We start from the raw sequence: 461,373 nt of genomic DNA on the forward strand, positions 1-461,373 counted from the left end.
CTGTCACGCCGCCTCCCAGTTCTGGTGGTGAAGGTACGAATGAACCGCCGCACCGGCCATCGTACTTTTCAGTAACGACCCTGTGCGCCGCGCGGACGGACATTCTCACTTCCTGGGACCTGCGGGCGAAACCTGCGGCCGGCCCGCGGGCGTCCGGAGCCGGGGGAGCCGGGGGAGCTGGTCCGCCGCCCGCGGCGCGGCTCAGCGGTAGTCGTCCTCGTCCCGCGCGACCGCGCGCCGCTGCTCGGCGGCGTCCACCGGGTCGGCCTCGGCCGTCTGGCCGGCGGGGCGCGCGGTGACCGGGTCGTCGCGCTGGTCGACCAGCTCGGCGCGCTGCTCCGCGGTGTCCGCCTCCGGCGCCTCCAGGTCGAGGTCGGGTTCGGGACCCGGCGCCTCCCGGGTGGCCTCCGCGGCCTCCGCCTCGTCCATCTCGCCGATCGGGTCCCGCTCCTCGACCTCCTCCGCGCCGTCCAGCGCGCCGCCGGTGCCGCGGACCGGTCCGGTGGCCCTCCTCCCGCGGCCGCCGCCGGTGCTCCCGGGCGCGGTGCCGGTGGTGCCGGTCTGCTCGGACATGGCCCCTCCTCGTGCAGGGAAACGCGCGCTACCGCCACCTTCGAGCGTAGGCCCTGTCGGGCCCGGGAGCAGCAGCGCGCAGGTGCGGTACGGGGTCGGGACGGCCGCCCGGAGCGGCGGTCCCGGGGTGGCGGCCCGGTGCTCCTCCCCTTCGCTTCTGACCGGCTTCTGCTCGCGAACACCCCGGCATTGGCGTGATCCTCTCGTAATATTGGCGTATGCCCTCGACCGATCTTCCCCGCGCGGCCGTAGCACCGGCGGCCGTACCCCCGGAGGGGCCGCACCTGGCGGCCGGCGAGACGGTGCGGACCGTGGGGCTGCCCGGGCTGAGCCTGGTGGTCCGGTCACGCGCCGACGGCGGACCGGAGCCCGCGCTGTGCGTGCACGGCCTCGGCGGTTCCTCGCAGAACTGGTCCGCCCTGATGGCCCGGCTCTCCGACGTCGTCACCGCGGAAGCCCCGGACCTGCCCGGATTCGGCCATTCTCCGCCGCCGGACGACGGCAACTACACGATCCCCGGGCACGCCAGAGCCGTGATCCGGCTGCTGGACGCGGAGCGCCGCGGCCCGGTGCACCTGATGGGCAACTCCATGGGCGGCGCGGTCGCCGTCAAGGTCGCCGCGGCCCGCCCGGACCTGGTGCGCACCCTGACCCTGATCTCGCCCGCGCTGCCGGAGGTGCCGCCGCAGCTCACCGCGTGGCCCACCGTGTTCGCCGGCGCCCCCGGCATGATCCAGCTCTACACCCGGCTGACCCGCGACTGGTCGCCGGAACGCCGCACCGCCGCCCTGCTGTCGCTGTGCTACGGCGACCCGGGCGTGGTCGACGGCCGGGCCCGCGAGGACGCCGCCGCCGAGTACGAGCGGCGGATGGCACTGCCGTACTTCCGGGACGCGATGGTCCGCTCCATCCGCGGAATCGTCGACGCCTACACCCTCGGCGGGCAGCACGCGCTGTGGCGCCAGGCCGAACGGGTCCTCGCTCCGACCTTGCTGGTCCACGGCGGGCGCGACAAGCTGGTGTCGATGAAGTCCGCCCGCCGCGCCGCCGCGGCCTTCCGCGACCGGCGGACGCTGGTGATCCCGGGCAGCGGGCACGTGGCGATGATGGAGTACCCGGCGCTGGTCGACCGGGCCTTCCGCGACCTGCTGTCCGACGTCGCCGCGCGCGAGCGCGAGTCCGGCGGTCCGGCGGGCACCGGCACGAGCACGGGTCCGAGTACCGACGCGGCGACCAGGAGCTGATCGAGGGCGTGGGGAAGCACAGCGCGACAGACGGGCAGGACGACCGGGACAGCCAGAACCAGTGGGGCGGCCAGGACCCCTGGAACGACCAGGGGCTCCGCGGCCGCCAGGACCTCCCCCGCCAGGACCGCCCGGACCCGGGCGTACCCGGGGCCGGCGGATACGTCAGCGGCGGACCGATACCGTCCGCCACCCCCGGCACGGGCCGGCGCCGCCGCGGCCCCGCCGACGACGGCGACCACTTCGTCCCGGTGGCGCCGGTGCCCCCGTCCTCCCCGCTCGGCCCGGTGAGCCCCTACGGCGTCGACGGACCCGGCGAGCCCCGCGATCCCGCCGGCCCGCCGCCGTACACGACCGGCGGGCCGGACGCCGGTCCGGGCGGGCCGGCGCGCCCGCGCCCCGAACGGCCCGCCCACCCCGAGCACGGCGCGTGGGGCGCCTCCGACACCTGGTCGGCGGACCGGCCCGGCCGCCGCGACCTGCCCTTCGACCCGGTCGAGGAGTGGGCCGCGGACTGGGCGCCCTACGACACCGCGTCCGCGCTCAGCTCGCCCGCCGCCCACGGCGCCCTGCCCCGGCACGGCCAGGCGGGGCGCGTGATGTCCCGGCCCCGGCAGGAGTTCCTGGACGCCTTCGACGCGCCCGCGCCCCGCCCCGCGCCGCCTGTGCCGCCCCCCGCCGGCACCGGCACCGGCGACGGCGAAGCGTCCGCACCGGATTCCGGCGCGCCCGGCCGCCGCAGGACCCGGGCCCTCACCACCGGCGTCGCCGCCGTCACCGCACTGGCCGCCCTCGCGGTGCTGGCCGGCACCCAGCTGCACCGCGGCCACCACCGCCCCGACGACGGAGTCGCCCCGGGCGGCGAGCCCGGCCCGTCCGCGGACGAGACGCCCACCGCGCCCCCCACCGCCGCGTCCGCGCCCTCCACCGCGACCGCGGCCACCCCGGCGTCGTACGACACGCAGATGGCCCGGCAGTACCCCCTCGACCCGCACCTGAGCCTGTCCGGCGCCTTCACCACGGTGCCCGGGCACCAGGACGCCCCCGGCAAGGGCAGGGTGACGCGCTTCCGGGTCGACGTGGAGAAGGGGCTGGACCTGGACCCCGCGCTCTTCTCCGACGCCGTCTTCACCACCCTGAACGACCCGCGCGGTTGGGGTCACGGCGGCACCATGACCTTCGAGCGGGTCTCCTCCGGCCCGGCCGACATCGTCGTCACCCTGGCCAGTCCCGGCACCACCGCGAAGTGGTGCGCCAGATCCGGTCTGGACACCACCGTCGACAACGTCTCCTGCGACTCCGCGTCCACCCCCCGCACGATGATCAACGCCTACCGCTGGGCGCAGGGCGCCGCCACCTACGGCCCGGACCGCATCCACGCCTACCGGCAGATGCTGGTCAACCACGAGGTCGGCCACCGACTCGGGCACGACCACGTCGGCTGCCCCCGCCAGGGCGCGCCGGCCCCCGTGATGATGCAGCAGACCAAGTTCCTGTCCCTCGACGGCGGTCCGACCTGCGTCCCCAACCCCTGGCCCTTCCCCTGACCTTCGGTGCGGTTGCCGGGTAAACGGCGGCCGCGCGCGGAGGTTACGCCCCTTCACCCCTTCCGGTGGCAACGCGGACAACCGTCCGCCGAAGCGACGCCGTCCCGGCATAGCGTGCTTCGCGCCGGGCGGGCTCGGCCGCCGCACCATCGCACCGCGCAGCACTCCGCCCCGGCAGCGACCGTACATCCGGCACGCCGAGAGGGGGCGCACTCGTGCGCATCGCACTACTCACCGAGGGTGGCTACCCGTATGCGCGAGGTGAAGGGGGTGCGTGGTGCGACCGCCTGGTGCGCGGCCTCGCGCACCACGAGTTCGACGTGTACGCGCTCAGCAGGTCGCCGCGGACCGAGGCCGGCGGCCGGGTGGACCCGGCGCCGCCGGTCCGGCGGGTCCGGGCCGAGCGGCTGTGGGGCGAGCCGCCGGCGCCGGTGCGCGGCGGCGGCCGGACCGCGCGCAGGGCCAGGCGGGCCGCGTTCCGCTGGCACTTCGGCGACCTCGCCGCCGCGCTCGCGGGGGTGGCCGACACCCCGGACCGCCGGGGCCCGGCGCGTGGCGAGCCCCGCGCGGAGCGCGCCGAGCGGTTCGCCGCGGGGCTGTACGGCCTCGCCGAACTCGCCGCGGAGCACGGCGGGCTGCCCGGGCTGCTGCGGAGCGAGGACGCCCTGACCGCGCTGGAGGCGGCCTGCCGCGCGCCCGGCGCCCGCCCCCTGCTCGGGGACATCGGGGTCACCGGACTCCTGGCGGTGGCCGCGCTGCTGGAGCACCAGCTCCGCCCGCTGTCACTGCCCTGGTACGGACCCGACGAGCTGGGCGCGGCCGACCTGTGCCACGCCGTCTCGGGCGGCCCCGCCACCCTGCCCGGACTGCTGGCCAAACGCTTCTGCGGCACCCCGCTGATCGTCACCGAGTACACGGTCCGGGTGCGGGAGGCGCTGCTCGCCCACCGCGCGGCCGGGCTGCCCCCGGCGGTACGCGTCCTGCTCGGCGACTACCACCGGCTGCTGGCCGCCGAGTCCTACCGGCAGGCCGCGCTGGTCACGCCCGGTTCGACCCATGTGCGGCGCTGGCAGGAGCGGTGCGGCGCCCCCGCCGACCGGGTCCGCACCGTCCACCCGGGGATCGACCCCGGCCGGTTCGCCCGGGTCGGGGCCCAGTCGGAGGAGGAGGCGCGGCAGCCGGCCGCCCGCGCCGAACCCACGCTCGCGTGGGTGGGGCGGGCGGACCCCGCGAAGGACCTGGTCGCACTCCTGCACGCGTTCCACGCGATACGCGCGCGGCAGCCGCGGGCCCGGCTGAGGGTCTTCCACGCCCCCGTCACCGACGAGCGGAGCGCCGGCTACCTCGGGCACTGCCGGGGCCTGGCCGCGCAGCTCTTCCCGGACGAGGCCGCGCACCCGCACGCCGCCGGGGAGAACCCGGTCACCTTCGAGGAGATCGGGTCGCCCGGCGCGCCCCAACCCGCGGACGCCTACGCGGCGGGCGACGTGGTACTGCTCAGCAGCAGCGCGGAGGGCTTCCCGCTGAACCTGGTCGAGGCGATGTTCTGCGGCCGGCCCACGGTGTCCACGGACGTCGGGGCCGTGCGTGAGGTGATCGGCGGCACCGGGCTGATCGTTCCCCCGCGCAACCCGCGCGCGCTCGCCGACGCGGCGCTCGAACTCCTCGGCGGACCCGAGCGGGCCACGCGGCTCGGCGCCGCCGCCCGCGAGCGCGCGCTCGCGCTCTTCACGGTCACGACCTGCGTGCACGCCTTCCGCGACGCCTACCTCTCCGTCGTCGCCCGCCACCCCGTCCCCCGCGAGCCCCTCCACGACGCCACGGGCGCGCCCCGCCCCTTCGTCGCCCCCGCGGAAGCCCTCATCCCGTGCCGCTAGGAGCCCCCATGCCACCCCGAGACGAATCGCTTCTGCACCCGTCAGGCGAATCGATTTACCACCCACCGACCCCCGGCGACCCCTCCGGGAGCAGCGACGCCGTGGCCGCCCCCGCCCCGCCGGACGGTGGCGTGTCGTCCGTGAGCGGTGATGGCGAGGGTGTTCTCGGGGGCGCGGGGAACTGCGCGATCAGCCCTCCACCGGCGGGTGGTCGCGGGTCTGCCGGTTGTCACGCTGGCGGGGGTGTCCCGGCCGCGGCGGACGGTGGCGGCTCGTTCGTGAGCCACGCTGGCGGGGGTGTCCCCGCCCCGGCGGGTGGTCGCGGGGCGGCCGGGAGCTACGACGGTGGGGGTGTCCCGGCCGCGGCGGGTGGTCGCGAGTCGTTGGTGGGCGGTGATGGTGGGGGTGTTCTTGGGGGCGCGGGGAACTGCGCGGTCAGCCCTCCACCGGCGGGTGGTCGCGGGTCGTCCGTGAGCTACGACCGTGGGGGTGTCCCCGCCCCGGCGGGTGGTCGCGGGGCGGCCGGGAGCTACGACGGTGGGGGTGTCCCGGCCGCGGCGGGTGGTCGCGGGTCGTTGGTGGGCGGTGATGGTGGGGGTGTTCTTGGGGGCGCGGGGAACTGCGCGGTCAGCCCTCCACCGGCGGGTGGTCGCGGGTCGTCCGGGAGTTATGACGGTGGGGGTGTCCCGGCCCCGGCGGTCGGCCGCGGGTCCGCCGGGAGCCGTGACGGCGGGGGCGCCGCGGGGGCACCCCGCCGCAGGGGGCCTGCGGACCCGGTCCTCGGGATCATGCACCACCACCACACCATGATCGCCGGCGCCGCCGACCCGTGGGAGGTCGCCGCGGGCCTGGAGGCGCGCGGCGTCACCGACCTCGACGCCCACCGCCTGCGCCACCGCGACGTCTTCGGCCTCGCCGAGGAACTGTTCGCGCGGGCCCCCCACACGACGGCGCGGAGCGCCGAACCCCCCGCCGCGAGCCCGACCGGCAGGCCCCGCCGGACCGGCCCCGGCGCCCGCGACCTCGCCGTGCACCTGCTCCCCGGCCTGGCCTGCGCGCTCGCCGCGGCCCTGCGCGCCCCGGGGCCCGTCGCGGTCGCGGTGCTCGCCGCCACCGCGTGGCCCGCCCTGCACGGCGGCCCGTTACGCGCCCCCGGCCGCGCCGCCGACCGGCTGCCGGCCGCCGCGTGCGCCCTCGGGTTGCTCGCCCTGGCCCGCTGCGGCCCGGACCCGGTCGGCACCGGAACCCTCGCCGTGCTCGCGCTGACCCTGCTCCCGGCGGCCGCCCTCGCCCGCTGGTTCGCGGCCGGCGCCCGCGCCCAACTCGCCCCCAGCCACAGCCTCGCCGACTTCGCCGACGCGGTCCGCCCCCGGCTGCTCGCCGCCCTCGCCGGATACGCCGCGACCCTGCTCGTCCTGCTCGCCGTCCTCGGCTCGCTCCGCGGCTCGGCCGCCGGCGTGCTGCTGTTCGCCGCCCGGCTCCTCGCCGTCCACGGCGCGCCGCGCACCGCCGCCGGCGGACTCGCCCTCGCCGTCGCCGCCCAGGGACTGCTGGCGGTGCTGCTCCCCGCGACCGCCGGACCTGCCGAAGCCGTCGCCTGCGGCGCCGCCGCCCTGGCCCTGGCCGCGCACGCCCTCCACCTCGTCCCGCGCGCCTCGGCCCACCGCACCTGACCTCCCGTACCACCGACCAGGAGAACCCTCGTGAGCACGCACCGCCCGCTCGTCCCGCCCCCGCCGGCAGCGCCCGCCCCCGCGGCGCCGGTCCCGGAAGCCCCCGGCCGCCCGTCCCCGTACGGCCGGCCGCCGGCCGCGCCGCCCCGGGCGACCGTGCCGGTCGGCCCGTTCGCGATCCCCGTACCGCCGTCCCCGGTGCCGCCCGCGCCGGCGGGCGGCCGTACGGTCGCGCGGCGCCGGACCGGGCGGGGTGTGCGATGAGGGTGCTGCTGCTCGGGTCCGACGGCTTCATCGGCCGCCATGTCGCCGAACGCCTGCTGGCCGACCCCGCGTGCCAGTTGACCGCGCTGGGCCGCAGCGACGACGCGGACGTGCGGTTCGACCTCTCCTCGGGCGCACCCGGGGTGCTCGCCCGGTTCGTGGACGCGGTCCACCCGGGGGTGGTGGTCAACTGCGCCGGCTCCACCCGGGGCAACGCCCGCGACCTCACCCGGCAGAACATCGTGGCCGTGGCGACCGTGTGCGAGGCACTGCGGCGCAGCTCGGTCGCGGCCCGGCTGGTGCAGGTCGGCTGCGGGTCGGAGTACGGCCCCTCGCCGGTCGGCTCGTCCACCGGTGAGGACGCCGCGCCGCGACCCGGCGGCCCGTACGGCGTGAGCAAGCTCGCCGCCACCGAGCTGGTGCTCGGGTCGGGCCTGGACGCCGTGGTGCTGCGGGTGTTCACGCCGGTCGGGCCGGGCACCCCGACCGGGGCGCCGCTGGGCCGGGTGGCGGAGGCCCTGCGCCGGGCCATGCAGAACGGCGACGGCGAGCTGAAGCTCGGCGGGCTGAGCGCGCAGCGCGACTTCGTGGACGTGCGCGACGTGGCCCGCGCGGTGCACGCCGCCTCGCTGTCGGCCGCACAGGGCGTGGTGAACATCGGCAGCGGGCGCGCGGTGCGGATGCGGGACATGGCCGCGGCGCTCGCGCACGTCGCCGGGTACGACGGCGCGCTGCGCGAGCTGGAGGATCCACCGCACGCGGCACCGTACCCGGACGGCTGCGGGGCCTGGCAGCAGGCCGACGTGCGCACCGCCCGGGACCGGCTGGGCTGGCGGCCCCGGATCGGGCTGGAGGAGTCGCTCGCCGACGTGTGGATGGAGGCGGCGTGCCGCGTCTGAACCCCTTCCTCCGCAGCGGTCCGCCGGCCGGCGCCGGCGGCTCGCCGCGGGCCGACCCGTCGCCCCGCGCCGACCCGCGGCCGGGGGCCGACGCGCGGCGCCGTACCGACGGCCATACCCCCGCCGACCTGCGGCCGGGGGCGGGCGGGCCGACCCGCGCCGACCCGCCCGCCGGCGCCGAGGCGGTCAGGACCGGCCTCGGGGTGCCGCTCTTCGCGCACCCGCTGGTCGCGCCCGCGGAGTGGGCGGAGCTGGCCCGACCGGGGGTGCCCGTCGACTGGGTCGCCTTCGACGTGGCGTCCGGGCCCGGCAGCCGCGTGGACGCCCTGTGCGCCGAGACCCTCACCCGCGTCCGTGAGAACCGCGTCCCACTCCTCGGACGGCTGGACGCGGCCCACGGCGCCCGGCCGTACGCGGACCTGGTCGCCGACGCCTCGCGCTACGTGGACTGGTACGCGGTGGACGGCTTCTACGTCGACCGGGCGCCCACGCTCCGCGCCGAGGCGGCCCAGTGCCGCCGGACCACCGGGACGCTGCGGGCGCTGCTGCCGTCCGGCGGCCGGATCGTGCTCGCGCCGGGCACGCACCCCTACCCCGGCTACGCCGAGTTCGCCGACCAACTGGTGGTCTTCGCCGGCCCGTGGACCCGCTACCGCTGGTCGGAGGTACCGGAGTGGACCGCGGAGCACTCGCCGCGGCTGTTCGCGCACCTGGTGCACGGGCTGCCGGCCACGCACCTGGACGCCGCCCTGCGGGTCGCCCGCTGGCAGGGCGCGGGCACGGTCTACGTCACCGACCGCACCGGCCGGGACGGCGTCGAACCGTGGGCTGGCCTGACCGGTTACTGGGCCGAGGCGGTCCGCAGAGTCCGCGAGGAGCCGCCGCCCAGCATGTGACCGGGTTCCGTCTCGGCCCTCGGACCGGGTGTCTTGGAATGAAGTGGGGCGTGGCAGTGTTACAGGGCCAGGACGTGCGGGCTGCCGCCCGTACTTACTGTCCGATGACCTACCAACCGTATTGCTGAGGTCCCTGTGTCGCTGCCACCCCTGGTCGAGCCGGCCACCGAACTCACCGTTGACGAGGTCCGCAGGTATTCGCGTCACCTGATCATCCCGGACGTCGGGATGGACGGGCAGAAGCGGCTGAAGAACGCGAAGGTGCTGTGCGTCGGGGCCGGCGGCCTCGGCTCGCCCGCGCTGATGTACCTGGCGGCGGCGGGCGTCGGCACGCTGGGCATCGTCGAGTTCGACGAGGTCGACGAGTCGAACCTGCAACGTCAGATCATCCACAGCCAGGCCGACATCGGCCGCTCCAAGGCCGAGTCCGCCCGGGACACCGTCAAGGGCATCAACCCGTACGTGAACGTGATCCTGCACGAAGAGCGGCTCGAGGCCGAGAACGTGATGGAGATCTTCGCGCAGTACGACCTGATCGTCGACGGCACGGACAACTTCGCCACCCGCTACCTGGTGAACGACGCCTGCGTGCTGCTGAACAAGCCGTACATCTGGGGCTCGATCTACCGCTTCGACGGCCAGGCGTCGGTCTTCTGGTCCGAGCACGGCCCCTGCTACCGCTGCCTGTACCCGGAGCCCCCGCCCCCCGGCATGGTCCCGTCCTGCGCCGAGGGCGGCGTCCTCGGCGTGCTGTGCGCCTCGATCGGCTCCATCCAGGTCAACGAGGCGATCAAGCTGCTGGCCGGCATCGGCGAGCCGCTGGTCGGCCGGCTGATGATCTACGACGCCCTGGAGATGACGTACCGCACGGTCAAGGTCCGCAAGGACCCGGACTGCGCGGTGTGCAGCGACCACCCGACGGTCACCGAGCTCATCGACTACGAGGCGTTCTGCGGCGTCGTCTCCGAGGAGGCGCAGGAGGCCGCGGCCGGCTCCACGATCACTCCCAAGCAGCTCAAGGAGTGGATCGACGACGGCGAGAGCATCGAGATCATCGACGTCCGCGAGCCGAACGAGTACGAGATCGTGTCGATCCCCGGCGCGAAGCTCATCCCGAAGAACGAGTTCCTGATGGGCTCGGCGCTGGAGCACCTCCCGCAGGACAAGAGGATCGTGCTGCACTGCAAGACCGGCGTGCGCAGCGCCGAGGTGCTGGCGGTGCTGAAGTCCGCGGGCTTCTCCGACGCGGTGCACGTCGGAGGCGGCGTCATCGGCTGGGTGAACACCATCGAACCGGAGAAGCCGGTCTACTAGACCGGGCCCGGTCCGCGGTGCGGACCGAAAGGCAAGGGGCGGCACCCCGGGGTGCCGCCCCTCACCTGTGCCCTGGCAGGCCCTCCCGCCGGCTCTCCCGCAGGGCCTCCCGCGGTCCGTCCGGCGATCAGGGCGCCGGTCAGGTCAGCGGTTGACGGACTGGATCTCCTGCACGGTGACCTGCCGGGGCTGCTCGATGCGGCCGTCGGGCAGGGTGCCTCCGGTGCCGTCGGAGCCGGTCCAGCCGACGCTCCAGGTGGCGGTGACGTCGAGGTCGAACGACCCGGTCGCCCCGGTGGACTTCAGGTAGGTCACGCCGCACGGCGGGTCGGCCGCGGCGTCGCCGTCGTAGTCGGCGCCGACGGTGCCGTCCGCGGCGATCGGGCAGTCGCCGGACGCCGGGTACACCGTCGCGTCCGACGTGCCCGGGTCGATGTGCACGCTCGTCGGGCGCGCGGTGGTCTCCGCCCAGATCTGCTGCCCGCCGCCGAGGTCCACCGACGCGCGCACCTTCACCGGCGTGTACTTCTCCTCCAGCCGCACCCAGGTGGGCAGGTTCACCGTCTGGGTGTCCACCGGGTTTGTCTCGATCGTGACGCCCGGCACCTTGGTGTGGGCGTACGCCAGCTTCGAAAGCATCTCGGGCGTGATCACGTTCGGCGTGCCGGCCGGCGGGCGCTGCCCGTTGGGCACGAAGAAGGGGATCGTGGAGTTGCAGCTGAACTTGTCGAGGCTGTCGGGGGCGTCCGGGTTCTCCACGGCGCCCCAGAACATGCCCTTGCCCTCTTGGTCGACGTTGAAGTCCTTGTAGCCCTTGCCGCTGCCGTCCCAGGTGTAGCCGCTGTCGTAGTGCTGCTTGTACTGGTCCATCGCTTCGAGGGCGTAGTTCGCCTGGCCGGGCACATTGGTGGCCTTCACCCCGGCCAGGACGTCCTTCTTGAACGTCACCGGGTCGGCGATCGGACCGATCCAGCAGGCCGGCGGTGTCCAGTTCACGTCGACCGAGGCGATCGTGTGCGTGCTGCCGGTGGACCCGGACGGATAGCTGATCGTCACGGCGCCCGCGCCCGCGGTGAGGACGCCGTTCCCGCTGCCGCCGGAGGTCTGCTGCGAGGTCTTGGAGGTGTCGGTGTAGGCGTGGCCGGGGGTGGCGGCCGCGAGGACCACCACCGCGGCGAGCACCAGCCCGCGCCGCGCTGTTCTGCCGGGGTTCACTGCTTGCACTGGAGTGCCTTCTCCTTGACGGTGACCGCGTGTGCCTGCCAGACCGCCTGCGCGGTGGGGAGCTTGACCATGACGATGTCCCAGGAGACGTAGTTCCGGTCGCTCGCCCCGGTGACGTGCACCTTCCCGCCGACGACCTCCTTGCTGTACAGCTTCGACTGGTCGTTGCAGAGCTTGACCTCGACGGAACCGCCGCCGCTGCCGAGAGTGAACGTGGGGCCGTAGTAGCGGTCCGTGCCGGTCATCGTCAGTTTCTGGTCGACGTTCTGCTGGACGTAGTTCTGGGCGTACGCCAGCGCGTCGTCGGCCGCGTACCCGATCAGGCCCGGGTCGCTCTTGTTCTGCTGCACCACGGCGTGGTCGATCGCCTGGATGAAGTTGGCCGCGCCCGAGAGCGCGGCGGCCTCGTCGGCGTTCTTCGGCGCCGTCCAGCTGAACTGCGCCTTGAGGTCGGCCGGGAGTGCCAGCGCCGGGTCGATCTTCAGGGCCGTGCCGTTTCCGCTCGGCGCGGTGGACGGCGCGGGCGTGGCCGCGGACGTGCTCGGCGCCGCCGAGATCTTGTCGTCGCCGCTTCCCGATCCGCCGCCGCAGGCCGTCAGGGTGAGGGCGGCGGCCGCCGCCAGCGCGGTGGCGGTCGCTGCGGTGCGTACGCGCATCGTCAGGGGCTCCCGATCGGTCGTCGCTGGGGAGCCACCGGTCCGCGGCGCTGCGTCCACCCGATCCTGGCCCCCGTTTCCAGGGCTCCACCGTATCGAAGCGCGGGCCCGCGCCACGAGAGAGGGTTCGTGCACATCCGGTCACGGACACGTCACGCCGTCACGGCCGGACGTCAGCGTGGCGCGCGCGGATTCGCCCGTACGAAAGACAACCCTCCCGGGACACGGGCGGTCTTACGGGGTGTCAGATGGCTTATTGGGCAAAAGTGTCCTCACTCGTCCCATCTCACGAAAGGTCAGCATCCATGCGCCTCGCGCGTACCCGCGACCGGAGCACCGCCCGCCGGCTCGCCCTCACCGCCGCCGTCCTCGGCCTCGCCGTCGCCGTGCCCGCGGCCACCGCCCGGGCGGACACCGCCCACGGCGCGCACCGGGTCCTGCCCGTCCCGCCCGCGGGCGCCGCGCACACCGCGCACGCCGACCACACCACCGGCGCCGGCACGCCGCAGGCCGCCACACCGCGGCCGGCGACGCCCCAGCCCGTCCGCTCGGGTGATCCGCAGTCGACGGTGGACCGTGTCGCGGACTTCTACAGCGCCTACGTCGACGTGGTGTGGGACGCGCGCAACGACGACCTGCGCAACGGCCTGCGCCAGCACTACCTCACCGCCGGCTTCCAGAAGGACCTGTCCACCTGGGAGGCAGCGCAGCACGCCGACGGTGTGCTGCGCGCCCAGGACAACCCGGTCGGCTGGCAGGTCACGCCGGACGGCAGCGGCGCCGGCCACGCCTTCAGCGTCGTGCGCCTGTCGTGGGGCGACCCGGCCGACCCGGACTACACCTACCTGAAGGTCCAGTCGGACCTGGACACCAAGCTGATCTCGGACATCGAGGAGGCGTAGCCGGCCGATCCCGCCCACCGGGTCGTCCCTCCGCCCACCGGGTCGTCCCTGCGGCCGGCGGGACGACCCCGTCGGCCCGCGCCTACAGCTCTCCCTTGCGGGTGAGGTGCGTGAAGGCCAGCCATCCCGGCAGCACCGGCAGCCAGAACGTCAGCAGCCGGAAGAACAGCACCGCCGGGGTGGCCACCTCCTTCGGCAGCCCGGCCGCGATCAGGCCACCGGTCAGCGCCAGTTCGACCGCGCCCACACCGCCCGGGGTCGGGGCCGCGGACCCCAGCGCGTTGCCCGCGAGGTAGACCACCGCGACCGTCGCGTAGCTGAGGTGGCCGTCGAAGGCCCGTACGCAGCCGTCCAGGCACAGGACGAAGGTCACCGTGACCATCAGGGTGCCGCCGATGCCGGTGAGCAGCTTCGCCGGGCGCTGGAGCACGTCCAGCATGCGCGGCACCACCCCCGCGAACAGCGCGCGCACCCGCGTCGAGACGAACTTCCGCAGCGCGGGCACCGCGGTGACCACCAGCACCAGCACGCCCGCGGTCAGCAGCCCCGCCATGACCGTCCGCGACGGCGAGAGCGACGGCGTCTTCTCGGTGCCCGTCACGAAGCCGAACGCCATCAGCAGCACGATGTGCGAGCCGAGGCCGACCAGTTGCGAGGCGCCGACGCTCGCCACCGCGAGCCCCGGCCGTACCCCGGCCTTCTGCAGGTAGCGGGTGTTCAGCGCCACCCCGCCGACCGCGGCCGGTGCGACCAGCTTCACGAACGACCCGGCGACCTGCGCCATCACCGTCCGCGGCCACGACAGCCGCTCCGGCACGAAACCGGACAGCGCGCCGGCCGCGGCCACGTAACTGGCCACGGAGCCGAAGAGCGCGACCAGCGCCCACTTCCAGTCCGCGTGCACGATGGCGTGGCCGATCGGCACCGACGAGAGCTGCGAGAGCAGGAAGTACGCGGCGAAGGCCCCCGCGATGACCGTGATCAGGGTGCGCGGCTTGATCCGCTCCAGCCGGACCGGTTCCACCGGCGCCTGCGGGCGGATCAGCAGCACCTGCCGCCTGATCCGCGACAGCAGGTCCTCCTCGCGGACCTCCTCCAGCGCGTCCTCCATGGCGCGCTTCTCGGCCTTGCTCTCGGCCTTCCGCTCCGCCTTCGACTGCGCCCGGGTCGGCGGGCCCGGCTGCTCGGCGGCCACCGCGGTCGCGCCCTCGGCGCCCCGCGCGGCATGGGTGCGGCCGCGCTCCCTCGCCTCCTCCCTGGCCTCTTCCCTGGCCTCCTTGTCCGCGGACAGGGCGGCGAGCACCGCCTCGCGCTCCCGCACCGCCCGGGCCCGGTTGAGCATCTTCAGCTCGCCGCGGGTGGAGCGGCTCAGCGCGATCGGCTGGAGCAGCGGCAGCGAGGCGGCGACGGCGTCCGGGCCGAGCACCGACAGGGCCGCGGCGACCGCTCGTTCCGGGCCGACCCGCAGCGCCATCGTGGTCAGCAACTGCGCGATGTCCATCCGCAGCGGGATGTCACCGGTGGCGATCTCGCCGCCGCGCAGGTCGGTGAGGAAGACCCGGCCGCCGCGGTTCACCAGCAGCGACTCGCCGACCAGCCGCCGGTGCGCGATCCGCCGCGACTGGAGGGCGCGCACCTGCGTCCACGCCTCGCGCATCAGGGCGTCGGTGATCTCGTCGTCGGCCAGCGCGTCCAGGCGCCGGCCGCCGATGTGCTCGTAGACCAGCATCACCGCGTCGGGGCCCAGCTCCGAGGTGGCGATCAGCTTGGGGGCGTTGGCCCCGGCCGCGATCGCGGCGTAGGCCAGCAGTGCCTCCTGCTCCAGCGCCTGGCGCAGCGACAGCAGACTGCGCCGCTGGGTGATGCCGCCGACCAGCGACATGCGCCGCCAGGCCCGGTAGAAGAAGCCGTGCGCCTGCTGCTCGCGGTCGACCACCGTCACGTCCAGCGGCGGGCCGTCCTCCAGGGTGACCAGGTAGCCGCGGCCGCGGTCGGAGTCGGCGCTCTCCGGGCCGGTCTCCACCACCCGCCGCGCGGTCAGCGGCGCGAACCCGACCCGGCGCAGGCCCGCGAGGAGGTTCTGTCCGGTGGGGCGGACGTTCGGCGAGCCGACCGCGTAGACGGTGCCGTTCGCGACGGTCCAGCCGATCAGCAGGGTCAGCGCGATCGAGAAGGGGGTGGTGTAGCCGCCGGCCAGCACCGCGAACGCGTCCAGCAGCAGCACGCACCACAGCGCCACCCGCCAGCGCGGGCGCCGGGCCATGCCGGAGGCCGTGACGTAGGCGATCACCGGGGCGAGGTAGCCCTGCACCGGGTCGGTCATGCCGAGCCCGGTCGGCGCGCCGTGCGAGAGTGCGTCGCGGATCGGGCCGGGGGCGGCGTTGGTCACCCACAGGTCGGTGGCGAGCGCGGCGCCGTGCGCGAGCACGGCCGCGAGCACGCCGTCGGCGATCCGCAGCCCGTCCCGCTTGACCAGCCGCTCCACGGCGAACGCCACCGGCACGATGAGCACCGCGACGCTCGCGGTGGTGCCGGTGAACGACGAGAAGAAGTCGGGCGCCCGCTCGGCACCCTTGGTGATGTCGGTCTCCAGGCCGTTGGTGGTGGCGTGCGCGAAGCCGGCGACGGCCAGCACCACCCCGAGGCTCAGCAGCCCGAGGAAGAAGCGGACCAGGTCGGCGGGGCGGTGCACCCGGGCGGCGAGCAGCGGCTCGTCCACGGAGACGGCCTGGCGGGTGGCGCCGGCCGGCTCGGGCGAGGCACCGTCGCAGGAGGGGGGCCGGTCCTCGGGGGACCGGGACCCGCCGGGGGGAGCGCCGCCGGAAGGGGCGCCGTCCGGGGCGGGGGGCTCGGGGTCCGGGTCGGACCAGAACGGCTCCTCCGGTGCCCGGTGCGCGCCGTGCGGCTGCGGTGCGGGCGTCGCAGGAGCGGGCGGGCCGGACGGCGACCGGGCGGAGGACCGCGCCGTGGAGGACGGGGCCGTGGAGGGCCGCTGGGCGGCGGGGTGCGGCGCGGCGGGGTGCGGCGCCGGTGGGCGCGGTCGGACGCCGTCGGGTCTGCCGCCGGGTCTTCCGTCGGCGGACCCGGACCCGGAGCCGTTCGCGTCGTCGGAGTCGCCGGTGCCGGCACCGTCGGAGGCGCCCGGACCGCCCGGGCCGCTGGAGCCGCCGGAGCCGCCGGAGCCGCCGGAGCCCCCCGCGCCGCCGTTCCCGCCGGCGGCCCGCGGTGCCGAGGCGGCCGGGGACAGCCCTCCGGGAGCGCCGGCGGCCTCCATGGCCCCGCCGGCGCCCTGCTTGTCCCCGGTTGTCTCTTCTTGGTCTCGTATCACCAGTCACCGCCCGGACGATGGTGGCATGCGCGCCGCGGGTACACAGCCGTAACCCCCCGGTGTCGGCGGCGTGCGGCAGGATTGGCCGGGTGAGCGAGGAGAGCGGCGCGGCCGGCGCGGACGAACTGGGGCCGTACGCGGAGAAGGTGCTGGACGCGGTGGACCTGATCCCGTCCGGCCGCGTCATGACGTACGGCGACGTGGCCGAGTGGCTTGGGGAGGGCGGCCCGCGACAGGTCGGCCGGGTGATGGCGCAGTACGGCGCGGTGGTGGCGTGGTGGCGGGTGGTGCGCTCCGACGGGGTGCTGCTCGCCGGGCACGAGCGGCGCGCCCTCGCCGAGTACCGCGCGGAGGGCACCCCGCTGCGGACCGTCGGGCCGGCCGCCGAGGGCCACGTGCCGCGCCTGGACATGCGGCGCGCCCGCTGGGACGGGCGCGCGCCGGACGGCGGCCGCCCGGCCGCGGACGGTTCCGCGGGGGAGCCCGGCGCCGGGGGCGCGCCCGGGCCGGCGTGCGGCGCGGGGGGCGCGGGCGGCGGATGACGGCCGGTGGGTCATGTCACCCAGCTTCCGCCATGCGGAGGCGGCGCGTGCCCCGGCCGCCCCGTACGGAGTACATTGCCCGACCACCACGAAACCGGCGAACCACGTGAACCCCTCTTCCCCACTTCCTGGCGTCTTCCCTGGCAGCGTGCCCGCGGCGGCCGACCGGGACGGCCGGACCGGCGCCGCCCGCGCGAGCCGCCCGGGCGTCGGAGGCTACCGGCTGGTGCGCGCCGGGCTGGTGTCCGCCGCGCCTCCAGTGCTGGACGCATCCCAGCGCGCCGTGGTTGAGCACGGGAGCGGACCACTGCTGGTGCTCGCCGGACCCGGCACCGGGAAGACCACCACGCTGGTCGAGGCAGTGATGGCCCGGGTGCGGGCCGGCACCCCCGCCGACCGGGTGCTGGTGCTGACCTACGGCCGGGCCGCCGCCGTCGAGCTGCGCGACCGGATGGCCGCCCGCGCCCACCTCCTGACCGGCGGCGCGGCCGCCGCTCCGCAGGCCACCACCTTCCACTCGTTCTGCTACGGGCTGCTGCGCGCGCACCAGGACCCGGAGCTGTTCGCCGAACCGGTACGGCTGATGTCCGGGCCCGAGCAGGACCTGATGGTCCGCGAACTGCTCGCCGGGCAGGCCAGGCTCGCCCGCGAGGGCCGCGCCAAGGTCGGCTGGCCGGACGACCTGCGGGCCGCCCTCACCACCCGCGGCTTCGCCGACGAGGTGCGCGCCGTGCTCGCCCGCACCCGCGAACTCGGCCTCGCCCCGCGCGCGCTCGCCGACTTCGCGCGCAGGATCGGCCGCCCCGACTGGCTCGCCGCGGCCGCCTTCCTCCAGGAGTACCTGGACGTCGCCGACCTCCAGGGCGTCATCGACTACACCGAACTCGTGCACCGCGCGGTCCGGCTGGTCCGGCGGCCCGAGGTGCACGCCGCACTGGCCGGGCGCTACGACGCGGTCTTCGTCGACGAGTACCAGGACACCGACGCCGCCCAGGTCCGGCTGCTGCGCGCACTCGCCGGGCAGGGCCGCACCCTCGTGGCCTTCGGGGACCCCGACCAGTCGATCTACGCGTTCCGGGGCGCCGACGTGAACGGCATCCTCGACTTCCCCACCGCCTTCCCCGGTCGGGACGGCCGCCCCGCGCCGGTCCGGGTGCTCACCGGCAACCGCAGGGCCGCGGCCGCGCTGCTCACCGCCGCCGGGCAGCTCGCCGGCCGGATGGCGCTGCCGCGGCTGCCCGCGGCCGCCGCCCGCGCCCACCGCGCGCCCACCGCGCACCGGCCAGGCGGCGTGCTGGCGGTGCGCACCCATCCCACGCCCGGCGCGGAACTCGACGCCGTGGCCGACGCGTTGCGCCGCGCGCACCTCGAAGACGGCATCCCCTGGACCGACATGGCGGTCCTGACCCGCACCACCGCGGCGCTGCCCACGCTGCGCCGCGCCCTCGCCTCGGCGGGGGTCCCGATCGACCTCGCCCCTTCGGACACCCCGCTGCACGCGGACCCGGCCGTGGCGCCCCTGCTGCTGGCCCTGCGGGTGGCGGCGGAGGCGGCGGCGCGGGAAGCGGTGCCGGCGCCGAGGGAGGCACCGCGGGAGATGCCGGTTCCGCCTCCCCTCACGGAGGTGGGCGCCGCTCAGGGTGCGGAGGAGCCGGGCGGGGCGGGCGGTCCGGGGGAGGCACCGGAGGAAGCAGCCCGGGTGGCGGACGAGTTCGCGGACGAGTTCGCGGGCCGGGGCGCGGGCGCGGGCGCGGGTGCGGACGGGGATGCGGACGGCGGAGACGGGGACACGGACGGAGATGGAGACGGGGGCGCGGGTGAGTCGGAGGTCGTGGAGGGGGACGCGGGCCGGGGCGCGGGGAACGACGCGGGGACCGGCGGGGGACCCGGCCTCGCGCTGACCGTCGAGGACGCCCTGACGCTGCTCACCTCGCCGCTGGGTGGCATGGACTCGGCCGACCTGCGGAAGCTCGGGCGGGCGCTGCGCGAGGAGGAGCGGGCCGCGGGTGCGACGGTGCCGCGCCCCTCGGACCAGCTCATCGCCGAGGCGGTGGCCCGTCCCGAGCGGCTGGCGGCCCACGACGCGTCGTACGCGCGCGGCGCGCGGCGGGTCGGCGCGCAACTGGCCGCGGCGCGGGCCGGGCTCGCGGCGGGCGGCACCGTGGAGGACGCGCTGTGGGCGCTGTGGAACGGATCGCCCTGGCCGGCCCGGCTGGAGCGGGCGGCGCTGCGCGGCGGACCGGCCGGGCGGAACGCCGACCGCGACCTGGACGCGGTGTGCGCGCTGTTCGAGACGGTGGCCCGGGCGGAGGAGCGCACCGGGGGCCGCGGCGCGCTCAACCTGATCGACGAGCTGTCGTCGTTCGACATCGTGGCCGACACCCTGGGCGGCCGGGTCGTGCGGCCCGACGCCGTACGCCTGATGACCGCGCACCGGGCGAAGGGGCTGGAGTGGCCGCTCGTCGTGGTGGCGGGCGTGCAGGAGGGGGTGTGGCCCGACCTGCGGCGGCGCGGCTCGCTGCTGGAGGCGGACCGGATCGGCCGCGACGGCCTGGCGCCCCCGCTGACCCCGGGCGCGCTGCTGGCCGAGGAGCGCCGGCTGTTCTACGTCGCGGTGACCCGCGCGCGGGACCGGCTGCTGGTGACCGCGGTGAAGTCGGGGGCCGACGAGGGCGACCAGCCCTCGCGGTTCCTCGCCGAACTCGGCGTCGAACCGGTGCACGTCGGCCACCGGCCGCGCCGGCCGCTCGCGGTGGCGCCGCTCGTCGCGGAACTGCGCGCGACGACCGTGGACCCATCCGCGTCCCCCGAACTGCGGGACGCCGCCGCCCGCCGGCTGGCCCGGATGGCCTCGCTCACCGACGACGGCCATCCGCTGGTGCCCACCGCCCACCCCGACCGCTGGTGGGGCCTGTACGAACCGACCCGGTCGGAGGTGCCGGTCCGCGACCGCGACCAGCCGGTGGTGCTGTCCGGCAGCGCGCTCGACCAGCTCGCCAACACCTGCGCGTTGCAGTGGTTCCTGGGGCGCGAGGTGAAGGCGGAGCCGCCGTCGACGGCGGCGCAGGGCTTCGGGAACGTCGTGCACGTCCTGGCCGACGAGGTCGCCTCCGGACGCGCCCCCGCGGACCTCGACGTGCTGATGGCCCGGTTGGACTCGGTGTGGGACGCGCTCGCCTTCGACGCGCCGTGGAAGTCCCGGCAGGAGCGGGAGAACGCCCGCGCGGCGCTGGAGCGCTTCCTGCGCTGGCACGTCATGGAGCGCGGCCGGGAAGCGGTCGCAGGGGAGCACGCGTTCGACGTGACGCTGGAGGCGGGCGACGCGCAGGTGCGCATCCGCGGCAGCATGGACCGGGTCGAGACGGACGCCGAAGGGCGGGCCTACGTCGTGGACTTCAAGACCGGGCGGGCCAAGCCCACCGCGAAGGAGGTCGAGCGGCACCCCCAGCTCGCCGTCTACCAGCTCGCCGTGCGCGAGGGCGCGGTCGACCCGCTCTTCGGCGGGGCCCGCCCGCATCCGGGCGGCGCCGAACTCGTCCAGCTCCGGGTCGGCGCCAACCGCAAGGAGGGCGGCGACGTGCTCCCGGCGGTGCAGCGGCAGGAGCCCCTGGAGGGGGAGTGGGCGCGGGACCTGCTTGCCGAGGCCGCCGGGCGGGTGCTGGACGAGCGCTTCACGCCGGCCGCGGGGCACCACTGTGCGCACTGCGCCTTCCGTTCGGCCTGCACCGCCCGGCCGGAGGGCCGGCACGTCGTGGAGTGACGGCGGGGGTCGGCGAGGTGGGCACCGGGCTGTGGACGACTGCCTGTGGATAACCGGGAGCAGGGTGTCGTGGCCGGCGGCTATCGTGGGCGGACACAGGGGATTCCGGGGGATCGGCGGCTGTGAGCCGGCTCCAGGGGGGATGCGAGGGGGCGGCCATGGCGGCCACACGTACGTTCTGCGCGGCGGTGCTCGGCACCGCCGTGGCCGTGGCGGCGCTGACCGGCTGCGGCGGGGGCGGGCCCGACAGCGACGGGCCGCTCGTCGTGCCGGCGGCCACCACCGCCGAGACCGGGGCGTTCGCGGGGGAGAGCGCCGACCAGGTCCTGTCGAGGGCCGGGGCGGCCATGGACGCCGCCACGTCCGTGACGGTCGCCATCCGCGTCGCGGACGACGAGGACGGGGACGTGCGCGTGGCGGCCGCGCTCACCGCCACCGGCAAGTGCGCCGCCTCCATCGAGAACGGCGGCGAGGATCCGGTCCAGGTGGTCGGCATGCATGGCACGTACTACCTGAAGGGCGACGCCTCCTACTGGCAGGACCAGGGCGGCGACGAGGGCGACGTGCTGGCCGACGCCTTCGCCGGCAAGTGGGTCAAACTGCCGTCCGGGGAGGAGGACGCGGTCGGCGACCTCGACGGGTTCTGCACGATGGACACCCTGGTCGCGGCGGTCGTGGACGGCGACACCGTGACGGACAAGGAGGCCGTCACCACGCGGTACGGCACGTCCGTGGTCCCGCTCCGCGAGCGCGACGAGGACGGCACCGCCAACGTGATGTACGTCGCGGCCGACGGCGCGCCGTACATCGTGGCCCTGGTCAGCGACGACGGCGAGGCCAGCATCCACTTCAGCGACTTCGACAAGCCGCTGGAGATATCGGCGCCCCCGGCCGGGGACACCGTCGACCTGGGCTCGGTGGGCGGGGACGCGCCGCACCTGTCGGTCTGAGCGCCGCCACCCTCCGCGCGGCGGCCCGGCAGGCCCGCACGCCTTCGCCGGGGCCGGCGGGCCGCCGTCCGCGGCACGCGGCCCGGTGAAGCGTGTCGGCCGGGCCGGATAGCCTCACCGGGTGGCAAACCGTGTCAACCGCCCTGAGCAGCTCAAGGAGCTGCTGGGCATCCCGTTCACCCCGGAGCAGATGGCGTGCATCACCGCGCCCCCCGCTCCCGGGGTGATCGTCGCCGGGGCGGGCTCGGGAAAGACCACGGTGATGGCCGCCCGGGTGGTGTGGCTGGTCGGCACCGGCCAGGTCGCGCCGGACCAGGTGCTGGGGCTGACCTTCACCAACAAGGCGGCCGCAGAGCTGTCCGAGCGGGTGCGGCGGGCCCTGGCGCGCGCGGGCATCACCCCCGGAGGGGACGACGGCCCGCCGGACCCGGGCCTCGACCCGGACCAGGTGCCCGGCGACCCGCAGATCTCGACGTACCACGCCTTCGCCGGGCATTTGCTGAAGGACCACGGCATGCGGATCGGCCTGGAGCCGACCGCGCGCCTGCTCGCCGACGCCACCCGCTTCCAGTTGGCGGCGAAGGTGCTGCGGTCGGCGCCGGGCCCGTACCCGGCGCTGACCAAGGGGCTGCCCACGCTCGTCGGGGACCTGCTCGCGCTGTCCGGCGAGCTGTCGGAGCACCTGGTGCCCGCCGAGCAACTGCGTGCCCACGACACCCGGCTCGCCGCCGAACTCGCGGAGCTGGACCCCGGCGCGCGCGGCTACGCCTGGGTCAGGGAGGTGGCGCCGGCCACCGCCGCCCGCCGCGACCTCGCCGAACTGGCCGCCGCCTACCGGCAGGAGAAGAAGGGCCGCGACCTGCTGGACTTCGGCGACCAGATCGCACTGTCCGCCGAGCTGGCGACGAGCCGCCCGGAGGTCGGCGCGCTGCTGCGCGACCAGTACCGGGTGGTGCTGCTGGACGAGTACCAGGACACCTCGGTGGCGCAGCGGCTGCTGCTCGCCGGGCTGTTCGGCGGCGGCACCGGACACGCCGTGACCGCGGTGGGGGACCCCTGCCAGGCGATCTACGGCTGGCGCGGCGCGTCCGTGGCGAACCTCGACGACTTCCCCCGGCACTTCCCCCACGCGGACGGGCGGCCCGCCGACCGCTACGCGCTCAGCGAGAACCGGCGCTCCGGCGGCCGGCTGCTGGATCTCGCCAACACCCTCGCCGTCGAACTGCGGGCGCGGCACGAAGGCGTGGAGGCGCTGCGCCCGGCGCCCGGAGCCGAGCGGGACGGCGTCGTGCGCTGCGCGCTGCTGCCCACGCAGGCCGAGGAGACGCGCTGGCTGGCCGACTCGGTGGCCCACCTGGTGCGCACCGGCACCCCGCCCGGCGAGATCGCCGTGCTGTGCCGCACCGCCGCGCACTTCGCCGACCTGCACGCGGCACTGGTGGCGCGGGACGTGCCGGTGGAGGTGGTCGGTCTGTCCGGGCTGTTGCACCTGCCCGAGGTGGCCGATCTCGTCGCGACCTGCGAGGTGCTGCACGACCCGACGGCGAACGCGGCCCTGGTACGGCTGCTGACCGGCCCGCGCTGGCGGATCGGCCCGCGCGACCTGGCGCTGCTCGGCCGCCGCGCCCGGCTGCTGGTGCGGTACGGTCCCGGGCCCGACGGCGGACCGGACCGGCTCGCGGCGGCCGTGGAGGGCGTGGACCCGGCCGAGGTGGTGTCGCTGGCCGACGCGCTGGAGACGTTCCTCGACGCCGAACCCGGTGACCAACTGCCGTTCTCCGCCGAGGCGCGGGTGCGGTTCGCACGACTGGCCGCCGAGATAAGGGAGCTGCGCCGCGCGCTCGCCGACCCGCTGATGGACGTGCTGCACCGGGTGCTGGCCGTCACGGGCCTGGAGGTGGAACTCGCCGCCTCCCCGCACGCGCTCGCCGCCCGCCGCCAGGAGACCCTGAACGCGTTCCTGGACGTGGCCGCCTCCTTCGCCGCGCTGGACGGCGAGGCGACGCTGCTGGCCTTCCTCGGGTTCCTGCACACCGCCGCGCAGTACGAGAAGGGCCTGGACTCCTCGCTGCCCGGCGGCGAGGACACCGTGAAGGTGCTCACCGCCCACAAGTCCAAGGGCCTGGAGTGGGACGTGGTCGTGGTGCCCGGGCTGGTCGCCAAGGGCTTTCCCAGCGAGCGCGGCCGGGAGCTGTGGCCGCTCAACGCGAAGGTGCTGCCGCACGGCCTGCGCGGGGACGCCGCCACCCTGCCCGACGTCGAGTCCTGGACGAAGGCGGGGCTCGACGGCTTCCGCGCGGCGATGAAGGAGCACCAGCGCGTCGAGGAACTGCGGCTCGGCTACGTCACCTTCACCCGGCCGCGCTCCCTGCTGCTCGGCTCCGGGCACTGGTGGGGCCCGACCCAGTCCAGGCCGCTCGGGCCGTCCGCCTTCCTCGACGCCCTGCGTGAGCACTGCGAGGCCGGCCACGGCGAGATCGAGGTCTGGGCCGACCCCCCGGCCGAGGACGCCGACAACCCGGCCCTCGCCTCCGCCGCCGAACCCCCCTGGCCGCTGCCCCTCGACGCCGCCGCACTGCGACGGCGCCGCCACGCGGCACGATCCGTCCTCGCCGGGATCGACGCCCTCGGCCCCGACACCGCCGACCCCGCCGCCCCCCCGCCCCCCACCCGGGGGAGGGGCACGCCCGTACCCGGCCCCGCACCGGCACCGTCGTCCGGCCCCGCACCGTCGTCCCCACCGGTGCCCGGACCCGAGCCGTCGGCCGGCTCCCCGGCCTCCGCCGACCCTCCCCTCCCGCCCGACGACTCCCGCCTCGTCGCCGCCTGGGACCGCGACCTCACCGCGCTGACCGGCGAACTGCGCCGCGCCCGCGCCACCGTGCACGACGTCCCCCTGCCGCGCACCCTGACCGCCACCCAGCTCATGCGGCTGGCCGCCGACCCCGACGGCCTCGCCCGCGACCTCGCCCGCCCCCTGCCGCGCCCGCCCGCTCCGGCGGCCCGCCGCGGCACGCGCTTCCACGCGTGGGTGGAGTCCCGCTTCGACGCCCGCCCGCTCTTCGGACCCGAGGACCTCCCGGGGGTCGAGCCCGGCGACGACATCGCCGACGAGCAGGACCTCGCCGCCCTCAAGGACGCCTTCCTGCGCACCCCGTACGCCGACCGCACCCCCTACCGCGTCGAGGCCGCCTTCACCCTCACCCTCGCCGGCCGCCTCATCCGGGGCCGTATCGACGCCGTGTACCGGGAACGCGCGGACCCCCGCACCGGCGCCGACCCGCGTGCCGGCACGGACCCCCGTGCCGGCACGGACCCGGCGCCGGACGCGGGCGCGGACCCGTACACGTACGAGATCGTGGACTGGAAGACCGGGCACCGGACCGACGCCGCGGACCCGCTGCAACTGGCGATCTACCGGCTGGCCTGGGCCGAGCAGCAGGGGGTGCCGCTCGACCGGGTACGCGTGGCGTTCCTGCACATCCGCACCGGCACGCTGCTGCGCCCCACCGGCCTGCCGGACCGGGCCGCGCTGGAGCGGCTGCTCCGCCCGGACCCCCCGGACGGCGCGGAGGAGCCGCCGGGCTGAGGCCGCCCCGGGGTGGGGCGGGGACACCGGGCTGAGGCTGCCCCGGAGTGAGGCGGGGACACCGGGCGGCCGGAAGGGGTCCGCGGCGCGGCCGGTACGCTGAAAACCATGCGCACGACCCCGGACAACGCCGTCCACCCGCACCCCGCCGACCCGGCCCCGTACATCGCCGAGCACAGCGCCGCCTTCCTCGCCGAGCTGAAGGACTGGCTCCGCATCCCGTCCGTCTCCGCGAACCCGGACAACGCCCCTGACGTGCGCCGCAGCGCCGAGTGGCTCGCGGCGGCGCTCACCGCCACCGGCTTCCCGGTGGCCGAGGTGTGGGAGACCGAGGGCGGCGGTCCCGCGGTGTTCGCCGAGTGGCCGAGCGGCGAGGCCGACGCCCCCACGGTGCTCGTCTACGGGCACCACGACGTGCAGCCCGCGGCGCGGGAGGACGGCTGGTCGACCGACCCGTTCGAGCCGGTCGAGGAGGACGGGCGGCTGCGGGCCCGCGGCGCCGCCGACGACAAGGGCCAGGTCTTCCTGCACACGCTCGGCCTGCGCGCACACCTGGCGGCGACCGGCCGCACCGCGCCCGCCGTGAACGTGAAGCTGCTGGTCGAGGGCGAGGAAGAGTCCGGGTCGCCGCACTTCGGTCCCCTGATCAGGAAGCACGCCGAGCGGCTGCGCTGCGACACCGTGATCGTCTCGGACACCGGCATGTGGGCCGAGGACACCCCGACGGTGTGCACCGGCATGCGCGGGCTGGTGGACGGCCAGATCGACCTGCGCGGGCCGGACCAGGACATCCACTCGGGGTCGTTCGGCGGCGCGGTGCCGAACCCGGCCACCGAGGCGGCCCGGCTGGTGGCGGCCCTCCACGACGAGGACCGGCGGGTGGCGATCCCCGGTTTCTACGACGGTGTGGTGGAACTCACCGACCGGGAGCGGGCGCTGCTGGCGGAGCTGCCGTTCGACGAGGCGGCCTGGCTGCGCACGGCCCGGTCGCACGCGGCGCTCGGCGAACGCGGCCACACCACGCTGGAGCGGATCTGGGCCCGGCCGACCGCCGAGGTCAACGGCATCCACGCCGGGTACGGCGGGCCCGGCGGCAAGACCGTCGTGCCGTCGGGCGCGGAGATCAAGTTCTCGTTCCGGCTGGTCGCCGGGCAGGACACCGCCCGGGTGCGGCAACTGTTCACCGACTGGGTGGCGGCCCGGCTGCCCGACGGCGTCCGCCACGAGATCCGGTTCTGGGGCGAGGGCACCCGCCCGTGCCTGACCCCGCTCGACCACCCGGCGCTGCGCTCGCTGGTGCGCGCGATGAGCCGCGCCTTCGGCCAGGAGATCAGGTACACGCGGGAGGGCGGTTCGGGCCCGGCCGCGGACCTCCAGGACGTGCTGGGCGTTCCCGTGCTGTTCCTGGGAATTTCCGTGCCGTCGGACGGTTGGCACTCGGTGGACGAGAAGGTGGATCTCGACCTGCTGTTCAAGGGCGTCGAGACCGCCGCGCACCTGTGGACGGAACTGGCCGCGGACTGGGCGGACGCACCGTGGCCGAGCAGCCGGTGACCGCCGTCCGTGCCACCGGCACCGCCGGGGACCTCCGCACCGCCGGGGACCTCCGCACCGCAGGCACCATCCGTGGCGCAGCCGGCACAGGCGGCGCAGGCACCGCAAAGGGGAGTTGGGAAGACGCCTTGACCGAACTCGACGCGACATCGAAGCCGCTGAGTCTCACGTACGCCGGTGTGGACCGCGCGGCACATCACCGGCTCGACGAGGCGTGGCTCGCGGCCGCCTGGAGCCACCCCACCACCCGCGTCTTCGTCGTGTCCGGCGGCCAGGTGCTGGTCGAGGACACCGCCGACGGCGGCGCCGAACTCGTGATGACCCCGGCGTTCGACGCCCCGGAGACCGAGCAGCACCGCTACTTCCTCGGCATCGACGCCGAGGGCGTTCGCTACTTCGCCCTCCAGAAGGACACGCTGCCCGGGCGGATGGACGAGCCGGCCCGCCCGGCCGGGCTCCGCGAGGTGGGCGGGCTGCTGTCCCCGCTGGAGGCCGGCCTGATGGTGCACGCCGTCGCGCTGGAGAACTGGCAGCGCATGCACCGCTTCTGCTCGCGCTGCGGCGAGCGCACCGTCATCGCCGCCGCCGGCCACATCCGCCGCTGCCCGGCCTGCGGGGCCGAGCACTACCCGCGCACCGACCCCGCCGTCATCATGCTCGTCACCGACGACGAGGACCGCGCGCTGCTGGGCCGCCAGGTGCACTGGCCGGAGGGCCGCTTCTCCACCCTGGCCGGCTTCGTCGAACCCGGCGAGTCCATCGAGCAGTCGGTGCGCCGCGAGGTCTTCGAGGAGGCCGGCGTCATCGTCGGCGACGTGTCCTACGTGGCCAGCCAGCCGTGGCCGTTCCCCTCCAGCCTGATGCTCGGGTTCATGGCGCAGGCCACCTCGTCCGAGATCCAGGTCGATGGCGAGGAGATCCACGAGGCCCGCTGGTTCTCCCGGGAGGACCTGCGCGCCGCCTTCGAGTCCGGCGAGGTGCTGCCCCCGTACGGAATCTCGATCGCGGCCCGGCTGATCGAGCTGTGGTACGGCAAGCCGCTGCCGAAGCAGGGCACCGCCGCGGTGGTGCGGTAGCCGGACGCACGCCCCCGTCCGGCCCGCGGGACAGGCCCTAACCGGCGAGGGCGTCCAGCACGTCCTGGGTGCTGCCGGTCTCGGCAATGCGCGGGAAAGACCGCGCCACGCTGTGCTCGTGGGCGGCCGGGTCCGCGTCGGTCATGGCGTCGACCGGCAGCGTGACGTGGAAGCCCTGCTCGTGCGCGTCCCGGGCGGTCGACTCCACGCCGCTGCCGGTGGCGATGCCGGTGACGACCACCTGCGTCACGCCGAGCGCCCGCAGCCGGTCGGCCAGGCCGGTACCGGTGAAGGCGCTGCGCGCGTGCTTGGTCACGAGGATGTCCCCGGGCCGCCGGTCCAGTTCCGGGACGAGGTCGGTCCAGCCCTCGGGGAAGGACCGGGGAGCGCGGGAGCCGCGGTCGGTACGGCCGGAGGGCGCCCCGGCGACGTTGACCAGGACGACCGGCAGGTCCCGTTCGCGGAAGGCCCGCAGCAACTCCACCGAGCGCCCGACGACGCCCTCGACGGGGTGCGCGAGCGGCAGCGTGACGATGCCGACCTGGAGGTCCACGACCACGAGGGCGGTCGTCGGGTCGATGGTGGTGATGGGCATGCGGGATCCTTCGGGGTGAGGGGGCGGCGCGGCCGGGAGCGCGGGCAGGGTGCAGGCTGCCCGGCCGTACGGGGGCGGCCCGGCGGGTGGCCGTACGGGTGGCCGTGGTGGTGGTCGTGCGGGGCGAGCGCTGTGGACGGCGTCCGGTCAGGGTGCCTGGGCGATCCGACGGAGCAGGTCGGTGCAGGACGCGAGGCGGGCGACCTCCTCGGCGGAGAGCTGCGCCCCGATCGCCTGCGTCAGCCAGTCGTGCTTGGCCAGCCGCCCGGTGCGGAACTGCTCCCGGGCCGCGGTGGTCAGGCCCAGCAGGGTCTTGCGGCCGTCCTGCGGGTCGGGGGAGCCGACGACGAGCCCGGCGTCCTGGAGGGCGCCGACGATCTTCGCCATCGACTGCGGGCGGATGCCCTCCGCCCGCGCCAGCACGGTCGCCGTCGCCGGGCCGTCGCGCTCGATCCTGAGCAGGACCGACGTCTGGGACCGGGTGAGGTCGCCGCCCTCCGTCTGCTCGCGCAGCTTCCGGACGAGCCGCCCGACGGCCACGCGCAGCTCACCGGCGAGGGCCGCCGGGTCGGTACTGCCGCCCTCGGCCGGTCCGGGCGCCGGGGCGGCGTCGTCGGCAGGCGTGTCGTCCATGCCCGTACGTTAGCACTTTGGACAGCCAACTGTGCAGTTGGCTGTCTATTAGGTTCCGTGGGTGCGGGTGCGGGTGCGGGTGCGGGTGCGGGTGCGGGTGCGGGTGCGGTGGGCGCGGGCGCCGTGCGGACGGATGCGCACGACGGGGGTGGGGGCCGGGCGCGGGTGCGGCCGGGGGCGGGGGTGCCGGGCGGCTCGGCGCCGGGACTCAGTCCTGGTGGCCCTGGGCGTCGAGGATCCGGTCGATCCGCTCGCGGTGCGCCGCCTCCCACGCGTCGAGGCTCTGTGCCGCCTCCTGCGCCAGTCGGGCGCGGGCGTCGGCGAGCAGTCGAGCGCCGCGCTCGCGGGGAGCGACCACCACGCCCTCCTCGTCGGCGACCACGACGTCGCCGGCGTTCACCCGTACTCCGCCGCAGGTGACGGGGATGTTGAGCGGGGCGGCGACGGCCTTGGCGCCCGGGACGGGGATCACGCCGCGCGCGAAGACCGGGAAGCGCATCGCACGGATCTCGCCGAGGTCGCGGATCACGCCGTCGACGACGAAGGCGGCGATGCCGCGTCGCAGGGCCACCGCGCAGACGTTGCCGCCGGCCACGGCGTAGTCGACGTCACCCGCCTCCACCACGATGACGGAGCCGGCGGGGGCGCGGTGGATCGCGGCGTGCAGCATCAGGTTGTCGCCGGGTGGGCACCGCACGGTGAAGGCCGGACCGGCCACGCGCGGCACGGTCGCCCACAGCGGCCGGATGCCCGTGTCCATGACCTGCGAGCGGCCGAGGAGGTCGGCCAGCGTGGTCGGCGGTACGTCCTGGAACCCGGCGGCTTCGTCCACGCGGACGACCGTAGCACCGGCGCCCGCCGGCGCGTGGCCCTGCCCGCCGACGCGGTGGGCCCCGGGCGCGGGCGCGCGCCCGGGGGCCGGTGCCGCTCGGCGGCGCCGGGCGGATCAGGCGTTGAGCGCCTGGGAGACCTGGGCGAGGCTGGGGTTGGTCATCGTGGACGTCTTGCCGCTGGGCGCCACCACGAGGACGGTCGGCACCGTCTGGTTGCCGCCGTTGGCCTCCTCCACGAACTTCGCCGACGCCGGGTCCTGCTCGATGTTGATCTCGGTGTAGGCGATGCCCTCCCGGTCGAGCTGGCTCTTGAGCCTGCGGCAGTAGCCGCACCAGGTGGTGCTGTACATGGTCACGGTGCCGGACATGTCGTGATCCGCTCCTCGTCCAGGGTCCTCGGGGTCCTCCGTCCGGGAACGCCGGACGAGGTCTCGACATTCCTCCCAACGCCCGGCCCCCGGCGCGCATTCCGCGAGGGACTTCCCGGCGGCCTTCCCCGGCGTCCCCCGGTCGTCCGGCGGTCGTGCCCGCGGCCTTCCGCCCCCGCCCTCCGTCCCCGGTCCGGGCGGGCCTGTGGACAACTCCGTCGGCATGTCGGCGGAACCTGGCACAGTGGCGGTGTGACTGCGACAACCCACGACTCGCTCTTCCCCGCGATGCCCGACTCCGCGGACGCGGTGCTCGACGGACTCGACCCCGAGCAGCGCGCCGTCGCCACGGCCCTGCACGGCCCGGTGTGCGTGCTGGCCGGCGCCGGCACCGGCAAGACCCGTGCGATCACCCACCGGATCGCGTACGGCGTGCGCGCGGGCGTCCTCCAGCCGTCGACGGTGCTCGCGGTGACCTTCACCGCGCGCGCGGCCGGGGAGATGCGCGGGCGGCTGCGGCAGCTCGGCGCGGGCGGGGTGCAGGCGCGGACGTTCCACGCCGCCGCGCTGCGGCAGTTGCAGTACTTCTGGCCGCGCGCGATCGGCGGCGAGATGCCGCGCATCATGGACCGCAAGGTGCAGCTCGTCGCGGAGGCCGGCGCCCGCTCCCGGATCCGGCTGGACCGCAGCGAGCTGCGCGACGTGACCGGTGAGATCGAGTGGTGCAAGGTCACGCAGACGGTGCCGGAGGAGTACCCGGCCGTCGCCGCGAAGACCGCGCGCGACGTGCCGCGCGACCCGGCCGAGGTCGCGCGGATCTACGCGACGTACGAACAGTTGAAGCGCGACCGCGGGCTGATCGACTTCGAGGACGTGCTGCTGCTGACCGTCGGGGTGCTCCAGGACCGGCCGGACGTCGCGGACACCGTCCGCTCGCAGTACCAGCACTTCGTGGTGGACGAGTACCAGGACGTCAGCCCGCTCCAGCAGCGCCTGCTGGAGCTGTGGCTCGGCGGCCGGGGGAACCTGTGCGTGGTCGGCGACGCGTCGCAGACGATCTACTCGTTCACCGGCGCCACCCCGGACTACCTGCTCGGCTTCCGCACCCGCCACCCGGACGCCACCGTGGTCAAGCTGGTCCGGGACTACCGCTCCACCCCCCAGGTCGTCGGCCTGGCCAACGGCCTGCTCGGCCAGGCCCGCGGCCACGCCGCCGCCCACCGGCTCGAACTGGTCTCGCAGCGCGAGCCGGGCCCCGACCCGGTGTACACGGAGTACCCGGACGAACCGGCCGAGGCCGAAGGCGCGGCCCGCCGGATCAAGGACCTGATCGACGCCGGGGTGCGCCCCAGCGAGATCGCCGTGCTCTACCGGATCAACGCCCAGTCGGAGGTGTACGAACAGGCGCTCGCCGACGCCGGGGTGCCGTACCAGTTGCGTGGCGCCGAGCGGTTCTTCGAGCGGCCCGAGGTGCGCGAGGCCGGCATGCTGCTGCGCGGGGCGGCCCGCGCGGCCGCCGACCCGGGCGAGCAGCCGGAGACGGTCCCGCAACAGGTGCGGGCGGTGCTCAGCTCGCGCGGCTGGGCCTCGGAGCCGCCCGCGGGGTCGGGAGCGGTGCGCGACCGGTGGGAGTCGCTGGCCGCGCTGGTGCGGCTGTCGGAGGACTTCGCCGTGGCGCGGCCGGCCGCCGAGCTTTCGGACTTCGTCGCGGAGCTGGACGAGCGGGCGAACGCCCAGCACGCCCCGACGGTGGAGGGCGTCACCCTCGCCTCGCTGCACGCGGCGAAGGGTCTGGAGTGGGACGCGGTGTTCCTGGTCGGCCTGACCGAGGGCACCATGCCGATCACCCACGCCAAGACCGACGAGCAGGTCGAGGAGGAGCGCCGCCTGCTGTACGTGGGGGTGACCCGCGCCCGGCTGCACCTGTCGATGTCCTGGGCGCTGTCGCGCTCGCCGGGCGGGCGCGGCGGGCGGCGGCCCTCCCGCTTCATGGACGGGCTGCGGCCCGGGTCCGCGCCGCGCGGTGCCCGGGGCGGCGCCGGCGGCCAGGGCGGCGTCGAGCGCGGCTCGGGCGGGCGCAGCCGCCGGCGCGGGCCGGTGCTGTGCCGGGTGTGCGGGCGGACACTGTCGGACGCGGGCGAGATCAAGCTGATGCGCTGCGAGGACTGCCCCTCCGACCTCGACGAGGCGCTGTACGACCGGCTGCGCGGCTGGCGATCGGAGCAGGCGAAGGCGCTCGGCCAGCCCGCCTACTGCGTCTTCACCGACAAGACGCTGCTGGCGATCGCCGAGGTCCGGCCGTCCGACGAGCAGGGGCTTGCCGCGATCCCGGGCGTGGGCGCCAGGAAGCTCGACAAGTTCGGGGCGGACGTGCTGGCGCTGTGCACCGGCGCCGAGCCGGATGGGGAACCGGACGAGGAGCTGGACGGGGCGGGGGACGAATCGTCGGACGACGGGACGGGCCCGGAGGGGGGAGAGGAGGCGGTCGGAGCGGAATACGGCGCTCCGGACGAACCGTTCGAAGAGGCCCTTCCCACCGGCCCGGAAGAGGCCGCCGAATCTTCTTCGGAAGAAGCCGAAAAATAGTTTGCGCATCCCGCGGGAGTCCTCATAGCCTGCGGGAGCACGGTCGAGAGCGGGTCTTCCAAGAGCCGCCAAGACTGTGATGTACTAGGCAAGTCCGGTTTACTGCCCTTACGAGACGCCGAGAGGAGGCGAGCCCAGTGATCAGCAACTCCACCATCACCAAAGTGACCGATCGCCCGGTCGCGGCTGCCGCCTGCTCGCTCGACGTCTCCATGATCTCGCTGCGCGGCACCGGTCTGTCCCTCTCCTCCGCCCTGCTCCCGGTCCTGCCGGTGCGGGAGCGGAATGAGCGACCGACCGAGGCGCCCGCGGTAGCGGCGGCGAAGGCACAGGCGACCGCCTATGCCTTTACCTCTGCGGCCGTCGGCGCCGGCGCGACGGACGCGCACTCCGCTATGCGCGGTGCCAATGGCGGTCAGGCCGCCATTGTCACCGGACTGGTGATCGGACAGCAGGAAAAGCAGACGCAGCACGGTAGCTGGGCCTTCCGCGGGCCTGAACCCTGGAGCGATCCAACCTGACATCGAGTCAGGTCGGCACCCTCAGGGCCGCGGAATCCCACACCGGGAACCGCGGCCCTTCTGTTTTCTCCACCCGAGACGGCTGTCCTCCGCAGACAGCCACAACCGAAGACCGGCCCACCGGCCGGACCGACAGACGAGGAACGAACACCGTGCATTCCGCCCCGCACGACACGTCCGGACTTCAGCCCGACCTGACCGGGACGCCCACCGGCGACCCCACCGACCACCCGCCCCTCGGCACCATCGCCGGGGACCCCAGCACAGACCCTCCGGAGAACACCTTGCTGCCCCTCACCGAGCTCGACGACGAGATCGAGCGACTCGGCGTGCCCGTCCCCTGTCGCACCTACGACCCCGAGGTCTTCTTCGCGGAGTCCCCGGCGGACGTGGAGTACGCCAAGTCCCTCTGCCAGACCTGCCCGGTCCGCGAGGCATGCCTCGCCGGTGCCAAGGACCGCCGCGAGCCCTGGGGTGTCTGGGGCGGCGAGCTGTTCATCCAGGGCGTCGTGGTGCCCCGCAAGCGGCCGCGTGGCCGCCCGCGCAAGAACGCCGTGGCGGCATGAGCACTCGCGCCGTGTTCCGCACCCGGCCCGGCACGATCGACCGGCCCCTGACGCATGACCCGAAGCACCGCAACTCCAAGAATCAGGCCCCGATGACCACTTCCCGCACCGATCAGCCCGCACGTACCTCCGACGCCTTCGCGTCGGCCCAGAACAGGAACCTCGAAATGCAACTCATGCCAGAAGCCCTGGCCCGTGCCCATATGCAGGACCGGCTGCGCGAGGCGGAACGCGAACGAAGGTCGCAGCACCTCCTCGCCGCCCGCCGGTTCCAGCGCCGTGCCGAGCGCGCCTCGATGCGCGCCCGCCGCGCGCTGGCCATGGCGGTCATGCAGTAACGGTCCGCGGTCGGCGGCACCGCGCGGTAGCCGTGATGCAGTAACGGCCCGCCGGCACCCGCGAAAACGACGGTGACCACGGACGATCCCGCGGGACCGGTCCGACCAGGACCGGTCCCGTGGTGCGTTCGCCCGGCGCGACCGGGCCGCGCGGAGGTATCGTCGCGAGGTGGATCACAAACCCGATCAGGCCACGGCGACGGGCACCGCGACGGCGTCCGGCACCCTCTCCGGCCGCACGTCCCGTACGACGTGCGGCCGCTGCGGCAGCACCGCCGACGGCCTTCCGCTGACCTGGGCCTGCTCCGTCGAGAACGGGCGCCGCCTCTACTTCTGCGACACCTGCGCGCGCAAGCACCTGCGGAGCATCGAGGGGCGCCTCGACTCCGCCTGGTGGTAGCTCACCCCGAGGACGCGGCGCCGTCCGGGTCGAACCCCGGCAGCCACTCCTCCAGCTCAGCGCGCAGCCGCACCTCCGCGCCGAGCTGGCACAGCACGCCCACCGTGCTGAGCGTCACCCGGTGGATCAGCAGGTAGGACGGCGGCAGGTTCAACTGCTTGCCCAACTGGTGCGCCGGCGAGCGCGGATCGGCGATCCGGGCCGCCTGCGTGCGCATCCACGCCCGGTCGAACCCGAACTCCTCGCGCCCGGCCGGCTCGATGATCGGCCGCAGGTAGTCCAGCACCGCTTCCGCGTCGAGCTCGATCGTCGGTTTGACGAAGCCCTCCGCGCGCAGCATGCGGTACACCTCTTCCGCGTCGCCCGCCAGCGCCAGCCGCAGCGCGGTGCCGATCGGCAGCGGCAGCCCCTCGGGCAGCCGGTCCACCGTGCCGAAGTCCAGCACGCCCAGCCGCCAGCCCGACGCCGGGCCGTCGTCGGTGAGCAGGCGGAAGTTGCCCGGGTGCGGATCGGCGTGCAGCAGCCCGGTCCTGGCCGGGCCGGCGAAGAGGAAGTGCGCCAGCAACTGCCCGGCCCGGTCCCGCATCTCCCGGCTTCCGCCCGAGATCACCTCCGACAGCGGCACCCCGTCCATCCACTCGGTGACCAGCACCTGCTCCGCCTGGTGCACCACGTCCGGCACCTCGACGTCCGGATCCCCGGCGAACTCCCGCGCGTGTGCGTGCTGGGCCGTCGCCTCCAGCGCGTAGTCCAGCTCCTCCGCGACCCGGGCCCGCAACTCCGCCAGCAGCGGCTTCACGTCCATCCCCGGCACCAGCGGCCCGAACAGGCGTGCCACCCGACCCAGTTGCGACAGGTCGGACAGCAGCGCGTCGCCGGCCCCCGGGTACTGGACCTTCACCGCGACCTGCCGGCCGTCGCTCCACACCGCCCGGTGCACCTGCCCGATCGACGCGGCCGCCGCCGGCGTGTCCTCGAACGAGGCGAACATCGAGCGCCAGTCCTTGCCGAGCTGCTCGGCCAGCACCCGGTGCACGGTCCGGGCCGGCATCGGCGGCGCCGCCTCCTGGAGCTTGGTGAGCGCCGCCCGGTACGGCCCGGCGATGTCCTCCGGCAGCGCCGACTCGAAGACCGACAGGGCCTGCCCGAACTTCATCGCGCCGCCCTTCAGCTCGCCGAGCACCTTGAAGAGCTGCTCCGCGGTGCGCTCCTGCAGCTCGGTCGCGACCTCGTCGGCCGGCCGACCGCCCAGCCGCTTGCCCAGCCCGAGCGTGGCCCGCCCGGCGAAGCCCAGAGGAAGCGCGGCCAGCTTCGCGGTGCGCGTCACCGCCTTGCGTGGAAGATCAGACATGCGCCCCCTCATTTCCCGTCGGTCACATGGCCATTGTGCCTCCCTCCGCCGCCTCTCGACCGTGACGATCAGCGCCTTTCGTCCCCGCGGCGCCCCCGGGCGGGCGCGCCGCCGCGCCGATCACGCCTTCCCCGCCCGCGCCGGCGGGCCTGCCGTGCCTTCCGGAGCGGGGTCCGCGCCCCCGCTTCCCTCCCGCGGCGCGTCGGCGCGTTGCCCGCCTGGCGCCGCCCCGCCCGGCGCCGCCCCGCACGGGCAGCGGGTGTCCGCCGGCAGGGCCCGCACCCGCGTGGACAGCCGGAACGAGGACAGCTCCAGCCGGGCGCCGGTGCTCGGCGGCAGCCGCCCGTCCAGGTACGCCAGCACGTGTGCCGCCGCCAGGCCCGCCACCGCTGTGGCCAGCGCGACGTCGCACGCCGGCACCGCGTGCGGGCGCCCCGACCGTAGCTGCGCCAGCACCCGGGGCAGCGCCGGGTCCCGGTCGGCCAGCGCCAGCCCCTGGCACTCGCCGCACCCGCTCAGCCCCGGCAGCACCAGCGGTCCGACCAAGCCGGTGCCCTCCAGCACACCCGCGTAGAGGTGCGGCACGCCTGAGGCCACCAGGTCGCGCGCGTGGTCCACGTCCGGGGCGTACGCGTGCAGCCCGTCCCGCGGGGCGACCACGACGACCGCGTCACCGCCCGCCACGCCGCTCCCGGCCTCCGCGGCAGCGCCTTCCCACAGGTCAGGTCCCGGCTCCGGCCTCGGCGCCGCCGTCCACGCTGCTCCGGGCCCGGACGGCCGCGGTGCGCCGCGGCGAGGGGCCGCCCGGCCGTGTCCGCGGGCCGGGCCGGGTGCGGCGCGGCGGACCAGGCCGCGTCCGGCGGCGTCCCGCCGCTCTCCCAACTGGTCGGCGGGGAAGCCCGCCGGGCCGATGTCCCACGGCTCGACCCGCCCGGTGTCCACCACGTCCACCGCCCCCACCCCGGCGGCGGACAGCACCGCCGCCACGGCCGCGCCGACCCGGCCCGCCCCCAGCACCCGCACGCGCGACTCGTGCCGGTGCCGTATCCGCAGTGCGCCCCCGCCCGGGTCGGGGTGCACCACGGACAGGGCCGCGAGGTCCGGACGCAGCCGGTCCAGCATGTCCGTGCGGTGCCGGAGCACCGTGGACAGGTCGGAGTGCGCCGAGGCGTCGTCCAGCACGCCGCCCTCCGCCAGGACGCCCAGCATCCGCCGGACCCGGTCCGGCCCCAGGCCCAGCGACTCCGCCTCGCGGGCCAGCACCTCGGGACCGCGGGTGCCGTCCAGCAGCGCCAGGAAGCCGGCCGCCGGGCCGTCCACCGGCTCCAGCACCACCGCCCGCTCCGGATCCACCCCGAACTGCACGCACTCCCGGTCCCGCCAGCTCCTGCGCAGCGCGCTCTTCAACATCAACCGCACGGCCCCGCCACCTCCTCGCGCCGGCACCGCGGGGTGCGCCCGGGCACGAGGTAGCGCCCGTACGAAGCCCACCCGGAGGATCACGGGAGACCCCTCTCCCGTCGCTCTCGGTGACCGACGCCTCCACTTTGCCCGGAAAAGCGAATGGCCGAGCGAAGTTATCCACAGGCTGTGAGGGATAGTCGTTCAAGATGAGTGCAAACCGAGGTGATTCCCGCGGCATCCGGCCCGGAGTCGGGACTTCCGCCCGGTACAGCGGGTAACGTCGAGATGTGTCCGCTGACCCTGCCCATGACATCGCAGACCAGCCCGCCCCCGGCACCCGGGCGGGCGGGTCCGGCAGGCCGGGCGGGCCGGCCGTGACGGGCCCGGTCGAGGTGCGCCGCAGCGCCCGCCGCCGCCGTACGGTCTCCGCGTACCGGGACGGCGACCGGACGATCGTCATGCTTCCGGCCCGGATGTCCACGGCCGAGGAGCAGCGCTGGGTGACGGTGATGCTGGAGAAGCTCGCCGCGCAGGAGAGCCGCCGGATGCCCGGCGACGACGAACTCGCCGCCCGCGCCGAGCGCCTCTCCGAGCAGTACTTGGACGCCCGCGCCGTGCCCGACACCGTGCGCTGGGTCACCAACCAGAACTCCCGGTGGGGGTCGTGCACCCCGGCCGAGGGGAGCATTCGCCTGTCCCACCGCCTCCAGGGCATGCCCGAGTACGTCATCGACTACGTGCTCCTGCACGAACTCGCGCACCTGCTGGTGCCCGGGCACGGCCCGCGGTTCTGGAAGCTGCTGGAGAGCTATCCGCGCACCGAGCGTGCCCGCGGCTTCCTCGAAGGGGTCGTCGCCGCCGACCGGCTGCCCCACGCGCCCGCCCCGCGCGAGGACTAGGGCCGGTCCGGCGGGTCCTGCCGGGCTCACGGCGCCCGGCACCGCACCTCCCTGCGTTGTCGAATCACCCACGTACGACACCCACGTACGACCCGGTACGAGAACCGTTCTCCGCCTTGCGGTGCGCGGCACCGGACGCCGCGAGCCTGACCCGGCACGATCCGCCGGACAGGCTCCGGGGGACCGCGGCCCGGCTCCGCTCGCGCCGGGGACAGCACCGGTACCTGTCCGGTACAGGCCGGTGATGGCCGGTTCCGGTGCGAGCCGTTAGCCTGACGCAACGCACCGGGACGACGGGTGCACGCGAAGCGGCGCGGCGAGCCGACGACAAGCGGAATGGGGGAAGGGCACGCATGGCCAGGGAGTTCCAACGTGGCCACAAGGCCAAGATCAGTGATCTGACCGCCGGCAGGGATCTCTACGTGGGCGTGCAGATCACCGCTCCCGGCCTCACGTTCGACATCAGCTGCTTCGGGCTCGACGCCGGCGAGCAGCTCTCGGACGACCGGTACTTCGTCTTCTTCAACCAGCCGAAGTCGCCGGAGGAGTCGATCCAGTTGCTCGGCGCGCAGGCCGGGGACACCGAGTCCTTCCGGGTCACCCTCGACCGGATCCCCGACGCGGTGCGGAAGCTGGCCTTCACCGCCACCATCGACGGCGACGGGCAGATGTCGCAGATCTCGCCCGGCTACATCCGGCTCGTGGCGGGCGGCGAGGAGGTCGCGCGCTACGCCTTCACCGGCGCGGAGTTCAGCACGGAGCGCGCGGTGATGCTCGCCGACGTCTACCTCAAGGACGTGTGGCGCTTCGCCGCGGTCGGGCAGGGTTTCGACGGCGGGCTGGAAGCACTTCTGCGGAACTTCGGCGGCGAGGTCGCCGAGGAGGAGCCGGCGGCCCAGGAACCGCAGGGCGCACCGGGGTTCGCGCCCCCTGGCGGCGCCGCCGCTCCCGTGCCCGGTTTCGCGCCGCCGCCCGGGCCCGCCGCGGGCACCCCACCGCCGCTGCCCATGCCCGCCCCCGCTTCCGCCCCCGCGCCTGCTGCGGCGCCGCCGCCCGCCCCGGCTCCCGCGTTCGGCGCGCCGCCGCCCGGCTCCACGCCCCCGCCACCGCCCGGCGTGGACCCTTCCATCCACCAGGCACCCACCATGGTCGGGCCGTTGGCCACGCCGCCGGCCCAGGCGCCGCCCTTCGGCCAGGTCCCGCCCCCCGCGCCGCCGCCGTTCCCCGGTCAGGCCACCCCGCCGCCCTTCCCCGGGCAGCCCGGGCAGCCGGCCCCCTTCGGCCAACCGGGTCCGCCCGGACCGCCGATGGGCGCCCAGAGCGCGTACACGGTGCCGCCGACCCCCACCCAGGGCGCGGGCATCTCCGTCTCCATGCAGAAGTTCCGCGAGCAGCCGACCGGCCAGCGCTGGACGCAGCAGAACCCGAAGATGATGCGCGCCGACCTCGGCCAGGGCACCGGCCAGCCGGTGCTGGCCCGCCAGGGCGCCATGGTGCTCTATCAGGGCAAGGTCGACTTCGGCTACCGGGGCGAGGGTTTCCGCGGCCGGGTCGTCGGCAACATGACCGGCCAGGAGATGCAGCTCATGCGCTGCACCGGTGACGGCCAGGTCTTCTTCGCCGAGAACGCCGCCTACCTGCACCCGGTCGAGTTGCAGGGCGACGCGATCTGCGTCTCCGCGGAGAACGTGCTCGCCTTCGACGAGGGGTTGCAGTACGAGGTGCGCAGGATCGAGGGCCACGGCATCCCCGGCGGCGCCCTGTTCACCATGCAGTTCCAGGGCACCGGCACCGTGGTCGTCAAGACCCACGGCACCCCGGTCGTCCTTCCGGTCACCCCGACCACCTACGCCGACAGCAACGCGATCGTCGCCTGGTCGGCGGGCTCCCAGGTGATCGTCTCCAGCCAGGTGCGGCTGCGTCGGAGCGTCTACCCCGGCCACAGCGGCGAGACCGTGAACCTCCAGTTCCGCGGCGCTCCCGGCAACTTCATCGTCGTCCAGCCCTACGAGGTGTGACCTGCCATGGACCAGCAGATGATCGCGGGTTACGCCCCCAAGCCGGTCGCCGCGCGGATGGAGAACCACGGCTCGTCCATGCTCAAGGTCGCCATGGCCACCGGCCAGGACCTCTACGCGCGGACCGGCTCGATGATCGCCTACGAGGGCTTCATCCAGTACGAGCCGAACCCGCCGGCGGTACGGCAGATGGCCGCGTCGTGGCTCACCGGCGAGAGCGCACCGGTGATGAAGTGCAGCGGCGACGGACTGCTCTACCTGGCCGACTACGGCGCCGACGTGGTCTGCCTCAACCTGGCCGACGAGTCGGTGTCGGTCAACGGCACCAACCTGCTGGCGTTCGACGCGCACCTGCGGTGGGGCGTCGAGCGCGTCAAGGGGCTGGCGAAGTTCGCCGGCCAGGGCCTGTTCAACGTGGCCGTGTCCGGCACCGGATGGGTCGCGGTCACCTCGCGCGGCACCCCGGTCGTGGTCGACTGCGGTTCGGGGGCCGACGAGACGTACGTCGACCCGGACGCCCTGGTCGCCTGGTCGTCCGGGCTGAAGATGAAGGCCAAGCGCAGCTTCAAGGCGTCGTCGCTGATCGGGCGCGGCAGCGGCGAGGCGTTCCAGATCGCGTTCTCCGGCCAGGGTTTCGTGGTCGTGCAGCCGAGCGAGGACAGTACCGACCGGCTCCGGGCCCGGGGCTGAGGGGGAGCGAACACATCATGCAGAGCCCGCTTTTCGCCTTCACCGAGGTCCAGAACCAGGACCACTACAGCCTCCAGAACTCCTACCTGCTGCGGGTCCGGTTGGACGGCGACGCCGGCCCGGACTGCCTGGCCCGCAAGGGCGCGATGGTCGCCTACCAGGGCATGATCGAGTTCGACGGGGAGTACCAGTCGCACCACCGGCGCCGCGCGGCACGGGCGACGGGCGAGGCACTGGACCTGATGCGCTGCTCCGGGCAGGGCACCGTCTACCTGGCGAACCTCGCCCAGCAGATCCACATCCTCGACGTCGACCACGACGGCCTCACCGTCGACAGCTCCTACGTGCTCGCCCTGGACTCCGGCCTGCACTGGGACGTGGTCGCGGTCGACAGCCAGTACGGCCTGTCCGGCACCGGGCAGTACAACGTCGTCATCGCCGGGCGGGGCAAGGTCGCCCTGATGACGTCGGGCAAGCCACTCGTGCTCCCGGTCACCCCGAACACGTACGTGTCCTGTGACGCGGACGCGGTCGTCGCCTGGTCGACGTCGCTGCGGGTCCAGATGCAGGCGCAGACCAGCAGTTCGACGGTCTTCCGCCGGCGCGGCAACACCGGCGAGGGATGGGAGCTGAACTTCGTCGGCCAGGGCCACGTCCTGGTGCAGCCGAGCGAGATGATGCCGCCGCAGAACGTCGACCTGCACGGCCTGCGCGCGCAGTACGGCGTCGGGGCGCAGGGCGCCCCCCAGGGCAACGCCTGGGGCGGCCGCTGACGGCGGGACCGCCGGACGCGTGAGCGTGGCGGTGCAGGACGGTGTAAGGGGCGCCCACCCGCAGGTGGCGCCCCTTACCGGTCCGGATCGCGGCCGCAGGCCCCGCCGCTCCTACAGCAGCGCCCTGGTGCGCTCCAGGAGGGTGCGCACCGACCGGTCGGGCAGTTCCGCGACCTCGTCGAAGGCGAACCAGCGCAGCGCCAGTGACTCCTCGCTGACGGACTCCACCGCGCCGGGCGGCGCCACCGCGGCGTACTGGACGTCGAGGTGCCAGGCGCAGGGCACCAGGTGGCGGTCCAGGTTCACCGGGCCGGGGACCAGGAGCTGAAGCCCTGCGATCCCGGATTCCTCGGTGCCCTCGCGCAGGGCGGCGCCCGCCAGCGAGGTGTCGTCGGGCTCGCAGTGGCCGCCGGTCTGGAGCCAGGTCCTGAGCTTGGCGTGCAGGGTCAGCAGGACGCGCCGCCGCTCGGCGTCCAGGATCAGCACGCTGCCGGTCAGGTGCCCGGCCTTGCAGGGCTTCCCCATCCCGTCCGGGTGCGCCGCCAGGTGGGCGAGGTACGCGCGGCGCAGCTCCTCCTGACCGGTGTCGGGGGCGTGCCAGCTCTCCAGGACGCCCACCGCGTCCTCGTACAGGGTGCTCACTTGCCGGTGTCGCCGTCCTCGTCGCCGGAACCCGATTGCCCGTCGTCGCCCGCGTCCTTCGCCGAGGGACCGCCGTCCTCGGCCTGTGCGGGCTTCTCCGGCCCAGCCGCGCCCTCGCGGCCGGTGCCCGGGGCGCCCTTGTCCGTGCTCGTCCCGGGCCCGCGGTCGCCGGCCGTCCCGCCGGCCGCCTCCCCGAGCAGCTTGTCCAGCTCGGAGAAGTCGATGGCGTCGCGGTGCACGAACCCGTCGGGGTCGTCCAGGTCGGCCGCCGTCGGCAGCATGTCGGGGTGCGCCCACAGGCCGTCCCGGCCCTCGACGCCGCGGGCGTCGGTGAGCGATGCCCACAGCCGGGAGGCGTCGCGCAGCCGGCGCGGCCGCAGTTCGAGGCCGATCAGGGTGGCGAAGGTCTGCTCGGCCGGGCCGCCGGTCGCCCGGCGGCGGCGCAGCGTCTCCCGCAGCGCGCCCGCGGACGGCAGGTGCGGCGCGGCGGCCGCGTGCACGACCGCGTCCACCCAGCCCTCGACCAGCGCGAGGGCCGTCTCCAGCCGGGCCAGCGCGGACTTCTGCGCCGGGGTGTCCTCGGGCTGGAACATGCCCTGTTGCAACGCCTCCTGAAGCTGCTCGGGCTGCGTCGGGTCGAGCTGCCCGACGGCCTCCTCCAGGCGCGCGGTGTCGACCTTGATGCCGCGGGCGTAGCCCTCGACGGCGCCGAACAGGTGCGCCCGCAGCCACGGCACGTGGGCGAACAGCCGCTGGTGGGCGGCCTCGCGCAGCGCGAGGTAGAGCCGCACCTCCTCCTGGGGGATGCCCAGCCCGTCGCCGAACGCGGCCACGTTCGCCGGCAGCAGGGCGGCCTTGCCGGACGGGCCGAGCGGCAGTCCGACGTCCGTGGAGCCGACCACCTCGCCGGCCAGGGTGCCGAGCGCCTGCCCGATCTGCGAACCGAACATGGCGCCGCCCATGGACCGCATCATGCCGAGCAGCGGGCCGGTCATGGCCTGCATCTCCTCCGGCAGCACGTCGCCCATGGCGCCGGCGACGCGCTCGGCCACCGGGTCGACCAGGTCCTTCCACACCGGCAGCGTCGCCTCGACCCACTCGGCGCGGCTCCAGGCCACGGCGGTGTTGGCGCCGGACGGCAGGGACGTCACGCCGTCGAGCCACAGGTCGGCGAGGCGGACGGCCTCCTGGACCCAGTCGCGGTCGGCGCGGCCGACGGTCGCGTCCTTCACGCCGTCCGGCGTGCCCTGGGCGACGGTCTGGCGGGCGATGTCCTTGGCCATGTCCCAGTTCACGGGGCCGCCGTCGTAGGAGAGCATCTGGCCGAGCTGCTGGAAGGCCGCGCCCAGGTCACCGGGGTTCAGGGAGCCGAACATCGCCGCGAGCGGGTTGTCGCCGCCGCCCGCGCCGAAGGGGCTGGCGCCGCCGAAGCCGAACGGGTTCGGCTGGCCGCCCTTGGGCTGCTTGCCCTCGTCCCCGTCCTCGGGCTCCTCGGGAGGGACGCCGAATCCGAATGGGATGTCACTCACGGGATTCCTCGGATCTGTGTCGTGATGGGCTGTGTCGGGGGCCTGTACATGGCCGACCGGGCCTCTGACCGCCACCGGTGCGGCGTGTCAGGAGGTCTTGCCGACCGGGCCCGGTGTGATGGGCTCTACCTCCAGCGTAGACACCCGTCCGGCAGGATGGCGCTGTACGTATCTGAGACAACCGTGGGAGACACCCGGTGAGTTCCCCAGAAGCACACGTTCGCCCAGAGCGGAGTCCCGGCCGGTCCGGGTCCGGGCCGGTGGTCGCGATCACGGGCGCGGCTTCCGGGGTGGGGCGCGCGCTGGCCCTGCGGCTCGCCGAGTCCGACCAGGTCAGAAGGGTCGTCGCGATCGACGAGCGGCGTGGCGACGTGCCCGGGGCGACCTGGCGGGTGCTCGACGTGCGCGACCCGGCGATCGCCGAGAAGCTGCGCGGCGCGTCGGTCGTGGTGCACCTCGCGCTCGACCTGGACCTGGAGTCCGACGCGAAGGCCCGCTCGGCGTTCAACGTGCGCGGCACCCAGACCGTGCTCACGGCGGCCGCCGCGGCCGGGGTGCACCGCGTGGTGCTGTGCACCTCGGCGATGGTCTACGGCGCCCAGGCCGACAACGACGTGCCGCTCGCCGAGGACGCGCCGCTGCGCGCCACCTCCGAGGCGAGCTTCGTGGACGACCTGCTGGAGATCGAGCGGCTGGGCCGGCGCGCCCCGCGCGCCCATCCGGGACTGAACGTGACGATCCTGCGGCCGGCGGTCCTGGTGGGCGACACCGACACCGCGCTGACCCGCTACTTCGAGTCGCCCCGGCTGCTCGTGGTGGCCGGCAGCCGCCCCTGCTGGCAGTTCTGCCACGTCGACGACCTCGTCTCGGCCCTGGAGTTCGCGGCGCTGGAGAAGGTCGACGGCGACATGGCCGTCGGCTGCGACGGCTGGCTGGAGCAGGAGGAGGTCGAGCAGCTTTCCGGCATCCGCCGCATGGAACTGCCGGCCGCGGTCGCCTTCGGCGCGGCCTCGCGGCTGCACCGGCTGGGCCTGACCCCGTCCCCGGCCGGCGACCTCGCGTACACCATGCACCCCTGGGTGGTCAGCGGGCGCAAGCTGTACGAGGCGGGATGGCGGCCCCGGTGGTCCAACGAGCAGGTGCTCGCGGAACTGCTCGCGGAGGTCGAGGGGCGCAACTCCGTCGCCGGGCGCCGCCTGGGCCGCAAGGACGCCACCACCCTGGGCGCCGCGGGCGCGACCGTCGCCCTGATCGGCGCGGCCGCCGTGGTGCGCAGCGCGCGCCGCCGCCGCGGACTGTGACCTCCACCCGGCGCCCCCGGGCGGCCGGCCCGCCGAGGGCGGGTCCATCATGGGACCACGGGAGGGGACACGGTTTCCGCCTCGCGGGACGGCGGGGGGAGTGAGGCAGGATGGAAGGCATGGCACCCGTATCCGGCGCGCCCGGAGAGTCCGCGCCCGCGCGCCGCGCAGGCGGGTCCGCGCCCGCCGTGCGCCTGCTCGCGATCCGCGACACGCCCCTGTCGGTCGACGAGGTCCTCGCCGCGGTCGGGGACGACGCGGCTGGCGGCACCGCGCTGTTCGTGGGCACCGTCCGCGACCACGACGAACGCCCCGACGCCCTGGTGACCGGGCTGTCGTACACCGCGCACCCCACGGCCGGGACCGAACTGCGCCGGGTCGCGGAGAAAGTCGCCGCTGACTTCCCCGTCCGGGCGCTCGCCGCCGTCCACCGGGTCGGCGACCTGCGGGTCGGCGACATCGCGGTGGTCGTCGCGGTCGCGTGCCCGCACCGCGGCGAGGCGTTCGCCGCCAGCCGCCGCCTGATCGACGACCTCAAGCGCGAGGTGCCGATCTGGAAGCACCAGACGTTCGCCGACGGCGGGCAGACGTGGGTCGGCGCCTGACGGAGGCAGGCCGGTACCGGACGGGGGCGGGCCGGCGCCTGCTGCGGCGGCGGCCGCGCGACGCCGGATGCCCCGCGACGCCGGCCCCTGGGCCCGCCCCGACGCCGGCCGCGGAACGAACCCTCCGTTAGTGGTACTTCCGGTTGCGTAACCCCGCGCCCCGGCCGAACGTTGTCTTACCGCGTGGTTAATCTGCTCATAGGTCTGATTAATCTCGTTTGGCCCATACGGGATCGGGGAGTTCGCAGTGGCAGCACTCACTTGGTTGCTCATTCCGGTGGCCGCCGCGGCCGCCGCCGCCATCTGGGCCCGCTGGGCCGCCCGCCGGCGCAGCACCGGAGACGGTGCCTCGCTCGCCGGCTACGAGCGGTTCCGGCAGGCCATGCAGGCGTCCTCGGCGGTCGCGGCCGGGGCCGGAGGCGCCCCGGTCGCGGCGCTCGACAAGGACACCTCGTCGGACGGCGAGGAGGACTCACCCCGCGGGCCGGTCGTCGGACCGGTCCCGTAGGGTCAGGGCATGTCACGCCGCACCGCGACGCTCCTCGCCTCGACCCTGACGCTCATAGCGCTGCTGTGCGTGGCGCTGGTGACCCCGACTCCGTACGCGGAGATGTCACCCGGGCCGACCGTGAACACCCTGGGCAGCTACGGCGGCGAGAAGGTCATCGACATCTCCGGCCGCACGACATACCCCACCACCGGCAACCTGAACATGACGACGGTGCGCGTCACCGGCGCGGACTACCGGATGAACCTGGTCGAGGCGGTGCTCGGCTGGGCCCGGCACGACGACAAGGTCGTCGAGCACGACACGATCTACCCCGGGGGCCAGACCGCCGAGCAGGCGGACCAGGAGAACGCGGAGGAGTTCAGCCAGTCCCAGGACAGCGCCAAGGTCGCCGCCCTGGAGGAGCTGAAGATCCCCGTGCAGTCCCGGGTGATCGTCGCGAGCGTGGTCAAGGGCGGCGCGGCCGAGGGCCTGCTGCACGCCGGCGACGTGATCAAGGCGGTGGACGGCCACCAGGTCGCCGCGGCCGACCAGGTGGCGACCTTCGTGACCAAGCACTCCCCGGGCGAGAAGACCGTCTTCACCGTGGTCAGGGCCGCCGACGTGAAGAAGAAGTCCCCGCCGACCCAGCAGGTGACGATCACCACCCGCGCCTCCGACGACAGCGGCGCCAAGCGCGCGATCGTCGGCATCGCGGCGGGCGTGGAGCACCTGTTCCCGTTCACCATCAACATCCGGCTGGCGGACGTCGGCGGCCCCAGTGCGGGCATGATGTTCGCGCTCGGCATCATCGACAAGCTCACCCCGGGCTCGCTCACCGGCGGTGCCTTCGTGGCCGGCACCGGGACCATAGACGACAAGGGCGACGTCGGGCCGATCGGCGGCATCAGCCTCAAGACGATCGGCGCCCGCGACAAGGGCGCGAAGTACTTCCTCACCCCGGCCGACAACTGCGAGGAGGCCGCCAAGGACGTCCCCGGCGGCCTCACCCTGGTCAAGGTCAAGACCCTGGACGACGCCATGGCGGCGCTGAAGGACATCCGCAGCGGCGCCACCTCGAAGCTGCCGAGCTGCAAGAGCTGACCGCCGGGGTGCGGCCCCGCCGCCCACTTCCTTCTCCCGCCGCCCGGGCGCTTCCTCCGCCGCCTGCGTGCCTCCTCCGCCGCCCGGGTGCCGGGCCTCCGCCCGGCACCCTGCCGCGGTCAGCCGCCCGCCCTCACTCCTCGAACGTGGCGCTCAGCGCCTCCGCCAGCCCGGGCACCAGGTCCCTGCCGGTCAGCACCTCCGTCGCGGAGTCCTTCTCGCGCAGCCGCACCGCCGACTCCCGCGTCCCGTCGCGCAGCACCCCCACCGTCATCCGCACCTCCTGGCGCTCGGGGTGCGCCGCGACCCAGGCGGTCAGCGCCTTGCCGTCGAGGCCGTCGGGGATGGCCGCCTCGGCGGACGGCGGCAGCATCAGCCGCTCCACGGTGAGCGCGCAGCCCGCGATCACATCCGGCCAGGCGATGGTGGCCAGGAAGTCGTCGAGCGCCTGGCCGGCCGGCAGCTCGTCCTGCTCGATGGGGGTCAGGCCGCCGTCGGCCGGGCCGGCGGCGTCCAGCCCGAGCTGGTCGGCGAGGGCGGGCTCGCGGCTGCGCAGATGGGCGGTGTCGACCAGGGCGAACAGCCGTGCGGGCCGGTCCCAGCCGAGGCCCGCCGCATAGCCGTCGATCTCGAGGACGGCGCGGGTCAGGGGGTTCGCCGCGAGCGGCGAACCTTCGGTCGCAGTGTTGGACATGTCAGTATCCTCCCCCTTCTCCGGCCGGAAACGGGAACCGGCCAAAGCGTCGAGAAGTTGCACCTGTGGGGGTCCGACTCGGGGCGCCCGAGATCACCGACCACTTCGAGGTGCGCACCGTGGTATTCGAGATGCCGGAACGCGACGCGGACGGAGGGGCGTCCGCACCTCGCTTCACCGTGGGCCGCCCGTCGCGGACGGTCCGCGCGCTGCTCGTCGCCGTGGCCGTACTGGCCGTGCTGATGGTCGCGTTCGTGCTGTTCGCCGGCTTCTGGACGAACCTGCTGTGGTACCGGTCGGTGCACTACTCCTCGGTGTTCGGCACCGTGCTGGGCACCAAGGTCGCCCTGTTCCTCGCCTTCGGGCTGCTGATGGCGCTGGCCGTCGGGGCGAACATCCTCCTGGCCTACCGGCTGCGCCCGCTGCCGGGCGCCATGTCGGCCGAGCAGCAGAACCTCGACCGGTACCGCACGGGCATCGCCCCGTACCGGAAGTGGGTGCTGCTCGCGGTCAGCACGGTGGTCGGGCTGGTCGCCGGCGGATCGGCCTCCGGGCACTGGCGGTCGTGGCTGCTGTTCATGAACGCGACGCCGTTCCACGCCAGGGACCCGCAGTTCCACAAGGACGTCTCCTTCTACACCTTCGACCTGCCCTGGTACCGCTTCCTGCTGGCCTTCTGCTTCGCGGTCGTGCTGGTGTCCCTGGTTGCCGCGGTGCTGGTGCACTACCTGTACGGCGGGCTGCGGATCACCTCCCCGGGCGCGCGGGCCGGAGCGGCGGCCACCGGCCACCTCTCGGTGCTGCTGGGCCTGTTCGTCTCCCTGAAGGCGGTCGCCTACTGGCTGGACCGCTACTCCCTCGCCGTGAAGTCCGGCGGCATCAAGGCCACCGACGACTGGACCGGACTGCGCTACGTCGACGCCAACGCCTACCTGCCGGCCAAGACCATCCTGACGTTCATCGCGGTGATCTGCGCGCTGCTCTTCTTCGCCACGCTGTGGCGGCGCACCTGGACGCTGCCGACCATCGGATTCGGCCTGATGGTGCTGTCCGCGGTCCTGATCGGCGGCCTGTACCCGGCGATCGTGCAGAAGTTCCAGGTCCAGCCGAACGAGGCGGTCAAGGAGGCGCCGTACCTCCAGCGCAACATCGACGCCACCCGCGCCGCGTACGGCATCGACGACACGGTCGAGTCCGACTACAAGGGCACCAGCAAGGCGTCGGGCGCCACGCTGCGCGCCGACGCGGGCAGCGCCGCCTCCATCCGCGTGCTGGACCCCAACGTGGTCTCACCGACCTTCCAGCAGACCCAGCAGTCGGGGAGTTACTACTCCTTCCCCTCCACCCTGGACGTCGACCGGTACACGGTGGACGGCAAGGAGCAGGACACCGTGGTCGGTGTCCGGGAGCTGAACGAGAAGGGCATCCCGGAGAAGAACTGGATCAACGACCACTTCAAGTACACCCACGGCTACGGCGTGGTAGCGGCCAAGGGCACCACCGTGACCGGCAACGGGAGCGCGACCGGGGGCGTCGGCGCCGCGAGCGACTCCGACCACGCCGGGCAGCCGGTCTACACCGAGCAGGGACTGCCCACCGCCGGCGCCTTCGGCCCGTACACGCAGCAGATCTACTTCGGTGAGCAGACCACGCAGTACTCCATCGTCGGCGGCCCCACCAAGGAACTGGACTACGCCGCGAAGAAGCACGAGGTGACCACCACCTACCGGGGCAAGGGCGGGGTCGGTCTGGACAACCCGGTCACCAGGGCGGCGTACGCGGTGGCCTTCGGCGAGCCGAAGATCCTCTACTCGGGCGCGATCGGGCACGGTTCGCAGATCCTGTACAAGCGCACCCCCAAGCAGCGCGTCGAGGCGGTCGCGCCCTGGCTGACCATCGACGGCGACCCGTACCCGGCCGTGGTCGGCACGCACGTGGTCTGGATCGTCGACGCCTACACGACGACCGACGACTACCCGTACTCCTCGCGCACGACGCTGGGCCACACCACCGCCGACTCCACCACCGACGACCAGCGGTCCGTGGTGGCGCGCCAGAACCAGGTCAACTACATCCGCAACTCGGTGAAGGCCACGGTGGACGCCTACACCGGCGCCGTGACGCTCTACCAGTGGGACACCAAGGACCCGGTGCTCAAGACCTGGATGAAGGCGTTCCCGCACACGGTGCAGCCCAAGAGCGCGATTCCGGCGGCGCTCATGGCGCATCTGCGCTATCCCGAGGACCTGTTCAAGGTGCAGCGGCAGATGCTGACGCAGTACCACGTCACCAACGCCGCGCAGTTCTACACCGGCAGCCAGGTCTGGCAGGTGTCCGCCGACCCCGACTCCAAGTCGGGCAAGGCGGTGCCGCCGTACTACCTGAGCCTGAAGATGCCCGGCCAGAGCACGCAGAGGTTCTCGCTCACCTCCACCTTCACGCCCAGCAGACGCGGCACCCTCGCGGCGTTCGTCGCGGTGGACTCCGACGCCACCAGCCCCGACTACGGGAAGATACGGCTGCTGGAGACACCGACCGACGACCCCGTGGACGGACCGAAGCTGGTGCAGAGCAAGTTCAACTCCGACGCCGCCTACGCCCAGCAGATCTCCCGGCTGCGCGGCAAGGACTCCACCATCGAGTACGGCAACCTGCTCACCCTGCCGCTGGACGGCGGGCTGCTGTACGTGGAGCCGGTCTACCTGCGCGGCGCGAACGTCGACTACCCGCTGCTGAAGAAGGTGTTCGTCAGCTTCAACGGGCGCAATGCCTTCGACGACACCCTGGACGAGGCGCTGGACGCGGTGTTCGGCAGCGGCGGCGGCACCTCGACGAACCCCACGGTCCCGACGGCCCCCACGAACCCGGGGGGGCCGACCACGACGCCGCCCGGCGGCTCCGCCGACCCCCGGGTCGAGGCCGCGCTGACGAAGGCCCAGAAAGCCTACGACGACGCCCGGTCCGCCATGAGGAAGGGCGACTGGACGGCGTACGGCGAGGCCCAGAAGCGCCTGGGCAAGGCGCTCAAGGAGGCCGAGCGGGCCGAGAAGGCGGCGAAGGCGGCGAAGACCGTCAACCGCCCCGAGGCCGCCGCCACGCCTTCGAAGGCGGGCTGATCAGGTGACGTCCCGCGGCGTGGTACGGTTGGCACACAACGACGCGGGGTGGAGCAGCTCGGTAGCTCGCTGGGCTCATAACCCAGAGGTCGCAGGTTCAAATCCTGTCCCCGCTACCACGACGGCTCGGGGTCTCAAGGGACCCCGGGCCGTTTTTTCGCGCCCACGGCCCGATCGTCGGACGCCATCCCTAGCACTCGCAACCAGCCTCGCAGTCAAGGAAGTTCGAGTCGCTTCACTCCTTCGTGCGACATCGAGTTTAGGGTGTTTGGCCTGACGCCTTGTCGGGAAGTCGATAAAACGCCGAAGTGACCAAGCGGGGTGCGGTATACCAGGTGTACGCCGCTGACAGGTGGTGCGACCATGGGGCTTATGGGGGACGGTGCAGGACTGCTGAACACTCGTCAGAACCGCGAGGAGCGGGAGCCGACAGGCGGCAAGGCCATGACCGTGGCCGGGTTGCTGCCCGCCCCCCGCAGCGGCGAGCCCGTGGGACCGGGCGCGCCCGACGCCGGCCGGCCCGCCGTGCCGCCCCTGCTCACCGAACTGCCCGACGAGGACACCCTCGCCATGCGCGAGGAGGCCGAGATCGAGGCCCGGCACCGGGCGGCCGCCGACGCCGGCGACCCCCGGGCGATGAGCGCGCTCGGCACCCTGCTGCTGCGCCGCGGCGACCTCGACGCGGCGGAGCCCTACCTGCGGGGCGCCGTGCAGGACGGCGAACGCGCCGCCGCCAACAACCTCGCGTTGCTGCTGCACCAGCGCGGGCACGCGGAGGAGGCCGCCGGCTGGTGGCGGATCGCCGCCGTCGCCGGCTCCGCGCCCGCAGCCCACGCGCTCGGCCGCCACCTGCGCGAGCGCGGCGACGAGCCCGGCGCCGACTACTGGCTGCGCCAGGCCGCCGAGGCCGGCCACGCGCTGGGCGCCTACGCTCTCGCCGACCTGCTCGACCACCAGCGCGATGTCGCCGCCGAGCGCTGGTTCCGGGTCGCCGCCGAGCAGGGGCACCGCGAGGCCGCCTACCGGTTGGCGCGGATCTGCGCGGTCCGCGGCCAGGAACGCGAGGCCGAGCAGTGGTACCGCCAGGCCGCCGCCAAGCGGCACCGCCGTGCCGCACTGCGACTCGGCACGCTCCTGGAGGAGCGGGGCGAGCTCAAGGAGGCCGAGCACTGGTACCTGACGGCCGCGCGTGACGGAGAGCCGCGCGCCGCCTGCGCGCTGGGCTTCCTGCTGCGCGACGCGGGCGACGTCGACCAGGCCGCGACCTGGTGGCGGCGCGCCGCCCAGGCCGGGGAGGGCAACGCGGCGAACGCGCTGGGCGCCCTGCACGCCCAGGAGGGCGAGACGCAGACCGCCGAGCGCTGGTACCGCACCGCCATGGAGGCCGGCGACGTCAACGGCGCGTACAACCTCGGGCTGCTGTGCGCGGGCAACGGCCGCGCCGCGCAGGCCGAGCAGTGGTACCGCAAGGCCGCGTACGCCGGGCACCGCGAGGCCGCCAACGCGGTCGCGGTACTGCTGCTCCAGCGCGGGGACGCGGCCGGCGCCGAGCCGTGGTTCTCCAAGGCGGCGGAGGCCGGCAGCATCGACGCCGCCTTCAACCTCGGCATCCTGCACGCCTCCCGGGGCGAGGACGCCACCGCCCGCCGCTGGTACGAGCGGGCGGCCGCGGCCGGCCACGCCGAGGCCGCGCTCCAGGTCGCGATCGCCCTCCAGCGCGAGGGCGACCAGCACGCCGCCGAGCGCCACCTGCGCTGCGCGGCGGGCGGCGGCAGCGCCGAGGCGGCCTTCCGCCTCGGCGCGCTGCTCGACGCCCGCGAGGAGGGCCGCGCGGAGTGCGCCGAGGAGGCGGCCGAGTGGCACGAACGCGCGGCGCGCCAAGGGCACCGCCGCGCCCAGGTGCGGCTCGGCATGGGCGCGGCCAAGCGCGGCGACGTGGTCGGGGCCGCGCACTGGTACCGGCTCGCCGCCGAGGCGGGGTCGCGCAACGGCGCGTTCAACCTGGGGTTGTTGCTCGCGCGGGAGGGCAGCGAGCCCGAGGCCGCGCTGTGGTGGAGCCGCGCGGCCGAGGCCGGGCACGGGCGGGCGGCGCTGCGGATGGCGCTGCTCTCCGCCCGGCGGGGCGACCTCCCGGCCGCGCAGTCCTGGTGTGCCCGAGCGATCGACTGCGGGCCGCCGGAGGTGGCGGAGCGGGCGGCGCGGCTCACGGCGGCGGTTTCCCACGAACTCACTGCGTGATCGCCGAGGCGGTCCGCCCGGGCGGGATCGGTGCTGTCGGCTCCCGGACCACCTGCCGGTGGGGGCGTGCCACGCCGTTCCCCGCGCCCCTGCGGGGGCGCCGCTCGGGGTGGGGGTTGGTGTGGCGGTGGGTGGGGGGGGGTGTCGCGCGGGTGTCCCGCGTCTCTGCGGGGTGCCGCTGGAGGGTGGGGGTTTGTCTGGTGGTGGGTGGGGGCGTGCCGTGCCGTTCCCCGCGTCCCTGCGGGGGCGCTGCTCGGGGTGGGGTGCCACGGGGGAATGGATTTGGTGGGGTCGGGGTGGCGGGGTATGGTGAAGGCACAACGACGCGGGGTGGAGCAGCTCGGTAGCTCGCTGGGCTCATAACCCAGAGGTCGCAGGTTCAAATCCTGTCCCCGCTACCACGTAAGGACGTAAGCCCGAAAGCATGTGCTTTCGGGCTTACGTGTTGTTCGGGCAAAGTCCGGGCGAAGCTGCTTGGTGCAGGCCGGGTGGGGCGCGACGATGGGGGCGGAGAGTCGCGCAAGGCCGGGAGGCGGGTTGCTGCGCAGGCGGCGTCGGGCAGAAGCGGTGGACGTGTCCGCCGAGCGGGTCGCACAGGCGGCGCGGTGGGCCGCGTGGTGCGGCCTTGCGGTTCAGGGACGGCGCCCGGAGGACGTGAGGGCGCTGCTGGCGCGCCTGCGCGAGGCCGCGGCACAGGGTTCGCCGCAGACCCGGGCGGCCGCCGTGGAGGCGCTGGGCCGGGCTCCCGCCGCGCTGCTCACCCTCCTGGACCGGTACGCCCGGGTCCCCGACGCCGGCTCGCCCCACCCGGACCGGTGCCGTGCGCGACCCGCACCGCCGGGAGGTGACGCGCCGTCATCCGACCTGCTCGGCGCGCTCGTCGCGTCGCTGGACCCCGACGGGCGGGTGCGGCAGGCGGCCGTCGAGGCGCTGGCCACCGCCGGGGGCCCGCTGCCCGCGGCGGCGTCGGCGCTGCGCGCGGTGGACCGCGTGCCCCAGGTCGCCGAGCGCGCGCGGGCCGCGCTGCTGGCGCGTACCGCTCCCGACGAGGTGCCCGCGGCGGTGGGCGTGCTGTTGGCGGTCGGCGGACGGCGGCGGGCGCACGGCCTGCTCGGCGCGTACCGCTCGGTGCTGGCCGAGCCGGCGCGGCGCCGGGCGGTCCGGGCGCTCGCCGGCCACGCCGATCCGCCGGTGCGCCGCTTCGGCGTCGAACTCGCCCTGGACCTGGGGGAGTACGTCCGCGGCGACCTGCTGCGCACCGCGCTGCACGACACGGACCAGGTGTGCCGCCGGCTGTGCGCGCAGCGGCTGCTGGAGCTGGACCCGGAGCAGGCGGGACGGTTGCTGTGGGCGAGCGGCGCGGGGGTGCGCGAGCTGGCGGTGTCGGCGCTGCCCGCGGACGTTCCGGCCACCCGCCTGGTGGCGCCGCTGGCGGACCGGGCCCTGATGGTGCGGGCACAGGCGCGGTGGAAGCTCTACCAGCGCGGTGAACCGCCCGCGGACGTCTACCGCAAGCAGGTACGGAAGGCGGCGAGGCGGGCGGACGGCGTGCCGGGCCTGCTGGCCGGGCTCGCCACCGGACTGGGGGAGTGCGGGGACGCCGCGGACGTGGAGCTGCTCGCCCCGTTGCTGCCGGACCCGCGCGCGATGGTGCGCAGGGCCGCGGCGCGTGCGGTGGGGCGGTTGGCGCGGCCGTGCGAACTGGTGCCGCTGCTCGCCCCGTTGGCCAACGACCCGGACCCCGGGGTGGCCCGCGAGGTGTTCCGGGCGCTGGCCCGGGTGCCGGACGACGTGCCGCCGGAGACGCTGTGGATCGGCCGTACCCGGACGGAGCCGGCGGTGCGCCGGCTGGCGGAGCGGATCGGCGCGGCGCGGGCGGCGGGCTACGCGCAGTCCGGGCAGAGCCCGCGGTAGGTGACCTCGGCGGAGGAGACGGTGAAGCCGAAGCGCTCGTCGGCCGGCAGGGCGGCGAGCGGGTCGCCGGTGGGGTGGACGTCGCGGACGGTGCCGCAGCGGGCGCACACCAGGTGCTGGTGCGGGTGGTGCGCGTTCGGGTCATACCGCTTGGCGCGGCCGTCGGTGGCGACCTCGATGATCTCGCCGATGCTCACCATCTCGCCGAGGGTGTTGTAGACCGTCGCCCGGGAGATCTCGGGCAGGCGGGCGGTGGCGCGGGCGTGCACCTCGTCGGCGGTGAGGTGGACGTGGTCCCCGTCGAGCACCTCGGCCACGACGCGCCGCTGCGCGGTCATGCGCCAACCGCGCTCGCGCAGTCGTTCCAGGAGGTCGCTCATGCGGACCAGCCTAACAGTCGGGGTCCTGACAACTACTGGATCCATGGCTGGCTGAAGTCTTGACGTGGACAATGTCCATTGTAGGATCGGATCCGGATCCGGTCACGAAGATCGGCGGCCGACTACGGCAGGCGGCCGGACGCCGCGGTCCAGGCCCTCCGCGGCTGAACCGGCGCTTGACCGTACCGTCGAGGGGGACCGGGAGCCATGGGCACCGGCCCTCCTCGACTTGGCTCCACGCGGTCCCGCGGGGGCGGCCGCGCCGGAGCCGGGGGCCTACGCCGGCACCGCGGTCCGGGCCGGCGCCCACAGGCGGATGATGTCGCGGACGGAGACCACGCCCACCGGGTCGCGCCCGTCCAGCACGATCAGGTGCCGGAAGCCGCCGCGCACCATGGCGGTGGCGGCCTCCTCCAGGGTCCACGCCGGCGCGGCGAAGACGACGTCGGTGGTGGTGTGGTCGTGGGCGTGCTCGCAGTCGGGGTCGAGGCCGGCGCCGACCGCGTCGAGGACGTCGCGCTCGGTGAGGATGCCGAGCCCGCAGGTGTCGGGGTCGAGGACGATGGCCGCGCCGACCCGGCGGGCGGACATCAGCCGGGCGGCCTGGCGGAGGGTGTGGGCGGGGCCGATGGTCAGCACCACCGTGCTCATCGCGTCGCGGACCAGCATGGGAGGCACCTCCAGGGGGAGTGGAGCCGCACGCGTGAACCCCGCGGGGCCGCGCGTGAAAGGCTTCACATATTCACAAGCGAGGGTGTTCTCATGTTCACATGCCCCGCCCCCGCCGGGCAAGGGTCAGGCGCGCCCCAGATATCCCAGAAGCTCCTCGTGCAACAGGCCGTTGGACGCCGCCGCGTCGGCGCCGAACGGCCCCGACACGCCCTCCAGCGAGGTGAACCGGCCACCCGCCTCCCGCACGATCACGTCGTTCGCCGCCATGTCCCAGACGCTCAGCTCCGGCTCCGCGCAGATGTCCACCGATCCCTCGGCGACCATCATGTACGGCCAGAAGTCGCCGTATCCGCGGGTGCGCCAGCAGGTCCGGGTCAGGCGCAGGAAGCCCTCCAACCGGCCCGCCTCCTCCCAGCCGTGCAGCGAGGAGTACGCGAACGAGGCGTCCTCCAGCCGGCCGACCCGCGAGACCTGGAGCCTGGTCGCCGACGCCAGGCTGCGCCCGGTGTAGGCCCCGCCCCCCTTCGCGGCCCACCAGCGGCGGCCGAGCGCGGGTGCGGACACCACGCCGACCACCACCTCGTCGCCGCCCTCGCCCCGCACCGCGAGCGAGATCAGGGTGGCCCACACCGGCACGCCGCGCACGTAGTTCTTGGTGCCGTCGATCGGGTCGACGATCCACCGCCGGGCGCCGCCGCCCTCGCTGCCGTACTCCTCGCCGAGCACCGCGTCGCGCGGCCTGGCACGGGCCAGTTGGCCGCGGATCAGCTCCTCCGCGGCCTTGTCCGCCTCGGTCACCGGGGTCAGGTCGGGCTTGGTCTCCACCTTGAGGTCGATCGCCTTGAACCGCTCCATCGTGGCGGCGTCGGCGGCGTCGGCGAGCACGTGGGCCAGCCGCAGGTCGTCGTTGTAATCGGGCATGTGCCGAACCTATCGATTCGGCCAGGTCCGCGGCCATCGCGTCCGTTCCGGCGCCCCGCGCCGCCGGGGCCCACCGTCCGTCGCGGAGCCTTGACAGAGCGTCCGCGCGCGTCGATTCTTTCGGCACGCCCGACGCCCGACGCCCGATGTCCACGACGCCTGCGGTACTGGGGAGGCCACGATGCCCACCGTGCGCGAAGCGCTCCTCGAAGCGGCGTCCACCGCGCTGGCCGGGCGGGCGTGGAGCGAGGTCCGGATGGTCGAGGTGGCCGCCGCCGCGGGGGTCTCCCGGCAGACCCTCTACAACGAGTTCCGCAGCAAGGAGGGGCTGGCCCGCGCGCTGGTCCGGCGGGAGGCCGACGGCTACCTCGCCGGCGTCGACGAGGCGCTCGCCCGGGCCGGACGGGACGGCGGCGACGCGGGCGACCGGTTCGCCGCCGCGGCCGGCTGGACGCTGGACCGCGCCCGCCGCAGCCCGCTGGTCCGCGCCGCGCTCGCCGGCGACGGCGCCCCACGCCCCTGGCTGACCCCGCTGCCCGACCTCGCCGGCGCGCTGCGCGCCCGCACCGCCGCCAGCCTGGCCGGTGCCTTCCCCCGGCTGCCCGCCGAGGATGTCGCCTGGGCCTGTGACACCGCGATCCGGCTGACCGTCTCCTACGTCCTCGTGCCCGCCCCGAGCGACGACGAGGCGTGCGCGCGGATCGCGCGGGCAGGGCGCAGCCTGCTGGCCCGGCGCCACCGCTGACGGGACGTCAGGAGGGCCGTCGGGGTGGGCGCCGGAGACGCCCCGGCCGTGTCCGGCCGGCCGCGGTCAGTGCGACGAACCGGAGATCTGGAGCCCGATCACACCGAGGATCACCAGCGAGATCGACACCAGCTTGAGGGCGGAGACCAGGTCGCCGAGGAAGGCCATGCCGTAGATCGCGGTGCCGGCCGCCCCGATGCCGGTCCAGACGGCGTACGCCGGGCCGACGTCGAGGCGCTTCAGCGAGAGGGTCAGCAGGCCGAACGAGCCGAGCGCGAACAGGCAGAAGGCCACCGTCGGCCACAGCCTGGTGAAGCCGTGCGACAGCTTCAGGCACACCGCGAACCCCGTCTCGAAGAGCCCCGCGACCACCACGAGAAGCCAGGGCATCGCGTGCCTCCGTATCCGTATCCGTATCCGTATCCGTCGTTCCGCGTTCCGCTGTGCGTCGCACGCGTGTGTTCGCAGCCGATCATCACACAGACGGGCCGGGGAACCGACGGGGGTACCGTCGCCGCCTGCGCGCCGCGGGCAGGCTTCACACCGTCAGTCGCCCTCGTGCCGCTCGCGCGTCGCCAGCAGCCGGCGCAGCGAGTCCAGCCGGGCGGGCTCGGCGTGGCCCGCCGCCACCCACGCGTCCAGCGCGCAGTCCGGCTCGTCGTGCGAGCAGGCGCGCGGGCAGTCCTCGGTGCCCGGCACCAGGTCGGGGAACGCCTGGACCACCCGCGACGGATCGATGTGCGCCAGGCCGAAGGACCGCACCCCGGGGGTGTCGATCACCCATCCGGAGTCGTCCGGCAGCGGCAGTGCGAGCGCCGAGGTGGTGGTGTGCCGGCCGCGGCCGGTGACGGCGTTGACCACGCCGGTGGTCCGCTGCCGTTCGACCAGCGCGTTGACCAGCGTGGTCTTGCCGACCCCGCTGTGGCCGACCAGCGCGGTGACGTGGCCGGCCAGCCGCTCCCGGACCTGGTCCACCCCGCCGGCCAGGAAGTCGTCCCGGCTGGTGACGACGTAGGGCGCGTCGAGCGCGCCGTACGTCTCCAGCAGCGGACCGGCCGGCGCAAGGTCGGACTTGGTGAGCACCAGCAGCGGGGTGAGCCCCGCGTCGTAGGCGGCGACCAGGCAGCGGTCGATCATCCGCGGGCGCGGCTCGGGGTCGGCGAGCGCGGTGACGATGGCGAGCTGGTCGGCGTTGGCGACCACGACCCGCTCGTACGGGTCGGTGTCGTCGGCGGTGCGGCGCAGCACCGAGGTGCGCTTCTCCACCCGGACGATCCGGGCCAGGGTGTCCTTGGCGCCCGACAGGTCGCCGACCACGGCCACCCGGTCGCCGACCACCGCGGACTTGCGGCCCAGTTCGCGCGCCTTCATCGCCGTGACCTCGCGGTCCTCGACCAGCACGGTGAGCCGGCCGCGGTCCACGGTCAGCACCATGCCCTCGGCGGCGTCCTCGTGCTTGGGGCGGATCGAGGTGCGCGGGCGGGTGCCCCGGCTGTTCGGGCGGACCCGGATGTCGTCCTCGTCGGGGTTCTTGCCGTAGCGGCGCATGGCGGCCGTCAGCCCCGTCCGTGCCCGGCGCCGGCGGACCCGGGCAGCGCGCCCGGGCGGGCCAGCATGCCCGTCCACAGGTCGGCGAAGTCCGGCAGCGTCTTGGCGGTCGTCGCGATGTTCTCCACCCGGACGCCGGGCACGGCCAGCCCGATCACCGCGGCGGCCGTGGCGAGCCGGTGGTCGTCGTAGGTGTGGAACACCCCGCCGTGCAGCGGGCGCGGGCGGATCACCAGGCCGTCCCCGGTCTCGCGGACGTCGCCGCCCAGGCCGTTCAGCTCGGCGGCCAGTGCGGCCAGCCGGTCCGTCTCGTGCAGCCGCAGGTGGGCGATGCCGGTCAGCTTCGACTCGCCGTCGGCGAGGGCGGCGACCGCGGCGATCACCGGGGTCAGCTCGCCCACGTCGCCCAGGTCCATGACGAGCGGGCGCAGCCGGCCGCTGCCGGCGAAGGTCAGACCGTGGTCGGTCAGCTCGCAGGAGCCGCCCATCCGGGTGAAGATCTCGCGCAGCGCGTCGCCGGGCTGCGCGGTCACGCGCGGCCAGGCCGGCACGGTGACCCGGCCGCCGGTGACCAGGGCCGCGGCCAGGAACGGCGCCGCGTTCGACAGGTCGGGCTCCACGGTCAGGTCCCGGCCGAGCAGCGCGCCCGCCGCGACCCGCCAGACCCCCGCGCTGCCGCCGTCCTCCGGGGCGTCCACCTTGGCCCCGGCCTTGCGCAGCATGTCGACGGTCATCCGGATGTGCGGTACCGACGGCAGGCTGTCGCCGGTGTGCCGCAGTTCCAGGCCCTTGTTGAAGCGCGGCCCCGACAGCAGCAGGGCGCTGACGAACTGCGACGAGGACGACGCGTCGACGTCCACCGCGCCGCCGGACAGCGACCCCGCGCCGTGCACGGTCATCGGCAGCGAGCCGCGGCCCTCGTCCTCCACCCGGGCGCCGAGCGCGCGCAGGGCGTCGATCACGCCGTGCAGCGGGCGCTCGTACGACCGCGCGTCGCCCTGGAAGCGGACCGGGCCGTCGGCGAGCGAGGCCACCGGCGGCAGGAAGCGCATCACGGTGCCGGCGTTGCCGACGTCCACCGTGGCCGGGCCGTGCAGCCCCGCCGGGATGATCCGCCATGCCTCGCCGCCGCCGGGGTTGACCGTTTCGTCAATCTGGACGCCCATCGCCCGCAGCGCGTCCGCCATGAGCACGGTGTCGCGGCTGCGCAGCGGTCGGCGCAGCCATCCGGGTTCCGCGGACAGCGCGGCGAGCACCAGGGCGCGGTTGGTCACGGACTTCGAACCCGGCACGAGGACGGTCGCGTCCACGGCGCCGGGCGCGGTCGGTGCCGGCCACGGTCGGGTCTGCGCGGTGCTGTCGGTCATGGGCAGCAAGCCTAGTGGCTCGGGTGGGAGGAGACGGGTCGGCGAATACGGCGAAACCCGCCGGAAACAGGGGGCGGCTACCCTCCCGGGCCCGCATCGGCGACGGCGTCCGGTCCTCCGGTCCTCCGGCCGTTCCGCCGTTCCGATGTCCCCTCCCGGCCGCGCGGCTCAGCGGACCAGCAGCCACCTGCCGCCCGCGAACAGGGAGCACAGCGCGACGACGTAGAACAGCAGCAGCCACAGCGCCGCCGGGGTGCCGGTCAGCCGCGCAAGCTGGTCCGCGTCGGACGCCCCGCTGCGGTCCCTGCGCCGGGAGCCCTGGAGCTCCGCTACCGGTCGGACCCCGCCCAGCAGCAGGAACCACACCACCAGATACGCGAAGGCGGCCTGCACCTGTGCGCGGGTGATCCACGACACGAGCAGGAACAGGGCGCCGGTGACCACGACGGTCAGCACCCCGTACGCGTTGCGGATCATGACCAGCATCACCAGGAGCAGCGCGGTCGCCCCCCACAGCAGCGCGGTGATGTGCCCGGCGGTCAGCAGTCCCGCCCCGGCCAGGCCCAGCAGCGGGGGCGCGGTGTACCCGGCCGCGGCGGTGAACACCATGCCCGGGCCGTGCGGCCGGCCCCTGGAGACGGTCAGGCCCGAGGTGTCGGAGTGCAGCCGTATGCCCTGGAGCCGGCGGCCGGTCAGCAGGGCGACCAGGCCGTGGCCGCCCTCGTGCGCGATCGTCACGGCGTTGCGGGTGACGTGCCACACACCGCGCAGCACCACGGCGGCGAGCGCGACCAGCGCCGTGGCCCCCACCAGCCAGTGCGAGGGCGCGGGCTGCGTCCCGGTCAGCCGGTCCCACATCTCGGTGATGCTCGCGACGTTCATGCGGTGCTCATTCCTCTCGGGTCGGCCGCGGCCCCGGCGGGTCGTCCGGCAACGGCCGTGCGGCCGGGCCGGGTTGGCGGCCCGAACACGTCCGGTCCTGTGGTGCGGCCGGGCTGTCGGCCGGGCCCGTGGTCGTGGCAGTGTGGCAGTCATGTGCGGTCGATATGCGGCGAGCCGGAAACCCGAGGACCTCGTCGACCTCTTCGAGGTCCGGCGATGGGACCCCGCCGAGAGCCTCGCGCCCGACTGGAACGTCGCTCCGACCAAGGACGTCTCCGTCATACTCGACCGTCCTGTGCGGGACTCCGGTTCCCCGGAACCGGTGCGGCAGCTCCGGCCGCTGCGCTGGGGCCTGGTGCCGTCCTGGGCGAAGAGCCCCGACGTCGGGGTGCGGATGATCAACGCCCGCGCCGAGACCGCCGCCGAGAAGCCGTCCTTCCGCCGCGCGCTGGCCGCGCGCCGCTGCCTGATCCCGGCCGACGGGTACTACGAGTGGGTGACCGGCGTCGAGGAGCGGCGGCTGGAGGAGGAGGGCCGCAAGAAGCGCTCCCGCAAGCAGCCGTACTTCGTCACCCTGGCCGACGGCTCGGTCTTCGCGATGGCCGGACTCTACGAGTTCTGGCGCGACGCCACGCTGCCCGAGGGCCACCCGCGCGCCTGGTGGGCCACCTGCACGGTGCTCACCACGGAGGCGGAGGACACCGACCTGGCCGGGTACGACGGCACCGGCCCGCGGTCGCTGGCCGCCATCCACCCGCGGATGCCGCTGATGATGACGCGCGACCGCTGGGACGTCTGGCTGGACCCGCGCACTTCGGACCCGGAGGTGCTGCGGGGCCTGCTCGCCGCCCCGCCGCCGGGGCTGCTGCGGGCCCACCCGGTCGGCACCGCGGTCAGCAGCGTGCGGAACAACGGGCCGGAACTGGTGGTGGAGCTGGCGGCGCCGGAGGAGGAGACGCTCTTCTGACCGCCGGGGCGGGCCGGCCTTGATGCGCCGGCCGCCCTTGATGCGCTGTCCGTCCCGGACGCGGCGGCCGTCCCGGATCGTCAGCCGTCCCGGGTCCTCGGCCGAGACGGTCCGCCGCAGGGGCGGTCCCCGCCGGGTCGTCCCGGCTCCGGCCGGGGCCGCTCTGGCAGGCTTGGCCGGGTGCACACCCCTGACGTCGAACTCGTCGAGACCCCCGCGGGCCCGGCCCGGATCACCTGGCACCGGCCGGAGGGCCGGGCGCGCTGCGTGCTCGCCCTCGGCCACGGCGCCGGCGGCGGCGTCACCGCCCGCGACCTGGTGGCGCTTGCGGCGGCGCTGCCCGGGCGCGAGGTGACCGTCGCACTGGTCGAGCAGCCCTGGCGGGTCGCCGGGAAGAAGATCGCGCCGGCGCCCAGGACCCTGGACAGCGGCTGGAGCGCCCTGTGGCCGCGGCTGGCCGCCCCCGGGCTGCCGGTGGTGGCCGGCGGGCGCAGCGCGGGCGCCCGGGTGGCCTGCCGCACCGCGCGGGAACTGGGCGCCGCCGCCGTCCTCGCGCTGGCGTTCCCGCTGCACCCGCCGGGCAAGCCGGAGAAGTCCCGCTACGACGAGCTGGCCGGCGCCGCCGACGTGCTGCCGCTGCTCGGGGTGCAGGGCGGCGCCGACGCGTTCGGGCGGCCCGGGGAGTTCCCGGCGGAGCGCCGGCCGGTGGAGGTGCCGCACGGCGACCACGCCTTCGCGGTGCCCAAGCGGGCACCGCTCACCCAGGAGGAGGCACTCGCCCGGCTGACCGGGGCGGTCGCCGAATGGCTCACCGGGCTGGGATTCGCCGCCCCGGCGTGAGACGTCTGCAACCGGCGCGGTAGGCCGCCCGGGGGTGGTTCTCCTTCCCGGGAATGACGACAGCGCGCGCGCTGTTGTGCGTGTCGACAGGGCCGCGCCCGCGGCACCGCAGAGGGTGAGAGAGGCAGCCGCATGGTTTCAGCCGCATGCCGGTCACGCGACGGGGCCGCCGCACAGGTGAGCGCGCGCATCGCGCCCCTCGGTGCTGGTCAGACGCCTGCCGCGCCGTACCTGGACTGGACCCGGTGGCCCGAGCAGGCCCGGGGCAAGGGCGCGACCAGCACGTCCACCAGCCGTGCAATATCCTCCCAAGCGGGCGGGTCCACATCTGGGCGCGCCGGCGTTATCGAGGAGGTGGGTCCGGTCACCGGCACCGACGACAGCACGGCGGGCACCGCGGGTGCGTCCGGTTCGGGCGAACCCCCCGTGTCTACGGCCACGGGGGCGGCACAGGAGACCGAGGCGCAGCGCAGCCGGCGTTTCGAGCGGGACGCGCTGGAGTTCCTCGACCAGATGTACTCGGCGGCGCTGCGGATGACCCGCAACCCGGCCGACGCGGAGGACCTGGTGCAGGAGACGTACGCGAAGGCGTACGCGTCGTTCCACCAGTTCCGCGAGGGCACCAACCTCAAGGCGTGGCTGTACCGCATCCTCACCAACAGCTTCATCAACTCCTACCGCAAGAAGCAGCGCGAGCCGCTGCGCAGCGGCTCCGAGGAGATCGAGGACTGGCAGCTCGCGCGCGCCGAGTCGCACATGTCGACCGGCCTGCGCTCCGCCGAGTCCCAGGCACTGGACCACCTGCCGGACTCCGACGTGAAGACCGCGCTCCAGACCATCCCCGAGGAGTTCCGCATCGCGGTGTACCTCGCTGATGTCGAGGGCTTTGCCTACAAGGAGATCGCGGACATCATGGGAACTCCCATCGGTACCGTGATGTCGCGGCTGCACCGCGGGCGCCGGCAGCTTCGCGAACTGCTGGAGGACTACGCCCGGGACCGCGGACTCGTCCCCGCGGGCGTGGCACGTGAGAAGGGCGCGGATTCATGAGCTGCGGAAACGCACATGAGACGGACTGCTCCGAGGTGCTCGACCACCTCTACGAGTACCTCGACGAGGAGATGTCCGACGACGCCTGCGCCAAGTTCAGGGAGCACTTCGACGAGTGCCATCCCTGCCTGGAGAAGTACGGCCTGGAAGTCGCGGTCAAGAAGCTGGTGAAGCGCTGCTGCGGTTCCGACGACGTCCCCAGCGACCTGCGCTCCAAGGTGATGATGCGGATCGAGCTGGTCCGGCGCGGCGAGGACGTGTCGGAACACGGGACGCTCAGCGCCGAGATCACCACGACCGAGGCGCCGTCGGCCTGACACCGCGGAGGCGGCTGGCCGGGCGGTACACGCCGCCCGCCAGGAAGCCGTCAAGCGAATTCGCCGCATCCCACTCCCACGAGTGAGTGATGGTGCCTCCTTCCGGCGTAATCGCCGCAAACTCCGCAGAGCCGCCCGCCGCGGCCCTATCCTCCTGAGTCTCGTACATCTCGTACGGACAGGAGGCCGTCGCCGTGTCACCCGCGCACCGCCGCTCGCAGCCGCACACGGTCTGCTGGGGTTCCGCCTGTGCCCGCCGGGTCCGGCAGGAGGCGCAGCAGGCGACCGTGCAGGCACTGATGCTGGCCCTGGAACTCAAGGACCCCTACACCCGGGCGCACAGCGAGCGGGTGGGCGCGCTGGCCGCGCGCATCGCCCGTGAACTGGGCGCGCCCGCGGCCCGGGTGGAGGCGGTCCGGCTCGGCGGCACCCTGCACGACATCGGCAAGCTCGCGGTGCCCACCGGCCTGCTGCGCAAGAACGGCCCGCTCACCGACGAGGAGCGTGGTGTGGTCCAACTCCACCCGGTCGACGGGGACGCCGTGCTGCGCGGCGTCCCCGTGCTCGCGGAGGCCCGCGCGGCGGTCCTGCACCACCACGAGCGGATCGACGGCACGGGGTACCCGTACGGCCTGACGGGCGGCCGGATTCCGGAGGCGGCCCGGATCGTGGCGGTGGCCGACGCGTTCGACGCCATGACCTCGACCCGCGCCTACCGCCCGGCCCGGCCGGACGCGCACGCGATGGCCGAGCTGCGGCGCTGCGCGGGCACCCAGTTCGATCCGGTGATGGTGGAGGCACTGGCGGGGGCACTGGCGGCGCAGGCGCCGACCGGAGCCGGCGCGCGGCCCGGAGCCGGCGCGCGGCCCGGAGCCGGCGCACCGGCCCGGCCGGTTCCGGCGCTGTGCGGGGCGACCGCGGCGGTCGAGGGACCCCTCCTGGCCAGGGTGCCCGCACGCCCTCCGACCTGGGCATGGTTGGATGCCGGTGCGAAGGGCAAGGGAGTCGGGTGAGGCCCGCGTTCCGCGAGCAGCGGGCTCGGGCTGAGACAACGGCCAGAATGTGCAAGGTTGGTGTCGTACAGGGTGGTACCGGCCGCATCCGGCCGACCGGCTGAGCGGGCAGGCGGGAAACGACGTTGAAGATCTTCGGAAGAGTGCGGCACCGGCCGTCGCCCACGTGGCGCCAGGCCACCGACCGGGCGTTCACGCTGATCGACGACGGTCGCTACGAGGACGCCGGCGCGCTGCTGACCCGCGCCGCCGATCTGGAGCCCTGGCTCTCCGAGTCCTGGTACAACCTGGCGCTGCTGCACAAGTTCCGGCACGACTGGGCCCAGGCCCGGATCGCCGGGCTGCGCGCCGTCGCGCTGCTGGACCGCCCGGTCGGCGCCCCGGACTGGTGGAACCTCGGCATCGCCGCCACCGCGCTCCAGGACTGGCCGCTGGCCCGCCGCGCCTGGCAGGCGTACGGGCTGCGGATGCCGGCCGGCACCGCGGAGCGCACCGGCGAGGAGTCGGTGCGGCTGCCGCTGGGCAGCGCGGCGGTGCGGCTGTCGCCGGAGGGCGAGGCCGAGGTGGTCTGGGGCCGGCGCCTGGACCCGGCCCGCATCGAGGTGCTGTCGATCCCGCTGCCGTCCTCCGGGCGCCGCTGGGGCGAGGTGGTGCTCCACGACGGGGTGCCGCACGGCGAGCGGGCCACCGAGCGCGGCTCCGGGTCGTCGGTCTACCCGGTCTTCGACGAGATCGAGCTGTGGGCGCCGTCGCCCGTGCCGACCTGGCTGGTGCTGCTCGAAGCAGGCACCCAGGCGGACCGCGACGCCCTGGAGCGGCTGGCCGCCGAGGCCGGTTACGCCGCCGAGGACTGGTCGTCCTCGGTCCGGCTGCTGTGCCGCACCTGCTCGGAGAGCCGGATGCCCACCGACGACGGCTCCTCCGCCACCCGCGACCCCCACGACCACGGCGAGCCCGGCCATCCGGGCCACCTCAGCCACATCAGCCACGCCGGGGAGGAGCCGGGCTGGACCGCCGAGCGCGAGTGCGGCATCGCCGCGCCGGCCGGGCTGGTGCAGGGACTGCTCGACAGTTGGGTGGCCGACAGTCCGGACACCCGGGACTGGCGGGACCTCGAAGAGGTCTGCTGAGCCGTCGCGCCGGCCGTCCGTGAGGCGGCCGTGGCGGCCCCGGCGACGGCCGTCGCACGGCCTCCGTGCCCGGTACGCCGCACTCCCCGCGGCCGCCCGCACCGGGGCGCCGCGGGCTTTCCGGTGCCGGCCGTGCGGCCTTGCGCCGTCCCGTACCCTGGGAAGGATCAGATTCGGGTTCCGGGAAGGCGTACGGCGGAGATGTCCCAGCAGCACACCGAGCAGCAACTCGACTTCGTCGACGACGTGACCGGCGCGGCGGAGCGCGAGTCGGAGCACCGCGAGCGCGGCACCGCGCGTCCGATCACGGTGGTGGGCAACCCGGTGCTGCACCGCGAGTGCAAGGACGTCACCGCCTTCGACGAGAGCCTGCTCGCCCTCGTGGACGACATGTTCGCCTCGCAGCGCGCCGCCGAGGGGGTCGGCCTCGCCGCCAACCAGATCGGCGTCGACCTGAAGGTCTTCGTCTACGACTGCGCCGATGACGACGACGTCCGCCACGTCGGAGCCGTCTGCAACCCCGTGGCGGTCGAACTCCCCGCGGACCGGCGGCGGCTGGACGACTCGAACGAGGGCTGCCTGTCGGTGCCCGGCGCCTACATGGAACTCGCCCGCCCCGACTACGCGGTGGTCCGCGGCCAGGACCTCCAGGGCAACCCGGTCGTCGTCCAGGGCACCGGGTACTTCGCGCGGTGCCTCCAGCACGAGACGGACCACCTCTACGGCCGCCTCTACATCGACCGCCTCTCCAAGCGCGACCGCAAGGACGTCATGCGCCAGATGGCCGAGGCCACCCCGCGCTTCGAGACCGTCCCCAACGACTGACGGCGGGGCCCGGCCGGCGGGGAGACCGCCGGCCGGGGCCGCGTCGGGCCGGGCGGGTACCGGGTCAGAAGTCCTCGTCCAGGGTGACGGTGCCCTCCACGGCCACCTGGTAGGCGGAGGGGCGGCGCTCGAAGAAGTTGGTCAGTTCCTGGACGCCCTGGAGCTCCATGAAGGAGAACGGGTTCTCCGAGCCGTAGACCGGGGGGAAGCCGAGGCGGGCCAGGCGCTGGTCGGCGACGCACTGGAGGTACGCGCGCATGGACGAGGTGTTCATGCCGGGCAGGCCGTCACCGCACAGGTCGTGCGCGAACAGCAGCTCCGCCTCGACCGCCTCGCGCATCATGTCGGTGACCTGGTCGCGCAGTTCGGCGTCGAACAGCTCGGGCTCCTCCTTGCGCACGGTGTCCACGACGTCGAACGCGAACGACATGTGCATGGTCTCGTCGCGGAACACCCAGTTGGTGCCGGTGGCCAGGCCGTGCAGCAGGCCGCGCGAGCGGAACCAGTAGACGTAGGCGAAGGCGCCGTAGAAGAACAGCCCCTCGATGCAGGCGGCGAAGCAGATCAGGTTGAGCAGGAAACGGCGCCGGTCGTCGCGGTCCGCGAGCCGGTCGACGGTCTCCACGGAGTCCATCCAGCGGAAGCAGAACTGCGCCTTCTCGCGGATGGAGGGGATGTTCTCGACGGCGGCGAACGCGGCGGCCCGGTCGTCCGGGTCGGGCAGGTAGGTGTCCAGCAGGGTCAGGTAGAACTGGACGTGGACGGCCTCCTCGAAGAGCTGGCGGGACAGGTACAGCCGCGCCTCGGGGGAGTTGATGTGCTTGTAGAGGGTGAGCACCAGGTTGTTGGCCACGATGGAGTCGCCGGTGGCGAAGAAGGCCACCAGCCGCCCGATCAGGTGCTGTTCGGCCGGGGACAGCTTGGCGAGGTCGGCGACGTCGGAGTGGAGGTCCACCTCCTCGACGGTCCAGGTGTTCTTGATGGCGTCGCGGTAGCGCTCGTAGAAGTCGGGGTAGCGCATCGGGCGCAGGGTCAGTTCGAAGCCCGGGTCGAGCAGGTTCTTCACGGTGCTCTCGGCGGTCGCGGTGCGCTCGGTGGTCGCGGTGCTCTCGGTGCTCGCGGCGGTGTGGGTGGTCATTACTGGCATGCCTCGCAGGACTCGGGGTTCTCCAGGGAGCAGGCGATCGCGTCGGCGTCGGCGGTCGCCGGGACTGCGGCCGGGGCGGGCGCCCCGGGGGTGCGCGCGGCGGTCCCGGCCGCCGCCGCGGGGGACGCGGCCGAGGACGCGGCCGTGGACGCCGCGCGCGCGATCCGGGTCGCCGGCCGCGACCGCAGGTAGTACGTGGTCTTCAGGCCGCGCTTCCACGCGTACGCGTACATCGAGCTGAGCTTGCCGATCGTCGGCGTCTCCAGGAACAGGTTCAGCGACTGGCTCTGGTCGAGGTAGGGAGTGCGGTCGGCGGCCAGGTCGATCAGGGCGCGCTGGGGCAGCTCCCACGCGGTGCGGTACAGCTCGCGCACCTGCTCCGGAATCCACTCCAGGCCCTGCACCGAGCCGTTGGACTCCCGCAGCGCCTCGCGGGTCCGCGCGTCCCACAGGCCCAGCCGCTTGAGGTCGGCCACCAGGTAGGAGTTGACCTGGAGGAACTCCCCGGAGAGCGTCTCGCGCTTGAAGAGGTTCGACACCTGCGGCTCGATGCACTCGTAGACGCCGGCGATGGAGGCGATCGTCGCGGTCGGCGCGATCGCGAGCAGCAGCGAGTTGCGCAGGCCGGTGGCGGCGATCCGGGCGCGCAGCGCGGCCCAGCGGTCCGGCCAGTGCGGGGTGGCGCCGAAGTGGTCGGGGTGCAGCACGCCGTCGGAGGTACGGGTCTGGTCCCACGCCGGCAGCGGGCCGCCGCGCTCGGCGAGGTCGCAGGACGCCTCGTACGCGGCCAGCATGATCCGCTCGGCGATCCTCGTGGACAGGGTGCGGGCGGCCTCGGAGCCGAACGGGAGCCCCAGCCGGAAGAAGACGTCCTGCAGGCCCATGACCCCCAGGCCCACCGGCCGCCAGCGGGAGTTGGACCGGCCGGCCTGCTCGGTCGGGTAGTAGTTGACGTCGACCACCCGGTCGAGGAAGGTGACCGCGGTGCGCACGGTGCGGTCCAGCCGCTCCCAGTCGATCGCGCGGTCGAGGCCGCCGTGTGCGGCGTCGCCGTCCTCCCGCTCCCGCGGGGCGGTCACGAACGCGCCCAGGTTCACCGACCCCAGGTTGCACACCGCCGTCTCGGAGTCGTCGGAGACCTCCAGGATCTCGGTGCACAGGTTGGAGGAGTGCACGGTCCTGCCCGGGCGGGCGGTCTGGTTCGCGGTGCGGTTGGCGGCGTCCTTGAAGGTCATCCAGCCGTTGCCGGTCTGCGCGAGGGTGCGCATCATCCGGCCGTACAGCTCGCGCGCCGCGATGGTGCGGCGGGCCAGGCCGGCCGCTTCCGCGCGGCGGTAGGCGGCGTCGAAGTCGTCGCCCCACAGGTCGACCAGCTCGGGGACGTCGGCGGGGGAGAAGAGCGACCACTGCGCGTCGGCGTCGACCCGGCGCATGAACTCGTCCGGCACCCAGTGCGCGAGGTTCAGGTTGTGGGTGCGGCGGGCGTCCTCGCCGGTGTTGTCCCGCAGTTCGAGGAACTCCTCGATGTCGGCGTGCCAGGTCTCCAGGTAGACCGCGGCGGCGCCCTTGCGGCGGCCGCCCTGGTTCACCGCGGCCACCGAGGCGTCGAGGGTCTTCAGGAACGGCACGATGCCGTTGGAGTGCCCGTTGGTGCCGCGGATCAGCGAACCGCGGGCCCGCACCCGGGAGTAGGGGATGCCGATGCCGCCGGCGTGCTTCGACAGGCGGGCCACCTGGTGGTAGCGGTCGTAGATGGAGTCCAACTGGTCCCGCGGGGAGTCCAGCAGGTAGCAGGAGGACATCTGCGGGTGGCGGGTGCCGGAGTTGAAGAGGGTGGGCGAACTGGGCAGGTACTCCAGCGCGCTCATCAGCCGGTACAGCTCGGCGACCTCCTCCACCACGCGGTCGCCGGCCGCGGCCGGGCCGCCGGCGGCGGTGCCGTCGTCGTCGGCGAGGCCGCAGGCGACCCGGAGCATGAAGTGCTGCGGGGTCTCGATCACCTGGCGGGTGATCGGGTGGCGCAGCAGGTAGCGGCTGTGCAGCGTGCGCAGGCCGAAGTAGCCGAAGCGGTCGTCGGCGCCGTCGGCGAGCGCCTGTTCCACCAGCGCGTCCAGCCGGTCGGCGTGGGCGGCCGCGAAGGCGGCGGTGCGGTCGCCGATCAGGCCCTCGCGGTGGCCGACCGCGACGGACTCGGTGAAGCGGACCGCGCCCTGGCCGGCGGCCTCCTCGGTGACGGCCGCGCTCAGCAGGCGGGCGGCGAGCCGGGAGTACGCCGGGTCCTCGGAGATCAGCCCGGCGGCCGCGTCGGTGGCGAGGGTGCGCAGTTCGGCCCGCCCGGCGCCGGCGCTGCGGCCGCGCAGCGCGGCGGCGGTGACCCGGCCGGGGTCGGCGTCGGGCAGGTCGGCGGTCAACGCGACCAGGGTGCGCAGCAGTTCGGCGCCTGCGCTGTCCGCGGGCTCCGGCACCGGGGCCCGGCCGGGAGGCGCGGGTTCCGGCGCCGGGGGCCGGCCGGCGGCAGCGGCGGGGGCCGCCGGGGAGGTGTCGGCGGTCGGCGCGGGTGCGGTGGGCGCGGTGGTCACGGTGGAGCTCTCCCTCGTACGCGGCGGCGGCCGCGCGGAGGGCGACGGGAGGCAGGGCGGGGCGTTCTACGGCACGCCGCCGTGCGTCCGTCGGCCCAGTCCACGAGGCCCGGACGGTCCCTCCCGTCGAGCCGGGCAGGCTCGGGAGGCACCCCCGCGCGCGAGTGCGCGCGGACGTGGCGGCCGGCAGGCGATCGGGCTGTACGGCGCGCTGGACGCGCGTCCGTTCACCGTTGCGGGGCAGCGCCGGATTCGCACCGGCTTCCCCTGCGGCAACGAGGTTGAGCATACATGTGGTGCCGTCTGTCGAAGACGACACCACATGTTGTGTCGTGCTGTCAGTTTTGGTGAGGGTTGCAGGCGGTGTGGGGTAGAGCGTTCCGGGCCGCCGGGCCGGGCCGCCGGGCCGGGCCGGGCGGGTGGCCGGGCCGGGCCGGGCCGGGCGGGTGGCCGGCCGGCGGCGTGCGGGCGGCCGGCTCCGGCGCGGGCTCAGAGTCGGGCGCGCTCGCGGTCCGCCTCCTTCAGCTCCCGGGTGATCTTCGCCTCGTGGCGGAGCCCGAGGACGGGGACGAAGGTGAGGGCGAGGACGAGGGCGAGGAGGGCGGCGATGTCGAGGAGAACGGTCATGGGTCCATGGTCGCCACGCCGCTTACCGCCGAACAGTGGCAGTGCTGCCGTACTACCGAAACATCCTGCCAAGTGGCAGGGTGGTCACCATGCTGGAGAACGTGGCGACGGTGATCCTGGACGGCGTGCACCCCTTCGAACTCGGGGTCGTCTGCGAGGTCTTCGGGCTGGACCGCAGCGACGAGGGACTGCCGCGGTACGACTTCGCGGTGGTCTCGGCGGAGGGCCCGCGGGTGCGGACGCACGCCGGGTTCGAGATGGTGGTCTCGCAGGACCTGGACCGGCTGGAGGAGGCGGACCTGGTCGCGGTGCCGGCCGGCGACGCGTACGTCGACCGCGACTTCCCGCGGCCGATGACGGACGCGCTGAACCGCGCGGTCGAGCGCGGCGCGACGGTGGTGAGCGTGTGCTCGGGGGTGTTCGCGCTGGGCGCGGCCGGGCTGCTGGACGGTCGGCGGTGCGCGGCGCACTGGCGGCACGCCGACCTGCTGGCGCGGCGCCACCCGCAGGCCAGGGTCGAGGCCGACGTGCTCTACGTCGACGACCGGGGCGTGGTCACCTCGGCCGGCACCGCGGCGGGGATCGACGCCTGCCTGCACCTCGTCCGCAAGGAGCAGGGCAGCGCGGTCGCCAACGGCATCGCCCGGCGCATGGTGGTCCCCCCGCACCGCGAGGGCGGCCAGGCGCAGTACGTGGACCGGCCGCTGCCCCGGGCGCAGAGCGACACCGTCGCCGGGGTGCTCTCCTGGATGGAGCGGCACCTGGACCGCGAGGTGACCGTCGAGGAACTGGCCGCGCGCGCCCACATGTCGCCCCGCACCTTCGCCCGGCGCTTCCAGCAGGAGACCGGGACCACGCCCTACCGCTGGCTGCTCGGGCAGCGGGTGCTGCTCGCCCGGGAACTGCTGGAGGGGACGGACGTCACGGTCGACTCCGTCGCGGTGCGCGCCGGGTTCGGCAACGCGGCCACCCTGCGGCACCACTTCGTCCGCTGGACCGGCACCACCCCGCAGGCGTACCGGCGGACGTTCCGCGCGCCCAGCCCCGTGGCGTAGCCTCCCGCCGGCGGTGGACCCGCCACGCGCCGGCCGGAGGCGGGGCGCCTACGTGGACGGAGCGGGCGTCGGGGCCAGGGGCAGCTCGGGTTCGCCCGGCTCGCCGGGCTCCGCGGTGTAGTCCGCGAGGACCGTCTCGTCGGTGCCCGCGGGCGCCTTCACCGCGCGCAGCACCAGCGTGAGCACGACGGCCACGGCCAGGTTGAGCACGAAGGCGGTGAGCCCGATGTACCCGATCCTCCCGATGCCCGGGATCGTGTCGGAGTTGCCGCCGAAGTGCGACTGCGCGGGGCTGGACTGCTCGTACGCCTTCCAGGTGCCGTAGGCCATGCCCACCGCCCAGCCGGCCAGCAGCGCCCAGCGGTGGAACCAGCGGGTGAACAGGCCGCCGACGATCGCGGGCACCGTCTGGAGGATCCAGATCCCGCCCAGCAACTGGAAGTTGATCGCCACGGTCTTGTCCATCGACAGCACGAAGACCAGGGCGCCGACCTTCACCACCAGCGAGGCCAGCTTGGAGACGCGGGTCTCCTCCTCGGCGGTGGCGTTCGGGCGGATCAGGTCCTTGTAGATGTTGCGGGTGAACAGGTTGGCCGCGGCGATGGACATGATCGCGGCGGGCACCAGCGCGCCGATCGCGATCGCGGCGAAGGCGACGCCGGTGAACCAGCTCGGGAAGATGTTCTCGAAGAGCTGCGGGATGGCGAGTTGGGGGTTGTAGCCCTTGACGTTCTTGCCGACGCCGTCGGCGACCGCCATGAAGCCGAGCATCGCCAGCAGCCCCAGCATCAGGGAGTACAGCGGCAGGATCGCGGTGTTGCGCTGGATCACCGTCCGGCTCTTGCCGGAGAGCACCGCGGTCACCGAGTGCGGGTAGAGGAACAGGGCCATCGCGGAGCCCAACGCGAGGGTGGCGTAGGCCCACTGGGCCTGCGGGGCGACGGTGAGCGACCCGCGCGGCTTGCCGGTGGCGGGGTTCTTCACCGCGTAGGCGGCGCTCGCCTTGTGGAAGATGTCGTCGAACCCGCCGAGCTTGTACGGGATGTAGATGATCGCCACCGCGATCACGATGTAGATCAGCGCGTCCTTGACGAAGGCGATCAGCGCGGGCGCGCGCAGCCCGGAGGAGTAGGTGTAGGCGGCGAGCACGCCGAAGGCGATCAGCAGCGGCAGGTCCTTGACGAACCAGTTCGTCGAGTCGCTGCCGCCGATCCCCACCACGTCCAGCACGGCCTGGATGCCGACGAGTTGGAGCGCGATGTACGGCATCGTGGCCAGGATGCCGGTGAGCGCGACGGCCACCGACAGGCTCTTGGAGCCGAACCGCCCGCGGATGAAGTCCGAGGAGGTCACGTAGCCGTGGCGGCGCGAGACCGACCACAGCCGCGGCAGGAAGAGGAAGACCAGCGGGTAGGCGATGATCGTGTACGGCACCGCGAAGAAGCCGGACGCGCCGGCGGTGTAGATGGCGGCCGGCACGGCCACGAAGGTGTACGCGGTGTACAGGTCGCCGCCCAGCAGGAACCAGGTCACCCAGGTGCCGAAGCTGCGGCCGCCCAACCCCCACTCGTCCAGGTGCAGCGCGTTGTCCGCGCGGCGCCAGCGGGCGGCCAGGAAGCCCATCACCGTGACGGCGAGGAAGAAGAAGACGAGGACGCCGAGCGCCACCCCGTCGACGTGGTCGTTCACTTGCCGGCACCCCCCTTGCGGCTGCGCGCGTCCCGCCGGACCAGCACGTACGCGGTGTAGGTGAGCGCCGCCGACACCGGCACCCAGGCGAGCTGGTACCAGTAGAAGAACGGCATCCCGATGAAGGTCGGGGTCAGCCGCGAGTAGGTGCTGACCCACAGGGTGCTGACGAGCGGAATGAGCAGGCAGATTCCGGCCACCACCCGCGCGGGCGTGACCACCGGCAGTGGTCCGTCCGCCGGCCGGCGCGGTGGTGGTACGTGTGTCGGCGCAGTCGGCACAGTTGGTGCTCCCGTCCCCTAGAGCGATCATTGCGGTGCGCAGGAATCTATGGGAGGGAGGTGACAGGCGTCACTACCTGTGCCGATATCCACCGTACGGGCGAGGGGCGGAGCGGCCCGCGCGCGGGCGGAGGCCGCCGCGGACCGGCGGTGGCGGTACGGCAGGGGGCTCGGTGCGGGCTCGTCCGCCGGCTCAGTCCGTCGGGCGGTTGAGCCGTGCCACGAATTTGTACCTGTCGCCGCGGTACACCGACCGCACCCACTCCACCGGTTCGCCCGTGGTGTCCACGGAGTGCCGGGAGAGCATCAGCATCGGCAGCCCGACGTCGGTGCTCAGCAGCCCCGCCTCGCGCGGGGTGGCGAGCGAGGTCTCGATGGTCTCCTCGGCCCGGGCCAGCCGCACGTCGTAGACCTCGGCGAGCGCGGTGTAGAGCGAGGTGTACTTCGCCAGGCTGCGGCGCAGCGCCGGGAAGCGCTTGGCGGACAGGTGGGTGGTCTCGATCGCCATCGGCTCGCTGTTGGCCAGCCGCAGCCGCTCGATCCGCAGCACCCGGCCGCCGGCCTTCATGTCGAGCAGGCCGGCCAGCCGGTCGTCGGCGGTGATGTACCCGATGTCCAGGAGCTGCGAGGTCGGTTCCAGCCCCTGGGCGCGCATGTCCTCGGTGTACGAGGTCAGTTGCAGTGCCTGGGAGACCTTCGGCTTGGCCACGAAGGTGCCCTTGCCCTGGATGCGCTCCAGCCGGCCCTCGACCACCAGCTCCTGGAGCGCCTGGCGCACGGTGGTACGGGAGGTGTCGAACTCGGTGGCGAGGGTGCGCTCCGGCGGTACCGGGGAACCGGGCGGCATGGTCTGGGTGATGTCCAGGAGATGGCGCTTGAGCCGGTAGTACTTCGGCACGCGGGCGGTGCGGCCCGCGGTTCCGCTCCCCGTGGGTTCCGCGTTGCTGCCCGTCGCGCTGTCCATCCCGCGTACTCCCGACTGCCGTCGTGCTGCCGTCACCGGCTCCTCCGTTGATCGCGGTCACATGGTGGCACGGGCTCCCCGCCGGAGGGAGGCGGTGGGTGGCTGATGCCCTCCAGGTGTCGGTCCGATAACAGGTCCGACGGGTGTTCTTATACACCCTTGACACCCCTAAAGGTCTAGGCCAAGCTCCGGGTACTGGTCTAAACCATTAATGACCAATCCCAGACCCACAAGCAGGACGCGGCTGTAAAAGTGCGTGCGGCAGCCGACATTTCGGGCGGTGGGGGGAGTTTCGGGCATCCTTGAGGAGGGTGGCATGAGGCGCAAGCTCATCGCTGCGATCGGCGTCGCGGCAGTCCTGACCGGTGTCGCGGCCTGTGGCGGCAGCAGCGACAAGTCCGACTCGGGCAAGGGGAGTTCTGCCGGACCGGCCGACTTCAAGGGCAAGACCCTCAACGTGTGGCTGATGAGCGGCTCCAACCCGCCCGGGTGGACCAAGGACATCACCGCCGCGTTCGAGAAGCAGTACCCCGGCGCGAAGCTGAAGATCACCGTCCAGCAGTGGGACGGCATCCAGCAGAAGCTCACCACCGCCCTGTCGGAGAGCACCCCGCCGGACGTCATCGAGGTCGGCAACACCCAGACGCCGTACTACGCGGCGACCGGCGGTCTGAAGGACCTCAGCAGCGTGAAGTCCGACATCGGCGGCGACGACTGGGTGCCGGCGCTCAACGGCTCCGCGGTCTACGACGGCAAGCAGTTCGCCGCGCCGTGGTACTTCGCCAGCCGGGTGGTCGTCTACAACAAGAAGATCTGGACCGCGGCCGGCATCACCACGACGCCGAAGACGCAGGACGAGCTCTTCTCCGACCTGGACAAGATCAAGGCCAAGGGCACCAAGGACGCCTTCTACCTGCCCGGCCAGGACTGGTACGGCTTCGACGGCTTCCTGCTCGACGCCGGCGCCGACCTGGTCAAGAAGGACGGCGACAAGTACACGGGCAACCTGGACACCCCGCAGGCCGCCTCGGCGATCAACCTCTACAAGAAGCTGAACTCCTACGGCACCGCGCCGAAGGACAAGGACGAGGCCACCCCGCAGCAGTCCGACGTCTTCGCCAAGGGCGACGTCGGCGCGTTCCTCGGCCTGGGCTGGGAGGCGGCCGGCGCCATCTCCAAGAACGCGGCGCTGAAGGACCAGGTCGGCTACTTCGCCTTCCCGGGCAAGACCGCCGCCAAGACCGCCAGCGTCTTCGTGGGCGGCTCCAACCTGGCGATCTCCCAGGGCAGCAAGAACCCCGAGCTGGCCCAGGACTTCCTGAAGCTGGCGATGTCCGACCAGTTCGAGGGCGAGCTCGCCAAGGAGGGCGGCGTCGTCCCGAACAAGTCGAGCCTGGACTCCAACCTGACCGGGAACGCGTTCGGCTCCGTCTCGGCCGCGGCCGCGGCCAACGGCGGCACCACCCCGCTCATCCCGGCCTGGGGCAACGTCGAGAACGCGCCCAACCCGATCACCACCCTCTTCATGACCGGCGTGCTCCAGGGCCAGTCCCCGAGCGCGGCCGCCAAGAAGGCGGACACCGAGATCGACAAGCGGCTCAGCCAGCAGTAGTCACCCGGTCCGGGTCCGGGCGCCGGCCGCCGTGAGCGGCGGGCGCCCGGACCCGGCACAGCGCCTGGCGGCGGACGGCACGAGGAAGAGGGAAGCATGGCCGCGCAGTACAAAGGGACGCAGGTACGGGCCCCCGACGAGGGAACGGCCATGACCCCGTCCGGCAGAGCGCACGACGGCGGGCGGCCGCCGGCGGGCACGGGCAGGACGCGGTCCGCCGGCAGTGCGATAGCCGGCCGCTCGCTGCCCTACCTGCTGATCCTGCCCGCGCTGGTGGCCACCGCCCTGCTGCTGGGCTACCCGCTGGTGCGGAACGTGCTCATCTCGTTCCAGACCCTCAACGCCTTCCAACTGATCCAGCACACCACCCAGTGGACCGGGTTCGGCAACTACAAGGCGCAGCTCACCAGCGCCGAGTTCTGGCACACCACCGAGCGGTCGGTCTTCTTCACCCTCGCCAACGTCGCGCTGATCATGGTCTTCGGCACCCTGGTCGGGCTGCTGCTCTACCGGCTCGGCAAGCGGATGCGGATGCTGCTGTCGATCGGCCTGGTGCTGGCCTGGGCGATGCCGGTGGTCGCCGGCACCACGGTCTACCAGTGGCTCTTCGACACCCGCTACGGCGTGGTCAACTGGGTCCTCTGGAAGCTCGGCTGGCACTCGATGCACGGCTACAACTGGTTCGGCGGCCAGTTCTCCACCTTCTCCGTCATCACCCTGATGATCGTCTGGCAGTCGGTGCCGTTCGTCGCCCTGAACCTCTACGCGGGCCTGACCACCATCTCCGGTGAGATCTTCGAGGCGGCCCGGATGGACGGCGCCAGCGCCTGGCGCTCCTTCACCTCGGTGCTCTTCCCGATGCTCAGGCCGTTCTTCCTGAGCACCGCGTTCCTGGAGATCATCTGGGTGTTCAAGGCGTTCACCCAGGTCTACGCCCTGAACGCCGGCGGACCCGAGGGCCTGACCGAGACGCTGCCGGTCTACGCCTACGTCGAGGGCGTCGGCAACCAGCACTACGGCACCGGCGCGGCGATCTCCGTGCTGACCATCGTCATCCTCCTGGTGCTCATGTCCTACTACTTCCGAATCATCCTGAAGCAGGAGGACGACCTGTGAGGCGCTCCCTGTTCGGACGGCTGTGGCCCAACGTCGTCGCGGTCATCCTCTTCGTCTTCTTCGTCTTCCCCGTCTACTGGATGCTGACGACGGCCTTCAAGCCGGACCTCGACATCATCTCCACCACGCCGGTCTTCGTGCCCTTCCACGGCACCACGTCGCACTTCGACAAGGCCGTGCACGCGGCGGGCTTCTGGACGCTGGTGCGCAACAGCCTGACCGTCACCATCGGCGCGGTGCTGCTGTCGCTGCTGGTGGCGACCGCGGCGGCGTTCGCGGTGGCGCGGATGCGCTTCCTGGGCCGCAAGGCGTTCATCCTCATCGTGATGATGGCCCAGATGGCGCCGTGGGAGGTCATGACGATCTCCGTCTACATGGTGGTCCGCGACCAGGACATGCTCAACAGCCTGCTGCCGCTGACCCTCTTCTACATGATGATGATCCTGCCCTTCACCATCTGGACGCTGCGCGGGTTCATCGCCGCGGTGCCCAAGGAACTGGAGGAGTCCGCCCTGATGGACGGCTGCACCCGGTTGCAGGCGTTCGTGCGGGTGGTGCTGCCGCTGCTGGCCCCGGGGCTGATGTCCACCTCGCTGTTCGGCTTCATCACGGCCTGGAACGAGTTCCCCCTCGTCCTCATCCTCAACAAGGAGAGCGGCCAGACCCTGCCCCTGTGGCTGACCCAGTTCCAGACCAACTTCGGTGACGACTGGGGCGCTACCATGGCCGCTTCCAGCCTGTTCACCATCCCCGTGGTGATCGTCTTCCTGGTCCTCCAGCGCAGGGCCGTCGCCGGTCTGACCGCCGGGGCGGTGAAGGGATGAGCGCCATCGCCCGCACCGAAGACCTCGACGGCGCCGCCGGGCCGGACACCGCGACGCTCACCGCGGACGCGCTGGCCGTCCTCCAGCCCGGCTTCGACGGCCTGACGGCGCCCGCGTGGCTGCTGCGGATGGTCGGCGAGGGGCTCGGCTCGGTCGCCCTGTTCTCCCGGAACGTGGAGTCGCCCGAGCAGGTGGCCGCGCTCACCGCGCAGTTGCGGCGGGTACGGCCGGACCTGCTGGTCGTCGCCGACGAGGAGGGCGGCGACGTCACCCGGCTGGAGGCGCGCGGCGGTTCGTCGTTCCCCGGCAACCTGGCGCTCGGCGCGGTCGACGACGTGGAGCTGACCTGCGAGGTCGCCGCCGAACTCGGCCGCCGACTGGCCGCGTGCGGGGTGGACTTCGACTGGGCGCCGTCCGCCGACGTCAACTCCGACCCGGACAACCCGGTGATCGGGGTGCGCTCCTTCGGGGCCGACCCCGACCTGGTGGCCCGCCACACGGCCGCCTACGTGCGGGGCCTGCAGTCCGCGGGCGTGGCCGCCAGCGTCAAGCACTTCCCCGGCCACGGCGACACCGCCGTCGACTCGCACCACGCGATGCCGCGGATCGACGTGGACATCGAGACCCTGCGCACCCGCGAGCTGGTGCCCTTCCGCGCCGCGCTCGCGGCCGGCGCGAAGGCCGTGATGAGCGCGCACATCCTGGTGCCGGCGCTCGACCCGGTGCTGCCCGGCACGCTCAGCCCGGCCGTCCTCGGCGGCCTGCTGCGCGCGCCGGTGGAGGAGGGCGGCCTCGGCTACGACGGCCTGGTGGTCACCGACGGCATCGAGATGCGGGCCATCTCCGGCACGTACGGGATCGAGCGCGGCACCGTGATGGCGCTGGCCGCCGGCTGCGACGCGATCTGCGTCGGAGGCGGCCTGTGCGACGAGCAGACCGTGCTGGACCTGCGCGACGCGATCGTGGCGGCGGTCCGGGACGGATCGCTGCCCGCCGAGCGGCTGGCCGACGCCGCCCGCCGGGTACGGGAACTGGCCGCCTGGGCGGTCGCACAGCGGTCGGGTGGGCCGGAGGGGAGCGCACCCGGCTCCGACATCGGCCTGCGGGCGGCCCGCCGCGCGCTGCGGATCACCCGGAGCGAGGACCACACCCCGCTGGCAGCCCCGCCCTACGTGGCGGCGTTCACGCCGATGGCGAACATCGCGGTCGGCGACGTGACCCCGTGGGGGGTGGCCGCGGAACTGGAGCGGCTGCTGCCCGGCACCCGCACCGGCGACTACCGCACCGGCGACGTCTCCGAGGTGCTCGCCGCCGCCGGCGACCGCCGGGTGGTGGCCGTGGTCCGCGACGCGCACCGGCACCCGTGGATGCGGCAGGCGCTGGACGGCCTGGTGGCGGCCCGCCCGGACACCGTCGTGGTCGAGATGGGCGTGCCCCAGTCCGCGCCGGTCGGCTCCCTGTACATCGCCACCCACGGCGCCGCCCGGGTCTGCGGCGAGGCCGCGGCGGAGGCGATCGTCGGCCGGGCCTGACCCGGCACGGCCCGGACACGGCGGACGCCGCGCACTCCCTCACGGAAGTGCGCGGCGTCCGCCGTGTCGCGGGGCCGGGGAGGCGCCCCGCGGGCCTCGGGCCTACAGCCCCTGCCAGTCCGGCTTGGCGGCGTAGGTGGCGCGGAAGTACGGCGCCAGCTTCAGTTCGGCGGCGGCGGCCTCGTCGACCACCACCGTGGCGTGCGGGTGGAGCTGGAGCGCGGAGGCGGGCACCACGGCGGCGACCGGGCCCTCCACGGTCCGCGCGACGGCCTCGGCCTTGCCCTCCCCGGTGGCCAGGAGCACCAGGTGCCGTGCCTCCAGGATGGTGCCGATGCCCTGGGTGATCACGTGCCGCGGCACCTGCTCGATGTCGCCGTCGAAGAAGCGGGCGTTGTCCACCCGGGTCTGCTCGGTGAGCGTCTTGATCCGGGTGCGGGAGGCGAGCGAGGAGCAGGGCTCGTTGAACCCTATGTGCCCGTCGGTGCCGATGCCGAGCAGTTGGAGGTCCACCCCGCCCGCGGCCGCGAGCGCCTCGTCGTACGCCGCGCAGGCCGCCCGTACGTCGCTGGCGGCGCCGTCGGGTCCCATGAACGACTTCGGCGACAGGCCGAGCGGGTCGACGACCTCGCGCAGCACCACCGAGCGGTACGACTCGGGGTGCCCGGCGGGCAGTCCCACGTACTCGTCGAGCTGGCAGACCCGCGCCCGGGAGGCGTCCACCGCGCCGGACCGCACCTTCGCGGCCAGCGCGCTGTAGACCGGCAGCGGCGTGGAACCGGTCGCCACGCCGAGCAGGGCGTCGGGCTTGCGGCGCAGCAGGGCGGCCATGGCCTCCGCGATGAGTTCGCCGCCTGCGGCGGCGTCCGGCACGATGACGACTTCCACGCTGGTCCTGCCGTTCTCAAGAGGGGTTCATGTGGTATAGACCAATCTAGCAGACGGGCCCCTTCGGTGGTGCGGTCCGCGAGGCCCGGCGTCCGACAGGTGGGAGCCGCCCGACGGCGAAGGAGGCCGCGCGGCCCAGAGGCGCCGACCGCGGGACTCGGTTCTCCGCGGCGGGAGCGGCGGGAGCGACAGGGCGGCGGGGTGGCGGGCCCGCGGGGCGGCGGTGGAAGGGCCCGGAAAACACTTCGGGCCGCGGTGCCGGGAGGGGACCCTCAACCCCTCCAGCACCGCAGCCCGGAGCTGCCGTCGGCACCGTGGTCGGCGGGTGTGCGGTGCCCTCCGACCCGATAGGGCCGACCAGTGAGGCGTCCGGCGTAGTCAGGGCAGAGAACGCCTTGGCCTCGATCCGTCCTCCTGTGCGGGGAGGCCGGAGGTCTACTCATCGGTATTGTGGACTAGACCAGTGGGCCTTGTCCATGGGTGTGCCACCGATTCGGTCCGTGAATTCCCGGCCGGACGCGCCGCGAAACGCGCCGGACCGCACAGGTTCGGCCGGGAGGTACGCTCACTGGCGTGCCCTCCATGAACGACCTCGTCCGCGAGCACACCGGCCTCGATTCCTCCGACCTCGAATGGCTGCACCTGCTCGTCTCGGAGTGGCAACTGCTCTCCGACCTGTCCTTCGCCGACCTCGTGCTGTGGGTCCCCACCCGGGACGGCACGCGCTACGTGTCGGTGGCCCAGATGCGCCCCAACACCGGCCCCACCTCCTACCAGGACGACATGGTCGGCCACCTGGTGCCGCGCGGCCGCCGTCCGCTGCTGGACGTGGCCCTGGACGAGGGCCGGATCGTCCGCGAGGGCGACCCGGAGTGGCGCGAGGAGGTGCCGGTGCGGGTGGAGTCCATCCCGGTGCGGCACGACGGCCGGGTGCTGGGGGTGATCGCCCGCAACACCAACCTGCTGACCGTGCGCACCCCGAGCCGACTGGAACTCACCTACCTGCAGAGCGCGTCCGACCTGGCCCAGATGATCGCCGCGGGCGCCTTCCCGTTCCCGGCCGAGCAGGTGGACATGGACGCCTCGCCACGGGTCGGCGACGGGCTGATCCGGCTGGACGCCGACGGCATGGTCCAGTACGCGAGCCCGAACGCGCTGTCCGCCTACCACCGGCTGGGCCTGGCCGCCGACCTGGTCGGCCAGCACCTGGGCCGGGCCAGCGTCGAACTCGCCCCGGAGCGCGGGCCGGTGGAGGAGGCGCTGGTGAAGCTCGCCAGCGGCTGGGCGCCCCGGGAGTTCGAGGTCGAGGCGGGCGACGGGGTGATCCAGTTGCGCGCGATCCCGCTCAAGCCCAAGGGCGTGCACACCGGTTCGCTGGTGCTGCTCCGCGACGTCACCGAACTGCGGCGCCGCGAGCGGGAGCTGATCACCAAGGACGCCACCATCCGGGAGATCCACCACCGGGTGAAGAACAACCTCCAGACGGTCGCCGCGCTGCTGCGGCTCCAGGCCCGCCGGATGGACTCCGAGCGGGCCCGCGAGGCGCTGGACGAGGCGGTGCGGCGGGTCGGGTCGATCGCGATCGTGCACGAGACGCTGTCGCAGAACCTGGACGAGAAGGTCGAGTTCGACGAGATCGCCGACCGGGTGCTGGCGATGGTCGCGGAGATCTCACCCGGACGGGTCACCACCCGGCGCGGCGGCAAGTTCGGCATCCTCAGCGCGGAGACCGCCACCCCGCTGTCCATGGTGCTGACCGAACTCCTGCAGAACGCCCTCGAACACGGCTTCGGGCCGGGGGAGTCGGGCACCGTGGAGGTCGCCGCGACCCGCTCCCGCGAGCGCATCGCGGTCACCGTCCAGGACGACGGGCGCGGCCTGCCGGCCGACTTCGACGCGCAGCGGGCCGGCAACCTGGGTCTCCAGATCGTCCGCACCCTGGTGGTGGGCGAGTTGGGCGGCACCTTCGACATGCTGCCGTCCCCGGACGGCCCCGGCACCCGGGTCGTCCTCGAACTGCCCCTGGAGGGTTGAGAGTTCACCCGTACGGCTGAGGGGCGCTCCCGCCGGCCGCGGCGGGCGGGAGCGCCCACACACGAGGGAAGCCCCGTACCCATCCGGTACGGGGCTTCCCTCGGTGGTGCATGCTGCGCGTATTGGCAGGTGCTGCGCGCTGCGGCTCGGGGGTTAAGGCTTCTCGGTCGTCCTGGTTCTCAGGCGCTGGCGTTACGGGCCCGGTTGCGGGCGGCGCGGCGCTTCATCGCACGACGCTCATCCTCGCTGAGGCCACCCCAGACACCGGCGTCCTGACCGCTCTCCAGCGCCCACTGAAGGCACTGGTCCATGACAGGGCACCGCCGGCAGACGGCCTTGGCTTCCTCGATCTGCAGCAGCGCAGGACCGGTGTTGCCGATGGGGAAGAAGAGCTCGGGGTCTTCCTCGCGGCAAACGGCGCGGTGACGCCAGTCCATGGCTGCTCCAACTCCTTGTGTGACAAGCAGGTTGCTTGTGAATGTGAACGCTTTCACGAATCCCCCCGCAGGGAACGGGACGCCACCCAACCGTCGCTGGCTGGTGCGGTCCCGCTGGTGTGAGGTAGGAGATTCGGGCTCTCATGGGGGCCGTTTACCCGGCCGTCCCGATCGCCAGTAAGAGACTCGCAAACCTCGGCTGGAGATACAACCCCTTCAGGAAAGTTTTTTTGGATTCCTCGGTGTCGCCTCGGTCACAGCCGTACTTCCATGGGGTGCGGGGCAGGCTAAACGTTCGAGTAAAAGGACTTTAGGCTCTTCGACTTACACAATCACACGCAGTGCACGGCGTACGCCTGTGAAGGTTGCGCTCGTACGCAGCCCGAGGTGGTCACCATCCACCTGGAAGGGCAGCGGAGCCTGCGAATGCAAGGTGAAGTCCGTCAGGTCGTGCAGCGCCACCGCGTACTTGCCGCGGGGTCCGCGCTCCGGGGTGGAGCGGAGCAACTGTGCTGCGTAACGGGCGCCCGCCACCGTGGACATCCTGGTCACGCCCAGCACGTCGAGCGCGGTGTCGAAGGACGCCTCGGGGGAGGCGTACACCGGTTTGTTGCCGAGATAGGTCCAGGGCGCGGTATTGCAGATTATGGCGGTGGTCAGGTTCTCCACCGGTTCCCCGTCCGGCTGTTCCAGCGTGATGGTGCCGTGCCGGCGGTGCGGATCGGCCATGAACTGGCGGGCCACCTGCCGCAGGTACAGCGCGTGCGTGGACCGTTTGCCCAACTCCCGCTGCTGCTCGACCCGTCCGACCACGCCGGCGTCGAAGCCGAGCCCCGCGCAGAAGGTGAACCAGCGCGGCGGCACGCCCTCGTCCTCGCTGCCCCTGGTGCCGCTCACCAGTCCCAGGCCCACCGTCCGGGAGGAGCCCGCGCGCAGCGCGTCCAGCAGGGCGCCGGTGGCCTCCACGGCGTCGTTGGGCAGCCCCAGGGCGCGGGCGAACACGTTCGTGGAGCCGCCCGGCACCACCGCCAGGTGCGGCAGGCCCTCCGGGTCGGGGCCGTGGTGCAGCAGCCCGTTCACCACCTCGTTCACGGTGCCGTCGCCGCCGAGGGCCACCACGAGCTCGACCTCGCCCCCTTCCGCGGCCTTCCGGCCGAGGTCCCGCGCGTGCCCGCGGTACTCGGTGGTGGCCACCTCCAGCTTCAGATCGCTGGACAGCGCGGTACTGATCACGTCGCGGACCCGTGCGCTTGTGGTGGTGGCGGCGGGGTTGACCACGAGAAGAGCACGCATGCTCGACAGCGTACCTACGGATTTTCGCGCCCGGCTACGCTGGCACGTGTGAGCCAGAAGACGACGAAGCGCAAGGAGTCCGGTGCGGGCGGGGCGGCCGGGGCCGCCGACGGCCCCGCGCCCCAGGCGGCGCCGGCCGGGCCGCCCCCCGCGCGGCTGACGGCCGCGGCGGTCGTTGCCGGGCTGGAGGGGCTCGCCATCGCCGCGTGGGGCGTCACGATGTTCTTCGGCGGGAGCAGCGACGTGCTGCCCGGGGTGCTCGTGCTCGCCCTCGCCGCGCTGCCGCTGCTCGCCGCGTACGGGCTGCGCCGGGCCCGGCGGTGGAGTCGCGGGCCGGCGCTCATCGTGCAGCTCGTCGCGCTGCCGATCGCGTGGAACCTGGTGCGCGGGGACGGCGCCGGCGTCGTGGCGGCCGGGGCGGTGCTCGGCGTGCTCGCCCTCGCCGGCCTGGTCCTGCTCGTCCACCCGGCCACCACGGACGCGCTCGGCATCAGCAGGACCGCCGCGTAGCCCCTCCGGGGGTTCCAGGAGGTACCCCCGGCGCCCCCTCGCGGCAACGGCTCCACCTGGCCCGCCCCGGAGGAACCCGGTCATGCCCAGGGGCGCGGGGAACTGCGCGACCAGCCCACGACGGCCGCAAGGTCCCGCCACCCCCGGGACGGGGCAGCCGTGGGGCCGCCCCCCACCGGGCAGGTGGTCGCTGGACCCCTCAGGACGGGGCAGCCGTGTGGGCGCCCCCGCTGGCAGGTGGTCCCGGAGCCGGCCGGGGCGAGGCAGCCGTGGGGCCGCCCCTCACCGGGCAGGTGGTCGCTGGACCCTCAGGGCTGGGCGGCCGTGGGGCGCCTCCCACCGGCAGGTGGTCCCGGAGCCGGCGGGGACGGGGCAGCCGGGAGGGTCCGCTCGGCCCGCCCGGCAAGGGCTACTCGTCGATGAGCAGCTTGTCCCGTAGCTGCGCCAGCGTGCGGGCGAGCAGGCGGCTGACGTGCATCTGCGAGATCCCTACCTCCTGCGCGATCTGCGACTGCGTCATGTTGCCGAAGAACCGCAGCAGCAGGATCGTCTTTTCACGCGGGGGGAGCTGCTCCAGCAGCGGCTTGAGCGACTCGCGGTACTCGACCCCCTCCAGCGCCTCGTCCTCGGAGCCGAGCGTGTCGGCGACCGCCGGCGACTCGTCGTCGGTGTCGGGCACGTCGAGCGAGAGCGTGCTGTACGCGTTCGCCGACTCCAGCCCCTCCAGGACCTCCTCCTCGGAGATCTTGAGGTGCTCGGCCAGTTCGTGCACGGTCGGCGCCCTGCCGTGCCGCTGGGACAGCTCGCCGGTGGCGCTGGTGAGCGACAGCCGCAGTTCCTGGAGCCGGCGCGGCACCCGCACCGCCCAGCCCTTGTCCCGGAAGTGCCGCTTGATCTCGCCGACGACCGTCGGCGTGGCGTACGTGGAGAACTCCACGCCGCGCTCGACGTCGAACCGGTCGACCGACTTGATCAGCCCGATCGTGGCGACCTGGGTGAGGTCGTCCAGCGGCTCACCGCGGTTGCGGAAGCGGCGGGCGAGGTGCTCGACCAGCGGCAGGTGCATCCGCACCAACTGGTTGCGCAGCTCTGCCCGCTCCGGCGAGCCCTCGGGCAGTTTGCCCAGCTCGACGAAGAGCGCGCGGGCGCCCGAGCGGTCGTGCGGGTCGTGCCGCTCGGCGGGCTCGGCCGCGGCGGGCTCCCCGGCGGCCTGCTCGGGGCCGTCCGGGGCGGGGCGCTCCGCCGGCGCGGGCTGCTCCGGCTGCCCGGGCCGGGTCGGCCGGGTGGGGTGCTCCGCCGACGCCGCGTGCTCGTGCTGATCCATCCGGCCCGCCTGCTCCGCCTGCTCCGACGCGTCCATCACTTCCCTACGGTCCATCCGGCCGGGGACCGGCCCGGGATCGGGGTCCGCCGCCCCGGGATCGGGGTGCGGTCTTGCCGACGGCCGCGGCGCCCCGGCAGGACCGGCGCCCACGGGGTCCGGCTGCTGGGCCGGTACGAAGGCGCGGCCGCGCGCCGCGGGCACGTCGTGCTCCGCGGGCGGGCCTGGGGTCTCTGCTGGGCTCACGACGGCCGCCTCACATGCCTCACGACAGTCCGGGTACGGCGCCGCGCTTCTTGTGCAGACTGATGCTGACCGTCCGGTCCTCCGCGACGGTGGAGTCCACCTCGCCGGCCAGCGCGGACAGCACCGTCCACGCGAAGGTGTCGCGCTCCGGGGCGCGGCCGTCGGTGGTCGGCGCGGAGACGGTCACCCACAGCGAGTCCCCGACCAGGCGGAACACGCAGCTCAGCACCGAACCGGGGACAGCCTGTTGCAAGAGGATCGCGCACGCCTCGTCGACGGCGATCCGCAGATCCTCGATCTCGTCGAGGGTGAAGTCCAGCCGGGCCGCGAGTCCGGCCGTGGCCGTCCGCAGTACCGACAGATACGCTCCCGCCGCGGGCAGCCGGACCTCGACGAAGTCCTTCGACCCGGGCTCGCCTGCGATCTGGGACACCCACACCTCCAAGGTGGCACACAGTGATTGCTCTGGTTCGCAGCGACGCTACCGCGATCCGTGCCCGGCTGTCGCCCGGACGGCGCACGGCCCCTCTCATTCTGTCACCGATGGTAAGCGTACGGGCACGGAAGGTGTGCCACTGGCCGCCGGCTCAATGCGCATGGGTCGGCGTCTGGTTGGACGGCGGGACGGCCCCGCCGGTTGCAGCCGCGGCCGATCCGGCGCGGGCGGCCAGCGCGTGCAGGGCCGGACCGGACAGCCGCTGGACCGTCCACTCGTCCTGGGGCAGCGCCCCGATGGACCGGTAGACGCCCAGCGCCCGCTCGTTCCAGTCGAGCACGGTCCACTCGAAGCGCTCGTAGCCGCGCTCGACGCAGATCGCCGCCAGCGCGGCCAGCAGCGCCTTGCCGTGGCCGGCGCCGCGCAGCTCCGGGCGGACGTACAGGTCCTCCAGGTACATGCCCGGCTTGCCGGTCCAGGTGGAGAAGTTCCGGAACCACAGCGCGAACCCGACCGGGCCCCCGCCTCCGGAGTCCTCGCCCCCGGTCCCGCCGTCGGGCTCCGCGATGAGCGCGGAGGCCACCGCGTCGGGGCCGAACAGCGCGTCCCGCAACTGCGCGACGGTGGCCCGCGCCTCCTGCGGTGCCCGTTCGTACGCGGCCAGTTCACGGATCATCGCCTGGACGGCGGGGACGTCTTCGGGGGTCGCGGCGCGGATCATGCCACCAGATTACGGCCGTACGGTGTGACGGCCGTAAAGGCGTCCGGTCGGCTCATCCGGTGATCACCGCGGCGACCCGGGTGCCGGGCGTGAAGGCGCCCTCGCCGGCCAGTCGGAAGACGGCGTGCAGGGCCTTGGCGACGTAGACGCGCTCCAGGTCACGGCCCTCCAGCGCCTCGCGGTGCCGGGCCGCGAAGTCGTCGGCGAAGGCGTCGAGCGCGGGGGTGGTGCGGGCGAAGCCGCCGCCGTGGAAGCGGTCCTCCACCCGCCAGTCACCCCGCCGCCCGCCGAAGGCGTCCCCTTGCAGCCGCAACACCTCCCCGGCGAGGAAGCCGCCGCGCAGCACCGCGATGCCGACCGCGCGGGCGGGCGGGGGCAGTCCGGCCGCCAGCCCCGCGAGGGTGCCGCCGGTGCCGCAGGCGACCGCCACCACGTCGGCGGCCGCGCCGATCTCCCGGCCCAGCTCCGCGCAGCCGCGGACCGCCGCCGGGTCGGAGCCGCCCTCCGGGACGACGTGGGCGGGGCCGTAGCGCTCCAGCAGCGGGGCCAGGACGCCGGGTTCGGTCTTGCGGCGGTAGGCGGCGCGGTCCAGGAAGTGCAGCCGCATGCCGTCTGCGGCGGCGCCGGCGAGGGAGTCGTTGAGCGGCCGGCCGGCCAGCTCGTCGCCGCGCACCACGCCGACCGTGCGCAGGCCGAGCAGGCGGCCGGCGGCGGCCGTGGCCCGCAGGTGGTTGGAGTAGGCGCCGCCGAAGGTCAGGAGGGTGTCGTGGCCGGCGGCCACGGCGGCGGCCAGGTTCGGGTTGAGCTTGCGGAACTTGTTGCCCGGCAGCAGCGGGTGGGCGAGGTCGTCCCGCTTGAGCAGCAGCCGCACCCCGTGCCGGGCCAGCCGCTCGTCGGCCACTTCCACCAGCGGCGTGGGCAGGCTCCCGGCGAGTAGGGTCACCCGGCCATTGTCCCCGGCGCCCCGGCCGTCCGGGGTGCCCGGTCCCGTCGCCTCCGAGCCCGCCCGCTGTGGCGGGGCCGGGTAAGTGTCACCCGGACGGGTGACACTTGACGGCTCGGGGCGGATGCCGCCCCCGAGGGACTTTTCTTGGCGCACCTGCTCCCACGGGCGCGATTGACGGTGCATCCTTACTCCCGTGCCCGACAAGGACCCGGGACCCGTGCGGTCCGCAGCCGAGGGAGCCACTGCGGCCAGTGACGCGGGAGACGCGCTCACCGCGACCGTGCGCGGCCTGCTGCCCTCGCTCACCCCGGCGGCGGCCCGGATCGCCGCCCTCATCGTGCGCGACCCCGCCCAGGTCGCCCGCAGCACCATCTCGGAGCTGAGCGCGCTGGCCGGCACCAGCGAGTCCTCGATCGTGCGCACCGCCCGCGCGCTCGGCTTCGCCGGCTACCCCGAACTGCGGCTCGCGCTGGCCGCGTCGGCGGCCCGGCAGGGGCCGCGCTCGACGCTCTCGGCGGGCATCACCCCCGACGACTCGGCCGGCGAGGTCATCGCCAAGCTGGTGCACACCGAGTCCCAGGCGGTGCTGGAGACCGCCACCCAGCTCGACCCCGGGCAGCTTTCCGGCGCGGTCAAGGCGGTGTGCGGGGGCGGGCAACTGCACATCGCCGGGGTCGGCGCATCCGGCCTGGTCGCCCAGGACCTCCAGCAGAAGCTGGCCCGGGTCGGCCGGCCCTGCCACGCGCACGGCGACTCGCAGTCCGCGCTCACCAGCGCGGTGCTGCTCGGCGAGGGCGACGTGTTCCTGGCCGTCTCGCATTCCGGCGAGAGCCGCGACGTGCTCGAACCGCTGCGCCGGGCCGCGGCCTTGGGCGCCACCACGGTGGTGATCACCAACCACCCGATGTCCTCGGCGGCCCGGCTCGCCGACTTCGTGCTGGTGTCGGCGGGCCGGGAGACCACCTTCCGGCCGGGCGCCATGGCCAGCCGGATCAGCCAGCTCGTGGTGGTGGACTGCCTGTTCGTGTGCGTGGCGCAGCGCACCTTCGACCTGTCCAGCCGCGCGCTGCGGATCACCCACCAGGCGCTGGAGAGCGACCGGGCGCACTGAGCCCTGACCGGTGCGCCCGGCCGCTCCCGAGCCCGGCTATGCCGGGGCCGCGGTCACTTCGCGGGCACCACGTCCACGTCGTCCGCGCTCACGAACGCCATGCGGTGGTTGTAGACGATCTCGTACACCTTCGTCGTCCCGATGAAGTCGGTCCGGTCGTGCGGCGCGGAGCCGTCGTAGTAGATCGCGAAGTACGAGTCGGTGTTGACCGCCGGGCCCGACGCGACGTACGACTGGCCGGCCGCGATCGCGTACTTCTTCGCGGGGGTCTGCGGGCGCGGCGCGGTGCCGCCCTCGAAGGCCACGAAGTCCGCCGGGTAGACCGAGGACTCCGGGTAGGCGGTGGTGTAGACGGGGATCGTGGACCGGCCGGCCTTGGGCACGATCCGTTCGGCCGTCACCGGCACGGTCGTCGGGTGCTGCGCGGAGTCCTGGAGCCACGCCTCCTGCCCGCCGTACCAGATGGCGGTCCAGCCGGGCCTGCGGTCGGCCACGACGTACTGCTCGCCGGCGGGCGCCTTGTCGCCCCAGTCGTTCATCGCGTTCGTGCCCGCCCCGGTCGGGTGCAGGTACGGGTCGGCGAGCAGCGGCGCGCCCGTGCTCGGCGCGGTGTACAGCGGCACGAAGCTGGACGGCGCGTCGCTGGAGGTCACCGGGCAGTCGAAGCTGCGGTACGGGCCGGGGAACTGCTTGTAGCCCTGCACGTCGTCGCAGTACGTGGTGGTCTGCTCGTTGTCCTGGTAGCCGGGCTTGATCGCGACGACGTCGCTGCCCTTCTTCGCGGTGGCGTGGATCGGCGCGCCGAGCAGGTCGAAGAAGTGCTCCCAGTCCCAGCCCGGTCCCGGGTCCCAGTGCTGGGTGGCGATGCCGGCCTCGGTGCCGCCGGGGATGTTGTCGTGGCCGAGGATGTGCGCGCGGTCCAGCGGGATGTCGTACTTGGCCGCCAGGTACTTCACCAGGTTCGCGGTCGAGCGGTACAGGTTCTCGCTGAACCAGGCGGCGCCGTGGGTGGCCCACGCCTCCTGCTCGATGCCGATCGAGTGCTGGTAGAAGGAGCGGTTCGCGCTGTCCCAGGCGATGTCCTTGTCCGGCGTCATCTGGGTGACCAGGCCGTCGGAGGAGCGCACCACGTAGTTCGCGCCGGCGAAGTAGGTCGGGTCGCGGAACAGGTCGAGGGTGCCGTCGTAGGTCTCGTCGGTGGTGTGCAGCGTGATGTAGCGGATGTCCAGGCCGCCGTTCGGGCGGTCGGCGATGTCGTGGCTGCCGTAGTCGGCGAGGTCGTCCGGGTCCAGCAGGCTGTAGGCGCCCGGGATGTAGTCGCACGTCACGGACTTGGGGCACTCGGGCTTCTGGTCGCTCTGCGGCGGCGTGACGTCCTTCAGGCCCAGCTTGCGCACGTCGGCGCGGTTCGGGTGCAGCCCGCGCACCGGGGCCAGCGTGATCTGCTGGCCGTCGTCGGTGGTCCGGCTCTCGCCGGTGCGCAGCGCGCTCCAGACGCCGTCGGCGAACGCCTGGGCGACCTTGTCCTCGGTGGACTGGCCGTAGCGCGCCGCGGCGGCGTACCAGCCGTCCACGGTGCGCGGCAGCCTGCCGTGCCCGTAGCTCCTGGCGTACGAGGCGAGCAGCGCGGCGCCGCCGCGGATGTTCTGCGCCTCGTCGCCCTGCACGGTCGCGGTGTCGGTGCCCAGCAGCGCGGCCGCGGCGGCCGCGGTGTGCTCGGCGGGCGCCTTGAGCAGGTCGGCGTAGCGGGGCGACGCGGTGGTCAGGCCGTCGGCGTCGAGTTCCTTCGCGGTGAGGTCGGTGAGGTTCATCGGGCCGTAGCCGGCCTCGGCGTTCTCCTGCCCGGCGTGGTCCTCCCACCGGGTCTCGTAGAACGACACCGCTTCGAGGACCGGCGCGGGCACGCCGAACTCGGTGGCGGCCGCGGTGAACTCGGCCTGCCGGGTGGACTGCGGGTCGGCGGCCTGCGCGGCCGACCCGGTGACCGCGGTCACCGACAGGCCGGCCAGCAGCGACATCGCCGCGACCAGCGTGGCGGTTCTGCCCCTGCGCGGGCGGGTGAGGGGGTGGTGCATCCAGGCTCCTCGCGTTCCGTTCGGACGGGCACGGAGATCCGTGCTGCGCCGCAGCCTGGCGAGGTCGACTGGCAGTAAGCAACCTCCTCGACGTAAATCCTGAAAGTTTTCTTCACCGGCGGGGGTGCGGGTCGGTGCGAGTCGGGTGATACCGCCCCCGCCGGCGGCCGCGGCCGGGACGGAACCGGGCGGGCGCCCGGGGCTGGCCCTGACGCGCACGTCAAGGTCTACCGTCGCCCGTATGCGCATCGGTGAACTCGCGGACCGGGCGGGCACCACGACCCGTGCCCTCCGCTACTACGAATCCCTCGGGCTGCTGCCGCCCGCCGGGCGGGCCGCCAACGGCTACCGCTCCTACGGCGACGAGCACGTGCGGCTGCTGGAGCAGATCCGCACCCTCCAGGACTTCGGCTTCGGCCTGGAGGAGACCCGGCCCTTCGTGGAGTGCCTGCGGGCCGGCCACGAGAGCGGGGACACCTGCGCGGACTCGCTCGCGGTCTACCGGCGCAAGCTCGCCGAACTGGACGCGTGCGTCGAGCGGTTGAGGTCCGTACGGGACCAGGTCGCCGCGCAGCTCGCCCGGGCGGAGCTGGCCGCGTCGGCCGGCGGGGAACCGATGTGCGAGCTGGCACCACCGACCGAGAGGACCCCTTCGCCATGACCGCCACCACTGGTAGCACCACCACCGGCGCCGCCGCCGGCCACCTGCACCCGGGCGTGCCCGTCACCACCGACGCGACCTTCGCCGCCGACGTGCTCGGCTCCGACCTGCCGGTGCTGGTGGACTTCACCGCGTCCTGGTGCCCGCCGTGCCGCATGATCGCGCCGGTGCTCGCGGAGGTCGCCGCCGAGCAGGCCGGCCGGCTGCGGGTCGTCCAGCTCGACGTGGACCGCAATCCCGCCACCCAGGCCGCCTACGGGGTGCTGTCGATGCCGACGCTGATGCTCTTCCGGGCCGGCGAGCCGGTCAAGGTACTGGTGGGCGCGCGGCCGAAGCGCCGGCTGATGCAGGAGCTCGCCGACGAGATCTGAGCCGTGCGCCGCGGCGTATGGGGCCGCGGCGCACGGGCACCGCACCGGTGCCGCACACGACGACGGTCCCGCCGCGTGACCGCCCCCACCCAAACGTGGGGAACGTCACACGGGCGGGACCGTCGGTCGTCTGCCCTGGTGCGGCGGGCGTCAGGCCTTCTTGGTCTCCCAGAAGATCGTGTCGATCTGGGCGATCAGGTCGAGGGCCTTCTGGCCGGTCGCGGGGTCGTTCGACGCCTTGGCGGCGCTGAGCGCCTTCAGGGTGTCGTTGACGAGCTGGTGAAGCTGCGGGTACTTCTCGAAGTGCGGGGCCTTGAAGTAGTCGCTCCACAGCACCGAGACGTGGTGCTTGGCGAGTTCCGCGCGCTGCTCCTTGATCAGGACAGCGCGGGTGCGGAAGTCAGCGTCCTCGTTGGCCTGGTACTTCTCCTGCACCGCCTTCACCGACTCGGCCTCGATGCGGGCCTGGGCCGGGTCGTACACGCCGCACGGCAGGTCGCAGTGGGCGCTTACCTTCACCTTGGGCGCGAACAGGCGAGTGAACATGGCCGTCCTTCCTCGTGATCGTCTTTCGGGTGCGACATTACTCCCTGGGGTAGTCGTTTTCCCGGCTGCCCCAGGTGGCTTAGGACGAAAGTCTGGTGCCACCCTGGGGGAAGCGACGAACCTGGAGGCGGAGGATGCGGGAGCAGGGGGCGAGGCTGTCATGGCAGCTCGTCGAGGTCACCGGCCCGTCGATGGCACCGACACTGCTGCACGGCGACTGGCTGCTGATCCAGAAGATCAGCAGCGGGGCCGAGCAGGTACGCGAGGGGGACGTGGTGGTGATGCGGCATCCCCTGCAACAGGACCTGCTGATCGTGAAGCGGGCGGTCGAGCGCCGCGGCACCGGCTGGTGGGTGATGGGGGACAACGCCTTCGTCGCCAACGACAGCCGGGAGTTCGGCACGGTGCCGGACGAGCTGGTGCTCGCCCGGGCCCGGGGCCGGTTCCGACCGCCCGGCGAGCTTCAGCGGTCGGTGGCGGGGGTGGCGTCCTGGGCCGCGTCCTGCGTGCGTCCGCTGCGCGCCGACCGGTCGTTCTCCAGGCGCTTGCGGGCACGGTAGGCCGCGACGTTCGCACGGGTGGCGCAGCGGTCGGAGCAGTACCGGCGCGAGCGGTTCGTGGACGTGTCGACGTACGCGTTGCGGCAGGGGGCTGCTTCGCAGATTCCCAGCCGGTCCACGCCCAAGGAGGTGACCTGGACCGCCAGCCCCATGCACGCGCTCGCCGAGTACGCGGCGGCGGCGTTCGCCGCGTGGTCGGCCAGGTGCAGGTGCCAGTCGGGCCGGCCGGTCTCCTCGGCGAGCAGCGTGTGGCCGGAGATCTGCGGGCTGACCGGGAACTCCAGCATCAGCGCGTTGAGCAGGTCGACCGCGCGGACCTCGTCGTGCTCGCCGGCCGCCTCGAAGACCCCGCGCAGCCGGGTGCGCACGGCCCGCAGCCGGGCCACGTCGCTCTCGGTCACCCGCGCCGTGAGCTGGGACCCGCTCCCGCACAGCTCCCGCACGGCGTCGGTCGAGGTCAGGACGTCGGTGCCGCGCCGCGGCTCCTCGGTGTTCACCAGGCGCACGGCGTAGTCCGCGTAGTAGGCCAGTTCCACGTGGGGTCCTCACTGATCACGGCCAGGGCTGCGTAACGGCCGCTCGACTCACCAGGGTATTACGTCCGTCGGCGGACGCCCCCGTACGGGCCCCCGCGCCGGCGCACCGGACGCGGGGGCCCGCACCCGTCACAGCACCTTCGACAGGAACGCCTTGGTGCGCTCGTGCTGCGGGCGGGAGAGCACGTCCCGGGGGTGGCCGGACTCCACGACCCGGCCGTCGTCCATGAAGACCAGCGCGTCGCCGACCTCCCGGGCGAAGCCCATCTCGTGGGTGACGACGATCATCGTCATGCCGTCCTCCGCCAGCCCGCGCATCACGTCGAGCACGTCGCCGACGAGTTCCGGGTCGAGCGCCGAGGTCGGCTCGTCGAAGAGCATCAGCTTGGGCTCCATGGCGAGCGCCCGCGCGATCGCCACCCGCTGCTGCTGGCCGCCGGAGAGCTGGGAGGGGTAGTTGGCCGCCTTGTCGGCCAGCCCCACCCGGTCCAGCAGGCGCGCGGCCCGTTCCCGGGCCACCGCCTTGCTCTCCCGGCGGACCTGCACCGGGCCCTCCATGACGTTCTCGATCGCGGTGAGGTGCGGGAAGAGGTTGAAGCGCTGGAAGACCATCCCGATGTCCCGCCGCTTGGCGGCCACCTCGCGGTCGCGCAGCTCGTGGAGCCTGCCGCCGTGCTCGCGGTAGCCGATCAGCGCGCCGTCCACCCACAGCCGTCCGGCGCTGATCTGCTCCAGGTGGTTGACGCACCGCAGGAAGGTGGACTTGCCCGAACCGGACGGCCCGATCAGGCAGAACACCTCGCGCGGCGCCACCTCCAGGTCGATGCCCTTGAGGATGTGCGCGGCCCCGAAGGACTTGTGCACCGCCTCGGCCCGCACCATCGGCGCGGCGCCGGATGCCGCCGGCCCGGCGCCCTTGCTGGTCGTGCTCATCTCAGGCCACCTTCGGTCGGCGCACGGTGGACAGGTTGCTCCTGATCCGCTGCCACGGGGTCGGCGGCAGCGAGCGCTGCGAACCGCGCGCGTACCGCCGCTCCATGTAGAACTGGCCGACACTGAAGACACTGGTCAGCACCAGGTACCAGACCGAGGCGACGAAGAACATCTCCATGATCGCGGTGGTGTCGCTGCCGATGTTGGTGGCGGCGCGCAGCAGTTCGGTGTACTGCACCACCGAGACCAGCGACGAGGTCTTCAGCATGTTGATGAACTCGTTGCCGGTCGGCGGGATGATCACCCGCATGGCCTGCGGCAGGATGATCCGGCGCATCGTCTTCGCGCCGGTCATGCCGAGCGCCTGCGCCGCCTCGGACTGCCCCTCGTCCACCGACTGGATGCCGGCCCGGACGATCTCGGCCATGTACGCGCCCTCGTTGAGGCCGAGGCCCAGCAGCGCGGCCACGAACGGCGTCATCACGGCCGTGGTGTCGTTCTTGTACAGCGGCATCAGGTTGATGGTGTGGAAGATCAACGCGAGGTTGAACCACATCAGCAGTTGCACGTACACCGGGGTGCCGCGGAAGAACCAGATGTACAGCCACGCCACCGCGCCGGTCACCGGGTTCCGCGACAGCCGCATCACCGCGAAGAGCACGCCCAGCACCAAGCCCATGGCCATGGAGCACACCGAGATCAGGATGGTGTGCCACACGCCCTGCAGGATGGTGTGGTCGAAGAGCCGGTCGCGGACGGTGCCCCACAGGATGTCGCCCTGGGAGAAGGCGTAGGCGAGCCAGCCCAGCAGCGCGAGCACCACCAGCCCGGCCAGCCAGCGGCCGTAGTGGCGCACCGGGACGGCGCGGATCGGTTCGTACGGCACGACCGCGGGCGGCGCGTCCGACGGGCCGTCCGGCGGGTTGTCCGAGGGGGTGCCGGCGGGTTCCGGGCCGGCCACTGCACCGGTCATGTCAGGAGCCGCCGTTGATCGAGGCGGTCTTGATCGCGCCGCTGTCGGCGTTCCACTTGTGCAGCACCTGGGCGTAGCTGCCGTCCTGGATGATCGCGTTCACCGCCTGCTGGAGCACGTCCCGCAACTGGCTGTTGCTCTTGTCCAGCGCGATCCCGAACGGTCCGGCGTCCGCCGGCGAGCCGGCGACCTCGAAGTCCTTGCCGCCGCCGGACTTCTGCGCGATGTAGGCGGCCACCGGGGTGTCGTTGAGGTCGGCCACCGCGCCGCCGGCCTTGACCCGGGTCTGCGCCTCGGCGTCGGTGTCGAACGCCTGGATGGTCAGGCCCTTCGACCCGCACGCCGTCTTCTGCTTCTTGAAGGCGTCCTCGTAGATCGTGCCCCGCTGCACCGCCACCGTCTGGCCGCAGACGTCGGCGAGCGAGGTGACGTTCTTCGGGTTGCCCTTCTGGACGAGCAGGGAGGAGCCGGACATGTAGTAGTCGACGAAGTCGACGCCCTTGCCGGTCTTCTTGCCCTTGTCGTCCAGTCCCTGCTGGCGGTCCTTGGTGTCGCTCATAGCGGACATCACGACGTCCTCGCGACCGGTGTACAGCGAGGTGATCAGACCGTCGAACTGGCCGTTGGTGAACTCCAGTTTCACCCCGAGCTGCTTCGACAGGGCCGCGCCGAGGTCCGGGTCTATCCCGATGATCTTGCCGTCGGACGTCTGCTCCATCGGGGCGTACGAGGCGTCGGTGCCGACCTTGATCACGCCCGCGTCCTGGAACTTCTGCGGCAGCTTCGAGAACAGCGGAGCCGCGGACTTGCTGGTCGAGGACGTGGCCCCGGACGAACTACCGGAGTCGTCCTTCTTGGTCTGGTCGCCGCACCCGGTGAGCACCAGGGCGCCGGCGACCGCGAGAGCGGCAACCGCGGTGAGGCGCGTGAGGGGGGTCGTACACCGAGGGGAGCCTGCGGTCATCGCTGTGTCCTCCAACGAAACGAGCGTGTAACGGCGTTCGGTCCTTGGGCGTGGGGGGCACACATCTTCGAGTACCGCCACCCAGTGTGATCTGTGCATCTTGCCATCCGGACAGCCCCTGACAGGGTTCTCGTTGTGTCAAAATCGGATAACGGGCCATCCCCGGGCTGCCATCAGGCCGGCACACACCAGGCCGGACCAGGATGGGAGCCACGTCGTCCTCATTGCCCGCGCAGGGGGCGGCAGCGATAGAACTGGACCTTCACCCCTCATCAGGGGCCCCGGCGCGCGTGCGGCGCGCCTGGCGCCGTCCTGCCCCCGAACCCGGCGGCAGCGGCGCCGAGCCCGCCTCTCCCCGTCACCGGGGCGAGCACCCACCCTCACTTCTCGACCAAGGGGTCACACAGTGGCAGCGGAGATCGTCAATCCCCGAAACGGCACGGACACCGCGGCGGCGGACGAAGAGTTCCCGATCGACCCGGTGTTCGCGCTGCACCGCGGCGGCAAGATGGCGGTCGCCGCCACCGTCCCGGTCCGCGACGCCGACGACCTGTCCCTCGCCTACACGCCCGGCGTCGCCGAGGTCTGCACGGCGATCGCCCAGCAGCCCGAGCTGGTGCACGACTACACCTGGAAGTCCCAGGTCGTCGCGGTGGTCACGGACGGCACCGCGGTGCTCGGGCTGGGCGACATCGGGCCGGAGGCGTCGCTGCCGGTGATGGAGGGCAAGGCGATCCTCTTCAAGCAGTTCGGCGGGGTGGACGCGGTGCCGATCGCGCTGGACTGCACCGGCGTCGACGAGATCGTGGAGACCGTGGTGCGGCTCGCCCCGTCCTTCGGCGGGGTCAACCTGGAGGACATCTCCGCGCCGCGCTGCTTCGAGATCGAGCGGCGGCTGAAGGACGCGCTGGACATCCCGGTCTTCCACGACGACCAGCACGGCACCGCGGTGGTGACGCTCGCGGCGCTGCGCAACGCCGCCACGCTCACCGGGCGCACGCTCGGCCAGTTGCGGGCGGTCATCTCCGGGGCGGGGGCGGCCGGCGTCGCCATCGCGAAGATCCTCGTGGAGGCGGGCATCGGGGACGTGGCGGTCACCGACCGCAAGGGCGTGGTGCACGCGGGACGCGACGACCTCAACGAGGTGAAGCGCGAGCTGGCCTCGTATACGAACAAGGCGGGGCTGACCGGTGGGCTCGCCGAGGCGCTGGAGGGCGCGGACGTCTTCATCGGCGTCTCGGGGGGCACGGTGCCGGAGGAGGCGGTGGCGCGGATGGCGGAGGGCTGCTTCGTCTTCGCGATGGCCAACCCGACGCCGGAGGTCCACCCGGAGGTGGCGCACCGGTACGCGGCGGTGGTGGCCACCGGGCGCAGCGACTTCCCGAACCAGATCAACAACGTGCTCGCCTTCCCCGGGATCTTCGCGGGCGCCATGCAGGTGCGGGCGTCGGCGATCACCGAGGGGATGAAGCTCGCGGCCGCGGAGGCGCTGGCGGCGGTGGTCGCGGGCGAGCTGTCCGCGGACCGGGTGATCCCGTCGCCCTTCGACCCGAGGGTGGCCCCGGCGGTCACCGCGGCGGTGGCGGCCGCGGCCCGCGCCGAGGGCGTCGCCCGCAGGTGAGCCCCGCCGGGCGCCGCAGCCCGCGCGGCCGGCGCCCGACGGGCCGCCCCGCCCGCCCCGAGGCGGGGTGCGCTGGGGGCGCGGTGCCGGGGGAGGGGACGGGGTGCCGGGGGAGGGGACGGGGTGCCGGGGGAGGGGCGCGCGGGGGAGGGGCCCTTCCGTACCGGTGGGTAGGTCGCCTAGGGTCGGGGGATGTTTGCCGTGTATGCCGGGCGTATCGATGCGGAGCAGCCGCTGCGGGGGCTGGAGTCGGGCGAGCGGCCGGAGCCGCCGGACCGGGCCGGGTGGACGCGCGTGCGGGTGCGCGCCGCCACCCTCAACCACCACGACCTCTGGTCGCTGAGGGGCGTCGGCCTCCCCGAGGAGAACCTGCCGATGATCCTCGGCTGCGACGCCGCCGGCGTGGACGAGGACGGCAACGAGGTGGTGCTGCACTCGGTGATCGGCCAGACCGGCCACGGCGTCGGCCCGCGCGAGCGCCGTTCGCTGCTCACCGAGAAGTACCAGGGCACCTTCGCCGAGCTGACCTCCGTGCCGACCTGGAACCTGATCCCCAAGCCGCCCGAGCTCTCCTTCGAGGAGGCGGCCTGCCTGCCCACCGCGTGGCTGACCGCCTACCGGATGCTCTTCACCAACGCCGGGGTCCGTCCGGGCGACTCGGTGCTCGTGCAGGGCGCGGGCGGCGGCGTGTCCACCGCCGCGATCGTGCTGGCCAAGGCGGCCGGCCTGCGCGTCTACACCACCAGCCGCAGCCCCGCCAAGCGCGCCAGGGCCCAGGGGTTGGGCGCCCACGGCGCGTTCGAGCCGGGCGCGCGGCTGCCGGAGCGGGTGGACGCGGTGATCGAGACGGTCGGCGCGGCCACCTGGTCGCACTCGGTGAAGTCGCTGCGCCCCGGCGGCACCCTGGTGATCTCGGGGGCCACCAGCGGCGCCAACCCGCCCGCGACCGAACTCAACCGGATCTTCTTCCTGGAGCTGAAGGTCGTCGGGTCCACGATGGGCACCAAGGACGAGTTGGAGGACCTGCTCGCCTTCTGCGTGGCGACGGGGGTCCGCCCGGTGATCGACTCGGTGCTGCCGATGGACCGGGCCCGCGAGGGCTTCGAACGCCTCGCGGAGGGCGAGGCGTTCGGCAAGGTGGTGCTCACGACGTAGGCCCACGGCCGTGCAGCGCGGCGGTGATGTGCGCCGCCGCGGTGGACAGGTGGCGGCGCACCTCGCGGAGCTGCTCGTCGGTGACGCCGTGGTCGCGCGCGGTGTCGCGGACGGTGTCGCGGAAGCGGTCCAGCAGCCGTTCGAGGTCGCGGCGCGGGTCGTCCGAGGGCGGCAGGTCGTCGTCGGCGTCGTGGGTGTCGTCGGTCCGGGCGGTCGCGTCGGCCCGGGCGCCCGTGTCGGCCCGGGCGGCCGCGTCGTCCCCGGTGTCTCCGCCGCCGGGCGCCGCCGTCGCGGAGCCCGGGCCGGCCCCGGGCGCCCCGGACCGGCCGGAGCCGGCCGTCGGCTGCCCGAACCGGCCCAGCTCGCGCGTGAGTGCGGCCAGGCCCTCGCGCAGCCCGCTCTGCCAGTCGCCGCCCTTGGCGTGCGACTGCACCTGATCCTGCACCTGCCGGGCGATCCGCTGCATCTCGTCCCGCGCGGAGTCCAGCGCGTCGCGCGTGGCCTCGCGGGCGGCGTCGTGGGCCGCCTTGGCCTGGCGGCGGGCGTCGCGTGCCTCCTCCTTGGCGCGGCGGCTCTCCTCCTTCGCCCGCCTGGTCTGCTCCTTCCACTGCCGCTGCGCGTCGTCCGCGCCGGGCCGGCCCGCGCCCTTGTGGTCGCCGGCGTGCGAGCGGGTCTGCTGCGCCGCGGCGCGCACCTCGCGCCGCAGGTCGCCTGCGGCGCCCCGGACGTCCTCGCGGATCTCCGCGGCCAGCGAGGAGACCGACTCGCGGATCTCGGCCTCCAGCCCGGCGATCTCCTCGGCGCGGGAGGCGAGTTCGGCCCGGCCGTCGGCGGTCAGCGCGTAGACCTTGCGGCCGCCCTCGGTGGAGTGGGTGACCAGGCCCTCCTGCTCCAGCTTGGCCAGCCGCGGGTAGACGGTGCCGGCGGACGGTGCGTACAGGCCGTGGAAGCGCTCCTCCAGCAGGCGGATCACCTCGTAGCCGTGCCGCGGGGACTCGTCGAGCAGCTTCAGCAGGTACAGGCGCAGCCGGCCGTGGGCGAAGACGGGTGCCATGTCAGAGGTCCTTCCGCAGCGAGGGGGCGTCGCCTTCCGGGCCGCCGGTGCCGTCCGGCCCGGACGGTCCCGCCGGGTCGTCCACCGGCGGGCGGCGCAGCAGCGCCAGCGACCCGGACACCGTGGTCGCCTTCAGTTGCGCGGTGCCGCGGCCGATCGTCCCGGTGATGCGCTTGGCGCCCCAACCGCCGGACACGCGCAGCTCGTCGAAGGCGCAGAAGACGTTGCCGCTGGTGGTGTTGGCGTCGACCTCGGCGTCCCCCGGTTCGGGGATGCGCAGCGCGATCTCGCCGGAGACCGTGGTCAGCCGTACCCGGCCGCCGGTCGACGGGTCCAGGTCGAGCACGATGTTGCCGCTCACCGTGTCGGCCCGCACCTCGCGGCCGGCGCCGTCGACCACGGTCAGGTTGCCGGAGACGGTGCTGAACCGCAGGTCGCCCGAGAGGCACTGCGCCTCGACGTTGCCGCCGACGGTGTGCGCCTTCACCGGGCCGCTCAGGCCGACCAGCGTCGCGTCGCCGTTGACCCCCTGCACCGAGGTGGCGCCGCTGATCCCGGAGACCACCGCGTTCGCGCCGACCACGCCGACCTCGACCCGGGTCTCCTGCGGCACCGCGAGCGAGATCTCGGCGTGCCGCGACCAGCTCCGGCGGTCCCACCACTTGGTGAAGCCCTTCCACTCCAGGTCGTCGTAGCCGACGCTGAGCGTGCCGTCCTCCAGCCGGACCTTCAGGGGCGGGCCGTCCAGTTCGGTGATCTCCACGCGGGCCGGGCCGTCGTCGGCGCCGACCACGTTGACCGCCCCGTTGACGATCCGGACCCTCAGTGTGTCGATCCGCTCGTCGAAGACGAACTTCTCCGGTCCGGCGACGTGCCGCCCCGACGTGCCGCTCATCGTTGCCCCTCCTCGGGTGCCCGGCCAACGCAACATATCGCGTCTTCCGAAAGACACGATATATCGCGTGAGGCGCAAGTCAAGCGGTCGCGCGCGGGAACCCCCGGCCGGCTACGCGTCGTCCTCCTCGTCGTCGAGGCGGGCCAGCCAGGTGGCCAGCCGTTCGACCGGGACCTCGAACTCGGGGTTGAGGTCGACGAACTCGCGCAGCCGGTCGGCCAGCCACTCCAGGGTCACCTCCTCCTCGCCGCGCCGGTCTGCCAGCTCCTCGATACCGCGGTCGGTGAAGTACAAGATCTGCTCCGGAACAGGGGTGGGACGGGTGACGGAAGGGCGGGGAAGGCGCGCGGGGCGCCGGGACGGCGTGTCGCCGGGCGGGCCGGGGACCGGCGCCGCGGGGCCCGCGCACCATCAAGGATAGGCAGTGTCCGGGAAGGACCCCACGCAGGTCGGGTGGGCGATAACCTTCCTTGCACGACCCGGCAGTGGGGGGAATGAGCGCGTGCGGACGTCGGCGACCGGCCAGAAGGCGGCGGCATGCGGCGCGGCGAGCGCCACGGCCCGGCCCCGCGGGTGCGCGGCCGGCGTACGGGCCGGCACGGCCGCGGGGCGCGCGGCCGCCGTGCGGGCCGGAGCGGACGGGTGGTCCGGGGCTGCGGTACGCACCCGCGCGGCTGTGCGATTCCGCGCCGCCGCGTGCGCCGACGGCCCGGCAAGGGGCGCACGGTGACGTCCGGGGGCGCATCGGAGCAGCTCGCCCAGGCCGCCGAGATCCTCGTCCCGCTCGCCGAGGAGGCCACCGTACGCATTCACGGCGCGGAGGCCGGGAATCCTCTCCTGGGCAGCGGCTTCTTCGTCGCACCCAACTGGGTGCTCACCTGTGCCCACGTCGCGAGGGCCGAAGGGGAGGTGACACTCGTGGGCGCGCCCCGCAAGGAAGTGCGCGTCGGCTACCGCGACCAGCTCCTCGCGGGCGTCGTCGAGTGGGCCCAGCCCTCCGGTCCCGGCGGCATCCCCGGCCAGAGCCAGGGCAACGACCCCGGCTACGGCGCCGGCTCCGCCGGCCAGGGCGGCGCGGCCCGCGGCCCCGGCGGCTGGGCGGCCCCCGACCTGGCCCTCATCCGCCTGGTCGACCCGCTCGAACACCCCTGCGTGTGGCTCACCGAGCGCACCGCCAAGGGATACACCACCAACCCGGTCGCCTACTTCGGCTGGCTGCCGCTCGGCGGCGTCCTCATGCCGTACAGCGGGCGGTGCGTGATCAGCGGCCAGCTCGGGGTCGGCGGGGGCGGGCTGCTGCGGCTGAGCAACGACGACGAGATGCCCCAGGGACTGTCCGGCGGGCCCGTGGTGGACCTGGTGCGCGGCGAGGTGATCGGCGTGCTCCAGGCCCGCCGGGCCGAGCGGGACGGCGGACTGGCCGTCAGCATCCAGCAGTTACGCCTGCTGCCGACGGCCGAGAACCCGGCCGACGACCTCTACCACCGGGTGATGACCGCCCACGACCTCTACCACGCCGACCACCACCGGTTCCTGCTCAACCGGGACTTCTACGGCTGGACCGAGGCCCACAGCGAGATCGGCGCCGCCGCCGGGCGCGCCCTGACCCCCGGCCGCCGCACCGCCCTGCTCGGCCTGCTCGCCCAGCTCCCCCCGCCCTCCGGCGCCCGCGCGCTCGGCGACGTCGTCACCGAGGTGCGCGGCGGCGCCGGCCAGGGCTTCGCGGTCGCCCCGCGCGCCTGGCGCGACGGCCTCGGCCTGCTCTACGACCTGCGGCGCGGCTCCGAGCTGGAGGCGGTGCTGCGCTACGCCGTGCTCGCCGCCACCGCCGAACACCCGCGGCCGGCACAGGAGTCCCACGAGCGGGAGCTGTGGGAGTGGGCCCAGTCCACCGCGGCCGACCAGGGCCTGAGCATGCTCTTCCGCAACTCCCTGATAGGGGAGCGGATGTCGCGGCTGCGGGCCCGGCACGCCGTGGTGCCGCCGCAGGCCGGCCTGGAGCCGGGCCTGCGGGCCCGCGGCGAGGCCCAGTTGGAGATCATCCCGCGCGGCTGGGAGCCGGACCGCTTCGACTGGCGGGTCACGGTCTCCCCGGAGAGCGGCGAAGTCGACTGCGTGCACGAGGACTTCCGCGGCACCGCGGTCGCCGACCTGCCCGCGCGGCTGGCCGCGCCGCTCGCCGAGGCGTTCCGCCGCTGCGACGAGCCGGGCTACGTCGCCGCGCTCCAACTGGCCGTGCCCGGCTCGCTGATGGCCTTCGCCGCCGACACCTGGCGGCTCGACCCGGACGGCGGCACGCTCGGCGCGCTGCGCCCGGTGGTGGTCCGCCGTACCGACCCGCCGCCGGACACCGACCCGGCCGTCGCCGAGGAACGGCTCAGCCGGTGGCGGACCCTGCACCGCCTGCAACCCGCCGCCGAGGTGCTCGACTGCGAGGACTCCCAGGCCCAGCCGCTCCCGGAGGACGCCGAACTACGCGCCCGGCCACGGGAGATGCTGCCCGTGCTGTGCCGCAGCAGCGGCGCCGCCCCCGAGGCGCTGCACCGGCTGCTGCGCTGCGGCTACTCCGTGGCGCTGTGGCGGCGCGACCCGATCGAGCCCCGGCAGGTCTGCTCCGACCTCCACCGCGGCGTGCCGCAGGCCGTCCTGGCCGCCCGCACGGCCGCCGGACTGCCCGCCCAACTGGCCTCCCTGCGCGCCGCCGTCGCCGAAGGGGTGCCGGAGACCTTCTGGTCGGGCGCCCTCGCGCTGCTCTACGACGATCCCACCCGACCCCTTCCAGGAACCGACGAGCTGCTGGAGACTCCATGACGAACACCGACGCCCGGGATCGACGGGGGTACCGCGATGAGTGACGTGACCGGTTCCGGCGCCCCCGGCGAGTGGCTCATCTACCGCGGCACCGGCGAACCGCACACCGGCATGGACAGCCTGCCGGAGCCGCCGCCCTGGCGGGACTTCGACGGCGGCCCGCTGGTCGGACCCGGCCCGGGCCCGGACAGCTCCTCGGCGCGGCGGCTGGGCGCGTACCGGCACATGGCCGAGCTGCACCGCCCCAGCCCGGAGGAGCTGGAGATGGTCAACGCGGCGCTCTACCTGCGCCGCCCGCTGCTGGTCACCGGCAGTCCCGGCGCCGGCAAGAGCACCCTCGCGCACGCGGTCGCCTACGAACTCGGGCTGGGCAGAGTGCTGCACTGGCCGATCGTCAGCCGCAGCACCCTCCAGGACGGGCTCTACCGCTACGACGCGATCGCCCGGCTCCAGGACACCCAGATCGCCGCGAACTCCGGCACCGTGCCGCCCGGCGGCATCGGCAGCTACATCCGGCTCGGCCCGCTGGGCACCGCGCTGCTGCCCACCGCGCAGCCGCGCGTGCTGCTCGTCGACGAGCTGGACAAGAGCGACATCGACCTGCCCAACGACCTGCTGAACGTGATGGAGGAGGGCGAGTTCGGCATCCCGGAGCTGGAGCGGCTGGCCGAACGCGAGCCGCAGGTCGACGTGTTGACCGACGACGGCAGCCGGGTGACGCTGCGTGAGGGCAGGGTGCGCTGCCGGGCCTTCCCGTTCGTCATCCTGACCAGCAACGGGGAGCGGGACTTCCCGCCGCCGCTGCTGCGCCGCTGCATCCACCTGGAGCTGGGCCGCCCCGACCACGAACGGCTCTCGACCGTGGTGCGCGCCCACCTCGGCGACGAGGCGGCGACCGTCGGAGACGACCTGGTGCAGCGCTTCCTGGAGCGCTCGCGCAACGAACTGCTCGCCACCGACCAGCTCCTGAACGCCATATACCTCACCCACCACGCCGCGCCGCCGTCCCGCGCGCGGCTCGCGGACATGCTCATCCAGCGGCTCGACAGGCCAAGGTGAGGCGGCTATGGCCGACAGGGGCCAAGGACGGCACCCCGACGACCCACGCGCCGACGACGGCCTGACGGCCCGCCACGCGCCCACCGGCGGCCGGGACGACGGCGCCGGGGGCCACGGCGGCGAAGGCGCCGGGCGTGCCCCGGACCCGCTGGCCCGGGTGGTCGGCGCGATCAGCCGGGCCGGGCTCGACCCCGACCCCGTGGAGATCGCCGACGCCCTGTGGCTGGCCCGGTGGTCGCGCCCGACCGCCCGGCCGGACCCGGAGACCCTGGCCGGCGCGCACGGCGAGGGCGCCGGCGTGGACTACCCGCGCGCGCACCGCCCCGACGGCACCGACGGCGCCGGCACCCGCCTGGTGCCCCCGGCCCGCACCCCGCCGGCCCAGAACTCCGCCGACGAGCGACTGATCAGCCTCTACCCCGGCGAGGGCGTGCCCGGCCAGGTCGGCGGCACCCCGGTGGGGGCGGCGCTCGGGGTGTCCGTGCCGGAAGCCGGCGCCCTGCCGCAACTGCTCGAACTCCAGGCGGCCCTGCGCCCGTTGCAGCGCTACCGCAGCCCGGCCCGGCCGCAGCGGGAGGAACTGGACGAGGCCGCGACCGCCGACCGCGCCGCCCGCGCGGGCGGGCTGCTGCTGCCGGTCTTCCGCCCGTCCGCGCGCGGTGACGCCGCGATGCAGTTGCTCATGGACACCTCCTCCTCGATGTTCGTCTGGGAGCGGATGCTGCGCGAGCTGGCCGCCGTCTTCGAACGCCTCGGCGCCTTCCGCGAGGTCCGCGTCCGCTACCTGCACGACACGCCCGACGGCACGCTCGGCGTCAGCAGCCACTTCGACCCCGACGCGGCCGGCCTGCTCTCCGCGGAGCAGCTCAGCGACCCCACCGGCCGCCGGATCACCCTGGTGGTCAGCGACTGCGCCGGCCCGCTGTGGCGCTCGGGACAGGCGCACCGGCTGCTGCACCGGCTCAGCCGGCACGGCCCGGTCGGCGTCCTCCAGCCGCTGCCCGCCCGGCTGTGGAGCCGCACCCTGCTGCCGGTCTCGTACGGGGTGCTGCACCGCTCGGAGGGGATGCTGCTCTCCTCGCCGCTGCGGTTCTCGCCCGGCTCGACCGGCGTGCCGGCCGCGCCCGACGCCCTGCCGGTGCCCGTCCTGCCCCCCACCGTGGCCGCGCTGGGCGCGTGGGCGCGGCTGCTGGCCGGGATGGGCGCGGGCGAGGTGCCCGCCGCCGTCGGCTGGGTGAGCGCCGACCAGCCCGCGGTCCGGGCGCGGCCGCGCCGGGCGACGGTGCCGGTGCCCGCGCTGGTCCGCCGGTTCCGCGCCGCCGCGTCGCCGGCCGCCGCCCAGCTCGCGGTCTACCTCGCCGCCGCGCCGCTGTTCCTGCCGGTCATCCAGTTGGTGCAGCGCACGATGCTGCCCGACTCCGGACCGGCCGAGCTGGCCGAGATCCTGCTCAGCGGCCTGGTGGTGCGCAAGAGCGGCGACGACCAGCGGTGGTACCACTTCGCGCCCGGCGTGCGCGACGCGCTGCTCGGTCCGCTCGGTGTGGACGAGGCGCGACTGGTGCTCAAGCACTGCTCGGAGTACGTCGAGCAGCGGTTCGGCAAGTCCGGCCCCAACTTCCCGGCCCTGGCCATCACCCAGCTCGCCGAGGGGCCCGGCGACCCGACCGCCGACGCCGCGGTGCGCTCGGCCGTACGCCAGGCCGCCCGCGGCTTCCTGCCCGACGGCGGCGGGTCCGGCCCCGGTCGCGGCTCCACGACCGGCGCGGTCCGGGGCGGCGGCGAGGAGGGCACCGTCGCGGAGTCGCGGCAGCCGTTCGCGGAGGTCGCCGCCCGGGTGCTGGAACGCTTCATGCCGCTGCCCGACGACCGCAGCGGGCCCGGCCCGTACGCGGGGTTCGAGGCGGTGCAGTCCTCCACGGTGGTGCAGCGCGCCCGGGACCTCGCCGACCGGTTCACCGCCGAGGGCCTGGTGCAGTACCTGCTCGACGCGGTCGCGCTGCTGCGCCGGGCCGCCGCGGAGGAGCGGGTCCGCGGCCTCGACCCCGACCTGTGGACCGAACTGGCCCAGCAGCTCCTGCGGTTGTGGCGGCTGCGCGGCGGCACCGACCTGCTGGACGAGGCCCGCGAGGCGTCCGAGACGGCCGCCGCCCACCACTCCTCCCTGCCGGCCCGCGCGGTGCGCGCCCGGGTGCTCCAGGCCACCGCCCAGGAGCGGGCCGCCGTCGGCGACAACCGCGGCGCCCTCGAACTGCTCCAGCGCGCCGACCGGGAGTTCACGGCCGTGTGCGCGGCGCCCGGCCTGGACCCCGCCAAGCTGCTCGACGCCACGCTGGAGCGGGTCGAGGTGCTGGAGGAGCAGTGGGTGATCAACGGGGACGCGGTGCTGCTCCAGGAGACCGTCGGGACGCTGGAGGCGGTCGCCGACTCCTGGCCGCCGCAGCGCCCGCGCCCCAGCGAGCTGTCGCTCGCGCACGGCCGGGCGCTGCTGCGGCTGGCCGACGCGGCCGGCGGGCGGGAGCGCCGGCAGACCTACGCCCAGCAGGCCGCCCGGTCGTACGCCGGAGCGCTCACCGCGCTGCGCCGGGAGGAGGCCGAGCCGGAGGCCGTCACCACCGCCACCCTCGCCCTGGTCGACGCCGAACTGATGTCCGGCGGGCGGCTGATGGAGGCGCAGCGGCTCGTGGACCAGGCCCTGGGGACCACCCGCGACCAGCTCCAGCGGGCCGCGATCCTGGCCCGGGCCGGTCGGATCAGGGTGGCCCGGCACGCGGAGGGCGGCCCGGCCGGTGAACTGGAGGAGGCCGCGGGCCGGTTCGAGGAGGCGGCCCGGCTCACCCCGCGCGACCGCCCGGAGTACAGCGACCTGGTGGCGGAGTGGGGCGCGGCGCTGCTGGCGCGCTCGGAGCTGCCCGGGGGCTGGACGTTCGTCAACCGGGCGGTGCTGGTGCTGCGCGACTGCCGGATGGAGACGCCCGAGTCGGACCCGAGGCAGCCCGAGCGGCTGCTGATGCTGGGGCGCGCGCTGATACTGCGCTACCGGGCCGAGCAGGAACTGGTGGACCTGCGCGAGGCCGAGCAGGTGCTCGGGGTGGCCGCGCAGGGCGCCGACGGGGCGGACCTGACCGCACGGATATGGTTCGAGCTGGGCGAGTCGCACCGGCTGGTGCCCAACCACTCGCGCCGCCCGGAACGCCTGGACCAGGCCGCCGACGCCTACCGCAAGGCGGCCGCCGCGGCCGCGGACGCCGCCCGCGCCGCCACGGAGCCCGAGCCGATGGTGCGGCTGGCGGCCCGGGCCCACCACTGGCGCGGCGACGCGTACGAGACGGCCCGGCGGCCCCGGGCGGCGGCCGACGCCTACCGCGCCGCGCTGCGCCAGTGGCGCCAACTCCCGGACGACGGGGGTGAGGAGGGCCGGGACACCGGGGCGCGGCTCGACGCGTTGACGCGTTGAGCCGATTTCCCGCCGGCCCGTCGACCCGGCCGGAGCCGCCGGCCCGTTGACCGCGGCCGGTCCGTGGCGCGGGCCGCCGCGCGGCTCCGGTGCGGCCGGGCCCGCGAGGACGGACGGCGCAGGCGACCCGACAAGAACGGCGCGACGGACGCGACCGGCGCGTGCGGTGCGCGCCCGCGCGACGGCCGTGGTCCGTAGGGTGGTTCGGGGCGGCGGGCACGGCACCGGAGGCGACAGCCGGCCGCCCGGCGGGGCACCATGGAGCCGACGGGCGGTTGGGGCGCCAGAGGCGCGGGTGCAGTCGAGCGGCGGGGGAGTCGGCCGCGCGACCGCTCGGCACGCGGGGCCCGCGCGACAGCGTGGACCACGGGACGACCGGACGGTTTGGGAGGCACGCGATGGAGGAACGACCCTACGGCGGCGCGGAGCCGTACACCGACCCGGGCTTGCGCGAGGCCGGGATCGACCTGCTCGGCATGGACCTGGAGTCGCTGCGGACGGTGCAGCACCCGGTGTTGTCCGCGCTGGTCGGCGATCTGCGGGCGCGGGTCGCGGCACCCGGCAGCGAGGCGTTGTGGGGGTTCGACAACGACACCCCGTGAGCGCCCGCGCGCGCCGGAAGTCTTTTGGCCGCGCGCCGGAGGCGATACGGCCAATTCACCGCCCGGGTGTTTGCTCCCCGGCGCCGGGCGGGAACAACCGCGAGGGCCGGCGAAGTTCCCTCGATGGCCCACGCCCGGGGGAGGTGATGACGTGCGGCACACTGCCGGGCCAGCCCGGCGGCCGATACCGGCGGTCACCGCACCCGCCGCCGGCCGATCCGGAACCCCACCGGGACCCGCGCCCGCACCCGTGACGGCGCCCGCGGCCGCCCCCGTCGCCGGGCCGGCCGTCCGACCACCCTCGCCCCTCCGGCAGTTCATCCTCAAGACGCACAGCCGCTGCAACCTCGCCTGCACCTACTGCTACCTGTACGCGGGCCCCGACCACACCTGGCGGGACCGGCCCCGGGCCCCAGCGGCCGAGGTGACCGCGCGCACCGCCGCCCGTATCGCCGAACACGCCGCCGCGCACCGCCTGACCGACGTCTCCGTGGTCTTCCACGGCGGCGAACCGCTGCTCGCCGGTGCCGGACGCCTCGCCGCGGACCTCGACGTGGTCCGCTCCGCGCTCCCGGCCGGCTGCGCCGTCCACGCCAGTGTGCAGACCAACGCGACGCTGCTCACCCGCGACCGCGTCCGCACCCTCGCCGGCGCCGGCCTGCGGATCGGCGTCAGCCTCGACGGCGGCCTGCCGGGCCACAACCGCGAGCGGGTGGACCACGCCGGCCGCCCCTCCTGGCCGGCCGCCGCCGCGGGACTGCGGCTGCTGGCCGCCCACGCGCCCGAGGCGTACGGCGGGGTGCTGTGCGTCGTCGACCTGCGGCACGACCCGGTCGAGGTCTACGACTCGCTGCTGTCCCTCGACCCGCCCGCCATCGACCTGCTGCTCCCGCACGGCAACTGGACCAGCCCGCCGCCCGGCCTGCCCGCGCCGGCCGACGACCCGGCGCCGTACGGCCGTTGGCTCACCGCCGTGTTCGACCGGTGGTGGGACGCGCCCCGACGCCGCACCCGGATACGGCTGTTCGAGGAGTGCGTCGCCCTGCTGCTGGGCGTGCCCGCCGCGATCGAACGGCTCGGGTTGCAGCCGTTCACCGCGGTGGTGGTGGAGACCGACGGCTCCATCGAGCAGGTCGACTCCCTGAAGTCCGCCTACGAGGGCGCCGCCGCGACCGGCCTTGACGTCTTCCGCAACAGCTTCGACGAAGTGCTCGCCCACCCCGGCGTCGCCGCCCGCCAGGCCGGCCTCGCCGCGCTCGGCGCCACCTGCCGGGCCTGCGCGCTGGTCGGGGTCTGCGGCGGCGGCCACTACGCCCACCGCTACCGGGCCGGCGCCGGTTTCCGCAACCCGTCCGTCTACTGCGCCGACCTCGCCCACCTCGTCCGCCACACCGCCCATCGCCTCGCCCGGGCCGCCGGCACCGGATCCGGCCGCCCCACGACCCGGGAGACCCTCCGGTGAACCCGCTCGGCGCCACCCCCGCACGCCCGCCCGCCCCGGCACCCCGGCCGCCCGCCGTCCGCACACCCGCCCCCGCCGCCGGCACCCTGACCGACGAGATGCTGCCCCTGCTCGGCAGCACCGGCAGCGACCCGGCGCTGCTGGACCTGCTCGTCGCCCACCAGCACGCGCGCCGCCTGCTGACCCTGCGCGCCCTGCTGGAGGCGGTCGCCGACGCGCCGGCCGGCGCCCTGCCGGAGGGAACCGCCGAGCGGGTGCTGCGCGACTGGCGGCTGCTGGAGGCCGCCGACCGCGCCGACGGCGCCGCCGCCCGCCAGGTCGTGCGCTACCCGCACACCGGGGCCTGGGCCGAACGCTGCCTACGCGCGTTGACCCGGCCCGGGCAGGCCCACCTCGCCGCGGCCGAACTGCCGCACCTGGCCGCGCTCGCGGCCGCGGCCGCCGCCCGCGCCGGCCTGCGCTTCACCGCCGACATCCCGCTGCGCGACGGCGAGCTGCGGCTGCCGACGATCGGCGGCCACCGGCCGGGCCGCCCGGGCCGGCAGCTCCCGCGCCCCACCCCCGGCGGGCCGGTTCCGGGCCGGCCCGACCCGGCGGCCGGGGCCGCCCGCGACCCGGACCCTCCCGTCGCCGTCCGCGTCGTGGGCGAACCCCGCCGGCTCTGGCTGATCCCGCTGCCCGCCGGGCAACCCGGTCCGCCGGGCGCGCCAGGCCACGGCGCCGCCCCCGCCCCCGGCGCGGTCGAGGTCCGCGAGGGCCCCGACGGCGTCTGGCGCTCCGCCGCGCCCGGCTGGCGCCCGCTCCAGGCCCTGCGGCACCCCGACGGCCGGGCCGTGCTCATCGACGACGTGGACCCGTACCGCGACGAGGAGCGGCGCACCAACCCCTACGGGCTGGACCCGGCCGACCGGTTGGACCTCGCCGGGCACGCCGCCTGGCGGACCGCCTGGCGCGACGCGCGGCCCTGGCTGCGGCTGGGCGGGCCCACCCGGGCGGCGGAGGCCGCCGCCCTGCTGGACTGCGTGGTGCCGCTGGCCGGCGCGCCCGGCGCGCAGTGCAGCGCCACCCGCGGCGAGGCGTTCGGCGCGCTGCTCAGCAGCACCCCCCGGGACGGCCTGGAACTGGCCGCCACCCTGGTGCACGAACTCCAGCACGCCAAGCTGCTGGCCGTCTCCCGACTGGTGGTGCTGCACACCGCCGACGACAGCCCCGGCTACTTCGCGCCCTGGCGGCCCGACCCCCGCCCCTTCGACGGGCTCTTCCACGGCGCCTACGCGCACCTCGCGCTCGCCGACTTCCACCTGCGCGCCGCCACCGCGCTGACCGACCCCGCCCGCAGGGACGCCGCCTGGGCCGACCACTGCCGCTGCCGGGAGCAGGTCGGCGCCGCGCTGCCGCAACTCCTGGGCGCGCGGGCGCTGACCCGCCAGGGCCGGGTCCTGGCCGAGGCGATGGCGGCGCACCACGCCCGGCTCGGGCAGCACGCCCCGCCCGACGGCCATCTGGCCCGCGCGAGCGCCTACGTGGAGACGGCACGGGCCATATGGCGCCGCAGGCGTGCACAGACGGCCGCGAACGGGCGCGAACCGGCATGACGACACGTCACCGGGCGGGCATTCGGTGTAGTTTCTGGCCAAGCCACCTGTCGCACCGTCAGAGCACTACGCGCGTACTACGAGGGAGTCGGTCGCATGGCCGGAGGGCGCAACACCGCTTCAGCAGCAGCCGGGCGGGGACCGGTGACGATCAGCTTCGCCGGGTACAACCGCGCGTGGGCGGGGTGGATCGCCAGCCGGCTGGAGCGGCACGGCCTCCAGGTGTCGATGCAGCGCTGGGACGTCATGCCGGGCACCAGCATCGAGCAGGGCCTGCGCGACCTGCTGCTGTCCGACGGCCGGGTCCTGGTGGTGCTCAGCGAGTGGTACTTCCGGCTCGGCCCGCGTGACCCGGAGGAGTGGAACGCCGCGCTGCGCGAGGTGGTCCCGGCCCACAGCGACCGGTTCGCCGCGGTGTGCGTCACCGCCGCCTCCCTGCCCAGCGCCGCGGCCTCGCTGGCCGCGGCCGACCTGTGGGGCCTGGGCGCGGTGGAGGCCGAGCGGCGGCTGCTGTCCCGGCTGGGCGTGCCCGCGTCGCGCTCGTCGGCGGGCGACACCCTCAGCGCAGCCTCCGGTCCGCGCTTCCCGCTGGAGCAGCCCGCCGTCTGGGGCGGGGTGCCGCGCCGCAACACCCGTTTCACCGGCCGCGAGGCGCTGCTGTACGGCCTGCACCAGGAGCTGACCGCCGCCGAGCCCGGCGCGGCCGTCGCCACCCTGCACGGCCTGTCCGGCGTCGGGAAGACCCACATCGCCACCGAGTACGTCTACCGCTTCGGCCCCGAGTACGACGTGGTGTGGTGGGTACGCGCCAGCGAGCGCGGCACCCTGCGCGAGAAGCTCGCCGGCCTCGCCCCGGCCCTCGGCCTGGTCACCGGGCGGGAGTACGGCGAGCGGCTGCGGGCGGTGCGCGACGCGCTGCGCCGCGGGGACCCGTACTTCCGCTGGCTGGTGGTGCTGGACGGCGCGGACCAGCCCGAGGAGATCCACGACCTGGTGCCGACCGGACCGGGCCACGTGCTGATCACCTCGCAGAACCGGGAGTGGAGCGAGCACAACAGCGCCCTGATCGAGGTGCCCGTCTACGACCGGGACGAGTCGGTCGCCTTCGTGCGCCGCCGGGCGCCGCGGATGGACGACGCCGACGCGGACAAGCTCGCCGAGGCGCTGGGCGACCTGGCGCTGGCGCTGGACCAGAACGCGGGCGCGCTCAACGACTCCAACATGCCCGTCGACGACTACATCGAACTCCTGCGCCACGGCGCCGACGTGGAACCCAACCTGAAGGTCGCCGCCGACTTCCAGATGACGTACTTCACCGCCTTCTCGATACTCCTCAACCGGCTGCGCGAGGACAAACCCGAAGCGGTGGACCTGCTGCGGCTGTGCGTGTTCTTCGCGCCCGGGCCGATCCCGGTCCGGCTGCTGCGCGACCTGCCGATCCGCGACGTGCCCGAGGAGCTCGCCGGGCTCATCGAGGACCCGCTGCTGTGGAACTCGGCGATCGGCAAGCTCGCCCAGTGGTCGGTGATCCAGTCCGACCCGCAGGAGACCGACACCGAGGAGTCGGCTGGCTCCGCCGACGTCATCCAGATGCACCGGCTGGTCTACCAGGCGGTGCGCGCCGACATGCCCCGGGAGGAGCGGCTCTCCTACTCCCGGGTGGTGCGCAAGCTGCTCGCCGCCGCCGACCCCGGACGGCCCAACGACACCCGGCTGTGGCCGCGCTACGCCGAGATCGTGCCGCACCTGGAGGCGTCCGGCGCGCTCGGCTCGACCAACCCCGACATCCAGCTCACCGTCCTGAACTGCCTGCGCTACCTGACCGCCTCGGGCGAGTACCGCACGGCCCGGCGGATCGCGGCGACCGCCGTCGAGATCTGGCCCCGGCTGCTGGAACCCGGCCACCCGCGGCTGTGGGACCTGCTCCACAACCAGGCCAACGCCATCCGGGCCACCGGCGACTACACCACCAGCGAGGCCATCGACCGCCGCGCCCACGCCCGGCTGAGTGCCGACAAGGGGCCCAACGACCTGCTGACCCTGCGCGCGGCCGGCAGCCTCGCCGCCGACCTGAGGGCCCTGGGACGGTACGGCGAGGCGCTCGACCTGTCCCAGCGCGTCCGCGACGGCTACGGCGAACTGCTCGGCGCGCAGGACCCCCGGACCCTGGTGGCCCAGAACAACATCAGCGTCACCTACCGCCTGCTCGGCCGCTACCGCGACGCCATGCAGCTCGACCAGCAGACCATGGAGGCCCTGCGCGAGCAGTTGCGCGACCGGCACAACCTGACGCTGTCCTCGGAGAACTCCTTCGCCCACGACCTGCGCCTGCTCGGCCGCTACGAGCAGGCCACCTCGGTCCAGGAGCGCAACGCCGAGGTCCACCGCACGGTGCTGGGCGCCGACAACCCGCAGACGCTGCGCGCCGAGCACAACCTCGGGCTGTGCTACCAGCGCGGCGGCGACCGGCCGCGTGCCGCGAACCTGCTCGCCCGGCTGCTGGAGCGCTGCGACCGCGTGCTCGGCGACAGCGAGCCGCTGACGGTGCGGGTGGCGGCCACCCTGTCCACGTTCGAGCGCGAGCACGGGGACCTGGACCGGGCCCGTGAGCTGGGCGAGTCCGTACTGGAGCGCTACCGGGCGCAGTTCGGCGAGGGCCACCCCTACACCGCGGGCGCGCTCGCCAACCACGGACTGCTGCTGCGGGCGGCCGGCGAGCGCCAGCGGTCCCACATCGAGGTCGAGGACGCGCTCGCGGCGATGGCCCGCACGCTCGGCGAGGACCACCCCTGGACGCTGGGCTGCGCGCTCAACGCCGCCGCCGCCCGCAACTTCAGCGGCGACCCGGAGAGCGCGGGCGAGCTGAGCCGGGTCACCGCGGACCGGGCCGTCGCCGGCCTCGGCAAGGACCACCCGCTCACCCTGTCGTGCCGGATCGCGCTCGCCACCGACCTGCGGAACCTGCGCAGACGGCAGGAGGCCGACAAGATCGAGGAGGAGGCGCTGGAAGCCCTCTCCCAGACCCTCGGCCCGCAGCACCCGCACACCATCTCCGCGCGCTCCCGGAGCCGTCCGTACTGGGACTTCGAGCCGTTCAGCTCCTGACCCGGAGCGGGAACCGCCGGCGGCCCCCCGCCCGTGCTGGGCAGGGGGCCGCCGGCGGCGTGAACGGGCCGGTCAGATCTCGAAGACCTCGTTCACCAGGTTCTGCTGCTGCTCCTGGTGCCGCTTGGCCGAACCCACGGCCGGCGACGACGAGGACGGACGCGAGACCCGGCGCAGCCGGTCCGCGTTGTCCGGGGCGGCGCCCAGCACCAGGTCGAGGTGGTCGATCAGGTTCAGCGCGATGAACGGCCACGCGCCCTGGTTGGCCGGCTCCTCCTGGGCCCAGACGAACTTCTGCGCCTTGGTGAACGGCGCCAGCGCCTGCTGGATCTCCGCGCCCGGCAGCGGGTAGAGCCGCTCGATCCGGATGATGGCGACGTCGCCCGCGCCGCGCTTCTCCCGCTCGGCGATCAGGTCGTAGTAGACCTTGCCGGTGCAGAAGACGACCTTGCGGACCGCCTCGGGCTGCACCGTGGTGTCGCCGATCACCGGCTGGAACTGGCCGGTGGTGAAGTCCTCGGCCTTCGACGCCGCCGCCTTCAGCCGCAGCATCGACTTCGGGGTGAAGACGATCAGCGGCTTGTGGTGCGGGTTGTGCACCTGCCAGCGCAGCAGGTGGAAGTAGTTCGCCGGGGTGGTCGGGAACGCGACCGTCATGTTGTTCTGCGCGCACAGTTGGAGGTAGCGCTCGATCCGGGCCGAGGAGTGGTCCGGGCCCTGGCCCTCGTAGCCGTGCGGCAGCAGCAGGGTGACGCCGGAGGTCTGGCCCCACTTCTGCTCGGCGGCCGAGATGTACTCGTCGATGATCGAGGAGGCGCCGTTGGCGAAGTCGCCGAACTGGGCCTCCCACATCACCAGCGCGTCCGGCCGGGCCAGCGAGTAGCCGTACTCGAAGCCCATCGCCGCGTACTCGCTGAGCAGCGAGTCGTAGACGTTGTAGCGGGCCTGGTCCTCGGACAGGTACAGCAGCGGGGTGTAGTCCTCGCCGGTCACCCGGTCGATGAGCACCGCGTGCCGCTGGCCGAAGGTGCCGCGCCGGGAGTCCTGGCCGGCCAGCCGGACCGGGGTGCCCTCCAGCAGCAGCGAGCCGATCGCCAGCGTCTCGCCCATGCCCCAGTCGATGGTGCCGTCCTCGACCATGGCCGCCCGGCGCTGGAGCTGCGGCAGCAGCCGCGGGTGCACCGTGACGTGGTCGGGGATGTTCACCTGGGACTCGGCGATCCGCTTGACCACCTCGGTGGAGACCGCGGTCGGCACCGCGACCGGGAACTCGGGCTGGTTGTCCTGGCTCGGGCTCTCCGCCGGGGCGGCGACGGCCTCGCGCACCTCGGTGAAGACCTTCTCGAGCTGGCCCTGGTAGTCCTGGAGCGCCTGCTCGGCCTCTTCCAGGGTGATGTCGCCGCGGCCGATCAGCGACTCGGTGTAGAGCTTGCGCACCGAGCGCTTCTTGTCGATCAGGTCGTACATCAGCGGCTGGGTGAAGGCCGGGTTGTCGGACTCGTTGTGGCCGCGGCGCCGGTAGCAGATCAGGTCGATCACGACGTCCTTGTTGAACGCCTGCCGGAACTCGAAGGCCAGCCGCGCCACGCGGACCACGGCCTCCGGGTCGTCGCCGTTCACGTGGAAGATCGGCGCCTCGATCATCCGGGCCACGTCGGTGCTGTACATCGACGAGCGCGCGGACTCCGGGGCGGCGGTGAAGCCGACCTGGTTGTTGATCACCACGTGCACGGTGCCGCCGGTGCGGTAGCCGCGCAGTTGCGACATGTTCAGCGTCTCGGCCACCACGCCCTGGCCGGCGAAGGCCGCGTCGCCGTGCAGCGCGACGGGCAGCACCGTGAAGTCGGTGCCGGCCTTGTTGATGACGTCCTGCTTGGCGCGGGCGATGCCCTCGATGACCGGGTCCACGGTCTCCAGGTGCGAGGGGTTCGCGGCCAGCGACACGTTGATCTGCTCGCCGTCCAGGCCGGTGAAGGTGCCCTCGGCGCCCAGGTGGTACTTCACGTCGCCGGAGCCGTGCATCGACTTCGGGTCGAGGTTGCCCTCGAACTCGCGGAAGATCTGCGCGTACGACTTGCCGACGATGTTCGCCAGCACGTTCAGCCGGCCGCGGTGGGCCATGCCGATGATGACCTCGTCCAGCCGGGACTCGGCCGCCGCGTCCAGCACCGCGTCCAGCAGCGGGATGACCGACTCGCCGCCCTCCAGCGAGAACCGCTTCTGGCCGACGTATTTGGTCTGGAGGAACGTCTCGAACGCCTCGGCGGCGTTCAGCCGGCGCAGGACGCGCAACTGCTCCTCGCGCTCCGGCTTGGCGTGCGGGCGCTCGATGCGGTCCTGGATCCACTTGCGCTGCTTGGGGTCCTGGATGTGCATGTACTCGACGCCGACGGTGCGGCAGTACGAGTCGCGCAGCACCCCGAGGATGTCGCGCAGCTTCATCAGGGACTTGCCGGCGAAGCCGCCGACCGCGAACTCCCGCTCCAGGTCCCACAGGGTGAGCCCGTGCTCCAGGACGTCGAGGTCCGGGTGCTTGCGCTGGCGGTACTCCAGCGGGTCGGTGTCGGCCATCACGTGGCCGCGCACCCGGTAGGAGTGGATCAGCTCGAAGACCCGCGCGGCCTTGGTGACGTCGTCGTCGTGCGCGGTGTCGATGTCGGTGCGCCACCGCACCGGCTCGTACGGGATGCGCAGCGCGGCGAAGATGTCGTCGAAGAAGTCGTTCTCGCCCAGCAGGAGCTGGCTCATGATCCGCAGGAACTCGCCTGAGGCGGCACCCTGGATGACCCGGTGGTCGTAGGTGCTGGTCAGGGTCATGACCTTGGAGATGCCCAGCTTGTTCAGGGTGTCCTGGGAGGTGCCCTGGAACTCGGCGGGGTAGTCCATGGAGCCGACGCCGAGGATCACCGACTGCCCGGGCATCAGGCGCGGCACCGAGTGCACGGTGCCCAGCCCGCCGGGGTTGGTCAGCGAGGCGGTGACACCGGAGAAGTCGTCCATGGTGAGCTTGCCCGAGCGGGCCCGGCGGACGATGTCCTCGTACGCCTGCCAGAACTCGAAGAAGTTCAGCGTCTCGGCCTTCTTGATGGCCGCGACCACGAGCTGGCGGTCGCCGTTCGGCTTCACCAGGTCGATGGCCAGGCCCAGGTTCACGTGCTCGGGCTTGACCAGCGTCGGCTTGCCGTCCTTCAGCGCGAAGGAGTGGTTCATCGACGGCATCGTCTTCAGCGCCTGCACCATGGCGTAGCCGATGAGGTGGGTGAAGGAGACCTTCCCGCCCCGGGCCCGCTTGAGGTGGTTGTTGATCACGATGCGGTTGTCGAAGAGCAGCTTCACCGGGATCGCCCGCACCGAGGTGGCGGTGGGCAGCTCCAGGGAGGCGTTCATGTTCTTCGCCACGGCGGCGGCCGGGCCGCGCAGCGGCACGTACTCCGTCTCGGCCGGCGCGGCCGCGGCAGCGGCGGGCTTGGCGGCCGGGGCGGCGGCGGGCTTGGCCGCGGGCGCGGGAGCCTGCGCGGCCGGCTTCGCGGCCGGGGCGGGAGCCTGGGCGGCCGGTGCCGGAGCGGCCGCCGGAGCCGGCTGGGCCGGGGCGGCGGGCGCGGCCGGAGCCGGCGCGGGAGCCGCGGCGGCCTGCGGGCCGGCGGGGGCGGAGGGCGGGGTGGAGCCGGGCACGCCCGCGCTGGCGCGGGCGGCGGCGCCCGAGGCACCGCCCTGCCCCGCGGGGGCGGCCGGAGCGGCGGAGCCGTCCGGCTTGTAGTCGGCGAAGAAGTCCCACCAGGCTCGGTCTACCGAGTTCGGGTCCTGGAGGTACTGCTGGTAGATCTCGTCCACGAGCCACTCGTTCGGGCCGAAGCCCGCTGCGGGGCCCTCGCCCTGCGCTTGGTGGTCGGTGGAGACACTGGAGCTATTGGGGGACTGTGGCGACACGGCGGCAACCGCCCTCTTCCGCTTCACAAGGTGGTGGACAGCGGGAATAAAGGCTACGCCTACATGAGGGCTTCACGCAGTTTAGGGGGGCAGTCGTCGCGCAAGTCACACCCGAGGAGTGGTTTCGCGACGGATCGTGGCGGGAAAGTGGTCCCTCTTGTGGGTCGGCCGGACCGGTGGCCCACGCCGTACGCCCGGACGGCGCTCGCGCCGGACGCCCCGGCGTCAACGCGGCTGCCCGGGCCTCCCCGGGAGGGTGACGTGGATGCGGCAGCCGCGTGGGGATTCGGCCACCTCGATCCGCCCGCCGTGCAGATCCACCGCCCAGCGCGCGATCGCCAGGCCCAGACCGGTGCCGCCGTCCGTGCCCGGATGCGAGCCGCGGTGGAAGCGGTCGAAGACCCGGACCCGGTCCGCCTCGGGGATGCCCGGGCCCTCGTCGCGCACCTCCAGGTCCAGGCTGCCGGGCGCCGGGCCGCCGCGGGCGCGCACCGTCACCCGGCCGCCTGGCGGGCTGTGCTTCATCGCGTTGTCCACCAGGTTCGCCACCACCTGGTGCAGCCGCTCCCCGTCGGCGTAGGCCACCAGCTCCGGCGGCGACACGTCCAGGTGCAGCGGCACGTCCGCTCGGGCCCGGGTGTGGGTGCCGCCGGAGCCGCCGCGGTCCGCGCCCAGGCTGGCGGTCTTCAGCACCGCCGACAGGTACGGCCAGACCTCGAACCGCTTGGCGTCCAGCCGGACCGCCCCGCTGTCCAGCCGGGACAGGTCGAGTAGCTGGGTGACCAGCTTGCCCAGCCGCTCGGTCTGCTGGAGGGCCAGCCGCATCGTCTCCGGGTCGGCGGCCGAGACGCCGTCCACCACGTTCTCCAGCACCGCGCGCAGCGCCGCGATCGGCGTGCGCAGCTCGTGTGAGACATTCGCCACGAGTTCCTTGCGGTGCCGGTCCACGGCGGCCAGGTCGGCCGCCATCCGGTTGAACGTCTCGGCCAGCTCGCCCACCTCGTCGCGGCGCATCCTCGCCACCCGGCGGGTGTAGTCGCCGCCGGCCATCGCCCGCGCCACCGCGGTCATCTCGCGCAGCGGCGCGGTCAGGTTGGTGGCGACGATCTGCGTGATCAGGAGCGAGGCGATGATCGAGAAGATCGTGATCACCCGCAGCTCGGTCCTGGAGTGGATGGCCAGCGTCACCAGCAGCGTGGTGATCATCACGGAGGCGATCACCAGCGCCTGCAGCGCCGCCTTGATCGAGCGGGTCGGGTCCCAGGGGCGCAGCGCCTCCCACAGCCTGCGCAGCCAGCCGCGCACCACGACCCGGAAGGGCCGCCGGCCGTCGCGCGGCGCCCGGCGGCGGGTCCACCACGACGCGCCCAGGGCCCGCGCCGGGTCCCGGGTGCGCGCGGGGTCCCGGATGGGCCCCGAGGTCATGACGTCGGGTTCTCCAGGGCGTACCCGACACCGTGCACGGTGCGGATCCGCTCCGCGCCGATCTTCCGGCGCAGCGCCTTGACGTGGCTGTCCACGGTGCGGGTGCCGGACGCGTCGGTCCAGTCCCACACCTCGGCGAGCAGTTGCTCGCGGGAGAGCACCGCCCGCGGCTGGTGGGCCAGGCACACCAGCAGCTCGAACTCGGTCGGCGTCAGGTGCACGTCGGCGCCGCCGACCCGCACCCGGCGCTGGGTGTGGTCGATCTCCAGGTCGCCCAGGTGGATGCTGGCGCCGCGGACGGTGGAGGCGGCGTCGGCGGCCCGCTCCACCCGGCGCAGCAGGACGTGCACCCGCGCGGCCAGCTCGCGCATCGAGAACGGCTTGGTCATGTAGTCGTCGGCGCCGACGCCGAGCCCGACCAGCATGTCCGTCTCGTCGTCGCGCGCGGTGAGCATCAGCACCGGCACCGGCCGGTCGGCCTGCACCCGGCGGCAGACCTCCAGCCCGTCGTACCCCGGCAGCATCACGTCCAGTACCAGCAGGTCCGGCTGCCAGCTGTGGGCCGCGTCCACCGCGGAGGGCCCGTCGCCCGCCGTGCGCACCTGGAACCCCTCCGCCTGGAGGCGGGCCGCGATCGCCTGAACTATCGTCTGGTCGTCCTCGACCACCAGGACCCGGCGCTGCGCGCCCGTTGTCTGTGCGCTGTCCACTTCCGCTTCCGCCCCACAAGCTCGTCTGTTACCGGCAGCGTACGGGGCGGGCCACTGCCCTGACTATGACGCCTTCACGCCTTGACGGCTATGTGCACCACATCGGGCACGCCACGCGAGACCGGAACCTCCAGGGTGCGCACCCCGGAGTACCCCGCTCCCCGGAGAGCGGCCTCGAAGGCGGCCGAGGGCTGAGCCGACCACACGGCCAGGACACCGCCGGGACGGAGCAGCTCCCGGCAGTCGTCGAGCCCGCTGGGACTGTAGAGACTGCCGTTGTTGTCGGTGACTGTCCAGTCCGGGCCGTTGTCGATGTCCAGGCAGAGCGCGTCGTAGCCGCCGGCCGGCGGCCCCGCGGCGGGCCGCGGCGCGGGGGGCGTGCGCAGGTAGGCCAGCAGGTCGGCGTGGATCAGCCGCACCCGCGGGTCGTCCAGGGCGCCGGCGGTGTGGGCCGCGAAGTGGCCCGCCCGGTGCCAGTCGATCACGGCCCGCTCGCGCTCCACCACGTCGATGCGCGCCCAGCGCGGCCGGGACGCTGCCCGGGCCAGCGAGAACCCCACGCCGAGCCCGCCGATCAGCACGCTCGCGCCGTCCCGGCCGGCCGGCAGCGCGTCCAGCGCCGCGTCGACGAGCAGCCGTTCCGAGCGGCCGTCGGAGGTGTCCATCAGGAAGGTGCCGTTGGCGATGATCTCCAGGTGCGGGCCGCGCCGCCGCAGCACCGCCTCGCCGTACGGGCCCTCGCGCCGGTCCAGCACGACCGCTTCATCCGTGTTCGCTGCCGCCATGACCCCATTTTGACGGACCGCGGGGAAAGCCATGGCCACCCGTCGGCCGCCGGGTCACCGGGCGTTCAACCGCCGTACCGGAGGACTTCCGTTGAACTGTGCTCGCAGATGGTCCGGGCGCCGGGGCCGCGGCGTAGGTTCCGCCCATGTCGCCCATACTGAACAACCCCGTGGCCAAGCGGCTCCTGCGTCCCGCCGCCTCCCTCGTCGACCAGCGCGTCCAGCGCCCGGTCTCGCGGCTGCGCAAGGAACTGGACAGCCTGCGGCGGGAGGTGAAGGACCTGGACCGGCTGCGCCGGCAGGTCGAGGAGCTGCGCGGCCAGGAGTACGCCGTCGGGCTGCTCTTCGACCGGACCGGCCGCAGCGGGCCCCGGCTGCCCACCGCGGCGCAGATCGACCGGCTGGTGGCGGAGGTGGCGCAGGTCAGCGGGGTGGACCCGAAGCTCGCCCGGCGCAACGTCACGATCGCCTTCCGCAACGTGATCGCGCTGGAGGCGCTGGCGGTGGGCCGGCTGGCCGGCTCGACCCAGAACGTCTGCGGCAAGCTCGCCACGGTCCCGCTGCTCGACCCGCCTGGCGCCCAGGTGCTGGAGATCGGCACGCTGTACGGGCTCTTCTCGGCCACGCTGCTGCGGATGCTGCACCGGGCGGGGATCGAGCCGGAGCTGACGATCGTGGACCCACTGGTCGGCACCCAGTTGCAGCCGGGCGGCCTGGAGGGGCTCGACCCCACCGGCACCCCGGTCCGGCTGGACGTGGTGCGGGCGAACCTCGCGCTGGGCGGGAAGGCGGGGGAGCGGGCCCGGGTGCAGGTCGGCTTCTCCGGCGACCCCGAGGTGCGGGCGGCGGTCTCCGACCGGGAGTACGGCGTGATCGTGATCGACGGGGACCACTCCGCGCAGGGGGTCACCGAGGACCTGGAGTGGGCCGAGGAGATCGCGGCGCCCGGGGCGATCGTGGTGCTGGACGACTACGGCGACAACAAGTGGGCGGGCGTCCAGCAGGGCGCGGACGCCTACCTCGCCGGGTCCACCCGCTTCGAGCTGGTCGGACGGGTGTCGACCTCGGCCTTCCTGCGGGCCCGCGCCTGACCCCCCGGGGCCCCGGTCCCTGATCGCTCAGGGCGAACGCGGACCGGGGAACACCGGCACGGCCCTTTGCATTGAGTGAGGTGTACTCAACTTGCTTGCAAAGGGAGCGATCATGGCGTTCGAGCCGAAGAGTTCCAACCTCACCCTCCCCGTACTGCCCCTCGACGGCGAGGTCGTGCTGCCCGGCATGGTGGTGCCGCTCGACCTGACGGACGGCGAGGTCCGGGCCGCGGTGGAGGCCGCCCAGGCCGCCCACTCCGGCCGCGGGTCGGGCAAGCCCCGCGTCCTGCTGGTCCCGCGGGTCGACGGTGCCTACGCCGCCGTGGGCACCCTCGGCACCGTCGAGCAGGTCGGGCGGCTGTCCGACGGCGACCCCGGCGCGGTGATCAAGGGCCGCTCCCGGGTGCGCATCGGCGCCGGCACGACCGGTCCGGGCGCGGCCCTGTGGGTGGAGGGCGCCGTGGTGGAGGAACCCGCGCCGCAGGAGGCGCCCGGCACCGTGGCCGAGCTGATGAAGGAGTACAAGGCGCTCGCCACGAGCTGGCTGCGCAAGCGCGGCGCCTGGCAGGTGGTCGACCGGGTGCAGCAGATCGACGACGCCGGGCAGTTGGCCGACAACTCCGGCTACTCCCCGTTCCTCGGCGTGGAGCAGCGCGTGGAGCTGCTGGAGACCGCCGACCCGGTGGCGCGGCTGCGGCTGGCCACGCAGTGGCTGCGCGACCACCTCGCCGAGCAGGACGTCGCCGAGACGATCCGCAAGGACGTCCAGGAGGGCATGGAGAAGCAGCAGCGCGAGTTCCTGCTCCGCCAGCAACTGGAGGCCGTCCGCAAGGAGCTGGCCGAGCTGAAGGGCGACCCCGACAACGAGACGGACGACTACCGCGCCCGGGTGGAGTCCGCCGACCTGCCGGAGAAGGTCCGCGAGGCGGCCCTGAAGGAGGTCGAGAAGCTGGAGCGCTCCTCCGACGCCTCCCCGGAGGGCTCCTGGATCCGGACCTGGCTGGACACCGTCCTCGAACTGCCGTGGAACACCACCACCGAGGACACCTACGACGTGGCCGGCGCCCGTGCCGTGCTGGACGCGGACCACGCGGGGCTGGAGGACGTCAAGGAGCGGATCACCGAGTACCTGGCGGTCCGCAAGCGCCGGGCCGACCGCGGCCTCGGCGTGGTCGGCGGCCGCCGCGGAGGCGCGGTGCTGGCGCTGGTCGGCCCGCCCGGGGTCGGCAAGACCTCGCTCGGCGAGTCCGTGGCCCGCGCGATGGGCCGCACCTTCGTGCGGGTGGCGCTCGGCGGCGTCCGCGACGAGGCCGAGATCCGCGGCCACCGCAGGACGTACGTCGGCGCGCTGCCCGGCCGGGTGGTGCGCGCGATCAAGGAGGCCGGGTCGATGAACCCGGTCGTGCTCCTCGACGAGATCGACAAGGTCGGCTCGGACTACCGGGGCGACCCGGCCGCCGCGCTGCTGGAGGTCCTCGACCCGGCGCAGAACCACACCTTCCGCGACCACTACCTGGAGGTCGAACTCGACCTGTCCGACGTGGTGTTCCTGGCCACCGCCAACGTGCTGGAGGCCATCCCCGAGCCGCTGCTGGACCGGATGGAGCTGGTCCGGCTGGACGGCTACACCGAGGACGAGAAGGTCGTCATCGCCCGCGACCACCTGCTGCCGCGGCAACTGGAGCGCGCGGGCCTGGACGCCGACGAGGTGCGCCTGGAGGAGGACGCGCTGCGCCGGCTGGCCGGCGAGTACACCCGTGAGGCGGGCGTGCGGAACCTGGAGCGGACCGTCGCGCGGCTGCTGCGGAAGATCGCCGCTCAGCACGAACTCGGCGACCGGGAACTGCCGTTCGCGGTCGGCGCGGACGACCTGCGGTCCCTGATCGGCCGGCCGCACCACGTGCCGGAGGCCGCACAGGACCCGGAGGAGCGGCGTACCGCGGTGCCCGGCGTGGCCACCGGCCTCGCGGTGACCGGCGCCGGCGGCGACGTGCTCTACATCGAGGCGTCGCTGGCCGACCCGGAGACCGGCGGGTCCGGGCTCCAGCTCACCGGCCAGCTCGGCGACGTGATGAAGGAGTCCGCGCAGATCGCGCTGTCGTTCCTGCGCTCGCACGGCGCGGAGCTGGAACTGCCGGTCGGCGACCTGAAGGACCGCGGCGTGCACCTGCACGTCCCGGCCGGAGCGGTGCCCAAGGACGGCCCGAGCGCGGGGGTCACCATGACGACCGCGCTGGCGTCCCTGCTGTCCGGCCGCCGGGTCCGCACCGACGTCGCCATGACCGGCGAGGTCTCGCTGACCGGGCGGGTGCTGCCGATCGGCGGGGTCAAGCAGAAGCTGCTGGCCGCGCACCGCGCCGGGATCACCACCGTGGTGATCCCCAAGCGCAACGAGGCCGACCTCGACGACGTGCCCGCCGAGATCCTCGGCGTCCTGGACGTCCACCCGGTCAGCGACGTCCGCCAGGTGCTGGCGCTCGCGCTGGAGTCGGCGGACGCCCCCGCCGAGGATGTCCCGCTCGCGGCGTGACAGCGCCGGAAGGAGGCGGCCCCGCGGGGAACTCCCCGCGGGGCCGCCTTCCCGTCGTGCTCGGCCGGCCGCCGGCCGGGGACGGGCCGTGACCGGTGGCGGCGCTCAGCCCAGGGCGAGGGCCTGAAGGCGGCTCAGGTCGCCGTTGAAGTAGTCCTGGTCGCCGGGGAAGGTGCCGGAGTCGGCGTGCTGCCAGAACGTGTAGTAGCCGTAGCCGGCCGGCAGGGTGCCGGCGCTGGTGGAGTACTTCGCGATCCAGAACGGGCTGGTGGTGGCGAAGCCGCTGTTGTTGCCGGTGCAGGTCGACCACCAGTCGTAGGTGGAGTAGATCACCGGGTAGACGCCCTCACGCGCGTGGTACTCGTTCGCGAAGGCGTGGATCCAGCTCACCATGCTCGCCTGGCTGAGGCCGTAGCAGGTCGCGCCGTAGGGGTTGTACTCGATGTCCAGCGCGCCCGGCAGGGTCTTTCCGTCGGCCGACCAGCCGCCGCCGTGGGCGATGAAGTAGTCGGCCTGCGTCGCGCCGGCGGAGGTGTCCGGCGTGGCGAAGTGGTAGGACCCGCGGATCATCCCGACGTTGTACGAGCCGTTGTACTGCTGGGCGAAGTCGGGGTTGGTGTAGGTGGTGCTCTCGGTGGCCTTGACGTAGGCGAACCTGCCGCCGTTCGCCCACGTGGTGGCCCAGTTGACGCTGCCCTGGTAGCCGGACACGTCCATGCCGAGGGTCTGGGTGGCCATCGGGGTGACGGCGCCGGAGCCGGCGGAGCCGCTCGTGTCCGAGCCCTCGTGGGCCGGGACGGTGGAGCCCATCCAGTCCAGTTCCGGGTGGGTCAGGTGGCCGGCGCCCGCCGCCGAACCCGTCGCGGCCGCCGCATGGGCCGCTCCGGGCGCGGTGAACGCCAGGGTGAGCAGGGAGACGATCAGGCCGACGAGAACCGCCAGCCGGGTTCTTGCCGAGCCGGTGCCGTGCACGACGGAGAGGACTCCGTGGGACATGCGTGCCTCCAGGAGGGGCAGGTCGGGGGACTCGCGACGTCATGGTGTGGTCATGACAGAAGTGACGGTACGGTCGGCGCTACGCGCGTGGAAAGAGGGGCCGGGAACCGCCGTTGGTCTACGCCTGCGAAATACTTGACGTGCTGCGGAAACCACCGTGCGTGAAGAGAACTTTCAGCCGTTGAAAGCGGGGCTCCAGTGACCCAAGCGAACCGCACCGCGCACGAAACGGGCGACACGGACGGAACGCAGCCGGCGCCCGGCGACGGCGTGGCGGGCACCCTGGAGCGCGAGTTGACCGTGCTCTTCCGCCGGGCCCGGGCCGCGTCCGGCGAACTGGCCCGCGAGGTGCACCCGGGTCTGGAGGCCGCCGCCTACGGCCTGCTGGTCCGGCTGCACGAGGCCGAACCCGAGCGGGCCACCGACCTGGCGGCGTACTTCGGCGTGGGCAAGGCCACCATGAGCCGCCAGCTACGGGCGATGGAGCAACTGGGGCTGGTCGCCCGCGACCCCGACCCCGCCGACGGCCGCGCCTACCTGATGCGGCTGACCGACGAGGGCCGGGAGCGCTTCGCCCGGGTGCGCCGCGCGCGCCGCGAGCGCTACCTGGGCCAGCTCGCCGCCTGGGACCCCCGGGACGTCGCCGAACTCGCCCGGCTGCTGCACCGCCTCAACGCCACCCAGTCCGGCTGAGGGCCGTCCCGCGATCCCGACGGATCGTGCCGGCCCTCAGAGCTCCACCAGGACGGCCGTCGCGTCGTCGTGCTGCTTGCCGGGCGGCGGCTGCTCCGCCTCCAGCGCGCGGACCCGGGCGAACAGCCGCTCCGGGCCCGCCTTGCGCAGCAGCGCGAAGGTGCCGGCCCAGTCGTCCACCCGGTAGTGCTCCACCGCGCGTGCCGCGCCGTCGGTGAGCACGGCCAGCGCGGTGACGTCCGCGCGCGGCAGCCGGCCGGTCACCGCGCGGCCCGCCACCGACGGGTCGGCCGCCGCCGTGAAGAAACCGCCCTCCTGGTTCCGCAGCGGCGCCAGCCGCAGCCCCTGCGCGCGCAGCCGGTCGATCCGGTCGTCCAGGACCGCCGTCACCACCCCTGCGGTGTCCTCCACCAGCAGCGCCGAGTCGGACAGCACCAGGTACTCCACATCCGCCGCGTTCCAGCGGGCGAGGACCACCGTGGCCTGCGGAGTCAGTTGGTGAGAAAGATCACAGGTGTCCCGGTGCGCGTGCGCGGTCCGCGCGATCGCCTCCGCCAGGCAGTCCGCCGGCGCCACGTCACGCCGGGCGGTGAGCAGTTCGAGCAGCGCCCCGCCCAGCCGCGCGGTGAACCAGGGCACCGAGTGCACGCAGCCGCCGTTGTCCGGCGGGGGCGTCACCCCGTCCAGGACCACCACCGCCCCGCCGGCGCCGGACGCCGGGAGCGCCACCGCCGCGAAGTCCTCGTTGGGCACGCCCGCCGTTCCGGGCTCGGTCGCCGTCTCGATCCGCATGGGTCCAGTCTCGCAGCCGGTTGGTCCGTACCGCGGCAGCGCCCTGCTGTGCGCGGGCATCCTGCCAAAGCGGAACGACCTGTGCCAGCGGCTGACGGAAGGCCGCCGCACGCTCCCACCCGTGCCGGACTTGTCGGTCAACTCACCTGTGCGATTCACTCGTTCGGGTGTCCGAGGGGGGGACGCCTGGCTCCCCTCCCCGCTGGCCTGCGAGGGTCTGAGGAATTCTGCACGTATCCCGGGGCGGACCCCTGGGCCCCGCAACTCGTGATTGCGAGCACCGACAGTGCGTGAACGACGTCCCCGACGGCGCGAACGGCGGGTCAGGCAGCGCATGCTCGCCGCCCTGCTGGTCTGCGCGGCCATCGTCCTGGCCGCGGCCGCGCCCGGTGTCGCCCTCGCCGCCGGAGACCTGTCGTCCGCACAGGACCGCGTGGACGCCGCCCGACTCGCCTCCCTCGCCACCGCGTTGGCCGCGGACCTCGCCGACGAGCGGGACGACCTGGCCGTGTCCGTCGCGGCCGGGCGGCCCGCGGCCCCGACCGCCGACCAGCAGCGCACCGACCGCCGGCTCGCCGAGGCCACCGGCGGCCACCTCTCCGCCGACCTGCGCACCGCCCTGGGCACCCTGACGGCCGTGCGCAGGTCCGCCCGCGCCTCCTCCTCCGCGCCTGCCGCCGTCGCCGCCTACCAGCCGCTCGTCGACGCCGTCGGGCGCGCCGTCGGCCCGGTCACCGCGCCGCTCGAACGCGCCACCGCGGCCGCGGCGGTGCAGCGCGGTCTGCTCGTCGCCGGGCTCACCGCGACCGGCACCCAGCGCGGTCTGGTCGCCGACGCGCAGGCCGCCCGGCTCCAGGAGCGGGCGGCACTGGCCGAGTTCCACGCCGCCGCGCCCGTCGGCGTCCGCACCGACTACGACCAGACCGTCACCGGGGCCGACACCGCCGAGGCCGACCGCGACCTCGACCAGTTGCTCGGCGGGACCGAACTCACCCCCGCCGACCGGGAGCTGGGCGCCGGGAAGGTCGCCACGGCGCTCGCCGCCCGGCTCTCGCTGATGCGCGGTGTCGCGTCTTCGGCCGCCGCGGACGAGGCCGCCGGCGCCGACGCGCACCGCGGCCACGAGGTCACCGTGCTCGAACTGCGGGCCGCGCTCGCCGCGTTGTGCCTGATCCTGCTGGTCGCGGTGCTGGTCACGCTCTTCCGCACCCTCACCCGCCCGCTCGCCGCCCTGCACCGCTGGTCGAGGACGTCCCCGGACAGCGGCCAGGGCTCCGAGGTCATCGGCACCGACGAGTTCGCCGCCGTCGCCCGCCGGGTCAACGCCCTCACCCACCAGGCGCAGGGACTGCGCACCCGGGCGGCCGAACTCGACGCCGAGCACGCCGAGGCCGCGGCCGCCCACACCGCGCTCGCCGCCGCCCACACCGCGCTCACCAGCGAGCACAGCGCACTCACCAGCGAGCACAGCGCGCTCGCCACCGACCACCGGGCCGTGCTGGCGGCCGGCGCCGAGCTCGCCCGGACCCGCGACGACCTGATGCGCTCCCGCGAGGAGATCGCCGAGCAACTGAACCGGGCGACCGCGCGCCAGGCGACCCAGGTCGTCCACGTCAACCTCGCGCTGCGCACCCTCGGTCTGATCGAGCGCCAACTCGCCCTGATCGAGGGCATGGAGGAACACGAACAGGAGCCCGACCGGCTCGCCACGCTGTTCCGCCTGGACCACCTGGCGACCCGCATGCGCCGCAACAGCGAGAACATGCTGGTGCTGACCGGCACCGAGCACAGCCACGGCGCCACCGCCCGCCCGGTCCCGCTGATCGACGTGGCCCGCGCGGCCCTCTCCGAGGTCGAGCGGTACGAACGCGTGCGCATCCTGGCCATGCCCGAGGGCGAGGTGGCCGGCCGCGCCGCCGACGACGTCAGCCACCTCGTCGCCGAACTGCTCGACAACGCGACCGCGTTCTCCGCGCCCGAGGCCGAGGTGCACCTCAGCGGCTGGGTGACGGAGGGCGGCGAGGTGATGGTCGCGGTCGAGGACGCCGGGATCGGGGTGCCCGCCGAACGGATCGACCGGCTCAACGCGTTGCTGCTCGACCCCGACCCGCCGGCGCCCGGGGCGGCGGCCGGCCTCGGCCTCTACGTGGTGGCCCGGCTGGCCCACCGGCACGGCGTCCGCGTCCAGTTGCGGCCGCACGCGAACGGTGGCACCTCGGCGGTCGTGGTGCTCCCGCGGCTGCTGGTGCCCGGTGTGGACCCGCTCGCGCGGGTGCTGCCCGGTCGGCGTGAAGGGGCGCACGCGCCGGCGTACGGCACGTCGGCCCAGGCCCCGGCCCCGGGGATGCCCTACGGCGCGGACGCGGAACTGCCGCCGGCGGACCGGGTCCTCGGTGGGGAGCCGGTGCTCGGAGCCGCCGCCGGGGTGCCGGGGACGGCCGAGCAGCCGGGGCCGGCCGCGGTCGTGCCGCTCGTACCGGCGCAGCAGGCGGCCGTCGCACCGGAGCCCCTCGTGCTCGGTAAGCCCCTGGGAGGCCAGCCCTCCGCCGGGCACGGCGCGCACGCGACCCCGGACACCGCCGGACCGGAGGCGGGCGCCCTGCCCGCGGCCGAGCCGGCTCCCGGCGCACGCCCCCCGCTCGCGCGGCGCCTGCGCCCGCAGCCGGAGTCCGAGTCCGGCACGCAGCCGCCCCACCAGCCGCAGCCGGCGCCCGAGCCCCCGCTCGCGCCCGAACCCGCGTCCGCGCTGGGGCAGTTCCCGCAGTCTGCGTCGGAACCCGCGTCCGTGCTGCGGCAGTTCCCGCAGCCGGCGTCCGCGCACGCGCCCGCGTCCGCGTCCGCGCCCGTGCCCGCGTCCGCACCGCGGCCCCGCCAGGCGCAGCCCGCGGCCGAGTCCGTGCGCGCTCCCCGCTCCGAACCCGCGTCCGCGCTGCGGCAGTTCCCGCAGCCGGCGGCCGAGTCCGTCGTCCCCGGGCCCCTCGCCGCCCCGCCGGCTGCCCAAGGACCCTCCGCCAGGGCGCAACCCGCCGCTGCCGCTGCCCCCGCCGCACCGCCGCCGCCCGCCCGGCGTCCGCTCGCGCGCCCCGGCGGCGCCGCCCCGCGGCCCGGGCAGCAGGGCACCGGCGCGCCTCGGTCCGTCCACCCCGCCGACGCGCCGGCAGAACCGCGGGTCCGGGTCGAACGCCTGGACGTGCCACCTGCGCCGATGTCACCGTCGGCCGGGTCCGGCATGCAAATGCAGCCCCTCAAGGCCGAAACCGCGAACGCGCCGGCGTACGCCCCCGAGCCCCCTTCCGCCGCCGGGGCTCCCATGGCCGGTCAGGCGTCCGCGCCCGTGCCGTCGGCCGAGCACGCGCGCGCCGCGTACGCGCCCCGGCACGCCGCCGACGCGCCCCCCGCGCCCCCCGCCGCGGACGGAGCGCTGCCGCGCCGGGTCCGGAAGGCCAGCGGGATACGGCACGCCGCGCAGGACGGCCGGCGCCGTACCGAGCCGTTGGACGCGCAGGGGCTGCGCCGCAAGCTCGCCGGGTTGCAGCGCGGCCTGCGGGACGGCCGCAGGGACGCCGCGCTGGAGGCCGGCGGCGCGGCCGCCAAGACATCGGCGGCACCGTCCGCCACGGCAGCAAGTCCGGGAGACACCGTCGAGGAGGCGACCCGTTGAACGCGGTCCGCACGCACGTCAGCACCACTGGAACCACCGGTACCACCAGCACGGACGGCCCCGGGGGCACCGGCGCCCACTCGGGCACCGGCGTCCACTCCGACGCCCTCAGCCACGACGCCCGCAACCTGCACTGGTTGCTCGCGAACTTCGTCGACGAGGTGCCCGGCGTCCGCTCGGTCGCCGTCGTCTCCTCCGACGGCCTGCTGCTGCTCAGTTCGGAACCCGACCCCGTCGCGCCGCGGCCGGGCGCCGGGCCGACCCGGATCTCCGACGTCCGGATGGACCTCGCCGCGGTGGTGTCGGGGCTGGCCTCCCTCACCATCGGCGCGGCCCGCCTGATGGACGGCGGCCGGGTGCGGCAGACCACCGTCGCGATGCAGGACGGCATGCTGTTCGTCATGTCCATCAGCGACGGCTCGCTGCTGGGGGTGCACGCCGCCGCCGAGTGCGATCTGAGCGTCATCGCCTACCACATGGCCCTGTTCGTCGGGCGGGCCGGCCACGTGCTGACCCCGGCGCTGCGCGGTGAGTTGCGGCAGGCGCTGGAGGGCGAACGGTGACCCGGCCGACCGGACCGCCCGGCCCCTCCGGCCCGCCGTCCGCGCCGCGAACGCCCTCGCCGACGGCGGCGTCGCGGCAGCGGGACGGCGACCGCCGGACCTCCCGGGTACGGCCCTACGCCCTCACCGGCGGCCGCACGCGCACCGGGCACGTGCTGCTCGTCGAGACTTTCGTGGCTACGATCGAGCGACCGGACGAACAGCCCGCCCTCACGAGGGGCGACTGGGCGGAGCGGGTCATGCCCGAGTTGCGCGCGATCGTCGAACTGTGCCGCATGCTGCGGTCGGTGGCCGAGATCTCCGCGCTGCTGCGGATACCGCTCGGCGTCGTCCGGGTCCTGATCAGCGACCTGGCCGACCAGGGAAGAATTCGCGTGTACGGCACCGGGTACGGTCCCGGCGGGCCCGACCGCGCGCTGCTCGAAAGGGTGCTCAGTGGACTTCGCAGGCTTTGACCAGCAGGAGGGCTTGCGGGACTGGCAGACCACGCGCGAACGCGCACCGGTCTCCACGAAGATCGTCGTCGCCGGCGGGTTCGGCGTGGGGAAGACCACGTTCGTCGGCGCCGTGTCGGAGATCACCCCGCTGACGACCGAGTCCGTCATGACCCAGGCCAGCGAGGCGCTGGACGACCTGGCGGCCACACCGGAGAAGACCACCACCACGGTCGCCATGGACTTCGGGCGGATCACGCTCGACAAGGACCTGGTGCTCTACGTGTTCGGCACGCCGGGCCAGCAGCGGTTCTGGTTCATGTGGGACGACCTGGTGCGCGGCGCGATAGGGGCCGTGGTGCTCGCCGACACCCGGCGGCTGGCGGACTGCTTCCCCGCGCTCGACTACTTCGAGAGCACCGGCCTGCCCTACACCGTGGCGGTCAACCAGTTCGAGGGCACCGCGGCCTACAGCGCGGACGACGTGCGCGACGCCCTCGCGGTGCCGCACCACATCCCGGTCCTGGTCATCGACGCCCGCGAGCGGCACTCCGTGGTCGACGCGCTCCTCTCCCTGGTCACACACGCGATGGCCGAGGCGCCGCTGTGACCTGAGGCTCCGTCGACCTGACACCCCGTGACCTGTGACGGCCCCGGACGGTGCCGCGCGGATGCCGCGCGCCCGTCGGACAGCGAAGAAGCGAGCGAGCCGCCATGCGCAGCATTCTCATCGTCGGAGCCGGCCAGGCCGGGCTCCAACTCGCCCTGGGACTCCAGGCGCGGGGATACGGCGTGACCGTGATGACCCACCGCACCGCGGACGAGATACGCACCGGGCGCGTGATGTCCACGCAGTGCATGTTCGCCGGTGCACTGGCCCACGAGCGCGACCTCGGCATCGACTTCTGGCGGCGGCAGGCCCCGGACGTCGACGGGTTGGGCGTCTCGGTGGCCGCGCCCGACGGCGGCCGCGTGATCGACTGGCTCGGCCGGCTCGACGGCACCGCCCAGTCGGTGGACCAGCGGGTGAAGATGGCCGGCTGGCTGGAGACGTTCGCCGAGCGCGGCGGCCGGGTGGTGGTGCACGCCGCCGCCGTCTCCGACCTGGACTACTTCGCCCGCGCCTACGACCTGGTGCTGGTCGCCGCGGGCCGGGGCGACCTGGTGTCGATGTTCGCCCGGGACGCGGGCCGTTCACCCTTCGCCGAGCCGCAGCGCGCGCTCGCGGCCTGCTACGTACACGGTCTCGGACCGCGCCCGGAGCACCCGGACCTGCGGGCGGTGCGCTGCAACCTCGTGCCGGGCGTCGGCGAGTTCTTCGTGATCCCCGCCCTGACCACCTCGGGCCCCTGCGACATCCTGTTCTGGGAGGCGGTCCCGGGCGGCCCCGCGGACGTCTTCGCCGGCGTGCGGGACCCCGGGCGGCAGCTTCGGCTCACCCTGGACCTGATGCGCCGCCACGTCCCGTGGGAGCACGCCCGGGCCACCGGTGTCGAACTCACCGACGCCGGCGGCACCCTGTCCGGCCGGCTCACCCCGACGGTTCGCCGCCCGGTCGGCGAACTGCCCTCCGGCGGACTCGTCCTGGGCGTCGCGGACGTCGTGGTCGCCAACGACCCGGTGACCGGGCAGGGGGCGAACAACGCGTCCCGGTGCGCGGCGGTCTACCTGGAGCGGATCACCGCGCACGGTGACCGCCCGTTCGACCGCGCCTGGATGCAGGCGGCCTTCGACCGGTACTGGGAGGTCGCCGCGCCGGTCACGAAGTGGACCAACGCGATGCTCGCGCCGCCGCCGGAGCACGTCCTGAGCCTGATCGGCGCGGCCGGTGAACTCCAGCCGGTCGCCGACCGGTTCGCCAACGGGTTCGACGACCCGGCGGACTTCGAGGAGTGGTTCTACGACCCGGAGCCGGCGCGCGGGTACCTCGCGCGGGTCGGCGCCGGGGCCGGGGGCGCCGCGGGCGGGGGCGCCGGACAGGGCTGAGCCGGCGGCTACCCGGCCGCGGGGGTGCCGGTGGGGGAGGGCGACGGCGTGCCGGTGGGGGACGGTGACGGCGCGGGCGTCGCGGTCGTCTTCGTCGCGGTCTTCTTCGCGGTCTTCGCCGGGGACTTCGTCTGCGCGGCGATCGGCAGCGGCTGTTCCGCGTTCTTCGGGACGGGCCTGGGCTTGTAGCCGCTGATCGGCTGCTCCCCGAGGTCCGGGCGGACCGCGCCGAGGATCGGGTTGGCCGCGATCGGCGAGACCTTGACGTAGGACCCGGGGCGCGGTGCCTGGATGACCAGCCCGTCGCCGATGTAGAGGGCCACGTGGGTGGCGCCCTTGAAGTAGATCACCAGGTCGCCCGGGCGCAGCAGCTCCAGCGGCACGTGCGGCAGCTTCGCCCACTGCTCCTGGCTGGTGCGCGGGATGACGGTGCCCGCGTGCGCCCACGCCTGCGAGGTGAGCCCGGAGCAGTCGAAGGCGTCCGGCCCCTGGGCGCCCCACAGGTAGGGCTTGCCGAGCTGGTCGAAGGCGTACCCGATCGCGCGGTCGCCGGCCAGCGACGGGGCCCGCAGCGCGGGGTCGCCGCCCAGCGCCTTGGAGTCCATGAACTTCTGCTGGGCCTGGTCGGTGTCGGCCTGCTCCAGCTTCTGCAACTCGGTGATCTGCACCCCGGTCAGCCCGGCGAGCATCCCCTCGACCTGCTTGAGGTGCGCCTGCACGTCCTTCTGCTTGGCCCCGGCGACGGTCTGCGCCTGCTCGGCGGTGTCGAGCGCCTTCTGCGCCTGCGTGTTGAGCTTCTTCAGCTTCGCCTCGCCGGCCGTGAGCTGCCCGAGCACGCTGCGCTGCCGCTGCGCCATCTGCCCCAGGACGTGCCGCTGCCCGAAGAAGTCCTGCGGGGTCTGCCCGCCGAGCAGCGACAGGTACGGCGACACGCCGCCGTTGCGGTACATCTGGGTGGCCATCAGGCCGAGCTGGGCCTTGCTGGCGGCGACCGCGGTCTTCTGGTCGGCGAGCTGCCGGTCGGCCTTCCGCGCCGCGGTGCGCTTCTGGTCGGCGGTCTCCTTGGCCTTGTTGTACGCCTCGGTGGCCGTCTCGGTCTGCTGGTAGTACGTCTGGAGCCGGGTCAGGAGGGTGGACAGCGGCACCTGTCCGGCCGGCGGGTCGTACGGCCGGGCCGCGGCCTGCTGGGCGGTGGGCAGGGACAGCGCCGCCGCGGCGAGCAGGCTGCCGCACACCACGGCCGAGCGGAACCACGAGCTGGGCTGACGGGCCACTGACATTCCCTCATCTCCCCATGACCGGCGGGTAACAAGCAGCGACGGTAGCCAATCATGGATTGTCATATCTTCGACAGAGGTAGGGGGCGAATCTCCGCGGAACGGCCGGCCGCCCAGCCGCATGGCCGACGGCGCGGTCCGGCACGGCGCGGCATGGCACGCTCCGGCTCGGCAGGGCCCGGGCTCCTCCTGCCCCTCCGGTCCCGCCATCATGCGTCACCGCCGCCCCGGAAAGGCGACTGCCCGCGACCGTGTGAGCAGGGGTCGCGGGCAGCCGTGCCGTCCCGGGGGCAGCTCCGGGGCGGCGCTCCGCCCCCCTGAGGATCAGCCGAAGTAGCTGTCGAAGTTGTGCGAGAACGCCCATCCGCCGAAGTCGTCCCAGTTGATCGACCAGGTCATCAGGCCCCGCAGGCTCGGCCAGGTCCCGTGGGTGGTGTAGCCGCCGCAGTTCGTCTTCTTCGTCAGGCAGTCGAGGGCTTGGTCCACCTGATCGGGTGAGGTGTAGCCGTTCCCCGCGTTGACGGACGCGGGCAGCCCGATGGCGACCTGCGACGGGTCGAGCGCCGGGAACATGTTCGCCGTGTTGCCGGCCACCGGGAAGCCGGTGAGCAGCATGTCGGTCATCGCGATGTTGAAGTCCGCGCCGCCCATCGTGTGGTACTGGTTGTCCAGGCCCATGATCGGCCCGGAGTTGTAGTCCTGCACGGTGAGCAGCGTCAGGTCGTCGCGCAGCGCGTAGATCACCGGCAGGTAGGCGCCGCACCGCGGGTCCTGGCCGTTGAACGGGCCCGAGCCGTAGAACTGGTACCCCGTCTGCACGAAGAACGTCTCCGGCGCCATGGTCAGCACGAAGCCGTCGCCGTACTTCGCCTTGAGCGACTTGATCGCCGCGATCAGGTTGACGATGGCCGGGGTGGTCGGGTTCTTGAAGTCGGTGTCGCCGGCGTTGAGGGAGAGCGACTGGTTCTCGAAGTCGATGTCGACGCCGTCCAGGCCCCACTGGTCGATGATGCCGCCGACCGAGGAGACGAACGCGTCGCGCGCGGCGGTGGTGGTGAGCTGCACCTCGCCGCCCGCGCCGCCGATGGACAGCAGCACCTTCTTGCCCTCGGCCTGCTTGGCCTTGATGGCGGCCTTGAAGTCCGCGTCGGACTCCACCGACGGGCACTCGCCGACCGAGCACCGGGTGAAGTGGATCTGCCCGGAGGTGGGGGAGTCGGTCTCGCCGAAGGCGAGGTCGATGATGTCCCAGTCGTCGGGCACGTCGGCGAGCTTGGTGTAGCCGGAGCCGTTGGCGAACGTCTCGTGCAGGTAGCCGACGAGCGCGTGCGCGGGCAGGTCCGAGGACGGCGGCGACGCGGGCGTCGTCGGGGGAGTGGTCGGCGGCGTCGTGGGGGGAGTGGTGGGCGGCGTCGTGGTGCCGCCGCCCGGACCCTGGAGGGAGATGTCGTCCGCGAGGTACGCGGGCTGGCCGTACCAGCCGTGCACGTAGATCTTCGCGGTGGTCTGGCTCGCGCCGGTGGTGAAGGACACGCTCAGCGGGGCGTAGCCGGAGCCGGTGCCCGCGGTCCAGGTGGAGGCGCCGCCGTCCACGCCGATGTAGACGTAGGACCCCTCGACCTGGGCGGACAGCGTGTAGGCGGTGTTGGGGGCGACGGTGACGGTCTGCGCGCACTGGCCGGTGGCGCTCGCCGACGGGGTGGCCTTCAGGGCGTAACTGCCGCTGTGCGCCTGGCCGGTGACGACCTGGGCGCCCGCGTCGCAGGTCCAGCCGGACAGCGAGCCGGCCTCGAAGCCGCCGTCGGCCAGGAACTCCCCGGCGCTCGCGGACGGGGCGAGGGCGACCATGCCGCCGACCGCGAGCGCGCCGGCGAGGGCGGTCGCGGCCGCGGCGAGGGCACGTCTGCGGGTGGGGGAGCCGGTGCGCGCGGCGGTCCCGTGCGGACCGGGCGGGGTGACGGTGGGCATGGGGGGATGCTCCTTCGGCCAGGAGTGCTCATGTCAACCGGTAGCAAACAGGTCCAGACCAATTTCGTCAATGGTCCGGACCAAGATTCGCCGTCGGCGCCCCCTCACCGCCGCTTGGACCACGGCCACCTGGGACGGTCCGGATGGGGGCTGCCCTCCGGGTCGTACACGAACACCCACCGGGTGCCGCGGCCCTCGCCGCGCGCCCGGTGGTAGACGTGCACCTTCTCCGGGCCGCCCTCGGGGGCGGGCACGGGCACCCGGTAGTCCAGCGGGGGCTGCCCGGTCATCCCGACCATGACCTCCAGCACCCGGCCGTCCAGCGGTCCGCCGACGAACTCGGTCTTCTCGTGTCGCACACCGCCCAGACTGCCACGCCGGCGGTTCCGGACGCGCCGGACCGCACCGCCCCGCCGGTCGTTAGGCTTCCTGGTATGACCAGCAGCGCGGTGCCCGCCTACCGCAGGATGAGCGTCGAGCAGCGCCGCGAGCAGCTCCTGGCCGCGGCGCTCGACCTCTTCGGGCACCGCCGCCCCGAGGACGTGTCCGTCGAGGACGTCGCCGCGGCCGCGGGCGTCTCCCGCCCGCTCGTCTACCGCTACTTCCCCGGCGGCAAGCAGCAGCTCTACGAGGCCGCGGTGCTCGGTGCCGCCGAGGAGCTCGTCGGCCGCTTCGGCGTCCCCGCCGAGGGCCCGCCCACCCAGCGCCTGGCCGACGCCCTCGACAGCTACCTCGCCTACGTCGACGAGCACGACGCCGCGTACGGCGCGCTGCTGCGCGGCGGCGGCGTGGTGGGCACCAGCCGCACCGACGCGATCGTGGACGGGGTGCGCAGCGGCGCCGCGCAGCAGGTCCTGCACCACCTCGGCGTGAGCGAGCCCGGCCCCCGCCTGTCCATGATGGTCCGCTCCTGGATCGCCTCCGTGGAGGCCGTCTCGCTCCTCTGGCTCGACAACGGCAAGCAGCCCGCGCTCCCCGAACTGAGGGGCTGGCTCGTGGACCACTTCACCGCGCTCCTGCTCGCCACCGCCCTGACCGACCCCGAGGCGGCCGAGGCCGCGGCGCTGGCGCTGTCCCAGGAGACCGCCATCAGCCCCGGCCGCGTGCTGCTGGAGAACATCACCACCCTGTTCCCCTGACCGCGCCCTACCGCTTGTCGGGGGCGGTCGACCCGTCCGCGCCGAGGATGTCCACCAGGGCCACCACGAGGCCCAGCGCGGCCAGCCCGGTCGAGGTGAGCAGCCCCAGTTGGAAGCCGCCGGACCAGTCCGCGCTGCGGCTGTCGACCCGGGAGAAGAACACCGACCCGACCGCCGCGATGCCCGCCGCGGAGCCGATCCGCTGCGCGGTCTGCAACACCCCGCCGGCGCTGCCGGCCCGCGCCACCGGCACCTCGCTGAGCGTCAGGGTCTGGTTCGGCGCGATCACCAGCCCGCTGCCGAGCCCCGCGAACAGCAGCGGAGCCGCCGTCACCCAGCCCACGGAACGGCCCGAGTCGAGGTGCACCGCCAGCGCCGTGCCCAGCAGCCCGACCACCACCGCCGCCAGCCCCAGGGCCACCAGCGGACGCCCCACCCGCGTCACGATCCGCCCGCCGACGGCCGCCGCCGCCCCCGACCCCAGCGCGAACGGCATGATCGACAGGCCCGCCTCCAGCGCGCTGTAGTGCAGGCCGTTCTGCAGGTACAGGGTGAGGATGAAGAAGATCGCGGTGAAACCGGCGAAGTACAGCAGCGACAGCAGCACCCCGAGCCCGTAGGACCGTTGCAGGAACAGCCGCAGGTCGATCAGCGGCTCGTGCGCCCGCCCGTAGCGCCGCTCCCAGCCGACGAAGCCGGCCAGCACGAGCAGCGCGACCGGCACCAGCAGCCACTTCAGCGGGGTCGTCCACTGCTCCTCCTGCACGAACGGCAGCAGCAGCACCACGGTGCCGGCGCCCAGCAGCAGTACGCCCACCGGGTCCAGGTCGCTGCGCTCGCGCGGTCCCGCGAGCTCCGGCGGCGCCGGCAGCAGCCGGTGGGCCAGCGGCAGCGCGACCAGGCCGATCGGCAGGTTCACGTAGAACACCCAGCGCCAGCCCTCCTCGGTGCCGAACGCCTGGATCAGCAGGCCGCCCAGCAGCGGGCCCACCGCCGTGGACACCCCGATCGTCGCGCCCAGCAGGCCGAACGCGCGGCCGCGCTCGGCGCCCTGGAACATCTGCTGGATGAAGCCCGACACCTGCGGCACCAGGATGCCGCCCGCCGCGCCCTGGAGCAGCCGCGCGCCGATCAGCCAGCCCTCGTTCTGCGCCGCGCCGGCCAGCGCGCTGGTGGCGGTGAACATCGCCAGCCCGCCCAGGAACACCGCCCGCCGGCTGTGCACGTCGCCGATCCGCCCGGCCGGCACCAGCACCAGGCCGAAGGTGAGCGCGTAGCCCGACAGCACCCACTGCAGGCCGCCCTGCGAGGCGCCGATCCCGCTGCGGATCGACGGCAGCGCCACGTTGACGATGCTCACGTCCAGCAGCGTCATGAAGCTCGCGGTCAGGCAGACCGCCAGTGCCGGCCAGCGGGTGTCCCGGGGATGCCTGCGCGCTGTCGTCTCGGACTCTCCTGCCACCTCGTCCCACTCCTTCCGTGCCGCCGGGCGCGGCGGGTGCGTGGGACGGTCCGGGGGATCTCCCGCCCCCACCCTGCGTCCGGGACCCGCGCACCGGCCACGCCTGCCCCGGGACGGCGCCCACATGCACCCGTACGGACCAGGGCGGACGGCCCGCCGGTCAGCGCGGGGGCACGGGGGAGAGGGTGTAGTGGCCCGCGTCGATCTGGCCGAAGCGGGTGTCGGCCAGCACGAAGGCGGTGGAGCGGACGCCGAAGGGCTGCCGGAAGGCGGTGTTGAGCTGCGCCGACAGGCAGATCGCGAACGCCACCACGGCACCGACGAAGCACAGCGCGGTGAGGTGGCGCGGAGTGACGGTGAGGCCGAGCAGAGCCGGGAAGGCGACGAGGAACGCGCCCACCACGAGCATCGCGATCCAGGTCACCCGCGGCATCCGCCCCTTGACCTGCGCGGCCCGGTCGGTGCGGGTCTGGTAGACGGTGTTGAGCGCGCTCTGCGCCGCCGACTTCGCCGCCTGCGGTCCCGCGGTGCCCGCGGGCGCCGCCCACACCGCCGCCCGCACCGCGTCGAGATCCCGCCAGGCCGCCGGACTGGTCCGCCCGCGCGCCAACGCGTGGAACTCGGTGGTGCGCACGTCGTCGGTGTACGTCCGCAGCAGCGCCCGCGCCCTGTCCCGGTCGGCCGGCGCCAGCCCGCCCACCGCCCAGTACGTGTCCGCCAGCGCCCGCGCCTCGTCATAGGTCCCGGACCGCGCGTCGCTGAGCGCCGACCAGCTCCCGGCCACCTGGAACCCGGTCAGCAGGATGAACGAGCTGAGCAGCACCCCGCCGATCAACGACTGCGCCTGCCCGCCGAACTCCCCGGCGACCGCCCGCCGGCCGGTCCCGAGGAACCGCCCGAGCAGCAGGGCGAAACACCCGCCGCCGACCGTGGCCAGCAGCGAGACGACATAGACGGACATGGCACTCCCGGTGGCCTTCGGTGGACTGGCGGTCGACGGGGACGGACTTCAGTGCCGGCGCGGAGCCCCGCGCGGTACGGCCGCCGCCAGCGCGGCCGGCAGCAGGACGGCCACCAGCGCCATCCCCCACCACCGGTCCCAGCCGCCCTCCCGGGCCGGTCCGACCGCCTCCTGACCGGGCGTCATGAACTCGACCCCGCCCGTGTGCGGCGACGACCGCACGACGGTGGGAGCCGCCGGGGCGGCCGCCCGGCTCGGCGAACTCCTCCCGGCCGCACCGGCCGTACCCGACGGCGACGCCTCCCCCCGCGAGGCCGCCGCCACGGACACGGACACACCCGGCGCCGACGCACCGCCGGACGGCGCCGCGGTCACCGGAGCACTGCTCGCCGGAGCGCTCGACGCCGGCGGGCCGGTCGGCGGCGCGCTCGACGTCGGAGGGCCGGACGTCGGCGGGTTGGACGTCGGAGGGCTGGAGGTCGGCGGGTTGGAGGTCGGCGAGGTCCGCCCCCCGCACGGTGCCCCGACCTGTACGACGACACCCCCGTCCGCCCCGCCGGACGGCCCCCTCAACCCCACCATGCTCACGACCCGCCCGTCCGCCCCGCACACCACCACGAACACCCCGCAGGGCCCGCCCCCCGGCCGGCACCCGACCACCACCCCGATCCCGCCCTCGTCCCCCACGGCCCGCCCGGCTCCCGCCACCCCCAGCGCCCCCACCCCGCCGACCACCACCACCGCGGCCCCCACCGCACCCCTCCGCCACCGCCCGACCCGGCGCCGCCCCCCGCTCCCCATATCCATACCTATGACGCTAAATGGCCCACCCGAGTGATGTCCCACAAACCCCCCGCAACGACGAGAACCACCTCACCGCCCCCGCCCCCCACCTCGAACTGTTCGACCCACTTCCCCCTCAACCCCTCCACCCCCCGAACGCCCGTCGCACCCACCCCCACCACCCCACCCCCAAACCCACCCTTTTCCAGCCACCCTCCCCAACTCCCCCTACCAACCCAAACCGAATCGAACCCCCCACCCCCATCCGGGGAGGCCCACCACACCGGGGCCACGGGAGCGAGACCCACTCCACCCCCCCCGCATCAACTCACCGCCTACCTCAGCCCACCCACCTCCACCCACCACCTCACCCCCTACCTCACCGCAGCCCACCCACTGCCTCAGCCCACCCACCCACCACCCCACCCACTACCTCAGCCCACCCACCCCACCCCCCAGCCTTCTCCGTCCGGGGAGGCCCACCGGGGCCACGGGAGCGGGGGCGGAGGGGGCGGGGTTCGAGACGTTCGTATATTTGTGGCGCGGAAACCCAGGGCACCCTGCACGGAGGACCCGCGGGCGCCGTAAATATGCAGTCTCGAACCCCGCCGCCGCAGCCCACGCGGCACCACCCACCCACCGCACCCACCCCACTCACCGCACCCCCGCCAACGCCCGCAACGCGTCAGATCAACCCCGACGCCCGCCACAACGGCATCGACGCCCCCCGCAACAACCCGATCTCCTCGAAGAAGTCCATCAACTTCTTCGCCGAGTGCCGCATCATCTCCCGCCGGTGCCCACTCTCCCGCACCGCCGCCACCGCCTCCGCCGGATCCAACCCCACGCTCGCATACACCTGCGGACTGATCAGCGACCGCGCGATCACCCGCGCCGCCTCCGCCGACATCATCCGCGTCAGCATGATCTCCCACCGCGGCGCCGTCTCCATCTGCCGCCGCAACTCCTCCCGCGCGTACCTGATGTGCCGCGCCTCCTCCACCACGTGGATCCGCGTCACCCCGCGCACGAACGGCTGCACCCGCTCGTCCGGGAACGTCAACCGCTGCATCCAGTCGAGGATCTCCTCCGCCAGCAGCGTCCCGGTGAACGAACCCGGCGTCGTCGAGAACGTCTTGAGGATCCGGCCGAGCGAGTGGTCCAGCCGCTTCGGCCCGTACGTCGGCGTGCCGAACTTCGTCACCGCGCGGGCGAACATCTTCGAGTGTCGGCACTCGTCGGCGATCTCGGTGAGCGCGTACCGCACGTGCGCGCTGGTCGGGTCGAGCGAGTACGTGTGCCGCAGCAGTAGCTGCATGAGGATCGTCTCGAACCAGACGCCCGACGCGCACAGCGACGACGCCTCGTGGCGGGACAGTTCGAGCCGCTGCTCCTCCGGCATCCGGCGCCACAGGGGCGTGTCGTAGAGCGACACCAGCTCGGGCGGCCAGAACCACACGCCGTCCTCGAACGGGGTCTCCCAGTCCAACTCGGTGTCGGGGTCGAAGGAGTGCTTGGCCGAGGCGGTCAACAGTCGCTCGGCCGTCTTCTCCCGGCTGATCAGGGTTGCGTCCATGAGTGAACCGGCCTCCGCCGCATGAGGGTTACCAGGGGTACGGTTCTTATGAGACTCTGTGTCAACAAGCCCGTCAAGCCCCTGGGCGCCACCCGAGCCGATCCGGCGACGCATGTCACACGAACCTCACGAACCGTGCACACCACGGGAACCGCGTGCGCACGTGCGGCACCTGCGGCACGAGGGCCGGACCGGACCGGAGCGCCGGACCGCAAGTCCGCCGGACCGCAAGACGCCGGACCGGCCGCCCCGGCGCGCGCCCGGGGGCGCGGACACCAGCAGCCGCCCGATCGGAGTGTGTCGATGTCGACGGAAGGTCTCTACACGCAGCAGCCCGCCGAGTGGACCTGGCAGGTCCCGGCCCATGGCGCCGCCCGCTTCTCCTGGGAGTACGACGACGGCCGCGACCGCCTGCTCGCCCTGTACCAGAAGGGCAAGGACAAGCAGTGGGACGCGGTGCGCCGGATCGACTGGGACCTGGAGGTCGATCCGTCCGACCCGCTGGGCACGCCCGACGAGGCGATGACCCTGTACGGCACCCGCCACTGGGACGCGATGAACGCGCGCGAACGCGGGCTGCTGAGGCAGCACTACACCTCCTGGCAGTTCAGCCAGTTCCTGCACGGCGAGCAGGGCGCGATGGTCTGCGCGGCACGCATCGTGGAGTCGGTGCCCGACCTGGACGCGAAGTTCTACTCCGCCACCCAGACCATGGACGAGGCCCGGCACGCCGAGATCTACGGCAGGTTCCTCCACGAGAAGGTCGGGATGCTCTACCCGGTCGACGACAACCTCCAGGCGCTGCTGGGCGACACCCTGCGCGACTCCCGCTGGGACATGCCCTACCTCGGCATGCAGGTGCTCATCGAGGGCCTGGCGCTGGCCGCGTTCGGCATGATCCGCGACACCACCGACAAGCCGCTGCCCAAGCAGATCCTCGCCTACGTGATGCAGGACGAGGCGCGGCACGTCGCGTTCGGCCGGATGGCGCTGCGGGACTACTACAAGCAGTTGTCGGACGCCGAACTGCGCGAGCGCGAGGAGTTCGTCGTCGAGGGGTGCTATCTGATGCGGGACCGGCTGCGCGGCACCGAGGTGCTGGCGAACTTCGGCATCCCGCAGGCCGAGGCCGTCGAGCTGACCGAGCAGTCGGAGTTCCTGCACCTGTTCAGGAAGCTGCTGTTCAGCCGGATCGTGCCGTGCGTGAAGGACATCGGGCTGTGGGGGCCGCGGCTGCGCCAGGCCTACGTGGACCTGGGCGTCTTCGACCTGGGCGACTCCGACCTGGACCTGTTGATGACCCAGGACGAGGAGGTCGCCGAACGCCTGGACGCCGAGCGGTTCGCGGCCGAGGAGGCCGCCCGGGTCGCCGAGGTGACGGACGCCGTCGCCCTGGGCGGCGACGGCGCCTGAGGGCGCGCCCCCGGGCGCCGGGCCCGCCCGTGGTGCCGCCGGCGGGCCCGCGTCCGGATTTCGTAACGGTGCCGGCACCGCTGACCGGCCGCGGAACCGCAGCCCGGACGGCCGCATCTATCCGATCGCGGCGGGGGGACGAACCCGCGGCGCCGAGGAGCCGGGCGAGACGGAAGGCGGGCGGGGCAGACATGGCGGAACGGGGACGGATACCGCAGCAGCCGTACGGGCCGGGCGGGCAGGGCCCGTACGGCTGGGACGGCGGGCCGGGCCGTCGGCGGTCGGCGCCGCAGGGCGTCGCGATCGCCCTGGCCGTCGCCGTGGTGGTGCTCGCCGCCGTGGTCAGCGCCGTCGTCGCGCCCGGCCCCGGCAAGCGGTCGGCGGCCGGCGCCCCGAAGGCGCCGCACGGCTCCGCGCGACCCGGTGCGGGGAGCACCGGGGGCGGCGGCGACGGGAAGTCCGGCGGCACCGCGACCCCCGGCGGCGGGTACCCGGTCGTGCCCGACTCGATCGTGCACGCCGCTGAGACCCCCGGAAAGGCCGTCAACATCACCATCGACGACGGCCCGGACCCGGTCTGGACCCCGCAGGTCCTCCAGGTGCTGAGGAAGCACCACGTGCACGCCACCTTCTGCATGATCGGCCCGCAGGCTCGCGACAACCCCGCCCTGGTCCGCGCCGTCGTCGCCGGCGGCCACCGGCTGTGCGACCACACCGTCCACCACGACGAGGGCATGGACAAGAAGCCGGTCGCCTACCAGGAGTCGGAGATCCTGGACGCGCTGAACATGATCGAGAAGGCGTCCGGCGGGGCCCGGGTGTACTACTACCGCGCCCCCGGCGGCGCCTTCACCCCGCCCAGCCGCGCCTTCGCCGCCCAGCACGGCCTGCGCCCGCTCGGCTGGAACGTGGACACCGAGGACTACCAGCGCAAGGGCGTGGCGACCATCGTCGGCACCGTGAAGTACGAGATCGGCAACGGTCCGACCATCCTCTTCCACGACGGCGGCGGCGACCGCTCGCAGACCGTGGCCGCGCTCGACCAGACCCTGACCTGGCTCCAGCAGCAGGGCTACGCGTTCAGCTTCCCGCAGGTCGACTGAGCCCCGCCGCGGGCTCCTTGAGCACCGCCTCCATCACCGCGCGGGCGATCGGCGCCGCGTTGCCGCCGCCGGAGATGTCCGCGCGCACGGCGTCCGCGTCCTCCACCACCACCGCGACCGCCACCGACGCCGGGGCCCGGGCGGACGGCCTGGCGTAGGACAGGAACCAGGCGTACGGCGTACCGGCGTTGGCCATGCCGTGCTGCGCGGTGCCGGTCTTCCCGCCGACCACCGCGCCGGGGATCGCCGCGTTGGTCCCGGTGCCGTCGGCGACCACCGCCTCCATCAGTTGCTGGAGCGCCGCCGCCGTCCGCCCGTCGACCGCCCGGTGCAGCAGCCGCGGCCGGGTCCGGGCCACCGTGGTGCCGACGCGGTCGGTGACCCGGTCCACCAGGTACGGCGCCATCAGCCGCCCGCCGTCGCCGACCGCTGCCGCGACCATGGCCATCTGCAACGGCGTGGCGGTGGTGTCGTACTGCCCGATCGAGGACAGGGCCACCTGGTCCGGGCTCATCGCGGTGTCCACGTTGCTCTTCGCGACGCTCGGCGGGACGCGCAGCCGGGCGTCGTTGAAGCCGAACAGCTCCGCCTGCGCGACCACGTTCCGGGCGCCGAGGTCCGCGCCGAGCTTCGCGAAGACCGTGTTGCAGGAGAAGCGGAAGGCGTCGTACATGCTGGCGTCGCGGCAGCCCGCGCCCTCGTTGGTCAGCTCCACGTCGGTGCCCGGCAGCCGGTACGGGTCCGGCGAGCCGGTCCGCGCGCGCAGGTCGGTGACCACGCCGGCGGCCAGCGCGGCCGCCGCCGTCACCACCTTGAACGTCGAACCGGGCGGGTACGTCTGGCGGATCGCCCGGTCGAGCATCGGCTGCTCCGGGTCGTCGTTCAGCCGCCGCCAGGCCGCCGTCACCGAGGGACCCGCGCCCGACAGCAGCCCGGGGTCGTAGGACGGGGAGGAGACCAGCGCGAGGATGCGGCCGGTGGCCGGGTCCAGCGCGGCCACCGCGCCCCTGCGCCCGGCCAGCCCGTCGTAGGCGGCACGCTGCGCGGCCGGGTCGATCGTGGTGTGCACGTCGCCGCCGCGCTGCCGGGCCCGGGTGATCTCCCGCCACAGCGGCTGGTCGTGCAACGCGGGGGAGGTGCCGTCCAGCAGGTCGTTCTCGGTGCCCTCCAGCAGCGTGGCGCCGTAGGTCTGCGAGGCGAAGCCGGTCACGGGCGCGTACAGCGGGCCGTCGGCGTAGGTGCGTACGTACGCCAACCGGCCGCCGGTCGCGCGCGATCCGGTGACGGCCCGGCCGCCGGCGAGGATGTCGCCGCGCGGCCTCGCGTACAGCGCGATGTCCGCGCGCCGGTTGGCGGGGTTCGCCGCGTAGCCGCCGGCCGCCACGAGCTGCACCCGGGCGGCGTTGGCGAGCAGGGCGAGGAGCAGCAGGAGGCAGAAGGCGGCGGCGTGCCGCACGCAGCGGTTCACGCGCGGCTCCCCGGCGCCGCGGGTCCGGGCGGTGCCGCGGGCCCGTGCGGGCGGCCGTGACGACCGGCCGGGCCGTGACGACCGGTCGGGCCGGGCCGATCCGCCGGGCCGGGCCGATCCGCCGGGCCGGGAGGGGTGGCCTGCTCCGCCGGACGGGGTGCCCCGCGCGCGGGCGGCTGTGGCTCCGGGCGGCGGGCCCGGTCGCTGATCCGCACCAGCAGCGCCACGACCAGCCAGTTCGCCACCACCGACGAGCCGCCCTGCGCGAGGAACGGCATCGCCATGCCGGTCAACGGGATCAGGTCGGTCACCCCGCCGGTGACCACGAACACCTGGAGCGCGAGGATCGACGCCAGGCCCGCCGCCAGCAGCCGCCCGAACGGGTCGCGGGTGGCCAGGGCCGCCGCGAACCCCCGCGCCACCAGCAGCGCGTACAGCCCCAGCAGCGCGCACAGCCCGGCGAGCCCCAGCTCCTCGCCCGCCGTGGCCAGCACGAAGTCCGACTTGGCGGCGAAGCCCACCAGGTAGGACGAGCCCTGGCCGAGCCCGGTGCCCAGCGCCCCGCCGTCGCCGAACGCGAAGAGCGACTGGGCAAGCTGGCCCGCGCCCTGCCCGGCGCCGATCGACGCGAAGGGGTGCAGCCAGTCCCGTACCCGCGCGTGCACGTGCGGTTCCGTGCCGCCCACCGCGGCCGCGCCGGCCGCCGCCAGCAGCAGTCCCGCGGCGGTCCAGCCGACGCGGCCGGTGGCCACGTAGAGCATCACCACGAACAGGCCGAAGAAGAGCAGCGAGGTGCCCAGGTCCCGCTCCAGCACGAGCACGCCCACGCTCGCCAGCCACACCGCGATCACCGGTCCCAGCACCCGCCCGGTCGGCAACTGGAGCCGCCGCAGCGCCTTCCACCGCCCCGCGACCGGCAGCGGGCGCCCCGCGTACGCCAGCGCCGCGCGGTTGGCCGCCAGGTAGCCGGCGAAGAAGACCGCCAGCAGCACCTTCGCGAACTCGCCCGGCTGGAGGGAGAAGCCGGCCACCCTGACCCAGATCCTGGCCCCGTTCACCGCCGGGAAGGCGATCGGCGCGACCAGCAGCACCAGGGCCGCGGTCACGCTCACGTACGTGTACCGGGCCAGCACCCGGTGGTCGCGCAGCGCCAGCACCGCCACCGCGAACAGGCCCACCCCGAGCGCGGACCACACCAGTTGGGCCGGGGCGGCGCGCGGCCCGAGCACCGGCTCCAGGTCCAACCGGTGGACCAGCACCAGGCCCAGGCCGTTGAGCAGCACCGCGACCGGCAGCAGCAGCGGGTCGGCGTACCTCGCCCGCGCCCGCACCGCCAGATGGGCCAGCAGCGCCAGACCGCCGAGCCCCCCGCCGTACGCCAGCGCGTCCGGGGGCACCGACCCGCTGCGGGCCAGGCCCACCTCCGCGTAGCCGCAGACCGACAGGGCGACCGCGGCGACCAGCAGGCTCAGCTCCACCCCGCGGCGGGCGGCCGGGCGCGGCCGCGCGGCGCCGTCCGGGGACGCCGGGCGGGGCGGCCCGGGCGGGGGAGGAGCGGTCGCCGACGTTGCGCTCATGGGCCGCACGCTAGCAACCGGCGGCCGTTATGTCCGTTAAGTCGCCTTCCGGGCACGTGTTCCCCGCGCCGCTTCCCGTCCGCCCTGCCCGGGCCCCGCACCCTGCCTGGTCCCGCGCCGCCCGGGCCCCGCACCCTGCCTGGTCCCGCGCCGCCCGGGCCCCGCGCCCTGTCCTGCCGCCCCGCGCTCCTGCCGCCCCGCCTGTCGGTGCCCCGCCCTAGGGTGGCGGCCATGACCGCCGACGTGCCCGACGCCCCGGACGACCTCGCCGACCTGCCCTACGCGGAGCTGCTGCGCCCGCACACCGGCCCGCTGGAGGTCGAGGGCGACTACGACACGGTGCACCTCGACCGGATCGACTTCGCCCCGGGCGTCCGCGCGGCCGGGTCCCGCTTCCTCGAATCGGCCGTCACCGACTGCACGTTCGCCGACACCGACCTGCGCGGCGCCCGGATGAACGACCTGTGGGTGTCGGGCGCCCGGTTCACCGGCGTCTCGCTCGCCGAGAGCACCTGGCTGGACTCGGCGCTCGTCGGCTGCTCGCTGGCCGGCGTCGAGGCGTTCGGCGCGGTGCTGCGCCGGGTGCGCTTCCGCCGCTGCAAGCTGGACTCGGTCAACCTGCGCGGGGTGCGGCTGCACGAGGTGGTCTTCGAGGACTGCGTGCTGCGCGACGTCGATCTCGGGGCGGCCCGGCTGGAGGGCGTGGCGTTTCCCGGCAGCCGGCTGGAGCGGGTCCGCCTGGGGCGGGCCGAGCTGAAGCGGACCGACCTGCGCGGGGCGGTCGTGATCGACCTCGCCGAAGGGTACGACAGCCTGCGCGGCGCGGTGATCGGTTCGGGGCAACTGCTGGACCTCGCGCCCGCGCTGGCGCAGACTCTCGGCATCACGGTCGAGGACCGCTGAGCGGTGCTTTCCCCGGCCGGCGGCCGGTCCCGGACCTCGCGGGGGCGGGCGGCGCGCCCAGCCCGGGCGGACGGCGTTCCGCCGGCCGCGGGCGGTCGCACCGCGCGTCCCATGACGCGCGTTCCGCCACCCCTGATCACTGCCCTGACAGCCCCTCTGCTGCGCGAACGCGCCATTGCGGATTCCGGCCGGTCAGAGGGCATTGTCCGGATCACCCGGTTCCTGGTTCGCTCTTCTTACCGCCCCCGGCGAGGAAGGAACGACTCAGTGCAGGAGATCGAGTTCCGGAGCGCACACCACTTGTGTGTCGAGACGGACCCGGCCCTGTGCGAGCCTTGCCAGGAGCGGCTGGATCGGCAACTCGCCTTGCTTCCCCGGGTATACGGCGAGTTGGAGGCAACCCTCGTACCGGCGCCGGACTCCGGCGATCGTGAGACCGGCACTGCCCGGCCCGGCATCCCCCTGAACGGGCCGGCTGTCGAGGCGCGCGCCGCTGTACGAGGCACACTCGCCTCCTGGGCCGATCTGATAGTCGAGGGCCGCACCGTCCGTCTCCCCCTGCGGACGGTGCCGGCCCTCGCCGCATTCCTCCGACGACACCTCGGCTGGCTGGCCGCACACCCGGCGGCTGACGACGCCGCGGCGGACATCGACACCGTGCTTCGGCAAGCCCTACGGATACTGCGCCCCCACAGCTTCTCCGCCGTGCCCACCGGCTCCGGCGCCCGCTGAACCCCCAGAGACTTCCTGCGACGCCGTTCCCCCCACGAAGCGGCACCCCCACACGCAGGAAGCGCTGTACGGCCCGTGAATCATCTCGGGCCGTACAGCGCAAAACCTCCGCCGTGCTCCGTCGGTGCTCGAGGCCGACGGGTACCAGGGCCGGCGCTCTAGGCCGGCGGGTACCAGGTGGCAGGCGACAGCGTGGTGTGGGTGCTGTCGGCATCGGTGGTCGTGCCGCTCGCCGTGTCGGACGACGTGTGGATGACGCCGGCCTGGGTGGTCGACGCACTCGTGTCGATGCTGGTGGCGGCGGCGGCACCCACGCCTCCGAGGGTGAGGGCGAGCGTCAACGCAGCCACCGAGGGTGCGTGGGTGGTGAGCCAATTACGCGACATGGTTTTCCTTAGCGGACAACGGCTAGCAGTGAGCCGAATGCGTTCGGGGGGTACGCAGAATGCACAGCAAGACCAATGCTGCCAACTGATTACGCGGGAACGCCACATTCCGGTCGTGCGGAGTCGCGCCATGGCGTAATCGCGCACATTAGATCAGATCGTTCGTCGCGGCCAGTACGCCTGCCTGAAACCTGCTTTCCGCTTCAAGGTAGCGCATCACTTCCGATACCAGGCGACTCACAGTGCGCAGGGACACCCCCAGTTTACGGGCGATACGCTCGTCGGTGAGCCCATTGGCGAGGAGACGCAACGTGGTCCGGTGCTGCTCGGTCAGTTCCCGCCCGGCGTCCTCGCCGGGCGTCACCTTCATCGAGTGCGGTACCGCCCGCAGCCAGCAGTCCTCGTACATCGCCAGGTAGGAGCGGACCAGCACCGGGCCGCGGATGACCACCGCCGGGCCGTCCGGGTCGGACGGGTCGGCCCGCGTGAGCGCGGTGTGACCGTCGGCGACGAGAAGGTCGAAGGGGACCTGCGGAATGAGCCGGACTTCCGCGCCGGCGGCCGCCAGATCGGTCAGGTATTTGCGCTGCCGTGGGCCGGAATTCACGCTCTGTCCGTAAAGGGCGCGGACCCGGATGTTCTTCTCGATAAACGCCCGGTCGGAATCGAGCGAGTGCTCCAGGAGTTCCGGGGGCGGAAGCGGGCCCGGATGCATCGACGAGACGACTTCCGTCACCGTGGCGTCGAAGTCCCGGACGAACTCGCGCCTGCGGGCGGTTCCGGACAGCACCTCGACCTCGACCTCGGCCGGTTCGTGGGACACCACCGGGCGGTACTGCTCGATCAGGGTGTCGGCGGCCTGCACGATCGCCGCCAGCTCCGCGCTCTGCGCGTGCAGGGTGTCCCGCTGCCGGTTGAGCAGCCTGATCAGCGCGGTGTCCGGCTCCACGCTGTCGATCTTGCCGGGGTGCCAGCTCGGCCGGACCAGGCCCAGCGACCGCAGCTCCTGCCAGCCGGCCTCGGCGTCCTGCGCGGACAGGTCCAACTGCGCGGCGACCGCTTCCGGCTCGGCGGAGCCGTTGCCGAGCAGCCATTGGTAGAGGGCGAATGCGGTGGCGGCCGCATCCGCGCCGCCGCCCCTTGTCGTACTGGCCATGTCTCCCCCTCACCCTGACTGCAACCCTGCGTAGCCGTCATGGCGCGCCGTACCCCCGTCGCGTCGCCACAGGGCGACTTTATCAACGGTGGCGTCGCATGCCCGCCGTGAAGGTTTCGGAGCCCCTTTTTCCGGCCCGCCCCCGACCGTCCCATAATCGATCACGCCCGCGTCCAGCGCCAGCTTCCGGAGGACGGCAGAATGAATCCGCGACCCGCACATCAGGCACCTGCCGGTGCGCTCCGGGCGGCGGGGCGGGCGGTGCCCGTGGTGCTCGTCGGCGCGGGGAAGGTGGCGCACGCCGCGCACCTGCGGGAACTGCGCGACCTCCCGGACGACCTGCGGCTCGCCGCCGTGGTGGAGCCCGATCCCGCCCGCGCGGAGGTCCTGCGCCGCACCGGACCCGGCGGCGCCCGCCGGTGCGGGTCGGTCGCCGAGGCGGCGCGCGCGGGCGCGCGGGCGGCGCTGGTCTGCACCCCGTGGTGGACGCACCGCGAGGTCGTCGAGGAGTGCCTGGCCGCCGGCCTGCCGGTGCTCTGCGAGAAGCCGGTCAGCCTCGACCCCGCGGAGATCGAGCGGCTGGCCGCGGCCGAGCGCCGCACCGGCCTGCCGGTCGCCGCCGGCTACATGAAGCGGCACGACCCGGTGGTGCGGCTCTTCCTCGACCACTGCCGGGAGCGGCTGGGCCGGGCCCGGCGGCTCGCCGTCGACATCCACGACCCGAACGCGCCGCACCAGGTCGCGCACCTGGTGCCCTATGACCCGCCGCCCTTCGGCCCGCAGCCGCCCCCGGCCCGCGAGGCGCTGGCCCGCGCGCTCGGTCCGGCGGCCACCGCGGCGCAGCGGGAGGCGTACGCCCGCGGGCTCGGCGGATCGCTGATCCACCAGGTGAACCTGGCGCACGCGGTGCTCGCCGGCAGCGGCCGGGAGCTGTCCGGGCGGCTGCTGCACGCCGACGTGTGGGCCGGGGGCGCCGGGGTCGGCTGCCGCTGGCGGCCGGACGACGGCCTGGTCGTGGACATGACCCACCAGCGGGTGCCCGCGCACCGCCGCTACCGGGAGGTGCTGGAGTTCACCGCCGAGGACGGTGTGGCGACTCTCACGCTGCCCTCGCCGTACGTGCGGGACGAGGCGGCCACGCTGGCCGTCGAGAGCTGGGACGCGGGCCGGGGGCTGGCCGAGCGCCGCGTGCACACCGCGGAGGCCGGGCACACCGGGTTCCGGCGGCAGCTACTGGCCTGGGCCGGGCGGCTGCGCGGGGCGCCGGGCGAGGCCCTGCCGGGGCTGGCGGATGTACGCCAGGACACGGGCGTGGTGCGGGAGGCGGCCCTCCGGCTGGCGTGACCGCCGGGGGCGGGGGTAGCCGGAGGGTGAGGTTCCCCGTACACGGAGGTGACCGCACATGCTCATCCTGGGACTTCTGCTTCTCGCCTGCACCGCCGCGTTCGTCGGCCTCGCCATCGCCGACAACCTGTCGGGCGGGCCGCAGTACGACGTGACCGTGCTCGGCCAGCACATCGCGACGATGAACGGGCTCGCGCTGTTCTGCGCCGGCCTCGCCCTGGCCCTGATCTTCGGGCTCGGCTGCATGATGGCGATGACCGGCGGCATCCTGCACCGCCGCAAGGCCCGTCGCTACCGCGCGATCCGCAAGGACGCCGCGGCCACCGCCCGGGAGCGGGACGCCCTCGCCGCGCGGATCGAGGACCAGGGGGCCGCGTCGTCGGCGGACGGCGCCCCGGCGCCGGCGGACACCGCGCCCGCACCGGCGGCGGTCGACACCGAGGAGGCCGGGTCGGGCTCGCACCGTGCCGGGACGCGGGCCACCGGGCCGCGCCACCGCGCTCGGCACCTGTTCGGCCACTGACCGCACATGCAAACGGCGGCTCCGGGAGGTCCCGGAGCCGCCGAACGAGTGCGGTGACGGCCCCGGGGGGGGATGGGGGCCGCCACGCACGTCCTAGGTTACGCGCCTTCGGTGGATGGTGTGGCGAAGCCCGCGCTTTTCGGCGTGGCGATTTCACGTCGGGCCCGGAACGGACGGCAGCCGGGCCGGCGACCACGGGGGGAGTCGCCGGCCCGGCTGGTCTTGTCGCGCCGTCGCCGGTCCTTCGGGCGCCGTCCGCGCGCGCCGATCAACGTTCGGGGACAATCCTGGACGTCGATGCGCGCTGCCGTCAACAGGTGTGAATCGGACAGTCGTTGCTTTTCATCCTGGCTCAAAGGTGGCTCGACACCGGGCGCCCGACGGCCGCTCGTGGCTGCTTGTGGCCGCCGGCGGCCGCTCGACGGCGGTTCCGACGGGGCCCGGCACCCGGCGGGCGCCGGTGTCACGCCGCCGCGGCCGCCGCCCGCCCGGCGAAGCGCAGGGCCACCTCGCGCCAGACGGCCGCGGCGGCCGCGTCCGTGGCGAGGGCGGCGCGGTGGAGGCCGTCGCGGTCGACGCCGTGCCGGGCCAGCCGGCCGGTGTCCCACCGGCTGATCCGCTCCGCCTCCGCCTCCGGATGGAACTGCACGCCCCACGCGCTCTCGCCCAGCCGGAACGCCTGGTACGGGCACCCCTCGGTGGAGGCGAGCCAGGTGGCGCCCGGCGGCAGCGCGGTGATCGCGTCCACGTGGTTCTCGATCGCGTGCGGGCGGGCCGGCAGTCCCGCGAACAGCGGGTCGTCGGCGGCTTCCTGGCGGAGCGTCAGCTCCACGCTGCCGAACTCCGGCCGGCCGTGCTCGCCGCGCACCGAGCCGCCCGCGACCTGCGCGAGCAACTGGCCGCCCAGGCAGATCCCGAACACCGGCAGCCCGCGATCCACGGCCTCGGCCGCCAGTTCGCGGGTGCGCGCCAGCCAGGGCGCCCGCGCGTCGTCGTCGGGGAGGAAGCCGCCGCCGAGCACCACCAGGGCCTGGTAGCGCGGGCGCAGCCGCTCGGGCAGCGGTTCGCCCGCGTAGCCGTGCACGACGTCGAGCGTGAGCCCGCCCTCCTCCAGCCAGCGCTCCCACCGCCCCGGCCCTCCGGCCGGAGTGTTCTGCACCACCAGTGCCGTTGCCGCCATCGCGCGACCCGCCCTTCCCGTTCCCGCCGTCCGCCGCTCCCGGGCGGCCCTTCCTCCGGACCATCCAAGCCCATCGCCGCGCGCCCGGCTCCGGCGGCCGGAAGCGTCATGCCCGCCGTGACCGTCGTCACGGCCGGGCCACCGGAGCAGGTGGCATGGCGCCCACGCGGCGGGGCATGAGACCAGCCGCCTTGGCCGGTTTCGAACTGCCGTCACACTCGCGGGCTAGACTCTGCCCGCGACGGCTGTGCGCGCGTGCCCGGGAGCAGGCCGCAGCGATGCCCAATCCCGGAGGGGACACGGACTTTTGATACAGATCGAGTCGATAACCAAGCGGTATCCGGACGGCACCACCGCGGTCGACAACCTGTCGCTGGAGATACCGGACAGTTCCATCACGGTGCTGGTGGGCCCCTCCGGCTGCGGCAAGACCACCACGCTGCGGATGATCAACCGCATGGTGGAGCCGAGCTCGGGCCGCATCCTGCTCGACGGCGCCGACATCCACCAGCAGCCGGTGAACGGCCTGCGCCGCTCGATGGGCTACGTCATCCAGAACGCGGGCCTCTTCCAGCACCGCACCATCCTGGACAACATCGCCACCGTCCCGCGCATGCTCGGGTGGGACAAGCAGCGCGCCCGCAAACGCGCCTCCGAGCTGATGGAGCGGGTCGGGCTGGACTCCTCGCTCGCCAAGCGGTACCCGTACCAGCTCTCCGGTGGCCAGCAGCAGCGCGTCGGGGTGGCCCGGGCGCTCGCCGCGGACCCGCCGGTGCTGCTGATGGACGAGCCGTTCTCCGCGGTCGACCCGATCGTCCGCAAGGTGCTTCAGGCGGAACTCCTCCGTATCCAGGAGGAGTTGGGCAAGACGATCGTCTTCGTCACACACGACATCGACGAGGCGATCCGGCTCGGCGACATGATCGCGGTGCTGCGCACCGGCGGCCGGCTGGCGCAGTTCGCGCCGCCGGACGAGCTGCTCTCGCGCCCGGCCGACGACTTCGTCGAGGACTTCCTCGGCACCGACCGCGGTGTGCGGCGGCTGTCGTTCTTCACCTCCGCGGGCCTGGAGCTCACCACCGCGCCGGTCGTCGCGGTCGACACCACCGCCGCGCAGATCGCCGAGCGCGCCGGCGCCGAGGTGCCCTACCTGCTGGTCACCGACTCCGACGGCAAGCCGCTGGGCTGGGCCGAGCCGGGGCGCCTGACGGGCGGCGCCGACAGCCTCCCCGCCGACCAGCTCATCAGCTACGGGCGGCCGTTCGAGTTCGGCCGCGAGTCGCTGCGGGACGCGCTGGACTGCGCGGTGCTCTCGCCGACCGGGTGGGCGGTCGCCGTGGACGGCGCCGGCCGGGTGGTCGGCGTCACCTCGCAGGCCACGATCGGCGCCGCCATCCGCAGCGCGCACGCCGAGCGCGAGGGGAGTGCCTCCGGACCCGGCGGGCAGGGCGGCCAGGGCACCGGCGCGGTGCGGGTCGCCCGATGAGCAGCGGCGGCAACGGCTTCTTCGACCTCCCCAGCGACCTCCAGCACTCCTACGCCGGACTGATCGGCGTCCACCTGGAGGAGTCGCTGATCCCGGTCGCGATCGGCCTGGCGGTGTCGCTGCCGCTGGCCCAGGCGTGCGTGCGGTTCCGCTGGCTCTACCCGCCGGTGCTGTGGATCACCACGATCCTGTACGCCATCCCGTCGATCGCGTTCTTCGTCTTCCTGATCGACTACACCGGCGACAGCGCGACCACCGTGATCATCCCGCTGACCGTCTACAGCCTGGTGATCCTGCTGCCGTCGATCGTCGACGGCGTCAGATCGGTGCCCCCCGAGACGCTGGCGGCCGCCGAGGCGATGGGCTTCAACTCCTTCCAGCGCTACTTCCAGGTGGAGCTGCCCATGGCGGTGCCGGCGATCTTCGCCGGGCTGCGGGTGGCGACCGTCTCCAGCATCAGCCTGGTCAGCGTCGGCACGATCATCGGCAACCAGGGCGGGCTCGGCAACCTGCTCGGGGACGCGCTGGCCTACCACCGCTCCAACCTCGCGGTCACCTCCGTGGTGTCGATCGCGGTGCTCGGCGTCGTCATGGACCTGCTGCTGATCGGCCTGCGGACGCTGCTGACGCCGTGGATGCCGCGCGGACGGAAGGCGGCGAGACGAGCCGGCCTGGCGGCGGCCGTCGAGCCCGACGGTCCGGCCCGTGCCGAGAGCGCGGCCCGGCTGGAAGGCGCGGCCAAGTGAACATCTTCCACTTCATCAACGTGTTCTTCAGCGACAACGCGCACTGGCACGGCTACGCGGGCATCCCGCACCGGTTGGAGGAGCACCTCGGCTACACCTTCGAGGCGCTGGCCATCGCGGCCGTCATCGCGCTGCCGATCGGCCTGATCACCGGCCACACCGGGCGCGGCGGCAACGCCCTCGCGCTGGTGGCCACCGCGGGGCGCGCGCTGCCCAGCTACGGCCTGCTGGTGCTGATGTTCTTCTGGCTCGGCATCGGCCTGGTCCCGGTGATGATCCCGCTGGTGGCCCTCGCGGTCCCGCCGATGCTGGTCACCTCCTACGAGGCGATCCGGACGGTCGACCCCGCCCCGGTGGACGCGGCGCGCGGCATGGGGATGGGCCCGGTGGCGGTGCTCTTCCAGGTCGAGGTGCCCGCGTCGCTGCCGCTCATCCTCAGTGGGTTCCGCTCCGCGGCGATCCAGGTCGTCTCGACCGCGGCGATCGCCGCGACCGTCAGCCTCGGCCGCTACATCGTGGACGGGCTCTACCAGCGCAACTACGCGACGGTGGTGGGCGGCGCGACGCTGATCGCGCTGCTCGCGCTGGCCATGGTCGGGCTGATCTGGCTGGTCGAGCGCGTGGTCGTCTCGCCGGGGGTGCGGCGCAGCAACTGAGTTTCCCGTACAGGGTTCGTCCGGCCGGGCCGGTGCCCGCCATCGCGCGTCCCGCGGTGGTGCGGACCGGCCCGGCCGTCGTGTGCGCGCCTACGCGGGCGCCGGGCTCAGCCGGAGGATTCGCGGGCGCCGGGCTCAGCTCGGGGAGGAGCCCGCGGCGCGGCACGCGCGGCGCAGCGCCCTGCCGTACCCGCCGGCCGCGACGCGCTGCGCCAGGCGGCCGAGGGGGCCGGCCGCGCGGAGGTACCAGGCGGCGGGGCGGCTGGAGGCGTGCACGGTGAGGTCGACGGTGCCGTCGGGCAGCCGGTGCACCACGAAGGACTCCTCGCCGCACTCGGGGTGCCCGGGCAGCGTGCCGTAGGCGAAGCCGGTACGGTGCTCCTCGCCGAGCGTCCACACCACCTCGCACGGCGCGCGCAGCGGCCCCAGCCGCACCTCGACCCGTACACCGGGCGCCGCGTCCGGCGTCCCGGCGGGCACCGTGACCAAGGGGGTCGCGCGGTGCATCTCCCACCCGAACAGCGCCCGCGCGGCGGCCTCGTACACCCCGTCCCCCACCCCCAGCCGGGTCCGCACCGTCAGGCTCCGGAACCCGTCCGGGGGCGTGCTCCCGCCGTCCCGGGTCATCCCCACGCGCGCGTACGTCAGTCGCCCCATGCCCCCGAACGTACCGCCCGAAGGCCCGGCCGGCGGGCTGTGGGGAGGGGTGTCGGGGGGTCGGGGTAGCCTGCCGGGCGATGCGGGGCGGGCCGAAGGCGGGAGGGGCGAGGATGGCCGGGAGCGGGGAGATGGGTGCGCTCGTGGGAGCGCTGGAGGCGCAGCGGGCGCATGTGCTCGGGGCGCTGGACGGACTCGGCGAGGAGGATCTGCGGCGGCCGGTGCTGCCCAGCGGCTGGAGCTGCCTGGAGCTGGTGCGCCACCTGACGGTGGACGTCGAGCGCTTCTGGTTCGCCGGGGTGGTCGCCGGGGCGCCCGACGTGGCCGGGCAGCTCGCGGCGGGGGCGCGGACGCACTGGTACGTGCCCGAGGGGATGGGCGCGGAGGAGGTCCTCGCCGAGTACCACGCGGCCGCCGCGCGGTCGGACGCGCTGCTCGCCGCGGCCGTGCCCGAGCAGGAGCCCGCCGCCTGGCCCGTGGAGATCTGGCCCACGTGGCGGCTGCCCGACGTGCGGCACGTCCTGGTCCACGTGCTCACGGAAGTCGCCTGTCACGGCGGGCACCTGGACGCGGTGCGTGAGCTGCTGGACGGCACCACCTGGCTCGGCGGCAGCCCCTACGCGCCGTAGCCCCCACCGCTCGCACCCGCGCCGGTCCGGACCCGCACCGGTCCGGACCCGCACCGGTCCGGGCACGGAGGTACGGCGTGCGGACGCTCACGCCGGCCAGTTCGGCCACGCGCCCACGGTCAGGTGCTCTCCCTCGCCCCCGACGATGCGGCATGACCCCACCTGAGGCTGGAGACCGAGCCCCCGGCGGTCAGGCCTCGCCCGTCAGGGCGGCGCGCAACGCCCATGCCGTTGGGGTCGTAGATGCCGCTGAGCGGGGTCGGTGAGGCGTTCGAGCTGGACGTCGACGGCCCGGAGCTCGCCGGAGAGCGTCATCAGCTCGGCGGCGTTGCGGGCGAGGCGCTTGAGCGCGTGGACGGTGAGGATGGCCTTTTGGTCGGGGCGGCCTCCTTGATGTCGTAGGCGAGCTTGAGCGCCTTCTCCAGTTCGGGCCGCGTCTTGACCAGAGGTGGAGGTCTTCTCGAAGAAGATCCGCTTGCAGGCCGGTTCGAGCGCGTCGAGCTGGCTCCGCAACTCCTGCTGGGCGGTCGAGCAGCGGGCGTACCCGATCCGGATCGGCTTGGCCACCGCGGCGGCAGGCATAGTCTCGACGGGCGGGTCCGGTTTCCACGGCCGACCGGGGCCGCGGTCCTCGGGCACCGGCGCCTCCAGCTCTTCGCGGAGCGCGGGGACGAGGACGAAGCGGGCGGTGTGGTATTTCGCTGCGGTCTTCCCGGCCCGGGTGCGGCACGGACTGTCCGCCGGGACTTCGGGCGCCAGTCGGGTCGTCATGCCGCCGACTCGTCGGCGGACGTCTGTTCGTTCACCCACCGCTGGGCCGCCGCGAGGTTCGCGGCGGTGCCCGCGGGTTCGTACGAAAACCCGTTCCACTCCTCCAGCGCCCGTGGGGTATCGGGCTGGAGGTGGCCGCCGCCGCCGTACAGCGGGCGGTGCCGACGCCAGACGTCCAGCGGTGGGCGACGCCGCTTCTCGTACGCCGCGAGCGGGTCGCCGGCATCGACGCGCGGGACGGCGCGGGACGGCTGGTTCGGCGGTCCGGGTCGGGAGTGCTTGCCCATGCGTCCGATGGTCTCAGGCCGCGACCGTGGTCGGCCAGGCCGCAGCGAGATCCGCCGCGCGGGTGCGGACCTCGTCCACCGCACCGGTCCGGTACGGGCCGGCAGCGTCCAGCAGCGTGTTGAGGCGGGAGGCGACCAAGGTGGAGTCGATCCGGACAGCCTCGTCCAGCGCCTGGTGAGCCGCGGCAGCGCCCTGCTCGGGCTCGCCCTCGGTGAACAGCGCGGCGGCCAACCCGATGCGGTCCATAACGCGGACACGGTCGAAGCCGGGCCTGCGCAGGGCGAGCGCGTCGGTGAAGTGATCACTGGCGCGATGGTTCCGGCCGGTGCCGGTGAGGTCGCGGGCGGAGACTGCGCGGGCGCCAGCGTGCTCGGCGGCGTCGAAGTACGCCACCCACTCCGGCACGTCGCCCAGGCCGTCCGCGACCAACTCGTCAGCAGCTTCGAGGTGCCGCACGGCACTCTGCTCGTCGCCCAGGGCGGCATGCACCCGGCCGGTCTGGGAGGCGACCAGCGCCCGGGTCGCGGGGATGGTCGCCTTCTTTCCGGCAACGCCGAGGAGACCGAGGGCTTCGCCGAAGTGCCCCAGGTAGATCATCTGGTGGGACATGCGGGTGACGATCTCCACCCCGCGGTTCGGCTGCCCGGCCTCGCCGGCGGCGTAGATGCCGTACGACCAGTACCGCTGGGCGGTGGCATACCGACCGCAGTCGTGGCTGACCCACCCGGCCAGTGCCGCCAGGTCGGCGGTCGCCGCGAACACCCGGATCTTCAGGGAGGCGGGGACGCCGTCCTGGATACGGCGGGCGACTTCGGAGAGCTGGGCGACGATCGCCGAGCGGTACAGGCCACCGCCCTTGGAGGCATCGGCCCTGGTGAAGAACGCGGTGACCTCTTCCAGCGCGGCGGTGGTGTCTGCGTCGAAACCCTTGGTGGCGCGGTTCAGCCGGCGGGCGGTGCCACCGAGCATCCGCTCGGCGGCGAGGATGAGCGGGGCGCCGAGGGCGAGCTTGAGGGTGTCGCGGCGGTCGAGGAAGAGATCCATCTGGGTCCATCGGGCCAGGGTCTGGGCAGCTGCCTCGGTCAGCAGCGGGAGCTGGATGCTATCCAGTGCGGGCCCGGCGGTCGTCAGTCCGAGATCACCGAGTGTGAGCGGCTGGCCGACCGCGTCGGAGATCACCGCGGCCAACAGGGCCGGGACCGGTGGGCGGGGGCGTTCGCCGTCGATCCAGCGCCGAATGCGGGTGGCATCCGGGGCGATCTGCCGGTGACCTTGGCAGATCGCTTCGGCGGCGATGCGGCGGGCGATCTCGCCGTGGGACAGGCCGGTGGCCGCGGTCCACAGCGCGAGGTGCGGGTTGCTCGATCTGCCGGTCATCGCCGTCTCGCCCTCTCCGACTCCTATGTTACGGAGCGTGTCGATTTCGCCACGGTTCGCGGCACCTACGGTACTGGTCGGGGCCATGGCCAGAGGCGGATTCTGTTCAGGTGGTAGCCGCCCGGCTCCGCACGAGGCAAAGGGAAGGGAACTCGCATGGCGACGCTTGCACCCCAGGCTCCGTGGGCGATGCGGCTGGTCACCGACCGGCTTCCGATCGGCCCGCCGTCGTACGCCGCGGTGACGCTCGACACGGCCACCCAGACCGCCGTCTACACCGACGCGGTCGGCCAGGTGGTCGAGATGGGCAAGCACGGCACGAGCAAGACCACCGGCACGGCCTCGGTTTCCGGCGGCGGTGACGGGCAGAACCCGCAGCCGCAGACGCAGGACGACCACACCACCGACTACGAGTCGGACTGATCCGATGGCCTCCACCGTCCTGGTCGTCACCGCGCTGGAAGACGTCACCGCGGACTGGGTCATCGCCGCGCTGAACGAGCGCGAGGTGCCCGTCGCACGAGTCGACCCGGCCGACATCGGCCCCGGCCTCACCTTTGGCGCCCGCATCTGCGCCGGGACGCCGGCCTGGACCGGGCGGCTGGTCACCGGCAGCCGGGAGGTGGAGCTGGGGGAGGTGGCGGCGGTGTACTACCGCCGCCCCACCCCGTACGCCATCCGATACGAGCAACTGCCGGCCCAGCAGCGCGACTTCGCCGCCGCGGAGGCCCGGCACGGGCTCGGCGGCATCCTGAACCACCTGCGCGGCGCCCGCTACGTGAACCACCCCGGCGCGGTGACGGCCGCGGACTTCAAGCCCGCCCAGCTCCAGCTCGCCGCCCAGCTCGGCCTCACGATCCCGCCGACGATGGTCACCAACGACGCCGAGCAGGCCGGTAAGTTCGCCGCCGACCACTGCCCGGTGATCTACAAGTCGTTCCGCGGGCTGCCGCGTGACGAGGACGGGCACACCGGCGCGATCTGGGCTCAGCGCGTCGATCCCGGCACCTTCGACGTCTCCCTAGCGGTGACCGCCCACCTGTTCCAGGCGGAGATCCCCAAGACCGGCGACGTGCGCGTCACCGTGGTCGGGGAGCGCGTGTTCGCCCAGCAGATCGCCGCGCCGGACGGCGCCCTGGACTGGCGCCGCGGCGACTGGGACGCTCTGCTCCATGCGCCCATCGCCGTCCCGGCCGCGGTCGAGGCGTCCCTGCACAGCTACCTGACGGCGTTCGGACTGGTCTTCGGCTGCTTCGACTTCGCCCTGACCGGCGACGGCGCCGCGGCGGAGAACTGGGTGTTCATCGAGTGCAACCCGAACGGCCAGTGGGGCTGGCTACCCGACGCCGGCGACATCACGACGGCGTTCGCCGACATCCTGAGCACGAGCACGGAAGGAGGCGGGGCCCGATGATGCCCGCCGACCTGGACACCGACGCCGCCCGGCTGCGCGAGGAAATGGTAGGCGCACTCGCCGCCGACGGCGTCTTCGCCGATCCCGGCTGGCGGGCGGCAGTGAAGAAGGTGCCCCGGCACGCGTTCGTGCCGGGCTTCTACCTGCCCGCCGACCAACGCGACGGGCAGGGGTTGACGGTTTGGGAGCCGGTCACCGCCGAACTCGGCTATGGCCGGTGGCTGGCCGCCGCGTACTCCGACACGACGCTGATCACGCAGTTCGACGGCGACGAACCGGACTGGAAGACCCCGCAGGTGCGCCACGGCGGGGCGCCGACCTCGTCGTCCACGTTGCCGTCGCTGGTCGTGCGCATGTGGGCCGACGCGGACGTGCAGGAAGGGCACACGGTGCTGGAGATCGGCACCGGCACCGGCTACTCCACCGCGCTGGCTTGCGAACGCCTCGGATCAGCGGACGTGACGTCGATCGAGGTGGACCCGCACCGGCTCGACCAGGCGGCCAGCGCCCTGTACTCCCTGGGGTACACGCCCACCCTGGCGGTGGCGGACGGGCTGTACGGCTACTGGCCGGAGGCCAGGTTCGACCGGATCGTGGCCGCATGCTCCTTCCGTGCCGTCCCCCCGGCCCTGCTCGCCCAGGTGAGGCCGGGCGGGAAGATCCTTCTCACCCTGTCAGGCTGGCTCTACGGCCACGCCCGTGTCCTGCTGACCGTCGCCGAGGACGGCACCGCCGAGGGCCGGTTGCTGGGCGGCACCGTGTCGTTCATGTCCGCCCGCACGCACGCGGCGCCGGCGTTCGGCAACCCCGCCCACTGGGCCGCCGGGCTCCCGGAGATCGGCCGGGCTGCCCGGCACTCCCCGGAGCGGATCACGGCAGCGACCGAGGAAGCGTTCCACCTGCGGTTCTTCGCCCAGTGTGCCGTGGCGGCCACGCAGATGACGACCGTGGGCGACGTCGTGCACCTGGTCGATGTTGTCACCGGATCCGCCGCCACCCTCACCCCGGTTGAGGACCGGTGGGAGGTGCGTGAGGGCGGCCCTGTGCGACTGTGGGAGCGGATCGAGCAGGTGCTGTCCGCGTACGACGAAGCAGGCCGGCCGGGACCGGAGACGTTCACCCTGCACGCCTACGACGGCAGGCAGCACCTGCGGCACCCGCAGATGCCCGGCCTGCCGCTTCCGAGACCCTGACGGGCCCAGAAACACCAGTCGCCCGGGCGGGTGTGACGGTCCCCGCCCGGGCGACTGAGCGGGTTCGTCGGGTCAGGATGCCGAGCCGGCCGCGCCCTCCGCCGCCGGTTTGCCTGTCTGCGTATCGGGCGCGGTGCGGGGCACGGCACCATGGACGCCGCGGCGGAGAGGTCGAGGTGCGAGTTCATGTCCAGCTCGAACCGGCCGGCCGGTACGGGCGTGCGGAGCCGACGTTCTTCAGCGGGGGCAGCAGTTTGAAGCCGAACAGGTGGGCGAAGGCGAACCCTACGACGGAGGCGCCGGTACCGCTCACCTCGCCGCGCACGCCCGTCACGGCCGACCACTGGGGCCGTCCCCTGCGGAGGTGCGGCGGCTGGCGCGGGAGTACGGCGCCGCCGTGGGACCGCCTTCCGCGCGCCCGGGACGCTAGAGGGGTGCGGGGGTGCAGGCGCGGAGTTCCATGGCCAGTTGGGCGGCGAGCAGCCAGGGAGCGAGGGGGTCGCCGTAGGGGACGAGGGCGGGGCCGACGGGGACGGGGCGGCGGTCCGCGGGACCGGCGGGCCCGGCGTCCGGCGGTGCGAAGAGCATGCCGTGGACGCCGGCGATCCGGGGCCGCGCCACCCGGTACGCGACGTGGCCGCGCCGCAGGTACGGGCACAGGCGCAGCGACGCGACCGCGCACGGCCGGCAGATCGGCGGGTGCGTGGCCCCCATCTCCTCCGGCCAGCCAGGCCAGTCGTCGCGGTCGTCCCCGAGCAGCCACAGCACGCCGTCGTCGTCGCGGTCGGCCGGGCCCGCGCACACCTGGCACAGCAGCAACCGCATCGCGCGCCGCTGCCGGGCCGGGTGCACCGCGCCGAAGGAGGGCTTGCCGCGTCCCCGGGCCAGTCCGGCGCGCATCCACAACACCCCTTCCGCGTCGCGGTCGTGGGGCACCTCGTCGGGGTACCCGATGCCGCGCCCGTCGGGCCGCAGCACCAGCGGTCCCGCCGCGCGCTCCTCCGCGCTCCACGTGGCGATGTACGGCACCGCGGGTGCCGGGGTACGGGGCCGGGGGGCGTTCACGCGCGGCCTCCGGCATCCCCGGCGGGGCGTACGGCCAGCGCGCCCGCGGCGTCCCCGTCGTGCGCCGCCGCCCAGTCCGCCCGAGCCGCCAGCAGCGCCGGGTGCACCTCGTACGTCAACCGGTCTGCCTGCGCGTGGAGTTGGTCCGCCAACCGGAGGACGTCCGCCGGGCCCAACTCGCTCAGCCAGCACTCGGGCGTGACGTTCACGGTCACCGTCGGCACCCGCGGCTCCGGGTCCGGCGCGTAGGGCACGCAGTCGATGCTTCCCGACAGCAGGTGCAGCGTCCCCGGCTCCCCGCCGTCCTGTGCGGTCCGCACCCGCCGCATCGTCTGCCCGTCGAAGTCCGCGTAGTGGTGGACGTCCACCAGCCGCGCCGCCAAGTGCTCGATCGGCACGTCCGCTTCGCTCGGGTCCTCCGTCGCCCACGGCGGCAGGTAGCCGCTCACGGTGTGCCGACTCGTCGTCGTGATCCGCCACTTGCGTGCCTGCGGCGCCTCCGGAAGCGGTAACGCCTCGCCCCCGTCCTTGCCGGGCTGCCCCAGCAACGGGAACGGCCCGCCCTCAACGGTGGTGGGTTCCATGTGCACTTTCCCTTTCCGGGTGAACTTTTCCTGAGCGAGCTTTCCGAGTGTCCACGCGTGCCCACGGTCCGGGTCGGAAGGCTCTCCCTCCGTGCCTTCCCCCGGGTGCCCTACGCGTAGTTCCTGGGCCCGGCAGACGGCTTCCGCCGAGGCGACCTCCGACGGGCGCGCCCGCCGCACGCTGCACGGTTCCGCCGCCCACAGCCCCCGGTTCCCCGGCCGCTGAAGGGAGAGCGACCACGCGCTTCTACGCATCACCTCGCCCAGGTCGCCGGTCCGGGTGTCCACCACCCAGGTCCCCTCGGCGTACGGCATGACGGTCGCCTCTCCGTGGTCGCGTCCTCGCTCTGTGTTCCCAGGGTCGCGTACGGCAGGTACCGTCGCCAGCCAAAACCGGGTTCCAAAGGGGCCCGAACTCCGAGCTACGGGGGAGCGCATGAGCACTCATATCTCGCAACGTCAGGACGGTGCCGCCTACTTCGGGCAAGAGGTGCGGTTCGCCCGCGAGCAACGCGGCATGACCCAGGCCCAGTTGGCCGAGGAAACGGGGTACGAACGCCCCTACGTCACCCGCGTCGAGAGCGGCAAGCTCCTTGCCTCGGAGCAGTTCGCGGAGGCGTGCGACCGCATCTTCGGCACCCCCGGGTTCTTCGCGCGCCTGCGCGTCCGGGTGAGCGAGCGCGGCCACCCGGGCTGGTTCATCCCCTACGTCAACCTTGAGCGCGACGCGACGGTGATCCTGGACTACTCGCCCGTCGTCATCCCGGGCATCCTCCAGACCCGGGAGTACGCGACGGCGATCTTCAGCCAGGTCCACCCGCGCGACGAGAAGCAGCAGGTCGACGAGCGAGTCGAGGCGCGGCTAGCGCGTCGAGCCGCGCTGCGGCAGCGAGTTGAGCACCCTCTGCTGTGGATGGTCCTGCACGAGGCGGCGCTGCGTACGGTGGTCGGCAGCCGCAACGTGATGGCGGGTCAACTCGCGCGCCTGCTGGAGGAAGCGGACTCTCCGCACGTCGCCATCCAGGTGTCACCGTTCGACCAGGGTGTGCCCGGCGGCGCGTCGATGTTCATCCTGCTGACGCCGGCCGAAGGGAACGCGCTGCTCTACACGGAGACGATGCAGCACGGTCACGTGGAAGACTCCGAGTCCGGAGTTGCGGCAGCCCAGCAGCAGTACGATCGCTTGCGAGCAGCCGCGATGCCGCCAAGGGAGTCGCTGGCGCTCATCCGCGACGTGATGAAGGAGTACAGCCAATGAGCACCCTCCCCGCCCTCCATGCCGCGAACTGGGTGAAGAGCAGCTACAGCGACGGCAATGGTGGTGCGTGCGTCGAGTTCGCTCGGAACGTTCCCGGGGTGATCCCTGTCCGTGACTCGAAGGACCCCCAGGGTCCGGCGCTGGCCTTTTCCGCTGACGCGTGGGCGGCGTTCGTGGGTGCGGTGCGGGCGGGGGAGTTCCCGGGCGTGTGACCGTGGCCGGTTCGCCCTCTTGCCGTCGGGTGGCCCGGGCGGGACGCTCCCCGCGTACCGTCCCGGCCATCCGCGGAGGAGCGTACGCGTGCCGAAGGACCCGGCGTTGTACCCCGTCGCGGGTGTGCCCGTGCGCACCCCGCAGGACCTGTGGGCGGCCCTCCTCGCCCTCAACGACCCGGCCCGCCATCCCTACACCGTGCGCGCCGGCTTCGCGGACGGCGCGGACCTGGTCGCGGAGTACCGGAGGGTGCTGCGCGCGTACGGCACCCTCACCGGCCGCCGCCGCCAGGAGTGCGAGGAGTTCCAGGTCAGGATGTGGTTCGACCCCGCGATCCACCAGGTCCGCTCCGTCGACCACATGACGGGCTACACCCTCACGCTCACCGACCCGCCCCGCCGCCGTACCACCTCGTGGAGCCGTGGCCAGCTCTACCAGAAGCACACCACCTACGAGTGGGGCCGCACCCCCGAGGGCCGCCGCAGGTTCGTGGAGACCTCCCGCTTCGACTCGGGCGTCCTGAAGCAGGCCCTCCAGTCCACCGCCCTGGCCCACGGCTGGTCCTGGCTCCCCCTCACCCGCCCCCCGTCCTGACCGTCCCGGGGCCCCGGGAACGCGACCTCGGCCGGGGCGGCCCGCGCAGGGCCCGCCGGTCGGCGGGTCAGACCGTGCGGACGGTCGTGCCGCACTCCTGGAGCGCGGCGACCTCCTCGGCGGGGGCGTCCACGTCCGTGACCAGGGTGTGGAGCCGGGCCGCGGGGCCGACGTGCGCGAACGCGGTGTGCCCGAGCTTGCCGCCGTCGGTCACCAGGACGGCGCGGCGGGCGGCGGCGATGGCGGCCCGCTTCACCGCCGCGTCGTCGAGGTCGTAGGCGGTCAGGCCGTCCGCCGCGCTGAGGCCGCAGCAGCCGATGACGGCCGTGTCGAAGCGCAGGGCGGCGAGCGAGGCGAGGGTGAGCGGGCCGGTCAGGGCCCCCTCGGCGGCGCGGGGCTGCCCGCCGGGCACGACCAGGGTGGCCGGTCCGGGCTGCTCGCCGAACAGGTGGATCGCCTGGAGCGACAACGGCATGACGGTGACCGGGCGTTCGCGCAACAGGCGGGCGACCTCCAGGCAGGTGGTGCCGCTGTCGAGGACGACGGTCTCGCCGTCGGCGATGAGGGCGGACGCCTCGGCGGCGATCCGGCGCTTGGCGTCGACCGCGTCGCGCACCCGCAGCGCGAACGGCGGCTCCTCGCCGCGCAGCAGCAGGGTGCGGGCCCCGCCGCGGACGCGTTCGAGCACCCCCTGTCCGGCGAGGGCGTCGAGGTCCCGCCGGATGGTCATCTCGGAGGCCCCGGTCAACCGGGCCAACTCCTGGACCGTGGCCGAGCCGGCCTCCCCGACGGCGCGTGCGATCACCCGGTGACGGTCCGCGTTGCTCATACCGCGATTGAACACCACGGCGGAACGCACACGCAAACTGTTCGCAGAACCCCTATTCGCACACAGGAAATGGTCGTTATGGTGTGCGCATGGAACGCTCCCTCCGGTCCGCCCGCACGGCGACCTTCGTGTACTTCGTGCTGTGCGGCACCCTCATGGGCACCTGGGTGGTGCACATCCCCGCCATCGAGCACCGGGCGGGCATCAGCCACGCGACGCTCGGCGGCCTGCTGGTCCTGCTCGGCCTCGGCGCCTTCGCCGGGATGCAGGTGGCCGGCCGCCTGTCGGACCGGGTCGGCGCGCGCGTCGTCGTCCCCGTCTCCGCCGCCCTGTGCGCCGCGACCCTGGTGCTGCCGGGGCTGCCGCGCGATCCGTGGACGCTGGCCGGGGCGCTGCTGGTCTTCGGTTTCTTCGACGGCTGCCTCGACGTGAGCATGAACGCGCACGCCGTGCACGTGGAGAGGGCGTACGGCCGACCGGTGATGTCGGCCTTCCACGCCACCTTCTCCGTCGGCGGCGTGATCGCCTCGCTGATCGCCGCGGCCGCCGCCGGCGCCGGCGTGAGCCCGCCGGCCACGATGGGAGTGTCCGGAGCGGTCGGGGTGGTCGTCGCCGTCGCGGCGGCGCGCGGGCTGCTCCCGGCCGAGCCCGTCCCCGCCGCCGGAGCCGTCGCCGTACCCGCAGCCGTACCCGCTCCCGGAGCCGTGGCCGTTCCCGCCCCAGCAGCCGGAGCCGTGGCCGTACCCGCTCCTGGTGCGGTGACCGGGGCGGAGACCGGGGCGGCGCGCGGGGCGGTGGCCCTGCGGCGGCGTCGGGCACCCGGCCGGATCTGGGTCCTCGCGGTGCTGGCCGCGATGGTCATGCTCGCCGAGGGCGCCGCCAACGACTGGAGCGCCCTGCACCTGAAGGACGTGCTCGGCGCCTCCTCCGACGTCGCCGCCTTCGGCTACGGCACCTACGCCGCCGCCATGACCGCGGGGCGGCTCCTCGCCGACCGCACGGCCGGCCGGTTCGGGGCCGTGGCCGTCCTGCGCCACGGCGCGGCCGCCGCCGCTGCCGGGATCACCGTCGTGGCCCTCGCCCCCTGGCTGTGGGCGGCGTTCGTGGGCTGGGCGCTGTTCGGACTGGGGCTGTCCGGCTGCGTCCCCCAGCTCTTCAGCGCGGCCGGGCGCGCGGACCCCTCCGCCGCGGGCACCAACGTCTCCCGCGTCTCCGGGATCGGCTACCTCGGGATGCTCTCCGGCCCGGCTGTCATCGGCTGGCTGACCCACGTCATGGCGCTCAACCACGCGTTCCTGCTGCTGACCGTGTTGTGTGCGACGGCGGCGCTGGCCTCGGGCGTGCTGCGCGCCGGTGCCGAATCCGACGGCAGCCGCGAGGTCGCGCGCGGCGACGCCCCACGACCGCCTGTGCGGCACGACTCCTGACGGCCGTGCCGCACAGGTTCCCGTCGTCGGGTTCCGGGGGCTCGGGACCGGCGCGCTCCGGGAAGCGCCGACCGGTACCGACCGGTGCCGCCCCCGGCGACGCCCGGCCGACCTCCCCGGCAACGCCCGCCCGGCGCCCGGCGCCACCCGGCCGGCGGGCAGGGCGCGCCTGTCGGCCAGGGACACGAGCACGCGCACGCGCCGCGGATCGGGGAAGGCCGAGGCGAGCCGGGCGGTGTCCGGCTCGCCTCGCCGCGCTGTGCCTCATCGCCTCACGACGGCTCGGCGCCGGGCACGCCTGACCCGCCGCGGCAGCCCGCCGCCCCCGGATGGCACGCGCAGCCCGCCGACCGTGGCCAGACGCCGCGGTCCAGCAGGTCGATGACGAGCGCGGCGATGTTCCACGCGTCGTCCTCGCCGCGGTGGTGGCGTCCTTCGAGCGGCAGCCCGGCGATCCGGAGGGCCTGGGCCATGCCGGGTTTCCGGCGCAGCCCGTGGGCCGCGGTGAACACGGCCTTGGCGTTGGTGTGGGTGCGTCCGGTCGGGTAGCCGAACGGGTACGCCACCGCGTCGGCCCGGCTCTGCCGGGCGAACTGGCGGAGGTCGTACGCGCCCCAACTCGCCCACGGGCGAGCCCCGGCGTCGTACGTGTCGACGAGCAGCCCGCACGCCTCGGCGAAGCCGACGCCGCGCGCCACCTCGGCCTGCGTCAGCCCGGTCAGTGCGGTGCAGAAGGCGCTCACCGCCGACCTGGCCGGGCGGACCAGGACGCGGTGGCGGGACACGCGGCGGCGCGCCTCCATGTCGACGACGGTGAGCCCGATCTCGATGATCTCGGGCACCGACCCGGGCGGCGGCTGCCCCTCCCAGCAGGTGGCCTCCACGTCGATGACGTTCAGCAGGGCGGGTTCGGCGGTCATGGCGCCGAGGCTACGGACGCGGGTCCGTGGCCGGCATCCCGTTTTCCACGGCTCCCGCGGAGAAGCGGCGGCCCGGGAGAAGCGGCTCTCCGGGAGAAGCGGCGGCCCGCGTCCCGGCCGGGCCCCGTTCTCCGCGGACGGCCCGGCCGCTTCCGACCCGCACCCGGCGGCCTGGCCGGGCGGGTTCGGCCGTTCTCACCCGCGGATCAACGACATCAGCGCGTCGTGCGTCCCGCGGTCGGCGGCGGCCACGATGCCGCGGCCCGCCGCCCCGAGCGGGGCGCCGTCGACGCCCGTGACCACGCAGCCGGCCGCCCGGCACAGCGCGAGGCCCGCGGCGAAATGGACGCTCCCCGAGAAGTCGCCGCCGTCGGTGACGTACGCGGCGCGCCTGCCCGCGGCGACCCACGCCAGCGCCAGGGTCGTGGACCCCACCCGCGGGCGGAACCGCTCCGCGAACCCCGGGTGGGCCAGCAGGTCCACCGCCCGGAAGCCGGGGGCGCCCGGGAACGGCGGGTCCAGGTTGACGTCCACCAGGCGGCTGTCCGACGCGGGCGCCAGCGGGACGTCGTCCGCCCCGGCGCGCCGCGCCCAGGCCCGCTCCCCGTCGGTGAGGAAGACCTCGTCGCCGAACGGGTCGGCCACCGCCGCCGGTCCACCGCTCAGCGCCACGTTGACGGCCACCAGCATGGTGCCGACCGCGTAGTTCACGGTGCCGCACAGGGGGTCCACCAGCCACCGGCGCTCCGCGTCGGCCGCTCCCCGCTGACCGCCCTCCTCGCCGAGCACCGCGTCACCGGGCCGCGCGGCGCGGATGACGTCGAGGATCCGCTCCTCGGCCGCCACGTCGGCGGCGGTCGCGAAGTCCCCGGCCCCCTTGTCGATCCGGGCGAGGCGCCGACCGTACAGGGCGCGGACGACCTCCGCGCCGGCCCGTGCCGCTGCCACGGCCACCTCGGTGTCGGAACGGCCGGTGTCGGAGCTGCCGGTGTCGGCGGGCCGGGCGGAACCGCCCTCATCGGCGGGGGAGTTCACCACGCCGGCCAGCGTACCGAGGCGGCGGTCCCGCGGTGGGTCGCCGCAGGAGCCGCCGCACCCGGCCGTGGTGGTCCGCCGCCCCGGTCCGCCGCCCTGGTCCGTCGCAACGGTCAGTCGCAGCGGCTGCACAGCGGGCCGTGCCGCGCGGCCGGGAGGGACCTGCCCACACCCGGCTCGGGCGCCCAACGGCCGCGGGCGGAGCGGTGGCGCGGGGGACCGTACGGCGACTGCCAGGCGGGGCGGTCGGCCCGGAACGCGCCGCGCGGCAGGCGGAACGCACCGGTCGCCCGGAGGCGGACGGCGGCGAACCGGTGGCGGTGGAGGAGGACGATCGAGGGGCAGGCGGGCACGAAGGCCCAGGTTCCGGACATGGGGATACACCGTTTCCGTGGGGAGACCGCAGCGGGAAGGAGCGCGGCGCACGGGGTGCGGCGCGCGACGGACCGGCGCTCGGGGGCGCCTACTCGGAGTCCAACGGATCGTCCTCGGGACCGGGTGAAGTGCGGGCGGCAGCACCGTAACGGCGCCCGGCACCGGGGCTCCACCGGTTTTCGGCGCGTACCGCCGGCGCGCGAGCGGCCCCGGGCCTCCGCCGGGAACAGGACACCGCCGCGGAACGGGCTTCCGTCGCGCGCGGGCTCCGCCGCGGAACGGTGCGCGGGGTGTGCGGTACGGGTCAGAGGGTGATGACGCGGCGGCCGCGGGTGTGGCCGGCCCGGCTGTCGGCGTGGGCGGCGGCCGCCTCGGTGAGCGGGTAGGACCTCGTGACGGGGATGTGCAGCCTGCCCCGCGCGATGAGGTCGGCGGCCTCGGCGAGGGCGTCCGGCACGCTGCCGGCCACGCCGGAGAAGCGGACGCCGTGCCGCGGCGCTTCGAGGTCCGCGATCGTGACCACCCGCCGCGGGTCGCCGACCAGGTCCACGAGGTCCGCGACCACGCCCGCGCCGGCCAGGTCGAGGGCCGCGTCCACCGGGCGGCCCAGCCGCCGGACCCGCTCGGCCCAGCCCTCGCCGTAGGTGGTGGCGTCGGCGCCCAGGCCGCGCAGGTAGTCCTGGTTCGCCGCCCCGGCGGTGCCGATCACCGCGACGCCGCGGTCGCGGGCGATCTGGAGGACGGCCGAGCCGACCCCGCCCGCCGCACCGCTGACCAGCAGCGTCTGTCCGGGCCGCACGCCCACCTCGCGCAGCACGCGCAGCGCGGTCTCCACGACCGACGGATAGCCGGCCGCCTCCTCGAACGTCAGCCCCTCGGGCATCCGGGCCCACGCGGACAGCACGGCGAACTCGGCGTAGGTGTCGGTCCCTTCGCCGAACACCCGGTCGCCCGGCCCGACGCCCACGACGCCCGGGCCGACCTCGTCCACCACGCCGGCGGCGTCCAGCCCGACCCCGGCGGGCAGCTCGACCGGATGGGCGCCCAACTTCTGGCCCTCGCGTATCCGCCAGTCGACGGGGTTCACGCCCGCCGCGCGCACGGCGACGCGCACCTGACCGGGGCCCGCGTGCGGTTCTTCGGCGTCCACGATCCGCAGGACGTCGGGGCCGCCGAACTCGGAGTAGCTCACTTTCCTCATGCCGGCGACCGTAACACTAACGGTTAGCTTTAAAAAGCCGTTAGCTTTACGAAACGGATGTTCTTTCGGATCTGGTAGTGTCGGCTGGTGACCACACCGCCCGGGCGCCGCGAGCGCAAGAAGGCCGCGACCCGCCAGAAGATCGCGGACGCCGCCCTGCGGCTCTTCCTGGAGCGCGGATACGACGCGGTCGGCATCCGTGACGTGGCCGCCGAGGCCGATGTCGCCGTCACCACGCTCTTCTCCCACTTCGCCTCCAAGGAGGCCCTGGTCTTCGAGCAGGACAAGGAGTTCGAGCAGCGCCTCGCGCGGGCTGCCCTCGACCGGGCGCCCGGCGCACCGCTCATCCCCGCGCTGCGCCGCGAGGTCCACGCGATGGTGCGGCACTGCACGGCGGAGGGCGCCGCCCCGATCTGGCGGATGATCGAGGCGTCACCCGACTTGCGGGAGTACGAGGAGTCGATGCGGCTGCGCCACGCGGAGTCGCTGGCCGCGGCCGTCGCCGGGGACGCCGCGTCGGGGCGTACCGCGACGGCCTGCCGGGCGACCGCCAGGTTCGTGGTCGACGCCTACGCGGTGGCCCGCGGGGCCGACGACCCGCAGGCGGCGGTGGACGAGGTCTTCGTGATGATCGAGGCGGCCTGGGAGGCGGCCCGCCCGTAGCCTCGCGCGGGCGGGCCGGTCGGCCTGGGGGCGGGCCGGGGCACTCCGGCCGGTGTGCTCCGGCCGGTCCGGGAGGTCGGGCCGATCGGGGAGTTCGGGCCGATCGGGGAGTTCGGGCTGGTCGGCCGGGTGCCGGTCGGCGGGTGCCGGTCGGTCGGGTGGTGCGGGAGCCGCCTTCCGGGGGGCGTGGCGGGGGCGACCGCGTGTCGAGGGCGCGGGGGCGGTTTCCGGGGCGGGAGGCTGGGCGCCCCACGGCCGCAGCAGAGAGGGCGAGCATGTCCGAGGTCACCACTCCGTACCCGACCGGTACCCCGTGCTGGATCGAACTGATGGCGCAGGACCAGCAGGCCGCGCTGGACTTCTACCGCGACCTGCTCGGCTGGCAGGGCGAGGTCGGCGGGGAGGAGTTCGGCGGCTATGCGGTCTGCGAGTTGCAGGGGAAGCCGGTCGCCGGGATCGGCCGCGCGATGGCGCCCGAGGGCCAGCCGCTGCCGCCCACCGTCTGGACCGCCTACCTCGCCACGACCGACGCCCAGGCCACGCAGGACGCGATCGTCGGCGCCGGCGGCACCCTGATCGTCCCGGTGACGGACGTCGGGGACCTGGGGCGGATGCTGGTCGCCGCGGACCCGCAGGGCGTCGTCTTCGGCGTCTGGCAGCCCGGTGAGTTCTCCGGCGCCCGGATCGTCAACGAGGCCGGCGCGCTGATCTGGAACGACCTGCACACCACCGACGTGCTCGGCGCCACCGCCTTCTACGGCGAGGTGTTCGGCATCGAGATCAGGCCGATGGAGGGCGCGGAGGGCTACTGGGAACTGCGCGCCGGCGACCGTACGATCGGCGGCGCCACGCTGCTGGACAACGAGCCGCCCGGCACCCCCGCGCACTGGCTGTCCTACTTCGCGGTGGACGACGTCGACTCCACCGTGGACGCCCTCGTCCGCAGCGGCGGCAGCGTGCTGCTCCCGCCCTTCGACATGGTCGCGGGCCGCATGGCCGTCGTGGCCGACCCGCAGGGCGCGTCCTTCGCCCTGATCAAGCCGAAGCCGATGTAGCCGGGGCCGGCCGCCCCCGGACTCCGCCCGCTGCCAACTCCCTTTCCGGGGGAACCTGTTGCGCCTGACGGCCGCTGTCCTCCCGGCGGCGTCCCGGGGCCCGTGGGCGGGTGCCCCGGACCCCCTGAGCGAGCCAAAAGTAAAGTAAGGCTATCCTAATCGGCGTGAGGGCTGGGGAAACGGGAACCGGGAAGACGGCTGCTCGGCGCGGGCACGAGCTGGCGGCCGAGGGCGTGACCGTGGCGTACGACGGCGTCGACGTCGTGCACGCCGTCGCGCTCACGCTGCGGCCCGCCGAGGTCGCCGCGCTGGTCGGGCCGAACGGCAGCGGGAAGTCGACGCTGCTGCGCACGCTCGCGCGCCTCCAGCACCCGCGCTGCGGCTCGTTGACGCTCGACGGCGGCACCGAGCACGCCACGGACGGCATCGCGCTGTCCGCGCGGGAGTTCGCCCGCCGGATCGCGCTGCTGACCCAGGGCCGGCCCACGCCCAGCGGCCTGACGGTGCGCGACGTGGTCGAGTTCGGCCGGTACCCCTACCGGGGCCGGTGGGGCCGGCCGGACCCCGGCGGCGCCGCGGCGGTCGACCGGGCGCTCGGCCTGACCGGTCTGGAGGACCTGGCCGGCCGCGGCGTGGACCACCTCTCCGGCGGCCAGCTCCAGCGGGTCTGGCTGGCCGGCTGCCTCGCCCAGGAGACCGGCGTGCTCCTGCTCGACGAGCCGACCACCTACCTCGACCTGCGCTACCAGGTCGAACTCCTCGACCTGGTCCGCGACCTGGCCGACGACCACGGCATCGCCGTCGGCGTCGTCCTGCACGACCTGGACCAGGCGGCGGCCGTCGCCGACCGGGTGGCCCTGCTCCACGACGGGCGCGTCGTCGCCGACGGCACCCCCGAGGAGGTGCTGACGCCCGAACGCCTCACCGAGGTCTACGGCATCCGCATCAACGTGGACACCGACCCCGCGACCGGCCGGCTGCGCACCCGCGCCGTCGGCCGCCACCACGCACGAAGCGAAAGGCACCACACCCCGTCATGAGACGTCTCCCCGCCGCCGCGGCCATATCCGCCGCCGTCGCCGCCGCCCTCGTGCTGGCCGGCTGCGGCACCACCGAGAAGTCCGACGACTCGGCGTCCACCGGCTCGTCCGCGTCGGCCGGCGGCTCGGCGACGCCCGCCGGCCCGATCACGCTCACCGACGCCTCCGGCACCACGGTGCACCTCGACCACCCGGCCACCCGCGTCGTCGGCACCGAGTGGAACGTCGTGGAGGACCTGGTCGCGCTCGGCGTCGCCCCGGTCGGCGTCGCCGACGTCAAGGGCTACACGGAGTGGGACAAGGCCGCCCCGCTGACCAACTCGCCCAAGGACATCGGCACCCGCGGCGAGCCCAGCACCGACACCATCGCCGCCCTCACCCCCGACCTCGTGGTCGCCACCACCGACCTGTCGGCCTCCGTGGTGAAGCAGTTGCGCAAGGTCGCCACCGTGCTTGTGGTCAAGCCCGCAGACGCCGCCGACCAGATCGGCACCATGACCGACGGACTCGACCTCATCGCCAAGGCCACCGGCACCACGGCCAAGGCGAAGCAGGTCACCTCGGCCTTCCAGGCCAAGGTCGCCGACGGCCGCGCGAAGCTCCAGGCCGCGGGCCTGGCCGGCAAGAAGGTCGCCTTCGCCGACAGCTACGTGGTGTCCAACCAGGTCACCGTCCGCGGCTACACCAGCGGCTCGCTGATCGGCGCCGTCAACGAGGACCTGGGCCTGAAGAACGCCTGGACCCTCAAGGGCGACAAGGCATACGGCCTGGCCAGCACCGACGTCGAGGGGCTCACCGGCCTCGGCGACGTCCAGTTCGCCTACATCCAGAACGACACCGACGGCGACCCGTTCGCCACCAACCTCGCCAAGAACGCGGTCTGGAAGTCGCTGCCGTTCGTGAAGGCCGGCAACGTGCACCGGCTCCCGGACGGCGTGTGGATGTTCGGCGGTCCCGAGTCGATGGAGGCGTACATCGACGGCCTCGTCGGCGCCCTCACGAAGTAGCGCGCGTGGCCGTCACGAAGACACCCGCGTCCGCGTCGGCGACCGACTCCGCCTCCGCGCCCGCGCCCGCCCCCGCGCCCGCTGCCAGGTCCGGCCTGGCGGCGGCCGCGGCCGTGGCCGGGCTGCTGCTGGTGGTCGCGGTCCTCGCCGTCGTGGACATCACCCAGGGCACCGCCGCGGTCGGCGCGCACGAGGTGTGGAAGGCGCTCACCGGGCAGGCCGACCAGGCCGACTCCTCCGTGGTGATCGCCTCGCGGCTGCCGAGGATGGTCGCGGGCGTCCTCGTCGGTGTCGCCCTCGGCAGCGCGGGCGCCGCGTTGCAGTCGGTCAGCCGCAACGTGCTGGCCGCCCCGGACACCCTCGCGGTCAACGCCGGTTCGTACCTCGCGCTCGGCGTGCTGACCGTGACGGGCGCGTCGCTGCCGCTGCTCGCCTCCTCGGGCGTCGCCTTCGTCGGCGGACTGGCCGCGGCGGCGGTGGTGCTCGGGCTGTCCGGGCTCGGCGCCGGCACGGTCCGCCTCGTGCTGGCCGGCAGCGCCCTCGCGCTCGGGCTCGGCGCGGTCACCGACGCGCTGCTGCTGCTCTTCCCGCAGCGGACGAATGGCCTCTACCAGTGGAGCCAGGGCAGCATCAGCCAGAACGGGTTCGGCGGCGTCGACCAGATGGCGCCGGTGGTCGCGGCCGGCCTGCTCGGCCTGCTGCTGGTCGCCCGCCGCATCGACGCGCTCGCCCTCGGCGACGACGCGGCGCGGGGCGTCGGCGTCCCGGTGCGCGGCACCCGGATCGCCGTGGTGGTGCTGGCCGCGCTGCTGTCCGCGGCGTCGGTCACCCTCGCGGGCCCGATCGGCTTCGTCGGCCTGTGCGCGCCGGCGCTGGCCCGGCCGCTCGGCCGCCGGCTGCGCGCGCTCGTCCGGGCCCGGGCGGCCGTGCCGTTCGCCGGCCTGGTCGGCGCGGCGCTGGTCCTCGGCTCCGACGTGCTGCTGCGGGCGATGGTGGACAAGCAGGTGGCGCCGTCCGTGCCGACCGGCGTCGTCACCAGCATCGTGGGCGCGGTGTTCCTGGTCGTGATGGCGATGCGGGCCAAGGAGCCCGGGACCGCCGCCGAGTCCGACCGGATGCGTGTCCCGAGCCGCGCGGGGTTCGCGGTCTGCCTGGTGGTGCTCGCGGTGGTGCTGGTCGGCGTGGTGGTCGCGGGCGTGCTGCTCGGCGACACCAAGCTGCTGCTCGGCGACGTCGCCAACTGGGCGCTCGGGCGCGCCGGCCGGGGCGTCACCTTCGTGCTCGACACCCGGGTGCCGCGGGTGCTGGCCGCGCTGCTGGCCGGGGCGGCGCTCGCGCTGTCCGGCACGCTCGTGCAGGCCGTCACCCGCAACCCGCTCGCCGAGCCCGGCATCCTCGGGGTCTCCGGCGGCGGCGGGCTCGGCGCGGTGCTGCTGGTCACCTCGGTGCCGGCGGCCGGCGCGTGGAGCGTCGCGGGCGCGGCCTTCGGCGGAGCCGCGCTCGCGGCCCTGGTCGTCTTCGGGCTCGCCGCGCGCGGCGGCTTCCGGCAGAACCGGCTGGTCCTGGTCGGCGTCGGGGTGTCCGCCGCCACGACCGCGCTCATCAGCCTGGTGATCGTGCTCACCGACCCGTTCAACGCGACCAAGGCGCTGACCTGGCTGTCCGGTTCGACCTACGGGCGCACCGCCCCGGACCTGGTGCCGGTCGCGGTGGTGCTCGCCGCCGGCACCGTCTACGCGGTCGTCCGGCGCCGGGAGCTCGACCTCGTGGCCCTCGACGAGGACACGCCCCGGCTGCTCGGGCTGCGGCTCGCGCCCGCGCGGTTCGGGTTCCTCGCGGTGGGTGTCCTGCTCAGCGCGACCGCGACGGCCGCCGCGGGCACCATCGGCTTCGTCGGTCTCGTCGCGCCGCACGCGGCCCGCGCCCTGGTGGGCCGCCGCCACGTGCGGGTGATCCCGGTGGCGATGCTGCTCGGCGGCATCCTCGTCTGTGCGGCGGACCTGCTGGGCCGCACGGTGATCGCCCCCGCGCAGCTCGGCGCGGGCCTGATGACAGCGGTCGTCGGCACCCCCTACTTCGTCCGCCTCCTGATGCGCACCCGCAAGTAGCGGGCCTCGACGGGCGAAGGCGGGAGGGTCGGGCGGATCGTGGGGATGGGCGGGTGGCCGGCTGTTTATAACATCCGCGCCATATATCATCGACGTTATGGAGAGTGGGCGGTACACGGTCGAGATCGAGCCCGAGGTGCGCCGCTGGCTGGAGAACATACCCGCTCACCGGTACGTCACCGTCGAGCAGAAGGTCGACCGGCTGGCCGTGCACGCCACCACGCTCGGCGAGCCGTACAGCCGCCATCTCGGTGGCGGGCTCCGCGAACTGCGCTTCGACCTCGACGGCAGCGCCCTGCGTGTGACCTACTGGATCGCGCCGGGCCGTCGTGTCGTGCTGCTGACGGTGTTCCGGAAGACCAGGATGCGCGAGACGGCGGAGGCGGAGCGCGCCCGGTCCGCGCAGGCGGTCTGTGAGGCCGGCCATGAGCCGGCCGCCGAACACGCCGTCTACAGCCGTGACATCAAGGAGGAACCACGATGAACCACGCCGAGTGGAAGACACGCCGCCACCGCGAGCTGCTGGGTGAGGCGGCCGAGGAGAACCCCGAATACGACCGCCTCTACGAAGAGGCCGAACTCGCCCATGACCTGGGCCAGATGGTCTTTGACCGGCGTACCGCCCTCGGCCTGTCCCAGACCGAGCTCGCCGAGCGCTGCGGCATGAAGCAACCCCAGATCTCGCGTATCGAGGGCGGCGGCACCGTCCCCACCATCCTCCTGCTGCGACGCCTCGCCCGAGCCCTCGACGCCGATCTGACGATCAACCTCACCCCCCACGACAACGCCGCCTGACCGCGCCTCGGAGATCCGCGGGGGTGGGGGCGGGGTCAGTCGCCGGTGGTGCCGTCGGCGAGTTCGCGCAGGATGTCGATGTGGCCGTTGTGCCGCGAGGTCTCCTCGATGAGGTGCATGAGAATCCAGCCGAGGGTGACGTGCGTGCTGCCGTCCCGCACCGGGCGCTTGGCGACCGCCGACAGCTCGGTCGCGGCGATCAGTTCGCGGTAGCGCGCGCTCTGCTCCTCGTAGGCGGCGACGAGCTCCGCGATCGGGGTGCGGGCGCCGATCCGCATCTCCCGGTCCGGGTCCTCGTCGGTCCACGGCGCCTGCGTGTCCTCCTCGCCGAGGAAGACCACCTGCACCCACCAGTACTCGACCCACCGCAGGTGGCTCAGCAGCCCGCCCAGCGTCATCAGCGGCGACCCCGGCAGCGGCGCCGCCGCCCCGCCCTCCGCCGACACCCCGGTGCACTTGGCCACCGCCGTCGCCCGCGCGTAGTCCAGGAACGTCGTCAGCATCGTCCGCTCGTCGAAGGCGGGGGGCAGGTCCGTTCTCGTCATCCCGCCATCCAACCACCCCGCCCCGCCCCCGGTCGCGGCATATACCGCCGGGCCGCGCCCACCGCCACGCCGGGCTCAGCCCTCCGCCGGGGTCAGCCCTCCGCCCTCGCCAGCGCCACGTCCAGCACGACCAGCAGCGCGTCCCGCACCGACCCCCGCTCGCGCGCGTCGAACGCGATCACCGGCACGTGCGCCGCGACGTCCAGCGCCCAGCGCACCTCGTCCAGCGAGTGCTCCACCCGCCCGTCGAAGGCGTTCACCGCGACCGCGAACGGGATCTGGCGGTGCTCGAAGTAGTCCACCGCCGCGTAGCAGTCGTCGAGCCGGCGGGTGTCCACGATCACCAGACCGCCGAGCGCGCCCTGGACCAGGTCGTCCCACATGAAGCCGAACCGCTCCTGGCCCGGGGTGCCGAAGAGGTAGAGCTTCAGACCGGCGTCGATGGTGATGCAGCCGAAGTCCATCGCCACGGTGGTGGTGGTCTTGTACGGGGTGTGGCTGAGGTCGTCCACCCCCGCCGCGACCTCGGTGATGGCGGCCTCGGTGGTGAGCGGGCGGATCTCCGAGATCGAGCCCACCGCGGTCGTCTTGCCGACCCCGAACCCGCCCGCCACCACCATCTTCACCGGCAGCGGGGGCGCGCCGTGGCCGGGCGCCTCAGTCGGTGTCATGGAGCGTCCCCCGGGAATCGGGGATGGTGCGGAGACCATCGATAACCCTTCGCAATACGGAAACGTCGCGGCCGATGTCGGCCTTCGGAACGTACACCGACAGGTGGCCTCCGGCCGAAAGGTCCTCGGCCAGCACCCGGACCACGTTGAGGTGCAGGTGCAGCCGGGCTGCGATCTCGGCCACCGACTGGGGTCGGCGGCAGGACGCCACGATGTCGTGGCGCTCGAACGACAACAGGTTGAGCCGTTCCAACCCGGCGGCGGTGGCCACGAGTTGGGTCTCCACCGGCATCGGCGGCACGGCACCGGCACCGGTGCCGGCGTCCGCGCCGGCCACCCGGCCGGCCGTCACCAGGAACGGCCGTACGGCGGGGGCCCGGCCGACCGGTTCGTCACCGGCGCCCATGGGCCTGCACCTCCTCGTCGTGAGCCGCCGGCACGCCGACGGCGGTGGCCGGATCGCGCGGCCGCGTGTAGGTCGACCGCCCGCACGGCGGCGCCCCGCGCGTCGACCGCCCGCGCGGCGCCGTTCCGCACGGGGACAGCCCATACGGGAACGGCCGGTACGTCAACGGCGCGTCGGCAGACCGACCGAGTTCTTCAGCTCCAGGACCAGTTCGGGGTTGAGCGCGGCCCCGGCGCGGTTGGCGAAGACCGTCATCTCGTAGGCGATGTTCCCGAGCTTGGCCTCCTTGGAGGTGACCACTCCCAGGACGGCACCGCTGCCGATCGCCGAGACCAGGATGTGGCCGTGCGCGAGGTCGATGATCACCTTGTTCAGCGGACCGAGACCGTAGCTGCCCGCGGCGCCCGCGGCCAGGCTGGTCATGCCCGAGACGATCGCCGCCAGCCGCTCGGAGTCCGCCGCGTCGCGGAGTTGCGACACCGCGATCAGCAGGCCGTCGGAGGAGACCGCGATGGCGTCCACCACCCCGGCGGTCTCCGTGGCGAAACGGTTCAGCAGCCAGGTGAAATCGGCTGCGGCGGCCCGCAGATCGTCGGGACGTCCACCTGTCGGCGTTGTCACTCTTCGGCTCCTTCCGGGAACCCCGTGGTCGGTGTGGTGCCGCGGCTGTGGCCGGTGTCGGCCGCCGCGGTGTCGCGATGCGCCCGCTCGACCGCCGCCTCGAACTCGTCCAGCTCGAAGCGGACTTGCTCGGCGTCGGCGACGGGGCGTTGGGGGGCTGCGGGAGAGGCTGCTGCGGAGCCGGGTCCGTTCGGGGCGGCCGCCGCGGCCGCCCCGAGCGTGGCGGCGAGGGTGGCGCCCTTCACGCGGCGCCGCAGGGGGCGCGGTGCCGCGCCCCGGTCGAGGGGCCCGGAGGGGGCGGCCGGCGGGCGGGGCGTGCTGGGCGCGGCGGCGGCGCGGGGCGTGCCGGGCGCACCGCCCGTGCCCTGCGCGCCGTGCGGCGGCAGCGCGCCGGTGACCGCGGGCGGGAGGGGCGCCGCGGCCGGCAGGGGCTGCGCCTGGCCGCCGGGGCCGGTGGGGGCGCCGTTCGTCCCGGGACGCGGTGCGCCGGGGGCGGTGGGGCGTCCCTGGGGGCGGTTCGCGCCCGCGGGACCGCCCGGGCGGCCGGGGTTGTCGGCGCCCGGCCGGAAGGGGCCGTTCGCCCCCGCGGGGGAGCCGCCGGGGGCGGTGGGGGCGCCGTTCGTCCCGGGGGTGCGCGATGTGCCCGGGGCGGTAGGGGCGGTGGGAGCCGTGGGGGCGCCCGCCACCCCGTCGACGCCGTGGCCGTACCCGTGGCCGGGTGCCGCCCCGCCCGGCTGCTGGACGCGGGCGGGCGGCACGGCGGCCGAGCTGATCGCCGCGTTGCGCTGCGGCACCCTGCGGGGGAGCGGCGGTGCGGGGGTCTCCTCGCGGGGCGGTGCCGCGTGCCGGGGCCGGCTCCTGCGCGCCTCGGGGCGCGTCTGCGGGCGCGGGTCGGCAGAGCCGCGGCCTGCGTCCGGCTCGGGCCCGCGGGCCGCGTGGCGCGGCACCCGCCCGACCCGGTCGCTGCGCTCGGCCAGGTCGCCGCGCTCCAGCTCCGCGGCGCGGCTCTCGTAGGACAGGTCCTGGTACGCGCCGTCCTGGTAGGGGCCGTCCTGGTAGGGGCCGCCGGCGTACGCGCCGTCCTGCGGCCGGTTCTCGTCGTACCGCCGGCCGTCGTACGACCCGTCGCCGTAGGCGCCGTCCCCGCGCCGGCCCTGGTCGTACCGGTCGCCGTACGAGCCGTTCCGGCGGGTCTCCTCGTAGTACGGGGCGACCTCGCGCGGGCTGTTGTCGTAGGGGGCGACTTCGTACGACCGGCCGCCCTGCGGCTCGGGGCGCGGTCCGCCCGGGCGCTCGAATCCGGCTCCGGCAGAAGCTCCGAAGGAAGCTCCGGCAGCGGCTCCCGCCGAAGCGTCGAAGCCGGCTCCGGTGGGCGCCTCTGCCTCGCCGCCGGATCGTTTCCTCGGGTCCGCGTACGGGCTCGCCGACAGCAGTTGCGCCGCCGGGATCGACACCTGCGCGGTGACGCCGCCGCCCTGCGTGCGGGTCAGCGTCACCCGCACGCCCCAGCGCCGGGCCAGGCTGCCGACCACGAACAGGCCGAGCACCTTCGTGGGCACCAGGTCCAGGCGCTCGCGGCGCACCAGCCGGGCGTTCTCCTCGGCGAGCCGGGTCGCGCTCATCCCCAGGCCGTGGTCGGTGATCTCGACCAGCGCGCCGTCCGCCCGGGCGCCCACGGCCACCTCGACCGGGCTGCGGGCGGGCGAGAACGCCACCGCGTTCTCCAGGAGTTCGGCGAGCATCAAGGTCAGGTCGGCGATGATGTCCGGCGCGACGGTGACCTCGGTCTCCGCGTCGAGCACCACCCGTTCGTAGCCCTCGATCTGGCCGAGCGCGGCGCGCACCACGTTGGTGAGCGGGGTGGGCTCGGTCTCCGATCCGGACTCGCGGATGTCGGCGAGCAGCATCAGGCTGTCGGCGTTGCGCTGGAGGCGGACCGCGAGGTGGTCGATGCGGTAGAGCCGGTCGAGCAGCGCGGGGTCGGTCTCGCCGCGCTCGATGGCGTCGATCAGCGAGAGTTGACGGGCCGTCAGGTTGCTGACCCGGCGGCCGACGTTGCCGAACATCTCGGCGGTGTTGCGGCGGCTGAGCACCTGCCGCTCCAGCAGCGCGGCCGCGGTGGTCTGCACCCGGTTGAACGCCGCGGCCAGGTCGCCGATCTCGTCGCGCGCGGTCACCGGCATCTCGCGCAGCCGCGGCGGGCCGGCGTCCGCGGCGTCGTCGTCGGCGACCCGGGCCAGCTCGCGCCCGGCGACCTCGGCGACCTCGGCGGCCACCCCGGTCAGCGCCTGCACCGGCCGGACCACCGAGCGGCGGATCGCGACCGACAGCGCCAGCCACAGCGCGAACGCCACCAGCGCGCCGGCCAGCAGCCAGGCCGCCCGCCACCACGCGCTGGTCGAGGCGTTGTCGGCCCGCTGGGCGATCTGGCCGATCAGCGAGTTGGTGACGCGCAGCCGGCTCTCGGCCTGCTTCTGGTACTGCGGGTACGCCTGGAGCGCGGAGGTGAAGGCGGCCTTGATCGCGGCGGGGTTGGCCGCCACCAGGGTGCTCGGGTCCACCTGGAGGCCCGCGTACTGCTGCGAGATGGTGTTCCAGGCGGTGCCCTGCTCGATCCCGCCCAGCAGGGCGGTCTGCGGCGCGGTCGCGTACCGGCCGAAGCGGGCGGCCTCGGTGGTGTAGACCTGCTCGGCGCCGACCGCGCTGACGAACTCGATGAGCGCGTTCGCGTCACCGGTCTGCGCGGAGAAGACGCTGGTCTCGAAGGAGCTGTGCGACGCCTCGGCGCGCAGCAGCGAGTCGAGCAGGTTGCCGGTGCGGGTGGTGGAGAGGTTCGCGTCGGTGTCCAGGCCCAGGCCGTCGATCAGGTCGTCGATCGCGGAGGTGTAGGCCGGGTCGATGTTGTCGGCCGGCAGATAGCTCTGCTCCACGGTGCTGCGCAGGCTGCTGAGGCCGGCGATCTCCTTGAGCACCTGCTCCTCGGCGGCCGGCAGCCGCGACCCGAACGCGTCGCGGACCGCGGTGACCTGCCGGTCCACCGCGGTCTGGGCGGTGCGGTAGGCGGTCAGCGAGGGGCGCTCGCCGCTGGTGGCGGACTCGTAGCGCACCGACAGCAGCAGCGCCTGCTGGTGCTCGGACTCGACCCGGTCGACCAGGGTGGCGACCTGGCGGCTGTTGCGGACGAGCTGCGCGGCGGAGCCCGCGTCCCGGGCCTGTCCGACCAGTCCCGAGATCACGTATCCGAGCAGGAGGGCGATCACTACGAGCGGAACGCCGAGCAGGACGTCGAGCTTGCGGCGGAAGGGCCGGCGGTCGGCGAAGCGGGCGAGCGCGGATGTTCGGGGTGAGCGGCCGCTGTCGTGCGGGACATCCGGTACCGGATGCTCCTCTTCCGGTCCGTTCGCTCCGTTCGCGGACACGACGCGCCCTCCTCCGTGACTTTGACCACTTACGTCACTGTAGTCGCGCGGAAGTGGCCGAAAAACTCCCCGTGTCAGTCCGGGAATGGTCGCCAACTGCGGGGAGACTACCTCGTCTTGTCGTCGGGTAGCTGGCCGCCAGATCAAGATCCTGTTAAGCCCGTACCGTGCCGTGTCCGCAGAAAGCCGTCTTCTTCGCAGGTCAGGACCAGTTTTCCGGGCGCTCGGGGCCGGTGTCGCGCCCGTGCCGATGCCAATCGGTGACCAGGCATCACTTGACTGTGCCGGAAGCACCTGGATTGGATCGTCGGCAGGCATGTTTCGAACATCGTTGATCATCTTTCGAACACCGAGCCGGAAGCGAAAACCGTGACAACTCGTGAGAACAGCACCTTCTCCAGCCCGACTTACCGCCGAGTGGCCGCGGTGGCGGTCGTCGCTGCCGTGGCAGCGCCCCTGCTGGCGGGCTGTTCCTCCTCCTCGGACGACAGCGGCAGCGGGGACCCGCTGGCCGGGAAGAAGGCGTCCGGCGGTACCGTGGTCGTCGGCTCCAACAACTTCGCCGAGAGCACCGTGCTCGCCTACATCTACGGCGAGACCCTCAAGGCCAAGGGCATCAAGGTCAGCTACAAGCTCAACATCGGCACCCGCGAGACCACCTACGGGATGATGAAGAACGGCACGCTGACGGTGCTGCCGGAGTTCAACGGCGCCCTGCTGTCGTACCTCGACCCGAAGGCGGTCGCGAAGACCGCGGCCGAGACGGACGCCGCGATCACCGCGAAGCTGGACCCGAAGCTCGCCGTGCTGAGCGACTCCCCGGCGCAGGACAAGGACTCGGTGACGGTCAACGCCGCCACCGCGAAGAAGTACCACCTGACCGGCTCGTCCTCGATCGCCGACCTCGCCTCGATCAGCAAGGACATCGTGATCGGCGGCTCGCCGGAGTTCCAGACCCGCCAGCAGGGCCTGGTCGGCCTGAAGTCCGAGTACAACGTGGTGCCGAAGTCGTTCAAGGCGCTCGACGCCGGCGGCCCGCTCACCGAGTCGGCGCTGAAGAACGACAACGTCCAGGCCGCGGACATCTTCACCACGGACCCGACGATCACCGCCGAGAAGTTCGTCACGCTCCAGGACCCGAAGAACCTCTTCGGCTTCGGCAACGTGCTGCCGCTGACCTACAAGTCCGGACTCACGCAGACCGGCGTGGACGCGCTCAACAACGTGTCGGCGAAGCTCGACACCGCGAAGCTGCTGGACCTGGACACCCAGGTGCAGACCGACAAGAAGGACCCGCTGGCGGTCGCGCAGGCGTGGCTGAAGTCGATCGGCATCACGAGCTGAACCCCGGCCGCACCGCCCGGCCCGCGCGCGGGCCCGCGGCGGCCCCGGGGTGCCCCTACCACGGCACCCCGGGGGGCGGCGCACGGCGCGCCGGGGGCCCGGCGTACGCTTTCGAAGCGCACGGACGACTCCGCCGTGCCGCACGCACGTTCCATCCCCTGAGCACGGCCCCCGCCGGAGGCGACCATGGGAACAGCCCCTGAGTCGTCGTCGTACCGCGGCAACGAGCCCGTCCCCGCGCGGCAGCGCGCGGCGGCGCCCGGCGCGGTCCTCGACGGCTTCGGCCTCGACGCCGACGGTGTCGCCCTGCTCGCCGACGGTGTGGCCGAGCCCGCCGTCCCGCCCGAGGCGTACGCCCGGGCCGAGCGCTCCTGGCACACGGCGCGCGAACTCGCCGCCTCCGGCCGGATCTACGGCCGCGACACCGGTGTCGGCGCCAACCGGATGGTCTTCCTCAGCGACGAGGACAAGGACGAGCAGGACCTGCGGCTGCTGCGCAGCCACGCCGGCGGGGTCGGGGCGCTGCTGCCGGCCCGCGAGGTCCGCGCGATGCTCGCGGTCCGCGCCAACCAGGTGCTGGCCGGCGGCTCCGGACTGCAACCCGCCCTGGTGCGCGCGATGGTCGAGGCGCTGCGGCTGCACGTGCACCCGGCGGTCAACGAGTACGGGGCGGTGGGCACCGGCGACCTGACGGCGCTGGCCCAGACCGGGCTGACGCTCATCGGCGAACGGCCCTGGCTGGTCGACCCGGTGGGGCCGCTCGGGCCGGAGCTGGACCCGATCGGGGCGGGGGCGCGGGGCGCCGAGGTGCTGGGAGCCGACGCGGCGACGCCGCCGGGTGCCCTCCGCCCGGCGGGCGGGACCCGGGGCCGCGCGCCCGGCGACGGCATACCCGCGGACCATGTGCCCGCACAGGCGGAGCCGCCCGGCGTCGAGTCCTCCGCTCCCGAGTCGTCCGTTCCCGAGTCGTCCGCCGCCGAAGCGTCCGCCGCCGAGGCGTACGGCGTCGAGGCGTACGGAGTGGAGCCGGCCGGCGGGGATCGGGCCGGTGCGGGGACGGTGGGTGCGGGGCCCGGGGTGGGCGTGCGCGCCGATCCGTACCCCGACGAGGGCCCGCTCGCGCCGCTGCGTACCAGTGCGACCGCGACTGGCCCGGCGCCCGTCGCCCTCCAGCGCGGCGACGGGCTCGCCCTGATGAGCAGCAACGCCCTCGCGCTCGGCCAGGCGGCCCTGGTCTGCCACGACGTGGACGTGCTGCTGCGCGCCTCGCACGCCGTCGCCGCCCTCTCCCTGGCCGCGGTCGGCGGCTCCCTGGAGGCGTACGCCGCCCCGGTGCACGCGCTGCGCCCGTACGCCGGGACGCTGCACGCCGCCGCCGAGGTGCGCCGGCTGCTCGGCCAGCCCGAACGCCCGCAGGTGCCCGCCCGGCGCATCCAGGACCCGTACGGGTTCCGGGCGTTCCCGCAGGTGCACGGGCCGGCGCTGGAATCGGTGGGCGCGCTGCGCCGGGTGGTCGGCGTGGAGATCAACTGCCCGCCGGAGAACCCGCTGATCAGCGAGGACGGCGGGCCGGACGGCGGTCCCGCGGTCTACCACCACGGCGGGTTCTTCGCGGCGCCGCTGGGGCTGTCGCTGGACCAACTGGCGCTGGCCGTGCTCCAGACCGCGCGGCTGTCCGCCGCGCGCCTCGGGCACCTCGGCGACCCCGACATCACCGGACTGCGGCCCTTCCTCGCCGACGGGCCGGCGGCCAGCTCGGGGATCATGATCCTGGAGTACAGCGCGAACTCGGCGCTCGCGGAGCTGCGGGCCGCCGCTTCTGCACCCGCCTCGGCCGGGCACGCCGTCATCTCCCGCGGTCTGGAGGAGGCGGCGAGCTTCGCCTCGCAGGCCGCGCGGCAGGCGCTGCGCGCGGCGGGGGCCTACCGCCTGGTGCTCGCGTGCGAACTCGTGGCGGCCGTACGGGCGTTGCGCGCCCAGCCGACGGCGCTGCTGGCGGCGGACGCCCCGGTGCGCGCGGTCCTGGCCTCGCCCGCCCTCCCGGCCGGCCCGGGCGACCGCCCGCTCACCGCCGACGTGACCGCCGCCACCCTCCTCCTCCCCGCCCTCGCCGCGCTCTGAGGGTGCGCGGCGCGCCGGCTCGCCCCGCCCCGACGGCGCCCGCACGGGTGGTGCCCGCATGGGACGGCGCCAGCATGGGTGATGCCGGCATGGGACGGCGCCCGCACGGACGGCACCGGCCGCACTCGGTGCGGCGACGCACGCCGTCTCCGCGCCCCGTGGGGCGACGCGCTGTGGAACGGGTCGGAAACGCGATCTATGGTAGGAGCCGACCATGTTTTCGTCGTAAAGGCCGACCCGGGGGGGATGGCACGCATGGCATCAGAAGGCGTCCAGGAACTGACGGACAGGGCCGGCCGGTTGCGCGGGCTCGCCGACGAGATCGAGGCGCTGCCGGACGCGGCCCACACCTACGCCACCCGCACCATGAAGGACTGGGCCGGCCCGAACGCCGACGACACCCGCGGCGAGCTGAACACGTGGCGGACCAGGTGTCGTACGGTCGCCGCCGCGCTGCGGACCGAGGCCGGCGTCTGCGAGAAGAACGCGAACAAGCTCACGTAGCCGGCCGCACCCGCCGGCCGATCCGACCAGGAGCGCGCCCCACCGCATGCCTTCCTACGACAGTTCCCGCGCCCGATTCCGCCTCGCCGACCGGCACCTCGCCGTGCTCGGCCACCTGTCCGACGGCCGGACCCCGCCCGAGGAGCTGTTCCCCTCCCTCGTCGAGCTCCAGGAACTGGGGCTGGTCGGAGCCGAGGGCGAACTCCATCCCGCCCTGAGGGAGTTGACGGGGACGCTCGCCGAACCCCGCGCCGTCGTGCGGATCGAGGTCACCGGCGATCACGGACCGGTGCACCACGGCCTCGTCGTGGGCGACAACGCGGTCATCGCCCACGACGGCTGGCCCGGAGAGGAGGAGTCCGAGTACCTCTCGATCCTCCCCACCACCCTGGTCTGGGAGATCGCCCGCATGGTCAACCTGCGCGGCGTGTCCGTGCCGGAACCGGAGCCCGCGCGGATCGAGACCACGATGGGGGCGCTGGACGCGGCGCTCGTCGCGCTCGGCGCGGCACAGACCGGTGGCGCGGCCCCGTCGCCGGCCGACGGCGCCGTCGTCGTCAGAGCCGCCCTCGCCGCCGCGGACACCTCCCTCGCGGACCGCGAACTCGACCTGCTCGCCGACCTGGTGTGCTCGCTGGACTGCGCGTGGCGGGTCACCGTCGTCTGGGGGGCTCCGCCGACTCCGTCCGAGGAGCCGGTCACCGCGCTGCGCGCCCTCGCGGTCTGGGACTGCGGCGGCCGCGGGTACTGGGTCCGTGAACAGCCCGAGGAACCGATCCTCCCGGGCGCGGTGGTCGCCGCGACCCCCCTGCGCCTCGTGCCGGTCGGCACCTCGGTGGTGTGGGCCCGCCTCACCGACCTCCTTCCGGACCGGGCGGAACTCGCACCCGACGCCGCCGCTTGAGCGTCGGGGCCCGGAGCGGGGCGGGGCGGCCGCCGCGGGGACGGACGGGGGTCAGAGGCTGATCGCCGCTATGCCGGTGAGGACGATCGCGGCGCCCAGGACGCGGCGGGCGAGATGGGCCTCGTGGAAGAGCCGCCAGGCGAGGAGGGAGCCGACGACGATGGAGGACTCCCGCAGGGGCGCGACGAGCGCGACGGGGGCGGTCCGCATGGCGGTGAGGACCAGGATGTAGGCCAGTGGGGAGAACACCGCGACCGTCAGGACCGGGCCCGCGTCCGTGCGCAGGGCCGCCGGGATCTCCTCCCGCCGGCGCAGTGCGCGCGGGGTCATGGCCAGGCCCTGGAGCAGGAACGTCCCGGTGAAGTAGGTCACCGGGGCCAGCTTCGCGACCGCGTAGCTGTCCCACAGGGTGTAGGCGGCGATCGTGGCACCGGTCGCGGCGCCCCACAGCACCCCGCGAAGCGGGTGGCGGCCGCCGCCGCCCCGGAACGGGTTGCCGGCGACCACGACCATGCCCACGACGACGATGACGGCGCCGAGGGCCTCGATCCGCGTCGGCCGCTCCCCGAGCAGCAGGACGGCGAACAGCATGGTGAGCACCGGCCCGGTCCCGCGGGCGACCGGGTAGACCACTCCGAGTTCGAAACGGTCGTAACCGGTCTGCAAGGTCAGGGAGTACACCGCGTGCAGGGCCGCGGAGACGGCCGAGCAGGCCGCGAGCCGCCAGCCGAGGGACTGCGCGCCGGTGAGCACGGGGACGACGCCGACCGGGACGCACAGCAGCGCCGCGGCGCAGGTGTAGGCCCACACGAACAGCACGGTGTCGCCGCGCTTGTACTTCGAGACGGTGTTCCACACCGCGTGCGCGACCGCGGCGACGAGCACGACGGCTATCGTGCCGGGCCGCATCAGGAGAGGTTCGGCAGGTCGATCCCGGCGTGCTCGGCCCGGCGCCGCCGGTCCGGGTCCCGCAGGGCGAGGGCGGCGGCCAGCGCGTCGACGACGACGAGGTGGGCGAGCCGGCTGCCCGCGGCGGCCATCTGCGCGGGCAGCGGCGCACCGCCCACGACCAGGGCGATGTCGGCGAGGGCCGCCAGCGGCGTGCCGTACTGGTTGGTGATCGCGATCAGCGTCGCGCCGGCGGAGCAGGCGGCGTCGGCGACGCCGACCGTCGAGGAGGTGCGGCCGGTCGAGCTCACGGCGATGACGACGTCGTCCGGGCCGAGCAGCCGCATCGCGATCATCGCCGACTCGTGGTCCGCGATGCCCGCCGCCCGCGCACCGAGCCCGCGCAGCCGGAACACGGCGTCCGCGGCGACCGCCGCGGACGTGCCCGCGCCGATGACGAGCACCTGGCCGGCCCGCCGTACCGCGGCGACCGCCTCGTCGAGCGCGGCCGGGTCCAGCGCGCCGGCCAGCGCGGCCAGCGCGTCGTGGCCCGTGCGCACGGCCGACCCGACCACGTCCGAGGTGGTGGCGTGCTCGGTGAGCGCCGCGGGAGGGGCGAAGAACCCGGTGGTACCGCGGGCGCGGGCGATCGCCAACTTCAGCTCGGTGAAGCCGTCGTAGCCGATCGCGCGCGCGGCCCGGACCACGCTCGGGGCGGACACGCCGGCACGCGCGGCGACCTGCGCGGTGGTGCTGGTGCCGACGAACAGCGGGTCGGCGAGCAGGAGTCGTACGACCTTCGCCTCGCTCGCGGCGAGATCGCCGCTGCGGGCCTGCACGGTGCCGAGCCACCGCGTGAGCGGGTCGTCGCCCCGGTGCGTAATGTCGTTACCGCTGTCATTGTCCATGCGTAACAGAGTAACGTGGCGCCCATGGCTCCGACCGAGTTTCCGCACCACGCCTCCGACCGTCCCGCCGACCTGTCCGAGCGCCTCTCCGACCGTCCCGCCGTCGCCGTCGTGGGACCGGGGGCGATCGGCACCACCGTCGCCGCCGCGCTCCACGAGGCCGGCCGCACCCCGCGGTTGTACGGCCGCACCGCCCGCGACCACCTGCAACTGCGCCATGACGGGGGTTCCGTCGTGGTACCGGGGCCCGTAGGGATCGATCCGGCGCGGGGGGCGGAGCCGGCCGACCTCGTCCTCCTCGCCGTCAAGGCGACCCAGGTCGAGGCGGCGGCGCCGTGGTTGGCGGCGCTGTGCCGCCCGGGCACCGTGGTCTGCGTGCTCCAGAACGGCGTCGAGCAGGAAGCGGCCGTCGGGCCGCACGCCCCCGGGTGCGCCGTCCTGCCCTCGGTCGTGTGGTTCCCGGCCGAGGCGCGGCCCGACGGCTCGGTGTGGCTGCGCGGCCCGGCCCGGCTGACGCTGCCGGACGTGCCGGCGGCCGCGGTGGTGCGCGAGGCGCTGCGCGGCACCCGCTGCTCGGTCGAACTGGCCGCGGACTTCACCTCCGTGGCCTGGCGCAAGCTGTTGCAGAACGCGGCCGCGGGGCTGATGGTGCTCAGCGGCCGCCGGGCCGGCGTGTTCGGCCGCGCGGACATCGCCCGGCTGGCGCTGGACTACCTCCGGGAGGGCCTCCAGGTCGCCCGGGCGGAGGGCGCGGACCTGTCGGACGAGGTGCCGCGCGAGATCGTGGACGGCTTCCGGTCCTACCCGGCCGACCTGGGCACCTCCATCCTCGCGGACCGGGTGGCGGGGCGACCGCTGGAGTGGGACACCCGCAACGGCGTGATCCTGCGGCGCGGCCGCGCCCACGGGATCGCGACGCCGATCAGCGAGGTCGTGGTGCCGTTGCTGGCCGCGGGGAGCGAGGGGCCGGGGTGAGTGGGGCGGTCACTCGCTGCCGACCCTGTTGGCACTGGCCCGGTCGCTGGCGTAGAGCGCGGCGACGACCGGCACGAGTGGTTCGGTGGAGACGACTTCGAAGAGGACGGCGAGGGCGAGGTCGAGTTCGTCGACAACGCCTTGGGCCGAGACATCGCGGCACACGCCCACCTTCTTGACCCGTCGCCCGTCCTTCGTGGTGATGCGCAGCCCGGGGCGGCTGAGTTCGATGTTGGCGTGCAGGGATGTGGTGTACCTGTAGGTGTACGCGCGGTCGGCGTAGGTGATGTGGAGGGCACGGGCGGCGCGGGTGAGTCCGTAGGAGTTGTACCTGAGCTTGGCCGGGGTGCCGTCGATCTCCAGGGTGGCCTGGTAGACGGAGGGTTTCCCTCCGGCGCCGATGGCGTCGAGGTGGGCTTCGGGGAGGTGTTCGGACACGAGTTGGGAGCGGAGCACTATCTTCCCGCGGTTGGGGGCCACCGGCTTGATGTGGTACGCCATGACCTCGCCGTACGGTCCGGCTGTCCCGCGGAACCCCTTGTGGGCTTCGTTTTCGAAGGGTTCGAGTTCGAAGGTGAGGTCGCTCATGTCCCTGTCCTAGAAGTGCCAGTGGGTCGGGTTCAGCTTCTTCGCCACGGATGTGGTGCTGCTGGCGATGTCGTGGGTGACGTTGCTCGTGGTCGTGTCCACCCAGTGGGTGGCCTTGGACGTGCCCTTCTTGATGTCGCCCCAGTGCTGCACGACCTCCGCCCCGACGTAGACGCTGCCGGTGGCGATGGTGAGACCGAAGGTGACGGGTGTGGGGGCGATCAGGGTGGCGGTGAGGGAGGCGTTGAACGCGGTGTCCGCCGCGTCGGCGACGTATCCGGCGCCCTCGCGCTTGAACGCCTTGACCGGGTTGCCGTCCGACACCAGGTTCGCCGCGCTGATGCCGGTCATGGCCACGCTGGTGACGATGTTGGCGCTGCGGAAGACGCCGGCCGTCTCCCCGACGGTGGCCAGCCCCTTGAGGGCCGCGCCGTAGCGGCTCTTGGCCGCGACGTTCTCGAAGGCGGTGCCGCTGCGCAGGGCCTTGTACGCGGCGACGCCCACCCGGCCGAGATCGGCCTGCGCCGCCCGGAGGACCGGTGTCCCCGCGTGCGTGAGGCCGCCGAACTGCCGCGCCAGCTTGTCGCTCCCGACCAGGGTGTCGATCACGCTGTTCGGGGTGATGCCCCACCGTCCGGCGTCCATGAACCGGTTGAGCCGGAGGTCGTCCCAGATCTCACTTGTCCGGTCCCGGATCGCGCCGTTCAGCCCGGGGATGTGTTGCAGTCCCGCGGTCAGCTTGCTCGGCAGCCAGGAGCCGGGAGCACTGAGCGATCGGATCGTGTTCATCCCGAGCAGCCTCGCGGCGGCCCAGTCGGTCAGGGGCACGCTGCTGCTCTGAAGCCTGCTCGCCGCCCACAGCCGCCACGGCTTCGCCCAGCCCGCCTTGAAGGAATTGCCCAACAGGACCTTGGTCAACTGGGTGCCCTGGAAGACGACGTGGCCGGCCGCGTCCGTGGCGTCCTTCCAGTCGCCGTAGTCGGAGAGGAAGGTCTGCACCGCCGGCTCGAAGGGCTGGAGGCCCGGCATCGCCGTGAGCGCCTGGGCCTTGAGGCGGTCGATCCAGTCGTCGAGGTTCTCGTCGGGGCGGCGCTGGAACTGCATCGCCTTCGGATCGCCGCTGGCGGCGACGGAGGTGGCGATCAGCTCCAGTTCGGGTGAGATCTTGTCGCCCGTGTACCGCGCGAGGTCCTGCGCGGTGAAGCCCGCCCAGAGGAAGGCGCCGGTGAGATCGCCGGAGTCCATCCGGACCAGGGCCGCGCGCCGGCGCAGGTCGGGCCCCGTGCTGTGGGCCCACCCCGTGAGCGGTCGCAGGCTGCTGAGGTGAGAGGTGACGTCGAGCGCCGCCGCGCTGCGGAAGGCGGCCTCCGTACGGCTCCCGAGGCTGGTCGGCCCCTTGCCGTCGAGCAGTTGCGCCAGTTGTTCGAGGTCGTCGGGGTTCACCTGGCGCATCGAGTGGTCGCGGCCGTCTCCCATGCGGTTCCCTCCCCGGAGGCATGTCGTCACCACAGGTGATTTTATCGTTCTCCGTCGAGCGGGCGGTGGGCGACGGGGCGGCGACGGGGCGCGGCCCCTGCCGGGCGACCGCGGGGGGTGTTCGGTTGTTCACTTCCTTGACGGTGTCGGGGGGCGGGCGCACACTTCCAGGCGTTTGCGTTCACGCGGTGAACGCGGACACAGCGCGACTCGGTACCCGCAGACGGCCCCGGCCGCGAACGACCGGGCTCGTCGTTCCCACCTGGGAGAAATCGTATGCGCATGGCAAGGCTCGCGGTCGCCGCTGCGACCGCCGCGGTCGCTCTGACCGTACCGATGGCGATTCCGGCGGCGTCCGCCGACGCGGGGAGCACGGACAGCTCCGCCGCGCGGCCCTGGCTGAACACCCGGCTCCCGCTGGAGAGACGGGTCGACCTGCTGCTGGCGCGGATGACCAACGCGGAGAAGGCCACGCTGATGACCGCCGTCGGCAAGCCCAGCGGTTCGAACGCGACCGGCTACATCCCCGGCGTGGACCGCCTCGGCATCCCCGGCATGCAGTTCAGCGACGGCCCCAGCGGCGTGCGCGACGGCCAGCCGGCGACCGCGCTGCCGTCTCCGGTCTCGCTGGCCGCGTCCTTCGACACCGAACTGGCGCAGCGGTACGGCACGGTGATGGGCACCGAGGCCAGGTCCCGCGGCTACCAGGTCGTCTACGGCCCGATGGTGAACATCGTGCGCACCCCGCTGGGCGGCCGCGACTTCGAGACGCTCGGCGAGGACCCCGAACTCGCCGGCGACATCGCGGCCTCGGAGATCGGCGGCATCCAGGCCCAGGGGGTCGCCGCGCAGGTCAAGCACTTCGCCGGCAACAACCAGGAGAACGCCCGCACGACGTCCAGTTCGGACATCGACGAGCGCACGCTGCACGAGATCTACCTGCCCGCCTTCGAGAAGGCGGTCAAGGACGGCCACGTCTGGTCCCTGATGTGCGCGTACAACAAGGTCAACGGCACCTACGCGTGCGAGAACGCGGAGATCCTGCGGGACATCCTGATCGACGAGTGGAAGTACGACGGGGTGGTGGACACCGACTACCCCGCCAACCACAGCACCGTCGCCTCCGCCGAGGCGGGCCTGGACCAGGAGTTCGCCGGCACCAGCTACTTCACCCGGCTGCCCGAGGCCGTCGCCGCCGGGCAGGTGCCGCAGTCGGTGCTCGACGACGCGGCCCGGCGCATCCTGCGCCTGGAGTTCCGCACCGGGCAGTTCGACCCGCGCCCGCCGACGACGGCCGACTACGACGCGGACAGCGCGCTCGCCCGGACCGCCGCCGAGGACGGCAGCGTGCTGCTGAAGAACAGCGGCGCGGTGCTCCCGCTCGACCCGAAGAAGCTCACCTCGCTCGCCGTGATCGGCCCGAACGCCGACACCGCGGTCACCGGGGGCGGCGGCAGCTCGCAGGTCACCCCGTACAAGAAGGTCGATCCGCTCAGCGGGCTGACCTCGCGGCTGGGCGACGGGGTGGACATCACCTCGGTCAAGGCCGGCTACGGCAGCGGCTACCCGGCGATCCCGGCGTCCGCGCTGAGCGGGCTGAAGGGCGAGTACTTCGCCAACACCACGCTCAGCGGCACCCCGGCCGTCACCCGCGACGACCCGGACATCGACTTCGACTGGGGCACCGGCTCGCCGGCCGACGGCATCCCGGCCGACGGGTTCTCCGTCCGCTGGACCGGCACGGTCACCGCGCCCGCCACCGGCACCTACACCCTCGCCGCGACCAGCGACGACGGCAGCCGGATCTACCTCGACGGCAAACTGGTCGTCGACAACTGGAGCGACCACGCCTCCAGCACGGTCGCCGGCACGCCGGTCCAGCTCACCGCGGGCGAGCCGCACACCCTGCGGGTGGAGTACTACGAGAACGCCTCCGACGCGTCGGTGAGCATCGGGTGGTCCTCGCCGCAGGTGCCGGACCCGACGATCCAGGCCGCGGTGGACGCCGCGAAGGGCGCGGACGCCGCGGTCGTGGTGGTCGGCGACTCCTCCAGCGAGGGCTCGGACCGCACCACGCTGGCGCTGCCCGGCAACGAGGACGCCCTGATCGCGGCCGTGGCGGCCGCGAACCCGAAGACGGTCGTGGTGCTGCGGGCCGGGGCCCCGGTCCTGATGCCGTGGCTCGCCGACGTGCCCGCGGTGCTCGACATGTGGTATCCGGGCCAGGAGGACGGCAACGCGCTCGCCGCGCTGCTGACCGGTGACGCCTCGCCCGGCGGCCGACTGCCGGTCAGCTTCCCGCGCACCGACACCCAGACCGCGGTCGCCGCGGCCCCCGGCCGCTACCCGGCGGTGAACGGCGTCTACGACTACAGCGAGAAGCTCGACGTGGGCTACCGGTGGTACCAGGACGAGGACCAGACGCCGCTCTTCCCGTTCGGCTACGGCTTGTCCTACACCACCTTCCGCCTCTCCCACCTCACCGTCCGCTCGCCCGGTGCGGGCGCGCTGAGCGCCGGCAGCGGCACCACCGCGCCGGTGCAGTTGTCGGTGGACGTCACCAACACCGGCAAGCGCGCCGGCTCCGAGGTCGTGCAGGTCTACCTCGGGCACCCGGCAGGCTCGGGCGAACCCCCGAAGGAGCTGAAGGCGTTCGCCAAGGTGGAGCTGGCGCCCGGCCGGACGAAGCAGGTCCGCCTCACCCTCGGCGCCGACGCGTTGCGGGTGTGGGACAGCGCCACCCACGACTGGACGGTGCAGGACGGCACCTATCCGATCCACGTCGGCGAGTCCTCCGCCAGCACCCCGCTCACCGCGTCGGTGACCGTCCGCCACACGGCCGGTGTCCAGGCCACCGCCGTCACCGCCGCGCCCACCACCGGCGCGGGCACCACCCAGACCGTGCGGCAGACGTTCACCAACACCGGTGACTCCGCGGTGTCCGGGGCCCGGCTCGCGCTGTCCGTGCCGGCCGGCTGGCGCGCGGCCCCCGCCAAGGGAGCCGCCACGTCGTTCCCGACGGTGCGCGCCCACGCCACGGTCAGCACCTCGTGGACGGTGACCGCCCCCGCGGACGCGTCCGCCGGGTCCACCACGCTCACCGGCAGGGCGACCTACACCCTGGGCGGGCGGCGGACCAGGACCGGCACCGCCACCACGGTGGTGCCGTACGCCACCGTCGCGGCCGCCTACGACAACGAGGGGATCAGCGCCGACAGCGACCCGTCGACCGGGAACCTCGACCCGGGCGGCTACAGCTACTCCGCCACCCAGCTCGCGGCGGTCGGCTACACCCCGGGCGCCACGGTCACGGCGGACGGGCTGTCCTACACCTGGCCGGACACCCGGCCCGGGCAGCCGGACAACGTGGCGGCGGACGGCCAGGTCGTCGCGGTGGGGGGCCAGGGCGCGAGGCTGGGCCTGCTCGGCGCCGGCGTCAGCTCCGCGCACTCCGGCACGGTCACCGTCACCTACACCGACGGCACCAGCACGGACATCGCGGTGGACTTCCCCGACTGGTACGCCAACGCGGCCAGTGGCAACAGCCGGTTGGCGGTCACGACCGCGAACTGGAACCGGCCGGCCACCGACACCATCGGCGACCACGCGGTGAGCCTCTACACCACCGGCGGCGCCCTCGACCCGTCGAAGACGGTGGCGACGGTCAAACTGCCGGCCGACTCCGGCATCCACGTGTTCGCGATCTCGGTGGGCTGACCCGCCCCCGGGGAGAGGCGGGGAACACCCACCTGGGAAGACGCCAGGCCGCCCGGGTGGGGAACAGATCGCGTCGGGCCACGTCCGACGGCGGCGGGACGTCCGGGAGTTCCGGCTGACCCCGCCGTCCGTCGGCAGGCGGGGTCAGCCGGCCGGGCGCAGCACCACCGGGAGGGTCTGGTGGCCGTTGGTGATCAGGGACGGCACCCGGGGCAGCGCGCCCGCCGGCGTGGCGAGACGGGCGTCGGGGAAGCGGGCGAAGAACGCGCGCAGCGCGACCACCGCCTCCAGCCGGGCCAGCGGGGCACCGAGGCAGAAGTGCACGCCGTGGCCGAAGGCGAGGTGCTCGGGACCGGGCGCGGTGCGGGTGACGTCGAACCGCCCGGCGGTGTCGCCGTGCCAGTCGGGGTGCCGGTTGGCGGCGGCGTACGCGGCGAGGATCGGCTCGCCCGCCGCGATCACCTGTCCGTCGGGCAGCGGGATGTCGTGGATCGCGAAGCGCATCGGCAGGTTCTTGATGGCCGGTTCCAGCCGCAGCGTCTCCTCCACCACCGTGGTCCAGTCCGAGCCGCCGGACCGGACCAGGGCGAGCTGGTCGGGGTGGGTCAGCAGCGCCGCGATCGCCTGGTCGAGCAGGTTCACGGTGGTCTCGTAGCCGGCGCTGATCATCAGCAGCAGGGTGTCGCGCAGCTCGGTCTCGTCCAGCGCGGAGCCGTCGCCCTCGTCGTCGCGCGCGGCGATCAGCAGCGACGTCATGTCGTCGCCCGGCGCGTCGCGCTTGGCGGCGATGAGGTCGTCCAGCACCCCGTACAGGCGGATCGTGTTGGCCATCGCCTCGTCGGGGGTGAGGGTGGTGGAGAAGACCCCGTCCACCACGGTGCGGAAGTCGGCCTGCTGCTCCTCGGGCAGGCCCATCAGATGGCTGATCACCTGGATCGGGATCGGGTACGCGAACAGCTCGCGCACGTCCACCGGCGTGCCGGGGGCGTCCCCGGCACGCGCGTCGAGCCGGTCCAGCAGCGCGGCGACGATCAGCTCGACCCGCTCGCCGAGCGCCGATATCCGGCGCGCGCTGAACGCGGGGGCCACCAGCCGGCGCAGCCTGCGGTGGTCGCCGCCGTACGCGGTGAACATGTTGTGCACCGACACCCACAGGGCCAGCGGCCAGGTCGCCACCGCGTGGTCGTACGCCGGCCAGTGCCGCCGGGCGTCCTTGGAGACGTCGGGACCGGTCAGGAGCTTCTTGAGCAGGACCGGGTCGGTGACGGCCCAGGCCGGTACGCCGAGGATGTCGACGCGGGCGGCGGGGCCCTGGGCGCGCAGCTTCTCGTGCTCCGAGTCCGGGTCGGAACCGGTGGGGTCCAGGACGAGCGGGGTGGTCTGGGACACGGCGGGGGTGCTCCGTTCAGCTCTGGGAGGCGGGCGGGGCGGTGGCGGACGGGTCCGGGGCGGGCCGGTCCGGGGCGGACGAGGTCTCCCGGGCGGACGACGGGTCCGGGGCGGACGACGAGTCGGGCACGGGCGGGAAGGTGACCGGCAGCGCGGCCAGCGCGCGGTGCCAGGGCCCCGGCCGCCAGGCCAGCTCCTCGGCCGGCACGGCCAGGTCCATCTCCGGCAGCGCGTCCACGAGGTGGACCAGCGCGGTCTCGGCGATCAGGTACGCGTGCGACTTGGCCGGGCAGGCGTGCGGGCCGTTGCTCCAGGCCAGGTGCGCGCGGTTGCCGACCCGGCGGGAGGGCGGGCCGACGATCGACGGGTCGTTGTTCGCGGCGGACATGCAGATGACCACGGGCTGGTGCGCGGGCAGCACCACTCCCTCGACGTCCACCGCCCGGGGCGGGTAGGAGACGCAGTACGACGCCATCGGCGGGTCGGTGAACAGCAGTTCGTCCAGCGCGTCGCGCACCGACAGGCTGCCGGCGTGCAGGTCGCCCGAGAAGCGGTCGTCGGTGAGCAGCAGCCGCAGCGTGTTGGTGATCAGGTTGGTGGTCGGCTCGATGCCGGCGCCGTAGAGCGTGACCAACTGGTGGTCCATCTCCTCGTCGGTGAGCGCCGCGGGGTGGCCGATCAGCCAACTGGTGATGTCCGCGCCCGGGGCGGCGCGCTTGCTGGAGGTGAGGTCGCGCAGCGCCTGGCCGAGCATCACGTTCCCGGCGGCGGCGTCCACGCCCTCGAAGATCGCGGCCATGCCCTCGGCGACGCGCCGGCCGATCTCCGGCGGGCAGCCCAGCATCTCGTTGAGCACGCGGAAGGCGATCGGCCAGGCGTACTGCGTGAGCAGGTCGGCCCGCCCGGTGGGGCTGAACGCGCCGATGGTCTCGGCGGCCACCTGCTCGACGGTGGCCCGCAACTGGTGCTGGTTGACCCGGTCCAGGCCCGCGGTGTTCGCCGCGCGGTAGCGGTGGTGCTCCTCGCCCGCCGAGCGCAGCGCGTTCGGCCGCCACTCCATCATCGGCTTCACCGGGCAGTCGTCGGGCACGTCGCGCTGCCACACCCGCGGGTCGGCCGGGAAGCGCTGCGGGTCGTTGAGGATGCGCAGCGCCTGCGCGTACCCGATGACGAGGGTCGCCGGGACACCGGGCGCCAGCTCCACCGGCACCAGCGGGCCGAACTCCGCCCGCATCCGGTCGTAGGCGGCGTGCGGGTCGGAGGCGAACTCCTGGGTGTGCAGCGGCACGCGCCGGCCTGGCGCGGGGTCGGCCGGCGCGGGTCCGGTGCGGGGCGGGGACGTCACGGGCTGGGCTCCAGTCGGCGTGCGGACAGGTACTCGACGAGCGTGATCAGGGCGCCCACGCAGCTCTGCCGGTCCCGCGCGTCGCACGTGGTCAGCGGGGTCGCCTCCGCCAGGTCCAGGGCCTGGCGGACCTCGTGGAGCGGGTAGTCCGTCCCGTCGTCGAAGCGGTTGACCGCCACCGCGTACGGGGTGCCGTACTCCTCCAGCAGGTCCAGCACGTCGTGGCAGCGGTCCAGGTCCCGGGTGTCCACCAGGACCAGCGCGCCGAGGGCGCCGTCGGCCAGCCCCTCCCACAGCGGCCGGAAGCGGACCTGGCCGGGGGTGCCGAACAGGTACAGCACCAGGCTCTCGTTGAGGTGCAGCCGGCCGAAGTCCATGGCCACGGTGGTGGTGGTCTTCTCCGGGGTGCCGCGCAGGTCGTCCACGCCGAGGCTCGCCTCGGTCATGGCCTCGTCCATCCGCAGCACCAGGGGCGCGACGGTGCCCACCAGCGTGGTCTTGCCGACCCCGAACGGCCCGGTGACCAGCAGTTTCGCCGAGCGGGTGACGGTGGAGGGGAGGTAGTCGAAGTCGGGCGGCGGCACGGCGCCGTCGTGACCCGGCGGGTCGTCGGCGCCGGGCGGGGCGGCGCCGCCGCCGGGCGGGCCGGCCGATCGCGACCGGTCGGTGTCAGGCGATGGAGCGGAGGCCATGCAGTACTTCCTTCAGCAGTTCGATGGACGGCGCGTCGGCGCGGGAGCGGCGGGTCGGCGCCGCGAGGTGGCCGGAGTCGATCAGACCGGAGACCAGGATCCTGACCACGGACGGCGGCAGTTCCAGCGCGGCGGCGATCTCCGCGACCGCCATCACGCCGCCGCGGCACAGGGCGAACACCCGGCGGGCGTCCGGCTCCAGACCCTGCACCGGGGCGGGCGCGGCGATCACCAGGGACTCCAGGCGCACGTCCCGCGAGGGGCGGCTGCGCCCCCCGGTGCGGACGTAGGGCCGGACCACGTCCGGATCCCGCCGCGGTCCGCTCACCTCGACCTGCCGCCCTCGCCGACGGGTCGGCGCTCCCTGCTGGCCAGCTCGTGGCCGACCCGCTGCGCGAGCGCGTTCATCCGCTCGCTGATCAGGCCGATGTCGCTGTCCGGCTCGGCGCAGACCGCCAGCAGCGAGTTCTCCGCGGCGGCCGAGGTCAGCCCGATCCACTGGTCGGTCTCGATCAGGTGCTGGCGCACGGCGTTGGCGTCGCCCCGCCGCCCGGTGACCTCGGCCCAGGCCAGCCCGGCCGCCCGCAGCGCCGCCGTCACGGCCGCGAGCTTGTCCCCGGTGTCCTTGTCGATGGTCTTGGTGTACGAGCTGAGCAGGCCGTCGGAGGTCATGTGGACGGCGAACCGCACGCCCGGGCACGTGCCGAGGTGCTCGTCGAGCAGCCACCCCAGCGCGTTGTCGTCGTGTGCTTTCAGCATGTCAGGAATCGCCCTTCGAAGTGGCCGACGTGTTCTGCGAGGTGCCCCGCCCGCCGGCGTCCCCACCCCGGGTGTCCCGGCCGCCGGCCGGTCCGGACGGCGCGGACTCCGACGGGGACGGCCCCTGCTCCGACCGCTCCGACGGCCGCTGCTCCGCCAGCGCCCGGCCGCGGCGCGACCCGTCGGCCCACGCGGCGGCGATGTCGGGGCGCCCCGGCCGGGGCTCGGCCGCCGGCACGGCGGACTCGGCCGGCGCGGGCGCGGGCTGCGGGCGGCGGCGGCGCCGGGTCAGCCCGCTGGCGGTGACGGCCGGCGGTGCGTCGGCGGCCGCGCCGGACCGCGCGTCGGGGCGGTACGGCTGCGGGTCCTGGGCGGCCTGCACCGGCTGCGGGCTGCGCGCCTCGGGGTGTCCGGGGCGCGGCGCTGCCCCGGCCCCGGACTGCTGCGGCACGTACGGCTGTTCGGCGCCGCGCCCGGGCAGGTGCCCGGCCGGCTGCTCGACCGGAAGGGTGGTCAGCAGCGCGGAGGGGACGAAGACCAGCGCGCGGGTGCCGCCGAACAGGTTGGGCGCTTCGAGGTCGATCCGGAAGCCGTAGCGCGCCGAGAGCTGCGCGGCGACCCGGAACCCGGTCTGCGGGTAGGCGCCGAGCGCGTGGATGTCCAGCGACTGCCTGCCGCCGAGGATCTCCCGGGCCCGCTCAAGCTGTTCGGGGCTCATCTGGAGCCCGGCGTCGTCCACGATCACCGTCACGCCGTTGTGCCCGGTGCGGAAGGACACCTCAGCGTAGGAGGTCGGCGGGGCGTAGCGGACGGCGTTGTCGAGCAGGATCGCCAGGGTGTGCACCAGCGCCTCGACCGCGCGCGGCACCACCGCGCGGTCCAACTCCTGGGCCCGCACCCGGTCGTAGTTCTGGATGCGGCCCATCGCGGCGCGGGCGATGTCGGTGAACTCGGTGGCCGGCAGCCGGCGTCCGAGGGTGCCGCCGGACAGCACCATGTAGCCCTGGGCGACGCGCAGCATCTGCTGGGCGGTGTGGTCGATCTCCATCAGCGTCTCGTACGCGTCGTCGCCGTGGTGGCGGCGTACGCCGACGCTGACCTCCTCAGCCAGTTCGGCGCCCAGGCTCACCAGGGCCGACGCGAACGTGAGCACCGCCGCGCGGGTGGCGTCGCGGGCGTCCTCCTGGGCCTGGGCCACCTCCTGGCGGGCGGCGTCCTGCGCGTCGCGCCGGGTCTGCCGGACCAGCGCGGTGTGCCGGGAGACCAGTTCCTCGACGCGCTGCGCGGCGGGGGTGCCGGCCAGCGGCTCGGGCAGCACGAACTCGACCTCGCGGTTCTCGCCCGGCTCCAGTGCCGCCGCGGTGGCCTCGGCCAGCCCGGTTGAGGCGAGGTAGCCCAGCGCGTCCTCCAACGTCCGCTGCCGCGCCGCGAGTTGGCGTACCCGCTCCTGTTCGGCCAGCAACGAGGACCGGTCCCCGGCGTGTTGCTGCTCCGCCTGCCGCTGCCGGGCGCGGGCGATCCGGCGGAACCGGAGGGCCGCACCGCCGGCGACCAGGACGAGCGCCAGCAGCAGCGCGGCGGCCGCCTCCTGTATCAACGTGGTCATCAGATCCTCGGGAATCAGCAGTCAGGACGCGGCGCGCGGCCCGTCCGGGGATGGCGGTGTCCGTGGACGCCGGCCGGAGGTGGCGGTTGGCGGTGGGCGGGCCCGGGGCGCCGCGGGCGGCCGCGCCGGCCGGCGGCCGGAATGCGCGGCCGCAATTCCCCGGTCAACCGGGCGCGCGGAGCGGCCGGTCGGGGGCGGCGTGGTGGATTCGATGGTGCCCGGCTGATTGCGAACGGCCCTGGTGCGACCGCGTCGTGATCATATCCAGCCGGTTGATCGGCGCCAAGTCGCTGTCGCTGTAATTGCACGCATTGCGTGGGTGCGGAAGGGGCCGGTGGATTCGGGCTGGCCGCTCGATCAGGCAACCGATTCCTCCACTCCTTCGAGGGGTCCGGCGCTCGCCGGCGCGACGACGGGCGCGGTGGCGGCGCTGGGCGCGGGGTCGGCGATGCCGGTCCGGACGCGCCGCTCGGGCGCGCGCGGGCCCCCGACCGGCGCCGCGGACGATCGCGGTCAGGTACGGAGCGAGAGCCTACCGTGACGGATGTCCGGGCGTCTCGGGGTACGGGATCGCGGGTGACCGGAGTCGCGGGGGACACCCGGGCGCCGCCGCGGCCCCGCCGCCCGCGGCGGGGCGCGTGCCCGCGCCGTTGCCCAGAGGTTCACTCGGTGCATTCAACCGGACGTGTGCAAAGGGGAGTTGAGTTGCCGTCAGTTCCACGCGGCCTCGGCGTCCTTCCCGCGAAGGTGCGGCGGAGGGGCGTCTTCCGGGAGGGCCGGCGCGGTCGGCGCGGGCATGCGCGGACGGTCCCCGGAGCGCCTGCGCGGCCGACGGCCGTGCGGCCCCGCGTCCGCCTCGGCGCCCGCACCCCGGATACGCCCCCGCGCCCGCCGGACAGCGGGTCCGGACGGCGGGTCCGGGCAGGGGGCCGGGATGACCTCGACCACCCTTCGGGCACCGGCGCCGCGCGGGATCGCGCACATTTCCCGCACGAGCGCTTTACCGCGGAAGGGCCCTGGAACTCCTTTCCGCGGGGCCGGGACCGGCCGTTCGGAAAAGCACGTGAGCGCATACGCGGGAGGGCGCCTATTGCGGCCGCGCGCACCGCGGGTGCGCCCGCCGTCGCACCGGAATTCCCCTTCCACCATCCTGTGCCACCCCGTGCGGGGGAACCACGGACAACGGTGGACCGGGGCGGCCCGTCAGGCGGGGCGGAGTCATGTGACCGGCCCGGGCGTCAGGTCGGCGGGGCGTCCTGACGGGCGTGGGCATGGGCGTGGGCGGTCCGGGCCGCGGCGAGCCGCAGCCCCTCGGTGTAGGCCGCGGCGGCGATCACCCGGGGGAGTTCGGCCCGCCGCTCGTACAGCAGGTGCCGGGTCGCCCAGCGCGCCCCGTACCCCGCGTACGCCTGCTCGCCGTCGGACGGCGCGAGGTTGAGCGAGACACGGACCACCCCCGCCAGCGGGTCGGCGCCGGAGTGCGCCCGCAGCAGCACCTCGGTCAGGGCGAGGTCCACCGGCCCCTGCCCGGACTCCTGGTCGTGCCGCAGCAGCGCCAGCGTCAGCCCGTCCCCGCCCCACGGCACGAACACCAGCAGCGCGCAGGTGCGGCCGTGCCGGTCCCTGCACTCCGCGACCACGCACTCCGGGTCGGCCGGGTCGCCCAGCCGGCCCAACTGGACGCCGCCGGCCGCCCTCCCGTGCCGCCGCCACGCGTCGGCGAGCTGCCGCAGCCGCACCCACTCCTCCTCGGCCACGTCGCGCTGGCGGCGCACCCGCACCGCGTAGCCCGCGCCCGCCATCGCCTGCCGCAGCCGCGCGGGACCGGCCGGCAGCTCCCGCACCTCGACCACCGGCTCCGCGCCCGAGTCCAGGCCGTGCAGCCCGGCCGCCGTGTAGACGCCCGCGGCCCCGTCGCCCGCGTGCGCGACCGCCGCGACCCAGGCGTGCGCGCGGGCCGTGTCCAGCCAGTGCGCGACCGCCCCCGGCCACGCGGCCGGCGGGCCCACCGGATCGCCGGCCGCGAGCGTCACCCCGTTCACCACCCGGTGCACGATCGCCGCCTCCCGGCCGGGCGCCCAGCACACCGCCCGGTCCCGGCGCAGCGCGAAGTACCCGAAGGAGTCCCGGCCGTCGCCGTCCCGCAGCAGTTCCCGCAGCCGCCGCTCGTCGGCCGGTTGCAGCCGGTCCCGGCCGCGCGGCGCGCGCAGGAACGCCAGCACCACGAGCAGCAGCAGCGCGACGCTGATCAGGTTCACCAGCAGGTCGGACCACCACGGCACCCTGATCCCGGGGTGGTCGAAGAGCGCCGAGAGGGTCAGCGTGCGCACCGCGGCGTACCGGGCGCTGGCGCCCCAGCGGGCCGGCGCGTCCCGGTCGGTCGCGTGGACCAGCAGCGTGCCCGCGCCCACCGCGACCGCCGCCCCCACCACCAGGCTGAGCAGCCCCACGGCGACGTTGCGCCGCTCGCCGCGGACGTTGAAGGCGGTGCGCGAGACCAGCAGCGCGCCCAGCAGCAGCAACGTGCAGGCGATCGCCAGCCAGTTGGCGGCGTGCCGGTACGCGCCCGGCACCGCGGCCACGGTGATCACGATCGTCACGGCGTACGCGGCGCTCGCCACGGTGGTGAGCAGCCACGCCGCCCGCTTGCGCCGGCGCAGGCTCACCGACAGCACGAACGCCAGCGCGGCGCCGGTGAAGCCCGGGCCGACCAGGAAGGCGGTGACGTACTCGCCGCCGTCGGCGGCCCGCACCCGGTCCCGCAGCGGCCCGACCAGACCGGTCACCAGGTCCACCACGGCCGCCAGCCGCAGGTACCACACGGCGACGGCCGCACCCGGCGCGCGCAGCGGCCGCAGCACCCGGGCGAGCAGCAGCTCCAGCCGGGACGGCGGTACCTCGACCACGGTCGGCACCACCGGCGGCTTCCCCGCCCGCTTCGCCAGCGACACCGGGGTCGGCGCCCCGGCGACCGCGTCCATCACCGCGGTCTTGGCTGCCATCACCCGCCGCCGCGCGCCCTCCTCGCGCCGCTCCGCCCGGGCCATCCGGCGCGGCCGCGCCGTGTACCGCCAGCGCGCCCACGGGCTGTGCGGCCGGGCCAGCCGCAGCGCGCCCACCACCGCGAGCACCGGCACCATCACGCCCAGCAGCCCGGTCCACACCTTGCCCTTGAGCAGGCACAGCACCACGAACCCGAGCAGCACCGCGGCCACCGCGTACGACCCGCCGGACCGCCCGCCGACGTAGCCACCGAGCGGCGCCTCGCCGGCCACCAGCAGGCCGATCACCGCGACCGCGAGGATGACCGCGTCGACCGACCGCCGGCCCTCCTCCTTCCAGTACACGTCCTCCAGGTGCAGCACGAGCGCGAACTCGTCCAGCACCAGGCCGCAGCCCACCCCGAAGACCGCCGCGAGCACGTCGTGCGCCACCGGCCCGCCGCGCACCCCGAACGCGCCCACCCCGCCGACGATCATCATCACCTGGCCGAAGACCACGTGGTGGATGTGCATCCCGCCGGGCTGCACGTTCCCCGGCCACCACGACACCTGCCGCCGGATCATCCGGGTGCTGAACCGGATGAACAGGAACGAGCAGACCAGTCCGGCCAGCAGCAGGAAGAGCTGCTCGCGTCCGGCGCCCGAGGTCTGCGTGCCGTGCGCGCCGCCGAACCAGTGCGTCATGGCCCCAGGGTGCTGGCCGCGCGCCCGGCACCGACCGGGACGCGCGGAAGGCCGGGCACGCTTGCCGCAGATGGGGCATGTCGTGCGACGATCACACGATCGGACCGCCGGATGCGGTCAGCGGCCCAGCCGGCCGCGCACCATGCCCAGCAGCGCGTTCAGCTCCTCGATCCGCATCCGCTTCGCGATCGCGAGGAAGAGGCCGATCTGCACCACCAGCCCGACCAGCAGCGCGCCGGCCGCGCCGACCAGCCCGCCGCCCAGCACGCCCTCGGTGGCCCGGGCGAGGAAGTAGCCCAGCAGCGCGGGGACCAGGGCGGCCGCCACGAGCCGGCTGTAGGTGCGGCGGATGCGCGGGCCGTCCAGCGTGCCGATCCGGCGCCGCAGCCGGGGCAGCGCCACCAGCAGGCCGACGAAGTACGCGACGCCGTAGCCGAACGCCATGCCCACCACCGCCCGCTGCGGCGGAAGCACCAGGTACGACAGCCCCGCGACGGCCGCGTTGACCACCGCGATCCACACCGTGTTGAAGAACGGCGTGCGGGTGTCCTCGTACGCGTAGAAGCCGCGCAGCGTGACGTACTGCGCCGAGTACGGGATCAGGCCGAGGGCGAAGGCGGCGAGCATGTAGCCCGTGGAGCGGCCGCCGTTGGCGCCGGTGCCGTAGATCAGCGCGCCGATCCACGGGCCCAGGGAGAGGAAGAGGAAGGCGGCCGGCACGATCGCCACCGCGGAGGTGCGCAGGCCGTGCGAGATGTCGGCGCGCACCGCGGCCGCGTCGCCGTCGGAGGCGGCGCGGGAGATCCGCGGCAGCACCGCGCTCATCACCGAGACCGTGATGACCGCCTGCGGTAGCTGCCAGATCGTCTGGGCGCTGGTGTACGCCGACAGGCCGGTGCCGCTGGCGTAGCCGTGCGCGGCCGCCGACTTCTGGGCGGCGGTGGCGAGCCGGGTGACCACGATCAGGCCGAGCTGGTTGGCGAGCACGAACAGGAAGGTCCAGCGGGCGAGTTTGGCCGCGTGGCCCAGGCCGTGCCCGCGCCAGTCGAAGCGCGGGCGGTAGCGCAGCCCCGACGCGCGCAGGTAGGGGACCATCGACAGCGCCTGCACCACCAGGCCGAGCAGGGTGCCCACGCCCAGCAGCCGCACGCCCTGCGGGGAGATGGTGCCGGGGTTCACCGCGCTGTGGCCGAAGCTGCCGAACACCCAGATGTACAGGCCGAAGGTGAAGATCACCACGACGTTGTTGAGCACCGGGGTCCACATCATCGCGCCGAACCGCTCGCGGGCGTTGAGGATCTGCCCGGCCACCACGTGCACGCCCATGAAGAAGATGGTCGGCAGGCAGTACCGCGCCATCGTCACCGTGACGTGCGCGGTGGAGGGGGTGGACATCAGCGACGGGGAGAGCAGCCGCACCAGCAGCGGCGCGGCCGCCACCATGAGCAGCACCACGCCGCCGAGCGCGGTGATCACCAGGGTGAGCAGGCGGTTGGCGTACGCCTCGCCGCCGTCGGGGTCGTTCTTCATGCTGCGGACGAGCTGCGGCACGAACACCGCGTTGACGGCGCCGCCGCCGACCAGGAAGTACACCATCGTCGGCAGGGTGTAGGCGATCTGGTAGGAGTCGCCCATCGTGCCCTGGCCGATGGCGACGGCGATCATCATGTTGCGGACGAAGCCGGTGCCCCGCGAGACCATCGTGCCCAGCGCCATCACGGCGCTCGATCCCAGCAGCGAGCCCTTGCCGGTGCCGCCCGCCGCCTCCCCCCGCTGCTGCGGCGGCGGGGCCCGGTCGACGTCGATCACCGGGAAGGTGCCGGTCGCCTCCGCCGCCACGTCCCCGCTCGCGCTGCCGTAGACGTTCGGCGCGTAGTAGAGGGAGTAGTCGGCGTCGTCGTCGCGGTACGGCTCCCGGTACAGGTGGGCGTACGGGTCCGCGTCCGGCGCGCTCTGCCGCGGCACGGAGGTGTACCCGTAGGGCCCGTACTGCCCCTGCGGTTCGTACGGGCCGTCCTGCTCCTCGTACCGGCCCTGCGGGTACGGCTGTTGCCGGCCGTACCCGTCGTGGGCGCCGTACTGCTGGGGGTACGGCGGCCGCCCGTCGTCCTGCGGGTACTGCCCGTACGCGCCGTACGGGCCTTCGTCGTAACCGTCACGCCGACCGTTGCCGCCGTCCGGCGTGCTCATAGGTCTCTCCGCTTCCGCATGCACCGGGACGCGGCCGGCCCCCCCGGTCCGCCGTCCGTACGGCATACCTTCTCATCCGCGCGGCCCCGTTACCCACCGGAGTTCAGGGAGCGGGGGTGTGGAAGGCGCGGCGGTACCACAGGAGGGCGGAGGAGGGCGCCGTGGCGGGCGGGGACAGGGTGTCGGCGAGGGCGCCGAGCAGGAGGTCGTGGTCGCCGGCCGGGAGCGCGTACTGGGTGAGGCAGCGGAAGGCGGCGGTGGCGTCGGGCAGGTAGGGCAGGTCGGTGCCGGGCCAGCTCGTGAACCCGCTGCCGGTGAAGCGGTCGGCGCCGGAGGTGGCGAAGCGGCCGGCCAGGTCGCGGTGGCGGTCGCCGAGGACGTTCACCACGAACGCGTCGGAGGCGGCGAGCGCCTCGTAGCAACTGGAGGTGTGGGCGACGCCGACCATGACGAGCGGCGGGTCGAGCGAGACCGGGACCACCGAGCTGGCGGTGAAGCCCCACGGGCGTCCGTCGCCGTCGGTGGTGGTCACGATCGTGACGGTGGAGGCCAGTTGGGCCATCGCGTCGCGGAAGTGCTGCGGGTTGGCCAGGGGCAGGTCGGTCTCCGCCGTCGGTGCGGCGGGTACTCGTGCTGAGGTCACGGGTCGTCTTCCGTCGTCGGGTCGGAGGGTGCGCGGGAGGTGCGGGAGGCGCGGGAGGTGCGGGCGGTGCGCCGGCCCGGGGCGCGCGGGATCGTCCGCGCGGCCGGGCGGTGGGTCGGGGATGGGTCGGGTGGTGGAGCGGGCCGTGGGGGCGGGTCGTGGAGCGGGGCCGTGGCGGAGGCGGGGTCAGAAGCGGTCGGGGGACATGAAGTCCAGCGGCACCTTGGCGGCCGTGCCGCAGACGATGCCGGCCAGCGCCTCGCCGATGCCGGTCGCGTGCTTGAAGCCGTGCGCGTTGCAGCCGCCGGCCACGACGATCCGCGGGTCGCCGTCCGGCCGCCCGATCACGAACTGCCCGTCGGGGGTGCGGGTCAGCATGCAGACCGCGACCCTGGCCGGCAGCGGCTCCAGCCCGGGCACCTTCGCCGGCAGCAGCGCGGCCAGGTCGGACCAGTCGTCCGGCGTCACCGAGCGGTCGCTGTTGTCGGGGTCCAGCGGCTTCGCCGCGACGCCCCGGTCCTCCAGGCCGAGCTTGACGTCGTGGCCGCCCTCGGTGCCGTTGCCCCACAGCACGGTGCCGTCGTCCAACTCCCGCATGAAGACCGGGAACTGGTCCAGCTCGAAGGTGCTGTCGGTGGCCGGCTCCAGCGGGCGGAACCAGGTGATGGGCATCCGCACCGTCTCCAGCGGCAGCCCCGGGACCAGGGAGGACAGCCACGAGCCGACCGTCACCACCACCTGCCGCACCCGGACGTCGCGCTGCGAGGTGTGCAGCACCGCCCCGCCGGGCACCAGCTCCACCGAACTGATCCGGGTGTCGGCGTGCACGCGCGCCCCGGCCCGCTCGGCGAGTGCGACGGCCGCCAGGATCGAGCGCTCCGGCCGGATGATCCCGGCCGACGGCTCCCACACGCCGATGTGGCCGGTGGGCACGCCGGTGTGCCGCGGGTAGCGGATGCGGACCGCGTTGGCGCTGAGGATGTGCACCGGGATGTCGTGCCGCCGGGACGCGAGCAGGGTGCCGCCGGCGATGTGCCCGTTCTCCGGCCCGATCAGCAGCCCGCCGGTCGGGAAGAACAACTGCTCCCCGGCGGCCTGCTCCAGCTCGTCCCACAGCTCGCGGGAGCGGCGGGCCAGCGGCACCAGTTCGGGGTGCTCCAGGCAGGTGATCCGGAACATCCGCGAACCGCCGTGCGACGACCCCAGCGAGTGGCCCGGCGTGAACCGTTCGAAGCCGATCACGTCGACACCGCGCTCCGCCAACTGCCACAGGGCCGACGCGCCCCACGCCCCGAGCCCGACCACCGCGACCTCGGCGTCCCAGCCGCCCATGACTCCCACACTCCCGTCCGTTGCCGTGCCGTGCCGCGTCGCCCCCGCGTTGCCGGGCCCCGGCCTCCCGCTGACCGTGCGGAGCCACCCGACCACACGACCGCGAGCGGGTGCCTGAGTAGCCGGTACTCACCTCGGCGTCCGGGAGCGTGTCCGGCGGGCTGCCGCGGGCCGGCCCCCGGGCAGACGCGGCACGCCGGCGGCGGGCGGGGGCCGCGGTGCGCGGTCCGGCTTTGAGTACCGCCCACTCAGGTCCGCGCGCGGGGGTTCGTGGTCAGCTTCTGGGGACCGGGCAACCTGGGCCGCACCGAGGCGTGGAGGAAGTCATGCAGTTCAGAATCCTGGGTCCCGCCGAGATATACGACGACGTGAGACAGCGGCGGGTCCGACTGAACAGTCCCAAGCAGCGCATGCTGCTGGGCGCACTCGTGACCCGGCTGGGCACCCCGGTGCCGACCGACCAGCTCGTCCGGGAGCTGTGGGGCAACTACGCGCCGGACAAGGCCGTCAACGCGCTCCAGGCGCACGTGTCGCGGCTGCGGCAGGTGCTGATCGAGGTGGAGCCGTCCCGGGCCAACGCGCCCCGGCTGATCGCCCGCGGCGCCGGCTACCTGCTCCAGGTCCGGCCGGACGAGATCGACAGCGCGCAGTTCCGGATGGAGGTCACCCAGGCCCGCCGGTTCGCCGCCAACGACCCGCGCACCGCCTACACGCTGCTGCAGAAGGCGCTCAAGCTGTGGCGCGGCCCGGCGATGGACGGCGGCTCCAGCGGCCCGCTGTGCGCCGGCGCCGCCGCCCGGCTGGAGGAGGAGCGGCTGCTGGCGATGGAGGACCTGTACGACGCGGCGCTGCGGCTGGGCGTCGAGCGGCAGGTGGTGGGGCAGTTGGAGGAACTGGTGGTCGCGCACCCGGGCCGGGAGCGGTTCCGCCGCCAGTTGACCGTCGCGCTCGGCCGGGTCGGACGGCGCGGTGAGCAGCCCGTGGGACATGACCGGGACCGGCGGCGCGAGGCACGGGAGCAGGACCGGACGCCGGTGTCCCTGATGGTGGCCAAGGTGAACCAGCTCCCGGTGGTGGCCGGCGCCTTCACGTCGCCCGGCCGAGCGGAGGGCCCCCAGCCCTCGGCCGACGACGCGGCGAGCGCGCTGGAGGTCTTCCGGCTCAGGCTCCAGGTCGAGCAGTTGATGTCCGAGCAGAGCATGCTGCGGATGGCCATCGAGCGGTTGACGGCCCGGGCGGGCGGGCTGGAGCACGATCGTGACGCGACGGCCGGCAGCACGGGCTGAGCAAAGGCTGTCCCGCCGCGCACCGCGCGCTCGCGCACCGGTCAGTCCTCGCGGCCCGGTCCGCCGGGCGGCCGCACCCGCCCTTGCCGTCCGTGCCCTTGTCAGAGCCCGCCCGCCCTTGCCGTCCGAGCCCGCTGAGCGGCCGCACCCGCTCAGCGGTGGTCCAGGACCCTCAGGCCGCGGCCGGTTCGTCGGTGAACTCCGGGGCGACCTCGGCGGCGAACAGCTCCATCGCCCGCGCCGCGTGCGCGAACGCCATCCCGCCGGGGTTGAACTGGAGGCTGACGGTCATGTCGGTACCGTATTCCGCGCGCATCCGGGAAATCTGCGCGCGCACGTCGGACGGATTTCCGGCGAAGACCTTGTTCGCCTTCAGCGAGCTGCCGAAGTCGTAGTTCTTCGCCTTCTCCAGGAACTTCTCGTATCCCGGGTAGTCGGCCGACGCCGAGTCGGCGAGCGGGGCGACCGCGTGCGTCATCAGGTCGATGTAGGAACGCTCGTAGAATTCGCCCTGCCGGCGCGCCTCGGCGGCGTCCTCGCTCAGGTAGCAGGTGTACTTGATCTGGATGCGCCGCGCGGCCGGGTCGTGGCCGGCGGAGTCCCACGCCGCGCGGTAGCGCGTCAGCATCGCCGCCAACTGCTCCGCGGAGGTCACCGACGGGACGATCTGCAGGTGGTGGCCGGCCCGGCCGGCGGCCTCGCAGGACTCGGCGCTGGTCGCCGAGGCGACGAAGATCGGCGGGTGCGGGGCCTGGTAGGGGCGCGGCAGCAGGGTGACCGGGCCGAAGCGGTGGAAGCGGCCCTCGAAGACCACGTCCTCCTCGCTCCACAGCCGGCGGCAGGCCTCGACGCCCTCGTCGAAGCGGGCCCGGCTCTCGTCCATGTCGATGCCGAACGCGGCGAACTCGGTGGGCAGGAAGCCGCGCCCGAAGCCGACGTCCAGGCGGCCGTGCGAGAGGTGGTCGAGCATCGCCAGCTTGCCCGCCAGCTTCACCGGGTGGGTGAAGGCCGGCACGACCGCGCCGGTCGTGATCCGGATCCTGCTGGTCCGGGCGGCCGCGGCGGTGAGCAGCGTGACCGGGTCGGGGCTGTAGCCGCCGTAGCCGGTGAAGTAGTGCTCCACCGTCTGGACGTGCTCGAAGTCGAGCGCCTCGGCGAGTTCGACCAGCCGGAGCGTCTCGTCGTAGTAGGCGGTCGCGCTCTTCGCCGCCGGGTCGACCACCGGAAAGAAATTCACACCGAATTTCATGCCTGCCTGCTCCCTGCGCTCATTGACGTGCGGACGGCAGGAAGTATCGCCGCACCATCAGGCGCGGTGTCAAGGCGTGAATCACGGTCCTATCAGGGTGTCAGAACGTCAACGTGTCAGGCGCCGTCAGTAAGTACCAAGCGCATTCCGGCGGCGAAGTCGGGGTGCCTACGATGCAGACCGCCGTTCATGGGAAACGGCGATTGACAACTCTCACGTTCGGCCGGAGGGAATCCTATGCGTGGAACCTACGCCGTTCCATACGCGAGCCGCGGAAGTGTCTTCGGTGCAGACGAGGTGCAGGCCCTGACCCGGCTGGTCGAGTCGGACGACGCACTGTCCATGGGCTCGTGGCGAGAGCAGTTCGAGGAGCGCTTCCGGGAGCACATCGGTACCCGCCACGCGCTGACCGTCACCAGCGGCACCGTGGCGCTCGAACTCGCCATCCACTTACTGGACCTGGCGCCCGGCGACGAGGTCATCGTCACCCCGCAGACCTTCCAGGCCACGGTGCAACCGCTGCTGAGCTACCAGGCGACCGTACGGTTCTGCGACGTGGACCCGGAGTCGCTGAACATGGACCCGGTCGCGCTCAAGAGCCTGATCACCGACCGGACCCGGGCCATCCTGCTGGTGCACTACGGCGGTTGGCCCGCGGAGATGGACGAGATCCTGACGCTCGCGCGCGAGCGCGGCATCTTCGTGGTCGAGGACTGCGCGCACGCGCTCGGCGCCTCCTACGACGGGCGCCGGCCCGGTTCGCTCGGCGACATCGGCACCTTCAGCTTCCACGCCTCGAAGAACATCACCACCCTGGGCGAGGGCGGCATGCTCACCTTCGACCGGGACGACTGGGCCGAGCGGATCGACCGGCTGCGGTCCAACGAGGTCGACGGCGTGTTCGTCTCGGCGCCCGAACTGCCCATGGAGTCGCCGAAGCTGCTGCCGTGGATGAAGTACTCGGCCACCGTGTACCAGGAGGCGTGCCTCGGGGTGCGCCGCTCCGGCACCAACGCGACGCTGTCGGAGGCGGCCTGCTCGGTCGGCCTGGTGCAGTTGGAGCGGCTGGAGGCGCTCGTCGCGCGGCGCCGCGCCATCGCGGCCCGGCTGGACGAGGTGATCGACCGCCACCCCGGCGCCCGCGTGGGCCGCCCGCGGGCCGGCCTCGTGCACGCCCACCACCTGTACACGTTCTTCGCCGGCGGCCCGGCCGACGTCCGGGAGGCGCTGGTGCGCGGACTGGACGAGCGGGGCGTCGAGGTGCAGTTGCGCTACTTCCCGCTGCACCTGCTGCCGGAGTGGCGCGACCGCGGCCACGGGCTGGGGGAGTGCCCCGTCGCCGAGCGCCTGTGGTTCAACGAGCACGTCAACCTGCCCTGCTCGCCGGGCCTCTCCGACGCCCAGGTCGAGCGGATGGTCGAGGCGCTGGACGAGGCGCTGGGCTCCGCGTACGCGGGCGCCGGCGCGGGCGTCCCGGCCTGACCTCGGGCGCGGGGGGTTTATGACCCCCGCTCCGGGCCCCGCTTCCGGGCCCTGGCACCGGACCGTCCGCCGGTCCGGCGCCGTCCCCGCGTGCCCGGGCACCGCAGTCCCCGCCCACCCGTCAACCACCCCAGCGTCCGGAGGAACTTCCGATGCCCCTGATCGACGTCAAGCTCTACGAAGGCCGTCTGGACGGCGAGACCGAGACCGAGCTGATCACCCGCCTGACCGACGCGGTGGTCGAGGTCTTCGGCGAGTCGGCGCGTGGCGGCACCTGGGTGGTGCTCCAGGAGGTCCCCGCGACCCGCTGGGGCATCGCGGGCAAGCCCGGCACACCCCCGATCAGCGCCCGGGGCTGACCCCCCGACACCCCGAGCGCTCACAGAGCGATGGCGGCTCCCCTCCCGCAGGGGGAGCCGCCGTCGCGCGTCCGCGGTCAGCCGCCCACCGGGTCGTACGACGCGGCGGCGCCGGCGTCCGTCGCGGCCGGCATCGCGCCCAGCCGCCAGCCCTGCGCACGGTTGCGCTGCGCCCAGAAGTCCGCGTAGCGGCCCTCCCGCACGATCAACTGGTCGTGCGTGCCGCGCTGCACGATGCGGCCGCCGTCCAGCACCAGGATCTGGTCGGCCGCCATCACCGTCTGGAGCCGGTGCGCGATCACCAGCAGGGTGCGGTCGGCGGTGAGCGCGGTCAGCGCCTCCTGGACGGCCCGCTCGTTCTCCGGGTCGAGGGAGGCGGTCGCCTCGTCGAGCAGCACGATCGGCGCGTCCTTGAGGATGGCGCGGGCGATGGAGATGCGCTGCCGCTCGCCGCCGGACAGGGTGGCGCCGCCCTCCCCGACCTGGGCGTCCCAGCCGTCCGGCAGCCGCCGCACGATGTCGTCCACCCGGGCCTTGGCGGCCGCCGCCCGCACCTCCTCGGCGGTGGCGTCCGGCCGGCCGATCCTGATGTTCTCCTCGATGGTGCCCTCGAAGAGGTACACGTCCTGGAACACCACCGAGATCCGCGCCATCAGCTCCTCGGTGGTGACGTCGCGCACGTCGGTGCCGCCGATCCGCACCGCTCCGGAGTCCACCTCCCAGAACCGGGCGATCAGCCGGGTCACCGTGGTCTTGCCGGACCCCGACGGGCCGACCAGCGCCGTCATGGTCCGCTCCGGCACCCGGAACGACGCCTCGTCGAGGACCGTCCCGGTCCCGTACCGGAAGGACACCCGGTCGAACTCGATGCTCGATCCCGCCGGCACCACCGGGTGGTCGGGCTGCGGCATCGGCGGCACGTCCAGCACCTCCTGGACGGCCGCCAGCGCGCCCCGCGCCGAGCGCAGCGCGGAGCCGAGGTTGGCCGCCTCGGTCATCGGCTCGACGAACCGCGCGGCCAGCACCAGCAGCGCCATCAGCTCCGGCACGGCGAGCGAACCGCCCAGCGCCAGGTAGGTGCCGTAGACCAGGACCGTGGTGAAGGCGGCCTGCACCACCAGGGTGAAGCCGAGCAGGCCGGGCACGCCCGCGCGCACCACCTGGTGCGAGGCGTCCCGCTGGGCGTCCAGCGCCGCGTCCAGGGCGCGGCTGCCGCCCTGGCCGGAGCGCCCGAACGACCGCAGCACCGGCTGCACCTCGGCGTACTCGATGACCCGGCCGGCGGCATCGGTCATGGCCTTGGCGCGGATCGTGTCGGCCTTCTCCGTCAGGCCGGTGGTCCACCGGTAGACGGCCATGATCACCGGCACGGTGGCGGTGGCCGCCAGCGCCAGCCGCCAGTCGAAGGCGTACATCAGCGCCACCACCACGGCCGGCGTCAGCAGCCCGTTCACCAGCGGCCGCAGCAGGTAGCCGGGCACCCGCATGATCGCCATCACCGTCTGCGTGGTGAGGGTGCTCAACTCGCCCGTCCTGGCCGGTCCGAACCAGCCCAGCGGCAGTTCCGCGGTGTGGTCGCCGATGCGGTGGTGCAGCACCCGGGACAGCGAGGCGCCCGCCTCGAAGCCCTTCTTCGCGCCGAGGTAGTAGACCACCGACTGGGCGGCCGCGACACCGGCCAGGCTCCAGATCCACGGCCAGGCCGACCCCGGGTCGGAGCCCAGCAGCGCCCGCAGCGCGGGCACCAGCAGCACGAACGCGACGCCCTGCAACACCGCGCCGCCGGTCTGGAGCGCCAGCACGGTCCGCAGGAGCGTCCGCTCCCGCGGCGGCACGATCGCCAGTAGCTGACGGATCATCGGACAGCCTCCTGTTCCGCGGTCGATACGGTCCCGGCCGGGACGGCGCCGCCCGGCTGCCAGGAGCCGGCGCGCTGGTGGGCCTCCCACATCCGGGCGTAGGTGCCGCCGAGGGCCAGCAGTTCGGCGTGGGTGCCGCGCTCGGCGACGGTGCCGCCGTCCAGCACCACGATCTGGTCGGCGTCCACCACCGTGGTCAGGCGGTGCGCGATCACCAGCAGCGTCTTGCCCGCCGACAACTCCGCCAGCGCGTCCTGCACCGCCGCCTCCGACTCCGGGTCCGCGTACGCGGTCGCCTCGTCGAGCACGATCAGCGGCGCGTCGGCGAGCAGCGCGCGGGCGATGGACAGCCGCTGGGCCTCGCCTCCGGACAGCCGCGCGTCCTCGCCGACCACCGAGTCGTAGCCGCGCGGCAGGGCGGTGATCCGGTCGTGGATCTGGGCGCGCCGGGCGGCGGCCTCCAGTTCGGCCGCCGTGGCCTGCGGACGGGCCAGCGCGAGGTTCGCCCGCACCGTGTCCCGCAGCAGCCGCACGTCCTGGAAGACGAAGGACACCCGCTCGTACAGCTCCGCGGGGGCGATGTCGCGCAGGTCCACCCCGGCGATCCGCAGCGCCCCGGAGTCCGGGTCCCAGAACCGCGGCAGCAGGGCCGCGACGGTGCTCTTGCCGGCGCCCGACGGGCCGACCAGCGCGGTGGTGGTGCCCGGCTCCAGGGTGAGGTCCAGGTCGTGCAGCACCACCTGCGCGCCGTCGTAGGAGAAGTCCACCGCCTCGAAGGAGACCGGGCCGGCGCCGGGCGTCACCGGGTGCGCGGGCAGCGGCAGTTCCGGGGTGAGCAGCAGCGCGTGCACCCGCTCCGCGGCCGCTTGCGCGGCGCGGATCTCCTCCTCCGCGTAGCTGATGGTCAGCAGCGGCGCGGTCAGGCCCACACCGAGCAGCGCGAACGGGACCAGGTCGGCCCGGTCCATCCAGCCGTGCGTCACGAGCAGCCCGCCGGCGGCCAGCACCGTGAAGAGCATGGTGGTGGGCGAGAGCACGATCTCCGACAGCGCCCGGGGCCGGACCAGCGAGCCGACCCAGGAGCGGAAGAAGTCCGAGAACCGGTCGGCGGCGTCGGTGAAGCGCCGGTGCGCCCGGCGGGCCTGCCCGAAGGTCTTGACGACGGCGATGCCGTTGACGAACTCCACGGCCGCGCCGTTGATGTCGCCCATCGCGGCGTCCAGCGCCGGCAGGTTCTCCTTGAACGCGGCGCCGGTGCGGCCGAACAGGCCCACGCCGAGCAGCAGCGGGATCATCGTGAACAGGGCGAGCTTCCACTCCACCGAGAACAGGTAGCCCAGGGTGGCCAGCGGCACGATCACCGCGGCGGTCAGCTCCAGCAGGGAGTGCGCCACGAGGTGGTGCATCGCCTGGACGTCGTCCTGGACGGTCTTCTTCACCGAGGCGGAGTTGCGGCCGCCGAACCAGCCCAGCGGGACCCGGCCGAGCCGGTCCACCAGGTCGCGCCGCAGGAAGAGCTGGAGGTCGGTCTCGGCGAAGTGGCTGACCACGCTCGCGCCGAGCAGGAAGAGCAGGCGGGCCAGCAGGGTCGCGGCGCCGACGATCGTGACCGTCCACGCCTTGTGGTGGTCGACCGGACCGTCGGCGAGCAGCACGCGGCCCAACTCGGCGACGGCGACGAAGGGGGCGACGCTCAGCAGCGACGCCACGGCCTGGCACGCGACGGCCGCGACGAGCCGCCCTCGGATGGGTTTGAGAAGTGATGCGAGCGCGGCGGGTTCCGCGGACATCGTCATCCTCCGTTCCACGACGGGATGCGCGGGTTGGGCAACGACAGGGCCTGAGCCCGGGGGGCTCGCCTCCCACCGCCAGGGCGCGTTACCCACTGGGTAAGAGACGCGTCAACCCTACGGCGTGCACCGCGGGTCCGGTCAAGTCCGCCCCGCCGTACCTGCATTACAGTTCCGGCATGACCGGACCCACCGAGCCCAGGACACGGTCGCGCAGGAGCGTGGAGCGTCCGCCCGTCACCGCGGCCATGATCGTCGAGGCCGCCACCGCGCTCACCGCGGAGGGCGGGCTGGAGGGATGGTCCACCCGGCAGCTCGCCGGGGAACTGGAGGTCTGGCCGCGGGTCATCTACCACCACGTCGGCGACCGGGACGCCGTCGCGGACGCGGTGGCGGACCGGGTGGTCGGCCGCATCCGGGTGCCCGAGCCGGGACTGCCCTGGCGCCAGTGGTTCGAGGAACTGCTGCTCGGCGGCCGCGAGGTGCTGCGCGGGTACCGCGGGGTGGCCCGCCGGCTGGTGCGGACCGGGCCGATCCTGCCGTCCGCGCTGGCCATCATGGACCGGGGGGTCCTGGTGCTGCGCGACGCGGGCTTCGCCGACGGCGCCACCGCCGCCTACCGCTACCTCACCAACAGCGCCTACCTGCTGGTCGCGGTGGAGGACGACCGCGCGGAGCACCTGCCCGACGCCCGGGCCCGGCTGGCCGTCACGCTCGCCGCGCACCGCGACGACCCCGAGCACTCGGGCCTGGCCGAGGTCGGCCGGGCCGTCATGGGCCGCGGTGCCGACGACCCGGGCGCGATCCGGGCGGTCGAGGAGGAGTTCTACGCCTACACGGTGGCGCGCTCGCTGGACGGCGTCGGGATGCTGCTCGGCGACCGCGCGTGAGGCGGCGCGGGGTGCCGGGGCCCGGGGCGGTGGGGCCCGAAGCGCCGGGCGCGGCGCCCGCGGTCCGGGCGGCGGCGGATGGTGCCCCGGCCGGCCCGGGAGGCGTTCCGCACCGGCCGGGGCGGCATGGGGGTCAGTAGTACAGCAGCGCCCGGTCCCAGTCCTCGTCCGGGCCGAACAGCCCGCGCGGCTTGAGCACGTCGGGGTCCGAGGTGAGCGCGGCCAGCGGCACCAGCGTGCCCGGCTCCAGGCCCTCGACCTCGCACGGCACCCCCAGTTCCGCCCCGATCGACGCGGCCAGCCGCGCGGTGGCGCCCTCGCGCCGCTCGGCCGGGACCTCCATCTGGACGCGCAGCAGGTCGCGGTCGGCGCGGGCCCGCCAGAACACCACCTGGTCCTCGACCGGGAGCTGGAAGACCAGCTCCTCCAGCCGGTGCTGGTCCACCGAGCCGCCGCCGACCGGGTGGCCGAACCCGGAGCGCCCGAAGACGGTGACCACCGGCAACTGCCAGTCGCAGCGGCAGGACGCGTAGGAGATCTCCACGTCGTCGTCGAGGTTGTAGCGCAGCAGCGGCATCGCCTCGCGGTACAGCGGCGTGACCACCAGCCGCCCCCGGCCCTCCTCGGTGATCGCGCCCGTCGCCGGGTCGAACACCTCGAACAGCGCGCGGTCCGCCCACAGGTGCAGCCGCCCCTCGGGGCACTGGCCGGCCAGCGTGCCGGTCTCGGTGGAGCCGTACTCCTCGACCACCGGGACGTTCCAGATCTCGCTGATCCGGGCCCGGCGGGCCGGGCTGAGCGGTTCGCCGCCGACGAACAGCGCGCGCAGCCAGGGGAAGTCCTTGCCCGGGTCCAGCCCGGCGGCGCGCGCGGCCGCCGACCACAGCAGCGTCTCGGTCGGGTTGGACCAGGTCAGCGTGACCTCCAGGTCGTGCAGCACCCGCACCAGGCGGGCCGGCGGGGTGGCCGCCGAGCGGCTGTCGGCCGGTACCACGGTCGCGCCGTGCGAGCGGGCCGCGGCGTGCGCCAGGTGCCCGGTGATCATCAGCGCGTAGGGAGTGCGCACCAGGAAGGTGTCGCCGGCGGTGATGCCCACCCACTTGCGGGCATAGCGCTCGGCGAGGTCCGCCCAGTCCTGCTCGGTGTAGTACGACGCGGTGGGCTGCCCCGCGGTGCCGCTCGACTCGTGGTAGGTGGCCAGTTCCTCCTTGGCCACGGCGAGCAGGCCGTACGGGTAGGCGTCGCGCAGGTCCTGCTTGCCGGTGGGCTCCAGCGCGCGGAAGTCCTCGACGGTGGCGGGCAGGGCGCGGCCGGCGTGCCGGCGCCGGTAGAAGGGCGACGCGGCGGCCCGGGCGAGCAGGGCCGGCAGGCGGCGCTGCTGGAGGGCCCGCAGTTCGTCCACACCGGCCCAGTCGCCTAGCTCCGGACGCTTCGTCGTCATGGTGCCCGCCTCCTCGTGGTTGCCCGCAGGCCGCGCACGGACTGCGGGCCGACGTCCGGACAGCACAGCACGTGGGCGCCGTCCGGCTCCTGAGTAGGCGCCACTCACACCGGTTCCCGCGGCGGCCGCCTCACGCTCGCCGGGCAGCAGGTCGGCGCCGCGGGCGGCCCCGGCCGGGCGGGCGGCGCACGCGGCGAAGCTGAGTGACGCCTACTCAGGAAGCCGCCATGAGGCCCGTGTTGTGCTGTCCGGGATCTGAGAGCCGTAGATCTCGGGACCGGAAAGAGGGCGCCACGTGAAGGTCGAGAACATCCATCTGGCGGGAGTGGGCACCTACCTGCCGAAGGCGGTGCCGACGAAGGAGGCGGTCGCGGCCGGCTGGTACGACGCCGACGAGTGCGAGGCGTCCGGCATCGAGTCGGTGCTGGTCGAGGACTCCGTCTCCGCGCCCGACATGGCGATCCGGGCCGCCGAAACCGCGCTGCGCCGCTCGGGCCACGAGCCCGACGACTTCGCGGCGCTGGTGCACACCAACGCCTACCACCAGGGCCCCGACGGCTGGTCGGCGCCGCACTACGTGCTGTTGAACACGCTGGGCCGCACCATCCCCGCGGTGGAGGTGCGGCAGGGCTGCCTGGGCATGCTGGCGAGCCTGGAGGCGGCCGCGGGCCGGCTGATCGCGGACCCGTCGAGCAAGGACGCGGTGCTGCTCACCACGGGCGACAACTACAGCACCCCGAAGGTCAACCGCTGGACGGCGTCGAAGCTGTTCCTGCTCGCCGACGCGGGTTCCTCGCTGGTGGTCTCGCGGCGGTCCGGGTTCGCCCGGGTGCTGGCGGTCGGCTCGCTCTCCGACCCCCGCATGGAGGCGCTGCACCGCGGCGCCGAGCAGTTGCTGCCGCCCAGCATCACCGCGGGCCTGCCGCTGGACTTCGAGTCCCGCATCCAGTACTGGCGCAAGCAGTGGGCGTCCGGTGTGAAGCCCCCCATCGGGCACTTCGGCGACCAGGTCGCGGCGATCGCGGACCGCACGCTGGCGGAGGCGGGCGTGACCATGGAGCAGATCCGCCGGGTCTGCCACGTGGGCTTCAACGACGACCCGTTGCAGACGATGTTCCTGGAGCCGCTGGGCGTCGAGGACGACCGCAGCATCTGGGAGCACAGCCGCCGCATCGGGCACACCGGGGTCAGCGACTTCGTGATCGGCCTGGAGCGGCTGTGGCTGGACGGCGAGGTGGAGCCGGGCGACCACGTGATGCTCGTCGGCGCCGCCACCGGCATGGAGGCCGGGTGCGCCGTCCTGGAGATCACCGCCGCGCCCGGTCCGCAGACCGCGGCCGCCTGAGCCCGTCCCCCGAGCCGGGCGCGCCGACGCGCGCCGCCCGAGCCGGTCCGGGCTGGTCCGCCCGCGCCGGTCCGCCCGGGCGCGTCCCCGCGCCGGTCCGTCCGGCCGGGGCCACCGCGCCGGGCGTCCGGCCGGGCCCCCGTCCACCGTCCCGTTCACAGCCCCTGAGGAGAGAGCTTCCATGCTGGAAGGCTGCACCACCTGGCCCACCGAGCGGGCCGAGCGCTACCGCCGCGACGGTCTGTGGCGCGGTGAGAGCCTCGTCCGCCTGCTCGCCGACGCGGCCCGCGTCCACGGCCCGAAGACCGCGCTGGTCGGCGGCGGCCGGCGGCTGAACTACGCGGAACTGGAGAGCGGCGCCCGGCGGATGGCCGCCGGGTTCCGCGCCCGCGGCATCGCCCCCGACGACCGGGTGGTCGTCCAACTGCCCAACACCCCCGACTTCGTGGTGGTCTGCTTCGCGCTGTTCCTGGTGGGCGCCAAGCCGGTCTTCGCGCTGCCGGCCCACCGGTCCAACGAGATCCGGCACCTGTGCGAGCTGTCGGGCGCCGTCGGCTACGTCTTCCCGGGCGTGGTGCGCGGCTTCGACTTCCCGGCACTCGCCCGCCAGATGCGGGAGGACGTCGCCAGCCTGCGGTACCTGTTCGTGCAGGGCGGCGACGGGGACGGGCAGGACGCCGCCGGCCCCGCGCGGGGCGGCGACGCGCCCGTGCCGCTCGCCGAGGTGGACGCCGACCCGGCCGGCGGCGGCGACTTCCCGGTGCCCGACCCGTCCGACGTCGCGTTCTTCCTGCTGTCCGGCGGGACCACCGCGCTGCCGAAGCTGATCCCGCGCACCCACGACGACTACGCCTACCAGGTGCGCGCCGCCGGCGAGGCGTCCGGCCTGACCGACCGCGACGTCTACCTGGCCACGCTGCCGGTCGAGTTCAACTTCACCTGGGGCTGCCCCGGGGTGGTGGGGGTGCTGCGAGCCGGCGGCACCGTGGTCTTCGCCGAGGACCCGACCCCCGAGCACTGCTTCCCGCTGATCGAGCGGGAGGGCGTCACCATGACCTCGGTGGTGCCGAGCGTGGTCCAGCTCTGGCTGGAGGGCGCCGAGTGGCTGGAGGACGACCTGTCCAGCCTGCGGCTGTTGCAGATCGGCAGCGCCAAGCTCCACCGGGAGACCGCCGAGCAGATCGAGCCGGCCTTCGGCTGCCGGCTCCAGCAGGTGTTCGGCATGGCCGAGGGCCTGTGCACCTTCACCCGGGACGGCGACCCGGCCGAGACGGTGCTGACCACCCAGGGCCGGCCGATCTCGGCGGCCGACGAGATCAAAATCGTGGACGAGGAGGACCGGGAGCTGCCGGCCGGCGGGATCGGCGAGCTGCTCACCCGCGGCCCGTACACGCTCCAGGGCTACTACCGGGCGCCTGAGCACAACGCGAAGGCGTTCACCCCGGACGGCTTCTACCGCACCGGCGACCTGGCCAGGCTCACCGAGGACGGCGACCTGGTGATCGAGGGCCGGATCAAGGACGTCGTCATCCGCGGCGGCGACAAGGTCTCCGCGGCGGAGGTCGAGGGGCACCTGCTGGCGCAGCCCGGGGTGGCCCGGGCCGCGGTGATCCCGGTGCCCGACCAGTTCCTGGGCGAGCGCATCTGCGCCTACCTGGTCGCCGCGGAGGGCGTCGAGCCGCCGTCGCTGCCGGAGCTGAAGCAGGCGCTGCACGACCGCGGGCTGGCCGAGTTCAAGCTCCCCGACCGCGTGGTCTACGTCGAGGACCTGCCGCTCACCGGGCTCGGCAAGATCGACAAGAAGGCGCTGGGCGCGCTGGCCCGGGGGGAGGCGCTGCCCGAGACGGGCGCGTTCATCCCGGTCGGCGAGGCCGTCGCGCGGTAACCCCTCCCGCTCCACGCAGCCCCCGCCCCGCCCCACGCAGCGTCGGGACGGCCGGCACGGGTCGCCGGCACGGTTCCGGGCGACGGGCCCGGCGAACGAAGGGACCGGTCCGGCGGCGGGCGCCCGGGGGCGTCGCGGGCCGGCCGGTCCCGGCGCCCGGCCCTCCGCGCGCCCGAACCGTCCCGCGCCCGAACCGTCCCGCGCCCGGCCGTCCGTCCAGCGGTCGCGGCACCCGGCGCGGTGCCCCCTGGCCGCGCGTGCCCCGTGCTCCGGCGGGCCCCGGCGGCCGCCGCCCCCGGGCCGCACCGGCGGCGTGCGCGGCGCGCCGCGGACCCCGCGCTCCACCACTCCGCACAGCAGAAAGGCTGACACGCTCATGGCTGACACGACGACAGAGCCCACCGCTTCGGACGCCGTCCCGCCGCCCGCGGCCGAGGACACCCGGCGGGAGGTGCGCGAGGCGGCCGCCAAGATCATGGGCATCACGCCCGAGGAGATCGACGACGACGCCAACCTCGTCATGCTGGGGCTCGGCTCGCTCCAGGTGATGCGGATGAGCAGCCGCTGGCGGCGCGCCGGGACCCCGGTCGACTTCGACACCCTGGTCGCCGAGCCGACCGTACGCGCCTGGGCCGCGCACGTCGCGCAGGTCCGCGCGGCGGCCGGCGAGGAGGGCGCCGCGTGAGCCCGAAGGCCCCGGCCGCCCCCGCCCCGCTGCTCGTCCGCGGCGCGCACCTCTACCCGGCCGACGCCACCGACCGGGTGGTGCCCGACGGTTCGGTGCTGGCGGTCGACGGGCGCGTCGCGGCGGTCGGCACCGTGGAGGAGGTCGACGCCGCCGTGGCCGCGCTCGACCCCGCGACGCGTGCCGCGCTGCGCACCCTCGACGCCCGGCGGATGATCGCGCTGCCCGGGTTCGTGAACGCGCACTGGCACGAGCTGTTCGCCACCCGGTTACCGTTCAACGGCGCCTTCCGGCCGGACAGCGACCGCGAGGACCAGCCGGGCTTCCTCGGCCGGGGCGGCGACATGTACCGCACCTCCGCGGTCTTCGACTCCTTCCACGACATGATCGACGGCCTCACGCCCGAGGAGGGCGACGCCATCGCGCGCTACTCGATGTGGACCCAACTGCGGGCCGGCGTCACCACGCTCGGCGACGTCGGGTCCGTCAACCACCCGGACGCGCTGGCCGACGCCGCGCTCGGCCTGGGCATGCGCTGCTCGGTCAGCACCTGGGCCGCCGACGCGGTCTGCGCCCCCGGCGAGAGCCGGTTCCGCCGCACCCGGGACACCGACCTGCTGCTCAGCCGGGTCGAGGCGCTGATCGACCGCTGCGCGGCGGACCCCACCGGCCTGCTCCGGGCCCGCCCGACCGCGGTCTACGGCACCAACATGACCGACGAGCTCGCCCTGGGCCTGGCCGGTCTGGTGGAGCGCCACGACACCGGCTTCGCCTCGCACATCTGCGCCCAGCGCAACGAGCCCGAGGTGATCCGCACCTACTACGGCAGCACCCCGGTCCGCCGGTTCGCCGACCTCGGCCTGCTCAACGAGCGGTTGATGTCGGTCCACACGGCGTTCGTCGACGACGAGGAGCGCAAGCTGCTGCTGGAGGGGCGGGTGCACCTCAGCCACTCGCCGGGCAAGTACGGCGGCGCGGGCGAGTCCGCGATGACCGAGACCCGGGTCATCCCCGACCTGCGGCGGGCCGGTCTCGACGTCTCGCTGTCCACCGACGGCCAGCCGCTGTCCTTCGCCGGCATGCCCGAGCAGATGCGGGCCGCCTGGCAGGTCCACAACGAGCTGTACGCGGACTCCACCGTCGTGGTGCCCACCGACGCGCTGGCGATGGCGACCCGGCTGGCCGCCCGCGGCCTGCGCTGGGAGGACCGGATCGGCAGCCTGGAGCCCGGCAAGGAGGCCGACCTGGTGCTGGTCCCGATGGACGACTGGCGCTACGTCCACAACCCCCGTCCGCTGGAGGCGTTCCTCGCGCTCGGCGGCTCCGGCGACGTGGACACCGTGGTGGTCGGCGGCCGGGTGCTGATCGAGGGCGGCCGCGGTGTGGCGGCCGACGAGGCGGAACTGCTCGCCGGGTACGAGGAGGCGGTGCGCTCCTTCTCGATCCGGTGCCTGAAGGTCGACCCGGACCGGATCGACGCTCTGTACGCACGTTCGGCCCGGCGCCGCGGTGGCGACGGGACCCCGACAAGCGAGGCGGGTGCACGGTGACGAACGACATCAACGGCATGAACGGCAAGGTGGCCCTGGTGACGGGTGCCGCCGGCGGGATCGGCTCGGAGATCGTCCGGGCGCTGCACGCGCAGGGCGCCACGGTCGGCCTGGTCGACCGCGCCCCGGGCGCCCTGGACGAACTGGTCGCCGACATCGAGGAGTCCGGCGTCCCGGGCGGCGGCCGGCTGCTGGCGCTGCCCGCGGACGTCTCCGACCCGGCCCAGGTCACCGCGCTGGTGGACCTCGCCGAGGCCGAACTCGGCCCGATCGACCACCTGGTGAACGCCGCCGGCGTGCTGCGGCCCGGCCCGGTCGGCAAGCTCACCGAGGAGGACTGGCACGACACGTTCGCGGTCAACGCCACCGGCGTCTTCCTGCTGTGCCGCGCGGTCTCGGCCCGGATGGTGCCGCGCGGCGGCGGCGCGATCGTCACCATCGCGTCCAACGCGGCCCGCACCGCGCGGACCGACATGGCCGCCTACGCCGCGTCCAAGGCCGCCGCGCAGGCGTTCACCAAGTGCCTCGGGCTGGAGCTGGCCCGGCACGGCATCCGGTGCAACGTGGTCGCCCCCGGCTCCACCGACACCCCGATGCTCACCTCGCTGTGGTCCGGCGAGGGCGCCGAGCGGCCCTCCATCGACGGCGTGCTCGACTCCTTCCGCGTCGGCATCCCGACCGGCCGGCTGGCGCTTCCCCGCGACGTGGCCGAGGCGGTGCTCTTCCTGCTGTCGGACCGCGCCGCCCACATCACCCTCCAGGACCTCACGGTCGACGGCGGCGCCACGCTCGGCGTCTGAACCCCCGCGCCACCGGACCCGCCGCGCCGGGCCCCCGGCCGCGGCCGCCGTTCCGCCTCCGCGCACGGCGGCCGCGGCCCCCACCCGTATCGCCGACCCCGCCCAGGAAGGGCCACCCATGGCGAGACCCGTCATCCCCGAGATCACCCCGTACCCCATGCCGTCCCCGGCGGCGCTGCCGGAGAACACCGCGTCCTGGACGCTCGACCCGGACCGCGCGGTGCTGCTCGTGCACGACATGCAGCGGTACTTCCTGCGCCCGATCCCCGAGGGCCGCTCGCTGCGCGCCGACCTGGTGCGCAACTGCGTGGCGCTGCGCGAGGCCGCCGCGGCGGCGGGCGTGCCCGTCCACTACACCGCCCAGCCCGGCGGGATGACGCCCGAGGACCGTGGGCTGCTGATGGACTTCTGGGGTCCGGGCATGGACGCCAACCCCGAACACCGCGCCATCATCGACGAGTTGGAGCCCCGCCCGGACGACACGGTGCTCGTCAAGTGGCGGCCGAGCGCCTACTTCCGCACCCCGCTGCTGGAGTCGCTGCGCGCCTCCGGCCGCGACCAGCTCGTGGTGTGCGGGGTCTACGCCCACGTCGGCATCCTCCAGACGGCCGCGGAGGGCTGCGCGCACGGCATCCGCACCTTCCTGGCCGGCGACGCGGTCGCCGACTTCTCCGCGGCCCACCACCGGATGAGCCTGGAGTACGCCGCGACGCGCTGCGCGATGGTGCTGCCGACCTCGGCGCTGCTGTCCGCCCTGCCCGCCCGCTCGCTGGAAGGCGACCCGGCATGACCGCCCCGACCCCCCAGGCCGCCCCGAGCGACCCGGCCGCCGCCACCCGGCCGGCCGCCCCGGCCGCCGACCCGCGCGCCATGCTCGCCCGGATCACGGCCGGCAACGACGGCGAGCCCTTCGCGCTGCTGCACCGCCCCGAGTCCGGCCGTCCCGGCGCCGGCCCCCTGGTGGACCTGCTGACCGGCCCGATCGGCAGCCACGCCGAACTGGCCGACCTGCCGCTGAACGCGCACACCGCCCCGGGCCGCCACGAGTTACTGGTGCTGATGCCCTTCCGGCAGATCGCCGAGCGCGGCTTCGCGCACGTGGACGACGGCACCCCGATGCAGGCGATCCGGATCGAGCAGCAGTCCTCGCTCCCGCTGGACGACCTGCTCGCCGCGCTCCCCAGCAGCCAGGCGCACCCGATCCAGGTCCGCGACGCCCGCTTCGACCTGGACGACGAGGCGTACGCCGAGACCGCGCGCCGGATCGTCACCGAGGAGATCGGCACCGGCGCCGGCGCGAACTTCGTGCTCAAGCGCACCTACCTCAGCCGGATCGACGGCTGGTCGGTGCCGGCCGCGCTCGCCTACTACGGCCGGCTGCTGCGGCGCACCAGCGGCCAGTACTGGACGTTCCTGGTGCACACCGGCGAGCGCACCCTGGTCGGCGCCAGCCCGGAGCGGCACATCACGCTGCGCCGCGGCACCGCGGTGATGAACCCGATCAGCGGCACCTACCGCTACCCGCCGGGCGGCCCCACGGCCGCCGGGGTGCTGGACTTCCTCGCCGACCGCAAGGAGACCAACGAGCTGTACATGGTGCTCGACGAGGAACTGAAGATGATGAGCCGGGTCTGCGAGCAGGGCGGCCAGGTACTCGGCCCGCGGCTGCGCGAGATGACCCACCTCGCCCACACCGAGTACTTCATCGAGGGCCGCACCTCCCACGACGTGCGGGACATCCTGCGCGAGACGCTGCTCGCGCCCACCGTCACCGGCAGCCCGCTGGAGAGCGCCTGCCGCGCCATCGCCCGGTACGAGCCCGAGGGCCGCGGCTACTACGCGGGCGTGGCCGCCCTGATCGGCAGGGACGCCACGGGCCGCAGGGAGATGGACTCGGCCATCCTCATCCGCACCGCGGACATCGACACGCAGGGCCGGCTGCGGATGAGCGTCGGCGCCACGCTGGTCCGCGACTCCGACCCGGCGGCCGAGGCCGTGGAGACCAGGGCGAAGGCCGCCGGACTGCTGGCCGCGCTGCACGACGGCGCGGCGGAGGGCACCGGGACGCCCGGCGGCACGCCGGCGGGGGAGGACCGGGGCACGGACCCGGCCGCCGCCGGCGCCCCTTCGGCCGCGCCCGCCGCCGCCCCGGCCGGTGCCGGGCACTGGACGTCCGGGCCCGCCTGGGACGGCCGGATCGGCGAGATCCGCAGCTCGCTGGCCGCCCGCAACGAGCCGCTGGCGCCGTTCTGGCAGGCGCCGCCGCAGTCCCGCGGCCGCCGGTGGCCGCGGCTCGACGGGCGCCGGGTGCTCATCATCGACGCGGAGGACACCTTCACCGCGATGGGCGCCACGCTGCTGCGCGGCCTCGGCTGCACCGCGGAGGTCCGGCGCTTCGACGAGCCGTACGGGCTCGACGCCGCGGACCTGGTCATCGTCGGCCCCGGGCCCGGCGACCCGCGCGACACCCGCCACCCCAAGATCGCGCACCTGCGCGCGGTCACCCGGGTGCTGGCCGACCGCGGCACCCCGTTCCTGTCGGTCTGCCTCGGCCACCAGGTGCTCAGCGGCCTGCTCGGCCTGCCGCTGATCCGCAAGGAGGTGCCGAACCAGGGCGTCCAGCGCGAGGTCGACGTGCTCGGCAGCCGCGAACTGGTCTACTTCTACAACACCTTCGCCGCGGTCAGCGAGGCCGACGCCTTCCGCGCCAGGCACCTTCGGCCCGGCCCGGTCCAGGTCTCCCGCGACCCGGTGAGCGGCGAGGTGCACGCCCTGCGCGGCGACGGCTTCTGCTCGCTCCAGTTCCACCCGGCGTCCGTGATGACCCGCAACGGGCACGACCTGCTCGGCCGGCTGCTGTCCGGCCTCCTGGACACCGAGCCCGCGGCGGTCGGCGCGCCCGCCACCGCGTCCCGTGCCACAGTGAAGAGGTGAGACCGCGACATGACGCCCACTCACGCCGGCCCGGCCGCGCCTGACGGCCTGCCCGCCGCGCAACAACCCGACTGGCCCGACCCCGGGCGGGTGCGCGCGGTGCGCGCCGAACTCGGCGCCCTGCCCGGGCTGGTGCCCGCCCACGAGTGCGACCGGCTCGGCGAGCGGCTGGCCGCGGTCGCCCGCGGCGAGGCGTTCCTGCTCCAGGGCGGCGACTGCGCCGAGGAGTTCCGGCGCGCGACGCCCGGCGCGGTGCACGGCACGGCGCAGACGCTGCTGCGGATGGCGGGCGCGCTGGAGCAGGCCGCCGGCCTGCCCGTGGTGACCGTCGGCCGCCTGGCCGGGCAGTACGCCAAGCCGAGGTCGAGGCCCACGGAGACCAGGGGCGGCCGCACGCTGCCCGCCTACCGCGGCGACGCGGTCAACGGCGCCGCGTTCACCGCGGCCGACCGCGCCCCCGACCCGCGCCGACTGCTGGCGGCCTACGACGCCGCACGGACCACGCTCGGCCTGATGAGCGCGTACCTGGCCTCGGCGCGCGGCGCGGCCAGCCGCGAGGTCTTCGCCAGCCACGAGGGCCTGCTGCTCGACTACGAACTGCCGCTGCGGCGCACCGATCCGGCCACCGGACGCGCGTACGCGACGTCCGGCCACCTGATCTGGGCGGGGGAGCGCACCCGCGGGCTGGACGACGCGCACATCGCGTTCCTGGCCGGGATCGCCAACCCGGTGGCGGTGAAGATCGGCCCGACCGCCCGACCGGGCGAGCTGAAGGAACTGGTGCGCCGGCTCGACCCCGAACACCGGCCCGGCCGGCTGACGTTCGTGATCCGGGTCGGGGCCCGCAAGGTGCGCCAGGTGCTGCCCGACCTGGTGGCGGCGGTCGCGGAGACCGGTGCGCCGGTGGCGTGGGTGTGCGACCCGATGCACGGCAACACCTTCGAGGCGCCGACCGGCCACAAGACCCGGCACTTCGACGACGTCTACGACGAGATCGCCGGGTTCTTCGAGGTGCACGCCATGCTGGGCACCCACCCCGGCGGGGTGCACCTGGAGCTGACCGGCGACGAGGTGACCGAGTGCGTCGGCGGAGGCGCCGGCTCCGCGCGCGGGGCGGGGGTCTCCTTCGCCGACCTGCCCTGGCGCTACGCGTCGGCGTGTGATCCGCGGCTCAACCGCTCGCAGTCGCTGGAGATGGGTCGGCTGATCGCCGGGCTGGTCGCCGAGCGGACGCGGGTGCCGGTCGGGTAGCCGCCGGTCGCGCGGCGCTTCGTGGTGGGGTCCCGGGTGCGGGACCCCACCACGTCTGCCGTGCGCGCCCGTCCGTTCCGTGCGTACCGCCGGCCCGCGCACCCGCCCGTGGCCGCCGCCTTGCGAGCCCCGCCGGTTGTCGCCGGTCCGCGAGCGCCGTTGATCGCCACCGGCCCGCGTGGGCACCGCCGGCCGGCAGTGCCCACGCGGGCCGGCGGCCGCGTCTCAGGAGGCCGCCCAGCCGTTCAGCCGGGCGCACTCCGCGCAGTGCGGCTCGGTACCGGGACGGCGGTCGGGGCCGGCGGCGGGCGTGCCCCCCCGGGCCTCGCGGATGAGCACCGGCTCGGGGACCTCCGCCTGGCTGAGCACCCGGGCGAGTTCGGCCCGCGCGGTGACGCCCAGCTTGTGGTAGACGCGGTGCAGGTGGTTCTCCACGGTGCGCACGGAGACCACCAGCCGGCCGGCGATGTCGCGGTTGGACAGTCCGGTCGCGGCGAGCGCGGCGACCTCCCGCTCCCTGGTGGTCAGTTGGGCGGTCGCGCTGTCCCGCCGCGGCTCCATGACCAGCCACGGCGGCAGGCTGCCGCCGTAGTCGGCGAGGATGCCGTGGCAGGCGGTCCTCGCCTCGCGGCTCTTGCGGCGCCGGCCTGTCGCCCGGTACGCGCGGCTGGCCTGCGCCGCCGCCTCCGCCGCGAGCGGCAGCGCGCCCCAGACCCGGAACCGTACGGACACCGAGGCGAGGGCGTCGCCGTCGCCGGCGGCGAGCGCCCGGATGTGGTCGGCCTGTAAGCGTGCCAACTCCGACGTGGTGCAGGCGGCGAGGCGTTCGGCCTGGGCGGTGACCGACACGCTCTGCGAGATGCGCGCGGCCAGGTGCAGCGCGGACACCGCCGTCGCGGGGCGCTGTCCGGCCACGGCCCGCTTGGACACCGCGAGGGCCTGGCTGACCGCCCCGGACCGGTCGCCGGACCAGGCGAGCACGAGCGCGCGCTCCAGCGCGATGTCGTCGGCGGCGACCGGGTGTGCCGCCGCCTCGCTCTGGATCTGCCGCGCCTCCACCAGGGTGCGCAGCGCGTCGCTGTGCTGGCCGGACTGGGCGAGCACGCCGGCCAGTTGGGCCAGCGTCCAGGCCGGCATCGCCAGCCAGTCGCCGCGGCCGCGGACCGCGCCCGCGTCGCGCAGCAGCGCGATCGCCTCGTCGGTCCGGCCGAAGTTGCGGTACAGCCGCGCCCGTAACACCGCGACGTGTAGCTGGCGTTCCTGGTCGTCGCCGGCGCTGTGCCGGCGGATCGCCTCCAGCGCGGCGGCGAAACCGCCGATGTCGCCCATCAGGAAGGAGCAGCGCGCCAGCAGTACGAAGTAGCGCAACTGGGCGTCGTCCTCCCAGCCGTCCACCCGGTCCCGGCAGGCGGCCAGTTGCTCCAGCGCCGCCGCGGGATCGCCGAGTTCCACCCGCGCGAAGGCCACCGCGGGCAGCAGCTCCTGCGTGACGCGGGAGTCGGCCGGCTCCGCGGGCAGTACCTCGTCGCCGATCTCGACGGCGTGCCGCAGCCGGCCGGCGAGGATCGCGATGACCGCGCGGTAGCCCTGGAGGGGCAGGGCCCGCTCCGAGCCGACCGCGGCGATCGCCTTGTCCAGCACGTCCGCGGCGTCCTCCAGCCGGCGCAGCCCCTCCGCGAGGTTGGCCGCACGGGCGCGCACGGCGGCGAGGAGGTCCTCGGCCGGGGCGTGGCAGTCGCCGTCCATCACGCTGGCGAACACCCGCTCCGCCTCGGTGTGGCGGCCCTGACCGGCCATGATCCGGCCGAGCAGCAGCGCCGCGGCGACGTCGTCGGGCGAGCCGTCCGCTCCCTGCCCACCAGGTGCTACGCGCGTTGAAACACGGCGTGAAAAAGGACGCAACGTCGGCGGACCGAGCGGGGGCAGCGCGTCCCAGTCCCGGCCGGCCTCGCCGTGCTCGCCCACCGCGGCCCCGGCGCCGGGCGCCTCGAAGCCGCCGTCGAAACCGCCGCCGTCGAAACCGGCCGCGTCGCATCCGGTCCGCTCGTAGGGGGCCCGGCCGCGCGCGCCGTCCAGCGCGAGCCGGCACAGCCGCTCGGCGAGGGCGAAGTCCTGCCGCTGGAAGGCGGTGTGCGCGAAGCCGAGCAACTGCTCCGGCCCGGGAACCAGTCCGGCGTCCAACCGCAGGGTGATCAGGCGCAGTTGGTCGTCCGCCCGGCGCGCTCCGGTGCTCTCGATCCACTCGGCGATCTGGCGGCGCAGCCGCCGCGCGGTCAGGTCGGACATCCGCGCGGCCACCACCACCCGGCTGAGCGGCAGGGCCAGCCGAAGCCGGAGCCGGTGGCCGGTGCGCTCCACGGCCACCACGCCGCGCAGGTTGAGCGACTCCGCGGCCTGGGAGAGGTCGAAGTGGGCCGCGATGTCCGCCTCCAGCGGCTCCGCGAGGGCGAGCATGTTGACCAGTTCCTGCTCGTCGGGGTCCAGGTCGCGCAGCCCCAGGTGGACCACGGCGGCCAGCCGCCGGGTCGGCGGCTCGGCCAGGCCCTGCCAGCGCCACATCCCGTCCACCTGCCGCAGCGACTCGTCGGCGAGCGAGTGCTCCACCAACTCCCGCAGTATCAGCGGGCTTCCGCCGGTGTTGGTCCACAGCCGCTCCAGCGTGGCGGCGTCGATGTGCCCCTCCAGCCGGCCGTGCAGCGCGCGCGCCACCTCGGCCCGGTCGAAGGGACCCAGTTCGATCCGCTCCACCAGGCGGGTGACCCACAGCTTGTCGATCGAGGCCGGCGCCGGGGCGCCGCTGCGGACGGCGGTGACGACGCCCAACTGCCCCGCGACGGCCAGCCGGTAGAGGTGGGCGGCGGACGCCTCGTCCACGAGGTGGGCGTCGTCGAGCCCCACCAGGGGCCGCTGCGGCGGCGACGCCTGCCGCGGCAGCGTGCCGAGCCGGTCGAGGCAGTCGGCGAGCGTGGCGAAGGTCTCGACCGGAGCACCGCCCTCCTGCGCTCCGCGCCACGCCCCGCCCACCGCGACGACGCTCCGGCCGGCCGCGGCGGCCCGCTCCAGGGCCGCCTCCAGCAGCCGGCTCTTGCCCATGCCCGGGTCCCCGTCCAGCAGGACCCCGCCGCCGTGGTCGACGGCGGCCTCTACGGCGGCCAGTTCCCTTTCCCGCGCGATCATCGGCCAGTCGTGCCCGGTATCCACCGGCATTCTGCTGCACTCCCCGCTGAAAGACGCCGATCCGGTCAAGTTCCCCATGCCCCTACGGCCCTTAATTGCCGAGTGTCACACCGATGTGAACTGGTCATTTCCATCCGCTGAATTCCGCTGACTCGCTCACATTTTCTGGTCATGAGGTCACAGGAACGGTAAGCGAAACGCTGGGAGCGTACCTGTACCCGTTCTGGCGCCCGTCTCCCGCGCCGTTATGGCGGCCTGGCCTCGGTGGACGGGGGGCGGCGCGGGGCCGGTCGGCAAGAGGAGGAGGAAATTCTGACACCCGGACAGGCAGTCGGCCGCGCGCCGGCCGTCCGGCGACCCGGACGCCGTGTCAGCGCCGAGGGCCCTTCCGGAGTCCCCGGGGCGGCCCCCGGGCGGTGCGACGGGCCCCGAATCCGGGACGTGCGCCGGTGTGCGCGGGGCTGTGCACCGATCTTTCCCCGGCATCACCTTAGGTGAGCGCGCGGGGCGGAAGGAAGCACGTCAGGCACTCTGGTCACGTCCGTCACGCCGACGTATCGTCATGGATACGGTGCGTGACAAGGCGGGCCCGAAAGCCAAGATCGCGGGTATCGACGCCATGATGACGCCACAGATCACCTCGATATGCTCGACGGGACCACGCGTCATGACCAGTAATTCGGAGACGGGGTGAACCGTTTCCGCGGGGAGGCTTCTGGGTATGAGTGGGGCTTTATGGGGTGCTGTTCTGCGTGAGGCCCGCTTGACCGCCGGGCTGACGCAGAACGACGTCGCCCGCCGGGCCGGCATGAGCGTCCGGGCACTGCGCTACATCGAGTCGGGCAAGGTGGCCCAGCCCCGACGCCACTCGCTGGACCGGCTGGCCGAGGCCGTCGGGCTCGACCTCGCGGACGCGCCCTGGCGCACCGGCGGCGAGGGCCCCGCGCGGCCGGCCGGCGGCGACACGCACGACATCCGGGTGCTGGGGCCGCTGACCGTCTCCTGCGAGGGCCAGCCGGTCGAACTGCCTCTGAAGCAGCGCACCCTGCTCGGCCTGCTGGCCATCCAGCCCAACCGCGTGGTCAGCCAGGCCGAGATGACCGAGGTGCTGTGGAGCGGCGAGGCGCCGCCCTCCTCGCTGGGCCTGCTGCACACCTACATGGCCCGGCTGCGCCGCACCCTGGAGGGCGGCCCCGGCGGGCGCGGCGACCACCGCCGGGTCACCACGGTGCGCGGCGGCTACTCGCTGTCCGCCGAGCCGGCCGGCCTGGACCTGCTGCGTTTCGAGGAGTACACCGCCAAGGCCCTGGGCGTGCGGGAGAGCGAACCGGCGCTGGCGCTGGAGCTGTTCGGGCGCGCCTTCCAGTACTGGCGCGGCCCGGTGCTGGAGGACGTGCCCGCGCTGCGCCAGCACCCGGTGGTGGTCGCGATCGGCCAGCACCGCTTCGACATGGTCATCGAGTTCGCGAACCTGGCGCTGTGCCAGAAGCGGCACGCCGTCGTGGTCAAGCAGCTGATGGCCGCCGCGTACGAGGAGCCCCTGCACGAAGGGGTGCAGGGCCGGCTGATGCTGGCACTGGCCGGGTCGGGCCAGAAGGCGGCCGCGCTGCGGCTCTTCAGCGACCTGCGCGAGCAGTTCCACGAGGAGCTGGGGGTGGAGCCGAGCGAGGAGATCTGGGCGGTGCGCCGCAGCATCCTCGCCCAGCCCGGCGAGGAGGGTCCGGCCCGGCCGGCCCGCGCCCGCGGCGGCCCCGACCGGGCCGCGCCGGTGCAGACCTCGCCGCCGGTCCGCTCCGCCACCTCACCCGCCCAGATCCCGCCCGTGGTCAGGCCGTTCGTCGGCCGGCGGGCGGAGATGGCCGCGCTCGACCGGCTGCTGGCCCGCCAGCGCAGGGACCAGACGGCGGTGGCGATCGCGACCGTCTACGGCCCGCCCGAGCAGGGCAAGACCGCGCTGGCGGTGCACTGGGCCCACGAGACGCACGACTGGTTTCCCGACGGCCAGCTCTACGCCGACCTGCGCGGCGGCGACGCGGCGGTCGGCGAGCCCCTGGAGCCGCTGAGCGTGCTCGGCAGCTTCCTGCGCTCGCTCGGGGTCGCCAAGGACCGGATACCCGCCGACCTCGCGGAGAGCTCCGCGCTCTTCCGCACCCTGCTCGCCGGCCGCTACGTCCTGGTGCTGCTCGACGACGCGGGCACCTCCGCGCAGGTCAGGCCGCTCCTGCCGGGCACCCCGGGGAACCTGGTGCTCGTCACCAGCCAGCACCCGCTGCCCGACCTGGTGGTGCGCAACGGCGCCACCCCGCTGGAGCTCGACGTGCTGTCGGTCACCGAGGCGCGCGAACTGCTGGACGCCTTCCTGGGGGCCTCGCGCACCGCCGCCGAGCCCGAGGCCACGGCGGCGCTCGCGGAGGTCTGCGGCCGCCGCCCGCTGGCCCTGCGGCACACCGCCGCCCAACTCGCCGCCCGGCCCAACGCGTCGATCCGGGAGTGGGTGCGCACCACCACGGTCCGGCAGGTGCAGTCCCGGCAGCGCCGGTCGCCCTCCCGCTCCGACGGGGACGCGGGCGCCAACGGCCCCGGCGGACACCCCGGCCGCGCGGCGGCGGGCTCGTAGCGGCGCCCGCCGCCGTCCGCGGCGCCGCGCGCACGACGCGGACGGAGCCGGCGCGCCGGGTCGGCGCGCGCGCCAAGTGGAACCCCGGCCGGAGTTCTCCGCGGTGCGCGCTGATGGCCGCTGACACGCGCTGACAGATTCGCTGACACCCTTGCGCGATGCTGACAGCGGAACCCCTGATCGCCCGCTTCGCGACATTCTCCCAGCTCAGTGTGGGTGGTTGGTTTCCATCCGCACCGAATGATTATGCACGGGGCACGGAGGACGTGTTTCCCGGTTCGTCGTCGGTTGCCCAGGAGAAGACCTCCCGCCTACTGTCCCGAACTGCGGGCGCCCCCCGAATTCGGCCGTCGGCATATCCGCACCCCGCGAACACGTCACGGGGTCCGGGCATTCCACGGCCGACGGGTCCGGCGTGCGGACCACCGGGAAACTCAAGTCGTCGGGAAGGGAATGGAATGGGGAACATCACGACCCAGGAAGCCCAGGACTGGCTGATCGATAAGATTGCCCACCGCCTGGGTGTGGAGCCGTCCGCGGTTCCGCCGGAGCAGTACTTCGACGAACTCGACCTGGACAGCACCGAGGCGCTGATCCTCGCCGGCGAGATGGAGAACTGGCTCGGCTTCGAACTCCAGACCACGGCGCTGTGGTACCACCCCACCATCAAGGACCTGGCGGCCCACCTCGCCGAGGAGGTCGCGCAGCGTGCCTCCGCCTAGGGCCCGCCGCCCTGACCCGCGGGGAGCCGCTCCCCGTCCCGAGGCACCGCCGATCGTCCGCCGGCACCGGCCCACGCCGCCCGGCGGGCACAGCGTCTACGCCGTCCACCCCGGCGCCCTGCCCTCGGGCGTGTGGAGCGGGGTCGCGGACGCGCTGCCGGCGGACACCGGGTTCGCCGTGCTCGACCTGGCCGGCGTCCCGGCGTACTTCGAGGCGGCGCTGTCCGGCGGCCACAGCGACCTGACCGTCGCCTCGCTCGTCGCGCGGCTCACCGAGGAGCTCCGCGCCGACCGGGCCGCCGGGCCGCGGGCGGCGCGGACGACGTTCGCCGGCTGGTCCTTCGGCGGCGTGCTCGCACAGTCGATGACCGAGGAACTGGAGCCGGCCGAACGCCCGGACCGGCTGGTGCTCCTCGACAGCATCGCCCCGACCGATGCCTACCAGCAGGCCGACGACGCGCTCGACCCGCCCATGCTGCTGCGCTGGTTCGCGATGTACCTCGGCGCCAAGCGGAACCGCACGGTCTCGCTCGGCCCCGGCGGCACCGCGGGACTCGACATCGACACCGGGCTGGTGCGCATCCTCGACGCGGCGGTCGACTGCGGCGCCCTGGCCGCCGGCACCCCGCTGCCGGGACTGCGCAAGCTGTACGACACCTACGTCGACGGGCTGCTGCGCAACAACCGGCTGACCGCCACCCACCGGCCTGTGCCCTCGTCCGTGCCGCTGGCCCTGATCAAGGCCACGCACAGCCTCATCCTGGGCGACGACACGCTCGGCTGGCAGGAGCTGGCGCCGCACGGCCTCGACCTGCGCCGGCCCGCTCCCGGGGACCACTACACGATGCTGATCCGCCCCGACGCCGCGGCGGCCATCGCCGAAGTGGTCCGACCGCCCCGCTGATCCGCCGGTCCCCACCGGACGACCCACCCACCAGCCTGCCCGCGCCCCCGCTCCGGCCCGACCGGCCGGAGCGCCGGCCGCGCCGTGCCAGGCGGGCGTCGCCACGGAAGATCCCGTTCGTCCAGATCCCAGAGAGACTCGCCGTGAACTCTTCGCAGGAATCCGCGCTCGACCGTCGGCTCGCCCGTGACCCCATCGCCATCGTCGGCCTCTCCGCGCTCTACCCGAAGTCCCGCGACCTGACCGAATTCTGGGCGAACGTCGCGTCGGCCGCCGACTGCATCGACGACGTGCCCGCCACCCACTGGGACGTCGACGAGTTCTACGACCCCGACCCGTCGGTGCCCGACAAGACGTACGCCCGGCGCGGCGGCTTCATCCCCGACGTGGCCTTCAACCCCATGGAGTTCGGGCTGCCGCCCAACACCCTGGAGGTCACCGACGTCCTCCAGCTCCTGAGCCTGGTGGTCGCCCGCGACCTGCTCAAGGACGCCGGCGCCGACCAGGACTGGTACGACGCCTCGCGCACCGGCGTCGTCCTCGGTATCACCGGCGCCAACCAGCTCACCCAGCCGCTCACCGCGCGGCTCCAGACGCCGGTGCTCAAGGAGGTGGTCCGAAGCTGCGGCCTGTCCGAGCGGGACGCCGACGAGATCGCCGCCAAGTTCCGCATGGCGTACGCCCCGTGGGAGGAGAACTCCTTCCCGGGCATGCTCGGCAACGTGGTCGCCGGCCGGATCGCCAACCGGCTGGACCTCGGCGGCACCAACATGACGATCGACGCCGCCTGCGCCAGCTCCCTCGGCGCGGTCAAGACCGCGGTCAGCGAGCTGCTGGAGGGCCGCGCCGACACCATGCTGGTGGGCGGCTGCGACGCCGAGAACACCATCTTCATGTACCTGTGCTTCAGCAAGACCCCGGCGCTGTCCAAGGGCGGCCGGATCCGCCCGTTCGACAAGAACGCCGACGGCACGCTGATCGGCGAGGGCATCGGGATGCTCGCGCTGCGCCGGCTCTCCGACGCCGAGCGCGACGGCAACCAGATCTACGCGGTGCTGCGGGGCCTGGGCACCTCCAGCGACGGGCGCTTCAAGTCCATCTACGCGCCCCGCAAGGAGGGCCAGATGGTCGCCCTGCGCCGGGCGTACCACGACGCCGACTGCTCGCCCGCGAGCGTGGAGCTGTTCGAGGCGCACGGCACCGGCACCGCGGTCGGCGACGCCACCGAGCTGAGCGCGCTCGCCGCGGTCGTCGGCGAGGCGACCGAGGAGCGCGCCTACGCCGCCGTCGGCAGCGTCAAGTCCCAGATCGGCCACACCAAGGCCGCCGCCGGGGCCGCCGGCATGATCAAGCTGGCGCTCTCGCTGCACCACAAGGTGCTGCCGCCCACCATCAACGTGGACGAGCCCAACCCGGCGATCGACTTCGAGAACGGCCCGTTCTACGTCAACACCGAGCTGCGGCCGTGGATCCGCGACCCGAAGCTCGGCCTGCGCCGCGCCGCCATCTCCTCGTTCGGCTTCGGCGGCACCAACTTCCACTTCGTGATGGAGGAGTACGGCGACGGCGCCGACCTGGAGGTGATGTTCCCGGTCGCCTCCGTCCACCTGTGGCACGCGCCGGACACCGCCGCGCTGACCGCCGCGCTGGCCGCCGGCGACGGCGCCCAGGGCGGCCCGGCGCCCGCCGACCACGCGCGGGTCGCGCTGGTCGCCAGGACCCCGGAGGAACTGGCCGCCCTGCGCGAGGCCGCGCTCGGCGAGCTACGCGCCCGGCCGGACGCGGACGCCTGGACCCACCCCAAGGGCGTGTACTTCCGCCGCCGCGCCGCGCAGGACGGCAAGGTCGCCGCGCTCTTCGCCGGCCAGGGCAGCCAGTACGTCAACCCCGGCAGGACCGCCGTGCTGGCGCTGCCGCCGCTGCGGGCCGCCTTCGACGAGGTCAACCGGCAGTTCACGGACGCCCGGCCGCTGTCCCGGATCGCCTTCCCCCCGCCGTCGTTCGACGCCGAGGGCCGCAAGGCGCAGGAGGCCGAGCTGCGCGAGACCGCGCACGCGCAGCCCGCGATCGGCGCCCTGTCGGTCGGGCAGTACCGCTACCTGGCCGAACTCGGCTTCTCGGCCGAGGGCTTCCTCGGCCACAGCTTCGGCGAGCTGACCGCGCTGTGGGCGGCCGGCGCGCTCGACGGCGACACCTACTTCGCGCTCGCCCGGGCCCGCGGCGCCGCCATGGCGCCCCCGGCCGACCCGGACTTCGACGCCGGGGCGATGGCGGCCGTGGCCGCCCCCGAGCAGAAGGTCGCCGAACTCCTCGCGGACGCACCGGGGCTGGCCGTCTGCAACCGCAACGCGCCGGACCAGATCGTGGTCGGCGGCGCCACCGAGCAGATCGAGCGGCTGGTCGCGACCGCGAAGGAGGCCGGACTGCGCGCATCGCGGCTGCCGGTCTCCGCCGCCTTCCACACCCCCCATGTCGCCCACGCCGTCGAGCAGTTCGGCGCGCACGTGCGCGCGGCCGAGATGCGCGAGCCGCGCGGCCGGGTGCTGCCCAACACCCGCGGGGCCGTCTACGGCGCCGACCTCGACGCCAACCGCCGCGTCCTCACCGAGCAGTTGATCCACCCGGTGGACTTCTCCGCCCGGGTGGAGGAGCTGTACGACGCCGGCTTCCGGGTGTTCGTGGAGTTCGGCCCCGGCTCGGTGCTCACCCAGTTGGTACGGCGGGTGCTCGGCGACCGCGACCACACCGCGATCTCCCTGGACGGCGGCGCCAAGCGCGACGCGGAGCTGACCTTGAAGCAGGCGGTCGCCCAACTCGCCGTGCTCGGGGTCCCGCTGGCCACCGCGGACCGCTACGTCGCCGAGCCGCGGCGCAGCGAGCCGGCCAAGGGCATGACGATCTCGCTCAACGGCATCAACTACGTCTCGCCGCAGCGCAAGGCGGCCTACCGGGACGCGATCGAGAACGGCTACCGGGTGCCCGTCCCGGCCGCCGTCGCCGCCGGTGCGAGCGCCGCGCCGATCGCCACCGCCTCCGGTACCGCTTCCGCCGGCGCGGCGAGCGCGCCGCGGCCCGCGCCCGCGGGCCCGCCGGCCCCGGCCGCCGGACCGGCCCCGATCACTGCGGCCGCCGTCGCCGTGGTGCCGCCCGCCCGGTCCGCCGCGCCCGCCCTGCCGGCCCCCGTCCCCGCACCGGCCGCGGCCGCACCGGCCGCGCCCCCTGCCCCCGCCCCCTCCGTCCTGGAGACAGCTCCCGTGGACAATGACCGCCTGGCCGATCTGATGGCCGACCACCTCGAACTGCACGACGAGTACCTGAACGGCCAGTTGCAGAGCGCCGAGCGCCTCGCCCGGCTGCTGGAGCGCGCCGACGAGCAGGGCCGGGTGAACCAGGTGATCGCCGGGGTCACCGCGGTCAAGGAGCACGGCCTCGCGATCGGCCGCACGCACCTGCGGGCGAACGAGATCCTGCGCGACCTCGCCGGGCTCGAACTGGGCACCGCCCCGGCCGCCCCGGCCGCCGCGCCCGCGGCCTACGTCGAGCCCGCCCGGCCGGCGACGCTGCCCGTGGCCGCCCCGGCGCCCGCACCCGGGATCGCCGCCCCGGCGCCCGCCGTCGCGGTACCGGTGGCCGCGCCCGCGCCCGCCCCCGCGGCTCCCGCGCCGGCCCCGGCACCCGTGGTGCCCGCGGCTCCGGTCGCCGCCGCGCCCGCCCCGGCACCCGCCGCCGCTCCGGCCGGCCCGGACTCCGCCTCCGTCGAGTCCGCGCTGCTCGACGTCGTCGCGGAGAAGACGGGTTACCCCGCGGACATGCTCGAGTTGGACATGGACGTCGAGGCGGACTTGGGGATCGACTCGATCAAGCGGGTGGAGATCATGGGGGTGTTGCAGGAGCGGTTCGGCGTGGAGGCGTCGGCTGGTCCTGAGGCGTTGGCGGAGTTGCGGTCGTTGCGGGACATCGTGGAGTTCATGGCGGTGCCGGGTGCGGTGGGTGCCGGTGTTCCGGCTGCCGCGGTTGCCGTGCCTGCTGCCGGGGTGTCGGCTGGTCCGGACGCGGCTGCGGTGGAGTCGGCTCTGCTGGGTGTGGTGGCGGAGAAGACGGGTTATCCGGCGGAGATGCTGGAGCTGGACATGGATGTCGAGGCGGATTTGGGGATCGACTCGATCAAGCGGGTGGAGATCATGGGGGTGTTGCAGGAGCGGTTCGGCGTGGAGGCGTCGGCTGGTCCTGAGGCGTTGGCGGAGTTGCGGTCGTTGCGGGACATCGTGGAGTTCATGGCGGTGCCGGGTGCGGTGGGTGCCGGTGTTCCGGCTGCCGCGGTTGCCGTGCCTGCTGCCGGGGTGTCGGCTGGTCCGGACGCGGCTGCGGTGGAGTCGGCTCTGCTGGGTGTGGTGGCGGAGAAGACGGGTTATCCGGCGGAGATGCTGGAGCTGGACATGGATGTCGAGGCGGACTTGGGGATCGACTCGATCAAGCGGGTCGAGATCATGGGGGTGATGCAGGAGCGGTTCGCCTTCGAGTCCTCGGCCGGTCCTGAGGCGCTGGCGGAGTTGCGGTCGCTGCGGGACATCGTGGAGTTCGTGGCCGGCGGCGACGCGTCCGCGGCCCAGCCCGCCGCCGCACCCGCAGCGGCGCAGGCGTCCGCGGGTGGGGTGTCGGCTGGTCCGGACGCGGCTGCGGTGGAGTCGGCTCTGCTGGGTGTGGTGGCGGAGAAGACGGGTTATCCGGCGGAGATGCTGGAGTTGGACATGGATGTCGAGGCGGATCTGGGGATCGACTCGATCAAGCGGGTCGAGATCATGGGGGTGATGCAGGAGCGGTTCGCCTTCGAGTCCTCGGCCGGTCCTGAGGCGCTGGCGGAGTTGCGGTCGCTGCGGGACATCGTGGAGTTCGTGGCCGGCGGCGACGCCTCCACCCCCCAGCCCGCCGCCGCACCCGTCCCGGCGCCGGCGTCCACCGAGCCGCGCGGCCGCATCGGCCGGGCCCAGGCTGCCCTGGCCGTCCTCCCGGAACCCGACCGGCTCGTCAACGCCTACCCGCAGGGCTCGGGAGCCCTGATCGTCGACAACGGCGGGGACATCACCCCGGTGCTCGCCGAGCGGCTGGCGGCCGAGGGCTGGAAGGTGCACGTCCTGCGGCTGCCCGGCGTCGCCGAGCGCGCCTCGGGCGTCCGGGACCACGCCCTGGCCGGCTGGGGCGTCACCGAACTGGCGGCCCGCGTCGAGGACGCGCTCGCCGACCGGATCAGCCTGGTGCTCGACCTCACCACCGCCCCCGGCGGCGACTGGGCCGACGGCGTCCGCCGGCTCGCGCACTCCCTGCTGGTCGCCAAGCACGTGGTCGAGCCGCTGACCGAGGCCGCGGCCTTCGGCCGGGCCGCGTTCGTGGCCGTGACCCGGCTCGACGGCGCCTTCGGGCTGCACGGCGTGGCCGAGGAGTCGATACCCGGCGGCGGCGTCGCCGGACTGGTCAAGACCCTCGCGGTGGAGGCCCCGGAGCTGTTCTGCCGCGCCGTCGACCTCGCCCCCGCCCTCGACCCGGCGGCCGCGGCCGCGGTCGTCCTGGAGGAGGTGCACGCGGCCGGGGCCGAGCCGGTCCAGGTCGGCCGCGACGGCACCCGGCGGGTCGGCCTCACCCTGGCCGACCAGCCGCTGACCGGCACCGGGCGGGCGAGCGCCCCGCTCGGCTCCGACGACCTGCTGGTGGTCACCGGCGGCGCGCGCGGCATCACCGCCTCCTGCGTGGCCGAGCTGGCCCGCCGGCACCGCCCCGGGCTGCTGCTCCTGGGCCGCACCCCGCTCGGCGAGGAGCCGGCGTGGGCGCACGACGTGCCGGACGCCGGCCTGAAGGCCGCAGCGGCCGGCGAGTTGAAGGCCGCCGGCGAGAAGCCGACCCCGAAGCGCGTCGAGCAGCTCTACCGCACCGTGGTCGGCGTCCGCGAGATCCAGGCCACGCTGGCCGAGGTCCGCGCGGCCGGCAGCGAGGCCGAGTACCTCGCCGTCGACATCACCGACCAGGCCGCCACCGCCGCCGCGCTCGCCCCCCACCGGGAGCGGATCACCGGCCTGGTGCACGGCGCCGGCGTCCTCGCCGACCAGCTCATCGGCAACAAGAAGGCGTCCGAGATCGAGCGGGTCTTCGCGCCGAAGCTGACCGGGCTGCGCTCGGTCGTCGCCGCGCTGCCCGAGGACGCGCTGCGCCACGTGGTGCTCTTCTCCTCGGTGGCCGGCTTCTTCGGCAACCGCGGCCAGTCCGACTACGCGATGGCCAACGAGGTGCTGAACGCCTGGGCGTCCGCCTTCAAGCAGCGCCACCCGCAGACCCGGGTCACCTCGCTCAACTGGGGCGCCTGGGACAGCGGGATGGTCTCCCCGGAGATCAAGGCGGTCTTCGAGCAGCGCGGCATCACCCTGATCCCGGTCGGCACCGGGGCCCGGATGTTCGCCGAGCAGTTCTCCGCCGAGCGCGCCGACGACGTGGTCACCGTGCTCGGCCCGACCACCCCGCTCTCCGAGCGCGAGGCGGTGGCCCTCGCCTCCGAGGTCACCGTCGAGCGCACGCTGACCGGCCTGGCGGCCGACCCGATCCTCACCGACCACGTGATCGGCTCCGAGCCGGTGCTGCCGGCCGCGGTCGCGCTCGGCTGGGCGATCGGCGCGGTCGAGCGGATCGGCGGCGTCCCGGCCGGCCAGGTACGGGACTTCGCGGTGCACAAGGGCATCGTCTTCGACGGCACGCAGCCCGAGACCGTACGCCTGGTGCTGAGCCCGGCGGGCGACGCGGTGCGGGTGGCGATCCGCTCCACCGGCGCCGACGGCGCCCTGCGGCCGCACTACGCGGCCGTGGTCGACGCCGGGACGCAGCCGGCCGAGGCCGCGCTCGCCGGCCTGCCGGCCCTGGACGGGGGACAGGACGCCGCCGGGTTCTACGCCGACGGCACCCTCTTCCACGGCCCGTCCCTGCGCGGGGTGCGCCGGGTGCTCAGCGAGGCACGGGACCGGCTGGTCCTCCAGTGCGAGCTGCCCGAACACCGCCCGGCCGGCGGTGCGTTCGGCGGCACCCGCTACGCCCCCGGCACCGCCGACCTGCTGCTCCAGGCCGGACTGGTGTGGGTGAGGCTCTTCCAGGGCACCGCCTCGCTGCCGCTCGCGGTGGGCCGGGTCGACCTGCACCACCCGCTGCCGGACGGGGAGCCGTTCCTGGTCGTGGTGGAGCCCGCCGCCGGCGGCAACGGCAACGGCACCGCGGCCTCCCTCACCATCACCGCCTGCGCTCCCGACGGGCTGGTGCTGACCCGCTTCGACGCGGTCTCGGTGGTCTCCGCCCCGCAGCTCGCGGCCAAGTTCGTCACCAGCTGACCGCCCGCGTCCGACGGACGTGCCTGACCCGGTCGGTCCGGCCGGCGCCCCGATCACGCCTGCCGGCCGGACCGTCCGACCCCAGAAGGGACACCCAGTTCCGATGAGCAAGTACGCCATCGTCGGCCTCTCCTGCCTGCTGCCGGGAGCGGAGACCCCCGAGCAGTTCTGGCAGAACCTCCGCTCCGGCACGGACAGCCGCACGGACGGGGGCGAGGAGGTCTTCGGCCCGGCTCCCGCGGCCGGGGACGCCGACCCGCAACACGGCATCTACTGCCGTCGGGGCGGCTTCGTCAGCGACTTCCGCTTCGACCCGACCGGCTACCTCCTCGACCCCGGCCACCTCTCCCGCCTGGACCGGCTCTTCCACTGGTCGCTGCACGTGGCCAGGGAGGCGCTGCGGGACACCGGCCACGCCGACCGGCCCGCGACGCTGGCCCGTACCGGGCTGATCCTCGGCAACTACTCCTTCCCGACGCCCGCCTCCACCCGGGTCAGCGTGCCGCTGGCCCAGGAGGCGGTGCTGGAGGGCCTGCGCCGGTCCGGGCTGCCGGAGCTCGCCGGGCTGGGGCAGGGCGCGCTGACCGACCCGGGCGGCCCGGCCGCGGAGGACCTGCGGGTCAGCGGGTCGCCGGCCGGCCTCGCCGCCACCGCGCTGGGCCTGGGCGGCCCGCGCTACGCCCTGGACGCGGCCTGCTCGTCCGCGCTGTACGCGCTGAAGCTGGCCTGCGACCACCTCGCCGCCGGCCAGGCCGACCTGGTGCTGGCCGGCGGCGTCTGCGCCCCCGAGCCGACCCTCATCCACCTGTCCTTCTCCGACCTGCGCGCCTACCCGCGCGACGGCTTCAGCCAGCCCTTCGACGACCGGTCCGGCGGCATCCTCACCGGCCAGGGCGCGGGCATGGTCGCCGTCCGGCGGCTCGCCGACGCGCTGCGCGACGGCGACCGGATCTACGCCGTCGTGGACGGCATCGGCCTGTCCAACGACGGCAGCGGCCGGCACCTGCTGGTCCCGCAGGGCGACGGCCAGCTCGACTCGTACGAACTGGCCTACGCCGGCTCCGGAGTGGACCCGGCCGCCATCGACTACCTGGAGTGCCACGCCACCGGCACCCCGATCGGCGACGCCACCGAGGCCGACTCGGTGGCCGCCTTCTTCGGCCGGCACGGCAAGGTGCCGCTGATCGGCTCGGTCAAGGGCAACATCGGGCACCTGCTCACGGTCGCCGGCCTGAGCAGCATGCTCAAGGTGGTCCTGGCCATGGCCAACGGCCACATCCCGCCGACCATCGGCGTCGAGCAGCCCGTCACCTCCAAGGACGGCGCGGTGGGCGACGGCGTGCTGGTCAGGAGCGGCCGCCCGTGGCCGCGGGGCGACGGGCCGCGCCGGGCGGCGGTGTCCGCGTTCGGCTTCGGCGGCACCAACGCGCACGTGCTGCTCTCCGAGCCGGGCACGGCCGACGAGCCCGGCGCCGCGGACGACCAGGACGCCACCGTGCTGCCCGCCCTCGACGTGGTCGGACTCGGCGCGCACTTCGGCGCGTTCGACGGCGTGGACGCCTTCGAGCGGGCGGTGCACGCCGGCGCCGACGGGCTCGTCCCGCTGCCGGAGCGGCGCTGGCGCGGCCTGGAGCAGGTGACCGGCGGCTCGCTGGAGCAGGCCGCCGGCGTCGGCCCGCGGGACCTGCCGCACGGCGCGTTCGTGGACGGGGTCGGCATCGACCCGATGGACCACAAGATCCCCCCGGCCGACCTGCGCACCTACAACCTCCAGCACGCGCTGGCCACCAAGGTCGCCGACGAGGCGCTGCACGACGCCGGCTTCAGCCGCGCCGTGCCGAAGGGGCGCAGCGCCCCGGACCCGCGCCGGATCGCGGTCGTGGTGGCGATGGAGATCGAGCCGTACACCCACGCCCGGCTCACCCGCTACGGCCTCGGCGGCTTCCTGCGCGAGCAGTTCGCGCAGGCCGGGTTGGAGCTGACCGACGAGCAGCGGGCCGCGCTCACCGCGGTCGGGCGCGACGCGGTCGTGGACCCGATCGTGGCCAACGAGGTCCTCAGCTACATCGGCAACGTGATGGCCAGCCGGATCTCGTCGCTGTGGAACCTGACCGGGCCGTCGTTCACCGTCTCCTCCGACGGGTCCGGCACCGTCGAGGCGCTGGAGATCGCCCGGCTGCTGCTGCTCGACCCCGGCATCGAGGCGGTGCTGGTGGGCGCGGTGGACCTGGCGGGCTCCGCGGAGAACCTGCTGCTGCGCCCGGACGTCGTCGAGGCGGCCGGGCTGACCTTCGGCGAGGGCGCCCGCGGCCGGCGGATCGGCGAGGGCGCCGGCGCGGTCGTGGTCACCCGGTCCGGCGAGAGCGCCGGCACGGTCTACGCGCGCCTGGACTCGATCGCCGTGCGCCACGCGGCGCCGGCCGGCGGCGTGCTGCCGGAGGCCGACGCCGAGCCGCTGGCGGCCGCGGCCGCCGCCGCGCTGGCCGGCGCCGGCATCACCGCCGCCGACGTCGGCTACGTCGAGGCCCACGCGGGCGGCACCGCCGTCCAGGACCGGGCCGAACTCGCCGCGCTGGCACGGGTGTACCCGTCCGGCGGCGGCAGCGTCGCGCTCGGCAGCGCCAAGGCGCAGATCGGCGACGCCGGCTGCGCCGCGGCCATGGCCGGGCTGATCCGCACCGCGCTGTGCCTGCACCACGGCTACCTGCCCGGCACTTCCGGCTGGGTCCGCCCGGCCGAGGACCTGGACGCCGACTTCGCCGCCTCCGCGCTCTACGTGCCGGCCGAGTCCCGGCCGTGGCTGCGCACCGCCAAGGGCGCCCGCCGCTACGCCGCGATCGACCTGATCGGCGCCGGCGGGACCCACGGCCACCTGGTGCTCTCCGCGGACACCACCCGCGGTGCGGTCGCGGCCACCGACTGGCAGCGCGCCGGCGGCCCGCTGCTGCTGCCGCTCGGGGCCGACAGCGCGGGAGAACTGGTCGCCTCCGTCGAGCGCCACCGCGACCTGCTGGCCGGCGGCGCCGACCCGTACGAGCTGGCGCGGACGGCCGCCGCCGCGCTCGACGGCCGGCGGCTGCGGGTGGTGCTGGTCGGCAGGGACGGCGCGGAGCTCCAGGCGCAGGCCCGGCTGGCGGCGGGCGACCTGCCCGGCGCGCTCGCCCGGGGGGACGAGTGGGCGACCCCGGCCGGGTCGTTCTGCACGCCCCGGCCGATCGGTCCCGACGGCAAGGTCGCGCTGGTCTACCCGGGCGCGTTCAACAGCTACCCGGGGCTGGGCCAGGACTTCTTCCGCGCCTTCCCCGGCCTCCTCGACCGCTTCGAGGCCCAGGCCGACGAGCCGTCGCGGCTCTTCCGCGCCGAGCAGCTCTACCCGCGCACTCAGGTCGCGCCGCAGCGGCGCGACCTGATGCAACTGGAGACCCGGCTCGGCGACGACATCCCGTTCATGCTCGCCACCGGCACCAGCTTCGCCATCCTCTACACCGAACTGGTCCGCGACGTGCTCGGCGTCACCGCGCACGGCGGCTTCGGCTACAGCCTGGGCGAGAGCAGCATGCTCTTCGCCACCGGCGGCTGGCTGCCGGCCGGCCGCCGGGACGACCTGATCAGCGGCACCCCGATCTTCCGCGACCGGCTCTGCGGCCCGCGGCGCACGGTCCGCGAGCAGTGGGGGCTGCCGGACTCCACACCGGACAAGGACGTCTGGTCCACCCATGTGCTGCTCTCCGCCGAGGAGCCGGTGCGCGAGGCGCTCGCCCGCCACGACCGGGTGCACCTCACCCACGTCAACACCCCCGGCGAGCTGGTGATCGCCGGCGACCCGGCCCAGTGCGCGGCGCTGATCCGCGAGCTGGGATGCCCCGCGGCGCGCTCCCCGGTCAACGTCGTCATGCACAACCCGGTGGTGGACGTCGAACTCGACGGCCTCGCCGGGCTCAACGACTACCCGACCGGCTCCATCGGCGACCTGGAGCTGTTCAGCGCCTACGACTACCAGGCGATCCGCGACCTGGACCGCGAACGGGTCTCCCGGCGGATCGCGCACACCCTGCGCTCGACGATCGACTTCCCGCGCCTGGTGCGCACCGCCTACGACCGCGGGTTCCGCTACTTCCTGGAGGTCGGCCCCAGCGCGACCTGCTCCCGCTGGGTGCGCGACACGCTCGGGGACGCGCCGCACGTCGCCGCGTCGATCGACCGGCGCGGGGTGCCGGCCACGAAGTCCGTCGCCCAGATGGTCGCCCGGCTGGTCGGCCACGGCCTGCCGGTGGACCTCACCGCACTGCTCGGCCCGGAGGCCGGCCCGGACCGCGGCGCCGGGCGCCGTGCGGGCGCCCGCCGGTTCCGGGTGGGTGGCGGCGATCCGATGCCGACGCGGATCGCCCGCGGGGTCGCGGCGGCGCTGGCCGCCGCGACCCCGACCGCCCCGAGCCCCGCCGGAGCGCCCGCGGTGCCGGGCGTCCCGGCCCCCGCCGTGGCCGGCGCGGGGAGCGCGGCCGTCCCGGCGCCGCGCCCCTCCGGTGCGCGCGCCGCGGCCGGTACGCCGGCCCCGCACGGCGAGCCCGCCGTGGCCGCCGACCCCGGCGCGGCCGAGCAGACGGCCGCGCCCGCCGCCGGGCCGCTGCCGGCGCAGCTCCCGCCCACCGTTCCCGTCCTGTCCGCACCGCCGGAGGAGCCAGCGCTGATGCCTGCCGACCCGACCCTCGCCGACCCGGAGGTCATCGCCTTCGACGGCGACCCGATCACCTTCCTGCCGTGGGCGCCCGCGGCACCGGCCGAGCCGGCGCCGTACGCGGCCGCCGCCGCGGCCGCCGCGGGGGGCGGGCGACCCGGCGCCCTGGCGCCCGCACCGGCCGCACCCGCACCCGCATCCGCGGCCGCCGCGGGCCCGGCGGCCGTGCCCGCCGTCCGGGAGGCCGCCGCGCCCGGCGCGGCGCCGGCCCGCACCGCCGCCGCCGGCCCGGCCCCGACACCCGCGGCCGGCCTGATCCGCGAGCTGCGCGCGCAGATGCTCGCCACCCACACGGTGGTCATGGAGACCCAACGGGTACTCCAGTCGGCGACGTTGGACCGGGCCGAGGCGCTGCTCGACCCGGCCTCCTCCGCCGCTCCGGCCGCCCCCGTCCGGCCCGCGCCGCCGCGGCAGGCCGCGCCGCAGGCGGTGCCGCCGGCCCCGGTCCGCCGGTCCCTGCCCGCCGCCGCGTCCGCGCCCGTACCGGCGCTGCCGCCGGCCGGGTCCGCACCGGCACCGGCCGGGACCGCGCCGGCCGCGCCCGTGCCGCCGCCCGCTCCGGCTCCCGCCGGCGCCCCCGTCTCCGCGCCCGCCGCCGGCTCGCCGGCCCGGACCGGGGTGATCTGGGACGAGGCGGACCTGCTGGAGTTCGCCACCGGCTCCGTCGCCAAGGTCTTCGGCCCCGAGTTCGAGGTCATCGACTCCTACGCCAAGCGGGTGCGGCTGCCCGCGCAGCCGTATCACTTCGTCACGCGCGTCACCGCCCTGAAGGGCACCACCGGCGTCTTCCAACCCGCCACCATCACCACCGAGTACGACGTGCCGGAGGACGCCTGGTACGCGGTCGACGGCGGGGTGCCGCCGGCCGTGACGGTCGAGGCGGGCCAGTGCGACCTGCTGCTCGTCAGCTACCTCGGCATCGACTTCCGCAACAAGGGCGAGCGGGTCTACCGGCTGCTCGACAGCTCGCTGATCTTCCGCGGCGGCCTGCCCCGCACCGGCCAGACCCTGCGCTACGACATCTCCATCGACCGCTTCGTCCACCAGGGCGACACCACCATCTTCTTCTTCAGCTACTTCTGCTACGCCGACGGCGAGCTGATCCTCGAACTCAAGGACGCCTGCGCCGGGTTCTTCAGCCAGCAGGAACTGGACACCCCGCTCGGCGTGGTGATCACCGAGAAGGAGCGGGCCGCCCGCGCCGCCCTGCCCCGGGGCTACTTCAAGCCGCTGGCGTACACCGACAAGAACCACCTGACCACCGCCGACCTGGAGCTGCTCGCCCAGGGCCGGCCCGGCGACGTCTTCGGCCCGCACCACGCCCAGGCCCCGGGCATCAACCCGGCGCTGCGGCTGCCGGACGAGCGGCTGCGGATGGTCGACGACGTCACCGTCGACCGCACCGGCGGCCCGCGCGGCCTGGGCAAGCTGGTCGCCACCAAGCAACTCCAGCCGGACGCCTGGTACTTCGCGTGCCACTTCCCCGACGACCCGGTGCTCGCCGGCTCGCTGGTGGCCGAGGGCGCCGTCCAACTGCTCCAGATCTACCTGCTGCACCAGGGCATGCACCTCACGCTGCCCGACGCCCGCTTCCAGACCATGACCGACCTGCGGATCGACGTGCAGGTGCGCGGCCAGATCACCCCCGCGCACAGCGAGATCCGCTACGAGGTCGAGGTGATGGAGCTGACCCTGCTGCCGCGCGCCTCGGTGGTCGCCGACATCCTGGTCTACCTCGGCGACAAGCCGGTGATCCGGATGCGCAACCTCGGCCTCCAGGTCCGCGAGAAGGAGGGCACCCCCTACCGCCCCGAGGTCGGCGGCTTCCCCGCGTTCCTCGGCCGCACCAACCGCTCCGGCGAGCCGGCGATGATCAACGAGATGCACCTCGCACACGCCGCCAAGGGCGACCTCGGTGTCGCGATGGGCCCGGAGTTCGACATCTACCGCACCAGCCGGGCGCCGTACATCCCCAACGGGGACTTCCAGTTCGTGGACCGGGTGATGTCCCTGGAGGGCACCCGCGGCGACCTGAGCCCCGGCTCGGTGATGGTGTGCGAGTACGACTCGCCCGCCGACGCCTGGTACTACCGGCAGAACTCCTCGCCGTACATGCCGAACTGCGTGTACATGGAGTCCTCGCTCCAGGCGGCCATCTTCCTCGGCTACTACCTCGGCGCCACGCTCGGCAAGCCGCAGGAGCAGTACGCGATCCGCAACCTCGACGGGCGCGCCACCCTGGTCAAGGACATCGACCTGCGCGGCAGGACGATCCGGCACACCTCCAAGCTGCTGATGACCAGCGCGGTGTCCGGCGCGGTGCTGCAGAACTTCAGCTACGAACTGTCCGCCGACGGCGAGGTGTTCTACACCGGCGAGTCGCTCTTCGGCTACTTCAGCGCCGCCGCGCTGGCCAACCAGGCTGGGCTGGACAACGGCAGGTTCGTGCCGCCGTGGATCGAGCAGGAGCAGGTGCCCGCCGAGCGGGTCCGGGAGATCGCGCTGCCCGCCGGCGCGCCGGCCTTCTCCGACCCCACCGGCGGCGAACTGCACCTGCCCGCCGACAACTTCGCGCTGGTGGACCGGGTCGAGCTGGTCGCCGACGGTGGCCGCCACGGCGCCGGCTACGTGCACGGATACCGCCAGGTCCGCCCCGACGAGTGGTACTTCGACTGCCACTTCCACCGCGACCCGGTGATGCCCGGCTCGCTCGGCGTGGAGGCGGTGCTCCAGGCGCTGCGGCTGTTCGTCATGGAGACCGGCCTCGCCGACGGCATCGAACAGCCCCGCTTCGCGATGGCCGAGGGCGTCGAGATGTCCTGGAAGTACCGCGGCCAGATCCTGCGGAACGACGGCGAGATGCAGTTCGACACGCACGTCAAGGAGGTGCGCCGCGAGGCGGACCGGCTGCTGGTGATCGCCGACGCGGACCTGTGGAAGCCGGGTCTGCGCATCTACGAACTCGTCGACGTGGCCATCGAGGTCCGGCCCGGCGGCGGGGCCTGACCACCCCGCCGCGCCGGCCCCGCCGCACCGGCCGTACCCGCCGGCCCCGCCGCACCGGCCGTACCCGCCGGCCCGACCGGCACCGGACCCGCCCCGCAGCGCCGGCCGCCCCCGCCGGCCCGATCCGTGCCGGCCCGATCCGTGCCGGACCCGCCCCCGCCGGGCACCGCCCGCACCGCCCGAGGAGCCCCTCCGATGGACAACCGACCTCCCATGGAGAACCGAACACCCATGGACCACCGCGACATCCCGCTCCGCTGGCACGGCGAGCGGCACCCGAGCACCGACTCGGCCGGCATCTACCAGGCACTGGCCGACCTCGACGAGCAGTGCAGCATCGTCCTCACCCCCGACGGTATCGGCGCGGTCTCCGGCGGCTCGGCGACGGCCGGCGGCGCCGGCCTGCCGCTGCTCGCCTCCGTCCCGCCGCTGCCGCCGCACCGGCTCGGTTCGGCCGCCTTCCGGACCGCGCACGGCGTCCGACTGCCCTACATGGCCGGCGCGATGGCCGGCGGCATCGCCTCCGCCGACATGGTCGTCGCACTGGCCCGGGAGGGCTTCCTCGCCTCCTTCGGCGCGGCCGGGCTGCTGCCCGAGACCATCGAGAAGGCGCTGTACCGGTTCGCCGCCGAGATCCCCGGACTGCCCTACGCCGTCAACCTGATCCACAGCCCCAGCGAGGACCGGCTGGAGCGGGAGGCGGTGGAGCTGTTCCTGCGGCACGGCGTGCGCTGCGTCGAGGCGTCGGCCTTCATGGGCCTGACCCCGCACGTGGTGCGCTACCGGCTGGCCGGGCTGCGCCGCGGCCCCGGCGGCCAGGTCGTCGCCGAGAACCGGCTGATCGCCAAGGTCTCCCGGCCGGAGACCGCCGAGCGGTTCATGCGCCCCGCGCCGGCCGCGCTCGTCAGCTCCCTGGTCGAACAGGGCCTGGTCACCCCGGAGCAGGCCGCGCTCGCCCACCACGTGCCGCTCGCCGACGACATCACCGTCGAGGCCGACTCCGGCGGCCACACCGACCGCCGCCCGCTGCCCGCGCTGCTGCCGACCATCCTGCGGCTGCGCGACGCCGTCCAGCACGAGCACCGCTACCCGGTTCCGATCAGGATCGGCGCGGCCGGCGGGATCGGCACCCCGGACGCGGTCGCCGCGACCTTCGCGATGGGCGCCGCCTACGTGGTGACCGGCTCGGTGAACCAGTCGTGCCTGGAGTCCGGGGCGTCGCCGGCGGCCAAGGCGATGCTCGCCGAAGCGGGCATCGCCGACTGCGAGATGGCGCCCGCCGCCGACATGTTCGAGATGGGCGTCGAACTCCAGGTGCTCAAGAAGGGCACCCTCTTCCCGATGCGGGCCCGCCGCCTCTACCAGCTCTACCAGGCGCACGACGGGCTGGAGGCCCTGCCCGCGGCCGAGCGCGCCAAGCTGGAGCAGCAGGTCTTCCGCCGTCCGCTGGAGGACGTCTGGAACGACTGCGTCGGCTACTTCGAGCGGCGCGACCCCGAGCAGCTCACCCGCGCGGCAGGCAGCCCCAAGCGCAAGATGGCGCTGGTCTTCCGCTGGTACCTCGGGATGGCCTCGCGCTGGGCGGTCACCGGCGAACCGGACCGCGCCATGGACTACCAGATCTGGACCGGCCCGGCGATGGGCAGCTTCAACGACTGGACCACCGGCAGCTACCTCAAGACCCCCGGCAACCGGCGGGTCACCGACGTCGCCCACCACCTGATGCGCGGCGCCGCCTTCCACACCCGGCTGGCACACCTGCGCACCGCCGGGGTGACGATCCCGCCCTCGGCCGGCGACTACCGCCCGGTCCCGCTGGACGCCCCCGTCCTCGGCTCCTCCCCGGCGGGCACCCGATGACGACCGTCGCGGCCAGGCCGCTCACCCCCGAGGCGCTGGAACTCCTGCTCGGCGACCCGTCCGACCCCGCCAACCCCTACGGCTTCGCGGCCGCCGTGGACCGCGACGAGCACGACGCCTTCCCCGACGCGCTCTGCGACGCGCTGCGCTCGGCCGGATTCCACCTCAACTACCTGCCCCGGCAGTGGGGCGGCGGCTTCGAGTCCTTCGACCGCAGCCTGACCCTGGTGCGCGCCGCGGCCCGCCGCGACGTCAACGTGATGCCCGGCACCATGTTCAGCATCATCGCCGCGACCTGCCTGCAACTGCACGGCAGCCCGGAGCAGCAGCGCAGGGCCGCGGAGATCCTGCGCCGCGGCGGCGCCGTCGCCTTCGCGATGACCGAGGCCGACCACGGCAGCGACCTGCTCGCCAACGAGGTGCGCCTGACGCCGGACGGCCTGCTCTACGGCGAGAAGTGGATGGTCGGCCTGGGACTGCGCTGCGACGCGGTCTACGTCGTCGCCCGCACCGGCGAGCGCGGGCCCGGTGCCTTCACCGCGGTGCTGCTCGACCTGGCGGACACCCCCGGCACGCAGTTGTCCAGGGACCCCGCCCCCCGCACCGGCGGCATGCGCGGCATCGACTTCGCCTACCTGCGCTTCACCGGACTGCCGGTGCCCGAGGAGGCACTCGTCGGCCGGCGCGGCGAGGCGCTGGAGATGGCGGTCAAGGCCCAGCAGGCGGTCCGGCTGATGAGCATGGCCGGCAGCCTGGGCTGCGCCGACACCGCGCTGCGGCTGAGCCTGGACTTCGCCGCGTCCCGCCGGGTCGGCCGCACCACGCTCACCCGGGCGCCGCACTCCCGCCGCGAGCTCGCCGTCGCCTCGGCCGCGCTGCTCGCCGCCGACGCGGTCGCGCTGGCGGCGGCGCGCGGCGTCCACGTGGTGCCCGAGGCGTTCAGCGTGTGGGGGCTCACCGCCAAGCACGTGGTGGCCGACGCCTCCGACGACCTGATCCGGCGCTGCGGAGGGGTGCTGGCCACCCGCTCGGTGCTGCGCGACGGGCTGTTCCAGAAGCTCCAGCGCGACTCCGCGGTGGTCCGGGTGATCGACGCCAGCGCGCTGGCCAACCTCCGTTCGTACGCGGGCCAGTTGCCCACGGTGATCGAGGAGCGGGTGCCGGCGGCCCCGGCGGCGCTGCGCAGCGTCTTCGCGCTCGACGCGGAACTGCCGCCCTACGAGCCCGCCCGGCTGGACCTGTTCACCCGCGGCCTGGACCCGGTGCTCGCCGGACTGCCGCCGGCGGTCGCGTCGCTGACCGAGGCGCTCACCGACGACGCCGAGGCCGGCGAGCTGGCCGACCTGCTGACCGAGGCGGTGGACGGCCTCGGCGCGCAGGCCGCCGAGGCGCGGCGCCCCGGTGCCGACCCCAACGCCCTGGTCGACCTCGCCGAGCGGTACGCCTGGCTGCACGCCGCGGCGGCCTGCGTCCACCTGTGGTCGGCCAACCGCGACACCTCGCTGTACGGCACCGAGCCCGGTTCCACCGGCTGGCTGGGCGCCGCGCTCGCCTACCTGCTCGCCCGCGCCGACGGCACCGACCCCCGCCGCCGCGCGTCCGCGCTGCTGCCCGCGCTCGACGTCGTGACCGCGCTGCGCGACGACGACCGGCTGTTCACCGCCCTGCCCGTCCAACTGGCCGTAACCCGCGAGGAGTCCTGATGCCCAAGGCCGATCTGACCGCGCTGGCGGCCCGGCTCGAAGCGCACCTCGGCGATCCGCACGACCCGGCCGCCCGGATGCCCTTCACCCGGATCATGGAACTCGACGAACGCGAGGAGTACCCGCACGAGTTCGTCAACGACCTGCGCGGCTGGGGCGTGCCGGAGTACGCCCTCCCCGGCGAGCAGGGCGGCCGGGCCGGCGACGTGGAGGCCGAGTTCAACCTGGTCCGGCTGATCGCCCGCCGCGACCCGACCACCGCCACCGCGCTGATCATCACCAACCTCAGCTTCATGCCGGTGTGGATCGGCGGCAGCGAGCAGCAGAAGCAGCGCATCGTGGACGACGTCAAGCGCGGGCTGCGGCTGTCCTGGGGCCTGTCCGAGCGCGCCCACGGCAGCGACCTGCTCGCCAACGGGATGACGGCCGAGAAGGTGGAGGGCGGCTACCTGCTGACCGGCGGCAAGTGGCTGATCGGCAACGCCACCCGGTCCGACGGGATGTGCGTCTTCGCCCGCACCGGCGAACGCGGCGGCCCCGGCGGCTTCTCGATCTTCGTGCTGGAGAAGCGCCGGACCCCGGTCGGCTCGGTGGTGGAACTGCCGCGCGAACGGCTGCACGGGCTGCGGGCGATGGACATCAGCGGCATCGAGGTGGACCGGGTCTTCGTGCCCGACTCCGCGCGGCTCGGCGCCGAGGGCCAGGGCCTGGAGATCGCGATCAAGGCCACCCAGACCGCCCGCGCCCAGATCAGCAGCATCGCCCTGTCGGCGGTGGACACCGGGCTGCGGCTGACCCTCGACTTCACCGAGTGGCGGGTGATCCTCGGCAAGGCGGTCAGCGACATCCCCTACAGCCGCCGCCAGTTGACCGAGGTCTTCGCCGACCTGATGGTGTGCGACGCGGTGAGCCTGGGCGCGGTCCGCGCGCTCCAGGTGGCGCCGCAGCAGGTCAGCGTCTGGTCGTCGGTGACGAAGTACTTCGTGCCGACCGTGCTGGAGCAGACCATGTCGCAGCTCAGCGTGGTGCTCGGCGCCCGCTTCTTCCTGCGCGGCCACCCGCACTACGGCGTCTACCAGAAGATGCTGCGCGACCTGCTGGTGGCGAACTTCGCCGACGGCAACACCGTGGTGAACCTGCGCAACCTCGGCAGCCAACTGGAGCCGCTGCTCGCCTCGGCGGCCGGCGCGGGCGAGGAGGCCAGGGCGGCCGCCGTCGAGCGCGCCGCGGTGCTCTACGGCATCGACCGCGGGATGCCGCCCTACCGGCCCTGGGAGCAGGAACTGCACGCGCGCGGGATGGACGACGCGGTGCTCGCCGCGCCGGACGGCGTCGAGCGGCTGCGGGCGCTGGCCGAGCAGGCCAAGGAGGACGAGCGGGACCGGCTGCTGCGCGCGGCCGACGTGGCAGGCGAACTGCTCGGCCACGCCGCCTCGATCGCCGAGCGCACCGCCGCCCTGCGGGCCGCGCTGGGCCGGGAGTACGCGCAGTCGGCGGAGCTGTTCGACCTGGTCAAGGAGTACTGCCTGGTGCACGCCGCGGCCGCGTGCGTGCTCACCTTCGTGCACTCGCACGGCGCGCTCGACGACCCGCTGCCCAACGCGGCGCTGCTGCTGCTCCAACTGGAGCGGCTACGGCGGCAGTTGAGGCCGCACGAGGCGGTCACGACCGCGGCCGACATCGACGAGGTGATGCGGGTGCTGCGGCTGATGTACCGCGAGAACCGGCTCTTCTCGCACTGGCAGTTCCCGCTGGCCGAGCGGACCGCCGACCTGTCCGCGGCCCGCACCTGAGGGCCGCGCGGCGGACCGCGGGCCGTCCGCCCGCCCGCCGCGGGGGTGCCGGGCCGCCGTGCCCGCACCCGGCCCCCTGACCGCACCCGTCACCCGCACCCGTCCCCCGTATCCGCCGCCCGTATCCGTATCCGAGACCCGGACCCGTGCACACCGACGTGAGGAGGCCGCCATGACGCCGCAGACGACCCGTCCGACCTGTCCGACCCGCCGACCGCGGCCCGGCGCGGCGCCCGCGCCGGACGCCGACGTGCCGCGGATCCGGCTGTGGCTGCTGCCGGAGCGGGCCGTGCCGCGGTTCGCCGCCGAGGTCGGCGGGCTGCGGCTGCTCACCGCCGAGGAGCGGGCCCGGCACGCCCGGCTGCCCACCGCCGGGGCCCGGCGCCGCTACCTCGGCGCGCGGCTCCTGTCGCGCCACGCGCTCAGCGCCGACACCGGCCTGCCGCCCGAGCGGTGGCGGTTCCGGCGCGGCCCGTTCGGCCGCCCCGAGCCCGAACCGGCCGCGGACGGCGTGCGGTTCAACCTCTCGCACACCGACGGCCTCATCGCGTGCGTGGTCACCCGGGACCGCGCCTGCGGTGTGGACGTGGAGCGCGCGCCGGCGTCCCCGGAGGCGGTCGGGCACCTCGCCCGCCGCTTCTCCGCCGCCGAGCGGGCCGAGCTGGCCGCGCTCGAACCGGCGCCGCGGCAGGCCCGGTTCAGCGAGCTGTGGGTCCTCAAGGAGTCCTACCTCAAAGCCCTCGGCACCGGCCTGACCAGGGACCTGGCGAGCTTCTCCTTCGCCGGCCCGCACCCGGGCCCGGGCCGTCCGGCCGCGCGCCCCGACCGTACCGCCGGCGCCGATCCCGCCCTTGACCCCGATCCCGCCGGTACGGCCGATCCCGATCCTGACCCCGTCCGTACGCCCGACCCCGCCCGTGACCGCGGGACCGCCCTCGCTCCCGTGACCGTCCGCCCCGCCGGCCGCATCACCGTCGACGACCCCGAGCGGGCCCCGGGGGAGTGCGACCGCTGGCGCTTCGACCTGCTCCATCCCGGCCCGGACCACGTCCTGGCCGTGGCCGCAGCCGACGGGCGGCCCGCCGCCCTGCACTGCACCGTTCTCCCCGACCTCCCCGCCGGACTGTGAAGGAAACCGTCATGCCGCTGAACCCCGCCCCACGTGTTGCCGTCGTCGGTGCCGGTGCCGCAGGGATCTCCGCCGCCTACCACCTGCGCGACCGCGCGCGGATCACGATCTTCGAGCGCGAGAACCGCCTCGGCGGCCACGCCAACACCGTGGAGGTCGAGGAGAACGGCAAGGTCCTCGGCATCGACACCGCGTTCGTGGTCTTCAACCGCCCGGCCTACCCCAACATCTACCGGTTCTTCGAGGAGTTGGGGGTGGAGCCGGTGCAGCACCTCGGCGGTTTCAACTTCTTCGACCTCGACAGCGGCCTGGAGTACGGCACCACCGAACTGGCCTGGGACGAGGAGGAGGTGCGGGCGCACTACGGCGAGAAGTACCCGCAGTTCCTCACCATCTGGCGCGAGGCCCACCGCTTCCACACCGAGGGCCGCAAGGACTTCGTGCGCAAGCGCGCCGACATCCCGCTGGGGGAGTACCTGGACCGGGGCGGCTACAGCGAGGAGTTCCGCCACTCCTACGTGATCCTGCTGTGCTCCGCGGTCTGGTCGGTGCCGGCCGAGCTGATCTGGCAGATGCCCGCGGCCACCGTGATCGCGTTCTTCCTCGGCCACGACGAGGGCGGCCTGGGCGGCCAGCGGGTGGACTGGCGGACCGTCGGCGGCGGCTCGATCTCCTACGTCCGCAAGGCGATCGCCGCCATCGGCCCGGAGCTGCGGGTGGCCGAGCCGGCCACCGGCATCCGCCAGGAGGCCGACGGCGTGACCGTGACCACCGCCGCCGGCAGCGAGACCTTCGACTACGTGGTGCTGGCCGCCCACGCCGACGAGTCGCTGGCGCTGCTGGAGAACCCGAGCGAGCGGCAGCGGGCGGTGCTCGGGCCGATCCACTACAACCAGTCCCGGGTCGTGCTGCACACCGACGCCTCGGTGATGCCCGGCACGCGCGAGCGCTGGGAGGCGTGGAACTACGGCAAGGTCGAGGTCGACGGCACCGCCGGCACGTACGTCGCCTACTACATGAACAAGCTGCACGGCTTCACCGCGGAGAAGGACTACTTCGTCACCCTGGACTACCCCGGCCCCATCGACCCGGACCACGTGATCGCGGAGTTCCCCTACACCCACCCGATCATCGACGTCCACGTGCGGAACCTCCAGAAGGACATCTACGAGGTCAACGAGGGCACCCGGGTGAAGCTCTGCGGGTCGTACTTCCACTCCAAGCAACTGCACTGGGACCAGATCGGCTCCCACGAGGCGGCCTTCTCCTCCGGCATGGAGGCGGCCGCACAGCTCCTGCGCGAACTCCCGGGCGCCTGACGTGACGAAAGGCAGGTACGGCGCATGACGACCGTCGACGACGCGGCCTACGAGGAACGGCACCGGCTGCTCACGCTGAGCTGGTGGCAGCTTGTCTGCATGAGTGCGGGCGTGTACCCGGACGTCTACCCGGGCGAGCAGGCCGCGCGGGAGGCGGAGGACGACGCGGCGCAGGCCGACGCCGCCTGAGCGCGCGGGGCACTCCGTGCGGGGCGTGCGGGCCGCGTGGGCCGGGTGGGCCGGACGGTCCGCGCGGTCCCCATGTGCCGGCGCCCGGCGGCCCGCCCCCTGCCGGGCGGCCGGCCCGGCGGCCGGCTCGCCGGCCCGCCCGGGGCACGGGGCCCGGGCGGCCGGGTCGGGCCGCTCACCTGCTGTGCCGCTTCGCCGACTCGTTCTCCTGGGCGAGCCTGCGCAGCGCCAGCAGGGCCGGCTCCAGCAGGATCGTCAGCAGGATCGCCCGCTCGGCGCGTTCGAGCAGGTCCTCCTCCTCCTTGAGCTGGTCGAGGTCGAGCACCGCGGTCTCCTCGGCGATCCGGGCGTAGGGGACCAGCGAGCGCCAGCCGTAGTCCGCGCCGAGGGAGCGCATGGTCTCCAGCGTCTCGGCGATGACGCTCTGGGCCGCGGAGTGCGGGGAGATCTCCCAGCCCATCTCCGCCACCAGCTCGTCGACCTCGGACCGGCCGGGCTCCTTCTCGTCCCCGTCCCCGTCCCCGTCCTCGCTCTCGGCCCCGGCCCCGGTGTCCACCGGCCTGGCGCCCAGGACGAGCCCGAGCACCTGGTGGAGGTCCGTCCCGTACTCGGACACGGCGCCGAGCACGTCCCTGGTCTGCTGCACGGTCAGTCCGCGTACGCCGATCAGGGCCCGGATCAGCCGTAGCCGTCGCAGGTGCTGCTCGCTGTACTCGGCCTGGGTGGCGGCGGTGGCGCGCCCCGCGGGCAGCAGGCCCTCCCGGAGGTAGAACTTGATGGTCGCGTTCGAGACCCCGCTGCGACGGCTCAGCTCGGAGATTCGCAAAACGTCCTGCTCTCGACTGGCAATTGGGTACTGGCACTGTCTAGTATAGATACTGCCACTCACTAATTATGAAGGCAGGGGTTACGGTGCCCACTCTTCCCTGGACGATCCCGAATCCGGCCGCGCCGAACACCACCGAGGCGTTCGTCATGGCCTCCCGGTTCGAGGTGCGCTCCGCCAAGGACGTGCCGCGCTTCTTCGCGAAGTCGCTCGTGGCGTGGCGCCAGGTGCGGTCCGCCCGGGGGGCGCTGGGTGCCTCGCTGATCGCCCAGCCGCTGAAGCGCACCTTCTTCACGCTCTCGGCCTGGGACGACCGCGACTCGCTCTACGCCTTCGCCAAGACCGCACCGCACCGCGACATCATGACGAGCCTGCGGCCCACCTGCCGGGACTCCACGTTCACCTTCTGGACCGTCCCGGTCGGGCAGCTCCCGATCACCTGGGACGACGCCAAGCAGCACCTCGCCGAGCAGGCGCGGGCCGACGCCGCCAAGAGCGCCGCCGGCTGACCCGGTAGCCACCGGGTCCGGCCACGCCCGCCGCCGGCCCGTCGCAAGGGAAGGGCATCGCCCGGGGGCACCGCCCCGCGGCCATGCCGCCCTGCCCGAACACCCGGTCCGGGGTCCCCCGTCCCCGGGCCGGGACCCAACACCGGTCGGCCGTGGCGCCGACACCTGCGAAGGAGTGTCATGAGCACGATAAATGAGGAGGGCGTGGCGTTGCCCTCCGCGGAACCCGGAGCCGGCGGCCGCGCCATGCCGCTCTGGCTGACGATCGCCGCGTGCAGCGTGCCCATGTTCATGGTCGCGCTCGACAACCTCGTCGTGTCCACGGCGCTCCGCACGCTCGCGGTCAAGCTCGACGCGTCCAGCACGGACCTCCAGTGGTTCGTGAACGCGTACGTCCTCAGTTTCGCCTGCCTGCTGCTGACCGGCGCCGCGCTCGGCGACCGGTTCGGCCGCCGGAAGATCTTCCTCGGCGGCATCGTGATCTTCACGCTCGCCTCGATCGGCTGCGGTATGGCGGACACCGCCGGCCAGCTCATCTTCTGGCGGGTCGTCGAGGGCTTCGGCGGCGCGGCCGTGATGCCCCTGTCGATGACGCTGCTGGGCGCCGCCGTGCCGGCCCGCCGGCGCAGCCTCGCGCTCGGCCTGTGGTCCGCCTTCAGCGGCCTGGCCATCGCCATGGGCCCGGTGGTCGGCGGCGCGGTGGTCGACGGCCTCGCCTGGCAGTGGATCTTCTGGATCAACGTCCCGGTCTGCGCGGTCGCCATCCCGCTGGTGATCTTCGTGCTGGGGGAGAGCAAGGTCCCCGACACCCACCTCGACCTGCTCGGCATGGTGCTGGCCACCGCCGGCCTGGTCGCCGTGGTCTGGGGCATCGTCAACGGCCAGCAGGACGGCTGGTCCTCCGGCCGCATCCTCGGCGCCTTCGTCGGCGGCGCGGTACTGCTGCTGGCCTTCCTGGTCTGGCAGCGCCGGGCGGCGCACCCGCTGCTCCCGCTCAAGCTCTACCGGGCCAGGGCGTTCGTGCTGACCAACCTCGTGTCGGCGAGCATGTACTTCGGCGTCTTCGGCTCGATCTTCATGCTCTCCCAGTACCTCCAGATCGCTCCGCACCGCACCCCGCTGCACGCGGGCCTGCTGACCCTGGCCTGGACGCTGATGCCCATGGTGATCGCGCCGGTCGCCGGCCTGCTCACCGACCGCGTCGGCGGCGGGCGGCTGATGGCGCTGGGGCTGTTCCTCCAGGCCATCGGCCTGGCCTGGATCAACCTGGCGGCCTCCGCCGACACCCCGTACTCGCACCTGGTCGGCGGCATGGTCATCGGCGGCGCGGGCATGGGCTTCGTCTTCGCGCCCACCGCCTCGGTGGTCCTCGCCTCGGCCGGGCCGCGGCACCAGGGCCAGGCGTCCGGGGCCAACACCACCGTCCGGGAGATCGGCGGCGCGCTGGGCGTCGCGGTGCTCAGCACCGTCTTCGCCCGCAACGGCAGCTACCTCGGCGGCCAGCAGTTCGTCGACGGCCTCCACCCGGCGACCTGGGTCGGTGTCTGCGTGGTCGTCGCCGGCGGCATCTGCGCGCTGTTCATCCCGCGTGACGTGTCCCCGCCCGCCGAACTGGCGGAGGAGGCCGACGGCGCCGCCCGCGAGGGCGCGAAGACGGCCGGCCTGCGGTCGGTGGCCTCCGCGTCGGACTGACCCGGCGCGGCGCACCGCCGCCGTACCGACCGACGATCCACGTGATCCGCGTGACGCGCCGCCCCCGGACCGGGGCGGCGCGTCACGCGGCCCCGAGCCCCGCTGGAGGCAGACCGTGCGGACCACCGCCCCGTCACCCGGAGGCCCGCGGTGCGGATGACCACCGAACTGCGCCGGGCGTCCGTGCTGCGCTCCGCCGTCCGGGAGTTCTCCGGCGGGGGGTTCCACGGCACCTCTACCGTGGCCATCGCGCGCGGCGCCAAGGTCTCCCAGTCGTACCTGTTCCGCTTCTTCCCGAGCAAGAAGGCGATCTTCCTCGCGGCGTCCGCGCAGTGCGTCGACCAGATCGCGGACAGCCTGCGCGCCGCCGCCCGCGGACTGGCCGGCGACACCGCGATGCGGGCCATGTGGAGGGCGTGGGAGGCGATGGTCGAGGACCGCGCGCTGCCCATGATGCTCGCCCAGACCTGCGCCGCCGCCGCGGGCGACCCGGACATCGCCCGGCACGCGGCCGGCGGCTGGGACCGGCTGTGGGTCGCCGCCGCCGAGGCCAGCGGCATGCCGGAGCCCGACGTCGCCCGGTTCTTCGCCCACGCCATGCTCGGCGTCTTCCTGGTCCCCGTCGACGTGGCCGCCGACCACGGCCGCCACGCGCTGTCGGGCACCTCGGCCGACTTCCGGCACTCCCTTCCGCCCGGGCCCTGCGGGCCGCCCGGCCCCGGCGGCCCCCCGACCACCCCCACCGACACCCGTCCCCGGTACCAAGAGCCGCAGGAGCAAACGTGCCCACCCAGCGCACCCCGATCGGACTGATCGCGGCCGTCTTCATCGGAACCTTCATGGCCCTGCTCGACATGAGCGTGGTCAACGTCGCCCTGCCGGCGATCCAGAGCCATCTGCACGCCTCGGCCACCGGCATCCAGTGGGTGGTGGACAGCTACGTCCTGTGCCTTTCCGCCTTCATGCTCACCGGCGGCGCGCTGGGCGACCGGTTCGGCCGCAAGAAGGTCTTCCTGACCGGCATCGCGCTGTTCACGCTCAGCTCCGCGCTGTGCTCCATAGCGCCCGACATCGGCGTGCTGGTCACCGGCCGGATGCTCCAGGGCGTCGGCGCGGCCGCGGTGACGCCCGGCGCGCTCTCGCTGCTCGCCCAGGGCTTCCCCGACCCGGCCCGCCGGGCCCGGATGATCGGCCTGTGGGGCGCGTGCAGCGGTCTCGCGGTGGTGCTCGGACCGGTGCTGGGCGGGCTGCTCACCGACCACCTCGGCTGGCGCTACATCTTCCTGATCAACCTGCCGCTCGGCGTCATCGCGCTGGCCGCCGGCATCAAGGGGATCGCCGAGTCCTCCGACCCGGTGCACGCCGCCGCCGACCCGGTCGGCCAGGTGCTGGGCGTCGTGTGGCTCGCCGCGCTCACGTACGCGGTCAACGAGGCCGGCCGCAAGGGCTGGACGTCGACGGAGATCCTCTCCTTCTTCGCCCTCGCGCTGGTCGCCTTCGTGGTGTTCGTCGTCGTGGAGAGCCGTACCGAGCGGGCGATGCTGCCGGTCCGGCTCTTCCGCAACGCCCGCTTCGCGACCACGAACGCGGCCTCGTTCGTGCTCGGCTTCGGGGCGTACGGCACGTTCTTCCTGCTGTCGCTGTACCTCCAGGAGGTGCAGGGCGCCTCGGCCTCGATGGCCGGGGTGAAGTTCCTGCCGTACTCCGCGACCATCGCCCTCGGCTCCACCCAGGCCGGGCGGCTGACCGCGCGGTTCGGACCGCGCTGGATCATGGTGGCCGGATACGGCCTGATCAGCGTCGGCCTGCTCGGCCTGCTCGGGCTCAGCCCCACCTCCGGCTACCTGACGGTGGGCCTGCTCTTCGCGGTGCTCGGCCTCGGCATGGGCCTGGCCATCACCCCGACGAACGCCACCGCCATGTCGGCCGTCCCGCGCCAGCGGTCGGGGGCCGCCGCCGCGACCATCAACGCCAGCCGGCAGGCCGGCACCGCGCTGGGCATCGCCGCGCTCGGCTCGCTGCTCAACGCGCGCGCCGCCTCGGTCGTCGCCGACCGCCTCGGCGGCAGCGTCACCGACGCGGACCGGCACGGCATCGCGCACGCCGTGGTGGCCGGGCACGGCCGGGTCCCGAAGGGGCTGTCGCTCGGCGCCCACACCGTCAAGGGGTACTTCGACGACGCCTTCGTGGCGGGGCTGCACCGGGCGCTGCTCGTGGCGGGCGTGGCGACCGCGGTCGCCACGGCGGCGGTCCTGGTGCTGCTGCTGATCTCCGCGGACACCGCGTCCGCGCCGGCCGCCGCCCCGGCACCGGCTCCCGGCCCCCACCCGGCCCGGCCGGCGGGTCCCTCCGAGTGAACCGGCTCGCCGCAGCCGGCGGTGCGGGCGTTCCGTGCCCGGGTGGGCCGGGCACGGAACGGCCGTAGCGAACCGCCGCGGCCGGAGGGCCCGCGCGGCTGCGGTGGTGCGGTGCACGTCCGCCGGGGGCGCGGGGGCGCGGGGGGCGCGGGCCCGTTTCGGCCCGTTTCGGCCCGTGCCCGGCGGCCCGATGGCCCGACGGCGCAGCCTTGGGCACCGGGCCCGACACCGGCTTACGGAAGGGCGTGCCACGGCCGCGGGGGATGCGGGTCCAGCGCGGGAACGCCGCCCGCCGCGGGCCGGGCCCGCGAGGGACGGCGGCCCGCGCGCCTGCTCGGCCGGTCGGGGTCCGCGGACCTGGTGTGCGTCCGCGGGTCGCCGGGCCGGGTGCGCCGACCGGAGCCGCTGGGCTCAGCGGCCCGTGCTGCGGGCGGTCGGCGGCCACACGGGCGGGCGGCGGCGCCGGGTGAAGCCGACGATGTCCTCGGCGGTGATCATCCCGACCACGCGCCGGTCCGCCAGCACCAGGATCGGACGGCCCGCGGTCGTCACCGCGTGGTCGAGGATGTCGGTGACCTGGTCGTCCGGCCCGGCCAGGGTGCAGCTCTCCAGCGGCGCCGCGATGGCGCGGACGCGCACCTCGCCGCGCTTGGCGGCGGGCACCCTCCGCAGCGCGGGCAGCGCGACCACCCCGCTGGGCCGGCCGTCGAAGTCGGTCACGGGCACGACGGGCTGACCGGCGGCCCTCGGCAGCGTCTCCGCCACGAAGCGGTCCACCGTCTGCCAGTCCTGCCCGGTGGCCACCGGACGCATCGCGTCGGCGGCGCGCAGCCCCCGTACCGCCTCGAACAGCACCGAGCGGCGCAGCTCCGAGGACGCGGCCATCAGCACGAACAGCCCGATCAGCGCCAGCCACAACCCGGATGCGCCGCCCGCCAGGAACCGCACCCAGCCGCCGGCGATCATCAGCCCGCCGGCCACCTGGCCGCAGCGCGCGGCGACCCGGGCGGCTTTCTCGCGGTCGCCGCGCAGCCGCCAGACCACCGCCTGGAGCACCCGGCCGCCATCCAGTGGCGCCGCGGGGACCAGGTTGAATCCGGCGAGCAGGACGTTCGCCCAGCCGGTCCACGCCAGCAGCGCGCCCACGAGCGTCCAGTGCAGGACGTCGCCGGCCAGGACGGCCGCGCCCAGGCCGAGCCCGCCCAGCAGCAGGCTGGTCAGCGGGCCGGCGGCGGCGATCCGCCCGGCGTCGCGGGCGGTGGCCGCGGTCCCCATCCGGGTCACCCCGCCGAGCGCGAAGACCGTGACGTCCTCCACCTCGACATCGGCCCGGCGGGCGACGAGGGCGTGCGCCGCCTCGTGTGCGACCAGGCTGACCAGGAGCAGCAGCGCGCCGACCACGGCGAGCCCGTTGTAGGTGCCGCCGGAGTGGCCGGGCGCCCAGTCCGGCAGGACCCCGCCGGCCAGCCCCAGGCTCAGCACGACGATCAGCAGCGGCGCGCTCCAGTGCACCCGCAGCGGCACACCGGCGATCCGGAACAACGGTGGCGATCCGTTCATCGCGCCTCCCAGGCCCGTTTCCCGGCGGGCGCCCCCGCGATCCGGCGGGACGGCGCCCTCCCCTTCCAGTCTGCTCTCCCGCGGCCGCCACCGACGTCCACGCGGTGACCTGCGGGTTCGCTCCCGGCACCGTCGGGAGCGGAGCACACTGGGAGGAACAGGGCGAGGAGACGAGAGGTGGTGACCGGTCGTGCGTTCCCGGTTCGCGCCCGACTGGCGGCTCACCGTGCGGATGCTGACGGTGGTCTTCCTGCTGGGCCTGGTGTTCGTGGCGTTCGTCGCGGTGCTGATCGCGTTGCTGAAGTCCGTCGTGGTCGTGGTGGTGATCGCGGTCGGGGTGCTGGCCGCGCAGTACTGGTTCTCCGACCGGATCGCGCTGTTCGCGATGCGCGCGCACGAGGTCACCCCGCAGGAGCAGCCCGAGCTGCACGGCGCGGTGGACCGGCTGTGCGCCCTGGCGGACATGCCCAAGCCGCAGGTGGCCGTCTCGGACATGGACCTGCCGAACGCGTTCGCCACCGGCCGCAACGCCGACCACGCCGTCATCTGCGTGACCACGGGCCTGCTGCGGCGCCTGGAACCCGGCGAGCTGGACGGGGTGCTGGCCCACGAGCTGTCGCACGTCGCGCACCGGGACGTCGCGGTGATCACCGTCGCGTCGTTCCTGGGCGTGCTCGCCGGGCTCGTCGTGCGCTTCGCCTTCTACTCGCAACTGTTCGGCCGGGACAGCCGGGACCAGAACACCGCCCTGCTGCTCACCGCGGTCATGGCCGTGTCGGTGGTGGTGTACGGGCTGAGCTTCCTGCTGATCCGCGCGCTGTCCCGGTACCGCGAGCTGGCGGCCGACCGCAGTGCCGCCGAGCTGACCGGGCGGCCCTCGGACCTGGCGTCCGCGCTGGTCAAGGTGAGCGGCACCATCGCGCGTATCCCCACCGAGGACCTGCGGACGGCGCGGGCCCTCAACGCCTTCTTCTTCAGCCCCGCGCTGAAGGAGGGCTCGGCGCTGGCGACCGTGTTCTCCACGCACCCGAGCCTCCAGCGCAGGCTGGACGCCCTCGCGGAGATCTCCGCCGGGATGGGCCTGCGCGCCTGACCCGCGGGACGACCGGGGACGCGCAGTACGGTGGACAAGGTGGCGACTGCCAGTCGGTGCCCGAGGACGGGTGGCGCCGGCGCGGGTCGGAAGCGAGGTACTCGGACGATGGAAGCCCACCGTATCGACCGCATGGTCTCCCAACTGCGCGCGCGGGACGTCATGGCCCATCGGACCGAGACCGGGGTGTACAGCTTCGGCATCCGCGTCGTCCTGGCCGACGGCAGCGAGGCCCTGTGGACGCCCGGCGGTCCCGCCGGGCTGGACGCCCAGGTGATCCGCGACGGCGTCCTCATCGGCTGCATCCCCCACATCCCGGGGTCCGAGCGGTTCACCGACGAGCAGGCGGTCGAGGCGATCGCCACCGCCCGCTACACCGAGGACGGGCTCTACCCGACCGACCGGACCTGACGCCTTCCCGCGGGTCCCGGCCCTTCACAGCCCCGGGGCCCGGGGCTTCCGGCTCCTCCCGGCTCCTTCCGGCCTCGCGCCCCTACGGGCCCGCGCCCCTACGGCCGCTGCGCCCGCCGGCCGGGGGCGGCCGCGTCGTCGGGGAGGCGGGTGACGGCGAGCAGGGCGGCGTCGTCGGCGAGGCGGCCGCCGGTGTGGTGGAGCAGGTCCTCGCGCAAGTGGAGCAGCAGCGACTCCGGACCCAGCGCCGGCGGGAAGGTCGCCAACCGCTCGGCGAGCGGGTAGAAGACGCCCTGCCGCGAGCGCGCCTCGATCAGCCCGTCGGTGTAGAGCAGCAGCGTGTCGCCGTCGCCGTAGGCGACCTCGTCGGCGTGCACCCCGACCGCCGGCAGCAGTCCGGAGCCGAGGGGCGGCGAGGGCGCGGTGCAGTCGGGCTCGGTGATCCGGCCGTCCGCGCCGATCACCACCGGCGGCGGGTGGCCGCAGCTTGCCATGCGGGCCGGTCCGCCGTCGTCCGGCAGCTCCAGCACCAGCGCGGTGGTGAAGTGCTCGCCCGGGTCCTGCCGGCTCTCGGCGACCTCCTCCATGTCCCGGGTGACCCGCTCCTCCAGCGCCTCCACCAGCGCGGGCAGCGTCTCGCAGTACCGCGCGGTCTCCCGGAAGGAGCCCAGCACCGCCGACGCCTCGGCGATCGCGGGCAGCCCCTTGCCGCGGACGTCCCCGATCAGCACCCGGCTGACGTCCGGGCGCCGGCGGGTGACGGCGAAGAGGTCGCCGCCGATCTGCGCGTCGTCCTCGGCGGCCAGGTACAGCCAGGCGATCCGCAGCGGCCCGACGCGCTCCGGCGGCGGCCGCAGCAGCACCCGCTGCGCGGTCTCCGCGACCAGCCGGACCCGGCTGAGCTGCCGGCCGCGCCGCTCGCGGACGTAGCTGAAGAAGACCAGCAGGACCGAGAGCACGACCAGCGCGACCAGCGGCCACACGTGCATCTGCGTGCTTCCGCGCTTGGTGACGGTCGCCGCGAGGATCTGGGCGCCCAGCGCCACGAGCGCGATCACCGCGGTGCGCCGCGGACCCGCGAACGACGCGGTCAGCGCGGGCGCGATCACGAGCATCGGGCTGAGGTAGACCTCCTTCGGCGACACGGCGTCGGCGACGGCGATCAGGACGACCAGCGCGAGCGGGACCACGATCGCGAGCGGCGGGGTCCGTTCCGTGAGGTTGTCCAGCCGCCGCAGGTCCATACCGGAGATCCTAGGCTTTTCGCCGCATCATGCCGCTCATCGGGCCATCGGTGCGTTCGTGACGATCCGCTGGCCGCCGCGACCCGGAGCCGCGACCGGGTGGGCGGCGGGCGGTCGGCGGTGGGGTGTCGCGGCGGTCGGGCGGTGCGGCGGGGCTCAGTTCGTCGGGCCGCAGGCGGTGGTGGAGGCGCGCTGGACGCAGACCGCCATGAGGTGGCCGGGGCCGTCGTAGTACCAGTTGCTGTGGTGGTAGCCCGCGGTGGTGATCTGCTGGGTCTCGATCACGTCCGCGCTGTTGTCCGCGTCGTCCTGGATCCACACGGAGCAGCCCACGGAGTCGCCCTCGGTCTCCCAGCGCATGTAGTCGTGGGCGGGGGAGCCCTGCAACTCGACCTCCTGGACGACGGCGCAGCCCGGTACCGGGAGCGTGTCGGTGCCCTCGAACCGGGGGGTGGCGGCGGCCGTGCCGGTCGCGGCGCCGGCCGGGGCCGCGGCCGCCGCGAGCGCGCCGCCGGCGAGGAGCGCGGTGGCCGCCAGGAACGTCGCGGCCCGCCGCGTACCGGTGCCCGTCATGCTCTTCCCCCTCCGCGCGCCGGGCGGTCCGGCGCAGCCGGGCAGCAGCGTAGCGCGGGCCTGGTGGCGGCGGCCGCGTGCGAACCGCCCCGGCCCGCCGCCCGGTGAGGAGGGCGGCGGAACGGGGCGGCGGGGTGCGGACGGGAGGGTCTCCCGCGCGCCGGCCTAGTAGGGGCCGTTGACGTTGTCGATGGAGCCGTACACGTGGAACGCGTAGTTGCACGCGGCGACGATGTTGGCGACCGGGTCGTAGATGTCGGTCGAGGTGCCGGCCACGTGGTAGGCGTCGAACGTCGGCTGGATGGTCTGCAGCAGGCCCTTGGACGGGGTGCCGGCGGCCGCGTTGGAGTCCCAGAGGTTGATGGCGTTCGGGTTGCCGGAGGACTCCCGCATGACGTTGCGGTAGATGCCGTCGTAGGTGCCCGGGATGCCGTTCTGCTTCATGATGGCCAGCGCCTCGTTGATCCAGCCGTCCAGGTTGTCCGGGTACGTCTGGGTGGCGGTGGTCGTCGTGCTGGACGACGTGTCGGAGGCCGTGGTGGAGGCCGGGGACGTCGTGGCGGCGGGGCTCGGCGCGGCGGCCTTCGGCGCGGCGGACTCGGGCTTCGCCGTCGTCGCCGTGCCGGTCGGGAGCTTCAGCACCTGGCCCGGGTGGATGATGTACGGGCTGTGGAGGCCGTTGGCCCGCGCGATCGCGTGCCAGCCGCCTGGGGAGTTGTGCGCCCGGGCTATCGCGATGAGGTAGTCGCCGGTCTTCACCGTGTAGTCGGTGAAGGTGGAGTGGCGCTGGCCGTGCGTGGCGTCCGCGGTCTGCGGCGCGCTCTTCGCGGCGGACGGCTCGGCGGCCTGGGCCGTGCCGGACAGCGCCGCGCAGGCGATGGCGGTGAAGGTGCCGGCGACGACGGCGCCGCGGGTCGAGAACAGCCGCTTCCTCAGGGACTGAGTCGAGTTCGCCGAGCGGTTCTGGGCGTGCTTGGGCATTGCTGCGGACCTCTTCCACGATTGCTTGTCAGTGGTGGTCGGCCCCCCTGTTCATTCCGACCCGCAATTCATTCGGTGATGCGCTGTGGCGAGCACATTGTTAGCAGCCGATAAAAGGGTCCACAATTACCCTCAGTGCTAAGCCGCTTAGTAGACGGCTTTGTTTTCCGAGGGTCCCGGGGTTCCGTTCCCCGTCATCACGGGGAAGCGGCGCCGGTGAATGCACTAAGCGGCTTCGTAGGTGATGTACGTCCTATGCTGTGCATCACGTGTGAGCGCCCTGAACGCGAACGCGGCGTGAGGAGGCGGTCACGGAAGGTGCGGGCGCGTTCCCTTCTTAACAATGTCTTAGACGGCTAAATGGCGCCAAAGTCCCTCATGGCGTCGAAACGGACATAAAGGGGCGTCCTCCGTCGGCGGTATGGGCGATTTGGTGGGTTATGGTGCCGCTGTGGATTTCTGCGAACGCGGCGCGGGCGCGCGAAGAAGGGCGGGCCGTCCCGGCCCGCCCTTCGCGTGTCCGTGAGTGGCGCGGTGTCCGCGCCCGCTGCTCAGCGCCAGCCGAGCTCCGGTGCCACGCCGGTGAGGATGCTCTCCAGCACGTGCGTGTTGTACTCGACGCCGAGCTGGTTGGGGACGGTCAGCAGCAGCGTGTCCGCGGCCTGGACGGCCTCGTCCTCGGCGAGCAGCTTCACCAGCGCCTCGGGCTCCGCGGCGTACGACCGGCCGAAGATCGCCCTGGTCGTGTCGTCGATCATGCCGACCTGGTCGCGCGAGTCGCGGTCGTGGCCGAAGTACGCCCGGTCCCGGTCGTCGGTGAGGGCGAAGATGCTGCGGCTGACCGACACCCGCGGTTCCCGGGTGTGGCCGGCCTCCCGGTACGCCTCCCGGTACGCCTCGATCTGCTTGCGCTGCTGGACGTGCAGCGGCTCGCCGGTCTCGTCGTCCTTCAGTGTGGAGCTTTGCAGGTTCATGCCCAGCCGGCCGGCCCACACCGCGGTCGCGTTCGAGCCCGAGCCCCACCAGATCCGCTCGCGCAGACCCTCGGAGTGCGGCTCGACGCGCAGCAGCCCCGGCGGGTTGGGGAACATCGGCCGCGGGTTGGGCCGCGCGAACCCGTCGCCCTCGATCACCTTCAGGAACGTCTCGGTGTGCCGGCGGGCCATGTCCGCGTCCGTCTCACCCTCGGCGGGGGAGAAGCCGAAGTACCGCCAGCCGTCGATCACCTGCTCCGGTGAACCGCGGCTGATGCCGAGTTGCAGCCTTCCGCCGGAGATGAGGTCGGCGGCGCCGGCGGTCTCGGCCATGTACAGCGGGTTCTCGTAGCGCATGTCGATCACGCCGGTGCCGATCTCGATGGTCGAGGTCCGCGCGCCGATGGCGGCGAGCAACGGAAACGGGCTGCCCGCCTGCCGCGCGAAGTGGTGCACCCGGAAATAGGCGCCGTCCACGCCGAGTTCCTCGGCCGCGACCGCCAGATCGATCGACTGGTGCAGGAAGTCGGCGGCCGACCGGGTCCCGGAGTGCGGGTTCGGCGACCAGTGCCCGAACGAGAGGAATCCAATCTTCTTCACACCCGCGCAAGCGCACGCGGCTCCCGTTTGATTCCCGCCGGGCCGGGCCCGTTTATCCGCGGCCGCCGAACAGGCGGCCGATGCCGATGCCGATGCCGATGCCGATGCCGATGCCGATGCGCGTGTGGGTGCGGGTGGGGGCGCGGGAACCCGACAGGCGCCGGGGCGGCCGGGCGGACCCGAGCGGACCCGAGCGGCCGGGCGGACCCGGCGGGCGTCAGCCCGCGCGGCGGGTGCGGTCGGGGGTCTCGGAGGACCCGGGGGACCCGGAGGGCTCGGCCCGGGACCCGGGAGCGGAGGAGGGCTCCGGCCGGGAGCGGGGCCGGGCGGGGGCAGGGGCGGGGGCGCCCACCGCCTCGCCCAGCGCCTTCAGGCCCGCGACCAGTGCCCGCCGGGCCTCCGGCTCCATCAGCTCCATGGCCTGGTGGAGCGCCTGCTCCCGGCGGTGCCTGATCGCCTGGAGGTGGGCGGCGCCGGCCTCGGTGAGTTCCAGCTCCACCTCCCGGCGGTCCTGCGCTCCCGCCGCCCTGCGCAGGAACCCGGCCGCCTGGAGGCGGTCGCACATGCGGGTGACGGAGGGGGCTGCCGCGGACAGGCTCCGGCCCAACCCGGACAGGTTGATGCCGGGCTCGCGCTCGATGACGTACAGCACGCGGGTCTGGGCCGCGGACAGCGGGGCGGTGCCGAACTCGCGGCGTCCCCGCTCCCAGGCGGCCTGGAGGAGCTCCAGTACCTCTCCGACCTCGGACACGGTGGGAGAGGTGTGCTGGTGCACAGCGGCCGGGGCCTCGTTCATGTGACACTCCCGAGTGAGCCGTTCGGGCTCGTTCCTTCTGTTCGATCCAGCAGTCGCCTGGACGACGATATGTCAACGAAAGTAGGACCGATAGCGTTGGAAAGACCCGGGACGGTCGAGGGCCGCCTCCGCGAGGCCTCGCCTCACGAGATCTTCGAGGTGATCCGCTCCACGATCGAGCAGCGCCACCACGCCCTCGCGGTGGAGCTGCTGATGGCCGACTACGAGATGACCAGGCTGCAGCCTGTGGAAACGCTGCCGCACACGCGCCCGCCGCTGCCGGTGCACGAGAGTGCCCCCGGCCGGGCCTTCGGCGCCCAGGAGCCGTACTGCGTGCCCGACGCCACGGCCGGCACGGTCGCTGTGCACCTGCCGGTCAGCGTCCGCGGCGACCGGCTGGGCGTGATGAGTGTCACGCTGCCGGACCCGAAGGGCGACGGGGCGGCGGCCGGGACGCTCGGGGACCTCCAGGCGTGCGCCGACGCGCTGGCGCACGAGCTGGTCGTCGCCGGGCGGGACACCGACCTCTTCCTCCAGGCCCGCCGTGCCGAACGGCTCACCCTGGCCGCCGAGATGCAGTGGCAACTGCTGCCCGGCTGCGCGTGCTCCCGGCCCGAGTACAGCCTCGGCGCCCAGTTGGAGCCCGCGTACGCCATCTTCGGCGACAACTTCGACTGGTCCTCCTCCGCCGACCACCTGCACCTCACCGTGAACAACGGCATGGGCGAGGGGATACAGGCCGCGCTCCTGACGAACCTCGCGGTCAGCGCCCTGCGCAACGCGCGCCGCGCCGGGCTGTCCCTCAGCGACCAGGCCTACCTCGCCGACCAGGCGATCTACGGCCAGCACCAGGGGGACCAGTACCTGTCGGCGCTGCTGCTGCGCTTCCACCTGCCCACCGGGAACGTGGAGATCATCGACGCCGGCTCGCCCCGGATATGGCGGGTGCGCGGGGGCACCGTCGAGATGATCGAACTGGAGGCGCAGAATCCCCTGGGCATGTTCGACGACACCGTCTACCGGCCGCAGAGCTTCACCGTCGCCCCGGGGGACCGCCTGCTGTTCATCAGCGACGGCGTCTACGACGCGCTCTCCCCGGGCGGCGAGAAGTACAGCCTGCGGGCGCTGGCGCGGTCGATCAACGAGACCCGCCTGCTGCCGGCCTCCCAGGTGCCGCGGGCGATCCTCAAGGCCCTGCTGGGCCACCGCGGCGACGGCCCGGCCGCGGACGACGCCATGGTGCTGTGCCTGGACTGGACCGGTCGCCCCGCGCAGGGCTGACCGGCCCGCGCGGGGCTGACCGCCCCGCGGGGGAAGCCGCTGCGGCAAGGCGGGGAGGCGGCCGCGAAGGGTTCGCGCGCCCCGCCGGAAGCCGATCCGCGCTGCTGCCAGGGGCATTCGGGACGCCCCTGGCAGCAGGCCCTTCACCGGACCCGCACGCGGGGGCGGGTTGTGTTCGTCCCCGCCGGTGAGCGATAGTTGCCGTACGGCAAATGATTCGCCTCCGCGGAAAGTTGGTGCGGCTCGCCACGTGCGGGCCCCGTTCATGACCTCTATCGAGGGAAACCCCGTTGCAGGAGCCGGGCCGGGCGCCACGTCCGGCCTGTGGGCTCTGGCCCCCTACCCCGTGCTCGTCGCCGATCCCGCCGGCACCGTGGTGCGGGCCAACTCCGCCGCCCGGTCGCTGCTGCACCGGGCGGAACCCGGGGCGAGCATGCAGGACGCCGTGCCGGGCTGGCTGGCCCGCGCCCACTTCGAAGCGGTGCCCCGCACCCGGGTGCCCGCGGACCCCCGCGCCGACGGCGCCGTGGCCGCTCCACCGGTGGCGGGCAGGATCGGGGACCGCCGCTACGAGGCGTACCCGACCGCGGGCGAGGCGGGCGAGGTCGTCTGGTGGATGATCGACGGCACCGACCGGCGGCGCGCCGAGCAGGCCCTGACCGCCGAGCGCGAGCGCACCGGCTTCCTCGTCGAGGCGTCGAACGTACTGCTGGCCTCGCTCAACCCCGACCGGTGCATGGCCGCCACCGTCAAGCTGGCCGCCGAGCACCTGGCCGACGCGGCCGTCGTCGTGGCGCCCCCGGCCCGCGGCAAGCTGCTCACGGTCTCCGCCGTGGCCGGCCGGGAACCGGTCCGCGAGCTGATCGCGGCCGACCCCGCCGGCCTGCCCGGCCTCAGCGAGGCGCTGGCGGGCTTCCCGCCCCTGCCCTCGCGGTGGATCGACGGCGCCCTCCTGCCCGACTGGCTGCGCCCCGAGGGCCTCACCGGCCCGATCGGTTCGGTCGTCGTCACCCCCCTGCCCGGCCACGGGGTGCCCGCCGGAGCCCTGATCCTGCTGCGCGCCAGCAATCCCGGCGGGTTCAGCGAGAGCGAGGAGGTCTTCGCCCGGCTGTTCGCCGCCCGGGCGGGCGCCGCGCTGTCGGCCGCCCGCCTCTACAGCGAGCAGAGCGCGATCACCCAGACCCTGATGCGCGAGCTGCTGCCCCCCAAGCTCCAGCGCCTGAACGGGATCGAGTTCGCCGGCGGCTACCGCCCCGCGGAGAGCGGCGAGCGGGTGGGGGGCGACTTCTACGACGTACACGCCGGGCCCGGCGAGGAGGACCCCTCGCTGGTGGTCCTGGGCGACGTCTGCGGCAAGGGCCTGGACGCGGCCGTGCTGACGGGCAAGATCCGCAGCACCCTCCAGGCGCTGTCCCCGCTGGGCGACGACCACCTGCGGATACTCGAACTCCTCAACGGCTCCCTGCTCAACTCCCACCACACCCGCTTCGCGACCATGGTGCTGGGTTCGGTGCGCCGCGTCGGCAACGAGGTGCGGCTGCGGCTGACGTCGGCCGGCCACCCCGCGCCGCTGGTGGTGCGCGTGGACGGCGCTGTCGAGGAGGTGCCCACCCGCGGCACCCTGATCGGCGCGCTCCCGGCCGTCGAGGCGCGCTCCGCCGAGGTCGTCCTGCAACCGGGCGAGACCTGCCTGCTGCACACCGACGGCTTCACCGAGGCGCGCGGGGGCCCGCTCGGCAGCGAGATGTTCGGTGAGGAGCGGCTGCAACGGGCCCTGTCGGAGTGCGCCGACCTGCCCGCGGAGGCGGTCGTCGAGCGGATCCAGATGCTCGCGTTCCAGTGGCTGCACGACGGCAGCCACGACGACATGGCCCTCGTCGCCATCAGCGCCCCCCGCACCAACCATCTCAGTGCGGTGGACGGGCACACTCGGGGCAGATACACGATATGACCCTGGAACTCGCCACACCGGACCCGCTCTCCGCGGTACGCGACCGGTTGTGGGACGCGGTGACCGGCCGGGACGAGCACCTCGCGGCCGGGCTCGTCTTCGGCGCGCTGGACGACGGCGTGGACCCGGAGACGGTCCTGCTGGACCTGCTGGCCCCGCTCCAGGCGAAGGTCGGCACCGAGTGGGCCGCCAACCGGCTGACCGTCACGCAGGAACACGCCGCCAGCGCCATCACCGAACGCGTCATCGCCGCGCTCGCCCACCACCCGGCCGCCCGGGTCACCCCCCACCGCGGCCGCGTCACCGTGGCCTGCGTCGACCAGGAGTGGCACGCCCTTCCCGCCCGCCTCCTCGCGGAGGTCCTGGTGCTGCGGGGGTGGCAGGTCGACTTCCTGGGCGCCCAGGTGCCCACCCCCCACCTGATCGCCCACCTGCACGCGGGCGGGTCGGAGGCGGTCGCCCTGTCCTCGTCGGTCCCCACCCGGCTGCCCGCCGCCCACGCCGCGATCACGAGCTGCCAGGCGATCGGCCTGCCGGTCATCGTCGGCGGCGCGGCCTTCGGCCCGGACGGCCGCAACGCCCGCCTGCTCGGTGCCAACGCCTGGGCGCCCGACGCCCGCGAGGCCGCCCGGCAGCTCGCCGCGGGCATCCCCGCACCGGACCTGGCCGCCGGGCGGCAGCAGATCGACGACCTGCCGCACCTCGCCGACCAGGAGTACACGTTCGTCGTCCGCGGCCAGCAGGTACTGGTCAAGGAGGTCCTCGCGCAACTGGAGTCCCGGTTCCCCGCGATGGCCGCGTACACCCCCCAGCAGCGCGAGCACACCGCCGAGGACCTCGTGCACATCGTCGAGTTCCTCGCCGCGGCCCTCTACTGCGACGACGACGAGCTGTTCGCCTCCTTCATCACCTGGACCGCGGGCATCCTCGCCGCCCGCCGTGTCCCGGCCCGGTCGCTGCGCCCCGCGCTGGACGTCCTGGCCGCCGAACTCAGGGACTTCCCCCGGTCCGTCCGGCTGCTCGACGCCGCCCGCCGCGCGCTGGACACCGTCTCCCCGCCGACCCCACCCCACCCCGGAACCCATCCGGGAAAGGACCCCGGAGCACCAGCGTGACCCTGCCTCATGTCTCCTTCTCCGTGACCGTCGAGACCGGCACGGGCACCGCCCACCTGCACATCGCCGGCGACCTGGACTACGACACCTGCGACGCGCTGGTCCAGCACGCCGTGCGCTGCGTCAGCAGCCACCCGGACCTGCGCGACCTGCACCTGGACTTCGCCCACCTGCGGTTCTGCGACTCCTCGGGGCTGTCCGCCCTGCTGATGGTGCACCGCACGACCGCGGCGGGGAACATCGAGCTGCACCTCGACAACGCGCCCGCCTCGCTGGAGCGCGTGCTCGCCACCACCGGAGTGCGCGGCCTCTTCTCACCTCCCGCCGCCTCCGACCGGCGGGCCGGGAGCCCCCGTCCCCCCACCGGTCCCGGCGGCCCGGCGTAGGGTTTCCGGTGCCCGCGGGAGCGGGCCGAGGAGTGCGGCGGACCACGGAGGGCAGGGGGCCGGTTCATGACCGAGGCGTTGGTGCTGGGCGGTGGAGGGGTCGGCGGGATCGCCTGGACGACCGGGTTGCTGGCGGGACTGGCCGACGCGGGCCGGGACGTCAGCGGCGCCGGCCTGGTCGTGGGCACCTCGGCGGGTTCCACCGTCGCGGCCCAGTTGGGGAGCGGGCTCGCGTTGGGGGAGCTGTACGCACGGCAGGTCGAACCGGGGCTCCAGGCGGCGGAGATCCCCGTCGAGGTGGACCTGGAGGCATATGCCGCGGAGTTCGGCCGGCTGCTGGGCGGCGCGAAGAGCGTGCTGGAGATGCGGCGCGCGGTGGGCCGGTACGCCCTGGACGCGCGGACCGTGCCGGAGGCGGAGCGGCGCGCGGTGATCGCCTCGCGGCTCCCGTCGCCCGCGTGGCCCGCGGACCGCACGCTGCGGATCGTCGCGGTGGACGCCGGCACGGGGGAGCCGGTGGTGTTCGACCGGGCGTCGGGTGTGGAACTGGTGGACGCGGTCGCGGCGAGCTGCGCGGTGCCGGGCGTGTGGCCTCCCGCGACGGTCGGCGGGCGCCGGTACATCGACGGCGGCGTCCGCTCCCCCGACAACGCGGACTACGCGGCGGGCGCGTCCCGGGTGCTGGTGGTGGTGCCGCTGGGCGAGGCCGAACTGTTCCCCACCGAGACGCCGCTGCGCAAGGCGGTGGCCGACCTGCGCGCGGCCGGCGCCGAGGTGGCGGTCGTCGCGCCCGACGAGGCGTCGCGGGCGGCGATCGGCGTGAACCCGCTGGACCCGGACACCCGCCGCCCGGCCGCCGAGGCGGGACGGGCGCAGGGGCGCGGCACGGGGATCGCGTGGAGCCGGTCGTAGTCCGGCGGGCCCGTCGTCCCGGGCCGCGTACCGCGCCTCCCGGCGCGGCACACGGCCCAGGTCCGGTGAAGTGGCGGCTCAGAAGCCGCTGTTGCCGCTGCCCCGGTTGACGGTGTAGTTCCCGGGGTTGTTCAGGCCGCCCGAAGCGGCCCCGGTGACGGTGGTGTTGGACACGCTCATGCTGCCGGTGACGTTCTCGATGTCGAAGCCGTAGCTGCCGGCGCCGGTGATCGTGTCGTGGTCGAAGGACAGGTTGCCGATCTGCCGGCCGCTGTCGAGCAGCACGGCCTGGTGGAGGCTGTTGAGCAGGGTGTTGCCGTCGACGGTCAGCGGCTGGGTCATGTCGCTGACCACCGCGTGGATCCACAGTGCGCCGATGTCGTAGTCGTTGTTGTACTCGTGGGAGCCGGTGCGCAGCAGCAGGTTGTCCAGGACGGCGGTGGGCCCGCCGAAGCCGCCGCCGAACTGGGTGCTGACCTTGATGCCGGCGCCGAAGGCGACGGTGTCGCTGATCACGTTGTCCCGCACGGTGTTGCCCGAACCGCCGTAGACGCCCACGCCGTTGGCCTGGATGGGACTTTGCAGGGTGTTGTCCGCCACGGTGCAGTCGGCGACGTCGCCGCCCTCGGTGTCCAGGGCGACGGTGTCGTCGCCGGTGTTGCGCACGCTGGACTGCTCGACGCGGGTGCCGGAGCTGCCGCCGTGCACGTGGACGCCGTCGGCGAACACGTCGCGCACCCGCAGCCCGACGGCGTCGAGTCCGGTGCCCGGCACCGCCCACAGCCCGACCTTGGTGTGCTCCATCCACACGTCGAAGATGAGCGAGCCGGAGGTGAAGGTGCCCTCGATGGCGGCCGCGCCCGAGTCGTTGTTGCGGAAGGTCTGGTCGCCGGAGACGGTGAGGTCGGCGATCAGGTTGCGGCCGCCGGTCGCGTACAGGCCGCCGGAGCCGTTCTCGGCGGTGGACCGGAGGGTGGTCCACCACTCGCCCGCGCCGCGCACGGAGACGTTCGCCAGGTTGATCCGGCCCGAGACGGTGTAGGTGCCGGCCGGGAACCACAGGCCCTTGCCGGTGCCGGACAGCGCGCTCAGCGCGCTGTTGATCGCGGAGGTGGCGTCGGCGGAGCTGTTCGGGGTGACGCCGTAGTCGGTGACCGGCACGTATCCGGCGGGCATCGGGTAGGCGGCGTCGACGAGTTCGGTGTCCACGGTGTCGATCGTGTACGAACTCGCCGTGTCCGCCGCGTCCTTCTGGAGCTTCAGTACGGTGCCGGCCGGCCAGGTGGTGCCGCTGAGCGCGCGGACCTCGTCGTAGACGTGGTGGCCGGAGCCGTCGCCGGGGGAGTTGGTGTCGTAGTACCCGGCGCCGTACAGCCAGGAGTACTTGTTGGTGAGGGTGAGGTCCTGGACCTTGGTGGAGCCGGCGTACAGGGAGAGCGGGTAGGTGGTGGCGGACCCGGAGGCGGTGTCGGGCACGGAGTAGCGCACCACGACGGAGTTGGCGGGTTTGGTGAGGGTGAACCGGACGTACTGGCCGGTGGACCTGAGCTGCACCGCGCTGCGGCCGGTGGACTCGGCGGCGGTGGACGGGTAGCCGGTGCTGGTGGCCAGCACGGTGCCGTTGGTTGTGGCGTCGGCGGCGCGGTACTCGGTGTAGGGCAGGGTGGCGCCCTGCGTGGCCAGCGCGGTGCCGCCGTCGACCGCGACGTTGTCGACGGCCACGTTCCCGGAGTCGCCGACGTCGGTCTGGACACCGACCAGGTTGAGGCCCGAGCGCAGGGTGACGGTCTTGGAGACGTAACTCCAGCCGCCGGCGGCCGGCAGGGTCAACTGGCCGCTCTTCACTCCGTTGAGGTAGAGGGACACCGTCTGGGGCGAACCGGTGGAGTTGGCGTAGCCGACGGCGACCGGGTAGCTGCCGGCCGTCGGGACGCTGGTGTCGACGACGGCCTGCGCGCCCTGGGCGGTGAAGCCGGTGAGGTAGCCGCCGCCGGTGTAGCCGGGGAGGGCGGTGGCGACGGAGGGGCCGCCGGTGAAGAAGGCGGTGGACGCCTGGTACACCTGGCCGGGCGGGGTGCCGCCGGTGCTCCCGCCGGTGCCGCCGCCGGCGGGGGAGCCGACGGTGACGTTGTCGAGGTTGACGTTGCCGCTGTCGGAGGTGTCGTAGCGGTAGGCGATCGTGTTGCTGCCCGAACGCAGGGTCAGCGTCTCGGACCTGGTGGTCCAGGTGTTCCAGTCCGAGGTCGCCGGCAGCGAGGTGTCCAGCGCCTTCGTGCCGTTGACGTAGACGGCGAGGGTCTGGGTGACGGTGCTGCCGTTGGCGTACCGCAGCGTGACGGGGGCGGCCCCGGCCGAGGACGCGGTGACGGTGAGGGTGGCCGCCGCGGTGCCGCGGTTGCCGTCGGTGAAGCCGGCGACGAAGCCGCTGCCGGTGTAGCCGGTGTGGTCGGTCGCGACCACCGCGCCGCCGGACAGCGCGGCGGACTCGGCCTCGTAGCCGGTGGACGCGCCCGCGGCGGCGGCGTGCGGGGCGGGCCAGGCGAACAGCGCGGTGAGCAGGGCCGCCACCGCCAGCAGGGCGGTCGGCAGGGCCCGGGACAGGGGGATGCCCCGAGGGTTTCCGGACATGGGGGTACTCCGCATCGGGAAGGGGGTGGCTGAGCAACGCGCACCGTAGACCCGCGCCCACCCCGATGCAATGGAAGACGCGGAGGCGGGAAAACTCCGACAGGGACGTGGAAATCACTTGCTGAGCCGGCGCATGCGGCCTGACCGGGGCATACGCCCGCGACCGCTCCCGACCGTTTGCGGAGCGGTGGAACGCGGCGGTGGTTTCGCGTCGGTTTCTTGCCGGGACCTGCTCGACGGACAGGCCCTACGACCTTTCCCCCGCTGCGGGCGGGGGCGCGGTGGAACTGCGGACCACGAGTTCGGGTTCGTGGAGGAGTTCCTTGGGGGTGGGGTTGTTGCCGGAGATCTGGTTGGCGAGGAGGGTGACCGCGGCGCGTGACATGGCCTCGATGGGCTGCCGGAGGGTGGTCAGCGGTGGATCGGCGTAGTTCATGAAGGCGGAGTCGTCGTAGCCGACCACGGAGAAGTCCCCGGGGACGGTGAGTCCTTTGCGGCGGGCGGCGCGGACGGCGCCGAGGGCGAGGACGTCGCTGCCGCAGATGAGGGCGGTGACGCCGGCCGTGATGAGGTCCCCCGCCACCGCCTGGCCGCCTTCGAAGCTGAACAGGGCGTGGCCGATGGGGTGGTGGCCGCGGCCGTCGGTTGCGGTGAGGGCGGTGAAGGCGGCGGCTTTGCGGCGGGAGGGGGTGTGGTCGGCGGGGCCGACCATGAGGCCGATCCGGCGGTGTCCGAGCGACGTGAGGTGCGCGTACGCCTGCTGCACGGCGGCCGCGTCGTCCGTGGACACGTGCGGGAACCCCGGCAGGTCCACGGCGGCGTTGAGCAGCACCACCGGCACCCGGCGCTCCAGCAGCGCCGCGTGCTCCTCCGGGGTGAGCCCGCCGCAGAACACCACGCCGGAGACCTGCTGGTCGAGCAGCATCGTGACGTACTCCGCCTCCGTCAGGCCGCCCGCCGAGCGGGTGCACAGCACCGGGGTGAAGCCGAGCTGCACCAGCGCGCCGCCCACCACCTCGGCCAGCGCCGGGAAGATCGGGTTCTGCAACTCGGGCATCACCATGCCGACCAACCGGGCCCGCACCCCGCGCAGTTGCGTGGGCCGTTCGTATCCCAGCACGTCGAGCGCGGTCAGCACCGCCTGGCGGGTCGCGTCGGAGACACCGGGCTTGCCGTTCAGCACGCGACTCACCGTCGCTTCGCTGACGCCCACCTTCTGGGCCACTTGCGCGAGTCTGCGGGTCATGAGCGCACTATAACGGCACGACCGGTCGACTTTATGCGCGATGTTTGCGCTTCTTGCCTTGGCGAACTCTCGTCAGGTCGCCTTTTTGCGTAAATTGGTTTACGTATTGCAGACCTGGTGCGTGGGACATAACTTGTGCCACACCTCGGGGGCAGCGGACCGCTCCCCGCACCCCCACCCCACCCACCACCAGGGACGATCCATGACCGGTAACCCGGCGGGCAGCAGAGCCCGCACCGTCCTCGCCGTCACCGCGGCGGCGACGCTCGCCCTCACCGCGAGCGGCTGCGACAGCTCCTCCGGCACGTCCGCGTCCTCGGGCGGCGTCGTCACGATCACGGTGAACGACGAGCCGGCCAAGACCGACCCGGTGAACCGGAAGTTCTTCCTCGCGGACGTGGCAGCGTTCGAGAAGCTGCACCCGAAGATCAAGGTGGTGCCGCACGAGGGCCAGATGGACCCGCAGACCTTCGCCGCGAAGCTGGCGGGCGGCCAGTTGGAGAACGTCTTCTACGTCTACTACACCGACCCGGCCGGGCTGATCGCCAAACACCAGGCCGCCGACATCACCCCGTACCTGTCGGCCTACCCGGCCGCGCAGCAGGTCAAGTCCACCCTGCGCAAGGTGTTCCAGGACGCGGACGGGCACACCTACGGCCTGCCCGAGGGCAACTACTCGATGGGCCTGGTCTACAACCGGGCGCTCTTCCGACAGGCTGGCCTCGACCCGGACGCCCCGCCCACCACCTGGGCCGAGGTCCGCGCCGACGCGAAGAAGATCGCCGCGCTCGGCCACGGCATCACCGGGTACGGCGACTACAGCAAGGCGAACAACGGCGGTTGGCACTTCACCGCCGAGATGTACTCGCTCGGCGGCGACGTCGCCAAGCAGCAGCCCGACGGCACCTGGAAGGCCGACTTCGACAACGCCACCGGCCGCACCGTCCTGACGCAACTGCACGACATGCGCTGGACGGACGACTCCATGGGGCAGCGCCAACTCCTCCAATGGGCCGACCTGCTCCAGATGATGGGCGCCGGCAAGCTCGGCATGTACCTCGCCACCGCCGACAACATCCCCACCATCGCCTCGCAGTACAAGGGCGACCCGAAGGACTACGGGCTCGGCCCGATCCCCGGCGGCAAGGGCACGCTGGCCGGCGGCGGCGGGTTCATGTTCAACCCGAAGGACACCCCCGACCAGATCCGGGCGGGCGTGGCCTGGACGATGTTCAAGTACGAGAACCCCGACCGGATCACCTCCGGCGACCAGCGGGCCGCCGCCGCGAAGCAGCCGGTCGGCCTGCCCGAGCCCAACATCTGGACCGGCGCCGCCGCGGCCGCCAAGACCGCCGCCGACAAGAAGCTCGCCAACGAACCGGTGCAGAACTACGCCCCGTTCCAGCAGGCCCTCCCCGGCATCCCGCTGGACCTGGAGCCGCCGCAGGCCCAGCAGGTCTACGCCGTCCTCGACACCGTCATGGCCAAGGTGCTCACCCAGAAGGACGCGGACATCGACGGCCTGCTCAAGGACGCCTCCCGGCAGGTCGACTCCCTCCTGGCAGCCCAGCAGTAGCCCGCAGGGCCGCGCGCCGCAGGCCGCAGGCCGCCGAACGCCCGTCCGCGGGCCGCGCCCCCCGCACCTGACCGCCCGGGGAGGCGGCCCGCGGGCGCCGACGAAGGAGACGACCCCGATGGCGACTTCCCTGGCGCCGCACCGCTCCCGCCCCCCGACCGCCCGGAACGGGCGGCGGACCGCCCCGCGCGGCGCCCGCAACGCGCGGCTGCGCCGGCGGCTCGCCGACAACGCGATGGCCTACACCTTCATGGCCGCGGGCATCCTCTGCTTCGCACTGTTCTCGTGGTACCCGCTGGTGCGCGGCATCGTCCTCAGCTTCCAGCAGGACAACCTGATCACCTCGCCGCAGTGGGTCGGCCTGACCAACTACCGGCACCTGTTCGCCGACCCGCTCTTCCTCACCGCCTGGAAGAACACCGCCGAGTTCACCGGGCTGGCGCTGCTGCTCGGCTACGCGGTGCCGTTCGCGGTCGCGGTGCTCCTCAACGAACTGCGCCACTTCAAGGCGTACTTCAGGGTCGCGGTCTACCTGCCGGTGATGCTCCCGCCGATCGTCAGCGTCATGCTGTGGCAGTTCTTCTACGACCCGGGCGGCGGCCTGTTCAACACCGCGCTGCGCGGCGCCGGCCTGCCGACCTCGCAGTGGATCCAGTCCCCGCACACCGCGATGATCTCGCTCGTGCTCGTGTCGACCTGGGCGAACATGGGCGGGGCCACCCTGATGTACCTCGCCGCGCTCCAGTCCATCCCCGGCGAGCTGTTCGAGGCCGCCGAACTGGACGGTGCCGGGGTGTGGGCCCGGCTGCGGCACGTCACGATCCCGCAGATGCGCTTCATCATGCTGGTCCTGCTGCTGCTCCAGATCATCTCCACCATGCAGGTCTTCGTGGAGCCGTTCCAGCTCACCGGGTTCACCGACCCGTCGACGATCACCGTGATGACCCTGATCTACCGCTACGCCTTCGCCGTCAACAACGACTTCGGGCTGGCCGCGTCGATGAGCGTGCTGCTCTTCGTCGTGCTCGGCGTCTTCGCCGCGCTCTACCTGCGGCTGACCCGCGAAGCGGACTAGGGAGGAACCACCCCCATGGCCAGATCCGCCCCGACCGCCCCGGGCACCCGCAGCCTCATCTCCGACCAGGACCTGCGGCGGCCGCGCCACCGGGTCGCGTACTTCGCGGTACTGACCGCGACCGTGCTGCTGTTCGCCGCCGCGTTCCTCTTCCCGCTGTACTGGATGGCCACCTCCGCGCTGGAGACGCCCCGACAGTTCGCCGCCCAGACCCCGACCCTGCTGCCCAGGTCCGTGCACACCGACGCCTACCGCGACGCGTGGACCCAGCTGGACATCGCGCACTTCTTCCTCAACACCGTCTACTACGCCGCCGGCGGCTGGTTCGTCCAGATCGCGGTCGACGTCTCGGCCGCGTACGCCCTGTCGAAGCTGCGGCCGGTCCTCGGCGGAGCCGTCTTCGCCGGGATGCTGGCCAGCCTGATGCTGCCGGCCGCCGCGCTCCTGGTGCCCGCCTACCTGACCGTCTCCGACCTGCCGGTCCTCCACGTCAGCCTGCTCAACTCGCCCTGGGGGCTGTGGCTTCCGGGCGCGGCCAACGCCTTCAACATCTACGTGCTGCGCAGGTTCTTCGACCAGATCCCCGGTGAACTCCTCGACGCCGCCGCCATCGACGGCGCCTCCCGGCTCCAGACCCTGCTGCGGGTGGTGCTGCCGCTGTCCCGCCCGGTGCTCGCGGTGATCTCCATCTTCGCGGTCGTCGGGATGTGGAAGGACTTCCTGTGGCCGCTGCTGGTGCTCCAGGACCCGGACAAGCAGACGCTGTCCGTGGCCCTGCACCGGCTGTCCACGTCCACCCAGCAGGTGCCGCCGACCGAGATGATCGCCGGACTGGCGATCGCGGCGATGCCGATGATCGTGCTGTTCCTCTTCTTCCAGCGGCACATCCTCGGGGGGCTGTCCGCCGGCGCCGTCAAGGGCTGACGCCGGGGGCCGCTCCGGCGCTCCCGTCCGGCCTCCCGCGGCCTTCCGCCCGCTCGCCGGGCGCAACCGAACTCCGCGCGGTGCGCCCGCGATCAGGGCTGCCCGCCCACGCCCTCCGCCCACGCCCTCCGCCCGCTCCCTCCACCTCCGCGCTTCCACCTCCGTGCATCCGCTCCCCCCTTTTCCGCGTTCCGCTTCCGCCCGACCGAAGGAGCCCGTCGTCGTGGCCCATCCGACCGACACCGCCGCCACCAGCCCCCGTCCGCGCGACACGGCCGCGTGGTGGCGCGACGCCGTCATCTACCAGGTCTACGTCCGCTCCTTCGCCGACGCCGACGGCGACGGGATCGGCGACCTGGCCGGCGTCCGCCGGCGGCTGCCGTACCTGGCCGAACTCGGGGTGGACGCCCTGTGGTTCAATCCCTGGTACCTCTCCCCGATGGCGGACGCCGGCTACGACGTGGCCGACTACCGGCGGATCGACCCCGCCTTCGGCACCCTCGCCGACGCCGAGGAGCTGATCGCCGAGGCGCACGAGCTGGGCCTGAAGGTCATCGTGGACATCGTGCCCAACCACGTCTCCGACCGGCACGCCTGGTTCCAGGAGGCGCTGGCGGCCGGACCCGGCGCGGCGGCCCGCGACCTGTTCTGGTTCCGCGCCGGGCGCGGCGCGGACGGCGAACTGCCCCCCAACGACTGGCGGTCGGTCTTCGGGGGCCCGGCCTGGACCCGTACCGCCAACCCCGACGGCACCCCGGGCGAGTGGTACCTGCACCTGTTCGCACCCCAGCAGCCCGACCTGAACTGGGCCAGCGACAAGGTGCGCGAGGAGCACGAGAGCGTCCTGCGGTTCTGGTTCGACCGCGGCGCGGACGGCGCCCGGATCGACTCGGCCACCATGCCCGCCAAGGACCCGGCGCTGCCCGACTTCGGCTCGTCGCAGCCGCCGGTCCCGCACCCGTACATCGACCGCGACGAGGTGCACGACATCTACCGGTCCTGGCGGCGGCTCGCCGACGGCTACCCCGAGCCGCGCGCGCTGATCGGGGAGGTGTGGCTCGCCGACCCGGCGCGTTTCGCCGCCTACCTGCGGCCCGACGAGATGCACACCGCCTTCAACTTCGACTACCTCAACTGCCCCTGGAACGGCGCCGAGCTGCGCCGGGTGATCGACGCCACGCTGGCCGCGCACGCGCCGGTGCGCGCGCCCGCCACCTGGGTGCTGTCCAACCACGACGTGACGCGGCACGTGACCCGCTACGGCCGGTCCGACACGTCGTTCGGGCTCGCGCTGCGCCAGCACGACACCCCCGTCGACCTGGGGACCGGCACCCGCAGGGCCCGGGCGGCGCTGCTGCTCAACCTCGCGCTGCCCGGGAGCTGCTACCTCTACCAGGGCGAGGAACTCGGCCTGTGGGAGGTCGAGGACATCCCCGCGGAGCTGCGCCAGGACCCGATCTTCCACCGGACCGGCGGCACCGACATCGGTCGTGACGGCTGCCGGGTGCCGCTGCCGTGGTCCGGGGACCGGGCGCCGTTCGGCTTCAGCCCGGACGGCACCGGCGCCGTGCCGTGGCTGCCGCAGCCCGCCGGCTGGGCGCCGCTCACCGCGCGGGCGCAGGAAGGCCGCCCCGACTCCATGCTCACCTTCTACCGCGCGGCGCTGCGGCTGCGCCGCGCCCAACCGGGCCTGCACACCGAGGCGTTCGCATGGCTGCCGGTGGACGGCCCCGAGGTGGTCGCCTTCGGCCGCGGTGACGGCTTCCGCTGCGTGGTGAACCTCTCCGCCGGGCCGGTGCCGCTGCCCGACGACACCGATCTGCTGCTCGCCAGCGGACCCGACCTCGACCCGTCCGCCGGCCACCTGCCGCCCGACACGGCGGTGTGGCTGCGCACGCGGCAGAGCTGAGCGGCCTGCCCGCGGCCGTCCGCCGGCCGGCCGTCCGCCGTCGGGCGTATGACCGTAGGGGTGGGGGCCCGGCCTACGGTGCGCACCGCGCCCACGGGGGACGCGGTGCGGACCGGCCGCGGGTGCGTGAGGCCCCGGTCGGGCGGGGAAGCGGGGGCGGGCGGGGACGCGGGGGTGCGGTCGGGCGGGGAGGCGCGGTTGCGGTCAGGCGGGGACGCGCTGGCCCCGGGTGGCCGGAAGGGCGGGGGCGTCGGGCCTGGCCGGGGGCGCGGTGGAGCCGCGGACCACGAGTTCGGGTTCGTGGAGGAGTTCCTTGGGGGTGGGGTTGTTGCCGGAGATCTGGTTGGCGAGGAGGGTGACCGCGGCGCGTGACATGGCCTCGATGGGTTGCCGGAGGGTGGTCAGCGGCGGGTCGGTGTAGTTCATGAAGGCGGAGTCGTCGTAGCCGACCACGGAGAAGTCCCCGGGGACGGTGAGTCCTTTGCGGCGGGCGGCGCGGACGGCGCCGAGGGCGAGGACGTCGCTGCCGCAGATGAGGGCGGTGACGCCGGCCGTGATGAGGTCCCCCGCCACCGCCTGGCCGCCTTCGAAGCTGAACAGGGCGTGGCCGATGGGGTGGTGGCCGCGGCCGTTGGTTGCGGTGAGGGCGGTGAAGGCGGCGGCTTTGCGGCGGGAGGGGGTGTGGTCGGCGGGGCCGACCATGAGGCCGATCCGGCGGTGTCCGAGCGACGTGAGGTGCGCGTACGCCTGCTGCACGGCGGCCGCGTCGTCCGTGGAGACCTGGGGGAAGCCGAGCGCGGTGTCGGTGCGGACGGCCGCGAAGTCGACGGCGGCGTTGAGCAGCACCACCGGCACCCGGCGCTCCAGCAGCGCGGCGTGCTCGTCGGCGCTCAGGCCGCCGCAGAACACCACGCCGGAGACCTGCTGGTCCAGCAACATCGTGACGTACTCCGCCTCCGTCAGCCCGCCCGCGGTCCGGGTGCACAGCACCGGGGTGAAGCCGAGCTGCACCAGCGCGCCGCCCACCACCTCGGCCAGCGCCGGGAAGATCGGGTTCTGCAACTCGGGCATCACCAGCCCGACCAACCGGGCGCGTACTCCGCGCAGTTGCGTGGGCCGTTCGTATCCCAGCACGTCGAGCGCGGTCAGCACCGCCTGGCGGGTCGCGTCGGAGACACCCGGCTTGCTGTTCAGGACGCGGCTCACGGTCGCCTCGCTGACGCCCACCCGTTCGGCCACTTCCGCGAGTCTGCGAGTCATGGCCCAAAGAATGTCAGGAACACGCGCGGGCTTGCATAGAGGCTTGCGTGGATTACGTCATATCTTCGATTCGATGCGCAATTCCGTATGCTCCTTGCGCAAGCAGCCGTCATTCCCGGTGTGCGGGCCGGAGGTGGGGGACGGGCGCGGTGCGGCTGCGCGGGGCGCGAGGGGCCTCGTCAGCGCGCGCCTGCCGCGGCGCCCACGGCTCCGGCTTCGGCTTCGGCTCCGGTCCCGGCTTCGGCTCCGGCTCCGGGAACGGGACCGGGCGGCTGCGGTGGGCGGTGGCTCCGGCGGTAGGCCAGCGGCGACAGGCCGAGGCGGGCGTGGAAGTGCCTGCGCAGCACGGTGGGGTCGGCGAAGCCGGTGGCCGTGGCGATCCTCGTGACGGTCAGCTCGCTGCTCTCCAGCAGGTGGCGGGCGTGGTCGAGGCGGCTCTGCACGAGCCATTGCAGGGGACTGGTGCCGACCTCGGAGCGGAAGCGCCGGGTGAAGGTGCGCTCGCTCATGTGGGCGTGGCGGGCCAGGTCCTGGAGGGTGAGGGGACGGGCGAGGTTGTCCATCGCCCACCGGCGGGTGGCCGACGTGGAGCGGTCGGCCTCCTTCGGCACCGGGTGCTCGATGAACTGCGCCTGGCCGCCCTCCCGCCAGGGCGCCACCACGCAGCGGCGCGCCGCCGCGTTGGCCACGGCCGTGCCGTGGTCCCTGCGGACGAGGTGGAGGAACAGGTCGATGCCGGCCGCCCCGCCGGCGCCGGTCAGGACCCGCCCGTTGTCCACGAACAGGATGTCCGGATCGACCTCGACGGCGGGGAACAGCCGGGCGAGCCGGTCGCACAGGGTCCAGTGAGTGGTGGCCCGCAGGCCGTCCAGCAGCCCCGCGGCCGCGAGCAGGAACGCCGACGTGCACAGGCTGACGACGCGGGCGCCGGGCGCGATCCGGGCCAGGGCCGCGGCGACCTCGTCGGGCAGCTCGCCGGTGGCGAGCAGGCGTGCACCCGGTTCCTGGGTGGCGACCACCACGGTGTCCGCGCGCTCCAGCAGTGACTCGTCGTCGTCGGGCAGGACGCGGAAGCCCTCGCTCGTCCGCACCGCCGCGCCGCCGAGCGAGCAGGTCAGCACCGAGTAGAGGCGTTCGCCCGCCGGGTCCAGGGCTTCGTTCAGGACGCGGGCGGCGATCCCCAGGTCCATCGGCATGACGTGGTCCAGCGCGAGCACGGCGACGAGATGCGGCATGGCCGGAATGGTACGACAGGTGGCCCCCCGGCCACTGACCGCTCCGCGGCGGGCTTGGGGAATCTGGGAGCACGCCGGGGCGACGGGCTCCGGCGGGTGCATCGGTGCGGGACGGACGAGGGGCGAGAAGGCCATGGGCGAGCGGGGTACGAGCGAGACGACCGGGACCGGCCGGGCCGCCGGCGCGGCGGAAGCGGGCGAGCGGGCCGGGGGCGGGTCCGGCGAGCGGGCCGGGGGCGCGTCGGGCAGGGGCGGGGGGACCGCCGGCCGGCGGACGATGCGGGCGGTCACCCTCGACGGGTTCGGTGGCCCGGAGGTGCTGACCGTCGGCCGGGTCGAACGTCCGGAGCCGCTGCCGACCGAGGTGCTGGTGCGGGTGCATGCGGCCGGGGTCAACCCGGTGGACTGGAAGACCCGCGCGGGCCAGGGCATGGCCGGGTTGCAGAAGCTGCCGCTGATCCTCGGCTGGGACGTCTCGGGGGTCGTCGAGGAGGTCGGCTTCGGCGTCACCACGCTCGCCCCGGGGGACGAGGTGTACGCCATGCCGTGGTTCCCGCGCCCGGCCGGCGGCTACGCCGAGTACGTCACCGCGCCCTCGCGCCAGTTCGCCCGCAAGCCCGCCTCCCTCGGCCACGTGGAGGCGGCGGCGCTGCCCCTGGCCGCGCTGACCGCGTGGCAGGCCCTCGTCGACACGGCGGGAGTCACCGCAGGTCAGCGCGTTCTGGTGCATGCGGCGGCGGGCGGCGTGGGCCACCTGGCGGTGCAGTTCGCCAAGCACCTCGGCGCCGAGGTGATCGCGACCGCGCGCGCCTCGCGCCACGCCTGGCTGAGGGAGTTGGGCGCGGACGAGACGATCGACTACACCGCGCGGCGGTTCGAGGAGGCGACCGGCCCGGTGGACGTCGTCCTCGACCTGGTCGGCGGCACGGACGGCACCGACGTGCGGTCGGTGTCGGTGACCCGGCCCGGCGGGCTGGTCGTCGCCGTCCCGGGCGGTGTCTCGGACGCGTTGGCGGGGGCGGCCTCGGCGGCGGGGGTGCGGGCCAGCGCGTTCCTGGTCGAGCCCGACGCCGCGGCCCTGACGACGATCGCGGGCCTGGTCGCCGCGGGCGCGGTGCGCGTCGAGGTCGAGCGGGCCCTGCCCCTGGAGCAGGCTGCGGAGGCCCACCGCCAGGGCGAGTCGAACCGTACCCGGGGCAAACTGGTCCTGGAGGTCACCCCCCACTGACCCCCCACGGCGCCCAACCCCGCCACCCCTCCCCGACCTTGGGCCGGGGCCGGGCGAGCACTCACGCCAGCACCTCGTCAAGATGCCGAACAGCGGACGGGACCTTCCACCGAGGGGGCCGGTTGGGCGGGGCCGGCTCCGGCGGCGGACGGCGCCACCGCCCCCGGGTGGCGGTTCGCGTCAGGTGGTTCCGCGCAGGCGGCTGCGAACGCGGCGGACCTGGGGGTTGTCGGTGAGCGCGTGCAGGATGCGGCGGCCGGCGCCGGTTGCGTGGGCAGGTCCTTCGGTACGCAGTACGGTGCCGTCGCGGACGACGGCGTACGCGAGCGGTGCGTCCGTCTTGGGGAGGGTGACCGGGTGTCGGCCGGAGGGGAGCTTGAGGCGGGCGGGCAGCCGCAACAGGGCCGTGCCTCCGTCCGGTGCGGGGACGAGGTCGGCGGTGACCGTCAGCGTGGACACCGTGACCTTGACGGGGAGCGGCTGCGCGGACTTCGTCGCCGCGACGTAGGGCAGCGGGAACCACCGGCCGCCGCGCGCGTCGTTGGCGGCGGCCGCCTCCGCGGTGTCCGGGCCGAACCTGCGCAGCCGCTCGCCGAGGTCGAGGGTGAGCTGGCCGGGGCCCTTCGTCCAGTACGGCAGCGCGATGCGGCCGCCGGTCAGCGCGGGGCCCGCGGCGGGGGAGCCGGGGGCAGTTGGGTCGGTGAGCCGGACCATCCGGTCGATGCCGAGGAACTGGACGAACGCCCACGCCTCGTACACCCCGCGGTCGAGCGGCCGGCCGCCTGCCAGCCGTTCCGGGTCGATACGCAGCCGACCCGACGCGACGATGCGGGAACGCCCCTGCCCGGCCGGCAGCAGCCGCAGTTCGAGATCGCCCTCGGGGTACCACCAGTCGTCGCGGTCGCGGTCCTTCACGACCAGTTCCGCGGATGCCAGCCGGAACGGGTCGCGGACATCCCAGCCGTCCTCCGTCCCCGGCACGCCGGTCAGCAGTTCGGGGTCCAGGTACCGCCTGCCGTTCCGTTCGACCAGGACGAGCGGTTCGCCGTCGCCGCGCCGCAGTTCCAGGGTGACGTCCGAGACCAGGCAGCCCTCTTCCCAGCGGGGCGGGCTCACCTCGCCGTGGGCCTTGACCTCCCGGATGTGCTGCGCGAAGGCGAGCGCGGCGTCGAAGTCGCCGCGTTCCAGCAGTTCGGCCCTGAGCCGGGACACGGCGGGAAGCCCCTCGCGTACAGCCGCTGGGAACTCCTCCACGGCTGTCCGGCGGGCGGCCTCGAAGCGTCGGCGCTGCTCGTCCGGATCCTCCCGCACGATCTCCGGCTCGCGCGCCCGGGAGAGGACCTCCACGTGATAGAGACGGTGCAGCAGGCGGTTCTGGAGCGCGTCGATGTCGTCGGACGGGGCCGTGCCGTCCTTGATCTGACGCACGATGGTGCGGAGGTTGCCCCAGAAGTCGTGCCGCGGGCCGAACCGCTGACCGGTGTTGTTGCCGCCGTCGTCCCGCTTCAGCCAGTAGTAGCAGGGATAGTCCGCGAGGACGGATATGCGTTCGGCCTTGAGGTAGGCGGCGCTGACGAAGGCTATGTCCTCCATGATCCACGGCCCCTCGGGGAAGCGCAGCGCATGCTCCTCTATGAAGGCCCGCCGGAACATCTTGTGCGGTGCCAGGGCCTGCATCAGCTCGTCGTTCTCGACGGTGCAGACATCCACCGTGTGCCGGAACAGGCGCCTGGGGCGCGCCATCGTGGTGGACAGTTTGCCTATGACGATGTCGGATTTGTTGCGCTGAGCGTGGGCGTACAACCGCTCCAGCGCCTCGCTGCCGAGCATGTCGTCGTGGTCGACGAACTGCACGTACTCGCCCCTGGCGTGCTCGATGCCGAGGTTGCGTGGTCCGCCCGGCCAGCCCGAGTTGGACTGGGTGTGCACGTGCACGTTGGGGTGGGCCGCCGCGATCTTCTCCAGCTGGCCCAGCGAGTCGTCGGTCGAACCGTCGTTGACGTAGATGACCTCGTACTCGTCCTCGGGCAGGCTCTGCCCGAGGAGTGAGGGCGCGCACTCGGCGAGGTACTTCCCGGTGTTGTAGACGGGGACGATGACGCTGACCTTGACCTTCGACATGTCACGGACACTATCTCGCCCGTCGGCCGCCCGAGCGCGCCGGCGGACCCCCGTAGGCGCCGCCCGCCACGGATCCGGGCCCGGCCAGTGGAGCGCGTGCCCGGCGCCGCACCCTGACGGGCCGGCTGTCCTTCCTCGGCGGCACCGGGAGCCTCTTTCTGTTTCCCTGAGGGATTTCGGCCACGGGCTTGGCCGTGGGAAAACCCACCCTTGACTTGTACACGCGTGGTGACTGTAAGCTCCATCGACTTGTGAAGATCCTGTGACTCCGGGGTGGGGACTTTGGAGCGGGGCGGGGACAGGAGTTGAACGCGGTGCTGCGTGGACGTGTACGCGGGTTGCTGGTCGCAGGTGTGACCGTGGCCGTTATGGCCGGTGTCGGTGTTCCGGTGGGTCTGGGAGGTGCGGCGGTAGCCGCGCCGAGAACCGCGCCGACCGACGGGACCGGAGCAGGCAAGGCCGGAGCTGGCAAGCCGACGGCGCTGACGGAGGATGCCGCGGTGTCCCAGGCCGTGTCGACCGGTCAGGACGTGGAGATCACCTCGCTGCGCTCGGAGTCGAGCGAGACGTACGCGACTGCGGACGGCCGGTTGGAGACCGTGCAGCATCTGCGGCCGGTGCGGGCCCGCGTGGACGGCGGCTGGAAGGACGTCGACAACACCCTCGCGGCCGGCGCCGGCGGGCGGGTCGCGCCGAAGGTGTCCTCGGTCGGCATGACGTTCTCCGGCGGGGGCAACGGCCCGTTGGTGTCCCTGGAGACCGCGGGCAAGGAGCTCTCGTACACGTGGCCTACGGCGCTGCCTGCTCCCGAGCTGGTCGGCGACACCGCGACGTACAAGGACGTGCTGCCCGATGTGGACCTGCAGATGCGGTCCGACACCGACGGGTTCCACCAGTTGCTGGTGGTCAACACCGCGACGGCGGCGCAGAACCCGGCGCTGGCGCAGCTCAAGCTCGCGGTCTCGGGTTCGGGGCTGAAGCTGGCCGAGTCCCCGGACGGCGGGCTTCAGGCCCGGGACGAGGCTGGGGGCGGTCTGGCCTTCGAAGCCCCCACGCCGGTGATGTGGGACTCCGGCGCGGACAACACCACAGAGTCCGCGACCACGGCGAAAACACGGTCGGCGCAGGCGCAGACGGAGGCCGCCGCGGCCGACGGCCAGGGACCCGGTGACGCATCGAAGATCGCGCCGATCGGGGTGGACGTCAGCAGCGACGGCAGCCAGCTTCAGCTGACGCCGGATCAGGAAATGCTGTCCGCGGCGGACACCCGCTTCCCGGTGTACCTCGACCCCGAGACGTACACACCGAAGGCTTCGTCCTGGACGATGGCCTCCCGCTACTGGGCCTCCACCCCGCAGTGGCGGTTCAACGGCGACGCGGACGCGGGCGTCGGCTACTGCGGGTGGGACTACTGCGCCCCCTACGACCTGAAGCGGCTGTTCTACCAGTTCCCGGCCTCGACGTTCGCAGGCAAGTCGATCATCAGCGCGACGTTCGTGGCGCACGAGACGCACTCGGCCAGCTGCGACGCCCGCCCGGTCGAGCTATGGCGGACCAAGGCCATCTCCTCGTCGACCACGTGGAACTCGCAGAACAACGACGCGTTCTGGCTGAACAAGCTCTCGACCGCCAACGTCGCCCACGGGGGCGGGACTTCGTGCCCCGCCGGTGACGTGGAGTTCGACGCGAAGTCGGCCGTCCAGGTCGCCGCGAACGTCGGCTCCTCCACGGCGACGTTCGGGCTCAGGGCGAGCGACGAGGACGACAAGTACGGCTGGAAGCGGTTCTCCGACGACGCCTACCTGCGGGTGAAGTACAACCGCCCACCCGGGCAGATCCCGATGGCGCACCTGTCGATGAACCCGGGCGGCCTGTGCAAGAAGCCCGCCGACACGGTGTCGGTGCGTATCCGGCCCTCGGTGAGCGCGGCCGACGTCACCGACCCCGACAAGGACCAGGTCAGCGTCCAGTTCCAGGCGTACTGGGACGCCGGCGACGGCAAGGGCATGGTCGCGCACTGGACGTCGGCGAAGATCGGACCGAAGGCGTCCGGCTCCAACTTCTCCACCACGCTGCCCACCAGCGTGCCGGAAGGCAAGACCGTCGCGTGGGCCGCCCGCTCGGTCGACTACGACCAGGGCACCTACTACAGCTACTCGCCGTGGTCCCAGACCGGTTCGGCCACCGCCTGCTACTTCGTCTACGACAGCCACGTCCCGGCCAGCCCGCAGCTTGCCTCCGGTGAGTACCCGGCCGTCGACGACACCGACCCCGACGATCAGTCCTACGACGGGGTGGGCCGCTACGGCACCTTCACGATCACCTCCGGCGACTCGTCCGTGACCGGCTACGAGTACGGCGTCAACGCCGACCCGTCCTCGGGCAACACGGTTACCACCACGGCCGGTGCGGCGAAGACGATCCGGTTCCGCCCGACGAGGTCGGGCACGAACTTCATCACGGCGCTGACCATGACCGCCTCCGGTGTGCGGAGCGCCCCCGCCACCTACGAGTTCAAGGTGAAGGCGGGCCAGCCGGCGCGCGCCGAGTGGAACCTCGACGACGCCGAAGGATCGGCCACGGCCGCCGGGACCGCGGGGGAGCGGACGTTGGACATCCACGGCAACCCGGTCCTGGGCGACCCGGGAGCGGTGGGCAGTGCCGTCACGTTCGACGGCACGGACGACTACCTGCAGTCCGACCTGCCGACCGTGGACACCTCGCTGGGCTTCTCCGTCGCCGCGTGGGTGAAGCTGTCGGCCATGCCGTCAGCGGCGGCGGTTGTCGCCACCCAGCCCGGCAACAACAGTCCCGGCTTCGAGCTGTACTACTCCAAGGCACTGGACCGGTGGGCGTTCAACCAGTACACCGCCGACACCGCCACCGCCACCCCGGTCCGGGCCATGCAGGCATCCGCCGGCGGCGTCCAGGCCGGCCAGTGGGTCCACCTCGCCGGCACCTACAGCGCGGCGGCCGGCCAGCTCTCGCTCTACGTGAACGGTGCGCTGGCCGGTACGGCGGCGTACACGAACGCCTGGGATGCCCGCCGGGGGCTGCAGATCGGCGCCGGCCTGTACGAGGGCGTGCCGGCCTCGTACTTCCCCGGTGCCATCGACGACGTCCGCATCTACGACAAGCCCCTCGTCGCCGCAGATGTGACGCGCCTGTACAACAAGCAGCCCATCGCCGCCGGCCGCCCGGCCCGCGCGGTCTTCCCGCTGGACGAGCCGGCCGCCGACGACGCCGGCAACCCCACGACCCAGCTGTCCGGCCGCGCCGATGTCGAAGACGCCACACTGAAGAACGGGGCCGAACCCGGGCAGCCGGGCGTCGACCACGACGCGCTCACCCTTGACGGCGTCGACGACTACGCGACCACCACCTCACCGCACGTCAACAACCAGGCGAGCTTCTCGGTCGTGGCCTGGGCGAAGCTGAGCGAGAAACCCAACCACGCAGCAATCATCGCCACCCAGACCGGCACGAACCGGCCCGGCTTCGAACTGTATTACTCCGCCACCTACGGCTGGACGTTCAACCAGTACGTCTCCGACAGCGACGACTCGACCGCCGTGCGCGCCACCCAGGGCAACACGACTGAGTCACCCGCTGGCGTATGGACCCAGCTCATCGGCTCCTACGACGCCGTCGCCGATCAGCTGCAACTGTTCGTCAACGGCTCGCTCGTGCAGACCACCCCATTCGCCGCGCCCTTCTACGGCGGCGGACCGGTCCAGATCGGAGCCGGTTCCTACGACGGGGCCCCCGACTCGTTCTTCCCCGGCCAGATCGACCAGGTCCAGCTCTACGACCGGGCCCTGTCCGCGCCGGAAGCCTCCGATCTGTACCAGGCCCTGCCCGTCACCGAAGGCCATTGGAGTCTGGACAGTGCCGACGGGACGCCGGGCGTTTCTCCTGACGACCCGAGCACCGGATCCGCTCAGCACCCGCTGACCCTCGGGCAGGGTGCGACCGTCAACACCGACAGTTTCGTGGGCAGCGGCGCTCTCGCTCTCAGCGGGAGCGACGACAGTTACGCGGCTACCGCGGCATCGCCGATCCACACGAACACCAGCTTCACCGTGAGTGCCTGGGTTGCCACACCCGGCAGGCCCACCAAACCGGTCGCGGTGATGAGCCAGGCAGGCTCCTACACCTCGGGATTCATGGTGCGCTACATCCCCGATCCCAACGACCCGGACAATGCCGGGGTCTGGGAGTTGGATCTCGCGGACCAGGACAGCGCGAGCGCGGTCCATACAGTGGCCGACCACACCAATTTCCAGAACAACTACGCTCCCTGGAACAACATCACGGTCGTCTACGACGCGTTCGCCGCCCAGATGCGTCTGTACGTGGACGGAGATCTGCGCCAGACACTGTGCGCAGACGATGACGACGACGGGATCGCCGACGATCCGACCTGCACGGAGAAGGTGTCCTGGAACTCCGACGCCCATGCCTTCGATGCCACCGGCGGCCTGCAACTCGGACGCGCACGCCAGGACGGGTCCTTCAAGGACTACTTCTCCGGTGAGATCGACGACGTATGGGCCTTCCAAGGCGCCGCGGACGACAAGTTGATCAACGATCTGTACGACGGCGACTATGCGGCCACCCAGGCCTAGCCCCTGACGCCACCGGTGCGGCCGGCCCGCTGTACCACCTCGGGCCGGCCGCAGCAGTACTCCACAGCGCCACCAGCGGTATTCCACCATCCGCCCTGCACCAGCGGGGCCACGGTACGTGCGTGAACATCCATGCACGGCATGGGCATGACGAGGAGCAGAGATGGCCCAGGCAAGGGCACAGGCGACCACCCCCCGCAGGCGGCCGTACCACCGAATACGCCGCCGCCTCGCCGCAACACTCTCCACCGCGCTGCTGGGCGCCCTCCTACAAAGCGGAGCCCTGCCGGTCGCGCACGCGGACGACATGCCGACCGTGCCGACAGCCGAGAAGCCCGTGCTCGGACACGACCTGAAAGTGGCACCCCGCCCCACCAAGGGCCGGCCCTCACTGCCACGCACCCAGTCCCAGCCCACGTGGCCTGCGGCTGCCACGGCCAAGGTCACCGTAGGCTCCGACACCCCCCGCAGCGCGCCGAAGTCGACCGACACCGGCCTGATCGCCCTCGCCGGCGCACCCGCCACGACCGCGAAGAAGACCGCGGGCACCACCGCACCGTCCCGCAGCAACACGCCGCTGTCCGGACCCGCGACCGTACGCGTCATGAACCACGCGACTGCACAGCGCGCCGGCATCAACGGCATGGTGTTCTCCCTGGCCAAGGCATCCGGAGCCACCGGACGAGACGCCCGCGTCACGGTCGACTACAGCACCTTCGCCCAGGCGTACGGCGGCTCTTACGCCGCTCGTGCCCACCTGGTCGAACTGCCCGCCTGCGCCCTGACCGAACCCGGCGACGCCGCATGCACCACTGCCACCCCGGTGGCCGCCGACAACGACCTGGCCACACACACCCTGACCGCCGACTCCGTGAGCCTGCCTGCGACCGGACCCGCCGTTCTGGCCCTGGACGCTGCTACCTCCAGCGATCACGGTGACTACAAGGCGTCCCCGCTGTCGGCTTCGTCGTCGTGGACCACGGACCTGAACACCGGTGACTTCTCCTGGTCCTACCCCATGGCGACACCGTCGGTCCCCGGCAACTTCCAGCCCACCGTGTCCCTGTCCTACGACTCCTCCTCGATCGACGGACGCACCTCCAGCACCAACAACCAGTCCTCCTGGGCGGGCAACGGCTTCAACCTGTGGTCCGGCTCCATCTCCCGCTCCTACAAGGCCTGCACCGACGACGGCGTCAAGAACGCCGACGGCACCAAACCCGGCGACATGTGCTGGGGCGACGACAACGCGACGCTGTCCCTCAACGGCCACAGCGGCGAACTCGTCGCCACCGGCACCGACAGCTTCCGCCTGAAGAACGACGACGGCACGAAGATCGACCGCCTGCACGGCACCTCCACCAACGTGCGCGACAACGGCGCCCACGACGAGGAGTACTGGCGGGTGACCACCACCGACGGCACCCGCTACTACTTCGGCTACAACCGGCTGCCCAACTGGACGTCGGGCGACCCGGTCACCAACTCCACCTGGACCGTGCCCGTCTACGGCAACGACTCCGGCGAGCCCTGCCACGCCGACACCTTCGCCGCCTCCTGGTGCCAGCAGGCGTGGCAGTGGAACCTCGACTACGCCGTCGACGCCCACGGCAACGCCATCGGCTACTTCTACACCAAGGAAACCAACAACTACGCCCGCAACCTCACCGCCGCCGACGAGACGCCCTACGACCGCGGCGGCGTCCTGGACCACATCGAGTACGGGCTGCGCGACTCGACCGTCAACACCACCAAGGCCCTCGCCCGCGTCGACTTCACCTCCGCGGAGCGCTGCATCAAGGACGACGGCAGCCCCTGCGACGCCTCCACGATCGGCGACGACGCCACCGGCTGGTACGACACCCCCTGGGACCTGAACTGCAAGGCCGGCGCGGACTGCCTCGCCTCGGCCTCACCGACCTTCTGGACCCGCAAGCGCCTCACCGACGTCACCACGAGCGTGATCAAAGCCGACGGCAGCGGATACAACCCCATCGACGCCTGGCACCTCGTGCAGGGCTGGGACATGTCCGACATCGACTACGAGCTGCTGCTGTCCTCCATCACGCACACCGGCATGTCGGCCACCCCCACCGTCGCGCTGCCACCGGTCACCTTCGACTACGACCAGCGCACCAACCGCCTCGACGTGCCCGGAGACGACACCTCTCCGTTCATCAAGAAGCGCCTGTCGACCATCGACGACGAAGCCGGCGGCCAGATCGACGTCACCTACTCCACCGCCACCTGCGACGCATCCCACCTCCCCACGCCCTCGTCGAACACCACCCGCTGCTTCCCGGTGTACTTCACCAGACAAGGCGACGCCGACCCCACCCTGCAGTGGTTCAACAAGTACGTCGTCGACAAGATCACCCAGACCGACCGCACCGGTAACGCACCGGACATGGTCACCCAGTACTCCTACCTCGACGGGGCAGCTTGGCATTACGACGACGATGACGGACTGACCAAGGAGAAGTACAAGACCTGGTCCACCTGGCGCGGCTACGGCCACGTGCGGGTCGAGACCGGCGGCCAGGACCCGATCGGCATGGAAACACAGGCCGACCACTACTTCCTGCGCGGCATGGACGGCGACAAGGGCTCGACCACACCCGTCACAGTCTCCGACGACGACGGCGGCACCATCACCGACGACAACCCGCTGGCCGGATTCGAGTACAAGACCGAGCAGTACGACCAGCCCGGCGGCGTCGTACTGGGCAAGACCGTCAACACCCCCTGGCACCACCAGACCGCCAGCCAGACCCACAGCTGGGGCACCACCACCGCGAACCTGACCGGTACCGCCTCCACCCGTGCCTGGACCTCCCTCGACAACGGAGCCAGCACCAAGTGGCGCACCACCCACTCCGTGAACTCCTTCGAGGAGACCGCCGGCCGCATCACCCAGACCGACGACTTCGGAGACGAGTCGACCTCGGCCGACAACCGGTGCACCCGCACCACGTATGTCGACAACACCAGCGCCTGGATCCTCACAGCCCCCGCCCGGGTCGAAACCGTCGCCACCAACTGCTCCGCCACCCCTGACCGCTCGAAGGACGTCCTCGCGGACGTCCGCACCGCCTACGACGGCCAGGGCTACGGAGTCGCACCCACCACCGGCGCGGCAACCCGTACCGCCACCCTGCAGACCAACGACGGGACCACCGCCACCTACCTGGAATCGGGCGCCACCTACGACGACTACGGCCGCGCCCTCTCGGCCACCGACATCACCGGCACCGTGACGGCACCAGCAGGCGACACCGAAGCCTCCACCGTCGGCGACGTCACCCGCACCACCCGCACCGACGGACGCACCACCACCACCCAATACACCCCCGTCACCGGCTTCGCCACCACCGTCAAGGTGACCACCCCGCCCGCCACCGCAGGCTCGGCCGCCACCGCGCAAACCACCCAGACCACCTACGACACCCTGCGCGGGCTACCCACCACCGTGCTGGACCCGAACAACAAACGCACCGACATGACCTACGACGCGCTCGGCCGAAACCTGCGCGTCTGGCTGCCCAACCGCTCCAAAGCCAACAACGACATCCCGAACTACCAGTACACCTACACCGACGACGACAAGAAGCCCGTAGCCGTCGTCACGAAAACCCTCAAGAGCGACAGCGCCCAGCAGGCGACCGTCGCCCTCTACGACGGGTTGCTGCGCCCCCGCCAGACCCAGGAACCCGGGCCCGACGGCGGCCGTCTGGTCACCGACACCTTCTACGACGAACGCGGCCTGGTATCCCGGGCCTTCGCCTCCTACGACAACCCCGACCCGCCGGCGCCCGCCATCCTGACCCTGGACGACGCCACCGGCGTGGAGACCCAGACCTGGAACAGCTACGACGGTCTGGGCCGCATCACCACCTCACAGCAGGTCGCCGGCAACAGTGACGGCGGCCAGGTGCTGTCCACCACGACCACCGCCTACGGCGGCAACAGCGTGACCGTCACCCCGCCCAAGGGCGCGTCCCCCACCACCACCGTCACCGACGCCCGCGGCAACACCACCGAACTGGTCCAATACCACGGCGCCACCCCCACCAGCGCGGCGGACATCACCCACTACAGCTACACACCCGCCGGACAACTCCACACGATCACCGACCCCTCCGGCACCGTATGGAACTACGGCTACGACCAGCGCGGCAACCAGACCTCGGCCCACGACCCCGACAAGGGTGACAGCACTTCCGTCTACGACGACCGCAACCAGCTGGTCTCCACCACCGACGCGCTCAAGCAGACCGTCACCCACGTCTACGACGGCCTCGGACGTGAGACCGAAACCCACCAAGGCGGCGCCACCGGACCGCTGCTGACCGCGCACGTCTGGGACCCGTCAGGTTTCAAGGGCCAACTCTCCTCCGCCACCCGCTACGTCAGCGACGGCGCGAGCACCCTCGCCTACACCACCACCTACAGCCTCTACGACACCCTCTACCGGCCTAGCCGCACCACCGTCACCGTCCCCAAGGACCCCGTCCGCCCGGATGAGGACCCACTGGCCGGCTCCTACCAGTTCACGACCAAATACAACGCCAACGGAACCGTCTCCTCCACCTCCTATCCGGCGGCCGGATCACTGGCCGCCGAGATCATGACCCCGACCTACGACGACATCCAGCGCCCGATCGCGCTGTCCGGCACCAACAACACCGACTACGTCACCGACACCGTCTACAGCCCCACCGGCAAGCCGCTGCAGTACACCTACCAAAGCGGCGGCAAGAAGACACAGGTCACCAACACCTACCAGTGGGGCACCCAGCGCCTGGACAACTCCCGCGTCGACCGCGAGGACGTCCCCGGAACCGACAAGTCCTCCACCTACGGCTACGACGAAGCCGGCGACATCACCTCGATCGATGACGTCTCCCGCGACGGAACCGACAACCAGTGCTTCCAGTACGACTACCTCCAGCGCCTCACCGAAGCGTGGGCCCAGGGCACCGGTGCCTGCACAACGGATCCGTCGACCGCGACCCTCGGCGGCCCCGCACCCTACTGGGACTCCTACACCTACAACCTCAACGGTGACCGATCCACCGACACGATCCACGACCCCGCAGGCGTGACCTCCAACGACGTCCACCACGCATACACCTACCCCACCGCCACCCAAGCCCAGCCCCACACCCTCACCGCGGTCGACCAGAGCGGCCCGCAAGGCATCTCCACCGACACCTACACCTACGACGCGGACGGCGACACCAAGACCCGCACCATCAACGGCAACACACAGACGCTCCAGTGGGACGTCGAGGGCCACCTCTCCCAGGTCACCAGCGACGACGGCAACGGCGGCACCTCCACCCTCGCTTCTTACGTCTACGACGCCGACGGCAACCGCCTCATCTCCCGCGCCGAAGACACCACCACCCTCTACCTCGACGGCATGGAGGTCACCCTCGACAAGGGCGCGGCCACACCCAAGGCCACCCGCTACTACGACCTCGGCGGCGGCAACCAGGCCATCCGCACCGACGACGGCAAACTCAGCTTCCTCATCAGCGACCACCTCGGGACCGCCCAACTCGCCATCGCCGCCGGCGACCTGTCCATGCAACAGCGCCGCAGCACACCGTTCGGCACAGCACGAGGTTCCCAACCCACGTCCTGGCCGGGCGACGAGGGCTTCGTCGGCGGCACCCAGGACCAGGACACCGGCCTGACCCACCTCGGCGCTCGCGACTACGACCCCACCACGGGCCGCTTCGTCAGCACCGACCCCCTCCTCGACCCCGGCGACCCACAGTCCCTCAACGGCTACGCCTACGCCGACAACAACCCCGCCACCCTCAGCGACCCGTCGGGCCGGCAGGTGGAGGAGTGCGCGACGGGCGTACTCACCAACTGCAAGAAGGGCTCCCCGACATCCAGTTCCACGTACGACAGCTCACGAGACCGGAACTCCGACCCGCCCAGCGGGGGCTGCCCCAGCACCATCAACCCGGCCTGTCCCGAATACGTGGCCAGCACAGACACCAGCGCAACCACAACGAAACCCCAACTGCCTACGGTGAACCTTCCGCCGGAGTGGACCCAACCGAACCACGGATACGGTATGTGGGGCCTGTGCTGGTGGGGCATCGACACCGCACTCGGCTGTGTGCACGGAAAATGGGCGCTGAAAGCCATACTCGACACCGACCTCGGTGTCCTGAAAAGCATCAGCGGCTATGACGATGTAGTCTCCTGCAGCAAGGGCAACTGGAAGGGCTGCACCTGGAGCGTCGTCGACGGTATCGGCTATCTGTCCGTCGCGGGAAAGGCTGCCGCCGTAGTCAAGGACTCCAAAGCTCTTGCCGTAGTGGACACGCTCGCCGGATGCAGCTTCTCGCCCGACACGCAAGTCCTGATGGCCCACAACAAGAAAAAAGCCATCAAGGATATCAAACCCGGTGACCAAGTCGAGACTGCGGACCCCCGCGACGGCAAAGCAGACGGACCGCGTACTGTCACCGCCCGCATCGTCAACCACGACAACGACCTCGTCGACCTGAAGATCGCGGGAACGGACGGCCGTACGGTCGTCGTCCACACCACCTCCCGCCACCCCTTCTGGGACGATACGAAGCACCAGTGGACCCAAGCCGGACGACTGCCCCTGGGCGACGCCCTCAACGCCGCCGACGGCACCCACGCCCGCGTCCTCGCCGTGAAGCCCGTCCCCGGCGCAGCCGCGATGTACAACCTGACCGTCCAGCAGCTCCACACGTACTATGTGCTGGCGGGGACCACGCCGATCTTGGTGCACAATACGGGCTGTGATGTTCCGGCGCTAGCGGCGAAGATCAATCCGGACGATCTGACGATGACCAAGACGGTTGAGAATCATTTCAACGACATCACTAAGCGGGGATTGCCCGCGCGGCCGTTCATGAATTCGACTCAGGTCGTCCGAGAGATCATGGAGGGCAGTGGCCCGGTATTGGATCCCCGTGGTGCGGAGGGCGCGCTCCGCTGGGATACGCCAGGGGCGCTGAACGGCAAGGAAGGGACTTGGGAGCTTGTGGTAGACACGAATACCAATACCATCCTTCACTTCAATTTCGTGAGGTAGTCAACGTGGTTAGGTTTCGAGTCCGTGCCGGGCGTCCTTTGGCGGGATCTCTGAAGTATTCCCAGGTGGACATGGGCTTCTCCTTCGAGGCTGCGGACCTGCCTGAGCTGGCAGAACGGCTTTCAGGTGGAGGTAGAACGAGTGTCGTCATTGACTCCCTGCAATTGGAAGTGGGGGTTGATTCGGGCGAGCTGCTATACGTATGGGGTTACTGCCCAGGTGGCGCTTGGGCGCCTCTTTCGCTGAGGCCAGCGCCATCAACTGAAGGTAAGATCTTTGTCGAGGCAGACCCCTCGCTCGAAGAGGCAATCTCGGTTTCCATCTCTCGATCGGCGGTGTGGGATTATGGATTCGATCGCGAGTCTGGGTGGGTTTGTGTCTTCCGTTCCATGTCGGCCACAGAGGATCTGATTGAGGTCGCCGAAGGCGTTCTGATTGGACTCATTGGCGAGGACATCAATTCTGTCTGGCTCCACCCTGAGTTCAATTCGTGATCGAGTAAGGGAGTGCCGCCCCAAACCGGCTGGCCCCGCCGGATTTGTTTCCGGCGGGGCCTCTGGGGTGTCTGACGGCAGTAGTTGACGGCAACGTCAGCGGACGGTGCTGCACAAGCGGGTGGGTTGTCGTCTTCGTTCGGCTCCGTGACGGGCTTGGCGGTGTCGCGGGGGGCGTGACCGAGGAAGTCGATGGCGTCGCGTTGGAGGCGGAGTCGGACGTGGGCGTACACCGTCGCGGTCACGCCGATGTGGGCATGACCCAACAGTTCCTTGATCACGACGAGTTCGACGCCCTGTTCCAGGAGGAGGGTGGCGGTCGAGTGCCGGAGGTCGTGGAAGCGGATGCGGCGGAGCTTGGCCCGGCGGAGCAGGGTGTTGAAGTGCCGGGTGAGGGTGGCGCCCTCGATCGGGGAGCCGTCGGGCCGGGTAAAAGACGTAGTGCTGTCCTTCCAGCCCGCACCCGCAGCCTCGCGTTCCCGGGCCTGCCGGTCACGGTGGTGGCGCAGGGAGGGCCGGTACTCGGTGGGCAAGGCGATGCGTCGCTCGGAGCTCTGGGTCTTGGTCGGGAGAGCGGTCAGGCCACCGCTCTTGGTGCGTTGGAGGGTGCGGCGGATGCTGGCGGTTCCGCCGGCGAGGTCGAGGTCTTCCCAGCGCAGGCCGAGGAGTTCGCCTTTGCGGAGTCCGGTGTGCAGGGCGAGTCGGAACAGTGCGTGCAGTCGGTGTTTGTGGGTGGCGCTGAGGAAGCCGCGGGCTTCTTCGGCGGTGCGGGGTTCGAAGCGGCGGGGGCGTGGTGTGCCCATGCGGACGTTGCGGGCGACGTTGCGGAGGATCTCCTCTTCGCGGACGGTGTGCTCCAGTGCCGACTTGAGGACGAAGTGGACGTAGGCCAGGGTCAGCGGGGAGAGCCGCTTGTGGCAGCACTTCCCGGCCGCGCAGCAGAGGGGTTGGTTGCGGGCGGTGTCGAGGCCGCGGGTGCAGCACTGGCAGGTGGTGCGGAGCCGGTTGAGCCAGGTGCGGACGTCCTTGGCGGTGAGCCTGGCGGGCTTCTCCCGTCCGAGGCCGGGGATGAGGTAAAGCCGCGCGACGGCGGATGGGTTCGGCGCAGCCGCCGAGGCGTTCGATCTGCTGCTTGTGCGGGGTCGAAGTTGGTGTGGTTGACGAGGTGGAGCAGGTCTTGTATGGCGGGGCTTGCCACGTGGCGCAGGAAGGGTGACCATTCGGGGCGTGGCCCTTCTGTTCGGGTGGGCAGTCCCGAGAGATAACCAGCCGTATCTGTAGGCGTGTTGGTGCTGATCGGGGCATGGCGAACCAGGCCCAGGGGCGGGCGTGGGTTCAGCGAGGGGGGGATGCGGCCGGTGGGGGCCGGTGCTCAGAGTTGAGCGAGTGCAGTGGTGGCCACCGGCAGCGGTGCGCCGGCCCGCGTCCAGCAGGGCAGCCGGAAGGGCAGGGCCGGAAGCGGGTCGGCCCGTCGTGGTGACGGCGACCGGCGGAGCGGCGGTCGGAGCGGGCTCCAACTCCTGGGTCATGGAGGCGGCGATCGGCGGGGCGGGAGTCGGGGGTGCCGATTCGGGCGATGGAGCGACGTCTGGCACCGGATCGGTGGCAAGGACGGCGGCGGTGGGCCTCCAGACGCGGGTTGGGGCTGGGCGAGGAAGGCGGGGCCGACGTGGCCTCGGCCGAGCAGCAGGAGAGGGGCGACGGTGTCCACGTGGGCCCGTCCGTAGCGTCCTGCCAACAGCGGTTCGGCCAGTGTTCAGCGCGAGAGTGAGCAGCCCGCACAGGTGCAGCAGCCGGACGTCAACCTTCAGCTCCGCCTTGGGGGCGCCGCGCAGAGCGAGGAAGCGCAGGGCGACCAGGAGCCCGACGACGGACAGGTCGACCATGGGGCGATCAGTGGCGTGATCGGGTAGGGGACGCCGAGCCGCAGGGCGAGGGCCCAGACGTTGCCGAAGGAGAAGACGAAGGCCAGGGCCGCGATGACCGCCATGACCATGGTCACGGTGGTCGGATGAACCGTTCCTCCGCCATGTCCGCAACCTCTTTTCCGGTGTGGGCTTTCGGGGCTACTTGGCGAGCGACGGCCGGGGTACCGTGGTATGGCCGGTCGAGGAGAGGAAGGCGTCCAAGCACAGGTCCGGATCGGCGGTCAGATGCGAGGTGGCTTCGGCGACGAGGGCGGTGTCGGCGTCGGAGACGTAGGGGGTGCGGATGCGGGTGTAGCCGGGGCGGCCCTGCGTCGCCATCACCGCGACCCTGACGTATACGGGGTCGTACAAGGTGACCGGGCTGGCGTCGGGCCAGTTGCGGATGTCCTCACCCAGTGCGGCCACCGCGGCTTCGACGGTCTTCTGCGCGAAGGAGAGCCCGATGGGGTACACGTCGCGGATGAAGGTGGGGATGGCGTCGCCGGTGGTCTTTTGGCTGATCAGGATCACCAAGGTGCCCACCTGCGGCCCTTCTTGACCAGGCCCTCCACCAGGCGGGCGTTCTCCGCCGTCAGCACGGCCAGCCGTTTGGTGGTTGGCGTCGCTGCCCTTGTACTCGCGGAAGTACGTGTGCGCCTCGTCGATGATCAGGATGGTGAGCGGCCACTGCGGCGAGAGGCCGACGTGCCACATGTTCTTCACGCCCAGCATGTCCCGGATGGTCGCCGAGCGTCGCTTGCGCAGTTCCTCCAGGTGCTTGAACAGTGCGTTGGCTTCATCGAGGTCGCGTTTCCGCAGAACGTGAACATCCGCTTGACCAGGTCGGCGTAGTCGCCCTCCGAGACCCGTGATGTCCTGCCGTCCGCTGTCACGATCTGCACGGACGGAGACGGCGCGTAGTCGACAACGAACTTGTTGACCCCGGAGGTCTTGCCCGCACCCGGGACGCCGGCCACCGTGGCTCCGGGCACGTTGGCCAGGGACACGCATACCTTTGCGGCGTACTCGTCGATGCCCCAGCTCTCAGCGCGTCAGCTCCACGGGCGGGAGGTCGGTGGGCCGGTGTGTGGTCGGCGTGGTCAGGGGGTCGGAGCGCACGCCCCGGATCACCACCCGGCCGGGGCGGTCCGGCAGCACGGACACCCGCGTGCACCGCCAAGCGTCCGCCAGGAACCGCGCGGGCCTCTTCTACTCCTCCAGCCCGACCTGCGGCAGCGTCCGGGCCCGAACGACCACGCCGAACCGGTCCGGCTCCGCCTTGATGTTCTGTGTCAGGACGCGGGGCACGGTGGCGGGGCCGTCCTTGGACGCGGTGATCTGGGCGACAGGCCGGGGTCTTGTCGGTGACCGTCAGCCCGGCCATCCGCGCGAGCTGTACCCAGCCCCAGCGCACCCGCACGGCCGGCCGCATGCTCACCCTCGTGCCCCGGTCGACCCGCACGTAGCGCACCACCGTCACCAGCAGCCACACGCCGACCAGGACGGCCACGGCCAGCAACGAGTCCGGCGCGTATTCGGGCACGGGATTTTCGAAGTGGATCACTGGACCGCCTCCACCGTTACCAACTCGAGGCGGGCGGCGCGGTAGGCGACGCCGTCGGAGACCTGGCCGTTGAAGATCCGCACCCACGGGGTTGCGAACAACTCCATGGGTCGCACCATCACACCCGGCTTGAGCCCGGCGGCCAGCCCTGTCTCAGGGACGGTGATCTTCAGGACCTCGGCCCGGCCGTCCTGCATGAGCATCACGGTCACCGTGTAGAGCGATGCCCCGGTCTCCCGGTCGGTGGCGACCTCCCCGGTCTGTTGGTCCTTGATCTTCAGCGTCGGGTCGGTGCCCGCAATGCACACCACCGACGGCGGCAGGGCAACACGGATCCGAGTCATTGCCATGCGATCACACCACTTGTTCGATGGAGCCGTCCGATCGACTCAACATTGTGCAAGGAGATGATCGGTCAACTTGTAAGGTCGTTTAGGTAGTGACTTCGATTAGGTTGGTAGGCGGTCAGGTGGGGAAGCCGGGAATGTGCCTCTAGTGCTACGATTTGGCGATACCGTGGGGGTATGACTCTGCCCTTGGACGAGGACTCTCGGCCGCCCTACCTTCAGGCCGCCGAGGCCCTGCGGGACGCGATCCTGAACGGCGAGTACCGTTCCGGCGAGCGCCTGCTGTCGACGAGGGTCGAGAATGCTCTTAAGTCCCTTGGATCACCGGATCTCGAGTCCCGTGTTCGGGCGGTGGACGAGCTCGCGGCCTGCTCCTCAGCCATCATCGAGCGTGTGGTCGCCTCGTTCGAGGCGGACGAGGAGGCCCGGTTCCTGATCTTCGAGCGGCTGGGACGGTTCGGGTCGCTCGCGGTCGACCCCATGGTGCGCCTGTACCGGGAGGCGGGCGACGAAAGCGTGAGGCTTATGTCGGCATCGGCTCTCATTTACATGGGGTGTCCCGAAGGGGTTCCGTCGCTCATGGGGGCGCTCGCGGCTGGGAATCCACATTTGTGTATGGCTGCCACCTCACTCTCTTCGGCCGGGGTGTCGGAAGCCGCTGGTCCCATCGAAAATGCTCTTCTCGAATGTGATATCTCGGATGTCAAAATCTTGGAGTGTCTGACCGCCTCGCTCCGGCGTTTGAAACATCCGTTGTCTGAAAGTGCTCGCCTTCTCTTGTCCGGGATCAGGCCGCAGTGGCTCCGCGATTCGCTCCTCGACTGAGTGTATTTCCGGCGATTGAGCGTGGTTGCCGCCCTGGCCACCTGCTGGAAGTTCGTCGTGGAGCCCGGAGCGGAGGCAATCAAGCTGGCCGATCTGAGACGAGGGCCGCCACGTGTCTCGGGCGCATCACCCTCGAAGGGTGCCTCTCTCACCCCGGGCGGAGCACCAACCGCAGACGGACTCAACTAGTTGCGTCCACGGGATCCACTTTGCCCGCCCGGCGCGGGAGCGGGCCCATGCCGTTGATGTCCGGCCCGCCCGCCCGGCCCGCCCCGGCTGCTCGGCCGGGTTGCCGGCCGCCGCCCCGCTGAGGTCACGCCCGGCTGCGCGAAGCGCGTCGCAGGGGCCACGCCAGCAGTGTCGTCGCGAGCGACCCCACCGCCAGCACCGAACCCGCGACCAGCACGGACGCCGGGCCCCAGAGCCCGCCCAGCACCTGCACCAGGACGGGGAAGGCGAAGCCGACGTAGGTGAGGCTGTAGAACACGGCGATGACGGTCGACATGGACCGCGGGCCGGCGAGGGACTCGGCGAGTTGCAGGCCGCTCACCAGGAGGAGGCCGTAGGCGGAGCCCAGGACGACGGCCGTGGCGAGCAGGAGGACGCGTGAACCGGTGGCGACGGTGAGGGCCGCGGCGAGCAGTCCGACGACGACCGACGCCATGCCCGCCCGGAACGGCGCCGCGGGGGAGCGCCGGGACCGCCGCCGCGCCCACGGCTGCACCGCGATGCCGCTGCCCAGGGTGACGGCGGCGACCACACCGCCGCCGACGGCACCGTAGCCGCCCAGCGGTACGAGGACGGGAAGCGCCGCGAGGGACACGGTCGCGGCGCCGAAGACCCACGGCGCCGTCGGGAGCACCGCGGTCAGGAAGAGGCGGGTGGTCAGCACCCGCACGGGCCCGTCACCCGGGTCCGACGACCGGCCGCCCTGCCCGGCAGCGGGCAGGACCCGCTCGGGAGCCCGCCACACCACCGGCAAGGTCACCGCCACCAGGGCGATGTGCACCAGGTAGGCCGAGATCTCCGGTGCGGGAAGCCACTGGACGATGACGCCGGACAGCAGCGGCCCGACGGCGAACCCGGCGGTCAGCGCGACGGCCGACCGCCGGGCCCCCGCTCCTGCCCCCGCTCCCGCTCCCGCGCCCCCAGCCGTCCCCGTCCCCGCGGCCCTCCCCGCCTCGGACAACTCCCTGATCCAGGCCGTTCCCGGTCCGAACGCCGAGCCGGCGCTGACCCCGACGAGTATCCGCCCCGCCAGGATCGTCCCGAACGCCCCGCCGGAGACGAGGATCACCAGCGAGCCGAGCGCGGAGAGCGCCAACGCGGCCAGCAGCACGCGCCGCCGCCCGAGCCGGTCGGAGACCCCGGCCATGACCAGCAGCGCCGGCACGAGCCCCAACGCGTACGCCCCGAACAGGCCGTTGACCTGCGAGCCGTCCAGGTTCCCGCGGTAGACCTGGAGGACGGAGGCGAACATGTTCGCGCCCCACCCCACCGTGAACACAGCGGCCGCGGGCCGCATCCACGCGCGGGGTGCGACGCCCGAACCCGTGCCCGTACTCGTGCCCGGGCCCGTGCCCGGGCCCGTGCCCGTGCCCGTACTCGTGCCCGTGCCCGGGCCCGTGCCTGTACCCGTTCCCGTTCCCGTACCCCGGCTCGGCGCACGGCCGCCGGGGTGCCGCGGGCGGACAGAACTCAGCGGGCGGGCGGGGCCCGTGGGGGAGGCGGGAGCAGGCCGGCGCGGCGCGGCGGTGATCTCTGGAGTAGCCATGACGACGACGGTAGGGCATAAGTAGACCGGTCGTCTAGAAGCGGATCCGCGGTTGACCTTCGAGTAGACCGGTCGTATAGTCCTGGTTGTCGAGAGCGGCCCGCACCGGTGGGCCGCGTCGGCGGTCAGAGGAAGGGCTGGACGCCATGGGGCGCATCACGGTCGGTGCCGAGAACGGCACGGACATCGAACTTCACTACGAGGACCACGGGTCCGGCCGACCGGTGGTGCTGATCCACGGCTATCCGCTGGACGGGACCTCGTGGGAGGGGCAGGTGCCGGCGCTGCTGGAGGCCGGCCACCGGGTCGTCACCTATGACCGGCGCGGCTTCGGCAGGTCCGATCGGCCGTCGACGGGCTACGACTACGACACGTTCGCCGCTGACCTGAACGCCCTGCTGGAGGCACTGGACCTGCGCGAGGTGGTGCTGGTCGGCTTCTCGATGGGTACCGGTGAGGTCGCCCGTTACCTGTCGACGTACGGCTCCGCGCGGATCGCCAAGGCCGTGTTCCTCTCCTCTCTGGAACCGTTCCTGCAGATCACCGACGACAACCCCGACGGCGCCGCGCCGCTGTCGTTCTTCCAGGGCGTCTCCGACGCGGTCAGGAAGGACCGGTACGCGTTCTTCTCCGACTTCTACCGCGACTTCTACAACCTCGACGAGAACCTCGGCACCCGCGTCAGCGAAGCCGCGGTGCGCAACGCCTGGAACATCGCGGCGCAGTCCGGCGCCCTCGCTGCCGCCGCCGCGCCCCTCGCCTGGCCCACCGACTTCCGCGCCGACATCCCCAGGATCGACGTCCCCGCCCTGATCGTCCACGGCACCGCCGACCGCACCCTGCCCATCGACGCCACCGGCCGGCGCTTCGCGAAGGCCCTGCCCTCCGCCCAGTACGTCGAGATCGAGGGCGCCCCCCACGGTCTGCTCACCACCCACACCGCCGAGGTCAACGACCTCCTGCTGGCCTTCCTCGCCCGGTAGCGCCGGCGCCAGCCCAGTGCCCGCCCCAGCGGCCGGCCCGGCGGCCGACGCGGCACCGGTCCGTTCCGGCGCCGTCTTCCCGGGCGACCACGGACGACCACATTGAGACGACCGGTCTACTTAATTCGACTCCCAGGAGCACACCACCATGAAGGTCCTCATCGTCCTGACCTCGCACGACCAGCTCGGCGACACCGGCCGTACCACCGGCTTCTGGCTGGAGGAACTCGCCGCCCCCTACTACCGCTTCAAGGAGGCCAGCTGGGACATCACCCTCGCCTCCCCCAAGGGCGGCCGCCCCCCGCTGGACCCCAAGAGCAACGAACCGGCCTTCCAGACCGACCAGACCCGCCGATTCGAGGCGGACCCGGAAGCGACCGGCGCACTCTCCGCGACCGTCCGCCTCGACTCCGTCGACGCCGGCGACTACGACACCGTCTTCTACCCCGGCGGCCACGGACCCCTCTGGGACCTCGCCGAGGACCCCCACTCCGCACGCCTCATCGAAGCCACCCTGCGCTCCGGCAAGCCCGTCGCCCTCGTCTGCCACGCGCCCGGGGTGCTGCGCCACACCCGCAACGAGGACGGCACCCCCCTCGTCCTCGGCAAGCGGGTCACCGGCTTCGCCGACACCGAGGAGGAGGGCGTCCAACTCACCGACGTCGTCCCCTTCCTGGTCGAGGACGAACTGAAGAAGCTCGGCGGCCACTACTCCAAGACCGGGGACTGGCAGCCCTACGTCGTCCAGGACGGCCTGCTCATCACCGGCCAGAACCCCGCTTCCTCCGCCCCCGCGGCCGACGCCCTCGTCGAGTTCGTCTCGGCTTCCGCCTGACGGACTCCCCGCACCGCTGCCGGCCCGACGGACCCAGTCCGCCGGGCCGGCGGTCGCGTGTCCGGCGTGCCGGGCCGGGGGAGGGGCGGGCCTACCGGGCGCGGGGAGGGGCCGGGGGAGAAGGAGTCGCCCCCTAGGCGTGGAGGAGCCGGCGGGTCACCGCCGTGGTGGTGTCGAGGGGTGCGAGGCTGCGGTGGATCTTGGCCATGACGCTGGCGCCGAGCCACATGTCGTAGAGGACCTGCGCGGTCTCGCCCGGCGTGCCCTCGACCGAGACCGATCCGTCGGTGAGGCCGGCGGCGATGGTCTGCTCGAGTCGGGCGACGATCGCGTCCGTGCCCTCCTTGAGGGCGAGCCGCATGGACTCCGAGAGGTCGGAGACCTCGGCGCCGAGCTTGACGGCAAGGCACTTGCCCTGGCACTCGTCGAAGCTCTGCGTCTCCCGCCACAGTTGCCAGTAGTCCATCAGGCGCTCGGCGGCGGACCTGCCGGGCTGCGCGAGGACGCGGTCCATGTCGGCGAGGTACTCCTCGAAGTAGCTCTTCAACAGGGCCTCGCCGAAGAGGTCCTTGGAGGCGAAGTAGTGGTAGAAGGACCCCTTGGGCACGGAGGCCTCCGCGAGCACCTCGTTGATACCGACCGCGGAGTAGCCCTTGTGGGCCATGATCCGCTGGGCGGCGTCCAGGATGTTCTGACGGGTCTCGGCGCTGCGTGCTGTGGTGGCTGGCATACGTACCACGTTAGCGCATAATAGACCAGTCGTCTAAAATGCGGCGGCCGATCGCTTCGAGGTGGCGGCCGCCGCTTCCGTACAGGACGTCCAGTCGCCCCTGCCGACCTGAGGTCGATGTGAAAACCGGCCGCCCAACTGGACGTGACGGGCTACTCTCTGCGCTGTTCCAGTGGGGGGATGCATGGCGTTCGCCAAAAAGGGATCACGGCGCATCGTCGTTGACGGCGTGACATATCGCTGGCGGCTCCGGGCGAGGCCCACGTACGACCGGGGAATGTGCTGGTCGCCTGCCGCCTGCCGCCTGCCGCCTGCCGCCTACGCCGTCGAGCGAGCCGACGAACCCGGAGCCGTTCTCGTCGTCACCACCAATTGGCCCCACATGTCCAACTGGGTCGGCAGGACGGGGCGGTCCGTCCTTCCGGCGGGCGTCGCCTGCGCCATACGGCAGGCCCTGTCGGCCGGTTGGGACCCAGGACGTCTCGGTCCACCGTTTCGGCTGGACCGGTCCGGCGGCTTCGTTCCGTAGCCCGGGGCCGCGTCGGAGGGGGTGCCGGCGCGAGGGCGCCTCGGATGGCTGCCGGTCCCAGGTGCTGCGCGAGCGCCGTGAGAGGCCGAAGAGGCATCGTGCGATGGCCAACGGCAACGACGGCGACGGCGCCGCTCGCCGCACCCGCCGGGCGCGTGTCCGGCCTCCTGCCGGGGAGGGTGGTAGGTCCACAGAGGCCATATTGACAGGTCCATGACTATCGATGATTCTGAATTGCCGCGCCGCGTCCCGCACACCCCCAAGGCCGGCGGTTTGAGCATCCTGCACCCCCCACGAAGGAGCCAGCATGCGCAGATTCCTGATACGCGTCGCCACCGTCGCGGCTGCGGCGGCCTTTGCCGCTCCGGCCGTTCCGGCCACCGCGGCGGCCGCACCGGGACTGTCCTTCCGCCCCCTGCACTACAACATCAACGGCTACAACTGGGGCGGGTACGCCGCCACGGGCAGCGGCTTCACCTCGGTCTCGGCCGCCTGGACCGAAGCGAACGCGACCTGCAACTCCACCAACGACCTCTACGCCCCCTGGGTCGGCATCGACGGGTACGGCTCGTCCACCGTGGAGCAGACAGGCGTGGCGACCGACTGCTCCAGCGGCAGCCCCGTTCACCAGGCCTGGTACGAGATGTACCCGGCGAGTCCGGTCTACCTCAGCCGCACTTCGTACCCGGTCGCGGCCGGTGACCACATCACCGCCTCGGTGACCAACACCAGCGGCAGCACGTACGCGCTGAAGCTGACCGACTCCACGCGTGGCTGGACCTACAGCATCAACAAGTCCCTCTCCGCCCAACGGGCCAGCGCCGAGGTCATCATCGAGTCGCCGACCGGGGCCTACCCGAACTTCGGCACCCTCAACTTCACCTCGGCCACCGTCAACGGCAGCTCCCTCGGCTCCTACGGCCCGACCGCGCTCGACCCGTCGAACGGCGCATACGAGGCCCGGACCAGCGCGCTCGGCACCAGCGGCACCAGCTTCAGCGAGACGTACCTGCGGGAGTAGTCGCGCCGGCGCTGGGGCGGCACCCCGCCCCAGCGCACGCCCCCAGGCCGTGTCCAGCACCCGCACCCCTCCGGCCGGATGTTCGACCACCGACCCTCCAGGCTCAGCCCGTGCAGGACGTCCGTCCGGACCGCTTCCCGCTGCGCGCCGTCCAGTAGGCGTTGCCCGGGGGCGTCCAGCGGTTGGAGGGGGAGGTGAACACGGCCTGGCGCCCGAGCACCTTGTGCAACTGCTCCAGCACGCACTCCAGCACGCACATCGCGTAGGCGTCGCGGCCCACCGCGCCCACCGGCAGGTCGGGGTGGGAGAACACCGTCTTCATCCAGGCTGGCGGTACCAGCTTCTGGTCGAGCTCCCGGGGCAGCAGCGGCTTGGTCCCCATCTTGCTCCTCACCTTGCGCCGGGCCGGCGCGGGCCGGCGCTCCACGGCCTCCAGCACCCGCTTGACGCCGCAGACCGCCCCGAGCGCACTCGACTCGCCGAGCAGGGACGGGAACAGGCGCGCACGGTGTCGTAGCGGCCGGCCGGCTGGCGGCGCATCTCCGCTTCGGACTTCGCCCGGCAGCAGCTCGTCCAGAAGCCGCAGAGCCGCCTCGACCTCGGCGCGCGGCCCGACCTCGGTCTCCAGTGTCAGGGGAGCCCCGCCGCGTCCGGATCACGCCGGCCTCGGCGACCAGGTCCAACTGCTCGCCATCCACAACCGATACACGGCCGGACAACGCCGGGGCAGCGATGGCGCACGGCAAGGGGCGCCGGCGGGCACCGCAGGCGCAGACCCCGCAAAACGGCGAGTCAGCCCGGTTCGTGCGGTAGCGGATCGATCAGGACGGATGCACCCTGCGACAACTCGGGGGTGCCGTGCCGCACGGGAAGTCGGTGATCAGCGACAACCTCAACGGGCGGGCACCCCTGATGGTCGGAACCCTGTTCCGGTTGTGCCCCCGGCAGGATTCGAACCTGCGCACACGGCTCCGGAGGCCCTGTGTGTCTCGGGAGTTCTGCCAGGTCAGAGGGCTTTCTCGGATGTGATCACGCGGCCCCGTCCACGTATAGACCGCGCGCCTGGATCCTGGCGTCGAAGACTCTGGTGGGATCTGGCAGAGATCGGGCACGAGAGCGCCCCGAGCCAGGGCTTTACTGGCGATGTTGATTCGGTGCCAGGCGAAGCAAGGGGCCCGGTGTTCGCTGTACCCGACGACGGGGTTGCCGTTGAGCTGGTCTGCGGCTTCCTTGAGGGCGGGGTGCTCGCCAGCCTTGCCGCTCACAGCTACGTGGCCAGTGTCGGTGACGTCGATGTAGCCGTGCTCCACGGTTCGTTCCGCATCCGCTCACCCGTGGGGAGCATTTGTCCCGTTAAGTGAGATCCTTGGGTGAGGTCGGTGACGGAAATCTTAGTTTCCCCCCAACCCAGTGAGGGAGTAAGGCGGTTGACGGCCCCTTAGGTATCGGAGGGTGTCACCGGCGGGTGTCGGCGGCGGTCTCTACACTTGAACAAGCCTGCTCATGCCGGAGTCGACCGTATGGCGACGACGGCCAAAGGGCGAGTGGGTAACAACAGCATGGGTCCGGCTTACAGCAACCGGGCACCAGGAGAGGAGCACTTGATGCTCCGGCATGACGTCGTGCGCTCTGAGGTTTTGCGCCGCCTGCAGGACATGGTTAAGTCCCGTTCGTGGGACGGCGAGTTCCTCGACATCGTCGACACCGCCTTGAACCTGGCCCTGAGCCAGGATCGGCCGGCCGAGAACGTGAACCACCTGGCCCGGAACGTGATGCGCGACGCGCGCGGAACGATCATCCGCGCTAAGCGCAACGCCTGCCGGAGCGCGGCTGCCTGGCCGCTGCCCGATGCCGCTCGCCGCAGGGTGACGACGGTGGAGCTGGACGGCTCGATCACCGCCGAGATGGTCACCCACGACACCCCCGAAGCGCGGGTCCTGATCGCCGAGACCCTTCGGGAGCTGAACGCCTTCGCCCTCACCCTTGGCCCGTACGGGCCCGGGTGCCTGCAGGACATGCTCGGTCGGGAGACCGTGCCCGTCTCTGCCCGGCGCAGGGGTGTCTCGATCGCCACCGTTGAGCGGGCGCGCCGCGCCCTTCGCGAGCAGACCCGCATCCTGATGGACGGCGCCGCGTGAGCGCCTCCGTCGGCATCCCCCTCCTCGTGACCTCCGCCGGCCAGGACGCTCTCACCAGGGCCGTCCGGTTCACGCGCAGCGTCGTCCACACCCGGGTCGAGCCCAAATCTATCGGCGCCTACCTGCTGCTGGGCCACGTGCGGGGAGCCATCCGCCCGCTGTATGTGGGTAGGTCGGACACCTGCTTGCACCGACGCCTCTACCACCACCCCCTGCAGGGGATTGCGACCCACTTCATCGTCACACCGACCCGCAACCCCGACCAGGCGTACGCGACCGAGGCCCGCTGGTACCACCGACACCTCTGCGCCGGCCACCCTCTCCTCAACCGCATTCACCCCGCCAGCCCCGCCGGCACGGCCCGCCGCTGCCCGTTCTGCCAGGAGCCGGGACTCGGACGCGCCCTCACCCGGGCACTGCTCCACCCTCACCCCTCCGAAACCAGGAGCACCCCATGACCACCACCGCCCCGGGCACCATCCCGGTCGTCCTCTCCGGCCGCGCGCTGCTCAGCCTTCGCGACTCCGGCCACAACTTTCCCTCCGCCGTCGGCGAGGTCATCGACAACAGCCTCGAGTCGGACGCCAACAACATCGAGATCCTCACCGAAACCGAGACCCAGAACCGCAAGAAGGCCCTCAGCCGCATCGTCTTCATCGACGACGGTTCGGGCATGGACGACGACACACTCCACCACTACCTGCAGCTGGGCTTCTCTCGGCGCTACATGTCCGAGAAAACCATCGGCAAGTTCGGTGTCGGTGCCAAGCTCGCGGGCCTCAGCGTCGGTATCCGCATCGATGCGTGGTCCCGTGTGGCGGGTAGCGACAAGATCCGTCACGTTGCCTTCGACCTCGACGAGGCCCTCAAGGCCGAGGCGAATGGTGACATCGCCAGCATCGCTCCTCCTGACGACGAACCCCTGCCCGCCGACCTGGAGCCGTATTTCCCCACCGGCTCGGGCACCGTGGTGATGTGGTCGAAGATTGACAGGGTCACAGACAGCGAGGGCCGCAGCACCCCAGACCACGTCATCGTCGAGCTGAAGAAGGAGCTGGCCCGGATCTTCCGTGCGTTCCTCGGCGGCGGCATCCGTATCAGCGTCGACGGCATGCCCCTCAAGCCGCACGACCCGACCTTCCGCCAGAAGGGCACCTGGGCCGAGCAGGTCCTCACTGAGCACCTGAAGGCCACTGGCAAGGAGGTTGGTGACTTCCGAGGCCAGGTCTTCCACGACAAGATCGTCAAGGTGGAAGGCACCACCCACAAGGTACGCGTTGTCATCACCCTGGCACCGCCGGAGGTCGTCCGTGGCAAGGGTGCCGGCCGTGATGCCCTCGCGATCAAGTTGAGGGTCCCGGAGAACGAGGGCGCCATCAGCTTCATGCGCCTGGACCGCGAAATCAACTACAACCTCGTCGCCAAGCTCTTTCCGGATGGGGTCAAGACCAAGGACCGGTACATTGGCTTCGAGGTGCACTTCACCCCCGAACTCGACCGCATGATGGGCGTCCGCAACGTCAAGCGCGGAGCTGTCCCCTCCGACGGGCTCCGCCGTACGCTCAAGACCATCGCAAACAACGTCATCCCGGGGATTCGCGAGGAGATCGACCGGATCTGGAGTCAGGCCGATCGCGACGACGCAAAGAACTCCGGAGAGCACAACTCGCTGGCCCACTCCATCAAGGACGCGGACCGCACCATGCCAAAATCCCGAGCCAAGTCGAACCTCACGGAAGCTCAGATCGAAAAGGAGTACGTCAATCTGGCGAAGGACGCCGGACGGGACAGGAGCGAGGAGGAGAAGGCCGCCTACGTTGAGGAGATCAAAGACCTTCCGTTCGTCATCGAGACCGTAGATGTCCCCGGGGACGACCTCTTCCAGCTCACCCACCTTGAGGGCCAGACGCTCATCCGGCTAAACGAACGCCACGTGTTCTACCAGGAGCTCTACGAGCCCCTGAAGGTGCTGTCGAAGCAGCAAAACAGCAGCTCCGAGGCCCCGGCAACGGCGCGTCGAGCCATTCAAGCCATCACCCTGCTCCTGGTCGCCTATGCGAAGGCCGAGTCCATGCACGAGACGCCCGTCGACCAATACAAGGAACTCCGCAAGTGGTGGGGCACCTTCACCGATCAGTACCTCACGAAGATCAATCACATCCTCTGAGACCAGCCGCCATCCGGGCGACAATCTGAAGGGGGCTGGGCAGACACTCTCGTCTCTGCCCAGCCTCCTTCATCGTGACCTGGGCCTGACCGCAGTCCCTGTCATATAATCCCGCTCGAAGTCGTGGCAGCCGCTTGCCTCTTTGCGCAGCTTCCGGCGCTGGGCCCTGCATTCTTCGGATTCGGCGCGCATTCGCTGCCGCATTCGTCACCTAAGCGCTGTCCCGCAAGCTGCTGGTCACGGGTGAGATGATCTTGTCGTGTCTGGTGTGATCACGGCGTCGGAGCCCTCCTGGATAGCCCCGTTCGCCGGCCTGAGTCCTCGTCAGTTCGGCAAGCTGATCACTGCACTGCGACGGGACGGTGCGGACCCGGTGCGCAAGGGCCGGCCCTGGAACCTCCCGCTGGAGGACCGGGTCCTGCTCGTCGCCGCGTACTGGCGCACCAACCTCACCCTGCGCCAACTCGCTCCGCCGTTCGGGGTGTCGAAGTCCGCAGCAGACCGGATCGTCGACCACCTCGGACCGGCGCTCGCGCTCGAGCCCCGCAAGCGGTTCCGCAAGGACACCGTGCTGATCGTGGACGGCACGCTGGTGCCCACCCGAGACCACGGCGTCGCCGCGCAGTCCAAGAACTACCGCTACTCCACCAACCACCAGGTCGTCATCGACGCCGACACCCGGCTCGTCGTGGCCGTCGGCCGGCCGCTGCCCGGCAACCGCAACGACTGCACAGCATGGGAGGAGTCCGGCGCGAAGGCCGCGGTGGGCCGTACCACGGTCATCGCCGACGGCGGCTACCAGGGGACCGGCCTGATCATCCCGCACCGCCGAAAAGCCGGCCAGAGCGAACTTCCCGCCTGGAAGGAGGAACACAACACCTCCCACCGCAAGGTCCGCGCCCGCGTCGAGCACGCCTTCGCCCGCATGAAGACCTGGAAGATCCTCCGCGACTGCCGTCTCAAAGGCGACGGCGTCCACCACGCCATGCTCGGCATCGCCCGCCTCCACAACCTCACCCTGGCCGGGTGACGTAGAAGCGGGCAGGTCAGCCAGCACGCCGTAGATCATTTACGGGACGGCCCTTAGGGCTTGCAGAGAATTAACGCGTCGTCTTGATCTTGTTGCTGGGGTTGCTGGTGAGAGCGAGGACCCGGGCATGGAGGGTTGCCAGGGCCGCGGGTGGGGTGGTTGCGGGCGGGATGGCGATCCCGTGCGTTTTGAGGAGTCTTCTGTTCTTCAGGAGGGTTCGGTGCATGGCTGTTCGGCTACTGCTGAACAGTACGGCGAGTGGTTCCGCGGCTAAGGCGACGCGTAGATGGAGCACGGTGGCCAGGACCTGTTCGGGGAAGGTGAGCCGGGGTGGGCGGCCGTGCTGGGTGTCTTTGTCGGGAGCCAGCGTTCGTGTGAGGTCGTCCAGTTGCCGCCGGGGCATGCCGGTCAGGGCGGGATCGGACAGCAAGCTCTCGTCCCATGGCGTGGCAGGGGTCTGCGGGTCCTGCGGCGTCAGGGTGGCAGGGCTTGGCCGGGGGTGCAGGGCGTAGTTCCAGTCGCCGTGGAAGGCGTGTCGGGTCAGTGGCAGGGCGGCCATCTCTGCGTCCTGGATCTGGGCTCCGGTGGGGTAGCTGTTGGTGTCCAGGCTGGCGGTCACGCGCAGTCCGGTGCGGGTCGTGGTCGCCGCGATGCTGTTCACGATGACTTCGTGGCTGGTCAGCGGTCGGCCGCGCCAGTTCATGGTGATGTGGGAGAACAGCCTGTGCTCGATCTTGTTCCACTTCGACGTTTCCGGGGGCAGGTGGGACACGGTGATCGTGAGACCGGTTTCGGCCGTGAGGCGGGCGAGGTGGAGTTTCCATGCCCGGGTCCGGTAGCCGTTGGAGCCGCCTGCGTCGGCAGTGATCAGCAGCTGTGTCGCCTGCGGGTAGGCGGCCTGGCCCTGGCCGTGCCACCAGCGACGGATCGACTCCACGGCGAACGCGGCAGTGTCGTGATCGGTGCCGACGTTGACCCAGCCGGTATTGGCTTCGACGTCGTAGATCCCGTAGGGGACCGCCTTGCCCAGTTGCGGGTCCGCGAAGTCGTGGACCCCGGCCTGCACCGGGTCACCGGTCGGCCTGTCCGGCGTCCCGGTGCTCGCGGGCCCGCTCGTTGAGGTAGCGGAACTGGGCGTCACGATCGGCATGTTGGGCGCCCTCCAGGGTCTTGGCGGCCGCCTGCAGGCTGAAGCTCTCCTCGCGTAGCAGGTCGGCGACGGTGTCGGCACTTACTTTGTGCCCGGCCAGGGTCAGCTCCCGGGCCAGGGCGCGTGTCGACTTCACTGTCCACCGCAGCGGGGACATCGGGTCCCCGCGCTCGTCCGGCTCGACCAGCGCCAGCAAGGCCGGGCGCAGGCCCTGGTCGAGGACGGAGATCCGCTTGCGACCTCCGCCCGGCCGTCGCACCCGTCCCAAGGGTGCCTGGCCGGCCTCGATCTCGAACACGCCCCGGCGAACGGTCGTCTCGCTCATCGCCGCCGCCTGCGCGACGGCCCGGACGCCGCCATGGCCCAGGGCCCTGGCCTCCGCGGCCATCAGCAACCGCCGCTGCCGCTCGTCCAAGTGCGGGAACAACACCGCAAACTTCAAGGCGAGTTGACCACGAGTCTCGTCCGGGATGCGCATACCACAACAACGACAAAAAGACTCAGAAGCAACATCTTGAGCCTTTTCCAACCTCCCGCGTGGGTACGGCAGTTGGCGTGACAGACGAGTGAAGCCCCTGGTAGACGGGTTCACGACCAAGATCACCCGCACTGCCAGAGGCTTCACATGCTTGTCTACCCGTCCGGGCTGGACCTGTCCAACTCGCACCTTCGCTTTCTCACCGCCCGGCTGCTCGAACGTCGCCGTGCGATCGGCAGCCGGTGGCGCCGGTTGAGCGCCGGCCGACAGGCGCTGCTCACTCTCGCCCACCTGCGCATGGGGCACACCTACGCCCAGCTCGCAGCCGGGTTCGGTATCGGCACGACGACCGCCTACCGCTACATCACCGAAGCCGTCGACCTCTTGGCCGCCCTGGCACCTACGCTCGAAAAATGCCGTCCGCGAAGCGTCGGCGAAGGCGTTCGTCCTGCTCGACGGCACCCTCCTGCCCATCGACCGGATCGCCGCCAACCGGCCGTTCTACTCGGGCAAACACAAGAAGCACGGCGTGAACGTCCAGGTCCTCGCCGACCCAGCCGGACGTCTCCTGTGGGCCTCACCCGCCCTGCCCGGAGCCGTCCATGACATCCGCGCCGCACGCGAACACGGCATCCTCGACGCCCTGACCTCAGCAGAGATCGACTGCTGGGCGGACAAGGGCTACCAAGGCGCCGGACCTGCTGTCCGCGTGCCGTACCGAGGCCGATGGGACAACCTCTCCGAAGGCCAGCAGGCCGCGAACCGATCGCAGGCCAAGATCCGAGCCCTGGTCGAACCCGCCATCGCCACCCTCAAGACCTGGCGGCTCCTGCGCAAACTCCGGTGCTCCACCACCCACATCACCAGCCTCGTCCAAGCCGTCCTCACCCTCCACCTCACCTGCCCAAACCGAGGTTGAAAAAGGCTCCGTGTGTCTTTTGGCAGGTACAAGGAAGGCTCTGACTGGCATTTCTGCTGGTCAGAACCTTGTTCCGGTGGTGCTGTCAACGGCCATTGAGATGCCCAGGTGAGCGGCCGTCGGGTGTCCTGGCTGGTGGCCATCAGAATTCCATGTCTGTGGCCAGCGGTGTTCCTGGGGGTGAGGGTCAGGTCAAGGGGACCACTCCTTTGCCTGCGAGGGCCTCGGCGAGGCGGTGGGAGTCGCCGGTGGTGGTCACCAGGTGAGCGTGGTGCATGAGGCGGTCGGTGCTGGCCCCGGCGAGGGTCTTGGGCATGATCGTGTCGAACCCTGAGGGGTGAATGTTGCTGGTCACCGCGATCGAGCGGCGTTCGTAGGCGGCGTCGATGATCCGGTAGAACGCCTCGGCGGCGTCCTCGCCGACCGGAAGCAGGCCGATGTCGTCGATGACGATCAGATCGGCCCGACAGATCCGGGCGACCGTGCGGGCGGTCGAGCCGTCGACCTTCGACTTGCCGATCGCGGCGGCGAGGGTCTCCAGGGTGAACCAGGCCACCCGCAGGTCCTTCTCGATCGCGGCCTGGGCCAAACCCTCGGTGAAGTGCGACTTCCCGGTTCCGGACGGGCCGGCGATCACCAGGTTCTCCGCACGGCCGATCCACTCCAGGGTGATCAGGGAGTTCTGGGTGGGTTCGGGGATGGTGGAGTCCTCGGCCCGCCATGACGCGAGGGTCTTGCCGGTGGGGAAGTTCGCCGAGTGACGGCGAAGGCGTCGGGTTGCCGCGTCACGGCCGGTGACCTCCTCGGAGATCAGCAGTCGCAGGACCTCGGCGGGATCCCACCGCTGGGCCCGGGCAGTCGCCAGAACGTCGGGTGCGGCCTTGCGCATGTAGGGCAGGCGCATGCGGCGCATCAGCTTGTCGAGCTCCTCGGGCAGGGCCGGGGCCTGGGGAAACGTCACGGTCGGTAATTCCTTCGTGGGTCGCGGTGGGCGCCGATAGGCTCGGCGGGTGATCAATATGGCGGTGCGTGGTGACAACAGGAACGTCGTGGCCAGCGCCAAAGCCGGTGTGGATTGGACGGCCGGCTTCGCGAATCTGGACCCGGCGCAGTTCCCGATGCTCCGGGCCCTGACGCCGTATGGGGATGCGGTATTCAACCAGCGGCAGGTGCCGCTCCTGCTGTCGGAACTCGACCGGCTTCCTGCCGACTTGGGCGGTGACTGGGTCGGGCAGGCCCGCGAGCTGTGCCAGGTCGTCGAACGCGGGCTTCACCTGTATCTGTGGTTCATCGGCGACTGACTGATGTCAGTCGGCCCTCGCCTCCCCGGCCGCCGTCTGCTGTCGGCCCAGGGCTTGCCAGGCGATGGTGCCGTTCTGGACGGAGTGGGCCTCGTCCGCCCGGACGACCTGGCCGACGGGCTTGCTGGCCGCGATGTGCTCCAGGATGGAGACCAGATCGTCCTCGGCGAAGCGCCCGGCCGCAGCCGCGAGCCCGAGGGCCTGGTCGACCCGGTCACTGCCCAGGACCGCGGCGAGCTCGACGGCGTGGGCCATTTTGGCGCGGATCCGGGACGCTCCTGCGGGTCCGGCCTCCTTCAGCCAGCGCCCGGCTCCCGGGCCGATGCCCACGAACGCGACCTCCGCCTCAGAGCGCGGTCGCAGCCTGGGCTGATGGACCGACCGGCCCTCGGGGTGGTCGGGGTAGTGCGCATCGATGATCTGCGGGACGCCGGGTGTGGACAACTGGTGGCGCCAGATCTCCGACAGGTCACCGGAGCTGGTGCGGGCCGTGATCGACAGCTCCTCGCCGACGACCCGGCACCAGACCCTGGCGCCGGTGTAGCCGGGTGGGGTCGAGTAGCGCACCGAGTTGAAGCTGATGGTGCGGTCCGAGCCGACCACCCGCTCCTCGCCCAGCGCGAGCGCCAGCGGCTCCGGCGGGAGGACGTGCAAGGTGGTGCGTTCGATATCGAGCCGGTCCGCCGGGATCTGCCCGGTCGCCCGGTGCCGACGCGTGTTCACCGTGTCGCACCAGACCAGGCAGGCGTCCGTGAGTTCGGCGAACGTGTCGTAGGTGGGCAGTAGGTTCGCCTCGGTGGGGACCAGGTCGGCCTTCGCAATGCGGACCGTGGCCTCCGCGCCGCCCTTTGACTCAGGGTCGTAGGGAACGCAGCTGACGACCTGGCAGCCGTAGTGCCGGCCTGCGGCGACCATCAGTGGGTGCCGGACCGGGATCCCGGCGATGTGCTCGACGGTGACCGTCTTCGCGTTGTCGGTCAGCAGGTAGGTCGGAGCCCCGCCGATCCGCCGCAACGTGGTGTCCAGGCAGGCCACCAAGGTGCCCAGGGTGCAGTCCCAGACTGGGATCACCACCCGGAAGCGGGACCAGGACAGCCACGCGCAGAACAGCCAAGTCCGCCGCCCGCTGATTTTGGGGCCCTCGCCCCAGTCGAACTGCAGCCATTGCCCGGGCTCGGGGATCCACGGACGATAGGTCCGCCGCTTGCCGGCCTTCCACGCGGTCTTCGCCGCGTTCACCGCCCGCCGGGTCGACCGCGCGCTGCCCGGGTAGCCCATCTTCACCAGCTTCTCGTGGACCACATCGGCGCGGATCGTCGCCTTCGACTGCTCGACCCACTCCTCGATCTTCTCCAGGAACGCGTCGATCATCTTCGGTCGCGGCTCGCGCCCGTACGGGTTGCGCCCGCTGTCGCGGGCCTCGACATACCGCTTGACCGTCTTCGGGTCGTGCCCCGTGAGGGCGGCAGCCGACCAGACCGTCTCGGTGAGGTCGTACGCCTCGAATATCTCCATGATCTCTCTGTCAGACTTCGTCACAGAACCTCTTCGACCGATTCGCTGATGCTTCGCAAACACCAGCAAACCGAACGAAGAGGTCTCCTTCGTCTACGGAAGCGATCAGGAACACCACAGGCCGGACGGCCACCCACCTGGAATTCTGGTGGCCATCAGCCGGGACTCAACTGGCCGCACACCCGGACTCTGCCACGGCCGCCGACAGGTGCCCCCGGCAGGATTCGAACCTGCGCACACGGCTCCGGAGGCCGGAGGAGCGGTTACTCCTTGAACGGCCCTGATCAGGGCGGAGTTGAGATCAAGCGACGGGTAGGGGCGTGATCATTACGTCCCTACGACGTTGGCAGGAGCTGTTCAAGTGCCGACCTTCGCGGGTGCGTTGCGCGGGCGGCGTCTCGTCCAGGCCGACGCGCGATGGAGCGATGTGGAAGTGCGAGGCCGTTATGTTTGATATGCCCGAGTCGGCGGAAGTTGTAAAATCCGACCCCATCGGCCGATAGAGTCCCAGGTCAGAAAGTGTGCTCCCCGCGCCCGCGGGGATGGTCCCGATCTGGGTTTCGGCCACGGCCGCCCCCTTGGGTGCTCCCCGCGCCCGCGGGGATGGTCCCTCGTCCACGTTGACGCGAGCGAAGCTCCCGTCGTGCTCCCCGCGCCCGCGGGGATGGTCCCTCGTCCACGGCCTGCCGGTGCGAGGCGACGGTGTGCTCCCCGCGCCCGCGGGGATGGTCCCTGGGGAACCGTGCGGACCCGACCTGGGCAGGCGTGCTCCCCGCGCCCGCGGGGATGGTCCCGAGATGGACGACGGCTACGACATCTGCTTCTCGTGCTCCCCGCGCCCGCGGGGATGGTCCTACGTTCCGGAGTCACCGGTCACCCCCGAACTCGTGCTCCCCGCGCCCGCGGGGATGGTCCCCCCCTCAGCCCGTACTACGGGCTGATTGGCCGGTGCTCCCCGCGCCCGCGGGGATGGTCCATCCGCTACGACTTCATCAAGCCGCCGGCCGGTGTGCTCCCCGCGCCCGCGGGGATGGTCCCGACGAGCGCAACATAACAGCCCTGGTCAGTGAGTGCTCCCCGCGCCCGCGGGGATGGTCCCGAGGGAGCCGACTACGCCCACCTCGCCGCCGCGTGCTCCCCGCGCCCGCGGGGATGGTCCCAAGAACCTGCGCGTGCCCGTGGCGTTCGCCGAGTGCTCCCCGCGCCCGCGGGGATGGTCCGCTGCCGGGGGAGACACGCGACCGGTGGTGAACGAAGCGCGGCAAGCGCATGGCGGGTGCTGGGCGCGTAGATGCAACGGTTCCGAGCTGTCCGGGGAGAACGGCGGGTGGATCAGCTTCTGCGCGCCGTGGGGTCGGGGCATGGCGAGAGGTGGCCAAGGGGCAGTGGACGTGGCGGGTGGCGGCGGCGCGGGGGAGAGGTTCACGGAGGAGGTTGCCGCGGGGGTGCTGCGCCAGGCGTGTGGCGAGGTGGGACTCGACGCTGCCGGGGCGAGGCTTGTGCGGCTGGGGTCCAACGCCGTGTTCGCGCTCGCCGGGCGGCCGGTGATCGTTCGGATTGCTGCCGACCCGGATGCGCTTGCCGAGATGGATCGGGCCGTACGGGTGGCGCGGTGGCTGGCCGAGGAGGTGATCCCGGCGAACCGGTTGCTCCCGGGGATCGCCCGACAGCCCCTGGTCGTGGGCGGCCGGGTGGTGACGTTCTGGGAGAGCGTGCAGGACGAGGAGGAGTACGCGACGCTGCCGGAGTTGGCGGACTTGCTGAAGCGGCTGCACTGGCTGGAGGAGCCGGAGTCGCTGGGATTGCCGTACTTCGACCCGGTGGCGAAGGTGCAGGTGTCGGTGCGGCAACTCGGTGCGGGCGTCGACCCGGAGGACACCGCGTTCCTGGCCGACCGCACCGCCCAACTGGCGCAGGCGTACGCCCGGCTCGACTTCGTACTCCCCTTCGGCCTGATCCACGGTGACGCGAACATCGGCAACGTGCTACGGGACCGCGCCGGCCACGCCGTGCTGATCGACCTCGACGGCTTCGCCCTGGCCCCGCGCGAGTGGGACCTGATCCAGACGGCGCTGTTCTATGACCGGTTCGGGTGGCACACCCGCGCGGAGTACGAGTCGTTCGTCCACCACTACGGCTTCGACATCATGAACTGGCCCGGCTACCAAGTGCTGGCCAATCTCCGCGAGTTGATGATGACGCTGTGGCTGGGCGGCAAGGCGGCGGCAGAGCCGAAAGCGGCCGAGGAGTTCGCTCGCCGCGTCGAAACGATCCGTACAAACGGCGACCGGCGCCTTTGGCGACCCTTCTGACGACGCGTTCCTACGCGTCGCGCCCGGAACCCGCGGCGGCCTGCCAGATCCGATGCTCTGCGGCCTGCGCCGCCAGTCCCCGCACGGTGGCGGAACCTGCGTGCGGGGCCAGCGCCGTACGGAACTCGCTGAGGTAGCTCACGCACCGGGCCGAGCGGAGCTGTTCCCCGAGGTCGAGCGCGTACAGGGCCACCCGGCACGCCTCCTCCAGGTCGCCGGCCCGCAGGTGGGCGTCGGCCAACACCATGGTCGCGAAGAAGTCCGAGCGCACGTGGATACCGCTCATCGCGTTGCCCGCATGCTCGACGGCTTGCCGCGCGCGGTTCACGTCGCGGAAGCAGTGCGCGGCCTCGGCGGCGAGTTCTGCCTCGTCGAAGTAGGTGATCCACTCAGGCTCGTCGCCCTCATGGCGTCGCTCCAGGTGCCGGGCAGACTCGGCGAGCGCCTGCTCACATGCCGTGCGGTCGCCGGTACGGGCCAGCGCTCGCGCTTCCATGGCGTGGAACTGCGCCATGAGCGTCGGTGTCGCCACTCCGGAGATCCCCATCCGCGCCGCGCGGGCGGGAGTGGCCGCCTGAGTGAACTGCCCGAGGAACGTGGCCTGGTGGCTCATCGCGGACAGCACGCTGCCGGCGAGGCGCCGCTCGCCGCTGTCCTGGGCGAAGCGGAGTACCTGGAGGAAGTACCGCTGAGCCAGACCATGGTGGCAGGCGTCGTAGGACATCCACCCGGCGAGGAGGGTGAGTTCGGCGACGGTTGAAAACAGAGCGTGGCCGGTGGCGTCGTTGTAGCGGCCGCGCAACTGCGGGGGTTTGGTGCAGGTTCGGGAGCGACCAGACACCGCAGAGAGGCGTCGCTCCAAGCCGGTTCGGACGGAGGCGATTCCAGCAGCGGTTCATACCCATGCAGATCGGCTCGCCACAGGTGGCAAACCACGCTGATCGCGGCGTCGGGTGAGGGTGGGTACCGCACGTCGAGCAGCGCGGCATCCAATCGTGATCGGGGGGGGTCCGGATGCGTCGGCTTCAGCCGTAGAAGGTGATGTTGCAGACGTAGACGCATGCATGGCGCGGGACGGAGAGGAAGCTGATGAAACCGCGGCCGTTGAGGATGTCGAACTCGCGGAGGCCGCCTTCCCGGTCGAAGGGGCGGCCGACCTTCGTGGAGTCGCGGCCGAGCGCGGCGAGTTCGGTGGCGAGGCGTTCGACCTCGGCGATCACGCCGGGCGGCAGTCCGTTGGTCAGGTAGTCGGCGCTCGGGTTGTAGTCCCAGGTCCACTCGTTCACAGGCCGGTCTCGGCCTCTGCCTCGTCACGGATGCGGCGGATCTCGGCGATGGCGTCCGTCGGGTCGTCCGTGCCGGTGTCGACGAGGCGTTCGAGTGCACGGAGGCGTGCCGCTCGGGCCGGATGGCGCTCGATGGCGACGAAGACGGCCCAGGAGTGGACGAAAGCGCGGAGCGGGGAGATGCTCGCGGTCTGCTGGGCGTTGGTGGTGGCTTCGAAGAGGTGCTGGGTCAGTGCGGGGAGCCTGCTGGGCGCGATCTTGGTGACGGCGGCACGGAGACCGTCCGGAGTGAGGTCCGGCATGGGGATGAGCGGTCCGTACGGGCCGTCGATTTGTGCGGTCACAGCGGGCTCCGGAACGCCGAGGACATCTGTGTCCACAGGTACGCCAAGACACCCTGACGTATCAGGGGGTCTTCAGGCACTTCCTGCGAAGTGCCCCCGGCAGGATTCGAACCTGCGCACACGGCTCCGGAGAGCATTCGTGTTTTGACCCCAATACCACCGGAGACCTGCACGGACTCTACACCGGCTGCTGGGAAGTGGGCCAGTGAGTCTGAGGTGTGTCGCGTGCTCTCCACGCAAGGCGCTGCCGCGCCTACGACCATGGAGGTTGGCTTCGCCGACCCGTCCCCCCCGAGTGTCACTGCCACTCTGGCCGGACAGCCCGGACAGGTGCCCCGAGGGCTGTCCGGTGCATCGGTGCTGATGGACGGCTTAACCGGACAGTCGGACAGGTGGGACACTCTCCGCCGCAGGCCGGCGGATCCAACTAAGGTGAGCCCCAGTCTGTTATCTCGATGCCGGCCTGCTCCAGAAGGTCTGAGCTGATTCTTAGCGATTGGAAGGGGGAGCCGTTGTGAGCTCCCAGCCAAACCGAGCGACGCTTCTTCTCGGCGTCCGATTGATCGGGCCACCTGTCGAAACGCACGCCTGGCGTTGTGCTCTTTGGGATATCGCTGAAGCCCAAGACATATGCGGCCTCGTCGGGGTTTTTCCTCAGTCTCATCAACAGCCAAGCTACTTCCACCGTCATGCCTGCACGTTGCGCGTTGGCGAATCTGATGGCTCGCCACTGAGTCAATGGCGAGAGTAGCCATCGCGTTGTTTCTCGACGCATCAGCTTACGTCTCCGATCTCTACAGAGCGCTTCTAGACCGTGCCGTCGCGTCCCTCGTGGGGCTGGTCGAGCTGCTGCTGTCTCTTCCGCTGCTCTACGCGCAGATTCTCGACTTCCTGGGCTAGCTTGGAGAGATTCTCTTCTTCTTGTCCCACGTAAGGCGGGATGCCGAGTTCGAAGGCGTTGGCGTTCTGCTCAATTGCGTCAGCGGTCTGCTGAAGGTAAAAGCTTCGCTCTCTGTACTTGAAGTATCCGGTAAAGCCAGCAGAAATTCCGACCCCGAGACTCAAGCCGACAGTAACCCACTTCAGATAGGAAGGAGTGTCGGCTAGGCTGGCCGCAGTTGTTGTTCCAAGCGAGCCCATAATGATGATCGACTGAAAAGCGTTGTGAATTCTTCGGTAGTGTTGAGCTTCTTCCCTGAGTCGTTCCAACTCGCGGGGGAGTGTGTCTTTGTATGTAAATTGTCGCTGGGATGCTGGAACTGAAAGCTGAAATGCCTCTAGTAGCCTTCTCTCCTCGGCTACGTCAAGCTCTACTTGAATTCTGTGTACCGGAGTCCTGTCCTCGCGGTGGTCTTCTACAATCCACAGCACGGAGCACACTAGCCCGCAGAAAATAGTCAGTGGGATGGCGATCCAATTGAACTGCCCGAGATCTGTCGTTCTCCAAGTTGCAACCGTGGCAACGTAGATGCCGAGAGACGAGGCGGTGGCGGCAATCCCGGTTCCCCACAGGCTCCGTAGTTGAAGCTTCCTGGCTCGAATTCTCGCCTGAATGTCGAGAATTTTTTCGTTGTGAGCCATTAATCGTTCTGTAGGGCCCTCTCCGGGCTGATAGCTGCCTGCCATGCCCCACCCCTGATAGGCGATTCGCGTCCTTGAGATTGTATGGATGCTTGTTGTGACTTGAGATGGGATCGGCGTACATGATCAATGTATGGCTTGAAGCGCATCATCTTGGCGTTTGTGATCCGAAGAGATGAGAGAACCGTTATGACTGTAGTTGTGAAATTTGTGGCCGGTTTTTTTTCTGAACCGGAGCGTTTTGGTCCTAGATAGGCCTTCTGGCCTCGGGTTCCTGGCGGTTGATCCTTGACGGGCGGGCGTTGAGCCGGAGCCGGTGGCTGGTCTCGTTCGAACGGAGACGCGAATCTGATTCAGATGCAAGACGAAACGGCGGGGAGTGCAAGGAGGCAACCAAGACATTTTGTCCGGGTAGGTGCTCGCAGTGCACCGCAGGATGGACATGCTCAGGCTGCGGTGCAGCGATGCCCAGCCGTCTGGGGCGTAGGTACCGTGGGTACGGCCCATCAGTAGCTAGGGGGCAACGGCATGCGTGGTCTTGGAGATCACCTCACCATCGGCGAGCGGATCGCGTTCTACAGGAAGCGCCGCGGATACACGCAAGAGGTGCCGGCCGGCCTGGTGGGCCGGAGCACTGATTGGCTGGCAAAGGCTGAGTCCGGGCGGCGCCGGCCGCCACGGGTCGACATGCTCGCGGAGCTTGCGCGAGTGCTCAGGGTGCCCCTCGGCGACCTCCTGGGGCAGTCCGTGCTTCTGGAGGACGACAACCAGCTGGACGACGTGCCCGCAGTCGTGATGCGCTGATGAGTCCGCGGCGGCTCTCCCGCCTGCTGTTCGGTCCCGAGGCGGATGTTCAACTGCCCACCCCGGCGCCGGTAGCCGTACGCGTTGCACATCGCGTCGTCCTCTGCCGACATGAGCGCGTCGGTGAACGTCTTGACCATCACGCGCAGCAGGTCGGGACTCGCCGCGGCGAGGTTGTCCTCGGTGAGGGCGTGCAGGGGCAGACTGTTTGGTGCGGTCATCGTGCTGATCTCCTTCGAGGCTTCGTCACTTCGAAGATCAGCCGGTGGCCGTCTTTCTATGCGGGCACCAACCCGGACGCCGGGACAAACTCCCGGATCAGGTCCAACCCGCTACACCACTTCCAAGGACGTAACCCGGCCTGCTGAGGTAGTGGGTCTCCGGTTGTCCGACTGCGACCTTCCCAAGCCACCCGAGTACGTCGTGAGCCTTGTAAAGGGCTTCCGACAGCCGGAACCGAGGTGGGGGACGCTGACCCTGCGGGATACCCGGCCCGTCTCCGGTAAGCAGTGGACCGATTCGGGGGAGCGGCACGACCGGAGAGGGTTGAAGGCACGTGAGGCGAAAGCCGATCGTCCGGTACCGATCCCGCCCGTGCTGGTTGCCATCCTGCGGGCCCACCTAGCGGAGTTCGGCACGGCGAAGGACGGCAGGGTTTTCGGAAACGAACGGGGGGACGTCGTGGGCACCTCGACCTACTGGCGAGTGTGGGAGGAGACCCGGCCGTACGCACTCCCGCCCGACCGGTCTGACTCACCTCTTGCCGGCCGACCCTACGACCTGCGACATGCCTGCATCACGAGATGGCTCAATGCTGGTGTGCCTATCGCCGAAGTGGCTCGGCGTGTGGGCAATTCGCCTGAGGTGATTCACCGTCGGTACCACGGTTGTGTCGACGGCCACGAGGAATCGGCAAGTATCAAGATTGCCCTAGCTCTCACAGTAGAGGGAGATTAACATAATTCCCGCAGGATGCCAGTTGTCGACTCCTACGGGAATCCCCTACCCGGCCTCGGCTCCTTCGTCGTCCCCATGCTCGCGTAGAGAGACAGGGACATCTGGGAGTGCGGATGGCTCGAATCCTTCTTCCTGCCCTTGCGTGCTGAGGAACAAATATTCGGTGATAGGCCGTCCGCCACCCCGTGTGAGTCTGGTGCGTTCCTCGACCACTAGGTGTACTTCATCTCCGAGCCGCCACGGGACTTCTGTTATCACGCCTGGCTCGAACTTGATGGTTACCGCCGGGCTTGACGGTGGCTTGATTACGGCAGCTCCGGAGATTTTCATCTCAGTAACGTTTCCTGAAATGCGACGAGTTACTCTAGTGAAGGCTGCACCGTGGGTCTTTCGCAACTCCCGAACGTACTGTTTGCCAGCCTCTGAAAGCTTTGAGCTAGTCACTGATCCGTCGTCAGCAAACCATCGCAGTTGAACACCCAAATCGAAGCGGTCGAGTGCTGAGACCAGCTTTGACAAGCTGGATAGCATTGGAGTCCACTCCGAAACGTCTTCTCTTGCTTCAATGGTCTTCACTGCGTCCAAGAGGACGCCGATGGCATGGCTGGCGGTGGGTTGATCCTCCGCTGCCTCCACTTCCGAGTGTTCGGGAAGCTCCGCTTCGTCATGAGTGACGGGACGGACGTGAAGAACCGTGCTTCCGGATGAGACACCAACAAGCTCAAGCTCGACATCTTCGTCTGTCGAGGCGGTCACGCCCTCTTGTAGTGGCTTGAGCAGCGCGTTGCCGACGGAGAACTTGAGGCCGCCTCTGCCGGCCTCATCGCCGGTGAGGCGAATGGTCAGTTCTTCCCGAAAGTGAGCGTCTGGATTCCACCTGCGGACTGAGGTTAGCCACTCAGCCCTGCGCTCCGAGTCGACGGCGTCATCGTCGTCGCGCGGCTCCTCTGACTCGCCCGCGAGCCACTCCTCAACCTCAGCGCGGTGGGCGCCCAGGACGCGCCGACGCCAGCTCGTGGTCACAGCGTCACCTCCAGGTAGCCGCGTCTCGGGACTGCACTTTCCAGGGTAGGGGCGTCCTTCTCGCCTAGGGGCCTGCATCGCTGCCACCAGTCGTCCCAGGCGCCCCGCTGACGCAGGTACTCCAGCTCCGGATGCTCAAGGACGCCAAGCTCGAACACCGAGCGAACCGGCCTGTAGCGGACTTCCAGCGCCGACAGAGAGAAGTGGCGTTCAGTGTGTACCCGCGAGAAGGCCTGAGTCATCCAACCGGCCTTGGGTTTGCCCTTGATCTTTTGAGCGCCAGCATCGTCTATGAAGACAGTCAGATCTGCGTTCGAGGGGTTCAGCCGCGAGCTGACGAAGCTGCCGCCCAGCCATACACAGTGGACCAGCTCTGAGCCGCTTAGCTCCGTCTCAAAGTGCGCCTCAAGCTGGAAGAACCGGGCCATGTAGCGCTCGAAGCCCTCCCAGATCCCTGCTCGGGTTGCCGAAGCCTCGAACCGTGGGTTCTCAACGAGAAGTGCTTTGGCCTCCTCGGCGTCGACCTGATACCTGCCCGGCCGTAGAAAGTAATCCTCACCGTGAGGCTGCGCAGTGAACTCGAACATCGGCGCCCCCCTGCCTCTCCCCAGGGCCAGGACGGTACCGGAGGGATCGGACAGTTCGCAGTGGATCGCTCTGATTGCGACGGCCGCCTGTCGGAGGTGTGTCGCGAACCGTGGGAGACAACGAGAGAGGGCGGGAGTCAGTGAGACTGACTCCCGCCCTCTGTTCGTGGCATCCGCCCTGGTCACCCGGGAACGTTCCCGACTGCTTGGCGAGTGCCCCCGGCAGGATTCGAACCTGCGCACACGGCTCCGGAGGCCGTTGCTCTATCCCCTGAGCTACGGGGGCGACGGGAAGAACATTAGCAGGTTGGGGAGGGTGGTCGTGTACGGGGTTTCGGGGGGCGGTGGGGCGGCGGGCGGGGCTGGAGGGGGTTCACCCGTGGCGGGGAAGAAATGGGCAAAACGCGGACGCATCGAGAGGGGGACGCCTACGCTTTCGGGTGTGGCGGGCGCGTCCGGCCGGGTGCTCGTTGTCGACGACAACAGGGTGATCCGGCAGCTGATCAGGGTCAACCTGGAGCTGGAGGGCTTCGAGGTCGTGACCGCGGCCGATGGTGCCGAGTGCCTGGAGATCGTGCACTCCGTCCAGCCGGACGTCGTGACGCTCGACGTGGTGATGCCCCGGCTCGACGGCGTGCGGACCGCGACGCGGCTGCGGGCGGACCCGCGCACGCGGCAGGTCGGGATCGTGATGGTCAGCGCGGGGAGCCTGCCCGAGGCGGTCGGCGGGCCCGGCGGCGTCGACGCCTACGTGGCCAAGCCGTTCGAGCCCGCCGTGCTCGTGGAGACGGTGCGCCGGCTGGCCCGGCGCGGTCCGCGCCCGCCCGAGCCGCCGGAGGGACCCGCCTCGGAAGGCCGTACGGATCTCCGTACGGACAGCCGTACGGAGAATCGCCCCGGGCTCCCTGCCGAGCCGCCGCCCGACCGCCCCCAGGGCCAGGCCGCCGCCACTCCCGGGCCCGGCGCCTGAGCCCCACTTCCCCCACGGCGTCCGCGCCCCGCCGCTTCCGGCGTGCCCGAGCCCCGATGCCTCCGGCCTCCGGCACCCCCGCCCCGTAAACCCGTCAAACCCGCTCGCCTCCCCACCCCCTCCCTCGCCTACGCTCTTCCCCGTGACCCCCGCCGAGCTGTCCCGCGCCCTTCTGACCACGGTGCGCCGCGCCGTGGACGCGGCCGAGCTGGCCGTCGAGGTGCCCGAGAAAGTGGTGGTGCAGCGCCCGCCGCGCGCCGACTGCGGCGACTACGCGACCAACGTCGCGCTCCAGCTCGCCGGCCCCGCCGGCCGCACCCCGCACGAGGTCGCGGAGATCCTGCGCCGCCGGCTCGCCCGCGAACCGGGCATCGCCGGCGTGCGCATCGCGGGCGCCGGCTTCCTGAACATCACGCTCAGCTCGCGCGCGTACGGCGTGGTGGTCCGCCGGGTCCGCGCGGAGCGCGAGCGGTACGGGTACGGGGAGGGGCTCGCCGATCTGCGGGTCACCGTGGCCGCGGCCCCCGGCACCGTACGCGGCCCGCTCGTCGCCGAGGTGGTGAACGGCCTGCTGCGGGCCGCCGGCGCCGACCCCGGCACCGCGCCCGAACCGCTCGACCCGGCGGAACCGGCCGCCCCCGCCGACCTCGGCGGCGCCCCCTTCACGCGCGCATCCCTCGAAGCCCTGCTCGGCCGCGACGCCACCCGCTGGGCCCTGCTCCGCCCGCCGGCCGAGGACGCCCCGCGCCTCGACGCCCCCGCCCGCGCCGCCCTGCTCGCGCAGACCGAGGCCAACCCGCTGTTCCGGGTCCGCTACGCCCGCGCCCGTGCCCGCGCGCTGCTGCGCAACGCCCGCGACCTGGGCATCTCCGCCGACGACGAGGCGGACACGTGTACGGTCGAAGGAAGCGGCGGGGCGCACCGTGGTCGGGTCGGCGACGCCGCTTCCCCGGCGGCGCAGCCGGGGCCCTCGGGCCCGCCGGGTCCGCCGCACCACCCCGCGGAGACCGAACTCCTCGGCCTGATCGCCGACTTCCCCCGCGTGGTGGAGAGCGCCGCCCGCCGGCGCGGCCCCGACCGGGTCGCCCGGCACCTGGAACGGCTCGCCGACGCGTTCGCCAGGTTCCACGACGAGTGCCCGGTCCTGCCGAAGGGCGACGAGAAACCCTCGGCCGTCCACGCGGCCCGGCTCCGCCTCACCGACGCGGCGGGGATCGTGCTCGCGGACGGCCTGCGCCTGCTCGGCATCAGCGCCCCCGACCGGATCTGACTCCCGACCGGCTCCGACCCCGGGGGCCGGCCCCGACCCCCGACCGGCTCCGACCGCTGGGGTCGGATCCGGACCCGGACGAGCCCGCCCGTTCGGCCCCGACACCCGGGCCACGACACCCCGGTCCCGACCCCCGCCCGGACCGGACCCCCGCCCGACCACCACCCTCAGGGGCCCCGTCCCGGGCCCCAACCGTCCCCGCCCACCCGCCCGCACGCCCCGAGGAAGTCCCCAGTGAGCCGTTCCGCACACCCCGCCGGCCCCCGCCACGCCGATGTCCTGCCCGAAGGGCACTACGCCGGCCCGCCCGCCGACCTCAACACCCTCGACCCGCGGATCTGGTCGCGCACCGTGACCCGCAACGCGGACGGCGCCGCGGAGGTCGCCGGCCTCGACGTACGCGACCTCGCCGCCGAGTTCGGCACCCCCGCCTACTTCCTGGACGAGGCCGACTTCCGGGCCCGCTGCCGCGCCTGGCGCGCCGCGTTCGGGCAGGGGGCCGACGTGTTCTACGCCGGCAAGGCGTTCCTGTCCCGCGCGGTGGTCAGGTGGCTGTACGAGGAGGGCATGAACCTCGACGTCTGCTCCGGCACCGAACTGGCGGTCGCGCTGGACGCCGGGATGCCCGCGGAGCGCATCGCGCTGCACGGCAACAACAAGAGCGCCGAGGAGATCGAGCGGGCGGTGCGCGAGGGCGTCGGCCGGATCGTGCTCGACTCCTTCCAGGAGATCGCCCGGGTCGCGGCCGAGGCCACCCGGCAGGGCCGCCGGCAGCGGGTGCAGATCCGGGTGACCGTCGGCGTCGAGGCGCACACCCACGAGTTCATCGCCACCGCCCACGAGGACCAGAAGTTCGGCATCGGCCTGGCCGACGGGCAGGCCGCGGAGGCCGTGCGCCGGGTGCTCCAGCTCGACAGCCTCGAACTCGCCGGCATCCACAGCCACATCGGCTCGCAGATCTTCGACATGGCCGGGTTCGAGGTGGCCGCCCGCCGGGTGGTGTCGCTGCTCGCCGAGGTGCGCGACGAGCACGGCGTGGAACTGCCGGAGATCGACCTCGGCGGCGGCCTCGGCATCGCGTACACGCCGGAGGACGACCCGCGCGAGCCGCAGGAGATCGCGAAGGCGCTCGGCGAGATCGTCGCCCGCGAGTGCGACGCGGCCCGGCTGACCCCGCCGCGGCTGTCGGTCGAGCCGGGCCGGGCGATCGTCGGCCCGACGGCGTTCACGCTGTACGAGGTGGGCACCGTCAAGCCGCTCGACGGCCTGCGGACGTACGTCAGCGTCGACGGCGGCATGTCCGACAACATCCGTACCGCGCTGTACGACGCCGAGTACAGCGTGTCGCTGGTCTCGCGGGCGAGCGACGCCGAGCCGATGCTGACGCGGGTGGTCGGCAAGCACTGCGAGAGCGGCGACATCGTGGTGAAGGACGCGTTCCTGCCGGCGGACCTCGCCCCGGGGGACCTGCTCGCGGTGCCCGCGACGGGGGCGTACTGCCGGGCGATGGCCAGCAACTACAACCACGCGCTGCGGCCGCCGGTGGTCGCCGTCGCGGACGGGCAGGCGCGGGTGATCGTCCGCCGGGAGACGGAGGAGGACCTGCTCCGCCTCGACGTGGGCTGAGGCACTCCGGGGCACCCGGCGGGCAGAGCTCTCGGGGGCGCCCGGGGAACCAAGCCTTCCGGGTGCCCGGGCACCCGGGTCCCCGGGCACCCGGGTCCCGCCGGCCGCGGGGACGGAAGTTGCGGCGGGCACCGCCGAGCGCCGCCGCAAATCGCGGGAGAGCGTCGGGCGGGAGGAAGATCTCAGGGGCCGTCCGGTGGGTCTCGCAATCCGGACAGGGCGTGGTTTCTCCCGTTCGGTGCGTGAGACTGGTCCCTCCAGGCGAGGTCCCTCCTCCTCCGCTCACCGCGAGCGCGGTCGGCGGGTCGGCGGGCCGCGCTCGACGAGTGGGAACACGTGTGACGAGAGACGAGGTCGGATGATGCGTACGCGTCCGCTGAAGGTGGCGCTCCTGGGGTGCGGTGTGGTCGGCTCCGAGGTCACGCGCATCATCACGACGCAGGCGGACGACCTCGCCGCCCGGATCGGAGCCCCGATCGAGCTGGCCGGGATCGCCGTCCGCCGTCCCCACAAGGTGCGCGACGGCGTGCCCGCCGAGTTGCTCACCACCGACGCCACGGCGCTGGTCAAGCGCGGCGACATCGACGTCGTGGTCGAGGTGATCGGCGGCATCGAGCCGGTCCGCACCCTCATCACCACCGCGTTCGAGCACGGCGCCTCCGTGGTGTCGGCGAACAAGGCGCTGCTGGCCGCCGACGGCGCGAGCCTGCACGCCAAGGCCGTCGAGCACGGTGTCGACCTGTACTACGAGGCCGCGGTGGCCGGCGCGATCCCGCTGATCAGGCCGCTGCGCGAGTCCCTCGCCGGCGACCGGGTCAACCGGGTGCTGGGCATCGTCAACGGCACCACCAACTTCATCCTCGACAAGATGGACTCCACCGGCGCCGGCTACAGCGAGGCGCTGGAGGAGGCGACCGCGCTCGGTTACGCCGAGGCCGACCCGACCGCCGACGTGGAGGGCTTCGACGCCGCCGCGAAGGCGGCGATCCTGGCCGGCATCGCCTTCCACACCCGCGTCACCATCGACGACGTGCACCGCGAGGGCCTGACCGAGGTGACCGCCGCCGACATCGCCTCCGCGCGCAAGATGGGCTGCACCGTCAAGATGCTCGCGATCTGCGAGCGCAGCGCCGACGGCCGCTCGGTCACCGCGCGGGTGCACCCGGCGATGATCCCGCTCAGCCACCCGCTCGCCTCGGTCCGCGAGGCGTACAACGCCGTCTTCGTCGAGGCGGAGGCGGCCGGCCGGCTGATGTTCTACGGTCCCGGCGCGGGCGGCGCTCCCACCGCCTCCGCCGTCCTGGGCGACCTGGTGACCGCCTGCCGCAACAAGCTCGCCGCTACCATCGGAGCAGGCGAGTCCGCGTACACGCGGCTGCCGGTCAGCCCCATGGGCGATGTGGTCACCCGTTACCACATCAGCCTCGACGTGGCGGACAAACCGGGTGTCCTGGCTCAGGTCGCGACGGTGTTCGCCCAGCACGAAGTGTCGATCGGCACGGTGCGGCAGCAGGGCAGGAACCAAGGCAGCGGCGACGACGCCGCCGTCGAGCAGAGCAGTGGCGGGCAGCGCGCGGGCGGCGAGGCGTCGCTCGTCGTCGTCACCCACCGCGCGACCGACGCCGCGCTGTCGGCGACCGTCGCCGCTCTGCGGGAACTCGACACCGTACGCGGCGTGGCCAGCATCATGCGCGTGGAAGGGGAGTAGCACCGATATGAACGTCCAGGTCGACCAGCTCCGAATGTCCGGCACCCACCAGTGGCGGGGCATCATCGAGGAGTACCGCGACCGCCTCCCGGTCGGCGCGGACACCCCGGTGGTCTCGCTGCTGGAGGGTGGCACCCCGCTCGTGCCGGCCCAGGTGCTCTCCGAGCGGACCGGGTGCGACGTCCGGCTCAAGGTCGAGGGGGCCAACCCCACCGGGTCCTTCAAGGACCGCGGCATGACCATGGCGATCACCAAGGCGAAGGAGGCCGGCGCCCAGGCGGTCATCTGCGCCTCCACCGGCAACACCTCCGCCTCGGCCGCGGCGTACGCGGTGCGCGCCGGCATGGTGTGCGCGGTGCTGGTACCACAGGGCAAGATCGCGCTGGGCAAGATGGGCCAGGCGCTGGTGCACGGCAGCCGCATCCTCCAGGTCGACGGCAACTTCGACGACTGCCTGGACCTGGCCCGCGGCCTCAGCGAGAAGTACCCGGTCGCGCTGGTCAACTCGGTGAACCCGGTGCGCATCGAGGGCCAGAAGACGGCCGCGTTCGAGATCGTGGACGCGCTCGGCGACGCGCCCGACATCCACGTCCTGCCGGTGGGCAACGCGGGCAACATCACCGCGTACTGGAAGGGCTACCGCGAGTACGCCGCCGACGGCTTCGCCACCCGCACGCCGCGGATGTGGGGCTTCCAGGCGGCCGGCTCGGCCCCGATCGTCAATGGCGCGCCGGTGCGCGAGCCGCAGACCATCGCCACCGCGATCAGGATCGGCAACCCCGCGTCCTGGCAGTTCGCCGAGGCGGCCCGCGACGAGTCCGGCGGCCTCATCGAGGCGGTGACCGACCGTCAGATCCTCGCCGCCTACCGGCTGCTGGCCGGCCGCGAGGGCGTCTTCGTCGAGCCCGCCTCCGCCGCGTCGGTGGCGGGGCTGCTCAAGGCCGCGGACGAGGGCCGGGTCGACCCCGGCCAGCGGATCGTCTGCACGGTCACCGGGAACGGGCTCAAGGACCCCGACTGGGCCGTCGCCGGCGCCCCGCAGCCGATCACGGTCCCCGTGAACGCGGACGCCGCGGCCACGCACCTGGGCCTGGCCTAGTAGGGCCCGGGGGCGGCCGCACGGCTTTCCGGGGGCGCGGGGAACCGCGCGACCGGCCGCCCACCGCCGGCGGTGGGCGGCCACCGCAACCGGCCGAGCGCGCGGTTCCCCGCGCGGTTCCGCCCGGAAGGCGCCCCCCAGCGCCCCTGGAGTGCACCCTCTTCACAGCAGTCACCCCTGTAAGGGGCGCACACCGCGGGGGCGACACGCATCACGCGCGGTCCGTGCGCCCTATGTCGCGGGGGAACCTTGTTTCGATAGGCTTACCCCAGCGGCGCAATCGCGCCGAGTTCCGGCGGATGCCGCCGCATCGCCATTTCCCGCCTCGCCGCCTGGCAACGGAGCCACGCCCGCAGGGCGTACGCACCAAGGAGATTCGTCGAACGATGGCCGGTCCCGCGTTCCGCGCCGCCGCAGTACGAGTGCGCGTCCCCGCGACCAGCGCGAACCTCGGCCCCGGTTTCGACGCGTTCGGCCTCGCGCTGGGGCTCTACGACGACGTGGTGGTCCGGGTCGCCGACTCCGGCCTGCACGTGGACATCGCCGGCGAGGGCGCCGACACGCTGCCGCGCGACGAGAAGCACCTGGTGGTCCGCAGCCTGCGCACCGCGTTCGACCTGCTCGGCGGCCAGCCGCGCGGCCTGGAGGTGGTCTGCGCGAACCGCATCCCGCACGGCCGCGGGCTGGGCTCCTCGTCGGCCGCCATCTGCGCGGGCATCATGGCCGCCCGCGCGGTGACGATAGGCGGCCCGGCGGGGCTGGACGACACGGCCCTGCTGGAGCTGGCCACGGAGATCGAGGGCCATCCGGACAACGTCGCCGCCTGCCTGATGGGCGGCTTCACGGTGGCCTGGACCGAGGGCGGGGCCGCGCGGGCGGTCCGGATGGAGCCGGCCGCGTCGCTGGTCCCGGTGGTGTTCGTGCCGGCGGTGCCGCTGCTGACCGAGACCGCGCGCGGGCTGCTGCCCCGTACCGTCCCGCACGTGGACGCCGCGGCGAACGCGGGCCGGGCCGCGCTGCTCGTCGAGGCGCTGACCAGGCGCCCCGAGCTGCTGCTGCCGGCCACCGAGGACCGGTTGCACCAGGAGTACCGGGCGCCGGCGATGCCCGAATCCCTGGCCCTGGTGAACCGTCTACGCGCGGAGGGCGTCCCTGCTGTCGTGTCCGGTGCCGGGCCGACCGTGCTCGCCCTGACCGACGAGGGCGCCGCGGACAAGGTCTCCCGGCTCGCGGGTGACGGCTGGGCGGCGAACCGCCTGGCGCTCGACGCCGCCGGGGCGAGTGTCCTGCCGCTCGCAGGTGGGCAGTGACACGATTGCCGGTCGAAGAGAGGGGGAATATCTGTTGGACCGGGTAGTGTTAACCTCAAGCCAGCATTCGCCGCCCTTTGGGCGCGATGGGCTGTGTCCCCGCAGTGGGACCGCACTTCTTCCGGGAGCCTCCCACCCCGTATAGGCAGCCAGTCCGGTCGACCGGACAGCCTGTGTGGGACGTGTCGAGCACGCTCCGGATTCGGTACGAGTTCTCTCCGTGCCGAGAGCACCCATGTATTTCTGCCGTATCAGGCAGACCACCGCCCCGGGTCGAAGCAGCGGGAACGCGAGACCCGGACAGCACGACCGGTCGCCGAGCCAGACAGGCCGACGCCCGCTCCAGGGAAGGACCCTTCGTGAGCGACACCACCGATCTGATGGGCGTGCGCGCAGACAACACTGTCGCCGCGTCCGAAGCCGCCGCGCCTGCCTCCGGTGCTGCCACGGCCGCCCGGCGCCGTCGGTCCGGGACCGGCCTGGAGGGCATGGTCCTGGCCGAACTCCAGCAGGTGGCCGCAGGTCTCGGCATCAAGGGCACCGCGCGGATGCGCAAGGGCCAGCTCATCGAGACGATCAAGGAGCGCCAGGCCGGCGGTGGCGCCGCGGCCGAGAAGGCCGCCGCCCCCGCGGCCGGTGCGCCGGCCGAGAAGCCCAAGCGCCGCGCCACCTCGCGGGCACGGCTGGAGCAGGCGGCCGAGGCCGCCGAGGCCCCGGCGGCCGCCGCACCGGCCGCGAAGGAGCCGGAGGCCAAGCAGCAGCAGATCGAGATCCCCGGCCAGCCGGCCGGCGAGAAGGCGAAGGCCGCCGCGACGGCCGAGCGGGCGCAGGGCGAGCGCGCGGCGCAGCAGGCCGAGCGCGGCGCCGACAAGGCGGACAAGGCCGCCGAGGCCGCCGCCGACAGCGCCGAGGGACGCGAGGCCAAGGGCGGCGACGCCAAGCACCAGGGCGGCGACGACCGCCAGGACCGCCAGCGCGGCCAGCGGGACCGCCGCGAGCGGCAGCGCGACCGCCAGCGCAACCGCGGCGAGGACGGCGGCGACGGGCAGCAGGGCGGCGGCCAGGGCCGGCGGGAGCGCCAGCAGGGCGGCCAGCAGCACCAGGGCGGCGGCCAGCACCAGCAGCAGGCCCAGCAGCAGGACGACGACGAGTTCGGCGAGGGCCGCGGCCGGCGCCGGGGCCGCTACCGCGACCGGCGCGGGCGCGGCCGGGGCCGGGACGAGTTCGGCGGCGGCGAGCCGCAGGTCGCCGACGACGACGTGCTGATCCCCGTCGCGGGCATCCTCGACATCCTCGACAACTACGCGTTCATCCGCACCTCGGGCTACCTGCCGGGGCCGAACGACGTGTACGTCTCGCTCGCCCAGGTCCGCAAGAACGGCCTGCGCAAGGGCGACCACGTCACCGGCGCGGTGCGCCAGCCCAAGGACGGCGAGCGGCGCGAGAAGTTCAACGCGCTGGTCCGCCTCGACTCGGCGAACGGCATGGGCGCCGACTCCGGCCGCGGCCGTCCGGAGTTCAACAAGCTCACCCCGCTCTACCCGCAGGACCGGCTCCGGCTGGAGACCGACCCGGGTGTGCTGACCACGCGGATCATCGACCTGGTCTCGCCGATCGGCAAGGGCCAGCGCGGCCTGATCGTCGCCCCGCCGAAGACCGGCAAGACGATGATCATGCAGGCGATCGCCAACGCGATCACCACCAACAACCCCGAGTGCCACCTCATGGTCGTCCTCGTCGACGAGCGGCCCGAAGAGGTCACCGACATGCAGCGCTCGGTGAAGGGCGAGGTCATCTCCTCGACCTTCGACCGGCCCGCCGAGGACCACACCACCGTCGCCGAGCTCGCCATCGAGCGGGCCAAGCGGCTGGTGGAGCTGGGCCACGACGTGGTGGTGCTGCTCGACTCGATCACCCGCCTGGGCCGCGCCTACAACCTGGCCGCGCCCGCCTCCGGCCGCATCCTGTCCGGCGGTGTCGACTCCACGGCGCTCTACCCGCCGAAGCGCTTCTTCGGCGCGGCGCGCAACATCGAGGACGGCGGCTCGCTGACCATCCTGGCCACCGCGCTGGTCGAGACCGGCTCGCGGATGGACGAGGTGATCTTCGAGGAGTTCAAGGGCACCGGCAACATGGAGCTCAAGCTCGACCGCAAGCTCGCCGACAAGCGCATCTTCCCCGCGGTGGACGTCGACCCGTCCGGCACCCGCAAGGAGGAGATCCTGCTGGACCGCGAGGAGTTGGCGATCGTCTGGAAGCTGCGCCGGGTGCTGCACGCGCTCGACTCGCAGCAGGCGATCGAGCTGCTGCTGGACAAGATGAAGCAGACCAAGTCCAACGCCGAGTTCCTGATGCAGATCGCCAAGACCACGCCTGGCCAGAACAACGACTGACCGTGACCGGCGGCATCCGCCGCCGTAATCGGTCGAACCGCCCGCGTAACCCCGCTGACCTGGGGGTACGCGGGCGGTCGTGGTTTCCGGCCGGTGCGTCGGCCCGCCCCTCGGATGGCGGCACCTGCGCACCGGGCGCACGATGGAACGTCCGACCCACCAGATGTTCCCGGCCCGGGGAAGCCGGGGGAGCGGCCGCCGGACCTCCGGGCGGCCGGACGCGCAGGAAGCCGAGGAGCCGCCATGCCGGACGTCCAGCAGCCGCGGACCGGCTCCAGCCCCAGCGGGGCCGGAGAGGGCCGCAGACGCCGCCGGCGGGCCCTGCACGTCACCGCCTGGGCGGTCTCCGCGGTGGTCCTGGTGGGCGCGGCCGGCGCGGGCTACCTCTACCACCGGTTCAACGCCAACATCCACAGCGTCGACATCGACGGCGCCCTCGGCGGCCACCGCCCCGCCCCCCTCGGCAACGGCTCGATGGACATCCTGGTCCTCGGCTCCGACTCCCGCTCCGGCGCGAACCGCGCGTACGGCCACGACAGCGGCACCGCGCGCTCGGACACCGCGATGGTGGTGCACCTGGCCAAGGGCCACAGGAAGGCGAGCGTGGTGAGCATCCCGCGCGACACCCTCGTCGACCGCCCGGCCTGCACCGGCGCCAAGGGCGCCCTCGCGCCGGCCCGGCAGCAGGTCATGTTCAACACCGCGTACGAGACCGGCGGGCCGGTCTGCGCGGTCAAGACCGTCGAGCAGCTCACCGGGCTGCGGATGGACCACTACGTCGAGGTCGACTTCACCGGCTTCAAGAACCTCGTGGACGCGTTGGGCGGGGTCCCGCTGACCACCACCCGGGCGATCCACGACGACAAGAGCCACCTGAACCTGACCGCCGGCACCCACACCCTCGACGGCGCCCAGGCCCTCGGCCTGGTCCGCACCCGGCACGGCGTCGCCGACGGCAGCGACCTGGGCCGTATCCAGCTCCAGCAGGCGTTCATGAAGGCGCTGCTCGACCGGATCGGCGGGCTGGGGGCCTTCACCAGCCCGGCGAAGCTGTTCTCGGTCACCGACACCGCCACCAAGGCGATCACCACCGACACCGGCCTCGGCTCGGTGAACAAGCTGATGGGGCTCGCCCAGGGCGTGCAGCACCTGAACGCCGGCAACGTGCACATGGTGACGCTCCCGGTGCGCTACGACCCCGCGGACCACAACCGGGTCGAGCCGCTCCCGGCGCAGACCGCCCGGGTGTGGGCCGCGCTGCGCGCCGACCGGCCGATCCCGGCCGACGCCACGAAGGGCTCGGTCGCCGACCGGGAGGACGCCGGCCAGGTGGTCGGCAGCGGGGGACCGCCCGCCGGGCAGACCCCGGGGCGGTGAGTGCCGCGGCCGGCCGCACCCCGCTGACCTGCACGGACGCAGCGGGAATTATCGGGGGCCCGACCTGGTTTTGGCAGGTGCGGGCAGTCCTGGCAGACTGGTCCGCTGGCCCCGGTTCACGCTCACGCAAACCCGCTGGAGCGACCCGGCGCCCTCCCGAACCTAGGAGCACCCTTGAAGCGCGAGATCCACCCCGAGTACGTAGAGACCCAGGTCACCTGCACCTGCGGCGCCTCGTTCACCACCCGCAGCACCGAGACCAGCGGCCAGATCCGCGCGGACGTGTGCTCCGAGTGCCACCCGTTCTACACGGGCAAGCAGAAGATCCTCGACACCGGCGGCCGCGTGGCCCGCTTCGAGGCCCGCTTCGGCAAGAACGCCGGGTCCGCCAAGAAGTAGCGGCCCGACCAGCGCCGGCCTCCGGTCGCCCCGCCCAGGGCGACCGGACCGGCGCTTTGTCGTCCTGCCCCGCGTCCGAAGCCGGCGGCGCGCGTCCCACCGCCCTCCGGCCCCAGGCAGTACCTACTCCTCCAGGAAGCCATGATGTTCGAGGCGGTCGAGGAACTGATCGGCGAACATGCCGACCTCGAAAAGCAGCTTGCCGACCCCGCGGTCCACACCGACCAGGCCAACGCCCGCCGGCTCAACAAGCGGTACGCGGAACTCACCCCCATCATCGCGGCCTACCGCTCCTGGCGGCAGACCGGCGAGGACGCCGAGACCGCGCGCGAACTGGCCCTCGACGACCCGGAGTTCGCCGCCGAGGTGAAGGAGCTGGACAAGCAGCGCGAGGAGCTGACCGACCGGCTGCGGCTGCTGCTGGTGCCGCGCGACCCCAGCGACGACAAGGACGTCATCCTGGAGGTCAAGGCCGGCGAGGGCGGCGAGGAGTCCGCGCTGTTCGCCGGCGACCTGCTGCGGATGTACCTGCGGTACGCCGAGCGGGTCGGCTGGAAGACCGAGATCCTCGACGCCAACGCCTCCGACCTCGGCGGTTACAAGGACGTCCAGGTCGTGGTGAAGGCCAAGGCGAGCCACGAGCCGGGCCAGGGCGTGTGGGCCCGGCTGAAGTACGAGGGCGGCGTGCACCGGGTGCAGCGGGTGCCGGCCACCGAGTCGCAGGGCCGTATCCACACCTCCGCCGCCGGCGTGCTGGTCACCCCGGAGGCCGAGGAGGTCGAGGTCGAGATCGGCCCCAACGACCTGCGGATCGACGTCTACCGCTCGTCCGGCCCCGGCGGCCAGTCGGTCAACACCACCGACTCCGCGGTCCGGATCACCCACCTGCCGTCCGGCCTGGTGGTCTCCTGCCAGAACGAGAAGAGCCAGCTTCAGAACAAGGAGTCGGCGATGCGCATCCTGCGCTCCCGGCTGCTGGCCGCCGCGCAGGAGGAGGCCGAGCGCGAGGCGTCCGACGCCCGCCGCAGCCAGGTCCGCACCGTGGACCGCTCCGAGCGCATCCGGACCTACAACTTCCCGGAGAACCGGATCTCCGACCACCGGGTCGGCTTCAAGGCGTACAACCTGGACCAGGTGCTCGACGGCGACCTCGACGCGATGATCCAGGCGTGCGTGGACGCCGACTCCGCCGCGAAGCTGGCCGCGGCCGGCGACGGCGCTTGAGAAGGGGCCCGACGTGAACCTGCTGCTCGCCGAGGTGGCCCAGGCCGCCCAGCGCCTTGCCGACGCGGGCGTGCCCTCGCCCCGCTTCGACGCCGAGGAACTGGCCGCGTACGTGCACGGGGTCAAGCGCGGCGAGCTGCACACCGTGGCCGACGCGGACTTCGACGCGCGCTACTGGGAGGCGGTCGCGCGCCGCGAGGCCCGCGAACCGCTCCAGCACATCACCGGCCGCGCCTTCTTCCGGTACCTGGAGCTCCAGGTCGGGCCCGGGGTGTTCGTGCCCCGCCCGGAGACGGAGTCGGTGGTCGGCTGGGCCATAGACGCCGTCCGGGCCATGGACGTCGCCGAACCGCTGATCGTGGACCTGTGCACCGGCTCGGGCGCGATCGCGCTCGCGCTCGCCCAGGAGGTGCCCCGCTCCCGGGTGCACGCGGTGGAGCTGTCCGAGCAGGCCCTGGAGTGGGCCCGCAAGAACGTCGCCGGCAGCAAGGTGGACCTGCGGCACGGCGACGCGCTGGCCGCGTTCCCCGACCTCAACGGCCAGGTCGACCTGGTGGTCTCCAACCCGCCCTACATCCCGCTCACCGAGTGGGAGTACGTCGCACCGGAGGCACGCGACCACGACCCCGAACTCGCCCTGTTCTCCGGCGAGGACGGCCTGGACACCATCCGCGGCATCGAGCGTGCCGCGCACCGCCTGCTGCGGCCCGGCGGTGTGGTCGTCGTCGAGCACGCCGACTCCCAGGGCGGGCAGGTGCCGTGGATCTTCAAGGAGGACGCCGGCTGGGCGGACGCGGCCGACCACCCCGACCTGAACAACCGGCCCCGCTTCACGTCCGCGCGCAAGGCGACACCGTGAGGACGCGGACGGCCGGCCGCCAGGGCGGCACCGCGCGCACAGCACCCCCCGCAACGGCGGCAGAACAGCTACTGGAGGTCTTCCCATGGCACGGCGATACGACTGCGCGGACGCGACCGACCGGGTCACCGGGCTGCGCGAGGCCACCTCGGCGGTCAAGCGCGGCGAACTCGTGGTGCTGCCGACCGACACCGTCTACGGCATCGGCGCGGACGCCTTCGACAAGGACGCGGTCGGCGACCTGCTGGAGGCCAAGGGCCGCGGCCGCTCCATGCCGTCACCGGTCCTGGTGGGCTCCCCGAACACCCTGCACGGCATCGTCACCGACTTCTCCGAGCAGGCGTGGGAGCTCGTCGACGCCTTCTGGCCGGGCGCGCTGACCCTCGTCACCAAGCACCAGCCGTCGCTGCGCTGGGACCTGGGCGACACCCGCGGCACCGTGGCCGTCCGCATGCCGCTGCACCCGGTCGCCATCGAACTGCTCACCGAGACCGGCCCGATGGCCGTCTCCAGCGCCAACCTCACCGGCATGCCCTCCCCGCAGGACTGCGACGCCGCCCAGGGCATGCTCGGCGACTCCGTGGCCGTCTACCTCGACGCCGGCCCGACGCCCGCCGCCGTACCGTCCTCGATCGTCGACGTCACCGGGAAGGTGCCGGTGCTGCTGCGGGCGGGGGCGCTCAGCGCCGAGGAGCTGCGCAAGGTGGTACCCGACCTGGAGGAGCGCCGTTGACCGCGCCCAACGGGCGTGCCATACGGTCACTCACCACGTCGCCGACCGCGATCGGGGGAGGCGGCCGAACCGTCCACGCCCCCCTCGACGTGCTGCGCGTGCTGCACGTGTGCACCGGCAACGTCTGCCGCTCGCCGATGGCCGAGCGGCTGATGCGGCACGGCCTCGCACAGCGGCTGGGCGCCGACGCGGACGCCATCCTGGTGGAGTCGGCGGGCACCTGGGGCCACGAAGGCGCCCCGATGGAACTGCACGCCGCGGCCGTGCTCGCCGAACACGGCGCCGACACCGCGGACTTCACCGGCCGCGAACTGCTCGACGACCACGTCATCGACGCCGACCTGGTGCTCACCGCCACCCGCGACCACCGCGCCCAGGTCATCTCGATGGGCCACGCGGCGGGCCTGCGCACCTTCACGCTCAAGGAGTTCACCCGGCTGGTGCGGGCGATAGACCCCGCCACGCTTCCCGACGGCAGCGTCACCGAGCGGGCCCGCTCGCTGGTCCGTGCCGCGGCCGCGCTGCGCGGCTGGCTGCTGGCGCCGAGCCCCGACGCCGACGAGGTGAGCGACCCGTACGGCGCCCCGATCACGTACTTCCGCAGCATCGGCGACGAGATCCAGGACGCGCTCGACCCGGTGGTGACCGCGCTCACCGGCATCCCGGCGACCGTCTGAGGGCGCCCGTACACCGCGCGCCGCCACCGCACGTCACGTCGTCCCCCGCATCCCCGCGCGTCCCCCCACGCCCCGCCCAGGGGCCCCCACGTCGTCGCGCACGCCGCCGGGCGCGGGCGGTGCGGCCGTGACCGGACCGCCGCCGTGCTGCGTCCTGAACGTGATCTTGGTCGCTGTCCGCGGGCCGCGCGCGCCGGGCGCCGCCGGGGGCCGGCCGGGCGCTCGTCGCCGACCTGCGGTTTCGCCGGGCGCGGCCGCCGGGCCGACTTCGTTACCTGCCCGCGACAGGCCGACCGCAACCCTCCGGACCCCCTGTGAGTCTTGGTGGGTGTTCGCCGTCCCGGCCCGGCCACCACTAGGGTGTGACGCTGTGAAGATCCCCCGGACGTGTGCGCGTGCCCGCCGCACCCCCGAATACGTCGGAGGCTGCCCGTGCGCGAGTACCTGCTGACCCTGTGCGTCTCCGCGGCCGTCACCTACCTGCTGACCGGCCCGGTGCGGAAGTTCGCGATCGCGGCGGGCGCGATGCCCCCGATCCGCGACCGCGACGTGCACAAGGAGCCGATCCCGCGGCTGGGCGGCATCGCGATGTTCGGCGGGCTGTGCGCGGGGCTGCTGGTCGCCGCGCACCTGAACAACCTCTCCGGGGTCTTCAAACTCTCCAGCGAGCCGCGGGCGCTGCTCTCCGGGGCCGGGCTGATCTGGCTGCTGGGCGTGCTGGACGACAAGTGGGGCGTGGACGCGCTGATCAAGCTCGGCGTGCAGATGATCGCCGCCGGCGTGATGGTCTTCCAGGGGCTGGCGATCCTGTGGCTGCCGGTACCGGGCTTCGGCACCATCATCTTCACGCCGGTGCAGTCCACGCTGCTCACCGTGGCGCTGGTGGTGATCACCATCAACGCGGTCAACTTCGTGGACGGCCTCGACGGCCTCGCCTCCGGCATGGTGTGCATCGCCTCGATCGCGTTCTTCATGTACGCCTACCGCATGTGGTACGGCTACGGCATCGAGCAGGCCGCGCCCGCGACGCTCTTCTCGGCGATCCTGATCGGCATGTGCCTGGGCTTCCTGCCGCACAACATCCACCCGGCGCGGATCTTCATGGGCGACTCCGGGTCGATGCTGATCGGCCTGGTGCTGTCCTCGGGCGCGATCTCGATCACCGGCCAGGTCGACCCGGACGCCATCACCGACTTCACCGGGTCCACCCGGCAGACCGTGCACTTCATGGTGCCGGTCTACATGCCGCTGCTGCTGCCGCTGACGATGATCGCGATCCCGGCCGCCGACCTGGTGCTCGCCGTGGTGCGCCGGACCTGGCGCGGCCAGTCGCCGTTCGCCGCCGACCGCGGCCACCTGCACCACCGGCTGCTGGAGCTGGGGCACACCCACAGCCGCGCGGTGCTGATCATGTACTTCTGGGCGGCGCTGTTCGCCTTCTCCGCGGTGGCGTTCTCGGTCAGCTCCTCCAGCCTGTGGATCGTGCTGGTGATCGTGGCGCTCAGCGCGATCGGGCTGGTGGTCCTGCTGCTGCCGGCCTTCCGGCCGCACGCGCCGCGCTGGGCGGAGTCGGTGGTCCCGCCGCGCTACCGGCGCAGGCGCCGCCGGCTGGCGGCGGCCGCGGCCGCCGCCGAGCGGGAGATGAACGGCCCGGACCGGCCGGCGCTCAACGGCGCGACCGCGGTGGGCGACCGGCCCCGGCTGCCGGAGCGGTCCGGCTCCACCAAGCCGAGCCCCGCGCCCACCGCGAACAGCGGCCGCTGACCGGTGACCGGTCAACGACGCACCGTGAAGGAGCGGTTCCCGAGCGGGGGACAACTCCGGTAAAAGGGGCGGCGTGTCGCTACCTCGTGCGTGTGACAGGCAGCACATCTTCATGGTAAAGACCGCATCAAAAACTTTGTGATAGCGTTCACGAAAGCAGGGAACACGCCGAAAGACCTTGAGAGAGACGGTCTTCCGGCGAGAGGCACACCCTCGGGCCCGTCCCGCCTCGCCCCCGCTCGTCTCCGACGACACCCGCTCGCCCCAACTCCCGCCGGAGGAGCCGCCCCATGCAGCCCAACGACGCCCGGATCCTCCGGGGCTCCGCCCTCGTGGCCGGACCCGTCGCCGTCATCGCCACCGTGGTCAGTGCCCTCGTCGCAGGCGAGAAGGGCCTGGTCGGCGGTGTGGTGGCAGTCGCCGTCGTCGCTGTCTTCTTCGCGGCCGGCTCATGGGCGCTGATGCGGATCACCGAGAACCGGCCGCAGTTGGCGATGTCCGCGGGAATGCTGGTCTACGCCGTGCAGATCCTGCTGATCGGCGTCTTCATCGTCGTCTTCAAGGACACCAGCGCCTTCAACGGCCGCGCGTTCGGCCTGACCCTGCTGGTCACCGCGCTCGCCTGGGTGGGCGGCCAGATCAAGCAGTCGCTGACCAGCCGGATGCTCTACGTCGATCCCGAACCCTCGGTCCCCGCCGCACGGAAGCAGGAGGCGGACGCGGTCGGGACGGGGTCGCGCGATGCTACGTAAGGGGAGGGTAAGGGGCCTTCATCCAGGTCTGCTATCGTCCGGAGTCGCATCCGGACGTGAGGGCCCCTCGCACATGCAGAGGGTCAAGCCCCCGCGCCCTGCGGTGTATTCGGAACCGGAACCGCGCCGGCGGCACGGACGACGGATGCCCGCGACGCGATGCGGGCTCTCAGCGGACCGGACGGGCTTCGCCACGCCCTGCCCGCAGTGCCGAACAGCGGCCCCACCAGCCGCGCTGACACACAAGGTTGCCGTTACTTATGCGTCACGACGAAGGAGTCACGGGTGAGTGCCCACACGCTGCTCGCTGAAGCTGGATGCCATATCCAGCACGGTTGCGCATTCCCCGCTCCGGGCCTCAACTCGTTCGACTTCAAGCCGATCTTCAGCGTCGGCAGCTTCGACTTCACCAAGCCGATGCTGCTCGCGATCATCTGCATGCTGCTGGTGGTGGGCTTCTTCTGGGCCGCTTTCCGCAAGCCGAAGCTCGTGCCGGGGAAGCTGCAGCTGGTCGGTGAGATCGGCTACACCTTCGTGGCCCGCAGCATCGCCCGCGAGGTGATCGGCAAGAAGGGCGACAAGTACGTCCCCTTCCTCACGTCGATCTTCTTCTTCGTGTGGCTCATGAACATCATGTCGATCATCCCGGTCGCGCAGTTCCCCGCGACGTCGCGGTTCGCGTTCCCGGTGGGCCTGGCCGCCCTGGTGTTCATCACCTACATGTACCTGACGTTCAAGAACAACGGCTTCCGCGGCGGCATCAAGAACCTCGTCTGGATCGACGGCCTGCCCTGGCCGCTGGTGCCGCTCATCGTGGTGCTGGAGTTCTTCTCCAACGTCATCCTCCGGCCGTTCACCCTCGCGGTGCGGCTGTGGGCCAACATGTTCGCCGGCCACATGCTGATCGTGATGTTCAGCGTGGCGAGCTGGTACCTGCTGACCCCGTCGTTGTTCACGGCGGTGTCCGGAGCGTCGTTCATCATCGCGCTCCTGATGACCACGCTCGAGGTGCTGATCCAGTTCCTGCAGGCGTACATCTTCACGCTGCTCGCCTCGATCTACATCCAGGGAGCGCTCGAAGAGGGTCACTGACCCGCGCCACGAGCCCCTCCACCGAATCTTCCGCTGGGAAGCCCCCCAACGGACCGCATCACAAAGGAAGACAGGGAAATGTCTGCCGAGCTCGTTAACCTCGCCGCCGCCACCACCGCCGGCCGCCTGGGCGCGGTCGCCTACGGCCTCGCCGCCATCGGCCCCGGCGTGGGCATCGGTCTGGTCTTCGGCCACTCGATCGAGGCCATGGCCCGCCAGCCCGAGGCCATGCCGGTCATCCGCACCAACATGTTCCTCGGCTTCGCGCTCTGCGAGGTCCTCGCACTGCTCGGCCTGGTCGTCCCCTTCATCTTCCAGAAGTGACCTGGGCTCCCGACCAGTAGCCACTCGACGAAAGGTTCAGACATGATCACCTTCCTTGCGGAGGAGGGACAGCAGAACCCGCTGATCCCGGACACCGCGGAACTGATCGTCGGCCTGCTCTGCTTCTTCATCGTCTTCGGCATCCTCGGGAAGAAGCTGCTGCCGAACATCCAGAAGACCCTGGCGGAGCGGCACGACGCGATCGAGGGTGGCCTGGAGCGGGCGGAGAAGGCCCAGGCCGACGCCAATCGCACGCTCGACGAGTACAAGGCCCAGCTCGCCGAGGCCCGCCACGAGGCGGCCCGGATCACCGAGCAGGCCCGCGAGCAGGGCGCGCAGATCATCGCGGAGATGCGCGAGGAGGGCTCGCGGCAGCGCGACGCCATCATCGCCGCCGGTCACGCACAGATCGAGGCGGACCGCCGCCAGGTGACGGTCAGCCTCCGGCAGGAGGTCGGCAAGATCGCGACCGACCTGGCCGGCCGGGTGGTCGGTGAGTCCCTGGAGGACTCCGCCCGCCAGTCCCGCGTGGTCGACCGCTTCCTGGACGGCCTGGAGCAGAGCGCTGCCGCCACCGAGGCCGAGGCGGCGCGATGAACACCGGAACGACGAGTCGGCGAGTGAGCCTGCCGCCGGCCCGTGCGCTGCGCAGTGCGGTGTGCGAACGAGCCGGGGAGTGTGACCGATGAACGGCGCCAGCCGCGAAGCACTGGCCGCCGCCCGCGAGCGGCTGGACGCGCTGACCGACAACACGTCGGTGGACGCGGCCCGCCTCGGCGGCGAGCTGTCCTCGGTCACCACGCTGCTCGACCGCGAGAGCGGTCTGCGCCGTGCGCTGACCGACCCGGCGCAGACCGGTGAGGCCAAGGCGGACCTGGTCCGCCGGCTGCTCGGCGGCCAGATCGGCGGCGAGACGCTCGACCTGGTGGCCGGCATGGTCAGGTCCCGCTGGTCGCGCTCCCGCGACCTGGTGGACGCCGTGGAGGAGCTGGCCGACAGCGCCGACCTGATCGCCGCCCAGCGCGGTGGCGACCTGGACGACGTCGAGGACGAGCTCTTCCGGTTCGGCCGGATCGCCGCGGGCAGCAGCGAGCTGCGCGCCGCGCTGGCCGACCGCGCGGCGAGCACCGAGGCGAAGAGCGCCCTGCTGGGCCGGCTGCTCGGCGGCCGCGCCAAGCCGGTGACGGAACGGCTGGTCGTACGACTGGTCACCGCGCCGCGAGGACGTAGCCTGGAGGGCGGGATCGAATCCCTGTCCAAGCTGGCAGCGGCCCGCCGGGGCCGGACGGTGGCGGAAGTGGTCTCGGCCGTTCCGCTCAGTGACCGGCAGAAGCAGCGGCTCGCAGACGCGCTGTCCCGGATCTACGGCCGCCCGGTGCACCTGAACCTCGACGTGGACCCCTCGGTCCTCGGCGGGGTGCGGGTACGCGTCGGCGACGAGGTCATCAACGGCTCCATCGCGGACCGGCTCGACGAAGCCGCCCGCCGCATGGCCGGCTGACAGCCACCAACGCAACAAGCATGAAGGCGGCCCTAGTTGGGCCGTGAGGAATACCGGGCCCAACAAGGAGAGCAGGGAACCCAGATGGCGGAGCTCACGATCCGGCCGGAGGAGATCCGGGACGCGCTGGATAACTTCGTCCAGTCGTACCAGCCGGACGCCGCCTCGCGCGAGGAGGTCGGCACGGTCAGCGTTGCCGGTGACGGCATCGCGAAGGTCGAGGGTCTGCCCTCGGCCATGGCGAACGAGTTGCTGAAGTTCGAGGACGGCACCCTCGGCCTCGCCCTCAACCTCGAGGAGCGCGAGATCGGTGCGATCATCCTCGGCGAGTTCGACGGCATCGAGGAGGGCCAGCCGGTGCAGCGCACCGGCGAGGTGCTCTCCGTCGCGGTCGGTGAGGGCTACCTCGGCCGGGTCGTGGACCCGCTGGGCAACCCGATCGACGGCCTCGGCGAGATCGAGACCGAGGGCCGCCGCGCCCTCGAACTCCAGGCGCCGACCGTCATGCAGCGCAAGTCGGTCCACGAGCCGATGCAGACCGGCCTGAAGGCCGTCGACGCGATGACCCCGATCGGCCGCGGCCAGCGCCAGCTGATCATCGGCGACCGGCAGACCGGCAAGACCGCGCTGACCATCGACACGATCATCAACCAGCGCGACAACTGGCGCTCGGGCGACCCGAAGAAGCAGGTCCGCTGCATCTACGTCGCCATCGGCCAGAAGGGTTCCACCATCGCGGGCGTGCGCGCCGCGCTGGAGGAGGCCGGCGCGCTGGAGTACACCACGATCGTCGCCGCCCCGGCGTCCGACCCGGCCGGCTTCAAGTACCTGGCGCCGTACACCGGCTCGGCCATCGGCCAGCACTGGATGTACCAGGGCAAGCACGTCCTGATCGTCTTCGACGACCTGTCGAAGCAGGCCGACGCCTACCGCGCCGTCTCCCTGCTGCTGCGCCGCCCGCCGGGCCGCGAGGCGTACCCGGGCGACGTCTTCTACCTGCACTCCCGCCTGCTGGAGCGCTGCGCGAAGCTCTCCGACGACCTGGGCGCGGGCTCGATGACCGGTCTGCCGATCGTCGAGACCAAGGCCAACGACGTGTCGGCGTTCATCCCGACCAACGTCATCTCCATCACCGACGGCCAGTGCTTCCTGGAGTCCGACCTGTTCAACGCCGGCCAGCGGCCCGCGCTGAACGTCGGTATCTCGGTCTCCCGGGTCGGCGGCTCCGCGCAGATCAAGGCGATGAAGCAGGTCTCCGGCCGGCTCAAGCTCGACCTCGCGCAGTTCCGTGAGCTGGAGGCGTTCGCCGCCTTCGGTTCCGACCTCGACGCGGCCTCCAAGGCCCAGCTCGAGCGCGGCCAGCGGATGATGGAGCTGGTCAAGCAGGGCCAGTACGCCCCCTTCCCGGTCGAGGACCAGGTCGTGTCGATCTGGGCCGGCACCACCGGCAAGCTCGACGATGTACCGGTCGAGGACATCCGCCGGTTCGAGCGCGAGCTGCTGGACTACCTGCACCGCGAGCACAAGTCGCTGCTCACCGCGATCGTCGAGACCGGCAAGCTGCCGGACGAGGCCATCGAGACGCTCACCGACGCCGTCGCCGCCTTCAAGAAGCAGTTCGAGACGTCCTCGGGCACGCTGCTGGTCGAGGGCTGATCGCATGGGCGCACAGATTCGGGTCTACAAGCGCCGGATCAGGTCCGTCACCGCCACCAAGAAGATCACCAAGGCGATGGAGATGATCGCGGCCTCGCGGATCATCAAGGCCCAGCGCCAGGTGGCGGCCTCGTCCCCGTACGCGGACGAGCTGACCCGCGCGGTGACCGCGGTCGCGACCGGCTCCAACACCAAGCACCCGCTGACCACCGAGGCGGAGCACCCGACCCGGGCCGCGGTACTGGTCGTGACCAGCGACCGCGGTCTGGCCGGCGGTTACTCCTCCAACGCGATCAAGGCCGGGGAGCGGCTCGGCGAGCGGCTGCGCGCCGAGGGCAAGGACGTCGAGTCCTACGTCATCGGGCGCAAGGCGGTGGCGTACTACAGCTTCCGCGAGCGCCCGGTCGTCGAGTCCTGGACCGGCTTCTCCGACAGCCCGCAGTACTCCGACGCCAAGACCGTCGCGGCGCCCCTGATCGAGGCGCTGCTGAGGGACACGGCCGAGGGCGGGGTGGACGAGCTGCACATCGTCTTCACCGAGTTCGTCTCGATGATGACGCAGAACCCGGTGGCCAGGCGGCTGCTGCCGCTGACCCTCGACGACGCCCCGGGCACCGCCGAGGCCGACGGCGAGGCCGCCGACGTGCAGCGCCGCAAGGGCGAGGCCCTGCCGCTGTTCGAGTTCGAGCCGTCCGCGGAAGGCGTGCTGGACGCGCTGCTGCCGCGGTACGTCGAGAGCCGGATCTACAACGCACTGCTGCAGTCCGCCGCTTCCGAGCACGCGGCCCGCCGCCGGGCGATGAAGTCCGCGACCGACAACGCGGAAGACCTCATCAAGTCGCTCACGCGGCTTGCCAACGCGGCCCGACAGGCCGACATCACCCAGGAAATCAGCGAGATCGTCGGTGGCGCGAGCGCCCTCGCCGACGCTAGCGCGGGGAGTGACTGACCACATGACCACCACTGTTGAAACCACCACGGCCACCGGGCGCGTGGCGCGGGTCATCGGCCCGGTCGTCGACGTGGAGTTCCCCGTCGACGCCATGCCGGAGATCTACAACGCCCTGCACGTCGACGTGGCCGACCCGTCCGCGGACGGCGCCACCAAGACGCTGACCCTGGAGGTCGCGCAGCACCTGGGCGACGGCCTGGTCCGCGCCATCTCGATGCAGCCCACCGACGGCCTGGTCCGCCAGGCTCCGGTGACGAACACCGGCGACGGCATCACGGTGCCGGTCGGCGACGTCACCAAGGGCCGCGTCTTCAACACCCTCGGCGCGATCCTCAACGAGCCGGAGGCCGAGGCGGAGGTCACCGAGCGCTGGGCGATCCACCGCAAGGCGCCGAAGTTCGACGACCTCGAGTCGAAGACCGAGATGTTCGAGACCGGCCTGAAGGTCGTCGACCTGCTGACCCCGTACGTCAAGGGCGGCAAGATCGGCCTGTTCGGCGGCGCGGGCGTCGGCAAGACCGTGCTCATCCAGGAAATGATCATGCGTGTGGCCAAGCTGCACGAGGGCGTTTCCGTGTTCGCCGGCGTCGGCGAGCGCACCCGTGAGGGCAACGACCTGATCGCGGAGATGGCCGAGTCCGGCGTGCTCCCGCAGACCGCCCTCGTCTTCGGCCAGATGGACGAGCCGCCGGGCACCCGGCTGCGCGTCGCCCTGGCCGGCCTGACCATGGCGGAGTACTTCCGCGATGTGCAGAACCAGGACGTGCTGTTCTTCATCGACAACATCTTCCGGTTCACCCAGGCCGGCTCCGAGGTCTCCACGCTGCTCGGCCGGATGCCCTCCGCGGTGGGCTACCAGCCGAACCTGGCCGACGAGATGGGCCAGCTCCAGGAGCGGATCACCTCGACCCGCGGTCACTCGATCACCTCGATGCAGGCGATCTACGTCCCCGCGGACGACCTGACCGACCCGGCCCCGGCCACCACCTTCGCCCACCTCGACGCGACGACCGTGCTCTCGCGGCCGATCTCGGAGAAGGGCATCTACCCCGCGGTGGACCCGCTGGACTCCACCTCGCGCATCCTGGACCCGCGCTACATCACGCAGGAGCACTACGACTGCGCCTCGCGCGTCAAGGGAATCCTGCAGAAGTACAAGGACCTCCAGGACATCATCTCCATCCTGGGCATCGACGAGCTGGGCGAGGAGGACAAGCTCACCGTCTTCCGTGCCCGTCGGATCGAGCGCTTCCTGTCCCAGAACACCCACGCGGCCAAGCAGTTCACCGGTGTGGACGGTTCGGACGTGTCCCTGGACGAGTCGATCACGGCGTTCAACGCGATCGCCGACGGTGAGTTCGACCACTTCCCGGAGCAGGCGTTCTTCATGTGCGGTGGCCTCGACGACCTCAAGGCCAACGCGAAGAAGCTGGGCGTGAGCTGACACCCCGCACCACCCGGGCCGGCAGGCCCGCGCGACCGGGGGGCGGTCCGACGGACCCCGAAGGGGGTCCTCGGACCGGCCTTCCGGTCGCACCCCTTATTCTGTGTCCTACGCATCCCCCGCAGGCGGTGGGTGCCAACCCGAGGAGCCGTCTTGGCCGATCTTCACGTCGAGCTGGTCGCCGCGGACCGCAACGTCTGGTCCGGCGAGGCCAACCTGGTCGTCGCCCGTACCAAGTCGGGTGACATCGGCATCATGGCCAACCACGAGCCGCTGCTCGGGGTGCTCCAGTCCGGTCCGATCACCATCAGGACCAGCGACGGCGGCACCGTCGTCGCCGCCGTGCACGGAGGGTTCATCTCCTTCGCGGACAACAAGCTCTCCGTCCTCGCGGAGATCGCCGAGCTCGCCGACGAGATCGACGTCGACCGGGCCGAGCGGGCGTTGCAGCGCTCCAAGTCGGAGTCCGACGCCGGCGCCGAGCGCCGCGCGGAGGTGCGGCTCGCCGCGGCGGCCGGCGCACGCTGAACAGGATTCACCGCAGGACGTAGGACCCGGCAGGACCCACGGTGCCGCGGAACGCCCGGACGGGGCGGACCGCGGCACCGGACGCAGCAAGGGCGGCAACCATGGCGAGGCGAGGAGGTCGGTGGACGTGATCCTCGCTTTCGAAGTGGGCGGCGCCGTCCTGGTGGCCGCGCTGCTCGGCCTCTTCCTCTTCGGGCTGCGCCGGCGCCTCATCCAGCGCCCCGGCGGCACCTTCGACTGCTCGCTGCGCCCGGCCCCGGCCGGCGACGCCGAATCGGCCGCCGGCAAGGGCTGGGTCTACGGCGTGGCCCGCTACAGCGGCGACCGGGTGGAGTGGTTTCGGGTCTTCTCGTACGCGGTCCGGCCGCGCCGGGTGCTGGAGCGCCCCGCCATCGAGGTCACCGGCCGCCGTGAGCCGCAGGGCTCGGAGGAGCTGGCGCTGCTGTCGGACGCGGTGGTGCTGTGCTGCGTGCACCGCGGCACCCGGCTGGAGCTGGCGATGAGCGACGACGCGCTGACCGGCTTCCTCGCCTGGCTGGAGGCGGCCCCGCCCGGACAGCGCGTCAACGTGGCCTGAGTCCCGCTCTCGGGCCTCGGTCCCGCTGTGCGGCGCCACCCGCGCGCCGCACCCGCCGCTCCCGTGTTCAGCGGTCCCCGCCCGGCACCCACAGCACGTCGCCGCGCGTGACGTTCGCGGTGCGGGCGAGGATGAACAGCAGGTCCGACAGGCGGTTCAGGTAGGTCGCGGTCAGCGGGTTCATCGTGTCGCCGTGCTCCTCCAGGGCAGCCCAGGTGGAGCGCTCCGCGCGGCGCACCACGGTGGTGGCCTGGTGCAGCAGCGCCGCGCCGGGGGTGCCGCCGGGCAGGATGAAGCTGCGCAGCTTGTCCAGGTCGGCCAGGAAGCGGTCGCACTCGGCCTCCAGGCGGTCCACGTAGGGCTGCTCGATCCGCAGCGGCGGGTACTTCGGGTCCGGCACCACCGGGGTGGCCAGGTCCGCGCCCACGTCGAAGAGCTCGTTCTGGACCCGGGTCACGACGGCGGCCACCGGCTGTGCGAGGTCGCCGAGCGCGAGCGCCACCCCGAGCACCGCGTTCGCCTCGTTGGCGTCGGCGTAGGCGCCGATCCGGGGGTCGGTCTTGGCGGTGCGGCTCATGTCGCCGAGCGCGGTGGTGCCGTCGTCGCCGGTGCGGGTGTAGATGCGGGTGAGGTTGACCATGCCGACGAGGGTAGGGCCTGCCCGGCCCGCCGGGACACGGGGCCGCGCCCCCCAACTGTGCGACCAAGGACACACGGTGACGCGGCCGACATGGTGCTGCGCCCGGTGCTGAAGGGGCGTTAGGGTCCGGCCAGATACCCCAACGGAGAGGTGTGTGCCGTGGCGAAGAAGCTCGCGGTCGTCGGAGCCGGACTGATGGGCGCCGGTATCGCGCAGGTGTCCGCGCAGGCGGGTTACGAGGTGGTGCTGCGGGACGTGACCGACGCGGCCCTGACCCGCGGCCGGGACGCCATCGCCGCGTCCTACGGGAAGTTCGTGGCCAAGGGGAAGCTGGCGGCCGGTGACGCCGAGGCGGCGCTCGCCCGGATCACCACGACCACGGACCTGGACGCGGCCGCCGACGCCGACTTCGTGGTGGAGGCGGTCTTCGAGGAGATCGAGGTCAAGCGGGAGATCTTCCGCACCCTCGACCGGCTGGTCGGCGACGGGACGGTGCTCGCCTCCAACACCTCGGCGATCCCGATCACGAAGATCGCCGCCGCGACCGAGCGCCCCGAACGGGTCGTCGGCACCCACTTCTTCTCGCCGGTGCCGATGATGGGGCTGTGCGAGCTGGTCCGCGGCTACAAGACCAGCGACGACACGCTCGCCCGGGCCCGGGAGTTCGCGGAGAGCACCGGCAAGACCTGTGTCGTGGTCAACCGCGACGTGGCCGGGTTCGTGACCACCCGGCTGATCTCGGCGCTGGTGGTCGAGGCGATCCGATTGCAGGAGTCCGGCGTGGCCTCGGCGGAGGACATCGACACCGCGTGCCGGCTCGGCTTCGGCCACGCCATGGGCCCGCTCGCCACCGCCGACCTGACCGGCGTGGACATCCTGCTGCACGCCTTCGACAACATCTACACCGAGTCGCAGGACGAGAAGTTCGCCCCGCCGGAGGCCATGCGGCGGATGGTCGACGCCGGCGACCTGGGCCGCAAGAGTGGCCAGGGGTTCTACACGTACTAACCGAGTTCACTCAGAGGAGTGAATTCGGTATCGGTTCGCTCACAGCAGGCAACTTCTGTATACGACGGGCCGTCAGTTGTGTGAGGACTGACGGACCGACACGTTCACACCACGCGCGCGGCGTCCGTCCACGCCGCGCGCGGGGCCGTCCGCGCCGGCACCGTGTCCGCGACCGGCACGTGTCCGCACCAGCACCGTGTCCAGCATCGTGTCCACGCCAGCACCGTCCGGGAGTGACTATGCACATCAGGGGCGACCACGCCGAGCTGGTCGTCGGGGGACGCCTCGACGTGCGCAGTGCCGCGGACGCCCGCACGGCCCTGCACACCGCGCTCGACGCCGGCCACGGCGACCTGGTGCTGGACCTGACCGAACTCGACTCGTGGGACGCGACCGGCCTCGGGGTGATCATGGGCGCGCACCGGCGGGCCGGCCGCGGCGGGCGCCGGCTGGTGCTGCGCGGTGTGCCCCCGCAGATGCAGCGGCTGCTGATCGCCACCCGGCTGCACCGGATCCTGGCCATCGAGGCGGAGAAGTGAGCGCGGCGGCGGGCCGGGCGGCGCGGCGGTGAGCCGGGACGGCCGTGGCGGCGAGCGTGGCCGGCACGTCGGGGAGGTAGGCGCGCAAACCGCGTGAACGGCGCCATTCCCCGGTTTCCGGCCGGTTCTCCCCGGTTCCCGCCGGTGAGGCACCCCGGCACTTCAAGGACGGTGTGCGAACCTCTAGAGTTTGCGCATCGATGGCCAGGAGGCGTGCCACCGCGTACGCCGCAGTAGGGGAACCGGGTGGCGGTCCGCGCGCGCGGACCCGCGACAGCCCGTGGCGGCCCCCGCCCAGTGACGCACCTTGGGGGCGTACGACATGGATCACACCGAGCGCTTCGAGTCCGACCCGGACCCGGACGGCGACGGCGCGCGTGACGACACCCCGCGCGGCGGCGCCGAGCCGCGCCCGGGGGCGGGCGTGCCCGGTTCCGGTGTCTCGCCCTTCGCCGGAGGGGCAGGTGGCTCCGGCGGTCGTCGGCCCGCGGGGGCGTTCGACGCCTTCGCGGCCGGAGCGCCGCGGCCGGGCGCGCGCTACGACCAGCGCCGGGCCGAGCGGCCCGCGGCGCCCGAGCCGGCGTCCGGAGGAGCGGACGCGTTTCCCGCGCCCGGGACCTTCACGAACCCGCCGGTCGACGACGACGGGCTCGGGCTCGCCGCGGGCGCCGGAGCCGTCGCGCGGCTCAGGGACGCCGACAGCTTCGACGCGTTCGGCACCGGCGGGAGCGGGGGCCGAGCCACCGGGAGCGATGCCGCCGGCCACGGCGACATCAGTGACGCGTTCGGCGCCGCCCCCGACACCGGGGGCACTGACGGGTACGGCGCCGGCCACATCGAGGGCGCTGGCGGGTACGGCGCCGGACCCCGCGGCGGAGACGCGTCCGACGGCGACGCGCAGGGCGTCGACGCGTTCGGTGATGACGCGCAGGGTGTCGACGCGTTCGGTGATGACGCGCAGGGCGGTGACGCGTTCGGCGGTGACGCGTTCGGCGGCGGGAGGGACGGCGCCGACGACGGGGAGATGGCGGTGGGCCGCGTGGTCGGCGTGGGGTCCGACGCCCCGGGCACCCCGGCTGCGGGGGGCCTCGACGCCTTCGACGCCGCCGCCGGCAGCTCGGCCCAGGGCGCCCCGGGGCCGGGCGCGGGGCTCGTGCCGTTCGGGGGCGGCGAGGTCGCGGGGTTCGGCGACGGGTTCGGCGGGGCTCCGGCGGCCGACGCCGCCGGCCCGGGCGGGCTCGCCCCCGCGGACCGCGATCTGACCGGGCCCGCGCAGGGCTCCGGGTTCGACGCGTTCGGTACGTTCGACGCCTTCGGGCGCTCCGGCGGCGCCGGGACCGGGGGAGCGGCACGGCCGGGCGGCAGCTTCGACGCGTTCGCCGCCGGCGCGGTCAGCGGCGGTGGCAGCGGCGGCGGTGACGGCGACCGGTTGCCGGCGCTGCGGCCGGGCAGCGCCCCCTCGCTGTTCGACGCGACCGCGCCCGTACCGCGCGTGACCCGCCCGGCCCGGGACCCGTTCGCACCCGACATGGTCGGCGGCAGCGGTCGCACCAAGGTCGAGCGCGTGGTGACCCCGGACTACCTGCTCACCATCAACCACGTCGACGGCACCGAGGTCGTCGTCCGCCCGCCCGAGGAGGCGCGGGTGCCGGTGCGCCGCGACCCGGCGGAGCGCACCGCGCGGTCGGCGGGGGCCCGCCCCACCCCGCCGCCGGGCCCGCCCGGTCCCGAGCTGCCGCTGCTGGAGCGCGACGAGGAGCGGGAGCGGGTGATACGCCTGCTGGCCCGCGGCCGCTCCATACGCGTCACCGGCCCGTCCGGGGCCGGCCGCACCGCCCTGCTGGAGTCCGTGGCCAACGCCTGCGGGGACGTCGCGCCCGACGGCGTGCTGTGGCTGTCCGGCTACCACCGCACCGTCGCGGACGTCCTCCAGGACCTGTACGCCGTCGTCTACGCCGGTGAGGGCTACCGGCCGTCCCGTGCCGACCTGCCCGGGCTGCTGCGCCCGGTCGGCGCCGTGGTGGTCGTGGACGACCTGGAGTTCGGCGGCGCCGCGCTGGAGGAACTGCTCGCCGCGGCCCCCGAGTGCGCGTTCCTGACCTCCGCCACACCCGACGTGCCCGCGCCCGCCGTCGAGTCCGCGGTCGAGGAGGTCTTCCTCGCCGGCCTCAGCCGCGCCGCCAGCCTGGACCTGCTCCAGCTCGCCGCCGGACGGCCGCTGGCCCAGGACGAGCGCGCGTGGGCGGCCGACCTGTGGTTCGAGTCCGAGGGGCTGCCGCTGCGTTTCGTGCAGGCGGGCGCGCTGCTGCGGCAGCGGGACGCGCTGCGCACCCCGGTGCCCGAGCCCGAGCCGGGAGAGTGGGACGACTCGGTCTGGCAGAAGGGCGCGCCGGGCGCCGGCACCGGCGACCGGAGCACGGACACCGGGTGGTCCGCGCCGGGTCCGCTGCCCTCGCTCGCGGAGAGCGCCGCCCCCGCGGACCTGCTGGCCTCGCGGCTGAGCGAGGCGGCGCGGGAGGCGCTGGCCTTCGCGGTCGCCCTGGACGGCGAGTGCCCGCACCCCTCGCACCTGCCCGCGCTCGTCGGCGACACCCACGGTGACGCGGCGCTCGGTGAGTTGACGTCCGTGGGGCTCGCGGTGCCGGTCGCCGCGCACTTCCGGCTGTCGGCCGGCGTGGTGGCGCAGCTCGCCCCGAGCCTGTCGGTCGACGACGAGCTGTCCGACGTCCAGGCGCACACCGCGGCACTGCACTACGCCTGGTGGACCGGGCACCCCTCGGTCACGCCCGAGCGGGCCACCGCCGAGTCCGAGGCGATCATCGCGGCGATGACGGCCTGCCGTGACGGCGGGCACGCCAGCGCCGCGGTGCTGCTCGCCCGCACGGTCGCGCCCGCGTTCGCCGCGGCGCTGCACTGGGGCGCCTGGGAACGGGCGCTGCGGGTCGGCCAGGAGGCCGCGCGGCTGTCGGGGGAGGTCGCCGAGGAGGCGTACTTCCTGCACGAGCTCGGGGTGCTCGCGCTGTGCACGGGCAACGTCGACCGGGCCCGGGCGGACCTGGAGGCGTCCATCGCGCTGCGCGCCGCGCTCGCCGACCGGCAGGGCACGGTCGTGGGCCGCCGCACCCTCGCGCTCGTCACCGACCTGATCGGCCCCCCGGCCCCGCCGGCCCCGGCGCAGCTCACCGCGGCGCCGTTCGAGCCGCAGCCGCCGGCGACCGAGGCGACGCTCGCGCTGCCCGAGGCCGTCCCGCCGGTGTTCATCAGCAAGGGGCCCGCGCCCGCCGCGTCACCGGCGGCCGGCCCCGCCGCGCCCGGGCTGCGGAAGCTCGCGGTGTCCGGCTCCCGCCGCAACCTGGTGGCCGCCGGCACCGGGGTGCTGATCGCCGCCGTGGTCGGCACGGTCGTCACCCTCGGCGCCACCTCGGGCGGCGACAGCCACCCGGACAACCAGGTCAAGCCGATCGAGTCCGTCCAGCAGGACCCGCCGGACACGTCGGCGTCGGCCCCGGCCCAGGACGCCACGACGGACCGCCCGTCGAGCAGCGGCGCGTCCAGCGCGTCGCCCTCGACGACCGCCTCGACCCCGTCCGCGACCACCCCGGCGGGCACCGCGACGCCCAGCGGCGGCGACGCTTCCACCACACCCCCGACCACGACTCCGACCACCACGGGCGGCGGCCACCACGGGGGAGGAGGGGGCGGCAACCCGACGACGTCTGCCTCGACGCCGACGGAGCCGGATTCGCCGAGCACTTCGCCGTCGAGTGCAACCCCGACGCCGAGTGGCTCGGCTACAACCAGTCCGCCGACCACTCCCACAGGCAGCAATGTCAGCCAGACCGCCAGCGCGCCGTCCACGCCGTCGGACACCCCGACGTCCACGGGTTCCGTGACGTCGTCCGACACCCCGACGTCCACCGATGCCCCGACGTCCACCGGCTCCGCGACGTCCTCCGACCCCGCGACCGGAACGGACGCCGCCACCTCCGGTGCGCCCACGTCGTAGGCGGGGAACCTCCGGCCCGGGCATCCGGGCCGGAGGACCGGGAGGACCGGGCGCGGAGCCTCCTCAGCCCCTCGGTGCCTCCGGCGTCCGGCCGCTCAGAACAGGCGGAGCTTGTCGTCCTGGATGCCGCGAAGCGCGTCGTAGTCGAGCACCACGCAGTCGATGCCCCGGTCGGTGGCGAGCACGCGGGCCTGCGGCTTGATCTCCTGCGCGGCGAACACGCCCTTCACGGGCGCGATGCGGGTGTCGCGGTTGAGGAGTTCGAGGTAGCGGGTGAGCTGCTCGACCCCGTCGATCTCGCCGCGCCGCTTGATCTCGATCGCCACGGTGGTGCCCTCGCCGTCGCGGCAGAGGATGTCCACCGGGCCGATGGGCGTGGGGTACTCGCGGCGGACCAGGGTCCAGCCGGCGCCGAGCACCTCCATCCGGTCGGCGAGCAGCTCCTGGAGGTGCGCCTCGACGCCGTCCTTGATCAGGCCCGGGTCCACCCCCAGCTCGTGGGAGGAGTCGTGCAGGATCTCCTCGATCGAGATGATCAACTGCTCGCCGGCCTTGTTGGTGACCGTCCACACACCGTCGTCGCCCTCCTTCAGCGAGCAGGGCGGGGACATCCAGTTGAGCGGCTTGTAGGCGCGGTCGTCCGCGTGCACGGAGAGGCTGCCGTCTGCCTTGATCAGCAACAGCCTGGTGGCGGAGGGGAGATGGGCGGAGAGCCGGCCGGCGTAGTCCACGGAGCAGCGGGCGATCACGAGGCGCATGGTGCGCAACGCTATCCGACCGCGCCCCCGCCCGGAAAATTGGCCGGTTGTGGGTGCTGCCGCCTGGTGCGGCCGCGCAGAGGACGCCTACGGTTGACGTACCGGGGCCGACTTCACAGCGTGGCGCGGCCTCCGGGCAACACGTCCTCCCGCACGGCGGTTCCGGCCGTGCGCGGTGCCCGCAGACCCCGTCCCCGCCGGACGCGTGGTCACGAGAGGAGTACCCATGTCGCTCGACGTCTCACCGGCCCTTCTCGAACAGGCCGAGCGAGGCGAGGTCGACGAGCAGGAGTTCGTCGACTGCGTCCGGACGTCCCTCCCCTACGCGTGGGAGATGATCAGCTCGCTGGTGGCGCAACTGAAGGTCGACGGTGGAGAGTTCGCCGACAACCAGGTGCCGCCGCCGAGTGAGAAGGAGCGCGGTCAGCTACTGCGCGCGCTGGCCAGTGACGCGATACGCGGCGCGTTGCAGCGGCACTTCGGGGTGCGGCTGGCCTTCCAGAACTGCCACCGGGTGGCGGTGTTCCCCCTGGACCCGGCGGTGGAGCGCAGCTACGGCGAGTTCACCTCGCTGCGGTCCCAGGTGCTCAACCAGTCGCCGGAGCTGCGCGACTGCTGAGCCGCGCGCGCCGGCCGGCCCGTCCGCGGGGTCGGCCGGTGGGCGGTCCGCGGCCGTCGGACGGCCGGCCGTAAACGATCACCCGCACCGGACACAACCGGGCCTGCTCCCGCGATCCGCGCTCCGCACCGGATCAGGCCAGTTCCGGGAGCACGTCACCGCCCAGCCGGGCGACGTTCTCCATCGTGGCGGCGAGGTCGCCGGAGCCCTCGGCCAGCAGCGCGAAGCGGGTGATGCCGGTGCGTTCGGCGGTGGCGGCGAGCCGGTCGGCGCACAGTTGTGGCGGCCCCACCGGGTGGAGGGAGCAGAGCAGTTCCGTGTACCCGCGCGGGTCGCGCATCGCGCGCGGCCGGCCGTCGTAGGTGCGGTGCGCGGACAGGCCCTGCCGGAGCCAGCCGGGCATCGCCTTCGCCAGTACCTCCACCGCGTCCGCGCGGCTGTCGGCGATCTGCACCACGCCCGCGGAGACGTGGTCCGCGGCCGCCACCGCGTCCGGCGGGTGCCCGGCCTCGCGGGCGGCCCGGCGCCACATCGCGACCATCGCGGCCTTGTCCTCATCGCCGCAGTGCATGCCGAGCAGCATGGGCAGACCACGGCGGGCGGCCTCCCGTACCGTCCCGGGGGAGGTGCAGGCCACGACCACCGGCGGTCCCGGCCGCCCGTCCAGCTCGTCCGGCCGCGGCACCACCGCCACCTCGGGGAAGGCGTACCGGGCGCCCCGGGCGCCGACCGCCGGTTCGCGCAGCCAGCGCATCAGCAGATCGAGTGATTCGGGGAAGCCGTTCTCGAAGGCGTCCAGCCCCGCGCCGAAGACCTCCAGGTCCACCCACGGGCCGCCGCGGCCGACCCCGAGGGTGAAGCGGCCGCCCGAGGCGAGGTGCAGCAGCGCCGCCTGCTCGCCGAGCGCGACCGGGTGCACGGTGGGCAGCACGCTGACCGCGGTGCCGACACCGATCCGCGAGGTGCGGCCGAGGACGATCCCGGCGAGGGTGACGGCCGACGGGCAGACGCCGTACGGCACGAAGTGGTGCTCGGCCAGCCACACCGCGTCCAGGCCCGCGGCCTCCGCCGCGTCCGCCGTGGATATCGCCCGGCCCAGTGCCTCGCCCTGGCCCTGACCGGGGAACTGGGCCGCGAGTACGAACGTCCCGATGCGCATCACGCACCCCCTCTTTCCCCGTCCAACGCCTGGCACGTGCCAAAGGCACGGCCTGGCCGGGAGTTTTCATGATTTTCGGCAACGCGCGGGGTGTCCAGCCGGCTCCGGTCCTGCGCGTAACCTGGAGGGACGGTCCGGCCCCGGCGGGTCGGGCAGGTCCGCTGTCGAACCAGTGCAGCCCGGGTTCCGGCCGGGCAGAGCGCGAGGTGTCCCGTGTCGCCGCGACGTAACCGCCCCACCAAGCAGGCCCCCGCGCAGGAGCGCGAGCCGGGCCTCGGCGGCGGCCGCACCGAGGAGTGGCAGGGCGACGAGTGGGTGGTCCGGCCGATCGCCGGCAGCGCCTCGGGGAAGCACTACCGCTGCCCCGGCTGCGACCAGGAGATCCCGCCCGGCGTCGGCCACGTGGTGGCCTGGCGCGAGCACGGCGGCGTGGACGACCGCCGGCACTGGCACCGCGCCTGCTGGAACGCGAGGGACCGCCGCACCAGCAGGGTGCAGCGGTCCCGCAACGCGCCGCGCTACTGAGCCGGCCCGCGGCCGGCGCCGCGGCGGCCCCGCGCTCGGCCCGGCCTCAGGCGTCGCGGCGCTTGAGCACCACGTATCCGCCGATCAGCACGGCGACCACCCACAGCGCCATGATGAAGATGCCGCCCCACGGGCCGTACGACGTGTGGCTGTCGCTGTCCGGCACCACCTGCATGATCTTCTGCCCGGCCTGGTCGGGGAAGTAGCGGGCGACGGACTTGACCTTCGGCACCGCGCTCAGGATCGGCGAGACCAGGAAGAAGAAGGGCATCAGGATGCCCAGCCCCAGCATCGGGCTGCGCAGCATCGCCGAGGCGCCCACGCAGAACAGCACCATCAGCGTCATGTACAGGCCGGCGCCGAAGACCGCGCGCAGCACGCCGTGGTCGCTGATCGACGCGTTGTGCGAGCCGAGCAGCGCCTGCCCGACGAAGAACGTCAGGAAGCTGGTCACCATGCCGACGACCAGCGCGAGCAGCCCGGCGACGGCGACCTTCGAGGCGTAGAAGTGGCCGCGCTGCGGCACCGCGGCGAGCGAGGTGCGGATCATGCCGGTGCTGTACTCGCTGGACATCACCAGCACCCCGAAGACGATCAGCGCGAGCTGGCCGAGCGTCATCCCGAAGAAGCTGGTGTTCGTCGGGTCGAAGGTGGCCTTGTCGGACACCGACATCGAGCCCCACTGGCTGTTGAACACGGCGCTGATGATCGCGCCCAGCCCGAGGGTGACCAGGAAGGCCAGCGCGAGCGTCCACACGGTGGAGCGCACCGAGCGGATCTTCGTCCACTCGGACTGGAGGACCGCGGAGGTGGATGCCATGTCAGTGGCCCTTCTTCTTGCCCTGGTCACGCCACTGCGCGCCCCACTCCGGGGCGTTGGGCGGTGCCGGCGGTGCCTGCGGAGGCGCGCCCTGCCCGCCCTGCTGCGGTTGCTGCCAGCCCTGTCCCTGCGGCGCGGCCTGGCCGGGGGCGTACGGTGACGGTCCGTAGGGCGACTGGCCGTACGGGGACCCGCCGTAGGGCGATCCGGCGGACGGCGGCGCGCCCGCGGGCGCGCCCGGCTGCCCGGCCGCCCCCCGCGCCGGCGCACCGGGTCCGCCGACCGGCGGCCCGCCGACCTGGCCGTGCGCGTGGTACTCCACCGACTCCGCGGTGAGCTGCATGAAGGCTTCCTCCAACGACGCCCGCTGCGGGCTGAGTTCGTGCAGCACGAGCTGGTGCTTCGCCGCGAGTTCACCGAGCGTGGCCGCGTCGCCGTCCGAGACCTCGAAGCCGCCGTCGGCGGTCTCGACCACGGTGTGGCCGGCCTTGGCCATCACGTCCTTGAGCTGCTCCCGCTGCGGGCTGCGCAGCCGGACGTACGACCGCGAGTTCTTCTCGATGAAGTCCGACATCGAGGTGTCCGCCATCAGCCGGCCGCGCCCGATGACGATCAGGTGGTCGGCCGTCAGCGCCATCTCGCTCATCAGGTGGCTGGAGACGAAGACGGTACGGCCCTGGGCGGCCAGACCCTTCATCAGGTTCCTGATCCAGTGGATGCCCTCCGGGTCCAGCCCGTTCACCGGCTCGTCGAACATCAGGATCTCGGGGTCGCCGAGCAGGGCTCCGGCGATGCCCAGCCGCTGGCCCATGCCGAGCGAGAAGCCCTTGGACCGCTTCTTCGCCACCGCGCTCAGGCCGACCGTCTCCAGCACCTCGTCCACCCGGTGCCGGGGGATGCGGTTGGACTGCGCCATGCACAGCAGGTGGTGGTACGCGGTGCGGCCGCCGTGGATCGCCTTGGCGTCCAGCAGCGCGCCGATGTACTTCAGCGGCTCGCTGAGCTGCGCGTAGTGCTTGCCGTCGATCCGGACGTCGCCACTGGTGGGGTTGTCCAGGCCGAGCATCATGCGCATCGTCGTGGACTTGCCCGCGCCGTTCGGCCCGAGGAAGCCCGTCACCACGCCGGGGCGCACGGTGAAGGTCAAATGGTCGACTGCGGTCTTGTCCCCGTACCGCTTGGTGAGCCCCTGCAACTCAATCATGGGCCCGAGGCTACTTCAGAACGCACAACCCCCGTCCGAGGAGGGACGGGGGTTGTGGAAAAACGTGCCGCCGGCCGGACAGGGGCCGTCTCAGCGGGACTGCTGGGCCGGGACGCCGCGGGAGACCGGCTCGTCGTCGGCGGGGGAGCCGGCGGCGGCGACGGCCGCACCGGTCAGCGTGGCCAGCATCTCGCGGACGTTGGTCAGCTGCGCGTTGATGCTGTCGCGGCGGTTGGTGAGCGCCGCCAGCTCGCGCTCGGACTCGCTGCGGATCCGGTCGGCCTTGGCGTTCGCGTCCGCGACGATGTCCTCGGACTGGCGCTGCGCGGTCTCCACCGTCTGGCGGGCACGGCGCTCGGCGTCGGTGCGCAGCTTCTCGGCCTCCAGCCGGAGCTGCTCCGCGCGGTGCTCGATCTCCGCCAGCCGCTTCTCCGCCTTCGCCTGACGCGACGCCAGGTCGCGCTCGGACTGCTCGCGGCGCTTGGCCAGGTTGGTCTCGAAGTCCGCGGCGGCCTGGGCGGCCTTCGCGCGGGTCTCCTCGAACAGCGCGTCGGCCTCCTCGCGCTTGGCCGAGGCGTCCTTCTGCGCGTCCGCGCGAAGCTGCGTCGCGTCGCCCTTCGCCTTGTCGACGATCCGCGCGCCCTCGTCCTCCGCCTTGGACTTGCGGTCGGCGGCGAACGACTCGGCGTCGCTGCGGACCTGGGCCGCGGCCGACTCGGCCAGCTCGCGGTGCTGCTCGGCAGCGCGGCGGGCCTCCTCGCGCAGGTCCTTCGCCTCCTCCTCGGCGAGGCGGAGGATCTTCTCGACGCGGGCACCCAGACCCGCGTACGACGGCTCGGAGTCGGTGACCTGGGCCTGGGCGTTCTGGGTTTCGAGGTGCAGTTCCTCGATGCGCTTCTCCAGCGCGGTGATCCGGGTCAGTGCGCTGTCACGGTCGGCGACGAGCTTGGTGATGCGGTCGTCCACCTGTCCGCGGTCGTATCCGCGACGCACGAGCTCGAAGCCGAAAGGGGAGGAAGTGTCGCTCATGGGGTTCCTGTCGATGATTCAGACCGGTGAGGTGATAGGGGGAATCCTAGGGGCCGCGGCGGCGTGTCACCGGGCCATTGCGTATTCGGTATGGAGAATGTCCGCTCAATCGAGTGGTGCCTCGTCGGCGCGTTTGCCGCTCGTACGGGTGGCGGGGATTCCGGCGCCGGCCGCCACCGCGTTCTTCCCGGACGACCCCCCGCCGGGCGTCTCGAACGACTCCAACGCCTCCAACACGTCCTGGACACGGGAGATTTCCGCGTTGATGTCCTGCCGGCGGCGCACCAGGACCTCCAACTCCCTTCTGCCCTCGGACACGATCCGCTCGGCCTCGGCCCGGGCCTCGTTCCGCACCCGCTCGGCCTCGCGCTCGGCCGCGGACTTCTTCTGCTCCGCTTCCTTGAGCAGGCCCTCGACCTTCTTCACGGCGGCGATCCGCACCTTGCTCGCCTCGGACGTGGCCGTGCTCTTGATCTCGGCGGCCTTCGCCTCCGCCTCCCCCAACTGCTCGGTGGCGGCGGCCACCAGTTTGTCGACCCGCTCGCCGACCACCTTCATGGCCTCGGCGGCCTCCTTGCGGGCCCGCTCGTGCAACTCCTCCACCTCGGACTCCACCCGCTGGCGCAACTCGGCGGTGCGGTCGCGGGTGTTCGTGGCGTCGTTGCGCGCCTCGGCCAGCAGCGTATCGGCGTCCGTGCGGGCGCGCTCCACCATCGCGTTGCCCTCATGGGTGGCCTCGCCGACGATCCGCTCCGCCTCGCCGCGGGCGGCGCCGACCATCGCGTCGGCCTGCTGCTCCGCCGCGGACTGCGTCTTGACCGCCTCCGCCTGCGCCTTGCCGATCAACTCGTCGGCCTGCTCGGCGGCTTCGCTGCGGCGCTTGTTCGCCGCCTCACGCGCCTCGTCCAGCACGCGCTGCGCGTGCGCGCGGGAGTCCTCGGCGTTGCGCTCGGCGCTCGCCAGCGCCTCCCGGGCCTGCGCGCCGAGGCGTTCGGCCTCCTCGCGGGCCTTGCCCACGAGCTGGTCGGCCTGGTTGGCGGCGTCGGTGCGCATCCGGTTGGCGTCGCCGCGCGCCTCCGACCGCAGCCGGTCGGACTCCTCGATCGCCTCGCCGACGGTGCGCTCGGCCAGCGCGCGGGCCGCCTCCGACTCCTCGTTCGCCTCCCGGCGCACGCGTGAGGCGTCCTCACCGGCCCGCTCCCGCTCGGAGTTGGCGTCGGCGCGCAGCCGGTCCGCCTCGCCCTGCGCCTCGGCCCGCAGCCGCTGCGCGGCGTGCTCCGCGGCCGACCGCAGCCCGGCGATCTCCTCGTCGGCCTCCCGGCGCAGCCCGGCGACCGAGTCGCGCACCTGCTGCGCGGTGCCCTCGGCGGCGGCCACCAGCTCCGAGGCGCGCTGCTCGGCCTCGGCGACCAGCCGGTCCGCCTCGACGCCGGCGTCCTCCACCCGCTTGCGGGCGGCGGCCAGCAGTTCCTCGCTCTCCCGGCGGGCCTGGGTGCGCTCCTGCTCGGCCTCGGTGCGGGCCGCGCCCAGCACCTCCTCGGCCTCCCGGCGGCGGCGGGCCGCCTCCTCCTGGGCGGCGCCCAGCGCCTCGGCGGCCTCCACCCCGATCCGCTCGGCCGCGGCCGCGGCCTCCGCGCGCAGCCGGTCGGCGGTCTCCTGCGCCTCCGTGCGGCGCTGCTCGGCGTCGGCTGCCGCCTCGGCCTGCAACCGTACGGCGACCGACTCGCCCTCCGCGCGGGTCTGCGCCGCGTCCGAGGCCGCCTCGTCGCGCAGCCGGACCGCCTCGGCCTCGGCCTGCTCCCGCACGGTGCGGACCCGCTCGGCGGTCTCGCCGCGCAGCCGCTCGGCCTCCTCGGCGGCCTCCGCGCGAACCCGGTCGGCCTCGGCGGTCGCCTCGCGCAGCGCCTCCTCGGCGCCGGCCACCCGCGCCTCGGCCTCCTCGCGCAGCCGGACGAGGTCGCCCTCGGCCTCCTCGCGCAGCCGGGTCGCGGCCGCCTCGGCCTCGGCGCGGGCGTCGGCGACGGTCTGCTCGGCCTCGGCCTTGGCCGCGTCCGCCTGCCGGACGGCCTCCGCGCGCAGCTCGTCGGCCTCCTCACGGGCCTTCCGCAGCGCCTCCTCGGCCTTGGCGTTCAGCGCCGAGGCCCGCTCCACCGACTCCGTGCGCATCCGGTCGGCCTCGGCGGTCGCGCCCTGCCGCACCTCGTCGCCGTCGGCCTTCGCCTTGGCGAGCAGCTCCTCGGCCCTGCTCGCGGCCTCCTCGATCTGCTGGACCGCCTCGCGCCGCGCCTCGCCGCGGATGCGCTCGCCCTCGGCGACCGCGTCGGCCCGTAGCTGCTCGGCCTCGCCGCGCAGCCGCCGGGCCTCCTCCTGGAGCTCGACGGTCCGGGCGCGGTACTCCTCGGTGTCGTCCTGTGCGGCGCCGCGCAGCTCCTGCGCCGACGCCTCCGCCTCGGCCCGCAGCCGCTCGGCCTCCGCGTCGGCCTCGCGCCGGATGCGCTCGGCCTCCTCGGCCGCGGCCTTGGTGGTGGAGCGGGCGTCCTCGGACGCCTTGGTCAGGATCTCCTCGGCGGACCGGGCGGCCTGGGCGAGCTGCGCGGCGGCGTCCTCGGTGGCCTTGGCGCGGGCGGTCTCCTGCGCCTCGGTCCTGATCCGCTCGGCCTCGGCGCGGGCATCGGCGACGGTCTGCTCGGCCTCCGCCTTGGCCGCCTCGGCCTCCTTGGTGGCCTCGCCGACCATGCGGGCGATCTCGGCGCGCGCGGTCTTGGTGCGCTGCTCGTTCTCGGTCTCGGTGGCCGCCAGCCGCTTGGCGGCGCCGGCCGCGGCCTCCTCGCGCAGCCGCTCGGCCTCGGCCCGGGCCTGCCGCAGCGTCTCCTCGGCGCCGCGGGCCCGCTCGTCGGCGAGCCGGGACAACTCGGTGGCGCGGCTGCGCGCCTCGTCGGACTCGCTGCGGGAGGTGGTCCGCAACTGTTCGGCCTCGCTGGTCGCCTCCGCGGCCTGCGCGGAGGCGCTGGCGAGCAGCCGCTCGGCGTCGGCGCGCGCCCGACGCAGCAACTGCTCGGCCTCGGTCCGGGCGGTCTCGGCCTCCGAGGTCAGCCGCTGGCCGGTCTGCTCGGTGATCCGGGCGGCCTCGGCGCGGGCGGCGGCCAGGGCCGCCTCGGCCTCGGCGCGGGTCTCGTCCATCAGCCGGCGGGCCTGGGACTCGCTGCGCGCCCTCAGCTGCTCCGCCCAGGCCACGTTCTCGTTGACGTGGGTCTCGACGGTGGCGCGCCGCTCGGCCAGTTCCTCGTCGAGCTGGCGGCGGCGGGCGATGGCCTCGGCGTGCCAGTCGGACTCGAACCGGGCCTGGTGCTCGGCCTGCTCCTGGAGCAGCCGCTGGGTCTGGGCACGCGCCTCGCGCAGTTCCCGCTCGGCGTCGGCGCGTAGCTGGTCGGCCTGGATCTGGGCGTTGCGCAGAAGCTGGTCGGCCTGGTGCCCGATGTTGTCGTAGGCGGGGCGGGAGGCGAGGTTGCGGCGCGCCTCGTGCAGCTTGGCGCGCAGCACCTCGACCTGGTACCCGAGGTCGTCGGCGTGATCGACCGCCTTGCCGCGCTCGGTACGCAGCCGGTCCATCTCGGCTTCGAGTCGAGAGAGCTGGTCGTCAGCCCGGTAGCTGTCGTTGCCCCGCACTCCGCGGTCCCATCGGTCTCCTGGCGTCCTCACCCGCCAACCGGGTGAGATTCTCCGTAACTCGTTTGAGAGAACAGAGCTATACGAAGAATGGTGTCAGATCAACGTCGCGGAGCGGGAGCGTACCCAGGAGCGTGCTCCCGGCCGCCCACCCCGGTCGGCCCCGGTCACTCTACCGGGCGGGACCGGGGTTGGGTCAGTGGTCTCGGGCCTGTTCGGCGGTCCGGCGACCGGATCGCTACTCCCCGTCGTGGGCGGCGGGGGCGCCCGGGGCGGAGGTGACCAGTTCGGTGAGGACGCCGTGGCAGTCCTTCGGGTGCAGGAAGGTGATCCGTGACCCCGAGGTGCCGTGGCGCGGCTCCTTGTAGAGCACCCGCACGCCCTTGTCGCGCACGGCCTCGGAGTCGGTGTCGACGTCGTCCGTGCCGAAGGCGATGTGGTGCACGCCCTCGCCGTTCTTCGCGAGCCACTTCCCGACCGCGGAGTCCTCCCGGGTCGGCTCCAGCAGTTGCAGGTACGACGCCCCGCCGTCGTCGGTCCCGCTGATCCTGATCATGGCCTCGCGGACGCCCTGTTCCTCGTTGACCTCGCTGTGTTCCACCTCGAAGCCATAGGTGGCACGGTAGAACTCGACGGTCGCGTCCAGGTCGAAGCAGGCGATCCCGATGTGGTCGATGCGCGTCAGCATGCGACCAGTTCACCGTACGCGCGCGTGGTCACGCAACGTGCGCGCCATCACACGTTCCGCCTCGTGACCCCGAGGCTACCGGTCAGTACATTGACGGTAACCCTCGTTAACCTCTCTTCAGTCGAAGGGGCCGCACCATGACCAGTCAGGAAGCCCGCACCTCCGTGATCGTCGCCGGCGCCCGCACCCCGATGGGGCGGCTGCTCGGCAGCCTGCGCACGTTCTCCGGGGCCGACCTGGGCGGCATCGCGATCAAGGCCGCGCTCGACCGGGCCGGCATCGCCGGCGACCAGGTGGAGTACGTGATCATGGGCCAGGTGCTCCAGGCCGGCGCCGGCCAGATCCCGGCGCGGCAGGCGGCGGTCAAGGGCGGCATCCCGATGAACGTGCCCGCGCTCACGGTGAACAAGGTGTGCCTGTCCGGCCTCGACGCGATCGCGCTGGCCGACCAGCTCATCCGGGCCGGCGAGTTCGAGGTCGTGGTGGCCGGCGGCCAGGAGTCGATGACCAACGCGCCGCACCTGCTGCCCAAGTCGCGGGAAGGCCACAAGTACGGCGCGATCGAGATGCTCGACTCGATGGCGCACGACGGGCTGACCGACGCCTACGACGAGATCGCGATGGGCGCGTCCACCGAGCGGCACAACACCCGGCTCGGCATCGAGCGCGCCCCGCAGGACGAGTTCGGCGCCCTGTCGCACCAGCGGGCCGCCGCCGCCCGGAAGAACGGCCTGTTCGACGCCGAGATCACCCCGGTGGAGATCCCGCAGCGCAAGGGCGACCCGGTGATCTTCGCCGAGGACGAGGGCATCCGCCCGGAGACCACCGCGGAGTCGTTGGGCCGGCTGCGGCCCGCCTTCGCCGACGGCACCGGGGCCGGCACCATCACCGCCGGCACCTCCTCGCAGATCTCCGACGGGGCCGCGGCGGTCGTCGTGATGAGCCGCGCGAAGGCGGAGGAGCTGGGGCTGCCCTGGATCGCGGAGATCGGCGCGCACGGGAACGTGGCGGGGCCGGACAACTCGCTCCAGTCCCAGCCGTCGAACGCGATCCACCACGCGCTGCGCAAGGAGGGCCTGACCGTCGACGACCTCGACCTCATCGAGATCAACGAGGCGTTCGCCGCGGTCGCCGTGCAGTCCATGAAGGACCTCGGCGTGACACCGGAAAAGGTGAACGTCAACGGCGGCGCCATCGCGCTCGGACACCCCATCGGCATGTCCGGCGCCCGTATCGTGCTGCACCTGGCGCTCGAACTGAAGCGGCGCGGCGGCGGCACCGGAGCGGCGGCCCTGTGCGGCGGCGGCGGGCAGGGCGACGCCCTGATCCTGCGGGTGCCGGGCAACTGACGGGAGGCGGTGCGGCGCGGGCGGCCCTGCGGACGGGGCGCCGCACGGGCCGTACGGGCCGGTGACGGGAACACGGTGCCCCCGGCGAGCGGGCCGAAGGGCGCGCCGGTGGCGAAAGGGAGAACACGCGCGGTGAGCGAGGGACGAACGGGCGGGGAGCGGGAGCGGCCACCCGGTGGGGACACCGGGCGGGACCGGACCGGGAGCGGGCCGCAGCGGGCGGCGGACGTCGGGACGCTGGTCGCGCAGGCGCGCGCGGGGCGGCCGCGCGCGGTGGCCCGGCTGATCTCGCTCGTGGAGGGCGGCTCGCCGCAGTTGCGCGAGGTGATGGCGGCACTCGCCCCGCTGACCGGCGGCGCCTACGTCGTCGGGCTGACCGGCTCGCCCGGCGTCGGCAAGTCCACCACGACCTCGGCACTGGTCACCGCGTACCGCAGGACCGGGCGCCGGGTCGGCGTGCTCGCTGTGGACCCCTCCTCGCCGTTCTCCGGCGGCGCGCTGCTCGGCGACCGGGTGCGGATGTCGGAGCACGCCTCCGACCCGGGCGTCTACATCCGCTCGATGGCCACCCGCGGCCACCTCGGCGGCCTGGCGTGGGCCGCCCCGCAGGCCATCCGGGTGCTGGACGCCGCCGGGTGCGACGTGGTGCTGGTGGAGACCGTCGGCGTCGGCCAGTCCGAGGTGGAGATCGCCGCGCAGGCCGACACCTCGGTGGTGCTGCTCGCGCCCGGCATGGGCGACGGCATCCAGGCCGCCAAGGCCGGAATCCTGGAGATCGGCGACGTCTACGTGGTGAACAAGGCCGACCGCGACGGCGCCGACGCCACCGCCCGCGAGCTGAACCACATGCTCGGCCTCGGCGAGGCCCGCGCGGCCGGGGACTGGCGCCCCCCGATCGTGCGGACGGTCGCCAGCCGCGGCGAGGGCGTCGACGACCTGCTGGACGCCCTCGACAAGCACCGCGGGTGGACGGAGGAGCGCGGCGCCCTCGCCGAGCGGCGCCGCGCCCGGGCCGCCGGCGAGATCGAGAACATCGCGGTGACCGCGCTGCGCCGCCGCATCGGCACCCTCCACGGCGACGCCCGGCTGTCCGCCCTCGCCGCCAGGGTCACCGACGGGACGCTCGACCCGTACGCGGCGGCCGACGAACTCGTCGCGGGCCTGACCGAGCCGTAGGAGCGCCCCCGGGGTGCCGCCGGACCGGTCCTTGAGCGGGCCCGACCGGCACGATCCGCCGGACGGGCCCTCAGGCGGGCTCGCCCGCCGGTGTGGCGGCCTCCGCGGCCGGGTCGGTCCGGCGCACCGATTTGACCACCAGGAACACCGCGGCCGTGCCCAGCAGCCCGCCGCCGCACACCACCGCGTACGGCGGCACCGCCTCCGCGACCGCGCCGGCGGCCGTCATGCCGACGCCCTGCAGGGTCATCAGACCGGTGCCCAGCAGCGTCATCGCGCGGCCGCGCATCTCCATCGGCACCGCCTGCACGAACCAGCGGTCCATCCCCAGCGCGTAGGCGCCGCACAGCCCGGTGACCGACAGCAGCCCGACCGCCACCGGCAGCGGCGGGTGGACGGCGAACGCGGCCAGCGGCAGCAGCGAGGCGGCCGCCAGCGGCAGGGTGATCCGGTCCCGCGCGTCGGGACCGAGCAGCGAACCGGCCATCGTCTGCCCGATGACGGTGCCGGCCGGCATCGCGGCGAGGAAGACGCCGTAGCCGACCGATCCGGCCCCGGCGTCGGCCGCGAACGGCACCGCCACACCCTCGGCGACGCCGAAGAACATCGGCGGCACCCACCACATCAGCAGCAGTGCCCTGATCCGCGGGTGGGACAGCAGGCGGCCGCTGGCCGCGAGCGACTCGCGCATCAGCGCGCTGCCCCGCCCGCCGCGGGCGGGCCTGGGGAGCGTGCCGAACCGCAGCAGCAGCGCCGAGCACAGGAACGTGCACACGGTCACGTAGAGCGTCTGGCGCGGGGTGAGCCAGGCGACCACCGCGCCGGCCACCCCGAACCCCACGATCTGCGAGGACTGGGACACCATCGAGATCAGTGACCGGCCGAGCACGAACAGGTCGCCGGTCAGGATCTCGGACAGGCTCGCCCCGCGGGTGCCGGTGAACAGCGGCGAGATGATCGAGACGCCCATCCGCAGCACCAGCAGCGCGGCGATCGGCATGCCCGGGATCACCATCAGCGCGACGCAGGAGGCCGACAGCAGGTCGCAGGTGACCAGGATCCGACGGGCCGGGGCCCGGTCGGTGATGCCGGACAGCAGCAGCCCGCTCAACGCGTACGGCAGTGTGGTCAGCGCGAAGACCAGCGCGGTCAGCAGCGCCGAGCCGGTCTGCCGGAACACCAGGACCGCCAGGGCGACTTCGCAGAAGACGGTGCCGAGCATGGAGAGCACGTGGGCGGCGAACATCGCCCGGAACTCCCGGACCGCGAACACCGCGCCGTACCCGGCGCCGGTGTCCTCCTTCTCCGTGGTGTCGGAGGAGTGGTCCGAGCCCGTCCGCGGGGGGTGGTTGCCCCCACGGGACGGGTGCTCGCTGTCCGTTGTCATGACATCACACTGGTGGCAGTGGCCCCACCCGTCGTAGTCTTTCGGCCACTGCCGAATCTTGGGGGGTGTGATGCCGTCGCGCATGCGTTTCGCCGCCGAGGAACTGCTGCGCTGCCGCTTCGCGATATCGCCGCTGCGCGAGGCCCAGGGGGCGATCCGGACCCTCTCCCACCCCGACCGCCACGGCTACCACCTGCCGTGGCTGCGCCAGGTTCGCACGATCGCCGCCGGCCTGGACCTGACCGCGTTCTGGCTGCTCACCCCGGAGAACGGGCACGGCCCGGACTTCCTCCACCCGGTCCCCGCGCTGCCGTTGGCCGCGCTGGAGGACGAGATCGCCGCGATCAGGGCCACCGACCCGGACCTCGCCCGGCGGCAGATCGCCCAGGCGCTGGCCCAGACCCCGGGCGCGACGGACACCCGCCGCGGCCGCGCGATGCTCGCCGATCCGGCCGGCACCGTGCGCCAGCTCGCCGGGCAGTACGAACACGTGTGGTCCGCGCTGCTCGCGCCGCACTGGCCGCGGCTGCGGGCGGTCCTGGAGGCCGATGTCGCCTACCACGCGCGGCGGTTGGCCGACGGCGGCATGCAGCGGCTGTTCACCGGGCTGCATCCGCTGCTCAGTTGGTCGGACGGGGCGCTGACCGTCGGCGGGTCCCTGCCGGACGCGCGGCTGCCGTCGGCCCGCGGCGGGCTGGTGCTGGTGCCGAGCGTCTTCTTCTGGCCCGAGGCGGGCAGCGCGTTCGACCCGCCGTGGCAGCCGACCGTGGTCTACCCCGCGCGCGGGGTGGGCGGGCTGTGGGCGCGGAGCGGACCCAGCGCGTCCGCCGCGCTGGTCCGGCTGCTGGGCGCGAACCGGGCGGCGATCCTCACCGGGCTGGACGCCCCCACGACCACCACCGCCCTCGCCCACCGGCACGAACTGGCGATGTCCTCCGTCTCCGCGCACCTGGCGGTCCTGCGTGACGCCGGGCTGCTCAGATCCCGCCGCTACGGCCACCAGGTGCTCTACGAGCGCACCCCGTTGGGCATCGCGATGGCGACCGGCGGCCTGATCTGACCGCCCCGCAGCGGCCTTCGCACAAAGCCTGCTCCGCGGCGGCCGCCGCGCGGCGCCCGCCCGCGCCGTCGTCACCGCGCGAGCAGCCGCTCCACCGTCTCGACCTTCGAGGTGAGCCCGTCCGTCACCGACGGGCGGATGTCGGCCTTGAGCACCAGGGACACCCGGGGCGCGCGTGCCTCGACCGCGGCCACCGCGCGCCGGACGACGTCCATCACCTCGTCCCACTCGCCCTCGATCGAGGTGAACATCGCGTCGGTGCGGTGGGGCAGCCCGGACGCGCGGACCACCCGCACCGCGTCCGCGACGTACTCCCCGACGTCCTCGCCGACGCCCAGCGGCGTCACGGAGAAGGCCACGATCACGCCGAGGTCACCGCCTCGGCGCCCGAGCCGGTCTCGGCATCCGCACCGGCCGCGGCCCGCTCCTGGGCGGCCCGGGCCGTCGCCACCGCCCGCTCGCACTCCCGCGCGAGCATCCGCTCCGCGAAGAAGCCGCCGGTCGGCAGCACCGAGAGCACCAGGTAGAGCGCCGAGCGGCCGAGCGGCCAGCGCGCGCGGTTCCAGGCGTCGGCCCAGAAGAGCACGTAGATGATGAACAGGATGCCGTGCACCATGCCCATCACCGGCACGGCGTTGAAGTCCGTGGTGCTCTTGAGCACCACGCACACCAGCAGGATCACGAAGGACGCCGCCTCCGGGGCGGAGATCAGGCGCAGCCGGCGCAGGGCGGCGGCGGTCTTGAGTTCCACGGGAACCTCGCTGTCGGGAGCTGTCGGGAGCTGTCGGGAACGGTCGGGAACGGTCGTGCGGTCGCGGACCGGTGGCGGGCGGGCGGACGCCGCGTTCTTGTGAAGACGATCACAAGCTCCCACCCATTATCACCGGGCCCCGCCCGCCTCCCGTGGCCGGGGTGGGCAACCGCACGCCGGGCGATAACGTCCCTGTCCACGGGACGGAGTCCGGCGCCGGCACCCCGCCCCACCCCTCCACCTTCCGTTTCCGAGCGACCACCCACGGGGACCGACACCGATGAGCAGAGACTGGGACCGCAGGCACTGCGCCAGCAAGGGCCACATCACCTACGCGCCCGACGAGCCGGGCCTGCGCGAGCGGCTGCACGCGGAGACCGCCGTGGGCACCGTGTGGCGCTGCCTGCGCTGCGGGGACTTCGTGCTCGGCGAGCCGCACGGTTCCGGGCCGGCCGCGCAGGCGCCCCTGGTGCCGCGGGGCCGGGCGCTGCGCGACCTGTTCATCCTGCGCTTCCTCGCCGTGGAGCGGGTGCTGCGCGGACTGCTGGTGATCCTGGCCGCCTGGGCGGTGTGGAAGTTCTCCAACTCCCAGGACGCGGTGCGCCGCCTCTTCGAGGACGACCTCACCGTCTTCCGCCCGGTCGCGGACCACTTCGGCTACGACCTGGACCACTCGCCGGTCGTCGACACCATCCAGAAGACCTTCGACTACAAGAAGTCGACGCTGCACGTGGTGGCCGGCGGCCTGCTCGGCTACGCCCTGATCGAGACGGTCGAGGGCGTCGGGCTCTGGTTCGGCAAGCGCTGGGCGGAGTACCTGGCGGTGATCGCCACCGCCGCGTTCCTGCCGATCGAGGTCTACGAACTCACCGAGAAGACGAGCGGGTTCAAGATCGGCACGCTGGCGCTCAACGTCGTCGCCGTCCTCTACATCCTCATCGGCAAGCGGCTGTTCGGGCTGCGCGGCGGCCACGCGGCCTTCGAGGCGGCCCGGCGCGGGGCGTCGCTCATCGAGGTCGAGGCGGCGGCCGGCGCGGTGGACACCGCGGGCACCCCCGCCCCCGCGGGGGGAGCGCCGGGCGGCGGTGCCAGGCCGCCGCTGCCGGTCCGCCGACGCTCCTCGCCGTCCGCCCCCTCCTCGTCCTCCTCCGCCGATACCGTGTGAGCCATGGCGAACTTCCGGTTGCAGGGCACCCGCGTCCTGGCCGTCGACCTGGCGGGCGACGCGGTCAAGGCGAAGAACGGCGCCATGGTCGCCTACGACGGCGAGATGACGTTCAAGAAGATGACCGGCGGCGGCGAGGGCCTGCGCGGGCTGGTGACCCGCAGGATCACCGGTGAGTCGATGGCCGTGATGGAGGTCAGGGGCCACGGCACCTGCTACTTCGCCGACCGCGCCACCGAGATCAACCTGGTGCGGCTGGACGGCGGGAAGCTCTTCGTCGAGGCGTCCAACCTGCTGGTCACCGAGCCGTCGCTGCGCACCGGCACCACCTTCACCGGGCTGCGCGGCGCCTCCCAGGGCAACGGCCTGTTCACCACCACCGTGGAGGGCACCGGGCAGGCCGCCATCATGTCCGACGGCCCCGCGATCGTGCTGCGGGTCAGCGCGCAGACCCCGCTCGTGGTGGACCCGGGCGCCTATGTCGCGCACACCGGCGGCCTGCGCCAGCAGCTCCAGACGGCGGTCGGCTGGCGCACCCTGGTGGGGGAGGGCTCCGGGGAGAGCTTCCAGCTCCGCTTCGAGGGCGAGGGCCTGGTCTACGTACAGCCCAGCGAGCGTGTCACCGTCGGAGGGCAGCTCTAGTGCCGTTCACCCGGATCAACTCGAAGATGGTCGAGGCGGCCGTCGTGCCCGGGCAGCGGGTGTTCAGCCAGCGCGGCGCCATGCTCGCCTACCGCGGCCGGGTCGCCTTCACGCCCAGCATCACCGGCGGGCAGGGCGGCGTGATGTCCATGATCGGCCGCCGCGTCGCGAACGAGGCGACCCCGCTGATGACCGTGGAGGGGTCCGGGTCGGCGATGTTCGGCCACGGCGGCCACCACATCCACACCGTGGACCTCACCGGCGAGACGCTCTACGTCGAGGCCGACCGGCTGCTCGCCTTCGACGGCTCGCTCCGGCAGGGCACGATGTTCATGGGCTCGCAGGGCGGCGTGATGGGCGTGATCCGCGGCCAGGTCACCGGGCAGGGCCTGTTCACCACCACCCTGGCGGGCAAGGGCTCGGTCGCGTTCATGGCGCACGGCGGCGTCGTCGAACTGCCGATCACCGCGAGCGGCCCGGTCCACGTCGACCCCCAGGCGTACGTCGCCCACCGCGGGGACGTGCGCAACCGGCTGACCGCCGCGCTCGGTTGGCGCGAGATGGTCGGCCGCGGCTCGGGCGAGGCGTTCCAACTGGAGCTGTCCGGCAACGGGACGGTCTACGTGCAGGCGTCCGAGGAGAAACTGTGAGCCACCCGCCCCCGCCGCCCTCCGTGCCGCCGACACCGCCGACCGGGCCGGTGGTGCACGACGCGTGGACGCTGCCGTCGAACGACAACGTCAACCCGTACGCCTTCAGCGTGGCCCTCGACGGCCAGTGGTTCCTGCAGAAGGGGAAGATGATCGCCTACTACGGGCAGATCGACTTCCAGGCGATCGGCGCCGGCCCGCTCGACCACCTCGTCGCGGAGAACTTCCACTCGCCGACGCACGCCGCCGACTGGGTCGTCGCCCAGGGCCGTGGCAGGATGCTGCTCGCCGACCGGTCCTACGACATCAACTCCTACGACCTGGACGAGGGCAACCTCACCATCCGCTCGGGCAACCTGCTCGCCTTCCAGCCCGGCCTGTCGCTGAAGCAGTCGATCATCCCGGGCTTCCTCACCCTGATCGGCACCGGCACCTTCGTGGCCGCCTCCAACGGGGCGGTGCACTTCGTGGAGCCGCCGGTCCGGGTGGACCCGCAGGCGCTCGTCGGCTGGGCCGACTGCCCCTCGCCCTGCCACCACTACGACCACGCGTACCTGCGCGGGGTGCTCGGCGGCGTCAGGGCGCTCACCGGCCTGGGGGGCGCGTCGGGCGAGGAGCACCAGTACGAGTTCGTCGGTGCCGGACAGGTGCTGCTCCAGTCCACCGAGTCGGTGCTCGCCGAGCGCCCCACCGGAGCGGGCCCCGCGCCGGGCACGTAACCCCGCAGGCCCCCCGGTCGTTCCGCAGGGTGACCACCCGGCTACCCTGGCGAGCGTCCGGGGGTGCGACTCCCGGTAGCATGGCGGCATGGAGACCGAGACCGCGGACGCCCCCGCCACCTGGCTCAACGAGGAAGAACAGCGCGCCTGGCGGCTTCACTTGGACGTCAGCCGCCTGCTCATGTACCAACTCGAGCGCGACCTCCAGCCGTTCGGCCTGACCAACAACGACTACGAGATCCTGGTCAACCTCTCCGAGGCCCCCGAGCGCCGGATGCGGATGAGCGACCTGGCGAAGTCCACGCTCCAGTCCAAGAGCCGGCTGTCCCACCAGATCACCCGGATGGAGAGCTCCGGCCTGGTCCGCCGGGAGGACTGCGAGTCCGACCGCCGCGGGCTGTACGCGGTCCTCACCGACCAGGGCTGGGCCACCATGAGCGAGGTCGCCCCGCGCCACGTCGCCTCCGTCCGCGCGCACTTCGTGGACCGGCTCGCGCCCGGGTCGCTCACCGCCTACCGTCAGGCGCTCCAGCCGGTGGCCGAGCACCTGCGCGCCGAGCGCGTCAGGTAGCCGGACGGGGTGGTCGGCCCGGCGGGCACCGGGCGCCGGAGGTGCCCACACGATGGACATGTGTGCCCAGTATGTGACCGGCGGGTAGGCTCGGAGCCGTGCCAAAGCCGTTGAGCCTGCCCTTCGACCCCATCGCCCGCGCCGACGAGCTGTGGACGAGGCACTGGGGCGGTGTGCCGTCGATGTCCGCCATCACCTCCATCATGCGCGCCCAGCAGATCCTGCTCGGCCAGGTCGACGCGGTGGTCAAGCCGTACGGCCTGACCTTCGCCCGGTATGAGGCGCTGGTGCTGCTCACCTTCTCCCAGGAGGGCGAGCTGCCGATGTCCAAGATCGGCGAGCGGCTGATGGTCCACCCCACCTCCGTGACCAACACCGTCGACCGGCTGGTCTCGGCGGGCCTGGTCGACAAGCGCCCGAACCCCAACGACGGGCGCGGCACCCTCGCCTCGATCACCGCCAAGGGCCGCGAGATCGTCGAGGCGGCGACCCGCGACCTGATGGCGATGGACTTCGGCCTCGGTGTGTACGACAAGGAGGAGTGCGGCGAGATCTTCGCCCTGCTGCGGCCGCTGCGGATAGCGGCGGGGGACTTCCAGGCCGAGTGAGGCCGCGGCGGGTGCCCGCCCGCGGCCCCGGATGCGGTGGGAGGTTCGGGGCGGTTTAGTCTCGTACCCATGAAACCCAGCGTGTTGACCCGTTACCGGGTGATGGCCTACGTGACGGGTGTGCTGCTGATCGTGCTCACCCTCAGCGTGATCGCGGAGTACGTGCTCCACCTCGACGGCGCGAGCACCGCGACCGGCATCGTGGGCTTCGCCCACGGCTGGCTCTACGTCGTGTACCTGATCTTCGCCTTCGACCTGTGCGCCAAGGCGAAGTGGCCGCTCGGCCGGATGGCCTGGGTGCTGCTGGCCGGCACCGTGCCGACCGCCGCCTTCTTCGTCGAGCGCCGGGTCACCCGCGAGCTGGCGCCGCAGGTGGTCCGCGCCGAGCAGGCCGCCGAACCGGTCGAGGTCTGACCGGCCGGCCGGAAACCCGGCCGGAACCCCCGGTCGGGCGCCACCGCCGCCACCGGATTCGCCGCTCCGCCGCAGGTCGCAGCCCTCCTCGCCGGTCCCACCCGGCTGGAGGGCCGCTCCGCGTCGACATGTACTAGGACGTCCAAGTAAATTTGGAGCATGGACGCCCACGAGATCGAGACAGGCCGCCGGCGCTGGCAGGCGCGCTACGACTCAGCGCGCACCCGGGACGCCGACTTCACCACCCTCTCCGGTGACACCGTGCAGCCGGTGTACGGACCACCGCCCGGCGCCGACGTGCCGGGCTTCGAGCGCATCGGCTGGCCGGGGGAGTACCCCTTCACCCGCGGCCTGCACGCCACCGGCTACCGCGGCCGGACCTGGACCATCCGCCAGTTCGCCGGCTTCGGCAACGCCGAGCAGACCAACGAGCGCTACAAGATGATCCTGGAGGCGGGCGGCGGCGGGCTGTCCGTCGCGTTCGACATGCCGACGCTGATGGGCCGCGACTCCGACGACCCGCGCTCGCTCGGCGAGGTCGGCCACTGCGGGGTGGCGATAGACTCCGCGGCCGACATGGAGGTCCTCTTCGGCGGCATCCCGCTCGGCGACGTCACCACCTCGATGACGATCTCCGGCCCGGCCGTCCCGGTCTTCTGCATGTACCTGGTCGCGGCCGAGCGCCAGGGCGTCGATCCCGCCGTGCTCAACGGCACCCTGCAGACCGACATCTTCAAGGAGTACATCGCGCAGAAGGAGTGGCTCTTCGCGCCCGACCCGCATCTGCGGCTGATCGGCGACCTGATGGAGCACTGCACCGCGTCCGTGCCCGCCTACAAGCCGCTGTCGGTCTCCGGCTACCACATCCGCGAGGCGGGGGCGACGGCCGCGCAGGAGCTGGCCTACACCCTGGCCGACGGGTTCGGGTACGTGGAGCTGGGCCTGTCCCGCGGTCTGGACGTCAACACCTTCGCGCCCGGGCTCTCCTTCTTCTTCGACGCGCACCTGGACTTCTTCGAGGAGATCGCCAAGTTCCGCGCCGCCCGCCGGATCTGGGCCCGCTGGATGCGCGAGGTGTACGGCGCCACCTCGGACAAGGCGCAGTGGCTGCGCTTCCACACCCAGACCGCCGGCGTCTCGCTCACCGCCCAGCAGCCGTACAACAACGTGGTCCGCACCGCGGTCGAGGCGCTGTCGGCGGTGCTCGGCGGCACCAACTCGCTGCACACCAACGCGCTGGACGAGACGCTGGCGCTGCCCAGCGCGCAGGCCGCGGAGATCGCGCTGCGCACCCAGCAGGTGCTGATGGAGGAGACCGGGGTGGCGGGCGTGGCCGACCCGCTCGGCGGCTCCTGGTACGTGGAGGCGCTCACCGACCGGATCGAGGCGGACGCGGAGAAGATCTTCGACCGGATCAGGGAGCTGGGCGCCCGGGCGGTGCCGACCGGGGAGCACCCGATCGGCCCGATCACCTCGGGCATCCTGCGCGGCATCGAGGACGGCTACTTCACCGGCGAGATCGCCGAGTCCGCCTTCCGCTACCAGCGGGCGCTGGAGAAGGGCGAGAAGAAGGTGGTGGGCGTCAACTGCCACACCGGCTCGGTCACCGGCGACCTGGAGATCCTGCGGGTCAGCCACGAGGTGGAGCGGGAGCAGGTGCGGGTGCTGGCCGACCGCAGGGCCGCCCGCGACGACGCCGCGGTGCGCGCCGGGCTCGACGCGATGCTCGCCGCCGCCCGCGACGGGTCCAACATGATCGAGCCGATGCTCACCGCGATCCGGGCCGAGGCCACGCTCGGTGAGGTCTGCGGTGTGCTGCGGGAGGAGTGGGGTTCGTACACCGAACCGGCGCGATTCTGATCCTTCGTCACTCGATCGGACCAACACCCCCTTCCTGTAGTCGAGTTGGTCACGGGATGCTACTGGCGGCACGCCCGTGCTCTCGCACGCCCAACCGGCATCCTTCAGGAAGGAACCGTGTGGCCCTCGAAGCGACCGTCGGCGACGACGGGATGATCTACATCCGTGAGACGCAGCGGCCCGACGTGGTGGCGGTGACCACGCCCGCGAAGTGGGAGGCGTTCGTCAAGGGCGTCAAGGCCGGGGAGTTCGACCACTTCGCGGCGGAGGAGGTGGAGGCGGAGGCCGGTTGACGCCGCGCGTCTCAGCAGTCCGGCGCCGCGGTCAGGCCGCCCACCAGCAGCCGGGCCAGCCGGTCGGCCCACTCCGGGTCGACCGGCTCGGAGCTGACCATCACGCGGTGCACCACCGCGCCCGCCACCACGTCGAAGATCAGGTCGTCGCGGGCCGGGTCCGCGGCGCCGTCGCCGTCGGGCAGTTCGCCGCGCCGCTGGGCCCGGGCCCGGCCGAGCAGCACCAGGTGCTTCTGCCGGTCGACGATCGCCGCCCGGATGCGCTCGCGCAGCGCCGCGTCGTGGCCGGCCTCGGCGACCACCGCCATCAGCGAGGTGCGGGTCTCCGGGCGGTCGAGGACGGCGGCGAAGCGCAGCACCACGCCCTCGATGTCGGCCCGGAGGCTGCCGCGGTCGGGCAGTTCGAGGTGTTCGTCGAAGAGCGCCGCGAGCGCGTCCACCACCAGTTCGTTCTTGCCCGCCCACCGCCGGTACAGGGTGGTCTTGGCCACGCCCGCCCGGGCCGCCACGTCGCCGAGCGTCAACCCGCCGTAGCCCAGCTCCACCAGGGCCTCGCGGGTCGCGTCCAGGATGGCGCGGTCCGCCTCGGCGCTTCGGGGCCGCCCGGTGCGTCGCTGCGGGTGGGCCGGGGGAGTGGGGGGCATAGGCCGGACCATACCGGCCGGTAGCCTCCGCGGCGCGAGTGATCGTTGTCACAGCGCGCGTCCCTGCGCGGCCCGCGTCCGGCAGTTACGCTACGAGTCGTAGCGAAAGGGTGGGCGCCGCCCGCCCGCCGACGCGACGGCCACACCGTACGGACGGGGATTCCGTACCGACGACACGCCGCGGCGACGTCCTCGCCGTGACGGCCACCGCTCCGCACCCGCAATCCGGCGGGTATCGGGGTCTGTACACGCTTTGCTCCGCGACGGGGGAGGATTGCCTCATGCAGCCACGGAACATGTCCATGAGCGGCGTGGTCGACCTCGCCGCGGTGAAGGCGGCCACTGAGGCCAAGGCGAAGGCCGAACAGGCCAGGGCACAGCGTCAGGAGACCGGCCCGGGCGCCGCACCCGCCTCCCCGCTCGTCATCGAGGTGACCGAGGCGACCTTCGAGAGCGATGTCCTGCAGCGCTCCGCCGAGGTCCCGGTCGTCATCAGCTTCTGGGCCGATCAGGCCGAGCAGAGCAAGCAGCTCAACGCGGTGCTGGAGCGCCTGGCCGGCGAGTACCGGGGGCGCTTCGTCCTCGGCACCGCCGAGGTCTACGCCAACCAGATGCTCTTCCAGCAGTTCGGCGTGCAGGGCGTGCCGGCGGTCTTCGCGGTCCTGGCCGGGCAGGCGATGCCGCTCTTCCAGGGCGCCGCACCCGAGGAGCAGATCACCGAGGTGCTCGACCAGGTGATCGCGGTCGCCGAGCAGCGGTTCGGCATCGTCGGCGCCGAGGTGGACCCGGGCGAGGCCGCCGCGCAGCCCGCCGAGCCGGCGCCGCCGCGCCCCGCCACCCCGCAGGAGCTCGCGCTCTCCGCGGCCCACGAGGCGCTGGACGCGGGCGACCTGGCCGGCGCGGTCCAGGCGTACCGGAACGTGCTGTCCGACGAGCCGGCCAACACCGAGGCCAAGCTGGGCCTGGCGCAGGCCGAGTTGCTCCAGCGGGTGGAGGGCGCCGACCCGCAGCAGGTGCGCAAGGCCGCGGCCGACGCGCCCGCCGACATCGACGCCCAGCTCGCCGCCTCCGACCTCGACCTGGTCGGCGGTCACGTGGAGGACGCCTTCGGGCGGTTGGTGGACACGGTGCGCCGTACCGCCGGCGAGGACCGGGACCGGGCGCGGCTGCGGCTGTTGGAGCTGTTCGAGGTGATCGGCCCGGAGGACCCGCGGGTCGCCGCGGCGCGCACCGCGCTGGCCCGGGTGCTCTTCTGACCGGCGCCGGGGGCTTCGGTTACTCAACCTTTTAGCGACACGGCGGCCGCACTTTATCAAACCGTGACAATGGGCGGCCGCTGTTACTTCCGGTAGGAAGCCCCTCCCCGTTTGCGCGCCTTCGTCCGGTGATGCCGGATTCGCGCGCGCGGAATTCGGTCACGCAGCGTCAGAAATCGGCCTTCGGTGATCATGTTGGTGACGCTCTGCCGTTACTCGCTGGTAACGAACCCCCTTGTGCACCGGCCGCGAATGGACCACGATCGGCCAAGCTCGGTCCCGTAGCCGTGCGTCCGGCCGCCAGCCGGTGCGACGGAGACGGGTCCCCGCCGGGCGGGGTGCGCGGTGATCGCCGTCGCCCCGGGACAGGGGGGTCTCCGTCCACGGATGGAACCGGATGGAACCGGATGGAGCCTGTCCCGCAAGGTTGCGCGAGAGCGTGGCCAGTGGTTGTCGCTCGGGGGTGATCGCCGACGTTCGGACACCGCCGTCCGTGACTCCCCCGGGAGGGGACGGCCCGCCGACCACCGGCGCTCTCCTTCCCGAGGACGTAGCACTTCTCCCATCCCGGGCCGGGCCCGAACGATCCGGCCGGAGATGTACGTCCGAGAAGGAGGAACAATGGAGTCGATCGTTCGTGGCGGTACCAGATGGCGGCGGTTCGCCGTCGTCATGGTGCCGAGCGTCGCGGCAACGGCCGCGATAGGCGTGGCGCTGGCCCAGGGGGCGCTTGCCGCGTCCTTCAGCGTGTCGGGCCAGGAGTTCAAGGTGCACGCCGACACCTTGAACGGCACCGGGTTCATCCAGTACGGCGCGGTCGACGTGCAGCACGGCGGCACGGCGCAGCCGGTCGCGGTCTCGGCCTTCAAGTCCGCCACCATCACCGGCCTGTGCCAGTCGGTGGTCCTGCCGAAGATCCCGCTGGTCGGCGATGTGACGCTGCGCCTGACCGCCGGCAACAACGGCAAGAAGGTCAAGGCCACCAACCTCTACATCGACCTGAACCAGCTCAACGCGGATGCCACCTTCTACGACATCAACATCGGTGTCGCGGCGGGCGACAGCCAGAAGGGTCCCGGTGTCGCGGCCGGCGACAAGGCGGACCCGGGTTCGTTCGCGCAGGAGGCCGACCGGGCCGTCCTGACGAACGTGGACCAGACCGCGTGGGCGACCAGTGCCGGCACCTTCAAGCTCGCCGGCCTGAGCATGAGCGTGAAGAAGGGCTCCGGCTCCGGAGTCGAGTGCTACTAGGCGATCAGGCGAAAGCCGCGCCGAGTGGCCGCGGGCGAGTCGCGCGGGACGCGACTCGCCCAGGCCGCCGAACGTATCCCCACCGCACCAAGCCAGTCCCAGGGAGCTGTTTTCGATGAGCGCCGAGTCGACAGGACTGAGTGCCCGGTTCCGCTACGGTCGTCTGGCGTTCCGCCACTGGAGGTGGCAACGCCCCTTCTGGGCCGGACTGCTGACCCTCGTGGCGGGCCTGCCCATCGCGTACTTCCCGTACGCGGACCTCACGCTCGGCCAGTTGACCGTGCGGATGTCCACCACCACCGGGTCCGCCTCGCTGATCATCGGTGTGCTGCTGTTCGTGCTCGGACTGACCATGTGGTTCCAGTCCGCGGTACGGATCTTCGCCGGTGTCGCCTCGATCCTGCTCGCGCTCGTGTCGCTGCCGGTGTCCAACGTCGGCGGCTTCCTGATGGGATTCGTGCTCGCGTTGCTCGGCGGAGCACTCGCCGTCTCCTGGGCGCCCGGCGTCCCGGCGACGGACGAGCCCGGCGAGAAGGCCGAACTCCCCGACGGCGACCCGGGTCCGGCGGGCGAGGACGAGGGCGCCCCCGGCGCCGCGCGCCCCGACGACCCGTTCGTGCCCGCGCAGGCCACGGGCGACGAGCCGCAACGTGCCGAGGAGCCGGTGCTGGCCGGCGGCCGCGGCGACGAAGAGACCACCAAGGAGAACGGGAGGCACCGTGCTGGGTGACGACGCTCAGCCGGCCACGAGCGACGGGCCACGCGCCAGGGCGACCTCGGGGCCGCGCCACGCGGCTCCGCGCAAGTCGCTGCTGACCAAGCTGCATGTCCCCGCCGGCAAGGCGGTGGCGCTCGCCGCGATGCCCACGGCGGTGCTGATGGGCATGGGCCTGACCCCGCATCTCGCGCAGGCCGACGAGCCCTCGACGCCGTCGTTCGCGCCCGGTGCCTGCGTCTCCCAGTCCGAGACGCCGTCCCCGACGGCGAGCGGCCAGGACACGAAGGCTGCCAAGAAGGACACCAAGACGGCGGACGCGGACGGCAAGGACGCGAAGTCCGGGGACACCGGCTCGGGCACCCCGTCGCCCACGGCCAGCCCGGAGGGCGACCGGCCGGCCCCGACCGCGAGCCCGAGCGCGTCCCCCTCGGCGGGCGGTTCGGCCAGGACGTCGACGTCCACGCCGGCGGCCACCACCGCCCCCACGCCGACGCCGACCTCCTCCTACAACCCGCTCGACCCGCTGGGCCTGGGCGACCTGCTGAACGGGCTGCTGGGCGGCAAGAAGAGCGATCCGACGCCGACCCCGGCGCCCACCACGGCGAGCCCGACGCCCACGCCGAGCGCCACCACGCCGGCGCTCGACCCCACGCCCACCGGCGGCTCGGGGTCGGACGGTGCGGCCGGCACCGTCAAGAAGACCACCAAGGGCGCCACGGAGACCGCCGGGAAGGCCGTCAAGGGCCTCACGGACGCCACCGCGACCCCCAAGCCGACCACCAGCCCGTCGGCCACCCCGTCGCCCTCCAGCACGTCCGCGGACGGCAAGCAGGGCTATCCCTGCCCGACGTACGACGCCAAGGCGCTCGACGACGCGAAGACCGAGGGCGGCATACCGCTGCTGCCGGACGAGCCGTGGACGCTCAAGAGCAGCATCCTGACCCTGCACGGCCTCGACTACGAGGGCATCGTGCAGGTCAAGACGGCGAGCGGTGAGGTCAAGGACGTCCTGAAGTTCACCACCACCGGCATCGACATCGGCGACCTCGACCAGTTCGTGGTCGGCCCGAACGGCAAGGGCCACACCGAGGTCAAGGCCGCCAAGGGCTCGACCTCCACGATCACCGGCGGCACCACGACGCTCTACACCGAGTCGCTCAGCGGCAACCTGCTCGGCCTGATCCCGATCACCTTCACGCCGAAGGCCCCGCCGCCGCTCACCCTGCCCGAACTGTTCTTCACCGACGTGACGGTCGTCAACGCCGGCCAGTTCGGCGGCGACCTGCACGTGCCGGGCATGCAGGTGCTGCCCGACCAGCCCTAGCGGGCGGTGTCCCCGCCCTGGCGGGAAGCGTCCCCGCGCCGGGCCCCCGGACGGCGAAGCGGCCACGTACCCCCTCCCACAGGGGTGCGTGGCCGCGGCTCGCGAGGGGTCAGTTCCCCAGGTGGTGCACCCGGACCAGGTTGGTGGTGCCGGGGACGCCGGGCGGGGAGCCGGCCGTGATGATCACGGTGTCGCCCTTGGCGTACTCCGAGAGCTTGAGCATCTCCCGGTCGACCAGCTCCACCATCGCGTCGGTGTTGTCGACGTGCTCGACCACGAACGTCTCGACGCCCCAGGTCAGCGCGAGCTGGTTGCGGGTGGAGGGGTCGGTGGTGAAGGCCACCACCGGCTCGGGCACCCGGTAGCGGGCCAGCCGGCGCGCGGTGTCACCGGACTTGGTGAAGGCCACCAGGGTGCGCGCGTCGAGGAAGTCGGCCAGCTCGGCGGCCGCGCGGGCCACCGCGCCGCCCTGGGTACGCGGCTTCTTGCCCGGCGCCAGCGGTTGCAGGCCCCGGCACAGCAGCTCCTCCTCGGCGGCCTCCACGATCCGCGCCATCGTCTTGACCGTTTCCACGGGGTACTTGCCGACCGAGGACTCCGCCGACAGCATCACCGCATCCGCGCCGTCCAGGATCGCGTTGGCCACGTCGGACGCCTCGGCGCGGGTCGGCCGGGAGTTGGTGATCATCGACTCCATCATCTGGGTCGCCACGATCACCGGTTTGGCGTTGCGGCGGCACAGCTCGATCAGCCGCTTCTGCACCACCGGCACCTTCTCCAGCGGGTACTCCACCGCGAGGTCGCCGCGGGCGACCATCACGGCGTCGAACGCCATGACGACGTCCTCCATGTTCTCCACCGCCTGCGGCTTCTCCACCTTGGCGATGACCGGTACCCGGCGGCCCTCCTCGTCCATCACCCGGTGCACGTCGCGCACGTCCTTGGCGTCCCGGACGAAGGACAGCGCGACCATGTCCACGCCCATCCGGAGCGCGAACCGCAGGTCCTCGATGTCCTTCTCGGACAGCGCGGGCACGTTCACCGACGCGCCGGGCAGGTTGATGCCCTTGTGGTCGGAGATCACGCCGCCCTCGACCACCAGCGAGCGGACCCTGCTGCCCTCGACCTCGATGACCCGCAGGGCGACGTTGCCGTCGTTGATCAGGATCGGGTCGCCCTGCGAGACGTCGCCGGGCAGGCCCTTGTAGGTGGTGCCGCAGATGGTGCGGTCGCCGGGCACGTCGTCGGTGGTGATGACGAACTCGTCGCCGGCCACCAGCTCCACCGGCCCGTCGGCGAAGGTGGCCAGCCGGATCTTCGGACCCTGGAGGTCGGCGAGCACGCCGACCGCGCGGCCGGTCTCCTCGGCGACCTTGCGCACGCGCTGGTAGCGGCTCTCGTGCTCGGCGTGGCTGCCGTGGCTGAAGTTGAGGCGGGCCACGTTCATACCGGCGTCGACCAGCGTCTTGAGCTGGTCGTAGGAGTCGACGGCGGGACCCAGGGTGCAGACGATCTTGGCTCGGCGCATGGGCACTATCCTATCGGTTTGTTCCGCTCCGGAATAATGTGGGGCTGCGTAGCTGGTGCCTTCGGCGTCGGTCCCCCGCGGGACCTCGGACGTGAAGTCCTCAAGCGCTCGCCAGGGCATAAGTATCCCGTGCGATCTCGAACTCCTCGTCGGTGGGGACCACCGCCACCGCCACCCGGCTGGCCGCGGTGGAGACCAGCCGGGCTCCCGAGGCGCGGACGGCGTTGTGCACCGGGTCGAGCGCGATGCCCAGGCCCTCCAGGTCGCGCAGGGCCGCGGCGCGCACCGCGGCGGAGTTCTCGCCCACGCCCGCGGTGAAGGCGATCGCGTCCACCCGGCCGAGCACCGCGGTGAACGCCCCGACGTAGCGGCGCAGCCGGTGCACGTAGACGTCGAAGGCGAGCCGGGCCGCCGCGTCGCCCTCGCCCATCCTGCGGCCGATCTCCCGCATGTCGTTGGCGCCGCACAGCCCCAGCAGGCCGGAGCGCTTGTTGAGCAGCGCGTCGATCTCGTCGGTGCGCATCCCGGCGACCCGCTCCAGGTGGAAGACCACCGCGGGGTCGACGTCGCCGGAGCGGGTGCCCATCACCAGCCCCTCCAGCGGTGTCAGCCCCATCGAGGTGTCCACACACACCCCGCCGCGCACCGCGGACGCCGAGGCGCCGTTGCCCAGGTGCAGCACGATCACGTTGGCGTCGGCCGGCTCCCGGCCCAGCAGCGCGGCCGTGGCCCGGGAGACGTAGGCGTGCGAGGTGCCGTGGAAGCCGTAGCGGCGGATGCCGTAACGGTCGGCGGTGGCGGCGTCGATGGCGTAGCGGGCCGCCGCCTCCGGGATGGTCGCGTGGAAGGCGGTGTCGAAGACCGCCACCTGCGGCAGGTCGGGGCGCAACCGGCGGGCAACCTTGATGCCGGTGATGTTCGCCGGGTTGTGCAGCGGGGCGAGTGGCACCAGCTTCTCGATCTCCTCGACCACCTCGTCGGTGATCAGGGTCGGCCCGGTGAAGCGGGTGCCGCCGTGCACCACCCGGTGCCCGACCGCCGCCAGCCGGGGCGAGTCCAGGCCCAGGCCCTGCCCGTCCAGGTCCCGCGCGACCTGCCGCAGCGCCTCGGCGTGGTCGGCGGCGCCGCCCTCCTCGCCGATCCGCTCCACCACGCCGGAGGCGGGCCGGGAGCCGTCGGCCATGTCGAGAAGCTGGTACTTCACCGACGAGGAGCCGGAGTTGAGCACGAGTACGCGGGTCGCGGCAGTCACCGGAGGTCCCCCTGGGCCTGGATCGCGGTGATCGCGACCGTGTTGACGATGTCCTGGACCAGCGCGCCGCGGGACAGGTCGTTGACCGGCTTGCGCAGGCCCTGGAGGACCGGCCCGACCGCGACCGCGCCCGCCGAGCGCTGGACGGCTTTGTAGGTGTTGTTGCCGGTGTTCAGGTCCGGGAAGACCAGCACCGTGGCCCGGCCGGCCACCGCGGAGCCCGGCAGCTTCGCCGCCGCGACCACCGGCGAGACCGCCGCGTCGTACTGGATCGGGCCCTCGACCAGCAGGTCCGGGCGCCGCTGGCGGACCAGTTCGGTGGCCGCCCGCACCTTGTCCACGTCGGCGCCCGAGCCGGAGGTGCCGGTGGAGTACGACAGCATCGCCACCCGCGGCTGCACGTCGAAGCGGGCCGCGGTGCCGGCCGCCTGGATCGCGATGTCCGCGAGCTGCTCGGCGTCCGGGTCGGGGTTGACCGCGCAGTCGCCGTAGACCAGCACCCGGTCGGCCAGGCACATGAAGAACACCGAGGAGACGATGGCCGCGCCCGGCCGGGTCTTGATGATCTCGAAGGCCGGGCGGATCGTGGCGGCCGTGGAGTGCACCGCGCCCGAGACCATGCCGTCGGCCAGGCCCTCCTGCACCATCAGCGTGCCGAAGTACGACACGTCGGCGACCACGTCGTAGGCCAGCTCGTAGCTGACGCCCTTGTGCGCGCGGAGCTTGGCGTACAGGGCGGCGAAACGGTCCCGCAGCGGCGAGGTGTGCGGGTCCACGATGTCCAGCGCCGGGTCGTCCAGGCCGATGCCGAGGTCGCCCGCCTTCTTGCGGACCGCGTCCTCCTCGCCGAGCAGGGTCAGTTCGCACACGCCCCGGCGCAGCAGCACCTCGGCGGCGCGCAGGATGCGCTCCTCGCCGCCCTCGGGCAGCACGATCCGCCGCTTGTTCGTCCTGGCCCGCTCCAGCAGCGCGTGCTCGAACATCATCGGGGTGACGCGCGCGGAGCGGGCCACCGACAGCCGCTCGGTCAGCTCGGTGGTGTCCACCCCCGTCTCGAACAGGCCGAGCGCGGTCTCCGCCTTGCGCGGGGTGCCCGCGCCGAGCTTGCCGTCCAGCCCGAACAGCTCGGTAGCGGTGAGGAACGAGCCGGTCGGCACCGCCACCACGGGGGTGCCCGGGGCCAGCCGGTCGGCCAGCCGCAGGATGTCCTGGCCGGGCTTCTCGCCCAGGGTCAGCAGCACGCCCGCGATCGGCGGCGCGCCGGCGGAGTGCGCGGCCAGCGCTCCTATGATCAGGTCGGCGCGGTCGCCGGGAGTGACCACCACGCAGCCGGGCGTCAGCGCCGGCAGGAAGGTCGGCAGCATCGCCCCGCCGAAGACGAAGTCCAGCGCGTCCCGGGCCAGCCCCGCGTCGTCGCCGAGCAGCACCTCCGCGCCGAGCGTCTGCACGATCTGCCGGACCGTGGGCGCCGACAGCGCGGGCTCGTCGGGCAGCACGTAGACCGGCACGTCCAGGCTGCGCCGCAACTGGTCGGCCGCGGAGTCGAGCTGGTCGGGGTCCACCCGGTTGGCGACCATCGCGATCACGTCGCAGCCGAGGTTGGTGTAGGCGTGGTGGGCGTTGCGGACCTCCGCGACCACCGACTCGGCGTTCTGGTCGCGACCGCCGATCACCGGCAGCACCGACGCGCCGCACTCGTTCGCCAGCCGGGCGTTCACCCCCAGTTCGGCGGGCAGGTTGGTGGCGGCGAAGTCCGAGCCGAGGACGAGCACCGTGTCGTAGCTCTCCGCGACCCGCAGGTACCCCTCGACGAGTCGCGCGGTCAGCGCGTCCTGGCCCTGCTCGGCCTGGAGGGCCGCGGCCTCCTCGTACCCCATGCCGAAGTACGTCGCCGGGTCCTGGGTGAGCCGGTAGCGGCCGCGCAGCAGCTCGAAGATCCGGTCGGGGGTGTCGTGGACCAGTGGGCGGTAGAGGCCGACCCGGTCCACCTGGCGGGTCAGCAGCTCCATCATTCCGAGTTCCACGACCTGACGGCCGTCGCCACGGCCGATGCCCGTGACGTAGACGCTGCGCGTCACCCCTGTGCTCCGTTCCTGCCGAACCCGTGCCGCGGGAGCGGTGCCTGCCGCGCGGGGTGTCCTGGGTGCGTACGTGCGTACGCACAGCAGACGCTAACGCGCCAACCGGGCGAATGCCCGACGAGGGCGGGGCCTGTCGGGGTCGCGTCGGGGGACGGGCGGGGCACTGGGCCGTTCGGGGACCGCCGTGCGAGCGCGGCGCGGCGCCCCCCGCGCTTCCGGCGGGTGGCACCGGACGGGCACGTAGAGTGAGGGGAAGCGGAGACGGAGGGCGGCGCCATGGAGGTCCTGGCTACCGGAGTGCAGCGTGACGAGCGGCCCCTGCTGGAGCGCGCCTTCGCGCCGCGGCACGACGTCCGCTGCCTGGAGACCGTGCTGACCGCCGACACCCTCCCGCTCGCCGCGGGGTACGAAGCGGTGTCGACCAGCGTCAACGCGGTCCTGGACGCGCCCGTGCTGGAGGCGCTGGTGCGCGGCGGCACCCGGCTGATCACCCAGCGCTCCACCGGCTACAACAACATCGACCTCGCGCACGCCGAGCGGCTGGGGCTGACCGTGGCCCGGGTGGCCCGCTACTCCCCGTACGCGGTCGCGGAGTTCGCGTGGGCGCTGGCCATGGCGCTCAACCGCCGTGTCGTGCGGGCCGCCTCGCGCACCCGCGACTTCGACTTCCGGCTGGACGGGCTGCTCGGCCGGGACTTCCACGGCCGCACCGCCGGGGTCATCGGCACCGGGCGGATCGGCTCGGCGTTCGCCGCGATCGCCCGCGGCTTCGGCATGCGGCTGCTCGGCTGGGACATCTCGGTCAGCCCGCGGTGCCAGGAGATGGGCATGGAGTACGTCGAACTCGACCGGCTGCTGCGCGAGTCCGACCTGATCAGCCTGCACGTCCCGCTGATGCCCTCCACCCACCACCTGCTGGGCGCACGGCGGTTGGGCGAGCTGAAGGACGACGCGATCGTGGTCAACACCGGCCGCGGCGCGCTGATCGACGCCGACGCCCTGGTGGACACGCTGCGCGCGGGCCGGCTCGGCGGGGTGGGCCTGGACGTGTACGAGGAGGAGGCCGGCGTCTTCTTCTACGACAAGTCGCTGGAGGTGATGACCGACGACACCCTGGCCCGACTGCTGACCTTCACGAACGTGCTGGTCACCTCGCACCAGGCGTACTTCACGGTGGACGCGGTGGAGGAGATCGTCACGGCGACCGTCCGCAATGTGGACGACTACCTCGCCGGACGGATCACCGAGTGCACGCTGATCCCGAAGTCCCCGTGACACCGGGGGCCCGGTCCGCCCGGCCCGAACGGCGGCGCGGACCCGCGCCCGGTCCGCGAACCGCTACCCGTGTCTCCTGGAGAGAACGCCCATGCGTATCGGAGTGCTCACCGCCGGCGGCGACTGCCCCGGCCTCAACGCCGTCATCCGCTCGGTCGTGCATCGCGCGCTGACCGGCCACACGGACGAGGTGATCGGCTTCGAGGACGGTTTCGTCGGCCTGCTGGAAGGCAGGTTCCGCGAGCTCGACCTCAACTCCGTCAGCGGCATCCTGGCCCGCGGCGGCACCATCCTCGGCTCGGCCCGGCTGGAGCGGGCCCGGCTGCGCGAGGCCGCCGACAACGCCGACGAACTGTGCGCCCGGTACGGCATCGACGTGCTGATCCCGATCGGCGGCGAGGGCACCCTGACCGCCGCCCGGATGCTCTCCGACGCGGGCATGCCGGTGGTCGGCGTGCCCAAGACCATCGACAACGACATCAACGGCACCGACCGCACCTTCGGCTTCGACACCGCGGTCACCGTCGCCACCGAGGCGATCGACCGGTTGCAGACCACCGCGGAGTCCCACCAGCGGGTCATGGTGGTCGAGGTGATGGGCCGGCACGCCGGCTGGATCGCCCTGGAGGCCGGGATGGCCAGCGGCGCGCACGGCATCTGCGTGCCCGAGCGGCCCTTCGACCCGGCCGACCTGGTGGACGTGGTGGAGAAGCGGTTCGCCCGCGGCAAGAAGTTCGCGGTGGTCTGCGTCGCGGAGGGCGCGCACCCGGCGAAGGACACCATGGAGTACGGCGTCGGCGCCATCGACAAGTACGGCCACGAGCGGTTCAACGGCATCGGCACCACCCTCGCCCGCGAGTTGGAGAAGCGGCTGGGCAAGGAGGCCCGCCCGGTCATCCTCGGCCACGTCCAGCGCGGCGGGGTCCCCACGCCGTACGACAGGGTGCTGGCCACGCGCTTCGGCTGGCACGCCGTCGAGGCCGCGCACGCCGGCTCCTTCGGGCACATGACGGCGCTGCACGGCACCCGCGTCGTGATGGTCCCGCTCGCCGACGCCGTCACCCACCTCAAGACCGTGCCCGAGGACCGGATGGAGGAGGCCGAGTCGGTGTTCTGACCGCCGCCCCGCGCGCGGGTCAACTCCCGTACAACTCTTCGCCACGCTCGGGGGTCTTCCCAGCAAAGCACCGTTCAAGTGGTGCGCGGGAGGGGAATCGCCGTGCTGAAGGCCAGTGTTGTCGTACCCGTCTACAACGCCGGAGCGTACATAGACCGTTGCGCTCCGTCGCTGACCGGGCAGAGCATCGGGCCGGACGCCTACGAGGTCATCTACGTCGACGACGGCTCCACCGACGACTCGGCGCAGCGGCTGGCCCGGCTGGCCGCCCGCTTCCCGCACGTGCGGGTGCACGCCCAGGAGAACTCCGGCTGGCCGGGGAAGCCCCGCAACGTCGGCATCAGGATGGCCCGCGGCGCCTACGTGCACTTCGTCGACCAGGACGACGAACTCGCCCCCGACGCGCTGGAACGGCTGTACGCGCTCGCGGCGCGCAACCGCTCCGACATCGTGTTCGGCAAGGCGCACGGCGAGATGCAGGGACCGGGGAACATCTTCCGCTTCACCCGGGAGCGCTGCTCGGTCCGGGACACCGAGCTGTTCGAGACGCTCACCCCGCACAAGATGTTCCGCCGCGCCTTCCTGCTGGAGCACGGCATCGAGTTCCCCGAGGGCCGGGTCCGGCTGGAGGACCAGCTCTTCCTGGCCCGCGCCTACCCGCTGGCGAAGACCGTCTCCATCCTGGGCGACCACCCCGTCTACCACTGGCAGCGCCGCGGCGACGGCGGCAACAACAGCAGCCGGCCGCCCAGCCCCGAGGACTACTACGGGCACCTGCGCAACGTGGTGCGCGCGGTCAAGGAGCGCTCCGAGCCCGGCGAGGTCCAGGACCGCATGCTGCGCCGCAACTACCGGGTGGAGATCCTGCGCCCGGTCACCGAGCCCCGGGTGCTGCAACGCACCGGCCGGCAGTTGGAGCGCCACTTCCGGATCGTCCGCGACCTGGCCCGCGAGGAGTTCCCGCCCGGGGTCGCCGCCGGTCTGCCCGGCGTCGCGGGGCTGCGCGCCCACCTGCTGGAACAGGGCAACCTCGACGGGCTGGTCGCGCTGGGCCGCAGGGCGGGGGCCGTCCGGCTGCACGTCGAGGTCGGCGCCGCGCGCTGGCGCGGCGGCCGGCTCACGCTGCCGCTGCGGGTCTGGCTGGTGCACGGCGACGGCAGCCCGGTCTCCCTCGTGCGCCGGCCCGGCGGCGGCTTCCTGCTCGACCCGGGGATGCTGGCCGACATCCCCGGCCAGGACGCGTGGGAGATCCAGGACCCCTTCGCGTACGCGCACGGTGAGGTGCTCGTCAAGGACCCGCGGCGCACCCTGTACTGGTACCCCGAGACCGACCTGCGGCCGCGGCTGGAGGACCTGGGGGAGGACCGGTGCCACGTCGTGCTGGCCGCCGACACCGTCATCGACCCGCTCACCCTGGCCGGCGGCGGCCCGCTGGACCCCGGCCGCTACGAACTGTGGATGGACGTCCAGTCACTGGGCCTGGGCCGCCGGCCCCGGGTGACCCTTCCCGAGCGGGCCCGCCGCGCCGGCCACCCCGGCCGCCGTGCCGCCCGCCTGGCCGTCGTCGGCACCCCGCCGCGCATGGTCGTGGCCGCCTGGAACGGGCCCGGCGGGCAACTCCAACTGCGCGTCGCCCCGCCGCGGAAGACCTCGCTGCGGCGGACCGTGCTGATCGGGGCGGCCGCCGACGAGCGGCTGCACACGCCCGCCAGGGCGGTCTTCCGCCGCCTGCCGCCGGCCGCCCGCGCCCGGCTGCGCCGCAGCCTGCGGCCCGACGAGTGACCCGGGCCGCCCCGGCGCGGCCGGTCAGCCGGCGGCCCGCCGCAGCCAGACCGTGGCCAGCGGCGGCACGGTGAAGGCGATGCTGTGCCGGCGGCCGTGCCAGGGCGTCGGCTCGCTCTTCAGCGGCCCCTCGACCCGGACGCCGCTGCCGCCGTAGCGGGACTCGTCGGTGTTGAGCGCCTGCGTCCAGACCCCCTCGGGGCAGCCGATGCGGTAGTCCTGGCGCACCACGGGGGAGAAGTTGCTGACGCACAGCAGCGGGTCGCCGGCCGTGTCGAAGCGCAGGAAGGACAGCGTGTTGTCCTCGGCCGCGCCGCCGTCGACCCACTCGAAGCCGCCCGGGTCGGTGTCGCGCTGCCACAGCGCGGGCGTCGCGGTGTAGACCGCGTTGAGGTCGCGCACGAGGTCGCGCACCCCGCGGTGGTCCCCGGCCGCGGGATAGGCGTCGTCCAGCAGCCACCAGTCCGGGCCGTTGTCGTGGGACCACTCCGCGCCCTGCGCGAACTCCTGCCCCATGAACAGGAGCTGCTTGCCGGGGTGGGCCCACATGTAGCCGAGGTACGCGCGGTGGTCGGCCCGCCGCTGCCACCAGTCGCCGGGCATCTTCTCCACCAGCGACCGCTTGCCGTGCACCACCTCGTCGTGCGAGATGGGCAGCACGTAGTTCTCGCTGTAGGCGTACACCATCGAGAACGTCATCTCGTTGTGGTGGTACCTGCGGTGCACCGGCTCGTGCGCCATGTACTGGAGGGTGTCGTGCATCCAGCCCATGTTCCACTTCAGGCCGAAGCCGAGGCCGCCGAAGCCGGTCGGGCCGACCTGGTGGGTGGCCCGGGTGACGCCGTCCCACGCGGTGGACTCCTCGGCGATGGTGACCACCCCGGGGCAGCGCCGGTAGACGGTGGCGTTCATTTCCTGGAGGAAGGCCACCGCGTCCAGGTTCTCCCGGCCGCCGTACGCGTTGGGCAGCCAGTCGCCGCCCTCCCGGGAGTAGTCGAGGTAGAGCATCGAGGCGACCGCGTCCACCCGCAGGCCGTCGATGTGGAACTCCTCGCACCAGTACACCGCGTTGGCCACCAGGAAGTTGCGGACCTCGGTACGGCCGAAGTCGAACTCCAGGGTGCCCCAGTCGGGATGCTCGGCGCGGCGCGGATCGGCCGGCTCGTACAGCGGCTCGCCGTCGAAGCGGGCCAGCGCCCACTCGTCCTTCGGGAAGTGCGCCGGCACCCAGTCCATGATCACGCCGATGCCGGCCCGGTGCAGCGCGTCCACCAGGTAGCGGAAGTCGTCCGGCGAACCGAGCCGCGAGGTCGGGGCGTAGTACGAGGTGACCTGGTAGCCCCACGAGCCGCCGAAGGGGTGCTCGGCGACCGGCATCAACTCCACGTGCGTGAAGCCGAGTTCCTGCACGTAGGCCGGCAGTTGCTCGGCCAGTTGCCGGTAGTCCAGGCCCGGCCGCCAGGACGCCAGGTGCACCTCGTACACCGACAGCGGGGCGCGGTGCACCGGGACGTCCGCGCGGTGCGCCATCCACTCCGCGTCCTGCCACGCGTACGCCGACTCCGTGACGATCGACGCGGTGGCCGGCGGGATCTCGGTGGCCCGGGCCATCGGGTCGGCCTTCATCCCGTGCGAGCCGTCGGGCCGGGTGATCTCGTACTTGTACGTGGCGCCCGCACCCACCCCTGGCACGAACAGCTCCCACACGCCCGTCGAGCCGAGCGAGCGCATCGGCAGCCCGGTGCCGTCCCAGAAGGTGAAGTCCGCGGCCAGCCGCACCCCGCGCGCGTTCGGCGCCCACACCGCGAAGCGGGTGCCGCTCACCCCGCCGTGCGTCATCGGCTGCGAGCCCAGCGCCTTCCACAACTGCTCGTGCCGCCCCTCGCCGATCAGGTGCAGGTCCAGCTCCCCGAGCGCCGGCAGGAACCGGTACGGGTCGTCGACCACCACCTCGCCGTCGTCGTACGCCACCGCCAGCCGGTACTGCGCGGGCACGGTCGGCCGCGGCAGCAGCGCGGAGAACAGGCCGTCGCCCTCGGGGACGAGTTCGGTCCGCTCGCCGTCCACCACGACCGCGGCGGCCCGGGCGGAGGGGCGCAGCGTACGGACCCGGACGCCTCCCGCCTCCGGGTGCGCGCCGAGCACGCCGTGCGGGTCGTGGTGGGCGCCGCTGAGCAGCCGCCACCGCGTGTCCGGGTCGAGCCCGCCCCCCTCGGGGGTGCCGGCGGAGGGCCGGGCCGCGGCTGCCTCCCGGCGCCCGTCCGCGTCCTCGGAGCCCCCGTCCGCGCGGGCGGCCGCCGCGGGGCCGCGGGCCGCCACCGGCCGCGAGGGGCGGTGCGGTTCGTCCGGGCCCAGCGGCCCGGCGGGGAGCTGGTCGCGCGGCTCCTCCTGCCCCTTCGGGGCGTTGCCCGAGGCGGCCGGATGCGGGGTGGTCGCGTCGTAGCCGCGGGCGGCGGCCTCCGGGAGGGCGCCGCCACCGGACGACGGCTGGCGCGGGGACTGTGCGGCGGGGGTCACGGCGAGCACTCCTCGGAGTCGGACGCGGACAGGGGGGACGAGGACGGCGACGCGGCCAGCCGGGCCAGCGCGGAGAGCGGGATGGGCAGCCACGCGGGTCGGTGCCGGGCCTCGTACCTGGCCTCGTAGACCGCCTTGTCGGTCTCGAAGGCACGTATCAGCACCGGATGTTCCCGCGGGTCGGTGCCGGCGACGTCGGCGTACCCGGAGCAGAAGGCGGCGCGGTGCCGGGCCGCCCAGGGGCCGTTGCCGCTGTGGTGGGCGGCGTAGTCGAAGGAGCGCAGCATGCCGGCGACGTCCTGGACCGGCGGCGCGGGGCGGCGGCGCTCGGCCAGCGGGCGGGCCGGCTCCCCCTCGAAGTCGATCAGCACCCACTCGCCGTCCGGCCCGCGCAGCGCCTGCCCCAGGTGCAGGTCGCCGTGGATGCGCTGGGCGACGACGGCGCCGCCCGCCGAACCGCCCGCGCCCAGCTTGGCGAGGTCGTCGTAGGCGGCGCGCAGCGCGCCGGTGTGGGGGCGGACCGCCGGCACCTCGGCCGCGGTCTCCTCCAGCCGGCGGGTCATCGCCGCGGCCATCCGCTCCAGCGCGCCGCCGTCGAGCCGGTGCACCGGCAGCGCGGAGGCGAGCGCCCGGTGCACCTCCGCGGTGGCCCGGCCCAGCGCGGCCGCCTCGGCGCGGAAGTCGCCGTCCTCGGCCACACGGGCCAGCGCGAGCGCCCACCCGTCGGACGAGCCGGGCAGGAAGCGCTGGAGCACCCCGAGGGTGGTCGGCTCCCGGCCCCCCGCGGACGCCTCGCCGCCGTCCGGGGCGTCCGCGTCGCCGTCGAGCGCCTCGAACCACGCCACCGGCTCCGCCACCCGCCGCGACCCGGCCCGGGCCAGCGCGAGCGACAGCTCCAGGTCCGGGTTGCTGCCGGGCGAGACCCGCCGGAAGAGCTTGAGGATGTAGCGGTCGCCGTACACCACGGAGGTGTTGGACTGCTCCGCGGTGGACACCCGCGGGGTCAGCCCGGGCGGGAAGTCGGCGGTGGGCTCGGTCGTGAAGCGCAGGGTGCCGCTGCGGCCGGGCAGCTTCAGCCGCTCCAGCAGGATCGCGGCCATCCGGGGGTCGTGCGGCGCGTCGTAGAGCGTCAACCCGTCGTACGGTCCGCCGACGGCCGGGCCGAGCGCGGCGCGCACCAGCGCGGACGGCAGCAGCGGATGCGCGCCGAGCAGGAGCTGGTAGCAGTCCGGCGGCCGGCCCGGCTGCTCGACGTCGACCAGGACGTGCAGCAGGCCGAGCGGGCCGAGTCGGCCACCCGGGGGAACGAGTTCGGTGGCGGCCGCCAGCCGGAACTCGCCGATCGGCAGGCCCTTGCCGGCGAACCAGCGCTGCCGCGGCAGCCATCGGCGCAGCAGGGGATCGAGGGAACGAAGCAGCCCCGGCACGAGATCGGGGCCGGTGGCGGCGGGGACACGGGTCCAGGAGCTGTCCGACATGACGTCCTTTCCCCGGGGAGTCGCGCACCTCGCCGCTGGGTTGGAGCGACGGATGCGCCAGCCTCCCGGATGACGGGTTCGGGCTGTCCGGCGACACGGGGGAGCCTGCCCCGGGCGGGTGACAGGAAACCGCCGTACGGGCTGCTGCGGGTTTGGGGCGACGGGCCCTGGCCCGATGCTCCCAAAGGTGCGGGGTCCCCGCACCTCCGGGCGCGGCGGGGCGGCCCCCCGGCGGGCCGGCACGACCGTCCGGGTGACGGAGCGTCACGCCGGGGGCCCGGTTCGGGCCCGGGCCGGGCCGGCCGTCGCCGTCAGGACGGGTCGCGGCGCAGCCGGAACCAGTAGAAGCCGTGCCCGGCCAGCGTGAGCAGGTAGGGAAGCTGGCCGATCGCCGGGAAGCGCACGCCGCCGATCAGCTCCACCGGATGGCGCCCGGCGAACGTCCGCAGGTCCAGCTCGGTGGGCTGGGCGAAGCGGGAGAAGTTGTTCACGCACAGCACCAGGTCGTCGCCGTCCTCCCGCAGGAAGGCGAGCACCGCGGGGTTGCTCGACGGCAGCTCGGTGAACGAGCCGACCCCGAACGCCCGGTTCTGCTTGCGGATCTCGATCATCCGCCGGGTCCAGTGCAGCAGCGAGCTGGGGGAACTCATCTGCGCCTCGACGTTGGTGACCTGGTAGCCGTAGACCGGGTCCATGATGGTCGGCAGGTAGAGGCGGCCGGGGTCGGAGGAGGAGAACCCGGCGTTGCGGTCCGGCGTCCACTGCATCGGGGTGCGCACGCCGTCGCGGTCCCCGAGCCAGATGTTGTCGCCCATGCCGATCTCGTCGCCGTAGTAGAGGATCGGCGAGCCGGGCAGGGACAGCAGCAGCGCGGTGAACAGCTCGATCTGGTTGCGGTCGTTGTCCAGCAGCGGGGCGAGCCGGCGCCGGATGCCGATGTTCGCGCGCATCCGCGGGTCCTTGGCGTACTCCGCGTACATGTAGTCGCGCTCTTCGTCGGTGACCATCTCGAGCGTCAGCTCGTCGTGGTTGCGCAGGAAGATGCCCCACTGGCAGTTCGCCGGGATCGCCGGCGTCTTGGCGAGGACCTCGGACACCGGGTAGCGCGACTCGCGCCGCACCGCCATGAAGATCCGGGGCATCACCGGGAAGTGGAACGCCATGTGGCACTCGTCGCCGCCGGCCGGGAAGTCGCCGAAGTAGTCGACCACGTCCTCCGGCCACTGGTTCGCCTCGGCGAGCAGCACGGTGTCCGGGTAGTGCGCGTCGATCTCGGCGCGCACCTTCTTCAGGAAGCCGTGGGTGCGCGGCAGGTTCTCGCAGTTCGTGCCCTCCTCCTGGTAGAGGTAGGGCACGGCGTCCAGCCGGAAGCCGTCGATGCCCAGGTCCAGCCAGAACTTCAGGGCGGCGAGGATCTCCTCCTGCACCGCCGGGTTCTCGTAGTTCAGGTCCGGCTGGTGGGAGAAGAAGCGGTGCCAGTAGTACTGCTTGCGCACCGGGTCGAAGGTCCAGTTCGACGTCTCGGTGTCCACGAAGATGATCCGGGCGTCGGAGAACTGCTTGTCGTCGTCCGCCCAGGTGTAGTAGTCGCCGTACGGCCCGTCCGGATCGCTGCGGGAGGCCTGGAACCACGGGTGCTGGTCGCTGGTGTGGTTCATGACGAAGTCGATGATGACGCGCATGCCGCGCTGGTGGGTGGCGTCCACGAACTCCACGAAGTCGGCGAGGTCGCCGAACTCCGGGAGCACCGCGGTGTAGTCCGACACGTCGTATCCGCCGTCCCGCAGCGGGGAGGCGAAGAACGGCGGCAGCCACAGGCAGTCCACGCCGAGCCATTGCAGGTAGTCGAGTTTGGCGGTGATCCCTTTCAGGTCGCCGACGCCGTCGCCGTTGCTGTCCTGGAACGAGCGGACGAGGACTTCGTAGAACACCGCCCGTTTGAACCATTCGGGATCACGGTCCTTGGCCGGTGTGTCCTCGAACGTGTCAGGAACGGGTTCGTTGACGATCAACTGAGTGACCCTCCGATCGATGGAGACGGTCGCAGCGACAGGACGTGCGCGGGCGCGCGGCCCGGCTCAAGGCGCACATAGTTGTCCCTGCCCCAGTGGTAGGTCTGTCCGGTCAGCTCGTCGCGTACCGGGAACGACTCGTGCCAGGAGAGCCCGAGCGCCGCCATGTTCAACGACACGGTCGCCTCCTGGGTGTGGAAGGGGTCCAGGTTCACGACCGTCAGGACGACGTCGTCGCCGTGCCGCTTCGAGTAGGCGATCAGGGCCCCGTTGTCCACCGGGTGGAAGGTGATGTCCCGTAGCTGCCGAAGCGCCGGGTGACGGCGGCGCAGCCGGTTGAGTGTGGTGAGCAGCGGTGCCAGCGAGCGCCCCTCGGCCTCGGCCCGGGCCCAGTCGCGCGGCCGCAGCTCGTACTTCTCGGAGTCGGCGTACTCCTCGCTGCCGGGGTGCGCCGGGGTGCCCTCGCACAGTTCGTACCCCGCGTAGACCCCCCAGCTCGGCGAGAGGGTGGCGGCGAGCACGGCGCGGGTCTCGAAGGCCGGGCGGCCGCCGTCCTGAAGGTAGGCGTGCAGGATGTCGGGGGTGTTCACGAACAGGTTCGGCCGCATGTGGGCGGCGCTGTCGGTGCTCAGCTCCCGCAGGTAGTCGGTGAGTTCGTCCCGGCTGTTGCGCCAGGTGAAATAGGTGTACGACTGCTGGAAGCCGATCTTGCCGAGGGTGGCCATCATCGCGGGGCGGGTGAACGCCTCGGCGAGGAAGATCACGTCGGGATCGGTCCGGTTGATGTCGGCGATCACCTTCTCCCAGAAGACCACCGGCTTGGTGTGCGGGTTGTCCACCCGGAAGATCCGCACCCCGTGCGCCATCCAGTGCCGCAGCACCCGCAGCGTCTCCCGCACGATGCCGGCGAAGTCCCGGTCGAAGGCGATCGGGTAGATGTCCTGGTACTTCTTGGGCGGGTTCTCGGCGTAGGCGATGCTGCCGTCGGCGCGGTGCGCGAACCACTCCGGGTGCTCGGTCACCCAGGGGTGGTCCGGCGAGCACTGGAGGGCGAAGTCGAGCGCGATCTCCAGCCGCAGGTCGCGGGCGCGCGCCACGAAGTGGTCGAAGTCGTCGAGGGTGCCCAGGTCCGGGTGGACCGCGTCGTGTCCGCCCTCGGGCGAGCCGATCGCCCACGGCGAGCCGACGTCGTCGGGCCCGGCCTCCAGGCTGTTGTTGCGGCCCTTGCGGAAGGCGGTGCCGATCGGGTGGATCGGTGGCAGGTACACCACGTCGAAGCCCATCGCGGCCACCGCCGGCAGCCGCTGTGCCGCGGTGCGGAAGGTGCCCGACCGCAGCCGCCCGTCCGGTCCGGCACTCGCCCCCTCCGAGCGCGGGAACAGCTCGTACCAGGAGCCGAACAGGGCGCGCTCGCGCTCGACGTGCAGTGGCATCGGGCGGGAGGCGCTGACCAGCTCGCGCAGCGGGAAGCGGTCCAGCGCCGCGACCACCTCGGGCGCGAGAGCCGCCGCGTGCCGGGCCGCGGGCGCCAGCGAGGCGTCGCGCAGCGCGTCCACCGCGGCGAGGACGGCGGGCCGGCCGTCGCCCTTGGGCACGCCCGCCGCGGCCCGCTCGTGCAGGTGCGCGCCCTCCGCGAGCACCAGTTCGGTGTCGATGCCGGCCGGGATCTTGATGCCCGCGACGTGCCGCCAGGTCGCCACCGGGTCCGACCACGCCTCGACCGTGTAGGTCCAGCGCCCTTCGGCCGTCGGGGTGACGTGCGCTCCCCACCGGTCGGTGCCCGGCGCCAGTTCCCGCATCGGCGTCCACGGACCGGACCGGCCCCCGCTGTCGCGCAGCACCACGTTCGCGGCCACCGCGTCGTGGCCCTCGCGGAAGACGGTGGCGGTCACCTGGAACCGCTCGCCGACCACCGCCTTGGCGGGCCTGCGGCCGCCGTCCACACTCGGTTCGACGTCGACGACGGGGATACGACCGATCATTTCCTCACCTGACAGCTCGGGACGGGACTGCTCGACTGGCGTGCGGGCGGCTTCGGTGCCGGCGGGTGTCCGGGGCTGCCCGGTGAGGGAGCCTCGCTACTTTCTAACTGTTCCCGGCCGGACCGGCTCGCCCGCGAGGTCACCCGGGAAGGGGTTCACCCGGCTGGCAGCCGGTGCGGCCGGTACATGTCGGAGCCTGCCCAGGCATCCCGGACCGAACGCACCACCTGACGCCGTTTCGGTAGCGCGGGGCGAGTGCGCGCGATCGCGAGGACCGGTCCGCGGGCCGGACGCGCCCCTTACCCGCGCTCGTCAGCGGGGGTTCGCGCCCCTGTTCGCGCCCCGTCGTGCGCCTGCGGACACGGAACGCCGCCGGAGGACCGCTCGCGAGCCGGTCGTGTCCCGGCCACCGGCGCTGCACCCCGAGGGCACCGCCGCACACCCCGGGCCGTCCGCGGGGCGGCGGCGACGGGACCGGGCGGCCGGGCGCGCCCGCGCCCGGCGCCGGGGCGCCTTCGCCTCCGTGAGCCTCCGTTCGGGCGTTTGGCCCCGCAGATCGTGGACAACCTGCCCGCCCCCCTACCCGCGGGGCTACGGTCGAAGGGTGAAGGCAATCCGTCGATTCACCGTGCGCACCGTCCTGCCGGAACCTCTGCGCCCGCTGGGGGAACTGGCATCGAACCTACGCTGGTCCTGGCACGAGGAGACCAGGGAGCTCTTCCGCAGCCTCGACCCGGCCGGCTGGCGGGCGGCCGAGGGCGACCCGGCCCGCCTGCTCGCGGCCGTGTCCGAACAGCGGCTGGCCGCGCTCGCCGGCGACCGCCGCTTCCTGCGCCGGCTGACCGCCGCCGCGGAGGACCTCGCCGACTACACCACCGCTCCACGCTGGTACCAGGAACAGACCGACCTGCCCGCCGCCGTCGCCTACTTCTCGCCCGAGTTCGGCATCACCTGGGCGCTGCCGCAGTACAGCGGCGGCCTGGGCATCCTCGCCGGCGACCACCTCAAGGCCGCCAGCGACCTGGGCGTACCGCTGATCGGGGTGGGCCTGCTCTACCGGCACGGCTACTTCCGGCAGAGCCTGGACCGCGACGGGTGGCAGCAGGAGCACTACCCGGTGCTCGACCGGGACTCGCTGCCGGTCCGCCCGCTGCGCGAGGCCGACGGGAGCGCGGCCCGCATCACCCTCGCCCTGCCCGGCGGCCGGACCCTGGCCGCCAGGATCTGGACCGTCCAGGTCGGCCGGGTGCCGCTGCTGCTGCTCGACTCCGACGTCGAGCCGAACCAGCCCGCCGAACGCGACGTCACCGACCGGCTCTACGGCGGCGGCAGCGAGCACCGGCTGCTCCAGGAGATGCTGCTGGGCATCGGCGGCGTCCGTGCCGTCCGCGCCTACTGCCGGATCACCGGCCACCCGGAGCCCGAGGTCTTCCACACCAACGAGGGCCACGCCGGCTTCCTCGGCCTGGAGCGGATCAGGGAGCTGTCCCGCGAGGGGCTCGACTTCGACGCGGCGCTGGAGTCGGTGCGGGCCGGCACCGTGTTCACCACCCACACCCCGGTCCCGGCCGGCATCGACCGGTTCACCCGCGACCTGGTCACCCGCCACCTCGGCGACGACGGCGAACTGCCCGGCGTGGACGTCGGCCGGATCCTCGAACTCGGCCGCGAGACCTACCCGGGCGGCGACCCGGACCTGTTCAACATGGCCGTGATGGGCCTGCGGCTGGCCCAGCGCGCCAACGGCGTCTCCACCCTGCACGGCGCGGTCAGCCGGGAGATGTTCGCCGGGCTGTGGCCCGGGTTCGACCCGGAGGACGTGCCGATCACCTCCGTCACCAACGGCGTGCACGCCCCCACCTGGGTGGCGCCGGAGGTGCTGCGGCTCGGCAGCCGCCAGGTCGGCGCCTCGCGCGCCGAGGACGCTCTCATGGCCGGCGGGACCGAACGCTGGGAGGCGGTCTCCGGCGTACCGGACGCCGCCGTGTGGGAGCTGCGCCGCAACCTGCGCGAACAACTCGTCGAGGACGTGCGGCAGCGGCTGCGCGCGTCCTGGCGGCAGCGCGGCGCCGACGACGCCGAACTGGGCTGGACCGACCACGTCCTGGACCCGGACGTGCTCACCGTCGGCTTCGCCCGCCGGGTGCCCTCCTACAAGCGGCTGACGTTGATGCTGCGCGACAAGGAGCGGCTGGCGGCGCTGCTGCTGCACCCGGAGCGGCCGATCCAGATCGTGGTGGCCGGCAAGGCCCACCCCGCCGACGAGGGCGGCAAGCGGCTGGTGCAGGAGCTGGTGCGGTTCACCGACGACCCCCGGGTCCGGCACCGCATCGTCTTCCTGCCCGACTACGACATGCGGATGGCCCGCACCCTCTACCCCGGCTGCGACGTCTGGCTCAACAACCCGCTGCGCCCGCTGGAGGCGTGCGGCACCTCCGGGATGAAGGCCGCGCTCAACGGCTGCCTCAACCTGTCCGTCCGCGACGGCTGGTGGGACGAGTGGTACGACGGTGAGAACGGCTGGGCGATCCCGACCGCCGACGGCGTCGCCGACGAGGACCGGCGCGACGCGCTGGAGGCCGCCGGGCTCTACGACCTGCTGGAGCGGCAGGTGGCCCCGCGCTTCTACGACCAGGGGCGCGGCGGCCTGCCGCAGCGCTGGATCGAGATGGTCCGGCACACCCTGACCACGCTGGGCCCGAAGGTGCTCGCCGGGCGGATGGTCCGCGACTACGTCGGGCAGCTCTACGCCCCGGCGGCCCGCTCGCACCGCGCGGTGCGGGGCGAGGCCGCCGTCGAGCTCGCCCGGTGGAAGCGGCGGGTCCGCCAGGAGTGGCCGCGGGTCGCGGTCGACCAGGTGGAGACCGTGTCCGTCGAGGGCTCGGTGGGCGACGCGGCGGAACTGGGCGCCACCCTCACGCTGCGGGTGCAGGTCGAGCTCGGCGGGCTCGACCCGTCGGACGTGGACGTCCAGTTGCTGTCCGGCCCGGTGGACACGGCCGACCGGCTCACCGCGCCCGTGGCGCAGTCGCTCAAGCCGGTGGCACGGGCCGACGTGGAGGGCCGCCACACCTTCGAGGGGCCGTTGACGCTGGACCGTACCGGCGCCTTCGGCTACACCGCGCGGGTGCTGCCGGCCCATCCGCTGCTGGCCGACCCGGCCGAGCTGGGCCTGGTCGCCGCCCCGCCGGAGGCCGAGGGCATGACGGCGGGGGTGCTGCGCTAAGGGGCGTCGGCGCCCCTCCGCCCGCCGCCCCCGAGCGAAGGGCTGGACGACGAGGCCCGCACCGGTTCCGGTGCGGGCCTCTGCGCTCAGCCACGGGGGTGAGTCCGGACGGCCGCCCTCAGACCGCGCCGTTGAGCATGCGGATGTTCTCCGCCTGCGGTCCCTTGTTTCCCTGGGTGACGTCGAACTCCACTTTCTGACCCTCCAGCAGCTCGCGGTAGCCGGTGGCCATGATGTTGGAGTAGTGGGCGAAGACGTCGGAGCCGCCGCCGTCCTGCTCGATGAAGCCGAAGCCCTTTTCCGAGTTGAACCACTTCACGGTTCCGGTTGCCATAATCCATCTCCTACGGGGTGGTGCGGGTTTCAACACCGCACTGTACGGAATCGGGCCCCATGGGACGATCACCCCACACCGGGGCAAACCGGCGAAAATCACTCCGGCCGGCCGCCGATCAGTCCACCCGGCTGCCGACGCCGATCGCCGCCCAGGTGTCGGCCACCGCGTTGTACGTGGCGCTGCCCTGGCCCCACAGGTCGGCCGCGGCCTGGAGGGACTGGGTGCGGGCCCTGGCGTAGTTCGTGGTCGAGGTGAAGTGCTCGGTCAGCGACGTGTACCAGAGCTTGAGCGCGTTGTCCCGGCCGATGCCCGGCACCGAGGCGCCGTCGTAGGTCGGGCTGTTGTAGGACACCCCGTTCACCACCTTGGCCCCGCTGCCCTCGGAGAGCAGGTAGAACAGGTGGTTGGCCGGGCCGGAGGAGTAGTGCACGTCCAGGCCGCCCAGGCTGGAGGACCAGTAGTCCTTCGAGGCGCCGTCCTTGCTGGGCTTGTCCATGTAGCGCAGCGGCGTGCCGTTCCCGTTGATGTTGATCTTCTCGCCGATGAGGTAGTCGCCCGGGTCGGCGGTGTTGCCGGCGTAGAACTCCACGCCGGTGCCGAAGATGTCGGAGGTCGCCTCGTTGAGGCCGCCGGACTCGCCGGAGTAGTTCAGGCCGGCGGTGGCCGCGGTCACGCCGTGGCTCATCTCGTGGCCGGCCACGTCGAGCGCGGTCAGCGGGTGCGCGTTGCTCGCGCCGTCGCCGTAGGTCATGCAGAAGCAGGAGTCCGACCAGAAGGCGTTGACGTAGTTGTTGCCGTAGTGGGTGGTGGAGTACGCCGCGCGGCCGTCGTCGGCGATGCCGTTGCGGCCGAAGGTGTTCCGGTAGAAGTCCCAGGTCTCCTGGGCGCCGTACGCCGCGTCCACGCCCGCGGTCTGCGCGGTGGTGGCCTTGCCGTCGCCCCACACGTCGTCGGTGTCCGTGTAGAGGGTGCCCTTGCCGGAGGTGGAGTGGTTGAGGTTGTACGTGCTGTGGCCGCCGCGGCTCGCGTCGGTCAGCTGGTAGGTCGAGCCGGACTTGGTGGTGGTGATGCTCACCTGCCCGCTGTACTCGCTGTTGCCGACGCTGTTCTCGATCGCCTGGTACTGGTAGATCTTCGCGCCGGTGGTGGCGTCGGTGACCACGTGCAGCTCGTTCGGGGTGCCGTCGTCCTGGAGGCCGCCGACCACCGACTCCCAGGCGAGCACCGGGGTGCCGCCGGCCGCCCACACCACCTTGCGGGGCGAGGCCGTCGCGGTGGGGGAGACCGCGCCCGCGGCCCTCGCCGCGCCCAGCGCGGTGGACCGGGCGGAGGCGGCGCTGCGGGCGGCCGTCTCGGTGGGCACGCTGATCGTCGCGTCGGTGGCCCGGTCGACGCCGGTGGTGCGGCCGGAGGCGTCCTGCGCCACCACGAGGTCGCCGCCGAGCACCGGCAGGCCGTCGTAGGTGCGCTCGTAGCGGGTGTGGAGGCCGCCGTTCGCGTCCTTGACGACGTCGCGGACGAGCAGGCGCTCCTTCACGCCCAGGTGCAGGGACTGGGCGGTGGCGGTGCTCGCGTTCTGGGCCGAGGTGAGCAGGGAGCCGCGCTCGGCGGGCGACAGGGCCGCGGGCAGGGCGCCCGCCTGCGGCTGCGCGTGGCTGCCCGTGGCGGCCGGGTCGGGGGCGGCCGCCGCCGCGGCGTTCCCGGGCAGGGCCACCGCGAGCATCGCGGCGCCGGCGAGCAGGGCGCCGGCCGCGGTGCGCGCCGGGTGGGACGGGCGTGGGGCGCCCGACGGGCTGGACGTACGGAGGGTGTGTCGCACTCGTCACTCCTTCTGCGTCGGCCGCGGGATGGCGGCCGGGACAGTCCGGGCGGCAGGGGAGGGCGGGCCGCCGGATGGTGGGGGTGGAGAAGAGGACCGTGTGGCATGGATCATGCTGTGAGGCTGCTGTGGTTTTTCTGTGGAACGCGCCACAGGGTGACATTCTTTACTTGGTCATGTCATTGCCATGGGGATGACTTGGCCGAAAGTCGTTCGTTCGCCGGGCCGTTGGGTCCGCATACCGGGCAGACGGGTGACCACTCGGCGCCCGGTCGGACGATCGACCGGACCGGGGGCGGACGGGGCCGCGGCGCGAAAACCGGATGAGGGCTGTCACACGGTGGGCCTAGTGTCGACAAGTGACCTCTCCCACCAGCGATACGGCCGCGCCGGAAAACCGCCACCGATCCACCGTCCGCTCCCTGGTCCGCCTGTGGCCGTACGTCAGACCGGTGCGGGTGAGACTGGCGCTGTCGGCGGTCGTGGCGGTGGTGGCGTCCTGCATGGCGCTGTTCATCCCGCTGGTGCTCAAGTGGATGGTCGACGGCCCCGTCCAGGACCGCGATCCGGGCGGCGTGTGGCTCGGCGGCGGCGCCGTCCTGCTGCTCGGGCTGCTGGAGGCGGGGCTGTTCGGCGTCCGGCGGTGGCTGGTGGCCCGCCCGCTCGCCGGGGTCGAGGCGGCCATGCGCAAGGACCTCTACGAGCACTTGCAGCGCCTGCCCGTGGATTTCCACGACCGGTGGGCCTCGGGCCAACTGCTGTCCCGGGCCACCATGGACCTGCAGATCCTGCGGATGTTCCTGGCCTTCCCGCTGGTGTTCCTGGTCGTCAACGGGGCCACCGTCCTCATCGGGTTCGCGATCCTCTTCGGCCAGTCGTGGCTGCTGGGCCTGCTGCTGCTCGCGCCGGCCGTACCGCTGATGATCCTGTGTTCCTACTTCGAGACCCACTACGCGCTCGCGGCGCGCCGTGCCCAGGACCAGGCGGGTGACCTCGCCACGCTGGTCGAGGAGTCGGTGCTCGGCATCCGCATCATCAAGGCGTTCGGCCGGCACCGCAGCCAGGCCGCCGCCTTCCGCCGGCAGACCCGCGAGCTGTGGGACACCGAGCTCGCCAAGGCGCGGCTGCTCTCCGACATCTGGGCGGTCATCATGACGCTCCCGGAGATCGCCCTCGGCGCCGCCCTCGTGGTCGGATCGCTGCGGGTCGCCGACGACCGGCTGTCGGCCGGCACCCTCGTGGCGTTCCTGTCCACCGCGCTCACGCTGCGCTGGCCGGTCGAGTCGATCGGCTTCCTGCTCGCGATGAGCAACGAGTCCGCCACCGCCGCCGACCGCTACTTCGAGGTCCGCGACACCCCGCCGGTCGCCGACGCCACCGGCACCGGCGCGGACGCGCGGGCCGACGGCATCCGGCTCGAAGGCGTCCGGTTCCGCTATCCCGACGCGCCGCCGGACACCCCCGAACTGCTGCGCGGGATCGACCTGCACATCCGCCCCGGGGAGACCATGGCCCTGGTCGGCGCCACCGGCTGCGGCAAGACCACCCTCACCACGCTGCTGCCCCGCCTGCACCGCGCCACGGCCGGCCGGATCACCCTGGACGGCGTCGACACCGCGGGACTGTCCGCCGGCCGGCTGCGCGAACTCGTCGCCGTCGCCTTCGAGGAGCCGACGCTCTTCTCCGCCACCGTCCGGGAGAACGTGGCGATGGGCGCGGGACCCGACGGCGCCGGCGAACCGGAGGTGCGGCGCGCGCTGGACGTCGCGCAGTGCGACTTCGTCGACGCCCTGCCGCAGGGCCTGGACACCCAGGTCGGCGAGCAGGGGCTGAGCCTGTCCGGCGGACAGCGGCAACGGCTCGCGCTGGCGCGGGCGGTGGTCGGCCGCCCGCAGTTCCTCGTGCTGGACGACCCGCTGTCGGCCCTCGACGTGCACACCGAGGCGCTGGTCGAGGCCGCGCTGCGCGACGTGCTGCGGGAGACCACCGCCCTGGTCGTCGCGCACCGGCCCTCGACGGTGATGCTCGCCGACCGGGTGGCGCTGCTCGCCGACGGCCGGATCGCGGCGGTCGGCACCCACGCGGAACTGCTGCGCGACAGCGCCGAGTACCGCTACCTGATGTCGGGCGCCGCCCCGGAGACGGCAGCCGGGGCCCGATCCGCCGCCGAGCCCGGCGCCGTCCCCGAACACGGCTCCGCCCCCGAGCCCGACCGCATCCCCGAACCCGACCGGGTCCCCGGGTCCGGCTCCGCGCCGGAGGACGGGGCCGCGTCGGAAGGGGGGCCGGCACCGGGGCCCGAGACGGCCACGGAAACCGGCGCCGTACCGGAACGGGACGACGCGCCCCCGGCCGGCGCCGTGCCGGACGGCGGTGCGGCGCAGCAGCACGACGGACTCGCCGCGCTCGAAGGGAGCGACGCCCGATGACCTCCTCGGCCACCACGACGACCGGGTCCACGCCCGACGCCCCCGGCCCGCAGGGCACGCGCGGCGCCGACGGCCCGCCGGCCGCCCCGACGGGCACCGGGACCGGCACCGTCTCCGCGCCCGCCGGCGTCCCCGCGGAAGGAGCCGACCCCGCCCGAGGCAGCGGCGGCGGCACCGACCCGTTCGACCGGGACGTCCTGCCCGCGCCCCGCAACGCCCAGCTCCAACTGCTGCGTTCCCTGCTGCGCCCGCACTCCCGCCGGGTCTGGGCCGCGGCGGTCTACCTGCTGGTCCAGCAGGCCGCCGTCCAGGTCGGACCGCTGCTGGTCGCCTACGCCATCGACCACGCCATCCCCGCGATCCGCGACGGCCGGCACGGCGCGCTGGTCGCGGTCGCCTGCGGCTACATCGGCTGCGGTGTGCTGGCCGGCATGCTGCAACGGGTGTTCATCAGGGTCGCCGCCCGGGTCAGCCAGGACGTCCTGGTCGACCTGCGCGGCCGGATCTTCCGGCACGCCCAGACCCTCAGCCTCGACTTCCACGAGCGCTACACCTCGGGGCGGCTGATCGCCCGCGCCACCTCCGACGTCGAGTCGATCCGCGAACTGCTCAACGACGGCCTCGACGAGCTGATCGAGGTGGTGCTCTCCGCGGTCTACATCACCGCGCTGCTGCTCGTCCTGGACTGGAAGCTCGGCCTGCTGACCCTGGTGTCGTACGTCCCGCTGTACGTGGCCATCCGCAGCTACCAGGCGCGCGCCGTGGAGGCGTACCGGCGGCGGTCCACCGCGATCGCCGCGGTCATCGTGAAGTTCACCGAGACGATGAACGGCATCCGCCCGGTCAAGGCGTTCCGCCGGGAGCGGCCCAACGACGAGGCGTTCGCCGAGCTGAACGCGCGGCACTACCAGGCCAACGGCGACGCGATCCTGGAGATGGCCCGGTACGTCGTCTGGTCCCGGCTGGTCGCCAACATCACGATCGCCGGGATCGTGCTGTGGGGCGCCTACCGGGTGGCCGGCGGCGGCATGGCCCTGGGTGTGCTCGCCGCGTTCGTGCTCTACCTGCGGCGGCTGTACGACCCGATCGACCGGCTCGGGATGTTCCTCAACTCCTACCAGTCCGCGGCCGCCTCGCTGGAGAAGATCGCCGGGCTGCTCGCCCAGGCGCCGACGGTGCCCGAGCCGGAGCGCCCGGTGCCGCTGCCGGCCCGCGGCGAGGGCGCGCTGCCCGGCCGGGAGGTCGTCTTCGACGGCGTGCGGTTCGCCTACCGCACCGGCGGCGAGGTGCTGCCCGCCTTCGACCTGCGCATCCCCGCCGGGCAGACCGTGGCCGTGGTCGGCGCGACCGGCGCCGGCAAGTCCACGCTCGCCAAGCTGCTGGCCCGCTTCTACGACCCGACCGACGGCCGGGTGCTGCTCGACGGCATCCCCCTGAGCGACCTCGGCCGGGAGGACCTGCACCGCGGCGTCATCATGGTCACCCAGGAGGCGTTCCTCTTCTCCGGCACCGTGGCGGAGAACATCACCATCGGGCGGCCGGACGCCACCCGCGCGGAGGTCGAGGCCGCGGCGAAGGCGATCGGCGCGCACGACTTCATCGCGGCCCTGCCCGACGGGTACGACACGGACGTCCGCAAGCGCGGCGGCCGCATCTCCGCCGGGCAGCGCCAACTCGTCGCCTTCGCCCGGGCGCTGCTCGCCGACCCGGCGGTCCTCATCCTGGACGAGGCGACCTCGTCGCTCGACGTGCCCGGCGAGCAGGCGGTGCAGCACGCGATGGACACGGTGCTGCGGGGCCGTACCGCGGTGATCATCGCGCACCGCCTGTCCACCGTGGAGATCGCCGACCGGGTGCTGGTGATGCGGGCCGGCCGGGTCGTCGAGGACGGCGCCCCGGCCGAACTCATCGCCGGCGACGGCCACTTCGCCGGACTCCACCAGGCGTGGGAGGACAGTCTGGTGTGACCCGGCCCCCGGGCCCGGGGAAGGCCGTCCGGAACGGCCCACCCGGGACCGCGTCAGGCGGTCGGATACGGGTCCGGACCGCGTCCGGGCCGCGTCCGGACGGGTCAGGCGGTCGGACCGGTGAAGTAGTGGCCCTTGTCGAGGTCCTCGAGCAGGCCGGGGCCGGTCGGCTGCCAGCCCAGCAGTTCGCGGGTGCGGGTGCTGGACGCGGGGCTGTCCAGGCCGATGAAGCCGGCCATCCAGGTGAAGTGGGCGGGCGCGTCCTCGGCCGTGACCGAGGCCACGGGCAGGTCGAGGTGGCGCCCGATCACCTCGGCGACGTCGCGGATCGGCACGCCCTCGTCCGCCACCGCGTGCAGCACCGAACCGGCGGGGGCGTCCTCCAGCGCCAGCCGGAAGAGGGTCGCGGCGTCGGAGCGGTGCACGGCCGGCCAGCGGTTGGCGCCGTCGCCGACGTAGCCGGCGACGCCCTTGTCGCGAGCGGTGGCGATGATCATCGGCACGAAGCCCTGGTCGCCGTCGCCGTGCACGGTCGGGCAGAGGCGGACGACGGAGGAGCGGACCCCGCGGTCGGCGAGGGCGAGGGTGGCGAGGGCGTTGTCCATCCGCTTCGCCGGGCCGGTCGGGTGGCCGTCGGCCGGGCCCGCGGTGCGGCCGTCCTCCTCGGTCAGCACCCGGCCGGGGGTCAGCCCGAGCACGCCGGCGGCGATGACCAGCGGCTTGTCCGTGCCGGCGAGCGCGTCGCCGAAGGTGTCGATGGCGAGGCGGTCGGCGTCGGCGGCGGCCTCGAAGCCGCCGCTGAAGGCGATGTCGTGCTTGAACGCCAGGTGGATCACGCCGTCGGACTCGGCAGCCGCGGCGCGCAGCGTGTCGAGGTCGTCGAGCGTGCCGCGGCGCACCTCCGCGCCGGCTTGGGTGAGGGCCTCGGCCGAGGCGTCGGAACGGGCCAGCCCGATGACCTGGTGGCCGGCACCGAGGAGCTCCGGGACGACGGCCGAGCCGATCCAGCCGGAAGCGCCGGTGATGAACACGCGCATGAGGGAGACCTCCTGGTAGGCGGGCGCGCCGGACGGGCCCGGGGGGTCGGGCGGGCCGGGTGACCGCGTTGATGTCAGTTACTGTTATCAACCGTAGCACCTGATGTCAGTGACTGCTGTCGCGTAGGATCGGGGCATGGGGAGATGGGAGCCGAACGCGCGGGAGCGGCTCGAACGGGCCGCGATGGAGCTCTTCCGGGAGCGCGGGTTCGAGCAGACCACCGCTGCGCAGATCGCCGGCCGCGCGGGGCTGACCGAGCGCACCTTCTTCCGGCACTACGCCGACAAGCGGGAGGTGCTGTTCGCGGGGGCGGCGGCGCTCGAAGCGCTCTTCGTGGACACGCTCGCCGCCGTGCCCGAGTCGGCCGCGCCGATCGACGCGGTGGAGGCGACGCTCGCGGCGGTGGCGGAGGAGGCGTTCGCCGGGCGGCGGGAGTTCGCGCGGCGGCGGCAGGCGGTCATCGTGGCGAACGCGGAGCTGCGGGAGCGGGAGCTGATCAAGCTGGCGGTGATATCGGGGCGGCTGGCGGGGGAGCTCCGGCGGCGCGGGGTGGAGGAGCCGGAGGCGAGCCTCGCCGCGGAGGCGGGGATGGCGGTGTTCAAGGTGGGGTTCGAGCGGTGGGTGGCGGAGGACCCTGAGGCCGGCGCCGGGGAAGACGGCGCGGGGGAGGCCGGTGCGGTGGACAGTGGTGCGGTGGACAGTGGTGCGGCGGAGCGCGGTGAACCCGCGCTGGGAGCGTTCCTGGCCGAGGCGATGGGAGAGCTGAAGGCGATGGCGGGACCCCGCCACGGGGCCGGGGCCGGAGCAGGCGCGCCCTGACCCTTTGGGCCGATGGGTGCTGCTCGCTCCGGGACCACCGGTCGGCGAGGGGTTGCCCGCGCGGTCTCCCGGCGGCCGTCCGGCGCGGGCGAGACGCCCACCGAACGCGGATGCGCCCCGCCGGAAGCTGCCGGACGGGGCGATCGACACTCAACCGTGCGCTACCGCGTTCCAGCGCTTCCTTTCCAACGCGACGAGCGGACAGTTGAGGGCTCCAGCGATCTTGGCCAGGTTGCTGGGAGTGGCACTGCGCCAGCCGGACTCGATCTCGCCCATTAACTGTTCGGATATCCCTACGTCGGCGGCCAGTTCCCGCTTCGTCAGCCCCACCTTCTCCCGCGCCCAGGTGACGGCTTCGGGTTCCTGGTTGAGTCGCTTCGGTCGTCGCCGTGTTTGCCGAAGCCCGCCGGGCCGTGCACCCGTGCTCATGACGTGATGCCGTCCGACGGTTCGGCCGTGGCGTGTTCGTCGAGCAGGGTGCGCAGGAAGGTCAGCGACTGCGCGGACGCCAACGCGGTGTCGCGCAGCATGTCGTACGCCAGCCGCAGGGGTTCGACTTCCTCCGGTTCCTCGACGTAGTGGCCGCTCCAACTGCTCTGTGAGTAGGCGACGGTGCGGCCGTGGGAGAAGTAGATCAGTTCCAGGGAGCCGGGGAGGTGGTGCGGTCCGGCGGTGAACGGCACGACGTGCAGGGACACGTCCGGCCACTGTGCGACCTCGATCAGATGCTCCAGTTGCCCGGTCCACGTCTGCGGATCGCGTGCCTTGCGCCTGAGGACAGCCTCGTCGATGAGGGCGCGGTAGTGGACGGGGTCGGGGTCGGTGAGCCGTTCCTGTCGGGCGAGCCGTGCGTCGACCCGTGCGTCGACCTGCTCGGCGGTTCCGCCACGTGCGGCGCGCACCTGTTCCTCGGCGTAGGCGCGGGTCTGGAGCAGTTCCGGGACGGCACCGGGCGCGTATTCCTGGATGCCGGCAGCGACAGCCTCCAGCGGTGCGAGTCCGAGGAAAGGGCGTTCCTTCGTCTCCCGTTTGGCCAGGTGCCACAGGCGTACGAGCAGGTCCCCGGTGCCGTACACCTTGTCCAGCGCGCTGGCGGCCTCTACGGTGCCGAGGCGCTGGCCGCGCTCCAAGCGGTGCAGGTAGGACTGCTCGTAGAGGCACAACTCCGCGAGTTGCACCAGGCTCAACCCGGACTGCTGCCGTCGGTAGGCCAGTTCGCTCGCATACCACTCCCGAGCCGACAGGCAGGTCAGGTCCGCGGGTTTCCTCCTCGTGCCTTCTCCGTCAGTTCCGTTGCCGCTGGCTGCCATCCGGACATCCTTTCCACGTGCGCTTTTCGTGAGGGCGGTGGGTTTGTTCGGTCCCGTACTCGCGTGATTCCGCGGAGCGGGCTGTCATCAAGTACCGATCACGCACAGGTCCCCTTGCCGGACCTGGACCGAAGTCGCCGGTGGCGCCGGGGGACGCCTGGGCGGTGTTCGCCGACGGGCCCAGAACTTCTCCCTGATCACCGCGGCGCCTCGCATGTGAGCTCGCCCCATACGCGTTTGCCTGAGGACATGCGGTCGATGCCCCAGCAGTCGGTCAGGCTGCTGACGAGGGCCAGTCCGCGTCCGCGCTCGTCGTCGAGGCCGGGCCTGCGAGGCCGGGGCCGCACCTGCGACCGGTCCACCACGCTGATCCGTACGGTGCCGGGTGCCGGACACGTGACCATGACACGGATCGGGCGCCCCTCGGTGTGCTGGGCGGCGTTCGCCACCAACTCGGTGACCACCAAGGCACCGTCGTCCGCGAGGGAATCCATCCCCCAGGCACATACGGCGGTGCGTACGAGCCGGCGGGCGACCTCCGCGCTCGCGGCGGTGCACGGAAGAGTTTCGGAGTACCCGGGGTGTCCTCGGGGATGCGCACCGGTGTTCACAGTCGTCGGCCGGTCGTCGTGCTGTTCGACCGAGCGCGCCGGACGTCTGCTCCGGGCGTCAGCGGTGTGAGGCATGAAGACCCCTTCCTTCCCACTCTCTGCGGCCCTGGGTGCAGCCCCGGGCCGTTTTCGGCATGGCGATGCCCGAGACACGACATGCAGAGGCTGGATACTTCCTACAGGAAGTTCTTCCTGTAGGAAGCTAGGAGGTGGATCGTGTAACGTCAACCGCATCCGATAGGAAGCCAGGGAGAAGGGAGGCGACATGAGCACCGGAAGCGTGGCCAACATGGTCGATGACCTGCGCCGGCAGATCGACGCCGGCGATTTGGGCGCCGACGAGAGAATTCCGTCCACACGGGTCCTGATGGAGACCTACGCGCTCTCCGACAACGCCGTGTACCGCGGCATAGCCCTGCTCAAAGCTGAGAGCTACGTCTACAGCAGACAGGGGAAGGGCGTGTTCGTGCGCGATCGTCGCGCCCTGATCGCGGGTGCCCGCAGGATTCAGGGCATCACGCAGGCCGGTGAGCACATCGAGTGGCGCCACAGCATCCGCACTGATGCGCCGTCGTGGGTCGCCGAGCATCTGGGTGTGGGCGAGTGCGTCGAGCGGGCCCGGACCGTACGGCGAGGTGATCTCGTCCTTCAGGCGTCCCGTTCCTGGGTCCACCTCGACGTGACCACCGACGTCCCGGAGTTGGACGAGCCACGGCCCTGCGATCCCACATGGCAGGCCGTCTACACCGAGCGTTCCGGGAACCCGGTGCAGGCTGCTTCCAAGGTCGTGGACGCCCGCCTTGCAAGCGCTGAGGACTGCGAAGCACTCGGGCTCGCCCCCGACACGTACGCAGTCATGATCATGCGGAGTGTCTACGTCACAGGCGACCGGGTGATCGGTGTCGGCGAGACCGTCTACGCACCCGGCCACCCCGTGGATCTGAAGGTTTCCTGACCTGGTATCGGAGTGCCCATGAATCGCACTGCCACCCAACACGCGTCCATCGCCGCTGAGTCCGTCAACGGTCTCAACCTCCGCGTGCTCGCGAACCTCGCACGCAGCGAAGGTGCCGACCTTGCCCGGATCAAGGACGTCTACGAGATCGCCGCCAGCTTGAAGGTGCTGGCCCAGCGGCTCACCCTCGCAGCAGACCAGATGGGACGGCTGGTCGGTGAGTGGCAGGACGAGGGTCGCCTTCGCACCGCGTCGGCGCTCGATTCCGGTGCCCTGGTCGAGGACTTCGGATCGGCCATGGATGACGCGCAAAAGTCCGCGCTTGCTCTCTACGCCGCCTTCCACCACGCCACGGAAAGCCTCGCCCCGATCGGCTGGCAGGAACCGGAAGCAGCCGAGGCCGAGAACCTGGAAGTTCCCTGTCCGGAGGCATAGCCGCGGGCCGCCGAAGCGCCCTCGTCGGGGTGCGACCCATGCGGAAGTCCTGGTGCCTGACCGACGAACCACGGACGTGTCTGCCGGCTCGGTGTACGACGCCTCCGTAGCTATGGGCGACGAAGGAGTGGGTGGGATGGAGATCGTGGTGGACGACCTCTCCGGTCGGCGGATCGCCGCGTTCCTGGAGGAACATGTCCGGGAGATGCGCTCCCTCACGCCGCCGGAGAGCAAGCACGCCCTCGACCTCGACGGGCTCCGCGTCCCCGAGGTCACCTTCTGGTCGGTGCTGGACGGCGACGCGGTGGTGGGGTGCGGTGCGCTCAGGGAACTGGACGCGGGGCACGCGGAACTGAAGTCGATGCGCACCTCCTCGGCGCGCCAGCGCAGCGGGATCGCGTCACGCCTGCTGGAGCACATCCTCACCGAGGCCGGGCGCGCGGGTGTCGCGCGGATCAGCCTGGAGACCGGCTCCGCCGAGTTCTTCCGGCCGGCCAGGATGCTCTACCGGAAGTTCGGCTTCGACTCCTGCGAGCCCTTCGGGGACTACCGGCCCGATCCGCACAGCGTGTTCATGACGCGGACGCTCTGAGCCGAACGCCGCCCCCACCCCTGGCGCGGGGCACCCCCCGCTCCGGGGACGGGCCCCGGACCGGGGTCACCTGCGGCGGAGGGTGCGGACGGAGGGGATCGCGAGGAGGGTCGCGGCGACCAGGAGCGGGACGGCGCCGCCGACCAGCAGGACGTGGCGGGCGCCGAACGCCGTCGACGCCGGCCCCGCCAGCGCCTGGCCGACCGGGACCATCGCGATGGATCCGGCCACCTCGTAGGCGTGGATGCGGTTGAGGACGTCCCCGGGCACCTGCGTCTGCACGCTCGTCGCCCAGTTGACGCCCCAGTACGCCGAACAGGCGCCCGCCGCCAGCACGCAGCAGGCGATCGCCCAGACCGGCAGGCCCAGCCCGACGGACGTCGGCATCAGCATGGTGCCGAAGAGGGCCAGCGAACCGGCCCGCAGCGGCCGGGCGGCCCGCAGCCGCATCGCGCACAGCGCGCCGAGCGCGGTGCCGCCACCGAGCGCGGAGTTGACCAGGCCGTACGCGCCGGCGCCGTGGGCCGGGATGATCTGGGCGGCGGCCAGCGGCGTGTACGGGCCGGTGGTGCACACCATGTAGAGCATCCACACGAGGATCACCGACCACATCCAGGTGCGCGAGCGGAACTCCCGCCAGCCCTCGACGAGATCGGCGCGGAACGTCGAGACGGCCGCGGCCGTCCGCGGTGGCAGCGGCGGCAGCCGCAGCGAGAGCAGGCACAGCGCGCTGGCGAGGTAGGTGGAGGCGTGGGCGGCGAAGACCACGCCGGTGGAGGTGAAGCCGACGAGCACGCCGGCGAGCGCCGGTCCGACCAGCGCGGCGACCGACTCGGCGGTGCGGGTGGCCCCGTTGGCGCCCTGGACGTCGGACGCGACCCGCACGATCGTGCTGGCGACGCCGGGCTGGAACATCGCCGCACAGGTGCCGTTGACCACCGCGATCACGGCCATCTCCCACAGCCGCACCTGGTGGGTGGCGAACAGCACGGCCGCGGTGGACTGCGAGCAGACCCGCACCAGGTCCGCGCCGATCATCATCGCGCGGGCGTCGAACCGGTCGGCCAACACCCCGCCGAAGACCACGAACCCGGCGAAGCAGGCCGTGGACGCGGCCATCACCAGGCCGATGTCGCCGGCCGAGTACCCGTACCCCAGCAGGCCCGCCGACAGCGCGACCGGCAGCATGGTGTCGCCGAGCATCGCCACGGTGCGGGCGGTGAAGAAGAACCGGAAGTTCGCGGACCACAGCGCGCCGGCCGGCGGGCGCGCCGGGAGCCCCGAAACGGCGGCGGCGGTTTCGGGGCCGGAATGCGGAGAGCTCACCCGGCCAATATGGACTGGACCACAGGGAAACTTCCACAGGGTTCTGACCTGCGAGATGGCCGGACCGCCGAGGGCGTCGGGCCCCAGGCCCGCCCCCGGTCGCCTCCTGCCCTCCCGGCCCCTGCCCTCCCGGCTCCCGCCCGTCCGCCGGCGGCGCCCCGCTCAGTCGACCGCCGGCCGTACCCGCAGCAGCCGCACCGAGCGCGCCGCGACCGTCACCGGCCGCCCCTGCGGCAGCGGTTGTCCGGGCCCGCCGTCCGCGCCGGGCCCCGCCCAGCCGTCCGCCCCGGAATCCGGTCCGGAATCCGGTCCGCCGTCCGGTGCGGCCCCGTCCACCGCCGTGTCGAGCACCGCCTCGTACCCCGACGCCCAGGGCGGCCCCGGCAGCGTGAACTCCACCGGAAGGTGGCCGGCGTGCACGACCAGCAGGAAGCTGTCGTCCACCACCGGCTCGCCGCGCGCGTCCCGCTGCGCGATGTCCTGTCCGGACAGCAGCATCCCCAGCGTCGCGGACGGCGTGAACCAGTCACGCTCGCCCATCTCCCGCCCGTCCGGCCCGAACCACGTCACGTCCGGCAGCCCTTCCGGAGCCAGCGACAGGCCGGAGAAGAAGCCGCCGCGGCGCAGCACCGGGTGCGAGCGGCGCAGCGCGACCAGCCGCGCGGTCAGGTCGAGCAGCGCCGCCCAGGACGGGTCGTCGCGCAGCGACCAGTCCACCCAGCCGGTCCCGTTGTCCTGGCAGTAGGCGTTGTTGTTGCCCTGCTGGGTGCGGCCCATCTCGTCGCCGGCCACCAGCATCGGCACCCCGGTGGACAGCAGCAGCGTGGCCAGCAGGTTGCGCACCTGGCGGTGGCGCAGCGCGAGGACGTCCGGGTCGTCGGTGTCGCCCTCGGCGCCGCAGTTCCAGGAACGGTTGTCGTCGGTGCCGTCCCGGCCGTCCTCGCCGTTGGCCGCGTTGTGCTTGCCGTCGTAGCTGACCAGGTCGCGCAGGGTGAAACCGTCGTGCGCGGTCACGTAGTTGACCGACGCGTACGGCCGCCGGCCGCCCCAGTCGTACAGGTCGCTCGACCCGGACAGGCGGTAGCCGAGGTCGCGCACGTCGGTGGTCGCGCCGCGCCAGAAGTCCCGTACGGTGTCGCGGAAGCGGTCGTTCCACTCCGTCCACAGCGGCGGGAAGGCGCCCACCTGGTAGCCGCCGGCCCCGACGTCCCACGGCTCGGCGATCAGCTTCACCCGGCGCAGCACCGGGTCCTGGGCGATCACCGCGAGGAACGGCGAGAGCATGTCCACGTCGTGCAGCGAGCGGGCCAGCGCGGCGGCGAGGTCGAAGCGGAAGCCGTCCACGCCCATCTCGGTGACCCAGTAGCGCAGGCTGTCGGTGATCAGCCGCAGCACGTGCGGGCGCACCACGTCGAGGGTGTTGCCGCAGCCGGTGTAGTCGGTGTAGCCGCGCGGGTCGGGGCCGAGCCGGTAGTAGCCGCGGTTGTCGATGCCGCGCAGCGACAGGGTCGGGCCGCCCTGGCCGCCCTCCGCGGTGTGGTTGTAGACCACGTCGAGGATCACCTCGATGCCCGCCGCGTGCAGCGCGCGCACCATCCGCTTGAACTCCCCGACCTGGCCGCCCCGGCTGCCGCTGGCGCTGTAGCCGGCGTGCGGCGCGAAGTAGCCGATCGAGTTGTAGCCCCAGTAGTTGGTCAGGCCCCGGCGCAGCAGGTGTTCCTCGTCGGCGAACTGGTGCACCGGCAGCAGTTCCACCGCGGTGACGCCCAGCCGGGTCAGATGCGCGATCGCGGCGGGGTGGGCCAGTCCCGCGTAGGTGCCGCGCAGTTCCGGCGGGACACCGGGGTGCCGCCGGGTGAACCCGCGGACGTGCAGCTCGTAGATGACCGTGTCCGACCAGGGCGTCTTGGGGCGGCGGTCGTCCCGCCAGTCGTCGTCGTCCTCGACCACCACGCCCTTGGGGACGTACGGCGCGGAGTCGCGGTTGTCGCGGACGGTGTCGGCGACGTCCTGCTCGGGCCAGTCGCGCGCGTGGCCGTACACCTCCGGGACCATGGTGAACGCGCCGTCCACCGCCCGTGCGTACGGGTCCAGCAGCAGTTTCGCCGGGTTCCAGCGGGCGCCGGTCCACGGGTCCCAGCGGCCGCCGACCCGCAGGCCGTAGCGCTGGCCCGGGCGCACCCCGGGCACGAAGCCGTGCCACACCTCGTGGGTCAGCTCGGTCAGCGGGGCGCGGGTCTCGGTGCCGTCGTCGGCGAACAGGCACACCTCGACGGACTCCGCGCCGCCCGCCCACAGCGCGAAGTTGGTGCCGGGCGTGCCGTCCGGACCGGTGTGGAAGCGGGCGCCGAGGGGCTGCGGCGAGCCGGGCCAGACGGTGACGGTCCCCGGCGCGCCGCCCAGGGGGAGCGGTCGCGCGCGCTCCTCGCTGCCGCCCTCCGTGCCGGCGGGGTCCGCCGCGTCCGTACGGGGCCCCGGCGCCTCCGCCGGGGCCCCGGATATGCCCGCCGGGCGCGGCGCTTCACGGGGGCCCTGAGCCGGCCGGGGGAGGGCCCCCGCCCGGTCGGCGGCGCCGAACTCGCGCGTCTCGGACACGTGTCTGCCCTCCAGCGGCTCCCGGCGCCGCGGGGCGTCCCGTGCCCGGCGGCCGACCGTGTCTTCCCGCAGGCATTGTTCCCGCGCGGCCGGGCCGTCACCCCGACGCCGCCGCGCAGTCACCAACCCGGCACCACGTCGTTGACCTTGTGTGACAGGTGAGGTGACGCGCGCACGGCGTGCAACGAAGGGTCCGCTCGCGGTGATGGCCGCGGCGGTCGCGGCTCTGGCCGTGCTGGCCGCCGGATGCGGCTCGGGCGGCGACTCGGACGACAAGCCGTACCGGTCGGCGAGCTCCCGCCCGACCACGCAGCCGCCGACGTTCCTCGGCGTCTACAGCCCGGAGGCCGGGACCACCGTCGGCACCGGGATGATCGTCTCCCTGGACTTCACCCGGCCCGTCACCGACCGCGCGGCCGTCGAGCGCGGCGTCAGCGTCACCAGCGTGCCGCCGGTCGAGGTGACCGGCCACTGGTTCGGCGACCGGCGGCTGGACCTGCGCCCGGCGCGGTTCTGGCGGCCGGGCACCCGCGTCACCCTGCACCTGCGGCTGCGCGGCGTCCAGGGAGCCCCCGGGGTGCGGGGCGTCCAGTCCAAGGACGTCGCCTTCTCGGTCGGCCGCGACCAGCACAGCACCGTGGACGTGCGCACCCACACCATGACCGTGGTCCGCGACGGCCGCCTGCTGCGGGTCCTGCCGATCTCCGCGGGCAGCGCCGCGCACACCACGTACAACGGGATCATGATGATCTCCGAGAAGTACCGGGTGACCCGGATGAACAGCAGCACCGTCGGCTTCGGCGGGGAGTACGACATCCCGGACGTGCCGCACGCGATGCGGCTGACCGCCTCCGGCACGTTCGTGCACGGCAACTACTGGTCGCCCCCGTCCGTCTTCGGCGTGCGGGACGTCAGCCACGGCTGCGTGGGCCTGCGCGACGTCAGGGGCGGTGGCGCGGACACGCCCGCCGGGTGGTTCTACGGGCAGTCCGTCGTCGGTGACACCGTGGAGGTGGTGAACTCCGCGGACCGCACGGTCGCCCCGGACAACGGGATGAGCGGCTGGAACCTGAGCTGGCCGCAGTGGGCGGCCGGCTCCGCGCTCTGAGTCCCCGCGGCGGGCACGGACCGGCGTGCGCCTGCCTCCCGCCCCGCCCGACCCCGGCCCCCGGCGCCCGACCCCGGCTCGCGCCGCCCGGCCCCGGCCCGCTCCCGGTTCCCGGTCCGCTCCCGACCCCGGCGCGCGCGGTCGCCGCCGGGGGCGTCCGCACGTCCGCGCACTCCTGTTCCCCCCGGTGAACCGTGCGTTGAGCCCCCGTGTCCTCGGGTAGACACCCGGATGACAGTTGGGACGGAACGGTGACATTCCCGTGGCACGGGCACGCGGTTCATATGGTTTTCTTGCGCTGGCAGGGGGACTTCGGGTGTGTCGCGCGGTATGGGGAATAGGGGAACAGGAACGGTGAAGCCGATACGTGGGGCCCGCAGTGCGAGACGGCACGCGGCTACGGCTCTGGTGCTCGGTGCGCTGATGCTCGTCGTGACCGCGTGCGGTCCGGACGGCGGCGGCAGCAAGGCGAGTTCCGGCAGCGACGACGGCAAGAGCGGGGGCGCCTCGACCAGCGCACCCGACACGACCGTCTCGAAGGCGGTCGTGGACATCGCGCCCAAGGACGGGGCGAGCGACGTCGCGACCACCGGCGCGCTCAAGGTGTCGGCGTCGGACGGCAAGCTGTCCTCGGTGACCGTGAAGGACGACAAGGGCAACCCGGTGGACGGCAGCATCGCCGCCGACGGGCTGTCCTGGGCGCCGAGCGGCCATCTGAACACCTCCACCGAGTACACGGTGGACGCCTCCGCGAAGGACTCCGCGGGCCGCGAGTCCGACAAGCACGCGACCTTCACCACGGTCGTGCCCAAGGACACCTTCATCGGCTTCTTCACCCCCGAGGACAACTCCACGGTGGGCGTCGGCATGGAGGTCTACCTCAACTTCAACCGGCCGATCACCGACAAGAAGGCCGTCGAGGCCGGGCTGAGCGTCACCGCGTCGCCGTCCGTGCCGATCGCCGGCCACTGGAACGGCAACACCCAGCTCTTCTTCCGCCCGCAGGACTACTGGGCGGCCGGCACCAAGGTCACCCTCAAGCTGGACCTCGACGGGGTCGAGGGCGCGCCGGGGGTGTACGGCAAGCAGAACAAGTCGGTGCACTTCACGGTGGCCCGCCGCCAGGTCAGCGTGGTGGACGCGGCCAAGCACACGATGACCGTCTACCGCGACAACAAGGTGCTCAAGACCATTCCGATCTCCTCCGGCGCTCCGGACCACACCACCTACAACGGCAAGATGGTGATCTCGGAGAAGTACATCAAGACCCGGATGAACGGCGACACGGTCGGCTTCGGCGGGGAGTACGACATCCCGGACGTGCCGCACGCGATGCGGCTGACCAACTCCGGCACCTTCATCCACGGCAACTACTGGGCCGCGACCTCCGTCTTCGGCCACAGCAACACCAGCCACGGCTGCGTGGGCCTGCACGACGTGCGCGGCGCGGGCGACCCGGACACGCCGGCCGCATGGTTCTACAACAACTCGATCATCGGGGACGTGGTCCAGGTGATCAACTCCAAGGACAAGACGGTCCAGTGGTACAACGGCCTCAACGGCTGGAACCTGCCCTGGAGCGAGTGGACGGCCTGACCCTGTTCGCTTGCCTCCGGGTGCGGTGACCCGGAAGGCGCGCGCTTTGGTCCGCCCACCGACGGCGGCCCGCCCCTTCGTCGGGGCGGGCCGCCGTCGTACGCTCCGGTCATGACTGATACCCCGGTGACCCTTGAGGTCGAAGACGGCGTCGGCACCATCCGGCTGGACCGGCCTCCGATGAACGCGCTGGACGCGGCGATGCAGGACCTGCTCAAGGAGCTGGCCGAGCAGGCGGCCGCGCGGGCGGACGTGCGGGCCGTGGTGGTGTGGGGCGGCCCCGAGGTGTTCGCGGCGGGTGCGGACATCAAGGAGATGCGGGCGATGGCCTACCAGGACATGGTGGACCGCTCGCGCGGGTTGCAGGACGCCTTCACCGCGGTGGCCCGCATCCCGAAGCCGGTGGTCGCGGCCGTCAACGGCTACGCGCTGGGCGGCGGCTGCGAGCTGGCGCTGTGCGCGGACATCCGGATCGCCGCGGAGGACGCCCGGCTGGGCCAGCCGGAGATCCTGCTCGGCCTGATCCCCGGTGCCGGCGGCACCCAGCGGCTGGCCCGGCTGGTCGGCCCGTCCCGCGCCAAGGACCTGATCTTCACCGGCCGGATGGTCGAGGCGGCGGACGCGCTGGCCATCGGCCTGGTCGACCGGGTGGTGCCGGCCGACGAGGTCCACGCGCAGGCGCTCCAGTGGGCGCGGCGGCTGGCCCGCGGCCCGGCGTACGCGCTGCGGGCCGCGAAGGAGGCCGTGGACGGCGGCCTCGACACCGACCTGACCAGCGGCCTCACCCTCGAACGCAACCTGTTCGCCGGGCTGTTCGCGACCGAGGACCGGGAGATCGGCATGCGCAGCTTCATCGAGAACGGCCCGGGCAAGGCGGAGTTCTCCTGAGCCGGGGCGCCCCCGGGGCCGCCGTCGGTGCGGGCCGCGGAGGTGACGCCGGTTCAGATGAATTCGCGGGGTTACCAGGCGAAGCCGTCGCGTAACGGCCATCATGAAGGCATGGCGGGACGGGGCGGTGCGGAGCAGTCACGGCAGGCGGCTCACGCGGTCGGTGCGGCACCGCTGTTGGCCCCGGAACCGCCCGCGGACGGGCCCGCACGGCTGCCCGCGGAGGTGCCCGCGGCGGCGGACGGCCCGGCGGAGCCCGACGATCCCGACGACACGGCCGCCGCGGCCGCCCGGGCGCTGGAGCTGCTGGGCGACCCCTCGGTCAAGGAGGTCCGCCTCAGCTCACGCCCGGAGTCGGCCGCCACCGCCCGCCGGCTGGCCCTCTCGGCGGTGCGGAAGTGGGGCCTGCCGCACCTGGCCGACACCATGGAACTGCTCGTCTCGGAACTGGTCGGCAACGCGGTGCGGCACACCGGTGCGCAGATGTTCGGGCTGCGGATGCAGCGCCGGCGCGGGTGGCTGCGGGTCGAGGTCCGGGACCCGTCACGGGCGCTGCCGTGTCTGATGCCGGTGCGCGAGATGGACACCAGCGGGCGCGGACTGTGGCTGGTCGACAAGCTCTCCGACCGGTGGGGGGTCGATCTCCAGCCGCGCGGCAAGACCACGTGGTTCGAGCTGCGGGTCATGGACCGGATCTGACGCGGGTGCGCGGAGGGAAACGGGAGGCGGGAGGGCGCGCGGGAAAGGAAGAGGCCCTCCGCGCGTCGGGGGGGATGACTGCGGGGGGCCTCTTCTACATCGCCGCGAAGCAGGGGGGGTGTTCCGCGGCGGTCCGGGAACGGCTCAGCCGTGGTTCTCGGCGGCCGTTGTCTACGACTGTGGCACGGGTCGGGGTGCGAGAGCAAGTTTGGCAAGCGTGTCACTCGCCACAAACCGGGCATATTACTTGGGGATGAAAGGGTGACATGTGCCACCACCTTGTAAATGATGGCTAAACTCTCTCATGACCTTTTCATATAGAGAATGCTTATGTGACTGGTGAGATCCTGTAAGGGTCGATCCCTGATCCCGTGGTGGGGAGATCCCCCCCAGGGACCCGGGGATGTGCCGGATGGGCCGGGCCGCGCCGACGCGAGAGGGTCGGGTGGTCGGGTCGGCGACGTGAGGAGAGCCTGTGGCGGGCACGAGGGCGGCAACGGGGGCGGGCACCGCCCCGGCGGCGGTGCGCGCCGTGCCGGCCTTCCTGCGGTTCGTGGTCTTCGGCGGCGGCGTCACCCTGCTCGGCAGCGCCGCGCTGCTGCTGGTCGGCCACCGCGCGCCGGTCGCCGCCGCCAACGCCGTCGTCACTGTCGTGACCACCCTGCTCGCCACCGAACTCCACACCCGCTTCACCTTCCGGCGCGGCCGGGCCGGCTGGAGCGACCACTGCGCGAGCGGTCTCACCGTCCTGCTGTCGTACCTGTTCACCACCGGCGCGCTGCTCGGCTACGACGCCCTGCACACCGGGGGCGGCGCCCTGCTGCGGCAGGGTGTCTACCTCGCCGCCTCCGGTGCCGCCGGCATCGCCCGCTTCCTGCTGCTGCGGTACGTCTTCGCGCGCACCGGCACCCGCACGCGCACCCGGGCAGCAGTCCCCGTCCCCGTGCCCGCCCGCGTCCGTACGCCGGCTGCCTCGCGGGCCGGCGGGGCGGCCGGGGGCCTCCGGGCGCAGCCGGGCGGACCCGACCCGCGCGCCGCCGCGATCCCGTCGGCCCGCGACGCCGCCGACGCCGCCGACGCCGCCTCGCGCCCGCCGGTGCGGGTGACCGGGGTCGCGGCCGCCATCGCCGCCACGGTGCCGGGCGCCGGCCCCGCGCTGTGGGCCGTCGGCACCGCCTCCGCGCGCGAGGCGGCGCCCGGCCGGCCGAGGATGCTCGCCACGTGACCTTGCACCGCCGACCCGCTGACGCGCGGGACCACCGGACCCGAGCGCCGCAGGCCGACCACCACGAGCCGTCGATGCGGCCGATCCACCAGGAACGGGAGACCCCATGACCAAGGCCATCGCCTTCACCGAGTTCGGCACCGCCGACGTGCTGCACGCCATCGACCTCGACCTGCCCGAGCCGGGCCCCGGACAGGTGCGGATCGCCGTGCGCGCCGCGGGAGTGAACCCGATCGACAGCAAGATCCGGTCGGGCGCCATGCGGCAGGTCTTCCCGGTGTCCTTCCCCCACGTACCCGGCTTCGAGGCGGCCGGTGTGGTCGAGGCGGTCGGCCCCGGGGTCACCGGCCTCGCGGTCGGCGCCGAGGTCTTCGGACGGGTCGCCTCCGGCGCCTACGCCGAGCAGGCCCTCGCGGCCGCCGACGCCCTCCTGCCGAAGCCGGCCGGCCTCGACTGGCCCCGGGCGGCCGCCCTCCTGGTGGCCGCCGAGACCACCTACCGCGCGCTGGAGCGCCTCGACCTGCACCCCGGTGAGACCCTTCTCGTGCACGGCGCGGCCGGCGGGGTCGGCTCCGTCGCCGTCCAGTTCGCGGTCGCCCGCGGCCTGAAGGTGATCGGCACCGCGAGCGAGGCCAACCACGAGCGGCTGCGCGCGCTCGGCGCCGTACCGGTCCGCTACGGCGACGGGCTCGTGGAGCGGGTGCGGGCCGTCGCGCCGGACGGGGTGGACGCCGCCTTCGACCTGGCCGGGCGGCCGGACGCGCTCGCCGACTCGGTCGAGCTGACCGGCGGCACCGCGCGGGTCGTCACCGTCGCGGACGCCGCCGCGGCGAAGGAGGCCGGTGTCGCGTTCACCGGTGGCGGCGACGCCGACCGCAGCCGGCCCGCCGTGGAGGAGGCGTTCGCCCTGCTCGCGGGCGGAGGACTCCGGCTCGCCGTGCACCGCGCCTACCCGCTCGACCGGGCGGCCGACGCGCAGCGGGAGAGCGAGGGGGGACACGCGGCCGGAAAGATCGTCCTGACCGTGTGACCGTGTGACCGTGTGACCGCGAACCCGTGGCCCCGTCCCCGCGCTATGCCGTGGGGGGTGCGGACGTGGCACGGGTGGGCCGGACTCGTCAGTCCGGTCCACCCGTGGGTCATCGTGGGTCGTGCGGTGCGGTGCGGTGCGGTGCGCGGTGTGGTGGGGTGCTCTCGGCGCCGGAACGGCGCCCTACGGCGCCTTGTTGTAGACCGCGACGTAGTCGATGTTCATCTGGCCGCCCGACACGGTCGAGGCGTTGGGGCCGCCGCCGAACGCGTCGGGGAAGCCGCCGCCCATCGCCAGGTCGTAGATGATGAAGAACGGGTGGTCCACGGCGTTCGCCCACGTGGTGGCGTCCACCTGCGTGGAGTTGACGGTGAAGTAGTTCTGGCCGTCGAGGTACCAGCGGATCTGCTCGGGCGAGGTCGAGCGGTCGATCTGCACGGCGTAGGTGTGGTAGCCGGTCTGGCAGCCGGAGCAGGCCTGCTCGCCGGAGCCGATGCCGGTCGACTCGTTGCAGGGGCCGCCCGGGTTGGTGCCGCAGTGCAGCGTGCCGAAGACCGAGCTGCGGGCGTTGATGTCCTCCAGGATGTCCACCTCGCCGGAGGTCGGCCAGGTGGTGCCGGTGCGCAGCGTCGAGCCGAGCATCCAGAACGCCGGCCAGTAGCCCGCGCCGTTGGCCGTGGTCAGGTCCGGCTGCTGGATCGAGGACTGCATCATCACCACGCCGCCGGCGGGCGCGCCGAAGCTGTCGCTCTGCGTCTCGATCCGGCCCGAGGTCCAGCCGGAGGCCGGGTCCGAGCCGTCGTGCAGCGCCTTGAGCACCAGGTGGCCGCTGCCGTCCTCATAGACGTTCGACGTGCTGTCGGTCATCGTCTCGATCTCACCGGTGCCGAAGTTGCTGCCCGGGCCGGTGTCGTACTTCCAGTCCGACGAGGGCACGCCGGTGTTCGCGGCGCCGTTGAAGTCGTCGCTCCAGGTGGTGGTGAAGCCGGCCGGCGGCGCGGGCACGTCGCTGGGCGCGACGGCGGTGGTCGCGGTCGGGGAGGCCGCGCTCCCGGTGCCCGTCGCCGCGGTCATCCCGGCGAGGCTCAGCGCGGCGACGGCCACCGCGGTCAGCGCCAACCGCACCCTCGACCTGCGGCGGCGTGCCGCGCGGCCGGTGGGGGCCGGTGCGCCCGGCGCCATCTCCTGCTCTGGTAGCTGTCCGCTGGACATGCGATCTCCTGTCCCGATCGGATGGTGTGGGGGGTGGCGCCCGTCGGCGCCGAAGTGGCCGGAGCGAGCGCGGAGTTCACGGAGCGTGCCGGGCACGGTCCGCCGTGCCCGGCGCGCGGGGCCCGCCGCCGGCGGTCGGAGCCGTCTGCGGCACCGTCTGCGGCGGCGCTCCCGCGCGTGCTGCGGGCATGCGTTCGGCATGCGGCTCTCCTGCCCGGGTGGGGGACCGTGTACAGGGTTCATCTCTCCGTGAGAGCGCTCTCTCCCGGTCAGACAAGAGGTCTAGTGCCCTGGTTTCCCGCAGTCAACCCGAGTTCCCGGGAGCCGACGTGTCCCACACAAACCCTGCGCAACTCCCGCCCCACCCCTCCGGGGGCGGCGTGGTTTCGCCCGGGCGGCCCCCCGGCCCCCCGGCCCCGCCGGCCCGGCCGCCGGGCCCGGCCCATGCCGCCCGCTACCGGCCGCTCCCGGTGGGCCGGTTCGGCTGGATCAGGTCCCAGCGGTTGCCGTACGGGTCCCGGAAGACGGCCACGGTGCCGTAGGGCTCCCGCCGGGGCGCCTCCTCGAACACGACGCCGGCCGCCCGCATGCGCGCGTGGTCGTGGTCGAACGCGTCGGTGTGCAGGAACCAGCCGACCCGGCCGCCGGTCTGGTCCCCGATGCGGGCCGCCTGCGCGCCGCTCGCGGCCCTGGCCAGGAGAACGGCCGTCTCACGGGCCCCGGCGGGGCGACCACCACCCACCGCTTCCCGTCGTCGACGCGGGTGTCCTCCAGCAGGGCGAAACCGAGCGCGTCCCGGTAGAAGGCGATGGCCTCGTCGTAGTCGCGCACGACCAAGGTCACCAGCCCGAGATGGGTCATCGGGCGATCCTGTCCCGACGCGGCCCGGGCGCGCCACCGCATTCCCGCGGCCCCGCCGGTCGCCGGGACTAGCATCGGCGCCATGAAGAGTGCCGGCAGCGCATCGCGCCACCTGAGCGTCCATGTCGACCGCACCGTCGAGGAGGTCTACGCCTACGCGTCGGACCCGGCGAACCTCCCCGCGTGGGCGCGGGGGCTCGGCGGTTCGATCACGCGGATCGACGGCCGGTGGGTGGCGGAGTCGTCCCCCATGGGGCGGGTCGAGGTGGCGTTCGTCCCGCGCAACGACCTCGGCGTGCTCGACCACGACGTGACGCTGCCCTCGGGGGAGACCTTCCACAACCCGGTCCGGGTGATCCCCGACGGCTCGGGGAGCGAGGTGGTCTTCACGCTGCGCCGGCAACCCGGGACGAGCGACGCCGACTTCGAGCGCGACGCCGACACGGTCGCCGCCGACCTCGACCGCCTCCGGGAGATCCTGGAGTCCGCGTAGCCCCCGGCGCCTGTCCGGCGGATCGTGCCGGTCGAGCCCGCGGCCCGGCGGGACCCGGCCCAGGGGGATCGACCCGGTGGCGTACGGCCAGGCCGCACCGGGCGCCGTGCTTCATCTGCGTGCGGCTGCGGCGGTGAACAGCTCCCAGCCGTCGAACTGCCGGGCCGCCGGGGCGCTCGGGTCCCAGCCGCGCGCGGTGGCCTCGTCGAGGAACGCCCGCACGGTGCCGGGTTCGTGGAGGTTCAACCAGGCGCCGCCCCCGGTGCCGACGGCGCCGGAGGGGGCGTAGCCGTCGGCGATCATCCGCCCGGGGCCGCCGCGGAAGACGATCAACAGGTGCCCGTGCGTGCCGAGTCGGCGCAGGCGCAGCACTTCCCGGCAGTCCGTCCACCGGCCTGCCTCGCCCTCGTGCCGGTGCCGCACCGACCACAGGAACGTGGCGTCGCCGACGGCGAGACGACGGGTCGCGGCTCTGCTACGCGTCACCGTTCGATCGTAACTCCGGCTGCTCGCCCCCGCCTTGGTCCGCGTCGAGCTGGTGGTCGGCCCAGACGTAGCTCTCGGGGAGCAGTTCGGCGACCGGGACGGCCCGCAGGCGGTCCCCGGCGCCGACGATGACACGGAGCGCGGGGAAGTAGTCGAGCAGTACCTGCCGGCAGCGGCCGCACGGCGGCACGACCCCGCGGTCGCGGTCGCCCACCGCGACCATCGTGACGAGGTCGTCGACGCCCGAGGTGGCCGCCGCGCCGATCGCGACCAGCTCGGCGCAGGGGCCGCCGGTGAAGTGGTAGACGTTCACCGCGGTGACGATGCGGCCGTCCCGGGCGCGGGCCGCCGCGGCCACGGTGTGGTTGTCGCCCCGGCAGGCCGTGGCCGCGACCTCGGCCGCCGCCCGGATCAGCTCGTGGTCGACGGGCCCGGGCCCGGGTGCGGTCGGCGGCCCGCCGATGGGCCGGGCCGGGTGCTGTTGCGGTGGGGTCATCTTCGAAGCCTTCGTACGGTGCCGGTCGGTCGCCTCCCAGCTTGCCCTGTCGGCCGCCTCACGCGGGGGAGCCGGTCCGGGCGGAACCCGCCGGCCAGGCCACTCCGGTCAGCCGCTCCGACATCGTCCACAGCCGGCGGGCGAGTTCGGCGTCCTGCGCGGCCGCGGAGCGGGGGATCGGCTCGGCGGACCCGCGCATGTGCGCGAGGTGGCGCGGACCGGTGAAGCTGTTCCCGGGCAGGTCGGCGACGGCCGCGAACAGCACGGGAAGCGCGCCCTGTTCGGGGCTCTGCGCCAGCAGCCGCACCATGACCCTGGAGACGGGGCCGTTCTCGCGGTAGATCGCGGTGTCGACGTAGCCGGGGTGCGCCGCGTGGGCCCGCACATCCGAACCGGCGGCCGTCAGGCGCCGTTGCAGTTCCGCGGTGAACAGGAGGTTCGCCAGCTTGACCTGGCCGTAGACGCGCGACGACCGGTACGGCGTGGCCGTCGCAGGGTCCCCCGGCCGCGGGCCGCGGTTCATCGCCTCCAGGGCGTCGAGTCCGGCGAGGTCGAGGCGGGCGAACCGCTCGGCCTGCGAGGCCACCGTCACCACGCGGCCGGTGAGGTGTTCGAGGAGCAGGGTGGTGAGGGCGAAGTGGCCGAGGTGGCCGGTGCCGAACTGCAACTCGAACCCGTCGGCGGTGTGCCGGAGTTCGGACGGGGGCGGCGCGGCGGCGTTGTTGACCAGGAGGTCGACCGGCCCCTCCCAGTGCGCGGCGAAGTCCCGTACGGACGCGAGGTCGGCGAGGTCCAGCGCGCGGACCTCGGTCGTGCCGGGGAGGTGCTCCGCGGCGGCGCGGCCCTTCCCGACGTCGCGCACGGCGAGGACGACGTGGGCGCCGGCCGCCGCGAGGGCACGGGTGGTGGCCAGCCCGACGCCGCTGTTCGCCCCCGTCACGATCGCCGTTCGTCCGGTGAGGTCGGGCACGTCGGCAGCAGTGAATGTCGTCATGACGGCAAAAGTAGTCACTGCCTACAATGATGTCAATGACAACATCGGCGTATGCTGGCGGCATGCCGGACCGCCCGTACCACCATGGACACCTGCGCGCCGCCCTGCTCGCGGCGGCCGAGCGCACGCTCCGCGAGAGCGGGGCCGAGCAGATCTCGCTGCGCGACCTCGCCCGCCAGGTCGGGGTCAGCCATGCCGCCCCCAGCCGGCACTTCCGCGACCGGCAGGCGCTGCTCGACGCGCTCGCGGAGGTCGGGTTCGCCCGGCTCGGCGCGGAGATCGCCGCCGCGGTCGACGCGTCGGGGCGGACGGGGGCGCGTGGCGCTGCCGGTGCGGGGGAGGCCGGTGCGGAGGAGGACGGTGCGGAGGAAGCCGGCGCGGAGGAGGGCGGCACCGTGGGCCGGGCCGGCTTCGAGGCGCAGTTGCGCGCGGTGGCGACGGGCTACGTCCGCTTCGCGGTCGAGGACGCCGCGCTGCTGGAGCTGATGATGGCGGTCAGGAAGGACGAGGGGGCGGACGCCAAGACGCCGGAGCGGCCGTACGTCCTGCTCGACGAGCTGATCCGCCGAGGCCACGCGTCGGGCTGTCTCGCGCCAGGCGACCCGGGCCGCCTGGTGCTGATCGTCCTGGCCACCTTCCAGGGCATCGCCGCGCTGGTGACCTCCCGCAGGGTGCCCCTGGACCGGATCGACGCGCTCGTGGCGGACGCGGCCGCGCTCTTCGTGCGGCACGACGACTGAGGGCGCGACGACTGACGGCACGCCGCCGCGGGCCGCCCCCGCGGAAGACGTGACGGCCGGCGGTGGCAACGGAAGGTGCCACCGCCGGCCGTCAACAGGCCGTGCCTCGCAGGGTGGTTACGGCTTCAGCCGCACGATCTGCGGGTCGTGGTCGCTCGTCTGGTCGGCGAACTCGGAGTTGATGTGGACCACGTCGTAGTCCACCCGCTTGTCGAGGTCGGGGCTGACCAGGATGTGGTCGAGCACCTGCGAGTTGCCCTCGTAGACGTAGGAGTAGCGCTCCGCCGCCGGGAGGGTGTTGACCAGGTCGGTCAGCGTCTTGCCGTTGTCGGTGAGCGAGGTCACCGCGGGCGAGAACTGGTAGTCGTTGAGGTCGCCCAGGACGACGACGTCGGCCTTCGGGTCGGCGGCCTCCAACTGCGCCACGAAGTCGTGCTCCAGGATCGCCTGGCGCACCCGCTGCACCTCGGAACTGCGCACCGGCGGCTGGAAGCGGCTGTCGATGCCCTGGTCGCCGCCCTTGCTGTCGAAGTGGTTCGCGATCACGAACAGCTTCTTGCCGCGGAAGGTGAACTCCGCCGCCAGCGGCTTGCGGCTGCTGTCCCAGGCGGGGTCGTTCGGCGCGATCCGGCCGGGGGAGGCGGTGAGTTGGGTCGCGTCGCCCTTGCCGGTGATGCCGACGGCGGTCGTCGCGTCACCGCCGGCGCGGTCGACGAAGCTCACCCGGTCGGGGTTGAAGAGGAACACCGAGCGGATGTTGCCGCCGGGCTCGCCGCCGTCCTTGTCGTTGACCGGGTCGATCTCCCGCCACTGGTAGTGCGGGCCGCCCGCGGCGGCGATCGCGGCGGTGAGCTTCGTCAGCGTCTGGTCGGCGGCGACCACGCCGTCGTCCGTGGCGCCGTCGTTGTCCTGGATCTCCTCCAGCGCCACCACGTCGGGCGACCGCAGGTTGGTGACCAGGCCCTTGGCCAGGGCGTCGAACTTCGACTGCGCGTTGTCGGGCGCCAGGTTCTCCACGTTGTACGTGGCGATGGTGGCCTGGCTCGACGACGCCTTGGCGGTCACCTCGGGCGTGATCCCGCCGCTCTTGACGGTCCCGAGGGTGCGCGCCTGGATCGCGTACGTGCCGCCGAACTGGTTGTAGTCCAGCGGGCCGGTGGTGGTGCCCTTCAGCGTGTCGCCGACGTCGGCGGTCGGGAACGCCGAGGTGGAGGTCGGGATGAGCGACTGCACCATCAGGCGGCCGGAGTTGGGCGCGTCGTAGCCCGTGTAGAGGGTGCCGCCGCGCTTGGTCGGGTTCTGCTTCGGCTTCACCGTGACCCACAGCTCGGAGTACGGGTCGGTGGCGCCGACCACCCGGCTGCTGCCGATCTGGACGTTCATCCCTTCGAGGGAAGCGTACAAATCGAGCGCGTATTCGGACGGGCGCAGGGGGAGGCTCTCGATGGAACCGCCGCCCGCGCTGGGCGCGAAGGAGTCCGGCACCTCCTTGTCGTCCAGCACCACCGGGGCGGGCACCGGGTTGCCGCTGGAGACCGTGGTCACCGTGGGCTTGGTGATCTCCGTGACGGCCTGTCCGCCGACGGTGGTCCCCCCGGGGTAGTAGTCCGAGACCGTACCGGCGACGGAGACGCTGTCGCCGACGGAGACCGTGGGAGTGGAGCCGGTGTAGACGAAGACGCCCTCGCTGGTGCGCGGGTCGCTGTCCGGGTGCGGGTCCTGGAACCAGAAGCCCTGCGAGGAACCGTAGGCGCGCACGCCGGTGACGATGCCGGTGGCGCCGCTGACCGCCTTGCCCTCGTACGGCGACACCCGGGTGTCCCCCTGGATGTCGTGGATCTTCACCGCGGCCGGCGGCGAGGTCGGCGGCGAGGTGGGCGGGCTGGTCGGCGGCGGCGTCGGGCCGCTGCCGCCGGTGCCCGCGGCGTTCTGCGGGGTCGGGTCGCCGGCGGTGAAGTCGGCCGCGTTGTCGTCGGTGTCGGCCAGCGCGGAACCGCGCGCCACCGACGCGGTGTTGCTCGCCCCGGCGGCCGGGCCGCTGCCCTCGTGCACCACGGCCGTGCCGAAGCCGACGAGGTCCTTCACCCGCGAGTCCGCGGCGCAGTCGGCTGCCGTCACGCAGGTCAGCGCGTCCGTGCCCTGCACCAGGGCGATGGTGCCGGAGGTGGCGGACATCGCGATGGTGCCGGTCGCGTCCGGCGTCGGCAGCGCGGTGCTGCCGCCGGTGCCGGCGACCTCGCCGACCAGGTAGCGGCCGCCCGCGGCGAGCGAGCCGGTCAGCGGGGTGGCCTGCCACTTGGAGGTCGCGGTCGGCGCCCCCGACAGGTACTGGATGCTGTAGTCGCTCAGGTCCAGCGCTGAGGCACCGGAGTTGGCCAGCTCGACGAAGTCGTTGGTGTACGTGGCGCCGGCGTTGCCGCCACCGCCGTACACCTCGGCCACCACGGCGTCGGCGGACGGCGTGGCGAAGGCGGAGTGGACGCCGATGCCCGCCAGGACCACGGCACCGGCTATGCCGAACGGCAGGACCCGCTTGCGCAGCAGGGCCGGGCGCGGCGGGGGCGTTGCGGACCCGGCCTGCGCGGCCTGCCCGCTCGTACCGGGTCTCGCGGGGCGCGACGCGCCCTCAGGGGAGTGCGACACCGGAGTGGATCTCCTTTGTGCGGTGGGCGATTTACGGTGCCGCGGGCGCACCGCCCCCGGAGAGGGAGGAGGAGACACGCGCGAACGCGCTCAAGATACGCGCGTAGATCTGGCCGCAGAAGGTATTCGGAGTTAATTCTCGGTACCCGTTGTGGTGGGACCGGTCACGGAGCGCGTCACGCGGGCGGGGGAGGGGCCCCGGGAGCGCGGGTCCGGGCAGGGGGTGCGGCGTCGTTCGGGGCCCTGTCGGCTGGGGCGGAAGGCGCCTGCGGCGCCCGGGGGTTCGGGTCGGCGCAGGAGGCGGCGCTGTCGCCGGCGGTGCTGTCGGGAGCGGTGCGGGCGGGTGAGGTCCGGTCGGGAGGGGTACGGGCGGCGTGACCGTCGGACGCGTGGTCGGGCTCGTCCTCGGCGGGGGTGGTGGCGGCTGCTGCTTCCGCCCGGGCGTCGGCTTCGAGTTGTTCGGCGGCCCAGCGCGCCCACTCGGCGGTGGCGGCGGACAGGCGCACGCCGAGCTCGGCCGCGTAGGCGCCGAACCCGGAACCGCCGCCGGCGGACGCCAGGTCGCGCAACCGGCCGATCTCCTCGGCCCGTTCGCGGTGGAACCGCTCCTCGGCCCTGGCCAGGCCGGCGGCGACCTCCGGGCCGAGCGTGGGCAACAGGAAGGCGCGCAGCGCGACTTCGCTGCGCACGGTGCGGCTCGGCTCGACCCCGGTGAGCCAGCACCGCAGTTCCTCGCGGCCGGACCCGGTGACGTAGTAGCGCTTGCGGCCGCGCGGTCCGGTGTCCTCCACGCCGATCAGGCCGGCTTCGAACATGCGGGCCAACTCCGGGTAGACCTGGCTGTGTCGCGCCGCCCAGACGTGGCTCAGCGACCCGGCGAAGTCCCGGGTGAGCGCGTATCCGCTGGAGGGGCCGCGAGAGGCCAGCAGGCCCAGCAGCGCCATGCGCAGCGACATCGTGCTCCACGCTCCTTCCGTCGGATCGGGTGAACGGCCGCGCGGGCGCGCGCTCGGGCGCGGCCGCACGGTAAAGTCCCACCTGTCAATGTTGACAGGTCCGTTGGGACAGCGAGCCGCCGAACCACCGTACGAGACCGGGCACATCACACGCGGGAAAGAGGAGACGATGACCGATCTGCCCAAGGGCTGGGACATCGCCCACGACGGCGAACTCGCCGGCACCGAATGGATTCCCTGGGGCACGGACGGCAGGGCCCGGGCGAAGATCGCGGCCCGCGCCGACGGCTACCACGTGGCCGTGGTCGAGGCCGAGCCCGGCTACCGCACCGACCCGCACATCCACGAGAACACCGAGTTCTTCTACCTGATCGAGGGCCGGGTCAGCAACCAGGGCCACACGATCACCGCCGGCGGCCTCTTCGCGGCCGCGGTGGGCTCGGAGCACAACGACTTCGTGGCCGAGACCAAGGTGAAGTACCTCTCGATCTTCAAGCTCTGACGTCGCGTCACCCGCCCCACCCCTCGCGGACCGGCGGACTTCAGGGCGTCCCGGGCCGGCACGCCTATCCGGCTGCCGGCAGGGACACGCTCTGGAGGCCGCGCAGGCCCGTGACGATCAGTTGGACCCCGCGCCGGTAGTACAACTCGGCGCTCACACACGCCGTCAGGGGCGCGGCGGCGGCCACGATGCGGGGGTAGCGGCGCGGCGAGAGCGCGCCGAGCCGGGCCCGCTCGGTGCGGACCGCCGCCTCCTGCTCCTCGCTGTCGCCCGACGCCTTCCCGGGCTCGCCGATCACCAGGGTGATCAGTGACGCCAGGACGTGGCAGGCGCTGTCCGCGGACTGCTGGACATCCATGCCGCCGGCGTCGAGGTGCATGAGCACCCGCTCGGTGAGGTCGAGGCCCGGCTCGCTCCCGGTGATCCGGGTGAGCAGCAGCATGGCGGCGTTCGGATGCGGCACCAGCGCCTCCAGCACCGCGGCCAGCACGTCCTCCAACTGCGCGTACCAGGGCCGGTCGTCCGGCGGCGGCAGCTCGACCGACGCGAGCAGGCTCTCCGCAACGGCGTCGAGCAGGCCGTCCTTGTCCGGGAAGTGCCGGTAGAGGGCCATCGGCGTCACGTCGTGCTGCTGGGCGACCCGGCGGATCGTCACGGCGTCCAGGCCGTCCGCGTCGGTCACGGCCAGGGCCGTCGCGATCAGCTCGTCGCGGTTGAGTCGCTTGTGCGCGGCCATCTCTCGCCTTCCGATCAGCTCGGTGGTGTCCATCGTACGCAGGCCCGGCACCCGCGATCCCCCGCCGCTTCGGCTTCTCCGGCCGCTCCGGCTCCCCCGTCGCTCCGGCTCCCTCCGTCGCCGCGGCCCACCCGACGTTTACAACGTACACATTCCCTGTATGGTGACTCCGTAAGCATACGCCGTACACATCCTGGCGTGTGCGTCCTTTCCGGCCTGCCCGGATCAGCCACCACCAGTCACCTGCGGAGACGTCATGCGACGCAGTCCCTGGGCCACGCTCACCGTGCTGGCCCTCGCCCAGTTCATCGTGGTGCTCGACGTGACGATCGTGAACGTCGCGCTGCCCGACATCCAGTCCGACCTCGGCTTCAGTACCGACGGCCTGCAATGGGTGATCAGCGGTTACACCCTGCTCTTCGGCGGCTTCCTGCTCCTCGGCGGGCGCGCGGCCGACCTGCTCGGCGCCCGGCGGGTCTTCGTCGCCGGACTCGTCCTGTTCGGCGCCACCTCGCTCGCCGGCGGCCTTGCCGGCTCGCCCGGTCTGCTGATAGCCGCCCGCGCGGTCCAGGGACTGGGCGGCGCGATGCTCTCCCCGGCCGCGCTGTCCATCCTCACCGTGACGTTCGAGCACGGCCGCCGCCGCAACATCGCGATGGGCATCTGGGGCGGGCTCGCCGGTCTCGGCGGCACCCTCGGCGTGGTGGCCGGCGGCGTGCTGGTCGACTCGTTCAGTTGGCGCTGGGTCTTCATCGTCAACGTGCCGATCGTGGTCGGCCTGGTGATCGCCGCTCCGCTGTTCGTCCGGCACTTCCCGCCGCGCGCCGGCGCCCGGTCGTTCGACCTGCCGGGCGCGCTGCTGGGCACCGGCGGCCTGCTCGCGGTCGTCTACGGCGTGGTGCGCGCCGAGCCGGTCGGCTGGTCGTCCTTCGAGGTGATCGGCTGCCTGGTGGCCGGGGTCGCCATGCTGGTCGGCTTCGTGCTGGTCGAGGCCCGCGCGGCGGCGCCGCTCGTACCGCTGCGGCTGCTGCGCTCCCGCGCGCTGAGCACGGCCGGCGGCGCGCTGGCGCTCAACGGCGCCGGCTTCCTGTCGATGTTCTTCCTCACCGCGATCTTCCTCCAGCAGGTCAGGCACGGCAGTGCGCTGCACGCCGGGGTCGAGTTCCTGCCGATGGGCGGCACCGCGATCTTCGGCGCGGTCGCGGCCACCCCGCTGGTCACCCGGTTCGGCACCCGCCCGGTGCAGATCGGCGGCGCGCTGATGAGCACCGCCGGGCTGCTGCTGCTCACCACGGCCGGCGCCGAGGGGTCGTACGCCGGCCAACTCCTGCCCGGGCTGCTGCTGTTCGGTGCCGGCATCACCTCGGTGGCGGTGCCCGCGCAGATCGCCGCGGTCGCCGACGTCTCCGCCCACGAGGCCGGGGCCGCCTCGGGTGTGGTCACCGCCTTCAACCAGGTCGGCGGCGCGCTCGGGCTCGCGGTGGTCTCCACGCTGTCCACCTCGAAGTCCACCTCCGCCCTGGCACACGGCAGTTCGCCCAGTGACGCGCTGGTGGCCGGGTTCCACCGCGGACTGGTGGTCGCGGCGGCCTTCATGGTGGTGGCGATCGTGGTCACCGCGATGTCGCCGCGGCTGGCGCCGACCGCCGAGCAGGTGGCGGAGGCCGCCGCGGCGGCGTGAGGCCCGTGCCGGTCATCCGGCGCGGTGCGCCTGCCGTTCGTCCCAGCCGCGCTGCTCCTCCGACCTGAACTGCTCCTCCGACCTGAGCCGCTCCTCCGACCTGACCTGCTCCTACGGCCCGCGCTGCCCCCCAGCCCGCGCTGCTCCTCCGACCCGCGCTGCTCCTCCGACCCGCCGCCCGCCCGTACCGACCGGCTCCCCCCGGGCGGCGCGGGCGGGCGGTCGTGTGGGCGGTCGCGTGTACGGCCGGGGCGGAGCCGTACCGCGCACAGCGGAACGGACGCGCGCCGGCCGCGGATCAGCCCGCGGCCGTCTCCGCGTCGAGCCATGCCAGGTAGGGCGTGCCGCCCCTCTCGATCGGCACCGCGATGATCTCCGGGGTGTCGTAGGTGTGGGCGGCGGTGAGCACCGCTTCGAGCGCGTCGTACCGCTCGGCGGTGGTCTTCAGCAGTACCCGCCACTCCTGCTCGGCCTGGACCGCGCCCTCCCACCGGTACACGGAGCGGATCGGGCCGTCGATCTGCGCGCAGGCCGCGGCGCGTGCCTCGACCGCGGCCCGCGCCAGTTGCTCGGCGCGCTCGGCGCTGTCGGTCGTGGTCAGCACGGCGAGGTACCCGGACACGGGGCCTCCCTGGGTCGTCGGGGCTGGGTGGGGTTCGGTGGGGCGGGCGGAGCGTCCCCGCGCGGGCCCGGTCGTCCGGGTTCCTACGCGCTCAGGGCGTGCGGCTCGGGGTCGGCGCACTCGGCGGCCAGCCGGTCGGCGGACAGGCCGAGGGCGCCGGCGAGGGCGGTGATCGTGAAGAAGGCCGGGGTGGGAGCGCGACCGGTCTCGATCTTGCGCAGCGTCTCCGCGGAGATGCCGGCGGCCGCCGCGACGGCGGTCATGCTGCGGTCGCCGCGGGCTGTGCGCAGCAGGGCGCCGAGACGTTCGCCGCGGGCCCGCTCTTCGGGGGTGAGGGGAGTTCGCACCATGGACGTGATACTAATACCGGGATAGTTATCCGGTATGAGAATGGGGTAGATTTCCATGGTCGAGATCAAGACGGCCGCGGCGCTGGACGCGATGCGCGAGGCGGGGCGGGTGGTCGCCAACGCGCTGGGCGCCGCGCGCTCGGCC

The 461,373-nt window shown here is 73.3% G+C and carries 371 protein-coding genes, 5 tRNA genes, 9 pseudogenes, 1 CRISPR repeat array and 1 riboswitch (2 of these 387 running past the window's edge); of the genes and pseudogenes, 219 read left to right on the forward strand and 166 right to left on the reverse strand.

Going from position 1 to position 461,373, the window contains the following annotated elements; translation table 11 throughout:
• Positions 1-7, reverse strand: the 5' end (the start) of a protein-coding gene (locus RVR_RS24095; protein WP_202235979.1) for a TetR/AcrR family transcriptional regulator. It extends 668 nt beyond the left edge of the window; the window shows 7 of its 675 coding nt (coding positions 1-7); it begins with the start codon at positions 5-7; the stop codon falls past the left edge of the window.
• A gap of 194 nt (positions 8-201) precedes the next feature.
• Positions 202-573 (reverse strand): hypothetical protein, encoded by a 372-nt coding sequence (locus RVR_RS38935; protein WP_346731474.1) that lies wholly within the window; start codon positions 571-573, stop codon positions 202-204.
• A 218-nt stretch (positions 574-791) separates the two neighbouring features.
• On the opposite strand from RVR_RS38935, the gene RVR_RS24105 reads away from it, so the two are divergent.
• The 7 genes from RVR_RS24105 (at position 792) to moeZ (ending at position 10,287) form a co-directional block, all read left to right on the forward strand.
• On the forward strand, positions 792-1,817 hold the full coding sequence (locus RVR_RS24105) for an alpha/beta fold hydrolase (RefSeq protein WP_202235981.1): 1,026 nt from the start codon (positions 792-794) through the stop codon (positions 1,815-1,817).
• 8 nt (positions 1,818-1,825) lie between these two features.
• Entirely contained in the window at positions 1,826-3,364 is a 1,539-nt protein-coding gene (locus RVR_RS38675) for a DUF3152 domain-containing protein (RefSeq protein WP_272933103.1), read from the forward strand.
• Between the two features lie 215 nt (positions 3,365-3,579).
• Positions 3,580-5,241 carry a DUF3492 domain-containing protein gene (locus tag RVR_RS24115; protein ID WP_202235983.1) on the forward strand — a complete coding sequence of 554 codons (1,662 nt, stop codon included), beginning with the start codon at positions 3,580-3,582 and terminating at the stop codon, positions 5,239-5,241.
• 788 nt (positions 5,242-6,029) lie between these two features.
• The gene (locus RVR_RS24120; protein ID WP_202235985.1) at positions 6,030-6,914 is read left to right on the forward strand and encodes a hypothetical protein; all 885 of its coding nucleotides are present in this window, start codon (positions 6,030-6,032) and stop codon (positions 6,912-6,914) included.
• Positions 6,915-7,174: 260 nt separating this feature from the next.
• Complete coding sequence (locus RVR_RS24125; RefSeq protein ID WP_202235987.1) at positions 7,175-8,077, forward strand: NAD-dependent epimerase/dehydratase family protein; 903 nt, start codon at positions 7,175-7,177, stop codon at positions 8,075-8,077.
• 128 nt (positions 8,078-8,205) lie between these two features.
• On the forward strand, positions 8,206-8,973 hold the full coding sequence (locus tag RVR_RS24130; protein WP_202239048.1) for a spherulation-specific family 4 protein: 768 nt from the start codon (positions 8,206-8,208) through the stop codon (positions 8,971-8,973).
• A gap of 135 nt (positions 8,974-9,108) precedes the next feature.
• Positions 9,109-10,287, forward strand: a complete 1,179-nt coding sequence (moeZ, locus tag RVR_RS24135; RefSeq protein WP_202235989.1) for an adenylyltransferase/sulfurtransferase MoeZ — start codon at positions 9,109-9,111, stop codon at positions 10,285-10,287.
• Positions 10,288-10,431: 144 nt separating this feature from the next.
• Here moeZ and RVR_RS24140 read toward each other — a convergent pair whose 3' ends face one another.
• Both RVR_RS24140 and RVR_RS24145 read right to left on the reverse strand, forming a co-directional pair.
• On the reverse strand, positions 10,432-11,511 hold the full coding sequence (locus RVR_RS24140) for a hypothetical protein (RefSeq protein WP_202235991.1): 1,080 nt from the start codon (positions 11,509-11,511) through the stop codon (positions 10,432-10,434).
• Positions 11,499-12,167, reverse strand: coding sequence for a hypothetical protein (locus tag RVR_RS24145; RefSeq protein WP_202235993.1), 669 nt, complete (start codon positions 12,165-12,167; stop codon positions 11,499-11,501). Before RVR_RS24145 ends, RVR_RS24140 begins: the two co-directional genes overlap by 13 nt.
• Before the next feature lie 305 nt (positions 12,168-12,472).
• Between RVR_RS24145 and RVR_RS37860 the strand changes: the two genes are divergently transcribed.
• The gene (locus RVR_RS37860; RefSeq protein WP_237404931.1) at positions 12,473-13,069 is read left to right on the forward strand and encodes a hypothetical protein; all 597 of its coding nucleotides are present in this window, start codon (positions 12,473-12,475) and stop codon (positions 13,067-13,069) included.
• 82 nt (positions 13,070-13,151) lie between these two features.
• On the opposite strand, the gene RVR_RS24155 is transcribed toward RVR_RS37860, so the two are convergent.
• Positions 13,152-16,397, reverse strand: coding sequence for a lysylphosphatidylglycerol synthase transmembrane domain-containing protein (locus RVR_RS24155; RefSeq protein WP_237404932.1), 3,246 nt, complete (start codon positions 16,395-16,397; stop codon positions 13,152-13,154).
• Positions 16,398-16,486: 89 nt separating this feature from the next.
• Here RVR_RS24155 and RVR_RS24160 point away from each other — a divergent pair, with 89 nt between their 5' ends.
• From RVR_RS24160 to nudC, 6 genes are all read left to right on the forward strand, one after another.
• Entirely contained in the window at positions 16,487-16,939 is a 453-nt protein-coding gene (locus RVR_RS24160; protein WP_276572784.1) for an MGMT family protein, read from the forward strand.
• Between the two features lie 148 nt (positions 16,940-17,087).
• Complete coding sequence (locus RVR_RS24165; protein ID WP_430393170.1) at positions 17,088-20,699, forward strand: ATP-dependent helicase; 3,612 nt, start codon at positions 17,088-17,090, stop codon at positions 20,697-20,699.
• Between the two features lie 158 nt (positions 20,700-20,857).
• Complete coding sequence (locus RVR_RS24170) at positions 20,858-21,649, forward strand: hypothetical protein (protein WP_202235999.1); 792 nt, start codon at positions 20,858-20,860, stop codon at positions 21,647-21,649.
• A 121-nt stretch (positions 21,650-21,770) separates the two neighbouring features.
• Positions 21,771-25,238 carry an ATP-dependent DNA helicase gene (locus tag RVR_RS24175; protein ID WP_202236001.1) on the forward strand — a complete coding sequence of 1,156 codons (3,468 nt, stop codon included), beginning with the start codon at positions 21,771-21,773 and terminating at the stop codon, positions 25,236-25,238.
• A gap of 108 nt (positions 25,239-25,346) precedes the next feature.
• The gene (locus RVR_RS24180; protein WP_202236003.1) at positions 25,347-26,792 is read left to right on the forward strand and encodes a M20/M25/M40 family metallo-hydrolase; all 1,446 of its coding nucleotides are present in this window, start codon (positions 25,347-25,349) and stop codon (positions 26,790-26,792) included.
• A gap of 128 nt (positions 26,793-26,920) precedes the next feature.
• Positions 26,921-27,868: an NAD(+) diphosphatase gene (nudC, locus tag RVR_RS24185; protein ID WP_202236004.1), complete on the forward strand. Its 948-nt coding sequence runs from the start codon at positions 26,921-26,923 to the stop codon at positions 27,866-27,868.
• 37 nt (positions 27,869-27,905) lie between these two features.
• Here nudC and RVR_RS24190 read toward each other — a convergent pair whose 3' ends face one another.
• The 4 genes from RVR_RS24190 to RVR_RS24205 all read right to left on the reverse strand — a co-directional run bounded on the left by RVR_RS24190 (position 27,906) and on the right by RVR_RS24205 (position 30,297).
• Positions 27,906-28,463 (reverse strand): cysteine hydrolase family protein, encoded by a 558-nt coding sequence (locus RVR_RS24190; protein ID WP_202236005.1) that lies wholly within the window; start codon positions 28,461-28,463, stop codon positions 27,906-27,908.
• A 147-nt stretch (positions 28,464-28,610) separates the two neighbouring features.
• The gene (locus tag RVR_RS24195; protein ID WP_202236007.1) at positions 28,611-29,096 is read right to left on the reverse strand and encodes a MarR family winged helix-turn-helix transcriptional regulator; all 486 of its coding nucleotides are present in this window, start codon (positions 29,094-29,096) and stop codon (positions 28,611-28,613) included.
• A gap of 208 nt (positions 29,097-29,304) precedes the next feature.
• On the reverse strand, positions 29,305-29,928 hold the full coding sequence (locus tag RVR_RS24200; protein ID WP_202236008.1) for an RraA family protein: 624 nt from the start codon (positions 29,926-29,928) through the stop codon (positions 29,305-29,307).
• A 114-nt stretch (positions 29,929-30,042) separates the two neighbouring features.
• Positions 30,043-30,297, reverse strand: coding sequence for a mycoredoxin (locus tag RVR_RS24205; protein WP_202236009.1), 255 nt, complete (start codon positions 30,295-30,297; stop codon positions 30,043-30,045).
• 288 nt (positions 30,298-30,585) lie between these two features.
• Between RVR_RS24205 and RVR_RS24210 the strand changes: the two genes are divergently transcribed.
• From RVR_RS24210 to RVR_RS24230, 5 genes are all read left to right on the forward strand, one after another.
• Positions 30,586-32,883: an ATP-dependent DNA helicase UvrD2 gene (locus tag RVR_RS24210; RefSeq protein WP_202239054.1), complete on the forward strand. Its 2,298-nt coding sequence runs from the start codon at positions 30,586-30,588 to the stop codon at positions 32,881-32,883.
• Between the two features lie 137 nt (positions 32,884-33,020).
• On the forward strand, positions 33,021-33,404 hold the full coding sequence (locus RVR_RS24215) for a hypothetical protein (RefSeq protein ID WP_202236010.1): 384 nt from the start codon (positions 33,021-33,023) through the stop codon (positions 33,402-33,404).
• Positions 33,405-33,649: 245 nt separating this feature from the next.
• Positions 33,650-33,970, forward strand: a complete 321-nt coding sequence (locus tag RVR_RS24220) for a WhiB family transcriptional regulator (protein WP_272933147.1) — start codon at positions 33,650-33,652, stop codon at positions 33,968-33,970.
• Positions 33,967-34,308: a hypothetical protein gene (locus RVR_RS24225; RefSeq protein ID WP_202236011.1), complete on the forward strand. Its 342-nt coding sequence runs from the start codon at positions 33,967-33,969 to the stop codon at positions 34,306-34,308. Before RVR_RS24220 ends, RVR_RS24225 begins: the two co-directional genes overlap by 4 nt.
• Before the next feature lie 169 nt (positions 34,309-34,477).
• The gene (locus RVR_RS24230) at positions 34,478-34,708 is read left to right on the forward strand and encodes a hypothetical protein (protein WP_202239707.1); all 231 of its coding nucleotides are present in this window, start codon (positions 34,478-34,480) and stop codon (positions 34,706-34,708) included.
• 1 nt (position 34,709) lies between these two features.
• Here RVR_RS24230 and RVR_RS24235 read toward each other — a convergent pair whose 3' ends face one another.
• Positions 34,710-36,059 carry an ABC1 kinase family protein gene (locus RVR_RS24235; RefSeq protein ID WP_202236012.1) on the reverse strand — a complete coding sequence of 450 codons (1,350 nt, stop codon included), beginning with the start codon at positions 36,057-36,059 and terminating at the stop codon, positions 34,710-34,712.
• A gap of 120 nt (positions 36,060-36,179) precedes the next feature.
• Entirely contained in the window at positions 36,180-37,469 is a 1,290-nt protein-coding gene (locus RVR_RS24240; RefSeq protein ID WP_202239056.1) for a ThiF family adenylyltransferase, read from the reverse strand.
• Between the two features lie 368 nt (positions 37,470-37,837).
• Here RVR_RS24240 and RVR_RS24245 point away from each other — a divergent pair, with 368 nt between their 5' ends.
• The 4 genes from RVR_RS24245 (at position 37,838) to RVR_RS24260 (ending at position 41,843) form a co-directional block, all read left to right on the forward strand.
• Positions 37,838-38,362, forward strand: a complete 525-nt coding sequence (locus tag RVR_RS24245; RefSeq protein WP_237405394.1) for a M48 metallopeptidase family protein — start codon at positions 37,838-37,840, stop codon at positions 38,360-38,362.
• A gap of 353 nt (positions 38,363-38,715) precedes the next feature.
• Positions 38,716-40,380 carry a TerD family protein gene (locus tag RVR_RS24250; RefSeq protein ID WP_202236014.1) on the forward strand — a complete coding sequence of 555 codons (1,665 nt, stop codon included), beginning with the start codon at positions 38,716-38,718 and terminating at the stop codon, positions 40,378-40,380.
• Positions 40,381-40,386: 6 nt separating this feature from the next.
• The gene (locus RVR_RS24255; RefSeq protein ID WP_202236015.1) at positions 40,387-41,070 is read left to right on the forward strand and encodes an AIM24 family protein; all 684 of its coding nucleotides are present in this window, start codon (positions 40,387-40,389) and stop codon (positions 41,068-41,070) included.
• A gap of 17 nt (positions 41,071-41,087) precedes the next feature.
• Positions 41,088-41,843, forward strand: a complete 756-nt coding sequence (locus tag RVR_RS24260) for an AIM24 family protein (protein ID WP_202236023.1) — start codon at positions 41,088-41,090, stop codon at positions 41,841-41,843.
• 111 nt (positions 41,844-41,954) lie between these two features.
• Here RVR_RS24260 and RVR_RS24265 read toward each other — a convergent pair whose 3' ends face one another.
• Both RVR_RS24265 and RVR_RS24270 read right to left on the reverse strand, forming a co-directional pair.
• Positions 41,955-42,485, reverse strand: coding sequence for an NUDIX hydrolase (locus RVR_RS24265; RefSeq protein WP_202236025.1), 531 nt, complete (start codon positions 42,483-42,485; stop codon positions 41,955-41,957).
• Positions 42,482-44,014: a zinc-dependent metalloprotease gene (locus RVR_RS24270; protein WP_202236027.1), complete on the reverse strand. Its 1,533-nt coding sequence runs from the start codon at positions 44,012-44,014 to the stop codon at positions 42,482-42,484. The genes RVR_RS24265 and RVR_RS24270 overlap by 4 nt, the downstream gene beginning before the upstream one ends.
• A gap of 197 nt (positions 44,015-44,211) precedes the next feature.
• On the opposite strand from RVR_RS24270, the gene RVR_RS24275 reads away from it, so the two are divergent.
• The 4 genes from RVR_RS24275 to RVR_RS24290 all read left to right on the forward strand — a co-directional run bounded on the left by RVR_RS24275 (position 44,212) and on the right by RVR_RS24290 (position 47,511).
• Positions 44,212-45,315 (forward strand): SDR family oxidoreductase, encoded by a 1,104-nt coding sequence (locus RVR_RS24275; RefSeq protein ID WP_202236029.1) that lies wholly within the window; start codon positions 44,212-44,214, stop codon positions 45,313-45,315.
• 110 nt (positions 45,316-45,425) lie between these two features.
• Positions 45,426-45,920, forward strand: a complete 495-nt coding sequence (locus tag RVR_RS24280; RefSeq protein ID WP_430393171.1) for a molybdenum cofactor biosynthesis protein MoaE — start codon at positions 45,426-45,428, stop codon at positions 45,918-45,920.
• Positions 45,921-46,167: 247 nt separating this feature from the next.
• Positions 46,168-46,428: a hypothetical protein gene (locus tag RVR_RS24285; protein WP_202239709.1), complete on the forward strand. Its 261-nt coding sequence runs from the start codon at positions 46,168-46,170 to the stop codon at positions 46,426-46,428.
• A 9-nt stretch (positions 46,429-46,437) separates the two neighbouring features.
• Complete coding sequence (locus tag RVR_RS24290) at positions 46,438-47,511, forward strand: YlbL family protein (protein WP_202236033.1); 1,074 nt, start codon at positions 46,438-46,440, stop codon at positions 47,509-47,511.
• Between the two features lie 133 nt (positions 47,512-47,644).
• Here RVR_RS24290 and RVR_RS24295 read toward each other — a convergent pair whose 3' ends face one another.
• Complete coding sequence (locus RVR_RS24295; RefSeq protein WP_202236034.1) at positions 47,645-48,205, reverse strand: PPA1309 family protein; 561 nt, start codon at positions 48,203-48,205, stop codon at positions 47,645-47,647.
• Between the two features lie 131 nt (positions 48,206-48,336).
• On the opposite strand from RVR_RS24295, the gene RVR_RS24300 reads away from it, so the two are divergent.
• From RVR_RS24300 to RVR_RS24320, 5 genes are all read left to right on the forward strand, one after another.
• Positions 48,337-51,321, forward strand: coding sequence for a UPF0182 family membrane protein (locus RVR_RS24300; RefSeq protein ID WP_202239058.1), 2,985 nt, complete (start codon positions 48,337-48,339; stop codon positions 51,319-51,321).
• Positions 51,322-51,363: 42 nt separating this feature from the next.
• Positions 51,364-51,440, forward strand: a tRNA-Met gene (locus tag RVR_RS24305).
• A gap of 244 nt (positions 51,441-51,684) precedes the next feature.
• Entirely contained in the window at positions 51,685-53,559 is a 1,875-nt protein-coding gene (locus RVR_RS24310; RefSeq protein WP_430393172.1) for a tetratricopeptide repeat protein, read from the forward strand.
• A 324-nt stretch (positions 53,560-53,883) separates the two neighbouring features.
• Positions 53,884-53,960 (forward strand) — tRNA-Met (locus RVR_RS24315).
• Between the two features lie 253 nt (positions 53,961-54,213).
• Positions 54,214-55,473, forward strand: coding sequence for a HEAT repeat domain-containing protein (locus RVR_RS24320; protein ID WP_237404934.1), 1,260 nt, complete (start codon positions 54,214-54,216; stop codon positions 55,471-55,473).
• Here the strand turns inward: RVR_RS24320 and RVR_RS24325 are convergent.
• From RVR_RS24325 to hisN, 3 genes are all read right to left on the reverse strand, one after another.
• Positions 55,443-55,853 (reverse strand): Fur family transcriptional regulator, encoded by a 411-nt coding sequence (locus RVR_RS24325; RefSeq protein WP_202236037.1) that lies wholly within the window; start codon positions 55,851-55,853, stop codon positions 55,443-55,445. The two genes, RVR_RS24320 and RVR_RS24325, sit on opposite strands and share 31 nt — an antisense overlap.
• 276 nt (positions 55,854-56,129) lie before the next feature.
• Positions 56,130-56,522, reverse strand: coding sequence for a CBS domain-containing protein (locus RVR_RS24330; protein ID WP_202236048.1), 393 nt, complete (start codon positions 56,520-56,522; stop codon positions 56,130-56,132).
• A 126-nt stretch (positions 56,523-56,648) separates the two neighbouring features.
• The gene (gene hisN / locus RVR_RS24335; protein WP_202236049.1) at positions 56,649-57,446 is read right to left on the reverse strand and encodes a histidinol-phosphatase; all 798 of its coding nucleotides are present in this window, start codon (positions 57,444-57,446) and stop codon (positions 56,649-56,651) included.
• Positions 57,447-57,627: 181 nt separating this feature from the next.
• Between hisN and RVR_RS24340 the strand changes: the two genes are divergently transcribed.
• Complete coding sequence (locus RVR_RS24340; protein ID WP_202236050.1) at positions 57,628-58,191, forward strand: TetR/AcrR family transcriptional regulator; 564 nt, start codon at positions 57,628-57,630, stop codon at positions 58,189-58,191.
• A gap of 66 nt (positions 58,192-58,257) precedes the next feature.
• On the opposite strand, the gene RVR_RS24345 is transcribed toward RVR_RS24340, so the two are convergent.
• The 4 genes from RVR_RS24345 to RVR_RS24360 all read right to left on the reverse strand — a co-directional run bounded on the left by RVR_RS24345 (position 58,258) and on the right by RVR_RS24360 (position 61,988).
• Complete coding sequence (locus tag RVR_RS24345; protein ID WP_202236051.1) at positions 58,258-58,581, reverse strand: DMT family transporter; 324 nt, start codon at positions 58,579-58,581, stop codon at positions 58,258-58,260.
• 156 nt (positions 58,582-58,737) lie between these two features.
• Positions 58,738-59,739 (reverse strand): ribosome small subunit-dependent GTPase A, encoded by a 1,002-nt coding sequence (rsgA, locus tag RVR_RS24350; protein WP_202236055.1) that lies wholly within the window; start codon positions 59,737-59,739, stop codon positions 58,738-58,740.
• An 8-nt stretch (positions 59,740-59,747) separates the two neighbouring features.
• Positions 59,748-61,106 carry a 3-phosphoshikimate 1-carboxyvinyltransferase gene (gene aroA / locus RVR_RS24355; protein WP_202236056.1) on the reverse strand — a complete coding sequence of 453 codons (1,359 nt, stop codon included), beginning with the start codon at positions 61,104-61,106 and terminating at the stop codon, positions 59,748-59,750.
• Positions 61,107-61,274: 168 nt separating this feature from the next.
• Positions 61,275-61,988 (reverse strand): M50 family metallopeptidase, encoded by a 714-nt coding sequence (locus tag RVR_RS24360; protein ID WP_202236057.1) that lies wholly within the window; start codon positions 61,986-61,988, stop codon positions 61,275-61,277.
• 151 nt (positions 61,989-62,139) lie between these two features.
• Here RVR_RS24360 and RVR_RS24365 point away from each other — a divergent pair, with 151 nt between their 5' ends.
• The 7 genes from RVR_RS24365 (at position 62,140) to def (ending at position 68,130) form a co-directional block, all read left to right on the forward strand.
• Positions 62,140-62,955, forward strand: coding sequence for an SOS response-associated peptidase (locus tag RVR_RS24365; RefSeq protein WP_202236058.1), 816 nt, complete (start codon positions 62,140-62,142; stop codon positions 62,953-62,955).
• Positions 62,956-63,135: 180 nt separating this feature from the next.
• The gene (locus tag RVR_RS24370) at positions 63,136-63,795 is read left to right on the forward strand and encodes an alpha/beta hydrolase family protein (RefSeq protein ID WP_202236059.1); all 660 of its coding nucleotides are present in this window, start codon (positions 63,136-63,138) and stop codon (positions 63,793-63,795) included.
• A 354-nt stretch (positions 63,796-64,149) separates the two neighbouring features.
• The gene (locus RVR_RS24375; RefSeq protein WP_202239071.1) at positions 64,150-64,845 is read left to right on the forward strand and encodes a sigma-70 family RNA polymerase sigma factor; all 696 of its coding nucleotides are present in this window, start codon (positions 64,150-64,152) and stop codon (positions 64,843-64,845) included.
• A complete protein-coding gene (gene rsrA / locus RVR_RS24380; RefSeq protein WP_202236060.1) occupies positions 64,842-65,162 on the forward strand; it encodes a mycothiol system anti-sigma-R factor in 321 nt (106 codons plus the stop codon). Before RVR_RS24375 ends, rsrA begins: the two co-directional genes overlap by 4 nt.
• Positions 65,163-65,356: 194 nt before the next feature.
• Positions 65,357-66,175, forward strand: a complete 819-nt coding sequence (locus tag RVR_RS24385) for an HD-GYP domain-containing protein (protein ID WP_430393173.1) — start codon at positions 65,357-65,359, stop codon at positions 66,173-66,175.
• Positions 66,176-66,300: 125 nt separating this feature from the next.
• Complete coding sequence (locus RVR_RS24390; RefSeq protein ID WP_202236061.1) at positions 66,301-67,305, forward strand: tetratricopeptide repeat protein; 1,005 nt, start codon at positions 66,301-66,303, stop codon at positions 67,303-67,305.
• 201 nt (positions 67,306-67,506) lie between these two features.
• A complete protein-coding gene (def, locus tag RVR_RS24395; protein WP_202236062.1) occupies positions 67,507-68,130 on the forward strand; it encodes a peptide deformylase in 624 nt (207 codons plus the stop codon).
• A gap of 64 nt (positions 68,131-68,194) precedes the next feature.
• Here the strand turns inward: def and RVR_RS24400 are convergent, their stop codons facing one another.
• The 3 genes from RVR_RS24400 to RVR_RS24410 form a co-directional block, all read right to left on the reverse strand.
• On the reverse strand, positions 68,195-69,151 hold the full coding sequence (locus tag RVR_RS24400; RefSeq protein ID WP_237405395.1) for a ribonucleotide-diphosphate reductase subunit beta: 957 nt from the start codon (positions 69,149-69,151) through the stop codon (positions 68,195-68,197).
• 116 nt (positions 69,152-69,267) lie between these two features.
• Complete coding sequence (locus RVR_RS24405) at positions 69,268-71,856, reverse strand: ribonucleoside-diphosphate reductase subunit alpha (RefSeq protein ID WP_430393174.1); 2,589 nt, start codon at positions 71,854-71,856, stop codon at positions 69,268-69,270.
• 168 nt (positions 71,857-72,024) lie between these two features.
• Positions 72,025-72,175, reverse strand: a riboswitch (cobalamin riboswitch).
• 170 nt (positions 72,176-72,345) lie between these two features.
• Positions 72,346-72,483 carry a hypothetical protein gene (locus RVR_RS24410; protein ID WP_202236063.1) on the reverse strand — a complete coding sequence of 46 codons (138 nt, stop codon included), beginning with the start codon at positions 72,481-72,483 and terminating at the stop codon, positions 72,346-72,348.
• 89 nt (positions 72,484-72,572) lie between these two features.
• Between RVR_RS24410 and RVR_RS24415 the strand changes: the two genes are divergently transcribed.
• Entirely contained in the window at positions 72,573-73,538 is a 966-nt protein-coding gene (locus RVR_RS24415) for a GlxA family transcriptional regulator (protein WP_202236064.1), read from the forward strand.
• Between the two features lie 48 nt (positions 73,539-73,586).
• Here the strand turns inward: RVR_RS24415 and mctP are convergent, their stop codons facing one another.
• From mctP to RVR_RS24430, 3 genes are all read right to left on the reverse strand, one after another.
• Positions 73,587-75,227 (reverse strand): monocarboxylate uptake permease MctP, encoded by a 1,641-nt coding sequence (gene mctP / locus RVR_RS24420; RefSeq protein ID WP_202236065.1) that lies wholly within the window; start codon positions 75,225-75,227, stop codon positions 73,587-73,589.
• Entirely contained in the window at positions 75,224-75,454 is a 231-nt protein-coding gene (locus RVR_RS24425; protein ID WP_202239088.1) for a DUF3311 domain-containing protein, read from the reverse strand. Before RVR_RS24425 ends, mctP begins: the two co-directional genes overlap by 4 nt.
• Before the next feature lie 247 nt (positions 75,455-75,701).
• A complete protein-coding gene (locus RVR_RS24430; RefSeq protein ID WP_202236066.1) occupies positions 75,702-76,472 on the reverse strand; it encodes a GntR family transcriptional regulator in 771 nt (256 codons plus the stop codon).
• 316 nt (positions 76,473-76,788) lie between these two features.
• On the opposite strand from RVR_RS24430, the gene RVR_RS24435 reads away from it, so the two are divergent.
• The 4 genes from RVR_RS24435 to RVR_RS24450 all read left to right on the forward strand — a co-directional run bounded on the left by RVR_RS24435 (position 76,789) and on the right by RVR_RS24450 (position 81,556).
• Entirely contained in the window at positions 76,789-78,084 is a 1,296-nt protein-coding gene (locus RVR_RS24435; protein WP_202236067.1) for an extracellular solute-binding protein, read from the forward strand.
• A gap of 96 nt (positions 78,085-78,180) precedes the next feature.
• On the forward strand, positions 78,181-79,200 hold the full coding sequence (locus tag RVR_RS24440; protein ID WP_237404935.1) for a carbohydrate ABC transporter permease: 1,020 nt from the start codon (positions 78,181-78,183) through the stop codon (positions 79,198-79,200).
• The gene (locus tag RVR_RS24445; RefSeq protein ID WP_202236068.1) at positions 79,197-80,024 is read left to right on the forward strand and encodes a carbohydrate ABC transporter permease; all 828 of its coding nucleotides are present in this window, start codon (positions 79,197-79,199) and stop codon (positions 80,022-80,024) included. The genes RVR_RS24440 and RVR_RS24445 overlap by 4 nt, the downstream gene beginning before the upstream one ends.
• Complete coding sequence (locus RVR_RS24450) at positions 80,021-81,556, forward strand: glycoside hydrolase family 3 protein (protein ID WP_202236069.1); 1,536 nt, start codon at positions 80,021-80,023, stop codon at positions 81,554-81,556. The genes RVR_RS24445 and RVR_RS24450 overlap by 4 nt, the downstream gene beginning before the upstream one ends.
• 102 nt (positions 81,557-81,658) lie before the next feature.
• Here RVR_RS24450 and nagB read toward each other — a convergent pair whose 3' ends face one another.
• Positions 81,659-82,444, reverse strand: a complete 786-nt coding sequence (gene nagB, locus RVR_RS24455; protein WP_202236070.1) for a glucosamine-6-phosphate deaminase — start codon at positions 82,442-82,444, stop codon at positions 81,659-81,661.
• Between the two features lie 582 nt (positions 82,445-83,026).
• On the opposite strand from nagB, the gene RVR_RS24460 reads away from it, so the two are divergent.
• On the forward strand, positions 83,027-84,478 hold the full coding sequence (locus RVR_RS24460; protein WP_202239092.1) for a sensor histidine kinase: 1,452 nt from the start codon (positions 83,027-83,029) through the stop codon (positions 84,476-84,478).
• Between the two features lie 179 nt (positions 84,479-84,657).
• On the opposite strand, the gene RVR_RS24465 is transcribed toward RVR_RS24460, so the two are convergent.
• Positions 84,658-84,915 (reverse strand): WhiB family transcriptional regulator, encoded by a 258-nt coding sequence (locus RVR_RS24465; protein WP_037913060.1) that lies wholly within the window; start codon positions 84,913-84,915, stop codon positions 84,658-84,660.
• A 324-nt stretch (positions 84,916-85,239) separates the two neighbouring features.
• Positions 85,240-86,208, reverse strand: a complete 969-nt coding sequence (locus RVR_RS24470) for a diacylglycerol/lipid kinase family protein (protein ID WP_202236071.1) — start codon at positions 86,206-86,208, stop codon at positions 85,240-85,242.
• 48 nt (positions 86,209-86,256) lie between these two features.
• Here RVR_RS24470 and RVR_RS24475 point away from each other — a divergent pair, with 48 nt between their 5' ends.
• Entirely contained in the window at positions 86,257-86,718 is a 462-nt protein-coding gene (locus tag RVR_RS24475; protein ID WP_237404936.1) for a hypothetical protein, read from the forward strand.
• Positions 86,719-87,127: 409 nt separating this feature from the next.
• Here RVR_RS24475 and RVR_RS24480 read toward each other — a convergent pair whose 3' ends face one another.
• From RVR_RS24480 to RVR_RS24495, 4 genes are all read right to left on the reverse strand, one after another.
• Positions 87,128-88,078, reverse strand: coding sequence for an RNA polymerase sigma factor SigF (locus tag RVR_RS24480; RefSeq protein WP_237405397.1), 951 nt, complete (start codon positions 88,076-88,078; stop codon positions 87,128-87,130).
• Positions 88,079-88,304: 226 nt separating this feature from the next.
• Positions 88,305-88,718 carry an ATP-binding protein gene (locus tag RVR_RS24485; protein WP_093740726.1) on the reverse strand — a complete coding sequence of 138 codons (414 nt, stop codon included), beginning with the start codon at positions 88,716-88,718 and terminating at the stop codon, positions 88,305-88,307.
• A 154-nt stretch (positions 88,719-88,872) separates the two neighbouring features.
• On the reverse strand, positions 88,873-89,442 hold the full coding sequence (locus tag RVR_RS24490) for a GNAT family N-acetyltransferase (RefSeq protein WP_202236072.1): 570 nt from the start codon (positions 89,440-89,442) through the stop codon (positions 88,873-88,875).
• A 52-nt stretch (positions 89,443-89,494) separates the two neighbouring features.
• Complete coding sequence (locus RVR_RS24495) at positions 89,495-90,385, reverse strand: 1-aminocyclopropane-1-carboxylate deaminase/D-cysteine desulfhydrase (RefSeq protein ID WP_237404937.1); 891 nt, start codon at positions 90,383-90,385, stop codon at positions 89,495-89,497.
• 220 nt (positions 90,386-90,605) lie between these two features.
• Between RVR_RS24495 and RVR_RS24500 the strand changes: the two genes are divergently transcribed.
• Positions 90,606-91,499: a MurR/RpiR family transcriptional regulator gene (locus tag RVR_RS24500; RefSeq protein ID WP_202236074.1), complete on the forward strand. Its 894-nt coding sequence runs from the start codon at positions 90,606-90,608 to the stop codon at positions 91,497-91,499.
• A gap of 53 nt (positions 91,500-91,552) precedes the next feature.
• On the opposite strand, the gene RVR_RS24505 is transcribed toward RVR_RS24500, so the two are convergent.
• On the reverse strand, positions 91,553-93,574 hold the full coding sequence (locus RVR_RS24505) for an N-acetylmuramoyl-L-alanine amidase (protein WP_202236075.1): 2,022 nt from the start codon (positions 93,572-93,574) through the stop codon (positions 91,553-91,555).
• Between the two features lie 241 nt (positions 93,575-93,815).
• On the opposite strand from RVR_RS24505, the gene RVR_RS24510 reads away from it, so the two are divergent.
• Both RVR_RS24510 and trxA read left to right on the forward strand, forming a co-directional pair.
• Entirely contained in the window at positions 93,816-94,235 is a 420-nt protein-coding gene (locus RVR_RS24510) for a MerR family transcriptional regulator (RefSeq protein WP_202236076.1), read from the forward strand.
• Entirely contained in the window at positions 94,232-94,606 is a 375-nt protein-coding gene (trxA, locus tag RVR_RS24515; protein WP_272933104.1) for a thioredoxin, read from the forward strand. The genes RVR_RS24510 and trxA overlap by 4 nt, the downstream gene beginning before the upstream one ends.
• 150 nt (positions 94,607-94,756) lie before the next feature.
• Here the strand turns inward: trxA and sodN are convergent, their stop codons facing one another.
• The gene (gene sodN, locus RVR_RS24520) at positions 94,757-95,152 is read right to left on the reverse strand and encodes a superoxide dismutase, Ni (RefSeq protein ID WP_202236077.1); all 396 of its coding nucleotides are present in this window, start codon (positions 95,150-95,152) and stop codon (positions 94,757-94,759) included.
• A gap of 134 nt (positions 95,153-95,286) precedes the next feature.
• On the opposite strand from sodN, the gene sodX reads away from it, so the two are divergent.
• The gene (sodX, locus tag RVR_RS24525) at positions 95,287-95,712 is read left to right on the forward strand and encodes a nickel-type superoxide dismutase maturation protease (protein ID WP_202236078.1); all 426 of its coding nucleotides are present in this window, start codon (positions 95,287-95,289) and stop codon (positions 95,710-95,712) included.
• Here sodX and RVR_RS24530 read toward each other — a convergent pair.
• The 4 genes from RVR_RS24530 to RVR_RS24545 all read right to left on the reverse strand — a co-directional run bounded on the left by RVR_RS24530 (position 95,616) and on the right by RVR_RS24545 (position 99,118).
• Positions 95,616-96,248, reverse strand: a complete 633-nt coding sequence (locus RVR_RS24530) for a CGNR zinc finger domain-containing protein (RefSeq protein WP_202236079.1) — start codon at positions 96,246-96,248, stop codon at positions 95,616-95,618. The two genes, sodX and RVR_RS24530, sit on opposite strands and share 97 nt — an antisense overlap.
• Before the next feature lie 129 nt (positions 96,249-96,377).
• A complete protein-coding gene (locus tag RVR_RS24535; protein WP_202239098.1) occupies positions 96,378-97,130 on the reverse strand; it encodes an amino acid ABC transporter ATP-binding protein in 753 nt (250 codons plus the stop codon).
• A gap of 52 nt (positions 97,131-97,182) precedes the next feature.
• Entirely contained in the window at positions 97,183-98,154 is a 972-nt protein-coding gene (locus tag RVR_RS24540) for an amino acid ABC transporter permease (RefSeq protein ID WP_202236080.1), read from the reverse strand.
• Between the two features lies 1 nt (position 98,155).
• A complete protein-coding gene (locus tag RVR_RS24545) occupies positions 98,156-99,118 on the reverse strand; it encodes an ABC transporter substrate-binding protein (protein ID WP_202236081.1) in 963 nt (320 codons plus the stop codon).
• Between the two features lie 406 nt (positions 99,119-99,524).
• Here RVR_RS24545 and RVR_RS24550 point away from each other — a divergent pair, with 406 nt between their 5' ends.
• Both RVR_RS24550 and RVR_RS24555 read left to right on the forward strand, forming a co-directional pair.
• A complete protein-coding gene (locus RVR_RS24550) occupies positions 99,525-100,739 on the forward strand; it encodes an NAD(P)-dependent malic enzyme (protein ID WP_202236082.1) in 1,215 nt (404 codons plus the stop codon).
• A gap of 192 nt (positions 100,740-100,931) precedes the next feature.
• Positions 100,932-101,894, forward strand: coding sequence for a zinc-binding dehydrogenase (locus tag RVR_RS24555; RefSeq protein ID WP_202236083.1), 963 nt, complete (start codon positions 100,932-100,934; stop codon positions 101,892-101,894).
• Here the strand turns inward: RVR_RS24555 and RVR_RS24560 are convergent.
• The 3 genes from RVR_RS24560 to RVR_RS24570 all read right to left on the reverse strand — a co-directional run bounded on the left by RVR_RS24560 (position 101,884) and on the right by RVR_RS24570 (position 104,137).
• A complete protein-coding gene (locus RVR_RS24560) occupies positions 101,884-102,948 on the reverse strand; it encodes a PadR family transcriptional regulator (protein WP_202236084.1) in 1,065 nt (354 codons plus the stop codon). The genes RVR_RS24555 and RVR_RS24560 overlap by 11 nt on opposite strands.
• A gap of 1 nt (position 102,949) precedes the next feature.
• Positions 102,950-103,843 carry a DUF4097 family beta strand repeat-containing protein gene (locus tag RVR_RS24565; RefSeq protein ID WP_202236085.1) on the reverse strand — a complete coding sequence of 298 codons (894 nt, stop codon included), beginning with the start codon at positions 103,841-103,843 and terminating at the stop codon, positions 102,950-102,952.
• 111 nt (positions 103,844-103,954) lie between these two features.
• Positions 103,955-104,137: a DUF6104 family protein gene (locus RVR_RS24570; RefSeq protein ID WP_202236086.1), complete on the reverse strand. Its 183-nt coding sequence runs from the start codon at positions 104,135-104,137 to the stop codon at positions 103,955-103,957.
• A 432-nt stretch (positions 104,138-104,569) separates the two neighbouring features.
• Between RVR_RS24570 and RVR_RS24575 the strand changes: the two genes are divergently transcribed.
• The 7 genes from RVR_RS24575 to fxsT all read left to right on the forward strand — a co-directional run bounded on the left by RVR_RS24575 (position 104,570) and on the right by fxsT (position 117,931).
• Positions 104,570-106,654 (forward strand): VMAP-C domain-containing protein, encoded by a 2,085-nt coding sequence (locus RVR_RS24575; protein ID WP_202236087.1) that lies wholly within the window; start codon positions 104,570-104,572, stop codon positions 106,652-106,654.
• Positions 106,655-106,690: 36 nt separating this feature from the next.
• The gene (locus RVR_RS24580) at positions 106,691-107,713 is read left to right on the forward strand and encodes an AAA family ATPase (RefSeq protein WP_202236088.1); all 1,023 of its coding nucleotides are present in this window, start codon (positions 106,691-106,693) and stop codon (positions 107,711-107,713) included.
• A 7-nt stretch (positions 107,714-107,720) separates the two neighbouring features.
• The gene (locus RVR_RS38680; RefSeq protein ID WP_202236089.1) at positions 107,721-111,167 is read left to right on the forward strand and encodes an SAV_2336 N-terminal domain-related protein; all 3,447 of its coding nucleotides are present in this window, start codon (positions 107,721-107,723) and stop codon (positions 111,165-111,167) included.
• A 398-nt stretch (positions 111,168-111,565) separates the two neighbouring features.
• Complete coding sequence (fxsA, locus tag RVR_RS24590) at positions 111,566-111,769, forward strand: FxSxx-COOH cyclophane-containing RiPP peptide (protein ID WP_202236090.1); 204 nt, start codon at positions 111,566-111,568, stop codon at positions 111,767-111,769.
• Positions 111,770-112,019: 250 nt separating this feature from the next.
• Positions 112,020-113,231: an FxsB family cyclophane-forming radical SAM/SPASM peptide maturase gene (locus RVR_RS24595; RefSeq protein ID WP_202236091.1), complete on the forward strand. Its 1,212-nt coding sequence runs from the start codon at positions 112,020-112,022 to the stop codon at positions 113,229-113,231.
• Positions 113,228-114,826 (forward strand): aKG-HExxH-type peptide beta-hydroxylase, encoded by a 1,599-nt coding sequence (locus tag RVR_RS24600; RefSeq protein ID WP_202236092.1) that lies wholly within the window; start codon positions 113,228-113,230, stop codon positions 114,824-114,826. Before RVR_RS24595 ends, RVR_RS24600 begins: the two co-directional genes overlap by 4 nt.
• Before the next feature lie 96 nt (positions 114,827-114,922).
• Positions 114,923-117,931: an FxSxx-COOH system tetratricopeptide repeat protein gene (fxsT, locus tag RVR_RS24605; RefSeq protein WP_202236093.1), complete on the forward strand. Its 3,009-nt coding sequence runs from the start codon at positions 114,923-114,925 to the stop codon at positions 117,929-117,931.
• 72 nt (positions 117,932-118,003) lie between these two features.
• Here the strand turns inward: fxsT and RVR_RS24610 are convergent, their stop codons facing one another.
• The 4 genes from RVR_RS24610 to RVR_RS24625 all read right to left on the reverse strand — a co-directional run bounded on the left by RVR_RS24610 (position 118,004) and on the right by RVR_RS24625 (position 124,778).
• A complete protein-coding gene (locus RVR_RS24610; RefSeq protein ID WP_202236094.1) occupies positions 118,004-121,858 on the reverse strand; it encodes a multifunctional oxoglutarate decarboxylase/oxoglutarate dehydrogenase thiamine pyrophosphate-binding subunit/dihydrolipoyllysine-residue succinyltransferase subunit in 3,855 nt (1,284 codons plus the stop codon).
• A gap of 225 nt (positions 121,859-122,083) precedes the next feature.
• Positions 122,084-123,283 (reverse strand): HAMP domain-containing sensor histidine kinase, encoded by a 1,200-nt coding sequence (locus RVR_RS24615; RefSeq protein ID WP_202236095.1) that lies wholly within the window; start codon positions 123,281-123,283, stop codon positions 122,084-122,086.
• The gene (locus tag RVR_RS24620) at positions 123,280-123,993 is read right to left on the reverse strand and encodes a response regulator transcription factor (RefSeq protein ID WP_202236096.1); all 714 of its coding nucleotides are present in this window, start codon (positions 123,991-123,993) and stop codon (positions 123,280-123,282) included. The genes RVR_RS24615 and RVR_RS24620 overlap by 4 nt, the downstream gene beginning before the upstream one ends.
• Positions 123,994-124,067: 74 nt before the next feature.
• Positions 124,068-124,778, reverse strand: coding sequence for a spermidine synthase family protein (locus RVR_RS24625; protein WP_202236097.1), 711 nt, complete (start codon positions 124,776-124,778; stop codon positions 124,068-124,070).
• 146 nt (positions 124,779-124,924) lie between these two features.
• Here RVR_RS24625 and RVR_RS24630 point away from each other — a divergent pair, with 146 nt between their 5' ends.
• Entirely contained in the window at positions 124,925-125,869 is a 945-nt protein-coding gene (locus RVR_RS24630) for a class I SAM-dependent methyltransferase (protein WP_202236098.1), read from the forward strand.
• A 112-nt stretch (positions 125,870-125,981) separates the two neighbouring features.
• Entirely contained in the window at positions 125,982-128,399 is a 2,418-nt protein-coding gene (gene lon / locus RVR_RS24635; protein ID WP_202236099.1) for an endopeptidase La, read from the forward strand.
• 105 nt (positions 128,400-128,504) lie between these two features.
• Here the strand turns inward: lon and RVR_RS24640 are convergent, their stop codons facing one another.
• Positions 128,505-129,395: a lysozyme gene (locus tag RVR_RS24640; RefSeq protein WP_202236100.1), complete on the reverse strand. Its 891-nt coding sequence runs from the start codon at positions 129,393-129,395 to the stop codon at positions 128,505-128,507.
• Positions 129,396-129,665: 270 nt separating this feature from the next.
• Here RVR_RS24640 and RVR_RS24645 point away from each other — a divergent pair, with 270 nt between their 5' ends.
• Complete coding sequence (locus RVR_RS24645) at positions 129,666-130,088, forward strand: MarR family winged helix-turn-helix transcriptional regulator (RefSeq protein ID WP_237405398.1); 423 nt, start codon at positions 129,666-129,668, stop codon at positions 130,086-130,088.
• Between the two features lie 36 nt (positions 130,089-130,124).
• Here the strand turns inward: RVR_RS24645 and RVR_RS24650 are convergent, their stop codons facing one another.
• The gene (locus RVR_RS24650; protein WP_202236102.1) at positions 130,125-130,880 is read right to left on the reverse strand and encodes a protein phosphatase 2C domain-containing protein; all 756 of its coding nucleotides are present in this window, start codon (positions 130,878-130,880) and stop codon (positions 130,125-130,127) included.
• A 334-nt stretch (positions 130,881-131,214) separates the two neighbouring features.
• Between RVR_RS24650 and RVR_RS24655 the strand changes: the two genes are divergently transcribed.
• From RVR_RS24655 to RVR_RS24675, 5 genes are all read left to right on the forward strand, one after another.
• A complete protein-coding gene (locus RVR_RS24655) occupies positions 131,215-134,541 on the forward strand; it encodes an ATP-binding protein (RefSeq protein WP_202236103.1) in 3,327 nt (1,108 codons plus the stop codon).
• Positions 134,542-134,669: 128 nt separating this feature from the next.
• Entirely contained in the window at positions 134,670-135,104 is a 435-nt protein-coding gene (locus RVR_RS24660; protein WP_237405399.1) for a roadblock/LC7 domain-containing protein, read from the forward strand.
• Positions 135,101-135,559, forward strand: a complete 459-nt coding sequence (locus RVR_RS24665; RefSeq protein WP_202236105.1) for a DUF742 domain-containing protein — start codon at positions 135,101-135,103, stop codon at positions 135,557-135,559. The genes RVR_RS24660 and RVR_RS24665 overlap by 4 nt, the downstream gene beginning before the upstream one ends.
• Entirely contained in the window at positions 135,540-136,148 is a 609-nt protein-coding gene (locus RVR_RS24670) for a GTP-binding protein (RefSeq protein WP_202236106.1), read from the forward strand. Before RVR_RS24665 ends, RVR_RS24670 begins: the two co-directional genes overlap by 20 nt.
• A 104-nt stretch (positions 136,149-136,252) precedes the next feature.
• Positions 136,253-137,524, forward strand: coding sequence for a styrene monooxygenase/indole monooxygenase family protein (locus tag RVR_RS24675; protein ID WP_202236107.1), 1,272 nt, complete (start codon positions 136,253-136,255; stop codon positions 137,522-137,524).
• An 8-nt stretch (positions 137,525-137,532) separates the two neighbouring features.
• On the opposite strand, the gene RVR_RS24680 is transcribed toward RVR_RS24675, so the two are convergent.
• The 3 genes from RVR_RS24680 to RVR_RS24690 form a co-directional block, all read right to left on the reverse strand.
• Positions 137,533-138,804 (reverse strand): C40 family peptidase, encoded by a 1,272-nt coding sequence (locus RVR_RS24680; protein WP_202236108.1) that lies wholly within the window; start codon positions 138,802-138,804, stop codon positions 137,533-137,535.
• Between the two features lie 321 nt (positions 138,805-139,125).
• Entirely contained in the window at positions 139,126-140,769 is a 1,644-nt protein-coding gene (locus tag RVR_RS24685; RefSeq protein WP_202236109.1) for a chitinase, read from the reverse strand.
• Positions 140,770-140,873: 104 nt separating this feature from the next.
• Entirely contained in the window at positions 140,874-141,128 is a 255-nt protein-coding gene (locus tag RVR_RS24690) for a hypothetical protein (RefSeq protein ID WP_202236110.1), read from the reverse strand.
• Positions 141,129-141,203: 75 nt separating this feature from the next.
• Between RVR_RS24690 and RVR_RS24695 the strand changes: the two genes are divergently transcribed.
• Positions 141,204-141,908, forward strand: a complete 705-nt coding sequence (locus tag RVR_RS24695; protein ID WP_202236111.1) for a TetR/AcrR family transcriptional regulator — start codon at positions 141,204-141,206, stop codon at positions 141,906-141,908.
• Positions 141,909-141,915: 7 nt separating this feature from the next.
• On the opposite strand, the gene RVR_RS24700 is transcribed toward RVR_RS24695, so the two are convergent.
• The 3 genes from RVR_RS24700 to RVR_RS24710 are packed head-to-tail and all read right to left on the reverse strand — an operon-like array spanning position 141,916 to position 144,517.
• Positions 141,916-143,496, reverse strand: coding sequence for an MFS transporter (locus tag RVR_RS24700; protein WP_202236112.1), 1,581 nt, complete (start codon positions 143,494-143,496; stop codon positions 141,916-141,918).
• 34 nt (positions 143,497-143,530) lie between these two features.
• Positions 143,531-144,331, reverse strand: a complete 801-nt coding sequence (locus RVR_RS24705; protein ID WP_202236113.1) for a bestrophin-like domain — start codon at positions 144,329-144,331, stop codon at positions 143,531-143,533.
• Positions 144,332-144,379: 48 nt separating this feature from the next.
• Positions 144,380-144,517, reverse strand: coding sequence for a hypothetical protein (locus RVR_RS24710; protein WP_202236114.1), 138 nt, complete (start codon positions 144,515-144,517; stop codon positions 144,380-144,382).
• Here RVR_RS24710 and RVR_RS24715 point away from each other — a divergent pair.
• Positions 144,516-145,169: a hypothetical protein gene (locus tag RVR_RS24715; protein ID WP_202236115.1), complete on the forward strand. Its 654-nt coding sequence runs from the start codon at positions 144,516-144,518 to the stop codon at positions 145,167-145,169. The genes RVR_RS24710 and RVR_RS24715 overlap by 2 nt on opposite strands.
• A 630-nt stretch (positions 145,170-145,799) precedes the next feature.
• Here RVR_RS24715 and RVR_RS24720 read toward each other — a convergent pair.
• Positions 145,800-146,690: an AurF N-oxygenase family protein gene (locus tag RVR_RS24720; RefSeq protein WP_202236116.1), complete on the reverse strand. Its 891-nt coding sequence runs from the start codon at positions 146,688-146,690 to the stop codon at positions 145,800-145,802.
• Between the two features lie 303 nt (positions 146,691-146,993).
• On the opposite strand from RVR_RS24720, the gene RVR_RS24725 reads away from it, so the two are divergent.
• Together RVR_RS24725 and RVR_RS24730 are read left to right on the forward strand one after the other, a co-directional pair.
• Positions 146,994-148,103, forward strand: coding sequence for a ferritin-like domain-containing protein (locus RVR_RS24725; protein WP_202236117.1), 1,110 nt, complete (start codon positions 146,994-146,996; stop codon positions 148,101-148,103).
• Positions 148,104-148,294: 191 nt separating this feature from the next.
• On the forward strand, positions 148,295-149,206 hold the full coding sequence (locus tag RVR_RS24730; RefSeq protein ID WP_202236118.1) for a polysaccharide deacetylase family protein: 912 nt from the start codon (positions 148,295-148,297) through the stop codon (positions 149,204-149,206).
• Here the strand turns inward: RVR_RS24730 and RVR_RS24735 are convergent.
• Both RVR_RS24735 and RVR_RS24740 read right to left on the reverse strand, forming a co-directional pair.
• A complete protein-coding gene (locus RVR_RS24735; protein ID WP_202236119.1) occupies positions 149,184-150,674 on the reverse strand; it encodes a penicillin-binding transpeptidase domain-containing protein in 1,491 nt (496 codons plus the stop codon). The two genes, RVR_RS24730 and RVR_RS24735, sit on opposite strands and share 23 nt — an antisense overlap.
• Complete coding sequence (locus RVR_RS24740) at positions 150,671-152,251, reverse strand: FtsW/RodA/SpoVE family cell cycle protein (protein ID WP_202236120.1); 1,581 nt, start codon at positions 152,249-152,251, stop codon at positions 150,671-150,673. The genes RVR_RS24735 and RVR_RS24740 overlap by 4 nt, the downstream gene beginning before the upstream one ends.
• Before the next feature lie 231 nt (positions 152,252-152,482).
• On the opposite strand from RVR_RS24740, the gene RVR_RS24745 reads away from it, so the two are divergent.
• Entirely contained in the window at positions 152,483-153,154 is a 672-nt protein-coding gene (locus RVR_RS24745) for a pentapeptide repeat-containing protein (protein ID WP_202236121.1), read from the forward strand.
• Positions 153,155-153,421: 267 nt separating this feature from the next.
• Complete coding sequence (locus RVR_RS24750; RefSeq protein WP_202236122.1) at positions 153,422-153,886, forward strand: hypothetical protein; 465 nt, start codon at positions 153,422-153,424, stop codon at positions 153,884-153,886.
• A 158-nt stretch (positions 153,887-154,044) separates the two neighbouring features.
• Here the strand turns inward: RVR_RS24750 and RVR_RS24755 are convergent, their stop codons facing one another.
• Both RVR_RS24755 and RVR_RS24760 read right to left on the reverse strand, forming a co-directional pair.
• Positions 154,045-154,272, reverse strand: coding sequence for a hypothetical protein (locus RVR_RS24755; RefSeq protein WP_202236123.1), 228 nt, complete (start codon positions 154,270-154,272; stop codon positions 154,045-154,047).
• Positions 154,273-154,420: 148 nt separating this feature from the next.
• On the reverse strand, positions 154,421-155,428 hold the full coding sequence (locus RVR_RS24760) for a helix-turn-helix transcriptional regulator (protein ID WP_202236124.1): 1,008 nt from the start codon (positions 155,426-155,428) through the stop codon (positions 154,421-154,423).
• Between the two features lie 201 nt (positions 155,429-155,629).
• Here RVR_RS24760 and RVR_RS24765 point away from each other — a divergent pair, with 201 nt between their 5' ends.
• A complete protein-coding gene (locus RVR_RS24765) occupies positions 155,630-156,772 on the forward strand; it encodes a Gfo/Idh/MocA family protein (protein WP_202236125.1) in 1,143 nt (380 codons plus the stop codon).
• 58 nt (positions 156,773-156,830) lie between these two features.
• Positions 156,831-157,295, forward strand: a complete 465-nt coding sequence (locus tag RVR_RS37875) for a hypothetical protein (RefSeq protein WP_237404939.1) — start codon at positions 156,831-156,833, stop codon at positions 157,293-157,295.
• A 463-nt stretch (positions 157,296-157,758) separates the two neighbouring features.
• Here the strand turns inward: RVR_RS37875 and RVR_RS24775 are convergent, their stop codons facing one another.
• Positions 157,759-158,475, reverse strand: a complete 717-nt coding sequence (locus tag RVR_RS24775; RefSeq protein ID WP_202236126.1) for a type 1 glutamine amidotransferase — start codon at positions 158,473-158,475, stop codon at positions 157,759-157,761.
• A 307-nt stretch (positions 158,476-158,782) separates the two neighbouring features.
• Here RVR_RS24775 and RVR_RS24780 point away from each other — a divergent pair, with 307 nt between their 5' ends.
• The 3 genes from RVR_RS24780 to RVR_RS24790 are packed head-to-tail and all read left to right on the forward strand — an operon-like array spanning position 158,783 to position 161,363.
• A complete protein-coding gene (locus RVR_RS24780; protein WP_202236127.1) occupies positions 158,783-159,961 on the forward strand; it encodes an ABC transporter ATP-binding protein in 1,179 nt (392 codons plus the stop codon).
• The gene (locus RVR_RS24785; protein WP_202236128.1) at positions 159,958-160,707 is read left to right on the forward strand and encodes an ABC transporter permease; all 750 of its coding nucleotides are present in this window, start codon (positions 159,958-159,960) and stop codon (positions 160,705-160,707) included. Before RVR_RS24780 ends, RVR_RS24785 begins: the two co-directional genes overlap by 4 nt.
• Positions 160,704-161,363 (forward strand): ABC transporter permease, encoded by a 660-nt coding sequence (locus RVR_RS24790; RefSeq protein WP_202236129.1) that lies wholly within the window; start codon positions 160,704-160,706, stop codon positions 161,361-161,363. The genes RVR_RS24785 and RVR_RS24790 overlap by 4 nt, the downstream gene beginning before the upstream one ends.
• Before the next feature lie 135 nt (positions 161,364-161,498).
• On the opposite strand, the gene RVR_RS24795 is transcribed toward RVR_RS24790, so the two are convergent.
• Positions 161,499-162,020 (reverse strand): DUF1990 domain-containing protein, encoded by a 522-nt coding sequence (locus RVR_RS24795; protein ID WP_202236130.1) that lies wholly within the window; start codon positions 162,018-162,020, stop codon positions 161,499-161,501.
• 131 nt (positions 162,021-162,151) lie between these two features.
• Here RVR_RS24795 and RVR_RS24800 point away from each other — a divergent pair, with 131 nt between their 5' ends.
• On the forward strand, positions 162,152-162,649 hold the full coding sequence (locus tag RVR_RS24800; protein WP_237404941.1) for a DinB family protein: 498 nt from the start codon (positions 162,152-162,154) through the stop codon (positions 162,647-162,649).
• 204 nt (positions 162,650-162,853) lie between these two features.
• On the opposite strand, the gene RVR_RS24805 is transcribed toward RVR_RS24800, so the two are convergent.
• From RVR_RS24805 to RVR_RS24815, 3 genes are read right to left on the reverse strand one after another with little or no spacing between them, the layout of a single operon-like run.
• Positions 162,854-163,420, reverse strand: coding sequence for a recombinase family protein (locus RVR_RS24805; protein ID WP_202236132.1), 567 nt, complete (start codon positions 163,418-163,420; stop codon positions 162,854-162,856).
• Positions 163,417-163,707, reverse strand: a complete 291-nt coding sequence (locus tag RVR_RS24810) for a DUF6087 family protein (protein ID WP_202236133.1) — start codon at positions 163,705-163,707, stop codon at positions 163,417-163,419. Before RVR_RS24810 ends, RVR_RS24805 begins: the two co-directional genes overlap by 4 nt.
• A gap of 13 nt (positions 163,708-163,720) precedes the next feature.
• Positions 163,721-165,085, reverse strand: coding sequence for an NsdA family TPR-like regulatory protein (locus tag RVR_RS24815; RefSeq protein ID WP_202236134.1), 1,365 nt, complete (start codon positions 165,083-165,085; stop codon positions 163,721-163,723).
• A gap of 156 nt (positions 165,086-165,241) precedes the next feature.
• Here RVR_RS24815 and RVR_RS24820 point away from each other — a divergent pair, with 156 nt between their 5' ends.
• The 3 genes from RVR_RS24820 to tgmC are packed head-to-tail and all read left to right on the forward strand — an operon-like array spanning position 165,242 to position 167,692.
• Entirely contained in the window at positions 165,242-165,508 is a 267-nt protein-coding gene (locus RVR_RS24820) for a putative ATP-grasp-modified RiPP (protein WP_202236135.1), read from the forward strand.
• 4 nt (positions 165,509-165,512) lie between these two features.
• Positions 165,513-166,499, forward strand: coding sequence for an ATP-grasp ribosomal peptide maturase (tgmB, locus tag RVR_RS24825; protein WP_202236136.1), 987 nt, complete (start codon positions 165,513-165,515; stop codon positions 166,497-166,499).
• Positions 166,496-167,692 (forward strand): ATP-grasp peptide maturase system methyltransferase, encoded by a 1,197-nt coding sequence (gene tgmC, locus RVR_RS24830; protein ID WP_202236137.1) that lies wholly within the window; start codon positions 166,496-166,498, stop codon positions 167,690-167,692. The genes tgmB and tgmC overlap by 4 nt, the downstream gene beginning before the upstream one ends.
• Before the next feature lie 184 nt (positions 167,693-167,876).
• On the opposite strand, the gene RVR_RS24835 is transcribed toward tgmC, so the two are convergent.
• The 3 genes from RVR_RS24835 to RVR_RS24845 form a co-directional block, all read right to left on the reverse strand.
• On the reverse strand, positions 167,877-168,026 hold the full coding sequence (locus tag RVR_RS24835; protein WP_202236138.1) for a Tn3 family transposase: 150 nt from the start codon (positions 168,024-168,026) through the stop codon (positions 167,877-167,879).
• Positions 168,027-168,118: 92 nt separating this feature from the next.
• Positions 168,119-168,757, reverse strand: coding sequence for a hypothetical protein (locus RVR_RS24840; protein ID WP_202236139.1), 639 nt, complete (start codon positions 168,755-168,757; stop codon positions 168,119-168,121).
• Positions 168,754-169,341: a DUF6907 domain-containing protein gene (locus RVR_RS24845; RefSeq protein ID WP_202236140.1), complete on the reverse strand. Its 588-nt coding sequence runs from the start codon at positions 169,339-169,341 to the stop codon at positions 168,754-168,756. Before RVR_RS24845 ends, RVR_RS24840 begins: the two co-directional genes overlap by 4 nt.
• 436 nt (positions 169,342-169,777) lie before the next feature.
• Here RVR_RS24845 and RVR_RS24850 point away from each other — a divergent pair, with 436 nt between their 5' ends.
• The 3 genes from RVR_RS24850 to RVR_RS24860 all read left to right on the forward strand — a co-directional run bounded on the left by RVR_RS24850 (position 169,778) and on the right by RVR_RS24860 (position 171,406).
• Entirely contained in the window at positions 169,778-170,599 is an 822-nt protein-coding gene (locus RVR_RS24850; protein WP_202236141.1) for a helix-turn-helix domain-containing protein, read from the forward strand.
• Positions 170,596-170,811, forward strand: a complete 216-nt coding sequence (locus RVR_RS24855) for a DUF397 domain-containing protein (RefSeq protein WP_202236142.1) — start codon at positions 170,596-170,598, stop codon at positions 170,809-170,811. The genes RVR_RS24850 and RVR_RS24855 overlap by 4 nt, the downstream gene beginning before the upstream one ends.
• An 88-nt stretch (positions 170,812-170,899) precedes the next feature.
• Entirely contained in the window at positions 170,900-171,406 is a 507-nt protein-coding gene (locus tag RVR_RS24860) for a hypothetical protein (protein ID WP_202236143.1), read from the forward strand.
• A gap of 67 nt (positions 171,407-171,473) precedes the next feature.
• Here RVR_RS24860 and RVR_RS24865 read toward each other — a convergent pair whose 3' ends face one another.
• Positions 171,474-172,235, reverse strand: coding sequence for a DeoR/GlpR family DNA-binding transcription regulator (locus RVR_RS24865; RefSeq protein ID WP_202236144.1), 762 nt, complete (start codon positions 172,233-172,235; stop codon positions 171,474-171,476).
• Between the two features lie 89 nt (positions 172,236-172,324).
• Here RVR_RS24865 and RVR_RS24870 point away from each other — a divergent pair, with 89 nt between their 5' ends.
• The gene (locus RVR_RS24870; protein WP_202236145.1) at positions 172,325-173,662 is read left to right on the forward strand and encodes an MFS transporter; all 1,338 of its coding nucleotides are present in this window, start codon (positions 172,325-172,327) and stop codon (positions 173,660-173,662) included.
• 272 nt (positions 173,663-173,934) lie between these two features.
• On the opposite strand, the gene RVR_RS24875 is transcribed toward RVR_RS24870, so the two are convergent.
• The 4 genes from RVR_RS24875 to RVR_RS24890 all read right to left on the reverse strand — a co-directional run bounded on the left by RVR_RS24875 (position 173,935) and on the right by RVR_RS24890 (position 177,193).
• Positions 173,935-174,582: a 3'-5' exonuclease gene (locus RVR_RS24875; protein ID WP_202236146.1), complete on the reverse strand. Its 648-nt coding sequence runs from the start codon at positions 174,580-174,582 to the stop codon at positions 173,935-173,937.
• 195 nt (positions 174,583-174,777) lie between these two features.
• Entirely contained in the window at positions 174,778-175,536 is a 759-nt protein-coding gene (locus tag RVR_RS24880; RefSeq protein ID WP_237405401.1) for an inositol monophosphatase family protein, read from the reverse strand.
• Between the two features lie 194 nt (positions 175,537-175,730).
• The gene (locus RVR_RS24885) at positions 175,731-175,991 is read right to left on the reverse strand and encodes a hypothetical protein (protein WP_202236147.1); all 261 of its coding nucleotides are present in this window, start codon (positions 175,989-175,991) and stop codon (positions 175,731-175,733) included.
• Positions 175,992-176,296: 305 nt separating this feature from the next.
• A complete protein-coding gene (locus RVR_RS24890) occupies positions 176,297-177,193 on the reverse strand; it encodes an NADP-dependent oxidoreductase (protein ID WP_202236148.1) in 897 nt (298 codons plus the stop codon).
• Positions 177,194-177,280: 87 nt separating this feature from the next.
• Between RVR_RS24890 and RVR_RS24895 the strand changes: the two genes are divergently transcribed.
• The 7 genes from RVR_RS24895 (at position 177,281) to RVR_RS24925 (ending at position 183,861) form a co-directional block, all read left to right on the forward strand.
• Positions 177,281-177,856, forward strand: a complete 576-nt coding sequence (locus RVR_RS24895; protein ID WP_202236149.1) for a TetR/AcrR family transcriptional regulator — start codon at positions 177,281-177,283, stop codon at positions 177,854-177,856.
• A gap of 275 nt (positions 177,857-178,131) precedes the next feature.
• On the forward strand, positions 178,132-178,911 hold the full coding sequence (locus RVR_RS24900) for a VOC family protein (RefSeq protein WP_202236150.1): 780 nt from the start codon (positions 178,132-178,134) through the stop codon (positions 178,909-178,911).
• A 164-nt stretch (positions 178,912-179,075) separates the two neighbouring features.
• Positions 179,076-179,951 carry an ABC transporter ATP-binding protein gene (locus RVR_RS24905; protein ID WP_202236151.1) on the forward strand — a complete coding sequence of 292 codons (876 nt, stop codon included), beginning with the start codon at positions 179,076-179,078 and terminating at the stop codon, positions 179,949-179,951.
• Positions 179,948-180,958, forward strand: a complete 1,011-nt coding sequence (locus RVR_RS24910) for an iron-siderophore ABC transporter substrate-binding protein (protein WP_202236152.1) — start codon at positions 179,948-179,950, stop codon at positions 180,956-180,958. The genes RVR_RS24905 and RVR_RS24910 overlap by 4 nt, the downstream gene beginning before the upstream one ends.
• Before the next feature lie 5 nt (positions 180,959-180,963).
• Complete coding sequence (locus tag RVR_RS24915) at positions 180,964-183,066, forward strand: iron ABC transporter permease (protein ID WP_202236153.1); 2,103 nt, start codon at positions 180,964-180,966, stop codon at positions 183,064-183,066.
• Positions 183,067-183,163: 97 nt separating this feature from the next.
• Positions 183,164-183,550 carry a type II toxin-antitoxin system RelE/ParE family toxin gene (locus tag RVR_RS24920; protein ID WP_202236154.1) on the forward strand — a complete coding sequence of 129 codons (387 nt, stop codon included), beginning with the start codon at positions 183,164-183,166 and terminating at the stop codon, positions 183,548-183,550.
• Positions 183,547-183,861, forward strand: a complete 315-nt coding sequence (locus RVR_RS24925; RefSeq protein ID WP_202236155.1) for a helix-turn-helix domain-containing protein — start codon at positions 183,547-183,549, stop codon at positions 183,859-183,861. Before RVR_RS24920 ends, RVR_RS24925 begins: the two co-directional genes overlap by 4 nt.
• A 35-nt stretch (positions 183,862-183,896) precedes the next feature.
• On the opposite strand, the gene RVR_RS24930 is transcribed toward RVR_RS24925, so the two are convergent.
• From RVR_RS24930 to RVR_RS24955, 5 genes are all read right to left on the reverse strand, one after another.
• On the reverse strand, positions 183,897-184,406 hold the full coding sequence (locus tag RVR_RS24930; RefSeq protein WP_202236156.1) for a DinB family protein: 510 nt from the start codon (positions 184,404-184,406) through the stop codon (positions 183,897-183,899).
• Positions 184,407-184,498: 92 nt separating this feature from the next.
• Complete coding sequence (locus tag RVR_RS24935) at positions 184,499-185,077, reverse strand: GTP-binding protein (RefSeq protein WP_202236157.1); 579 nt, start codon at positions 185,075-185,077, stop codon at positions 184,499-184,501.
• On the reverse strand, positions 185,064-185,483 hold the full coding sequence (locus RVR_RS24940) for a DUF742 domain-containing protein (RefSeq protein ID WP_202236158.1): 420 nt from the start codon (positions 185,481-185,483) through the stop codon (positions 185,064-185,066). Before RVR_RS24940 ends, RVR_RS24935 begins: the two co-directional genes overlap by 14 nt.
• Before the next feature lie 162 nt (positions 185,484-185,645).
• Positions 185,646-186,104 (reverse strand): roadblock/LC7 domain-containing protein, encoded by a 459-nt coding sequence (locus tag RVR_RS24945; protein WP_202236159.1) that lies wholly within the window; start codon positions 186,102-186,104, stop codon positions 185,646-185,648.
• On the reverse strand, positions 186,101-189,523 hold the full coding sequence (locus tag RVR_RS24955; RefSeq protein ID WP_430393175.1) for a HAMP domain-containing sensor histidine kinase: 3,423 nt from the start codon (positions 189,521-189,523) through the stop codon (positions 186,101-186,103). Before RVR_RS24955 ends, RVR_RS24945 begins: the two co-directional genes overlap by 4 nt.
• Positions 189,524-189,892: 369 nt before the next feature.
• Between RVR_RS24955 and RVR_RS24960 the strand changes: the two genes are divergently transcribed.
• From RVR_RS24960 to RVR_RS24975, 4 genes are all read left to right on the forward strand, one after another.
• Positions 189,893-190,867 (forward strand): ABC transporter substrate-binding protein, encoded by a 975-nt coding sequence (locus tag RVR_RS24960; RefSeq protein WP_202236160.1) that lies wholly within the window; start codon positions 189,893-189,895, stop codon positions 190,865-190,867.
• 186 nt (positions 190,868-191,053) lie between these two features.
• Positions 191,054-192,988, forward strand: a complete 1,935-nt coding sequence (locus RVR_RS24965; protein ID WP_202236161.1) for an aromatic amino acid lyase — start codon at positions 191,054-191,056, stop codon at positions 192,986-192,988.
• Positions 192,989-193,243: 255 nt separating this feature from the next.
• On the forward strand, positions 193,244-193,492 hold the full coding sequence (locus RVR_RS24970; protein WP_202236162.1) for a hypothetical protein: 249 nt from the start codon (positions 193,244-193,246) through the stop codon (positions 193,490-193,492).
• Between the two features lie 46 nt (positions 193,493-193,538).
• Positions 193,539-194,396 (forward strand): hypothetical protein, encoded by an 858-nt coding sequence (locus RVR_RS24975; protein ID WP_202236163.1) that lies wholly within the window; start codon positions 193,539-193,541, stop codon positions 194,394-194,396.
• A gap of 51 nt (positions 194,397-194,447) precedes the next feature.
• Here the strand turns inward: RVR_RS24975 and RVR_RS24980 are convergent, their stop codons facing one another.
• Both RVR_RS24980 and RVR_RS24985 read right to left on the reverse strand, forming a co-directional pair.
• Positions 194,448-195,305 (reverse strand): DMT family transporter, encoded by an 858-nt coding sequence (locus RVR_RS24980; protein ID WP_202236164.1) that lies wholly within the window; start codon positions 195,303-195,305, stop codon positions 194,448-194,450.
• A complete protein-coding gene (locus RVR_RS24985; protein ID WP_202236165.1) occupies positions 195,305-196,192 on the reverse strand; it encodes a MurR/RpiR family transcriptional regulator in 888 nt (295 codons plus the stop codon). The genes RVR_RS24980 and RVR_RS24985 overlap by 1 nt, the downstream gene beginning before the upstream one ends.
• A gap of 24 nt (positions 196,193-196,216) precedes the next feature.
• On the opposite strand from RVR_RS24985, the gene RVR_RS24990 reads away from it, so the two are divergent.
• Positions 196,217-197,167, forward strand: a complete 951-nt coding sequence (locus RVR_RS24990; protein WP_202236166.1) for an oxidoreductase — start codon at positions 196,217-196,219, stop codon at positions 197,165-197,167.
• A 9-nt stretch (positions 197,168-197,176) separates the two neighbouring features.
• Here RVR_RS24990 and RVR_RS24995 read toward each other — a convergent pair whose 3' ends face one another.
• Both RVR_RS24995 and RVR_RS25000 read right to left on the reverse strand, forming a co-directional pair.
• Entirely contained in the window at positions 197,177-197,755 is a 579-nt protein-coding gene (locus tag RVR_RS24995; protein WP_202236167.1) for a hypothetical protein, read from the reverse strand.
• A gap of 9 nt (positions 197,756-197,764) precedes the next feature.
• A complete protein-coding gene (locus RVR_RS25000) occupies positions 197,765-199,231 on the reverse strand; it encodes a PE-PGRS family protein (protein ID WP_202236168.1) in 1,467 nt (488 codons plus the stop codon).
• A gap of 282 nt (positions 199,232-199,513) precedes the next feature.
• Here RVR_RS25000 and RVR_RS25005 point away from each other — a divergent pair, with 282 nt between their 5' ends.
• The gene (locus RVR_RS25005; RefSeq protein ID WP_202236169.1) at positions 199,514-202,948 is read left to right on the forward strand and encodes a glycoside hydrolase family 3 C-terminal domain-containing protein; all 3,435 of its coding nucleotides are present in this window, start codon (positions 199,514-199,516) and stop codon (positions 202,946-202,948) included.
• A 144-nt stretch (positions 202,949-203,092) separates the two neighbouring features.
• On the opposite strand, the gene RVR_RS25010 is transcribed toward RVR_RS25005, so the two are convergent.
• The 10 genes from RVR_RS25010 to solA form a co-directional block, all read right to left on the reverse strand.
• Positions 203,093-204,337, reverse strand: a complete 1,245-nt coding sequence (locus RVR_RS25010; RefSeq protein ID WP_202236170.1) for a cytochrome P450 family protein — start codon at positions 204,335-204,337, stop codon at positions 203,093-203,095.
• Between the two features lie 16 nt (positions 204,338-204,353).
• Complete coding sequence (locus RVR_RS25015; RefSeq protein WP_202236171.1) at positions 204,354-205,682, reverse strand: cytochrome P450; 1,329 nt, start codon at positions 205,680-205,682, stop codon at positions 204,354-204,356.
• The gene (locus tag RVR_RS25020) at positions 205,679-206,374 is read right to left on the reverse strand and encodes a GTP-binding protein (RefSeq protein ID WP_202236172.1); all 696 of its coding nucleotides are present in this window, start codon (positions 206,372-206,374) and stop codon (positions 205,679-205,681) included. Before RVR_RS25020 ends, RVR_RS25015 begins: the two co-directional genes overlap by 4 nt.
• Positions 206,352-206,675, reverse strand: a complete 324-nt coding sequence (locus tag RVR_RS25025) for a DUF742 domain-containing protein (RefSeq protein ID WP_237404942.1) — start codon at positions 206,673-206,675, stop codon at positions 206,352-206,354. The genes RVR_RS25020 and RVR_RS25025 overlap by 23 nt, the downstream gene beginning before the upstream one ends.
• 23 nt (positions 206,676-206,698) lie before the next feature.
• Complete coding sequence (locus tag RVR_RS25030; RefSeq protein WP_202236174.1) at positions 206,699-207,133, reverse strand: roadblock/LC7 domain-containing protein; 435 nt, start codon at positions 207,131-207,133, stop codon at positions 206,699-206,701.
• A 1-nt stretch (position 207,134) separates the two neighbouring features.
• Positions 207,135-208,739 carry an ATP-binding protein gene (locus tag RVR_RS25035; protein WP_202236175.1) on the reverse strand — a complete coding sequence of 535 codons (1,605 nt, stop codon included), beginning with the start codon at positions 208,737-208,739 and terminating at the stop codon, positions 207,135-207,137.
• 1,238 nt (positions 208,740-209,977) lie between these two features.
• The gene (locus tag RVR_RS25040) at positions 209,978-212,425 is read right to left on the reverse strand and encodes a phosphatidylglycerol lysyltransferase domain-containing protein (RefSeq protein WP_202236176.1); all 2,448 of its coding nucleotides are present in this window, start codon (positions 212,423-212,425) and stop codon (positions 209,978-209,980) included.
• 117 nt (positions 212,426-212,542) lie between these two features.
• Positions 212,543-214,615, reverse strand: a complete 2,073-nt coding sequence (murJ, locus tag RVR_RS25045; RefSeq protein ID WP_237404943.1) for a murein biosynthesis integral membrane protein MurJ — start codon at positions 214,613-214,615, stop codon at positions 212,543-212,545.
• A 103-nt stretch (positions 214,616-214,718) separates the two neighbouring features.
• Positions 214,719-215,258, reverse strand: a complete 540-nt coding sequence (locus tag RVR_RS25050; RefSeq protein ID WP_272933105.1) for a flavin reductase family protein — start codon at positions 215,256-215,258, stop codon at positions 214,719-214,721.
• A gap of 186 nt (positions 215,259-215,444) precedes the next feature.
• Entirely contained in the window at positions 215,445-216,590 is a 1,146-nt protein-coding gene (solA, locus tag RVR_RS25055; protein ID WP_202236178.1) for an N-methyl-L-tryptophan oxidase, read from the reverse strand.
• 326 nt (positions 216,591-216,916) lie between these two features.
• Between solA and RVR_RS25060 the strand changes: the two genes are divergently transcribed.
• On the forward strand, positions 216,917-217,876 hold the full coding sequence (locus tag RVR_RS25060; protein WP_202236179.1) for an AfsR/SARP family transcriptional regulator: 960 nt from the start codon (positions 216,917-216,919) through the stop codon (positions 217,874-217,876).
• Between the two features lie 172 nt (positions 217,877-218,048).
• Here the strand turns inward: RVR_RS25060 and RVR_RS25065 are convergent, their stop codons facing one another.
• Complete coding sequence (locus RVR_RS25065; RefSeq protein ID WP_202236180.1) at positions 218,049-219,125, reverse strand: LLM class flavin-dependent oxidoreductase; 1,077 nt, start codon at positions 219,123-219,125, stop codon at positions 218,049-218,051.
• Between the two features lie 237 nt (positions 219,126-219,362).
• Between RVR_RS25065 and RVR_RS25070 the strand changes: the two genes are divergently transcribed.
• A complete protein-coding gene (locus tag RVR_RS25070) occupies positions 219,363-220,607 on the forward strand; it encodes a DegT/DnrJ/EryC1/StrS family aminotransferase (RefSeq protein ID WP_202236181.1) in 1,245 nt (414 codons plus the stop codon).
• A 152-nt stretch (positions 220,608-220,759) separates the two neighbouring features.
• Positions 220,760-220,966 (forward strand): tautomerase family protein, encoded by a 207-nt coding sequence (locus RVR_RS25075; protein ID WP_202236182.1) that lies wholly within the window; start codon positions 220,760-220,762, stop codon positions 220,964-220,966.
• 77 nt (positions 220,967-221,043) lie between these two features.
• Here RVR_RS25075 and RVR_RS25080 read toward each other — a convergent pair whose 3' ends face one another.
• Both RVR_RS25080 and RVR_RS25085 read right to left on the reverse strand, forming a co-directional pair.
• On the reverse strand, positions 221,044-222,825 hold the full coding sequence (locus tag RVR_RS25080; RefSeq protein ID WP_202236183.1) for an ABC transporter ATP-binding protein: 1,782 nt from the start codon (positions 222,823-222,825) through the stop codon (positions 221,044-221,046).
• On the reverse strand, positions 222,822-224,615 hold the full coding sequence (locus RVR_RS25085) for an ABC transporter ATP-binding protein (protein ID WP_237404944.1): 1,794 nt from the start codon (positions 224,613-224,615) through the stop codon (positions 222,822-222,824). The genes RVR_RS25080 and RVR_RS25085 overlap by 4 nt, the downstream gene beginning before the upstream one ends.
• Before the next feature lie 179 nt (positions 224,616-224,794).
• Here RVR_RS25085 and RVR_RS25090 point away from each other — a divergent pair, with 179 nt between their 5' ends.
• Complete coding sequence (locus RVR_RS25090) at positions 224,795-225,505, forward strand: TetR/AcrR family transcriptional regulator (RefSeq protein ID WP_202236185.1); 711 nt, start codon at positions 224,795-224,797, stop codon at positions 225,503-225,505.
• 133 nt (positions 225,506-225,638) lie between these two features.
• On the opposite strand, the gene RVR_RS25095 is transcribed toward RVR_RS25090, so the two are convergent.
• Positions 225,639-226,946 (reverse strand): phenylacetate--CoA ligase family protein, encoded by a 1,308-nt coding sequence (locus RVR_RS25095; protein WP_202236186.1) that lies wholly within the window; start codon positions 226,944-226,946, stop codon positions 225,639-225,641.
• A 295-nt stretch (positions 226,947-227,241) separates the two neighbouring features.
• On the opposite strand from RVR_RS25095, the gene RVR_RS25100 reads away from it, so the two are divergent.
• The 8 genes from RVR_RS25100 to RVR_RS25135 all read left to right on the forward strand — a co-directional run bounded on the left by RVR_RS25100 (position 227,242) and on the right by RVR_RS25135 (position 237,396).
• Positions 227,242-228,291, forward strand: a complete 1,050-nt coding sequence (locus RVR_RS25100) for a ketoacyl-ACP synthase III family protein (protein WP_202236187.1) — start codon at positions 227,242-227,244, stop codon at positions 228,289-228,291.
• 181 nt (positions 228,292-228,472) lie between these two features.
• A complete protein-coding gene (locus RVR_RS25105; protein ID WP_202236188.1) occupies positions 228,473-230,176 on the forward strand; it encodes a (2,3-dihydroxybenzoyl)adenylate synthase in 1,704 nt (567 codons plus the stop codon).
• A gap of 376 nt (positions 230,177-230,552) precedes the next feature.
• Positions 230,553-230,861 (forward strand): phosphopantetheine-binding protein, encoded by a 309-nt coding sequence (locus RVR_RS25110; protein WP_202236189.1) that lies wholly within the window; start codon positions 230,553-230,555, stop codon positions 230,859-230,861.
• Positions 230,858-232,411: an amidohydrolase family protein gene (locus RVR_RS25115; RefSeq protein WP_237404945.1), complete on the forward strand. Its 1,554-nt coding sequence runs from the start codon at positions 230,858-230,860 to the stop codon at positions 232,409-232,411. Before RVR_RS25110 ends, RVR_RS25115 begins: the two co-directional genes overlap by 4 nt.
• A gap of 17 nt (positions 232,412-232,428) precedes the next feature.
• The gene (locus RVR_RS25120) at positions 232,429-233,211 is read left to right on the forward strand and encodes a 2,3-dihydro-2,3-dihydroxybenzoate dehydrogenase (RefSeq protein WP_202239115.1); all 783 of its coding nucleotides are present in this window, start codon (positions 232,429-232,431) and stop codon (positions 233,209-233,211) included.
• A gap of 118 nt (positions 233,212-233,329) precedes the next feature.
• The gene (locus RVR_RS25125) at positions 233,330-234,001 is read left to right on the forward strand and encodes an isochorismatase family protein (RefSeq protein ID WP_202236190.1); all 672 of its coding nucleotides are present in this window, start codon (positions 233,330-233,332) and stop codon (positions 233,999-234,001) included.
• A complete protein-coding gene (locus tag RVR_RS25130; RefSeq protein ID WP_272933106.1) occupies positions 233,998-236,145 on the forward strand; it encodes an anthranilate synthase family protein in 2,148 nt (715 codons plus the stop codon). Before RVR_RS25125 ends, RVR_RS25130 begins: the two co-directional genes overlap by 4 nt.
• A 9-nt stretch (positions 236,146-236,154) precedes the next feature.
• Complete coding sequence (locus RVR_RS25135) at positions 236,155-237,396, forward strand: 3-deoxy-7-phosphoheptulonate synthase class II (RefSeq protein WP_202236191.1); 1,242 nt, start codon at positions 236,155-236,157, stop codon at positions 237,394-237,396.
• A 225-nt stretch (positions 237,397-237,621) separates the two neighbouring features.
• On the opposite strand, the gene RVR_RS25140 is transcribed toward RVR_RS25135, so the two are convergent.
• Positions 237,622-240,603: a helix-turn-helix transcriptional regulator gene (locus tag RVR_RS25140; protein WP_202236192.1), complete on the reverse strand. Its 2,982-nt coding sequence runs from the start codon at positions 240,601-240,603 to the stop codon at positions 237,622-237,624.
• 691 nt (positions 240,604-241,294) lie between these two features.
• Between RVR_RS25140 and RVR_RS25145 the strand changes: the two genes are divergently transcribed.
• The 11 genes from RVR_RS25145 to RVR_RS25195 all read left to right on the forward strand — a co-directional run bounded on the left by RVR_RS25145 (position 241,295) and on the right by RVR_RS25195 (position 267,908).
• The gene (locus RVR_RS25145) at positions 241,295-243,190 is read left to right on the forward strand and encodes a BTAD domain-containing putative transcriptional regulator (protein WP_272933107.1); all 1,896 of its coding nucleotides are present in this window, start codon (positions 241,295-241,297) and stop codon (positions 243,188-243,190) included.
• 458 nt (positions 243,191-243,648) lie between these two features.
• Entirely contained in the window at positions 243,649-243,912 is a 264-nt protein-coding gene (locus RVR_RS25150) for an acyl carrier protein (protein ID WP_202236194.1), read from the forward strand.
• A complete protein-coding gene (locus tag RVR_RS25155) occupies positions 243,899-244,816 on the forward strand; it encodes a thioesterase domain-containing protein (RefSeq protein WP_202236195.1) in 918 nt (305 codons plus the stop codon). Before RVR_RS25150 ends, RVR_RS25155 begins: the two co-directional genes overlap by 14 nt.
• Before the next feature lie 143 nt (positions 244,817-244,959).
• A complete protein-coding gene (locus tag RVR_RS25160; protein ID WP_202236196.1) occupies positions 244,960-252,174 on the forward strand; it encodes a type I polyketide synthase in 7,215 nt (2,404 codons plus the stop codon).
• 103 nt (positions 252,175-252,277) lie between these two features.
• Positions 252,278-259,915, forward strand: coding sequence for a beta-ketoacyl synthase N-terminal-like domain-containing protein (locus tag RVR_RS25165; protein WP_202236197.1), 7,638 nt, complete (start codon positions 252,278-252,280; stop codon positions 259,913-259,915).
• 231 nt (positions 259,916-260,146) lie between these two features.
• Complete coding sequence (locus RVR_RS25170; protein WP_202239119.1) at positions 260,147-261,775, forward strand: PfaD family polyunsaturated fatty acid/polyketide biosynthesis protein; 1,629 nt, start codon at positions 260,147-260,149, stop codon at positions 261,773-261,775.
• On the forward strand, positions 261,772-263,478 hold the full coding sequence (locus RVR_RS25175) for an acyl-CoA dehydrogenase family protein (RefSeq protein ID WP_202236198.1): 1,707 nt from the start codon (positions 261,772-261,774) through the stop codon (positions 263,476-263,478). The genes RVR_RS25170 and RVR_RS25175 overlap by 4 nt, the downstream gene beginning before the upstream one ends.
• Positions 263,478-265,271, forward strand: coding sequence for an acyl-CoA dehydrogenase family protein (locus RVR_RS25180; protein WP_202236199.1), 1,794 nt, complete (start codon positions 263,478-263,480; stop codon positions 265,269-265,271). Before RVR_RS25175 ends, RVR_RS25180 begins: the two co-directional genes overlap by 1 nt.
• Positions 265,272-265,443: 172 nt before the next feature.
• Positions 265,444-266,400, forward strand: coding sequence for a 4'-phosphopantetheinyl transferase family protein (locus tag RVR_RS25185; protein ID WP_202236200.1), 957 nt, complete (start codon positions 265,444-265,446; stop codon positions 266,398-266,400).
• Positions 266,401-266,411: 11 nt separating this feature from the next.
• Positions 266,412-267,719, forward strand: a complete 1,308-nt coding sequence (locus tag RVR_RS25190; protein ID WP_202236201.1) for an NAD(P)/FAD-dependent oxidoreductase — start codon at positions 266,412-266,414, stop codon at positions 267,717-267,719.
• 24 nt (positions 267,720-267,743) lie between these two features.
• Positions 267,744-267,908 (forward strand): hypothetical protein, encoded by a 165-nt coding sequence (locus tag RVR_RS25195; protein WP_202236202.1) that lies wholly within the window; start codon positions 267,744-267,746, stop codon positions 267,906-267,908.
• A 175-nt stretch (positions 267,909-268,083) separates the two neighbouring features.
• Here the strand turns inward: RVR_RS25195 and RVR_RS25200 are convergent, their stop codons facing one another.
• Positions 268,084-268,734: a MerR family transcriptional regulator gene (locus RVR_RS25200; RefSeq protein WP_202236203.1), complete on the reverse strand. Its 651-nt coding sequence runs from the start codon at positions 268,732-268,734 to the stop codon at positions 268,084-268,086.
• Between the two features lie 86 nt (positions 268,735-268,820).
• Between RVR_RS25200 and RVR_RS25205 the strand changes: the two genes are divergently transcribed.
• The 4 genes from RVR_RS25205 to RVR_RS25220 all read left to right on the forward strand — a co-directional run bounded on the left by RVR_RS25205 (position 268,821) and on the right by RVR_RS25220 (position 273,292).
• Entirely contained in the window at positions 268,821-269,243 is a 423-nt protein-coding gene (locus tag RVR_RS25205) for a DUF3291 domain-containing protein (RefSeq protein WP_202236204.1), read from the forward strand.
• Between the two features lie 180 nt (positions 269,244-269,423).
• Positions 269,424-270,935 carry a DHA2 family efflux MFS transporter permease subunit gene (locus RVR_RS25210; protein ID WP_202236205.1) on the forward strand — a complete coding sequence of 504 codons (1,512 nt, stop codon included), beginning with the start codon at positions 269,424-269,426 and terminating at the stop codon, positions 270,933-270,935.
• A 156-nt stretch (positions 270,936-271,091) separates the two neighbouring features.
• Positions 271,092-271,748 carry a TetR/AcrR family transcriptional regulator gene (locus tag RVR_RS25215; protein ID WP_202236206.1) on the forward strand — a complete coding sequence of 219 codons (657 nt, stop codon included), beginning with the start codon at positions 271,092-271,094 and terminating at the stop codon, positions 271,746-271,748.
• The gene (locus tag RVR_RS25220; protein ID WP_202236207.1) at positions 271,718-273,292 is read left to right on the forward strand and encodes an MFS transporter; all 1,575 of its coding nucleotides are present in this window, start codon (positions 271,718-271,720) and stop codon (positions 273,290-273,292) included. Before RVR_RS25215 ends, RVR_RS25220 begins: the two co-directional genes overlap by 31 nt.
• Positions 273,293-273,703: 411 nt before the next feature.
• Here RVR_RS25220 and RVR_RS25225 read toward each other — a convergent pair whose 3' ends face one another.
• Positions 273,704-274,852, reverse strand: coding sequence for a site-2 protease family protein (locus RVR_RS25225; protein ID WP_202236208.1), 1,149 nt, complete (start codon positions 274,850-274,852; stop codon positions 273,704-273,706).
• A 190-nt stretch (positions 274,853-275,042) separates the two neighbouring features.
• Here RVR_RS25225 and htpX point away from each other — a divergent pair, with 190 nt between their 5' ends.
• Both htpX and RVR_RS25235 read left to right on the forward strand, forming a co-directional pair.
• Positions 275,043-275,945: a zinc metalloprotease HtpX gene (gene htpX / locus RVR_RS25230; protein ID WP_202236209.1), complete on the forward strand. Its 903-nt coding sequence runs from the start codon at positions 275,043-275,045 to the stop codon at positions 275,943-275,945.
• A gap of 108 nt (positions 275,946-276,053) precedes the next feature.
• Positions 276,054-276,356: a hypothetical protein gene (locus tag RVR_RS25235; protein WP_202236210.1), complete on the forward strand. Its 303-nt coding sequence runs from the start codon at positions 276,054-276,056 to the stop codon at positions 276,354-276,356.
• Between the two features lie 98 nt (positions 276,357-276,454).
• On the opposite strand, the gene RVR_RS25240 is transcribed toward RVR_RS25235, so the two are convergent.
• The 5 genes from RVR_RS25240 to RVR_RS25260 all read right to left on the reverse strand — a co-directional run bounded on the left by RVR_RS25240 (position 276,455) and on the right by RVR_RS25260 (position 281,524).
• Entirely contained in the window at positions 276,455-277,600 is a 1,146-nt protein-coding gene (locus RVR_RS25240) for a PP2C family protein-serine/threonine phosphatase (protein ID WP_202236211.1), read from the reverse strand.
• 156 nt (positions 277,601-277,756) lie between these two features.
• Entirely contained in the window at positions 277,757-278,173 is a 417-nt protein-coding gene (locus RVR_RS25245; RefSeq protein WP_202236212.1) for a hypothetical protein, read from the reverse strand.
• A 165-nt stretch (positions 278,174-278,338) separates the two neighbouring features.
• Positions 278,339-279,154: a LysM peptidoglycan-binding domain-containing protein gene (locus RVR_RS25250; RefSeq protein ID WP_202236213.1), complete on the reverse strand. Its 816-nt coding sequence runs from the start codon at positions 279,152-279,154 to the stop codon at positions 278,339-278,341.
• Between the two features lie 551 nt (positions 279,155-279,705).
• The gene (locus RVR_RS25255; protein WP_202236214.1) at positions 279,706-280,728 is read right to left on the reverse strand and encodes an LLM class flavin-dependent oxidoreductase; all 1,023 of its coding nucleotides are present in this window, start codon (positions 280,726-280,728) and stop codon (positions 279,706-279,708) included.
• Between the two features lie 217 nt (positions 280,729-280,945).
• Positions 280,946-281,524 carry a MarR family winged helix-turn-helix transcriptional regulator gene (locus RVR_RS25260; RefSeq protein WP_202236215.1) on the reverse strand — a complete coding sequence of 193 codons (579 nt, stop codon included), beginning with the start codon at positions 281,522-281,524 and terminating at the stop codon, positions 280,946-280,948.
• A 96-nt stretch (positions 281,525-281,620) separates the two neighbouring features.
• On the opposite strand from RVR_RS25260, the gene RVR_RS25265 reads away from it, so the two are divergent.
• The 5 genes from RVR_RS25265 to RVR_RS25285 all read left to right on the forward strand — a co-directional run bounded on the left by RVR_RS25265 (position 281,621) and on the right by RVR_RS25285 (position 287,169).
• Complete coding sequence (locus RVR_RS25265) at positions 281,621-282,805, forward strand: PP2C family protein-serine/threonine phosphatase (RefSeq protein WP_202236216.1); 1,185 nt, start codon at positions 281,621-281,623, stop codon at positions 282,803-282,805.
• Between the two features lie 265 nt (positions 282,806-283,070).
• Positions 283,071-284,756: a SpoIIE family protein phosphatase gene (locus RVR_RS25270; RefSeq protein WP_202236217.1), complete on the forward strand. Its 1,686-nt coding sequence runs from the start codon at positions 283,071-283,073 to the stop codon at positions 284,754-284,756.
• The gene (locus RVR_RS25275) at positions 284,753-285,871 is read left to right on the forward strand and encodes a cobalamin B12-binding domain-containing protein (protein WP_202236218.1); all 1,119 of its coding nucleotides are present in this window, start codon (positions 284,753-284,755) and stop codon (positions 285,869-285,871) included. The genes RVR_RS25270 and RVR_RS25275 overlap by 4 nt, the downstream gene beginning before the upstream one ends.
• Positions 285,868-286,257 (forward strand): STAS domain-containing protein, encoded by a 390-nt coding sequence (locus RVR_RS25280; RefSeq protein ID WP_202236219.1) that lies wholly within the window; start codon positions 285,868-285,870, stop codon positions 286,255-286,257. The genes RVR_RS25275 and RVR_RS25280 overlap by 4 nt, the downstream gene beginning before the upstream one ends.
• A gap of 66 nt (positions 286,258-286,323) precedes the next feature.
• Positions 286,324-287,169, forward strand: coding sequence for a patatin-like phospholipase family protein (locus RVR_RS25285; RefSeq protein ID WP_202236220.1), 846 nt, complete (start codon positions 286,324-286,326; stop codon positions 287,167-287,169).
• A gap of 78 nt (positions 287,170-287,247) precedes the next feature.
• On the opposite strand, the gene RVR_RS38685 is transcribed toward RVR_RS25285, so the two are convergent.
• Both RVR_RS38685 and RVR_RS25295 read right to left on the reverse strand, forming a co-directional pair.
• Complete coding sequence (locus RVR_RS38685) at positions 287,248-289,797, reverse strand: right-handed parallel beta-helix repeat-containing protein (protein WP_272933108.1); 2,550 nt, start codon at positions 289,795-289,797, stop codon at positions 287,248-287,250.
• Between the two features lie 247 nt (positions 289,798-290,044).
• Entirely contained in the window at positions 290,045-291,043 is a 999-nt protein-coding gene (locus tag RVR_RS25295; protein WP_202236222.1) for a LacI family DNA-binding transcriptional regulator, read from the reverse strand.
• A gap of 202 nt (positions 291,044-291,245) precedes the next feature.
• On the opposite strand from RVR_RS25295, the gene RVR_RS25300 reads away from it, so the two are divergent.
• The 4 genes from RVR_RS25300 to RVR_RS25315 all read left to right on the forward strand — a co-directional run bounded on the left by RVR_RS25300 (position 291,246) and on the right by RVR_RS25315 (position 296,527).
• Positions 291,246-292,619: an ABC transporter substrate-binding protein gene (locus tag RVR_RS25300; protein ID WP_202236223.1), complete on the forward strand. Its 1,374-nt coding sequence runs from the start codon at positions 291,246-291,248 to the stop codon at positions 292,617-292,619.
• 118 nt (positions 292,620-292,737) lie between these two features.
• Positions 292,738-293,694, forward strand: coding sequence for a carbohydrate ABC transporter permease (locus RVR_RS25305; protein WP_202236224.1), 957 nt, complete (start codon positions 292,738-292,740; stop codon positions 293,692-293,694).
• A gap of 15 nt (positions 293,695-293,709) precedes the next feature.
• Complete coding sequence (locus RVR_RS25310) at positions 293,710-294,618, forward strand: carbohydrate ABC transporter permease (RefSeq protein ID WP_202236225.1); 909 nt, start codon at positions 293,710-293,712, stop codon at positions 294,616-294,618.
• A 223-nt stretch (positions 294,619-294,841) separates the two neighbouring features.
• The gene (locus RVR_RS25315) at positions 294,842-296,527 is read left to right on the forward strand and encodes a glycoside hydrolase family 13 protein (RefSeq protein ID WP_202236226.1); all 1,686 of its coding nucleotides are present in this window, start codon (positions 294,842-294,844) and stop codon (positions 296,525-296,527) included.
• 204 nt (positions 296,528-296,731) lie between these two features.
• Here the strand turns inward: RVR_RS25315 and RVR_RS25320 are convergent, their stop codons facing one another.
• Positions 296,732-297,787 (reverse strand): LacI family DNA-binding transcriptional regulator, encoded by a 1,056-nt coding sequence (locus RVR_RS25320; protein WP_202236227.1) that lies wholly within the window; start codon positions 297,785-297,787, stop codon positions 296,732-296,734.
• Between the two features lie 179 nt (positions 297,788-297,966).
• Positions 297,967-299,022: a GlxA family transcriptional regulator gene (locus RVR_RS25325; protein WP_202236228.1), complete on the reverse strand. Its 1,056-nt coding sequence runs from the start codon at positions 299,020-299,022 to the stop codon at positions 297,967-297,969.
• 277 nt (positions 299,023-299,299) lie between these two features.
• Here RVR_RS25325 and RVR_RS25330 point away from each other — a divergent pair, with 277 nt between their 5' ends.
• Positions 299,300-300,250 carry an NADP-dependent oxidoreductase gene (locus RVR_RS25330; RefSeq protein WP_202239121.1) on the forward strand — a complete coding sequence of 317 codons (951 nt, stop codon included), beginning with the start codon at positions 299,300-299,302 and terminating at the stop codon, positions 300,248-300,250.
• Positions 300,251-300,430: 180 nt separating this feature from the next.
• Here the strand turns inward: RVR_RS25330 and RVR_RS25335 are convergent, their stop codons facing one another.
• Positions 300,431-302,371, reverse strand: coding sequence for a glycosyltransferase family 2 protein (locus tag RVR_RS25335; RefSeq protein ID WP_202236229.1), 1,941 nt, complete (start codon positions 302,369-302,371; stop codon positions 300,431-300,433).
• A gap of 500 nt (positions 302,372-302,871) precedes the next feature.
• On the opposite strand from RVR_RS25335, the gene RVR_RS25340 reads away from it, so the two are divergent.
• Both RVR_RS25340 and RVR_RS38690 read left to right on the forward strand, forming a co-directional pair.
• A complete protein-coding gene (locus RVR_RS25340; RefSeq protein ID WP_202236230.1) occupies positions 302,872-306,999 on the forward strand; it encodes a LamG-like jellyroll fold domain-containing protein in 4,128 nt (1,375 codons plus the stop codon).
• Positions 307,000-307,162: 163 nt separating this feature from the next.
• Positions 307,163-314,092 (forward strand): polymorphic toxin-type HINT domain-containing protein, encoded by a 6,930-nt coding sequence (locus RVR_RS38690; RefSeq protein ID WP_202236231.1) that lies wholly within the window; start codon positions 307,163-307,165, stop codon positions 314,090-314,092.
• Between the two features lie 601 nt (positions 314,093-314,693).
• On the opposite strand, the pseudogene RVR_RS25350 reads toward RVR_RS38690, so the two are convergent.
• The 4 genes and pseudogenes from RVR_RS25350 to RVR_RS25365 all read right to left on the reverse strand — a co-directional run.
• Positions 314,694-315,740, reverse strand: a pseudogene (locus RVR_RS25350) (tyrosine-type recombinase/integrase); the annotation flags it as partial.
• Between the two features lie 653 nt (positions 315,741-316,393).
• Entirely contained in the window at positions 316,394-316,576 is a 183-nt protein-coding gene (locus tag RVR_RS37900; protein ID WP_237404947.1) for a hypothetical protein, read from the reverse strand.
• A gap of 76 nt (positions 316,577-316,652) precedes the next feature.
• A complete protein-coding gene (locus RVR_RS37905) occupies positions 316,653-317,225 on the reverse strand; it encodes a hypothetical protein (protein WP_237404948.1) in 573 nt (190 codons plus the stop codon).
• Positions 317,226-318,053: 828 nt separating this feature from the next.
• Positions 318,054-318,407 (reverse strand): SCO3933 family regulatory protein, encoded by a 354-nt coding sequence (locus RVR_RS25365; protein WP_202236232.1) that lies wholly within the window; start codon positions 318,405-318,407, stop codon positions 318,054-318,056.
• Between the two features lie 174 nt (positions 318,408-318,581).
• Here RVR_RS25365 and RVR_RS25370 point away from each other — a divergent pair, with 174 nt between their 5' ends.
• Positions 318,582-319,229, forward strand: a complete 648-nt coding sequence (locus RVR_RS25370; protein ID WP_202236233.1) for a HEAT repeat domain-containing protein — start codon at positions 318,582-318,584, stop codon at positions 319,227-319,229.
• A gap of 313 nt (positions 319,230-319,542) precedes the next feature.
• On the opposite strand, the gene RVR_RS25375 is transcribed toward RVR_RS25370, so the two are convergent.
• Positions 319,543-320,709 (reverse strand): MFS transporter, encoded by a 1,167-nt coding sequence (locus RVR_RS25375; protein WP_202236234.1) that lies wholly within the window; start codon positions 320,707-320,709, stop codon positions 319,543-319,545.
• Between the two features lie 440 nt (positions 320,710-321,149).
• Here RVR_RS25375 and RVR_RS25380 point away from each other — a divergent pair, with 440 nt between their 5' ends.
• Both RVR_RS25380 and RVR_RS25385 read left to right on the forward strand, forming a co-directional pair.
• Complete coding sequence (locus RVR_RS25380; protein ID WP_202236235.1) at positions 321,150-321,986, forward strand: alpha/beta fold hydrolase; 837 nt, start codon at positions 321,150-321,152, stop codon at positions 321,984-321,986.
• Between the two features lie 148 nt (positions 321,987-322,134).
• Complete coding sequence (locus tag RVR_RS25385; protein ID WP_202236236.1) at positions 322,135-322,821, forward strand: type 1 glutamine amidotransferase domain-containing protein; 687 nt, start codon at positions 322,135-322,137, stop codon at positions 322,819-322,821.
• Positions 322,822-322,954: 133 nt separating this feature from the next.
• Here RVR_RS25385 and RVR_RS25390 read toward each other — a convergent pair whose 3' ends face one another.
• On the reverse strand, positions 322,955-323,551 hold the full coding sequence (locus RVR_RS25390) for a TetR/AcrR family transcriptional regulator (RefSeq protein ID WP_202236237.1): 597 nt from the start codon (positions 323,549-323,551) through the stop codon (positions 322,955-322,957).
• 836 nt (positions 323,552-324,387) lie between these two features.
• Here RVR_RS25390 and RVR_RS25395 point away from each other — a divergent pair.
• The gene (locus tag RVR_RS25395; protein ID WP_202232872.1) at positions 324,388-325,101 is read left to right on the forward strand and encodes a G1 family glutamic endopeptidase; all 714 of its coding nucleotides are present in this window, start codon (positions 324,388-324,390) and stop codon (positions 325,099-325,101) included.
• A gap of 103 nt (positions 325,102-325,204) precedes the next feature.
• Here the strand turns inward: RVR_RS25395 and RVR_RS39195 are convergent, their stop codons facing one another.
• Positions 325,205-325,483: a hypothetical protein gene (locus tag RVR_RS39195; RefSeq protein WP_202236238.1), complete on the reverse strand. Its 279-nt coding sequence runs from the start codon at positions 325,481-325,483 to the stop codon at positions 325,205-325,207.
• Positions 325,484-326,037: 554 nt separating this feature from the next.
• Positions 326,038-326,116 (reverse strand) — tRNA-Ser (locus RVR_RS25405).
• A gap of 589 nt (positions 326,117-326,705) precedes the next feature.
• On the opposite strand from RVR_RS25405, the gene RVR_RS25410 reads away from it, so the two are divergent.
• From RVR_RS25410 to RVR_RS25420, 3 genes are all read left to right on the forward strand, one after another.
• Positions 326,706-327,239 (forward strand): hypothetical protein, encoded by a 534-nt coding sequence (locus RVR_RS25410; protein WP_202236239.1) that lies wholly within the window; start codon positions 326,706-326,708, stop codon positions 327,237-327,239.
• Positions 327,240-327,693: 454 nt separating this feature from the next.
• The gene (locus RVR_RS25415) at positions 327,694-329,406 is read left to right on the forward strand and encodes an ATP-binding protein (RefSeq protein ID WP_202236240.1); all 1,713 of its coding nucleotides are present in this window, start codon (positions 327,694-327,696) and stop codon (positions 329,404-329,406) included.
• Between the two features lie 259 nt (positions 329,407-329,665).
• The gene (locus RVR_RS25420) at positions 329,666-330,436 is read left to right on the forward strand and encodes a transposase (RefSeq protein ID WP_202236241.1); all 771 of its coding nucleotides are present in this window, start codon (positions 329,666-329,668) and stop codon (positions 330,434-330,436) included.
• A 70-nt stretch (positions 330,437-330,506) separates the two neighbouring features.
• Here RVR_RS25420 and RVR_RS25425 read toward each other — a convergent pair.
• Positions 330,507-332,064 (reverse strand): annotated as a pseudogene (locus tag RVR_RS25425) (ISAzo13 family transposase).
• A 147-nt stretch (positions 332,065-332,211) separates the two neighbouring features.
• Here RVR_RS25425 and RVR_RS25430 point away from each other — a divergent pair.
• A pseudogene (locus RVR_RS25430) lies at positions 332,212-332,983 on the forward strand (IS5 family transposase).
• A gap of 187 nt (positions 332,984-333,170) precedes the next feature.
• On the opposite strand, the gene istB reads toward RVR_RS25430, so the two are convergent.
• Positions 333,171-333,896, reverse strand: coding sequence for an IS21-like element helper ATPase IstB (istB, locus tag RVR_RS25435; protein ID WP_383331683.1), 726 nt, complete (start codon positions 333,894-333,896; stop codon positions 333,171-333,173).
• A gap of 106 nt (positions 333,897-334,002) precedes the next feature.
• Here istB and RVR_RS25440 point away from each other — a divergent pair, with 106 nt between their 5' ends.
• Entirely contained in the window at positions 334,003-334,284 is a 282-nt protein-coding gene (locus RVR_RS25440) for a hypothetical protein (RefSeq protein WP_237405406.1), read from the forward strand.
• Positions 334,285-334,290: 6 nt separating this feature from the next.
• On the opposite strand, the gene istA is transcribed toward RVR_RS25440, so the two are convergent.
• Together istA and RVR_RS25450 are read right to left on the reverse strand one after the other, a co-directional pair.
• Positions 334,291-335,799 carry an IS21 family transposase gene (istA, locus tag RVR_RS25445; RefSeq protein WP_237404950.1) on the reverse strand — a complete coding sequence of 503 codons (1,509 nt, stop codon included), beginning with the start codon at positions 335,797-335,799 and terminating at the stop codon, positions 334,291-334,293.
• Positions 335,800-336,008: 209 nt separating this feature from the next.
• Positions 336,009-336,078 (reverse strand) — tRNA-Arg (locus RVR_RS25450).
• 242 nt (positions 336,079-336,320) lie between these two features.
• Positions 336,321-337,019: direct repeats of the CRISPR family, unit length 28 nt; unit sequence GTGCTCCCCGCGCCCGCGGGGATGGTCC.
• A gap of 141 nt (positions 337,020-337,160) precedes the next feature.
• Here RVR_RS25450 and RVR_RS25455 point away from each other — a divergent pair.
• Positions 337,161-338,111 (forward strand): phosphotransferase, encoded by a 951-nt coding sequence (locus tag RVR_RS25455; protein ID WP_202236245.1) that lies wholly within the window; start codon positions 337,161-337,163, stop codon positions 338,109-338,111.
• A gap of 10 nt (positions 338,112-338,121) precedes the next feature.
• Here RVR_RS25455 and RVR_RS25460 read toward each other — a convergent pair whose 3' ends face one another.
• From RVR_RS25460 to RVR_RS25475, 4 genes are all read right to left on the reverse strand, one after another.
• Entirely contained in the window at positions 338,122-338,952 is an 831-nt protein-coding gene (locus tag RVR_RS25460) for an NsdA family TPR-like regulatory protein (protein WP_488165669.1), read from the reverse strand.
• Positions 338,953-339,136: 184 nt separating this feature from the next.
• Positions 339,137-339,397: a hypothetical protein gene (locus RVR_RS25465; RefSeq protein ID WP_202236246.1), complete on the reverse strand. Its 261-nt coding sequence runs from the start codon at positions 339,395-339,397 to the stop codon at positions 339,137-339,139.
• Entirely contained in the window at positions 339,394-339,741 is a 348-nt protein-coding gene (locus RVR_RS25470) for a hypothetical protein (RefSeq protein WP_202236247.1), read from the reverse strand. The genes RVR_RS25465 and RVR_RS25470 overlap by 4 nt, the downstream gene beginning before the upstream one ends.
• A gap of 807 nt (positions 339,742-340,548) precedes the next feature.
• A complete protein-coding gene (locus RVR_RS25475) occupies positions 340,549-341,322 on the reverse strand; it encodes a DUF4231 domain-containing protein (protein ID WP_202236248.1) in 774 nt (257 codons plus the stop codon).
• 528 nt (positions 341,323-341,850) lie between these two features.
• On the opposite strand from RVR_RS25475, the gene RVR_RS25480 reads away from it, so the two are divergent.
• Positions 341,851-342,126 (forward strand): helix-turn-helix domain-containing protein, encoded by a 276-nt coding sequence (locus RVR_RS25480; protein ID WP_237404952.1) that lies wholly within the window; start codon positions 341,851-341,853, stop codon positions 342,124-342,126.
• A 74-nt stretch (positions 342,127-342,200) separates the two neighbouring features.
• Here RVR_RS25480 and RVR_RS37915 read toward each other — a convergent pair.
• Positions 342,201-342,347: pseudogene (locus RVR_RS37915) on the reverse strand (IS256 family transposase); the annotation flags it as partial.
• Between the two features lie 136 nt (positions 342,348-342,483).
• On the opposite strand from RVR_RS37915, the pseudogene RVR_RS37920 reads away from it, so the two are divergent.
• Positions 342,484-343,083, forward strand: a pseudogene (locus tag RVR_RS37920) (tyrosine-type recombinase/integrase); the annotation flags it as partial.
• Positions 343,084-343,128: 45 nt separating this feature from the next.
• Here the strand turns inward: RVR_RS37920 and RVR_RS25485 are convergent.
• The 3 genes from RVR_RS25485 to RVR_RS25495 all read right to left on the reverse strand — a co-directional run bounded on the left by RVR_RS25485 (position 343,129) and on the right by RVR_RS25495 (position 344,979).
• Positions 343,129-344,106, reverse strand: a complete 978-nt coding sequence (locus tag RVR_RS25485; RefSeq protein WP_202236249.1) for a hypothetical protein — start codon at positions 344,104-344,106, stop codon at positions 343,129-343,131.
• Positions 344,103-344,693, reverse strand: a complete 591-nt coding sequence (locus RVR_RS25490; protein WP_202236250.1) for a DUF6932 family protein — start codon at positions 344,691-344,693, stop codon at positions 344,103-344,105. The genes RVR_RS25485 and RVR_RS25490 overlap by 4 nt, the downstream gene beginning before the upstream one ends.
• A gap of 214 nt (positions 344,694-344,907) precedes the next feature.
• Positions 344,908-344,979, reverse strand: a tRNA-Arg gene (locus RVR_RS25495).
• 156 nt (positions 344,980-345,135) lie between these two features.
• Here RVR_RS25495 and RVR_RS25500 point away from each other — a divergent pair.
• The 24 genes from RVR_RS25500 to RVR_RS25615 all read left to right on the forward strand — a co-directional run bounded on the left by RVR_RS25500 (position 345,136) and on the right by RVR_RS25615 (position 370,928).
• Entirely contained in the window at positions 345,136-345,663 is a 528-nt protein-coding gene (locus RVR_RS25500) for a response regulator (RefSeq protein ID WP_202236251.1), read from the forward strand.
• A gap of 142 nt (positions 345,664-345,805) precedes the next feature.
• A complete protein-coding gene (nrtL, locus tag RVR_RS25505; protein ID WP_202236252.1) occupies positions 345,806-346,933 on the forward strand; it encodes an ArgS-related anticodon-binding protein NrtL in 1,128 nt (375 codons plus the stop codon).
• 234 nt (positions 346,934-347,167) lie between these two features.
• Positions 347,168-348,559 carry a diaminopimelate decarboxylase gene (gene lysA, locus RVR_RS25510; RefSeq protein ID WP_202236253.1) on the forward strand — a complete coding sequence of 464 codons (1,392 nt, stop codon included), beginning with the start codon at positions 347,168-347,170 and terminating at the stop codon, positions 348,557-348,559.
• A 358-nt stretch (positions 348,560-348,917) separates the two neighbouring features.
• Entirely contained in the window at positions 348,918-350,267 is a 1,350-nt protein-coding gene (locus tag RVR_RS25515; protein WP_202236254.1) for a homoserine dehydrogenase, read from the forward strand.
• Between the two features lie 7 nt (positions 350,268-350,274).
• The gene (thrC, locus tag RVR_RS25520; RefSeq protein ID WP_237404953.1) at positions 350,275-351,366 is read left to right on the forward strand and encodes a threonine synthase; all 1,092 of its coding nucleotides are present in this window, start codon (positions 350,275-350,277) and stop codon (positions 351,364-351,366) included.
• A gap of 386 nt (positions 351,367-351,752) precedes the next feature.
• The gene (thrB, locus tag RVR_RS25525) at positions 351,753-352,676 is read left to right on the forward strand and encodes a homoserine kinase (RefSeq protein WP_202236255.1); all 924 of its coding nucleotides are present in this window, start codon (positions 351,753-351,755) and stop codon (positions 352,674-352,676) included.
• 380 nt (positions 352,677-353,056) lie between these two features.
• A complete protein-coding gene (gene rho / locus RVR_RS25530) occupies positions 353,057-355,069 on the forward strand; it encodes a transcription termination factor Rho (protein WP_430393245.1) in 2,013 nt (670 codons plus the stop codon).
• Positions 355,070-355,312: 243 nt separating this feature from the next.
• A complete protein-coding gene (locus RVR_RS25535; RefSeq protein ID WP_237404954.1) occupies positions 355,313-356,446 on the forward strand; it encodes an LCP family protein in 1,134 nt (377 codons plus the stop codon).
• Positions 356,447-356,620: 174 nt separating this feature from the next.
• Positions 356,621-356,845: a 50S ribosomal protein L31 gene (gene rpmE, locus RVR_RS25540; RefSeq protein WP_202236258.1), complete on the forward strand. Its 225-nt coding sequence runs from the start codon at positions 356,621-356,623 to the stop codon at positions 356,843-356,845.
• A 144-nt stretch (positions 356,846-356,989) separates the two neighbouring features.
• A complete protein-coding gene (gene prfA, locus RVR_RS25545) occupies positions 356,990-358,069 on the forward strand; it encodes a peptide chain release factor 1 (protein WP_202239128.1) in 1,080 nt (359 codons plus the stop codon).
• 13 nt (positions 358,070-358,082) lie between these two features.
• Complete coding sequence (gene prmC, locus RVR_RS25550; protein ID WP_202236259.1) at positions 358,083-358,928, forward strand: peptide chain release factor N(5)-glutamine methyltransferase; 846 nt, start codon at positions 358,083-358,085, stop codon at positions 358,926-358,928.
• Positions 358,929-359,013: 85 nt separating this feature from the next.
• Positions 359,014-359,661, forward strand: a complete 648-nt coding sequence (locus RVR_RS25555; RefSeq protein WP_202236260.1) for an L-threonylcarbamoyladenylate synthase — start codon at positions 359,014-359,016, stop codon at positions 359,659-359,661.
• Positions 359,658-360,338 (forward strand): arsenate reductase/protein-tyrosine-phosphatase family protein, encoded by a 681-nt coding sequence (locus tag RVR_RS25560; RefSeq protein WP_430393176.1) that lies wholly within the window; start codon positions 359,658-359,660, stop codon positions 360,336-360,338. Before RVR_RS25555 ends, RVR_RS25560 begins: the two co-directional genes overlap by 4 nt.
• Before the next feature lie 432 nt (positions 360,339-360,770).
• Positions 360,771-362,102, forward strand: a complete 1,332-nt coding sequence (locus RVR_RS25565; protein WP_202236261.1) for an MraY family glycosyltransferase — start codon at positions 360,771-360,773, stop codon at positions 362,100-362,102.
• Between the two features lie 290 nt (positions 362,103-362,392).
• Entirely contained in the window at positions 362,393-362,854 is a 462-nt protein-coding gene (locus tag RVR_RS25570; protein ID WP_202236262.1) for a Cg1360 family ATP-synthase-associated protein, read from the forward strand.
• A gap of 285 nt (positions 362,855-363,139) precedes the next feature.
• Positions 363,140-363,946: a F0F1 ATP synthase subunit A gene (atpB, locus tag RVR_RS25575; RefSeq protein WP_202236263.1), complete on the forward strand. Its 807-nt coding sequence runs from the start codon at positions 363,140-363,142 to the stop codon at positions 363,944-363,946.
• 78 nt (positions 363,947-364,024) lie between these two features.
• The gene (gene atpE, locus RVR_RS25580) at positions 364,025-364,270 is read left to right on the forward strand and encodes an ATP synthase F0 subunit C (RefSeq protein WP_037913419.1); all 246 of its coding nucleotides are present in this window, start codon (positions 364,025-364,027) and stop codon (positions 364,268-364,270) included.
• Positions 364,271-364,312: 42 nt separating this feature from the next.
• The gene (locus RVR_RS25585) at positions 364,313-364,867 is read left to right on the forward strand and encodes a F0F1 ATP synthase subunit B (protein WP_202236264.1); all 555 of its coding nucleotides are present in this window, start codon (positions 364,313-364,315) and stop codon (positions 364,865-364,867) included.
• 88 nt (positions 364,868-364,955) lie between these two features.
• Positions 364,956-365,771, forward strand: a complete 816-nt coding sequence (locus RVR_RS25590; RefSeq protein ID WP_202236265.1) for a F0F1 ATP synthase subunit delta — start codon at positions 364,956-364,958, stop codon at positions 365,769-365,771.
• 84 nt (positions 365,772-365,855) lie between these two features.
• Positions 365,856-367,427 carry a F0F1 ATP synthase subunit alpha gene (gene atpA, locus RVR_RS25595; RefSeq protein WP_202236266.1) on the forward strand — a complete coding sequence of 524 codons (1,572 nt, stop codon included), beginning with the start codon at positions 365,856-365,858 and terminating at the stop codon, positions 367,425-367,427.
• Positions 367,428-367,431: 4 nt separating this feature from the next.
• Positions 367,432-368,376, forward strand: coding sequence for a F0F1 ATP synthase subunit gamma (locus tag RVR_RS25600; protein WP_202236267.1), 945 nt, complete (start codon positions 367,432-367,434; stop codon positions 368,374-368,376).
• Positions 368,377-368,380: 4 nt separating this feature from the next.
• Complete coding sequence (gene atpD, locus RVR_RS25605) at positions 368,381-369,823, forward strand: F0F1 ATP synthase subunit beta (protein ID WP_202236268.1); 1,443 nt, start codon at positions 368,381-368,383, stop codon at positions 369,821-369,823.
• A gap of 153 nt (positions 369,824-369,976) precedes the next feature.
• Positions 369,977-370,351, forward strand: a complete 375-nt coding sequence (locus RVR_RS25610; protein WP_202236269.1) for a F0F1 ATP synthase subunit epsilon — start codon at positions 369,977-369,979, stop codon at positions 370,349-370,351.
• A 127-nt stretch (positions 370,352-370,478) separates the two neighbouring features.
• Positions 370,479-370,928, forward strand: coding sequence for a DUF2550 domain-containing protein (locus tag RVR_RS25615; protein WP_202236270.1), 450 nt, complete (start codon positions 370,479-370,481; stop codon positions 370,926-370,928).
• Positions 370,929-370,995: 67 nt separating this feature from the next.
• On the opposite strand, the gene RVR_RS25620 is transcribed toward RVR_RS25615, so the two are convergent.
• Positions 370,996-371,568 (reverse strand): cob(I)yrinic acid a,c-diamide adenosyltransferase, encoded by a 573-nt coding sequence (locus tag RVR_RS25620; RefSeq protein WP_202236271.1) that lies wholly within the window; start codon positions 371,566-371,568, stop codon positions 370,996-370,998.
• A gap of 159 nt (positions 371,569-371,727) precedes the next feature.
• On the opposite strand from RVR_RS25620, the gene RVR_RS25625 reads away from it, so the two are divergent.
• The 3 genes from RVR_RS25625 (at position 371,728) to RVR_RS25635 (ending at position 377,121) form a co-directional block, all read left to right on the forward strand.
• On the forward strand, positions 371,728-372,576 hold the full coding sequence (locus tag RVR_RS25625; protein WP_202236272.1) for a 3-hydroxyacyl-CoA dehydrogenase family protein: 849 nt from the start codon (positions 371,728-371,730) through the stop codon (positions 372,574-372,576).
• 239 nt (positions 372,577-372,815) lie between these two features.
• A complete protein-coding gene (locus RVR_RS25630) occupies positions 372,816-373,115 on the forward strand; it encodes an STAS domain-containing protein (RefSeq protein WP_202239132.1) in 300 nt (99 codons plus the stop codon).
• A 322-nt stretch (positions 373,116-373,437) separates the two neighbouring features.
• A complete protein-coding gene (locus RVR_RS25635) occupies positions 373,438-377,121 on the forward strand; it encodes an ATP-dependent Clp protease ATP-binding subunit (RefSeq protein WP_202236273.1) in 3,684 nt (1,227 codons plus the stop codon).
• 95 nt (positions 377,122-377,216) lie between these two features.
• Here RVR_RS25635 and nucS read toward each other — a convergent pair whose 3' ends face one another.
• Entirely contained in the window at positions 377,217-377,879 is a 663-nt protein-coding gene (gene nucS / locus RVR_RS25640; protein ID WP_202236274.1) for an endonuclease NucS, read from the reverse strand.
• A 226-nt stretch (positions 377,880-378,105) separates the two neighbouring features.
• On the opposite strand from nucS, the gene RVR_RS25645 reads away from it, so the two are divergent.
• Positions 378,106-378,498, forward strand: a complete 393-nt coding sequence (locus RVR_RS25645; RefSeq protein ID WP_202236275.1) for an SCO5389 family protein — start codon at positions 378,106-378,108, stop codon at positions 378,496-378,498.
• 133 nt (positions 378,499-378,631) lie between these two features.
• Here the strand turns inward: RVR_RS25645 and RVR_RS25650 are convergent, their stop codons facing one another.
• A complete protein-coding gene (locus RVR_RS25650; protein WP_202236276.1) occupies positions 378,632-379,657 on the reverse strand; it encodes an LLM class flavin-dependent oxidoreductase in 1,026 nt (341 codons plus the stop codon).
• Positions 379,658-379,870: 213 nt separating this feature from the next.
• Between RVR_RS25650 and RVR_RS25655 the strand changes: the two genes are divergently transcribed.
• Complete coding sequence (locus RVR_RS25655) at positions 379,871-380,182, forward strand: ATP/GTP-binding protein (protein ID WP_202236277.1); 312 nt, start codon at positions 379,871-379,873, stop codon at positions 380,180-380,182.
• Between the two features lie 46 nt (positions 380,183-380,228).
• Here the strand turns inward: RVR_RS25655 and RVR_RS25660 are convergent, their stop codons facing one another.
• The 5 genes and pseudogenes from RVR_RS25660 to mce form a co-directional block, all read right to left on the reverse strand.
• Entirely contained in the window at positions 380,229-381,002 is a 774-nt protein-coding gene (locus tag RVR_RS25660; protein ID WP_202236278.1) for an ABC transporter permease, read from the reverse strand.
• A gap of 202 nt (positions 381,003-381,204) precedes the next feature.
• Positions 381,205-382,206, reverse strand: a pseudogene (locus tag RVR_RS25665) (ABC transporter ATP-binding protein); the annotation flags it as partial.
• A gap of 90 nt (positions 382,207-382,296) precedes the next feature.
• Entirely contained in the window at positions 382,297-383,235 is a 939-nt protein-coding gene (locus RVR_RS25670) for a coiled-coil domain-containing protein (protein ID WP_202236280.1), read from the reverse strand.
• Between the two features lie 105 nt (positions 383,236-383,340).
• On the reverse strand, positions 383,341-386,901 hold the full coding sequence (gene scy / locus RVR_RS25675; protein ID WP_202236281.1) for a polarized growth protein Scy: 3,561 nt from the start codon (positions 386,899-386,901) through the stop codon (positions 383,341-383,343).
• 238 nt (positions 386,902-387,139) lie between these two features.
• Positions 387,140-387,589 carry a methylmalonyl-CoA epimerase gene (mce, locus tag RVR_RS25680; RefSeq protein ID WP_202236282.1) on the reverse strand — a complete coding sequence of 150 codons (450 nt, stop codon included), beginning with the start codon at positions 387,587-387,589 and terminating at the stop codon, positions 387,140-387,142.
• Between the two features lie 137 nt (positions 387,590-387,726).
• Here mce and RVR_RS25685 point away from each other — a divergent pair, with 137 nt between their 5' ends.
• Together RVR_RS25685 and meaB are read left to right on the forward strand one after the other, a co-directional pair.
• On the forward strand, positions 387,727-388,938 hold the full coding sequence (locus tag RVR_RS25685) for an acetyl-CoA C-acetyltransferase (RefSeq protein WP_202236283.1): 1,212 nt from the start codon (positions 387,727-387,729) through the stop codon (positions 388,936-388,938).
• A 237-nt stretch (positions 388,939-389,175) separates the two neighbouring features.
• On the forward strand, positions 389,176-390,114 hold the full coding sequence (gene meaB / locus RVR_RS25690; protein WP_202239134.1) for a methylmalonyl Co-A mutase-associated GTPase MeaB: 939 nt from the start codon (positions 389,176-389,178) through the stop codon (positions 390,112-390,114).
• A gap of 70 nt (positions 390,115-390,184) precedes the next feature.
• Here the strand turns inward: meaB and RVR_RS25695 are convergent, their stop codons facing one another.
• A complete protein-coding gene (locus RVR_RS25695) occupies positions 390,185-391,501 on the reverse strand; it encodes an MFS transporter (RefSeq protein ID WP_202236284.1) in 1,317 nt (438 codons plus the stop codon).
• A gap of 70 nt (positions 391,502-391,571) precedes the next feature.
• Here RVR_RS25695 and RVR_RS25700 point away from each other — a divergent pair, with 70 nt between their 5' ends.
• Positions 391,572-392,561: an ArsR/SmtB family transcription factor gene (locus RVR_RS25700; protein WP_202236285.1), complete on the forward strand. Its 990-nt coding sequence runs from the start codon at positions 391,572-391,574 to the stop codon at positions 392,559-392,561.
• A 71-nt stretch (positions 392,562-392,632) separates the two neighbouring features.
• On the opposite strand, the gene RVR_RS25705 is transcribed toward RVR_RS25700, so the two are convergent.
• Positions 392,633-392,926: an MTH1187 family thiamine-binding protein gene (locus tag RVR_RS25705; protein ID WP_202236286.1), complete on the reverse strand. Its 294-nt coding sequence runs from the start codon at positions 392,924-392,926 to the stop codon at positions 392,633-392,635.
• Entirely contained in the window at positions 392,923-393,312 is a 390-nt protein-coding gene (locus RVR_RS25710; protein WP_202236287.1) for a DUF3817 domain-containing protein, read from the reverse strand. Before RVR_RS25710 ends, RVR_RS25705 begins: the two co-directional genes overlap by 4 nt.
• A gap of 280 nt (positions 393,313-393,592) precedes the next feature.
• On the opposite strand from RVR_RS25710, the gene RVR_RS25715 reads away from it, so the two are divergent.
• From RVR_RS25715 to RVR_RS25755, 9 genes are all read left to right on the forward strand, one after another.
• Positions 393,593-394,477 carry a DUF2127 domain-containing protein gene (locus RVR_RS25715; protein ID WP_202236288.1) on the forward strand — a complete coding sequence of 295 codons (885 nt, stop codon included), beginning with the start codon at positions 393,593-393,595 and terminating at the stop codon, positions 394,475-394,477.
• A 3-nt stretch (positions 394,478-394,480) separates the two neighbouring features.
• A complete protein-coding gene (locus tag RVR_RS25720) occupies positions 394,481-395,119 on the forward strand; it encodes an AIM24 family protein (protein WP_202236289.1) in 639 nt (212 codons plus the stop codon).
• Positions 395,119-395,769, forward strand: coding sequence for an AIM24 family protein (locus RVR_RS25725; protein ID WP_202236290.1), 651 nt, complete (start codon positions 395,119-395,121; stop codon positions 395,767-395,769). Before RVR_RS25720 ends, RVR_RS25725 begins: the two co-directional genes overlap by 1 nt.
• Positions 395,766-396,488 carry an AIM24 family protein gene (locus RVR_RS25730; protein WP_237404955.1) on the forward strand — a complete coding sequence of 241 codons (723 nt, stop codon included), beginning with the start codon at positions 395,766-395,768 and terminating at the stop codon, positions 396,486-396,488. Before RVR_RS25725 ends, RVR_RS25730 begins: the two co-directional genes overlap by 4 nt.
• An 88-nt stretch (positions 396,489-396,576) precedes the next feature.
• Entirely contained in the window at positions 396,577-397,059 is a 483-nt protein-coding gene (locus RVR_RS25735; protein WP_202236292.1) for a MarR family winged helix-turn-helix transcriptional regulator, read from the forward strand.
• A 98-nt stretch (positions 397,060-397,157) separates the two neighbouring features.
• A complete protein-coding gene (locus RVR_RS25740) occupies positions 397,158-397,667 on the forward strand; it encodes a MarR family winged helix-turn-helix transcriptional regulator (protein ID WP_202236293.1) in 510 nt (169 codons plus the stop codon).
• A 69-nt stretch (positions 397,668-397,736) separates the two neighbouring features.
• Positions 397,737-398,081 (forward strand): DUF3817 domain-containing protein, encoded by a 345-nt coding sequence (locus RVR_RS25745; RefSeq protein WP_202236294.1) that lies wholly within the window; start codon positions 397,737-397,739, stop codon positions 398,079-398,081.
• A 159-nt stretch (positions 398,082-398,240) separates the two neighbouring features.
• Positions 398,241-399,941, forward strand: coding sequence for a coenzyme B12-dependent isobutyryl-CoA mutase large subunit (gene icmA, locus RVR_RS25750; RefSeq protein WP_202236295.1), 1,701 nt, complete (start codon positions 398,241-398,243; stop codon positions 399,939-399,941).
• A 119-nt stretch (positions 399,942-400,060) separates the two neighbouring features.
• A complete protein-coding gene (locus tag RVR_RS25755) occupies positions 400,061-400,234 on the forward strand; it encodes a DUF397 domain-containing protein (protein WP_237404956.1) in 174 nt (57 codons plus the stop codon).
• Between the two features lie 11 nt (positions 400,235-400,245).
• Here the strand turns inward: RVR_RS25755 and RVR_RS25760 are convergent, their stop codons facing one another.
• On the reverse strand, positions 400,246-400,878 hold the full coding sequence (locus tag RVR_RS25760; RefSeq protein WP_202236297.1) for a TetR/AcrR family transcriptional regulator: 633 nt from the start codon (positions 400,876-400,878) through the stop codon (positions 400,246-400,248).
• A 281-nt stretch (positions 400,879-401,159) separates the two neighbouring features.
• Between RVR_RS25760 and RVR_RS25765 the strand changes: the two genes are divergently transcribed.
• The 4 genes from RVR_RS25765 to RVR_RS25780 all read left to right on the forward strand — a co-directional run bounded on the left by RVR_RS25765 (position 401,160) and on the right by RVR_RS25780 (position 405,427).
• Positions 401,160-402,134, forward strand: a complete 975-nt coding sequence (locus RVR_RS25765) for a tetratricopeptide repeat protein (protein ID WP_202236298.1) — start codon at positions 401,160-401,162, stop codon at positions 402,132-402,134.
• A 621-nt stretch (positions 402,135-402,755) separates the two neighbouring features.
• On the forward strand, positions 402,756-403,385 hold the full coding sequence (locus tag RVR_RS25770) for a DUF6230 family protein (RefSeq protein WP_202236299.1): 630 nt from the start codon (positions 402,756-402,758) through the stop codon (positions 403,383-403,385).
• A 115-nt stretch (positions 403,386-403,500) separates the two neighbouring features.
• Positions 403,501-404,115, forward strand: a complete 615-nt coding sequence (locus RVR_RS25775; protein ID WP_202236300.1) for a DUF6114 domain-containing protein — start codon at positions 403,501-403,503, stop codon at positions 404,113-404,115.
• Positions 404,105-405,427, forward strand: coding sequence for a hypothetical protein (locus tag RVR_RS25780; RefSeq protein WP_202236301.1), 1,323 nt, complete (start codon positions 404,105-404,107; stop codon positions 405,425-405,427). Before RVR_RS25775 ends, RVR_RS25780 begins: the two co-directional genes overlap by 11 nt.
• A 109-nt stretch (positions 405,428-405,536) precedes the next feature.
• On the opposite strand, the gene pyk is transcribed toward RVR_RS25780, so the two are convergent.
• The 3 genes from pyk to pta all read right to left on the reverse strand — a co-directional run bounded on the left by pyk (position 405,537) and on the right by pta (position 410,285).
• Positions 405,537-406,955: a pyruvate kinase gene (pyk, locus tag RVR_RS25785; protein WP_202236302.1), complete on the reverse strand. Its 1,419-nt coding sequence runs from the start codon at positions 406,953-406,955 to the stop codon at positions 405,537-405,539.
• Positions 406,956-407,055: 100 nt separating this feature from the next.
• Positions 407,056-408,207 carry an acetate kinase gene (locus RVR_RS25790; protein ID WP_202236303.1) on the reverse strand — a complete coding sequence of 384 codons (1,152 nt, stop codon included), beginning with the start codon at positions 408,205-408,207 and terminating at the stop codon, positions 407,056-407,058.
• Positions 408,204-410,285: a phosphate acetyltransferase gene (gene pta / locus RVR_RS25795; RefSeq protein WP_202236304.1), complete on the reverse strand. Its 2,082-nt coding sequence runs from the start codon at positions 410,283-410,285 to the stop codon at positions 408,204-408,206. Before pta ends, RVR_RS25790 begins: the two co-directional genes overlap by 4 nt.
• A gap of 279 nt (positions 410,286-410,564) precedes the next feature.
• Here pta and RVR_RS25800 point away from each other — a divergent pair, with 279 nt between their 5' ends.
• The 3 genes from RVR_RS25800 (at position 410,565) to RVR_RS25810 (ending at position 414,462) form a co-directional block, all read left to right on the forward strand.
• Complete coding sequence (locus RVR_RS25800) at positions 410,565-411,563, forward strand: 2-hydroxyacid dehydrogenase (RefSeq protein WP_202236305.1); 999 nt, start codon at positions 410,565-410,567, stop codon at positions 411,561-411,563.
• A 91-nt stretch (positions 411,564-411,654) separates the two neighbouring features.
• The gene (locus RVR_RS25805; protein WP_202236306.1) at positions 411,655-412,680 is read left to right on the forward strand and encodes an ATP-dependent 6-phosphofructokinase; all 1,026 of its coding nucleotides are present in this window, start codon (positions 411,655-411,657) and stop codon (positions 412,678-412,680) included.
• An 81-nt stretch (positions 412,681-412,761) separates the two neighbouring features.
• Positions 412,762-414,462 (forward strand): glycosyltransferase family A protein, encoded by a 1,701-nt coding sequence (locus RVR_RS25810; RefSeq protein ID WP_237404957.1) that lies wholly within the window; start codon positions 412,762-412,764, stop codon positions 414,460-414,462.
• A gap of 24 nt (positions 414,463-414,486) precedes the next feature.
• Here RVR_RS25810 and glgB read toward each other — a convergent pair whose 3' ends face one another.
• The 4 genes from glgB to RVR_RS25825 form a co-directional block, all read right to left on the reverse strand.
• The gene (glgB, locus tag RVR_RS37925) at positions 414,487-416,979 is read right to left on the reverse strand and encodes a 1,4-alpha-glucan branching enzyme (RefSeq protein WP_237404958.1); all 2,493 of its coding nucleotides are present in this window, start codon (positions 416,977-416,979) and stop codon (positions 414,487-414,489) included.
• On the reverse strand, positions 416,976-418,457 hold the full coding sequence (locus RVR_RS37930) for a maltokinase N-terminal cap-like domain-containing protein (RefSeq protein WP_237404959.1): 1,482 nt from the start codon (positions 418,455-418,457) through the stop codon (positions 416,976-416,978). Before RVR_RS37930 ends, glgB begins: the two co-directional genes overlap by 4 nt.
• Before the next feature lie 311 nt (positions 418,458-418,768).
• Positions 418,769-420,469 carry a maltose alpha-D-glucosyltransferase gene (gene treS / locus RVR_RS25820; protein WP_202236308.1) on the reverse strand — a complete coding sequence of 567 codons (1,701 nt, stop codon included), beginning with the start codon at positions 420,467-420,469 and terminating at the stop codon, positions 418,769-418,771.
• Entirely contained in the window at positions 420,466-422,451 is a 1,986-nt protein-coding gene (locus tag RVR_RS25825; protein ID WP_202236309.1) for an alpha-1,4-glucan--maltose-1-phosphate maltosyltransferase, read from the reverse strand. The genes treS and RVR_RS25825 overlap by 4 nt, the downstream gene beginning before the upstream one ends.
• A 604-nt stretch (positions 422,452-423,055) precedes the next feature.
• Between RVR_RS25825 and glgP the strand changes: the two genes are divergently transcribed.
• Complete coding sequence (gene glgP, locus RVR_RS25830) at positions 423,056-425,677, forward strand: alpha-glucan family phosphorylase (RefSeq protein WP_202236310.1); 2,622 nt, start codon at positions 423,056-423,058, stop codon at positions 425,675-425,677.
• 118 nt (positions 425,678-425,795) lie between these two features.
• On the opposite strand, the gene RVR_RS25835 is transcribed toward glgP, so the two are convergent.
• Both RVR_RS25835 and RVR_RS25840 read right to left on the reverse strand, forming a co-directional pair.
• Complete coding sequence (locus tag RVR_RS25835; RefSeq protein WP_202236311.1) at positions 425,796-426,011, reverse strand: cold-shock protein; 216 nt, start codon at positions 426,009-426,011, stop codon at positions 425,796-425,798.
• A gap of 127 nt (positions 426,012-426,138) precedes the next feature.
• Positions 426,139-427,737, reverse strand: a pseudogene (locus RVR_RS25840) (M4 family metallopeptidase); the annotation flags it as partial.
• A 455-nt stretch (positions 427,738-428,192) separates the two neighbouring features.
• Here RVR_RS25840 and RVR_RS25845 point away from each other — a divergent pair.
• On the forward strand, positions 428,193-430,262 hold the full coding sequence (locus RVR_RS25845; protein ID WP_272933110.1) for an ABC transporter transmembrane domain-containing protein: 2,070 nt from the start codon (positions 428,193-428,195) through the stop codon (positions 430,260-430,262).
• The gene (locus tag RVR_RS25850; protein ID WP_202236312.1) at positions 430,259-432,229 is read left to right on the forward strand and encodes an ABC transporter ATP-binding protein; all 1,971 of its coding nucleotides are present in this window, start codon (positions 430,259-430,261) and stop codon (positions 432,227-432,229) included. Before RVR_RS25845 ends, RVR_RS25850 begins: the two co-directional genes overlap by 4 nt.
• Before the next feature lie 104 nt (positions 432,230-432,333).
• Here the strand turns inward: RVR_RS25850 and RVR_RS25855 are convergent, their stop codons facing one another.
• A complete protein-coding gene (locus tag RVR_RS25855) occupies positions 432,334-433,266 on the reverse strand; it encodes an SDR family oxidoreductase (protein WP_202236313.1) in 933 nt (310 codons plus the stop codon).
• A 136-nt stretch (positions 433,267-433,402) separates the two neighbouring features.
• Here RVR_RS25855 and RVR_RS25860 point away from each other — a divergent pair, with 136 nt between their 5' ends.
• Positions 433,403-434,086: a TetR family transcriptional regulator gene (locus tag RVR_RS25860; RefSeq protein WP_202236314.1), complete on the forward strand. Its 684-nt coding sequence runs from the start codon at positions 433,403-433,405 to the stop codon at positions 434,084-434,086.
• Between the two features lie 150 nt (positions 434,087-434,236).
• On the opposite strand, the gene RVR_RS25865 is transcribed toward RVR_RS25860, so the two are convergent.
• The 3 genes from RVR_RS25865 to RVR_RS38945 form a co-directional block, all read right to left on the reverse strand.
• Entirely contained in the window at positions 434,237-434,515 is a 279-nt protein-coding gene (locus RVR_RS25865) for a helix-turn-helix domain-containing protein (protein ID WP_202236315.1), read from the reverse strand.
• The gene (locus RVR_RS25870; RefSeq protein WP_202236316.1) at positions 434,512-435,396 is read right to left on the reverse strand and encodes a helix-turn-helix domain-containing protein; all 885 of its coding nucleotides are present in this window, start codon (positions 435,394-435,396) and stop codon (positions 434,512-434,514) included. The genes RVR_RS25865 and RVR_RS25870 overlap by 4 nt, the downstream gene beginning before the upstream one ends.
• Before the next feature lie 197 nt (positions 435,397-435,593).
• On the reverse strand, positions 435,594-436,298 hold the full coding sequence (locus RVR_RS38945; protein ID WP_346731476.1) for an ATP-binding protein: 705 nt from the start codon (positions 436,296-436,298) through the stop codon (positions 435,594-435,596).
• Between RVR_RS38945 and RVR_RS25880 the strand changes: the two genes are divergently transcribed.
• From RVR_RS25880 to RVR_RS25890, 3 genes are all read left to right on the forward strand, one after another.
• Positions 436,273-436,962 carry a GntR family transcriptional regulator gene (locus RVR_RS25880; RefSeq protein WP_202236318.1) on the forward strand — a complete coding sequence of 230 codons (690 nt, stop codon included), beginning with the start codon at positions 436,273-436,275 and terminating at the stop codon, positions 436,960-436,962. The genes RVR_RS38945 and RVR_RS25880 overlap by 26 nt on opposite strands.
• 18 nt (positions 436,963-436,980) lie before the next feature.
• Entirely contained in the window at positions 436,981-437,397 is a 417-nt protein-coding gene (locus tag RVR_RS25885) for a hypothetical protein (protein WP_202236319.1), read from the forward strand.
• A gap of 136 nt (positions 437,398-437,533) precedes the next feature.
• Complete coding sequence (locus RVR_RS25890) at positions 437,534-437,989, forward strand: GNAT family N-acetyltransferase (protein ID WP_202239150.1); 456 nt, start codon at positions 437,534-437,536, stop codon at positions 437,987-437,989.
• 66 nt (positions 437,990-438,055) lie between these two features.
• Here the strand turns inward: RVR_RS25890 and RVR_RS25895 are convergent, their stop codons facing one another.
• Both RVR_RS25895 and glgX read right to left on the reverse strand, forming a co-directional pair.
• The gene (locus RVR_RS25895) at positions 438,056-439,315 is read right to left on the reverse strand and encodes an MFS transporter (RefSeq protein WP_430393177.1); all 1,260 of its coding nucleotides are present in this window, start codon (positions 439,313-439,315) and stop codon (positions 438,056-438,058) included.
• A 162-nt stretch (positions 439,316-439,477) separates the two neighbouring features.
• Positions 439,478-441,817: a glycogen debranching protein GlgX gene (gene glgX / locus RVR_RS25900; RefSeq protein WP_202239162.1), complete on the reverse strand. Its 2,340-nt coding sequence runs from the start codon at positions 441,815-441,817 to the stop codon at positions 439,478-439,480.
• Positions 441,818-442,178: 361 nt separating this feature from the next.
• Here glgX and RVR_RS25905 point away from each other — a divergent pair.
• The 6 genes and pseudogenes from RVR_RS25905 to RVR_RS25930 form a co-directional block, all read left to right on the forward strand.
• Positions 442,179-443,018, forward strand: a pseudogene (locus RVR_RS25905) (L,D-transpeptidase); the annotation flags it as partial.
• A gap of 423 nt (positions 443,019-443,441) precedes the next feature.
• The gene (locus RVR_RS25910; RefSeq protein ID WP_237404961.1) at positions 443,442-444,614 is read left to right on the forward strand and encodes a L,D-transpeptidase; all 1,173 of its coding nucleotides are present in this window, start codon (positions 443,442-443,444) and stop codon (positions 444,612-444,614) included.
• Positions 444,615-444,725: 111 nt separating this feature from the next.
• Positions 444,726-445,502, forward strand: coding sequence for an enoyl-CoA hydratase/isomerase family protein (locus RVR_RS25915; protein WP_202236322.1), 777 nt, complete (start codon positions 444,726-444,728; stop codon positions 445,500-445,502).
• A 111-nt stretch (positions 445,503-445,613) separates the two neighbouring features.
• Positions 445,614-446,201 carry an ATP-binding protein gene (locus RVR_RS25920; protein ID WP_202236323.1) on the forward strand — a complete coding sequence of 196 codons (588 nt, stop codon included), beginning with the start codon at positions 445,614-445,616 and terminating at the stop codon, positions 446,199-446,201.
• 475 nt (positions 446,202-446,676) lie between these two features.
• Positions 446,677-447,426 carry a hypothetical protein gene (locus RVR_RS25925; protein ID WP_202236324.1) on the forward strand — a complete coding sequence of 250 codons (750 nt, stop codon included), beginning with the start codon at positions 446,677-446,679 and terminating at the stop codon, positions 447,424-447,426.
• A 106-nt stretch (positions 447,427-447,532) separates the two neighbouring features.
• Positions 447,533-448,456 (forward strand): NADP-dependent oxidoreductase, encoded by a 924-nt coding sequence (locus RVR_RS25930; protein WP_202236325.1) that lies wholly within the window; start codon positions 447,533-447,535, stop codon positions 448,454-448,456.
• 183 nt (positions 448,457-448,639) lie between these two features.
• Here RVR_RS25930 and RVR_RS25935 read toward each other — a convergent pair whose 3' ends face one another.
• Together RVR_RS25935 and RVR_RS25940 are read right to left on the reverse strand one after the other, a co-directional pair.
• Positions 448,640-449,668, reverse strand: coding sequence for a glycoside hydrolase family 16 protein (locus RVR_RS25935; protein ID WP_237404962.1), 1,029 nt, complete (start codon positions 449,666-449,668; stop codon positions 448,640-448,642).
• 454 nt (positions 449,669-450,122) lie between these two features.
• Positions 450,123-450,529, reverse strand: a pseudogene (locus tag RVR_RS25940) (VOC family protein).
• An 82-nt stretch (positions 450,530-450,611) separates the two neighbouring features.
• Here RVR_RS25940 and RVR_RS25945 point away from each other — a divergent pair.
• Complete coding sequence (locus RVR_RS25945) at positions 450,612-451,022, forward strand: SRPBCC family protein (RefSeq protein WP_202236326.1); 411 nt, start codon at positions 450,612-450,614, stop codon at positions 451,020-451,022.
• Between the two features lie 111 nt (positions 451,023-451,133).
• Here the strand turns inward: RVR_RS25945 and RVR_RS25950 are convergent, their stop codons facing one another.
• Genes RVR_RS25950 through RVR_RS25960 form a run of 3 tightly spaced genes read right to left on the reverse strand, consistent with a single transcriptional unit; the run spans position 451,134 to position 452,998 of the window.
• Positions 451,134-451,508: a hypothetical protein gene (locus tag RVR_RS25950; protein WP_202236327.1), complete on the reverse strand. Its 375-nt coding sequence runs from the start codon at positions 451,506-451,508 to the stop codon at positions 451,134-451,136.
• Positions 451,498-452,004, reverse strand: a complete 507-nt coding sequence (locus tag RVR_RS25955; protein WP_202236328.1) for a cytidine deaminase family protein — start codon at positions 452,002-452,004, stop codon at positions 451,498-451,500. The genes RVR_RS25950 and RVR_RS25955 overlap by 11 nt, the downstream gene beginning before the upstream one ends.
• Positions 452,005-452,062: 58 nt before the next feature.
• On the reverse strand, positions 452,063-452,998 hold the full coding sequence (locus RVR_RS25960; protein WP_202236329.1) for an SDR family NAD(P)-dependent oxidoreductase: 936 nt from the start codon (positions 452,996-452,998) through the stop codon (positions 452,063-452,065).
• Positions 452,999-453,060: 62 nt separating this feature from the next.
• Here RVR_RS25960 and RVR_RS25965 point away from each other — a divergent pair, with 62 nt between their 5' ends.
• Positions 453,061-453,738: a TetR/AcrR family transcriptional regulator gene (locus RVR_RS25965; RefSeq protein ID WP_202236330.1), complete on the forward strand. Its 678-nt coding sequence runs from the start codon at positions 453,061-453,063 to the stop codon at positions 453,736-453,738.
• 117 nt (positions 453,739-453,855) lie between these two features.
• Here the strand turns inward: RVR_RS25965 and RVR_RS25970 are convergent, their stop codons facing one another.
• Together RVR_RS25970 and RVR_RS25975 are read right to left on the reverse strand one after the other, a co-directional pair.
• Positions 453,856-456,282: an endonuclease/exonuclease/phosphatase family protein gene (locus tag RVR_RS25970; protein WP_202239176.1), complete on the reverse strand. Its 2,427-nt coding sequence runs from the start codon at positions 456,280-456,282 to the stop codon at positions 453,856-453,858.
• Positions 456,283-456,557: 275 nt separating this feature from the next.
• Positions 456,558-457,337: a PadR family transcriptional regulator gene (locus RVR_RS25975; RefSeq protein ID WP_237404963.1), complete on the reverse strand. Its 780-nt coding sequence runs from the start codon at positions 457,335-457,337 to the stop codon at positions 456,558-456,560.
• Between the two features lie 169 nt (positions 457,338-457,506).
• On the opposite strand from RVR_RS25975, the gene RVR_RS25980 reads away from it, so the two are divergent.
• Positions 457,507-457,839: a cupin domain-containing protein gene (locus tag RVR_RS25980; RefSeq protein WP_202236331.1), complete on the forward strand. Its 333-nt coding sequence runs from the start codon at positions 457,507-457,509 to the stop codon at positions 457,837-457,839.
• 64 nt (positions 457,840-457,903) lie between these two features.
• Here RVR_RS25980 and RVR_RS25985 read toward each other — a convergent pair whose 3' ends face one another.
• On the reverse strand, positions 457,904-458,626 hold the full coding sequence (locus RVR_RS25985; protein WP_202236332.1) for a TetR/AcrR family transcriptional regulator: 723 nt from the start codon (positions 458,624-458,626) through the stop codon (positions 457,904-457,906).
• Positions 458,627-458,831: 205 nt separating this feature from the next.
• Here RVR_RS25985 and RVR_RS25990 point away from each other — a divergent pair, with 205 nt between their 5' ends.
• Entirely contained in the window at positions 458,832-460,256 is a 1,425-nt protein-coding gene (locus tag RVR_RS25990; protein ID WP_202236333.1) for an MFS transporter, read from the forward strand.
• A 298-nt stretch (positions 460,257-460,554) separates the two neighbouring features.
• Here RVR_RS25990 and cutA read toward each other — a convergent pair whose 3' ends face one another.
• Together cutA and RVR_RS26000 are read right to left on the reverse strand one after the other, a co-directional pair.
• Positions 460,555-460,878 carry a divalent-cation tolerance protein CutA gene (gene cutA, locus RVR_RS25995; protein ID WP_202236334.1) on the reverse strand — a complete coding sequence of 108 codons (324 nt, stop codon included), beginning with the start codon at positions 460,876-460,878 and terminating at the stop codon, positions 460,555-460,557.
• Between the two features lie 83 nt (positions 460,879-460,961).
• Positions 460,962-461,228: a helix-turn-helix domain-containing protein gene (locus tag RVR_RS26000; RefSeq protein WP_202236335.1), complete on the reverse strand. Its 267-nt coding sequence runs from the start codon at positions 461,226-461,228 to the stop codon at positions 460,962-460,964.
• Positions 461,229-461,283: 55 nt separating this feature from the next.
• Here RVR_RS26000 and map point away from each other — a divergent pair, with 55 nt between their 5' ends.
• Positions 461,284-461,373 carry the beginning of a type I methionyl aminopeptidase gene (gene map / locus RVR_RS26005; protein ID WP_202236336.1) on the forward strand. It continues 678 nt past the right edge of the window, so 90 of the gene's 768 nt are visible here — the first part of the coding sequence; its start codon is at positions 461,284-461,286; the stop codon falls past the right edge of the window.

It is taken from the genome of Streptomyces sp. SN-593 (genome assembly GCF_016756395.1).
GTDB lineage: Bacteria > Actinomycetota > Actinomycetes > Streptomycetales > Streptomycetaceae > Actinacidiphila > Actinacidiphila reveromycinica.

Bases quoted from the DNA above. Each gene is read 5' to 3' on its own strand.
- RVR_RS38935 (WP_346731474.1), bottom strand. From the start codon at position 573: ATGTCCGAGCAGACCGGCACCACCGGCACCGCGCCCGGGAGCACCGGC.
- RVR_RS24105 (WP_202235981.1), top strand. From the start codon at position 792: ATGCCCTCGACCGATCTTCCCCGCGCGGCCGTAGCACCGGCGGCCGTA.
- RVR_RS24120 (WP_202235985.1), top strand. From the start codon at position 6,030: ATGCACCACCACCACACCATGATCGCCGGCGCCGCCGACCCGTGGGAG.
- RVR_RS24125 (WP_202235987.1), top strand. From the start codon at position 7,175: ATGAGGGTGCTGCTGCTCGGGTCCGACGGCTTCATCGGCCGCCATGTC.
- RVR_RS24145 (WP_202235993.1), bottom strand. From the start codon at position 12,167: ATGCGCGTACGCACCGCAGCGACCGCCACCGCGCTGGCGGCGGCCGCC.
- RVR_RS37860 (WP_237404931.1), top strand. From the start codon at position 12,473: ATGCGCCTCGCGCGTACCCGCGACCGGAGCACCGCCCGCCGGCTCGCC.
- RVR_RS24170 (WP_202235999.1), top strand. From the start codon at position 20,858: ATGGCGGCCACACGTACGTTCTGCGCGGCGGTGCTCGGCACCGCCGTG.
- RVR_RS24180 (WP_202236003.1), top strand. From the start codon at position 25,347: ATGCGCACGACCCCGGACAACGCCGTCCACCCGCACCCCGCCGACCCG.
- RVR_RS24190 (WP_202236005.1), bottom strand. From the start codon at position 28,463: ATGCCCATCACCACCATCGACCCGACGACCGCCCTCGTGGTCGTGGAC.
- RVR_RS24195 (WP_202236007.1), bottom strand. From the start codon at position 29,096: ATGGACGACACGCCTGCCGACGACGCCGCCCCGGCGCCCGGACCGGCC.
- RVR_RS24205 (WP_202236009.1), bottom strand. From the start codon at position 30,297: ATGTCCGGCACCGTGACCATGTACAGCACCACCTGGTGCGGCTACTGC.
- RVR_RS24210 (WP_202239054.1), top strand. From the start codon at position 30,586: ATGCCCGACTCCGCGGACGCGGTGCTCGACGGACTCGACCCCGAGCAG.
- RVR_RS24225 (WP_202236011.1), top strand. From the start codon at position 33,967: ATGAGCACTCGCGCCGTGTTCCGCACCCGGCCCGGCACGATCGACCGG.
- RVR_RS24235 (WP_202236012.1), bottom strand. From the start codon at position 36,059: ATGTCTGATCTTCCACGCAAGGCGGTGACGCGCACCGCGAAGCTGGCC.
- RVR_RS24240 (WP_202239056.1), bottom strand. From the start codon at position 37,469: ATGTTGAAGAGCGCGCTGCGCAGGAGCTGGCGGGACCGGGAGTGCGTG.
- RVR_RS24250 (WP_202236014.1), top strand. From the start codon at position 38,716: ATGGCCAGGGAGTTCCAACGTGGCCACAAGGCCAAGATCAGTGATCTG.
- RVR_RS24255 (WP_202236015.1), top strand. From the start codon at position 40,387: ATGGACCAGCAGATGATCGCGGGTTACGCCCCCAAGCCGGTCGCCGCG.
- RVR_RS24260 (WP_202236023.1), top strand. From the start codon at position 41,088: ATGCAGAGCCCGCTTTTCGCCTTCACCGAGGTCCAGAACCAGGACCAC.
- RVR_RS24280 (WP_430393171.1), top strand. From the start codon at position 45,426: ATGGAAGGCATGGCACCCGTATCCGGCGCGCCCGGAGAGTCCGCGCCC.
- RVR_RS24290 (WP_202236033.1), top strand. From the start codon at position 46,438: ATGTCACGCCGCACCGCGACGCTCCTCGCCTCGACCCTGACGCTCATA.
- RVR_RS24295 (WP_202236034.1), bottom strand. From the start codon at position 48,205: ATGTCCAACACTGCGACCGAAGGTTCGCCGCTCGCGGCGAACCCCCTG.
- RVR_RS24300 (WP_202239058.1), top strand. From the start codon at position 48,337: ATGCCGGAACGCGACGCGGACGGAGGGGCGTCCGCACCTCGCTTCACC.
- RVR_RS24310 (WP_430393172.1), top strand. From the start codon at position 51,685: ATGGGGCTTATGGGGGACGGTGCAGGACTGCTGAACACTCGTCAGAAC.
- RVR_RS24325 (WP_202236037.1), bottom strand. From the start codon at position 55,853: ATGAGCGACCTCCTGGAACGACTGCGCGAGCGCGGTTGGCGCATGACC.
- RVR_RS24330 (WP_202236048.1), bottom strand. From the start codon at position 56,522: ATGCTGGTCCGCGACGCGATGAGCACGGTGGTGCTGACCATCGGCCCC.
- hisN (WP_202236049.1), bottom strand. From the start codon at position 57,446: ATGCCCGATTACAACGACGACCTGCGGCTGGCCCACGTGCTCGCCGAC.
- RVR_RS24340 (WP_202236050.1), top strand. From the start codon at position 57,628: ATGCCCACCGTGCGCGAAGCGCTCCTCGAAGCGGCGTCCACCGCGCTG.
- RVR_RS24345 (WP_202236051.1), bottom strand. From the start codon at position 58,581: ATGCCCTGGCTTCTCGTGGTGGTCGCGGGGCTCTTCGAGACGGGGTTC.
- rsgA (WP_202236055.1), bottom strand. From the start codon at position 59,739: ATGCGCCGCTACGGCAAGAACCCCGACGAGGACGACATCCGGGTCCGC.
- aroA (WP_202236056.1), bottom strand. From the start codon at position 61,106: ATGACCGACAGCACCGCGCAGACCCGACCGTGGCCGGCACCGACCGCG.
- RVR_RS24360 (WP_202236057.1), bottom strand. From the start codon at position 61,988: ATGAACGTCGCGAGCATCACCGAGATGTGGGACCGGCTGACCGGGACG.
- RVR_RS24365 (WP_202236058.1), top strand. From the start codon at position 62,140: ATGTGCGGTCGATATGCGGCGAGCCGGAAACCCGAGGACCTCGTCGAC.
- rsrA (WP_202236060.1), top strand. From the start codon at position 64,842: ATGAGCTGCGGAAACGCACATGAGACGGACTGCTCCGAGGTGCTCGAC.
- def (WP_202236062.1), top strand. From the start codon at position 67,507: ATGTCCCAGCAGCACACCGAGCAGCAACTCGACTTCGTCGACGACGTG.
- RVR_RS24400 (WP_237405395.1), bottom strand. From the start codon at position 69,151: ATGCGCTACCCCGACTTCTACGAGCGCTACCGCGACGCCATCAAGAAC.
- RVR_RS24410 (WP_202236063.1), bottom strand. From the start codon at position 72,483: ATGACCGTTCTCCTCGACATCGCCGCCCTCCTCGCCCTCGTCCTCGCC.
- RVR_RS24415 (WP_202236064.1), top strand. From the start codon at position 72,573: ATGCTGGAGAACGTGGCGACGGTGATCCTGGACGGCGTGCACCCCTTC.
- RVR_RS24430 (WP_202236066.1), bottom strand. From the start codon at position 76,472: ATGGACAGCGCGACGGGCAGCAACGCGGAACCCACGGGGAGCGGAACC.
- RVR_RS24435 (WP_202236067.1), top strand. From the start codon at position 76,789: ATGAGGCGCAAGCTCATCGCTGCGATCGGCGTCGCGGCAGTCCTGACC.
- RVR_RS24440 (WP_237404935.1), top strand. From the start codon at position 78,181: ATGGCCGCGCAGTACAAAGGGACGCAGGTACGGGCCCCCGACGAGGGA.
- RVR_RS24450 (WP_202236069.1), top strand. From the start codon at position 80,021: ATGAGCGCCATCGCCCGCACCGAAGACCTCGACGGCGCCGCCGGGCCG.
- RVR_RS24460 (WP_202239092.1), top strand. From the start codon at position 83,027: ATGAACGACCTCGTCCGCGAGCACACCGGCCTCGATTCCTCCGACCTC.
- RVR_RS24465 (WP_037913060.1), bottom strand. From the start codon at position 84,915: ATGGACTGGCGTCACCGCGCCGTTTGCCGCGAGGAAGACCCCGAGCTC.
- RVR_RS24470 (WP_202236071.1), bottom strand. From the start codon at position 86,208: ATGCGTGCTCTTCTCGTGGTCAACCCCGCCGCCACCACCACAAGCGCA.
- RVR_RS24480 (WP_237405397.1), bottom strand. From the start codon at position 88,078: ATGGACGCGTCGGAGCAGGCGGAGCAGGCGGGCCGGATGGATCAGCAC.
- RVR_RS24490 (WP_202236072.1), bottom strand. From the start codon at position 89,442: ATGATCCGCGCCGCGACCCCCGAAGACGTCCCCGCCGTCCAGGCGATG.
- RVR_RS24505 (WP_202236075.1), bottom strand. From the start codon at position 93,574: ATGCACCACCCCCTCACCCGCCCGCGCAGGGGCAGAACCGCCACGCTG.
- RVR_RS24510 (WP_202236076.1), top strand. From the start codon at position 93,816: ATGCGCATCGGTGAACTCGCGGACCGGGCGGGCACCACGACCCGTGCC.
- trxA (WP_272933104.1), top strand. From the start codon at position 94,232: ATGACCGCCACCACTGGTAGCACCACCACCGGCGCCGCCGCCGGCCAC.
- sodN (WP_202236077.1), bottom strand. From the start codon at position 95,152: ATGTTCACTCGCCTGTTCGCGCCCAAGGTGAAGGTAAGCGCCCACTGC.
- sodX (WP_202236078.1), top strand. From the start codon at position 95,287: ATGCGGGAGCAGGGGGCGAGGCTGTCATGGCAGCTCGTCGAGGTCACC.
- RVR_RS24535 (WP_202239098.1), bottom strand. From the start codon at position 97,130: ATGGTGCGGGCCGAGGCGGTGCACAAGTCCTTCGGGGCCGCGCACATC.
- RVR_RS24540 (WP_202236080.1), bottom strand. From the start codon at position 98,154: ATGACCGGTGCAGTGGCCGGCCCGGAACCCGCCGGCACCCCCTCGGAC.
- RVR_RS24545 (WP_202236081.1), bottom strand. From the start codon at position 99,118: ATGACCGCAGGCTCCCCTCGGTGTACGACCCCCCTCACGCGCCTCACC.
- RVR_RS24555 (WP_202236083.1), top strand. From the start codon at position 100,932: ATGTTTGCCGTGTATGCCGGGCGTATCGATGCGGAGCAGCCGCTGCGG.
- RVR_RS24560 (WP_202236084.1), bottom strand. From the start codon at position 102,948: ATGGCACCCGTCTTCGCCCACGGCCGGCTGCGCCTGTACCTGCTGAAG.
- RVR_RS24565 (WP_202236085.1), bottom strand. From the start codon at position 103,843: ATGAGCGGCACGTCGGGGCGGCACGTCGCCGGACCGGAGAAGTTCGTC.
- RVR_RS24580 (WP_202236088.1), top strand. From the start codon at position 106,691: ATGAGTGACGTGACCGGTTCCGGCGCCCCCGGCGAGTGGCTCATCTAC.
- RVR_RS38680 (WP_202236089.1), top strand. From the start codon at position 107,721: ATGGCCGACAGGGGCCAAGGACGGCACCCCGACGACCCACGCGCCGAC.
- fxsA (WP_202236090.1), top strand. From the start codon at position 111,566: ATGGAGGAACGACCCTACGGCGGCGCGGAGCCGTACACCGACCCGGGC.
- fxsT (WP_202236093.1), top strand. From the start codon at position 114,923: ATGGCCGGAGGGCGCAACACCGCTTCAGCAGCAGCCGGGCGGGGACCG.
- RVR_RS24615 (WP_202236095.1), bottom strand. From the start codon at position 123,283: ATGACCTCGGGGCCCATCCGGGACCCCGCGCGCACCCGGGACCCGGCG.
- RVR_RS24625 (WP_202236097.1), bottom strand. From the start codon at position 124,778: ATGGCGGCAGCGAACACGGATGAAGCGGTCGTGCTGGACCGGCGCGAG.
- RVR_RS24630 (WP_202236098.1), top strand. From the start codon at position 124,925: ATGTCGCCCATACTGAACAACCCCGTGGCCAAGCGGCTCCTGCGTCCC.
- lon (WP_202236099.1), top strand. From the start codon at position 125,982: ATGGCGTTCGAGCCGAAGAGTTCCAACCTCACCCTCCCCGTACTGCCC.
- RVR_RS24640 (WP_202236100.1), bottom strand. From the start codon at position 129,395: ATGTCCCACGGAGTCCTCTCCGTCGTGCACGGCACCGGCTCGGCAAGA.
- RVR_RS24650 (WP_202236102.1), bottom strand. From the start codon at position 130,880: ATGCGGATCGAGACGGCGACCGAGCCCGGAACGGCGGGCGTGCCCAAC.
- RVR_RS24655 (WP_202236103.1), top strand. From the start codon at position 131,215: ATGCTCGCCGCCCTGCTGGTCTGCGCGGCCATCGTCCTGGCCGCGGCC.
- RVR_RS24675 (WP_202236107.1), top strand. From the start codon at position 136,253: ATGCGCAGCATTCTCATCGTCGGAGCCGGCCAGGCCGGGCTCCAACTC.
- RVR_RS24680 (WP_202236108.1), bottom strand. From the start codon at position 138,804: ATGTCAGTGGCCCGTCAGCCCAGCTCGTGGTTCCGCTCGGCCGTGGTG.
- RVR_RS24685 (WP_202236109.1), bottom strand. From the start codon at position 140,769: ATGCCCACCGTCACCCCGCCCGGTCCGCACGGGACCGCCGCGCGCACC.
- RVR_RS24695 (WP_202236111.1), top strand. From the start codon at position 141,204: ATGACCAGCAGCGCGGTGCCCGCCTACCGCAGGATGAGCGTCGAGCAG.
- RVR_RS24700 (WP_202236112.1), bottom strand. From the start codon at position 143,496: ATGTGGGCGCCGTCCCGGGGCAGGCGTGGCCGGTGCGCGGGTCCCGGA.
- RVR_RS24705 (WP_202236113.1), bottom strand. From the start codon at position 144,331: ATGTCCGTCTATGTCGTCTCGCTGCTGGCCACGGTCGGCGGCGGGTGT.
- RVR_RS24715 (WP_202236115.1), top strand. From the start codon at position 144,516: ATGAACTCGACCCCGCCCGTGTGCGGCGACGACCGCACGACGGTGGGA.
- RVR_RS24710 (WP_202236114.1), bottom strand. From the start codon at position 144,517: ATGACGCCCGGTCAGGAGGCGGTCGGACCGGCCCGGGAGGGCGGCTGG.
- RVR_RS24720 (WP_202236116.1), bottom strand. From the start codon at position 146,690: ATGGACGCAACCCTGATCAGCCGGGAGAAGACGGCCGAGCGACTGTTG.
- RVR_RS24725 (WP_202236117.1), top strand. From the start codon at position 146,994: ATGTCGACGGAAGGTCTCTACACGCAGCAGCCCGCCGAGTGGACCTGG.
- RVR_RS24730 (WP_202236118.1), top strand. From the start codon at position 148,295: ATGGCGGAACGGGGACGGATACCGCAGCAGCCGTACGGGCCGGGCGGG.
- RVR_RS24740 (WP_202236120.1), bottom strand. From the start codon at position 152,251: ATGAGCGCAACGTCGGCGACCGCTCCTCCCCCGCCCGGGCCGCCCCGC.
- RVR_RS24745 (WP_202236121.1), top strand. From the start codon at position 152,483: ATGACCGCCGACGTGCCCGACGCCCCGGACGACCTCGCCGACCTGCCC.
- RVR_RS24755 (WP_202236123.1), bottom strand. From the start codon at position 154,272: ATGTCGCGTAATTGGCTCACCACCCACGCACCCTCGGTGGCTGCGTTG.
- RVR_RS24760 (WP_202236124.1), bottom strand. From the start codon at position 155,428: ATGGCCAGTACGACAAGGGGCGGCGGCGCGGATGCGGCCGCCACCGCA.
- RVR_RS24765 (WP_202236125.1), top strand. From the start codon at position 155,630: ATGAATCCGCGACCCGCACATCAGGCACCTGCCGGTGCGCTCCGGGCG.
- RVR_RS37875 (WP_237404939.1), top strand. From the start codon at position 156,831: ATGCTCATCCTGGGACTTCTGCTTCTCGCCTGCACCGCCGCGTTCGTC.
- RVR_RS24775 (WP_202236126.1), bottom strand. From the start codon at position 158,475: ATGGCGGCAACGGCACTGGTGGTGCAGAACACTCCGGCCGGAGGGCCG.
- RVR_RS24785 (WP_202236128.1), top strand. From the start codon at position 159,958: ATGAGCAGCGGCGGCAACGGCTTCTTCGACCTCCCCAGCGACCTCCAG.
- RVR_RS24795 (WP_202236130.1), bottom strand. From the start codon at position 162,020: ATGGGGCGACTGACGTACGCGCGCGTGGGGATGACCCGGGACGGCGGG.
- RVR_RS24800 (WP_237404941.1), top strand. From the start codon at position 162,152: ATGGGTGCGCTCGTGGGAGCGCTGGAGGCGCAGCGGGCGCATGTGCTC.
- RVR_RS24805 (WP_202236132.1), bottom strand. From the start codon at position 163,420: ATGACGACCCGACTGGCGCCCGAAGTCCCGGCGGACAGTCCGTGCCGC.
- RVR_RS24810 (WP_202236133.1), bottom strand. From the start codon at position 163,707: ATGGGCAAGCACTCCCGACCCGGACCGCCGAACCAGCCGTCCCGCGCC.
- RVR_RS24815 (WP_202236134.1), bottom strand. From the start codon at position 165,085: ATGACCGGCAGATCGAGCAACCCGCACCTCGCGCTGTGGACCGCGGCC.
- RVR_RS24820 (WP_202236135.1), top strand. From the start codon at position 165,242: ATGGCGACGCTTGCACCCCAGGCTCCGTGGGCGATGCGGCTGGTCACC.
- tgmB (WP_202236136.1), top strand. From the start codon at position 165,513: ATGGCCTCCACCGTCCTGGTCGTCACCGCGCTGGAAGACGTCACCGCG.
- tgmC (WP_202236137.1), top strand. From the start codon at position 166,496: ATGATGCCCGCCGACCTGGACACCGACGCCGCCCGGCTGCGCGAGGAA.
- RVR_RS24845 (WP_202236140.1), bottom strand. From the start codon at position 169,341: ATGGAACCCACCACCGTTGAGGGCGGGCCGTTCCCGTTGCTGGGGCAG.
- RVR_RS24850 (WP_202236141.1), top strand. From the start codon at position 169,778: ATGAGCACTCATATCTCGCAACGTCAGGACGGTGCCGCCTACTTCGGG.
- RVR_RS24855 (WP_202236142.1), top strand. From the start codon at position 170,596: ATGAGCACCCTCCCCGCCCTCCATGCCGCGAACTGGGTGAAGAGCAGC.
- RVR_RS24865 (WP_202236144.1), bottom strand. From the start codon at position 172,235: ATGAGCAACGCGGACCGTCACCGGGTGATCGCACGCGCCGTCGGGGAG.
- RVR_RS24870 (WP_202236145.1), top strand. From the start codon at position 172,325: ATGGAACGCTCCCTCCGGTCCGCCCGCACGGCGACCTTCGTGTACTTC.
- RVR_RS24875 (WP_202236146.1), bottom strand. From the start codon at position 174,582: ATGACCGCCGAACCCGCCCTGCTGAACGTCATCGACGTGGAGGCCACC.
- RVR_RS24885 (WP_202236147.1), bottom strand. From the start codon at position 175,991: ATGTCCGGAACCTGGGCCTTCGTGCCCGCCTGCCCCTCGATCGTCCTC.
- RVR_RS24890 (WP_202236148.1), bottom strand. From the start codon at position 177,193: ATGAGGAAAGTGAGCTACTCCGAGTTCGGCGGCCCCGACGTCCTGCGG.
- RVR_RS24900 (WP_202236150.1), top strand. From the start codon at position 178,132: ATGTCCGAGGTCACCACTCCGTACCCGACCGGTACCCCGTGCTGGATC.
- RVR_RS24910 (WP_202236152.1), top strand. From the start codon at position 179,948: ATGAGACGTCTCCCCGCCGCCGCGGCCATATCCGCCGCCGTCGCCGCC.
- RVR_RS24920 (WP_202236154.1), top strand. From the start codon at position 183,164: ATGGAGAGTGGGCGGTACACGGTCGAGATCGAGCCCGAGGTGCGCCGC.
- RVR_RS24925 (WP_202236155.1), top strand. From the start codon at position 183,547: ATGAACCACGCCGAGTGGAAGACACGCCGCCACCGCGAGCTGCTGGGT.
- RVR_RS24930 (WP_202236156.1), bottom strand. From the start codon at position 184,406: ATGACGAGAACGGACCTGCCCCCCGCCTTCGACGAGCGGACGATGCTG.
- RVR_RS24935 (WP_202236157.1), bottom strand. From the start codon at position 185,077: ATGACACCGACTGAGGCGCCCGGCCACGGCGCGCCCCCGCTGCCGGTG.
- RVR_RS24940 (WP_202236158.1), bottom strand. From the start codon at position 185,483: ATGGGCGCCGGTGACGAACCGGTCGGCCGGGCCCCCGCCGTACGGCCG.
- RVR_RS24965 (WP_202236161.1), top strand. From the start codon at position 191,054: ATGGGAACAGCCCCTGAGTCGTCGTCGTACCGCGGCAACGAGCCCGTC.
- RVR_RS24970 (WP_202236162.1), top strand. From the start codon at position 193,244: ATGGCATCAGAAGGCGTCCAGGAACTGACGGACAGGGCCGGCCGGTTG.
- RVR_RS24975 (WP_202236163.1), top strand. From the start codon at position 193,539: ATGCCTTCCTACGACAGTTCCCGCGCCCGATTCCGCCTCGCCGACCGG.
- RVR_RS24980 (WP_202236164.1), bottom strand. From the start codon at position 195,305: ATGCGGCCCGGCACGATAGCCGTCGTGCTCGTCGCCGCGGTCGCGCAC.
- RVR_RS24985 (WP_202236165.1), bottom strand. From the start codon at position 196,192: ATGGACAATGACAGCGGTAACGACATTACGCACCGGGGCGACGACCCG.
- RVR_RS24990 (WP_202236166.1), top strand. From the start codon at position 196,217: ATGGCTCCGACCGAGTTTCCGCACCACGCCTCCGACCGTCCCGCCGAC.
- RVR_RS24995 (WP_202236167.1), bottom strand. From the start codon at position 197,755: ATGAGCGACCTCACCTTCGAACTCGAACCCTTCGAAAACGAAGCCCAC.
- RVR_RS25000 (WP_202236168.1), bottom strand. From the start codon at position 199,231: ATGGGAGACGGCCGCGACCACTCGATGCGCCAGGTGAACCCCGACGAC.
- RVR_RS25005 (WP_202236169.1), top strand. From the start codon at position 199,514: ATGGCAAGGCTCGCGGTCGCCGCTGCGACCGCCGCGGTCGCTCTGACC.
- RVR_RS25020 (WP_202236172.1), bottom strand. From the start codon at position 206,374: ATGGCCTCCGCTCCATCGCCTGACACCGACCGGTCGCGATCGGCCGGC.
- RVR_RS25030 (WP_202236174.1), bottom strand. From the start codon at position 207,133: ATGCTGAAAGCACACGACGACAACGCGCTGGGGTGGCTGCTCGACGAG.
- RVR_RS25035 (WP_202236175.1), bottom strand. From the start codon at position 208,739: ATGACCACGTTGATACAGGAGGCGGCCGCCGCGCTGCTGCTGGCGCTC.
- RVR_RS25040 (WP_202236176.1), bottom strand. From the start codon at position 212,425: ATGACGCACTGGTTCGGCGGCGCGCACGGCACGCAGACCTCGGGCGCC.
- murJ (WP_237404943.1), bottom strand. From the start codon at position 214,615: ATGAGCACGCCGGACGGCGGCAACGGTCGGCGTGACGGTTACGACGAA.
- solA (WP_202236178.1), bottom strand. From the start codon at position 216,590: ATGGGCGGCTGGGACGCCGAGGTCGCGGTGGTCGGGCTCGGGGCGTGG.
- RVR_RS25060 (WP_202236179.1), top strand. From the start codon at position 216,917: ATGCAGTTCAGAATCCTGGGTCCCGCCGAGATATACGACGACGTGAGA.
- RVR_RS25065 (WP_202236180.1), bottom strand. From the start codon at position 219,125: ATGAAATTCGGTGTGAATTTCTTTCCGGTGGTCGACCCGGCGGCGAAG.
- RVR_RS25070 (WP_202236181.1), top strand. From the start codon at position 219,363: ATGCGTGGAACCTACGCCGTTCCATACGCGAGCCGCGGAAGTGTCTTC.
- RVR_RS25075 (WP_202236182.1), top strand. From the start codon at position 220,760: ATGCCCCTGATCGACGTCAAGCTCTACGAAGGCCGTCTGGACGGCGAG.
- RVR_RS25080 (WP_202236183.1), bottom strand. From the start codon at position 222,825: ATGATCCGTCAGCTACTGGCGATCGTGCCGCCGCGGGAGCGGACGCTC.
- RVR_RS25085 (WP_237404944.1), bottom strand. From the start codon at position 224,615: ATGTCCGCGGAACCCGCCGCGCTCGCATCACTTCTCAAACCCATCCGA.
- RVR_RS25090 (WP_202236185.1), top strand. From the start codon at position 224,795: ATGACCGGACCCACCGAGCCCAGGACACGGTCGCGCAGGAGCGTGGAG.
- RVR_RS25095 (WP_202236186.1), bottom strand. From the start codon at position 226,946: ATGACGACGAAGCGTCCGGAGCTAGGCGACTGGGCCGGTGTGGACGAA.
- RVR_RS25105 (WP_202236188.1), top strand. From the start codon at position 228,473: ATGCTGGAAGGCTGCACCACCTGGCCCACCGAGCGGGCCGAGCGCTAC.
- RVR_RS25110 (WP_202236189.1), top strand. From the start codon at position 230,553: ATGGCTGACACGACGACAGAGCCCACCGCTTCGGACGCCGTCCCGCCG.
- RVR_RS25120 (WP_202239115.1), top strand. From the start codon at position 232,429: ATGAACGGCAAGGTGGCCCTGGTGACGGGTGCCGCCGGCGGGATCGGC.
- RVR_RS25125 (WP_202236190.1), top strand. From the start codon at position 233,330: ATGGCGAGACCCGTCATCCCCGAGATCACCCCGTACCCCATGCCGTCC.
- RVR_RS25130 (WP_272933106.1), top strand. From the start codon at position 233,998: ATGACCGCCCCGACCCCCCAGGCCGCCCCGAGCGACCCGGCCGCCGCC.
- RVR_RS25135 (WP_202236191.1), top strand. From the start codon at position 236,155: ATGACGCCCACTCACGCCGGCCCGGCCGCGCCTGACGGCCTGCCCGCC.
- RVR_RS25140 (WP_202236192.1), bottom strand. From the start codon at position 240,603: ATGCCGGTGGATACCGGGCACGACTGGCCGATGATCGCGCGGGAAAGG.
- RVR_RS25145 (WP_272933107.1), top strand. From the start codon at position 241,295: ATGAGTGGGGCTTTATGGGGTGCTGTTCTGCGTGAGGCCCGCTTGACC.
- RVR_RS25150 (WP_202236194.1), top strand. From the start codon at position 243,649: ATGGGGAACATCACGACCCAGGAAGCCCAGGACTGGCTGATCGATAAG.
- RVR_RS25165 (WP_202236197.1), top strand. From the start codon at position 252,278: ATGAGCAAGTACGCCATCGTCGGCCTCTCCTGCCTGCTGCCGGGAGCG.
- RVR_RS25170 (WP_202239119.1), top strand. From the start codon at position 260,147: ATGGACCACCGCGACATCCCGCTCCGCTGGCACGGCGAGCGGCACCCG.
- RVR_RS25175 (WP_202236198.1), top strand. From the start codon at position 261,772: ATGACGACCGTCGCGGCCAGGCCGCTCACCCCCGAGGCGCTGGAACTC.
- RVR_RS25180 (WP_202236199.1), top strand. From the start codon at position 263,478: ATGCCCAAGGCCGATCTGACCGCGCTGGCGGCCCGGCTCGAAGCGCAC.
- RVR_RS25185 (WP_202236200.1), top strand. From the start codon at position 265,444: ATGACGCCGCAGACGACCCGTCCGACCTGTCCGACCCGCCGACCGCGG.
- RVR_RS25190 (WP_202236201.1), top strand. From the start codon at position 266,412: ATGCCGCTGAACCCCGCCCCACGTGTTGCCGTCGTCGGTGCCGGTGCC.
- RVR_RS25195 (WP_202236202.1), top strand. From the start codon at position 267,744: ATGACGACCGTCGACGACGCGGCCTACGAGGAACGGCACCGGCTGCTC.
- RVR_RS25210 (WP_202236205.1), top strand. From the start codon at position 269,424: ATGAGCACGATAAATGAGGAGGGCGTGGCGTTGCCCTCCGCGGAACCC.
- RVR_RS25215 (WP_202236206.1), top strand. From the start codon at position 271,092: ATGACCACCGAACTGCGCCGGGCGTCCGTGCTGCGCTCCGCCGTCCGG.
- RVR_RS25225 (WP_202236208.1), bottom strand. From the start codon at position 274,852: ATGAACGGATCGCCACCGTTGTTCCGGATCGCCGGTGTGCCGCTGCGG.
- RVR_RS25235 (WP_202236210.1), top strand. From the start codon at position 276,054: ATGGAAGCCCACCGTATCGACCGCATGGTCTCCCAACTGCGCGCGCGG.
- RVR_RS25240 (WP_202236211.1), bottom strand. From the start codon at position 277,600: ATGGACCTGCGGCGGCTGGACAACCTCACGGAACGGACCCCGCCGCTC.
- RVR_RS25245 (WP_202236212.1), bottom strand. From the start codon at position 278,173: ATGACGGGCACCGGTACGCGGCGGGCCGCGACGTTCCTGGCGGCCACC.
- RVR_RS25250 (WP_202236213.1), bottom strand. From the start codon at position 279,154: ATGCCCAAGCACGCCCAGAACCGCTCGGCGAACTCGACTCAGTCCCTG.
- RVR_RS25260 (WP_202236215.1), bottom strand. From the start codon at position 281,524: ATGAACGAGGCCCCGGCCGCTGTGCACCAGCACACCTCTCCCACCGTG.
- RVR_RS25270 (WP_202236217.1), top strand. From the start codon at position 283,071: ATGACCTCTATCGAGGGAAACCCCGTTGCAGGAGCCGGGCCGGGCGCC.
- RVR_RS25275 (WP_202236218.1), top strand. From the start codon at position 284,753: ATGACCCTGGAACTCGCCACACCGGACCCGCTCTCCGCGGTACGCGAC.
- RVR_RS25285 (WP_202236220.1), top strand. From the start codon at position 286,324: ATGACCGAGGCGTTGGTGCTGGGCGGTGGAGGGGTCGGCGGGATCGCC.
- RVR_RS38685 (WP_272933108.1), bottom strand. From the start codon at position 289,797: ATGTCCGGAAACCCTCGGGGCATCCCCCTGTCCCGGGCCCTGCCGACC.
- RVR_RS25295 (WP_202236222.1), bottom strand. From the start codon at position 291,043: ATGACCCGCAGACTCGCGCAAGTGGCCCAGAAGGTGGGCGTCAGCGAA.
- RVR_RS25300 (WP_202236223.1), top strand. From the start codon at position 291,246: ATGACCGGTAACCCGGCGGGCAGCAGAGCCCGCACCGTCCTCGCCGTC.
- RVR_RS25305 (WP_202236224.1), top strand. From the start codon at position 292,738: ATGGCGACTTCCCTGGCGCCGCACCGCTCCCGCCCCCCGACCGCCCGG.
- RVR_RS25310 (WP_202236225.1), top strand. From the start codon at position 293,710: ATGGCCAGATCCGCCCCGACCGCCCCGGGCACCCGCAGCCTCATCTCC.
- RVR_RS25320 (WP_202236227.1), bottom strand. From the start codon at position 297,787: ATGACTCGCAGACTCGCGGAAGTGGCCGAACGGGTGGGCGTCAGCGAG.
- RVR_RS25325 (WP_202236228.1), bottom strand. From the start codon at position 299,022: ATGCCGCATCTCGTCGCCGTGCTCGCGCTGGACCACGTCATGCCGATG.
- RVR_RS25330 (WP_202239121.1), top strand. From the start codon at position 299,300: ATGCGGGCGGTCACCCTCGACGGGTTCGGTGGCCCGGAGGTGCTGACC.
- RVR_RS25335 (WP_202236229.1), bottom strand. From the start codon at position 302,371: ATGTCGAAGGTCAAGGTCAGCGTCATCGTCCCCGTCTACAACACCGGG.
- RVR_RS38690 (WP_202236231.1), top strand. From the start codon at position 307,163: ATGGCCCAGGCAAGGGCACAGGCGACCACCCCCCGCAGGCGGCCGTAC.
- RVR_RS37900 (WP_237404947.1), bottom strand. From the start codon at position 316,576: ATGGCGGTCATCGCGGCCCTGGCCTTCGTCTTCTCCTTCGGCAACGTC.
- RVR_RS37905 (WP_237404948.1), bottom strand. From the start codon at position 317,225: ATGCTGGGCGTGAAGAACATGTGGCACGTCGGCCTCTCGCCGCAGTGG.
- RVR_RS25365 (WP_202236232.1), bottom strand. From the start codon at position 318,407: ATGGCAATGACTCGGATCCGTGTTGCCCTGCCGCCGTCGGTGGTGTGC.
- RVR_RS25370 (WP_202236233.1), top strand. From the start codon at position 318,582: ATGACTCTGCCCTTGGACGAGGACTCTCGGCCGCCCTACCTTCAGGCC.
- RVR_RS25375 (WP_202236234.1), bottom strand. From the start codon at position 320,709: ATGTTCGCCTCCGTCCTCCAGGTCTACCGCGGGAACCTGGACGGCTCG.
- RVR_RS25380 (WP_202236235.1), top strand. From the start codon at position 321,150: ATGGGGCGCATCACGGTCGGTGCCGAGAACGGCACGGACATCGAACTT.
- RVR_RS25385 (WP_202236236.1), top strand. From the start codon at position 322,135: ATGAAGGTCCTCATCGTCCTGACCTCGCACGACCAGCTCGGCGACACC.
- RVR_RS25390 (WP_202236237.1), bottom strand. From the start codon at position 323,551: ATGCCAGCCACCACAGCACGCAGCGCCGAGACCCGTCAGAACATCCTG.
- RVR_RS25395 (WP_202232872.1), top strand. From the start codon at position 324,388: ATGCGCAGATTCCTGATACGCGTCGCCACCGTCGCGGCTGCGGCGGCC.
- RVR_RS39195 (WP_202236238.1), bottom strand. From the start codon at position 325,483: ATGGGGACCAAGCCGCTGCTGCCCCGGGAGCTCGACCAGAAGCTGGTA.
- RVR_RS25410 (WP_202236239.1), top strand. From the start codon at position 326,706: ATGCTCCGGCATGACGTCGTGCGCTCTGAGGTTTTGCGCCGCCTGCAG.
- RVR_RS25415 (WP_202236240.1), top strand. From the start codon at position 327,694: ATGACCACCACCGCCCCGGGCACCATCCCGGTCGTCCTCTCCGGCCGC.
- istB (WP_383331683.1), bottom strand. From the start codon at position 333,896: ATGCGCCGCATGCGCCTGCCCTACATGCGCAAGGCCGCACCCGACGTT.
- RVR_RS25440 (WP_237405406.1), top strand. From the start codon at position 334,003: ATGGCGGTGCGTGGTGACAACAGGAACGTCGTGGCCAGCGCCAAAGCC.
- istA (WP_237404950.1), bottom strand. From the start codon at position 335,799: ATGGAGATATTCGAGGCGTACGACCTCACCGAGACGGTCTGGTCGGCT.
- RVR_RS25455 (WP_202236245.1), top strand. From the start codon at position 337,161: ATGGCGAGAGGTGGCCAAGGGGCAGTGGACGTGGCGGGTGGCGGCGGC.
- RVR_RS25475 (WP_202236248.1), bottom strand. From the start codon at position 341,322: ATGGCTCACAACGAAAAAATTCTCGACATTCAGGCGAGAATTCGAGCC.
- RVR_RS25480 (WP_237404952.1), top strand. From the start codon at position 341,851: ATGCGTGGTCTTGGAGATCACCTCACCATCGGCGAGCGGATCGCGTTC.
- RVR_RS25490 (WP_202236250.1), bottom strand. From the start codon at position 344,693: ATGTTCGAGTTCACTGCGCAGCCTCACGGTGAGGATTACTTTCTACGG.
- RVR_RS25515 (WP_202236254.1), top strand. From the start codon at position 348,918: ATGATGCGTACGCGTCCGCTGAAGGTGGCGCTCCTGGGGTGCGGTGTG.
- thrC (WP_237404953.1), top strand. From the start codon at position 350,275: ATGAACGTCCAGGTCGACCAGCTCCGAATGTCCGGCACCCACCAGTGG.
- thrB (WP_202236255.1), top strand. From the start codon at position 351,753: ATGGCCGGTCCCGCGTTCCGCGCCGCCGCAGTACGAGTGCGCGTCCCC.
- rho (WP_430393245.1), top strand. From the start codon at position 353,057: ATGGGCGTGCGCGCAGACAACACTGTCGCCGCGTCCGAAGCCGCCGCG.
- RVR_RS25535 (WP_237404954.1), top strand. From the start codon at position 355,313: ATGCCGGACGTCCAGCAGCCGCGGACCGGCTCCAGCCCCAGCGGGGCC.
- prfA (WP_202239128.1), top strand. From the start codon at position 356,990: ATGTTCGAGGCGGTCGAGGAACTGATCGGCGAACATGCCGACCTCGAA.
- RVR_RS25555 (WP_202236260.1), top strand. From the start codon at position 359,014: ATGGCACGGCGATACGACTGCGCGGACGCGACCGACCGGGTCACCGGG.
- RVR_RS25570 (WP_202236262.1), top strand. From the start codon at position 362,393: ATGCAGCCCAACGACGCCCGGATCCTCCGGGGCTCCGCCCTCGTGGCC.
- atpE (WP_037913419.1), top strand. From the start codon at position 364,025: ATGTCTGCCGAGCTCGTTAACCTCGCCGCCGCCACCACCGCCGGCCGC.
- RVR_RS25585 (WP_202236264.1), top strand. From the start codon at position 364,313: ATGATCACCTTCCTTGCGGAGGAGGGACAGCAGAACCCGCTGATCCCG.
- RVR_RS25590 (WP_202236265.1), top strand. From the start codon at position 364,956: ATGAACGGCGCCAGCCGCGAAGCACTGGCCGCCGCCCGCGAGCGGCTG.
- atpA (WP_202236266.1), top strand. From the start codon at position 365,856: ATGGCGGAGCTCACGATCCGGCCGGAGGAGATCCGGGACGCGCTGGAT.
- RVR_RS25600 (WP_202236267.1), top strand. From the start codon at position 367,432: ATGGGCGCACAGATTCGGGTCTACAAGCGCCGGATCAGGTCCGTCACC.
- atpD (WP_202236268.1), top strand. From the start codon at position 368,381: ATGACCACCACTGTTGAAACCACCACGGCCACCGGGCGCGTGGCGCGG.
- RVR_RS25620 (WP_202236271.1), bottom strand. From the start codon at position 371,568: ATGGTCAACCTCACCCGCATCTACACCCGCACCGGCGACGACGGCACC.
- RVR_RS25630 (WP_202239132.1), top strand. From the start codon at position 372,816: ATGCACATCAGGGGCGACCACGCCGAGCTGGTCGTCGGGGGACGCCTC.
- RVR_RS25635 (WP_202236273.1), top strand. From the start codon at position 373,438: ATGGATCACACCGAGCGCTTCGAGTCCGACCCGGACCCGGACGGCGAC.
- nucS (WP_202236274.1), bottom strand. From the start codon at position 377,879: ATGCGCCTCGTGATCGCCCGCTGCTCCGTGGACTACGCCGGCCGGCTC.
- RVR_RS25645 (WP_202236275.1), top strand. From the start codon at position 378,106: ATGTCGCTCGACGTCTCACCGGCCCTTCTCGAACAGGCCGAGCGAGGC.
- RVR_RS25650 (WP_202236276.1), bottom strand. From the start codon at position 379,657: ATGCGCATCGGGACGTTCGTACTCGCGGCCCAGTTCCCCGGTCAGGGC.
- RVR_RS25660 (WP_202236278.1), bottom strand. From the start codon at position 381,002: ATGGCATCCACCTCCGCGGTCCTCCAGTCCGAGTGGACGAAGATCCGC.
- RVR_RS25670 (WP_202236280.1), bottom strand. From the start codon at position 383,235: ATGAGCGACACTTCCTCCCCTTTCGGCTTCGAGCTCGTGCGTCGCGGA.
- mce (WP_202236282.1), bottom strand. From the start codon at position 387,589: ATGCTGACGCGCATCGACCACATCGGGATCGCCTGCTTCGACCTGGAC.
- RVR_RS25685 (WP_202236283.1), top strand. From the start codon at position 387,727: ATGACCAGTCAGGAAGCCCGCACCTCCGTGATCGTCGCCGGCGCCCGC.
- RVR_RS25695 (WP_202236284.1), bottom strand. From the start codon at position 391,501: ATGACAACGGACAGCGAGCACCCGTCCCGTGGGGGCAACCACCCCCCG.
- RVR_RS25700 (WP_202236285.1), top strand. From the start codon at position 391,572: ATGCCGTCGCGCATGCGTTTCGCCGCCGAGGAACTGCTGCGCTGCCGC.
- RVR_RS25715 (WP_202236288.1), top strand. From the start codon at position 393,593: ATGAGCAGAGACTGGGACCGCAGGCACTGCGCCAGCAAGGGCCACATC.
- RVR_RS25720 (WP_202236289.1), top strand. From the start codon at position 394,481: ATGGCGAACTTCCGGTTGCAGGGCACCCGCGTCCTGGCCGTCGACCTG.
- RVR_RS25735 (WP_202236292.1), top strand. From the start codon at position 396,577: ATGGAGACCGAGACCGCGGACGCCCCCGCCACCTGGCTCAACGAGGAA.
- RVR_RS25745 (WP_202236294.1), top strand. From the start codon at position 397,737: ATGAAACCCAGCGTGTTGACCCGTTACCGGGTGATGGCCTACGTGACG.
- icmA (WP_202236295.1), top strand. From the start codon at position 398,241: ATGGACGCCCACGAGATCGAGACAGGCCGCCGGCGCTGGCAGGCGCGC.
- RVR_RS25760 (WP_202236297.1), bottom strand. From the start codon at position 400,878: ATGCCCCCCACTCCCCCGGCCCACCCGCAGCGACGCACCGGGCGGCCC.
- RVR_RS25765 (WP_202236298.1), top strand. From the start codon at position 401,160: ATGCAGCCACGGAACATGTCCATGAGCGGCGTGGTCGACCTCGCCGCG.
- RVR_RS25770 (WP_202236299.1), top strand. From the start codon at position 402,756: ATGGAGTCGATCGTTCGTGGCGGTACCAGATGGCGGCGGTTCGCCGTC.
- RVR_RS25775 (WP_202236300.1), top strand. From the start codon at position 403,501: ATGAGCGCCGAGTCGACAGGACTGAGTGCCCGGTTCCGCTACGGTCGT.
- pyk (WP_202236302.1), bottom strand. From the start codon at position 406,955: ATGCGCCGAGCCAAGATCGTCTGCACCCTGGGTCCCGCCGTCGACTCC.
- RVR_RS25800 (WP_202236305.1), top strand. From the start codon at position 410,565: ATGGAGGTCCTGGCTACCGGAGTGCAGCGTGACGAGCGGCCCCTGCTG.
- RVR_RS25805 (WP_202236306.1), top strand. From the start codon at position 411,655: ATGCGTATCGGAGTGCTCACCGCCGGCGGCGACTGCCCCGGCCTCAAC.
- RVR_RS37930 (WP_237404959.1), bottom strand. From the start codon at position 418,457: ATGTCGGACAGCTCCTGGACCCGTGTCCCCGCCGCCACCGGCCCCGAT.
- RVR_RS25825 (WP_202236309.1), bottom strand. From the start codon at position 422,451: ATGATCGGTCGTATCCCCGTCGTCGACGTCGAACCGAGTGTGGACGGC.
- RVR_RS25835 (WP_202236311.1), bottom strand. From the start codon at position 426,011: ATGGCAACCGGAACCGTGAAGTGGTTCAACTCGGAAAAGGGCTTCGGC.
- RVR_RS25850 (WP_202236312.1), top strand. From the start codon at position 430,259: ATGACCTCCTCGGCCACCACGACGACCGGGTCCACGCCCGACGCCCCC.
- RVR_RS25855 (WP_202236313.1), bottom strand. From the start codon at position 433,266: ATGCGCGTGTTCATCACCGGCGCTTCCGGCTGGATCGGCTCGGCCGTC.
- RVR_RS25860 (WP_202236314.1), top strand. From the start codon at position 433,403: ATGGGGAGATGGGAGCCGAACGCGCGGGAGCGGCTCGAACGGGCCGCG.
- RVR_RS25865 (WP_202236315.1), bottom strand. From the start codon at position 434,515: ATGAGCACGGGTGCACGGCCCGGCGGGCTTCGGCAAACACGGCGACGA.
- RVR_RS25870 (WP_202236316.1), bottom strand. From the start codon at position 435,396: ATGGCAGCCAGCGGCAACGGAACTGACGGAGAAGGCACGAGGAGGAAA.
- RVR_RS25880 (WP_202236318.1), top strand. From the start codon at position 436,273: ATGAGCACCGGAAGCGTGGCCAACATGGTCGATGACCTGCGCCGGCAG.
- RVR_RS38945 (WP_346731476.1), bottom strand. From the start codon at position 436,298: ATGTTGGCCACGCTTCCGGTGCTCATGTCGCCTCCCTTCTCCCTGGCT.
- RVR_RS25885 (WP_202236319.1), top strand. From the start codon at position 436,981: ATGAATCGCACTGCCACCCAACACGCGTCCATCGCCGCTGAGTCCGTC.
- RVR_RS25890 (WP_202239150.1), top strand. From the start codon at position 437,534: ATGGAGATCGTGGTGGACGACCTCTCCGGTCGGCGGATCGCCGCGTTC.
- RVR_RS25910 (WP_237404961.1), top strand. From the start codon at position 443,442: ATGCTCGTCGTGACCGCGTGCGGTCCGGACGGCGGCGGCAGCAAGGCG.
- RVR_RS25915 (WP_202236322.1), top strand. From the start codon at position 444,726: ATGACTGATACCCCGGTGACCCTTGAGGTCGAAGACGGCGTCGGCACC.
- RVR_RS25920 (WP_202236323.1), top strand. From the start codon at position 445,614: ATGGCGGGACGGGGCGGTGCGGAGCAGTCACGGCAGGCGGCTCACGCG.
- RVR_RS25930 (WP_202236325.1), top strand. From the start codon at position 447,533: ATGACCAAGGCCATCGCCTTCACCGAGTTCGGCACCGCCGACGTGCTG.
- RVR_RS25935 (WP_237404962.1), bottom strand. From the start codon at position 449,668: ATGTCCAGCGGACAGCTACCAGAGCAGGAGATGGCGCCGGGCGCACCG.
- RVR_RS25945 (WP_202236326.1), top strand. From the start codon at position 450,612: ATGAAGAGTGCCGGCAGCGCATCGCGCCACCTGAGCGTCCATGTCGAC.
- RVR_RS25955 (WP_202236328.1), bottom strand. From the start codon at position 452,004: ATGACCCCACCGCAACAGCACCCGGCCCGGCCCATCGGCGGGCCGCCG.
- RVR_RS25960 (WP_202236329.1), bottom strand. From the start codon at position 452,998: ATGACGACATTCACTGCTGCCGACGTGCCCGACCTCACCGGACGAACG.
- RVR_RS25965 (WP_202236330.1), top strand. From the start codon at position 453,061: ATGCCGGACCGCCCGTACCACCATGGACACCTGCGCGCCGCCCTGCTC.
- RVR_RS25975 (WP_237404963.1), bottom strand. From the start codon at position 457,337: ATGTCGCTGCGCATGGCGCTGCTGGGCCTGCTGGCCTCTCGCGGCCCC.
- RVR_RS25980 (WP_202236331.1), top strand. From the start codon at position 457,507: ATGACCGATCTGCCCAAGGGCTGGGACATCGCCCACGACGGCGAACTC.
- RVR_RS25990 (WP_202236333.1), top strand. From the start codon at position 458,832: ATGCGACGCAGTCCCTGGGCCACGCTCACCGTGCTGGCCCTCGCCCAG.
- RVR_RS26000 (WP_202236335.1), bottom strand. From the start codon at position 461,228: ATGGTGCGAACTCCCCTCACCCCCGAAGAGCGGGCCCGCGGCGAACGT.